At 66.1% G+C, this 454,034-nt stretch carries 395 protein-coding genes, 8 tRNA genes and 2 pseudogenes (1 of these 405 only partly in view); 225 read left to right on the top strand and 180 right to left on the bottom strand.

What is annotated here, in order from left to right:
- The 9 genes from U6958_RS07840 to U6958_RS07880 form a co-directional block, all read right to left on the bottom strand.
- Nucleotides 1-2,658, bottom strand: the 5' portion of a protein-coding gene (locus U6958_RS07840; protein WP_016445644.1) for a DEAD/DEAH box helicase. The gene continues 18 nt to the left of window position 1, outside the view; only the first 2,658 of its 2,676 coding nucleotides appear in the window; it begins with the start codon at nt 2,656-2,658; its stop codon lies off the left edge, out of view.
- Between the two features lie 5 nt (nt 2,659-2,663).
- Nucleotides 2,664-4,208, bottom strand: a complete 1,545-nt coding sequence (locus tag U6958_RS07845) for a site-specific DNA-methyltransferase (RefSeq protein WP_016445645.1) — start codon at nt 4,206-4,208, stop codon at nt 2,664-2,666.
- Between the two features lie 108 nt (nt 4,209-4,316).
- A complete protein-coding gene (locus tag U6958_RS07850) occupies nt 4,317-5,432 on the bottom strand; it encodes a Fic family protein (RefSeq protein ID WP_016445646.1) in 1,116 nt (371 codons plus the stop codon).
- Between the two features lie 109 nt (nt 5,433-5,541).
- The gene (locus U6958_RS07855) at nt 5,542-6,597 is read right to left on the bottom strand and encodes a hypothetical protein (RefSeq protein ID WP_016445647.1); all 1,056 of its coding nucleotides are present in this window, start codon (nt 6,595-6,597) and stop codon (nt 5,542-5,544) included.
- Nucleotides 6,594-7,493, bottom strand: coding sequence for a replication protein RepA (locus tag U6958_RS07860; RefSeq protein ID WP_016445648.1), 900 nt, complete (start codon nt 7,491-7,493; stop codon nt 6,594-6,596). The genes U6958_RS07855 and U6958_RS07860 overlap by 4 nt, the downstream gene beginning before the upstream one ends.
- Complete coding sequence (locus tag U6958_RS07865; protein WP_074921133.1) at nt 7,490-7,828, bottom strand: AlpA family transcriptional regulator; 339 nt, start codon at nt 7,826-7,828, stop codon at nt 7,490-7,492. The genes U6958_RS07860 and U6958_RS07865 overlap by 4 nt, the downstream gene beginning before the upstream one ends.
- A 72-nt stretch (nt 7,829-7,900) precedes the next feature.
- Nucleotides 7,901-8,248, bottom strand: coding sequence for a hypothetical protein (locus U6958_RS07870; protein WP_034399624.1), 348 nt, complete (start codon nt 8,246-8,248; stop codon nt 7,901-7,903).
- Between the two features lie 229 nt (nt 8,249-8,477).
- Nucleotides 8,478-8,554, bottom strand: a tRNA-Pro gene (locus U6958_RS07875).
- A 31-nt stretch (nt 8,555-8,585) separates the two neighbouring features.
- Nucleotides 8,586-9,515 carry a polyprenyl synthetase family protein gene (locus tag U6958_RS07880; protein WP_074921118.1) on the bottom strand — a complete coding sequence of 310 codons (930 nt, stop codon included), beginning with the start codon at nt 9,513-9,515 and terminating at the stop codon, nt 8,586-8,588.
- 230 nt (nt 9,516-9,745) lie between these two features.
- On the opposite strand from U6958_RS07880, the gene rplU reads away from it, so the two are divergent.
- From rplU to proB, 4 genes are all read left to right on the top strand, one after another.
- Nucleotides 9,746-10,057: a 50S ribosomal protein L21 gene (gene rplU / locus U6958_RS07885; RefSeq protein ID WP_012207284.1), complete on the top strand. Its 312-nt coding sequence runs from the start codon at nt 9,746-9,748 to the stop codon at nt 10,055-10,057.
- Nucleotides 10,058-10,072: 15 nt separating this feature from the next.
- Entirely contained in the window at nt 10,073-10,330 is a 258-nt protein-coding gene (gene rpmA / locus U6958_RS07890; RefSeq protein WP_012207283.1) for a 50S ribosomal protein L27, read from the top strand.
- Between the two features lie 149 nt (nt 10,331-10,479).
- On the top strand, nt 10,480-11,595 hold the full coding sequence (gene cgtA, locus U6958_RS07895; RefSeq protein ID WP_016451026.1) for an Obg family GTPase CgtA: 1,116 nt from the start codon (nt 10,480-10,482) through the stop codon (nt 11,593-11,595).
- A gap of 83 nt (nt 11,596-11,678) precedes the next feature.
- On the top strand, nt 11,679-12,827 hold the full coding sequence (proB, locus tag U6958_RS07900; protein WP_016445651.1) for a glutamate 5-kinase: 1,149 nt from the start codon (nt 11,679-11,681) through the stop codon (nt 12,825-12,827).
- A 71-nt stretch (nt 12,828-12,898) separates the two neighbouring features.
- Here proB and U6958_RS07905 read toward each other — a convergent pair whose 3' ends face one another.
- The gene (locus tag U6958_RS07905; RefSeq protein WP_016445652.1) at nt 12,899-13,585 is read right to left on the bottom strand and encodes an RNA pyrophosphohydrolase; all 687 of its coding nucleotides are present in this window, start codon (nt 13,583-13,585) and stop codon (nt 12,899-12,901) included.
- A 93-nt stretch (nt 13,586-13,678) separates the two neighbouring features.
- On the opposite strand from U6958_RS07905, the gene U6958_RS07910 reads away from it, so the two are divergent.
- Nucleotides 13,679-15,424 (top strand): proline--tRNA ligase, encoded by a 1,746-nt coding sequence (locus tag U6958_RS07910; RefSeq protein ID WP_074921117.1) that lies wholly within the window; start codon nt 13,679-13,681, stop codon nt 15,422-15,424.
- Nucleotides 15,421-16,074 (top strand): lytic transglycosylase domain-containing protein, encoded by a 654-nt coding sequence (locus U6958_RS07915; RefSeq protein WP_016445654.1) that lies wholly within the window; start codon nt 15,421-15,423, stop codon nt 16,072-16,074. The genes U6958_RS07910 and U6958_RS07915 overlap by 4 nt, the downstream gene beginning before the upstream one ends.
- A gap of 52 nt (nt 16,075-16,126) precedes the next feature.
- Here the strand turns inward: U6958_RS07915 and U6958_RS07920 are convergent, their stop codons facing one another.
- The 5 genes from U6958_RS07920 to hemA form a co-directional block, all read right to left on the bottom strand.
- The gene (locus U6958_RS07920; protein ID WP_016445655.1) at nt 16,127-17,500 is read right to left on the bottom strand and encodes a hemolysin family protein; all 1,374 of its coding nucleotides are present in this window, start codon (nt 17,498-17,500) and stop codon (nt 16,127-16,129) included.
- Nucleotides 17,501-17,712: 212 nt separating this feature from the next.
- Nucleotides 17,713-18,036 carry a Grx4 family monothiol glutaredoxin gene (grxD, locus tag U6958_RS07925; protein ID WP_012207276.1) on the bottom strand — a complete coding sequence of 108 codons (324 nt, stop codon included), beginning with the start codon at nt 18,034-18,036 and terminating at the stop codon, nt 17,713-17,715.
- A gap of 116 nt (nt 18,037-18,152) precedes the next feature.
- Complete coding sequence (gene prmC, locus U6958_RS07930) at nt 18,153-19,010, bottom strand: peptide chain release factor N(5)-glutamine methyltransferase (RefSeq protein ID WP_016445656.1); 858 nt, start codon at nt 19,008-19,010, stop codon at nt 18,153-18,155.
- 10 nt (nt 19,011-19,020) lie between these two features.
- Entirely contained in the window at nt 19,021-20,103 is a 1,083-nt protein-coding gene (gene prfA / locus U6958_RS07935; RefSeq protein ID WP_074921116.1) for a peptide chain release factor 1, read from the bottom strand.
- Nucleotides 20,104-20,228: 125 nt separating this feature from the next.
- Nucleotides 20,229-21,554 (bottom strand): glutamyl-tRNA reductase, encoded by a 1,326-nt coding sequence (hemA, locus tag U6958_RS07940; RefSeq protein ID WP_017405531.1) that lies wholly within the window; start codon nt 21,552-21,554, stop codon nt 20,229-20,231.
- A 72-nt stretch (nt 21,555-21,626) separates the two neighbouring features.
- Between hemA and U6958_RS07945 the strand changes: the two genes are divergently transcribed.
- Nucleotides 21,627-21,902, top strand: coding sequence for a hypothetical protein (locus tag U6958_RS07945; RefSeq protein ID WP_034364044.1), 276 nt, complete (start codon nt 21,627-21,629; stop codon nt 21,900-21,902).
- Nucleotides 21,903-21,957: 55 nt separating this feature from the next.
- Here the strand turns inward: U6958_RS07945 and U6958_RS07950 are convergent, their stop codons facing one another.
- Nucleotides 21,958-22,881, bottom strand: coding sequence for a LysR substrate-binding domain-containing protein (locus U6958_RS07950; RefSeq protein WP_074921115.1), 924 nt, complete (start codon nt 22,879-22,881; stop codon nt 21,958-21,960).
- A gap of 140 nt (nt 22,882-23,021) precedes the next feature.
- Between U6958_RS07950 and U6958_RS07955 the strand changes: the two genes are divergently transcribed.
- Nucleotides 23,022-24,014 carry a tripartite tricarboxylate transporter substrate binding protein BugE gene (locus tag U6958_RS07955; protein ID WP_016445661.1) on the top strand — a complete coding sequence of 331 codons (993 nt, stop codon included), beginning with the start codon at nt 23,022-23,024 and terminating at the stop codon, nt 24,012-24,014.
- Complete coding sequence (locus U6958_RS07960; RefSeq protein WP_074921114.1) at nt 24,014-24,919, top strand: N-formylglutamate amidohydrolase; 906 nt, start codon at nt 24,014-24,016, stop codon at nt 24,917-24,919. The genes U6958_RS07955 and U6958_RS07960 overlap by 1 nt, the downstream gene beginning before the upstream one ends.
- On the opposite strand, the gene U6958_RS07965 is transcribed toward U6958_RS07960, so the two are convergent.
- The 6 genes from U6958_RS07965 to ugpB all read right to left on the bottom strand — a co-directional run bounded on the left by U6958_RS07965 (nt 24,916) and on the right by ugpB (nt 32,596).
- A complete protein-coding gene (locus U6958_RS07965) occupies nt 24,916-27,333 on the bottom strand; it encodes a DUF3772 domain-containing protein (protein ID WP_074921113.1) in 2,418 nt (805 codons plus the stop codon). The genes U6958_RS07960 and U6958_RS07965 overlap by 4 nt on opposite strands.
- Nucleotides 27,334-27,483: 150 nt before the next feature.
- Complete coding sequence (gene ugpQ / locus U6958_RS07970) at nt 27,484-28,248, bottom strand: glycerophosphodiester phosphodiesterase (protein WP_074921112.1); 765 nt, start codon at nt 28,246-28,248, stop codon at nt 27,484-27,486.
- A gap of 90 nt (nt 28,249-28,338) precedes the next feature.
- Nucleotides 28,339-29,349 (bottom strand): sn-glycerol-3-phosphate ABC transporter ATP-binding protein UgpC, encoded by a 1,011-nt coding sequence (gene ugpC, locus U6958_RS07975; RefSeq protein WP_016445665.1) that lies wholly within the window; start codon nt 29,347-29,349, stop codon nt 28,339-28,341.
- A gap of 86 nt (nt 29,350-29,435) precedes the next feature.
- Nucleotides 29,436-30,284 carry a sn-glycerol-3-phosphate ABC transporter permease UgpE gene (ugpE, locus tag U6958_RS07980; RefSeq protein ID WP_016445666.1) on the bottom strand — a complete coding sequence of 283 codons (849 nt, stop codon included), beginning with the start codon at nt 30,282-30,284 and terminating at the stop codon, nt 29,436-29,438.
- Nucleotides 30,285-30,286: 2 nt separating this feature from the next.
- A complete protein-coding gene (gene ugpA, locus U6958_RS07985; protein WP_074921111.1) occupies nt 30,287-31,168 on the bottom strand; it encodes a sn-glycerol-3-phosphate ABC transporter permease UgpA in 882 nt (293 codons plus the stop codon).
- Between the two features lie 123 nt (nt 31,169-31,291).
- Nucleotides 31,292-32,596, bottom strand: a complete 1,305-nt coding sequence (gene ugpB / locus U6958_RS07990) for a sn-glycerol-3-phosphate ABC transporter substrate-binding protein UgpB (RefSeq protein WP_012207263.1) — start codon at nt 32,594-32,596, stop codon at nt 31,292-31,294.
- Between the two features lie 421 nt (nt 32,597-33,017).
- Here ugpB and U6958_RS07995 point away from each other — a divergent pair, with 421 nt between their 5' ends.
- From U6958_RS07995 to U6958_RS08095, 21 genes are all read left to right on the top strand, one after another.
- On the top strand, nt 33,018-36,932 hold the full coding sequence (locus U6958_RS07995; RefSeq protein ID WP_016445668.1) for a DUF3683 domain-containing protein: 3,915 nt from the start codon (nt 33,018-33,020) through the stop codon (nt 36,930-36,932).
- Nucleotides 36,932-37,387, top strand: coding sequence for an HIT family protein (locus U6958_RS08000; RefSeq protein WP_017407144.1), 456 nt, complete (start codon nt 36,932-36,934; stop codon nt 37,385-37,387). Before U6958_RS07995 ends, U6958_RS08000 begins: the two co-directional genes overlap by 1 nt.
- 10 nt (nt 37,388-37,397) lie before the next feature.
- A complete protein-coding gene (locus U6958_RS08005; RefSeq protein ID WP_016445670.1) occupies nt 37,398-37,820 on the top strand; it encodes a gamma-butyrobetaine hydroxylase-like domain-containing protein in 423 nt (140 codons plus the stop codon).
- A 239-nt stretch (nt 37,821-38,059) separates the two neighbouring features.
- Nucleotides 38,060-38,791, top strand: a complete 732-nt coding sequence (gene ubiE, locus U6958_RS08010) for a bifunctional demethylmenaquinone methyltransferase/2-methoxy-6-polyprenyl-1,4-benzoquinol methylase UbiE (RefSeq protein ID WP_046987495.1) — start codon at nt 38,060-38,062, stop codon at nt 38,789-38,791.
- Nucleotides 38,792-38,844: 53 nt separating this feature from the next.
- Nucleotides 38,845-39,867 carry a Tim44 domain-containing protein gene (locus U6958_RS08015; protein ID WP_016445672.1) on the top strand — a complete coding sequence of 341 codons (1,023 nt, stop codon included), beginning with the start codon at nt 38,845-38,847 and terminating at the stop codon, nt 39,865-39,867.
- Between the two features lie 30 nt (nt 39,868-39,897).
- Nucleotides 39,898-40,536, top strand: coding sequence for an SCP2 domain-containing protein (locus U6958_RS08020; protein WP_026062830.1), 639 nt, complete (start codon nt 39,898-39,900; stop codon nt 40,534-40,536).
- Nucleotides 40,533-42,098, top strand: a complete 1,566-nt coding sequence (gene ubiB / locus U6958_RS08025; RefSeq protein ID WP_016445674.1) for a ubiquinone biosynthesis regulatory protein kinase UbiB — start codon at nt 40,533-40,535, stop codon at nt 42,096-42,098. Before U6958_RS08020 ends, ubiB begins: the two co-directional genes overlap by 4 nt.
- A 58-nt stretch (nt 42,099-42,156) precedes the next feature.
- On the top strand, nt 42,157-43,605 hold the full coding sequence (locus tag U6958_RS08030; protein ID WP_016445675.1) for a sodium:solute symporter family protein: 1,449 nt from the start codon (nt 42,157-42,159) through the stop codon (nt 43,603-43,605).
- Nucleotides 43,606-43,781: 176 nt separating this feature from the next.
- The gene (locus U6958_RS08035) at nt 43,782-45,800 is read left to right on the top strand and encodes a hypothetical protein (protein WP_074921110.1); all 2,019 of its coding nucleotides are present in this window, start codon (nt 43,782-43,784) and stop codon (nt 45,798-45,800) included.
- 219 nt (nt 45,801-46,019) lie between these two features.
- Nucleotides 46,020-46,337, top strand: a complete 318-nt coding sequence (locus tag U6958_RS08040) for an FmdB family zinc ribbon protein (RefSeq protein ID WP_016445677.1) — start codon at nt 46,020-46,022, stop codon at nt 46,335-46,337.
- A 16-nt stretch (nt 46,338-46,353) separates the two neighbouring features.
- Complete coding sequence (locus U6958_RS08045; protein ID WP_016445678.1) at nt 46,354-46,977, top strand: DUF502 domain-containing protein; 624 nt, start codon at nt 46,354-46,356, stop codon at nt 46,975-46,977.
- Nucleotides 46,978-47,018: 41 nt separating this feature from the next.
- Nucleotides 47,019-48,821, top strand: a complete 1,803-nt coding sequence (gene aspS, locus U6958_RS08050) for an aspartate--tRNA ligase (protein WP_016445679.1) — start codon at nt 47,019-47,021, stop codon at nt 48,819-48,821.
- A gap of 78 nt (nt 48,822-48,899) precedes the next feature.
- Nucleotides 48,900-49,721: a CsgG/HfaB family protein gene (locus U6958_RS08055; protein ID WP_074921109.1), complete on the top strand. Its 822-nt coding sequence runs from the start codon at nt 48,900-48,902 to the stop codon at nt 49,719-49,721.
- 8 nt (nt 49,722-49,729) lie between these two features.
- The gene (gene nudB, locus U6958_RS08060) at nt 49,730-50,206 is read left to right on the top strand and encodes a dihydroneopterin triphosphate diphosphatase (protein WP_047468134.1); all 477 of its coding nucleotides are present in this window, start codon (nt 49,730-49,732) and stop codon (nt 50,204-50,206) included.
- Nucleotides 50,207-50,233: 27 nt separating this feature from the next.
- Complete coding sequence (locus U6958_RS08065; RefSeq protein WP_016445682.1) at nt 50,234-51,004, top strand: endonuclease/exonuclease/phosphatase family protein; 771 nt, start codon at nt 50,234-50,236, stop codon at nt 51,002-51,004.
- A 129-nt stretch (nt 51,005-51,133) separates the two neighbouring features.
- Complete coding sequence (gene folE, locus U6958_RS08070) at nt 51,134-51,856, top strand: GTP cyclohydrolase I (RefSeq protein WP_016445683.1); 723 nt, start codon at nt 51,134-51,136, stop codon at nt 51,854-51,856.
- A gap of 105 nt (nt 51,857-51,961) precedes the next feature.
- Nucleotides 51,962-52,843 (top strand): EamA family transporter, encoded by an 882-nt coding sequence (locus tag U6958_RS08075; RefSeq protein ID WP_017406293.1) that lies wholly within the window; start codon nt 51,962-51,964, stop codon nt 52,841-52,843.
- 14 nt (nt 52,844-52,857) lie between these two features.
- Nucleotides 52,858-53,712 (top strand): DUF429 domain-containing protein, encoded by an 855-nt coding sequence (locus tag U6958_RS08080; protein WP_034347629.1) that lies wholly within the window; start codon nt 52,858-52,860, stop codon nt 53,710-53,712.
- 42 nt (nt 53,713-53,754) lie between these two features.
- Complete coding sequence (locus U6958_RS08085) at nt 53,755-54,399, top strand: LysE family translocator (protein WP_016445686.1); 645 nt, start codon at nt 53,755-53,757, stop codon at nt 54,397-54,399.
- Nucleotides 54,400-54,496: 97 nt separating this feature from the next.
- The gene (locus U6958_RS08090; RefSeq protein WP_244160457.1) at nt 54,497-55,522 is read left to right on the top strand and encodes an AraC family transcriptional regulator; all 1,026 of its coding nucleotides are present in this window, start codon (nt 54,497-54,499) and stop codon (nt 55,520-55,522) included.
- A 142-nt stretch (nt 55,523-55,664) separates the two neighbouring features.
- Complete coding sequence (locus U6958_RS08095) at nt 55,665-56,678, top strand: tripartite tricarboxylate transporter substrate binding protein (RefSeq protein WP_074921107.1); 1,014 nt, start codon at nt 55,665-55,667, stop codon at nt 56,676-56,678.
- On the opposite strand, the gene U6958_RS08100 is transcribed toward U6958_RS08095, so the two are convergent.
- The 6 genes from U6958_RS08100 to U6958_RS08125 form a co-directional block, all read right to left on the bottom strand.
- Nucleotides 56,665-58,116, bottom strand: a complete 1,452-nt coding sequence (locus U6958_RS08100; protein WP_074921106.1) for an amidase — start codon at nt 58,114-58,116, stop codon at nt 56,665-56,667. The two genes, U6958_RS08095 and U6958_RS08100, sit on opposite strands and share 14 nt — an antisense overlap.
- A gap of 100 nt (nt 58,117-58,216) precedes the next feature.
- Nucleotides 58,217-59,710, bottom strand: a complete 1,494-nt coding sequence (locus U6958_RS08105) for an ABC transporter substrate-binding protein (RefSeq protein ID WP_034364072.1) — start codon at nt 59,708-59,710, stop codon at nt 58,217-58,219.
- A gap of 136 nt (nt 59,711-59,846) precedes the next feature.
- Nucleotides 59,847-60,692 carry an ATP-binding cassette domain-containing protein gene (locus U6958_RS08110; protein ID WP_074921105.1) on the bottom strand — a complete coding sequence of 282 codons (846 nt, stop codon included), beginning with the start codon at nt 60,690-60,692 and terminating at the stop codon, nt 59,847-59,849.
- Nucleotides 60,689-61,744, bottom strand: coding sequence for an ABC transporter ATP-binding protein (locus U6958_RS08115; RefSeq protein ID WP_074921104.1), 1,056 nt, complete (start codon nt 61,742-61,744; stop codon nt 60,689-60,691). Before U6958_RS08115 ends, U6958_RS08110 begins: the two co-directional genes overlap by 4 nt.
- Nucleotides 61,745-61,758: 14 nt before the next feature.
- Nucleotides 61,759-62,676: an ABC transporter permease gene (locus U6958_RS08120; protein ID WP_016445693.1), complete on the bottom strand. Its 918-nt coding sequence runs from the start codon at nt 62,674-62,676 to the stop codon at nt 61,759-61,761.
- On the bottom strand, nt 62,673-63,635 hold the full coding sequence (locus U6958_RS08125; protein ID WP_016445694.1) for an ABC transporter permease: 963 nt from the start codon (nt 63,633-63,635) through the stop codon (nt 62,673-62,675). Before U6958_RS08125 ends, U6958_RS08120 begins: the two co-directional genes overlap by 4 nt.
- Before the next feature lie 290 nt (nt 63,636-63,925).
- Between U6958_RS08125 and U6958_RS08130 the strand changes: the two genes are divergently transcribed.
- Nucleotides 63,926-64,189 carry a YfhL family 4Fe-4S dicluster ferredoxin gene (locus tag U6958_RS08130; protein ID WP_016445695.1) on the top strand — a complete coding sequence of 88 codons (264 nt, stop codon included), beginning with the start codon at nt 63,926-63,928 and terminating at the stop codon, nt 64,187-64,189.
- 4 nt (nt 64,190-64,193) lie between these two features.
- Here the strand turns inward: U6958_RS08130 and pth are convergent, their stop codons facing one another.
- From pth to U6958_RS08165, 7 genes are all read right to left on the bottom strand, one after another.
- Nucleotides 64,194-64,817, bottom strand: a complete 624-nt coding sequence (gene pth, locus U6958_RS08135; protein ID WP_016445696.1) for an aminoacyl-tRNA hydrolase — start codon at nt 64,815-64,817, stop codon at nt 64,194-64,196.
- Between the two features lie 124 nt (nt 64,818-64,941).
- Complete coding sequence (locus U6958_RS08140) at nt 64,942-65,571, bottom strand: 50S ribosomal protein L25/general stress protein Ctc (RefSeq protein WP_016445697.1); 630 nt, start codon at nt 65,569-65,571, stop codon at nt 64,942-64,944.
- A 172-nt stretch (nt 65,572-65,743) separates the two neighbouring features.
- Nucleotides 65,744-66,703 carry a ribose-phosphate pyrophosphokinase gene (locus tag U6958_RS08145; protein WP_026063011.1) on the bottom strand — a complete coding sequence of 320 codons (960 nt, stop codon included), beginning with the start codon at nt 66,701-66,703 and terminating at the stop codon, nt 65,744-65,746.
- Between the two features lie 44 nt (nt 66,704-66,747).
- Nucleotides 66,748-66,824: transfer RNA gene (locus U6958_RS08150), tRNA-Gln, on the bottom strand.
- A gap of 29 nt (nt 66,825-66,853) precedes the next feature.
- Nucleotides 66,854-67,717, bottom strand: coding sequence for a 4-(cytidine 5'-diphospho)-2-C-methyl-D-erythritol kinase (gene ispE / locus U6958_RS08155; protein WP_074921103.1), 864 nt, complete (start codon nt 67,715-67,717; stop codon nt 66,854-66,856).
- A gap of 72 nt (nt 67,718-67,789) precedes the next feature.
- Nucleotides 67,790-68,302, bottom strand: coding sequence for an outer membrane lipoprotein LolB (locus U6958_RS08160; protein WP_046240494.1), 513 nt, complete (start codon nt 68,300-68,302; stop codon nt 67,790-67,792).
- Between the two features lie 44 nt (nt 68,303-68,346).
- Nucleotides 68,347-70,134 carry a tetratricopeptide repeat protein gene (locus U6958_RS08165; protein ID WP_026062311.1) on the bottom strand — a complete coding sequence of 596 codons (1,788 nt, stop codon included), beginning with the start codon at nt 70,132-70,134 and terminating at the stop codon, nt 68,347-68,349.
- Nucleotides 70,135-70,196: 62 nt separating this feature from the next.
- Here U6958_RS08165 and mutM point away from each other — a divergent pair, with 62 nt between their 5' ends.
- The 3 genes from mutM to mutY all read left to right on the top strand — a co-directional run bounded on the left by mutM (nt 70,197) and on the right by mutY (nt 74,435).
- On the top strand, nt 70,197-71,024 hold the full coding sequence (mutM, locus tag U6958_RS08170; protein ID WP_016445702.1) for a bifunctional DNA-formamidopyrimidine glycosylase/DNA-(apurinic or apyrimidinic site) lyase: 828 nt from the start codon (nt 70,197-70,199) through the stop codon (nt 71,022-71,024).
- Nucleotides 71,025-71,362: 338 nt separating this feature from the next.
- Nucleotides 71,363-73,360, top strand: a complete 1,998-nt coding sequence (locus tag U6958_RS08175; protein ID WP_017405122.1) for a dynamin family protein — start codon at nt 71,363-71,365, stop codon at nt 73,358-73,360.
- A 4-nt stretch (nt 73,361-73,364) separates the two neighbouring features.
- A complete protein-coding gene (mutY, locus tag U6958_RS08180; protein ID WP_074921102.1) occupies nt 73,365-74,435 on the top strand; it encodes an A/G-specific adenine glycosylase in 1,071 nt (356 codons plus the stop codon).
- 22 nt (nt 74,436-74,457) lie between these two features.
- On the opposite strand, the gene U6958_RS08185 is transcribed toward mutY, so the two are convergent.
- From U6958_RS08185 to U6958_RS08215, 7 genes are all read right to left on the bottom strand, one after another.
- On the bottom strand, nt 74,458-74,718 hold the full coding sequence (locus tag U6958_RS08185; RefSeq protein WP_016445705.1) for a hypothetical protein: 261 nt from the start codon (nt 74,716-74,718) through the stop codon (nt 74,458-74,460).
- The gene (creD, locus tag U6958_RS08190) at nt 74,715-76,148 is read right to left on the bottom strand and encodes a cell envelope integrity protein CreD (protein WP_047326563.1); all 1,434 of its coding nucleotides are present in this window, start codon (nt 76,146-76,148) and stop codon (nt 74,715-74,717) included. The genes U6958_RS08185 and creD overlap by 4 nt, the downstream gene beginning before the upstream one ends.
- A 124-nt stretch (nt 76,149-76,272) precedes the next feature.
- Entirely contained in the window at nt 76,273-77,733 is a 1,461-nt protein-coding gene (creC, locus tag U6958_RS08195) for a two-component system sensor histidine kinase CreC (protein WP_074921101.1), read from the bottom strand.
- Between the two features lie 16 nt (nt 77,734-77,749).
- Entirely contained in the window at nt 77,750-78,472 is a 723-nt protein-coding gene (gene creB / locus U6958_RS08200) for a two-component system response regulator CreB (protein ID WP_016445708.1), read from the bottom strand.
- Nucleotides 78,473-78,502: 30 nt separating this feature from the next.
- On the bottom strand, nt 78,503-79,405 hold the full coding sequence (gene rapZ / locus U6958_RS08205) for an RNase adapter RapZ (protein ID WP_016445709.1): 903 nt from the start codon (nt 79,403-79,405) through the stop codon (nt 78,503-78,505).
- A gap of 4 nt (nt 79,406-79,409) precedes the next feature.
- On the bottom strand, nt 79,410-81,185 hold the full coding sequence (recN, locus tag U6958_RS08210; RefSeq protein ID WP_074921100.1) for a DNA repair protein RecN: 1,776 nt from the start codon (nt 81,183-81,185) through the stop codon (nt 79,410-79,412).
- Between the two features lie 2 nt (nt 81,186-81,187).
- The gene (locus tag U6958_RS08215; RefSeq protein ID WP_016451050.1) at nt 81,188-82,084 is read right to left on the bottom strand and encodes an NAD kinase; all 897 of its coding nucleotides are present in this window, start codon (nt 82,082-82,084) and stop codon (nt 81,188-81,190) included.
- 30 nt (nt 82,085-82,114) lie between these two features.
- Here U6958_RS08215 and hrcA point away from each other — a divergent pair, with 30 nt between their 5' ends.
- The 3 genes from hrcA (at nt 82,115) to U6958_RS08230 (ending at nt 83,520) form a co-directional block, all read left to right on the top strand.
- Nucleotides 82,115-83,119, top strand: a complete 1,005-nt coding sequence (hrcA, locus tag U6958_RS08220; protein ID WP_016445711.1) for a heat-inducible transcriptional repressor HrcA — start codon at nt 82,115-82,117, stop codon at nt 83,117-83,119.
- 67 nt (nt 83,120-83,186) lie between these two features.
- Nucleotides 83,187-83,265: transfer RNA gene (locus U6958_RS08225), tRNA-Ile, on the top strand.
- Between the two features lie 178 nt (nt 83,266-83,443).
- A tRNA-Arg gene (locus U6958_RS08230) sits at nt 83,444-83,520 on the top strand.
- An 89-nt stretch (nt 83,521-83,609) separates the two neighbouring features.
- Here U6958_RS08230 and U6958_RS08235 read toward each other — a convergent pair.
- The 5 genes from U6958_RS08235 to U6958_RS08255 form a co-directional block, all read right to left on the bottom strand.
- Nucleotides 83,610-85,988 (bottom strand): CHASE2 domain-containing protein, encoded by a 2,379-nt coding sequence (locus U6958_RS08235; protein ID WP_016451076.1) that lies wholly within the window; start codon nt 85,986-85,988, stop codon nt 83,610-83,612.
- 27 nt (nt 85,989-86,015) lie between these two features.
- Entirely contained in the window at nt 86,016-87,806 is a 1,791-nt protein-coding gene (locus U6958_RS08240) for a FecR domain-containing protein (RefSeq protein ID WP_074921099.1), read from the bottom strand.
- Nucleotides 87,803-88,516, bottom strand: a complete 714-nt coding sequence (locus tag U6958_RS08245; RefSeq protein ID WP_016445714.1) for a response regulator transcription factor — start codon at nt 88,514-88,516, stop codon at nt 87,803-87,805. Before U6958_RS08245 ends, U6958_RS08240 begins: the two co-directional genes overlap by 4 nt.
- A 95-nt stretch (nt 88,517-88,611) precedes the next feature.
- Nucleotides 88,612-89,904: a tryptophan--tRNA ligase gene (locus U6958_RS08250; protein WP_074921098.1), complete on the bottom strand. Its 1,293-nt coding sequence runs from the start codon at nt 89,902-89,904 to the stop codon at nt 88,612-88,614.
- Between the two features lie 75 nt (nt 89,905-89,979).
- Entirely contained in the window at nt 89,980-90,657 is a 678-nt protein-coding gene (locus U6958_RS08255) for a site-2 protease family protein (RefSeq protein ID WP_016445716.1), read from the bottom strand.
- 176 nt (nt 90,658-90,833) lie between these two features.
- Here U6958_RS08255 and U6958_RS08260 point away from each other — a divergent pair, with 176 nt between their 5' ends.
- Nucleotides 90,834-92,159 carry a methyl-accepting chemotaxis protein gene (locus U6958_RS08260; protein WP_047217067.1) on the top strand — a complete coding sequence of 442 codons (1,326 nt, stop codon included), beginning with the start codon at nt 90,834-90,836 and terminating at the stop codon, nt 92,157-92,159.
- Between the two features lie 71 nt (nt 92,160-92,230).
- Here U6958_RS08260 and U6958_RS08265 read toward each other — a convergent pair whose 3' ends face one another.
- Together U6958_RS08265 and U6958_RS08270 are read right to left on the bottom strand one after the other, a co-directional pair.
- Nucleotides 92,231-92,875: an L-threonylcarbamoyladenylate synthase gene (locus tag U6958_RS08265; protein ID WP_074921097.1), complete on the bottom strand. Its 645-nt coding sequence runs from the start codon at nt 92,873-92,875 to the stop codon at nt 92,231-92,233.
- A 25-nt stretch (nt 92,876-92,900) separates the two neighbouring features.
- Nucleotides 92,901-93,764 (bottom strand): 3',5'-nucleoside bisphosphate phosphatase, encoded by an 864-nt coding sequence (locus tag U6958_RS08270; protein ID WP_016445719.1) that lies wholly within the window; start codon nt 93,762-93,764, stop codon nt 92,901-92,903.
- Between the two features lie 211 nt (nt 93,765-93,975).
- Here U6958_RS08270 and U6958_RS08275 point away from each other — a divergent pair, with 211 nt between their 5' ends.
- A complete protein-coding gene (locus tag U6958_RS08275; protein ID WP_046984442.1) occupies nt 93,976-95,748 on the top strand; it encodes a methyl-accepting chemotaxis protein in 1,773 nt (590 codons plus the stop codon).
- A gap of 57 nt (nt 95,749-95,805) precedes the next feature.
- On the opposite strand, the gene U6958_RS08280 is transcribed toward U6958_RS08275, so the two are convergent.
- From U6958_RS08280 to U6958_RS08310, 7 genes are all read right to left on the bottom strand, one after another.
- Nucleotides 95,806-96,468, bottom strand: coding sequence for a DUF799 domain-containing protein (locus U6958_RS08280; RefSeq protein WP_017407772.1), 663 nt, complete (start codon nt 96,466-96,468; stop codon nt 95,806-95,808).
- A 1-nt stretch (nt 96,469) separates the two neighbouring features.
- Nucleotides 96,470-96,844: a DUF4810 domain-containing protein gene (locus U6958_RS08285; protein WP_034364091.1), complete on the bottom strand. Its 375-nt coding sequence runs from the start codon at nt 96,842-96,844 to the stop codon at nt 96,470-96,472.
- Nucleotides 96,841-97,521, bottom strand: a complete 681-nt coding sequence (locus tag U6958_RS08290) for a CsgG/HfaB family protein (RefSeq protein ID WP_016445723.1) — start codon at nt 97,519-97,521, stop codon at nt 96,841-96,843. The genes U6958_RS08285 and U6958_RS08290 overlap by 4 nt, the downstream gene beginning before the upstream one ends.
- Before the next feature lie 98 nt (nt 97,522-97,619).
- Entirely contained in the window at nt 97,620-99,338 is a 1,719-nt protein-coding gene (gene recJ / locus U6958_RS08295) for a single-stranded-DNA-specific exonuclease RecJ (RefSeq protein WP_074921096.1), read from the bottom strand.
- 10 nt (nt 99,339-99,348) lie between these two features.
- Nucleotides 99,349-100,347, bottom strand: a complete 999-nt coding sequence (locus U6958_RS08300) for a phosphoglycerate mutase (protein ID WP_074921095.1) — start codon at nt 100,345-100,347, stop codon at nt 99,349-99,351.
- Nucleotides 100,348-100,414: 67 nt separating this feature from the next.
- A complete protein-coding gene (locus tag U6958_RS08305) occupies nt 100,415-101,740 on the bottom strand; it encodes a sulfatase (protein ID WP_074921132.1) in 1,326 nt (441 codons plus the stop codon).
- Nucleotides 101,741-101,784: 44 nt separating this feature from the next.
- The gene (locus U6958_RS08310) at nt 101,785-102,807 is read right to left on the bottom strand and encodes a tripartite tricarboxylate transporter substrate binding protein (protein WP_074921094.1); all 1,023 of its coding nucleotides are present in this window, start codon (nt 102,805-102,807) and stop codon (nt 101,785-101,787) included.
- A gap of 179 nt (nt 102,808-102,986) precedes the next feature.
- Here U6958_RS08310 and U6958_RS08315 point away from each other — a divergent pair, with 179 nt between their 5' ends.
- From U6958_RS08315 to lolD, 3 genes are all read left to right on the top strand, one after another.
- A complete protein-coding gene (locus U6958_RS08315) occupies nt 102,987-103,457 on the top strand; it encodes a MarR family winged helix-turn-helix transcriptional regulator (protein WP_016445728.1) in 471 nt (156 codons plus the stop codon).
- A 61-nt stretch (nt 103,458-103,518) separates the two neighbouring features.
- Nucleotides 103,519-104,772 (top strand): lipoprotein-releasing ABC transporter permease subunit, encoded by a 1,254-nt coding sequence (locus U6958_RS08320; RefSeq protein WP_034347641.1) that lies wholly within the window; start codon nt 103,519-103,521, stop codon nt 104,770-104,772.
- Nucleotides 104,765-105,481, top strand: coding sequence for a lipoprotein-releasing ABC transporter ATP-binding protein LolD (gene lolD, locus U6958_RS08325; RefSeq protein WP_074921093.1), 717 nt, complete (start codon nt 104,765-104,767; stop codon nt 105,479-105,481). Before U6958_RS08320 ends, lolD begins: the two co-directional genes overlap by 8 nt.
- 43 nt (nt 105,482-105,524) lie before the next feature.
- Here the strand turns inward: lolD and U6958_RS08330 are convergent, their stop codons facing one another.
- Nucleotides 105,525-106,991 (bottom strand): methyl-accepting chemotaxis protein, encoded by a 1,467-nt coding sequence (locus U6958_RS08330; protein WP_074921092.1) that lies wholly within the window; start codon nt 106,989-106,991, stop codon nt 105,525-105,527.
- Nucleotides 106,992-107,205: 214 nt separating this feature from the next.
- Between U6958_RS08330 and U6958_RS08335 the strand changes: the two genes are divergently transcribed.
- The 9 genes from U6958_RS08335 (at nt 107,206) to U6958_RS08375 (ending at nt 118,890) form a co-directional block, all read left to right on the top strand.
- Nucleotides 107,206-108,027 carry a TatD family hydrolase gene (locus U6958_RS08335; protein ID WP_074921091.1) on the top strand — a complete coding sequence of 274 codons (822 nt, stop codon included), beginning with the start codon at nt 107,206-107,208 and terminating at the stop codon, nt 108,025-108,027.
- 70 nt (nt 108,028-108,097) lie between these two features.
- Nucleotides 108,098-108,643, top strand: a complete 546-nt coding sequence (locus U6958_RS08340) for a DNA-deoxyinosine glycosylase (protein WP_034364120.1) — start codon at nt 108,098-108,100, stop codon at nt 108,641-108,643.
- Nucleotides 108,644-108,663: 20 nt separating this feature from the next.
- A complete protein-coding gene (locus U6958_RS08345; RefSeq protein ID WP_016445733.1) occupies nt 108,664-109,464 on the top strand; it encodes a hypothetical protein in 801 nt (266 codons plus the stop codon).
- A gap of 69 nt (nt 109,465-109,533) precedes the next feature.
- The gene (locus tag U6958_RS08350) at nt 109,534-111,336 is read left to right on the top strand and encodes a GspE/PulE family protein (protein WP_016445734.1); all 1,803 of its coding nucleotides are present in this window, start codon (nt 109,534-109,536) and stop codon (nt 111,334-111,336) included.
- Between the two features lie 196 nt (nt 111,337-111,532).
- Entirely contained in the window at nt 111,533-112,021 is a 489-nt protein-coding gene (locus tag U6958_RS08355; protein ID WP_016445735.1) for a tripartite tricarboxylate transporter TctB family protein, read from the top strand.
- A gap of 15 nt (nt 112,022-112,036) precedes the next feature.
- Nucleotides 112,037-113,548, top strand: coding sequence for a tripartite tricarboxylate transporter permease (locus tag U6958_RS08360; protein WP_016445736.1), 1,512 nt, complete (start codon nt 112,037-112,039; stop codon nt 113,546-113,548).
- Nucleotides 113,549-113,701: 153 nt separating this feature from the next.
- Nucleotides 113,702-115,018, top strand: coding sequence for a DUF3422 family protein (locus U6958_RS08365; protein ID WP_016445737.1), 1,317 nt, complete (start codon nt 113,702-113,704; stop codon nt 115,016-115,018).
- 140 nt (nt 115,019-115,158) lie between these two features.
- Nucleotides 115,159-115,956 (top strand): SDR family oxidoreductase, encoded by a 798-nt coding sequence (locus U6958_RS08370; protein ID WP_016445738.1) that lies wholly within the window; start codon nt 115,159-115,161, stop codon nt 115,954-115,956.
- Between the two features lie 183 nt (nt 115,957-116,139).
- A complete protein-coding gene (locus U6958_RS08375; protein ID WP_074921090.1) occupies nt 116,140-118,890 on the top strand; it encodes an EAL domain-containing protein in 2,751 nt (916 codons plus the stop codon).
- Here the strand turns inward: U6958_RS08375 and U6958_RS08380 are convergent.
- Nucleotides 118,865-119,776, bottom strand: coding sequence for a DMT family transporter (locus U6958_RS08380; protein ID WP_016445740.1), 912 nt, complete (start codon nt 119,774-119,776; stop codon nt 118,865-118,867). The two genes, U6958_RS08375 and U6958_RS08380, sit on opposite strands and share 26 nt — an antisense overlap.
- A gap of 141 nt (nt 119,777-119,917) precedes the next feature.
- Between U6958_RS08380 and U6958_RS08385 the strand changes: the two genes are divergently transcribed.
- Nucleotides 119,918-120,898 carry a quinone oxidoreductase gene (locus tag U6958_RS08385; RefSeq protein WP_074921089.1) on the top strand — a complete coding sequence of 327 codons (981 nt, stop codon included), beginning with the start codon at nt 119,918-119,920 and terminating at the stop codon, nt 120,896-120,898.
- Nucleotides 120,895-121,719 carry an NUDIX domain-containing protein gene (locus U6958_RS08390; protein ID WP_074921088.1) on the top strand — a complete coding sequence of 275 codons (825 nt, stop codon included), beginning with the start codon at nt 120,895-120,897 and terminating at the stop codon, nt 121,717-121,719. The genes U6958_RS08385 and U6958_RS08390 overlap by 4 nt, the downstream gene beginning before the upstream one ends.
- 21 nt (nt 121,720-121,740) lie before the next feature.
- On the opposite strand, the gene U6958_RS08395 is transcribed toward U6958_RS08390, so the two are convergent.
- The 4 genes from U6958_RS08395 to U6958_RS08410 all read right to left on the bottom strand — a co-directional run bounded on the left by U6958_RS08395 (nt 121,741) and on the right by U6958_RS08410 (nt 128,206).
- Complete coding sequence (locus tag U6958_RS08395) at nt 121,741-123,405, bottom strand: Na/Pi cotransporter family protein (RefSeq protein ID WP_016445743.1); 1,665 nt, start codon at nt 123,403-123,405, stop codon at nt 121,741-121,743.
- 256 nt (nt 123,406-123,661) lie between these two features.
- On the bottom strand, nt 123,662-124,177 hold the full coding sequence (lspA, locus tag U6958_RS08400; protein WP_016445744.1) for a signal peptidase II: 516 nt from the start codon (nt 124,175-124,177) through the stop codon (nt 123,662-123,664).
- 18 nt (nt 124,178-124,195) lie between these two features.
- Nucleotides 124,196-127,051 carry an isoleucine--tRNA ligase gene (gene ileS, locus U6958_RS08405; RefSeq protein ID WP_074921087.1) on the bottom strand — a complete coding sequence of 952 codons (2,856 nt, stop codon included), beginning with the start codon at nt 127,049-127,051 and terminating at the stop codon, nt 124,196-124,198.
- 105 nt (nt 127,052-127,156) lie between these two features.
- Nucleotides 127,157-128,206 (bottom strand): bifunctional riboflavin kinase/FAD synthetase, encoded by a 1,050-nt coding sequence (locus U6958_RS08410; protein ID WP_074921086.1) that lies wholly within the window; start codon nt 128,204-128,206, stop codon nt 127,157-127,159.
- Nucleotides 128,207-128,363: 157 nt separating this feature from the next.
- Here U6958_RS08410 and U6958_RS08415 point away from each other — a divergent pair, with 157 nt between their 5' ends.
- Entirely contained in the window at nt 128,364-128,972 is a 609-nt protein-coding gene (locus U6958_RS08415; protein WP_016445747.1) for an HNH endonuclease, read from the top strand.
- A gap of 9 nt (nt 128,973-128,981) precedes the next feature.
- On the opposite strand, the gene U6958_RS08420 is transcribed toward U6958_RS08415, so the two are convergent.
- The 3 genes from U6958_RS08420 to U6958_RS08430 all read right to left on the bottom strand — a co-directional run bounded on the left by U6958_RS08420 (nt 128,982) and on the right by U6958_RS08430 (nt 134,452).
- Nucleotides 128,982-130,301, bottom strand: a complete 1,320-nt coding sequence (locus U6958_RS08420; RefSeq protein WP_074921131.1) for a tetratricopeptide repeat protein — start codon at nt 130,299-130,301, stop codon at nt 128,982-128,984.
- Between the two features lie 114 nt (nt 130,302-130,415).
- Nucleotides 130,416-132,485 carry an ATP-binding protein gene (locus U6958_RS08425; RefSeq protein ID WP_074921085.1) on the bottom strand — a complete coding sequence of 690 codons (2,070 nt, stop codon included), beginning with the start codon at nt 132,483-132,485 and terminating at the stop codon, nt 130,416-130,418.
- Nucleotides 132,473-134,452 (bottom strand): ATP-binding protein, encoded by a 1,980-nt coding sequence (locus U6958_RS08430; RefSeq protein WP_074921084.1) that lies wholly within the window; start codon nt 134,450-134,452, stop codon nt 132,473-132,475. Before U6958_RS08430 ends, U6958_RS08425 begins: the two co-directional genes overlap by 13 nt.
- Before the next feature lie 168 nt (nt 134,453-134,620).
- Here U6958_RS08430 and U6958_RS08435 point away from each other — a divergent pair, with 168 nt between their 5' ends.
- From U6958_RS08435 to U6958_RS08445, 3 genes are all read left to right on the top strand, one after another.
- Nucleotides 134,621-135,322 (top strand): response regulator transcription factor, encoded by a 702-nt coding sequence (locus U6958_RS08435; protein WP_016445751.1) that lies wholly within the window; start codon nt 134,621-134,623, stop codon nt 135,320-135,322.
- A 239-nt stretch (nt 135,323-135,561) separates the two neighbouring features.
- Nucleotides 135,562-137,985 carry an IPTL-CTERM sorting domain-containing protein gene (locus tag U6958_RS08440; RefSeq protein WP_244160455.1) on the top strand — a complete coding sequence of 808 codons (2,424 nt, stop codon included), beginning with the start codon at nt 135,562-135,564 and terminating at the stop codon, nt 137,983-137,985.
- A gap of 124 nt (nt 137,986-138,109) precedes the next feature.
- Nucleotides 138,110-139,057 (top strand): bestrophin family protein, encoded by a 948-nt coding sequence (locus U6958_RS08445; protein WP_016445753.1) that lies wholly within the window; start codon nt 138,110-138,112, stop codon nt 139,055-139,057.
- Nucleotides 139,058-139,159: 102 nt separating this feature from the next.
- Here the strand turns inward: U6958_RS08445 and U6958_RS08450 are convergent, their stop codons facing one another.
- The 3 genes from U6958_RS08450 to U6958_RS08460 all read right to left on the bottom strand — a co-directional run bounded on the left by U6958_RS08450 (nt 139,160) and on the right by U6958_RS08460 (nt 142,316).
- On the bottom strand, nt 139,160-140,275 hold the full coding sequence (locus U6958_RS08450; protein ID WP_016451097.1) for an acyl-CoA dehydrogenase family protein: 1,116 nt from the start codon (nt 140,273-140,275) through the stop codon (nt 139,160-139,162).
- Between the two features lie 69 nt (nt 140,276-140,344).
- The gene (locus U6958_RS08455; protein WP_016445755.1) at nt 140,345-141,526 is read right to left on the bottom strand and encodes an acyl-CoA dehydrogenase family protein; all 1,182 of its coding nucleotides are present in this window, start codon (nt 141,524-141,526) and stop codon (nt 140,345-140,347) included.
- Nucleotides 141,527-141,635: 109 nt separating this feature from the next.
- Nucleotides 141,636-142,316, bottom strand: coding sequence for a YceH family protein (locus tag U6958_RS08460; protein ID WP_016445756.1), 681 nt, complete (start codon nt 142,314-142,316; stop codon nt 141,636-141,638).
- A 96-nt stretch (nt 142,317-142,412) separates the two neighbouring features.
- Here U6958_RS08460 and purN point away from each other — a divergent pair, with 96 nt between their 5' ends.
- Nucleotides 142,413-142,991 carry a phosphoribosylglycinamide formyltransferase gene (gene purN / locus U6958_RS08465; protein ID WP_016445757.1) on the top strand — a complete coding sequence of 193 codons (579 nt, stop codon included), beginning with the start codon at nt 142,413-142,415 and terminating at the stop codon, nt 142,989-142,991.
- A gap of 7 nt (nt 142,992-142,998) precedes the next feature.
- Here the strand turns inward: purN and U6958_RS08470 are convergent, their stop codons facing one another.
- Complete coding sequence (locus tag U6958_RS08470) at nt 142,999-143,271, bottom strand: DUF1653 domain-containing protein (protein ID WP_016445758.1); 273 nt, start codon at nt 143,269-143,271, stop codon at nt 142,999-143,001.
- A gap of 92 nt (nt 143,272-143,363) precedes the next feature.
- On the opposite strand from U6958_RS08470, the gene U6958_RS08475 reads away from it, so the two are divergent.
- Complete coding sequence (locus tag U6958_RS08475) at nt 143,364-144,692, top strand: RsmB/NOP family class I SAM-dependent RNA methyltransferase (RefSeq protein WP_017405190.1); 1,329 nt, start codon at nt 143,364-143,366, stop codon at nt 144,690-144,692.
- Between the two features lie 116 nt (nt 144,693-144,808).
- The gene (locus U6958_RS08480; RefSeq protein WP_074921082.1) at nt 144,809-146,032 is read left to right on the top strand and encodes a fatty acid desaturase; all 1,224 of its coding nucleotides are present in this window, start codon (nt 144,809-144,811) and stop codon (nt 146,030-146,032) included.
- On the opposite strand, the gene U6958_RS08485 is transcribed toward U6958_RS08480, so the two are convergent.
- The gene (locus tag U6958_RS08485; RefSeq protein ID WP_016445761.1) at nt 146,007-146,375 is read right to left on the bottom strand and encodes a hypothetical protein; all 369 of its coding nucleotides are present in this window, start codon (nt 146,373-146,375) and stop codon (nt 146,007-146,009) included. The two genes, U6958_RS08480 and U6958_RS08485, sit on opposite strands and share 26 nt — an antisense overlap.
- A 211-nt stretch (nt 146,376-146,586) precedes the next feature.
- Here U6958_RS08485 and U6958_RS08490 point away from each other — a divergent pair, with 211 nt between their 5' ends.
- The gene (locus tag U6958_RS08490; RefSeq protein ID WP_016445762.1) at nt 146,587-148,071 is read left to right on the top strand and encodes a PLP-dependent aminotransferase family protein; all 1,485 of its coding nucleotides are present in this window, start codon (nt 146,587-146,589) and stop codon (nt 148,069-148,071) included.
- Between the two features lie 66 nt (nt 148,072-148,137).
- Here U6958_RS08490 and rpmG read toward each other — a convergent pair whose 3' ends face one another.
- From rpmG to trxB, 3 genes are all read right to left on the bottom strand, one after another.
- Complete coding sequence (gene rpmG, locus U6958_RS08495) at nt 148,138-148,308, bottom strand: 50S ribosomal protein L33 (protein WP_012207164.1); 171 nt, start codon at nt 148,306-148,308, stop codon at nt 148,138-148,140.
- A 20-nt stretch (nt 148,309-148,328) separates the two neighbouring features.
- Nucleotides 148,329-148,562 (bottom strand): 50S ribosomal protein L28, encoded by a 234-nt coding sequence (gene rpmB, locus U6958_RS08500; protein WP_012207163.1) that lies wholly within the window; start codon nt 148,560-148,562, stop codon nt 148,329-148,331.
- A gap of 268 nt (nt 148,563-148,830) precedes the next feature.
- On the bottom strand, nt 148,831-149,784 hold the full coding sequence (gene trxB, locus U6958_RS08505; protein WP_074921081.1) for a thioredoxin-disulfide reductase: 954 nt from the start codon (nt 149,782-149,784) through the stop codon (nt 148,831-148,833).
- Between the two features lie 260 nt (nt 149,785-150,044).
- On the opposite strand from trxB, the gene U6958_RS08510 reads away from it, so the two are divergent.
- From U6958_RS08510 to U6958_RS08520, 3 genes are all read left to right on the top strand, one after another.
- Nucleotides 150,045-152,408 (top strand): DNA translocase FtsK, encoded by a 2,364-nt coding sequence (locus tag U6958_RS08510; RefSeq protein ID WP_016451102.1) that lies wholly within the window; start codon nt 150,045-150,047, stop codon nt 152,406-152,408.
- A gap of 28 nt (nt 152,409-152,436) precedes the next feature.
- Nucleotides 152,437-153,072 (top strand): outer membrane lipoprotein chaperone LolA, encoded by a 636-nt coding sequence (lolA, locus tag U6958_RS08515; protein ID WP_047217411.1) that lies wholly within the window; start codon nt 152,437-152,439, stop codon nt 153,070-153,072.
- Nucleotides 153,073-153,239: 167 nt separating this feature from the next.
- A complete protein-coding gene (locus U6958_RS08520; protein ID WP_074921080.1) occupies nt 153,240-154,766 on the top strand; it encodes a methyl-accepting chemotaxis protein in 1,527 nt (508 codons plus the stop codon).
- Here U6958_RS08520 and brnQ read toward each other — a convergent pair.
- Nucleotides 154,753-156,066 (bottom strand): branched-chain amino acid transport system II carrier protein, encoded by a 1,314-nt coding sequence (gene brnQ, locus U6958_RS08525; RefSeq protein ID WP_074921130.1) that lies wholly within the window; start codon nt 156,064-156,066, stop codon nt 154,753-154,755. The two genes, U6958_RS08520 and brnQ, sit on opposite strands and share 14 nt — an antisense overlap.
- Before the next feature lie 442 nt (nt 156,067-156,508).
- Between brnQ and U6958_RS08530 the strand changes: the two genes are divergently transcribed.
- Nucleotides 156,509-157,819: a replication-associated recombination protein A gene (locus U6958_RS08530; protein ID WP_016445768.1), complete on the top strand. Its 1,311-nt coding sequence runs from the start codon at nt 156,509-156,511 to the stop codon at nt 157,817-157,819.
- Between the two features lie 38 nt (nt 157,820-157,857).
- Here the strand turns inward: U6958_RS08530 and U6958_RS08535 are convergent, their stop codons facing one another.
- Nucleotides 157,858-158,307 carry a helix-turn-helix domain-containing protein gene (locus tag U6958_RS08535; protein WP_016445769.1) on the bottom strand — a complete coding sequence of 150 codons (450 nt, stop codon included), beginning with the start codon at nt 158,305-158,307 and terminating at the stop codon, nt 157,858-157,860.
- Between the two features lie 91 nt (nt 158,308-158,398).
- Between U6958_RS08535 and U6958_RS08540 the strand changes: the two genes are divergently transcribed.
- Together U6958_RS08540 and U6958_RS08545 are read left to right on the top strand one after the other, a co-directional pair.
- The gene (locus U6958_RS08540; protein ID WP_016445770.1) at nt 158,399-159,127 is read left to right on the top strand and encodes an SDR family oxidoreductase; all 729 of its coding nucleotides are present in this window, start codon (nt 158,399-158,401) and stop codon (nt 159,125-159,127) included.
- Between the two features lie 52 nt (nt 159,128-159,179).
- Nucleotides 159,180-159,784, top strand: a pseudogene (locus tag U6958_RS08545) (2-hydroxychromene-2-carboxylate isomerase).
- A gap of 8 nt (nt 159,785-159,792) precedes the next feature.
- Here U6958_RS08545 and U6958_RS08550 read toward each other — a convergent pair.
- A complete protein-coding gene (locus U6958_RS08550; RefSeq protein ID WP_016445772.1) occupies nt 159,793-160,140 on the bottom strand; it encodes a GFA family protein in 348 nt (115 codons plus the stop codon).
- Nucleotides 160,141-160,445: 305 nt separating this feature from the next.
- On the opposite strand from U6958_RS08550, the gene U6958_RS08555 reads away from it, so the two are divergent.
- From U6958_RS08555 to U6958_RS08585, 7 genes are all read left to right on the top strand, one after another.
- Nucleotides 160,446-161,375: a branched-chain amino acid ABC transporter permease gene (locus U6958_RS08555; protein WP_016445773.1), complete on the top strand. Its 930-nt coding sequence runs from the start codon at nt 160,446-160,448 to the stop codon at nt 161,373-161,375.
- A gap of 10 nt (nt 161,376-161,385) precedes the next feature.
- Nucleotides 161,386-162,465, top strand: a complete 1,080-nt coding sequence (locus U6958_RS08560; protein ID WP_016445774.1) for an ABC transporter permease subunit — start codon at nt 161,386-161,388, stop codon at nt 162,463-162,465.
- Between the two features lie 17 nt (nt 162,466-162,482).
- Complete coding sequence (locus tag U6958_RS08565) at nt 162,483-163,277, top strand: ABC transporter ATP-binding protein (protein ID WP_016445775.1); 795 nt, start codon at nt 162,483-162,485, stop codon at nt 163,275-163,277.
- 3 nt (nt 163,278-163,280) lie between these two features.
- On the top strand, nt 163,281-164,027 hold the full coding sequence (locus tag U6958_RS08570; RefSeq protein WP_047326590.1) for an ABC transporter ATP-binding protein: 747 nt from the start codon (nt 163,281-163,283) through the stop codon (nt 164,025-164,027).
- Nucleotides 164,028-164,279: 252 nt separating this feature from the next.
- Nucleotides 164,280-164,642: a DMT family protein gene (locus tag U6958_RS08575; RefSeq protein ID WP_016445777.1), complete on the top strand. Its 363-nt coding sequence runs from the start codon at nt 164,280-164,282 to the stop codon at nt 164,640-164,642.
- 143 nt (nt 164,643-164,785) lie between these two features.
- On the top strand, nt 164,786-165,433 hold the full coding sequence (locus U6958_RS08580) for a DUF47 domain-containing protein (protein WP_016445778.1): 648 nt from the start codon (nt 164,786-164,788) through the stop codon (nt 165,431-165,433).
- A 22-nt stretch (nt 165,434-165,455) separates the two neighbouring features.
- Nucleotides 165,456-166,466, top strand: a complete 1,011-nt coding sequence (locus U6958_RS08585; RefSeq protein WP_016445779.1) for an inorganic phosphate transporter — start codon at nt 165,456-165,458, stop codon at nt 166,464-166,466.
- Nucleotides 166,467-166,542: 76 nt separating this feature from the next.
- On the opposite strand, the gene U6958_RS08590 is transcribed toward U6958_RS08585, so the two are convergent.
- A complete protein-coding gene (locus U6958_RS08590; protein WP_016445780.1) occupies nt 166,543-167,046 on the bottom strand; it encodes an NINE protein in 504 nt (167 codons plus the stop codon).
- Between the two features lie 7 nt (nt 167,047-167,053).
- Nucleotides 167,054-167,578, bottom strand: coding sequence for a GNAT family N-acetyltransferase (locus U6958_RS08595; protein ID WP_016445781.1), 525 nt, complete (start codon nt 167,576-167,578; stop codon nt 167,054-167,056).
- Nucleotides 167,579-167,723: 145 nt separating this feature from the next.
- On the opposite strand from U6958_RS08595, the gene rpsP reads away from it, so the two are divergent.
- From rpsP to U6958_RS08625, 6 genes are all read left to right on the top strand, one after another.
- The gene (gene rpsP / locus U6958_RS08600) at nt 167,724-167,978 is read left to right on the top strand and encodes a 30S ribosomal protein S16 (RefSeq protein WP_012207143.1); all 255 of its coding nucleotides are present in this window, start codon (nt 167,724-167,726) and stop codon (nt 167,976-167,978) included.
- A 123-nt stretch (nt 167,979-168,101) separates the two neighbouring features.
- Nucleotides 168,102-168,671, top strand: coding sequence for a ribosome maturation factor RimM (gene rimM, locus U6958_RS08605; RefSeq protein WP_016445782.1), 570 nt, complete (start codon nt 168,102-168,104; stop codon nt 168,669-168,671).
- Nucleotides 168,672-168,683: 12 nt separating this feature from the next.
- Nucleotides 168,684-169,454: a tRNA (guanosine(37)-N1)-methyltransferase TrmD gene (gene trmD / locus U6958_RS08610; RefSeq protein ID WP_017405202.1), complete on the top strand. Its 771-nt coding sequence runs from the start codon at nt 168,684-168,686 to the stop codon at nt 169,452-169,454.
- 110 nt (nt 169,455-169,564) lie between these two features.
- Entirely contained in the window at nt 169,565-169,945 is a 381-nt protein-coding gene (gene rplS / locus U6958_RS08615) for a 50S ribosomal protein L19 (RefSeq protein ID WP_016445784.1), read from the top strand.
- Between the two features lie 87 nt (nt 169,946-170,032).
- Complete coding sequence (locus tag U6958_RS08620; protein ID WP_016445785.1) at nt 170,033-170,761, top strand: CoA pyrophosphatase; 729 nt, start codon at nt 170,033-170,035, stop codon at nt 170,759-170,761.
- 68 nt (nt 170,762-170,829) lie between these two features.
- Nucleotides 170,830-171,819 (top strand): CobD/CbiB family protein, encoded by a 990-nt coding sequence (locus U6958_RS08625; RefSeq protein ID WP_026062341.1) that lies wholly within the window; start codon nt 170,830-170,832, stop codon nt 171,817-171,819.
- 91 nt (nt 171,820-171,910) lie between these two features.
- On the opposite strand, the gene rsgA is transcribed toward U6958_RS08625, so the two are convergent.
- The 3 genes from rsgA to U6958_RS08640 are packed head-to-tail and all read right to left on the bottom strand — an operon-like array spanning nt 171,911 to nt 174,548.
- Nucleotides 171,911-172,879, bottom strand: a complete 969-nt coding sequence (rsgA, locus tag U6958_RS08630) for a ribosome small subunit-dependent GTPase A (protein WP_016445787.1) — start codon at nt 172,877-172,879, stop codon at nt 171,911-171,913.
- Between the two features lie 18 nt (nt 172,880-172,897).
- A complete protein-coding gene (locus U6958_RS08635; protein ID WP_016445788.1) occupies nt 172,898-173,230 on the bottom strand; it encodes a 4a-hydroxytetrahydrobiopterin dehydratase in 333 nt (110 codons plus the stop codon).
- Nucleotides 173,231-173,246: 16 nt separating this feature from the next.
- The gene (locus tag U6958_RS08640; protein WP_016445789.1) at nt 173,247-174,548 is read right to left on the bottom strand and encodes a M48 family metallopeptidase; all 1,302 of its coding nucleotides are present in this window, start codon (nt 174,546-174,548) and stop codon (nt 173,247-173,249) included.
- Between the two features lie 30 nt (nt 174,549-174,578).
- Between U6958_RS08640 and orn the strand changes: the two genes are divergently transcribed.
- The 3 genes from orn to U6958_RS08655 all read left to right on the top strand — a co-directional run bounded on the left by orn (nt 174,579) and on the right by U6958_RS08655 (nt 179,160).
- Nucleotides 174,579-175,184, top strand: coding sequence for an oligoribonuclease (orn, locus tag U6958_RS08645; protein WP_016445790.1), 606 nt, complete (start codon nt 174,579-174,581; stop codon nt 175,182-175,184).
- Between the two features lie 331 nt (nt 175,185-175,515).
- Entirely contained in the window at nt 175,516-177,540 is a 2,025-nt protein-coding gene (locus U6958_RS08650; protein WP_074921078.1) for a DEAD/DEAH box helicase, read from the top strand.
- A 150-nt stretch (nt 177,541-177,690) separates the two neighbouring features.
- Nucleotides 177,691-179,160: a diguanylate cyclase domain-containing protein gene (locus U6958_RS08655; RefSeq protein ID WP_016451114.1), complete on the top strand. Its 1,470-nt coding sequence runs from the start codon at nt 177,691-177,693 to the stop codon at nt 179,158-179,160.
- Between the two features lie 28 nt (nt 179,161-179,188).
- Here U6958_RS08655 and U6958_RS08660 read toward each other — a convergent pair whose 3' ends face one another.
- Nucleotides 179,189-180,421, bottom strand: coding sequence for a multidrug effflux MFS transporter (locus U6958_RS08660; protein WP_016445793.1), 1,233 nt, complete (start codon nt 180,419-180,421; stop codon nt 179,189-179,191).
- Nucleotides 180,422-180,688: 267 nt separating this feature from the next.
- Here U6958_RS08660 and U6958_RS08665 point away from each other — a divergent pair, with 267 nt between their 5' ends.
- Entirely contained in the window at nt 180,689-181,687 is a 999-nt protein-coding gene (locus U6958_RS08665) for a TRAP transporter substrate-binding protein (protein WP_016451115.1), read from the top strand.
- A gap of 36 nt (nt 181,688-181,723) precedes the next feature.
- Here the strand turns inward: U6958_RS08665 and U6958_RS08670 are convergent.
- The 4 genes from U6958_RS08670 to U6958_RS08685 all read right to left on the bottom strand — a co-directional run bounded on the left by U6958_RS08670 (nt 181,724) and on the right by U6958_RS08685 (nt 183,209).
- Nucleotides 181,724-181,799: transfer RNA gene (locus tag U6958_RS08670), tRNA-Lys, on the bottom strand.
- Nucleotides 181,800-181,846: 47 nt separating this feature from the next.
- A tRNA-Lys gene (locus U6958_RS08675) sits at nt 181,847-181,922 on the bottom strand.
- Nucleotides 181,923-181,977: 55 nt separating this feature from the next.
- Nucleotides 181,978-182,053, bottom strand: a tRNA-Lys gene (locus tag U6958_RS08680).
- A gap of 178 nt (nt 182,054-182,231) precedes the next feature.
- Nucleotides 182,232-183,209, bottom strand: a complete 978-nt coding sequence (locus tag U6958_RS08685) for a GMP reductase (RefSeq protein ID WP_016445795.1) — start codon at nt 183,207-183,209, stop codon at nt 182,232-182,234.
- Nucleotides 183,210-183,527: 318 nt separating this feature from the next.
- Here U6958_RS08685 and U6958_RS08690 point away from each other — a divergent pair, with 318 nt between their 5' ends.
- The gene (locus tag U6958_RS08690; protein WP_034366354.1) at nt 183,528-185,996 is read left to right on the top strand and encodes a UvrD-helicase domain-containing protein; all 2,469 of its coding nucleotides are present in this window, start codon (nt 183,528-183,530) and stop codon (nt 185,994-185,996) included.
- Nucleotides 185,997-186,020: 24 nt separating this feature from the next.
- Here U6958_RS08690 and U6958_RS08695 read toward each other — a convergent pair whose 3' ends face one another.
- From U6958_RS08695 to U6958_RS08715, 5 genes are all read right to left on the bottom strand, one after another.
- Entirely contained in the window at nt 186,021-186,656 is a 636-nt protein-coding gene (locus tag U6958_RS08695) for a hypothetical protein (RefSeq protein ID WP_016445797.1), read from the bottom strand.
- Nucleotides 186,657-186,931: 275 nt separating this feature from the next.
- Nucleotides 186,932-188,884: a PhoX family phosphatase gene (locus U6958_RS08700; RefSeq protein ID WP_047326594.1), complete on the bottom strand. Its 1,953-nt coding sequence runs from the start codon at nt 188,882-188,884 to the stop codon at nt 186,932-186,934.
- A 246-nt stretch (nt 188,885-189,130) separates the two neighbouring features.
- Nucleotides 189,131-189,964, bottom strand: a complete 834-nt coding sequence (locus U6958_RS08705; protein WP_016445799.1) for a BPSS1780 family membrane protein — start codon at nt 189,962-189,964, stop codon at nt 189,131-189,133.
- 146 nt (nt 189,965-190,110) lie between these two features.
- Nucleotides 190,111-191,067 (bottom strand): homoserine kinase, encoded by a 957-nt coding sequence (locus tag U6958_RS08710; protein WP_016445800.1) that lies wholly within the window; start codon nt 191,065-191,067, stop codon nt 190,111-190,113.
- Between the two features lie 126 nt (nt 191,068-191,193).
- Nucleotides 191,194-191,568 (bottom strand): hypothetical protein, encoded by a 375-nt coding sequence (locus tag U6958_RS08715; RefSeq protein WP_016451118.1) that lies wholly within the window; start codon nt 191,566-191,568, stop codon nt 191,194-191,196.
- A gap of 72 nt (nt 191,569-191,640) precedes the next feature.
- On the opposite strand from U6958_RS08715, the gene polA reads away from it, so the two are divergent.
- The 3 genes from polA to U6958_RS08730 all read left to right on the top strand — a co-directional run bounded on the left by polA (nt 191,641) and on the right by U6958_RS08730 (nt 196,576).
- Entirely contained in the window at nt 191,641-194,484 is a 2,844-nt protein-coding gene (polA, locus tag U6958_RS08720) for a DNA polymerase I (RefSeq protein WP_074921077.1), read from the top strand.
- A gap of 57 nt (nt 194,485-194,541) precedes the next feature.
- Nucleotides 194,542-195,438 (top strand): dienelactone hydrolase family protein, encoded by an 897-nt coding sequence (locus U6958_RS08725; protein WP_016451120.1) that lies wholly within the window; start codon nt 194,542-194,544, stop codon nt 195,436-195,438.
- Nucleotides 195,439-195,742: 304 nt separating this feature from the next.
- Complete coding sequence (locus U6958_RS08730; protein ID WP_016445804.1) at nt 195,743-196,576, top strand: ZIP family metal transporter; 834 nt, start codon at nt 195,743-195,745, stop codon at nt 196,574-196,576.
- A gap of 17 nt (nt 196,577-196,593) precedes the next feature.
- On the opposite strand, the gene U6958_RS08735 is transcribed toward U6958_RS08730, so the two are convergent.
- Nucleotides 196,594-197,256: a response regulator transcription factor gene (locus tag U6958_RS08735; RefSeq protein WP_016451121.1), complete on the bottom strand. Its 663-nt coding sequence runs from the start codon at nt 197,254-197,256 to the stop codon at nt 196,594-196,596.
- Nucleotides 197,253-198,665, bottom strand: a complete 1,413-nt coding sequence (locus tag U6958_RS08740) for a cache domain-containing protein (RefSeq protein ID WP_074921076.1) — start codon at nt 198,663-198,665, stop codon at nt 197,253-197,255. The genes U6958_RS08735 and U6958_RS08740 overlap by 4 nt, the downstream gene beginning before the upstream one ends.
- A 638-nt stretch (nt 198,666-199,303) precedes the next feature.
- On the opposite strand from U6958_RS08740, the gene U6958_RS08745 reads away from it, so the two are divergent.
- Entirely contained in the window at nt 199,304-199,774 is a 471-nt protein-coding gene (locus U6958_RS08745) for a Rid family detoxifying hydrolase (RefSeq protein WP_016445807.1), read from the top strand.
- A 27-nt stretch (nt 199,775-199,801) separates the two neighbouring features.
- Nucleotides 199,802-201,286 carry an aminotransferase class V-fold PLP-dependent enzyme gene (locus tag U6958_RS08750; RefSeq protein WP_016445808.1) on the top strand — a complete coding sequence of 495 codons (1,485 nt, stop codon included), beginning with the start codon at nt 199,802-199,804 and terminating at the stop codon, nt 201,284-201,286.
- 158 nt (nt 201,287-201,444) lie between these two features.
- On the opposite strand, the gene U6958_RS08755 is transcribed toward U6958_RS08750, so the two are convergent.
- Nucleotides 201,445-202,206: a LytTR family DNA-binding domain-containing protein gene (locus tag U6958_RS08755; RefSeq protein WP_047326600.1), complete on the bottom strand. Its 762-nt coding sequence runs from the start codon at nt 202,204-202,206 to the stop codon at nt 201,445-201,447.
- Nucleotides 202,187-203,341 carry a sensor histidine kinase gene (locus tag U6958_RS08760; RefSeq protein WP_026062438.1) on the bottom strand — a complete coding sequence of 385 codons (1,155 nt, stop codon included), beginning with the start codon at nt 203,339-203,341 and terminating at the stop codon, nt 202,187-202,189. Before U6958_RS08760 ends, U6958_RS08755 begins: the two co-directional genes overlap by 20 nt.
- Nucleotides 203,342-203,552: 211 nt before the next feature.
- Here U6958_RS08760 and argH point away from each other — a divergent pair, with 211 nt between their 5' ends.
- The 15 genes from argH to pbpC all read left to right on the top strand — a co-directional run bounded on the left by argH (nt 203,553) and on the right by pbpC (nt 226,664).
- A complete protein-coding gene (argH, locus tag U6958_RS08765; protein ID WP_016445811.1) occupies nt 203,553-205,034 on the top strand; it encodes an argininosuccinate lyase in 1,482 nt (493 codons plus the stop codon).
- Between the two features lie 25 nt (nt 205,035-205,059).
- On the top strand, nt 205,060-206,058 hold the full coding sequence (locus U6958_RS08770) for a Bug family tripartite tricarboxylate transporter substrate binding protein (RefSeq protein WP_016451125.1): 999 nt from the start codon (nt 205,060-205,062) through the stop codon (nt 206,056-206,058).
- A gap of 450 nt (nt 206,059-206,508) precedes the next feature.
- Nucleotides 206,509-212,571 carry an alpha-2-macroglobulin gene (locus U6958_RS08775; RefSeq protein WP_074921075.1) on the top strand — a complete coding sequence of 2,021 codons (6,063 nt, stop codon included), beginning with the start codon at nt 206,509-206,511 and terminating at the stop codon, nt 212,569-212,571.
- A gap of 89 nt (nt 212,572-212,660) precedes the next feature.
- A complete protein-coding gene (locus tag U6958_RS08780) occupies nt 212,661-213,188 on the top strand; it encodes a DUF2867 domain-containing protein (RefSeq protein WP_016451129.1) in 528 nt (175 codons plus the stop codon).
- 206 nt (nt 213,189-213,394) lie between these two features.
- On the top strand, nt 213,395-215,482 hold the full coding sequence (locus U6958_RS08785) for a BCCT family transporter (protein WP_074921074.1): 2,088 nt from the start codon (nt 213,395-213,397) through the stop codon (nt 215,480-215,482).
- A gap of 95 nt (nt 215,483-215,577) precedes the next feature.
- Nucleotides 215,578-216,522 carry a helix-turn-helix domain-containing protein gene (locus U6958_RS08790; protein WP_074921073.1) on the top strand — a complete coding sequence of 315 codons (945 nt, stop codon included), beginning with the start codon at nt 215,578-215,580 and terminating at the stop codon, nt 216,520-216,522.
- 131 nt (nt 216,523-216,653) lie between these two features.
- Nucleotides 216,654-218,054 (top strand): amidase, encoded by a 1,401-nt coding sequence (locus tag U6958_RS08795; protein WP_074921072.1) that lies wholly within the window; start codon nt 216,654-216,656, stop codon nt 218,052-218,054.
- Between the two features lie 75 nt (nt 218,055-218,129).
- On the top strand, nt 218,130-219,197 hold the full coding sequence (locus U6958_RS08800; protein WP_047217398.1) for an ABC transporter ATP-binding protein: 1,068 nt from the start codon (nt 218,130-218,132) through the stop codon (nt 219,195-219,197).
- A 91-nt stretch (nt 219,198-219,288) separates the two neighbouring features.
- Entirely contained in the window at nt 219,289-220,584 is a 1,296-nt protein-coding gene (locus U6958_RS08805; RefSeq protein WP_046239644.1) for an ABC transporter substrate-binding protein, read from the top strand.
- Nucleotides 220,585-220,605: 21 nt separating this feature from the next.
- Nucleotides 220,606-221,502 (top strand): carbohydrate ABC transporter permease, encoded by an 897-nt coding sequence (locus U6958_RS08810; protein WP_016447844.1) that lies wholly within the window; start codon nt 220,606-220,608, stop codon nt 221,500-221,502.
- Nucleotides 221,499-222,347, top strand: coding sequence for a carbohydrate ABC transporter permease (locus tag U6958_RS08815; RefSeq protein ID WP_074921071.1), 849 nt, complete (start codon nt 221,499-221,501; stop codon nt 222,345-222,347). Before U6958_RS08810 ends, U6958_RS08815 begins: the two co-directional genes overlap by 4 nt.
- Nucleotides 222,348-222,395: 48 nt before the next feature.
- Nucleotides 222,396-222,785 carry a glyoxalase/bleomycin resistance/dioxygenase family protein gene (locus tag U6958_RS08820; RefSeq protein WP_016447842.1) on the top strand — a complete coding sequence of 130 codons (390 nt, stop codon included), beginning with the start codon at nt 222,396-222,398 and terminating at the stop codon, nt 222,783-222,785.
- Nucleotides 222,782-223,651, top strand: coding sequence for an endonuclease/exonuclease/phosphatase family protein (locus U6958_RS08825; protein ID WP_043791415.1), 870 nt, complete (start codon nt 222,782-222,784; stop codon nt 223,649-223,651). Before U6958_RS08820 ends, U6958_RS08825 begins: the two co-directional genes overlap by 4 nt.
- A gap of 94 nt (nt 223,652-223,745) precedes the next feature.
- Complete coding sequence (locus tag U6958_RS08830; RefSeq protein WP_012207099.1) at nt 223,746-224,306, top strand: HdeD family acid-resistance protein; 561 nt, start codon at nt 223,746-223,748, stop codon at nt 224,304-224,306.
- 33 nt (nt 224,307-224,339) lie between these two features.
- Nucleotides 224,340-226,664, top strand: a complete 2,325-nt coding sequence (pbpC, locus tag U6958_RS08835; protein ID WP_074921070.1) for a penicillin-binding protein 1C — start codon at nt 224,340-224,342, stop codon at nt 226,662-226,664.
- Nucleotides 226,665-226,724: 60 nt separating this feature from the next.
- On the opposite strand, the gene U6958_RS08840 is transcribed toward pbpC, so the two are convergent.
- Nucleotides 226,725-227,696 carry a helix-turn-helix domain-containing GNAT family N-acetyltransferase gene (locus tag U6958_RS08840; protein ID WP_047326608.1) on the bottom strand — a complete coding sequence of 324 codons (972 nt, stop codon included), beginning with the start codon at nt 227,694-227,696 and terminating at the stop codon, nt 226,725-226,727.
- Nucleotides 227,697-227,851: 155 nt separating this feature from the next.
- Nucleotides 227,852-229,510, bottom strand: coding sequence for an L-lactate permease (locus U6958_RS08845; protein ID WP_074921069.1), 1,659 nt, complete (start codon nt 229,508-229,510; stop codon nt 227,852-227,854).
- 219 nt (nt 229,511-229,729) lie between these two features.
- On the opposite strand from U6958_RS08845, the gene U6958_RS08850 reads away from it, so the two are divergent.
- The gene (locus U6958_RS08850) at nt 229,730-230,905 is read left to right on the top strand and encodes an alpha-hydroxy acid oxidase (protein WP_016447837.1); all 1,176 of its coding nucleotides are present in this window, start codon (nt 229,730-229,732) and stop codon (nt 230,903-230,905) included.
- Between the two features lie 64 nt (nt 230,906-230,969).
- On the opposite strand, the gene U6958_RS08855 is transcribed toward U6958_RS08850, so the two are convergent.
- Nucleotides 230,970-232,670: a 2-isopropylmalate synthase gene (locus U6958_RS08855; RefSeq protein ID WP_074921068.1), complete on the bottom strand. Its 1,701-nt coding sequence runs from the start codon at nt 232,668-232,670 to the stop codon at nt 230,970-230,972.
- A 296-nt stretch (nt 232,671-232,966) separates the two neighbouring features.
- Between U6958_RS08855 and U6958_RS08860 the strand changes: the two genes are divergently transcribed.
- On the top strand, nt 232,967-233,824 hold the full coding sequence (locus U6958_RS08860) for a helix-turn-helix transcriptional regulator (RefSeq protein WP_016451140.1): 858 nt from the start codon (nt 232,967-232,969) through the stop codon (nt 233,822-233,824).
- A 19-nt stretch (nt 233,825-233,843) separates the two neighbouring features.
- On the opposite strand, the gene U6958_RS08865 is transcribed toward U6958_RS08860, so the two are convergent.
- Complete coding sequence (locus U6958_RS08865; protein ID WP_016447834.1) at nt 233,844-234,392, bottom strand: DUF3455 domain-containing protein; 549 nt, start codon at nt 234,390-234,392, stop codon at nt 233,844-233,846.
- Between the two features lie 304 nt (nt 234,393-234,696).
- Between U6958_RS08865 and U6958_RS08870 the strand changes: the two genes are divergently transcribed.
- From U6958_RS08870 to U6958_RS08890, 5 genes are all read left to right on the top strand, one after another.
- The gene (locus tag U6958_RS08870) at nt 234,697-235,281 is read left to right on the top strand and encodes an RNA polymerase sigma factor (protein WP_016447833.1); all 585 of its coding nucleotides are present in this window, start codon (nt 234,697-234,699) and stop codon (nt 235,279-235,281) included.
- A 37-nt stretch (nt 235,282-235,318) separates the two neighbouring features.
- Complete coding sequence (locus U6958_RS08875; protein WP_016451141.1) at nt 235,319-236,146, top strand: anti-sigma factor domain-containing protein; 828 nt, start codon at nt 235,319-235,321, stop codon at nt 236,144-236,146.
- Nucleotides 236,147-236,378: 232 nt separating this feature from the next.
- Nucleotides 236,379-237,317: a DMT family transporter gene (locus U6958_RS08880; protein ID WP_074921067.1), complete on the top strand. Its 939-nt coding sequence runs from the start codon at nt 236,379-236,381 to the stop codon at nt 237,315-237,317.
- Nucleotides 237,318-237,359: 42 nt separating this feature from the next.
- Complete coding sequence (locus tag U6958_RS08885) at nt 237,360-238,673, top strand: DNA polymerase IV (protein WP_074921066.1); 1,314 nt, start codon at nt 237,360-237,362, stop codon at nt 238,671-238,673.
- A 191-nt stretch (nt 238,674-238,864) separates the two neighbouring features.
- Nucleotides 238,865-240,424 (top strand): PAS domain-containing methyl-accepting chemotaxis protein, encoded by a 1,560-nt coding sequence (locus tag U6958_RS08890; protein ID WP_074921065.1) that lies wholly within the window; start codon nt 238,865-238,867, stop codon nt 240,422-240,424.
- A gap of 211 nt (nt 240,425-240,635) precedes the next feature.
- On the opposite strand, the gene U6958_RS08895 is transcribed toward U6958_RS08890, so the two are convergent.
- The 9 genes and pseudogenes from U6958_RS08895 to U6958_RS08935 form a co-directional block, all read right to left on the bottom strand.
- Complete coding sequence (locus U6958_RS08895) at nt 240,636-240,809, bottom strand: hypothetical protein (RefSeq protein WP_244160453.1); 174 nt, start codon at nt 240,807-240,809, stop codon at nt 240,636-240,638.
- A gap of 190 nt (nt 240,810-240,999) precedes the next feature.
- Nucleotides 241,000-241,044: pseudogene (locus tag U6958_RS08900) on the bottom strand (hypothetical protein); the annotation flags it as partial.
- Between the two features lie 140 nt (nt 241,045-241,184).
- Nucleotides 241,185-241,361, bottom strand: a complete 177-nt coding sequence (locus U6958_RS08905) for a hypothetical protein (protein ID WP_244160452.1) — start codon at nt 241,359-241,361, stop codon at nt 241,185-241,187.
- A 46-nt stretch (nt 241,362-241,407) separates the two neighbouring features.
- Nucleotides 241,408-246,666: an RCC1 domain-containing protein gene (locus U6958_RS08910; protein WP_167368396.1), complete on the bottom strand. Its 5,259-nt coding sequence runs from the start codon at nt 246,664-246,666 to the stop codon at nt 241,408-241,410.
- A 212-nt stretch (nt 246,667-246,878) separates the two neighbouring features.
- Entirely contained in the window at nt 246,879-247,112 is a 234-nt protein-coding gene (locus U6958_RS08915; RefSeq protein ID WP_143044501.1) for a hypothetical protein, read from the bottom strand.
- A 723-nt stretch (nt 247,113-247,835) separates the two neighbouring features.
- Nucleotides 247,836-248,684 carry an NADPH-dependent 7-cyano-7-deazaguanine reductase QueF gene (gene queF / locus U6958_RS08920; RefSeq protein ID WP_016447808.1) on the bottom strand — a complete coding sequence of 283 codons (849 nt, stop codon included), beginning with the start codon at nt 248,682-248,684 and terminating at the stop codon, nt 247,836-247,838.
- Between the two features lie 155 nt (nt 248,685-248,839).
- Nucleotides 248,840-249,724: a 2OG-Fe(II) oxygenase gene (locus U6958_RS08925; RefSeq protein WP_074921060.1), complete on the bottom strand. Its 885-nt coding sequence runs from the start codon at nt 249,722-249,724 to the stop codon at nt 248,840-248,842.
- A 78-nt stretch (nt 249,725-249,802) separates the two neighbouring features.
- Nucleotides 249,803-250,588, bottom strand: a complete 786-nt coding sequence (gene yaaA, locus U6958_RS08930) for a peroxide stress protein YaaA (RefSeq protein WP_016447806.1) — start codon at nt 250,586-250,588, stop codon at nt 249,803-249,805.
- Nucleotides 250,589-250,695: 107 nt separating this feature from the next.
- On the bottom strand, nt 250,696-253,809 hold the full coding sequence (locus U6958_RS08935; RefSeq protein WP_047326614.1) for an Rne/Rng family ribonuclease: 3,114 nt from the start codon (nt 253,807-253,809) through the stop codon (nt 250,696-250,698).
- 535 nt (nt 253,810-254,344) lie between these two features.
- Here U6958_RS08935 and U6958_RS08940 point away from each other — a divergent pair.
- From U6958_RS08940 to U6958_RS08955, 4 genes are read left to right on the top strand one after another with little or no spacing between them, the layout of a single operon-like run.
- Nucleotides 254,345-255,406: an RluA family pseudouridine synthase gene (locus tag U6958_RS08940; protein WP_016447804.1), complete on the top strand. Its 1,062-nt coding sequence runs from the start codon at nt 254,345-254,347 to the stop codon at nt 255,404-255,406.
- Between the two features lie 24 nt (nt 255,407-255,430).
- Entirely contained in the window at nt 255,431-256,117 is a 687-nt protein-coding gene (locus tag U6958_RS08945) for an HAD family hydrolase (RefSeq protein WP_074921059.1), read from the top strand.
- A gap of 49 nt (nt 256,118-256,166) precedes the next feature.
- On the top strand, nt 256,167-256,535 hold the full coding sequence (locus U6958_RS08950) for a Rieske 2Fe-2S domain-containing protein (RefSeq protein WP_016451170.1): 369 nt from the start codon (nt 256,167-256,169) through the stop codon (nt 256,533-256,535).
- A gap of 1 nt (nt 256,536) precedes the next feature.
- Entirely contained in the window at nt 256,537-257,583 is a 1,047-nt protein-coding gene (locus U6958_RS08955) for a S49 family peptidase (RefSeq protein ID WP_016451171.1), read from the top strand.
- An 81-nt stretch (nt 257,584-257,664) separates the two neighbouring features.
- Here U6958_RS08955 and U6958_RS08960 read toward each other — a convergent pair whose 3' ends face one another.
- Together U6958_RS08960 and U6958_RS08965 are read right to left on the bottom strand one after the other, a co-directional pair.
- Nucleotides 257,665-258,456: an SAM-dependent methyltransferase gene (locus U6958_RS08960; RefSeq protein WP_074921058.1), complete on the bottom strand. Its 792-nt coding sequence runs from the start codon at nt 258,454-258,456 to the stop codon at nt 257,665-257,667.
- A complete protein-coding gene (locus U6958_RS08965; RefSeq protein WP_016447799.1) occupies nt 258,453-259,073 on the bottom strand; it encodes a Maf family nucleotide pyrophosphatase in 621 nt (206 codons plus the stop codon). The genes U6958_RS08960 and U6958_RS08965 overlap by 4 nt, the downstream gene beginning before the upstream one ends.
- Nucleotides 259,074-259,098: 25 nt before the next feature.
- Between U6958_RS08965 and U6958_RS08970 the strand changes: the two genes are divergently transcribed.
- The 24 genes from U6958_RS08970 (at nt 259,099) to purT (ending at nt 281,738) form a co-directional block, all read left to right on the top strand.
- On the top strand, nt 259,099-259,656 hold the full coding sequence (locus U6958_RS08970) for a DUF177 domain-containing protein (protein ID WP_074921057.1): 558 nt from the start codon (nt 259,099-259,101) through the stop codon (nt 259,654-259,656).
- Nucleotides 259,657-259,793: 137 nt separating this feature from the next.
- Nucleotides 259,794-259,976, top strand: a complete 183-nt coding sequence (gene rpmF / locus U6958_RS08975; RefSeq protein WP_012207072.1) for a 50S ribosomal protein L32 — start codon at nt 259,794-259,796, stop codon at nt 259,974-259,976.
- A gap of 113 nt (nt 259,977-260,089) precedes the next feature.
- A complete protein-coding gene (plsX, locus tag U6958_RS08980; RefSeq protein WP_016451174.1) occupies nt 260,090-261,130 on the top strand; it encodes a phosphate acyltransferase PlsX in 1,041 nt (346 codons plus the stop codon).
- Nucleotides 261,131-261,135: 5 nt separating this feature from the next.
- A complete protein-coding gene (locus tag U6958_RS08985) occupies nt 261,136-262,113 on the top strand; it encodes a beta-ketoacyl-ACP synthase III (protein ID WP_016447796.1) in 978 nt (325 codons plus the stop codon).
- A 57-nt stretch (nt 262,114-262,170) separates the two neighbouring features.
- On the top strand, nt 262,171-263,115 hold the full coding sequence (gene fabD / locus U6958_RS08990) for an ACP S-malonyltransferase (protein ID WP_034347649.1): 945 nt from the start codon (nt 262,171-262,173) through the stop codon (nt 263,113-263,115).
- Complete coding sequence (fabG, locus tag U6958_RS08995; RefSeq protein WP_016451176.1) at nt 263,112-263,858, top strand: 3-oxoacyl-ACP reductase FabG; 747 nt, start codon at nt 263,112-263,114, stop codon at nt 263,856-263,858. Before fabD ends, fabG begins: the two co-directional genes overlap by 4 nt.
- A gap of 149 nt (nt 263,859-264,007) precedes the next feature.
- Nucleotides 264,008-264,247 carry an acyl carrier protein gene (acpP, locus tag U6958_RS09000; RefSeq protein ID WP_003058049.1) on the top strand — a complete coding sequence of 80 codons (240 nt, stop codon included), beginning with the start codon at nt 264,008-264,010 and terminating at the stop codon, nt 264,245-264,247.
- 39 nt (nt 264,248-264,286) lie between these two features.
- Nucleotides 264,287-265,531, top strand: a complete 1,245-nt coding sequence (fabF, locus tag U6958_RS09005; protein ID WP_016447793.1) for a beta-ketoacyl-ACP synthase II — start codon at nt 264,287-264,289, stop codon at nt 265,529-265,531.
- A 644-nt stretch (nt 265,532-266,175) separates the two neighbouring features.
- A complete protein-coding gene (gene rpoE, locus U6958_RS09010) occupies nt 266,176-266,805 on the top strand; it encodes an RNA polymerase sigma factor RpoE (protein WP_016447792.1) in 630 nt (209 codons plus the stop codon).
- Between the two features lie 73 nt (nt 266,806-266,878).
- Nucleotides 266,879-267,592 carry a sigma-E factor negative regulatory protein gene (locus tag U6958_RS09015; protein ID WP_074921128.1) on the top strand — a complete coding sequence of 238 codons (714 nt, stop codon included), beginning with the start codon at nt 266,879-266,881 and terminating at the stop codon, nt 267,590-267,592.
- A gap of 305 nt (nt 267,593-267,897) precedes the next feature.
- On the top strand, nt 267,898-269,367 hold the full coding sequence (locus tag U6958_RS09020) for a DegQ family serine endoprotease (protein ID WP_026062374.1): 1,470 nt from the start codon (nt 267,898-267,900) through the stop codon (nt 269,365-269,367).
- Nucleotides 269,368-269,796: 429 nt separating this feature from the next.
- On the top strand, nt 269,797-271,605 hold the full coding sequence (lepA, locus tag U6958_RS09025; protein ID WP_016447789.1) for a translation elongation factor 4: 1,809 nt from the start codon (nt 269,797-269,799) through the stop codon (nt 271,603-271,605).
- Nucleotides 271,605-272,582 carry a signal peptidase I gene (lepB, locus tag U6958_RS09030; RefSeq protein ID WP_016451178.1) on the top strand — a complete coding sequence of 326 codons (978 nt, stop codon included), beginning with the start codon at nt 271,605-271,607 and terminating at the stop codon, nt 272,580-272,582. Before lepA ends, lepB begins: the two co-directional genes overlap by 1 nt.
- 70 nt (nt 272,583-272,652) lie before the next feature.
- Nucleotides 272,653-273,015: a DUF4845 domain-containing protein gene (locus tag U6958_RS09035; RefSeq protein WP_016451179.1), complete on the top strand. Its 363-nt coding sequence runs from the start codon at nt 272,653-272,655 to the stop codon at nt 273,013-273,015.
- Nucleotides 273,016-273,699, top strand: coding sequence for a ribonuclease III (gene rnc, locus U6958_RS09040; RefSeq protein ID WP_012207060.1), 684 nt, complete (start codon nt 273,016-273,018; stop codon nt 273,697-273,699).
- A complete protein-coding gene (era, locus tag U6958_RS09045) occupies nt 273,696-274,730 on the top strand; it encodes a GTPase Era (RefSeq protein WP_047326616.1) in 1,035 nt (344 codons plus the stop codon). The genes rnc and era overlap by 4 nt, the downstream gene beginning before the upstream one ends.
- A gap of 27 nt (nt 274,731-274,757) precedes the next feature.
- Nucleotides 274,758-275,528 (top strand): DNA repair protein RecO, encoded by a 771-nt coding sequence (gene recO / locus U6958_RS09050; RefSeq protein WP_016451180.1) that lies wholly within the window; start codon nt 274,758-274,760, stop codon nt 275,526-275,528.
- Entirely contained in the window at nt 275,525-276,298 is a 774-nt protein-coding gene (locus U6958_RS09055) for a pyridoxine 5'-phosphate synthase (protein ID WP_016447784.1), read from the top strand. The genes recO and U6958_RS09055 overlap by 4 nt, the downstream gene beginning before the upstream one ends.
- 20 nt (nt 276,299-276,318) lie before the next feature.
- Nucleotides 276,319-276,714 carry a holo-ACP synthase gene (gene acpS, locus U6958_RS09060; protein WP_016447783.1) on the top strand — a complete coding sequence of 132 codons (396 nt, stop codon included), beginning with the start codon at nt 276,319-276,321 and terminating at the stop codon, nt 276,712-276,714.
- A 49-nt stretch (nt 276,715-276,763) separates the two neighbouring features.
- Nucleotides 276,764-277,855, top strand: coding sequence for a beta-N-acetylhexosaminidase (gene nagZ, locus U6958_RS09065; protein WP_016451181.1), 1,092 nt, complete (start codon nt 276,764-276,766; stop codon nt 277,853-277,855).
- Nucleotides 277,856-277,964: 109 nt separating this feature from the next.
- Nucleotides 277,965-279,062, top strand: a complete 1,098-nt coding sequence (locus U6958_RS09070; RefSeq protein WP_016447781.1) for a 6-phosphofructokinase — start codon at nt 277,965-277,967, stop codon at nt 279,060-279,062.
- Nucleotides 279,063-279,069: 7 nt separating this feature from the next.
- On the top strand, nt 279,070-279,729 hold the full coding sequence (locus U6958_RS09075) for a cold shock and DUF1294 domain-containing protein (protein WP_016451183.1): 660 nt from the start codon (nt 279,070-279,072) through the stop codon (nt 279,727-279,729).
- 18 nt (nt 279,730-279,747) lie between these two features.
- The gene (locus U6958_RS09080; RefSeq protein WP_074921055.1) at nt 279,748-280,410 is read left to right on the top strand and encodes an N-methyl-D-aspartate receptor NMDAR2C subunit; all 663 of its coding nucleotides are present in this window, start codon (nt 279,748-279,750) and stop codon (nt 280,408-280,410) included.
- Nucleotides 280,411-280,520: 110 nt separating this feature from the next.
- Nucleotides 280,521-281,738 (top strand): formate-dependent phosphoribosylglycinamide formyltransferase, encoded by a 1,218-nt coding sequence (gene purT / locus U6958_RS09085; RefSeq protein ID WP_046239857.1) that lies wholly within the window; start codon nt 280,521-280,523, stop codon nt 281,736-281,738.
- Nucleotides 281,739-281,805: 67 nt separating this feature from the next.
- On the opposite strand, the gene U6958_RS09090 is transcribed toward purT, so the two are convergent.
- From U6958_RS09090 to U6958_RS09110, 5 genes are all read right to left on the bottom strand, one after another.
- Nucleotides 281,806-282,474: a mechanosensitive ion channel family protein gene (locus U6958_RS09090; RefSeq protein WP_174538860.1), complete on the bottom strand. Its 669-nt coding sequence runs from the start codon at nt 282,472-282,474 to the stop codon at nt 281,806-281,808.
- 108 nt (nt 282,475-282,582) lie between these two features.
- A complete protein-coding gene (locus U6958_RS09095; protein WP_016447776.1) occupies nt 282,583-283,656 on the bottom strand; it encodes a diguanylate cyclase domain-containing protein in 1,074 nt (357 codons plus the stop codon).
- Nucleotides 283,657-283,775: 119 nt separating this feature from the next.
- The gene (locus tag U6958_RS09100) at nt 283,776-284,792 is read right to left on the bottom strand and encodes a hypothetical protein (RefSeq protein ID WP_074921054.1); all 1,017 of its coding nucleotides are present in this window, start codon (nt 284,790-284,792) and stop codon (nt 283,776-283,778) included.
- A gap of 91 nt (nt 284,793-284,883) precedes the next feature.
- Nucleotides 284,884-286,443: a lysine--tRNA ligase gene (gene lysS / locus U6958_RS09105; RefSeq protein WP_016447774.1), complete on the bottom strand. Its 1,560-nt coding sequence runs from the start codon at nt 286,441-286,443 to the stop codon at nt 284,884-284,886.
- A 246-nt stretch (nt 286,444-286,689) separates the two neighbouring features.
- Entirely contained in the window at nt 286,690-287,364 is a 675-nt protein-coding gene (locus U6958_RS09110; RefSeq protein ID WP_074921053.1) for an LON peptidase substrate-binding domain-containing protein, read from the bottom strand.
- A 90-nt stretch (nt 287,365-287,454) separates the two neighbouring features.
- Between U6958_RS09110 and U6958_RS09115 the strand changes: the two genes are divergently transcribed.
- On the top strand, nt 287,455-288,012 hold the full coding sequence (locus U6958_RS09115) for a YggT family protein (protein ID WP_016447772.1): 558 nt from the start codon (nt 287,455-287,457) through the stop codon (nt 288,010-288,012).
- 77 nt (nt 288,013-288,089) lie between these two features.
- Here U6958_RS09115 and accD read toward each other — a convergent pair whose 3' ends face one another.
- The 12 genes from accD to U6958_RS09175 form a co-directional block, all read right to left on the bottom strand.
- Entirely contained in the window at nt 288,090-288,965 is an 876-nt protein-coding gene (accD, locus tag U6958_RS09120) for an acetyl-CoA carboxylase, carboxyltransferase subunit beta (RefSeq protein ID WP_016447771.1), read from the bottom strand.
- Nucleotides 288,966-289,030: 65 nt separating this feature from the next.
- Nucleotides 289,031-289,840, bottom strand: a complete 810-nt coding sequence (trpA, locus tag U6958_RS09125; RefSeq protein ID WP_016447770.1) for a tryptophan synthase subunit alpha — start codon at nt 289,838-289,840, stop codon at nt 289,031-289,033.
- Entirely contained in the window at nt 289,837-291,093 is a 1,257-nt protein-coding gene (trpB, locus tag U6958_RS09130; protein ID WP_074921052.1) for a tryptophan synthase subunit beta, read from the bottom strand. Before trpB ends, trpA begins: the two co-directional genes overlap by 4 nt.
- A complete protein-coding gene (locus U6958_RS09135; protein ID WP_016447768.1) occupies nt 291,071-291,793 on the bottom strand; it encodes a phosphoribosylanthranilate isomerase in 723 nt (240 codons plus the stop codon). The genes trpB and U6958_RS09135 overlap by 23 nt, the downstream gene beginning before the upstream one ends.
- Nucleotides 291,794-291,825: 32 nt before the next feature.
- Complete coding sequence (truA, locus tag U6958_RS09140) at nt 291,826-292,674, bottom strand: tRNA pseudouridine(38-40) synthase TruA (protein ID WP_016447767.1); 849 nt, start codon at nt 292,672-292,674, stop codon at nt 291,826-291,828.
- Between the two features lie 115 nt (nt 292,675-292,789).
- A complete protein-coding gene (locus U6958_RS09145) occupies nt 292,790-295,681 on the bottom strand; it encodes a FimV/HubP family polar landmark protein (protein ID WP_208607036.1) in 2,892 nt (963 codons plus the stop codon).
- A 367-nt stretch (nt 295,682-296,048) separates the two neighbouring features.
- Nucleotides 296,049-297,161 (bottom strand): aspartate-semialdehyde dehydrogenase, encoded by a 1,113-nt coding sequence (asd, locus tag U6958_RS09150; protein WP_074921050.1) that lies wholly within the window; start codon nt 297,159-297,161, stop codon nt 296,049-296,051.
- A gap of 375 nt (nt 297,162-297,536) precedes the next feature.
- Entirely contained in the window at nt 297,537-298,607 is a 1,071-nt protein-coding gene (gene leuB, locus U6958_RS09155; RefSeq protein ID WP_016447764.1) for a 3-isopropylmalate dehydrogenase, read from the bottom strand.
- A 96-nt stretch (nt 298,608-298,703) separates the two neighbouring features.
- The gene (gene leuD, locus U6958_RS09160) at nt 298,704-299,357 is read right to left on the bottom strand and encodes a 3-isopropylmalate dehydratase small subunit (RefSeq protein ID WP_016447763.1); all 654 of its coding nucleotides are present in this window, start codon (nt 299,355-299,357) and stop codon (nt 298,704-298,706) included.
- A 20-nt stretch (nt 299,358-299,377) separates the two neighbouring features.
- On the bottom strand, nt 299,378-299,503 hold the full coding sequence (locus tag U6958_RS09165) for an entericidin A/B family lipoprotein (RefSeq protein WP_012207035.1): 126 nt from the start codon (nt 299,501-299,503) through the stop codon (nt 299,378-299,380).
- Between the two features lie 26 nt (nt 299,504-299,529).
- The gene (leuC, locus tag U6958_RS09170) at nt 299,530-300,951 is read right to left on the bottom strand and encodes a 3-isopropylmalate dehydratase large subunit (RefSeq protein WP_074921049.1); all 1,422 of its coding nucleotides are present in this window, start codon (nt 300,949-300,951) and stop codon (nt 299,530-299,532) included.
- Nucleotides 300,952-301,016: 65 nt separating this feature from the next.
- Entirely contained in the window at nt 301,017-301,961 is a 945-nt protein-coding gene (locus U6958_RS09175) for a LysR substrate-binding domain-containing protein (RefSeq protein WP_016447761.1), read from the bottom strand.
- A 241-nt stretch (nt 301,962-302,202) separates the two neighbouring features.
- Between U6958_RS09175 and U6958_RS09180 the strand changes: the two genes are divergently transcribed.
- Nucleotides 302,203-303,459 carry a tetratricopeptide repeat protein gene (locus tag U6958_RS09180; RefSeq protein WP_223275145.1) on the top strand — a complete coding sequence of 419 codons (1,257 nt, stop codon included), beginning with the start codon at nt 302,203-302,205 and terminating at the stop codon, nt 303,457-303,459.
- 69 nt (nt 303,460-303,528) lie between these two features.
- Here U6958_RS09180 and dnaJ read toward each other — a convergent pair whose 3' ends face one another.
- The 3 genes from dnaJ to grpE form a co-directional block, all read right to left on the bottom strand.
- The gene (dnaJ, locus tag U6958_RS09185) at nt 303,529-304,668 is read right to left on the bottom strand and encodes a molecular chaperone DnaJ (RefSeq protein ID WP_074921048.1); all 1,140 of its coding nucleotides are present in this window, start codon (nt 304,666-304,668) and stop codon (nt 303,529-303,531) included.
- 100 nt (nt 304,669-304,768) lie between these two features.
- Nucleotides 304,769-306,718: a molecular chaperone DnaK gene (gene dnaK, locus U6958_RS09190; RefSeq protein ID WP_016447758.1), complete on the bottom strand. Its 1,950-nt coding sequence runs from the start codon at nt 306,716-306,718 to the stop codon at nt 304,769-304,771.
- 114 nt (nt 306,719-306,832) lie between these two features.
- Nucleotides 306,833-307,378 carry a nucleotide exchange factor GrpE gene (gene grpE, locus U6958_RS09195; protein ID WP_016447757.1) on the bottom strand — a complete coding sequence of 182 codons (546 nt, stop codon included), beginning with the start codon at nt 307,376-307,378 and terminating at the stop codon, nt 306,833-306,835.
- A 302-nt stretch (nt 307,379-307,680) separates the two neighbouring features.
- On the opposite strand from grpE, the gene rpsF reads away from it, so the two are divergent.
- The 5 genes from rpsF to dnaB all read left to right on the top strand — a co-directional run bounded on the left by rpsF (nt 307,681) and on the right by dnaB (nt 310,694).
- Entirely contained in the window at nt 307,681-308,043 is a 363-nt protein-coding gene (gene rpsF, locus U6958_RS09200; protein WP_012207028.1) for a 30S ribosomal protein S6, read from the top strand.
- A gap of 26 nt (nt 308,044-308,069) precedes the next feature.
- Complete coding sequence (priB, locus tag U6958_RS09205) at nt 308,070-308,360, top strand: primosomal replication protein N (protein ID WP_016451191.1); 291 nt, start codon at nt 308,070-308,072, stop codon at nt 308,358-308,360.
- Between the two features lie 18 nt (nt 308,361-308,378).
- Complete coding sequence (gene rpsR, locus U6958_RS09210; protein WP_012207026.1) at nt 308,379-308,660, top strand: 30S ribosomal protein S18; 282 nt, start codon at nt 308,379-308,381, stop codon at nt 308,658-308,660.
- 12 nt (nt 308,661-308,672) lie between these two features.
- Complete coding sequence (gene rplI, locus U6958_RS09215) at nt 308,673-309,125, top strand: 50S ribosomal protein L9 (RefSeq protein ID WP_016447755.1); 453 nt, start codon at nt 308,673-308,675, stop codon at nt 309,123-309,125.
- Between the two features lie 132 nt (nt 309,126-309,257).
- Nucleotides 309,258-310,694 (top strand): replicative DNA helicase, encoded by a 1,437-nt coding sequence (gene dnaB, locus U6958_RS09220; RefSeq protein ID WP_016447754.1) that lies wholly within the window; start codon nt 309,258-309,260, stop codon nt 310,692-310,694.
- Between the two features lie 75 nt (nt 310,695-310,769).
- Here dnaB and U6958_RS09225 read toward each other — a convergent pair whose 3' ends face one another.
- The 4 genes from U6958_RS09225 to U6958_RS09240 all read right to left on the bottom strand — a co-directional run bounded on the left by U6958_RS09225 (nt 310,770) and on the right by U6958_RS09240 (nt 314,152).
- Nucleotides 310,770-311,168, bottom strand: a complete 399-nt coding sequence (locus tag U6958_RS09225) for a hypothetical protein (RefSeq protein ID WP_043789835.1) — start codon at nt 311,166-311,168, stop codon at nt 310,770-310,772.
- Nucleotides 311,169-311,171: 3 nt separating this feature from the next.
- Nucleotides 311,172-312,983 carry a PhoH family protein gene (locus tag U6958_RS09230; RefSeq protein ID WP_074921047.1) on the bottom strand — a complete coding sequence of 604 codons (1,812 nt, stop codon included), beginning with the start codon at nt 312,981-312,983 and terminating at the stop codon, nt 311,172-311,174.
- A gap of 176 nt (nt 312,984-313,159) precedes the next feature.
- The gene (locus U6958_RS09235) at nt 313,160-313,645 is read right to left on the bottom strand and encodes a peroxiredoxin (protein ID WP_012207021.1); all 486 of its coding nucleotides are present in this window, start codon (nt 313,643-313,645) and stop codon (nt 313,160-313,162) included.
- 138 nt (nt 313,646-313,783) lie between these two features.
- A complete protein-coding gene (locus U6958_RS09240; RefSeq protein ID WP_017407848.1) occupies nt 313,784-314,152 on the bottom strand; it encodes an Mth938-like domain-containing protein in 369 nt (122 codons plus the stop codon).
- A gap of 171 nt (nt 314,153-314,323) precedes the next feature.
- Between U6958_RS09240 and U6958_RS09245 the strand changes: the two genes are divergently transcribed.
- The 7 genes from U6958_RS09245 to U6958_RS09275 all read left to right on the top strand — a co-directional run bounded on the left by U6958_RS09245 (nt 314,324) and on the right by U6958_RS09275 (nt 321,071).
- A complete protein-coding gene (locus U6958_RS09245) occupies nt 314,324-315,559 on the top strand; it encodes a pyridoxal phosphate-dependent aminotransferase (RefSeq protein WP_016447750.1) in 1,236 nt (411 codons plus the stop codon).
- 110 nt (nt 315,560-315,669) lie between these two features.
- Nucleotides 315,670-317,019 (top strand): homoserine dehydrogenase, encoded by a 1,350-nt coding sequence (locus U6958_RS09250; protein WP_016447749.1) that lies wholly within the window; start codon nt 315,670-315,672, stop codon nt 317,017-317,019.
- 140 nt (nt 317,020-317,159) lie between these two features.
- A complete protein-coding gene (thrC, locus tag U6958_RS09255; protein ID WP_016447748.1) occupies nt 317,160-318,587 on the top strand; it encodes a threonine synthase in 1,428 nt (475 codons plus the stop codon).
- 46 nt (nt 318,588-318,633) lie between these two features.
- Nucleotides 318,634-319,194, top strand: coding sequence for a molybdopterin-guanine dinucleotide biosynthesis protein B (mobB, locus tag U6958_RS09260; protein WP_046239140.1), 561 nt, complete (start codon nt 318,634-318,636; stop codon nt 319,192-319,194).
- A gap of 10 nt (nt 319,195-319,204) precedes the next feature.
- Nucleotides 319,205-320,440 (top strand): gephyrin-like molybdotransferase Glp, encoded by a 1,236-nt coding sequence (glp, locus tag U6958_RS09265; RefSeq protein ID WP_074921046.1) that lies wholly within the window; start codon nt 319,205-319,207, stop codon nt 320,438-320,440.
- Complete coding sequence (moaD, locus tag U6958_RS09270) at nt 320,437-320,712, top strand: molybdopterin converting factor subunit 1 (RefSeq protein ID WP_074921045.1); 276 nt, start codon at nt 320,437-320,439, stop codon at nt 320,710-320,712. Before glp ends, moaD begins: the two co-directional genes overlap by 4 nt.
- A 5-nt stretch (nt 320,713-320,717) precedes the next feature.
- Nucleotides 320,718-321,071, top strand: coding sequence for a recombinase family protein (locus U6958_RS09275; protein WP_074921044.1), 354 nt, complete (start codon nt 320,718-320,720; stop codon nt 321,069-321,071).
- Here U6958_RS09275 and dapA read toward each other — a convergent pair.
- From dapA to U6958_RS09290, 3 genes are all read right to left on the bottom strand, one after another.
- Complete coding sequence (gene dapA, locus U6958_RS09280; RefSeq protein ID WP_074921043.1) at nt 321,017-321,952, bottom strand: 4-hydroxy-tetrahydrodipicolinate synthase; 936 nt, start codon at nt 321,950-321,952, stop codon at nt 321,017-321,019. The genes U6958_RS09275 and dapA overlap by 55 nt on opposite strands.
- A gap of 284 nt (nt 321,953-322,236) precedes the next feature.
- The gene (locus U6958_RS09285; RefSeq protein WP_043789837.1) at nt 322,237-322,581 is read right to left on the bottom strand and encodes a hypothetical protein; all 345 of its coding nucleotides are present in this window, start codon (nt 322,579-322,581) and stop codon (nt 322,237-322,239) included.
- A gap of 8 nt (nt 322,582-322,589) precedes the next feature.
- Nucleotides 322,590-322,844: a hypothetical protein gene (locus U6958_RS09290; protein ID WP_016447741.1), complete on the bottom strand. Its 255-nt coding sequence runs from the start codon at nt 322,842-322,844 to the stop codon at nt 322,590-322,592.
- Nucleotides 322,845-322,943: 99 nt separating this feature from the next.
- On the opposite strand from U6958_RS09290, the gene moaE reads away from it, so the two are divergent.
- On the top strand, nt 322,944-323,405 hold the full coding sequence (gene moaE, locus U6958_RS09295; RefSeq protein ID WP_017404080.1) for a molybdopterin synthase catalytic subunit MoaE: 462 nt from the start codon (nt 322,944-322,946) through the stop codon (nt 323,403-323,405).
- A gap of 9 nt (nt 323,406-323,414) precedes the next feature.
- Here the strand turns inward: moaE and U6958_RS09300 are convergent, their stop codons facing one another.
- Nucleotides 323,415-324,308: a DMT family transporter gene (locus tag U6958_RS09300; protein WP_244160451.1), complete on the bottom strand. Its 894-nt coding sequence runs from the start codon at nt 324,306-324,308 to the stop codon at nt 323,415-323,417.
- Nucleotides 324,309-324,412: 104 nt separating this feature from the next.
- On the opposite strand from U6958_RS09300, the gene U6958_RS09305 reads away from it, so the two are divergent.
- The 6 genes from U6958_RS09305 (at nt 324,413) to U6958_RS09330 (ending at nt 332,144) form a co-directional block, all read left to right on the top strand.
- The gene (locus U6958_RS09305; RefSeq protein ID WP_017404082.1) at nt 324,413-325,321 is read left to right on the top strand and encodes an AraC family transcriptional regulator; all 909 of its coding nucleotides are present in this window, start codon (nt 324,413-324,415) and stop codon (nt 325,319-325,321) included.
- A gap of 133 nt (nt 325,322-325,454) precedes the next feature.
- Complete coding sequence (clpB, locus tag U6958_RS09310) at nt 325,455-328,067, top strand: ATP-dependent chaperone ClpB (RefSeq protein ID WP_074921042.1); 2,613 nt, start codon at nt 325,455-325,457, stop codon at nt 328,065-328,067.
- A 30-nt stretch (nt 328,068-328,097) separates the two neighbouring features.
- Nucleotides 328,098-328,457 (top strand): hypothetical protein, encoded by a 360-nt coding sequence (locus tag U6958_RS09315; protein WP_016447736.1) that lies wholly within the window; start codon nt 328,098-328,100, stop codon nt 328,455-328,457.
- A gap of 210 nt (nt 328,458-328,667) precedes the next feature.
- Nucleotides 328,668-330,104: an aldehyde dehydrogenase family protein gene (locus U6958_RS09320; RefSeq protein WP_016447735.1), complete on the top strand. Its 1,437-nt coding sequence runs from the start codon at nt 328,668-328,670 to the stop codon at nt 330,102-330,104.
- Nucleotides 330,105-330,360: 256 nt separating this feature from the next.
- Nucleotides 330,361-330,882: a GNAT family N-acetyltransferase gene (locus U6958_RS09325; RefSeq protein WP_026062042.1), complete on the top strand. Its 522-nt coding sequence runs from the start codon at nt 330,361-330,363 to the stop codon at nt 330,880-330,882.
- A 50-nt stretch (nt 330,883-330,932) separates the two neighbouring features.
- A complete protein-coding gene (locus U6958_RS09330) occupies nt 330,933-332,144 on the top strand; it encodes a class I SAM-dependent methyltransferase (RefSeq protein ID WP_074921041.1) in 1,212 nt (403 codons plus the stop codon).
- Between the two features lie 27 nt (nt 332,145-332,171).
- On the opposite strand, the gene U6958_RS09335 is transcribed toward U6958_RS09330, so the two are convergent.
- Nucleotides 332,172-332,717: a hypothetical protein gene (locus U6958_RS09335; protein WP_017404085.1), complete on the bottom strand. Its 546-nt coding sequence runs from the start codon at nt 332,715-332,717 to the stop codon at nt 332,172-332,174.
- A 228-nt stretch (nt 332,718-332,945) separates the two neighbouring features.
- Between U6958_RS09335 and U6958_RS09340 the strand changes: the two genes are divergently transcribed.
- Nucleotides 332,946-333,923 (top strand): tRNA-dihydrouridine synthase, encoded by a 978-nt coding sequence (locus U6958_RS09340; protein WP_074921040.1) that lies wholly within the window; start codon nt 332,946-332,948, stop codon nt 333,921-333,923.
- Nucleotides 333,924-333,936: 13 nt separating this feature from the next.
- On the opposite strand, the gene U6958_RS09345 is transcribed toward U6958_RS09340, so the two are convergent.
- Nucleotides 333,937-335,682 (bottom strand): phospholipase D family protein, encoded by a 1,746-nt coding sequence (locus tag U6958_RS09345; protein ID WP_074921126.1) that lies wholly within the window; start codon nt 335,680-335,682, stop codon nt 333,937-333,939.
- A 119-nt stretch (nt 335,683-335,801) separates the two neighbouring features.
- On the opposite strand from U6958_RS09345, the gene U6958_RS09350 reads away from it, so the two are divergent.
- From U6958_RS09350 to ribD, 7 genes are read left to right on the top strand one after another with little or no spacing between them, the layout of a single operon-like run.
- Nucleotides 335,802-336,506: a GspH/FimT family pseudopilin gene (locus U6958_RS09350; protein WP_244160450.1), complete on the top strand. Its 705-nt coding sequence runs from the start codon at nt 335,802-335,804 to the stop codon at nt 336,504-336,506.
- Between the two features lie 9 nt (nt 336,507-336,515).
- Nucleotides 336,516-337,139, top strand: coding sequence for a type IV pilus modification protein PilV (gene pilV, locus U6958_RS09355; RefSeq protein ID WP_074921038.1), 624 nt, complete (start codon nt 336,516-336,518; stop codon nt 337,137-337,139).
- A 3-nt stretch (nt 337,140-337,142) separates the two neighbouring features.
- On the top strand, nt 337,143-338,213 hold the full coding sequence (locus tag U6958_RS09360) for a PilW family protein (protein ID WP_074921037.1): 1,071 nt from the start codon (nt 337,143-337,145) through the stop codon (nt 338,211-338,213).
- Nucleotides 338,214-338,224: 11 nt separating this feature from the next.
- Nucleotides 338,225-338,935 carry a PilX N-terminal domain-containing pilus assembly protein gene (locus U6958_RS09365; RefSeq protein ID WP_083393570.1) on the top strand — a complete coding sequence of 237 codons (711 nt, stop codon included), beginning with the start codon at nt 338,225-338,227 and terminating at the stop codon, nt 338,933-338,935.
- A 12-nt stretch (nt 338,936-338,947) separates the two neighbouring features.
- Complete coding sequence (locus U6958_RS09370; protein WP_074921035.1) at nt 338,948-343,840, top strand: pilus assembly protein; 4,893 nt, start codon at nt 338,948-338,950, stop codon at nt 343,838-343,840.
- Nucleotides 343,837-344,328, top strand: a complete 492-nt coding sequence (locus U6958_RS09375; RefSeq protein ID WP_074921034.1) for a type IV pilin protein — start codon at nt 343,837-343,839, stop codon at nt 344,326-344,328. Before U6958_RS09370 ends, U6958_RS09375 begins: the two co-directional genes overlap by 4 nt.
- 36 nt (nt 344,329-344,364) lie before the next feature.
- Nucleotides 344,365-345,501: a bifunctional diaminohydroxyphosphoribosylaminopyrimidine deaminase/5-amino-6-(5-phosphoribosylamino)uracil reductase RibD gene (gene ribD / locus U6958_RS09380; RefSeq protein WP_074921033.1), complete on the top strand. Its 1,137-nt coding sequence runs from the start codon at nt 344,365-344,367 to the stop codon at nt 345,499-345,501.
- A gap of 26 nt (nt 345,502-345,527) precedes the next feature.
- Here ribD and U6958_RS09385 read toward each other — a convergent pair whose 3' ends face one another.
- The 7 genes from U6958_RS09385 to U6958_RS33330 form a co-directional block, all read right to left on the bottom strand.
- Nucleotides 345,528-345,953, bottom strand: coding sequence for a type IV pilin protein (locus U6958_RS09385; protein ID WP_074921032.1), 426 nt, complete (start codon nt 345,951-345,953; stop codon nt 345,528-345,530).
- Between the two features lie 8 nt (nt 345,954-345,961).
- Entirely contained in the window at nt 345,962-348,448 is a 2,487-nt protein-coding gene (locus U6958_RS09390; protein WP_074921031.1) for a pilus assembly protein, read from the bottom strand.
- A gap of 15 nt (nt 348,449-348,463) precedes the next feature.
- Nucleotides 348,464-349,228, bottom strand: coding sequence for a PilX N-terminal domain-containing pilus assembly protein (locus U6958_RS09395; protein WP_016447720.1), 765 nt, complete (start codon nt 349,226-349,228; stop codon nt 348,464-348,466).
- Complete coding sequence (locus U6958_RS09400) at nt 349,225-350,100, bottom strand: type IV pilus assembly protein (RefSeq protein WP_047326636.1); 876 nt, start codon at nt 350,098-350,100, stop codon at nt 349,225-349,227. The genes U6958_RS09395 and U6958_RS09400 overlap by 4 nt, the downstream gene beginning before the upstream one ends.
- Entirely contained in the window at nt 350,097-350,735 is a 639-nt protein-coding gene (pilV, locus tag U6958_RS09405; RefSeq protein WP_074921030.1) for a type IV pilus modification protein PilV, read from the bottom strand. The genes U6958_RS09400 and pilV (U6958_RS09405) overlap by 4 nt, the downstream gene beginning before the upstream one ends.
- Nucleotides 350,726-351,289, bottom strand: a complete 564-nt coding sequence (locus tag U6958_RS09410; RefSeq protein ID WP_016447717.1) for a GspH/FimT family pseudopilin — start codon at nt 351,287-351,289, stop codon at nt 350,726-350,728. Before U6958_RS09410 ends, pilV (U6958_RS09405) begins: the two co-directional genes overlap by 10 nt.
- Before the next feature lie 253 nt (nt 351,290-351,542).
- Nucleotides 351,543-351,857 (bottom strand): hypothetical protein, encoded by a 315-nt coding sequence (locus tag U6958_RS33330; RefSeq protein WP_074921029.1) that lies wholly within the window; start codon nt 351,855-351,857, stop codon nt 351,543-351,545.
- Nucleotides 351,858-352,137: 280 nt separating this feature from the next.
- On the opposite strand from U6958_RS33330, the gene rpsO reads away from it, so the two are divergent.
- From rpsO to U6958_RS09545, 27 genes are all read left to right on the top strand, one after another.
- Nucleotides 352,138-352,404, top strand: a complete 267-nt coding sequence (rpsO, locus tag U6958_RS09415; RefSeq protein WP_012206984.1) for a 30S ribosomal protein S15 — start codon at nt 352,138-352,140, stop codon at nt 352,402-352,404.
- 206 nt (nt 352,405-352,610) lie between these two features.
- Nucleotides 352,611-354,866 carry a polyribonucleotide nucleotidyltransferase gene (pnp, locus tag U6958_RS09420; RefSeq protein WP_074921028.1) on the top strand — a complete coding sequence of 752 codons (2,256 nt, stop codon included), beginning with the start codon at nt 352,611-352,613 and terminating at the stop codon, nt 354,864-354,866.
- A 118-nt stretch (nt 354,867-354,984) separates the two neighbouring features.
- Complete coding sequence (locus tag U6958_RS09425) at nt 354,985-355,986, top strand: NAD(P)H-quinone oxidoreductase (protein ID WP_083393569.1); 1,002 nt, start codon at nt 354,985-354,987, stop codon at nt 355,984-355,986.
- 2 nt (nt 355,987-355,988) lie between these two features.
- Nucleotides 355,989-356,735 (top strand): triose-phosphate isomerase, encoded by a 747-nt coding sequence (tpiA, locus tag U6958_RS09430; RefSeq protein ID WP_074921027.1) that lies wholly within the window; start codon nt 355,989-355,991, stop codon nt 356,733-356,735.
- A 58-nt stretch (nt 356,736-356,793) separates the two neighbouring features.
- Nucleotides 356,794-357,186, top strand: a complete 393-nt coding sequence (secG, locus tag U6958_RS09435) for a preprotein translocase subunit SecG (RefSeq protein WP_016447712.1) — start codon at nt 356,794-356,796, stop codon at nt 357,184-357,186.
- 118 nt (nt 357,187-357,304) lie between these two features.
- Nucleotides 357,305-357,389, top strand: a tRNA-Leu gene (locus U6958_RS09440).
- A gap of 73 nt (nt 357,390-357,462) precedes the next feature.
- Nucleotides 357,463-357,822, top strand: a complete 360-nt coding sequence (locus U6958_RS09445; RefSeq protein ID WP_012206979.1) for an NADH-quinone oxidoreductase subunit A — start codon at nt 357,463-357,465, stop codon at nt 357,820-357,822.
- A 23-nt stretch (nt 357,823-357,845) separates the two neighbouring features.
- Nucleotides 357,846-358,325: an NADH-quinone oxidoreductase subunit B family protein gene (locus U6958_RS09450; RefSeq protein ID WP_012206978.1), complete on the top strand. Its 480-nt coding sequence runs from the start codon at nt 357,846-357,848 to the stop codon at nt 358,323-358,325.
- A 10-nt stretch (nt 358,326-358,335) separates the two neighbouring features.
- A complete protein-coding gene (locus U6958_RS09455) occupies nt 358,336-358,944 on the top strand; it encodes an NADH-quinone oxidoreductase subunit C (protein WP_026062051.1) in 609 nt (202 codons plus the stop codon).
- Between the two features lie 32 nt (nt 358,945-358,976).
- Nucleotides 358,977-360,230 carry an NADH-quinone oxidoreductase subunit D gene (locus U6958_RS09460; RefSeq protein WP_016447710.1) on the top strand — a complete coding sequence of 418 codons (1,254 nt, stop codon included), beginning with the start codon at nt 358,977-358,979 and terminating at the stop codon, nt 360,228-360,230.
- Nucleotides 360,227-360,718, top strand: coding sequence for an NADH-quinone oxidoreductase subunit NuoE (nuoE, locus tag U6958_RS09465; protein ID WP_016447709.1), 492 nt, complete (start codon nt 360,227-360,229; stop codon nt 360,716-360,718). Before U6958_RS09460 ends, nuoE begins: the two co-directional genes overlap by 4 nt.
- The gene (gene nuoF / locus U6958_RS09470) at nt 360,715-362,073 is read left to right on the top strand and encodes an NADH-quinone oxidoreductase subunit NuoF (protein WP_016447708.1); all 1,359 of its coding nucleotides are present in this window, start codon (nt 360,715-360,717) and stop codon (nt 362,071-362,073) included. The genes nuoE and nuoF overlap by 4 nt, the downstream gene beginning before the upstream one ends.
- A gap of 15 nt (nt 362,074-362,088) precedes the next feature.
- Nucleotides 362,089-364,212 (top strand): NADH-quinone oxidoreductase subunit NuoG, encoded by a 2,124-nt coding sequence (gene nuoG / locus U6958_RS09475; protein ID WP_074921026.1) that lies wholly within the window; start codon nt 362,089-362,091, stop codon nt 364,210-364,212.
- Complete coding sequence (gene nuoH, locus U6958_RS09480) at nt 364,209-365,285, top strand: NADH-quinone oxidoreductase subunit NuoH (RefSeq protein WP_016447706.1); 1,077 nt, start codon at nt 364,209-364,211, stop codon at nt 365,283-365,285. Before nuoG ends, nuoH begins: the two co-directional genes overlap by 4 nt.
- A gap of 11 nt (nt 365,286-365,296) precedes the next feature.
- Nucleotides 365,297-365,806: an NADH-quinone oxidoreductase subunit NuoI gene (gene nuoI, locus U6958_RS09485; protein WP_016447705.1), complete on the top strand. Its 510-nt coding sequence runs from the start codon at nt 365,297-365,299 to the stop codon at nt 365,804-365,806.
- Nucleotides 365,807-365,840: 34 nt separating this feature from the next.
- Nucleotides 365,841-366,509 (top strand): NADH-quinone oxidoreductase subunit J, encoded by a 669-nt coding sequence (locus U6958_RS09490; protein ID WP_012206970.1) that lies wholly within the window; start codon nt 365,841-365,843, stop codon nt 366,507-366,509.
- On the top strand, nt 366,506-366,814 hold the full coding sequence (gene nuoK / locus U6958_RS09495; protein WP_016447704.1) for an NADH-quinone oxidoreductase subunit NuoK: 309 nt from the start codon (nt 366,506-366,508) through the stop codon (nt 366,812-366,814). The genes U6958_RS09490 and nuoK overlap by 4 nt, the downstream gene beginning before the upstream one ends.
- Nucleotides 366,815-366,843: 29 nt before the next feature.
- Nucleotides 366,844-368,892, top strand: a complete 2,049-nt coding sequence (nuoL, locus tag U6958_RS09500) for an NADH-quinone oxidoreductase subunit L (protein WP_208607035.1) — start codon at nt 366,844-366,846, stop codon at nt 368,890-368,892.
- Nucleotides 368,893-368,908: 16 nt separating this feature from the next.
- Nucleotides 368,909-370,384 (top strand): NADH-quinone oxidoreductase subunit M, encoded by a 1,476-nt coding sequence (locus U6958_RS09505; RefSeq protein WP_046239124.1) that lies wholly within the window; start codon nt 368,909-368,911, stop codon nt 370,382-370,384.
- Between the two features lie 24 nt (nt 370,385-370,408).
- Complete coding sequence (gene nuoN, locus U6958_RS09510; RefSeq protein ID WP_016447701.1) at nt 370,409-371,902, top strand: NADH-quinone oxidoreductase subunit NuoN; 1,494 nt, start codon at nt 370,409-370,411, stop codon at nt 371,900-371,902.
- A gap of 55 nt (nt 371,903-371,957) precedes the next feature.
- Entirely contained in the window at nt 371,958-372,263 is a 306-nt protein-coding gene (locus U6958_RS09515; RefSeq protein ID WP_016447700.1) for a DUF2818 family protein, read from the top strand.
- 38 nt (nt 372,264-372,301) lie between these two features.
- Nucleotides 372,302-372,811: a DUF1178 family protein gene (locus tag U6958_RS09520; RefSeq protein ID WP_034363788.1), complete on the top strand. Its 510-nt coding sequence runs from the start codon at nt 372,302-372,304 to the stop codon at nt 372,809-372,811.
- A 613-nt stretch (nt 372,812-373,424) separates the two neighbouring features.
- Complete coding sequence (locus U6958_RS09525) at nt 373,425-374,195, top strand: ABC transporter ATP-binding protein (RefSeq protein WP_016447698.1); 771 nt, start codon at nt 373,425-373,427, stop codon at nt 374,193-374,195.
- 1 nt (nt 374,196) lies between these two features.
- The gene (locus U6958_RS09530; protein WP_016447697.1) at nt 374,197-374,907 is read left to right on the top strand and encodes an ABC transporter ATP-binding protein; all 711 of its coding nucleotides are present in this window, start codon (nt 374,197-374,199) and stop codon (nt 374,905-374,907) included.
- A gap of 100 nt (nt 374,908-375,007) precedes the next feature.
- Nucleotides 375,008-376,204: an ABC transporter substrate-binding protein gene (locus tag U6958_RS09535; RefSeq protein WP_016447696.1), complete on the top strand. Its 1,197-nt coding sequence runs from the start codon at nt 375,008-375,010 to the stop codon at nt 376,202-376,204.
- A gap of 57 nt (nt 376,205-376,261) precedes the next feature.
- Nucleotides 376,262-377,146 carry a branched-chain amino acid ABC transporter permease gene (locus tag U6958_RS09540; RefSeq protein WP_012206960.1) on the top strand — a complete coding sequence of 295 codons (885 nt, stop codon included), beginning with the start codon at nt 376,262-376,264 and terminating at the stop codon, nt 377,144-377,146.
- A gap of 27 nt (nt 377,147-377,173) precedes the next feature.
- On the top strand, nt 377,174-378,172 hold the full coding sequence (locus tag U6958_RS09545; protein WP_016447695.1) for a branched-chain amino acid ABC transporter permease: 999 nt from the start codon (nt 377,174-377,176) through the stop codon (nt 378,170-378,172).
- Nucleotides 378,173-378,234: 62 nt separating this feature from the next.
- Here U6958_RS09545 and U6958_RS09550 read toward each other — a convergent pair whose 3' ends face one another.
- The 9 genes from U6958_RS09550 to U6958_RS09590 all read right to left on the bottom strand — a co-directional run bounded on the left by U6958_RS09550 (nt 378,235) and on the right by U6958_RS09590 (nt 389,177).
- Nucleotides 378,235-379,347, bottom strand: a complete 1,113-nt coding sequence (locus U6958_RS09550; RefSeq protein ID WP_074921024.1) for a lipocalin-like domain-containing protein — start codon at nt 379,345-379,347, stop codon at nt 378,235-378,237.
- 3 nt (nt 379,348-379,350) lie between these two features.
- Nucleotides 379,351-380,418, bottom strand: a complete 1,068-nt coding sequence (locus tag U6958_RS09555; RefSeq protein ID WP_016447693.1) for a PLP-dependent cysteine synthase family protein — start codon at nt 380,416-380,418, stop codon at nt 379,351-379,353.
- A gap of 26 nt (nt 380,419-380,444) precedes the next feature.
- A complete protein-coding gene (locus tag U6958_RS09560) occupies nt 380,445-381,533 on the bottom strand; it encodes a glycosyltransferase (protein ID WP_074921023.1) in 1,089 nt (362 codons plus the stop codon).
- Between the two features lie 7 nt (nt 381,534-381,540).
- On the bottom strand, nt 381,541-381,864 hold the full coding sequence (locus U6958_RS09565) for a hypothetical protein (RefSeq protein ID WP_082254695.1): 324 nt from the start codon (nt 381,862-381,864) through the stop codon (nt 381,541-381,543).
- Between the two features lie 880 nt (nt 381,865-382,744).
- Nucleotides 382,745-383,443: an IPTL-CTERM sorting domain-containing protein gene (locus U6958_RS09570; protein WP_016447689.1), complete on the bottom strand. Its 699-nt coding sequence runs from the start codon at nt 383,441-383,443 to the stop codon at nt 382,745-382,747.
- 198 nt (nt 383,444-383,641) lie between these two features.
- Nucleotides 383,642-386,209 (bottom strand): FtsX-like permease family protein, encoded by a 2,568-nt coding sequence (locus U6958_RS09575; RefSeq protein WP_074921021.1) that lies wholly within the window; start codon nt 386,207-386,209, stop codon nt 383,642-383,644.
- Between the two features lie 19 nt (nt 386,210-386,228).
- Nucleotides 386,229-386,945: an ABC transporter ATP-binding protein gene (locus U6958_RS09580; RefSeq protein WP_074921020.1), complete on the bottom strand. Its 717-nt coding sequence runs from the start codon at nt 386,943-386,945 to the stop codon at nt 386,229-386,231.
- A 16-nt stretch (nt 386,946-386,961) separates the two neighbouring features.
- Entirely contained in the window at nt 386,962-387,951 is a 990-nt protein-coding gene (miaA, locus tag U6958_RS09585) for a tRNA (adenosine(37)-N6)-dimethylallyltransferase MiaA (protein WP_074921019.1), read from the bottom strand.
- A 29-nt stretch (nt 387,952-387,980) separates the two neighbouring features.
- Nucleotides 387,981-389,177: a multidrug effflux MFS transporter gene (locus U6958_RS09590; RefSeq protein ID WP_074921018.1), complete on the bottom strand. Its 1,197-nt coding sequence runs from the start codon at nt 389,175-389,177 to the stop codon at nt 387,981-387,983.
- Between the two features lie 214 nt (nt 389,178-389,391).
- On the opposite strand from U6958_RS09590, the gene U6958_RS09595 reads away from it, so the two are divergent.
- The 5 genes from U6958_RS09595 (at nt 389,392) to U6958_RS09615 (ending at nt 395,141) form a co-directional block, all read left to right on the top strand.
- A complete protein-coding gene (locus U6958_RS09595) occupies nt 389,392-390,357 on the top strand; it encodes a sulfurtransferase (RefSeq protein ID WP_017407485.1) in 966 nt (321 codons plus the stop codon).
- A gap of 173 nt (nt 390,358-390,530) precedes the next feature.
- Nucleotides 390,531-391,796: a YeeE/YedE family protein gene (locus tag U6958_RS09600; RefSeq protein ID WP_046988803.1), complete on the top strand. Its 1,266-nt coding sequence runs from the start codon at nt 390,531-390,533 to the stop codon at nt 391,794-391,796.
- Between the two features lie 333 nt (nt 391,797-392,129).
- Nucleotides 392,130-392,885 (top strand): hypothetical protein, encoded by a 756-nt coding sequence (locus tag U6958_RS09605; protein WP_074921017.1) that lies wholly within the window; start codon nt 392,130-392,132, stop codon nt 392,883-392,885.
- Nucleotides 392,886-392,923: 38 nt separating this feature from the next.
- Nucleotides 392,924-394,012: a type VI immunity family protein gene (locus tag U6958_RS09610; protein ID WP_061287423.1), complete on the top strand. Its 1,089-nt coding sequence runs from the start codon at nt 392,924-392,926 to the stop codon at nt 394,010-394,012.
- Nucleotides 394,013-394,031: 19 nt separating this feature from the next.
- Nucleotides 394,032-395,141 carry a type VI immunity family protein gene (locus U6958_RS09615; RefSeq protein WP_244160449.1) on the top strand — a complete coding sequence of 370 codons (1,110 nt, stop codon included), beginning with the start codon at nt 394,032-394,034 and terminating at the stop codon, nt 395,139-395,141.
- Nucleotides 395,142-395,209: 68 nt separating this feature from the next.
- Here the strand turns inward: U6958_RS09615 and U6958_RS09620 are convergent, their stop codons facing one another.
- Together U6958_RS09620 and U6958_RS09625 are read right to left on the bottom strand one after the other, a co-directional pair.
- Entirely contained in the window at nt 395,210-396,871 is a 1,662-nt protein-coding gene (locus tag U6958_RS09620) for an ankyrin repeat domain-containing protein (protein ID WP_074921016.1), read from the bottom strand.
- A gap of 144 nt (nt 396,872-397,015) precedes the next feature.
- Complete coding sequence (locus U6958_RS09625) at nt 397,016-397,930, bottom strand: alpha/beta hydrolase (protein ID WP_074921015.1); 915 nt, start codon at nt 397,928-397,930, stop codon at nt 397,016-397,018.
- Between the two features lie 149 nt (nt 397,931-398,079).
- On the opposite strand from U6958_RS09625, the gene U6958_RS09630 reads away from it, so the two are divergent.
- Together U6958_RS09630 and U6958_RS09635 are read left to right on the top strand one after the other, a co-directional pair.
- Nucleotides 398,080-398,952, top strand: coding sequence for a methylglyoxal synthase (locus tag U6958_RS09630; RefSeq protein ID WP_016447679.1), 873 nt, complete (start codon nt 398,080-398,082; stop codon nt 398,950-398,952).
- Between the two features lie 123 nt (nt 398,953-399,075).
- Complete coding sequence (locus U6958_RS09635; protein ID WP_074921014.1) at nt 399,076-400,401, top strand: serine hydrolase; 1,326 nt, start codon at nt 399,076-399,078, stop codon at nt 400,399-400,401.
- Nucleotides 400,402-400,597: 196 nt separating this feature from the next.
- Here the strand turns inward: U6958_RS09635 and U6958_RS09640 are convergent, their stop codons facing one another.
- Nucleotides 400,598-401,317 (bottom strand): phospholipase D family protein, encoded by a 720-nt coding sequence (locus U6958_RS09640; protein WP_012206943.1) that lies wholly within the window; start codon nt 401,315-401,317, stop codon nt 400,598-400,600.
- A 335-nt stretch (nt 401,318-401,652) separates the two neighbouring features.
- Here U6958_RS09640 and U6958_RS09645 point away from each other — a divergent pair, with 335 nt between their 5' ends.
- Genes U6958_RS09645 through U6958_RS09655 form a run of 3 tightly spaced genes read left to right on the top strand, consistent with a single transcriptional unit; the run spans nt 401,653 to nt 407,639 of the window.
- Nucleotides 401,653-404,097 carry a TerB N-terminal domain-containing protein gene (locus tag U6958_RS09645; RefSeq protein ID WP_244160448.1) on the top strand — a complete coding sequence of 815 codons (2,445 nt, stop codon included), beginning with the start codon at nt 401,653-401,655 and terminating at the stop codon, nt 404,095-404,097.
- Nucleotides 404,094-405,398, top strand: a complete 1,305-nt coding sequence (locus tag U6958_RS09650) for an ATP-binding protein (protein WP_074921012.1) — start codon at nt 404,094-404,096, stop codon at nt 405,396-405,398. The genes U6958_RS09645 and U6958_RS09650 overlap by 4 nt, the downstream gene beginning before the upstream one ends.
- Before the next feature lie 18 nt (nt 405,399-405,416).
- Complete coding sequence (locus U6958_RS09655; RefSeq protein WP_074921011.1) at nt 405,417-407,639, top strand: DEAD/DEAH box helicase; 2,223 nt, start codon at nt 405,417-405,419, stop codon at nt 407,637-407,639.
- A 76-nt stretch (nt 407,640-407,715) separates the two neighbouring features.
- On the opposite strand, the gene gdhA is transcribed toward U6958_RS09655, so the two are convergent.
- Complete coding sequence (gdhA, locus tag U6958_RS09660; RefSeq protein ID WP_016447677.1) at nt 407,716-409,059, bottom strand: NADP-specific glutamate dehydrogenase; 1,344 nt, start codon at nt 409,057-409,059, stop codon at nt 407,716-407,718.
- A gap of 351 nt (nt 409,060-409,410) precedes the next feature.
- Nucleotides 409,411-410,325, bottom strand: coding sequence for a LysR family transcriptional regulator (locus tag U6958_RS09665; RefSeq protein WP_074921010.1), 915 nt, complete (start codon nt 410,323-410,325; stop codon nt 409,411-409,413).
- 175 nt (nt 410,326-410,500) lie between these two features.
- On the opposite strand from U6958_RS09665, the gene U6958_RS09670 reads away from it, so the two are divergent.
- The 4 genes from U6958_RS09670 to U6958_RS09685 all read left to right on the top strand — a co-directional run bounded on the left by U6958_RS09670 (nt 410,501) and on the right by U6958_RS09685 (nt 417,605).
- Nucleotides 410,501-411,361: an alpha/beta hydrolase gene (locus tag U6958_RS09670; RefSeq protein WP_016451230.1), complete on the top strand. Its 861-nt coding sequence runs from the start codon at nt 410,501-410,503 to the stop codon at nt 411,359-411,361.
- A 121-nt stretch (nt 411,362-411,482) separates the two neighbouring features.
- Nucleotides 411,483-412,757 carry an efflux RND transporter periplasmic adaptor subunit gene (locus tag U6958_RS09675; protein ID WP_083393568.1) on the top strand — a complete coding sequence of 425 codons (1,275 nt, stop codon included), beginning with the start codon at nt 411,483-411,485 and terminating at the stop codon, nt 412,755-412,757.
- An 86-nt stretch (nt 412,758-412,843) separates the two neighbouring features.
- Entirely contained in the window at nt 412,844-416,095 is a 3,252-nt protein-coding gene (locus U6958_RS09680) for an efflux RND transporter permease subunit (RefSeq protein ID WP_074921008.1), read from the top strand.
- Nucleotides 416,096-416,123: 28 nt separating this feature from the next.
- Nucleotides 416,124-417,605: an efflux transporter outer membrane subunit gene (locus U6958_RS09685; protein WP_074921007.1), complete on the top strand. Its 1,482-nt coding sequence runs from the start codon at nt 416,124-416,126 to the stop codon at nt 417,603-417,605.
- A 7-nt stretch (nt 417,606-417,612) separates the two neighbouring features.
- On the opposite strand, the gene U6958_RS09690 is transcribed toward U6958_RS09685, so the two are convergent.
- Entirely contained in the window at nt 417,613-418,632 is a 1,020-nt protein-coding gene (locus U6958_RS09690) for a LysR family transcriptional regulator (RefSeq protein ID WP_074921123.1), read from the bottom strand.
- A gap of 116 nt (nt 418,633-418,748) precedes the next feature.
- On the opposite strand from U6958_RS09690, the gene U6958_RS09695 reads away from it, so the two are divergent.
- Together U6958_RS09695 and U6958_RS09700 are read left to right on the top strand one after the other, a co-directional pair.
- Nucleotides 418,749-419,972, top strand: a complete 1,224-nt coding sequence (locus U6958_RS09695) for a M20 aminoacylase family protein (RefSeq protein WP_074921006.1) — start codon at nt 418,749-418,751, stop codon at nt 419,970-419,972.
- Between the two features lie 52 nt (nt 419,973-420,024).
- Nucleotides 420,025-421,029 (top strand): tripartite tricarboxylate transporter substrate binding protein, encoded by a 1,005-nt coding sequence (locus U6958_RS09700; RefSeq protein ID WP_074921005.1) that lies wholly within the window; start codon nt 420,025-420,027, stop codon nt 421,027-421,029.
- Between the two features lie 16 nt (nt 421,030-421,045).
- Here U6958_RS09700 and mutL read toward each other — a convergent pair whose 3' ends face one another.
- Together mutL and U6958_RS09710 are read right to left on the bottom strand one after the other, a co-directional pair.
- Nucleotides 421,046-423,091: a DNA mismatch repair endonuclease MutL gene (gene mutL, locus U6958_RS09705; RefSeq protein WP_074921004.1), complete on the bottom strand. Its 2,046-nt coding sequence runs from the start codon at nt 423,089-423,091 to the stop codon at nt 421,046-421,048.
- A 172-nt stretch (nt 423,092-423,263) separates the two neighbouring features.
- Entirely contained in the window at nt 423,264-423,554 is a 291-nt protein-coding gene (locus tag U6958_RS09710; RefSeq protein ID WP_016451238.1) for a glycine zipper 2TM domain-containing protein, read from the bottom strand.
- 273 nt (nt 423,555-423,827) lie between these two features.
- On the opposite strand from U6958_RS09710, the gene U6958_RS09715 reads away from it, so the two are divergent.
- Nucleotides 423,828-424,478 carry a DedA family protein gene (locus tag U6958_RS09715; RefSeq protein WP_016447666.1) on the top strand — a complete coding sequence of 217 codons (651 nt, stop codon included), beginning with the start codon at nt 423,828-423,830 and terminating at the stop codon, nt 424,476-424,478.
- Between the two features lie 85 nt (nt 424,479-424,563).
- Here the strand turns inward: U6958_RS09715 and U6958_RS09720 are convergent, their stop codons facing one another.
- From U6958_RS09720 to tsaE, 3 genes are all read right to left on the bottom strand, one after another.
- Entirely contained in the window at nt 424,564-424,788 is a 225-nt protein-coding gene (locus U6958_RS09720; RefSeq protein ID WP_016447665.1) for a glycine zipper domain-containing protein, read from the bottom strand.
- A gap of 209 nt (nt 424,789-424,997) precedes the next feature.
- On the bottom strand, nt 424,998-426,494 hold the full coding sequence (locus U6958_RS09725) for an N-acetylmuramoyl-L-alanine amidase (protein ID WP_016447664.1): 1,497 nt from the start codon (nt 426,492-426,494) through the stop codon (nt 424,998-425,000).
- On the bottom strand, nt 426,491-427,018 hold the full coding sequence (gene tsaE, locus U6958_RS09730) for a tRNA (adenosine(37)-N6)-threonylcarbamoyltransferase complex ATPase subunit type 1 TsaE (protein WP_016447663.1): 528 nt from the start codon (nt 427,016-427,018) through the stop codon (nt 426,491-426,493). The genes U6958_RS09725 and tsaE overlap by 4 nt, the downstream gene beginning before the upstream one ends.
- 12 nt (nt 427,019-427,030) lie before the next feature.
- Between tsaE and queG the strand changes: the two genes are divergently transcribed.
- The 4 genes from queG (at nt 427,031) to U6958_RS09750 (ending at nt 432,486) form a co-directional block, all read left to right on the top strand.
- Entirely contained in the window at nt 427,031-428,086 is a 1,056-nt protein-coding gene (gene queG / locus U6958_RS09735) for a tRNA epoxyqueuosine(34) reductase QueG (protein WP_034399415.1), read from the top strand.
- 126 nt (nt 428,087-428,212) lie between these two features.
- Nucleotides 428,213-429,964: a PAS domain-containing protein gene (locus U6958_RS09740; protein WP_244160446.1), complete on the top strand. Its 1,752-nt coding sequence runs from the start codon at nt 428,213-428,215 to the stop codon at nt 429,962-429,964.
- Between the two features lie 3 nt (nt 429,965-429,967).
- Nucleotides 429,968-431,236, top strand: a complete 1,269-nt coding sequence (locus U6958_RS09745) for a sensor domain-containing diguanylate cyclase (protein ID WP_244160445.1) — start codon at nt 429,968-429,970, stop codon at nt 431,234-431,236.
- A 224-nt stretch (nt 431,237-431,460) separates the two neighbouring features.
- Nucleotides 431,461-432,486 (top strand): helix-turn-helix transcriptional regulator, encoded by a 1,026-nt coding sequence (locus tag U6958_RS09750; RefSeq protein ID WP_197065202.1) that lies wholly within the window; start codon nt 431,461-431,463, stop codon nt 432,484-432,486.
- Here U6958_RS09750 and speB read toward each other — a convergent pair.
- Nucleotides 432,483-433,553 carry an agmatinase gene (gene speB / locus U6958_RS09755; protein ID WP_016451242.1) on the bottom strand — a complete coding sequence of 357 codons (1,071 nt, stop codon included), beginning with the start codon at nt 433,551-433,553 and terminating at the stop codon, nt 432,483-432,485. The two genes, U6958_RS09750 and speB, sit on opposite strands and share 4 nt — an antisense overlap.
- Nucleotides 433,554-433,567: 14 nt before the next feature.
- Entirely contained in the window at nt 433,568-434,956 is a 1,389-nt protein-coding gene (locus U6958_RS09760; RefSeq protein ID WP_016447657.1) for a sodium:solute symporter, read from the bottom strand.
- A 231-nt stretch (nt 434,957-435,187) separates the two neighbouring features.
- Here U6958_RS09760 and U6958_RS09765 point away from each other — a divergent pair, with 231 nt between their 5' ends.
- On the top strand, nt 435,188-436,081 hold the full coding sequence (locus U6958_RS09765) for a LysR family transcriptional regulator (protein ID WP_016447656.1): 894 nt from the start codon (nt 435,188-435,190) through the stop codon (nt 436,079-436,081).
- A 21-nt stretch (nt 436,082-436,102) separates the two neighbouring features.
- Here U6958_RS09765 and U6958_RS09770 read toward each other — a convergent pair whose 3' ends face one another.
- The gene (locus tag U6958_RS09770) at nt 436,103-437,011 is read right to left on the bottom strand and encodes an AEC family transporter (RefSeq protein ID WP_047219406.1); all 909 of its coding nucleotides are present in this window, start codon (nt 437,009-437,011) and stop codon (nt 436,103-436,105) included.
- 327 nt (nt 437,012-437,338) lie between these two features.
- On the opposite strand from U6958_RS09770, the gene U6958_RS09775 reads away from it, so the two are divergent.
- The 3 genes from U6958_RS09775 to U6958_RS09785 all read left to right on the top strand — a co-directional run bounded on the left by U6958_RS09775 (nt 437,339) and on the right by U6958_RS09785 (nt 440,492).
- Nucleotides 437,339-438,301, top strand: coding sequence for a tripartite tricarboxylate transporter substrate binding protein BugE (locus tag U6958_RS09775; RefSeq protein ID WP_016447654.1), 963 nt, complete (start codon nt 437,339-437,341; stop codon nt 438,299-438,301).
- Between the two features lie 104 nt (nt 438,302-438,405).
- Nucleotides 438,406-439,362 carry a site-specific tyrosine recombinase XerD gene (gene xerD / locus U6958_RS09780; protein WP_074921122.1) on the top strand — a complete coding sequence of 319 codons (957 nt, stop codon included), beginning with the start codon at nt 438,406-438,408 and terminating at the stop codon, nt 439,360-439,362.
- A gap of 131 nt (nt 439,363-439,493) precedes the next feature.
- Complete coding sequence (locus U6958_RS09785) at nt 439,494-440,492, top strand: tripartite tricarboxylate transporter substrate binding protein (RefSeq protein ID WP_016447652.1); 999 nt, start codon at nt 439,494-439,496, stop codon at nt 440,490-440,492.
- A gap of 97 nt (nt 440,493-440,589) precedes the next feature.
- On the opposite strand, the gene U6958_RS09790 is transcribed toward U6958_RS09785, so the two are convergent.
- The 3 genes from U6958_RS09790 to U6958_RS09800 form a co-directional block, all read right to left on the bottom strand.
- Entirely contained in the window at nt 440,590-441,879 is a 1,290-nt protein-coding gene (locus tag U6958_RS09790) for an EAL and HDOD domain-containing protein (protein ID WP_016447651.1), read from the bottom strand.
- A gap of 58 nt (nt 441,880-441,937) precedes the next feature.
- Nucleotides 441,938-443,215: an EAL and HDOD domain-containing protein gene (locus U6958_RS09795; RefSeq protein WP_016451246.1), complete on the bottom strand. Its 1,278-nt coding sequence runs from the start codon at nt 443,213-443,215 to the stop codon at nt 441,938-441,940.
- 188 nt (nt 443,216-443,403) lie between these two features.
- Nucleotides 443,404-444,210 carry a ferritin-like domain-containing protein gene (locus U6958_RS09800; RefSeq protein ID WP_016451247.1) on the bottom strand — a complete coding sequence of 269 codons (807 nt, stop codon included), beginning with the start codon at nt 444,208-444,210 and terminating at the stop codon, nt 443,404-443,406.
- A gap of 54 nt (nt 444,211-444,264) precedes the next feature.
- Between U6958_RS09800 and U6958_RS09805 the strand changes: the two genes are divergently transcribed.
- Both U6958_RS09805 and U6958_RS09810 read left to right on the top strand, forming a co-directional pair.
- Nucleotides 444,265-444,789 (top strand): gamma carbonic anhydrase family protein, encoded by a 525-nt coding sequence (locus U6958_RS09805; protein ID WP_016451248.1) that lies wholly within the window; start codon nt 444,265-444,267, stop codon nt 444,787-444,789.
- Nucleotides 444,790-444,824: 35 nt separating this feature from the next.
- On the top strand, nt 444,825-445,817 hold the full coding sequence (locus U6958_RS09810) for an Hsp33 family molecular chaperone HslO (protein WP_017404370.1): 993 nt from the start codon (nt 444,825-444,827) through the stop codon (nt 445,815-445,817).
- A 12-nt stretch (nt 445,818-445,829) separates the two neighbouring features.
- On the opposite strand, the gene U6958_RS09815 is transcribed toward U6958_RS09810, so the two are convergent.
- The 7 genes from U6958_RS09815 to U6958_RS09845 form a co-directional block, all read right to left on the bottom strand.
- Nucleotides 445,830-446,258 carry a hypothetical protein gene (locus U6958_RS09815; RefSeq protein ID WP_074921002.1) on the bottom strand — a complete coding sequence of 143 codons (429 nt, stop codon included), beginning with the start codon at nt 446,256-446,258 and terminating at the stop codon, nt 445,830-445,832.
- Nucleotides 446,259-446,433: 175 nt separating this feature from the next.
- Nucleotides 446,434-446,712, bottom strand: a complete 279-nt coding sequence (ftsB, locus tag U6958_RS09820; RefSeq protein WP_012206908.1) for a cell division protein FtsB — start codon at nt 446,710-446,712, stop codon at nt 446,434-446,436.
- A gap of 64 nt (nt 446,713-446,776) precedes the next feature.
- The gene (gene eno / locus U6958_RS09825) at nt 446,777-448,063 is read right to left on the bottom strand and encodes a phosphopyruvate hydratase (protein WP_012206907.1); all 1,287 of its coding nucleotides are present in this window, start codon (nt 448,061-448,063) and stop codon (nt 446,777-446,779) included.
- 31 nt (nt 448,064-448,094) lie between these two features.
- The gene (locus tag U6958_RS09830; protein WP_143044500.1) at nt 448,095-448,787 is read right to left on the bottom strand and encodes a hypothetical protein; all 693 of its coding nucleotides are present in this window, start codon (nt 448,785-448,787) and stop codon (nt 448,095-448,097) included.
- A 475-nt stretch (nt 448,788-449,262) separates the two neighbouring features.
- A complete protein-coding gene (locus U6958_RS09835; protein ID WP_074921001.1) occupies nt 449,263-449,553 on the bottom strand; it encodes a DUF1330 domain-containing protein in 291 nt (96 codons plus the stop codon).
- Between the two features lie 3 nt (nt 449,554-449,556).
- A complete protein-coding gene (kdsA, locus tag U6958_RS09840; RefSeq protein WP_012206905.1) occupies nt 449,557-450,414 on the bottom strand; it encodes a 3-deoxy-8-phosphooctulonate synthase in 858 nt (285 codons plus the stop codon).
- 41 nt (nt 450,415-450,455) lie between these two features.
- Entirely contained in the window at nt 450,456-452,114 is a 1,659-nt protein-coding gene (locus U6958_RS09845; RefSeq protein WP_016447642.1) for a CTP synthase, read from the bottom strand.
- Nucleotides 452,115-452,216: 102 nt separating this feature from the next.
- On the opposite strand from U6958_RS09845, the gene coaBC reads away from it, so the two are divergent.
- Both coaBC and U6958_RS09855 read left to right on the top strand, forming a co-directional pair.
- The gene (gene coaBC, locus U6958_RS09850) at nt 452,217-453,440 is read left to right on the top strand and encodes a bifunctional phosphopantothenoylcysteine decarboxylase/phosphopantothenate--cysteine ligase CoaBC (RefSeq protein WP_026062130.1); all 1,224 of its coding nucleotides are present in this window, start codon (nt 452,217-452,219) and stop codon (nt 453,438-453,440) included.
- Between the two features lie 17 nt (nt 453,441-453,457).
- Nucleotides 453,458-454,003 carry a hypothetical protein gene (locus U6958_RS09855; RefSeq protein WP_074921000.1) on the top strand — a complete coding sequence of 182 codons (546 nt, stop codon included), beginning with the start codon at nt 453,458-453,460 and terminating at the stop codon, nt 454,001-454,003.
- Nucleotides 454,004-454,034 lie beyond the last annotated feature (31 nt).

Raw genomic sequence — 454,034 nt, forward strand, 5'->3', positions numbered from 1 at the left:
GATCTGCTGAGCCACGTTGCGGCCCACGTCGTCCGTTTCGACGGCAAAAAGGAACAGGCATCGCCCTCCGCTGGCCTTCTCCCACTGCTCGCCCACTTGCCGCTTCTCGCGTGAATCGTCGTTGGTCTTGTAGGGCTCGCCCTTGTACTCAACGACCAGCACGCGGCCATCGGTCAGCTCGGCCACGAAGTCAGGATAGAAGTAGTCGGTGGCCGTGGGCAGCCAGAAAGAGAACTTCGGCTGCTGCTCGATGTTGCGAACCCAGTGCTTCACCTTCGGGTGAGCGTCCAGCACCTGTGCACAGCGGAACTCCTCTGTGGTCTTGCCAGCCGGCGTCTTCTCTCGAAGGTCGTGAATCTGCGGGTAGAAGTGCTTTTGGAACTCGTAGCTGCCTTGATAGCACTGCCGTGCGGGGTAGCGGCCCGGCTCGAATCGAAAGCCGTAGTGGGCCAGGTCTGCACCCGTGGGCACGGTCATCTCGAACAAACGGGCTTGGAAGCCCTGACCGATGGCAAGCTGCCGCAAGCGTTCGATTTCCTTGTCCAAGGCCTGTGCCAGTTGGTACTTCGCACGCACCAATGCAGTCAGGCCGATGCTGCGGTCATGGATCAGATGGGCCACCATCTTGACCAGATAGGCCTGCAAGTCGAGCTGTGAGAGGTAAGGCCGCCGCAGTTCCATGTCCAGCCAGCGGACCAATCCCTGCTCGGTGGTTTGACTTCCAACGTCGTTCAGCCCCAGTTGCTCGGCAGCCAGCATGCGGTACTTCACCCGCTCGCCGTTCACGTCGATCTCGAACGAGTTCACCGTCTCTTGGATCGCGAAACCCTGCAACTGCACCGGCTTGTCCAGCAAGCTCCACCCGCCCAGGTCGGCCAGCGTTTCACGCTCCACAACTTCAAGGTGGCCGTCCAGATTCAGGCAAAGCTGCGGAATGGACGCGAAGCTCACGCCCAGTTGTGCAGGGGCTCGAATGGCCTGCCGAACGGCCCTGTGGGCGTCAAACTGCTGCTTGACCGACTCGCGGGCCTTGGCAGGCACCGTGTTGGCGATAAAGGCCTCGACCTGGCTCAGTTCCTCGGCGGGTAGATCGCCCTTGATGACCAAGGTGGCACCCTGCGAGGTCTCCTTGATCTGCACGGCCTGCTTGACCTCAGGAGTCCAGTTCTGCGTATCGGGCACCTGAGGCAGCTCGATCACGCAATCGGGCATCGGTACAGACTTCGGAGCCGTGCCGCTGCCACCCAAAAGATTCAGCGGCACCTGAGGCACGACGAGGCTGGCTGTGTCCAGCCTCTCGAAGCCCATGTTCTGCACCATCTTGTCCTTCAAGGTAGATGCAGCCTGAGCGAAGTTCTCGGCCACGATGTGGGCATAGGCCTTGTTCAAGGCCTCCTGCTTGCGGGCCTTGGCATAGGGCATGCGAAGCACACGGCCCAGCAACTGCTCCACGTCTTTGGCTGAGTTGACCGATTGCAGCGACGCCAGCACGTAGGCAAAGGAACAGTCCCAACCTTCCTTCAAGGCCTCCACGGTGATGACGTAGTTGACCTTGCAGCCTCGGTCGAACAGGTCAATGCCATCCAGTTCTTTCTGCGAGCCCGTGGCGATCTTGATTTCTTCCTCGGGCACGTTCTCCTGTTCCATCAGGTGCTGCTTGACCACATCGACGGTGGCCTCCTCACCCTTGGGCATGGCCTGGATCAGCACGATGGGACGGATGTACTCCTGCTCCTTCTGGGCCTCAATCAGCAGGCCCTTGCGGGTCAAGATGGCATCACGCAAACATGCCTGCCAGCCATCGGGGTGCTCTGCCAGCACGATGGGCAGCTTGATCATGTCCTCGGACTTCAACTCCTGAGCCGACACATGGTGCAGCACGTTGTTGCCCACCACGGGCGTGGCAGTCAGCTCGATGATGCAGCTCGGGTTGAAGCGACCCAATGTCTCGAAGAACCGCTGCGTGCGGTTGTTGTGGGCCTCGTCCACGATGACCACGGGTGAGCGAAGGTGCAGCCAGTTCGCCAGCGAATACTTGACCCTGCCCACATCGGCTGCCGTCAGGTAGGGCTGGTTCGCCAAGTCCTCGGGCTTGACCTTCTCCAAGCCCTCGGTGGCATTGGGTGGCAGTCCGTCGAAATGCGGTGCCAGTTCCTCGAAAAACGAGTAGACGTTTCGCTTCGCCGTGTCTGAGACGTTGAAGGCCTGGATGGTCGCCACCACGACGATGCAGCTCTTGCCCACGTCGTGTGGGCTGATCGTCTGCAAGCTATCGAGGTCGCAGACCCGCACCCGATCACCGAAATGCTGCATCAACGCCAGCCGATACGGATGGCGTGCATTTGCGAGGGCTTCCAGCGTCTGGGTGCGGATCGCATCCGAGGGGGTCAGCCACAAGGCAACGGGGGAGTCGGTGTCCAGCACCGCCTTGCCTGCCAAAGCCACGCTATGGGCCGCCAACAGGGTCTTGCCGCCCCCCGTGGGCACCCGCAGGCAAACCGATGGCACATCGCCAAACAAGGCGTGGTACGCGTCGGTGCGACCCTGGGCCGCAATGGTGGCCGCAAACGCTTCGGGGACGCTCTTGGTGCGTGTCGCCAGCAGGAAGTTGTTCAGGGCCGTCAGGGCCCCTTGTTGGTAGTTTTTGAGTTCGAGCATGGCGGTCAACGCATCTTCACGTCATAGGGGATTTGCTTGAAAGTGATCTGCTCGGCTGCGAGCTTGGAACTGCCCAGCCTACACGTCTCTCCGTAGACCACTTTCGGGCCGTCATGCGGGAAGATTTCCGTGATGGCCTGCAACACCGCATGGGTCAGCACATTGCCGCCTGCGGGCCTGCGGTCGCCCAAGATGCCGTTGTAGAGCAGGTAATAGGCCGTGCCGTTGTGGATGCCCAGCAGTGGCTTGTCGAACACCTGACTGCCTGGCTCGCCTGTCTCGAAGTGCCATGCAAAGGCAGCCAGCGTTGCGAAGCGAACGGCAGGATTGATTCGACCATCGGAGTCGAAGGCGGCTTCGCCGAGGGTGCAGAAGCGGAAACCTCCCCCACCATCCCAACCAACAACTTCGCTAACGCCGCCCGACTCTCCGTCCAGAACCTTAGTTAGTCTTGGCAAGCAATGGGAACGAGCATGGTCGCCAGCCTCGATGCCTACGTACCGCCGCCCCATCTTGTGAGCAACGGCAGCGGTAGTCCCTGAACCAAGAAATGAATCCAGCACAAGGTCGCCCGGCTCGGTCGAAATGTCTAGGACCCGTGCAATCAACTGCTCTGGCTTGACCGTATCGAATGCAGGCACACCGGGAAGTAGGTCGCTTTGATGAGCTTTCGCCTGTCGGGAGGTCTTTACGTCCAACAAGATAGTCGGGTGCGGCCGAGATGGTGCATCTGGGGCGTACTCGCGTATGTATGGCACCCAGACAAGATCGCCGCCTTTCTGGCGTTGCTTCCAAATGAGACGCCCTTCCGCTTCGGCCTTATCAACACCTTCCGGTGAATGGGACCATCGAGCCTCGCGGCCATCATCATGGACGGGATAAACGTCGCTGCCGTCCGGAGCGGTCAAGCGGAAGTACATCGTCGGGCGATCTTCACGAAGGCTCGCTTTGCCGTTCTTTTTGAGCAGCCGATCACGGCACCTCCGCCCCTCCGAGTCGATCTGCCCGTACGCCTCAGCAACGGACGGATCAGCCTTCTTCTTGAAGCCAGCCGCGTCTTTGACTCGTTCGTAGCAAAGTACGAATTCATGGTCAGGCGTGATCGGCACCTTGTTGTCGTTCGGGCTGTCCACCTTCTGCCAGATGAACGATGTGGCGAAGTTTGATCGACCAAAGACCTCATCCATCAAGACTTTCAGGTAGTGGCCTTCTCGGTCGTCTATCGACACCCAGATGCTGCCGTTGTCGGCAAGCAAGTCCCTCAGCAGAACCAGCCTCGGGTACATCATGGACAGCCACTGGCTGTGTTCGAGCCGGTCGTCGTAGTGCTCGAAAGCCGATTTCGTGTTGTAGGGCGGGTCGATGTAGATGCACTTCACCCGGCCCGCGTAGAACGGCAGCAAGGCCTTCAAGGCCAACAGGTTGTCGCCCTGAATCAGCAGGTTTTCGGAGGGCTCCCCGTAGGTCGCCTCCTGCTTCAACAGGTGGTAGGGAACCTCCCGCGTGGCCTCTTTGGCTTGGCTCTTGTTCACCCAGTCTAGAAACGGCATTCGTCAGTCTTTCTTGTTGTTAGGCTACGGGGCGTTTTGCCCGTGTTCACGGCGTGTCGATGTGGGTCTACCCCAGGCTGTCCAGCAGGTTTTGCTTTCCAGTGTTTTTCATGTCTTCGCTGAGGGGCTCGCTGGCCCGATTGCGTTGCTGGTATCGTTAGGTGCGGGTGTGCTCTGCAACCCGGTTTGCTTCCATTTCGCCGCGCGGCCCTTGCCCGTGGGGGCGATCACCCCCTCGGCCTTCATGGCGCGCAAGATCACGCGCACCATGTCGCGGCTGATGCCGGGGCAGGCCTCCTCGATCTCCGAGATGGAGAACGGGCTTTGGCGTTTGAGAATTTCAGCGCGAACGCGGTCGCCCTTGGCACCACGGCCTCGCTCAATGGTGCCCACGCGCTCTTCAAATTCCTTGTAGGCACGCAGCAGGGCGCCCCAGAAGTAGTCGAGCCACGGGGCGATGTCGTGTGCGGCCTCGTGCCAGCCCTGGGAGCTGGCCTCCAGCGTTTCGTAGTAGCTCTCCTTCGATTCTTCGAAGATGCGCTCCAGGCTTATGAAGCGGCCCACCGCATAGTCGAAGTGATAGAGCAGCTGCAGGGTGAGCAGACGTGCCATGCGGCCGTTGCCATCCGGGAAGGGGTGGATGCACAGGAAGTCGAGGACGGCCAGCGGCACCAGCACCAAAGGGTCGGCCAAGTGCTGATCCAAGGCCAAGCGGTAGCGCGCGATCAGGTCCGCCATCGCGATGGGCGTGAGGTGCGCGGCAACCGGACGAAAGCGGATGCGTGAGCTGCCATCGGGGTGGCGCTCGACGATGTCGTTGTTGGTGGCCTTCCAGTGCCCGCCTGGTTGCGGCATGTAGCGGTACAGCATGCCGTGCAGCTGCAGGACCGTGCCTTCGGAAAACGGCATCTGATCGCCGCTCTCATGGATCAGACCGAGGGCATCGCGGTAGCCTGCCACCTCTTGCTCGGAACGGCTTTGCGGCGTGGCATTCTTGAGCACCAGTGACTTGAGCCGGTGCGCGGCGACGACCACGCCTTCCAGGCGGTTCGACGACTCGGTGGACTCGACCACTGCCACTTGTCGCAGGTCGCTCAAGACCTCCGGCGACTGCGCCACGAAGAGCTGCTGCTTGCCCCTGTACTCACCCAGGGCGCGCAGGGTCGCCAGCTGCTGCGCGTCGAAGCGCAGCTTGGCGAGGTAGTCTGGCGAGAGTGATTGCATGCAACAGCATCCGGACGAGGAAGAATAGGGTAATGCTACTGGAAATTGGGGTATGAGCCACGCCAATTACCCCAATAAACCAATGATTACCCCATTCCGTTTTCACCGATCAGCTTGCGGACTCCGGTTCGTCGGGATCGGGCGGAACAACATCTGCGGCCGAACCCTTGATGGATCGATCCGCCTCAATGGTTGATGGTTTCAAGGCGTGCGGCGGCCTGCCCTGCGATGCTGTGCCGTAAACCCGCTGTGTCTTGGAAGACAGGTGGCCGAGCCCCCGGCTGACTGCCTCTGCGTCGCCATTCCGTTTGGCATCCGCAGCCCACTGATGCCTGAAACAGTACGCGGTCACGGTGTGCCGGTGCGAGGGCCACAGACAGGCTGCCAAGCGTTGCACCTCGGCCGAAAAGTTCATGGCGCTCTCGATGTGAATGACAACCGGGGCGTCGGCCTTGTCGGGTAGCAGTTCCTTGAGCATCGACACCAACGGATGCGGATCGTCCATGGCGAAGGTCAGACGGCGGCGGGGCTGCCCTTGCTCGCGTTTGACCTTCGCGCCAGCGATCTCCAGGTAGATGTGCGTCTGCCCGGTTGTTGCGTCCCGCGTCAGCCAGACCTTGATGCCTTTCTCCAGCTCGCTGGGGCGGCACCCGGTCAAAGCCGCGACCAACAGTGCAGCGCGATACCGGCCCGCACGCCCGCGCTTGCAGAGTTGAACGCGCCAGTCAGCGGGAAGTCCACTGAGGGCGCGTCGCTTGCTGTTGCGAAGCGCTCGCGGCCCTCTCACGCCTCTACGCCGAAGCTCGATCAGCGCTTGAACGTGCCCGATTTGTTCTTCGAATGCTGCGATAAGCCTTTGCGCCTGCTCATCCGAAACGGGCTCAATGATGCTGCCCAACAGCTCCAACTGCCGTTGTTGGAGTGTGAACCGCAAGGCGGAGATGCGCTTCTGGAACGTGGTGGGGCGCCGGGTGTCTGACACCACACCGACCAGCCCTCCTTGCGCTGCCTTGGCTCTTGTGAGCAGCGATTGCCCAAGTCTGAGGTAATCGTGTTCAGTGTCGGGTGAGCGGCCGGCTCTGCGCGAGCAGTCGGACGCAATCTGCCGCAGAAGCTCGGTGCTTTGAAGCATCTTGGCTTTCAAGTCTTGGATGAGGGCGCTCATGCAGCCCTCCCTTCGCGTCGCGGACAGCGGGGCGCACTCACCTCGAAGCTTCTTGGCGCCACGGGCGGTGGCGAGGCGTGCAGCGCCAATCCGCCCGGATATCGGGTGACCTTCGCTTGTGGGTAGGCCATCAGCACCTTGTGCAGCGCATGCAGGAATCCTTTGCGGAAGGTTTCAGCGGCATGCGCGCCGCGTGGTTCATGGGCAAACTGCCGCATCAGCGCCGCCCACGAGACTTCGACTGGCTGACCTTGAATTTGATGTAGGCGGTAGGCCAACCAGGTGTAGATGTCCAGCGCAAGTGCGGACCCCTTGAGTCTTGCCAACGCCCGGCCATCCAGCGGCACGCTGTGCTCGATGAGATCGTCGTAAAACTCCGCGCTCAAAACGAGCACACCAGGCCATCGAGAGGCGCTGCTAACGCGGCGCGGTTGCCAAGCATCAAACTGGTGAATGGGAAGGCTGTTGACCGTTCGCCCCTGAAAACCAATCTGTAGACGACAAGCCGCCAAGGCATGCATTTGCCGCCGCAGCATCCGATAGCGGTGACCTTGGAGGTCGTAACCCAGCATGGACAAGAAGGTCGCTGCGTAGCGGCCGACATCCACCTCGCGACTTCGATATCGCCGCGCAAGCGTTGTCGTGCAGATGAGCGCCAGTCGGGCAGTGGCGCCGTAAGGCACGGGCTGCGGAACAGGCCCCGCCCCCTCATCCAACAATCCAGCCTGAATGCTCAGCCAAGCTGCGCCGAAACTGTGATGAAACTCGCGCCCCTGGATCTGGGTACGTGGCAGGCCGATCTGACTCATGATCGAGTGGCAGAACATCCGCTCATCGCCCGACGGAGCGTCCATGCTGATGGCGACACTGGCGTTGATCAGCTTTTCGGCGCTCATTGGTCGCCTCCGTTCTCGGACGTGCGAGCTGCGGAGGTTTGAGCCCACCGTTCACGCGCCAGTTGCTCGACCTTGGTTGGGCGTCCGCGAGGGCGTTTACGTGGAGGCGGCTCGGCCGGCCGGGTGGATTCAATCCAACGAAGAACGTCGGCCTCGTGCCAGCAAAGACGCCTGCTGTGCGGAAGCTTAAAGGGTGCGGGAATCAGGTGCTGGTACTTGGCATTGGTCGCGCAAGTGCGAATCGTCGTGACCCGCTTGCCAATCAAGGCCGCCAGCTGTTCAATGAAAATGATTCGAGGAGTGCCGCTGTCCTGCGCGGCAAATGGTTTGGGCATGTCGTTCACCATCACTGTGGCGTTAAGCGACCAAGTCGCTACAGCGGCACGAACACGTGCCGCGACGCAAATTCAGCGATGGCGATGCCGGGGAGGCGGAGACGAACGGCCTTGAGGCGCAGAGATGAACGCCTCGGCGTAACCTGAGCACTTCAAGCGCCGCCCCCGCGTCACGCGAAGAGAGGCCAGTATCTGGTCGTGGACGGGCATCCAAACCAGAAACATCACCCCAATGGTTGTGGTGACGGCCAGCAGGCTTGTCCAAGCCAGAACGGTGGAGAACTGGTGCAGCCAGTCTGCCGCCTCGAACTGCATACCGATCAGTTCAGCAACGCACGCCAGAAACCCCACGCCACAGGCGAACACCGCAACGCACAGGGCGATGTGACGTACTCGCTTGAGGTCCTGAATGGTGATCACGACTGCTGACTTGAATCGTTGTTCATGAGTGCATTGACACCATAGAGCCAAAGGCGTGGCGTGTCAAAGCGCTAAGCCTGGCAACACGCACGCCTGCATTCATGCCCATTCAAGTCTTGGGACAAATTTGGGACACTGAGCCCGGAAATTTGCTTTGAAACGACATTCATGACGATTCAAAGCAAAAAGCCCAAGTGCTTGATTCACTTGGGCTTTTTGGTGTGTGTCCTGGTCGGGGTGAGAGGATTCGAACCTCCGGCCTCTACGTCCCGAACGTAGCGCTCTACCAGGCTAAGCTACACCCCGTTGCTTTTGTAGAAAAAGCAAGCAGCCTGAATCAGGTGCGTCGCTCCAAAAGCTGAGACGCCAATTGTAGCAAACTTGCCGTATGCAAATTGCTTGGGAGCACATTTATTGCGTCGATGGCGCGGCGTGCCTCGGCATGTGCGGCCTCGCGTGCCACGTCCAGCGCACCTGTGCTGCGCACGATATCCACTACGGCGGTCAGTTGCTCGGTGGAGCCCTGTTCGATGGCGGCGCGCACGATGGCGGCCTGCTCAGGTGTGCCGCGTTGCATGGCGGCAATCAGGGGGAGGGTGCATTTGCCTTCGCGCAGGTCATCGCCCAGGTTCTTGCCCATTTCCTGGGCATCGCCTGCATAGTCGAGTACGTCGTCAATGATCTGGAAGGCCGTGCCCAGCGCCTGGCCATAGCTGGCGCAGGCCTGCTCGATTTCGCGGGGCGCGTCGGCCAGCACGGCGCCCAGCTGGGCGCTGGCCTCGAAGAGTTGGGCGGTCTTGGAGCGGATGACGTGCAGATAGCCTGCTTCGTCCAGCGAGGCATCGTGCGTGTTGATCAGCTGCTGGACCTCGCCCTCGGCGATCACGTTGGTGGCATCCGAGAGAATCTTGAGCACGCGCATGCTGCCGACTTCCACCATCATCTGGAAGGAGCGCGAGTGCAGGAAGTCGCCGACCAGCACGCTGGCCGGATTGCCGAAGGTCTCGTTGGCCGTCGGGCGGCCGCGACGCAGCGTGGATTCATCCACGACGTCGTCGTGCAGCAGGGTGGCTGTATGAATCAGTTCGACCACGGCAGCCAGGACATGCCTGTCCTTGCCTTCGTATCCCAATGCATTGCAGACCATGAGCAGCAGGGCGGGCCGCAGGCGCTTGCCGCCTGCAGCGATGATGTACAGGGAGATCTGGGCAATCAGCGGGACGGTGGTCGTCAGGCGCTGGGCAATCACATGATCCACCTCGCGCATGTCGTCAGTGATCAGGGCAAGCGGATTGGGGGTGGGGAGAGCTGTGGTCAAGGTACTGCGGGCGCCAAGTGGATCGTCAATTATAGGAAGAGCGACCCTGCCTGCGACCCGCTCTGGCGGTTGTTTGGGCGAAGGAGGGGAGCGCTTCATGCAAGGAGTGTGAGTGCGTGCTAGAATCTCCGGCTTCCGTGGAAATTCGTTCGCGGAACTCTCAAATTCAAGAGGTTTAAATGTACGCAGTCATAAAAACCGGCGGCAAGCAGTATCGCGTTGCAGCTGGCGAAAAGATCAAGGTAGAACAGATTGCTGCGGACGTAGGCCAAGAAGTTGTGATCGATCAGGTTCTGGCAGTCGGTAACGGCGCTGAAATCAAGGTCGGCACACCTCTGGTGTCCGGTGCGTCTGTCAAGGCAACCGTGGTTGCTCACGGCAAGCACGACAAAGTGCACATCTTCAAGATGCGCCGTCGTAAGCATTATCAGAAGCGCCAAGGCCATCGCCAGCAGTTCACCGAGCTGCAGATCGTGGCGATCGCTGCTTAATCCAGGAGCTGAGTCATGGCACAGAAAAAAGGCGGCGGCTCTACGCGAAACGGGCGCGATTCCAAGCCCAAAATGCTCGGCGTGAAGGCTTTTGGTGGTGAGTTGATCACCGCCGGCTCGATCATCGTGCGCCAACGTGGCACCAAGTTCCACCCCGGCGACAACGTCGGCGTGGGCAAGGACCACACCCTGTACGCTCTGGTGGACGGCCACGTGTCGTTTGCTGTCAAGGGTGCACTGTCCAAGCACACGGTCAACGTGACGGCTGCCTAAGCTCTGTCACTTCGACGCTCGAAGCCCCGACCTGTCGGGGCTTTGTCGTTTCAGGAGGGCGGTGCATCGTGCGCTCGTCCCCTTTTCCGTCTCTGAGGTGTGGCCTGGGGCTGTCTGGTGCACACTGCTTTTTGTAAACTGGATGCCTCATGAAGTTCGTCGACGAAGCTTATATCGACATTGCTGCCGGTGATGGCGGCAATGGCTGCGTGTCATTCCGGCACGAAAAATACAAGGAATTCGGTGGTCCCGATGGAGGAGATGGCGGCCGTGGAGGCCATGTCTACGCGGTGGCCGACGTCAATCTCAACACCCTGGTGGACTACCGCTTCTCGCGTCGCCACGATGCCACGCGCGGCGAGCACGGCAAGGGCTCGGACATGTTCGGTGCCGCAGGCAACGACATCACGCTGCGCATGCCGGTTGGCACCATCATCAGCGATGCCGAAACCGGGGAGGTGCTCTACGAACTGTTGACGCCCGGCGAGGTGGTGACCATTGCCAAGGGTGGGGATGGCGGCTACGGCAACCTGCGCTTCAAGAGCGCCATCAACCGCGCGCCACGGCAAAAGACGCCTGGCTGGCCCGGTGAGCGCAAGAACCTCAAGCTGGAGCTCAAGGTTCTGGCCGACGTGGGTCTGCTGGGCATGCCCAATGCGGGCAAATCCACCTTCATCGCCGCAGTCTCCAATGCGCGTCCCAAGATTGCCGACTATCCGTTCACCACGCTGCATCCCAATCTGGGCGTGGTTCGTGTTGCCGCCGAGCAAAGCTTTGTGGTGGCCGATATCCCCGGGCTGATCGAAGGCGCGTCGGAAGGTGCCGGCCTGGGCCACCAGTTCCTGCGTCACCTGCAGCGCACCCGATTGCTGCTGCATGTGGTGGACCTGGCGCCGTTCGATGACAGCGTGGATCCTGTGGCCCAGGCCAAGGCCATCGTGGGCGAGTTGCAGAAGTACGATGCCGAGCTGTACAACAAGCCGCGCTGGCTGGTGCTCAACAAGCTGGACATGGTGCCGGCCGAGGAGCGCGCCGCACGCGTCAAGGACTTCGTCAAGCGCTTCAAGTGGAAGGGTCCGGTGTTCGAGATTTCCGCCCTGACGCGCGAAGGCTGCGAAGTGCTGATCCGCACCATCTACAAGCATGTGCATGAACAGCAGCAGATCGAGGCCGGTCCCAAGGAAATCGACCCACGCTTCGTCGAAGTCGAGGGTGATGGCGTGGATCTCACCGACCCGCGTTTTGCTCCCCGCGATTCCGAGTAAGAGCGGCCTGTCCCACCCATTGCCTTGATCACAACAGCGGCGGGGTCTGCCTCGGCCTGCGCTGCAAGAATCACTATCCATCCATGTCTTCCAACTTGTTGCGTGATGCCCATCGCATCGTGGTCAAGGTCGGCTCCAGCCTGGTGACCAATGAAGGTCGCGGTCTTGATGAGGCCGCGATCCAGGAATGGAGCCGCCAGCTGGCGGCCCTGGTGCGCGGGGATGAAAGCCATGGAGGCCGGCGGCGCGAGGTGATCATGGTCTCCAGCGGCGCGGTGGCCGAAGGCATGAAGCGTCTGGGCTGGATTGCACGGCCCAAGGAGATTCATGAACTGCAGGCCGCTGCGGCCGTGGGGCAGATGGGCCTGATACAGATGTACGAGTCCAAGTTGCGCGAACAGGGCATGGGCAGTGCGCAGGTGCTGCTCACGCATGCCGACCTCGCGGACCGCGAGCGCTATCTCAACGCGCGCAACACCTTGCTGACGCTGCTGGAGCTGGGCATCGTGCCGGTGATCAACGAGAACGACACCGTGGTCAACGACGAGATCAAGTTCGGTGACAACGATACCTTGGGCGCTTTGGTTGCCAATCTGATCGAGGCCGATGCCCTGGTCATCCTGACCGATCAGCGAGGCCTTTACAGCGCCGACCCGCGCAGCAATCCCGATGCGCGTTTCATCGATGTGGCCAATGCCGGCGACCCGGCGCTGGAGGAGATGGCCGGAGGCGCGGGCTCGTCCATTGGCAAGGGCGGGATGATCACCAAGATCCTCGCGGCCAAGCGCGCGGCGGGCTCGGGTGCTTCAACCGTCATCGCCTGGGGGCGTGAGCAGGACGTGCTGGTGCGTCTGGCGGCAGGCGAGTCCATCGGCACGCTGCTCCTGGCGCAGACGCACAAGAACCAGGCGCGCAAACAGTGGATTGCAGACCATCTGCAACTGCGCGGCTCCGTGTCCGTGGATGCCGGCGCCGTGGCCAAGCTGCGCGACGAAGGCAAGAGCCTGCTGCCCATCGGCATGGTGAATGTGGATGGCGAGTTCGCCCGTGGCGATGTGATCGCGGTGCGCGATGCCCTGGGTATCGAGGTGGCGCGTGGGCTGGCCAACTATGCAAGTGCCGAGGCGCGGCTGCTGTGTCGCAAAAGCTCGGTGGAGATCGAGCGCCTGCTGGGCTATTCCGCAGGCCCGGAGATGGTGCACCGCGACAACATGGTGATTGCGGGGCACTGAGGCGCCAGACCCTCAAGGCCAAGAAAAAGCGCACCCTCGGGTGCGCTTTTGCGTATGGCTCTGGCCCGGTTTCAGGCCTTGCCTGGATCGGGTTGCAGGGCTTGCTGCCCCGACTGTGGATCAGGATCGAAACAGGCGCCAGGCGGCAACTCCATGCCGGGATTGACGCGAAAGCTGCCTGAGCGTGCTGGATGCAAACCCGGCGCAGTGTATGTCTCAGGACCCTGTTCATGGGCTTCCCTGGGGCGCATGCCGCTGCGCAGATAACGGTTGCGTTGCTGTTCGCCGCGCGGCAGGAACCGGGCCAGCTCGGTCAGGGCCATCTCATAGACGCCGCGCTTGAACTCCACCACCACGTCCAATGGCACCCAGTAGTCATTCCAGCGCCAGGCGTCGAATTCGGGGTGGTCGGTGGCACGCAGGTTCAAATCCCAGTCGTGACCCATGAGCTGCAGCAAATACCAGATCTGCTTCTGGCCTTTGTAGTGTCCGCGCGCATCGCGGCGGATGTACCGGTCTGGCACCTCGTAGCGCAACCAGTCCCGGGTGCGGGCGACCACGCGAACGTGGTTGGGCATCAACCCCACTTCCTCATGCAGTTCCCGGAACATGGCCTGTTCGGGTGTCTCCCCCCGGTCAATGCCGCCCTGTGGAAACTGCCAGCTGTGGGTGCGGATGCGTTTGCCCCAGAACACCTGGTTCTTTTGGTTGAGCAGGATGATGCCGACGTTCGGGCGAAATCCGTCCCGGTCAAGCATAATCGAACCCCAATTTTCTGAATTGTGTCCATTATGCACGGTGCCTTGCCAGCGGCAAGCACGCTGCCCCGATTCCCGCGAAGCCCCTGATCCATGAAAGCCTCCCAATTTTTCATCTCCACCCTCAAGGAAGCTCCGGCCGACGCCGAAGTGGTCAGCCACAAGCTCATGACGCGGGCCGGCCTGATCAAGAAGCTGGGTGCAGGCATCTACAACTACATGCCCATGGGGCTGCGCGTGATCCGCAAGGTCGAGGCCATCGTGCGCGAGGAAATGAACCGTGCCGGTGCCGTGGAAGTGACCATGCCCGTGGTCCAGCCTGCCGAGATGTGGGAGGAGACCGGCCGCTTCGAGAAGATGGGCCCCGAGCTGCTGCGCATCAAGGACCGCCATGGCCGCGACTTCGTGATCCAGCCCACCAGCGAAGAGGTGGTGACGGACATTGCGCGCCAGGAGCTCAAGAGCTACAAGCAGCTGCCCAAGAATTTCTACCAGATCCAGACCAAGTTCCGCGATGAGCGCCGCCCGCGCTTTGGCCTGATGCGTGGCCGCGAGTTCATCATGAAGGACGCCTATTCCTTCGACAAGGACCGTGATGCGGCCCAGGTCAGCTACCAGACCATGCGCGCGGCCTACAAGCGCATCTTCGACCGCTTCGGCCTGCAGTACCGTGCCGTGCGTGCAGACAGCGGTGCCATCGGCGGCGATCTGAGCGAGGAATTCCAGGTCATCGCTTCCACGGGCGAGGACGCCATCGTCTACTGCCCAAGCAGCGACTATGCCGCCAATATCGAAAAGGCCGAGGCCCTGGCGCCTGCGGGCCCCCGTCCCGTTGCGGCCCAGGCGATGACCAAGGTGGCGACGCCCGGCAACAGCACCTGCGAATCTGTCGCAGCCCAGCTGGGCCTGCCGCTGTCGCAGACGGTGAAGTCCCTGGTGCTGGCCACCGACAAGCTCGACGACAAGGGCGAGGTGGCAGGCAGCCAGATCTGGCTGCTGCTGCTGCGCGGTGATCATGAAATGAACGAGATCAAGGTGGCCAAGGTGCCGGGCCTGGACGTGGGCTTCCGCTTTGCCACTGTGGCCGAGATCGAGGAGCACTTCGGTTGCCAGCCCGGCTACCTGGGCCCGATCGGCCTGAAGCAGCCCGTGAAGCTGGTCGTGGACCGCGAGGTCGCCGTGATGGCCGACTGGGTCTGCGGCGCGAACGAGGCCGACTTCCACATCACCGGCGTGAACTTCGGCCGCGACCTGCCCGAGCCTGATGTGGTGGCCGACCTGCGCAACGTGGTGGCTGGCGACAAGTCTCCTGATGGCGCAGGCGAGCTGGCCATTGAGCGCGGAATTGAAGTCGGCCATGTGTTCTACCTGGGTACCAAGTACTCCCAGGCCATGAACGCCACCTTCCTGGCCGAGAACGGCAAGCCCTCGCTGTTTGAAATGGGCTGCTACGGCATTGGCGTGACGCGCCTGCCCGCTGCAGCCATCGAACAGAACCATGACGAGCGCGGCATCATCTGGCCCGACGCGATTGCGCCCTTCACCGTGGTGGTCTGCCCCATTGGCATGGACCGCAGCGAACCCGTGAAGGAAGCTGCCGAGAAGCTGCATGCCGAGCTGCTGGCACTGGGTGTGGACGTGATCCTGGACGATCGTGGCGAACGTCCGGGCGCCATGTTTGCCGACTGGGAGCTGATTGGCGTGCCGCACCGCGTGGTGCTGTCCGACAGGGGCCTCAAGGAAGGACAGGTCGAGTACCAGCATCGCCGCGACACGGAAGCGACCAAGCTGGCCGCCGCCGATGTGCTGGGCCATCTCAAGCAAAGGCTGGGCCTGTGAGCCAGGCGCCCGTGGTGACGCGACGCGATTGCCTGCGCCTGGCGGCTTCGCTGGGCTCGGCACCGCTGCTCGGCGGGCTGGCCGCGCCCGCCTGGGCCGGTGGCCAGCTGGAGGAGCCGCTGGCCGATTCGGTGCGCACTGCGCTGAGTTCCGCCGTCACGGGATCGGCGCCGCCCGAGCTGCGCTTTGCCTCCACCGAGGCCCGGCTGGACTACCTGCGCTGGCTCACGGCCAGCAGCGAGCGCCTGCGTTCGCGCAAGCCGGAGCTGGCGACGCGGCTGGAGTTCCTGCAAACCGTCTGGTACGAGTCCAAGCGTGCCGGCCTGGAAGTCTCTCTGGTGATGGGGCTGGTGCAGGTGGAGAGCGCGTTCCGCAAGTTCGCCATCTCCAGCGTGGGTGCACGCGGCTACATGCAGATCATGCCGTTCTGGATGCGGCTGATCGGCGATGGAGACATCGGCAAGCTGTTTCACATGCAGACCAATCTGCGCTTTGGCTGCGTGATCCTGCGCCACTATCTGGACCGCGAAAAAGGCGATGCCTACATGGCGCTGGGCCGCTACAACGGCAGCCGGGGACAGCCCCAGTACCCGAATGCGGTGTTCGCTGCGCAGCGGCGCTGGGAGATAGAGCCCTCGCGCTCGGCTTGAGGGCCGCGCAGCGCCGCCGAGCGGCTGCGCGGCTGCTGTTCTGCGTTGCCCGTCAGGACGACGTCTCCGACGACATGCTGGACACCTTGGCCACGGCCGCTGCCGTGTCGCCGGCGTTGGGCGGCGCGGCCGGGCTGCTGGCGGACATGCGCGTGACCAGCACCTGGTCGATGCGGTAGCTGTCCACGTCCATGACCTCGAAACGGTAGCCGCCCCATTGCACGGTGTCTGTGCGCCTGGGAATGCGGCGCAGCATCACCATGAGGAAGCCGCCCAGGGTCTCGTAGTCCTCGGCGTGGGGCAGCTCGTCGAGTTCCAGGGCCTGCATCACATCCTCGACCGGCGTGACGCCGTCGATCAGCCAAGAGTTCTCGTCGCGGCGCAGGATCTGCTCCTCGTCGCCCGGGCTGACCAGGCCGCCCATCACCGTGCTCATCACGTCATTGAGCGTGACCACGCCGACCACCAGGCTGTATTCGTTGACGATGACGGCAAAGTCCTCATGCACCTGGCGAAACTGCTCCAGCACCTCGGCCAGCGTCAGGCGGTCCGGCACGACCAGCACCTTGTGCACCAGGGAGTCGTCCATGAGCGACAGGGGCTGGTTGTTCAGCGCGCGCTGGAACAGGTCCTTGGCATCGACATAGCCGACGATGTGGTCGATGTCGCCATCGCAGACGGGGTAGGTGGAAAAAGGTTCTTCGGCAATGCGGACCCGGATCAGTTCGTCGGGGTCGTCACGGTGGAAGTAGGCGATGCGGTCGCGCTGCGTCATGGCCGAGCCGATGGTGCGCGAGTCCAGCTCGAACAGGTTGGCGATCACCTGCTGCTCCTTCGCGGCCAGCACGCCGGCGCGCGCGCCAGCTTCGGTCATGGCCAGGATGTCTTCGTGCGTGATGCGGTCGTCGCGCACCGTGGGCAGGCCTAAGAGCTTGGCAACGGCGTCCGCCAGGTGGTTGAAGCACCAGACCAGGGGCTTGAGCACGGCCATGCACCAGAGCATGGGGCGCAGCACGCGGATGGCCAGGGCTTCGGGCTCGGCCATGCTCAGGCGCTTGGGCAGCAGGTCGGCAAAGAGGATGAACAGCGAGGTGACGGTGGCGAACGAGAGCAGAAAGCCCACGGTCTGTGCCCGGCTCTCGGGCAGCCAGAGCATGAGCAATTCGGCCAGATAGGGCGTCAATGCCCCTTCGCCCACCACGCCGCCCAGGATGGCGACGGCATTCAGCCCAATCTGCGTGACCGTGAAGTACTCGCCCGGCTGGGCCTGCATCTTCATGACCTGTTCGGCGCGTGGCTCCCCGTCCTCCGCCATCTGCCGAAGCCGCAGGCGCCGCGAGGCGGCCAGCGAGATCTCGGCCACGGAGAAGAAGGCACTGGTCAGTATCAGTGCGACGATCAACAGCAGACTTTGGGACAGACTCATAGGCAAGGCGGAGAAGCGGGCGCAGGCGCGGTTTTCCGGATGTGAAAGATGTGTCCATTCGACCACACATCACATGCCCCTGGCCTTGTGGCAAGCCCGGGCAGGGCGCTGGCAGTCCGGCACGGGCGAAAAAAAGCCACCCGAAGGTGGCTTGATTCTGCGCAGCAGCGGGCGCAGGCGGGTTGCCGCGCGCGAGTCGCAAGCCTGCGAACTCAGGCCTTGGGTGCCAGCAGCTGCTGCAACTCGCCGGATTCGTACATCTCCATCATGATGTCCGAGCCGCCGATGAACTCGCCCTGCACGTAGAGCTGGGGGATCGTGGGCCAGTTGCTGTAGTCCTTGATGCCCTGGCGGATTTCCTGGTCCTCCAGCACGTTGACGGTGGAGATGTCCTTGGTCTCCACGCCGCAGGCCTTGAGAATCTGGATGGCGCGGCCCGAGAAACCGCACATGGGAAAGCTGGCGCTGCCCTTCATGAACAGCAGGATGTTGTTGCTTTTGACCAGTTGGTCGATGCGTTGCTGGGTGTCGCTCATCTGTGTGGTGCTCCGGGGTCGTGGTGGGCGCCGCAGGCGCGGCGGCATGGATGGGATTATTTCACTCTCGGCGCGGACTTTGAAAGCATGCGGGAATGCTGCGCCCGGACCCGAGCTCAGGCTTGCGCTGTCCATTGCCCGCCCGTGCAGCGGGCGATGCCGCCCAGGTCGTGGCGGTGTTGCACGCTCTCAAAGCCGGCGCTGCGCAGCAGGGTGGCCACGGCATCGGCCTGGTCCCAGCCATGCTCGAGCAGCAGCCAGCCGCCGCTGGCCAGCAGCGCAGGCGCCTGCGCGACGATGGCGCGGATGTCGGACAGGCCATCGGCGCCGCTGGCCAGAGCCGACAGCGGCTCATGCTCCAACGCCAGCAAGTGCGGATCGTCGTCGCGGATATAGGGCGGATTGCTGACGATGAGGTTGAACGGCGCCTGGCCTGCCAGCGGCTCCAGCCAGCTGCCATGCGCAAACCGCACGCCCAGCTGCAGGCGCGTGGCATTGGCGCTGGCCACGGCCAGCGCGTCGGCACTGGCATCCACGGCCCACACGGTGGCGCCGGGACGCTGACTCTGCAGGGCCAGGGCAATCGCTCCGCTGCCGGTGCCCAGATCCGCCACACGGCATGCGGGGCCGCTCGGGGCCTGGGCGGGTATCAGCTCCAACGCCCAGTCCACCAGGGTTTCGGTATCGGGGCGAGGGTCGAGCACGCGTGCGTCCACGGCCAGATCCAGCCCGTAGAACTCCTTGTGGCCCACCAGGTAGGCGACGGGCTCCCCGCTCAGTCGGCGTGTGCACAGCGCGGCATAGACGCCGGCCTGGGGCGCGGTCAGCGCGTCCCCGTCGTGGGTGAGCAGCCAGGCGCGGCCGCCGGCCTGGCGTCCGAGCACATGCAGCAGCAGCATTTGCGCGTCGATGCGCGCAAGCCCCTGGGCCTGGGAGTGCTGCAGAGCCTCTTTGATAGTGGGTAGGTTGGCCATGGCCCGCGCCTCAGCTGTTGACCTGCAGCTCGGCCAGCAGTTCGGCCTCGCGTGCGGCCTGCAGCGCGTCGAGCACGTCGCCCAGGTCGCCTTCCATCACGGCCAGCAGCTTGTAGATGGTGAGGTTGATGCGGTGGTCGGTGAGCCGGCCCTGGGGGAAGTTGTAGGTGCGGATGCGGTCGCTGCGGTCGCCGCTGCCGATCAGGCCCTTGCGCAGCGCGGCCTCCTTGGCCTCGCGCTCGCTGCGCTCCTTTTCCTGCAGGCGCGCCTGCAGCACCTGCAGGGCCTTGGCCTTGTTGCTGTGCTGGCTGCGGCCGTCCTGGCACTCGGCGACGATGCCCGTGGGCAGGTGGACCACGCGCACGGCCGAGTCGGTCTTGTTGATGTGCTGGCCTCCGGCGCCGCTGGCACGGAAGGTGTCGATGCGCAGGTCGGCCGGGTTGAGCGTGATGGCCTGGGTTTCGTCGGGCTCGGGCATGACGGCCACGGTGCAGGCACTGGTGTGGATGCGGCCCTGGGTCTCGGTGGCAGGCACGCGCTGCACGCGGTGGCCACCGGATTCGAAGCGCAGGCGGCCATAGACGTCGGTGCCTTCCACGCGCAGCACCACTTCCTTGTAGCCGCCCAGCTCGCTTTCGTTGGCGCTCATGATCTCGACCTTCCAGCCCACGGCGTCGCAGTGGCGCGTGTACATGCGTGCCAGATCGCCTGCGAACAGGGCAGATTCATCGCCACCCGTGCCCGCGCGGATTTCCAGGTAGGCGTTGCGCGCGTCGTCGGGGTCCTTGGGCAGGAGCAGGCGCTGCAGTTCATCTTCCAGCTGCACCAGCTCGATCTCTGCGCCGGAGATTTCCTCGCGCGCCATTTCCTCCATGTCGGGATCATCCAGCATGTCCCTGGCAGAGGCCAGATCGGCCTCGCGCTGACGGTGGCGTGCATAGCGGCCGGCAATGGCCGTCACATCGGCATGCTCGCGCGAGATGGCACGGTACTGCTTCATGTCGCCCATGATGTCTTCGCGCGAGAGCAGGAAGTCGAGTTCTTCAAGGCGCTGGGCGTAGCGCTCCAGTTGTTGGCGCAGAAAGTCTTGCATGGTGTGAGGCGATGGTGCGAAGGGCTGCGCGGGGCAGCGCTGCGGCGGGGGAACGAGGTGGCCGGAAGTGGGCCGAGGCGCCAGAGACCCGCGGGCGCGCGGCTCTCTGAAGGGGGCGAGCGCCGCTAGAGCGCCTTGTCGGGAGTCGTGCCGCGCGGACCGCCTGGCGCGGAGCGCAGGAACAGGCGCGAGACCGTGTCCATGGTCTGGGTGCGCTGGTCGGCGTCACCCTTGTGCAGCTCGGCCAGGGTGCCGTGCAGCATTTTCTGCGTGAGGCCGCGCGACAGGGCCTCCAGCACGGTGTCTATGTCCTCGCCCTTGGCCAGCAGCTTCTTGGCCCGTGCAATCTCCAGCGCACGCCATTCGTCGGTCTGGGTGTTGAGCTGGCGGATCAGCGGGACGACGCCGGCCTGCGGGCGGCGCTGGTCCAGCCAGTGCATGAAACTTTGCACGCCGTGGTCGATGATGACTTCGGCCTGCTCGACCGCCGCCTGGCGCTGGGCCTGGCCCGTGCGCACCACGGTGGCCAGATCGTCCACGGTGTAGAGGTAGACGTCGCGCAGGTCCTTGACCTCGGATTCGATATCGCGCGGCACGGCCAGATCGACCATGAACATGGGGCGGTGCTTGCGCTTCTTGAGCGCACTTTCCACGGCGCCCAGGCCGATGATAGGCAGGCTGGAGGCCGTGCAACTGATCACGGCATCGTATTCATGCAGATGCTCGGGCAGGTCGGCCAGCCGCATGGTGCCGGCGCCGAACTGGGCGGCCAGCTTTTCGCCGCGCTCCAGCGTGCGGTTGGCGATCATGATCTGCTTGGGGTGGCGGGCCGCGAAGTGGGTGGAGACCAGCTCGATCATCTCGCCCGCGCCCACGAACAGCACGCGGATCTGGGAGAGGTCTTCGAACAGCTGGCCTGCCAGCCGCACGGCGGCAGCGGCCATGCTGATGCTGTGGGCACCGATTTCGGTGGAGCTGCGCACTTCCTTGGCCACCGCAAAGCTGCGCTGGAACAGCTGGTTCAGCGTGCTGCCCAGGGCGCCTGCGTTCTCTGCGGCGCGCACGGCATTCTTCATCTGCCCCAGGATCTGGGCCTCGCCCAGCACCATGGAATCGAGCCCGCTGGCCACGCGGAAGGCATGGCGCGCCACATGGCCGTCTTCCAGCAGATAGGAGTGCGAGCGCAGCAGTTCGGACGAGATGCCGCCGCTGTTGGCCAGCCAGTGCAGCGTATGGTCCATGGCCGGCATTTCGGCCGCACAGTAGATCTCGGTACGGTTGCAGGTGGAGAGAATGGCGGTCTCGACGGCGCTGTGCTGGCGGCCCGGGCCGGTCAGCGATTCGCGCAGACCCTGCAGCGTGGGCACGATCTGGTCGAGCGCGAACGCGAAACGTCCCCGCATATCAAGCGGAGCCGTGTGGTGGTTGATGCCGAGTGCCCAGACTGCCATAACCCGGGATTATAAAATTTCGCGCAGTTTCAGGCATCCCTGAACACAACACCCTGGAATCGGAGCCCGCACATGGGATGGATTGCGAGTACGAATCATTGGCTGAACTTCCTGGCGCCTGCACTTTTCCTGTCGCCGGCCCTGATGTTGTGCGCGCTTTTGATCTATGGGAAATCGCAGCAATCCATGGCCTGGTGGTCACAGGTTGCTATCAATTTAATTGTTGGTGCACTGGTGCTGCTGGCGGGGCTGTGGTGGTTCGGGCGCGATGCAAAGATGGCCACCTATGCTGCGCTGGTCGTGGTGATGGCGCTTTGCCAGTGGGTGTTTTCACGCGGCTGGCGCTGATGGCTGACAGCAAAGATTGATGCAGATCAACGGAAGAGGGCGTTTCTCCTGGCGATCAGGGGCCTGAGACTGCGGCTGGAGGCACGGCGCCCGGCGCGGCCTGCTCCAGCAGCCATTCGCGGAACTGCGCAAAGGCTTCGGAAGGTGCCCGCGTGGCGGGACGGCACAGAAAGTAGCCGCGTTCGATGTGGACGGGCGCAGGCAAGGCAAGGGCCACGCGGCCGGCGGCCAGGTCTTCCTCGACCAGGCAGCGCTGCACCAGGGCCACGCCCATGCCGGCGGCCACGGCCTGTACCAGCAGGGCCACCAGCTCGAAATCGGCTGCCGGTGCGGGGCAGGGTCCGGGCAGGTTCAGATGGGACATCCAGCGGGCCCAGTTGCCCGGATAGTTGGTGTGGAACAGCAGCGGGCGTGCTAGCACGTCCCGGGGGCTGCGGATGGGCCGCGGGCCCTGCAGTTCTCTCGGATGGCAGATGGGCACCAGATCGCGGCCCACCACATAGTCGGCCACCACATGGGCCGGCCAGGGCTCGCTGCCCACGCGCAGCCAGCCGTCTATCTCGGCGGCCGACAGCGGGTCATCGCGCCGGTAGGGCGCGAACGACAGGGCGATGCCCGGATGCAGGGCATTGAATCGCGGCAGGCGTGGAATCAGCCAATGGCTGAACAGCGTGGGCACCACCGACAGGCGCAGTTGCGGGCCGAAGTGGCGCCTGCGTGCGGCCGCGGATGCCGATTCGATGGCGTGTACGGCGGGCTCCACGGCCTGCAGGTATTCGCGGCCGGCTTCGGTCAGCACGCTGCGCCGGCCCTGGCGCTCGAAGAGGGCAAAGCCCAGGTGCTCTTCCAGCCGGGCGATGGCGCGGCTGATGCCGCCCTGGGTGACATACAGCTCCTTGGCTGCCAGCGAGTAGCTGCCCAGGCGCGCCGCCGCCGCAAAGGCGTGCAGCTCGGAAAGCGAGGGGGAGTGCATGCGCATGACGGGCGCAATTATGACGGTTGGTCATGGTTGCTTGCCGTCTTGTCGCTTTTCGCGGATGCGGCGGCTGTCCAGAATCAGCGCCTGTCCCGCAGAGCCCGTGCTTTGCCGCCACCCCCAACCAAGATAGGAAACATCCCATGGCAATGCGCCGCACCCTGTTGTCCAGCCTGGCCGCCTGCGCCGCCACCGCTCTTCTGGCTCCCGCCGCCTGGGCCCAGGGCCCGGCGGCCGACTATCCCAGCCGTCCGATCCGCCTGGTCGTGCCGTTCGGAGCCGGTGGCTCCACCGACATGGTGGCGCGCCTGCTGGCCGAGAAGATGAGCGTGATCCTCGGCAAGTCCGTGGTGGTGGACAACCGCGGCGGGGCCGGCGGCTCCATCGGCGCTTCCGAAATCGCGCGTGCCGCGCCGGACGGCTACACCATCGGCATGGCCACCGTGAGCACGCACGGCTCCAACCCGGCGATCTTCCGCAAGCTGCCCTATGACCCGATCAAGGACTTCGCGCCCATCACCAATGTGATGTCGGTGCCCAGCGTATTCGTGGTCAACGCCAGCGTGCCCGCCAAGACCATGAAGGAGTTCATCGCCCTGGCCAAGGCCAACCCGGGCAAGTACAGCTTTGCATCGCCGGGCACGGGTTCGCTGGGCCACGCCAATATCGAGAACTTCATGAACCTGGCGGGCATCGACCTGCTGCACATCCCCTACAAGGGCGCGGGCCAGGCCATCACCGATGCGCTGGGCGGCCAGGTCAATGCCATGACGGACAACCTGCCCTCCACGCTGCCTCACATCAAGGACGGCAAGCTGCGACCTCTGGCGGTGCTGGCCTTCAAGCGCGCCGATGTGCTGCCCGACGTGCCCACGTACACCGAGCTGGGCTTTGCGCAGATGGGCGATGGCGGCTGGTTCGGCCTGGTTGCGCCGGCCGGCACGCCGCGCCCCATCATCGACAAGCTCAATGCCGCCGCGCACAAGGCCATGGCCATGCCTGACTACCTGGAAAAGCAAAAATCCATCTCGGGCGAATCCATGGGCAACACGCCCGAGGAATTCGCCAAGCAGATCAAGGCCGCCATCGAGCGCTACACGGCCGTGGCCAAGCGCGCCAACATCAAGCTCGACTGATGGACCGCATGGCACAGTCGGATTTCCTGCGCCCCCGGCCGGACACCCCGGTCGTGGTGCATCCCGCCACCGGCGAGGTGCTGCCCATCGTCTGCGACTCGCCGCACAGCGGCACCTCCTATCCCGAGGATTTCGGCCATGCCGTGCCCATGTCCCTGCTGCGCCGTGGCGAGGACACGCATGTGGCCGCGCTCTGGGACCGGTGGCCCGCGCATGGCGCGACGCTGATCGAGGCCACCTTTCCGCGCACCTACATCGACCCCAACCGCAGCGAGGCCGACCTGGACCCGGCCCAGATCGACGGCCAGTGGCCCGTGCCCCTGGCGCCCAGCGTCAAGACGCGCCAGGGCCTGGGCCTGATCTGGCAGCGCATCAGCCGCGACGGCGTGGCAACGCCGCTGTATGACCGTCCGCGCACGGTGGCCGAGGTGGAGCACCGCATCGCGCGCTACTGGCGCCCCTACCATGCGGCGCTGGCGCAGGCCATCGATGGCAGCGTGCAGCGCTTTGGCGGCGTCTGGCACCTGAACCTGCACTCCATGCCCAACGATGTCTACAAGCGCCTGGGCCGTACCGACGCGCCGCCGCTGGCCGACTTCGTGCTGGGCGACCGCGACGGCACGACCTGCGCGCCCGAGTTCATCCAGCTGGTGGGCGAGACGCTGGCGGGCTTTGGCTACAGCGTGGCCTACAACGAGCCCTACAAGGGCGTGGAGCTGATCGGGCGCATAGGCCAGCCGCACCTGGGCCGGCACAGCCTGCAGATCGAGATCCGCCGCCCGGTCTACATGGACGAGGACACGCGCGAGCCCAATGCGGGATTCGAGCCGCTGCGCGGCCATCTGCGTGAGCTGATGGCCGTGGTCGCGGCGCATGTGCGATCGGAAATGGCAAGGCGCGGCTAGCCCGGGCTGGCCGGATCACCGGGCACGGTCGGCGTGCCCGGCGTACCTGTCACCACGGGTGCCGCCACCGAGGTGGTGGCCGGTGGCGACAGGTACAGGCCTGCGCCCTTGAGCGAGGCCAGGATGCTGAACAGCACATCGCTGCGCACGCCACCCGCATTGCGCGGATTGCCGACGTAGCCGATGGCCAGGAAGGTCAGCGTGCCGTTGGCGATGCCTTCGAGCTGCACCAAAGGCTCGGGCGTGTCCAGGATGCCTTCATGCGCGCGAAAGGCTTCCAGGATCAGGGTGCGCATGCGCTCGGCATCGGTGTCCAGCGGTGCGGGAAGGCGCAGCAGCACCCGCCCGGGCGCGCCGGCCAGCGTCATGTTGCGCACGGTCTTGGTGATGAATTCCGAGTTGGGCACGATGACGGTGGAGCGGTCGCCCAGCTGGATCTCGGTCGCGCGCACGTTGACGCGGCGCACGTCGCCCTCGGTATCGCCCAGCACCACCCAGTCGCCCACTTTCACGGGCCGCTCGGCCAGCAGGATCAGGCCCGAGATGAAGTTCTGCACGATGGCCTGCAGGCCAAAGCCAATGCCCACCGACAGCGCGCTGGCCACCCAGGCAATGCGCTCCACGCTGATGCCCAGCCCCGCCAGCGCCACGGCCACCACGAAGATGCCGCCCACATAGCCCAGCAGCGTGGTGATGGAGCTGCGCATGCCAGGCTCCAGCGAGGTGTTGGGGAAGTAGCGGTCCGTCAGCCAGCGCTTGATCACGCGGATCACGATCAGGCCCGTGACGATCACCGCAAACGCGGTGAACAGGGCCTGGGGCGCCATGGTGAAGTCGCCCACCTTGAGGCTGTGATTGACCGTGCTGCCACGGCGGAACACCTCGTCGGGCCCCGTGCCCAGCGGGGCCAGCAGGGCGATCACCATGTAGAACAGCAGGGCCACGCGCAGCAGGCCCGAGACCAGGACCGAGGCCTGGTCCAGCAGCCGGCCCTCAATGCCCAGGCCCTGGTTCAGCCGGGTGCCGAAGCTGCCCTTGGACGACAGAAGGGCCTCGCACAGATCGTCGCCGAGCTGGAACAGCAGGTAGGTGGTGGCAAAGACCACGCCGGTCCACACCATCTGGCGTGCCAGCGTGCCGGCCAGCGCCACATAGCCGGTCACGGCCAGTGCAATGGTGGCAATGCTGGCCACCGCCGCGCAGGCCACGAGCAGTCCCACCCACAAGGGCCGGGGCGGCGCGGGCTCCGCCTGGGCGCCGTCTTCCTGCGCCACTGGCGCCGGCGCGCGCAGATGCCGCAGGGCCAGCATGACCACGGCCGAAATCAGCAGGGCCGACAGGGCGTGCACCGTGACCTCGGCGGCCAGGCTGGCGCCGATGATGGCGTTGACCTCGGTCACCAGGCCGTTGATCGCGGCACCTGCCGCAATCCACCAGGGGTAGGGGCTGAGTCGCTCGGCCAGCTCGTCCGACACGCCGGGCAGGCGCCATGAGCTGCGCTTGCGCGACAGCAGGGTCTGGCCCAGCGACACCACGAAGGCGCCGAACAGCGTGACCTGCACGCTGGCCTTGGCCAGCGCGTCCAGCGATTCGCCGAAGCCATCGCTGGCCTTGAGCACGCTCCAGGCCAACTGCGCCGCCAGGCCGATCAGCAGCGTGTTGATCACCACCGTGGCTGCCGCGCGCAGCGAGCGGCGCAGGCGGCCGCTGGGCAGGCGTGCGGGCGCGGCGCGCACCAGCAGGCGCTCGGCCAGCCAGGGGCCGAGCAGGGCGATCAGCAAGGCAGCGGCCAGGCTGGCGATAAAGCCGCCCCGGCGATCGGAGGCCAAGGTGGAGCTCACCGATTGGCGCAGCTCGCGCCCCAGCCCCTGCAGGCGCGCCGCGTCCAGGGGCGCGGCGGTGCTCAGATTGCGCCAGAAGGGGCGGCCCAGCGGTGAATCGGTGCGGGCCGTCAGCGCGGCCTGGAATTGCTCGCGGCGCTGGCGTATCAGCTCGTTGCCGCGCTGGTCGGCATCGACCGACACCAGCCGCGCGAGTTTGAGTTCGGAATCCACGGCACTGCGTTGCTTGGCCAGGCTGGCGCGCTGCTCGGCCACATCGGGCGCATCGGCGGGGGCGCCTTTTTCGGGTGCCGGTCCCAGGCCGGCCAGGCGCGAATCGATATCGGCCAGTTCCTCGGTGCGGCGGGCCGCCACCTGGTCGGCTGCCGTGCCAATGGCTGCAGCCTCGTCCAGCAGCTTGCGGCCGTCATCGTCCTCGGCCAGCTTGCGGGGAATGGCGTCCAGCTGCTTGCGCAGATCGTCTACGCTGGGCAGGGCGGGCCGGCCGTCTTCTGCGGTCGCGCCCGCGGCTGTGGCGCCGTCCTGGGCCAGGGCCGGGCCGGGTGCAGACAGGAGCAGCATCGCCAGAGCCATCAGCCAGATGGCCAGGCATGGGCGAAGGGCCTGTGCCCACGTGGGGCGCTGCGGAAGAGGGCTGCAGGGCGGTGTCATGGACGCACATTGTGCGGCGGGCCGCTGCAGCGGTTGTTTCCAAAGGTCCTGCCCCGCCAGCCGGCAGCCGTCTCAGCGCGATGCGGGACTGAACATATCGACACGGTCGGTGATGACGCCGTCCGTGCCCAGGTCGATCAGGCGCTGTGCGGCCCATTCGTCGTTGACCGTGTAGCTGCTGCAGCGCAGGCCCGCGCCATGCAACTTGGCGACCAGGGCTGCATCCCACAGCGCGTGGTTGAGCACCATGGCTGCGCAGCCCAATTCCAGCGCGGTGCGCAGGTCGGCGTCGCCCGTGGCGTCTGCCAGCCTGTCCACCAGCAGGCCGCGCGGAATGTGGGGCGCCGTGTCGCGTGCGCCCTTGAGGGCATCGGTCTTGAACGAGGTGAACAGCGGCGGGACCCGGTCCTGGGGCCAGATGCGGTTCATCAGCTCGCCCGTGGCGCGGCCCGTGGCCTCTTCCTGGCCCGGCGTGGGCTTGATCTCCACGTTCAGGAAAAAGTGGTTGGCCAGGCACCAGCGCGCCAGGGCTTCCAGCGTGGGCAGGGCCTCGCCCGCATATGCGCGCGAGTGCCAGCTGCCGGCGTCGAGCTGGGCGATCTCGCCCATGGACAGGTCGCCACCCGTGCCGTGGCCGTTGGTGGTGCGCTCCAGCGTGGCGTCGTGCATCAGGAACAGCACGCCGTCGGCAGACAGCTTGGCATCGCACTCGAACATGCGATAGCCGTGCGCGGCGCCCAGGCGGAAAGCGGCCATGGTGTTTTCGGGCGCCAGCTTGCCGGCGCCACGGTGGGCCACCCACAGGGGGTAGGGCCAGGATTTCAGGTTCTCGGTCATGGCGAGTCCGTCAAAAGAAGGGAGCTTGGATGGAAAAAGAGAGCCTCTGGGGCTCTCTTGGAAAAGGTCGGAGAGCCGGCCTTCAGGGGATCAGATCCGCTTGCCGCTTTCTGCGTCGAACCAGTGCAGGCGACGCTCTTCGGAAGGACGCACGCGCATGGTCTCGCCGGACTTGGGGAAGGGCGCGCCTTCGTCGATGCGTACCGTCATCGTCTCGCCATTGAGCGAACCATAGACCAGGCGCTCGGCGCCCAGCATTTCCACGGTGTCCACCTTGATTTCCCAGCCGCCTTCGTTGACGACGACCAGGTGCTCGGGGCGGATGCCCAGGATGCGGCCGGCCGTGCCGCCGGGCGCGTTCTTGAGCAGGTTCATCGGGGGCGAGCCGATGAAGCTGGCCACGAAGGTGGAGGCGGGCGTGTGGTAGACCTCTTCGGGCGTGCCGAACTGCTCCATCACGCCGCCGTTCATGACGATCATGCGCTGGGCCAGGGTCATGGCCTCGACCTGGTCGTGGGTCACGAACAGGCTGGTGATGCCCAGCTCGGCGTGCAGCTTCTGGATCTCGATGCGGGTCTGGCCGCGCAGCTTGGCGTCCAGGTTGGACAGCGGCTCGTCGAACAGGAAGACCTTGGGCTGGCGCACGATGGCACGGCCCATGGCCACGCGCTGGCGCTGGCCGCCCGACAGCTGGCGCGGCTTGCGGTCCAGCAGGTGCGACAGCTCCAGGATCTTGGCGGCCTTGTCCACGCGGCGCTTGATCTCCTCGGGCGGCACCTTGGCGATCTTCAGGCCGTAGGCCATGTTCTCGTAGTTCGACATATGCGGGTACAGCGCATAGTTCTGGAACACCATGGCGATGTCGCGCTTGGCCGGTTCCACGTCGTTGACGACCTTGTCGCCGATCAGCAGCTGGCCGTCGGAGATCTCTTCCAGGCCCGCTACCATGCGCAGCAGGGTGGACTTGCCGCAGCCCGAAGGGCCGACGATGACGACGAACTCGCCGTCCTGGATTTCGGCGTTGACGCCGTGCAGTACCTGGTTGGCCGACGGGCCGTGGCCGTAGCGCTTGATCAGGTTGCGAAAGGAAATGGATGCCATACGAAGATTCTGGTTGAGTCGCAGAGCGAAGGGCGCTGGCGCTTGCTCTGCGGGGTTCTATACGGTGGGTGGGGGCGGTGGACGGCTTACTTTTCGGTGTCCACCAGGCCCTTGACGAACCAGCGCTGCATCAGGATCACCACGGCAGCGGGCGGCAGCATGGCCAGCAGGGCCGTCGCCATCACCACGTTCCAGTCGTTGCCGGTATCGCCGCTGGCCACCATGCGCTTGATGCCGATGACCACGGGGTACATGTCTTCCGAGGTGGTCACGAGCAGCGGCCACAGGTACTGGTTCCAGCCGTAGATGAACTGGATCACGAACAGCGCCGCGATCGAGGTCTTGGACAGCGGCACCAGCACATCCTTGAAGAAGCGCATGGGGCCGGCGCCATCGATGCGGGCGGCCTCCACCAGCTCGTCCGGCACCGTCAGGAAGAACTGGCGGAACAGGAAGGTGGCCGTGGCCGAGGCGATCAGCGGAATCGTCAGGCCGGCGTAGCTGTTGAGCATGCCCAGCGTGGAGACGACTTCGTAGGTGGGGCCGATGCGCACTTCCACGGGCAGCATCAGGGTCACGAAGATCAGCCAGAAGCAGATCTTCTTGAACGGGAAGCGGAAGTACACCAGTGCGAAGGCCGACAGCAGCGAGATCGCGATCTTGCCCACGGTGATCACCATGGCCGAGACGAAGCTGATCCACATCATGCGTGCCACGGGCGCGCTGGAGCCAGGGCCCGAGCCGCCGAACAGCGCGGCCTTGTAGGTTTCCCAGAAGTTGCTGCCGGGCACTAGGGGCATGGGCACCTGGATGATGTCCTGCGGCGTGTGCGTGGAGGCCACGAAGGCCAGGTACAGCGGAAAGCCGACGATCAACACGCCCAGCACCATGATCAGGTGCGAGAAAAAGGTCAGAAGAGGACTGCGTTCAACCATGATCAGTACTGCACTTTCTTCTCAACATAGCGGAACTGGATCACGGTGAGTGCAACCACGATCACCATCAGCACGACGGATTGGGCAGCCGAGCCGCTCATGTCCATGGCCTTGAAGCCATCGTGATAGACCTTGTAGACCAGGATGGAGGTGTCCTGGCCCGGACCGCCCTGGGTCGTGGCGTCCACGATGCCGAAGGTGTCGAAGAAGGCATAGACCACGTTCATCACCAGCAGGAAGAACGTGGTGGGCGACAGCAGCGGGAACTGGATGTCCCAGAAGCGGCGCATGGGGCCCGCGCCGTCGATGGCGGCGGCCTCGATCAGCGACTTGGGGATGGACTGCAGGCCCGCAAGGAAGAACAGGAAGTTGTAGGAGATCTGCTTCCAGATCGCGGCGATGACGATCAGCGTCATGGCGTTGCCGGAGTTCAGCAGGTGGTTCCAGTCATAGCCGATCATGCGCAGCGCATAGGCCACGACGCCGATGGACGGCGAGAACATGAACACCCACAGCACGCCTGCCACGGCGGGCGCCACCGCATAGGGCAGCAGCAAGGCGGTCTTGTAGGCGAGCGCACCCTTGATCACGCGGTCCGCAAAAATGGCCAGCATCAGCGACAGCGCGATGCCGAACACCGCCACCAGCAGGGAAAAGATGGCCGTGGTCTTGAACGAGGCCAGGTAGGCAGGGTCATCCAGCAGATGCTGGAAGTTGGCGAAGCCCACCCATTCGGAGGAAAAGCCAAACGTATCCTGCGCCTGGAAAGACTGCACGATGGCCTGGCCTGCGGGCCAGAAAAAGAAGACCAGCACGATGACCATCTGTGGTGCTATCAGCAGCCACGGCAGCCAGGCGGATCGAAAAAGAACGCGTTTTTCCATGACGGAACTCGGTAGAACAAAACAGCCCGCAAACCGGATGGCCGTGGGGCCGCCGGTTGCGGGCCTGTGATGCACGGTGCGGGCTGCCTGCGCAGCGGCCACGCCGCAGATCACATGGGAGGATTACTTGTTGGCCCGGGCGAAGCGGCCCAGTTGCTCGTTGCCACGGGTGACAGCGGTGTCCAGTGCCTGCTGGGGAGTCTTCTTGCCGGTCCAGATCTGTTCGGTTTCCTCATCGATGATGGTGCGGATCTGAACGAAGTTGCCCAGGCGGATGCCGCGCGACTTGTCGGTGGTCTTGCGGATCATCTGCGTCACGGCGGTGTCGGTGCCGGGATGCTTTTCGTAGAAGCCCGAAGCCTCGGTCAGCTTGTACGCAGCGGTGGTCACGGGCAGGTAGCCGGTGCGCTGGTGGCTGGCGGCCTGGATCTTGGTGTTGTTCAGGAAGTTGAAGAAGTCAGCCACGCCCTTGTAGCGTTCGGCGCTCTTGCCAGCCATCACCCACAGGGAAGCACCGCCGATGGCCGTGTTCTGGGGGGCGCCCTTCACATCGGCGTAGTAGGGCAGCTGCGACTGGCCGAAGGCGAACTTGCCTTCCTTGACCACGCGGGCGTACAGGCCGGAGGAGCCCGTGATCATCGCGCACTCGCCGGAAGCGAAGGCGGCGTCGGGCACGTTGCCGCGGCCCTTGTAGACGAAGCTGCCGTCCTTGGCGGCCTTGGCCAGGTTCTCGAAGTGCTTGACGTGCAGCGGCGAGTTGAACACCAGCTTGGCATCGGTGCCGTCAAAGCCGTTGTTCTTGGTCGCGTACAGGGTGTTGTGCCACAGCGAGAAGCTCTCCAGCTGGGTCCAGCTCATCCAGCTCGTGGTCAGTGCGCAGCGGTGGCCCGAGGCCTTGAGCTTTTCAGCGGCGGCGAACACTTCGGGCCAGGTCTTGGGCGGCTTGTTCTCGTCCAGGCCAGCCTTCTTGAAGGCGTCCTTGTTGTAGTAGAAGATGGTGGTCGAGCTGTTGAGCGGGTAGCTCATCATCTGGCCGTTGGGGGCGGTGTAGTAGCCGGCCACGGCGGAGATGTACTCGCCCTGGTCGAACTTGAAGCCGCCGTCGTTCATGACCTTGGTGACCGGAACCACGGCACCCTTGGAGGCCATCATGGTGGCCGTGCCCACTTCGAAGACCTGCAGGATGTCAGGTGCATTGCCGGCGCGGAACGCGGCGATGGCAGCTGTCATGGACTCGTCATACTGGCCCTTGTAGGTCGGCACGATCTTGTACTGGGTCTGGCTGGCGTTGTACTCCTTGGCCAGGTCGTTCACCCAGTCGCCCAGGGCCGCGCTCATCGAGTGCCACCACTGGATTTCGGTTTGGGCTTGTGCCGAGATGGTGGTGGCCGCGATCGCGGCCGCCATGGCCAGTTGCTTCAGTTGCATGAGGACTCCTCTAGTTCGGTGACGGTTTCAGACCGCTGCCACGGTAAGGCAGGGGCATGACATGTCTGTGTCATTGTTTTCGGATGCTTCTTACCGCACTACAGGCCAAACCCGGTGAGCCGCTGGTCCCGTATGTCAGTCGTGTGACAAAAAATGACACGCGAAGCGGCGCTATTTTAGGTCAATACCATTTCGTTTCAAAAGCACGGGTTGTTCGTATTGGCTCGTTTGTGCTCTTTCTGTATAAGGCCTGTTCGCCGGGGCGTGTCTGCCCCGTGGTGTTGGCGAGGGCTGGCGTCTCAGGGCAAGACGGCGAGCAGCCCAGAGCCCCGTAGGAAGCGGGCCTTCGAGGGGCTCGCTTAAAATTGCGCTCCCACTTGGCTTAGCGGCGCCCCTAGAGCGCCAGACACGGTCTACCCCCATGAATGTACCGATTGCGTTGGCGGCCCTGCAGGCACAGGCAGCCGAACCTGCACGTCTGCGAGAGATTCCCTACAACTACACCTCGTTTTCCGATCGCGAGATCGTGATCCGCCTGCTGGGTACTTCCATGTGGGATGTGCTCAACCAGCTGCGCCAGGAGCGGCGCACGGGCCGCTCCGCCCGCATGCTCTACGAGGTGCTGGGGGACATCTGGGTCGTCCAGCGCAATCCCTACCTGCAGGACGACCTGCTGCACAGCCCCGATCGCCGCAAGGCGCTGGTGGAAGCACTGGAGCACCGCCTGGGCGAGATCGACAAGCGCCGTGCTCCGCAGCAGGACCCCGTGCGCGATGCGCTGGTGGGCCAGCTGGTGGATGCGGCGCGCCGCGCCGTGCATGAGTTCAACGCCACCTTCGTCGAGGCCGAGCAACTGCGCCGCCGGGTGCAAAAGAGCCTGGGCCGCCACACGGCCAAGGACAACATCAAGTTCGACGGCCTGTCGCGCGTGGCCCATGTGACGGATGCCACCGACTGGCGCGTCGAGTACCCCTTCGTCGTGCTCACCCCCGATACCGAAGCCGAGATGGCCGCCCTGGTGCGTGCCTGCATCGAGCTGCGCCTGACCATCATTCCGCGCGGCGGCGGCACGGGCTACACGGGCGGCGCGATCCCGCTGACCTGGCGCAGCGTGGTGATCAACACCGAAAAGCTCGAGGCCATGACGGAGGTGGAGATGCGCCGCATCCCCGGCGTGGACCACGAGGTGCCCACCATCTTCACCGAGGCCGGAGTGGTCACGCAGCGCGTGGCCGATGCGGCCGAGCGCGCGGGCTTCGTCTTCGCCGTGGACCCCACATCGGCCGAGGCCTCGTGCATCGGCGGCAACGTCGCCATGAATGCGGGCGGCAAGAAGGCCGTGCTCTGGGGCACGGCGCTGGACAACCTGGTGTCCTGGCGCATGGTCACGCCCGATGCGCAGTGGCTGGAAGTCACGCGCGTGGGCCACAACCTCGGCAAGATCCATGACGCCGAGATGGCCAGCTTCGAGCTGCAGTACTTCGAGGCCGACGGCAAGACCCCCATCCGCAGCGAGCGGCTGGACATTCCCGGCCAGAAATTCCGCAAGGAAGGCCTGGGCAAGGACGTGACCGACAAGTTCCTGTCGGGCCTGCCCGGCATCCAGAAGGAAGGCTGCGACGGCCTGATCACCAGCGCGCGCTGGGTGGTGCACCGCATGCCCGAGCACACGCGCACGGTCTGCATGGAGTTCTTCGGCAACGCCAAGGACGCCGTGCCCAGCATCGTCGAGATCAAGGACTTCATGTTCGCCGAGCAAAAGCGCTCGGGCGTTCTGCTGGCCGGCCTGGAGCATCTGGACGACCGCTACCTGAAGGCCGTGGGCTACGCCACCAAGAGCAAGAAGGGCAACGGCCATCTGCCCAAGATGGTGCTGCTGGGCGACATTGCCGGCGACAACGCCGACGATGTGGCCCGCGTGGCCGCCGAGGTGGTGCGCATCGCCAACTCGCGCAACGGTGAAGGCTTCACCGCCGTCAGCGCCGAGGCGCGCAAGAAATTCTGGCTGGACCGCAAGCGCACGGCCGCCATCTCGCGCCACACCAACGCCTTCAAGATCAACGAAGACGTGGTGATCCCGCTGCCCCGCATGTGGGAGTACACGGACGGCATCGAGCGCATCAACATCGAACTGTCGCTGCGCAACAAGCTCAAGCTGTGCGACGCGTTGACGGACTTCTTCCAGCACGGCGACCTGCCCCTGGGCAAGCAGGACGATGCGGGCGACATCCCTTCGGCCGAACTGCTGGAGGACCGCGTGCAGCAGGCCCTGGCCCTGGTGGCCGATGTGCGCACGCTGTGGCAGGGCTGGCTGGACAACGTGGAAAACCTCTTCCAGCAACTGCAGGATCACACGCTGCGCGCGAGCTGGAAGACCCAGCTGAAGGCGCCCATGGCCCAGATCTTCGCGGGCGCGGCCTTCCAGCCGCTGCTGGCCGAAGTCAATGCCATTCACCAGCGCGTGCTCAAGGGCCGTGTCTGGGTGGCGCTGCACATGCACGCCGGCGACGGCAACGTGCACACCAACATTCCGGTCAACAGCGACGACTACGAGATGCTGCAGACCGCCCACGAGGCCGTGGCGCGCATCATGGTGCTGGCCCGCCATCTGGACGGGGTGATCTCGGGCGAGCACGGCATCGGCATCACCAAGCTGGAATTCCTCAGCGACGACGAACTGGCGCCCTTTGCCGCCTACAAGCAGCGCGTGGACCCCGAAGGCCGCTTCAACAAGGGCAAGCTGATCCGCAACGAGAAGCTGCAGGCCGTGGTGGGCCAGAGCCATGACGGCCGCTCGCCGCGCGAATCGCTGATGTTCGCCGACCTGACCAACGCCTACACGCCCAGCTTCGGCCTGATGGGGCACGAGTCGCTGATCATGCAGCAAAGCGACATCGGTGCCATTGCCGACTCGGTCAAGGACTGCCTGCGCTGCGGCAAGTGCAAGCCCGTGTGCGCCACCCACGTGCCGCGCGCCAACCTGCTGTACAGCCCGCGCAACAAGATCCTGGCGACCTCGCTGCTGGTCGAGGCCTTCCTCTACGAGGAGCAGACGCGCCGCGGCGTGTCGCTGCGCCACTGGCAGGAGTTCGAGGACGTGTCGGACCACTGCACGGTCTGCCACAAGTGCTTCAACCCCTGCCCGGTGAAGATCGACTTCGGCGACGTGACCATGAACATGCGCAATCTGCTGCGCAAGATGGACAAGAAGAGCTTCCGGCCCGGCAACAAGCTGGCCATGGCCATGCTCAACGCCACCAACCCGGACACCATCAAGTTCATGCGCTCGGCCATGGTCGGCGTGGGCTTCAAGGCCCAGCGCCTGGCCTCCGACGTGCTCCACAGCCTGGCCAGGAAGCAGACCCAGCATCCGCCTGCCTCGGTGGGGCGCGCGCCGCTCAAGGAGCAGGTGATCCACTTCGTCAACAAGAAGCTGCCGGGCGGCCTGCCCAACAAGACGGCGCGTGCCCTGCTGGACATCGAGGACAAGGACTACGTGCCCATCATCCGCAGCCCGCAGACCACGAACGCGGACACCGAGGCGGTGTTCTACTTCCCCGGCTGCGGCTCCGAGCGCCTGTTCAGCCAGGTGGGCCTGGCCACGCAGGCCATGCTCTGGCATGCCGGCGTGCAGACCGTGCTGCCACCGGGCTACCTGTGCTGCGGATATCCCCAGCGCGGCAGCGGCCAGTTCGACAAGGCCGAGAAGATGATCACGGACAACCGCGTGCTCTTCCACCGCGTCGCCACCACGCTCAACTACCTGGACATCAAGACCGTGGTGGTCAGCTGCGGCACCTGCTACGACCAATTGCAGGGCTACGAGTTCGGCAAGATTTTCCCGGGCAGCCGCATCATCGACATCCACGAGTACCTGCTGGAAAAGGGCGTGACGCTGCAGGGCAAGGAGGGCTACCTCTACCACGACCCCTGCCACTCGCCCATGAAGCTGCAGGACCCCATGAAGACCGTCAAGGCCCTGGTCGGCGACGGCGTGATCAAGAGCGAGCGCTGCTGCGGCGAATCGGGCACGCTGGGCGTCACGCGCCCCGACATCTCCACGCAGATCCGCTTCCGCAAGGAAGAGGAACTCAAGAAGGGCGAGGCCGCGCTGCGCGCCAGCGGCGCCCTGGCCGAGAAGGACAACGTGAAGATCCTCACCAGCTGCCCCAGCTGCCTGCAGGGCCTGTCGCGCTACGGCGGCGACATGAACAACGGCCTGCTGGAGGCCGACTACATCGTGGTCGAGATGGCGCGCCAGATCCTGGGCGAGAACTGGATGGCCGAATATGTTCAGCGCGCCAACGCCGGCGGCATCGAACGGGTTCTGGTCTGATGGCTGCTTCCGCTTCCTGCCCCCTGTGCGCCACAGAAGGCGGCCTGCCCGTCTGGCGCGGCCGGCGCCTGCGAGTGATCCGCGCCCAGGAAGAGGGCTTCCCGGCCTTCTACCGCGTGGTCTGGAATGCGCATGTGGCCGAGTTCTCCGACCTGGATGCCGCCGACCGCCAGCACTGCATGGATGCCGTGGTCGTGGTCGAGCGCGTCTTGCGTGAGCGCCTTGCGCCGGCCAAGATCAACCTGGCGGCGCTGGGCAACATGGTGCCGCACCTGCACTGGCATGTGGTTGCGCGCTTCGAATGGGACAGCCATTTCCCGGGCTCGGTCTGGGCTGCTGCCCAGCGCCCGCGCAATGGCGAGCGCGAGGCCGAGGTGGCTGCGCGCTTGCCAGCCATTGACACGGCGCTGTCGCAGGCACTCGATGCCTGGCAGCAGCACCCCGCCACTGAATGAGGAGCACCGCATGGCCGGCCTGACCCCTGACACCCCAACTCCCGAAGCCCTGACCGTGCACGGCGCATCGCGCGTGTTGGAAGTGGCCTATTCCGATGGCGCAAGCTTTCGCATTCCCTTCGAGCTGCTGCGCGTGTACTCCCCCTCGGCCGAGGTGCAAGGCCATGGCCCGGGCCAGGAAGTGCTGCAGACCGGCAAGCGCGACGTGGCCATCACGGCCATCGAGCCCGTGGGCAACTACGCCATCAAGCCCTTCTTCAGCGACGGGCATGAAAGCGGCCTGTACACCTGGGAATACCTCTACGAACTGGGCCGCCGCCAGGACGAGTTCTGGACCCAGTACCTGGACCGCCTGCAGGAATCCGGCATGGACCGCGACACCCCCATGCCCGGCAAGGCCGGCGGCGGCGGGCACGGCTGCGGCAGCCACTGACGCAGTACGCACGCAGGGGCCGGGGCGCGGCGTCTGCCGCGCCGTTCCCGCAGCGCCACATTCAGGACCTTTGCACAGCACAGGGTTATTGGGGGTGGTGCTATATTAAAAATAGCTTGAAAGTCTTTGTTTGAAGGCGTTTCAGGCTGTTTGTTCTTGATAACCCTTGCCCGGCAAAGCCCGTGGCCACACGGGGTTGTCGCTGTACGCATTACTACTGCTTGCTTAGCATCGTTGTTATGAGCACCACACATTTCGGATTCCAGTCGGTGGACGAGCGCGAGAAGGCCAGCCGCGTGCGCGGCGTGTTCGACTCGGTCGCTTCGCGCTACGACGTCATGAACGACCTGATGTCGGGTGGTCTGCACCGTGCCTGGAAGGCCTATACGGTGATGGTGGCCAACCTCAAGGAAGGCGACAAGGCGCTGGACATCGCGGGCGGCACGGGCGACCTGGCCCTGGCCTTCGCCAAGAAGGTCGGCTCCACCGGCCAGGTGGTGCATACCGACATCAACGAAGCCATGCTGCGTGTGGGCCGGGACCGGCTGATCAACAAGGGCGTGATCCTGCCCACCATGGTCTGCGATGCCGAGGCCCTGCCGTTTCCGGACAACCATTTCGATCTGGTCAGCGTGGCCTTCGGCCTGCGCAACATGACGCACAAGGATGTGGCGCTCAAGGAAATGAACCGCGTCCTGCGCCCCGGCGGCAAGCTGCTGGTGCTGGAATTCTCCAAGGTGGCCAAGCCCCTGGAGAAAGCCTACGACTGGTACTCCTTCAAGATTCTTCCGGCCATGGGCAAGCTCGTGGCGGGCGATGACGCCAGCTACCGCTATCTGGCCGAGTCCATCCGCATGCACCCCGGCCAGGAGGATCTCAAGCGCCTGATGCAGGAATGCGGCTTCGGCCATGTGGACTATCACAACATGACGGGCGGCATTGCCGCGCTGCATGTGGGAATCAAGTGCTGAGCGCGTGAGGTGCTCGGTGAGGTGACGGCAACACGATTATTCGAGGAGATGACATGAAAAAGCTATGGTCTATGGTCTTGGTCGCGATGCTGGTGGTGGTCCACGGCACGGCCGACGCCAAGCGCATGGGCGGTGGCGGGTCGGTGGGCAAGCAGTCGAGCAACGTGACGCAGCGTGAAGCCGCGCGCGCGCCGACACAGAACACGCCGCCGCAGAACGCCGCCACACAGAACGCTGCAGGCAAGCCGGCCACTGCACCGGCAGCCGCTCCCGCCAAGAAGCCCTGGGGCGCCATGCTTGGCGGCCTGGCCGCTGGCCTGGGCCTGGCCTGGCTGGCGAGCTCGCTGGGCCTGGGCGCCGCTTTCGGCCAGTTCCTGCTGATCGGCCTGCTGGCCCTGGTCATCATGGTGGTGGTGGGCATGGTCATGCGTTCGCGCCGTGCAGCGGCTGGCGCGCAGCAGGCATCGTCCAGCCCCTTTGCCTTCCAGAACGCAGCGCCTGCCGGTGCCGGCAATATCGGTGGCAACGTGGACAGTGCACCGCTGGCACGCCAGTACAACCCCGAGAAGGTCGGCAACGACGCATCGGCCCGCCCCTGGGAGCAGAACCATCAGCCGGCCGCCCTGGCTGCAGGCTCGGGCTCCGGCGTGCAGATCGGCTCGGCCCTGGCAGGCTCGCAGAACTGGGGTGTGCCTGAAGGCTTCGATACCGAGGGCTTCCTCACCGCTGCCAAGCGCAACTTCGTCACGCTGCAATCGGCCTGGGACCGCTCCGACATCGCGTCGCTGCGCGCCATGATGACCGACGAGATGCTGACCGAGATCCGTGGCCAGCTCAGCGAACGCGAGGCCCAGCGTCCCGGCCAGCCCAACCAGACCGACGTGGTCATGATCGACGCCCAACTGCTGGGCATCGAGGACCTGGGCAATGACTACATGGCCAGCGTGGAATTCTCGGGCATGATCCGCGAGGACGCCTCGGCAGGTCCCACGCCCTTCCGCGAAGTCTGGAACATGACCAAGCCCAAGAGCGGCAGCAGCGGATGGCTGGTCGCCGGAGTCCAGGCATTGCAGTAATTCCTCTCACTTCGGGAATAATCGGGGACTATGGCAACACAGTCCCCTTTTTCTTTCCTGAACGGCCTCATGGAACGCGTGATGGCCGGCCCGCAACCGCCGCAATGGCTGGTCAGCGAGGTGCATCAGCGCATCGTGCTGTTCCTCAACCATGTGCTGATGCAGGAAAAGGAGGCCACCGAGCGCCTGGTGCGGCAAAAGGGCCGCGTGGCGCGCGTGCAGTGGCGCGGCTACTCCATGGCCCTGCAGATCACGCCGGCCGGCCTGTTCAACGTGGCGCCTGAAGACGCGCAGCCCGATCTGCTGCTCGAAGTGACCGAGACCTCCGCACTGGCCCTGGCCCAGGTGGCCCTGCGCGGCGACAAGCCCTCCATCCGCATCGAAGGCGACGTGCAACTGGCCGCCGACATCAACTGGCTGGTGGACCACGTCGAATGGGATGTGGAGGAAGACCTCGCCCGCATCATCGGCGATGCGCCCGCGCACACCGTGGCCAAGGTGGCCCGCAGCGCTGCCCAGGCACTGCGCCAGTTCGTGGGCGCCCGCATGGCCGGCAAGCCCGATGCCGATGCCCCCGCCCCTGAAGCCGCACGTTCGGCAGCGCCCGCCAGCGCGCCCGTTGGTTCCCCCGTGGTGTCCCTGCCCGGTTTCGAGAACGACAAGCCATGAGCCGGTTTCTTCGCGGGCTGACCATCCTCTGGGTGGTGTTCCGCTACGGACTCGACGAGCTGGTGCTGTCGAGCTTCGAGCATCCCTGGATGCGCCGCGCACGCGCGGTGCTCACCCTGGGCCGCCGGCTGGACAAGCCGCGCGGCCAGCGCCTGCGCGAGGCGCTGGAGGAGCTGGGCCCCATCTTCGTGAAGTTCGGTCAGGTGCTGTCCACGCGCAGCGACCTGATGCCGCCCGACGTGGCCGAGGAGCTGGCCCGGTTGCAGGACCGCGTGCCGCCCTTCGATTCGCAGATTGCGGTGGACACCATAGAGCGTGCCTTCCGCAAGAAGCTGGACCAGATCTTCGTGAGCTTCGAGCGCGAGCCGGTGGCCAGTGCCTCCATCGCGCAGGTGCACTTTGCCGTGATCAGCGACCGCAACGGCGTGCAGCGCGATGTGGCCGTCAAGGTGCTGCGCCCGGGCATGAAGGCCGTGATCGACAAGGACCTGGCGCTCATGCACATGATGGCGCGCTGGGTCGAGCGCCTGTCGGCCGACGGCAAGCGCCTCAAGCCCCGCCAGGTCGTGGCCGAATTCGACAACTACCTGCACGACGAGCTGGACCTGATCCGCGAAGCCTCCAACGCCGCGCAGCTGCGCCGCAACATGGAAGGGCTGGACCTGGTGCTGATCCCCGAGGTGTACTGGGATTTCTGCCGCAACGACGTGATGGTCATGCAGCGCATGAAGGGCGTGCCCATCAGCCAGGTCGAGCGCCTGCGCGAGGCCGGGGTCGACATCCCCAAGCTCGCACGCGACGGCGTGACCATCTTCTTCACCCAGGTGTTCCGCGACGGTTTCTTTCACGCCGACATGCACCCGGGCAACATCATGGTCAGCCTGGAGCCCGAGACCTTCGGGCGCTATATCTCGCTGGACTTCGGCATCGTCGGCACGCTGACCGAGTACGACAAGGAATACCTGGCGCAGAACTTCACGGCGTTCTTCCGCCGCGACTACAAGCGCGTTGCCGAGCTGCACATCGAAAGCGGCTGGGTGCCGCCGAGCACGCGCGTGGACGAGCTGGAAGCCGCCATCCGCGCGGTGTGCGAGCCGTATTTCGACCGTCCGTTGGCAGAGATCTCGCTGGGCATGGTGCTGATGCGCCTGTTCCAGACCTCGCGCCGCTTCCATGTCGAGATCCAGCCGCAGCTGGTGCTGCTGCAAAAGACGCTGCTCAACATCGAAGGCCTGGGCCGCCAGCTGGACCCCAATCTGGACCTGTGGAGCACCGCCAAGCCCTTCCTCGAAAAATGGATGCTGGACCAGATGGGCCCGCAGCGGCTGTGGCGCGAGCTGCAGGCCGAGGCGCCGCGCTACGCCAAGCTCATTCCCGAGCTGCCGCGCCTGATCCATCGCCGGCTCACGCGCAACTCCGGCGAGCACGACGAACTGCTCAAGGAACTGCTGCAGCAGCAAAAGCTCACCAACCGCCTGCTTCAGGCCATCGTCAGCGCGGGCATAGGCTTTGTGATCGCGCTGATCCTGCTGCAACTGGTGGTGCGCCTGCGCTGGTACTGAGAACACCGACGGGTTTCAAGCCCTCTGACTTTTCCCACTTTGAATCAGGAGTGCCAGCGTGCTGCTCTCAATGGTGATCGCCTACCTGTTCGTGACCATAGCCATTGGCCTGTGGGCGGCCAGGCGGGTCAAGAACACGGCCGACTTTGCAATTGCCGGGCGCCATCTGCCCATGTACATGATCATCACCACCACGTTTGCCACGTGGTTCGGCTCGGAGATCGTGCTGGGCGTGCCCGCCAAGTTCATCGAGGGCGGCCTGCGCGGCGTGGTCGAGGACCCGTTCGGCGCGGGCATGTGCCTGATCCTGGTGGGCCTGTTCTTCGCGGGCAAGCTGTACCGCATGACGCTGCTGACCATCAGCGACTACTACCGCCACCGCTATGGGCGCTCCATCGAGATCGTCTGCTCGCTGATCATCATGCTCAGCTACCTGGGCTGGGTCTCGGCCCAGGTCACGGCGCTGGGCCTGGTTTTCAACCTGCTGTCGGGCGGTACGGTCAGCATTCCCGTGGGCATGGCCATCGGCGTGGTGTCCATCCTGGCCTACACGCTGTTCGGCGGCATGTGGTCGGTGGCCGTGACCGATTTCCTGCAGATGATCATCCTCGTGGTCGGACTCGTGGTACTGGCCTGGTTTGCGGGCGACATGGCCGGTGGTGCCGACAAGGTCATCGACCTGGCCGTGAGCCGCGACCTGTTCCAGTTCTGGCCCGAACCCAGCTGGCATGACATCCTCTTCTTCTTTGGCGCGGCCATCACCATGATGCTGGGCTCCATCCCTCAGCAGGACGTGTTCCAGCGCGTGATGTCAGCCAACAGCGAAAAGGCCGCCACGCGCGGTACCGTCATCGGCGGCACGGCCTATATCTTCTTTGCCTTCGTGCCCATGTTCCTGGTGACCAGCGCGCTGATCATCATGCCGCAGGAGGCGGCGGAACTGCTCGGGCAGGACCCGCAGAAGGTGTTGCCCACCCTGGTCATGGACAAGATGCCCTTCGTCATGCAGGTGCTGTTCTTTGGCGCGCTGCTGTCGGCCATCAAGTCCTGTGCCTCGGCCACGTTGCTGGCACCCAGCGTGACTTTCACCGAGAACATCTGGCGCCAGTTCCGCACCCAGGCCAGCGACCGGGAAATGCTGCTGGCCATGCGCATCAGCGTGCTCGTCTTCAGCATCTGCGTGCTGGCCTACTCGATCAAGATGGAAGGAACGCCCATCTATGAGTTGGTCTCCAGCGCCTACCAGGTGCCGCTGGTCGGTGCCTTCGTACCGCTGGTCTTCGGGTTGTACTGGAAGCGCGCCACCACGCAGGGCGCCATTTGCGCCGTGGCACTGGGCATTGGCGTGTGGGTGGTCTTCATGGCCACGCCGGCTTTGCACGAGGCATTTCCGCAGCAATTGGCGGGACTGCTGGCGGCTGTGACGGGGATGTTGGCCGGGTCACTGGCACCCCAGTGGCTGGCCAATCGCAGCGCAGACATTCTTGAGTTCAGGCCCGAAAGGTAAACGCATGCCTGAATGTGACCTGGAAAACAATTGATCACAATTATCGATAGTTATTTTCTATAAAGTTGGCGCTTGGGATCATGGAGGTCCCAAGATGCTGACATGTGCGGTATGAAGCACAGATCCTGACAGTACGGCGGACCTCCGAAATCAAACGCTTGGGAGGAAGCACTGTCATGAGAACACTGGAACTGATTGCGAAGACTTGCCGGCTGAGGCTGCGGACTGCTGCCGGCGTCCGATTGCGATGGGGAGGGCTTGGAGGCGCCTTGCTTGTGCCAGCCCTGTGCGGCCAGGTGGCAATGGCTGCACCGAGGATCCCGGTCGCGCCGGTCATCGTCTGGAGCGAGGATTTCGAAAACCCGCAGACACCCCCCATCGCCACGGAGGGGCGGGATCTGCTGGCCTACAAGGGCGCGGACCCTGCGGGGCAGACGTACACCGCCGACCCCCTGTACCGGATGAGCGCCAACCAGTGCAATGGCATAGTCACGTCCTTCAGCCAGGATCCGAATTCGGCGGCCATGATTGCGGCGTGCGCTGTCCAGGGCAATTGGAACAGCCTGCAGCAGATGGCCGAGGTCGTCGGGCGCTATCAGGGCCAGAGTGCGGCGGCTGCACGCAACAATCACGTCATGGCAATGCTTACAGCGAATGGGACATTTCCTGCTGGCGCAATTGCCTTTCGCACCGCCACCAATATTGCACAAAGTGCCAGCAGCAGATTTCTCACGGCCCGTACCGATGTGGTGGCGACCTTCTGCTCGTCGGGATTTACAGCCCCGCTGCTGCGTTTTTCTCTGATCAATGACGCTGGTACGGAACTGCCCATCTCCACGACCGCGATCAATCCATGCGTGGGTGGACAGTCATTCAATACAACACCTATCGGTGTTTCCGGCCCCCAGACCGCTGTGGCCCAGACAGTGACCTCTCCCGGAGCCCTGCTCTTCAGCGGGGCTTCTGTCGGGTTTGTTCTGCACAACGACCAGACCAGTTTCATGGGCAACGATTCGTCGATCGACAACGCGCAGATCATCGACGTGACGCCGCAGCTGGACAAGGCCTTCTCGCCTGCCAGCATCCAACTCGGGCAGGTCTCCCGGTTGACCATGACCATCACCAATACGACCGATCTGCTGCGCAAGCAAGGCTGGTCGTTTACCGACAACCTGCCTGCAGGACTGGTTGTCGAGGGCAATGCCAGCACCACCTGCCCCGGCACGAACGTGCAGGCAGCAGCAGGTGGCAGTACCGTGACTGTGTCCAACGGAGACCTGGCCCAGGGCGCCACCTTTTGCGAGGTGAGCCTCGACGTGCGTCCGACCGCGACAGGCAGCTTCACCAACGGTCCTTCCAACCTCTCCCTGATCGGCCTGAACCAGCCGGCCACACTGGTTGTGCTGGCGGTTGAGCCAACGGCCGACATGCAGGCCACCTCCATCACGCTTCCCCTGACCATGACGGTGGGCGCGCCGGTGTCCGGCAGCTTCAGCTGCACCAATGCCGGCCCCAGTGAGGCCACGGCGGCCTCGTGCGTGATCTCCGGCCTGCCCGCCGGGGCGACCACGTCCTGCATACCCAGCGTTCCCACGGCCTCGCCATTGGCATCGGGCGGCAGCATTGCCTGTACGGTGCAGTTCACGCCCACCACAACGGGCACCATCGCGGCCTTGGTGACGGCGAGCAGTAGCACGGTGGATCCGGTGCCGGCCAACAACACCAAGGCCCACCCCTTCAACCCCGTGGAGCGGGCCGACATGCAGGCCACCAGCGTCACGCTGCCGGCCACCGCCAACGTGGGTGTTCCCGTGAAGGGCTCTTTCGTCTGCACGAATGCCGGCCCCAATGCGGCGGCCTTTGCCAATTGTTCCATCGCAGGGCTGCCGGCAGATGCCAGCACCTCATGCACGCCTGCGGTGCCGACAGGCACGCCGCTGGCCTCTGGCGCAAGCATTGCCTGCACGGTGAGCTTCACGCCCACCACGCAGGGCAGCCTCACAGCCACCGTGACGGCGGTCAGTGGAACCACGGACCCGGAGCCGGCCAACAATTCGCGTGACCAGGAGTTGGTGGTTGCTGCCGCGTTGGCGCCGGAGCCGGTCCCCGCCACCGGGGTGCCTGCCCTGGTGCTGATGGGCCTGGCCGTCATGCTGGCGGGCCTGGGAACGCAGCGAGGCCGGGTACGGCGCTGAGCACGGATGCGGCAAGCCCCCGGCAGCGGGGGCGGTCGGGCCTGATGGAATGCCAGTCTCCGCGACTGGCATTTCTCATTGGAGGCCACCAGTTGCCGGCCCTGTACGCGCGCCTTGTGGCCTGCCCCGCCTGGGCCATTGGGCTTGAGACAGCCGCAGTATCGGACGGATGCCTATAATCGAAAGTTTTGCATCTTCCCTCGTATTAGCATTAGCGCCATGCCTATTTATGCATACAAGTGTGGCTCCTGCGGTCATGCCAAGGACGTGCTGCGGAAAATCTCGGATGCCCCGCTGACGACCTGTCCGGCCTGCGGGGCCGAGACCTTCTCCAAGCAGCTGACAGCTGCCGGCTTCCAGCTCAAGGGCTCGGGCTGGTATGCGACCGACTTCAAGAACAGCGGTGGCAAGAGCGCCGCCGCACCGGCTCCCGCAGCCGATGCTCCTGCCTCGGATACTTCTGCCGCACCAGCGGCAACTGCGTCCGCGCCCGCTGCGGCCCCTGCATCTGCCTCCGCGCCTGCAACGGCCCATTGATCAAGGCTTGCATTTCATGTCCGCTCTGCGCAAATGGCTGTTCGCCGGCCTGCTGGTGATCGTTCCGCTGGTGATCACGCTGGGCGTGCTCAACTGGATCATCGGCACGCTCGACCAGACGCTGACCATCCTGCCCGAGGCCTGGCATCCGGATCGGTTGCTGGGCTTCCATATCCCCGGCTTCGGTGTCGTGCTGACGCTGCTGATCCTGCTCGTGGTCGGTGCGGCGGCCAGCAACTTCATCGGCCGCAAGCTCGTGTCCTGGGGCGATGCGGTGGTCAGCCGCATTCCTGTGGTGCGCTCCATCTATTCCAGCGTCAAGCAGGTATCCGATACCGTGTTCTCGGACAGCGGCAATGCGTTTCGCACCGCCGTGCTGGTGCAGTGGCCTCGTGAAGGCGTCTGGACCGTGGCCTTCGTCACCGGCTCGCCCAGCGGGGAGGTTGCCGCCTACCTGCGCGACGAATACCTGAGCGTCTTCGTGCCGACCACGCCCAACCCGACGGGCGGCTATTTCGTCATCGTTCGCAAGAGCGATTGCATCGAACTGGAAATGAGCGTGGATGCCGCGCTCAAGTACATTGTTTCCATGGGCGTGGTGACTCCACCGGATCTCGCAGTGCCCGCGGAACCCAAATAACAAACTGTCGCGCCCTTGCCGGGCGCAGGAAGCTTTTCATCATGGCCATGCGCTCCCACTACTGCGGTCTCGTGACCGAAGCCCTGATGGGCGAAACCGTTACCCTGTGCGGCTGGGTGAACCGTCGCCGCGACCATGGCGGTGTGATCTTCATCGACCTGCGCGACCGCGAAGGCTATGTGCAGGTGGTCTGCGATCCCGATCGCGCCGAGATGTTCAAGACCGCCGAAGGCCTGCGCAACGAGTTCTGCGTGCAGGTCAAGGGCCTGGTGCGCGCACGTCCCGAAGGCACGACCAACGACAAGCTCAAGAGCGGCCAGATCGAAGTGCTGTGCCATGAGCTGAACGTGCTCAACGCCTCGGTCACCCCGCCGTTCCAGCTGGACGACGAGAACCTGTCCGAGACCGTGCGCCTGACCAACCGCGTACTGGACCTGCGCCGCCCCTACATGCAGCGCAACATGATGCTGCGCTACCGCACGGCCATCCAGGTGCGCAACTTCCTGGACAAGGAAGGCTTCATCGATATCGAAACGCCCATGCTGGGCAAGAGCACGCCCGAAGGCGCGCGCGACTACCTGGTGCCCAGCCGCGTGCACGACGGCGAGTTCTTCGCCCTTCCGCAGTCGCCCCAGCTGTACAAGCAGATGCTGATGGTGGCCGGCTACGACCGCTACTACCAGATCACCAAGTGCTTCCGCGACGAAGACCTGCGCGCCGACCGCCAGCCCGAGTTCACGCAGATCGACTGCGAGACCTCGTTCCTGGGCGAAGAGGAAATCCGCGCCATCTTCCAGCGCATGATCACCGAGGTCTTCAAGACCCAGCTGAACGTGGATCTGGGCGAGTTCCCGATGATGACGTACCAGGAAGCGGCCTTCCGCTTCGGCTCGGACAAGCCCGACCTGCGCGTCAAGCTCGAGTTCACCGAACTGACCGAGGTCATGAAGGACGTGGACTTCAAGGTGTTCTCCACGCCCGCCACGACCAAGGGCGGCCGCGTGGTGGCACTGCGCGTGCCCGGCGGCTCGCAGATCTCGCGCGGCGAGATCGACCAGTACACCGAATTCGTCAAGATCTACGGCGCCAAGGGCCTGGCCTGGATCAAGGTCAACGAAGTGGCCAAGGGCCGCGATGGCCTGCAGTCGCCCATCGTCAAGAACCTGCATGACGCGGCCCTTGCCGAAATCCTCAAGCGCACGGGCGCACAGGACGGCGACCTCATCTTCTTCGGCGCCGACAAGGAAAAGATCGTCAACGACTCCATCGGCGCGCTGCGCCTGAAGGTGGGCCACAGCGATTTCGGCAAGGCCAACGGCCTGTTCGAGGACCGCTGGGCGCCGCTGTGGGTGGTGGACTTCCCCATGTTCGAGCACGACGAGGAAAACGACCGCTGGGCGGCCGTGCACCACCCGTTCACCTCGCCCAAGGATGGCCACGAGGAACTCATGGTCACCGATCCGGGCAACTGCCTGGCCAAGGCCTACGACATGGTCCTGAACGGCTGGGAGCTGGGCGGCGGCTCGGTGCGTATCCACCGCGCCGACGTGCAGAGCAAGGTGTTTGACGCGCTCAAGATCTCGCCCGAAGACGCTCGCGCCAAGTTCGGCTACCTGCTGGACGCGCTGCAGTACGGCGCCCCCCCGCACGGCGGCCTGGCCTTCGGCCTGGACCGCCTGATCACGCTGATGACGGGCGCCGACTCCATCCGCGACGTGATCGCCTTCCCCAAGACCCAGCGCGCCCAGGACCTGCTGACGCAGGCACCTTCGCCCGTGGACGAAAAGCAGCTGCGCGAGCTGCACATCCGCCTGCGCAATCCGCTGGCGGCCACGCAGGGCTGAGGAGCAGGCTTCACGGCTTGACAGGAACGGCAGGAGCTGGCGCAGCTTCTGCCGTTTTTCTTTTTGCGGAGAGCTTTCATGCGTTTTCAAGGCATTGCATCGGTGGCGCTGGCGTTGGCGGTGTCGGCAGGGCTGGGCCTGTCCGGTTGCGGCGAGAAGAAGACCGAGCTGGGGCAGGGCGGTTCGGAGATCACGGGCTCTGCCGGGCCGCTGGGGGCGAACAACGGGTCGCGCGAACTCGTGCGCTGCGATGCGCCCGTGGCCACGCTGGCCCTGGCCGAGAATCCCAACGGCTACGTCATGGGCTCGGGCTATCAGCTGCCGGCCTCGCCCGTTCCGCTGGTCAAGCTGCTGGCCCAGCAAAGCGGCTGCTTTCGCGTGGTGGACCGGGGAGCGGGCCTGCGCGGCACGGTGCAGGAGCAGGACCTGAAGAATGCCGGCGTGCTGCGCGAGAACTCCACGGTGCGCAAGGGCCGGGGCTACGAGGCCCAGTACACGCTGACGCCCAGCCTGACCTTCAGCGAGCAGGACGCGGGCCGCGGGCTGGCCGGCCTGGTCGCCATGATCCCGGTGCTGCGAGACATTGCAGGGCTGGCCGGCCTGGTCGAGCAGGTCAAGTTCAAGGAGGCGCAGACCGCGCTGCTGCTGTCGGACAACGAAACCACCGAGCAGGTGGCCGCTGCCACGGGCGCAGCCCGCACCACCGATCTGGGCGTGGGCGGCATGGTGCTGGGCCGCCTGGGCGCGGCGGGCGCGGGCTGGAGCAATACCAACGAGGGCAAGGTCATCGCCGCTGCCTTTCTGGATGCGCACAACCAGCTGGTCTTCCAGGTGCGCGCGCTGCAGGCCAAGGAGCTGCCACCGCCGGTGGCCACCAAGGCCGGGCAGGGCAGGAGCTGAGGCCAGCCATGGCCGGCCACAAGATCCCCGAGTCGGTGCTGGTCGTCATCCACCGTGATGACGGGCAGGTGCTGCTGATGCGTCGCACGGCACCGGCGCCTGAGGGCGGGGAGTTCTGGCAGTCGGTGACGGGCAGCAAGGACCATGAGGGCGAGTCCTGGCGCGAGACCGCGGTGCGCGAGGTGCGGGAAGAAACCGGCATCGATGCCGAGGCGCCCGGCTGCCTGCTGCAGGACTGGGCGCTGGAGAACATCTACACCATCTACCCTGCCTGGCAGCACCGCTATGCGCCCGGTGTATGGCACAACCGCGAGAGGGTTTTCGGGCTGCGGATTCCGTCCTACACCCCTGTGTTCTTGAATCCGAGGGAACATACCGCATCTGCTTGGCATCATTGGCGTGAGGCTGCCCAGCGCTGCTATTCACCGTCCAATGCGGAGGCCATCTTGCTGCTTCCACGTTTTTCCCCAACGAAGCCGGACTGAACCCCTCACCTGCGTTCCCGAACCGCCATGACTGAAAACGCGAATTCCCATCAGGTGGACCCCGGCCCGTCGATACTGCGCGTCGCGACCTACAACATCCACAAGGGCGTGCAGGGCATGGGTCCCGCGCGCCGCCTTGAAATCCACAACCTGGGCCACGCCGTGGAGCAGCTCGATGCCGACATCGTCTGCCTGCAGGAAGTGCGCAAGATGAACCACAAGGAGGCCGCGTACTTCGAGCGCTGGCCCCAGGTCTCGCAGGCGGAGTATCTGGCTCCCCTGGGCTATGAGGCCGTCTACCGCACCAACGCCTACACCCGCCACGGCGAGCACGGCAACGCGCTGCTGACCCGCTGGCCCGTGGTGGGCCACCAGCACGAGGACATCTCCGACCACCGCTTCGAGCAGCGTGGCCTGCTGCATGTGGAGGTGGAAGTGCAGAACCGGCGCGTGCACACCATCGTGGTGCACCTGGGGCTGATCCCCGGCAGCCGCGTGCGCCAGGTCTCCCAGCTCAAGCGCTTCATCGAGCGAGAGGTGCCGCCCGGCGCGCCCGTGGTGGTGGCTGGCGACTTCAACGACTGGGGTGGCCAGATCAAGCGCATGCTGGGCGGTTTCGGCCTGTACGAATACGACGAATTGCCCAGCGTGCCCACCTATCCCTCGCGCCTGCCGCTGGCCCAGCTGGACCATGTCTATGTGCGCGGCCTCACGCCGCTGGGCCTGCATGTGCCCAAGGGGCGTATCTGGTGGCGCATGTCGGACCATCTGCCGCTGATTGCGGAATTCCGCCTCTAGCCCTGGCCGCTCTGACACACGCCACTCTTTTGCTATTGAATTGATAGCTTTCGGGGCGGGCAGAACCTGCGTTTGGGTGGAAAATCCCTTGCGTGCCATGCTGCGGGTTTCGCTGTTACCATGCCAGCCATGTTCAGAGAACTCGTCGACATGAAACAAGACAGCCAGGCCGAGGGCACCCCCGTCTCGGTCAAGATCCGCGAACGACTGAAGCAGGCGCAAAAGCGCTTTCATGCGAACGACAACATCTCCGAATTCATCGAGCCCGGTGAACTCGAGCAGCTGCTCGACGAAGTCCAGGAAAAGATGCAGGGCGTGCTCGACAGCATGGTCATCGACACCACGCACGACCACAACACGCGCGCCACGGCGCGCCGCGTGGCCAAGATGTATGTCAACGAGGTGTTCCGGGGCCGCTATGTGGCGCAGCCCGCCATCACCGAATTCCCCAACGCTGAGCACCTCAACGAGCTGATGATCGTCGGCCCGATCACGGTGCGCAGCGCCTGCAGCCACCATCTGTGCCCGGTGATCGGCAAGATCTGGATCGGCGTGCTGCCCAACAAGAACACCAATGTCATCGGCCTGTCGAAGTACGCGCGGCTGGTGGACTGGATCATGGGCCGTCCCCAGATCCAGGAAGAGGCCATCATCCAGCTGGCCGACCTGATCCTCGACAAGACCCGCCCCGACGGCCTGGCCGTGGTCATGGAGGCTTCGCACTTTTGCATGTCCTGGCGCGGTGTGCGCGAGATGGACAGCAAGATGCTGAACTCCGTCATGCGCGGCGCCTTCCTCACCAACCCGGAACTGCGCCGCGAGTTCCTCTCGCTGGTGTCCAGCCGCAAGTAAATCCCCGGGGTGGCGTCCCCGGACGCCTCACACAACACCCCAGGCTGCGCAGTGCGCGGCCTTTTTTCTTTCCCGCGCCCCGCCCCGCTTTCCCCGGACCTGCCCATGTCGCTGCAAGCCTTTGCCCTGATCATCATTGCCGGCCTCATCCATGCCGGCTGGAACATCGTGGCCAAGAAGGCGGGCGGTGATTCGCGCTTTGCCTTCTTCACCTCGGTCATCATGATGGTGATCTGGGCGCCGCTGGGCTGGTGGGTGGGGCGCGATGTGGTGCCGACATGGGGGCGCAGCGAATGGCTGGTGGTGCTGGCCAGCGGCCTGCTGCACGTGGCCTACTACGTGACCTTGCTGCGCGGCTACCGCAGCGCGGACCTCACCGTGGTCTATCCGCTGGCGCGCGGCTCGGGGCCGCTGCTGTCGTCCATGGTGGCCATCCTCTTTCTGGGTGAGCGGATTTCCTCGTTGGGCGTGCTGGGCATTGCCGGCGTGGTGGTCGGCGTCTTCCTGATCGCGGGAGGCCCCGGCCTGCTGCGCGCGCGCCATGATCCCGAAGCCCGCGAACGGCTCAGGATGGGCCTGTGGTACGGCCTGCTGACGGGCGCCTTCATCGCCAGCTACACCGTGGTGGACGGCTATGGCGTGAAGCTGCTGCTGATGTCGCCCATCCTCATCGACTACATGGGCAACTTCGTGCGCGTGTTCCTGCTGGCGCCCGTGGTGCTGCGCGACCTGCCCACGGCCCGGCATCTGTGGCGCGCGCAGTGGCGCTTCGCGGCCCTGGTGGCGCTGATCAGCCCCATCGCCTACGTGCTCGTGCTCTACGCCATGCAGGATGCGCCCATGTCGCACGTGGCGCCTGCGCGCGAAGTCTCCATGCTGTTCGCGGCGCTGATCGGCGGGCACATGCTGCGCGAAGGCGATCGCCTGGCACGCATTGCGGGCGCCGTGTGCATTGCCGTCGGTGTGACGGCGCTGGGCCTGGGCTGAGCACCATGGCGGCAATGCGGGTACTGGGCTGCGATTTCAGCAGCCGACCTACGGCGCGCAAGCCCATCACCATGGCCCTGGGCCGCCTGCTGGCTGGGGACACGGTGGTCCTGCAGGATTTGCTGGAGTTCGCCTCGCTGGACGCCTGGGCCGCCTGGCTGGCCCGGCCTGCCGATTCGGCGCAGTCAGCCTGGGTGGGCGGTTTCGACCTGCCTTTTGCCCTGCCGCGCGAACTGGTGGAGCAGCTGTGCTGGCCCACGGAATGGGCGGCCTGCATGGACCACTACGCCGGCCTCACGCGCCAGGCCATACGCGAGCAGTTCAAGGCCTTTTGCGCGGCGCGGCCCGCAGGCGGAAAGTTCGCGCACCGGGCCACGGACGGGCCTGCCGGTGCCAGCCCTTCCATGAAATGGGTGAACCCGCCCGTGGCCTACATGCTGCATGCCGGGCTGCCCTTGCTGCGCGCGGCCGGCGTGCACCTGCCGGGCCTGCAGCCTCCCGGCAAAGGCGATGCGCGCCGCGTGGCGCTGGAAGCCTACCCGGGCATGCTGGCGCGCGCCGTGATCGGCCGCCTCAGCTACAAAAGCGACGAACCCGCACGGCAAACGCCCGAACGCCATCAGGCGCGCGTGCAATTGCTGGCGGCGCTGGAGCGCGGCGACAACCCGCTGGCGTTGCGCCTGCGTATCGACGCCGAAGAAACCCGCAACCAGTTGCTGGCGGATGGCAGCGGAGACCGGCTGGACGCCGCAATCTGCATGCTGCAGGCCGCCTGGGCTGCGGCCCGCCATGCGCAGGGCGATGCGCTCTACGGGTTGCCGCACGACCTGGACCCGCTGGAAGGCTGGATCGTCACGGCCCAGGCCTGATCTGCGCCGCACTGAAATACTCGAATCGGGAAGAGACAAGCGATGCCCACCTTTGAAACCTTGCTGGCCTTTTTCGGCGTGGCCGTGCTGCTGGGCCTGAGCCCGGGGCCTGACAACCTGTTCGTGCTCATGCAATCGGCCCAGCGCGGCTGGCGCGTGGGCCTGTGCGTGGTACTGGGTCTGTGCCTGGGGCTGGTGGTGCATACGGCGGCGGTTGCGCTGGGTTTGGCGGCACTGGTGGCTGCGTCGCCCCTGCTGTTCACCGCCATCAAGCTGTGCGGCGCCGCCTACCTGGCCTGGCTGGCCTGGGGTGCGCTGCGCGCCGTGGCCCGGCCGGGCGAGATGCCGCAGGCCGGCGCAGCCGACCCGCTGACCCCCGCACGGGCGCTGCGCTGGGTGGGGCGTGGCGTGGTGATGAACCTCACCAACCCCAAGGTGCTGATCTTCTTCCTGGCCTTTCTGCCGCAGTTCGCGGACCCCGCGCGCGGCGGCGTGGCCACGCAGGTGATGGTGCTGGGCTGCGTGTTCATGCTGGCGGCGCTGCTGGTGTTCGGTGCCATCGCATGCTGCTCGGGCTGGTTCGGCGTGCTGCTGCAGCGATCCGTGCGTGCGCAGAACTGGCTCAACCGCGTGGCCGGGCTGGTGTTCCTGGGCATGGCGGTGCGGCTGGCGCTGGTGCAGCGCTAGGGCCTGTTCACACTAATGCGGGGCCGTGGCACAGTCCCTCCATGCTTTTTCGCTCACGCCCCTTGGTGCCATGAGCAGCGGCGTCCTCATCCAACCCATGCCACAGACCACGGCCCACACCATTGCCATTGCCCAGGTCCTGCAGATCGTGCAGGGCGTGCAGCGCAATGGCATGGATGTGCCAGCCATCCTGCGCCGCGCCGGCATTGCGCCTGCTCTGCTGGATGCGCCGCTGTCGCGCGTGACCCAGGCGCAGTACGCGGCGCTGATCCGCGTGCTGCGCCGCGTCTGCCGCGACGAGCTGTGGGGCCTGTGCCGCCATCCGCTGCCCGTGGGCAGTTTTGCCCAGGCCTGCCGCACCATGCTGCCCTGCCGCACGCTGGGCGAGGCATTGCAGGCCGGGCTGCGTTTCTACCGCCTGGTGCTGCGCGACTTCGCGCCCCGGCTGCAGGTCGTGGACGGCGTGGCCCGCATCGCCATGGTGTCGCTGCGCGAGCGCGATGCGCCGCTGGCCTATGCCGAGCGGTCCTTCTGCTTTCTGGGCTATGGCGTCATGTCGTGGCTGGTGTCGCGCAGGATAGAGCTGACGGGCGTGTGCGCGCCGGCCGGCGCCAGCATGCCGTATGGCACGGAGGCGCAGAGCCTGTTCCTGGCGCCGCTGCAGCGCGACCGCGACTTCACGGGGCTGGAGTTCGATGCGCGCTGGCTGGAGCTGCCCGTGGTGCAGACCCCTGAGAGCCTGGCCGAATTCCTGGACCAGGCGGCCATGGGCCTGGTCATCCGCTACCGCGACCGCACGCGCCTGGGCGAGCGCATCCGCCGCCTGCTGCGCCGCGATCTGGCGGGCGAGCTGCCTTCGCTGGAGCAGGTCGGCGCCGCGCTGTCCATGACGCCGCAGACGCTGCGCCGCCGCTTGCGCGACGAAGGCCTGGGTTTCCAATCTCTCAAGGACGACCTGCGCCGCGACGCGGCCATCGAGCTGCTGAACCGGCCGGAGCTGACGCTGGCCGATATCGCCGCGCGCGTGGGGTTTGCCGAGGCCAGCACCTTCCACCGCGCCTTCAAGGGCTGGACCGGCCTGCCGCCGGGCGCCTACCGGCAGGCCCAGCATCGCGGCCGCTGATCTTTTTTGCCAATCATTTTGAGACGATCGGCGATTGGTGGCTGAAGGCCTGGTGGCCACACTGTCCATGGACCCTGCCACTGCGGCAGGGCACACCGCCCCGCCAACGAGGGCGGAGCACCGAAGGACAAGGAGACAAGCCATGGAATCGAGCCGACGCGGCTGCCTGCGGGCGTCGCTGGCATGCGCTGCCAGCGCCTCACTGGGTGCCGCCCTGGGAACGGCATCGCCGATCGCCTTTGCACAGCCGGCAGGCGGTGCCTACCCGTCCAAGCCGCTGCGCATGGTGATTCCCTACCCGGCAGGCGGTGGCACCGACATCATCGGGCGCATCATTGCCCAGCAACTGAGCCAGGCCTGGGGCCAGCCCGTGGTGGTGGAGAACCGGCCGGGCTCCAGCGGCATCATCGGCGGCGACGTGGTGGCCAAGTCGCCGCCAGACGGCTACACGCTGCTGCTGGGGATCACGGCCATGATCCAGTCGCCTGCGCTGTACGCCAGGATGCCCTATGACGTGCTCAAGGACTTTGCCCCCGTATCGCAGGTGGCCCTGTCCTCGGACCTGTTCGTGGTGCCGCGCGACGTGCCGGCCACGACGCTGCAGGAGTTCATCGCCCTGGTCAAGGCCCATCCGGGCAAGTACAGCAACGGCAACTACGGCAACGGCACCTCCTCGCACATGCATGGCGAGCTGCTGCGCGCCAGGGCCGGGCTGGACCTGGCGCTGATTCCCTACAAGGGCGCGGCGCCGCTGGTCAACGACGTGCTGGGCGGGCAGCTGTCGTCGGGCTTCATCGATGTGTCCTCGGCCAATGCGCACCTGAAGTCGGACAAGATCCGCATCCTGGCCATCACCGGCATGCAGCGCCACCCGGCGCTGCCCGAGGTGCCCACGTTTGCCGAGCTGGGCCTGGCCGGCTTCGAGGCCAATGGCTGGTTCGCCACCTTCGTGGCGGCGGGAACGCCCCGGCCCATCGTGGACCGGCTCTCGGCGGAGGTGCGGCGCATCGTGGCCACGCCCGAACTCAGCGGCCGCCTGGCCTCCATGGGCCTGCGCCCGGTGGGCGGCACGCCCGAGGAATTGGCCTCCGTCATGGCGCGCGACATGCCGCGCTGGGCGCGCATCGTGAAGGAGGCGGGAATCAGGCTGGAGTAGCCGATGCAGTCTGCGCCCGGTCCTGGCCCGACTGAACGGGCTGTGGCCAGGCGGGCAGGGGTGGGCGCAACTGCTCCAGCACCCGGCTGAGCCGGAGCACGCCCAGGTCGTCGAACCGGCGGCCTGCGATCTGCACGCCTATGGGCAGCTGCCCGTCATGCCCGCAGGGCACGGATGCGGCGGGCTGTTCGGACATGTTGTAGGGCACGGTAAAGGCAATGTGCTCCAGCGGCCGCAGCGGGTCGTTGGTGGGGCTGGGCAGGTGGGCCGGGAAGGCCGTGATCGGCGCCACGGGGGACAGCACGTAGTCGTAGGCCGCCGTGGCCCGCACCGTGGCCGTGCGCAGAAGGTGCGACTGCTGGCTGGCCACGAACAGCTGCGTGGCTGTCAGTGGCGCGGCACTGTCGGCCCATTCGCGGATGAAGGGCAGGATCACGCGGCGCTGCGCGTCCGTCAGCGACTGGATTTCCACATGCGATCGCATGCGCCAGAAATGGTCGAGGCCGTCGAGCATGTCGCGGGTGAGCCAGGGCTCGATGCGCTCGATGTGCGCGCCGGCCGATTCCAGCCAAGCCGCAGCCTGCTCCACCACGGCGCGCACGCGGGGCTGCAGGGGCAGGCCGCAGCCGGCATCCAGCAGCAGGCCTATGCGCAGGCCGCGCACCTGGGCAGGGTCCATGTCGAAGCTGTCCCATGCAATCTCCTGGTGCGGCAGGCCCATGCTGTCGCGTGCATCGGGCAGGGACAGCACCTGCATCATCAGCGCGGCGTCGGCCACGCTGCGGGTCATGGGACCTGCGCAGCGGCCGGTGTAGGGCGGGTCTATGGGCACGCGGCCCAGGCTGGGCTTGAGGCCGAAGATGCCGCACCAGCCCGCCGGCAGGCGGATGGAGCCGCCGATGTCCGTGCCCACGTGCAGCGGCCCGTAGCCGGCCGCCGCAGCGGCGCCCGCACCGGCGCTGGAGCCGCCCGGCGTCTTGTCCGGATCCCAGGGGTTGAAGGTGTTGCCGTGCAGCGAGGACAGGCCGGACGACAGCATGCCGTAGTCGGGCATGGTGGTCTTGGCGAAAAGGATGGCGCCCGCCTCGCGCAGGCGCGCTGCGGGTGGGGCATCCAGCGGGGCCGCGACCTGCGGCATGGCGGCCGTGCCCACGGGCGTGGGATCGCCGCGCGTGGCGATGTTGTCCTTGACCGTGGCGGGAACGCCGTCGAGCAGGCCGGCCGGCTCGCCGCGCAGCCAGCGGGCCTCGCTCTCGCGGGCCCGGGCCAGGGCGGCCTCGGGGCGCAGCAGGTAGGTGGCGTGCAGGGCCGGCTCCCAGCGCTGCACATGGGCCAGCAGGTCGTGCATGACCTCGACGGGCGAGAGGCTGCGGTCCCGGTAGGCGCGCAGCAGCGCATGGGCGGGCAGGTCGTGCAGGGCCTGTGTCGTTCCAGTCATCGCGGCTTCCTCGAAGATGGCGGTTCTTGCGGCAGATCTGGCGCAGTGTGGCCCGGTGCCACCGGCGCGCCTGTCGCCTGTGGCTCAGCCTGTGCGCGGTTCAGGTGGCCCAGGACAGTGCGGAGAGATCGTTGACGAAGACGGGCATGTCCTTCCACAGTCCGCGCAGATTCTTGTTGGCCACGGTGACCCATTGCGGCGTGTAGAGGAAGGCGTGCACGCAATCCTGGGCCAGCAGGCGCTGCGCATCGCCCAGCAGGCGCGAGCGGTCGGCGGGGCGCGAGGCGTTCTTGATCTTGTCGTACAGCTCGTTGAACTGGGACGACTGGTAGCCCCAGTAGTAGTCGGGCTTGGCGAAGTTGCCCAGGTCGAAGGGCTCGACATGGGAGATCAGCGTCAGGTCGTAGTTCTTGAGGGTGTAGGTGCCCGACAGCCACTGTGCCCATTCGACGTTCTGCAGCTTGGCGCGGATGCCGATCTTGGCCAGCTGCGCGGCAATCACCTCGCCGCCCTGGCGCGCGTAGGGCGTGGGCGGCAGGGTCATGGTCAGCTCCAGCGGCGTCTTGACGCCGGCCTCGGCCAGCAGCGCCTTGGCCTTTTCCACGTCGAAGGGGTTGATGCCCGTGGTGTCCACGTAGCCGAAGGCCGTGGGCACGTAGTAGCTGCCAATGGGCAGGCCGTAGCCGTCGCCCGCGCCGTCGATGACGGCCTTGCGGTCGATGGCGGCGGCGATGGCGCGGCGCACCCGCGCATCGTTCAAGGGCTTGCGCGCGTTGTTCATGGCCAGGATGGTCTTGGCCCGCGAGCCGCTGACCACGACCTGGAAGCGCCCGTTGGCCTTGAACTGGGCCACGCTGCGCGGCGTGACGCGCGGGAAGGCGTCGACATCGCCGGCCAGCAGTGCGGCCACCTGGGCTGCAGGGTCGGAGATGAAGCGGAAGGTGGCACGGCGAATGCGCAGGCCGGGGGCCGTGCGGTACCGGGGCCAGGCCGTGAGCGTGACCGAGGCGCCCTTGTTCCAGTTGCCCAGCTGGTAGGGGCCCGTGCCCACGGGGCGCGTGGCGTTGGTGGCAGCGCTCTTGGGCTCCACGATGATGGAGGTCGCCTGCCCCAGCACGAAGAGGAAGTCGGGGTCGATGTCCTTGTTGGTGACGACCACCGTGTGGTCATCCACCACGCGCGTGGACAGGGCGGCGAAGGTGCGCTTGTCCTTGTTGGTGCTCTTGTCGTCGCCCGCGCGGTCGAAGGAGTACTTCACGCTGTGGGCGTTGCAGGGCTCGCCGTTCTGGAAACTCACACCCTTGCGCAGGCGGAAGGTGTAGGTCTTGAGGTCGGGCGAGACCTCCCAGCTTTCGGCCAGCAGCGGGGAGACGCTGCCGTCCGGATTGATCTTGGTCAGCGTCTCGAACAGGTTGTAGAGCACGATCTCGCCAATGGACGATGCGGCGCCGGCCGTGGGGTCCAGCCCCGGCGGCTCCAGCGTCATCGCCAGCGTGACACTGTCCTTGCGGCCCTGGGCCAGCGCAGGCCAGGGCATCAGCAGGGGCAGGCCGGCAGCAGCGGAGCTGGCCAGCAGGGAACGGCGATTGAACATGAACAGGTCTCCGGAAATTCTTGCAGATGGGTCATGGGCCGCTGGCTGCGGCCTGCAGCAGTGTTTTTACACCAGGGCGCACGTGCGCGTGGCCATGAGGGCCCAGTCCGCGCCGGTGGTTGTCAGCTTTCGGCTTTCAGGCGCGGTGCTGCAGGGCGATGCGTGGCACGGCCCGTACCAGGGCCTGGGTGTAGGGATGCTGCGGGGCGTGGAACAGTTGCTGCGGAGCCCCGCGCTCGACGATGCGGCCTTCGCTCAGCACGATGGCGTCGTCGCACAGGTGCTGGACCACGGCCAGGTCGTGGCTGATGAACAGGTAGGACAGGCCCAGCTGCTGCTGCTGCAGATCGCGCAGCAGGTTCAGTACCTGGGCCTGCACCGAGACGTCGAGGGCGCTCACGGGCTCATCGGCCACGATGAGGCGGGGCCGCGTGACCAGGGCGCGTGCAATGGCGATGCGCTGGCGCTGGCCGCCCGAGAATTCATGCGGGTACTTGTCCAGGTCCTGCACGCGCAGCCCGACCTGCTCCAGCGTGGCGCGGGCCAGGTCGCGCCGGGCTGCGCGCTCGGGCGGTGCAGGCTGGGCGGTCAGGGGCTCGCAGACGATGTGTTCCACCGTCATGCGCGGGTCCAGCGAACCGTAAGGATCCTGGAACACCATCTGGAAATCGCGGCGCGCCATGCGCAGTGCCTGGTTGCCGAGCCGGTGCAGATCCTGGCCCAGCAGCTGCACGCTGCCGGCGCTGGGCGTGTCCAGAGCCATGACCAGGCGTGCCAGCGTGGACTTGCCGGAACCCGACTCGCCCACCACGCCCAGGCTGCGCCCCGCCGTCAGCGTGAAATCCACGCCGCGCAGCGCATGCACCTGCTCCGGCGCGCGCCACAACGAGCGGCGTGGCAGCCGGTAGCTGCGGGCCAGGTCCGTCACCTGCAGCAGGGGCGGATCGGCAGCGGCCGGTGCCTGGCGGTCGTGCTCCGTCATGTGCTGCGGCCCTGCGTATGCATGCCCGGCGCAATGGCCTCGGAGCGCAGGCAGCGCACCACATGCGGCTGTGCCCAGGCCTGCAGGGCAGTGGGCGTGGGCCGCTGCGGGCGCTCCAGGACCAGGGCGCGCGGGCGCTCGCTGTGGCAGGTGGGCTCGGTATAGCTGCAGCGGCCCGCGAAGGCGCATCCGGCTGGCAGGTCCACCAGCTCGGGCACGGTGCCGGCAATGGTGGGCAACCGCGCCGGCGGCTGGTGGCCTGGTCCCGAAGGCTCCAGCTGCGGCCTGGCGGCGAACAGGCCGCGCGTGTAGGGATGGGCGCGGCGCGCGAAGATGGCCTCGGTCATGCCGCTTTCGACCACGGTGCCGCCGTACATCACCTGCAGCTGCTCCACGTTTTGCGCGATCACTCCCAGATCGTGCGAGATCAGCAGCAAGGCCATGGAGTGCTCTGCCACCAGTTCCTGCAGCAGATCGAGAATTTGCTGCTGCACGGTCACGTCCAGCGCCGTGGTAGGTTCGTCGGCGATCAGCAGGTCGGGCCCGCAGGCCAGGGCCATGGCGATGGTGATGCGCTGGCGCTGGCCGCCCGAGAACTGGTGCGGATAGTCATCAAAGCGCTGGGCTGCGCGGGCAATGCCCACGCGCTCCAACAGGGCCACTGCGCGCTCGCGCGCGGCCTGGCGGCCCAGGCGCTGGTGGTGGCGCAGCGGCTCGGCCACCTGGCGGCCGATGCCGTGCACGGGGTTGAGGGCCGTCATGGGCTCCTGAAACACCATGGCCATGCGGTTGCCGCGCAGGCGGCACAGCGCGCGCTCGTCCATGTCCAGCAGCTCCTGGCCGTTGAGCCGGATGCTGCCGTCCACCTGCGCATGCTCCGGCAGCAGGCCCATCAGCGCCAGGGCGGTCAGCGACTTGCCGCAGCCCGACTCGCCGATCAGGCCCAGCGTGGCGCCGCGCTCCAGGATGAATTCCAGGTTCTGCACGGCACGCGCGCGGCCGCGCGGGGTCTGCAAGGTGATGGTGAGGCCGGAGACTTCGAGCAGGGGCATGGCGCGTGTCTTCCTCAGCGCTGGCGCGACAGGCGCGGGTCGAGCAGGTCACGCAGCCCGTCGCCCAGCAGGTTGAGCCCGAGCACGGACAGTGCAATGGCCAGGCCCGGCCACACGGCCAGCAGCGGGGCCTGGAACATGAGGGTCTGGGCCTCGCTGAGCATGCGGCCCCAGGAGGCCTGCGGCGGCTGCGTGCCCAGGCCCAGATAGGACAGGGCGGCCTCCGCCAGAATGGCCAGCGCGAACTGTATGGTGGCCTGCACCACCAGCACGGGCAGGATGTTGGGCAGCACATGGCGCCAGGTGATGCTGGCGCGGCCATGGCCGCAGGCGCGTGCAGCCAGCACGTATTCACGTGCCCAGACCGCCTTGGCCGATGCCCGCGTGATGCGCGCAAAGGTGGGAATGTTGAAGATGCCGATGGCAATGATGGCGTTGACGATGCCCGCGCCGAACACGGCCGTGAGCATGATGGCCGACAGCAGCGCAGGAAAGGCGAAACTGAAATCGGCCAGCCGCATGATGGCCTCTTCCACCCAGCCCCGGCAGGCCGCGGCGACCAGTCCCAGCACCACGCCCATCGACAGCCCGATGCCCACGGCGATCACGCCGACCAGGATGGAACTGCGCGCGCCCAGGAACAGCAGCGAGGCCACATCGCGCCCATAGGCATCGGTGCCCAGCCAGTGCAGGCTGCCGGGTGCGGCCAGCTTGGCATCCAGGTCCATGTCGTAGGCCGAGCCCGGCGTCCACCACAAGGACAGCAGCGCGGTGAGCAGCAGCAGCGCGGTCAGCATGGCACCCAGCATGAAGCTGCGGTGGCCCAGCATGCGCCGGCCCAGGCTGGCCGGCCTGCTGAGGGTGACCGCCCGCGTGGGCCGATGGCCCGGTGGCGCAGCGGTCGGCGAAACAGGGTTGCCTGGCTGGCTCATATGTCGCTGGCCTCGATGCGTGGATCAATGGCTGCGTACAGCACATCCACGATGAAGTTGATGACCACCACCATGGCCGCCAGCAGCAGCACGCAGTTGCGCACGACGATGAGGTCGCGGTTGGCGATGGACTGGAAGATCAGCCGGCCCAGGCCCGGCAGGTAGAACACGTTCTCCACCACGATGGTGCCGGCCAGCAACTGGGCAAACTGCAGCCCCATGACCGTGAGCACGGGAATCATGGCATTGCGCAGCACGTGGCCCCAGAGCACGGCGCGGCGCGGCAGGCCCTTGGCGCGGGCCGTGCGCACGAAGTCCTCGCGCAGCACTTCCAGCACGGCCGAGCGCGTGATGCGCGCCAGGATGGCCGCCTGCACCACGGCCAGCGAGATCGCCGGCAGCAGCAGGGCCTGCAGTGCGGGCAGGACGCCGCCGCCATCGGCCTCGCTCCAGCCTGGAAAGCCGCCTGCGGAAAACCATTGCAGCTTCACCGAGAACACCAGGATCAGCAGGATGGCGAACCAGAAATTGGGGATGGCAATGCCGATCTGCGCCAGGCCCATGACGCCCAGGTCGCCCCATCGGTTGTGGCGCGAGGCGGCATAGATGCCCGCTGCCAGGGCCAGCACGGTGGTGATGAGCATGGCCATCACGGCCAGCGGGGCGGTCACTGCCAGGCGCTCCAGCACCAGATCGCTGACCGGTGTGCTGTAGGCGTAGCTCAGTCCCATGTCGCCATGCAGCAGCCCCTGCAGCCACTGCAGGTAGCGCTGCCAGGCTGGCTGGTCCAGTCCCAGCTGCTCGGCCAGCGCCTGCACGGCCTCGGGGGCGGCATCGGGCCCCATCAGCGTCTGGGCCGCATTGCCGGGCAGCACTTCCAGCACGCCGAACACCACGGCCGAGGCGCCCAGCAGCGTGGCTGCCAGCATCAGCAGGCGCTTGAGCAGGAAGACGCTCATGGGCAGTCGGCCTTGGCACGGTGTTGGGCTGTCACGTCGGCGGAATGTGTGTGGGTGGTTCTTGGCGGGCCCGAATGGTACTGCGCACGGCCCATGCGCGCAGCATAGCGGCCTTTGAAGGTGCATCGCTCCGTGCCGATCCGGCGCGTATGCTTGCCCGTGCAGCCTTCATGCGTATGAAGGGGGCAGGATAATGGCGCAATGACTGATGCCACCTTGCTGCAAGGCCCGTTCGGGGTGCAAGGGCCTGCCCGGCCCGGAGCGTGGCGTGCGCTTGCGAGGGACCTGCCATGGCTTTGATGATCACCGACGAATGCATCAACTGCGATGTCTGCGAACCCGAGTGCCCCAACGATGCAATCTCCATGGGCGAGGAGTACTACGAGATCGAGCACAGCAAGTGCACGGAGTGCGTGGGGCATTTCGATGAACCCCAGTGCGTGCAGATCTGCCCCGTGGCCTGCATTCCCGTGAATCCCGCCCACGTGGAAGACCGCGAGACGCTGATGCAGAAATACCTGCGTCTGCAATCCCAGGCTCCCGCCGCTTCCTGATCGCTCAGCCCTTGTCGCTCTCGGCTGTGGCCGGGCGCACGGGCTTGGGGCGTGGAGGCTTGGTGGTGTGGATCAGCAAGGTCGCCTTGTCCATGTCGCCCGCCTGCAACTCGGGCCAGGCCTTGAGCGAATGGGCAATGCTGTCCTCGATCAGCTGGCGCTGGTCGGGCGCGGGCTTCTTGAGCACCCAGTTGGCGACTTCGGCCTTGTGCCCCGGGTGGCCTATGCCGATGCGCAGCCGCCAGTAGTCGGCCGAGCCCAGCTGGGCATGGATATCGCGCAGGCCGTTGTGGCCGCCGTGGCTGCCGCCGCGCTTGAGCTTGACCTGGCCTGGGGCGAAGTCCAGTTCGTCATGGACCACGAGGACCTCCTCGGGCTGGATCTTGAAAAAGCGCGCCAGCGCGCCCACCGATTTGCCGGACAGGTTCATGAAGGTCTGCGGCTCGAGCAGCCAGACACTCTCGCCACGCACGCTGGCGCGGGCCATGAGGCCGAAGTAGCTGCGCTCGGGCACCAGGTGGACCTTGAGTTCGCGCGCCAGCGCATCTATCCACCAAAAACCCGCGTTGTGGCGGGTGTCCTCATACTCCGGCCCGGGATTGCCCAGGCCGACAAACAATTTGATCATCGGGCGATTATCTCCATGGCGGCCGCAGCAGGCAGGCGATGGTGTTCACCATGCAAAAGGCCCACGCGAGGTGGGCCTTTTGCAGGTTGCGGCAGCCGCAGCCGCCGCAAGGGAAAGCCAAGAATTACTTCTTGCCCTTCTTTGCCGGAGCGGCCGGAGCCGCTGCGGGAGCTGCGGATGCATCAGGAGCCACTTCGGGCAGCTTGATGGAGATCAGGGCCGGGTTCTTGTTGGAGCCGCGCACCACAGCCTTCACGCCGTTGGGCAGCTTGACGTTCTGCAGGCCCAGGGTCGACTTGGAGGTCAGGCCGCTCAGGTCCACCTTGATGAACTCGGGCAGTTGAGCGGGCATGCACACCACGTCCAGTTCATGGATCAGGGGAGTGATGGTGCAGTTCTCGACCTTGACGGCCTGGGACTGTTCCATGCCTTCGAAGTGCAGCGGCACCTTCAGGTGAACCTTGGTCTTGTCGTCAACGCGCTGGAAGTCCACGTGCAGGATCAGCTGCTTGTAGGGGTGGAATTGCACGTCGCGCAGCACGACCTTGGAGGTCTGGCCGTTGACTTCCATGTCCAGAACGCTGGAATGGAACACTTCCTTCTTCAGGGCGTGCCACAGGGCGTTGTGATCGATCTCGATCAGTTGGGCTTCGGCAGCACCGCCGTAGACGATGCCAGGGGCCTTGCCCGAATTGCGCAGACGGCGGCTCGCACCCGTACCTTGCTTGGCGCGCTCAAAAGCGACGAATTGCATAACTAACTCCTAGATGGATGGACCGCGACCAGCCTCATCCGTTGATAAAAGAACGCCTGCCCCGTGCGGAACAGGCTGCTCTTGCGGTGTCCCGGGATGGTCCTGAAACCATCCCGGAACGCGCAAACCTCCCGAAGGAGGTTTGCTGGTTCAGACCACAGGGGCCGATATTTTATTCGGAGAACAGGCTCAGCACCGAATCGCCGGTGGAAATCCGCTGGATTGTCTGGGCAATCAGGGGGGCCACGGACAGTTGGCGGATCTTGCCGCAAGCCTGGGCTTCGGCGCTCAGAGGAATGGTGTTGGTCACCACGACCTCGTCCAGTGCACTGCCGTTGCCGATGCGCTCGATGGCCGGACCCGAGAAGATCGGGTGCGTGCAATAGGCGTAGACGCTCTTGGCACCACGCTGCTTGAGCACCTCGGCTGCCTTCACCAGGGTGCCGGCGGTGTCGATCATGTCATCCATGATCACGCAGTTGCGGCCGTCGATGTCGCCGATCACGTGCATGACTTCGGAGACGTTGGCCTTGGGGCGGCGCTTGTCGATGATGGCCAGGTCGCAGCCCAGCTGCTTGGCCAGCGCACGGGCACGGACCACGCCACCCACGTCGGGCGAGACAACGATCAGGTCTTCGTAGTTCTTCTGGCGCAGATCGCCCAGCAGCACCGGCGTGGCATAGATGTTGTCCACGGGGATGTCGAAGAAGCCCTGGATCTGGTCTGCGTGCAAGTCCATGGTCAGCACGCGCTCGACACCCACGGCCTGCAGCATGTTGGCCACGACCTTGGCCGTGATCGGCACGCGGGTGGAGCGCGGGCGGCGGTCCTGGCGGGCATAGCCGAAGTAGGGAATCACCGCGCAGATGCGCTCGGCCGATGCACGCTTGAGGGCGTCCACCATGACCAGCAGTTCCATCAGGTTGTCGTTGGTCGGTGCGCAGGTCGATTGCACGACGAAGACGTCGCGCGTACGCACGTTCTGCTTGATCTCGACGGCGACTTCTCCATCGGAGAAGCGACCCACGTCGGCTGCACCCAGCGTGGTGCCGAGGTGCTGAACGATTTCAGCGGCCATGCCAGGATTGGCATTGCCGGTGAAGACCATGATGTCAGGATGATGTGAATGCATTGAGCGCCCCAGTACGATGGGTTTGCCTTGACGCGAAAGACGTTTGGCAGGGGAGGAAGGACTCGAACCCTCGCATGCCGGAATCAAAATCCGGTGCCTTTACCAACTTGGCGACTCCCCTACACAGGCCCTCTGCCGCAGGCAGACAGCCTATAAACTCTCATCTTTGAGCCAATCCTTGAGGGGATGGGCCTGCAGATTCCTGCAAACTCTGACATTCCAGATGCCTGGGGCATTCTCGAAGTCGATTGTTTGCGTCGTTGGTGCAAATACTGCACTTCCCGAGCCCGTCATTCTAGCACGCAGTTTGAAGGACTTGAGCCAATCAATGGCTTTTTTCACTTCAGGCTGCAGCCTTTCGGCGACGGGCTGCAAGTCGTTCTGGCCAAAGCCATAGTGATCTGCAGCAAAGTCGGCGATTGTAGCATGGGCATGATCGCGCTTGAGGTCGGGGGCGCGGAAGATGGACAGGGTTTCCAGTCCCGCCTCGGGCTTGACCACCACGAACCGCTGGGGCGGCAGGGCATGGCTGTGCTCCAGCGGCGTGATGTGCTCGCCTATGCCCTCCACCCAGGCGGAGCTGCCGCACAGAAAGAAGGGCACATCTGCGCCCAGGCCCAGTCCAATGCGCTGCAGTTCGCGCCGGGTCAGGTTCAGTTGCCACAGGCGGTTCAGCGCCATGAGGGTGGATGCCGCATCCGACGATCCTCCGCCCATCCCGGCCTGTGCCGGCAGGCGTTTTTCCACGCCTATGTGCACGCCCTGGCTGCAGCCGGTGGCCTGTTGCAGCGCGCGTGCGGCCCGCATGATGAGGTCGTCGGCAGGAAGGGCCATGCCCGAGAGGTCCTCGCGGCTGACGTTGCCGTCGCCGCGCTTGTCGAAGTGCAGCGTGTCGTGCCAGTCCAGCAGCATGAAGACCGATTGCAGCAGGTGGTAGCCATCGTCTCGGCGGCCGGTGATATGGAGGAACAGGTTGAGCTTGGCCGGAGCCGGCACGTCGTGGAGCGAGCGCATGGGCTGGAGAGGATGAGAGGGATGGAGGCGGGTGCGGCGGGATGGGGGTGCAGAGGGCGCGCCCGGCGCAAATCAGGGTGTGTCGAGCACGATGCGCAGCGCTGCCGGCGGCTGCGGGTCATGGCGCCGGGCGGACAGGCGGCCCTGCTCCATGCGGGAGAGGTCGACCTGCCAGCCTGCGGCTGCGGTGGCCCGGCCCCGCAGCCAGTCGAACAGGGCAGCGATGGGCAGGTCGCTGCCCGTCAGCTCTTGCACCAGCGTGGGCAGCGAGTCCGAGGTCTTGCGGTCCTCGCCTTGCTGCAGGCTGGCCTGTCCTGGCGCCCAGAGCAGGCGCGCCAGCGTCGATCCCAGGGGGGTGAACAGCAGCAACTCGCCGCGCTGGGGGGTGCCCAGCAGCTCGAAGCCTGCGCTGAAGGATTGGTTCTGCGCATCTTCCACCTGCAGCGCCAGTCGGCCCGACCAGTGCCCGGCGGCGGCCGGTGCTGCTGCATCGGCCTGGAGCTGGCGGGGTGGCAGGGCGCAGCCGGCCAGAGTCAGCAGCGCCGTGGCAGCAGCCGTGGCGCACAGCTGCCGGCGGATGAGCATGGGGTGCAAACGATGGGGCACGGGGTGGGGCACGGCGCGGCGGCTCAAAGCGAGACGCCCAGGCGGCGCAGGGTGTCGCGCAGCGTGGTGTTGTCGGGGCTGGAGGCCAGGCCCTGGCGCCAGATCTTCTGCGCGCGTTCGCGATCGCCCTTGACCCAGAGCACCTCGCCCAGGTGCGCCGCGATCTCCACGTCGGGGCGGGAGGCGTAGGCGCTTTCAAGCAGCTTGAGCGCTTCGTCCAGGTTGCCTTGGCGGAATTTCACCCAGGCCAGGCTGTCGGTGATGAAGGGGTCGCCGGGCGACATCTCCAGCGCCTTGCCCACGAGCTTTTCTGCTTCGTCCAGATGGATGCCGCGCTCGGCGAAGGAGTAGCCCAGTGCGTTGTAGGCATGCTGGAAGTCGGGCCGGCGCGCGATGATGCCGCGCAGCAGCCGCTCCATTTCGTCATGCTTGCCGATGCGCTCCGCGAGCAGGGCCGTGTCGTAGGCCAGTTCGGCGTCTTCGGGGTCCTGTTTTTGCAGCTCGGCCTGCAGCGCATAGGCCTGGGCATTCTGATTGGCGTCGCGCAACAACTGCACTTCGGCCAGGCGCTTGAGCCGTTGCTGGCTGGGGCCGCTGGCAGGCACGGCTTCGATCAGGGCGCGCGCTTCCTTGAGCTTGCCCTGGCGTGCAAGCAGGCTCGCTCGGCGCGCCTGCACGCTCAGCAGGTTGGGGGCGTCGTCGATGCGGCGCAGCAGGGCGTCGGCCTCGTCGAACCTGCCTTGCTTTTCAGCGATCTGTGATTGCAGCAGGTAGTACTGGGACTGGCCGGCGCTGCGCGCCACGCCGGCAGGAATCTGCGGCACGAGCTTGCCGAAGCGCTCGGTGGACGCCTGAGCCGCACCCACATCGTTCGTTTGCAGCTGCAGGGCGGCCAGCGTGGCCCAGGCTTCGGCGTAGTCGGGCGAATCCATGGTGATGGAGACCAGTTGCTGCCGGGCCTCGTCCAGGCGCTGCTGACCCAGCAGCACGCGGGCATAGGCCATGCGCATCTGGGCTGACGGGTTCTTGGCCAGGTAGCGCTTGACGATGGGTTCCGCCTCCGGCATGCCGGCTTCCAGCAGCTCCATGGACAGCAGGGCCACGGGGCCTGTGTCGGGCGTCAGCGCCTGGGCCTTTTGCACGGCCTGCATGGCTGCGGCCTTTTGCCCGGCGCCCAGGCGCATGTGGCCGATGGTGGCCCAGGCCAGCGGGCCGCTGGCCGGATTGTCGGTTTCGCCGGCCATAGCCTGCTCGACCACATCGGCAGCAAGGGCCTTGTCGCTGGCGTTGTTGTAGAGCTGGGTGATGCCCAGATAGGTGGCAGGCTTGGACGGAGCGGGCGTGGCCTCGATCTCGCGCTTGAGATAGCTGCCGGTATCGGCGATGCGGTTCAGCGCCACCAGGATCTGGAGCACGAAGCGGTTGGCATCGCGTGACTGGGGAAAGGCGTCCAGCCAGGCGCGGGCATTGGCCAGTGCGCGCTCACCGGAGCGCGACTGCAGCGCCAGTTCCGTGCCACGGCGGTACAACTGCTCGCTGCCGCTGGTGCGCGCAGCCTCCATCATCATGGCCTGGGCATCGCCCAGCGCGCCTTCGCTGGCAGCGATTTCGCCGACCAGGATCTCGTAGAACAGTTCGGCGTTGAGCGCTGCGCGCTCCTCTTCGGCAGACGCGGCGGCGGACGATGGAGGTTCCGGGGATTCCGTCTCGATGGTGGCTGCGGTCTTGCCAGGCAGAGCCCAGGCAGTGGCGGAACCCATGGCCAGGGCTGCTGCCACGGCGAGTCCCTGAAGGCGAAGGCGATGATCCATCGAATCATAATAATCGAAGCCTCGGCCCGCATTTCGCACAACCTCAGTACAACCCGGATCGCATGCCCGAATTGCCAGAAGTAGAAGTCACGCGGCGTGCGTTCGCCTCGCAGATCGCCGGAGCGCGCATTGAATCCGTGGCGCTGGGCAAGCCATTGCGCTGGCCTCTGGGCATTGCCCCCGAGCTTCTGACCGGGCGCGAGGTGCACAGCGTGCGCCGGCGCGGCAAGTACCTGCTGATGCAACTGAGCGAAGGCCTGCTCATGCTGCATCTGGGCATGTCGGGCAGCCTGCGTTTCGTGGCGCCGCACGAGCTGCCGCTGGGTCCGGCGGGCGCGCATGACCATTTCGATCTGCACACCAGCAAGGGCCAGCTGCGCCTGCACGATCCGCGCCGGTTCGGTGCGGTGATGTATGTGCCGGCCGAGAACGATCCCTGGGCGCGCAGGCTGCTGGACCATCTGGGAATGGAGCCGCTGGATGACAGCTTCCTGTTCGAGACCTTCAAGGCCGGTCTGAAGGCCAGCCGTACGCCCATCAAGCAATTGCTGTTGAGCGGCAGCGTGGTGGTGGGCGTGGGCAATATCTATGCGTCCGAAGTGCTGTTCATGGCACGCATTGCGCCCACGCAGCCGGCCTGCGAGGTGGGGCCGCGCAAGGTGCGTCGGCTGTTCGAGGAGATTCGCCGCGTGCTGGAACTGGCGGTGGAGCAAGGAGGCACGACGCTGCGTGATTTCTCGGCGCCCGACGGCATGGCAGGCCACTTCCAGCTGCAGGCCAAGGTGTATGGCCGCGAGGGCCAGCCCTGCACGCATTGCGGCTCGCCCATACAGCTGCTGCGCCAGGGCCAGCGCAGCACCTACTTTTGCGCGCGGTGTCAGAAAGCGTGAGATTGCCTCAAAAAGAGGAGCGAATTCTCAACGTCTCGTAACGCTTGTGGAGGCCAGTCTGCGCGAGATTCATATCGGGTCTGTGCGGGAGGCTCACATTTCTGAAAAATCGCCCCTCAGCCGCGCTGGATTGATGGTGAAATATTGTTTCATTTGTAAATAAACGATGTTTTGCCCTGAATCCCCCCGTTCCAGGGGCCGGCCTTGGGGCGCAGCTGCGGGCAAAACGGGGCGACGGTGCTATATTTTGATGAGAAAAGGCATCACGCTTGCGGCGCAATGTCGAGGCGATCACTAAGCATCGGCAGGCATTGGCGATGCAATGGCGGGGGAAACACGTGGGACCATCATTCAACGAGCAATTCGACCAGCACGGCGCATGGCGCCGTGGCTTTGCGCAGCAATTGCATGCGCTGCGCGAATGGTTGCAGTCCCAGGAGCTGCTGGATGTCGCTGTGCAGGAGCGGCTGCAGCGGCTGGAAGCCCAGGTGCGTGGCGACAAGGTCATGGTGGCCTTCGTGGCCGAGTTCTCCCGCGGCAAGTCCGAGCTGATCAACGCAGTCTTCTTCGCCCACTACGGCCGCCGCCTCATGCCGGCCAGCGCAGGTCGCACCACCATGTGCCCGGCCGAGCTGGGCTGGGAAGCCGAACTGCAGCCCAGCCTGCGCCTGCTGCCCATCGATACGCGCGAATCGCTGGAAAGCCTGGGCCAGTGGCGCGCCCGGCCCGAGGCCTGGCTGCAGCTGCCGCTGGATGTGAACAATGCCCAGCAGATTGCCGACACGCTGGCCAAGGTGGCCGAGGTGCGCAAGGTGTCGGTGGATCTGGCGCGAACCTGGGGCTTCTGGCATGACGATGACCAGGGCGGCAATCCCTTCGTGGATGAGCAGGGCCTGGTGGAGGTGCCCATGTGGCGCCACGCGCTGATCAACATGCCCCATCCCCTGCTCAAGCAGGGGCTGGTCATTCTGGATACGCCCGGCCTGAATGCCGTGGGTGCCGAGCCCGAGCTGACCGTCAACCTCATCCCCCAGGCCCATGCCGTGGTCTTCGTGCTGGCGGCCGATACCGGCGTGACCAAGTCCGACCTGGCCATCTGGCGCGACCATGTGCTGCCGCCCGATGCGGCGTCGGGCCAGCAGGCACTGGCCGATTCGCGTCTGGTGGTGCTCAACAAGATAGATACGCTGTGGGATAGCCTCAGCTCCGCGACGCAGGTGCAGGCCCAGCTGCAGCGCCAGCGCCAGGAATCGGCCCAGATGCTGGGCCTGCCTGTGGAGCGGGTGTTGCCCGTGTCGGCACAAAAGGGCCTGGTGGCCAAGGTCTCCGGCAACGAGGCGCTGCTGCAGGCCAGCGGGCTGCCCATGTTCGAGAACATGCTGGCCGAGGGCATCATGGGCCAGCGCCAGAAGGTGCTGCAGACGGCTGTCAGGGCCAATGTGCAGCAGTTGCAGGTCGAGGTGGAGCGCGTGCTCAATATCCGCCGCCGCGACCTGGACGACCAGATGGCCGAGCTGCGCAGCCTGCGCGGCAAGAACGCCAGCGTGATTGCCTCCATGCGCAACCGCATCGAGAGCGAGCAGCGCGATTTCGATGCCAGCGCCGCCAGGATCCAGGCCGTGCGCCTGGTGCACATGCGCATGCTGCGCGACATCTTCCGCCAGCTCGGTTCCAGCGCGCTCAAGCAGGAACTGGTCGATCTCAAGGAGGCGCTGGAGCAGCGCGGCCTGAAGCTGGGCGCGCGCAAGGTCTACGCGGAAACCTTCGAACGCCTGCGCACCGTGGCGACCCGGGCCCAGGCGCAGGCCGGCGAGATCCAGTCCATGCTGGGCGCGACCTTCAAGGAACTCAATGCCGAGTTCGGCTTCTCGCTGCAGGCTCCTGCGCAGCTGGAGCTGACCGAGTTCGGCGGCGACCTGCAGCGCATCGAGGCCAGCTACACCCAGTACCTGGGCCTGGGCCACGCGCTCAGACGCAGCAATCCCGCGTTTGCCCAGCGGCTGATCAAGGCCCTTGCCATGCGTCTGCGCACGGTCTTCGAGTCTGCGGCCAACGACGTGGACATGTGGAGCAAGTCCGCCACGGCCCAGCTGGATGCCCAATTGAAAGAGCGCAAGCGCAGCTTTGCCCGCCGCATCGAAGCGGTGGACCGCATCCAGAATGCGGCTTCGGGCCTGGTCGAGCGCATTGCCGAAATCGAGGCCGCCGACGAACAGCTCACGGCCTTGCAGCTGCAGCTGGGACAGGCCACCATGGAACTGCTGCAACCCCTGTCGCCCACGCCCGCCTTCCCCGGCCTGGCAAAGGCTGCACAGGAAACTTCACTGACTGCTTGATATCTTGACCTTTCCCTCGATTGCCACGCCCGTCGTGCAGTGGCAGGCGTCGCATGGACGCAATCACCTGCCCTGGCAGCAGACGCGCGATCCCTACCGCGTCTGGCTCTCTGAAATCATGCTGCAGCAGACCCAGGTGAGCACCGTGCTGGGCTACTACCAGCGCTTCCTTGATGCCTTTCCCGATGTCGCCAGCCTCGCGGCCGCGCCGCAGGATGCCGTGCTGGCGCTGTGGAGCGGCCTGGGCTACTACAGCCGCGCGCGCAACCTGCACCGCTGCGCCCAGGCCGTGGTCCAGGAGTGGGGTGGTGCCTTTCCACGCAGGGCCGAGGATCTGGCCACGCTGCCCGGCATAGGCCGGTCCACGGCCGGCGCCATCGCGTCCTTTTGCTTTTCCGAGCGTGTGCCCATCCTCGATGCCAATGTGCGGCGCGTGCTCACGCGCGTGCTGGCCTTCGATGCCGATCTGGCCGTGGCCAGGAACGAGCGCGAACTGTGGGACCTGGCCCAGCAGCTGTGCCCCACCGAGGACCTGCAGCAGGCCATGCCCCGCTATACCCAGGGCCTGATGGATCTGGGTGCCACCATCTGCACGCCGCGCAAGCCCAGCTGCCTGGTCTGTCCGCTGCAGCCGCAGTGCCGGGCGGCCCGCTTCGGCAATCCCGAAAACTACCCCGTGCGCACGCGCAAGCTCAAGCGCAGTTCCGAGGCCTGGTGGCTGCTGATCGCCGTGGACGGGCAAGGCCGCGTCTGGCTGGAGCGCCGCCCGCAGCAGGGCATCTGGGCGGGCCTTTATGCGCCTCCCGTGTTCAATGAACGCGAGGCGCTGGAGCAGGCCGCCGCACGGCACTGGCCCGCCGCACGATCCGCCGACTGGACCGAGCTGCCGGCTTTCCTGCATGTGCTCACCCACCGTGATTTGCATCTGCATCCGGTGCGCGTGTCTGTCCATGGCAGCGGCCCGGATGCTGCCATGGCAGACGGCCGGGGCTGCTGGGCCGATGCCAGGGCCTGGGCCGACATGGGCCTGCCGGCCCCGGTGCGCAAGCTGCTGGATGCGCAGTTTGCGGGCTGAAGCCCAAGGCCGCCGCGTCTTCCTAGAACGTGCGGCGCGGCAGGAGCAGGGCGCAGCGCAGCAGCATCCACGCCAGCCATTGTTCACGTGCGCCCGGCTTGCGCCGTGCGCGTGCGGCGGCCTCGGCAATGTGCAGACGCAGGCTGAACAGGGCCTGGCGGTCGCCCCTTTGCACCGCCTGGTGCCAGGCCTGCTCGCAGCGCTGGCGTTCCAGCGCCTGATCGAGCGGGCTGCGCACGCCGGGCACATCGGCCGTGCCAGGGGTGTCGGTGAGGACGTTCATGGCTGCAGCGCTCCCACGGTTGGGCGGGTGCCTGCGTCTGCATCGCCGCGGTCGCCATCCTGCCGGCCAAAGGCATACCAGTCCACATGCCGTGTGCAGACCATGATCAGGGCCAGCACGGCGAACAGCGCGATGGAGCCCACGATGAGCGCGCTTTGCTCCAGCTGCAGCAGCACATACAGCAGGCCGTAGAGCGAGGCGATTCCCGCAGCAAACGGCAGGCCGCGCTGCAGGCTGCCCAGGATGTGGCTGGCGTAGTAGGCCAGCAGCAGCACGCAGGCCGAGGCAGCAATGCCGTAGGCGCTGGCAAATCCCATGTGCTCCGACAGGCTGATCAGCAGCAGGAAGAAGCTGCACAGCGCCGATCCCACCAGCAGGTACTGGATGGGGTGCACGCGCAATTGCTTGAGCACCTCGAACAGGCCGACGGCCACAAAGGTCAGCACCACGAAGAGCAGGCCGTACTTGGTGGCCCGGTCGCTCAGCGAGTAGGCGTTGATGGGGTCCACGAAGTCGGTGTCCAGCGACTCCAGGCAGGGGCCGCTGCTGGGCGCGTGCGCCGTGGCGGCGTATTCCTCCATGTCGCGGCGGCCTGGCTGGCACAGCGGCTGCTGGTCGGTGAAGGCCTGGCGCGCGGAAGAGGCCAGTGCCGAGAGATTCCAGCTGGCGTTGAATCCCTTGTCGCTGACTTCACGCCGGTTGGGCAGGAAGCTGCCGCCGAACGAGGGGTGGGGCCAATCGGCCGACAGCTGGACCTGGCTGTGGCTGCCCAGCGGCACGAAGGCCAGCTTTTCGGTGCCCACCAGTTCCAGGGCAATCTTCAGCTCAAGGGGCTCGTCCTTCTTGAGCAGGGCAGGCGCCAGCTCCGCCTGCAGGCCTTGCGAGTAGCGTTCCAGCGAGGTGCCGGGTCCCACGTCCAGGCTCTTGCCGCCGGCCTCGATGGTGGCCGAGCGTATGCCGCGCGGATCGGTCAGCGACAGCGCCACGCGCAGTGCGCCGCAGCGCACGGCCTGGTTGGCTGCCGCTTCGATGGACGGCTTTTCCAGGTACTGCGCGGCATGGGTGAAGCTGGCGCTGATGCTGTCCTGCATGGCGTAGGTGCTGACCTGGTGCAGGCCGCGCGAGCGCTCTTCCATGCGTGCCGTTGCCTCATGGCGCAGTTGGTCGGGCAGCAGCATGCGCTGGAACTGGCGCGTGGTCCATTCCGTCTTGCTGCCCTTTTCTATGCCGGTGGTCTCGGTGCAGTTTTGCACCAGCACCGGTCCCATCAGCGTCTGGCGTCCGGCCAGGCTGGCGACCACGCCCTGCACGGCGTTGTCGCGGTTGCGTATGCGGTCGCGCACCACGTCATGTACCAGGCCCAGGCCCAGCATCAAAAGGCCCAGCATGACCAGCAGGGCCACGCCTTTGGCAAGCAGTCGGTTCTTCATTCCACATCCCGTTCGTTGATCGTGGACGCAGTCTGGGCGGGGGCTGTGTGGCCGGAATGAAGTCTGTGAAGTGAAGGTGAAGTCGGGTTCGCGCCTCCAAATCCGAGTGAACAGGCCCTGGCGGTCAGGGTGCCCGCAGTGGCCAGTTCAGCGTGACACGCAGCCCGGGCTGGGCGTTGGTGGCCTGCATGCTGCCGCCGTGCAGCAGCATGATGCGCAGCACGATGGACAGGCCCAGTCCTGTGCCGCTGCGCTCCCCGTTGGGGCGGGGGGTGGTGAAAAAGCGTTCGCCCAGCCGGCCGAGTAGCGCCTCGGGAACACCGGGGCCGTGGTCGCGCACGCTGACGCGGCCGGGCTCCAGGTCCACGTGGATGCTGCTGCCCTCTGGGGCGAAGTCGATGGCGTTGCTCAGCAGGTTGCTGAGGGCCAGCACCACCAGGTCCTGCTCCCAGGGGCCGCTGCTGTCCTGGCCGTGCAGCACCAGCTGGATGCGGCGCTGGTGCGCAGCGCTGTGGACTTGCGCCATGGCCTGTTCGGCACAGGCCTGCAGGCTGCAGGCCGTGTGCGGGTGCAGGGCGCGGCGCTGCTCCAGCTGGCTCAGGCGCAGCAACTGGTCCACGAGGTTCTGCAGGCGCTGGCACTGGTCCACCACCTGGCGCGCGAACAGCTCGCGGTCGGCGGCGGGCAGGTCTTCCTGCAGCAGCTCGCCTGCGCCACGGATGGCGGCCACGGGGCTCTTGAGTTCGTGCGTGAGGGCGCGCACATAGCCCTCGATGTAGTCGCGCCCCTCCAGGCGGCTGCGCATGTTCTCCATGGCACGGGCCAGTTCGCCCAGCTCGCCGGGCATGCGTGGCGCCTCGGGCATGGGCGGGGCGGTGGTGGGGGAGGCGGCCTCGTTGAGCGTGGGCGCCTGTACCTGCTGGGCATAGCTGCGCAGGCGCCGCACATGGATGACCAGCCACCAGGTCACGGCAAAGCCCACGCCGGCCGACAGCAGGAGGAACAGCAGGCCGCCGCGCAGCATCTTGCTTTCCGCGCTGTCAACGATCTTCTGCACCGAGTGCGCGGGCTTGGAGGCCGTGAGCACGCCCGCAATGCGGCCTTCCACCATGATGGGTGCCGACACATACATGACGCTGCTGGCCTCGTCGTTCTGTACCTCGCGCGTGGTGCGTGCGCCGTATTCGCCGCGCAGCGTGCGGTGCACGTCGCGCCAGCGCGAGTAGTCGGCGCCCTGGTCCAGGCCGGCCGAGTCGAACAGCACCAGGCCTTGCTGGTCGGTGATGGTGACGCGCATGTCCAGGCTGGTCTTGCGCGTGTCCCAGATCCAGACCTTGACGGTCTGGTTGGCATAGGCCTGCATGTGGTGCGCGAAGCGGCTGTCCGCGGGGCTTTGCTGCAGCACGCCGCTGGCCATGTCGTCGCTGGCCAGCGCGGCCAGGGCGTAGGCGGTTTCGACCAGCGTGTCCTCGGTCACCTTGCGCACGCTGGGCTTGACCTCGACCATGAAGACGCGCAGCACGAAGAATGCGGCCAGGCCGTTGATGACGAAAAAGGCGAAGAACAGCCGCAGTCCGAGGCGCATGGCGTGCGGCGGCGCGTCAGCCCGGCAGCGTCAGGCTGTAGCCCATGCCGCGGTGGGTGGTGATGAAGTCCTGCTGCGGCACCTGGGCACGCAGCTTGGCGCGCAGGGTCTTGACGTGGGTGTCCACGGTGCGGTCCGTGCTGTCGCTGTCCTGGCCCCAGATGCTGTCGAGCAGGAACTCGCGGCTCAGGATGCGTCCGGGGCGCTCCAACAGGCAGCGCAGCAGCTGGTACTCGCGCCGCGTCAGCTCCAGGGGCACGCCCTGCATGCGCACGCGCTGGCCTTGCGTATCGATGCTGAACAGGGCATCTGCCGGCGGCGCTGTGCTGGCTGTGGGCGCGGGCTGCAGGCGCTGCGCACGGCGCAGCAGGGCGCGGGTGCGGGCCACCAGCTCGCGCGGGCTGAAGGGCTTGGTCAGGTAGTCGTCGGCGCCCAGCTCCAGGCCCAGCACGCGGTCCATTTCCTCGCCGCGTGCGCTGAGCACCAGCAGCGGCACGGCGGCGCCGGCCTGGCGCAGCTCGCGGCACCAGTCCAGGCCGTTGCCATCGGGCAGGCCCACGTCCAGCAGCAGGGCATCGGGCGGCTGCGCCTGCCATTGCGCGCGTGCATCGGCCAGCTGCAGGCAGTGGCGCACGGCGATGCCGTCACGCTCCAGCGCATAGCAGACGGTGCGCGCGATGGCGGGGTCGTCCTCCACCAGCAACACGCGCGGGGCGTTCGTCATCGGCATGCCTTGCATCGCAGTACTCCGGGAGCGGACCCTGGCGCTTCAGATGTCGTGCGCAAGCAGGTCGGCAGGCTTGGGGGTGGGCCGGCTGTCCAGCGAGCGGTGCCGGCACAGCGTGGGCCAGCGCGGGGCGAAGTGCCGCGCCAGTTCCTCGACCAGGAAGACCGAGCGGTGCTGGCCCCCCGTGCAGCCGATGGCCACGGTGACATAGCTGCGGTGGTTGCTGGCCATCATGTCCAGCCAGGACTCCAGGAACTGCTGGATGTCTCGGCGCATCTGGTCCACGCCGGGCTGCTGGCGCAGGAACTCGGCCACGGGCGCGTCCATGCCGGTCAGCGGGCGCAGCTGGGGTTCGTAGTGCGGGTTGGGCAGCATGCGCACATCGAACACATAGTCGGAATCCGAGGGCAGGCCGTGCTTGAAGCCGAAGGACTGGAAGACCAGGGTCATCTGGCCCACCGGGGCCGCAATCAGCTCCTTGATATAGCTTTGCAGCTGGGACGAGCGCAGGTGGCTGGTGTCGATGACATGCGATTTCTCGCGCAATTCGCCCAGCAGTTCGCGCTCGGTTTCTATGTCCTGCACCAGGGCGCGGCGGCCCTCGGCGACAGGCCCTTGCGACAGAGGATGGCGGCGCCGCGTTTCGGAGAAGCGCCGCACCAGGGTGCCCGTGGTGGCGTCCAGAAAGACCAGGTGGGGCACGACACCCTGGCGCTGCAGCCGCTCCAGCTGCCCGGGCAGGTGGGGCAATCCCCCGGCGCTGCGCGCATCCATGGCGATGGCCACCTTGTTGCTGTGGCGGCCGTGCTCCAGTTCGACGAAGGCGGACAGCAGCTCGGGAGGCAGGTTGTCCACGCAGTAGTAGCCGGCATCCTCCAGCGCATGCAGGGCGACGGATTTGCCCGATCCGGACATCCCGGTGATCAGCACGATCTCAAGCGACATGGCATCAGCCTCCATTGGTGTTGCGCGCGCCGTTGGCCGCACGGCCCGGCTTGGGCCGGGTACGCTGCGCGTCGGCCTGCGGCCGCTGCCGGCCGGGCCTGCGCGGCGCCGGGCGGGGCGGGGGTGCCTGGCGCGCCATGGCCAGCATTTCGCGGGCATGGGCCATCGTGGTTTCGGACTGGCGCTCGCCGCCCAGCATGCGGGCCAGCTCTGCCTCGCGCGCGGTGCTGTCCAGCGGCTGCACGGTGCTGAGCGTGCCTTGCCGTGCGCGCTGCTTGGCCACCAGATAGTGGTGGTCGGCACAGGCCGCGACCTGCGGCAGATGGGTGACGGACAGCACCTGGCGCGATCGGCCCAGCGCATGCATGAGGCGGCCCACGGTCTCGGCGACGGCGCCGCCCACGCCCGAGTCCACCTCGTCGAAGATCAGCGTGCCGGCCTCGCCCAGCTCGCTGGTGGTCACGGCAATGGCCAGCGAAATGCGCGACAGCTCGCCGCCCGACGCCACCTTGGCAATCGGCTTGGGGCTGGCTCCAGGATGGCCGGCGACCAGGAAGGCCACGCTGTCCACGCCAAAGGCACCAGGGGAGTCGGCCGTGGACAGGGCGGCCTCGAACAGGCCGCCTTCCATGCCCAGGCCCTGCATGGCCTGGGTGATGGCGCGCGACAGGCGCGGCGCAGCCAGGGCGCGTTGCTGCGACAGCACCCGGGCGCTGGCCTGGTAGTGCTGCTGCGCGGATTGCTCTGCAGCGTGCAGGGCCTCGATGTCCACGGCGGCGTCCAGCTGCTGCAGCTCCTGGCGCCAGCCGGCCAGCAGTGCCGGCAGCTCATCGGGCGTGCGGCGGTAGCGGCGCGCCAGCTGCATCCACAGCGACAGGCGCGCATCCAGCTCGGCCAGGCGTTCGGGGTCCAGGTCGGCGCGGCGCAGATAGGCCTGCAGCGAATGGCGCGCATCCTGCACCTGGGCCGTGCACGAGGCCAGCACGTCTGCGATGTTCTGGAACTCGGGCTCCAGGTGTTCCTGGTTCTGTATCAGATGGCTGGCACGGCCCAGCGGAGTGATCACGCCGGCCTCGTCGTCCTCCAGCATCTGCAGCGTGGTCTGGGCGGTGTCTATCAGGGTCTGGGCATGCGACAGGCGCGTGTGCTGGGCATTGAGCTCGTCCCACTCGTCGGCCTGCGGGGCCAGCTTGTCGAGTTCGGTGATCTGCCACTGCAGCCGTTCGCGTTCGCGCTGCAGGCTGTCCTGGGCGGATTGCGCATGCTGCAGGGCTTGTCGTGCCTGGCTCCAGCGGCTCCAGCAGGCCTGGACCTCGCGGCTGTCTATGCCCGCATAGGCGTCCAGCAGCGCGCGTGCTGCGTCGGGTCGCGTGAGGCTTTGCCAGGCATGCTGGCCGTGGATGTCGATCAGCTGCTCGCCCAGGGCGCGCAGCTGCGTGGCCGTGGCCGGCGTGCCGTTGATCCAGGCGCGGCTGCGGCCCTGGGTGTCCACCGTGCGCCGCAGCAGCAGGCTGTTGTCCTCGCAGGCCAGGCCTGCCGCCTCCAGCCAGGGGCGCAGCCGCGCGCAGCCGTCGAACTCCACGCAGATATCGGCTTGGGGGCAGCCTTCGCGCACCACGTCGGCGTCGGCGCGGGAGCCCAGGGCCAGCTGCAATGCATCGATCAGGATGGATTTGCCGGCGCCGGTCTCGCCGGTCAGCACGGTGAAGCCCGCATGCCAGTCCAGATCCAGGGCCTGCACGATCACGAAGTCGCGCAGCACGATGCGCTTGAGCGCCATGGTCAGGCGCCTCCCTCGTTCCAGCCCAGTTTCTTGCGCAGCGTGGCGAAGTAGTTCCAGCCCTTGGGGTGCAGAAAGCGCACGCTGTGGTGGGCGCGGCTCACGAGGATGCGGTCGCCGTGCTGCAGCGAGGCCAGCGACTGCATGTCGAAATTGGCGCTGACATCGCGCCCGGCCACGACTTCGATCGTGACCTCGTTGGCATCGGACAGCACGATGGGGCGATTGGACAGGTTGTGCGGCGCAATGGGTGCCATCACCCAGGCGGGGATGGACGGATGCATCATCGGCCCGCCGGCGGACAGCGCATAGGCCGTGGAGCCCGTGGGCGTGGCCACGATCAGGCCGTCGGCGCGCTGGTTGGAGACAAAGCGGCCGCCGACCTCGATGCGCAACTCCACCATGCCGGAGGTGCCGCCGCGGTTGACCACCACGTCGTTCATGGCCAGGGCCTCGAACACGCATTCGCCCTCGCGGATCACGCGGGCGCACATCAGGGGACGCAGGTCCTCTTCGTACTCGCCCTGCAGCATGGGCGTGAGCGTGGCCTCGAAGTCCTCCAGCGCGATGTCGGTGACAAAGCCCAGGCGGCCCTGGTTCACCCCGATCAGGGGCGTTCCGTATTGCGCCAGGTGCCGGCTCACGCCGAGCATGGTGCCGTCGCCGCCGACGACCAGGCCCAGGTCGCAATGCCTGCCCAGGCCATCGACATCGAGGGTGGGGTAGTCTGTGAGCCCTGCGTGCAGGGCCGATTGGGTATCAAGCACGACTTCGCAGCCCTGGCGCCTGAGGAAGTCCGCAATGCGCTCGAGCGCGTTGCTGGCATTCTCGGACGGGGCGCTTGCGCTGGGAGCGTGGTACTTCCCGATCAAGGCAACGTGGCGAAACGTGGACGTCATTTCTGGAAATTACATCATTAAAATCATCACATGCTCGACGAACGTGCCAAGTTGTTGCTCAAAGCGCTGATCGAGCGTTACATCGCTGACGGCCAGCCTGTGGGCTCGCGGACCCTGTCGCGTGCGTCGGGGCTTGAATTGTCGCCTGCCACGATACGCAATGTGATGGCTGACCTCGAAGACCTGGGGTTGATCATCAGTCCGCACACCTCGGCCGGCCGCATTCCGACCGCCCGGGGCTACCGGCTGTTCGTGGACACCATGCTCACGGCGGACCGTGCAGATATCGTGACGCCCGAGCTCGTGCCCGAGCAGCCGCAGAAAGTCATCGCCAACGCCGCCAATCTGCTGTCCAGCCTTTCCCAGTTCGTGGGCGTGGTGCTGGTGCCTCGCCGTACCTCGGTGTTCAAGCACATCGAATTCGTGCGACTGTCGGAGCGGCGCTTTCTGGTCATCATCGTCTCGCCCGACGGTGACGTGCAAAACCGCGTCATCTTCACCGACGTGGATTACTCGGCCTCTCAGCTGATCGAGGCATCGAACTTTCTCAACAGCCACTACGCAGGCCTGGCCATGGAAGAGGTGCGCGAGCGCCTCAAGGGCGAGGTCGAGCTTTTGCGCGGCGAGGTGGCCACCCTCATGCAGGCAGCCGTCAACGTGGGCACGGAGGCCATGACCAGTGCCCAGGAGGACGTGGTCATCGCGGGCGAGCGCAACCTGCTGTCGGTCAGCGATTTCTCCAGCGACATGGGCAATCTGCGCCGCGCCTTCGACCTGTTCGAGCAAAAGACCCAGATCCTCAGGCTGCTGGATTTCTCCAGCCAGGCCGAAGGTGTGCGCATCTACATCGGGGGCGAAAGCCAGGTCGTGCCCTTCGAGGAGCTGTCCGTGGTCAGCGCGCCCTACGAGCTCGATGGCAAGGTGGTGGGCACGCTGGGCGTGATCGGCCCCACCCGCATGCACTACGACCGCATGATCCAGATCGTGGACATCACCTCCAAGCTGGTCAGCAACGCGCTGAGCCACAAGCGCTGAGCCGCGCAGGTTAGGATCTACAATAGCCGTTTGCCATGGCGTGCATCCGCGCTGCCTTGGTGAATCAGGGGCCTTAGCTCATGCTTGGTTAGAGCAGCGGACTCATAATCCGTTGGTGCCCAGTTCGACTCTGGGAGGCCCTACCATCCATTGGTATGAAAAAGCCTGCCGCCTTTCCGGGCGGCAGGCTTTTTTGCTGGGAGCGACGCTGCCGGCTGGCATGGCTGCGCCTGGCTGCCATTGAATGCGACTTCCAGGTTTTTTGCAGAAATATGGCGCTTTTGCCTGGAAGCTCCAAAACCCGCTGCTACAATGCGAAGCGTTGCGGCTGTAGCTCAGCTGGATAGAGTACTTGGCTACGAACCAAGGGGTCGTGGGTTCGATTCCTGCCAGCCGCACCAAAAAACGCAAAGCCCTGAAGTTGAAAGACTTCAGGGCTTTTTCGTTTTCACGGGCCATCCGCTGGGATCCGCTGGGATGACACCCCCGGTCAGGCTTGCTGCGCCTTCGGCAGCACGATGCTGAAGGTGCTTCCCTGGCCTGGCGCGCTTTCTATCTGCAGCTGCCCGCCATGGCGGGCAGCCACGGTGCGGACAAAGGCCAGCCCAAGGCCTGCGCCGTCCAGGTGCTGATGGTGGTCCAGGCGCTCGAAGGGCTGGCTCAGGCGGGCGACGGCCTGCGCATCCATGCCGGGTCCGTGGTCCCGGATGGCGATGCGGCAATGGCCGGCGTCCTGCAGCAGCAGGCATTGCACCGTGGCGCCGCTTGCCGGTTGCCCGTGCGCTCCGTACTTGATGGCGTTGCCGATCAGGTTGACGGCTGCGCGGTGGAGCATGCCCGGGTCGCCCAGCACGGGGCATTCCTGCTCGGGCAGGCTGAATTCCAGCTGCACATGGGCGGCGCTGGCCTGGGCCCAGCAGCTTTCCACGGCCTGGTCCAGCACCAGGCCCAGGTCCAGCTGCTGCTGGCGCAGCGCCTGCTGCTGGGCACGAGCCAGGTGCACGAAATCGTCGGCCAGCTGCAGGGAGGCCTGGGCATAGCCTTCGATGCGCGGGAGCAGCATGCCCAGGTCGGGCGCTTGTACGGAACCACGCTGCATCTCCAGCAAGGTGATGATGGATGCCACGGGCGCCCGGATGTCGTGCGAGATGAACTGCATGGCCTGGTCGCGCTGGGCCTGGGCGCTGCGCAGATCGCTGATATCGACCAGGGTGATCAGCCAGCCTGCGGTGGGCGGAGCCTCGAAGGCCTGGACCAGCAGCATCAGGCTGCGGCCGCGACCGTCGCGCCCCTCGCTGCTGAGCGGCAGGCCGCCGGCGGCAAGCGCCCTGGCCGTGAGCAGCGGGCTGCCGGCTTGCGGGCCGGGCGCCGTGTCCAACGCCTGCAGGCCATCGAGCAGCCTGGGAAGGGAGTCGCCAGCGCGCAGGTCGTGATCCAGGCTGCGCGCATAGGCATGGGCCGCGGCATTGGCCAGCAGCACATGGCCCTGGCGGTCGCAGACAAAGGTGGGCGAGGGCAGCTGGCGCAGGCTTTCGCTGACGAAATGGTGCAGGGCGCGCAGTTGCCGCGAAGCCTGCTCGACGGCGGCAATGCGCTGGTCCAGCAGGTCGCCGCCCAGGCGCAGCGCGGTGGGCAGGCCCTGGCCCTGCAGGTCTCGCAGTTCCAGCGCCAGAAAGCGGGCGGCGGCGCGCAGGCGCAGCCAGCTCCACAGCGGATAGGCCAGGGCCAGGCCCAGCAGGGCTGCGGCAGGGGCCGTCTGCACCTGCCAGATGCGTGGTGCCAGCCCGGCCAGCGACAGGCAGGCCAGGGCCAGCAGCGCGCAGGCCAGCATGCCGCCCGAAGGGCCCAGCCAGGCCAGGGCCAGCAGGGCCAGCAGCACGGCTGCGGTGTTGAGCGCACGGTCCAGCCCCGCCGAAGCGCGGTGTACGTGCGAGCCCTGCAGGCTGCCGTTGAGCACATGGGCCAGCATTTCCACGCTGGAGATGGGGCGCGCGCTGGCACCCAGCGGTGCGGTGAACTGCGCTCCCAGTCCGGCAGCCGTCGTTCCTATGAGCACGTATTTGCCGCGAAATGCCGCAGCAGGAATGCGGCCGCGCAGCACGTCGATGTACGAATAGGTGGTGAAGGGCGAGCGGTCACGCGCGCCCTGCTCGGGCCTGGCCTGTGCGAAGGCAATGATCTCCCGCTGGCGGCGCTGCCATGCGGGTGTGCCGGGGTCCAGCGGCGGCACGGGTTCGGGGCGGGCGCATGGGCGGCCGTGCTGGCCCACGCAGTGCAGGGCCAGCGCCATGTGCCACCAGGGCTGCTGCGCGCTGCCTTCAATGGCATGGAAGCTGCGCACGGCGCCGTCGGAATCCACGGGCAGCTGGGTGTGGCCCAGCGCTGCCGCAGCCTGTGCAAAGGCCGGCAGCGGATCCGTACCCGGCGCCACGGGCAAGGCGGTGCGGCCGCTGCGCTGCAGGACGCGCGCCAGCAGCAGATCATCGCCTGGATAGTCCAGATCTTCTTCGCTGAGCATCACGTCCAGGCCGATGGCGCGCGGCGGGGCCTGGCTGATGCGCTCCAGCAGGCCCGCGTGCAAGGCACGCCTCCAGGGCCAGCGGCCTATGGCGTCGATGCTGGCATCGTCGATGGCCACGATGACGATGTCCTGAGATGCCTTGGGGCGGTGCAGCCAGCTGGCCGTGTCCTGCACCAGTCCGTTGATGCGCTCCAGCTGCCCGTCACCGCTGAGCCAGAACACCAGGGACAGCAGTCCCGCCGCCAGCAGCAGCCAGTCCCGCCGCAGCCCCCGGCCACGCGCGGGCGCCGGCTGCACCTGCTGCGCCGGCGTGGCGGGACTGTCAGGCGAAGGCGGCAGGGTGGACAAGCGTGGTCAAGGATTGAACGGGTGCGGTTACTGGCGCTGCAGGCGCTCTCCGCTGCCCGATTGCATCATCTCGCCGCTGGCATCGACGATCCAGCTGCCGGTGCGGAACTGGCGTGCGGCCGAGAAATCGCTGCGCAGGCCGTTGGCGTCCTCGATCTGCAGCCGCAGGTAGTAGCTGCCTGCGGGCAGGTCCTCGGTGCTCCATTGCGGCTGGTCGGTCCAGAGGTCAACCAGCGGCGCGGTGAACTCCTGGTCGCGCGCCACCATCACGTGGTAGCGCTGGCCGGGCTCGCCACTCCAGCGGATCTGGCGGCTGCCCTCGGCGGGGCCGTCGCCCATCTGCAGCGCGCTGGCCGAGGGCTGGGGCGGCACGGCCGCCAGCTGCATGGCCTGGGCTGCGGCGAACGGGCCCTGGTCGGGCTTGCCGTCGGCCAGCGTGCGGATGCTGGCGGCGCGCCAAAGATAGCGGCCGGCCGGCAGCCTGGCCAGCGCGGCTGCGGGCAATGTGCAGTCGTTCAGGTCGCGCGCGTCGATGGCAGGTTCGGCAAAGCCGGCCTGGGCATCGGCAGAAACGACCTGGATGCGGTAGCGCACGGCGCCCACCACCTTGGTGCACTGCATGCCGGCGCGGCCCAGGCCCACGGTGGCGTCGGCCTGCGGTGATTCGTACAGCGGCGGCACGGGATGGGCCTTGACGCGCAGGGCGCGCCGGCTGGCTGCACCCGGAATGCCCTGGGCGTCGATGCCGCGCAGGGACAGTACATAGTCGCCATCGTCCACGCCTGCCAGGCGCAGCGGTGAGGCCGTGGCCTGGAAGCTGGCGCTGCGCAGCACCTGGGTCATGTCCGCGTCGCGCGACAGCTGCAGCTGGTAACGCACGGCGCCGGGCAAGGCCGGCAGGGGCAGGCTGATCCAGTTGGCGTCTTCCGCCAAGGCGGGCCAGGCGGTGATGTCGGGCGCACCCAGCATGGGGCGGGGTTGGCCGACGCGGCCGTCTGCCGCCACGGCCACGCCCTGGCCGGGGTGCAGCAGCGCATCGCCGGAAGGTGCGCCAGAGGCGTCCGAGCCCACGGCGACCGTGCCTTCATCGACGGCGGCCGCTGTCCTGCCTGCCGCATCGGTCTGCACCAGGAAACGCGTGCCCCGCACGCTGGTCGATGCCGCAGGCGTGCGCACTTCGAAGCGGCGCTGGGCATTGCCCTGCTCGGGGGGGACCGAGGCCTCCACGCTGCCTTCTCGCAGGTCGATCACGGACTGCAGGCTGCCGGCCCGGCCCTTGCGGCGCATCTGGCGCAGCAGGACATCGGACTGCGACTGCACGCGCACCAAAGAGCCATCGGCCAGGCGCACGGCCACAAAGGCGTCCGGCGCAAGCTGCAGTCGATCGCCTTCCTGCAGCGTCTGTCCCTTGCGCAGGACCTGGCCTGCGTCTTCGGCCGAGCCGCTTTGCGTGTCGGCCAGATGGTCGAGCGCGCGTGTGCTGCGCGCATCGCCCTGCACGAATTCCACGGAGGCCACGGCGGCGCGCAGCAGGCGCACGGGAATCTCCAGCACGGAGCCGGGCCGCAGGCGATACGGGTTGGCCACGCCGTTGTGCTGCTGCAGCTGGGTCCACTGGCGTGCATCGCCCAGGTAGCGGCTGGCCAGCTGTTCCAGGGTGTCGCCTGTGGCCACGCGGTGGGCGAGCATGTCGCCGCCGCTGGCGGCGGGTTTGATCTGGGCCTGTGTGGCGGCAGCGCCCAGCAGGGCCAGGCTTGCCAGCAGGCAGGCCCGAGCGACGGGCCCGCGCAGGCTGGCGGCGAGCAAGAGTCTGTTCATGGTGTTTGAGGTGCCGCCTGCAATGCCTCGTCAGGCACGTCCAGGCGGTAGCCGTAGCCGTACACGGCGCTGATGGCGTAGGGCTGACCGGCGCGCAGGTTCAGCAGCGCGCGCAGGCGCGAGATATGTGTGTCCAGCGAGCGTGACTGCACTTCGGCGTTGTGGCCCCACACGGCTTCGCGCAGGTGTTCGCGCGACAGCAGGCGGCCCTGGTTCTGGAACAGCGTCAGGGCCAGTGTGTATTCGCGGTGCGTCACCTCGATGGGCTGGCCATTCATTTCCAGGCTGTTGGTGGTGGTGAGGAACCGGAAGGGGCCGAACTCCAGCACGCTTTGCGTGTTCACCGGATAGGCGCGGCGCAGCAGGGCGGCCATGCGCGCGCGCAACTCGCCGTGGCGCACGGGCTTGACCATGAAATCGTCTGCGCCGCAGGACAGGCCTTCGACGATGTCGGCCTCTTCGCTGCGGTGGGTGATGATGAGGATGGGCAGCTCACGGCTCACATGGCCGCGCGTCCACCGCACCAGGTCCGTTCCTTCCATGTCCGGAAGGTGCCAGTCCACGATCAGAAGGTCGAAGCTCTCGCGGCGCAGTTCCAACTGCAGGGCCGAGCCCGTCTGGTAGGTGTGGCAGCTGTGGCCCGTCTCCAGCGCAACCTGACGCAGCATCTCCAGTTGCAGCGGATCATCGTCCAGAGCAGCGATACGCATCCCAATGTCCTTTCACGCAAGCGCCAGAATCCCGGGCGCAGGGCTTGCGGGCAAGACTGCCCGCAAATATGCGGTTTCTCAAGCGAAGCTTACCCTTACTCCGAAGCATCGCGCAGTTGCTGCAGGGCGGCCAGCACCAACGGCGCGTCGGCGGGCTGCAGCCGGGACTGCAGTGCGGACAGGGCCGCCTCGCCTTCCCTTTGCAGTTGGCCGATGGCCTGGCCGGCTTCCTTGGGGGCGTCGAAGCCCAGGCTTTGCAGCAGCAGCTGGCCGTCGGCAGCCACGAGCTTGAAGTAGAACTTGCCGTCGGCTTCGCGGTATTGCTTGAACTGGGGCAGGGCCTGCTTCGCGGCCTTGGCCTTGGCGGCCACGGGGGCCTGGGCCAGGCTGCGCAGGCCGACGGCCGAGCGCAGTTCGCGGATCAGGGGCAGGGTCTCGCGGCGGGCCTTGGTGGCGCCGGCCTGCAGGATGTCCTCCAGTTCGCCCGGATGGGCCACCAGGTGCTCGTAGCGCTCGCGCATGGGGGCCAGCTCGCGGTCGATGCGCTCGAACAGCTGCTGCTTGGCGTCGCCCCAGGCAATGCCTTCGGCGTACTGGCGGCGCAGCGCCTCGGTTTCTTCCTCGCTGGCAAAGCCCTGGTAGATCTGGAACAGGGCCGAGCCCTCGACTTCCTTGGGCTCGCCGGGCGTGCGCGAATCGGTGGTGATGCTGCCGATGAGCTTGCGCAGCTGCTCGCGCGTGGAGAACAGCGGGATGGTGTTGTTGTAGCTCTTGCTCATCTTGCGGCCGTCCAGGCCGGGCAGCGTGGCCACGTTGTCCTCGACCTGTGCCTCGGGCAGCGTGAAGAACTCGCCGCCATAGATGTGGTTGAAGCTGGAGGCCATGTCGCGCGCCATCTCGATGTGCTGGACCTGGTCGCGGCCCACGGGCACCTTGTGGGCGTTGAAGGCCAGGATGTCGGCAGCCATCAGCACGGGGTACATGAACAGGCCGGCAGTCACGCCGTCATCGGTCTCGGCGCCGTCCGCGTGGTTCTTGTCCACGGCCGCCTTGTAGGCGTGGGCGCGGTTGAGCAGGCCCTTGCCGGTCACGCAGGTCAGCAGCCAGCACAGCTCGGGGATCTCGGGGATGTCGGACTGGCGGTAGAAGGTCACATGCTCGGGGTCCAGCCCCGCCGCCAGCCAGCTGGCCGCGATCTCGATGGTGGAGCGCTGCACGCGCGCCGGGTCCTGGCACTTGATCAGTGCGTGGTAGTCGGCCAGGAAGTAGAAGTTCTCCACCTCGCGCGAGCGGCTGGCCGCGATGGCCGGGCGCAGCATGCCGGCATAGTTGCCGAGGTGCGGGGTTCCGCTGGGAGTGATGCCGGTGAGGAAACGGATGGTGCTCATGACGGGAGACTGCGACAGGCAATAGAGAGAAAAGAAGGGAATCTGACGGGCAGGCTGGGCGGGTCTGCCGCGCGTTCAGCGCAGCAGCGCGATCAGCGGCGTCAACGCGAGATCGATCACGGCATAGCCGAGATCCATCAGCGGCCGCAGCCACAGGCTGCCGACCACGCCGGCGATGACCAGTCCCATGACGATGAAGAATCCCCAGGGTTCGATCCGCGCCACCCATTGCGCCTGGCGCCAGGGCAGCAGGCCGACGAGGATGCGCCCGCCGTCCAGCGGCGGCAGCGGGAAGAGGTTGAAGGCCCACATCACCAGATTGACCAGGATGCCGGCGCGGCACATTTCAATGAAGAAGCGCTCGCCCACTCCCGATCCGACCAGAACCACGAGCAGCACGCCCCACATCAGCGCCTGCACGAAATTGGAGGCCGGGCCCGCCAGGGCCACCCAGATCATGTCGCGCTTGGGGTTGCGCAACTGGTCGAAGCGCACGGGCACGGGCTTGGCGTAGCCGAACAGGAAGGCGCCCGAGGTGGCGAAATACAGCAGCAGCGGCATCAGGATGGTGCCGATGGGGTCGATGTGCTTGATGGGGTTGAGCGTGATGCGTCCCATCATGGCGGCCGTGTTGTCGCCGAAGTGGCGTGCGGCATAGCCGTGGGCAGCCTCGTGCACCGTGATCGCGAAGAGCACGGGCAGGGCATAGATGAGTACGGTCTGGATGAGGTTGGAGATGTCCACGGCGGGCATTGTCTCAGACGGCGGCCACCCTTGCCGCTGGGCACCGCCAGAGCCCGTGCGCAGCGCTGCGGCCGACCGGATATGGTGGTTTCCCGCGGATTGGCAACAGCCGCCTCTGTGTTGCAAAATGAAACAGCAATGCGATGGGCGAATCAACAGGTTTTTCACCAAGGCCCTCGGGCCATATGGACAAGAGGTGGCACGTGGGCGTACTGGGCTTGGGCAGGCTGCCGATAGGCTGGCGGCTGGTGATTGCGTTCGGCGGTATCAATCTGCTGGTGTTCACGATGATGGCGGTCACGGTGCTCTCGCTGGGGCAGGCCGAGCAGGCGCTGGCGGCCGGCGGGGCGACCACGGTGGCCGAACAGGCGCTGGTGCACACGCGCTGGTGGGTGCTGGGCCTGGGGGCGGCCGTCTGCACACTGGCCCTGGTGGCCTGGTTCAGCCTGCGGCGCGGCATCGTGCAGCCGCTGGGCCAGGCCATCCTGATTGCCGAAACGGTGGCCGCCGGCGACCTGAGCCAGGAGTTTTCGACCGAGCTGCAGGGCGACTTCGGCCGCCTGCTGGGCGCGCTGGGCACCATGGAAGACACGCTGACCGAGCTGGTCGGCCGCATCAAGCAGTCCACGGATTCCATCGGCCTGTCGGCCGGTGAGATCGACGCCGGCAACACCGACCTGTCGCGCCGCACCGAGGCCCAGGTCTCGGCGCTGGCCCAGACGGCGGCCAGCATGGAGCAGCTCACGGCCACCGTGCGCCAGAACGCGGAGCGCGCGCATTCGGCCAGCGGCCTGGCCGTCGATGCATCGTCCACGGCCAGGCGCGGGGGGGCCGTGGTGGGCGAGGTGGTGCAGACCATGGAGGCCATCAGCGGCAGCTCGCGCAAGATCGTGGACATCATCCAGGTCATCGAAGGCATTGCCTTCCAGACCAATATCCTTGCGCTGAACGCGGCCGTGGAGGCGGCACGCGCGGGCGAACAGGGTCGGGGCTTCGCCGTGGTGGCCAGCGAGGTGCGCAGCCTGGCCGGCCGTTCGGCCGAGGCTGCCAAGCAGATCAAGGAACTGATCACCACCAGCGTGCGCCAGGTGGAAAGCGGCGCGGGCCTGGTCAACCAGGCGGGCGCCACCATGCAGGAGATTGTCGGCGCCGTGGGCCAGGTCTCGGGCCTGCTCGGCGAAATGTCGCAGGCCCTGCGCGAGCAAAGCGAAGGCATTGCCCAGGTCAACGCCGCCGTGGGCCACATGGACAGCGCCACCCAGGAGAACGCTGCCCTGGTGCATCAGGCCTCGCGTGCGGCCTCGGCGCTGAGCGAGCGCGCCCAGGAGCTGGAGCAGGCCGTGGGCGCCTTCAAGCTCGATGACGAGCCGCAGGACGCTGGCGCTGGCGTGCGGGTGCAGCCGCAGAAGCCGTCGATGGCTCCCGCCGCAGTCTTGTCCGCCGCTGTGACGAGGCCGTTGCAGCGCGCGCCGGCTGCTGCACCCCGGCCTCTGGAGTGGGCGCAGCACTGAACGCCTTTCAGGATCAAGCTGCAAAAACAGACGCCGGGCATGCCCGGCGTTGATGTTTGTGCGGGGGGGCTTCAGGTCATTTCCAGGCCCAGGGCCTCCAGGCTGCCCCGGCCTTGCCGCACCACGGTGGGCGGATTGCCCAGGGCCATGGGCACCAGGTCGATCACCGTGGTCGGCTCCGAGGGGCAGGCACCTGCATCGACGATGGCATCGAGCTCGTGGGGAAAGCGCTCCAGGATGGCATCCGCGTCATGCAGGGCCTCGGTCTCTCCGGGCGGGATCAGCGTGGTGGCGATCAGCGGCTCGCCCAGCTGCTCCAGCAGCAGCTGCGTGCCCTTGCGGTCCGGCACGCGCAGGCCGATGGTCTTGCGCGAGGGGTGGCTCAGGCGCTTGGGCACTTCCTTGGAGGCTTCCAGGATGAAGGTGTACGGCCCCGGTGTGGCCAGCTTCAACAGCCGGTACTGGCGGTTGTCCACGCGCGCATGGCTGGACAGCTCCGACAGGTCGCGGCACAGCAGCGTGAGGTGGTGCTTGTCGTTGATCTGGCGGATGCGGCGCAGCCGCTCCACCGCAGGGCGGTCGTCCAGATGGCAGACCAGTGCATAGCTGGAGTCCGTGGGAATGGCCAGGATGGCGCCCTGGCGCAGCATGTCGACGGCCTGCTTGATGAGACGGGGCTGGGGATTGTCGGGGTGGGCTTCGAAGCGTAGGACCATGGTGTGCGTTGTTTGCGGGAAGGGCTCAGGCCGGCTGAATGCGCTCGCCCAGCAGTTCCCATACCGGCGTCAGCTGGCCCGGCAGGTAGGGCAGGTCGCCCAGGTCGGTATGTGACTCCTCGGGGCTGTGGAAGTCGCTGCCGCGCGAGGCGGCCAGGCCGAACTCGCGGGCCATGTCGGCATAGACGGCGTACTCGCTGGGGCGGTGGCTGCCGGTGACGACCTCCACGCCCTGGCCCCCATGGGCCTTGAATTCGGAAAACAGCGCGTACTCCTCGTTGGCCGTCAGCGCATAGCGGGCCGGGTGGGCGATCACCGCCACGCCGCCGGCCTGCGTGATCCAGCGCACGGCGTCGGCCAGGCGCGCCCAGGTATGGGGCACGTAGCCGGGATGGCCTTCGGTCAGGTAGTGGCGGAACACCTCGCCGGTGTCGCGGCAGCGGCCGGATTCCACGAGAAAGCGCGCGAAATGCGTGCGCGAGATCAGCGCGGGATTGCCGGCAAAGCGCAGCGCGCCTTCGTAGCTGCCTTCAATGCCGGCCAGCTCCAGCTGGCGGGCCATCTCGCGGGCGCGGGGGCCGCGTCCGTCGCGCGTGGCATGCAGGCCTTCGACCAGGGCCGGGTCGTCTGCGTCAAAGCCCAGGCCCACGATGTGCACCGTGGTGCCTGCAAAGCTCACCGAGATCTCTGCGCCCGTCAGGTAGTCCAGGCCGCAGGCGCGCGCTGCGGCGGCTGCGCGGTGCTGGCCGCCGACCTCGTCGTGGTCGGTCAGCGCCCACAGCTGTACGCCGCGGGCCGCGGCACGTTCGGCCAGTTGTTCAGGCGTCAGCGTTCCATCCGAGACCACGGAGTGGCTGTGCAGATCGGCATTCAGATAGGACTTGGGCACCGGCCCATTGTAGGTGTCGGTCCTTTTCCGAGCCTGGCGCTGCGGCTGGGGACTTCCCTGAGTGCGGGTTTACCGCCCTCAATAGTGACAGCGGCATGACGATGATCAGCCAGGCGCCGTCAAGGGTGGACAAGAATGATTGCCCGGAGCGAAGGTCGGCGGGGCGCCATGGCCAGGCTCCGGCGTTGTTAGAAAAAAGATCGGTTTTTCCATGAATCTGAATCAAATCACCGTCGCCCAGAAACTCTGGGCCCTGGTGCTGGGACTGCTGGTGAGCATGCTGGCGGTCAACGGCGGCATCCTGTTCTATCTGCACGGAGTCAACGAGAAGATCAACACCGACGTGATGACCGCGCAGCGCGGCGCCACGCTGGCGCGCGAGTGGCGGCATCTGACCCAGATGAGCGTGGAGCGCTCCATCGTCGCGGCCATGTCACCCGACGAGACGCTGGCCGCGCAGCAGCGCGCGCTGATGAGCAAGGGCATAGAACGCATCAACGTGCTGCAAAAGCAGGTGGGCGAGCTGCAGCTCGATGCCAAGGGCAAGCAGGCGCTGGAGGCCGTGGCGGCCGAGCGCCGGGAAACGCTCAAGGCCAACTCGGCGGCCCAGGATGCGCGCAAGGCCAGCGACTTCGCCTCCACCTTCGACATCGTGGAAAAGCAGCTGCGCCCGGCGGCCGAGCGCTACAACACGGCGCAGGAAGCCTTTGTGCAGCAGCAGGAGCGCCAAAGCGAGCTGGCGCGCGAGGAGGGCGTCGCCCACCGCACCCGGGCCTACTGGATCGGCGCCCTGGCCAGCGCGCTCATCGTGGCCCTGGGCCTGTTCATGGGCATGGCCATCATGCGTTCCATCACACGGCCGCTGGACCAGGCCGTGGCGCTGGCCGACGGCATTGCCGCAGGCGATCTCACGGGGTCGGTGCAAAGCAACCGGGGCGATGAGCTGGGCCATCTGCTGCAGGCGCTCAACGGCATGGCCCAGCGGCTGCGCGGCGTGGTGGGCGAGGTGCGTTCGGGCGTGGAGTCCGTGTCCACGGCCTCCAACCAGATCGCCAGCGGCAACCAGGACCTGTCCTCGCGTACCGAGCAGACGGCGGCGAATCTGGAGGAGACGGCGGCCAGCATGGAGGAGCTGACGGCCACCGTCACCCAGTCGGCCGATACGGCGCGCCAGGCCAACCAGCTGGCCGCCACGGCCGCGCAGGCGGCCGAGCAGGGCGGTGCCGTGGTGGCCCAGGTGGTCACCAGCATGCAGCAGATCACGGACAGCAGCCGCAAGATCGCCGACATCATCGGCGTGATCGACGGCATTGCCTTCCAGACCAACATCCTCGCGCTCAACGCCGCCGTGGAAGCGGCCCGCGCCGGCGAGCAGGGCCGGGGCTTTGCCGTGGTGGCCGGCGAGGTGCGTTCGCTGGCGCAGCGCAGTGCCGAGGCCGCCAAGGAGATCAAGCTGCTGATCACCACCAGCGTGGACAACGTGCAGTCGGGCTCGCAGCAGGTGGAGCAGGCGGGGCGCTCCATGGAGGAAATCGTCTCCAGCGTGCGCCGCGTCAGCGACCTCATCGGCGAGATCACAGCCTCGTCCACCGAGCAGCGCGACGGCATTGGCCAGGTCAACCAGGCCGTGAGCCAGCTCGACCAGATGACGCAGCAGAATGCGGCCCTGGTCGAGGAATCCAGCGCGGCTGCGCTGGCCATGCAGGACCAGGCGCGGCGCCTGTCCGAGGTGGTGGCGGTGTTCAAGCTGGGGCAGGAAGGCAGTGCGCTGGCACCGGCCCGGGCGCAGGCGCCCGCCAGTTCAGCCGCCGTGGCGCGCCGACCGGCAGCAGCCCCTGCAGCGGCGGCGCGTCCCGCGCCCGCGGCACGCCCGGCTGCCGCCGTGCGCAATGCACCGGCGCCCCAGATCCAGCCTCCTGTGGCCAAGGCGCCCGCCCGGGCACCTGCCAAGGCCGGCGCGGACGACGACTGGGAGACCTTCTAGCGGGAGGAGCGGGGATGCAGGCCGGCGCGTCCATGTGCGCCGGCCTGCAGGCCTTCGTCAGTTGCGCGGTTTGCCGTAGTCGGGCGAGCGCGGGCCCGGCAGCAGTCCGCGCTGCGCCATGGGCGACAGCAGGCGCTGGTTGGCGATGGAGGCGATCTGCACGCTGCGGTCGTTCATGGTGTCCAGGATCTGGTTGAGCAGTGCCGTCACCAGAATGCCGACCAGTCCGCCGCCCGAGCTTTGGCCTTCGGCACTGGAGGCCGTGGCGCTGCCGTCCCACAGCTGTGTGCCGGTACGCAGGTCCACCAGTTTGGCGTCCAGCGTGACCACCGAGGCGCTGCTGATCACCGCATAGCTGGTGCCGTAGTTGCGGATGTTCAGGTACAGGGCCGCATCGGCGCCAAAGATTTCACGGAGCTTGGCCACGGGCAGTTCCTGCGCATCGTCGGCGCTGACGATGCCGTTCTGGCGGAACATTTCCTCGGTGACCGCCACGGGCAGGACGTAGTAGCCAGCCTCTGCCAGCGGCAGCGTGATCTGCGACAGCACGCCGGCCGGCGCATTCACTTCCGGCGACTGGTTCAGCGCGGGCATGACCAGGATGGATGCAGGCTTGGATGCCCGCAGTGCCGAATAGTCATAGGGCGCAGTGGTGGCGCACCCGGTCAGTGCGACGGTCATGGCCAGGGCCAGGGTCTTGATGTGTGTGCTCAGGCGCATCTCAATCCTTGCGGGCCGTGAAGGTTTGCAGCAGCGTGTCCATGAACTTGGCGGATTCGGGGAAATGCTGCTTTTCCTCTGCCAATTGCTGCACCGTCTTTTCGTTGTTGCCGGTCCGGGAATACAGCATGGCCATATGGGCGCGATAGCCGGGGGGCAAAGCCTTTCCCTCGGCCTGCACCTTCAGGCGGGTTTCTTCCAGCTTGAGCAATTGGTCCTCGGCGCCTGTGCTTCCGTCATCCTTGAGGTATTGATAGACCTGGGGCTGGTAATCGTTCCAGGCATACAGCGGCTGGCGCGGTGCAGCGCAGCCGGCCAACGAGGCGCAAACGGCCAGTGCAGCCAGGGTTGCGGCCGAATGGGGAATCTGCTTCATTGCGCGGGCTTCCATGCTCCGCTGTCCATGCCGGCCGCCAGCTTGTCCACGGCTTCGCGGATGGCAAGATCCAGCACCTTGCCATTGAGCGTGGAGTCATAGCCGGCCGTGCTGCCGAATCCCACGATTTCGCGGTTCGACAGGCTGTATTCGCCTGCGCCCTGCACCGAATAGACGACTTCGGAGGTCTGCACCCGGACGATGTTCAGGCTGACCTTGGCATAGGCCACCTGCTCCTTGCCACGGCCGAGCACGCCGAAGAACTGGCGGTCCCCGACCACCTTGCGGCCGAACTCGCTCACGTCGCCGGTCACGACGTAGGTGGCGCCCTTGATCGCCTGCTCCTGCCGGTTGAAGCCCGCTTCCTGGCGGGTCTCGGACATGTTGTCGCGGTCCAGCACGCTGAATCGGCCGCTTTGCTGCAGGTGGGTTACCAAGATGGTTCTGGCCTGGCCACCGAGGCGGTCGACTCCGTCCGAGAAAATGCCGCGCTGGAAGCTGGAGCGGTTGTCGAACTTGCCCACGGAAATGGGGCTGCGCGGGCCTTGATAGGCGCTGTATGCAGAAGCGGGTTTGGCCGTTTCAAGCGTGCGCGATTGCTCGGTGGTGGCGCAGCCGGAAAGGCCGGCGGCCAGGGTGATGGCAATGGCCGTGCAAGGCCACAGGCGAGAAGTCATGAGTTTTTCCCCGGTTTTCTTGGAATGAATTTGCAATAAATTGTTGCAAAAAACCGGGGATATTAACCGAGCGGCGCCGTGAAGGGCCGGTGGAATCTCTAGGAAACGTCCGAATGAACGCCCTCGATCAGGAATTGCACCTTGCGCTCTCCGCGCCATTCATTGATGTCCATGCGAAATGCAATGCAGGCCGATGACGGCAGCGGGTCGGTATGGCCGAACCAGATGCCGTCCACGGTTTCGCCCTGATGGCGCAATTGCAGTTTCAGGTGCTTTTCCCCGACCAGGCGCTGTGACAGCACTTCCAGCTGTTCACTGAAGGTGGGAGGCGCAAAGCCCTGGCCCCAGACCGCGAGATTGAGCTGCTCGACCATTTCCGGCTTGCGGAAATCCGGGTCCAGAGGCCCGTCGGTTTCTATGCGCCGCGTCAGCGTGGCCGCGTCCAGCCATTCCTGGGCCACCTGGGCCAGGGCCTTCTCGAACACGGCGAATCCGGCTTCGGCAATGGTGCAGCCGGCCGCCATGGCGTGGCCGCCGAAGCGCAGCAGCAGGCCAGGGTGGCGCTTGGATACCAGGTCCAGCGCGTCGCGCAGGTGAAAGCCGGGAATGGAGCGGCCCGAGCCCTTGAGTTCATGCTCGTGCCCCGGCGCGCCGCTGGCTGCGAAGACGAAGCTGGGCCGGTGCATGCGGTCCTTGATGCGCGAGGCCACGATGCCGACCACGCCTTCGTGGAAATCGGGGTCGAACACGCTGATGGCGGCCGGCGGCGTCATGCCGTCCGTGCACAGGCCCTCGGCCATGAGCAGGGCCTGCTCGCGCATGCCGCCTTCCAGCTCGCGGCGCTCGCGGTTGATGGCGTCCAGCATCTGGGCCAGGTTGGCGGCGCGGCCCGCATCGTCTGTGGTCAGGCACTCGATGCCGATGGTCATGTCGGACAGCCGGCCGGCCGCATTGATGCGCGGACCCAGCGCGAAGCCGAAGTCGAAGGTGGTGGCCGCAAAGGCCTTGCGGCCGGCCGCGTCGAACAAGGCCTGCAGGCCCGGCTGCATCTGGCCCCGGCGTATCTGCTTCAGGCCCAGGGCGACCAGGCGGCGGTTGTTGGCGTCCAGCTTCACCACGTCCGCCACGGTGCCCAGGGCGACCAGGGGCAGCAAGGCCTCCAGACGGGGCTGGCTGGTCTTGTCGAAGCGGCCGCGCGCGCGCAGTTCGGCTCGCAGGGCCAGCAGCACGTAGAACATCACGCCGACACCGGCCATGGACTTGCTCTCGAAGCTGCAGCCGGGCTGGTTGGGGTTGACGATGGCATCGGCCAGCGGCAGGTGGTTGCCGGGCAGGTGGTGGTCGGTGACGACCACCTGCAGGCCCAGGGACTTGGCCTCGGCCACGCCTTCGACGCTGGCAATGCCGTTGTCCACGGTGACCATCACGTCGGCGCCGGTTTCCTTGACACGGCGCGCGATGGGGGGTGTCAGGCCGTAGCCGTCCACCACGCGGTCGGGCACCAGGTAGCCGACCTCGGTCGCGCCCAGCATGCGCAGGCCGCGCCAGCCCACGGCGCAGGCGGTGGCGCCGTCGCAGTCGTAGTCGGCCACGATGCACAGGCGCAGGCCGCGCTCTATGGCATCGGCCAGCAGCCGCACGGCGGCCTCCATGCCCAGCAGGCCCGAGGGGGCCAGCAGGCGTGCGGGTGTGTCGTCCAGTTCGTCGGCGGAACACACGCCGCGTGCGGCGTAGAGCTGGGCCAGCAGCGGGTGGACGCCGGCCTGGCGCAGTGCCCAGGCCTGCTGCGCAGGGATCTCGCGGGGAATGATTTTCATGGGCAGTGTGTCAGAGCATGCGGCCCAGATCGGGCAGGGCGCGGGGGCCGAAAAGGCCCGCCAGCCTGTCCAGCCAGCGCGGCGGGCGGCTGCTCCATGCGATGGCATGGCGTTCGCCGCACAGCGTCAGCGTGAGCGGGTGGCCTGCGCGCACGCGCTCCAGCAGGCGGGCGATGAGCCCGGCGTCCAGCGCCTTCCAGGCCTCGCGCCACGCAGAGGGGTTGCCCTGCAGGGCTGCGGCGTGAAGGTCGTCCAGGCATTGCACGGCGGCCTTGGCGCCGGTGGCCGTGCCGGGCTGCAGGCGCCCGGCGCCGTGGACCCAGAAGGCGTTGATGGGCACCTGGCCGCGGGCGGCGCGGGCGTCGTTGAAGACATGGGTGTAGAGCAGCATCTGCACCTCGCTTTGCAGGCGGTGCAGGGCGCGTGCCTGCTGCGCGTCGGGCAGCCAGGGCCGCACGTCGCGGCCGATGACGCGGTCCATGGAGGCCGTGGCCAGGTCATCGAACAGCGCACCGCGCGCCAGCCAGCGCTGCGGCTGCTGGTACTCCAGCACGATGCCGTCGTCGGCGAACCAGGGCGCCAGCAGGGCCAGCAGCTGGCGGGATTCCTCATCGCTGAGGGGTGTGGTGGCGGGATCGCTCTGGTGCACCTGGTCTGCGCCTATGTGCCAGTGGCAGGGTGTGACATAGGCGCAGGCCTGTGCCGTCTCACCGGCCTGCCAGGCGGCCCAGGCAATCAGGCCCGGCGCATCGGGCAGGCCCAGCGAGCGCGCCAGGGCGCGTTCGTGGGGGGGAGAAAAATCCATCTCCGTGCCGGTCTGTGCGGGCGCGGGCTGCATCAGCGCCAGCAGGGATTGGAGATGGGGTAGCTCCAGTCCGCCCCAGACGGCCGCGACGGCAGCGTCATCCGCCGCATCCGAGGACGGACCGCCGGCATAGGGAATGATCCATTCGGTCGTTTCCTCCAGCGGGGCTTGGGTGGAGGACACCAGGGGAGCGGTCAAAAGCATGGCCGCTATTGTCGGGCATGGGGTGCCGCAGTGCCTGCGCCTTCGTTTTTTCCTCTTGGAGCGCGGTTCAGCGCTGGGGCATGTCGCGGGCCGAAGAGACCAGGCTGACCGTGGCGTCCTCGGGGATGGGCGGCATGCCCTGGTTCCAGTCTTCCCAGGCGCTGCGCATGGCGGCCAGTCTCTCGGGCGCGCGCACTGCCTGGTTGGCGCGCTCGCGCTCGTCGCTGGCCAGGTCGAACAGGTAGTCAATGCCGTCCACGCGCAGGTACTTCCAGTCGCCGTCGCGCAGCGCGCGCTGGCCGCGGTGCTTCATGCGCCAGTGCAGGGTGCGTGGGAATTCGGCATCTTCGGCGCGCAGCACGGGCAGCAGCGAGATGCCGTCCAGCGCATGGCCCTCTAGCGCCTGCACGCCGGCGGCATCCAGCACCGTGGCCGACCAGTCCATGCTCATGCAGTGCTGGGGGCTGCTGCGGCCCGGCGCGATGACGGCCGGCCAGTGCGCAATCCAGGGCACGCGTATGCCGCCTTCGGTCAGGTCCATCTTGCCGCCGACCAGGGGCCAGTTGTCGGAGAAGCGTTCGCCGCCGTTGTCGCTGGTGAAGACGATGAGGGTGTTGTCCAGCTGCCCCTTGGCGCGCAGCGCCTCGACGATCCAGCCTATGCCTTCGTCCATGTGGTGGATCATGCGGCGGTACTGGTGGATGTTGCCGCCGTCCAGGTGGGCAATGCCTGCGCCCAGGGCCTCGGCCGTGCTGCGGTCATCGCGCGTTTCCCAGGGCCAGTGCGGCGCCGTGTAGTGCAGGCTCAGGAAGAAGGGCGCATCGCCCTGGGCCATGCGGTGGACGAAGTCCACGCTGCGCTGCGACAGCAGGTCGGTCAGGTAGCCCTCGTCATGGTGCTCCTCCTCGCCCACCCACAGGTCGTGCTGGCCCGAGCTGCTCAGATGGGTGAAGTAGTCCACGCCGCCCGACATGGGGCCGAAGTATTCCTCGTAGCCCGAGCGCAGCGGGCCGAAGTGCGGCGGGTAGCCCAGGTGCCATTTGCCGATCAGCGCCGTGCGGTAGCCGGCATCCCTGAGCATCGATGCGACCGTGGGCATGTTGGGCGGCAGGCCCAGCTTCTCGCCCAGCGGCGTGCCGCGTGTCTTGCTGTTGATGGGTTCCTCGGCCGCACCGCGCAGGCGGTACTGGTAGCGCGCCGTGGCCAGGGCAAAGCGCGTGGGAGAGCACACGGGCGAGTTGGCATAGCCCTGGGTGAGCCTGAGGCCGCCGGCGGCCAGGCGGTCGAGCACCGGGGACACCGGGCCGAAGTCGGCCGCGCGGCCGCCGTAGCAGCCGAGGTCGGCATAGCCGAGGTCATCGGCCACGATGAAGAGGATATTGGGACGGGACATGGACATGCGTTCTGTGCAGGGTCGTGGGCGGGAAGCGGCGGCGCTCATTCCATCTTCATTCCGGTGGACTGGATCACGGTCCGGTAGCGGTCGGCCAGCGCCTGTATGCGTTCGGCGGCGGCCTGACCGGTCAGGCCTTCATAGAACAGGTCGTTGGCGCGCATGCGCTCGCGCAGCGCCGCATCCTTCATGGCCTTTTCCAGCGCGGACTGGATCCTGGCGACCAGGGGCTCGGGCGTGGCGGCCGGCACCCACAGGGCGAACAGCACTTCCTGCTCCAGGTCCTTGTGGCCCAGCTCGCCCACGGTGGGCACGCCGGGCACCAGCGGGTTGCGCTGGCGCGTGGTCACGGCCAGCGGCACGACCTTGCCGGCCGCCACCTGGCCCAGCATGGCCGAGGAGCTGATGATGCCGCCGTCCACCTCGCCGGCCAGCACGGCCGTGCTGGCCGGGGCGTTGCCCTTGTAGGGCACGTGGCTGACCTTGGCGCCCGTGGCATGGGTGAGGATGGCCGAGGCCAGGTGGCCCGGCGTGCCGTAGCCGGCCGAGCCCAGCGTCAGCCCGCTTCTCTTGCCCTGGGCGATGAACTGGTCCAGCGTCCTGAGGCCGGTGCGGGGATTCACGGCCACCATCATTCCCTGCGAGGCGATCATCATCACGGGACGCAGGTCCGTGCCCTTGAACGGCATGCTCTTGTAGATGAAGGGATTGACGGTGAAGGTCGTGTCGATGCCGACCAGCAGCGTGTAGCCGTCGCCGGGTGCCTTGGCCGCGTTGTCGGTGCCGATGTTGCCGCCCGCGCCGGGCCGGTTGTCCACGACGAAGGGCTGTTTGAGTTCACGCTGCAGTACCTCGCCCAGGCTGCGCGCAAGAATGTCGGCGGCGCCGGCGGGCGCGAAGGCGACGACGATGCGCACGGGTTTGGCGGGCCAGGCGGCAGCATCGGCGGCCGCATCGGCCCGGGCGCCAGCGCCGGAGCCCAGACCCAGCAGAAGGGCCAGGCTGGCCCGCAGCAGCGGCCTGCGCAAGGCATGGGTGGCATGGGTGGCTTGGAACAGGGAAAACATGGTGGCGAACTTTCTGCGCTGCGGGTGCGCCGGGCTTTGCGAGAATCCCCAAGCCGGCTCCGGACGGTGGCTCCCGTTGTCTCCTTTCCGGACGGGGCCACTGTAGAAGTCCCCGCAGCAATTGATCTAATCAACTGTTCCCCGTGAATACCCGTCCAGCCCCCACGTCCATCCAGCAGATGCTGCTGTTTCGCATCAACCGCTACTTTGGTGCGGCCGGCGGCGTGGCCATGCGCATGTGCGAGGCGCATTTCGGCATCACGCGCCGCGAGTGGGGCGTGATGGCCACGGTGGCTGCCAACGAGGGCCTGCTGTCGTCGGAGCTGGCCGAACGCGCGCAGCTGGACCGCGCACGCACCTCGCGCGCCCTCAGCGGGTTGGAGGAAAAGGGCTGGGTGCAGCGCAGCCCCCTGCCCGGCGACCGCCGCCGCGTGGCCGTGTCGCTGACCGCCGAGGGGCGGCGCATGTACGGCCTGATCCTGCCGCGCATGGCCCAGATCCACCTGGACCTGGTGTCCGTGCTCAGCGACGAGGAACTTGAACAATTCGACACCTTGCTGGCCAGGCTGCAGCGCCATGCGCTGACGCTGGAGGCAGAGGGCCGCTACGACGCCCTGCCGCGCGTGGACCGCGGACGGCACCGGCGCTGACACGCCGACGGCAAAGCCTGCCGCCATGCAGGGCCTGCGGGCGATGACACAATGCATGCCCATGCAATTTCCCTACGAACTGGCCGTCGGCTGGCGCTACACCCGGGCCGGGCGCGCCACGCGCCGCAACGGCTTCATCTCGTTCATCTCCGGCGTCTCCATGCTGGGCATCGCCCTCGGTGTGGCGGCGCTGATCATCGTGCTCAGCGTGATGAACGGCTTCCAGAAGGAAGTGCGCGACCGCATGCTCAGCGTGGTCTCGCACATCGAGATCTTCGCGCCCCAGGGCGCGGCGCTGCCCGATCTGGAGCGCACCATGCGCGAGGCGCGCGCCAACCCCGACGTGCTGGGCGCCGCACCCTTCGTCGCGGCCCAGGCGCTGCTGGCGCGTGGCGAGGACATGAAGGGCACCCTGGTGCGCGGCATCGATCCGGCGCGCGAGGGGGAGGTCACCGACGTGGCCGCCACCAATGCCGAGGTGCTCCAGCGCCTGGTGCCTGGCGAGTTCAACGTGGTGCTGGGCGTGGAGCTGGCGCGCTCGCTGGGCGTGCGCCAGGGCGACATGGTCACGCTGATCGCCCCGGGCGGCCAGGTCACGCCGGCCGGCGTGGTGCCCCGCCTCAAGCAGATGCATGTGGCCGGCACCTTCGACTCCGGCCACTACGAATACGACTCGGCCCTGGTGATGATGCATTACGAGGACGCGCAGCGCCTGTTCCGCCTGGAAGGGCCGACTGGCATCCGCCTGAAGCTCAAGGACCTGCATGAGGCACCGCGCGTGGCCATGGAACTGGCCCACACCATCACCGACCGCCTGCTGATCCGCGACTGGACCCAGCAGAACCGCACCTGGTTCGCGGCCGTGCAGCTGGAAAAACGCATGATGTTCATCATCCTCACGCTCATCGTGGCCGTGGCTGCGTTCAACCTCGTGTCCACGCTGGTGATGACGGTGACCGACAAGCGCGCCGACATCGCCATCCTGCGCACGCTGGGCGCCTCGCCGTCCAGCATCATGGGAATCTTCATGGTGCAGGGCGCCATGGTGGGCGTCATCGGCACCTTCGCGGGCCTGCTGCTGGGCCTGGGCATTGCCTTCAACATCGATGTCATCGTGCCGGCCATCGAGCGCCTGCTGCATGCCAACTTCCTGCCCAAGGACATCTACCTGATCAGCAAGATGCCCAGCGATCCGCAGTACAGCGACATCATGCCCATCGCCGTGATCTCCCTGGTCCTGGCCTTTGTCGCCACCATCTACCCGAGCTGGCGCGCCAGCCGCGTGAACCCCGCCGAGGCGCTGCGCTATGAATGAAGTGAATGTGATGCCCGGTTTCGAAGTGTCCCAGCAGGGCGCCGTGGTCCTCGATGCGCGCGGCCTGACCAAGCGCTTTGCCGAAGGACGGCTCAACGTGCAGGTGCTGGCAGGTGTCGATCTGCAGGTGCGTGCGGGCGAGACGCTGGCCATTGTCGGCGCCTCGGGCTCGGGCAAGAGCACGCTGCTGCACCTGCTGGGCGGGCTGGATGCTCCCACCAGCGGCAGCGTCACCCTCAAGGGCGAGCCCCTGCATGAACTCAGCGCCCAGAAGCAGGGCGCGCTGCGCAACCGGCACCTGGGCTTCATCTACCAGTTCCACCATCTGCTGCCCGAATTCAGCGCCCAGGACAACGTGGCCATGCCGCTGCGCATACGCCGCGACGAAAGGGCCGAGTGCATGGAGCGCGCCGCACGCATGCTGGCGGCCGTGGGCCTGGGCGAACGCATGCTGCACCGTCCGGCCGAACTGTCGGGGGGCGAGCGCCAGCGCGTGGCCATTGCCCGTGCCCTGGTCACCCAGCCGGCCTGCGTGCTGGCCGACGAGCCCACCGGCAACCTGGACCGCAGCACGGCCGACACCGTGTTCCGTCTGATGCTGGAGCTGGCGCGCAGCCATGGCACGGCCTTTGTGATGGTCACGCACGACGAGCAGCTCGCGGCGCGCTGCGACCGCATGGTGCGCCTGGTGCAGGGACAGCTGGCCTGACCCTGTACTGGGTCCTGCATGCGCCGTCCTGCGCGCTCCGGCGTCAGGCCATGCGCAGCAGCTTGCCGCCCATGTGCGGCGTGCGCACAGGCACCACGGTGGGCGCTGGCGCCGCCTTGATCTGCGGGGCCTCGGGAACCATGGCCGCCGGCAGCGACTTGCGCACGGGTTGCGCGCGGGGCGTGTCGCCGATGTTTACGCTCTGGGCCGTCAGGTCGGCCGTGACCTCGCGCAGCCGCGCAGACTGCGCCATGGAGGCCTGCACCACGTCGCCCATGATGGCCGTGACCTGGTGGGAGGAATCCACGATTTCCTGCATGGTCCCGCCGGCCTGTCGCACCTGCTCGGCGCCCAGAGCCACCTGCTCCACCGAGGTGTGGATGAGCTGCTTGATCTCCTTGGCGGCGGCGGCGCTGTTCTGCGCCAGTGCCCGCACCTCGCCGGCCACCACGGCAAAGCCCCGGCCCTGCTCGCCGGCGCGGGCCGCTTCCACGGCGGCGTTGAGCGCCAGGATATTGGTCTGGAAGGCGATGCCGTCCATCACGCCGATGATGTCGTTGATCTTGCGCGAGCTGGCGCTGATGGACTCCATGGTGCCCATGACCTCGTGCACCGTGCGCCCGCCCTGCTCGGCCACCCGGCAGGCCTGGCGGGCCAGTTCATTGGCCTGGCCTGCGTGCTCGGCGCTTTCGCTCAGGCCCTGCATGGCCTCGCCCAGGGTCTGCGCGGCCGTGAAGCGGCGCGTGATATCGCGGGCGTACTTGACTACCTTGAAGGGCCGGCCGTCGGCATCGAGGATGGGGTTGTAGCTGGCCTCGATCCAGACCTGGCGGCCGTGCTTGCCGATGCGCAGGTACTGGCCTGCATCGTGCTGGCCGCTGGCCAGCTTGCGCCAGAACTGCGCGTATTCGGGGCTGTGGCGTTCATGGGGCTGGACGAACATGCTGTGGTGCCGCCCGACGACCTCGTCCAGCGTGTAGCCCATGGCCTGCAGGAACAGGCGGTTGGCATGGAGGATGTTGCCGTCCAGGTCGAACTCGATGATGGCCTGCACCTTGGAGATGGCCGCCAGCTGGCCTTCGGCATCGGCGTTGCGGCGCTGCTGCTCGGTGATGTCGGTGGCGTACTTCACCACCTTGAAGGGCCGGCCATGCCGGTCGAAGATGGGGTTGTAGCTGGCCTGCAGCCAGACATCGCGCCCATCCCTGGCGATGCGCCGGTAGCGCCCCGCATCGTGGATGCCGCTGCCCAGGCGCTGCCAGAACCGGGCGTATTCGGGGGATTCGCTGACCTGGCTGTCCACGAACATGCGGTGGTGCTGGCCGATGACCTCGTGCTCCTCGTAGCCCATGGTGTCCAGGAAGTTCTGGTTGGCAGCCAGCACATGGCCTTGCAGGTCGAACTCGATCACCGCCTGGGACTTGTGTATGGCGGCCAATTGCCCGTCAAGCTCCGCCTTGCGGCGTGCGCCACCGAGGTCCAGGATTCGACTCCATGCTGAGCGCTTCATGGGAATTCCTCTCTCCAAAGCATGCCGGCCGGTGATGCGGGAGCCCGATGCGGGGTGTAAGTGTTACTTTATGTATTTTTATGGAGGCGCAAGCCATTCGTGTATTGATTTTGTCAAACGGAGCTGACTCGCAATAAGCCAAGGGTTTGCCCTTGCTCCGGGCCTCGTCTGCCCCTTGGACGGGCGCCGCCCGGGCCGGTGGCATGATGCGGCCATGCCCGCCTGGATAGACACCCACTGCCACCTCGATGCCCCTGAATTCGATGCCGACCGCGATGCCGTGCGCGCGCAGGCGGCCGAGACAGGCGTTGCGCATCTGGTGATTCCGGCCGTGGCGCGCGAGCACTGGGACACGGTGGTGGCGCTGGCGCGGCGCCATGGCGACAGCTATGCGCTGGGCATCCATCCGCTGTACACGCCCAATGCCCGCGAGCAGGACATTGCCGCATTGCGCGAGACGCTGGACCGGCTGCGTGGCGATCCCCAACTGGTGGCCGTGGGCGAGATCGGGCTGGACTTCTTCGTGCCAGGGCTGGACGCACAGCGGCAGGTCTGGTTCTACGAGCAGCAGATCGCGCTGGCGCGCGAGTTCGATCTCCCGGTCATCCTGCATGTGCGCAAGTCCAGCGACCGGCTGCTCAAGACCCTGCGCGCGCGGCCCGTGGCGGGTGGCATTGCCCATGCCTTCAACGGCAGCGTGCAGCAGGCCCAGGCCTTCATCGACCTGGGTTTCAAGCTGGGCTTCGGTGGCGCCGTGACCTATGACCGCGCGCTCAGGCTGCGCGAGCTGGCAGCCAGCTTGCCGCTGGACGCGCTGGTGCTGGAAACCGACGCTCCCGACATTCCGCCGCACTGGCTCTACACCACGGCCGGGCAGCGTGCCCAGGGCCAGGCCCAGGGCCGCAACACGCCGGCCGAGCTGGCACGCATTGCGGATGTGATTGCGCAACTGCGCGGCATCACGCCCCAGGCCCTGGCCGATGCCACGCGCCGCAACGCGCGGGCCGCGCTGCGCGGCCTGCCCGCCATGGCCTGAGCCTGGGCCGCTCATGCCCATGAGCGGTCTTGCCGCCCGCAGCAAGCAGCCCGGCGAGTGCTGGGCGACAATGCCGGCCATGTCCTTGACCGTTTCCGATCTGCCGCCCGCGGATGCCCCGCGCTGGCAGGGCCTGGCGCCGGTGGCCGATGCGCGGACCCGGGCCTTGGTGCTGGGCAGCTTTCCCGGCCTGCGCTCGCTGCAGCAGCAGCAGTACTACGCCCATCCGCAAAACCAGTTCTGGCCCCTGCTCCAGGCCTTGTGGCCCGAGTATCCGCAGCCCGGCCGAGATGACTATGCGGGCCGCTGCGAATGGCTGCTGGCCCGGGGCCTGGGGCTGTGGGATGTGTACGCCAGCTGCGAGCGCGAAGGCAGCCTGGACAGCGCCATCCGCGCTGCCCAGGTGAACGACTTCGCTGGGCTGCGCACGCACTGCCCGCAGTTGACGCTGGCCTTGCACAACGGTGGCGAGAGCTACAAGCACGCCGGCCGGACGCAGGCCCTGGGCCTGGCTGCCGTGAAGCTGCCATCGACCAGCCCGGCCAACGCGAGCTGGCGTTTCGAACGCAAGGTCCAGGCCTGGCGCGAGGCGCTGGCTCTCCATCAACTGCTCTGAATCTTTCCATTTTTCCCGACGTGATACGCAAGACCCGTGGCGCCGCCAAGGCCGCCCCTTCCTCTCCCGCCAACGCCGCAGATGCCGAGCTGCCCGAAGTCAGCGTCTCCGACGATGGCGATGTGCGCCACCTGCATCTGGGCACGCCCTGGATCCAGGGCTCCATGCGCATACGCGAGCCCTTCGAGATCGAGCTGGAGTACGTGCAGCGCATGATGGGCTGGCTGCTGTTCATGGAACCCGCCAGCGTGGCCGGGCGCCATGCCATGCAGCTGGGCTTGGGCGCCGCGGCCATCACCAAGTTCTGCCACAAGAAGCTGCGCATGCGCACCACGGCCATCGAGCTGAACCCGCAGGTGCTGGCCGTGTGCCGCAGCTGGTTCAAGCTGCCGCCCGACAGCGACACGCTGCGCGTGGTGCTGGCCGATGCGGCCCAGGAAATCCGCAAGAGCCAGTGGCTGGGCACGGTCGATGCGCTGGCCGTTGATCTCTATGACCACGATGCGGCCGCACCCGTGCTGGACAGCGCCGAGTTCTATGCCGATTGCCGCAATCTGCTGACCGAGGACGGCATCATGACCGTCAACCTGTTCGGCCGCACCTCCAGCTACGAGCGCAGCCTGGCACGCATGGCCGAAGCCTTTGGCGAAGAGGCCATGTGGGCCTTCCGCCCCACGCGCGAAGGCAACACCGTGGTACTGGCCCAGCGCACGCCGCGCGCGCTCGACCCCGCAGCGCTGCAGGCCGCCAGCGCCCAGGTGCAGGCCCGCTGGGACCTGCCCACCACGCGCTGGCCCAAGATCTTCGTGCGGCCCTGGTAGAGCGGGCTGGCCGGGCAGGGAGGCCGGCAGGCTTACCATAGGGCGCAGTTCAGCTTCCGGCCCAACGCCATGTCCGACCCGACCTCCACCGCACAGCCCACAACCGCCGTCGCTCCGCGCAATCCTTCGGGGCCCCTGGACTGGCGCAGGCTGGTGCAGTGGCTGCAGGCCGACGGCGTGATCACGGCCGAAGAGGCCCAGCGCACCGTGGCGCGCTGCTCGCAGGCCGAGAGCACCCAGCACCCGCTGGTCCGGCTGGCCAACGTGGGCGTGGCCCGGGCCGGTGACGGGCGCGCGCTGGACATCGAGGAGCTGACCCAGTACCTGGCGAGCCGCAGCGGCCTGGCCTACCTGCGCATCGACCCGCTGCGCGTGGATGCGGGCCGCGTGGGCGAAATCATGAGCGCCAGCTATGCCGAGCGCCACAAGGTGCTGCCCGTGCAGGTGTCGCCGCAGGAAGTGGTGGTGGCCACGGCCGAGCCGTTCATCGACGACTGGGTGGCCGAGGTCGAGCGCCAGGCGCGCCGCAAGGTGCGCCGCGTGCTGGCCAGTCCGGTGGACCTCAAGCGCTACACGGGCGAGTTCTTCGCCTTGGCCAAGTCGGTGCGCGCTGCCGAGAAGGCCGGCGGTGCGGCCAGCGCGGCCAGCTTCGAGCAGCTGGTGGAGCTGGGCAACAGCAGCAAGCAGCTCGATGCCAACGACCAGGGCGTGGTGCGCGTGGTGGACTGGCTGTGGCAATACGCCTTCGACCAGCGCGCCAGCGACATCCACATGGAGCCCCGACGCGACCAGGGCGTGATCCGCTTTCGCATCGACGGCGTGCTGCATCCGGTCTACCAGGTGCCCATGGGCGTTCTCAATGCCATGGTCTCGCGCGTGAAGCTGCTCGGGCGCATGGACGTGGTGGAAAAGCGCCGTCCCCAGGATGGGCGCATCAAGACCCGCAACCCGCGCGGCGACGAGGTGGAAATGCGCCTGTCCACGCTGCCCACGGCCTTTGGCGAAAAGCTGGTGATGCGGATCTTCGACCCCGACAACACGGTCAAGGACCTGGACGCCCTGGGCTTCACCAGCCATGACGCCCAGCGCTGGAACGAGCTGGTGCGCCGCCCGCACGGCATCATCCTCGTGACCGGTCCCACGGGCTCGGGCAAGACCACCACGCTGTACTCCACGCTCAAGCGCGTGGCCACGGAGGAGGTCAACGTCAGCACCGTGGAGGACCCGATCGAAATGATCGAGCCCAGCTTCAACCAGACCCAGGTGCAGACGCAGCTGGACTTCGGCTTCACCGAGGGACTGCGTTCGCTGATGCGCCAGGACCCGGACATCATCATGGTGGGCGAAATCCGTGACCTGGCCACGGCCGAGATGGCCGTGCAGGCCGCGCTGACCGGCCACCTGGTGTTCTCCACGCTGCACACCAACGATGCGCCCAGCGCCGTGAGCCGGCTGATGGAGCTGGGCGTGCCGCCCTACCTGATCAACGCCACGCTGCTGGGCGTGCTGGCCCAGCGCCTGGTGCGCACGCTGTGCCCGCAATGCAAGCAGCGCGACGAGGAGACTTCGGCCGCCACGCTGGCCGAGGCCGTGCGGCCCTGGAAACTGTCAGGCAGCTACCAGCCCTACAAGCCCGTGGGCTGCGTGGATTGCCGCATGACGGGCTTTCGCGGGCGCATGGGCCTGTACGAGCTGCTGACCGTGAGCGAGGCGCTCAAGCAGCAGATCCACACCTCGCCGTCCATGGATGCGCTGCGCCGCCAGGCCGTGCAGGACGGCATGCGTCCGCTGCGCCTGGCCGGAGCCCTGCGCGTGGCCGAAGGCGTGACCACGCTGCAAGAGGTCATGGCCAGCACGCCCCTGCTGGGCTGACTGGCGGATAAAAACGTAAGTGCCTGCTCTTGCGCAGGCCGTTGCCAATGATGGATGGGGTGCCTGGCATGGGCACCCTTTTTTCCTCATGCGGGTAGGACATGAGGGTATGCCCTTTGTAGGTGGAATCCACATTCGGACACAGTTTTTCTGAACGCAAAATCGCCGGGTCGTGATTCCGTAAGGAGACATTCTCGTGAAAATCAAGAGTCAGAAAGACTTTTTTTCCGGCGTGATGTTTTTGGTTGTCGGCCTCGCTTTTGCGATCGGCGCAACCAACTACACCGTCGGCACCGGTGCCCGCATGGGCCCGGGCTACTTCCCGCTGATCCTGGGTGTGCTGATGTCCATTCTGGGCACGGCCATCTGCTTCTCCGGCCTGACCAAGGGACCCTCCGGCGGTGACAAGATCGGCAAGTGGGCGTGGAAGCAGGTGTTCTTCATCCTGGCCGCGAACTTTGCCTTCGGCATCCTGTTGGTCGGCGTTCCCAATCTGGGCATTCCCCAGTTCGGTCTGATCGTCGCCATCTACGCGCTGGTGTTCATCGCCAGCCTGGGCGGCCATAGCTTCAACTTCAAGGAAGTGGCAATTCTGGCCACCGTTCTTGCCGTAGGCAGCTATGTGGCCTTCGTGTGGGCACTGAATCTGCAGTTCCCCGTCTGGCCCAGCTTCATCACCGGCTAAGCAGGAGCATCGTCCGTGGAACTTTTTCAGAACCTGGCGACCGGCTTCGGCGTCGCCTTCACTTTCCAGAACCTGATCTACTGCTTCGTCGGCTGTCTGCTCGGTACGCTCATCGGCGTGCTTCCAGGCATCGGCCCCGTGGCAACGATCGCCATGCTGCTGCCAGCGACCTACGCCCTGCCTCCGGTGGCGGCGCTGATCATGCTGGCCGGTATCTACTACGGTGCGCAGTACGGTGGCTCGACCACCGCCATTTTGGTGAACCTGCCGGGTGAATCCTCGTCCGTGGTGACCGTGATCGACGGCTACCAGATGGCCAGAAAGGGGCGAGCGGGACCCGCTCTCGCTGCCGCAGGACTCGGCTCGTTCTTCGCAGGCTGCGTGGGCACCGTGATCCTGGCCGCCTTCGCGCCTCCGCTGACGGAAGTGGCCTTCAAGTTCGGCCCTGCCGAGTACTTCTCGCTGATGACCCTGGGCCTGATCGGCGCCGTGGTGCTGGCTTCGGGCTCGCTGCTCAAGGCCATTGCGATGATCGTGCTGGGCCTGCTGCTGGGCATGGTCGGTACCGACGTGAACTCCGGTGTGGCCCGCTACAGCTTCGACATTCCCGAACTGACCGACGGTATCGACTTCGTCGTGATCGCCATGGGCGTGTTCGGCTACGGCGAAATCATTGCCAACCTGTCCAAGCCCGAGGACGAGCGCGAAGTGTTCGCAGCCAAGGTGACGGGCCTGATGCCCACCGCCGAGGACTTCAAGCGCATGCTGCCTGCCATGCTGCGCGGCACGGCCCTGGGTTCTGCCCTGGGTATCCTGCCCGGTGGCGGTGCCATGCTGTCGGCCTTTGCTGCCTACACCATCGAGAAGAAGACCAAGCTCAAGCCGGGCGAAGTCCCCTTCGGCCAAGGCAACATCCGTGGCGTGTGCGCGCCCGAGTCGGCCAACAACGCAGGTTCGCAGACCTCCTTCATCCCGCTGCTGACGCTGGGCATTCCGCCCAACGCCGTGATGGCGCTGATGGTGGGCGCGATGACCATCCACAACATCCAGCCGGGCCCGCAGGTGATGACCAGCAACCCCGAGCTGTTCTGGGGCCTGATCGCCTCGATGTGGATCGGCAACCTGATGCTGATCGTCCTGAACCTGCCGCTGATCGGCGTCTGGATCAAGCTGCTGACCGTGCCCTACCGCTGGCTGTTCCCGTCCATCGTGCTGTTCTGCGCGATCGGCGTGTACGGTACCAACAACAACACCTGGGACGTGTGGATGGTGGGTATCTTCGGCTTCGTGGGCTATGTGTTCCACAAGCTGGGCACCGAACCGGCTCCCTTGCTGCTGGGCTTCATCCTGGGCCCGATGATGGAAGAAAACCTGCGCCGTGCGCTGCTGCTGTCGCGTGGCGACTGGAGCGTGTTCGTGACCCGTCCGATCTCGGCCGGCCTGCTGCTCGCCGCCGTGGTGCTGCTGGTGGTGGTGCTGATGCCCGCAGTGAAGAACAAGCGCGAAGAAGCATTCGTCGAGGATTGATCGCCTCAGCGCTGCAACCATGTTGCTTGACGGCCCTTCGGGGCCGTTTTTTTTTGCGTCGACGAGAAATGCACGTGAAAGCTGTTGATCCCGGATGGCGGGAGGACGCAGCGCCCGTGCCTGCACAATAGCGCGCAGTCTTTCGAGGTCACGATGTCCCCACTTCTGTCATCCCAGCACCCGCTGCGCGTGCTGCTGCACAACGAGATCCATGCGCGTCCCGCCGAGGAAATGCAGGCGCCGCTGGCCATCACCCATGTGGTGATGCTCACCGATGCGGCCCAGCGCGAGGCCAGCCGCGCCCATGTGGCCACCCTGCTGCGCAACCACCACCTGCCCCCGCCCGATGCGGCGACCACGCATGTGCTCATCGATCTGGGCGCCTTTCACCTGCGCTGGGAGCTGCACACGGAATTCGTCTGCTGGACCTTCAGCAAGCCCATGTCGCAGGCCGGCATGGACGATGTGCGCGAGCCCGAGGCCGCCATCGACTACGTGCCGCGCGACTGGCTGGCTGCATTGCCTGGCCAGTGCCTGAGCGGCCTGCACCTGTGGGCCTTGCAGGAACAGGCGATCAACGAGCCGCACCTGGTGCGCCACCTGCTGCAGGAAGACACGCTGGTGGGCGCACGCGTGGCCGGCGATGCGGGCAAGGTCTACACGGACTTCGCCATCCATGCCGATGGCTTCTCGCGCATGCTGCTGCTGGCCGGCGAATCGCTGTCGCCGCGCCGCCTGGGGCGGCTGGTGCAGCGCCTGCTGGAGATCGAGACCTACCGCATGGCGGCCTTGCTGGGCCTGCCTGCCGCCCGCCAGGCCGCTGCCGTTCTGGCCACGGCCGAGCGGGACCTGGCGGCCCTGGCCCATTCCATCCGCCTGGCGGACCGCGATGCCGAGCCGGCGCTGCTGGACCGGCTCACGCGCCTGGCCGGGCAGGTGGAGAGCGAGTACGCCACCACGCACTCGCGCTTTTCCGCCAGTGCGGCCTATTTCGAGCTGGTGGACAAGCGCATTCAGGACATCCAGGAATCACGCATCGACGGCATACAGACCATCCGCGAGTTCATGGACCGGCGCCTGACGCCGGCGCGCAGCACCTGCGAATGGGCGGCGCGGCGGCAGAACGCGCTGTCCGAGCGCGTCTCGCGCGTCAGCAGCCTGCTGCGCACGCGCGTGGAGATCGAGCAGCAGCAAAGCAGCCAGCAACTGCTGGGCGCCATGAACCAGCGCCAGGACATGCAGCTCAAGCTGCAGTCCACGGTGGAAGGCCTGTCCGTGGCCGCCATCACCTACTACTTCACGGGCCTGATCAGCTATCTGGCCAAGGGCGCCAAGGCCCTGGGCTGGCCCTGGTCGCCGGAGAGCACGGCCGCCGTCGCCATTCCCGTGGTGGCGCTGGGTGTGTGGTGGTCCTTGCGCAGGCTGCACCACAGGCTGTTCCGTGGCCAGCACGGCGGCGGCGCGCATTGAAGGCAGCGCCAGGGGCTCGCCGGTGCGCCGGCGAGTTCACGTTTTCTCACGTTTGGCGTGAAAGCGTCGAAGCCTCGCGCACAATGTGCGCTGCCGTTCTGCAAGGATCGAGCAAGGTTGTGTTTGTTCAGGAGTGAGACATGGATCTGGGAATCGCGGGCAAGTGGGCCCTGGTATGTGGCGCCAGCAAGGGCCTGGGCTTTGGCTGTGCCAAGGCGCTGGCGCAAGAGGGTGTGAACCTGGTGATCAATGCGCGCAATCCCGAGGCCCTGCAGGAGGCCGCGGCCAGCCTTGCGGCCCTCGCGCCGCAGGTGAAGGTGCTGGCCGTTGCCGCCGACATCACCACCGAGGAAGGCCGTGCCGCCGTGCTGTCGGCCGCCGGCGGCCCGGGCGTGGATTTCGATATCGTCATCACCAATGCGGGCGGCCCGCCTCCCGGCGATTTCCGTGACTGGGACCGCGCGGCCTGGCTCAAGGCCGTGGACGCCAACATGCTCACGCCCATCGAGCTGATCAAGGCCACGGTGGACGGCATGGCGGCACGCGGCTTCGGCCGCATCGTCAACATCACGTCCAGCGCCGTGAAGGCGCCCATCGACATCCTGGGCCTGTCCAACGGCGCGCGCAGCGGCCTCACGGGCTTTGTGGCGGGCCTGGCGCGCAGCGGCATCGCGGCCAAGGGCGTGACCATCAACAACCTGCTGCCCGGCAAGTTCGACACCGACCGCCTGCGCACCACCTTCACGGCCGCCGCCAACAAGAGCGGCAAGAGCCTGGACGATGTGCGCCTGGTGCAGCAATCCCAGGTGCCGGCGCGCCGCTTCGGCACGCCCGATGAATTCGGCGCCATCTGCGCCTTCCTGTGCAGCGCCCACGCAGGCTACATGACGGGCCAGAACATCCTGCCCGACGGCGGCCTGTACGCAGGAACCTTCTGATGCGCCAGGGCACTGCGACCATGACCGCCTCCGGAGCCCGCAAGCCCCGGGCAGTGCCAGGCATGGCCGCGCAGTTGCAAACGGGCGGCGGACAGGGGCGGTCTTGAAAACCCCGGCCCTGCATCGCGGCCAGCGGCCTCGCCGCAGCCTGCCCATGTCGCATGCCATGCAGGGAGCCGGGAGATGAGCGAACTGTCCCACCAGACGGACTGGTCGCAGGCGATTGCAGGCCCCTCCGCGCGCCCGGCGGCTGCGCTCAGTCCCCCAGGCGTGCGCCATACCCTGGGCCTGATGCTCGTGCTGCTGACGGTGGCCCTGGCGGCCGCCGTCGTCTGGCTGCTCAGCGGCATGCGCACCACCGCGCAGGAAGAGGCATCGCTGCGCCTGGTGCGCTTTGTGCTCGGTACCGAGGCGGCCATCAGCCGCAGCCTTGAATCCCTGGACGCACTGGCCATGGGGGTGGATGAATGGCTGGGTCCGCGCGATCCCGCATCGGCCTCGCAGCCGCAACTGCAGGAAATGCTGCACGCCATGGAGCGGCAGAACACGCTGGCGCGCCGCGCCTCCGTGCACGACTCCAAGGGCCGCGAGCTGGCGGCTTCGGGCGATGGCCCGGCCATTGATCTGCCGGCCCAGGCCTGGGAGCGCCTTGCGGCCCAAAGCCGCTCAGAATTGCTGGCCAGCCCGCCCTCCGTGGCGCCGCAGCCGCCGGGCGGCGAGCGCATGCTCTATCTGGTGCGCCCGCTGAGCCGTGCGCAGCAGGGTGGCTATGTGCTGATGCAGGTGCCGGTGGCGGCGCTGGGCGCGGTGCTGGCCCAGGGCGGCGTGCTGGACGGACTGGAAGTCACGCTGGAGCAGGGCAGCGGCGAGCTGCTGCTGTCCATGCCCCCCTACGGCGAGGCCTCGGCTGCGCGGTTGCTGCCGGCGACATCGCAGTTGGCGTCCAGCGGCGTCATGCCCATGGCCGCACGCCTGAGCCGCGTGCCCGCCCTGGTGGCCGCGCATCCGCTGCCCAAGGGCAATCTGTGGGTCACGGCCAGCCTGCCCATGTCCTCCGTGCTGGCGGGCTGGCGTGTGGCGGCTTGGCTGATGGTGCTGGCCGTGATGATCTTCGGCGTGCTGCTGGCCATACTGGGCTGGACGGTCCACCGCTACATGGATCGCCTGCATGCCGCGCGCCGTCAGGCACAGCGCTCCGAGCAATGGCTGGACCAGGCGCTGGACAGCATGGTCAGCGGCTTTTTGCTGCTGGATTCACAGCAGCGCGTGCTGCGCTGGAATCGCTGCTACGAGGAGATGTTTCCATGGCATGCGGATCAGCTGGAGCCCGGCCGGCCCCTGCAATCCCTGCTGGATGCCAGCCCCAGCGCCGTGGGTCTGGTGGCGGCGCCGGAGCAGATCGATGAGGCGAAGGACCTGCACCGGCAACTGGTGCTGCGTCCTGGCGTCCCCATGGAGCAGCAACTGGCCAGCGGCCGTTTCGTGCAGATGACGGCGCGCCCGGCTGCCGAGGGCGGCGTGGTCATCACCTACAACGATGTCACCGATATCCGGCTGGCCACGGCCGAGATCGAAAGCCTGGCCTTCTACGATCCGCTGACCAGCCTGCCCAATCGCCGCCTGCTGCTGGACCGCCTGGCCCAGGCCACGGTGCTGGCTGCGCGCGAAGGCTGGACCGGGGCGCTGCTGTTCCTGGACCTGGACCAGTTCAAGATGCTCAACGACACGCTGGGCCATGAAGTGGGCGACCAGCTGCTGCAGCAGGTGGCGCACCGGCTGCGCAGCGCCGTGCGCTCTTCGGACACGGTGGCGCGCCTGGGGGGCGATGAATTCGTGGTCATGCTCTGCGAGCTGTCGCACGAGCCTGCCGAGGCGGCCACGCTGGCCCAGCGCATTGGCGAGAAGATCCTGGCGCGGCTCAACCAGTCCTATGTGCTGGGTGCCCACCTGCACCGCAGCGCCTGCAGCATTGGCGCCACGCTGTTCGGCCGCCAGCCGCAGTCGGCGGCCGAGCTGCTCAAGCAGGCGGACATCGCCATGTACCAGATCAAGGCGCGCAACGGCAGCGGCCTGTGCTTCTTCGATCCGCAGATGCAGGTGGAGATCCACCAGCGCGTGCGCATGGAGGGCGACCTGCGCCAGGCCCTGGCGCAGTCCCAGTTCGAGCTGCACTACCAGCCCCAGTTCACGCTGGCAGGCGAGGTCATCGGTGCCGAAGCCCTGCTGCGCTGGCGCCACCCCGAGCGCGGCCTGGTGCCGCCCGGCATGTTCATCGCCGTGGCTGAGGAAAGCGAGATCATCGTGCCGCTGGGCATGTGGGTGGTGCGCACGGCCTGCGAGCAGCTGGCTGCCTGGCAAAAGGATGCGCGGCTGCGCCATCTGCAGGTGGCCGTGAATGTCAGTGCCCGCCAGTTCCGCCACCAGGACTTTGCCTCCCAGGTCATCGAGCAGGTGCGCAGCGCAGGCATCGCCCCCCATCTGCTCAAGCTGGAGCTGACCGAGTCGCTGGTGATCGAGAACGTGCAGGAGTCCATCGCCAAGATGAAGCAGCTGCGCAGCCATGGCGTGTGCTTTTCCATGGACGACTTCGGCACCGGCCATTCCTCGCTGACCTACCTCACCCAGCTGCCGCTGAACCAGCTCAAGATCGACCAGTCCTTCGTGCGCCACCTGGGCATGCGCCATACCGACGATGTGATCGTGCAGACCATCATCGGCATGGCTCGCAACCTCAACCTGGATGTGATCGCCGAAGGCGTGGAAACGCTGGAGCAGCGCGCCCTGCTGGCGCACTACGGCTGCGAGTACTTCCAGGGCTATCTGTTCAGCCCGCCCGTTCCCATCCGCGCGTTCGAACAGCTGCTGGCCAAGGTGCCCGTGCGCACCGCGGCACACGGCCTGCCCAAGGCTATCCCCGGCGCGAAGACACCATGATGCCGCCCACGATGAGTACGAACGCCAGGCCGTGGTACAGGCGCGGCGCTTCGCCCAGCAGCGCGATCGACAGCAGGGCGGTGAACAGCGGGATCAGATTGCCGAAAAAGCCCGCCACGGCCGGGCTGCTGCGCTGCACGCCCAGCCCCCAGAAACGGTAGGCCAGGATGGCCGGGCCCAGGGCGATGAACAGCAGTGCCCCGCCCAGAGGCCAGCCCCACTGAATGTGGAACTGGCCCATGGCCATCTCGCCGCCCGTGAACAGGCCGGACCAGACCAGGCCGAAGACCATCTGGGCCAGCAAAAAGCCTGCCCAGTCCGAGCGCAGCCGCTGCGGGACCTGCGCCTTGGACAGCAGCCAGGTGTAGAGGGCCCAGACCATGGTGGCCAGCACCATGAACAGATCGCCGGGCACGAGCTGCAGATGCAGCAGCAGCTCGGGATCTCCGCGCGACAACACCACGGCCACGCCCAGCATCGACAGCAGTGCGCCCAGCAGTTGGCGCCGGCTGACGGGAATGCCCCAGACGATGCGGCCCAGGGCCAGCATCCACACCGGCATGCTGGAGCTGACCAGGGTGACGTTCAGCGGCGTCGAGGTCTTGAGCGCCAGATACAGCAGCGCGTTGTAGCAGCCGATGCCAAGCAGGCCCAGCACGGCGAACTGCCGCCAGTGGCTCCAGGTGCCGCTGCTGCGGCCCAGTGCCCATCCTGCCAGCGGCACAAGCAGGACAAAGGCAATGGCCCAGCGCAGGAAGTTCAGCGCAAACGGCGAGATCAGGTCATGGACCAGGCGACCCACGATGGCGTTGCCGGCCCACAGCAGGGGCGGCAGCGTCAGGATGGCGGCGGTGGACAGCTTCAGCGGCGGGCTCGTGTGGCTCATAGGCCCGCCACTATAGGTGCTGCGAACGCTCTTTGCCGGCCTTGCGCCAGTCCTGTGCGGGCCCGGTGCAGCGTCTTGCGCGTGGCCTCCCGAAACATGGCACGATGCCGCTCTTGTTGGTTTTTTGCAGGAGTGCATCCCATGGGTATTGCAGTGCAGATCCGCCACAACGGCGGCCCCGAAGTCCTGGAGCTGGTGCAGGTCGCCGTGGGCGAGCCCGGGCCGGGCCAGGTGCGCATACGCCACCATGCGGTGGGCCTGAACTTCATCGATGTCTACCAGCGTTCGGGCCTGTACTCGCTGCCCATGCCCTTGAGCCTGGGCATGGAGGGCGCAGGCGTGGTCGAGGCCGTGGGAGAGGGCGTGCAGCACCTGGGCGTGGGCGACCGCGTGGCCTATGCCAGCAATCCGCCGGGCAGCTACACCGAAGTGCGTGTCATGCCCGCCATGTGCGTGTGCCGCCTGCCCGACGCCATCGCGTTCGAGACGGCTGCCGCCATGATGCTCAAGGGCCTGACGGCCCAGTACCTGCTCAAGAAATGCATTCCGGTGGAGGGCCTGGCACCGGGTGATGCCGTGCTGTTCCATGCGGCGGCCGGTGGCGTGGGCCTGATTGCCTGCCAATGGGCCAGGGCCATGGGCCTGCAGCTCATCGCCACGGCAGGCTCGGACGAGAAGTGCGCGCTGGCCCTGGCCAACGGCGCGGCCCATGCCATCAACTACCGCAGCGAGAACTTCGCCGAACGCGTGCAGGAAATCACGGGCGGCCAGGGCGTGAAGGTGGTCTACGACAGCGTGGGCAAGGACACCTGGGAAGGCTCGCTGGCCTGCCTGCGGCGCTTTGGGCTGATGGTCAGCTTCGGCAACGCATCCGGTCCCGTGGCGCCTTTCGCACCCGCCGTGCTGGCCGCCAAGTCGCTGTATGTGACGCGCCAGACCCTGTTCTCCCACATCACCAGCCGCGAGGCCACCCAGGCCATGGCCGACGATTTGTTCGCCGTGGTGGAAAGCGGTGCCGTGAAGATCCACATCGACCAGCGCTATCCGCTGGCCGAGGTGCGCCAGGCCCATCTGGACCTGGAGGCACGCAGGACCACGGGCTCCACCATCTTGCTGCCATGAACGGGGAAAAGAGCCCAGCCGACCCAGGCGTGCAGGCATGGCTGAACCGGGTGCGCGCCGCAACCCGCCAGCCTGCGCTGCAGCCGCGCCGGCCGCTTCAGGTGGCGGCAGAGGAAATCGGTTCGCTGGAAGATGGGCTGGCTGCGCAGTTGCCGGACGGGGTGATGCAGGCCCATGGCGTGGCGCTGCGGCAGCAGGCCGGCCACTGGCACCTGCAGGGCGAAGGTGATGCCACGGCCCTGCTCAACGCCCTGGCACGCGTGCTGCGAGCCTGCGGCCACAGCGGCCCCTGGCGCAATGAGCAACTGGCCGTGTGCAACGGCCAGGGCCAGCGCATTGGCACCGTGGAGCGTGGCGCCGTGCGTCCGCTGGGCATTGCCACCCTGGCCGTGCACCTGGTGGGCGAGACGGCCGACGGCCGCATCTGGGTGCAGCAGCGCGCCGACAGCAAGCCCACCAACCCCGGCATGTGGGACACGCTGATGGGCGGCATGGTGGCCGCGCACGATACCCTGGAACAAGCCGTGCAGCGTGAAACCTGGGAAGAGGCCGGCCTGCGCGTGGGCGAGCTGCAGGGCCTGTGCCATGGCGGCCACGTACTGTTCGAGCGCCCCAGCGACGAGGCCGAGGGCCGTGGCTTAATGCGCGAACGCATCGACTGGTTCAGCGCCACCGTGCCGGCTGCGCTGGAGCCCAGCAACCAGGATGGCGAGGTGCAGGCCTTTGCACTGATAGAGCGCGACCAGCTCGTGCAATGGCTGCTGCAGGACCGCTTCACGCCCGAGGCCGCCCAGGTGCTGGCGGCCTGGCTGGGCTGGTGACCGGGCAAGGCTTGCGGCGCCTCAGCGCGCCGCCTTGTCCAGCGCCGATTCCTTGAGCCGGCTGGGCGCCAGGGCGCCGGCCGATTCCAGGATGGGATAGGCCACAGAGCACAGCAGCGAGTTGATGCGCTTGAGGTCGCTGATGAGGTCGATGTGCAGCGAGCTGGTCTCTATGCTGGAGACGGTGTTGTCGGACAGGCGGGCCAGGTGGGTGGCCGAGTAGGCCAGTTCCAGATCGCGAAAGCGCGCCTTTTCCTCCAGCAGCTTCTGGGCCTCGCGCACATTGCCGTTGAGAAAGACGCTCATGGCCAGGCGCAGATTGTCCAGCAGGTGGTGCAGCAGCTCGCGGATCTCCTGCGTGCCGGCCTCGGAGAACTGGCGGCCCTTCTTGATCTTCTTGTCCTCGATGTCCAGCAGCACGCGCTCGATGATGTCCCCGATCTGCTCCATGTTGATGGTGAAGCTGATGATTTCCGTCCAGCGCTGGCCCTCGCGCTCATCCAGTTCGGCGCGCGAGATCTTGGTCATGTAGTACTTGATGGCCGAGTACAGGTCGTCCACCGTGCCTTCAAGCTCGCGCAGCTCCTGGGACAGCTTGAGGTCGTCTGTCTCCAGCACGCGCTGCATGCCGATCAGCATGGACTCGACCATGTCGGCCTGGTGCAGGGCCTCGCGCGCGGCGCAGGAAATGGCCAGCGACGGCGTGCTCAGCGCCGAGGGGTCCAGGTGGCGGGGCCGCAGCAGGCTGGTGGAACTGGCCTCGGGCTTGGGCAGCAGGGCCGTCACCCAGCGCGCCACGGTCTGCGTCAGGCCGATGAAGCACAGGCTGTTGAAGATGTTGAAGGCCAGGTGGAACAGCACGATGTTCTGGCCCTTGCCGTCGATCAGCGGCATCACATAGGTGGCCCACAGCCCCAGGAAGGGCGCCACGATGGCCACGCCCATGATCTTGAACAGCATGTTGCCGATGGTGACCTGGCGCACTTCCACGCTGGACTTGGCCGTGGTCAGCACGGCCACCAGGCCGCTGCCGATGTTGGCGCCCAGCGTCAGGCCCAGCGCCACTTCCATGGGAATCGCGCCCGAGCTGGCCATGGCCGCGATCAGCAGCACGATGGCCAGGCTGGAATAGGCCATCACGGCCAGCAGCGCACCCAGCAGCAGCTCCATGAAGATGTCGCTGGTGACAGAGGCCAGCAGGGTGCGCACGGCGGGGGCTTCCAGCAGCGGCTCGGTGGCATCGACCACCAGGCGCAGGGCCAGCAGCATCACGCCCAGCCCGATGAGCACGCGGCCTATGCGCCCGGCCGTGGTGTCCTGGCGCGTGATGAACAGCACCACGCCGACAAAGATGAACAGCGGCGACAGCCAGGACAGGTCGGTGGAGAACAGCACGGCCATCAGCGCCGTGCCCACGTCGGCGCCGCGCATCACGGCCAGCGCGGCCGGCAGCGAGATCAGGCCCTGGCCCACGAAGGCCGAGGTCATCAGCGAGGTCGCCGTGCTCGACTGCACCAGCGCAGTCACGCCCAGACCGGACAGCGCGGCCGAGAAGCGGTTGCTCATGCTGTGGGCGAGCAGGTTGCGCAGGTTGGCGCCGAACACCCGCAGCACGCCGGTGCGGACCATGTGCGTGCCCCAGACCAGCAGGGCGATGGCGGCCAGTAGATTGAGTAAGTGCTTCATGTGCTGTGAGCGGAGAAGCGGACCAATATAACCCCGGTCCCGGCTTGCGCGCAGGAGAGTCGGCCGCATGAGCGCACAGTTTGGTGCGAAATAAGGAAAATTGTAGAAATAAAACGAATCGAAAAGAATTTCGGTTGACCCAAAACGCACTCAGGAAAACCCGAGGAAAACCCGCCGGCATGCAGCCGGTGGCCCCCTCAATGAAAAAGCCCCTCGCAAGAGGGGCTGGCGGCGGCGGCTCCGGTTGCGGCAGGGATCAGGCGCCCTTGGCCCGCCGTGCGCGCAGCACCTCGTCCAGGATCAGCAGGGCCGCGCCTACGCTGATGGCGATGTCAGCCGCATTGAAGGCCGGAAAGTGCGAACGGCCCCAGTAGAAGTCCAGGAAGTCCACCACGTAGCCGTGCTGCAGGCGGTCCACCACGTTGCCGATGGCACCGCCCAGGATGCTGGCCAGCGAGAAGCAAAACAGCTTCTGCCCCGGATGCTTGCGCAACTGCCAGACGATGAGCAGCGTGGCCGCCGCGCCGATGCCCACGAACAGCCAGCGCTGCCAGCCACCGGCTCCAGCCAGGAACGAGAAGGCCGCCCCCGTGTTGTGGGCCCGCACGATGTTGAAAAAGCCCGTGATCGGCGTCCAGTCGCCCAGCTGGTAGGCATCAAGGATCCACTGCTTGGTGAGCTGGTCGATGGCGATGATCGCCAGCGACCAGGCCAGCCAGGGCCAGATGCGGCGGCTGCGGGATTCGGGGACTGCGGCAAAGCTAGGGGTCATGGCAGCGCCTCGGTGGGATTACGCCTTGCGGCGCTCTTCGCCGGCACCGTGCAGGTTGCTGTCGCAACGGCCGCACAGGCTGGGGTGCTCGGGGTTGATGCCCACGTCGGCACGGTAGTGCCAGCAGCGGTCGCACTTGGCATGGCTGCTGGGTGCGACGGCGGCCTGCAGCGTCTCGCCCGCCAGGGCCTCGGCGGCCGAGGTGATGAAGACGAACTTCAGGTCGTCGCCCAGGCTTTGCAGCAGGGCCAGGTCTTCGGGCTGGGCCGAGACACGGACTTCGGCCTGCAGCGAGGAGCCGACCCGGCCTTCGGTGCGCACGGCCTCGATGTCCTTGTTCACCACGTCGCGGATCTCGCGCAGGCGGGCCCACTTGGCCAGCAGGGCCTCGTCGCCGGCCGGCAGGTCGGTGTAGGTCTCCAGGAAGATGGACTCGCTGTCGCCGAAGACCTTCCAGGCCTCTTCGGCCGTGAAGGACAGGAAGGGCGCCATCCAGCGCAGCATGGCGTGCGTGATCTGGTGCAGGGCGGTCTGGGCGCTGCGGCGGGCCAGGCTCTTGGGCGCGCTGGTGTACAGGCGGTCCTTGAGCACGTCCAGGTAGAAGCCGCCCAGGTCTTCCGAGCAGAACAGCTGCAGCTTGGCCACCACGGGGTGGAATTCGTAGACCTTGTAGTGGGCCAGCAGCTCGGCCTGGAACTGGGCCGCGCGGGCCAGGGCCCAGCGGTCGATCTCCAGCAGTTCTTCGGTGGCAACCGAGTCTTTCGCCGCGTCGAAGTCGCTGACGTTGGCCAGCAGGAAGCGCAGCGTGTTGCGGATGCGGCGGTAGGCGTCCACCACGCGGGCCAGGATCTTGTCGTCGATGCCCAGGTCGCCCGAGTAGTCGGTCGAGGCCACCCACAGGCGGATGATCTCGGCGCCCATCTTGTTGCTCACGTCCTGCGGGGCGACGGTGTTGCCCAGCGACTTGGACATCTTCTTGCCCTGGCCGTCCACGGTGAAGCCGTGGGTCAGCAGGCCGCGGTAGGGCGCGCGCCCGAAGATGGCCGAGGCCAGCAGCAGCGACGAATGGAACCAGCCGCGGTGCTGGTCATGGCCTTCCAGGTAAAGGTCGGCCTCGGGGCCCTGGTCGTGGTGCATGTCGGCGTGCGTGCCGCGCATCACATGCCAGAAGGTGGAGCCGGAGTCGAACCAGACTTCGAGGATGTCGGTGCTCTTGGTGTAGTGCACGGCTTCCTCGGCGCCCAGGATGTCCTCGGCCGTCACGCGGCTCCAGGCCTCGATGCCGCCTTGCTCGACCATGGCGGCGGCCTGGTCGATGATCTCCATGGTACGCGGATGCAGTTCGCCGCTGTCCTTGTGCAGGAAGAAGGGCAGGGGCACGCCCCAGCTGCGCTGGCGCGAGATGCACCAGTCGGGCCGGCCGGCGATCATGTCGCGCAGGCGGGTCTTGCCGTTCTCCGGGTAGAACTGGGTGTGCTCGATGGCTTCCAGCGCGATCTGGCGCAGCGTCTGCGCGGGCTTGTCACCGGGCTTGGTGAACACGCCCTCGCCCTCATCCATGCGGATGAACCACTGGGCGGCGGCGCGGTAGATCACCGGCGTCTTGTGGCGCCAGCAGTGCGGGTAGCTGTGGGTGATGGTCGTGGTATCCAGCAGGCGGTCGCCCAGCTTGAGCGCATCGATGATGACGGGGACGGCCTTCCAGATGTGCTGGCCGCCGAACAGCGGCAGCTCGGGTGCGTAGACGCCGTTGCCCTGCACGGGGCTCAGGATGTCATCGCGCGTCATGCCGTTGTTCATGCAGCTGTTGAAGTCGTCCACGCCGTAGGCGGGGGCCGAGTGCACGATGCCGGTGCCGTCATCGGCCGTGGCGTAGTCGGCCAGGAACACGGGCGAGACGCGGTCAAAGCCCTTGTCCACGTGGGCCAGCGGGTGCTTGAACTGCAGGTGGTCCAGCTTCCTGCCCACGGCGGTGGCAAGGACCTGGCCTTCGAGCTTCCAGCGTGCCAGGCATTTGTCGACCAGGGCGGAGGCCACGATCAGCAGGCCGCGCTCGGTATCCACCAGGCTGTATTCCAGCTCGGGGTTGACGTTGAGCGCCTGGTTGGCGGGGATGGTCCAGGCCGTCGTCGTCCAGATGACGATGAAGGCGGGCTTGGCCAGCGAGGTCAGCCCGAAGGCGGCCGCCAGCCTGTCGGGCTCGGCCGTGGGGAACATCACGTCCAGCGTCTGGCTTTGCTTGTCGGCGTACTCGATCTCGAACTCGGCCAGCGAGGAGCCGCAGTCAAAGCACCAGTACACCGGCTTGAGGCCGCGGTAGACGAAGCCGCGCTCCATGACACGCTTCAAGGCGCGCAGCTCGGCGGCCTCGTTGGCGTAGTTCATGGTCTTGTAGGGATGGTCCCAGTCGCCGAGCACGCCCAGGCGCTTGAAGTCCACCATCTGCTGGGCGATCTGCTCGGTGGCGAATGCACGGCTCTTGGCCTGCATCTCGTCGCGCGGCAGATTGCGGCCATGCAGCTTCTCGATGGCGTTCTCGATGGGCAGGCCGTGGCAGTCCCAGCCCGGCACGTACATGGCGTCGAAGCCCTCGAGCTGGCGGCTCTTGACGATCATGTCCTTGAGCGCCTTGTTCACCGCATGGCCGATGTGGATCTTGCCGTTGGCGTAGGGCGGGCCGTCGTGCAGGATGAACTTGGGCGCACCGTGGCGCGCATCGCGCAGCTTCTTGTAGATGCCCTTGTCCTCCCATTCCTGGACCCAGCCCGGCTCGCGCTTGGGCAGATCGCCGCGCATGGGGAAGGGCGTGTCGGGCATGTTCAGCGTGGCGCGATAGCCCGCATTGGCGTTGGGAGAGACTTTCGAATCAGACATGGAGAACCTTGAAAGCAGGCCAGAGCCCGGACCGTCTGGTCCAGGCACGGGAAAAAGGGGAGGAAGCCTGGTGCGCACCCGCGCCCGGGCAGGTGACGGAGATCGTCAAATTCGGTCGCGCGTGGTCTGGCGACGGGTCTCGGTGTAGATGGGTGTGTGGATGGTGGCGAAGAACGCGCGCGCGTCATCGCAGTCCTTGGCGATGCCGGCGGTGAGGGCGTCGAGACTGTCGTACTTCAGCTCGTCGTGCAGTTTGTGCAGAAGTTCCACGCGGATGATTTTACCGTAGGCCTCTTCGCCTCCCGGCGCGCCGGGCCAATCGAGGCAGTGGGTTTCCAGCAGGACGCGCCCGCCGTTGACATCCTTCGGGTCCAGGGAAGGGCGCACACCGAGGTTGGCCACGCCGCGCAGAGGACGCTCATGCAGTCCGTGGACCAGCACCGCGAAGATGCCGCTGGCCGCGGGCTTCCAATGGTTGAAGCGCAGGTTCAGCGTTCGAAAGCCGTCGCCCGCGCCCTGGCGGCTTTCAGCCAGGCTGCGGCCCAGCTTGCGCCCGTGGACCACATGGCCGGAGATGGTGTAGGGATGACCCAGCAGCCGCGCCGCATCCTGCATGCGCCCCTCGGCCAGGGCGCAGCGCACATGGGTGCTGGACACGCGCAGGCCATGCACTTCGTAGCTGTTCATGCGGGCCACGTCAAAGCCCTGGCGCTGGCCTGCCGCGTCCAGCATGGCGTAGTCGCCCGCGCGCTGGGCGCCGAAGCGGAAATCGTCGCCGACCAGCACGTATTTCGCGCCCAGGCCGGCCACCAGCACCTCATCGATGAAGGCCTGGGGCGCCTGGCTGGCCAGCGCCCGGTTGAAGGGCAGCACCACGGTCTGGTCCACGCCGCAGCGCTGCAGCTCCGACAGCTTGTCGCGCAGCGTGCCTATGCGCGCCGGCGCGATCTCGGGCCGGCCCAGGGCCTGGGCGAAGTAGTCGCGCGGATGGGGCTCGAAGGTCAGCACGCAGGTGGGCACGCCACGCTGGGCAGCTTCAGCCGACAGCAGGGCCAGCATGGCCTGGTGACCCCGGTGAACACCATCGAAATTGCCGATGGTGACGGCGCAGGCCGGTTCTCGCCCTGGATGGTTGAAGCCTCGAAAAATCTTCATGGGACGCTTTGTTTTCAATAGCGGCTGGCACGCGCGCAGCCAGCGCAGGCTGTCAATCCGACACGGAAACAGAGTATATTGCCTCGATAAGGCCTGCCTTGCAGGCCCTGTGCACTGGCTGCATTCCCGTTCACCTTGGTGTCAGAGGAGGCGTGTCGTGAAGGTCTTGAAGCTGTCGGCCCAAGGGCTGCCCCAATCCTGGATTACGCTGGAGCAGGCGGCGCTGCATTACGCGGCGGACGATGTGCGCTGGGAGTCCGGCGGGGAAGTCGCCTGTTTCCGCGGTGGCCACAATGCCGTCACGGGCTGCCAGTCGGTCATCCACATCAACAGCATCATCGGCACGCGCGGTGCGCCCTCCATCAATCCGCACAGCCTGCAGCCGGGCCTGACCAACGGCAAGCTGTTCGCACGCGACCGCTGCATCTGTGCCTACTGCGGCCGGGTCTTCCACGAAAACGACCTCACGCGCGAACACATCGTGCCCATCTCCGCAGGCGGCGGCCATCACTGGATGAATCTGGTGACTGCCTGCCGTTCCTGCAACCACCGCAAGGGCGCCCGCACGCCTGAACAGGCGCGCATGCCCCTGCTCTACACGCCCTATGTACCCAGCCTCTGGGAAGACTTCATCCTGCGCAACCGGCGGATTCTGGCGGACCAGATGGAGTTTCTGCTGCTGCACGTGCCCAGAAGCTCGCGCTGGGCGCGCGATAGCCTCGTCGGGGACGGTGGTGCGCCCACGCACGAGGTGGCGTGGGCTTGATGAGAACTGTCAGGCTGCGGTCTTGGTTGCGGTCACGACGAAGCCCTGAACTGGCTGGCCGCTTTCCTGCCGCAGCACCAGTTCTTCCGTCGACACACTGAAACCGGCTTGCTTGCACAGTGCTTCGACGTGGCTGCGCTTGTGGGTGTACCGCTGGGTCTTAACTGGTAGGGCCAAGTCTGGGCCGTCTTCGGAGGCTGTCTCGCAGCTAAATATAAACTCACCGCCGGCCTTCAGAATGCGAGCGGCATTTGGCATGATTGACTGTAGATCGCCGATGTAGATCAATACATCCAGACAGGTGATGACGTCGTACTCTCCATCTGGAGTGTTCTGTAGCGCATCCATTAGGTTGACGTTGTGAAAACGGTCATAGATACCATGCTTGGCGGCCTGCTCGATCATCTTGAGAGAACTGTCCACACCAATCAAGTAGCCCTCCATCGGGCCTAGATATAAGCCTAGCAGTCCGGTGCCACAGCCCAGATCAAGTAGGTTGAAGTCCTTATCTGGGTGACGAGATATCAGTTGGCTGGCGACGAGCTTGGGCACTTGATACCCTAGTTTTCCAACCAGATGCAGGTCAAATTTCTCGGACATTGCGTCAAAAATGCCGCGATGTACTTCCACCGGCTGATGCTGGGGTGTCTCCCCACGGGCCAAGGTTGCGTAGTGTGTCAGCAACGCGTCTTGTGGAAATTTCTCTTGCAAAGCAAGTATGTCTGGTAAAGCAGCGGAAATCTCACCACGTGCCAAGTTCAATTTGACCAAACCAAATACGTAGGCCGGATTTTCTGGGTTTTCGTTTATCAGAGATTTCCAGATATCAGATGCTTCTGCATAGTCGCCTATGTCTATTAGGTCAGTAGCCAAGTGCTGGCGCAGCATGGCATCGCCTGGATAAAGTTCAAGGCCGCGGCGCAGGTGCTTGATTGCCATCGTCAGGTTGCCAGCTCGATGGGCGATATCGATCACATTTGCCAATACCTGCGGGTTCTTGGGCTCCAGACGCGCAACCTTTTCGGCTATTTCGATAGCAGGGGTAAATTGGTCTATCCGTGCGCGGTAGAGTGCGTACTCCAGAAGGCCGGGGGGCCACATCGGAGCAAGTTCAATGCAGCGCTCAAATGCTTCCTCGGCCTTCGCATGGTTGCCGGCTCGATCCGCCATAATCCCTGCCAACATGAATACCCGTGCATCGTTGGGCACTTGGCGATGAGCCTTGTTCAGAGTCTGGGCGGCTTTTTGCAGGTCGCCTTTCGCGATCTGCTGGCGAGCCATTTCCAGGTGCTTGCGGTTGATGTCGGCGGGGATGGAAGTAGCGCTCATGGACAGGTGTGTGTTTATGGCCAAGGAGAGGCGGGCGTTGACGGCGACATGTGCCATGCAGGCCACGCCAGTGGCGAACTTTTCATTATCGTGGATTCTTCGACGCATCATGTTTCAAGTCGCTGTCTGCAAGGTTTTGGACTGCGCAGCGGGAGCGGGATGCGGCGGCAGCGTGAGCGTGAAGCTCGTGCCGCCCTCCGGTGAAGGTGCCGCCTGTATGTCGCCGCCATGCAGTCGTGCAATGCGTCGGGCGACCCACAGGCCCAGGCCGAAGCCGCGGGCCTGGTCGGAGCGGTGGCCGCGCTCGAAGCGATCGAAGATGCGCAGCGCCAGCTCGGGCGCCAGGCCTGGGCCCTGGTCGCTGACGGTGAGTTCCAGCTGACCACGGTCGTCGGTGCGCGCGCGCACGGTGATTTCTCCGGCCTTGGCGTACTTCACGGCGTTGTCCACGAGGTTGGACAGTGCGATGCGGATGAGCGTGGAGTCGCACTCCCAGATGGCGGGCGCCTGCGCGCTGTCCAGGCGCAGACGGTGGCGGCGAGACCAGTGCACGAGCTGCGCGGCATCATCGACCAGCTCCATGACGGGAGCGCGGTGCAACTGCAGCCTGAAGGCGGGAGCGTCCAGGCGGTCGCTGATCAGGCAGTTGTCCACCAGGGCCGTGAGGCGTCTGCAGGCGCGCCGGATCTGGGCGGCGCGTTCGAGCTGGGAGTCGATGTCGGGGGAGGGAAAGGAAAGTTGCTCGGTGGCGGCACTGTCCACCACGGCCAGCGGCGTGCGGAACTCATGGTTGACCATGTTGAAGAACTGCCGCTGCTCCAGTCGCAGCGTGCGTTCGCTGTGCAACGCCGCCTGCAGCGCGTTCTGCGCCCGCAGCAGCTCGGCCGTGCGCAGCCGCACGCGCTCTTCCAGCGCATGCTCGGATTTGGCCAGGGATTCGAGCAGTTGTGCCTGGCGTGCCATGGAGTCCCGAAATTTCTGGATCAGGCTGGCGCCGACGGCCACGGTGATCACGATGTTGACCAGCAAGGTGTTGAGCTGCCAGAAAACGCTGGTCTCTATGGTGGGCAGGCTGGCAAGGCCCACATAGGCTGCCGTCACATACAGCCCCATGAGCCCGTACATGGTGCTGGGAACGACCATCAGCACATGGACCAGGCTGGCACGATCGCGCAGCAGATTGCTCCATGCGACCACCGCAAACAGCGCGCTGATGGCCCAGGGCGCGCCGACCCCTATCCAGGCCCAGTCCTGGTAGCGGCCGAGCGGGATGCTTGGCAGGCACAGCAACGGGATGATTCCCAGGGCGAGCAGGGCCCGGTCCATGCGCCGCCAGCGTGTGTCGCGGGTCAGCAGCTCGCGCATCTGCCAGGCCAGGGCGGCGGGAAGCATCAGGGTGCCAAGGCTGACGCACAGATGACCCCAGTGCGCCAGATGGTCGGGCAGCCAGATCTGCAGGTAGCCCCGGTCGCTGGCGCCATGGATCAGTACGGCGATGGCTGCCACGGCCATGGCGGCCAGTTTGCGCAACCGCAAGGCCAGGGCTGCCCCGATGATCAGCAGGGCCAGCATGAGGTTGATGCCCTGGTGGATGCCCGATGCCCATTCCACGGCCGAGAACTGCGTCATCAGACCGCTGCTGCGCCAGATCGTGGCGTCCAGCTGCATGGGGCTTGAGGTCTGCACGCGCAGGATGAAGGGCTGGTCCGTGTACAGCGGAAACACGAGCTGGCGCACATGGACCCGTGGTTCGCCGGTTGCCGTATCGCCGCTGCTGCGCATGCGCCAGGCGCCGTCCATGTACTGGTACAGCGCGACCTGGTCCAGGTAGCTGGGCAGGATCTCCAGCCACAGAGGGTCCTGCTCGGGGTCGATCTTCCCGGCCGCGATATAGGGAGCCTGCACCTTGAGCCAATACACATCGCGCGTGTAGCCCTTGTTCAGCGGTGTGTCGAGCGCGGTGAAGTCCGTATCGGGCAGGGCTGCCACCTGGTCGATGGTGAGGCTGCCCTGCGCATCGACAAGCGCCAGCATGGGCAGGTCCGTGCCCAGCTGCAGGCGCTTGGCTGGAAGGGACTGCCAGGCCGGACTGAGGATGAAGCAGACCACCAGCACCAGCGAAAACACCAGCCAGCCCGGCAGCGCCAGACGGTTCAGGACACGCAGCAGGTTCAGGATGCGCATGGCGAGGCGGGCTGTGTTGCAGCTGTGGCAAGGCCGCTGTCTTCGGGAATGCTGCAGGGCAGCGTCAGCGTGAAGCAGGTGCCGCCGCCCGCAGCTGGCGTGACCTGCACATCGCCGCCGTGCATCTGGGCCACGCGCCGGGCCACCCACAGGCCCAGGCCGAAGCCTCGGGTCTGGTCCGAGCGCTCTCCGCGCTCGTGCAGCTCGAAGATGCGCTGCGCCAGCTCGGGCGCCAGGCCAGGGCCCTCGTCGCTGACGGTGAGCTCCAGCCGGCCCTGCCCGTCCAGGCGGGCACACACGGCGATTTCGCCGGCCTGGGCGTATTTCACGGCGTTGTCCACGAGGTTGGACAGGGCGATGCGCACCAGCGTGGGATCGCACTGCCAGGAGGCGGGGATGCCGGCAGTCTCCAGCCTCAGATGATGGCGGCGCGACCAGTGCACGAGCTGTACGGCATCGTCGATCAGGTCCGTCACCGGAACCCGGTCGAGCTGCAGCCGGAACGCAGGCGCGTCCAGGCGGTCGCTGACCAGGCAGTTGTCCACCAGGGCCGTGAGGCGCCTGCAGGCACGCCGGATCTGGGCGGCCCGCTCCAGTTGGGAGTCGATGTCGGTGGACGGAAAGGTCAACTGCTCCGTGGCCGCGCTGTCCACCACGGCCAGCGGCGTGCGGAATTCATGGTTGACCATGTTGAAGAACTGGCGCTGCTCCAGCCGCAGGGTGCGTTCGCCGTGCAGCGCGGCCTGCAGCGCGTTCTGTGCATGCAGCAGCTCGGCCGTGCGTGTGCGTACCCGGCCTTCGAGCGCGTGCTCGGAGCGGGCCAATGACTCCACCAGTTGCGCCTGCCTGTCCATGGAGTTCTGGAATTTCTCGACCAGGCTGGCGCCCACGGCAATGATGATGAGGATGTACAGCAGCAGCGATTCCAGTTGCCAGTACATGCCGGCTTCGATGTCGGAGGACACCAGCCCCGTGAACGCTGCAGCCACGTGGATGCCCATGACCGCATGCAGCGTGTAGGGAATCAGCACCAGCAGGTTGACGATGCTGGGGCCCTGGCGGAGCAGGTTCTTCCAGGCCACCAGAGCGCTCAGCATGCTGGCCATCCAGGGGACGCTGACTCCGAGCCAGGCCCATTGCGTGTAATGCCCCATGGGAATGCTGAGCAAGGCCAGCAGCGGCGCCAAGGTCAGCAGCACCAGCATGCGGTCGATGCGGCGCCAGATCGTTCCGCGCGTCAAGGTCTCGCGTGCCTGCCAGGCAAAGGCGGCAGGCAGCAGGAAGACGCCCACGCTCACCCAGATATCCGCATGCGGCGCCCAGGGCTCGGGCAGCCACAGCTGGGCATAGCCGCGCACATTGGCGTTGTGGGTCAGAACCACGAACGCCAGCAGCGTCATGGCCATCAGGCTGCGCATGCGAAGGGCCAGGGCTGCGCCGGCGATCAGCAAGGTCAGCACCAGGTTCACGCCCTGGTGCACCCCCGAGGCCCACTCCACGCTGGACAGCCAGGCCATCAGCCCCGTGCTGCGCCAGACCGTGGCGTACAGCTGCATGGCGCTGCTGGTCTCGATGCGCAGCACAAAGGGCTGGCCGGCGCGCAGTGGAAACACCAGCTGGCGCACATGGATGCGCTGGGCCATGGGCACCGTGTCGCCGCTTTCGCGTGCCTGCCACAGGCCATTCGCCTGCTGGTAGAGCGTGACCCTGTCCAGATAGGTGGGCGTGATCTCCAGCCACAGCGGATCATTGCCGGCCAGCGCACTGGCGGGTGCGCTGGCCGGCATGGCAACCCTCACCCAGTAAGCCTGGCGGGTATAGCCCTCGTTCAGAGGCGTGCGCCGGGTTTCGAAGGCATCATCGGGCAGGGCCGCGACCTGTTCAATGGTCATGCTGCGGCCCGCATCGGCAAGCACCTGCATCGGCAGGTCCTTGCCCAGACGCAGTCCCTTGTCAGGGGGAGACATGGTTGCCGGGCTCAGCACGAAAAATGCGAGCAGCCCGAGCGATACCGTGATCCATGCAATAAAAGTAAATTTTTGTGTGTTTCTCTGAACTGTGAGCATTCGAGAGTGTTCGTGCATGGCGGCGGACGTTCACCCCAATGAAAATCCGCGCACCAATAGGCAAACATCATGCAGCAGACACTAGAGCCATCGATCGAGTTCACCGTCGCCGTCGTAGAGGACGACGAGGATATTCGTATCAATGTGTGTCGATTTTTAACAAAGTCTGGCCTGCATGCCTGGGGCACGGATTCTGCAGAAGACTTCTACATAAAGCTACTGCGCGAAAAGGCAGATCTGGTCGTCGTCGACCTGGGTCTGCCCGGCGAGGACGGGTTGAGCCTGGTCAAGCGCCTGGCCGAGCAGGAGATCCCCGTGGTGGTGCTCACGGCACGCGGCGATCTGGACAGCCGCATTGCCGGCCTCAATGCCGGCGCCCTGCAGTACTTCGTCAAGCCCACCGACATGAACGAGCTGGTGGCCGGCATCCGCTCCCAGCTGCGCCGCAACACCGGTCAGCCGGGCAGGGCGTCCGCCCCATTCCTGACCTGGCGCCTTGACCCCCTGTCGGCCTGCATGGTCGCACCCAACCACCAGATCATTGCCCTGACCAGCCGCGAGCTGGAATTGCTCGGCTGCCTGATGGCAACCCCTGGGACCATGGTGTCCAAGCAGACCCTGATCGAGGCCATGGGCTATGCCGATGTGGATGACGGTTTTCATCGCATCGAATCGCAGTTGACGCGGCTTCGCCGCAAGACCCTGGATATCTCCGGGCTGGCCCTGCCGGTGAGGGCCGTGTTCGGCCGAGGGCTGGTGTTCGTGCCTTAGGCGCCTTTTTCTTCTCCATTTCAGCTTTTTGAACCGCTGCCGTCCGGGCATGCGGAAGGGATTCGTTCGCCCATTTTTTTGCTGCAAAAGCGCGTGCGCGTGATTGGGCGGCTTGGTGCTGGCGGTGTGCGCAAGCCGGCGGCGTGGGCCGTCGGGGTTTTCATCCGTGATCAAACACACATGAAGAGAGGAATGGTATGGCGAGACAGAGTTTGCATATCCGGCCCACAGGGCCGCGCATGAACGCTTGGAGGCAGGCGAGACGCCTGATCGCGGCTGGCACCCTGGCGGTGATCGGTGCGGGGGCACAGGCTGCGTTTCTGAATGGTGATTTCGAGACGGGAGACTTGACTGGCTGGACGGCTCAGGCCTGGACCAACAATGGGACCCAGACCAATCCGAAGAGCCTGAGCGAGTTGCTTTTGCAGCCGCCCGGCAGCAAGGTTCATCTGGTCGAAATCGACAGCGGCTCGGAAGGCGCTGCAGACGAAGTCCTGTTCCGGGGTGACGCCGGCCAGTCCGCCCTCAAACTGACTTTGGCAGGCTCCCACTCTGCCCGCATCAACCTCAAGGCGAACAGCACCACCCCAGCCAGCAACGTGATACCGCGGTCCAATAATGTCACGGGGGGACTCGCCGGCTGGACCCAGCAGGTCAATACGGCAAGTTCCATCACCCAGGAAGTGACGCTGACTGCGGATGACATCGACCAGGACGGCAAGATCCACATCCGATTTGTCGCGGCGCCCGTGCTTGAGTACGCCAGCAATCACGGAGGCGAGGATCGCCCCTACTTTGCCATCTCGCTGGTCAAGACCTATGACGCCCAGACCGCCACGGATCTGACGGGCTCACCCCAGGAGTTGTTCTTCAAGTACCACTACGGCGGCGAGCCGGGAGCACCCTGGAAGACCTTTACCGACAAGGGCGGTGCCATCCAGAACTACACCGACCCCCAGGCCTACGATGTCGCTCCTGGCAATGCCTACCTGCGGGTAGGCGACAAGGTCAGGCTGCAGGCCGTGGCCTCGGCCTGCAGTGCCGGTGGCCACGCAGGCCATCTGTACGTTGACAACTTCGGCACGACCCTGCCCAAGACCTTGTGGATCAGCGCGTCCGGGCCTGTCAGCGCGCCCAAGGCGGACGGCACGGAGATCACCTACACCTATACCTATACGAACAACGGCAGCACCCCGGTGAACAACGTGAAGGTCACGCCCGCGATGCCCGTGGGCACGGATGCGGGCGTCAGTCCGACCACGTTCGTGTCGCTGGCCGGCGACGGCGGCGCTTGCACGGCCCCGGCCGTGGGCAGTTCAGACCCTGCCCAGTGCAACTTTGGGACCCTGGCACCCGGGCAGTCGGGCACGTTCACGATGACCGTGAAGGTTCCTGCGGGCACGCCGTCAGACCAGATCAACAACGGCAACTACACCATCGGAGGCGACCTGACCTCGACCCTGCTCGGTGCCATGGTGCAGACCCAATTGCTGGCTCCCGCGGCGAGCAGCGACATGGTGCCTGATGTCTCCGCACTCCCGCCCACCGCCGTGGTCGGCGTCCCCTACACCGGCAGCTTCTCCTGCAAGAACGATGGTGCAGCCAGCGCAGGCCAGGCTATCTGCGATGCCTCCGGTCTGCCCCCTGGCGTGACGGCAGGCCAATGCACGATAGACGGCGCGGCCTGGATGCAGCCCGCCGTGGTGCCTGCGGGCAAGACGGTGGTCTGCCTGGTCTCCGGCACACCGACGGGTCCAGGCGGCAGCTCGACGGTCACGGTGACCACGGGCGGCGACAACGACCTGACCCCGGGCAACAACACGGCCACATCGAACATCACGGTCACCACAGCGCCGGACATGCAGGTCAATCTGAGCGGACTGCCCTCCACCTCGCCGCTGAACATTCCCTATAGCGGCAGCTTCACCTGCAGCAACCAGGGCCTGGCCAACGCCGTGAGCGGCACCTCCTGCGCCGTCACCGGCCTGCCGGCTGGCGTGACGCAAGGCGCATGCTCCATCAGCCCCGGCAATGCCGCGTGGGTGGCGGGCAATGCGGTGCCGGTGGGAGCCACGGTCACCTGCCAGGTGAGCGGTACGCCCACGGCCGCAGGTTCGTCCACGGTCACGGGCACCACGGGCGCAACGGATGATTCGAATGCGGCAAACAACACCGCGACCATGAATGTGTCCACCGTTGCAGTGCCCGACATGGGCGTCGATCTGAGCGGCCTGCCGACCGCGTTCACTGCCGGCACGCCCTACAGCGGCCGTTTTGTCTGCAAGAACCAGGGCTCGGCCGATGCATCGGCAGGGACCTCGTGCGCAGTCACGGGACTGCCGCCTGGCGTCAGCCAGGGCGCTTGCCGCATCAGCCCCTCCAATGCAGCCTGGTCCGCAGGGGATGCCGTGCCTGCGGGCGCCAGCGTGACCTGCACGGTCAGCGGAACGCCCAGCTCCGTGGGGGCGGTGGCACTGACGGGCAGCACCGGTGCGACCGGAGATGCCAACCCGGCCAACAACACGGCTTCCCGCGCGGTGGCCGTGGCCGTATCGCCCGCCTCCATCCCCACCCTCTCCGAATGGGGCCTGATCCTGATGTCCGGCTTGATGGGCATCATGGGTTGGGGCATGGTGCGCCGCCGCCGCTTCAACGCGCTGTGACCGGCAACCGGTCGTGACGCAGGGCGCCCTTCGGGGCGCCTTTTTTTTGGTTCGGAGCATGGCCGCAGCCCATTGACATGCTCAATATGTGATCGAATAAGGGTTTATACCTAGCATTCGCCCCATGATCGTCCGTGATCGCCCCGCCGGCCTCAGGCTGTTTCTGATTTTGCGGGGCTCGGTGCTCCAGCGCATCCAGGTCACGCTGCTCGTGAACATCGTGTTTGCCGCCATCATCACCCTGGTGCATGGCAATCTCTTCGACGTGAAGATCACGGTGACGCCCATCCCCTTCACGCTGATCGGCCTGCCGCTGGCCATCTTCCTGGGGTTTCGCAACAACACCGCCTACGACCGCTACTGGGAAGGGCGCAAGCTCTGGGGAGAGATGGTGATCTGCGCGCGCACGCTGGCGCGCCAGTGCCAGAGCCTGATTGCGCTGGACACGGTGCCCGATCCCCGGCGCCGCGACAGCGACGTGCGCGTGCGCATGGTGCACCGGGCTGTTGCCTTCGCGCATTCGCTGCGGTCCCAGCTGCGGGGCCTGCACGACGATGCCGAAGCCGGCCGCTGGCTCGTGGACAGGGAATGGCGCCAAATCCAGGCCCTGCCGCTGGAGCAGCGCTGCGACGCACTGATGATGTCCATGGGGCATGACCTGGCGCAGTGTGTGCGCCGTGGCGAGATGGAGCCCTGCCTGGCCGCGTCCATGGACAAGACCTTCACACGCATGACGGCCGCTGCCGCCTCGTGCGAGCGCATACGCAACACGCCCATGCCGTTCTCGTATGCGCTGCTGCTGCACCGCACGGCCTATATGTACTGCTTTCTGCTGCCGTTCGGCCTGGTGGACACGACCGGGTTCATGACGCCCTTTGTCGTGGCCATCGTGGCCTACACCTTCTATGGGCTCGACGCCCTTGGCGATGAACTCGAAGAGCCCTTTGGACTGGAGAGCAACGACCTGCCGCTGGACACCATCTGCCGCTCCATCGAGATCAGCCTGGGCCGCACGCTGGGCGAGACGGATCTGCCCGCGCCGCTCAGGCCCGAGGGCTACAGGCTGACCTGAGGCGGCGGGCAAGCATGGGAAAAAGCAAAGGCCCATGAAAAGCCCATGAAAAAGCCCCGCAGTTTCCTGCGGGGTCTGGTGGTCTGAAGCGGGACCCGAGGCTCAGGCAAACACGCCGGCCGTGTCCTGCATCTTCCCGGACACGATGCCCAGATGGTGCAGCGTGTCCCCACCCGTCATCTCCATCTGCGTCAGGCGCTTGAAGTAGTGGCTGCCTGCGTACTCGTCGGTCACGCCGATGCCGCCGTGCAGCTGCACCGACTGCTGGCCCACATAGCGCAGCGACTGGCCCAGCTGGACCTTGGCGCGCGCGATGGCCACGTGGCGCTCCGCCTCGGGCGTGTTCATCTTGAGGCTGGCGTAGTAGCTCATGGAGCGGGCCAGCTCCAGCTGCATCTTCATGTCCGCCACGCGGTGGCGCAGGGCCTGGAAGCTGGCGATCACCGTGTTGAACTGCTTGCGCTGGTTCATGTACTCGGTGGTGAGCTTCAGTGTCTGCTCCATGGCGCCCACGCCTTCGGCGCACAGGGCGGCGTTGGCCACGTCCTGGGCCAGCGTCAGGGCGGCCAGGCCATCGGTCGTCACCAGCGTGGCGGGAGCCGCCTGGCAGCGCAGCTCGGCGGCGCGGCTGCCATCCTGGGTCCGGTAGCCCTGGGTGCTGACGCCGCTGGCGCCGCGCTCCACCAGGAAGAGGGCGATCTTGCCGTCCAGCTGGGCCGGCACCAGGAAGGCATCGGCCGCGTCGCCTGCGGGCACCACGCTCTTGGTGGCATCCACCGTGTAGCCGCTGCCGCTCTTGCCGGCCGTGGCCGCGCAGACGTCGAGCCGGTAACGGGCCTGGCGCTCCTGGTGTGCCAGCACGACCAGGGCCTCGCCGCTGGCCACGCGCGGCAGCCACTGGCCGGCCACGGAGGCGTCGGCATGCTGGCCGAGCACGCTGGATGCCACGAAGGCCTGTGCCAGCGGCTCCATCACCAGACCGCGGCCCAGCTCTTCCATCACCACCATCACGTCGGTGGCGCCCTGGCCCAGGCCGCCGTGCTCCTCGGGCACGGTCAGTGCCGTCAGGCCCAGTTCGGCCAGCTCGCCCCAGGCCTCGCGCGAGAAGCCGCCCGCCTCGACGATGGAGCGGCGGCGCTCGAAGGTGTAGCCCTTGTCCACCCAGCGGCGCACCGCGTCGCGCAGTTGCTGCTGGTCATCCGAAAAATCAAAGTCCATTTTCTGTCTCCCGAAGCTGATCGAAGCGCGTCCGGCGCACTTCTGGGGTCAGCGAAACTCCAGCCAAAATCAGCCCAGCACCGTCTGAGCGACGATGTTTCTCTGGACCTCGTTGGAGCCGCCGTAGATCGTCGTCTTGCGCATGTTGAAATAGGTCGATGCCAGCGGCGCGTTGTCCGCCACGCCGCCGGGGAAGTCGCCCTGCCAGCCGGCTTCCATGGCTTCTTCGATGAAGGGCAGGCTGAAGGGGCCTGCGGCCAGCATCATCAGCTCGGAGTAGCGCTGCTGGATTTCACTGCCCTTGATCTTGAGCAGGCCGGCGATGTCCAGCGGGTTCTTGCCCGATTTCTCGGCCGACAGCACGCGCAGCACCAGCATCTCCAGCGCCACCACGTCGACTTCGAGCTTGGCGATCTCGTCGCGGAAACGCTGGTCCTCATAGACGCCTTCGGCCTTGGCGATGCGCTTGAGGCGTTCCAGCTCGCGCTTGGCGCGGTTCACGTCGGCGATGTTGGTACGCTCGTGGCTGAGCAGGTGCTTGGCGTAGGTCCAGCCCTTGTTCTCCTCGCCGATCAGGTTCTCGGCCGGCACTTCCACATTGTCGAAGAAGACCTCGTTGACCTCGCACTCGCCGTCCAGCAGCTTGATCGGGCGCACGGTCACGCCAGGGCTCTTCATGTCCACCAGCAGGAAGCTGATGCCGGTCTGGGGCTTGCCCTCGTTGCTGGTGCGCACCAGGCAGAAGATCCATTCGCCGTACTGGCCCAGCGTGGTCCAGGTCTTCTGGCCGTTGACGATGTATTTGTCGCCCACGCGCTCGGCGCGGGTCTTGACGCTGGCCAGGTCCGAGCCCGAGCCCGGCTCCGAGTAGCCCTGGCTCCACCACACTTCGCCGCTGGCAATGCCGGGCAGAAAGCGCTGCTGCTGCTCGGGCGTGCCGTAGGCCATGATCACGGGCGCCACCATCACGGGGCCGAAGGGAATGATGCGCGGCGCGCAGGCCAGGGCACATTCCTCCTCGAACAGGTGCTTTTGCACGGCGTTCCAGCCGGGTCCGCCGAACTGCTTGGGCCAGCCGTAGCCCAGCCAGCCTTTCTTGCCAAGAATCTTGGCCCAGTTCTGCAGGTCGTCGCGCGTCAGGCGCAGCGAATGGCGCACCTTGTGCGCGATGTCCTGGGGCAGGTTGGCCCGCACCCAGGCGCGGACTTCCTCGCGAAAGGACTGTTCTTCAGTGGTAAATGCCAGGTCCATGGACTGTGTCTCCTTCAATCCCGGCTTTTGTAGCACGCGCGTTCTTTTTTGAACTGTCCAGGGCGTGACAACCTATGGCAATCCCTGATGGCTTCACGGCCGCCGGATATCAGGCAGGCTGATCGGGTTCTTCCAGACCCAGCTGGGCGTAGACATGTGCCAGACGTGCCTGCAGCTGGCGTACCTGGGCTTCCAGATCGACCACGCGCTGGGCCAGGGCATCGCCGCGTGCGCCTGCTGCCGCAGGGGCCGAGGCGATCGCGTTCACGTCCACGGGGCCGCACAGCAGGTGGGCCCAGCGTTGTTCGCGCGCGCCGGGCGCGCGGGGCAGCAGGACGACCAGCGGGCCGCCTTTTTCCTCGCTGCGCTCGCGCAGCTCTTCCAGGAAGGCTTCGACCGAGGAGATGTCGGCAAAGCGGTGCCAGCGCTCGGAGTTGATGCGCAGCTCGCCAGCCGTCTGCGGGCCGCGCAGCATCAGCAGGGACAGCAGCACGGCGCTCTGGTCGGGCACACCCACGCCGCGCGGGAAGTTGTGTTCCCAGCGCGTGGCGCGTGCGCTGCTGATCTGCACGGACATGGTGCGCAGGCGCAGGCTGTCCAGCGCTTCCTGGGCTTCGCCCTCGCTGACTTCCATCACCGGATCGCGGCTGCTTTTCTGGTTGCAGCCCGTCACCAGTGCGTTGAGCGTGAGCGGGTAGCTGTCGGGCACGGTACGCGCCTTCTCCATCAGGGTGGCCAGCACGCGGGCTTCGACGGCGGTCAAGGGGGTGGAGCGGGGATCGAATGGCATGGGTCTGAGGGCAAGAGGTGACAAGGCCCGGCAGGGCCATGGGCCTTGCCGGGGCTGGCGCAGGCCGCGCGGCCCGCGGTGCGACAATCGCCGCCCATGAAAAATATCGTGATCCTGATCTCGGGCGGCGGCTCGAACATGGCTGCCATTGTGCGTGCTTCGCAGCAACAGGACTGGGCGCGGCGTTATGGCGCCCGCGTGGCCGCCGTGGTCAGCAACAAGGCCGAGGCTTCGGGCCTGGTTTTCGCGCGCGAGCAGGGCATTGCCACCGAGGTGCTGGACCACCGCCCGTTCCCCAGCCGCGAGGCCTTCGACGCCGAGCTGGCCCAGGTGATCGACCGGCACGCGCCCGCGCTGGTCGTGCTTGCCGGCTTCATGCGCATCCTCACGCCGGGCTTCGTTGCGCATTACGAAGGTCGCATGATCAACATCCACCCCTCGCTGCTGCCCGCCTTCACGGGCCTGCACACGCACCAGCGGGCCATCGATGCAGGCTGCCGCTTCGCCGGCTGCACCGTGCACCGCGTGACGGCCGAGCTGGATGTGGGCCCCATCCTGGAGCAGGCCGTGGTGCCCGTGCTGCCCGGCGACACGGCCCAGGCACTGGCCGCGCGCGTGCTGGTGCAGGAGCACATCATCTACCCGCGCGCCGTGGCGCAGTTGATGCGGGGCTAGGGTCTGCTCACAGGCCTTCGCTCTGAAAGGCCTGCTGCTCCACTTCGGGGCAGCGTGCAAAGCGGGGCTGCTCCACGCCGTTGATGACCACGGTTTCGTTGAACATGGCGGCCGGCCGCACCCACAGGCCGCGCTCGCCGTAGAGCGCGCGGTACAGGGTCATGGACTCGCGCGTTTCGCTGTGGCGCACGGTGGCAAGCACCTCGTAGGGAGCGCCCTTGTAGTGGCGGTACAGGCCCGGGGGCGTGGCAATCAGAGGGGGCAGGTCGTCATCGGTCATGGGGCGCCATGGTAGCCGTGCCAGCCGGGCGTTGCTCCGGGTTCCGACCTGCGCCCCTCTCGGATTTGCAAGGCAGTGGGACAATCGCGGCCATGCATCCCAAACAGCTTCTCGACGCCTGCGCCGAACTGGTCAAGCGCACCCTGACTTTCGAACACCCGGCCGACGCCGTGGTGTCACGCTTTTTCCGTGAAAACCGCAACCTGGGCCCGCGCGAGCGCGCTGCGCTGGCCGAGACCGCCTACACCGTGCTGCGCAAGAAGCTGCTTTTTGAGAGCCTGGCGCGTTCTGGCAGCGGCTCGCGTGAGCGCAGGCTGGCCATTTTGGGCTTTGCCCACAGCCAGGAGGCACTGGCCCGCGTGGCTGGCAAGACCGAGCAAGGTGTCAAGGACGCACGCAGCTTCGTGCGCGCCGCGCTGTCGCCGCAGGAGCTGCAATGGCTGGACGCCTGCGAGGCCGTGCGTCCCGACGAACTGATGGAGCCGCACCGCCACAACCTTCCCGAATGGCTGGTCGCGCCGCTACAGCAGCAACTGGGCGATGACTTCTGGGCCTTTGCCCAGAGCATGGAGCAGGCCGCGCCGCTGGATCTGCGCGTCAATGCGCTGAACGCCAAGCGTGCCGATGTGCAAAAGGAACTGGCCGATGCCGGCATCGCCGCCGAAGCCACGCCTTACTCGCCCTGGGGCCTGCGTGTGCAGGGCAAGCCGGCGCTGGCCCGGATGGACGCTTTCACGCGCGGTGCCATCGAGGTGCAGGACGAAGGCTCGCAACTGCTGGCGCTGATGCTCGATGCCAAGCGCGGCGAAATGGTGGTCGATTTCTGTGCAGGCGCAGGCGGCAAGACCCTTGCCATTGGTGCTTCGATGCGCAGCACGGGGCGTCTGTACGCCTTCGATGTCTCGGGCCACCGGCTCGAGGCCCTGAAGCCGCGCCTGGCGCGCTCGGGCCTGTCGAACGTGCACCCCGCGGCCATCGCCCATGAGCGCGACGACCGCGTCAAGCGCCTGGCCGGAAAGATCGACCGCGTGCTGGTTGATGCCCCCTGCTCGGGCCTGGGCACGCTGCGCCGCAATCCCGACCTCAAGTGGCGCCAGTCGGCCAAGGCCATCGAGGAGCTCACGCAAAAGCAGGCGGCCATCCTGGCCAGTGCTGCGCGGCTGGTCAAGCCGGGCGGGCGCCTGGTCTATGCCACCTGTTCGGTCCTGCCCCAGGAAAACGAAGCCATCGCCGACGCCTTTGCAGCGGAGCACTCTGACTTCGTGGCCATGGATGCCGGAGAACTTCTGGCCCAGCTCAAGGTGGAGCGGGGCGATGTGCTGTGCAGCGGCGGCGAGACCGGCACGCAGTACCTGCGCCTGTGGCCCCAGCGCCATGAGACGGACGGGTTTTTCGCCGCCGTTTGGACCCGGAAGCCGTAACTTGCAGACGCAATAAGCTGTAAATCGCGGGAGATTGCCGAACGTCTTCACGGGGGGCTCGCCTAAAATTGAGGCATCGGTGCCACTGGGCGCCGGCTTTGGCAAAGGCTTGGGTCATGTCTGTGGATTTCGCGTCGGTTTGGAACATTGCCCTGGACTGGATGGCCCATGGCCTGTGGCAGCTGTCGTGGTGGCAGCTGCTGCTGTATGCCCTGGTCACCACCCACGTCACGATTGCGGGCGTCACCATCTTCCTGCACCGCTGCCAGGCCCATCGTTCGCTGGACCTGGGGCCGGTGCCCTCGCATTTCTTCCGGTTCTGGTTGTGGTTGGGCACGGGCATGGTCACCAAGGAGTGGGTGGCCATCCACCGCAAGCACCACGCCAAGTGCGAAACCGAGGACGATCCCCACAGCCCGCAAACGCGCGGGCTGGATACCGTGATGCGCCAGGGCGCGGAGCTGTACCGCGAAGAGGCCAGGAACGCCGAGACGCTCAGGAAGTTCGGCCACGGCACGCCCGACGACTGGATCGAGCGCCATCTCTACAGCCGGCATTCGATCTGGGGTCCTTCTCTGATGCTGGTCATCAACGTGCTGCTGTTCGGCGCCATCGGACTGACCATCTGGGCCGTGCAGATGGCCTGGATTCCGTTCTGGGCTGCCGGCGTGGTCAACGGCCTGGGCCATTTCTGGGGCTACCGCAACTTCGAGGCCCAGGACGCCAGCACCAACCTCGTGCCCTGGGGCCTGGTCATCGGCGGTGAGGAACTGCACAACAACCACCACACCTATCCGACCTCGGCCAAGTTCTCGGTCAAGCGCTATGAGTTCGATGTGGGCTGGGCCTACATCCGGGCGATGCAGGCGGTCGGCTGGGCCAAGGTCAAGAAAACGCCACCCAGGCTGGTCATGGGTGCCATCAAGCCTGTGGCCGACGAAAAGACGCTGGAGGCCGTGATCGCCAACCGCTACGAGGTCATGGCCCGCTATGCGCGCGGCGTGCGTGCCGCCGTGCAGTTCGAACTCGATGCGCTCAAGCAGCGCAAGGCGCAGCAGGCCGACTTGTCCTTGCTCAGGACGGCGCGCCGCTGGCTGCACCGCGATGCCGACAAGGTGCCCGCCCAGGCGCAGGACCAGCTGGCCCAGGCGCGCGCCGCCCATCCCGTGCTGGACCAGATGCTGGTCATGCGCGAGGAGCTGCGCCAGCTGTGGCTCAACACCTCGCTGTCGCGCGAGCAGCTGACGGCCCATCTGCAGGCCTGGTGCCATCGCGCCGAGGCCAGCGGCATTGCCGCGCTCAAGGAGTTCTCGGTCAAGCTGCGCGCTGCCCACGCCTGAAGCTGCGAAGCCAGCCGGCAAGCGTCCATTCCCGGGGCCGCATCTTCTCTTCGGAGGCGATGCGGCTTTTTGCTGCGGGGTTCGGCTGCAGTTCCAGACCTGCCGTGGCCTGGGACACGGAGCGGACTCTTATCCGCAGGTCCGCGCCTGCGCGCCAGCCCTGGCCCGGCTGCAGCCTGAGGGTCAGCCCCGGCGCTGCATCGGCCCAGGCCTGCTGCGGGACGCTGATTTCCAGGCTGCCCTGGCGGCAGAACAGCTCGCAGCCCTCCTGCATGGACAGATACAGGTCGTTTCCGGGGGCGAGATGGCGCAGTTCGAAAGAGCGGGTGTGGGCGTTGTGCATGGGGCGGTGTCCTGTAGTTCCAGGCCCCAAGCGTAGGCATTCGGCCCTCTTTGGCACAGGCACAGGCTGTGGTTTGTTGCGCCGCAGCAGTGCAGGCAGTCCATGTTCTGTTCTGCTGCATGACATGATGATCTGTATCTGTTGCGTAACAGCGCCTTGAGGCAAGATCTCGGTCAAGCACTTCCATCCCCAGCCGTTTTCCATCCTGCCCATGACCGCCGCAAGCGCCGCTCCCACCCTGTACCGCCGCCTGGCGGCCGACTACAGCCTGGCCATGGAGATGGGCACGCTCAAGGCGGGCGAGCGCATGCCTTCCGTGCGCGAGCTGATGCGCCGCCACGAGGTCAGCCTGTCCACGGCGCTGCAGACGCTGCGGCATCTGGAGGATCTGGGCCAGCTCGAGGCCCGCCCGCGCGTGGGCTACTTCGTGCGCGATGCCCGGCCTGCAGGGCTGGCGCCTGCCAGCGAACCGGATCTGAGCCAGCCCGTGCAGCCGTTGCCACAACAGCACTTTGCGGGCATCAATGAGCACATCTCGCTCATGCTGGAGCGCGGCCGCCAGGCCGACGTGCAGGTGGACCTGGGCGGTGCCACGCCGCCGCCGGAACTGTTCGATCGCGGCTACCTGAACCAGGCGGCTGCCCGGCTGCTGCGCGAGCAGCCCGATCTGCTGGTGCTGGGGCGTTCCATGATGGGCAGCCACCCTGATTTCCAGCGGGCCATGGCGCGGCGCGCGCTGGCGGCGGGCATCCATGTCGCACCGGCCGATGTGCTGGCGACCACGGGCAATTCCGAGGCCGTGAGCCTGGCGCTGGCCGCCGTGGCCTCGCCCGGCGATGTGGTGGCCGTGGAGTCGCCGACCTACTACGGCCTGCTGCAGGTGGTGGAGTCGCTGCAGATGCAGGCGCTGGAGATTCCCTGCAGCCCGCGCACCGGCCTGTCCATCGAGGCGCTGGAGCTGGCCCTGCAGACCCAGCCCCGGCTGAAGGCCGTGGTGGTCGTGCCCGAGCTGCAGATGCCGCTGGGCACGCGCATTCCCGATGAACACAAGGCCAGACTGGTCGAGCTGTGCGCCGCCCACGGCGTGGCGCTGATCGAGGACGACTCCTACGGCCTGTTCGTGGAAAGCAGCCAGCCCGTGCGCCCCATCAAGGCCTGGGACCGCCTGCCGGGACATGTGATCTATTGCGAGGCCTTCAACAAGAGCATGGCGCCAGGCCTGCGCCAGGGCTGGATGAACGCCGGCCAGTGGCATGGCCGTGTGCAGATGCTCAAGTTCGCGCGCAGCCGGGGGACCCAGACCCTGGCCCAGTTGCTGGCGGCCGCCTGCGTGGGCTCGCCCGCGCATCTGCGCAATCTGCAGCGCCTGAAGCAGCAGCTGCGGCGCCAGCGCGAGGGCATGGCGCAGCTGGTGGCGCGCTTTTTCCCGTTGGGAACGCGGCTGAGCCTGCCGCCCGGCGGGCTCAGCCTGTGGCTGGAGCTTCCGGCTGGCGTGTCCACGTCCGCGCTGTTCACGCAGGCGCTGGCGCGCGGCATACGCACGGCGCCGGGCAGCATGTTCTCCAACTCGGGCCGCTACGAGCACTGCATGCGCCTGGGCTGCACCCTGCCCGTGGATGGCGTGGTCGAGCAGGCCTGTCGCGATCTCGGCGCCATGGCCTGCGCGCAGCTGGGCCAGCCCGCGCGCCACGGGTGAGGGACGCAAAAAAACCGCCGGGCTTGCGCCGGGCGGTTTCTTTGTCGGTACCAGGGACAGGCTGAATTACTTCAGCTTGATTTCCTTGTACGTGACGTGCTTGCGAGCCTTGGGATCAAACTTCATGATCGCCATCTTCTCGGGCATTGTCTTCTTGTTCTTGGTCGTGGTGTAGAAGTGGCCGGTTCCTGCAGTGGATTCCAGCTTGATCTTTTCGCGTCCGCCTTTAGCAGCCATGGTGTTTCTCCTTGAGGGATTTAGGCTTGGCCACGGGCACGCAGGTCTGCGAGCACGGAGTCGATACCGTTCTTGTCGATCAGGCGCAGAGCAGCGCTGGAAACGCGCAGGCGCACCCAACGGTTTTCGCTCTCAACCCAGAAACGGCGGTATTGCAGGTTGGGCAGGAAACGACGCTTGGTCTTGTTGTTGGCGTGGGAAACGTTGTTTCCCACCATGGGCTTCTTGCCCGTTACTTCACATACGCGTGCCATGAGGACACTCCGATAGTTGTACAGCCGCCGACGCTGATGCCCTGCATTTGCTGCAGGGCCTGCCGGCAACCTCACCTCGCCATAAAGGGTGGCGGTAACCCCATCGCTGAAAGTGTCCTGGCCATGCAAGCAAGGCGCGCTTCAAATTCAGCAAAGCCACGGATTATAGCGTCTTCATGAGAAAAGCCCCTGGGCCAGCCAATCACGGCGGCAGCCAGGGGCTTTTGCCGCCCTGCACGAGGGCAGGGCGGGCGGGATGGCATCCCGCTTATTCCTGCTCGAGGAAGCGCTGGGCGTCCAGCGCGGCCATGCAGCCCGTGCCGGCGCTGGTGATGGCCTGGCGGTAGACATGGTCCTGCACGTCGCCGGCCGCGAACACGCCGGGCACGCTGGTCTGGGTGGCGAAGCCCTTGAGGCCGCCCTGGGTGATGATGTAGCCGGTCTCGTCCATCTCCAGGTGGCCCTTGAAGATCTCGGTGTTGGGCGCGTGGCCGATGGCGATGAAGCAGCCCTGCAGCTGGATGTCCTCGGCATGGCCATCCTGGGTGCTCTTGATGCGGATGCCGGTCACGCCGGAATGGTCGCCCAGCACCTCGTCGAGCACGAAGTGGGTCTTGAGTTCGATCTTGCCGGCACGGACCTTGTCCATGAGCTTGTCCACGAGGATGGGCTCGGCCTTGAACTTGTCGCGGCGGTGCACCAGGGTGACCTTGCTGGCGATGTTGGACAGGTACAGGGCTTCCTCGACGGCGGTGTTGCCGCCGCCGACCACGCACACGGGCTGCTCGCGGTAGAAGAAACCGTCGCAGGTGGCGCAGCCCGAGACGCCGCGGCCCATGAAGGCCTCTTCGGAGGGCAGGCCCAGGTACTTGGCCGAGGCGCCCGTGGCGATGATCAGGCTGTCGCAGGTATAGGTGCCGGAGTCGCCGGTCAGCGTGAAGGGGCGCTTGGAGAAATCGACGCTGTGGATGTGGTCGAACACCACCTGGGTCTTGAAGCGCTCTGCGTGCTCCAGGAAGCGCTGCATCAGTTCGGGGCCCTGTACGCCGTTCACGTCCGCAGGCCAGTTGTCCACTTCCGTCGTCGTCATCAGCTGGCCACCCTGGGCCATGCCGGTCACCAGCAGCGGGTTGAGGTTGGCGCGCGCGGCGTAGATGGCGGCCGTGTAGCCGGCAGGGCCGGAGCCGAGGATCAGGACTTTGGCGTGTTGCGTAGAAGACATGGATGCAGTTCTTGAAAAAGGCGCACGCCGGCAGTCGGCGTGCAGAAAAAAGATACATCGGGCACAGCCATGGAGTATCGCTCCGCAGCCGGGTTCCCGTTGCCATGCGGATCAATGGCCCGGATTGTCAAAAATGATCGGCATGGCGCCGTCATGCAGCGGCGTCATGTTCTGTTGCAAGTGCTTGCATTACGCTAGCAGGCCGTCCTGGCTGTTTTTGCGGCCAGCCCGAGGGGGCTGGGGTAAGCTCCCGCCTGCGTATGACCTACTCATTGAACGCTCTGAACGCTTCCACATCCGCCAAGGGCAAATCCAAGTCTGCGGCGCGCCCCGGCATGGTGGCGCGCTTCGGCCATGAAATGCTGCTGTTGGCGGGGCTGCTGGCCCTGGTGTTCTGGCTTGCCTCCATGTTCAGCTACTCGCCCCAGGATCCAGCGTGGTCCACCTCCGGGGCGGGACACGCGCGCCTGGTCGCCAACTGGATGGGCCGCGTCGGAGCCTGGCTGGCCGACGCCTGCTATTTCGGCTTCGGCATGTCGGTCTGGTGGCTGGTGCTGGCCTCGGTGCAGACCTGGATGTCTTCCTTCGCCCGCTGGTTGCGGGGCGGCGTGCCCCGCGATGGCGTGCAACTGCCGCCGCTGTGGCGCCGGCGCCTGCGTTTCTGGGGTGGCCTGCTGCTGCTGCTGGGCGCAAGCTGCGCGCTGGAATGGACGCGGCTGTACCGCTTCGAGAGCGTGCTGCCAGGCCCTGCCGGCGGCGTCTTTGGCTACATGCTGGGCTACCACAGCCTGCAATGGCTGGGCTTCATGGGTTCGGGCCTGATCGGCATCTGCGTGGCCGTGATCGGCCTGGCCATGGTGTTCCGCTTTTCCTGGGGGCATCTGGCCGAATCCATGGGCGCACGCCTGGATGGATGGGTGCATTTCCTCTTCGCGCGCCGCGAGAAGGCCCGGGACGAGGCCGCAGGCCGCCGTGCCGCGCGCGAGCGCGAAGAGGTGTTGCAGGAAGAGCGCACGGAAAGCGCCGTGCAGCACCCGCAGCCCGTGCAGATCATCGAGCCCGTGCTGCAGGAGGCGGCGGCCCCCAGCGTGCGCGTGGTCAAGGAGCGCCAGAAGCCGCTGTTCTCCGAATTGCCCGACAGCAAGCTGCCCCAGGTGGACTTGCTCGATGCGGCGCAGCAGCGCCAGGAGAGCGTCTCGCCCGAGACGCTGGAGATGACCAGCCGGCTGATCGAAAAGCGCCTCAAGGACTTTGGCGTGGAGGTGCACGTGGTGGCCGCCATGCCCGGCCCCGTGATCACGCGCTACGAGATCGAACCGGCCACGGGTGTCAAGGGCTCGCAGATCGTGAACCTGGCCAAGGATCTGGCGCGCTCGCTGTCCCTGGTGTCCATCCGCGTGATCGAGACGATCCCCGGCAAGAACTTCATGGCGCTGGAGCTGCCCAATGCCAAGCGCCAGTCCATCCGCCTGTCCGAGGTGCTGGGCTCGCAGGTGTACCACGACGCCAAGAGCATGCTGACCATGGGCCTGGGCAAGGACATCGTGGGCAACCCGGTGGTGGCCGATCTGGCCAAGATGCCGCACGTGCTGGTGGCCGGCACCACGGGTTCGGGCAAGTCGGTGGGGATCAACGCCATGATCCTGTCGCTGCTGTACAAGGCCGAGGCGCGCGATGTGCGCCTGCTGATGATCGACCCCAAGATGCTGGAAATGTCGGTCTACGAAGGCATTCCTCACCTGCTGTGCCCCGTGGTCACCGACATGAAGCAGGCCGCCAACGGCCTGAACTGGTGCGTGGCCGAGATGGAGCGCCGCTACAAGCTCATGAGCAAGCTGGGCGTGCGCAATCTGGCGGGCTACAACACCAAGATCGACGAGGCCAAGGCGCGCGAGGAATCGATTCCCAACCCCTTCAGCCTCACGCCCGAGGAGCCCGAGCCGCTGCAGCGCCTGCCGCACATCGTCATCGTCATCGACGAGCTGGCCGACCTGATGATGGTGGTCGGCAAGAAGATCGAGGAGCTGATCGCGCGCCTGGCCCAGAAGGCCCGCGCGGCCGGCATCCACCTGATCCTGGCCACCCAGCGCCCCAGCGTGGACGTGATCACCGGCCTGATCAAGGCCAACATTCCCACGCGCATCGCCTTCCAGGTCAGCAGCAAGATCGACAGCCGCACCGTGCTCGACCAGATGGGTGCCGAGTCCCTGCTGGGCATGGGCGACATGCTCTACATGGCCAGCGGCACGGGCCTGCCCGTGCGCGTGCACGGCGCCTTTGTGTCCGACGAGGAAGTGCACCGCGTCGTGGGCTACCTCAAGGAGCAGGGCGAGGCCGACTATATCGAGGGTGTGCTCGAAGGCGGCACGGCCGAGGGCGACAGCGAGTTCGGTGCGGAGTCCGGCGACGGTGGCAACGGCGAGAAGGATCCCATGTACGACCAGGCCGTGGAAGTGGTGCTCAAGGACCGCAAGGCCAGCATCTCGTATGTGCAGCGCAAGCTCAGGATTGGTTACAACCGCTCGGCCCGCCTGCTGGAAGATATGGAAAAGGCGGGCCTGGTCAGCGGTCTCACGGCCAGCGGGCAGCGCGAAGTGCTGGTGCCGGCGCGCGCCGGGGAATGAGCCCGCATTTCGCAATCATGGAGAAAGAATGAAACGTCTGTTGACTGCAGTTGTGATCGCGGCAAGCGCGACGGCCTCGTGGGCCGATGGCCTCAAGAGCCTGGAAGCCTTCATGAAGAATTCCCAGGCCGGCCGCGCCGAATTCACCCAGGCCGTCACGGCCCCGTCCAAGGATGGCCAGCCGCCGCGCACCAAGAACTCCAGCGGCCAATTCGAATTCCAGCGTCCCGGCAAGTTCAGGTTCGTCTACACCAAGCCGTTCGAGCAGACCATCGTGGCCGACGGCAAGACGCTGTGGCTCTATGACGCCGACCTCAACCAGGTCACGCAGCGCGCGCAGGCCCAGGCCCTGGGCAGCACGCCTGCCGCCATCCTGGCGTCGGCCAGCGATCTCAAGGCGTTGAGCGCCGACTTCGATCTGCAGTCCGCGCCCGAGCAGGATGGCCTGCAATGGGTCCAGGCCAGCCCCAAGGACAGGAACGGCCAGCTCAAGAGCGTGCGCGTAGGCTTTGCAGCCGATGGGCAGCTTTCGGCGCTGGACATCCTCGACAGCTTTGGCCAGCGTTCGCTGATCCGCTTCAGCAAGCTGCAGACCCAGGCATCCCTGCCGGCCTCGACCTTCGAGTTCAAGGTGCCTGCGGGCGCCGACGTGCTCAAGCAGTAATCCACCGCTGCACAGGGCGGACCTTCAAGAACCTCACACGCTGCGGTGCGCAGTTTGTGAGGTTTTGTAATGGTTTTGCCTAATATCGCCGGGACAATAGCGGCCTGCGGCCAGCGACTGTTTCGACGTCCCTTCGAGGACATGCTGGCCGGCTCTCGCATGTCTTTATGAACCTCAGTCGCAAGTTGCCGCTCGCCATTGCCATGGCGCTGCTATTCACCCTGGCCGCCGGATTCTTCGGCCTCTGGTCGGCCCATCAATCCCTTGGCGTCTTTCACGGCGACGTACAGCGCCACATGGCCGCAGAGCGCCTTGCCGCAGAAGTGGAAGGCCACTTCAAGACCCAGGTCCAGGAATGGAAGAACGTGCTGCTGCGCGGCTCGGACAACGCGCTGCGCGAGCGGCACTGGAAGGGCTTTCTGTCCGATGAGCGCGCCGTGCAGGACAAGACCACCGCCTTGCTGGCCCTGGTGGAAGACACCGCCCTGCGCGAGATGGCCCAGCGCTTTGTGGCACAGCACCGCAAGATGGCCGAGGGCTATCGCGTGGGCCTGGACAAGTTCGAGGCCACGGGCTTCGACCCCTCCGTGGGCGACATGGCCGTGCGCGGCGTGGACCGCGAGCCGGCCGAGCTGCTGTCCCAACTCAAGGCAGGCATCGCTGCCCAGAGCAAGTCCGTGGCCGACGATGCGTACAGCAGCGGCAGGCGCGCCACGGAATTGAGCCTGGCGCTGATGCTGGTGGCGGCCGTGGCCGGCGTGGCCATTGGCTGGCTCATCACCCGCGCCGTGGTGGCACCGCTGCGCAGCGCGGTCCGGCTGGCCGAGAACGTGGCCCGTGGCCATCTGACCAATGCCATAGCGAGCGGCGGCCGCGACGAGCTGGGCCAGCTGCTGCGGGCGCTGGGCGACATGCAGGAACAGCTGCGCAGCATCGTCGTGGAAGTGCGCGGCAATGCGGAGCAGGTGGCATCCGCCAGCTCGCAGATCGCAGCGGGCAACAGCGACCTGGCCCAGCGCACCGAGCAGCAGGCGTCGGCCCTGCAGATGACGGCATCCTCCATGGACCAGCTCGACTCCACCGTGCGTGGCAATGCCGATCACGCAGAGAAGGCCAACCTGCTGGCTTCGTCCGCCAGCGACATTGCCACGCGCGGCGGCGATGCCATCTCGGCCGTCGTGGGCACCATGCGCAGCATCCAGGATGCGTCCGAACGCGTGGTCAGCATCATCGAGGTGATCGACGGCATTGCCTTCCAGACCAACATTCTTGCGCTCAACGCGGCCGTGGAGGCCGCACGGGCCGGCGAGCAGGGCCGGGGCTTTGCGGTGGTGGCCGCCGAGGTGCGCACGCTGGCCCAGCGCAGCTCGGGTGCGGCGCGGGAGATCCGCGACCTGATCCAGGCCAACGCCCAGCGCGTGGCCCTGGGCGCCCAGGAGGTGGACAGTGCGGGTGCGACCATGGCCTCGGTGCAGGAGGCGATTGCCAAGGTCTCGCGCATGATCGGCGCCATCAGCCATTCCAGCGGCGAACAGAGCGCGGGCGTGAGCCATGTCAACAGCGCCATCGTCCGCATCGAGGAAGGCACCCAGCAGAACGCCGCGCTGGTGGAGCAGACCAGTTCGGCCGCCGAGAGCCTGCGCAAGCAGGCCCATCAGCTGGTCGAACTCATGTCAAGGTTCAGGACGGCTTGAACGCGGCGGCGGGCGCAGGGCGCAGCCGGTCGTGGAGGGCGGCCAGCACCAGGGTCGCGGCCACGGGCAGGGCCCAGCCCATGCCGTTGCCCGGCAGGCTGTTCAGGAACGCGGGCAGCCAGTCCTGCCAGCCGGCAGCCCTGGCTGCATCGATGAGACCAAACAACAGGGCCACGGCCAGCACCGGTGCGAACACCCGCTGCGCATTGCGCCACAGGCCCGACAGCAGGCTCAGCACCACCAGGGCGATGGCCAGCGGGTAGATGCCCACGAGCACGGGTCCGGATACGGCGATCAACTGGGCCAGGCCCTGGTTGGACACCAGAATGCAGGCCAGGCCGATGGCCACCACCACTGCACGGTAGGGCAGGCGCAGCATTTGGCTGAAGTAGGCGCCGCAGGCACTGACCAGGCCCACGGCCGTGGTCAGGCAGGCCAGGGAGATCACCACGGCCAGCAGCAGGCTGCCGATGGGGCCGAAGGTGTGATCCACATAGCGCGTGAGGATGAGCACGCCGGTCTGTGCCTGCGGGGCGATGGACTGGCTGGTGGCGCCCAGATGGATCAGCGACAGATACACCATGCCCAGTCCGACGGCGGCGATCACGCCCGCGACGATGGCGTAGCGCGTCTGCAGGCCGGTATCGGAGATGCCGCGGTCACGGATGGCGTTGACGATGACGATGCCGAAGGCCAGCGCCCCCAGCGCGTCCATGGTCTGGTAGCCCTCCAGGAAACCTTCGGTCAGCGGCGACACCAGGTATTCGCCACTGGCCCTGGTGGCCTCCCCGGCCGGCAGCAGCACGGCGGCGGCGCCCAGCACCACCAGCGCCAGGATCAACACGGGCGTGATCAGCTTGCCGATGTTGTCGATCAGCTTGCCCGGGAACAGGGACAGGCCCATGACCAGGGCGAAGTACACGGCAGAGTAGATGAACAGGGCTGTGCTGCTGTGGCCCATGAAGGGCGCAAAGCCCATCTCGAACGACACCGTCGCCGTGCGCGGCGTGGCGAACAGCGGCCCCAGGATGAGATAGATCAGCAGGCCCAGCACCATTCCGGCCTTGCGGCCCACGGGCGAGGTCAGTGCGTCCATGCCGCCGCCCACGCGCGCCAGTGCGACCACCGTGAGCAGGGGCAGGCCCACGCCCGTCAGCAGGAAGCCCGTGGCCGCAGCGGCCGCGTGCTCGCCGGCGCCCTGGCCGACCATGGGCGGAAAGATGATGTTGCCCGCGCCGAGGAACAGCGCAAAGGTCATGAAGCCTAGGGCGATCAGGTCCCTGGTCTTGAGTGTTTGCATGGATGCAGAAATGAAAAGGCCCCGCATTGCCGCATGGCAGGCGGTTCCGTAAACGGAGGGAGGCGCGGGGTTGGAAGGCTGCGATGACGCAGGCCCGAAGGTCGCGCGCGGATCGCGCGGCCGGCTCCGCAAAGGGCAGCATTTTAGGGCTGCGGCCCGAAGCAGGTGTGAAATGTCAGTGATTGCTCTTGATGGGGTGCATGCAAACAATCCATGTCGTTTCAGTGACATGCCTGGAGGCGATGGCCATATTCCCGTCTGAAGATCAGGAGTTTCAGTCCACGGCCGACATCAGGCATCAAGGCCTGGCGCACCTGCGCCAGCCATGGCGTGGACAATGGCGCCATGGTTCTGCAACTGCATCTGTTCCCTTTGGCGAAGAATCCGCAACACGGGCTGCCGCACCTCGCGTGCGGGGAGCGGCTTTCGAGAGAGCTGCCCCATGGCTGATCTGTTCACCCAGGAGCCCTCCGCACCACTGGCCGAAGCCCTGCGGCCCAAGACCCTGGACGAGGTCGTGGGCCAGTCCCACCTGCTGGGCGAAGGCAAGCCGCTGCGCCTGGCCTTCCAGTCGGGCAAGCCGCATTCCATGATCTTCTGGGGGCCACCCGGCGTGGGCAAGACCACGCTGGCCCGGCTCACGGCCACGGCCTTCAAGTGTGAGTTCATTGCGCTGTCGGCGGTGTTCTCCGGGGTCAAGGACATCCGCGCGGCCATGGAGCAGGCCCAGCAGAACCTGGCCATGGGCAGGCACACCATCCTCTTCGTGGACGAGATCCACCGCTTCAACAAATCCCAGCAGGATGCGCTGCTGCCCTATGCGGAAAGCGGCCTGGTGACCTTCATCGGCGCCACCACGGAGAACCCGTCCTTCGAGGTGAACTCGGCCCTGCTGTCGCGCGCACAGGTCTATGTGCTGCAGTCACTGACCGATGAAGAGCTCAGGCAGCTGCTGCAGCGCGCGCAGGAAAAGGCCCTGGGCGGCCTGCAGTTCGACGACCTGGCGCGGGACACCATCATCGGCTATGCCGATGGCGACGCCCGGCGGTTCCTGAACCTGCTGGAGCAATGCCAGACGGCGGCGGGCGCTGCAGGCGTCACCCGGATCGATGCCGAATTCGTGCAGAACGCGCTGACCTTGAATGCCAGGCGCTTCGACAAGGGGGGCGACAACTTCTACGACCAGATCTCGGCCCTGCACAAGTCCGTGCGCGGCTCCCATCCCGATGCGGCGCTCTACTGGCTCACCCGCATGCTCGACGGCGGCGCCGATGCGCGCTACCTGTCGCGGCGCATCGTGCGCATGGCCTGGGAAGACATAGGCCTGGCCGATCCGCGCGCCATGCAGATCGCCAACGATGCGGCCCTGACCTACGAGCGCCTGGGCAGCCCCGAAGGCGAGCTGGCCCTGGGCCAGGCCGTCATCTATCTGGCCATGGCTCCCAAGAGCAACGCCGGCTACAACGCCTACAACAAGGCCCGGGCCTTCGTGAAGCAGGACAGGAGCCGCGAGGTGCCCGTGCACCTGCGCAACGCGCCCACCAAGCTCATGAAGGAGCTGGGCTACGGCCATGAATACCGCTACGCGCACGACGAGCCCAACGCCTACGCGGCCGGCGAGACCTATCTGCCCGAGGGCATTGCGGAGCCGGGCTGGTACCAGCCCGTGCCACGGGGCCTGGAGATCAAGATCGGCGAGAAGCTGGCCGTGCTGCGCAAGTGGGATGAAGAGGCTGGCGGCGGCGGCGCATAGCCGAATCCCGTGAGAGCAGGCCGGGGCTGGAGCCAGGGCTAGGCGCCCGGGCCGGGCTCCACCGTCACATCCCGCGCGTGCAAGGGAGCGTGGCAGTGCGAGCAGACGATCAGGGGATCGAACGTGTGGCCGCACACCGAATGCCGGTGCAGCAGGGGCCGGCCTTCCTCGCCGGACATGTGCACATCGCCCCAGTGCACGATGGCCATGACCACGGGATGCAGGTCCAGTCCCTTGGACGTGAGGCGGTACTCGTGCCGCACCGGCGCCTCCTGGTAGGCCACCTTCTTGAGCACGCCGGCCTCGACCAGCCTGGCCAGCCTGTCCGACAGCATGGGGCGTGAAATGCCCAGGCGTCCCAGGAATTCATCGAAGCGGCGCACTCCCAGAAAGCAGTCGCGCAGCACCAGCAGCGTCCAGCGGTCACCGATGACCGAGACCGTGCGTGCGATGGAGCAGCGCTCCTCTTCCAGTTCGTTCCATTTCATTGGGCAGTTCCCCGCTTGACGGGTTCAGATTTTAAACCTACCGTGCATAAAGTTCAAAAAATGAACTTACTTCTTCATCCACGGAGATTCCATGACCGACAAGAAAGCCATCCTCGTCATCGGTGCCGGTGACGCCACGGGCGGGGCGATTGCCCGGCGCTTTGCGCGCGAAGGCTATATCGCCTGCGTCACCCGCCGCGATGCCGACAAACTCCAGCCGCTGGTCGAGCAGATCCGCGCCGCAGGGGGTGAAGCCCATGGCTTTGGCAGCGACGCGCGCAAGGAAGAGGAAATGGTGGCCCTGGTGCAGAAGATCGAGGCCGAGATCGCACCCATCGAGGTCGCCGTCTTCAACATCGGCGCCAATGTGCGCTTCGGCATCACCGAAACCACGGCGCGCGTCTACTTCAAGGTCTGGGAGATGGCCTGCTTCGCCGGCTTTCTGATGGGGCGGGAGGCGGCCAGGGTGATGCTGCCGCGCGGCCGGGGCACCATCATCTTCACGGGCGCCACGGCCAGCTTGCGCGGGCGCGAGGGCTTTGCCGCGTTTGCCGGTGCCAAGCACGGCCTGCGCGCCCTGGCGCAGAGCATGGCGCGCGAACTCTGGCCCAAGGGCATCCATGTGGCCCATCCCGTGATCGACGGCGCCATAGACACCGAATTCATCCGCAGCAATTTCCCCGAGCGCTATGCCCTCAAGGAGCAGGGCGGCATCCTCAATCCCGAGCACATTGCCGACCTCTACTGGCAACTGCACCAGCAGCCGCGCGACGCCTGGACGCACGAGACCGAGATCCGTCCCTGGATGGAGCCGTGGTGAGCCGCCTTGCCTTATCGCATCGTCACTTCCTCCCACTCCCGCAGGCCACGCCATGAACACCAAGGTGCAATTTCTCTTCGACTTCGGCAGCCCCAACGCCTATCTCTGCCACCAGGTCATTCCCCGGATCGAGGCGCGCAGGGGCATCCGCTTCGAATATGTGCCTGTCCTGCTGGGAGGCCTGTTCAAGCTGGCCAACAACCGCTCCCCGGCCGAGGCCAATGCCGACATTCCCAACAAGCGCGCCTATGAGGCGCTGGAGCTGCAGCGCTTCGTGCACAGGCACAGCCTCACGCGTTTCCGGATGAATCCTCACTTTCCCGTGAACACCCTGCAGATCATGCGTGGGGCCGTGGCCGCCCAGGACATGGGCTGCTTCGAGCGCTATGTCGATGCGGTGTTCTCCAGCATGTGGGAGAAGGGCTGCAAGATGGACGATGCGCAGGTGATCGGCACCGAGCTGTCCGGGGCGGGTCTGGACGCCCCAGCCCTGATCGCTGCAAGCCAGACGCCCGAAGTCAAGGCCCGGCTGCTGGCAAATACCGAGCAGGCCTTCCACCGTGGCGCTTTCGGATCGCCCACCTTTTTGTTGGCGACGAGATCTACTTCGGCAAGGACCGCCTGCGCGATGTGGAGGAAGAAGCGCTGCGGGCCTGAAGCCAGCCTCAGGCCGACCGTCCGTCGTAGCGCGTGATGCGCAAGGCTTCGGCATCCACGCCTTCCAGGCAGCGCACGTTGACGGCCGCCATGTGCCGGCCCTTGGGATCGGTGGCTTCGCCGAAAGGGTGGATGCCGCAGGTCGGGCAGAAGCGGTGCTGGATCAGATGCCGGTGGAAGGTGTAGGAGCGCATCTGCTCCTCGGGCGTGCTCAGCTGCAGCTGTTCGCGGGGCACGAACCACATGAGGGCGCCCTTGCGCGCGCAGATGGAACAGTTGCAGGCCATGACCTGGGTGAGTTCGCCTTCCACATCGAAAGCGATGCCGCCGCAGTGGCAGCTGCCGTGGTATTTCATCGGGGTTCTCCGTGGCCACCGCTTGCTGGCGGCACTGCCGTTGATGGTAGGAGTTCATGCTGGCTGCGGCAAATTGCTGCAGTGCTACATAAGAGCGCGTGGCTTGTAAAGCCTCGGGAAACCCCGCTGCAACAAGGCGTTGCAGGCCACCGGGGGGTGCCTAGAATCGCCCATCCCCTGCGGCTTCCTGATCACAAGCCGGGATGCGGCAGGAGAGCTTCCACCACCATGGCATTGCTGGCTCCGTTCGTTTGGATGCGAGGCACGCTGAATGTCTCCATCCTGAGCAAAAGGGGAGAGCGCATATGGACATACTGCTTCAGCAGGTCATCAACGGATTGGTCCTGGGCAGCATGTATGCCCTGATCGCCCTGGGCTACACCATGGTGTACGGCATCATCCAGCTCATCAACTTCGCCCATGGCGAGGTGCTCATGGTCGGGGCGCTGACCAGCTGGAGCTGCATAGGCCTGATGCAGGAGGCCATGCCGGGCGCACCGGGCTGGCTGATCCTGCTGCTGGCGACGGTGATCGCCTGCGTGGTGGCCGCCGCACTGAATTTCGTGATCGAGAAAGTGGCCTACCGGCGCCTGCGCAGCAGCCCGCGCCTGGCGCCCCTGATCACGGCCATCGGCGTCTCGCTGCTGCTGCAGACGCTGGCCATGATCATCTGGAAGCCCAACTACAAGGCCTATCCCACGCTGCTGCCGAGCACGCCCTTCGAGATCGGCACGGCGGTGATCACGCCCACCCAGATCCTGGTGCTGGTGGTCACGGCGATTGCGCTGGCTGCGCTGACCTACCTGGTCAACTACACCAAGCTCGGGCGCGCCATGCGGGCCACGGCCGAGAATCCGCGCGTGGCGGCCTTGATGGGCGTCAAGCCTGACATGGTGATCTCTGCCACCTTCATCATCGGCGCCGTGCTGGCGGCCATCGCGGGCATCATGTACGCCTCCAACTACGGCACGGCCCACCACACCATGGGCTTTCTGCCGGGACTCAAGGCCTTCACGGCGGCCGTGTTCGGCGGCATCGGCAACCTGGCGGGCGCCGTGGTCGGCGCCATGCTGCTGGGGCTGATCGAGTCCATTGGCTCGGGCTACATCGGTGATCTCACGGGCGGCGTGCTGGGCAGCCACTACACCGACATCTTCGCCTTCATCGTGCTCATCATCATCCTGACGCTGCGCCCCTCGGGCCTGCTGGGTGAGCGAGTGGCCGACCGCGCCTGAGGAGAGACGCATGAACAGCAAGAAGACCGTGCAATGGATCCTGGGTGGCCTGGCGCTGCTGGTGCTGCCGCTGGTGCTGCAGTATTTCGGCAATGCCTGGGTGCGCATCGCCGACCTGGCGCTGCTCTATGTGCTGCTGGCACTGGGCCTGAACGTGGTGGTGGGCTACGCGGGCCTGCTGGACCTGGGCTATGTGGCGTTCTACGCCGTGGGCGCCTACATGTTCGCGCTGATGGCCTCGCCGCATCTGGCGGAGACCTTCGAGGGCTTTGCCGCCATGTTCCCGGACGGGCTGCATACCTCCATCTGGCTGGTGATACCGCTGGCGGCGCTGCTGGCGGCCATCACGGGGATTTTGCTGGGCATTCCGGTGCTCAAGCTGCGCGGGGACTACCTGGCCATCGTCACGCTGGGCTTCGGCGAGATCATCCGCATCTTCATGAACAACCTGGACCAGCCGGTCAACATCACCAATGGCCCCAAAGGCATAGGCCAGATCGACTCGGTCAAGATCCTGGGGCTGGACCTGGCCAAGCGCCAGGAGATCTTCGGCTACGACATCAGCTCGGTCACGCTGTACTACTACCTGTTCCTCTTCCTGGTGCTGGTCAGCATCGTGATCTGCTGGCGCCTGCAGGACTCGCGCATAGGCCGCGCCTGGATGGCCATCCGCGAGGATGAGATCGCCGCCAAGGCCATGGGCATCAACACGCGCAACATGAAGCTGCTGGCCTTCGGCATGGGCGCCTCTTTTGGCGGTGTCTCGGGCGCCATGTTCGCGGCCTTCCAGGGCTTCGTCTCGCCCGAGTCGTTCAGCCTCATGGAGTCCATCATGATCGTGGCCATGGTGGTGCTCGGCGGCCTGGGCCATCTGCCCGGCGTGATCCTGGGCGCGGTGCTGCTGTCGGCGTTGCCCGAGGTGCTGCGCTATGTGGCCGGTCCCCTGCAGCAGATGACCGATGGGCGGCTCGATGCCTCCATCCTGCGCCAGCTGCTGATCGCGCTGGCCATGATCGTCATCATGCTGATGCGTCCGCGCGGCCTGTGGCCGTCGCCCGAGCATGGCAAGAACCTGCCGCACCAGTCCTGAGCATGGAGAAACCGCAGATGGCGAATACGGCAGACAACAGCTCCAGCGCTCCGGTGCTCAGGGTTTCGGGCATTTCCAAACGCTTCGGCGGGCTGCAGGCGCTGTCCGATGTGGGCATGACCATTGGCCGGGGCCAGGTCTACGGACTGATCGGACCCAATGGCGCGGGCAAGACCACCTTCTTCAACGTGATCACGGGCCTGTACACGCCCGACAGCGGCAGTTTCGAGCTGGCCGGCAAGGCCTACGAGCCCACGGCCGTGCACAAGGTGGCCAAGGCCGGCATTGCGCGCACCTTCCAGAACATCCGGCTGTTTGCCGAGATGACGGCGCTGGAGAACGTGATGGTCGGGCGCCATGTGCGCACGCACTCGGGCCTGATCGGCGCGGTGCTGCGCACGCGCGGCTTCAAGGCCGAGGAGGCCGCCATCCGCGCGCGCGCCCGTGAATTGCTGGACTACGTGGGCATCTCCAAGTACGCGGACTTCAAGGCCCGCACGCTGAGCTACGGCGACCAGCGGCGCCTGGAAATCGCCCGCGCCCTGGCCACCGACCCGCAGCTGATCGCGCTGGACGAGCCTGCCGCCGGCATGAATGCCACCGAGAAAGTGCAGCTGCGCGAGCTGATCGACCGCATCCGCCGCGACCAGCGCACCATCTTGCTGATCGAGCACGACGTGAAGCTGGTCATGGGCCTGTGCGACCGCGTCACCGTGCTCGACTATGGCAAGCCCATTGCCGAAGGCACGCCGGCCGAGGTGCAGAAGAACGACAAGGTGATCGAAGCCTATCTGGGCACGGGAGGGCACTGAACCATGGGCGAGCAAGAGCAAGACAAGGGCGCGTCCCCTCCGGTGCTGCTGAAGGTCGAGGGCCTGAAGGTGGCCTATGGCGGCATTCAGGCCGTCAAGGGCGTGGACTTCGAGGTGCGCCAGGGCGAGCTGGTCTCGCTGATCGGCTCCAACGGTGCCGGCAAGACCACCACCATGAAGGCCGTCACGCGCAGCCTGCAGATGGCGGACGGCGACGTGCACTACCTGGGCCGCAGCATCCGGGGCGTGGGCGCCTGGGATCTGGTGGCCCAGGGCCTGGTCATGGTGCCCGAAGGGCGCGGCGTGTTTGCGCGCATGACCATCACCGAGAACCTGCTCATGGGCGCCTACACGCGCAACGACAAGGCCGGCATTGCCGCCGACATCGAGCGCATGTTCGGCATCTTCCCGCGGCTGAAGGAGCGCCGCGACCAGCTGGCCGGCACCATGTCGGGTGGCGAGCAGCAGATGCTGGCCATGGCGCGCGCGCTGATGAGCCAGCCCAAGGTGCTGCTGCTGGACGAGCCCTCCATGGGCCTGTCGCCCATCATGGTGGACAAGATCTTCGAGGTGGTGAGCGACGTGCACGGCCTGGGCGTGACCCTTGTGCTGGTCGAGCAAAATGCCAGCCGTGCGCTGGCGCTGGCCGATCGCGGCTATGTGATGGAGTCCGGCCTGATCACCATGACGGGGCCCGGCCAGACCCTGCTCAGCGACCCGCGCGTGCGGGCTGCCTATCTGGGCGAGTGAGCGCCACGGCTGCCGTGAGCGCGGGGATGGATGGAATGCCCCGTGCCACTGACGGGATATGGCAAAAATATGACGATTTGATGAAGATTCATCAAGCGTCGATCGATGCGAGACTTTGCGTATTTGTGCGATGGGATGGGTTATTCGAGGAAATTCGCGCAAAAAGGCAATTTTTGGAAAGAAATCGAAAATCCGCCCTGCCCAGTGCCGGACGCGATAATTTGGGTTTCCCCGCGTCGGGCTGCACATCACATGAACTGGCTCCAACACATCCCCGTCGGGCTGCAGACCGTGGTCCTGCTGGCCATGAGCAATGTCTTCATGACCTTCGCCTGGTATGGCCACCTGAAGAACCACGCCTCGTCGCCCTGGTACGTGGCAGCCCTTGTCAGCTGGGGCATCGCGCTGTTCGAGTACCTGCTGCAGGTGCCCGCCAACCGCATAGGCCACACGCAGTTCAGCGTGGCGCAGCTCAAGATCATCCAGGAGGTGATCACGCTGGCGGTGTTCGCGCCCTTTGCCGTGCTCTACCTGAACCAGCCGCTCAAATGGGACTTCCTCTGGGCCGGGCTGTGCATGGTGGGCGCGGTGTACTTTATTTTTCGCAGCGGCTGACAGGGCGGCGCGCCGGCGCGCAAAAACGCGCCTGGGACTCAAGAGTACACTTCGCCCCGTTCAAGCCGGGAAGCCATGCCAAGCATCCGCAATGTGACGCAGTGAGTCGCCTGGTTCCCCCTGTTTCCCGGTAAGGAGCATTCATGCTTTTTGGCAAGTTATTGCCGCGCGAAGGCAATTTTTTCGAGATGTTCAACCAGCATGCCGATCGCATCGTCGAAGCCGCGCATGCCTTCTCGCAGCTTGTCGCCAACTACAACGATCCTCATCTTCGCGAGAAGTACAACGAGGACGTGAACAACGCCGAGCGTGCCGCAGACCGCGTGACGCACGACGTCACCAAGGCGCTGCACAAGACCTTCATCACGCCGCTGGACCGCGAGCACATCCACTCGCTGATCAACACCATGGACGACGTGGCCGACCTGATCCAGGACTCGGCCGAGACCATGGCGCTGTACGACGTGCGCCACATGACGGAAGAGATCACGCGCCTGACGGACCTGTGCGTGCGCTGCTGCGAGCGGCTGCGCGATGCGGTCAAGCTGCTGTCGCGCATCTCCGATCCCTCGGTGGTGGACGCGGCGATGAAGACCTGCGAGGAAATCGACCGCCTCGAATCGGACGCCGACCGCGTGATGCGCTCGGCCATGAGCAAGCTGTTCCGCGAAGAGCCCGATGTGCGCGAAGTCATCAAGCTCAAGGCCATCTACGAGCTGCTGGAGACGGTGACCGACCGCTGCGAGGACGTGGCCAACCTGATCGAGGGCATCGTCCTCGAAAATTCCTGAGCCCTCGCGGAGTCGTTTCTCTATGGAATCCGTACAAGCGGCCCTGTGGGTCGTGATCCTGCTGGTGGTGCTGGCCCTGCTGTTCGACTTCATGAACGGCTTCCACGATGCTGCCAACTCGATCGCCACCGTGGTCTCCACGGGCGTGCTCAAGCCCACGCAGGCCGTGGCCTTCGCGGCCTTCTTCAACGTGGTGGCGGTCTTTGTCTTTCACCTGAGCGTGGCAGCCACCGTGGGCAAGGGGATCGTGCAGCCCGGCATCGTCGACACGCATGTGGTCTTCGGTGCCCTGGTCGGTGCCATTGCCTGGAACGTGATCACCTGGCACTACGGCATCCCCAGCAGTTCCTCGCATGCGCTGATCGGCGGCATCGTGGGCGCGGTGATGGCCAAGGCCGGCGCAGGCGCGCTGATTGCCAGCGGCATCGGGAAGACCGTGGCCTTCATCTTCGTCTCGCCGCTGCTGGGCTACCTGCTGGGCTCGCTGATGATGGTGCTGGTGGCCTGGGTCTGCCGGCGCGCCGCGCCCAACAGGGTGGACCGCTGGTTCCGCAGGCTGCAGTTGGTCTCCGCCGGTGCCTATAGCCTGGGCCACGGCGGCAATGACGCGCAAAAGACCATCGGCATCATCTGGCTGCTGCTGATCGCCACCGGCTATGCCAATGCCGGCGACGCCGAGCCGCCGCTGTGGACCATCGTCAGCTGCTACCTGGCCATCGGCCTGGGAACCATGTTCGGCGGCTGGCGCATCGTCAAGACCATGGGCCAGAAGATCACCAAGCTCAAGCCCGTGGGCGGCTTCTGCGCCGAAAGCGGTGGTGCACTGACGCTGTTCTTTGCAACCTTCCTGGGCGTGCCGGTCTCGACCACGCACACCATCACCGGCGCCATCGTCGGCGTGGGCTCCACCCAGCGCGCCAGCGCCGTGCGCTGGGGCGTGGCAGGCAACATCGTCTGGGCCTGGGTGCTGACGATCCCTGCCAGCGCCTTCGTGGCATCGATTGCCTACTGGATCAGCCTGCAGCTGTATTGAGCCGGGGCTGCTGCCGCCAAAAAGAAAGACCGCCCATGGCGGTCTTTCTTTTTTCGGGGGAGGCGTTGGCTGCGCCTCACTGCGAAATCTTGCGCGCCTCCTCCACCTGGTGCTCGAAGTAGTGCTGGAAGCTGTAGGCAATGCTGGCCATGAGCACGGCGGCGCCCAGCATCAGCGACAGCGCAATGGCAAAGATGGTTGACCAGCCCGTGCGTCCGGCCTGCGCCTGCACGTCAATGCCGGGGTTGTGGCGCCGGTTCCAGGCTTCGGTATCGGTCAGCCCGTAGAGGATGGCGCGCAGCGCACAGCCGGCGATGGTGAAGCCCAGCAGCGGAATCAGCAGCCAGCTGAGCTGGTCGTCCTGTCCCAGTTGCTGCACGCGTTCGATGCCGTACACGCCCAGCGCCGTGGGCACGGGCAGCAGCCAGCCCAGCCAGTCGCCGAGCCCATGCAGGTAAAAGCGATGCAGCCCCAGCGGCCCGCCCACAAAGGCCAGCCAGGCGGCCAGTGTCTTGTTCCTGGGGCGGGGAGCCCGGTCGGCGCCGGTGGTCTGGGGCAGGGGCGTGCTGGGTCGGTTCATGCGCCCATTATTCGGGCGAACTGCGGTCGCCGTCTCCCAGGGTCTTCTCCATGAGCACGATGTCCAGCCAGCGGCCGAACTTCCATCCCATGGAGCGCAGCGTGCCCGCAGGGGTGAAGCCTGCAGCGCGGTGCACCCCGATGGAGCCGGCATTGGCCGAGTCGCCGATCACCGCCAGCAGTTTGCGCACGCCGGCCGCCTCGCAGTCGTGCGACAGCGCATCGATCAACAGGCGGCCCACGCCCTGGCCGCGTGCCGCGTCATGCACATAGATGGAATCCTCGGCAGAAAAACGATAGGCCGGGCGCGGCTTGAACCAGTTGGCGTAGGCAAAGCCCAGCACCTGGCCCTGTGCGTCCACGGCGACCAGATAGGGCAGGCCCTTGGCCAGCACATCCGCGCGGCGCGTGGCCATGTCGGCTTCGGAAGGGGGATCGGTCTCGAACGTTCCTGTGCCATGCAGCACGTGGTGGCGGTAGATGGCGGTGATGGCAGCGAGATCGCTGTCCTGGCTTGGGCGGATGGTAGGCATGAGAAAAGAAGTTCGATATAATCGCTGGTTTTACGGCGTGTCGCTGGCCGGGTGGCCATGTCGCGTGTCTCAAACGCCGCAAAACTCTGTGCAGCCATTTATTGTGTGTTAATTACGTGGTGGCTGCGCCACCCGAAGGAAAATCATGGTCGTCATTCGACTCTCTCGCGGCGGTTCCAAGGCCCGTCCGTTCTACAACATCGTTGCTGCTGACAAGCGCGTTCGCCGCGATGGTTCGTTCATCGAACGTCTGGGCTTCTACAACCCCAACGCCCGTGGTGGCGAAGAGGGTCTGCGCGTTGCTCTGGACCGCGTGAACTACTGGAAGGGCGTTGGCGCGCAGGCTTCCGAGACCGCAGAGCGCCTGATCAAGCAGGCCACCCAGAAGACTGCTGCCTAAATCAGCACCCCTTCTGAAATCGGGTTCCGTTGGCTTGTCTGACGGGGCCCGTTTTTGTTTTCCCCCTCCGGATCGCCTTGCACCGATCTGCATTGACCGTCCACCTACTGCCTACCGACTGCCATGAGCCACATGCCTGAACTCGAAGCCAGCGTCCTGCCTGCCGATGCCGTGGAGGTCGGGCGCATCGCCGATGCCTGGGGCATCAAGGGCTGGTTCAAGGTGGCGGCCTTCAGTTCCGACCCCGAGGCCCTGTTCACGGCCAAGCAGTGGTATCTGCAGCCCGCCGAAAAAGGCGCCCGGCAGTTCACCGGAACCGTGCTGCTGCCGGTCAAGCAGGCGCGCGTGCACTCCGACTCCGTCGTCGCCACCTCGCCCGCCGTGAACGACCGCAACGCTGCCGAGGCCCTGCGCGGTGCGCGCATCTTCGTGGCGCGCAGCGATTTTCCGCAGCCCGAGGATGGCGAGTATTACTGGGTCGACCTGCTGGGCCTGTCCGTGGTCAACCGCGAAGGCGTGGCCCTGGGCATCGTCCGAGACCTGCTGTCCACCGGCCCGCAGACCGTGCTGGTGCTGGCCTATGAAGAGGATGGCAAGGAGCGCGAGCGCATGATTCCCTTTGTCGACGCCTATGTGGACAAGGTGGATCTGCCGGGCAAGACCATCGTTGCCGACTGGCAGCCCGACTACTGATCGCCGACATCCATGCGCTTCGACATCCTCACGCTGTTTCCCGAGCTGTTCACGCCGTTTCTCGAAAGCGGCGTGACGCGCCGGGCCTATGCCTCGGGCCAGGTCGGCGTGCACCTGTGGAATCCGCGCGACCATGCCCAGGGCAACTACCGGCGCGTGGACGACCGGCCCTTCGGCGGCGGGCCGGGCATGGTGATGATGGCCGAGCCGCTGCAGCGCTGCCTGGAGGCGGCGCAGCAGGCGCGCCGCGACGCGGGCGAGACCGAGCCGGCGCCGGTGGTGCTGTTTTCGCCGATAGGCACGACGCTGCGCCACTGCGTGGTCGCCGACTGGGCGCAGGGGCAGGGTGCCATCTTGCTGTGCGGCCGCTACGAGGGGTTGGACCAGCGCTTCATCGATGCCCATGTCACGCACCAGCTGAGCCTGGGCGACTTCGTGCTCTCCGGCGGCGAGATTGCTGCCATGGCCTTGCTCGATGCCGTGGCCCGGTTGCAGCCCGGCGTGCTCAACGACGAGGGCAGCTTCCAGCAGGACAGCTTCAATCCCGCGCTCGACGGCCTGCTCGATTGCCCGCACTACACGCGCCCCGAAGTCTGGGAAGGGCGCGAAGTGCCGGCGCCGCTGTTGTCTGGGCACCACGCGCAGATCGAGCGCTGGCGCCGCGACCAGCGCCTGTCCATCACGGCCAGGCACCGGCCCGAGCTGATAGAGCAGGCGCGCGCCCAGGGCCTGCTCAATGCCAAGGACGAGGGGTTTTTGGCAAAAAACGCCGCCGGGCTATAATCCGCGATTCTTCGATCCTCTATCCGGCCGCTGCTACGAACAAAGCAGCCATGGCGCCAATCCCGGCGCTTGCCAATCCTGGCGCGGACAAGATCGATTGGATGTTGACCATGAATCTGATCCAGACCCTCGAGCAAGAGGAAATCGCCCGTCTGAACAAGACCATCCCCCAGTTCGCCCCCGGTGACACCGTCATCGTGAGCGTGAACGTGGTCGAAGGCAGCCGCAAGCGCGTGCAGGCCTACGAAGGCGTCGTGATCGCCAAGCGCAACCGTGGCCTGAACAGCGGCTTCACCGTGCGCAAGATCTCCAGTGGTGAAGGCGTGGAGCGTACGTTCCAGACCTACTCGCCCCTGATCGCCGGCATCGAAGTCAAGCGTCGCGGTGATGTGCGTCGTGCCAAGCTGTACTACCTGCGCGAGCGCAGCGGCAAGTCGGCCCGCATCAAGGAAAAGCTGCCGTCGCGTGTCAAGGTTTCTGCCGAAGCCTGAGCACCTGCGTCACAGCTGGAAAGCCGCTACAGTCGCCTGTAGCGGCTTTTTTGTTGCCCGGTCGTTTCTCACCACATTCCTTCATTCGTGTCCTCTCTGCCCGATACCGCCATACCCGTGCCGACCGGCGGCCCGACGCCAGCGGCCGTCGCCTCGGTCGCCGACCCGCGCATGGCGCAACTGGTGGGCAGGGACAGCCACCTGCCCGCCGTGCCTCTGGAGGCCCGCGCACCGGATGCCCTGCGCCAGCGCTTTGCGCGGCCGCCCCGCTGGGCTCCCGAGGTGGTGCGCGAGAAACGCTTCAGTGATCGCCAGCCCACCGATGCCGCCGTGCTCGTGCCCATCGTGCTGCGCTCCGAGCCCACGGTGCTGCTGACCGAACGCACGGCCCATCTGTCCACGCATTCGGGCCAGGTGGCCTTTCCGGGTGGCAAGCGCGATCCTGAGGATGTGTCTGCCCAGGCCACGGCCCTGCGCGAGGCGCAGGAGGAAGTCGGGCTTGCTGCCGGCGATGTGGAAGTGTTGGGCACCCTGCCCATCTACACCACGGGCACGGCCTTTCTGATCACGCCGGTGGTGGCCCTGGTCGATCCTCGGGCGCGCCTGCATCCCAATCCCTACGAGGTGGCGGACGTGTTCGAGGTGCCGCTGTCCTTTTTGCTCGATCCTGCCAACCATGAGCGCCACGCCATGGTCTGGAACGGCGTGCCGCGCGAATGGTTTGCCATGCCCTACCAGGATGGAGACCGCCAGCGCTACATCTGGGGCGCCACGGCCGGCATGCTGCGCAATCTTTACCGATTCCTGTCGGCCTGATGCCCGGATGGGGTGCCGTGCCACCCCGGGGTCACGGGCCTGCCCGCATGCGCCAGTATGATGGCCGGATGAGTTTCTTTGCCATTCTGATCGCCTTGCTGATCGAGCAGGCGCGCCCCCTGACGCCGGCCAACCTGGTGCACACAGGCTACAGGGCCTGGACGGTTTCGGTGCGCCGCAACTTCGATGCCGGCCAGGCGCACCACGGCTGGCTGGCCTGGACCGTGGCGGTGGCGCTGCCCTGCGTGCTGGTGACAGGCATCTATCTGCTGCTGCTGTGGGGCGTGGGCTGGCCGCTGGCTATGGTCTGGAATGTGGCCGTGCTCTACGTCACGCTGGGCTTTCGCCAGTTCAGCCACCACTTCACGCGCATCCGCGATGCGCTGGATGCAGGTGACGAGTACGCGGCGCGCGAAGCCCTCGCCCACTGGCAGCAGGTGGACGCCAGCGAAGTGCCCCGCAGCGAGGTGGTGCGCCATGTGATCGAGTATTCGGTGCTGGCAGCGCATCGCCATGTGTTTGGCGTGCTGTTCTGGTTCTCTGCACTGGCGGCGCTGGGCCTGGGCCCGCTGGGCGCCGTGTTCTACCGCATGACCGAGCACCTGTCGCGCTCCTGGTCGCGCAAGGGCCTGCTGGGTGGCAGCCAGGTCAGTGTCCAGTTGCAGCACGCCTCACGGTTGGCCTGGACCGTGATCGACTGGCTGCCCGCACGGCTGACGGCTCTTTCCTTTGCCGTGGTCGGCAGTTTCGAGGAGGCCATCGAGGGCTGGCGCTTCCATGCCCAGCGCTTTCCCAACGACAACGACGGCGTGATCCTGGCCGCCACCTCGGGCGCCATCAACGTGCGCCTGGGCGGCGAGGCACTCAAGCGCCGCGAGGGCATCTCGGTGACCCGTGACGACGGCGAGGAGATCGACCTCGACGTGGACAGCGAAGCCACGCCGGGCCGTGAGCCCGAGATCGGCCACCTGCGCAGCGTGGTCGGCCTGGTCTGGCGCTCGGTCGTGGTCTGGCTGCTGCTGCTGGCCCTGCTGTCGCTGGCGCGCCTGTTGGGTTGAGTGCGGAGCCTGCGGGCGAGTCATGGATGACGCCCCTTTGGAGGCGTCGTTTCCTCCCTCCCGGAGCGGCCCCGTGGCGTTTGGGGGAGGCTCAATACTTCGTGGCCTGACTCAACTCATCAAACAGCTCGGCATAGATGCAGTACCGGTTGGCACTGATGTCATGGTCGGCGTCCATGCCGTGTTCCTCATCCTCCACGCGCGGCATGACCGCGCATCCGGGCTCGTGCAGGTGGGTGCAGTTGTAGAACTTGCATTCCTGCGCATGGGCGCCGATGTCGGGCATGCAGCGGGGCAGGTCGGTGGGTTCGATGTGGCGCAGGCCGAACTCCTGGAAGCCCGGCGAGTCGATCAGGGCTGTCGTGCGCTCCTCGTCCATCCAGTACCAGCTGGTCGTGGTGGTCGTGTGCTTGCCGGAGTTCAGTGCCTGCGAGATCTCGTTGGTGGCCGCGCGTGCGCCGGGCACCAGCAGGTTGATCAGGGTGCTCTTTCCCGAGCCGGAAGGGCCCAGCACCAGCGTGGCCTTGCCCTTGAGGTGCTTCATCAGCAGCTGCCGATCGGCCTCGCCCTCATTGGCCAGCGACAGCGACAGCACCTCGTAGTGCGGCTTTTCCTGGCCCAGGTACATCTCGCGATAAGGCTCCAGGCGCTCCCAGGCGTCGGCAAAGGGCTCGGCCAGGTCACGCTTGTTGAGGGCAATCAGGGGCTTGATGTGGGTGGCTTCGGCAGTGATCAGGGCGCGGGCCAGCTGGCTTTCGGAGAAGACCGGCTCGGCGGCGATCAGGATCAGCACCTGGTCGATGTTGGCTGCAAAGGACTTGGTGCGTATCTCGTCCTGCCGGTAGAACAGGTTGCGCCGCTCCAGCACCTTTTCTATGGTGCCTTCCTCCCCCTGGCCTGGGGGCGGAAGCTGCCAGCGCACGCGGTCGCCCACCACGGTCTGGCTCTTCTTGCCGCGCGGGTGGCAGATGTGGCGCGAGCCGTCTTCGGTCTCGACCACGCAATGGCGGCCATGGCTGGAGACGACCAGGCCTTCGTGCAGTGCGGAGCGCTCAGCCATGGGTCAGCGGGGTGCGATTCATGGGCGCGCCAGCAACGCATCGATACGCCTTGCGCACTCGATGTCGGTGGACGAGATGCCGTTCACGTCATGCGTGTTCAGGCGTACACCGCAGCGGCCGTAGCTGACGGTCAGGTCGGGATGGTGGTCCTGCTGGTGGGCGATCAGGGCCAGCGCATTCACGAAGGCCATGGTCTCGTAGTAGTTGGCGAAGGCGTAGCTCTTGGCGATGGCATCGCCATCGAGCTGCCAGCCCGGCAGGGCGGCCAGTGCGGTGTGCAGTTCGTCGGAAGTCAGCGCGCGGCGCTGCTGGTTGGACCAGTCCTGTTGTTGCAAGCGTTGTGTGCTCATGGTGAGTGCGTATGGTTCAGGTCGGAGAGGGCATGCGCGCCAGCCGGGCGAGGGCCGGCGGATGCGAGTAGTAGAAGCTCACGTACCAGGGATCGGGCGTGAGCGTTGAAGCATTGTCCTCGTACAGCTTGAGCAGTGCCGAGGCCAGGTGGGCGCCGCTGGCCTGTTGCATGGCGTAGGCATCGGCTTCGAACTCGTCGCGGCGCGACAGGGCCGAGAACAGCGGGGTGACAAAGAAGCTGAACACCGGCACGGCCAGCAGGAACAGCAGCAGCGCCACGGCCTCGTTGCCGGCGCCGATGCCGCTGTGTCCCAGCGCAAGGTCCAGACCCGGACGCACGCCCAGGCCCAGGTAGAACCACAGCTGCTGCGACAGCCAGCCCAGCAGCGCAAAGCCCGCCAGGCTGGCGGCAAACATCAGCAGCATGCGCTTGAGGATGTGGCGGTGCTTGAAATGGCCCAGCTCATGCGCGAGCACGGCCTCCACCTCGTCGGCGTCCAGCTGCTTGAGCAAGGTGTCGAAGAACACCACGCGCTTGGAGTGGCCGAAGCCCGTGAAATAGGCATTGGCATGTGCCGAGCGGCGACTGCCGTCCATCACGAACAGGCCCTTGGCCGTGAAGCCGCAGCGCTGCATCAGTGCGCTCACGCGCTCCTTGAGCGGGCCGTCCTCCAGCGGATCGAACTTGTTGAACAGCGGTGCGATGAAGGTCGGGAAGATCCACATCAGCAGCAGGTTGAAGCCCGTCCAGACGGCCCATGCCCAGAGCCACCACAGGTCGCCGGCCGAACCCATGAGCCACAGGATCAGTGCCGCAATCGGAAGGCCGATGGCTGCGCCCATGGCCGTGGACTTGGCGGCATCGGCCAGCCACAGCCGCAGCGTCATCTGGTTGAAGCCGAAGCGCTGCTCCAGCACAAAGGTCTGGTAGAGCGACAGCGGCAGCTCCACCAGGCCGGAGATCAGTGCAAAGCTGGCCAGAAGCGCCAATTGCTGCCACAGGCCGGCGCCCATCCATTCCAGCAACTGCTGGTTGAGTGCATCCAGCCCGCCCAGCAGCGTCCATGCGAGCAGCACCACGGCGCCCAGCGTCATGTCGATCAGGGCAACGCGTGCCTTCGCCAGTGTGTAGTCGGCGGCCTTCTGGTGGGCGGCCAGGCTGATGCGCTGCGCAAAGGCCTCGGGCACCTGCGCTCTGTGGCCTGCCACATGGCGAACCTGGCGCGAGGCCAGCCAGGCGCGCAGCAGCCACTGGGCCAGCACGGCTGCGGCAAACAGCAGGGAAAGCGTCGAGGAAAAATCGGGGTTGAAGACCATGTGGCCGCAGTGTAGGCGACAATTTGGGCCATGTCCGAAGCCTCCAGCGCCTGCATTCCCGTCCCCGCCGAATCCGGCACGCCCGTCACCCTGAGCAAATCCGACCTCAATCTCGTCTGGCTCGACTGCGAGATGACCGGGCTGCAGCCCGACACCGATCGCATCATCGAGATCGCCGTGGTCGTCACCAGCCCGGACCTTGCCACGCGCATCGAGGGTCCTGTGTTCGCCATCCATCAAAGCGATGCCCTGCTCGACGGCATGGACGCCTGGAACAAGGGCACGCACGGCAGGAGCGGCCTGATCGAGCGCGTCAAGGCATCGACCACCACCGAGGCCGATGCGGAAGCCGCGCTGATCAAGTTCCTGGCGCAGTACGTTCCCAAGGGCAAGGCGCCGCTGTGCGGCAACAGCATTGGCCAGGACCGGCGCTTCATGGAGCGCTACATGCCCAAGCTCAACGACTTCTTTCACTACCGCAACGTTGATGTCAGCACCCTCAAGGAACTGGCCAGGCGCTGGAAGCCCGATGCTTACGCATCCTTCAAGAAGGCCCAGCGCCACACGGCGCTGGCCGATGTGCATGAGTCCATCGATGAGCTGGCGCACTATCGCGCACGCCTGCTGAGCGTCTAGCGCCCGGAGCCGGGCCCTCCGGCCATTTTTGTGCAGGGGGGCTTGCGGGAAAACCCCAGGAGTGCGACAATCTACAGCTTGCCTCCATCAACAAGGGGCAATTTGCACATCTCCATCACACAAGGGCTCCTGCGCTGTGTGTCTGAGGTCGATGTCCACAGACCTCCATGAAGGCTTTCATGGATGGCGGGACCATCGGTTTCGGACCAGCCGAAAACGCCCATCCGCCCTTTTGCGAAGGGCCGGTCAAGTCTGACGGTGGATGTTGACCCAACCGTCGAGAAAAGCGTGGCAGATCGCTGACTGCGCGTGCTTTTCGTTAGAGCCATTCATGAACGACATCTCTCAAGAGCAGGGCATCATTGCCGCTGCCGATTCCTCTTTTGCTTGCGCTGCCCAAGCCTCTTCCGTGCTGGACGCCGCCGTTGCCGGTGCCGAGCAGGCCGCCGAGTCGCAGGCCGCTGCTGAAACCGTCGAGGGCGCCGAAGCCGCCCAGGCAGCTCCCGAACTCCCCAACGCCTTCGTCGAGCTGGGCCTGGCTGAAGAGCTGGTCCGCGCCGTTGCCGATCTGGGCTACACCCAGCCCACGGCCGTGCAGGCGCAAGCCATTCCCCTGGCCATGGGCAGTGGTGATCAGGCCTTCATCGACCTGATGGTTTCCAGCCAGACCGGCTCGGGCAAGACCGCCGCCTTCCTGCTGCCCGTGCTGCACACGCTGATCCAGCAAAAGGCTGACGAGGAAGCCGCCATCCGCGCCGAATATGACCGCCAGTGCGCCGAGGCCACTGCCAGCGGCCAGCCCACGCCCAAGCGCAACAAGCGCAAGGACCCCACCAATCCCCGCAACTTCAAGGCGGCCGTTCCCGGCGCCCTGATCCTGTGCCCCACGCGCGAGCTGGCTCAGCAGGTGGCGCATGACGCCATCGAACTGGTCAAGCACTGCCGTGGCATCCGCATTGCCAATGTGGTGGGCGGCATGCCCTACCAGCTGCAGATTGCCAAGCTGCAGAACGCCAACCTCGTGGTGGCCACGCCTGGCCGTCTGCTGGACCTGCAGCGCTCGATGCAGATCAAGCTCGACCAGGTGCAGTTCCTGGTGGTCGACGAGGCCGACCGCATGCTGGACCTGGGCTTCTCGGACGATCTGGCCGAAGTCAACGACCTGACGGCCCAGCGCAAGCAGACCATGATGTTCAGCGCTACCTTCGCGCCCCGCATCCAGCAACTGGCCATGCGCGTGATGCATGACGGCGGATCGGGCGTGAAGAAGGTCACCATCGACACGCCCCAGGAAAAGCATGCCAACATCAAGCAAGTGCTGTTCTGGGCCGACAACTCCCAGCACAAGCGCAAGCTGCTGGACCACTGGCTGCGCGACACCACCATCAACCAGGCCATCGTCTTCGCATCGACCCAGGTCGAGTGCGACGGCCTGGCCAACGACCTGCAGCAGGACGGCTTCTCGGCCGTGGCGCTGCACGGCGCCCTGAGCCAGGGCCTGCGCAACCGCCGCCTGATGGCGCTGCGCAGCGGCCAGGTGCAGGTGCTGGTGGCGACCGATGTGGCGGCACGCGGCATTGACGTGCCCTCCATCACCCACGTCTTCAACTACGGCCTGCCCATGAAGGCCGAGGACTACACCCACCGCATCGGCCGCACGGGTCGTGCCGGTCGCGAAGGCGTGGCCGTGACGTTCGCGGAATTCCGTGACCGCCGCCGCATTTTCGATATCGAAGGCTACAGCCGTCAGCAATTCAAGGCCGAGGTGATTCCTGGTCTCGAGCCTGCACAGCGCGCACCCAGCGGCAACGAAGGCCGTGGCGGCCGTCGTGGCGGCGGCTTTGAAGGCCGTGGTGGTGATCGCCGAGGCTCCGCCGGCGGTGGTCGTGGTGGTTTCGGCGGCGACCGCGGCTTCGGCGGTGGTGACCGCGAGCGCAGCTTTGGTGATCGCGGTGGCGACCGTGGCTTCGGCCCCCGCCGTGATTCGGAAGGCTATGGCCGCAAGGCCGGCTTCGGCAGCTTCGGTGGCGGCCAGCGTGAAGGCGGCTTCGGCCAGGGCCAGCGTGAAGGTGGCTACAGCCAGGCTCCGCGTGAAGGCGGCTTTGGCCGTGGCGGCGAAGGCCGTGGCTTCGGCGGCGACCGTGGCGCTGCGCGCGGCGGCGACCGTCGTGAGGGTGCTCCCCGCGATGGCGGCCACCGCGATGGCGGCTTCCGTGGTGCATCCGGTGAGTCGCGTGGCTTCGGCGGTGAATCCCGCGGCGGTTTCGGCGGTGGTGAGCGCCGTCCGGCCTTTGGCAAGAGCGCTCCCAAGCCTTACTCGCCCCAGGGCGGCGATCGCAAGCGCGCCGTGCGCTGATCGATTCCGGCTTTGCATGCAGACCGGCCCTTCGGGGCCGGTTTTTTTTTGGCAATCCGCCTGCCTGCCTGGCGCTGCCTGTGTTCGTGGCGCAGAACCTGCTGTCTGGCGGGCTCTGCGACTGCCATAATCGCGGCGCGGAGGTGCCCTGTGGAGTCTTTGATCGCGTCCAGTGTGGATTTTGAGCACATGTTCGAACTGGCCCCCGTCTCGCTATGGCTGGAGGACTACAGCGCGCTCAAGCGCCTGCTCGACCAGTGGCGAGCACAAGGCGTGACCGATCTGCAGGCGCATTTTTCTGCCCATCCGCAGGCACTGCAGCAGTGCAGTGCCGCGCTCAGGGTGGTTCGCGTCAACCAGCGCACGCTGGACCTGTTCGGCGCCGCGGACCAGCAGACCTTTCTCGACAGCCTGGGCCAGGTGTTCCGTGACGACATGCATGCCGGCCTGGCCTGCGAGCTGCAGGAGCTTTGGAAGGGCTCGCCGACTTTTGCCAACCGCACCGCCAACTACACGCTGGACGGGCGCCGGCTGGACGTGCAGATCCGTGGCCGCATCCTGCCCGGCCATGAGGAGCTTTGGGACTGCGTGCTGGTGTCGCTGGAGGACGTGACGGCCGAGATGCGCAGCACGCGGCAGCTGCACCGCAGCGAGCAGTACTCGCGCGACCTGTTCGAGTACTCGCCCGTGTCGCTGTGGGTCGAGGACTTCAGCTCCATCAAGCGCCTGCTCGACGATGTGCGCGCCCAGGGCATCAGCGATTTCGCCACCTTCCTCAAGGTGCATCCGGAATTCATCTCGCGCTGCATGCAGGAGATTCGCGTCATCGACGTGAACCGCCAGACGCTGCGCATGTTCGGTGCCACCGACAAGCTGCAGCTGCTGAGCCGGCTGGGCCGCATCTTCCGCGATGAAATGATCGACTCCTTTGCCGATCAACTCCAGGACCTGTGGAACGGCAAGCTCGTGCAGCACCGCGAAGTGGTGAACTACGCGCTGTCGGGCGACACGCTGCACATCCACATGCAGCTGGCCGTGCTGGACGGCCATGCGGACGACTGGGGGCTGGTGCTGCTGTCCCTGGTGGATATCACGGCACGCAAGAAGGCCGAGGCCTATCTGGAATACCTGGGCAAGCACGACGTGCTCACCCAACTGCGCAACCGCGCCTTCTATATCGAGGAATTGAACCGCCTGGCGCGCAAGGGGCCGTGGCCGCTGGCCGTGATCGCCATCGACATGAATGGTCTCAAGGAGGCCAATGACGAGCATGGCCATGCCGCAGGCGACGACATGCTTCGCCGCGTGGGCGAAGTGCTGACCAAGGCCGTGGATGCGCCCGCTTGTGCGGCACGCGTGGGCGGCGACGAATTCATGGTGCTGCTGCCAGCCTCGGACGAGCGCGGCGCCGAAGCCGTCAAGGAGCGCATCCTGTCCCTGCTGGAGCTCAACAACCAGTTCTATCCGGGTCAGCTGGTCAGCCTGTCCATGGGCGTGGCCTGTTGCAACGAGGGCAGCCAGCTGGAGGCCACCGTGTCACGCGCGGACCAGGCCATGTATGCCGAAAAGGCGCGCTACTACAAGGAAAAAATGCTGGACCGCCGCGCGGGCCGGGCATAGACGCCCGGGATCCCGGGAGCAGTGGCCTTCAGGCCTCCGAGGCATGCCGCCCGATTTCGGGCCAGCGGTGATGCAGGTAGATCCACGACGCCAGCCCGATCAGCATCATGCTGATCGAGCCCAGGGCCAGCAGCACCGTCGAATGCATCACCAGAGGCGCCAGCACGCCGGCCACGATGCCATTGGCCGTGGAGCCCACCACGGCCTGCAGCGATGAGGCCAGGCCGCGCCGCTCGGGATGGATGTCCAGCACCAGCAAGGTCACGACGGGCACCATCATGGCCCAGCCGAAGGCGAACACACCCACGGGAATCAACGCCCAGCTCACATGGGCAGGCCAGATCAGGTTGGCAACCAGGTTGACGATGGACACCACGAACATGATCACGAAGCCGTGGCGGATCTGGTGCTTGGGTGGAATGCGCCCGGCCAGCCGGCCGCTCACCCAGGCGCCGCCCATGATGCCCGAGATCGAAATCACGAAGAACCAGAAGAACTGCTGCGGCTGCAGGTGCAGCAGGTCGCCCAGGAAGGCGGGGGCCGACAGCACGTACAAAAACATGCCGTTGAAGGGCACGCCGCTGGCAAAGGCCAGCAGCACAAAGCGCGGATCGCTGCACAGCGCCTTGTAGCCCTGCATCAGTGGCTTGAACCGGAAGGGCTGGCGCTGCGCCTGCGGCAGAGACTCGGGCAGAAAGCGCCAGTTGATGCTCCACAGCAGCACGCCCACCAGCGTCAGGAACCAGAATACGGCCGCCCAGCCCAGGTGCACGAACAGCCAGCCGCCCAGCACCGGCGCCAGCGCCGGGGCAATGCCGAAGAAGATGGTGATCTGGGCCATCACGCGCTGGGCCTGGGCAGGCGGAAACAGGTCGCGCACCACGGCGCGCGACACCACGATGCCGGCGCCCGTGGACAGTCCCTGCAGCGCCCGGAACAGCACCAGCTGCGTGATGTTCTGCGACAGCGCGCAGCCTGCCGAGGCCAGCGTGAACACGGCCAGTCCCCATAGCACCACGGGGCGGCGGCCAAAGCTGTCGGCCATGGCGCCATGGAAAAGGTTCATGAAGGCAAAGCCGAACAGATAGGCCGACAGCGTCTGCTGCATCTGCAGCGGCGTGGCGTTCAAGGCCTGGGCGATGCCCGAGAAGGCCGGGATGTAGGTATCGATCGAGAACGGCCCCAGCATGCCCAGGATGGCAAGCAGGACGGCCAGGGCCCAGCGCGGGCCCTGCCAGAGCGGGGAAACATTTTGTGGCATGCAGGCGAGGCGGTTGTGCGCTGCAGGCGGGCCACAGGCGCAGAAGAGGGCCGCACACTCATGCGTCTGCGGCAGGGTGACACTGTAGCGGCTTGGCTGGAATCCGGTGTGACGGATGGCTTGGCGAATGACCTGGGCGATGGAATGGATCGATAGTTTGTATCTAAATGATATAAATATCGATAGAATTTATCTTTTCCGCCCGCATGCACAGGTCCGCCGTCGGGTGGATGGCATGGTTCTGGGCGCTTTCGCCAAGGATCTTTCATGACTGTTTCTCGCCGCACGTTGATATCAGGCCTGGCTCCGGCCGCGTTGCAACTGACCGCCGGCGCTGCCTGGTCCAAGGGCCACCGGCTGCAGCTGTCGGCGGCCTATGGCGATGGCATCTTCCACACGCAGAACCTGCGCAATTTCGCGGCACGCGTGGGTGCCGACACCCGGCAGTCGCTGGAGATCGAGGTGGTGTCCGGCTCGGCGCTCAAGCCCATGGCGCAGGTGCTGCCTGCGCTCAAGCGCAATGACCTCCAGTTCGGCGAAGTGCTCATGTCGTCCTGTGCGGATATCCACCCGCTGCTGGCCATGGACTCGCTGCCTTTCATGGTGCGTGGCTTTGACGAGGCCGCGCGCCTGTGGCAGTTGACCCGCCCCGTGCTGCAGGAGTTCTTGCTGGCCCAGCAGGGCGCGCGCCTGCTGTTTGCCGTGCCCTGGCCGGCGCAGGGTCTCCTGAGTCGGCGCCCGGTCCACAGCATCGCGGATCTCAAGGGCCTCAGGCTGCGTGTGCAAAGCGATGCGACCAAGCGGTTGGCCGAGCTCTGGGGGGCGCAGCCGGTGGTGATTGCCGCAGGCGATCTGGGTGCCGTCGTGGAGCAAGGTGGTATCGATGCCATGATTACCTCCAGCGCCACGGGCGCCGACATCCAGGCCTGGAAGGCCATGAAGGTGTTTCTGGATATCAAGGCCTGGATTCCCAAGAACATGCTTTGCGTCAGCGAACTTGCCTGGAGGGGCTTCACCGAGCCCGAGCGCCAGGCCATCGGCCGCGCTGCCGAGTCGGCTGAAAAAGAGGGCTGGGCGCTGGCCCAGCAGGCCGATGAGCTGGGCAAGAAGATCCTTGCCGACAACAAGGTGTCCGTGGCGGCGCCTTCGGCGGATCTGCGCCACATGCTGGATTTGGTGGGCGAGCGCTTTGGTCGCGAGTGGGTGGCCAAGGCCGGCAGCAGCAATATGTCGGTGCTGATGGAGTACAACAAGAAAAGGCACTGAGCGCCGGTGCGCTGAGTGCCTTTTTCGGGGTGTTGGTGGTGGGCCCTGAGTGATTCGAACACTCGACCAACGGATTAAGAGTCCGCTGCTCTACCAGCTGAGCTAAGAGCCCCACGTATTTCTGCGTGGCTGCCTGAAGAGATCAGGCAAATGAATTTTTGGTGGGCCCTGAGTGATTCGAACACTCGACCAACGGATTAAGAGTCCGCTGCTCTACCAGCTGAGCTAAGAGCCCCCTCGGGTATTCCGAAGGAATCAGCCTGGATGAATCCAGGCTGAAAAGGAATTTTTGGTGGGCCCTGAGTGATTCGAACACTCGACCAACGGATTAAGAGTCCGCTGCTCTACCAGCTGAGCTAAGAGCCCCAAAAACAAGTCTGCGCTGCAAACGAGACCGCAATTATGCGGCATTTTTGGCGTGCTTGCAGGAAGACACGCCAATTTTTTGGTTCATGGCGCGATCTCGGCATGCGCGGCCTGCGTGACGTCGGGAACGCAGGCACAAAAAAAGGCGGCCGAAGCCGCCTTGCCTTGGTGTCTGCGCTTACATCAGCAGATGTTCGCCTGCGTTGTCACCGCCCAGGATCACGTAGTTGACCTTGCGGATGTCCATCAGCTTCTTGCCGCCCGAGTAGCTGATGGAGCTTTGCACATCCTGCTCCATCTCGATCAGGGTGTCGGCCAGAAGTCCCTTGACGGGTTCGAGGATGCGCTTGCCTTCGACGTGCTTGTACTCGCCCTTGTTGAAGTCCGAGGCCGAGCCGTAGTACTCCTTGAAGCGCTGGCCGTTTTCCTCGACCGTCTGGCCCGGCGATTCCTCATGGCCCGCGAACAGCGAGCCGATCATCACCATGGTGGCGCCAAAGCGCACGCTCTTGGCGATGTCGCCGTGGCTGCGGATGCCGCCGTCGGCAATGATGGGCTTGGTGGCCACGCGCGCGCACCACTTGAGCGCCGACAGCTGCCAGCCGCCCGTGCCAAAGCCCGTCTTGAGCTTGGTGATGCAGACCTTGCCGGGGCCGATGCCGACCTTGGTCGCGTCGGCGCCCCAGTTCTCCAGGTCGATCACGGCTTCGGGCGTGCCCACGTTGCCGGCGATCACGAAGGACTTGGGCAGCTTTTCCTTGAGGTAGCCGATCATGTTCTTCACGCTGTCGGCATGGCCGTGGGCGATGTCGATGGTGATGTATTCGGGGCACAGGCCTTCGGCGACGAAGCGGTCCACGGTGTCGTAGTCGGGCTTCTTGACGCCCAGCGAGATGGAGGCGAAGCAGCCCTTGCCCTGCATCTCGCGCACGAACTGCACGTTGTCCAGGTCAAAGCGGTGCATCACGTAGAAGTAGCCGTTGCGGGCCAGCCAGGTGCAGATGCTTTCATCCACCACCGTCTTCATGTTGGCCGGCACGGCCGGGATGCGGAAGGACCGACCGCCCAGCTCCACGCTGGCATCACACTCCGAGCGGCTTTCCACGCGGCACTTGCGCGGCAGCAGCAGGATGTTGTCGTAGTCGAAGATTTCCATTTGATTCCAAGCTCCATGAAAGGTCGCGGCAGGAACATCCCTCCGCGATGGGGCGCTTGGCTTGGAGGCCGGTCTTGCGGGCGGCGCGGGCGGGCCGCGTCGCCAGGGCGGCTGTGGCCCGGGCACAAAAAACCGGACCGCAAGAAACTTGGGCCCGGTGATTGATTCTATACGTTGCCGGCGGCGGGCCCGGGCGCCCTGTCGATATAGCGGTTATAGCAATGGCGTTATGGACCGGGAAGATGCGCTGCATGTGTCGAATGCGGGAAATGCAGCATGGCTTTCCCCGCAGGCCGGGGCGCTTCCTACAATGCCGGGATGTTCCCGATCGATCTGCTCGACGGCGCCTCCGGTGCCGCACCCGCCTCCAACTCCCCTTTGCTGGCCAACCTCAACGAGGAGCAGCTCGCTGCCGTCACGCTGCCGGCCGGCCATGCGCTGATCCTGGCTGGCGCCGGCTCGGGCAAGACGCGGGTGCTGACCACGCGCATCGCCTGGCTGCTGCAGACGGGCCAGGCCACGCCGGGCTCCATCCTGGCCGTGACCTTCACCAACAAGGCGGCCAAGGAAATGCTGGCGCGCCTGTCGACCATGCTGCCCTACAACGTGCGCGGCATGTGGATAGGCACCTTCCACGGCCTGTGCAACCGGCTGCTGCGTGCCCACCACCAGGCGGCAGGGCTGTCGTCCACCTTCCAGATCCTGGACACGCAGGACCAGCTGTCGGCCGTCAAGCGCCTGTGCAAGCAGTTCAACGTGGACGACGAGCGCTTCCCGCCCAAGCAGCTGCAGTACTTCATTGCCGGCTGCAAGGAAGAGGGCATGCGCCCCGGCGACGTGGTGGCCAATGACCCGGACACGCGCAAGAAGGTCGAGATCTACCAGCTCTACGAGGAGCAGTGCCAGCGCGAAGGCGTGGTCGATTTTGGCGAGCTGATGCTGCGCTCCTTCGAGCTGCTGCGCGACGATGCCGCGCTGCGCGCCCACTACCAGCGGCGCTTTCGCCACATCATGGTCGACGAGTTCCAGGACACGAACAAGCTGCAGTACCAGTGGCTCAAGCAATTGGCGGGCGACGTGGTGGATGGCCGCCTGCAGGCCCTGGGCAGCGTGATCGCCGTGGGCGACGACGACCAGAGCATCTACGCCTTTCGCGGTGCGCGCGTGGGCAACATGCAGGACTTCGTGCGCGAGTTCGACGTGCGCCAGCAGATCAAGCTGGAGCAGAACTACCGCTCCTACAGCAACATCCTGGACTGCGCCAACGCGCTCATCAGCCACAACAGCCAGCGCCTGGGCAAGAACCTGCGCACCACCCAGGGCCCGGGCGAGCCCGTGCGCATCTACGAGGCGCCCACCGACATGGCCGAGGCGCAGTGGATGGTCGAGGAAATCCAGCAGCTCGTGAAAAAGGACGGCTGGCAGCGCCAGGAAATCGCCGTGCTCTACCGCAGCAATGCGCAAAGCCGGGTGATCGAATCGCAGCTGTTCAATGCCGCCATTCCCTACCGCGTGTACGGCGGGCTGCGCTTTTTCGAGCGCGCCGAAATCAAGCATGCGCTGGCCTACCTGCGCCTGCTGGAGAACCCGCACGACGACACCAGCTTTTTGCGCGTGGTGAACTTCCCACCGCGCGGCATCGGCGCGCGCAGCGTGGAGACGCTGCAGGACGCGGCGCGCAGCGCGGGCTGCTCGCTGCACGATGCCGTCTCGGCGGTGCCGGGCGCGCCGGGCGCCAAGCTCGCAGGCTTTGTCGCCAAGATCGACGTGCTGCGCGAGCAGACCCAGGGCCGCACGCTGCGCGAGATCATCGAGGCCATCGAGGAAGAAAGCGGCCTGCTCGAGCACTACCGCAACGAAAAGGAAGGCGCCGACCGCATCGAGAACCTGCAGGAACTCGTGAACGCGGCCGAGAGCTTTGTCACCCAGGAAGGCTTTGGCCGCGATGCCGTGGCCCTGCCGCTGGACGAGCACGACGGCGCCAGGGCGCTGACGCAAAGCCCCGCCAGCCAGGGCCTGGACCCTGCGCTGCCGCTGCTGGACACGCCGCTCACGCCGCCGGCCGGCACCGTGGCCGGCATGGTCGATGCCGATACCGGCGAGACCCTGTCGCCGCTGGCCGCCTTCCTGACGCACGCGGCGCTGGAGGCTGGCGACAACCAGGCCCAGGCAGGCCAGGACGCCGTGCAGCTGATGACCGTGCATGCCTCCAAGGGCCTGGAGTTCGACGCCGTCTTCATCGGCGGCGTGGAAGAGGGCCTGTTCCCGCACGAGAACGCCATGATGGACCGGGGCGGCCTGGAGGAAGAACGCCGCCTGGCCTATGTGGCCATCACCCGCGCGCGCAAGCGCCTGTACCTGAGCCATTCGCAGACGCGCATGCTGCACGGGCAGACGCGCTACAACGTCAAGAGCCGCTTCTTCGACGAGCTGCCTGAAGAGGCGCTCAAGTGGATCACGCCGAAGCAGGGCGGCTTTGGCAGCTACGCGCCCCGCCCCGGTGGCGGCGGTGGTAGCGGCTATGGCTCACGCGATCGCGGTGGCTTCGGCAGCAAGGCCGAAGGCTGGCGCAGCGAGGTCTTCGCCAGCCCGCCCGTGCCGCCGCAAAAGGCCGACCCGGGCCACGGCCTGCGCGTGGGCCTGAACGTGTTCCACAACAAGTTCGGCGAAGGCAAGGTGCTGGCCCTGGAAGGCACGGGCGACGACGCGCGTGCCCAGGTCAGCTTTGGGCGCCACGGCACGAAGTGGCTGGCGCTGTCCATTGCCAAGCTCACGGTCGTGGAGTGAGGGCCGGGCCGTCGTGTCCGGCGGTCAGGGCTTGACTTCGAAGCTCAGCGTGGTGGTGTGGCGCACGTCGGTGTACTTCTTTCCGTCCAGCGTGACCGAGCCGTTGTCCACGCGCGCCGTCACCTCCAGCACGTACAGGCCTGGGAAGTAGGGCTTGAAGCTCACCGTGCCGTCCTGCGATGGCGTGAGCGTGCGGTACCAGCCCTCGCTGGTCTGCACATTGACCTGGCTGGCCGCGACCTTGCGGCCCTTGAACACCAGCTGGAACGTATCGCCGCCCGCCGTGGTGGGCACCAGCTCCAGGTCGTTCACGGCCTTGGTGTCGTTGCGGCCGAAACGGGCCTGGTAGTAGGTCAGCACGCCATTGGCGCCGGGGCGCGTGGCGGCGATGCGCACATCGCCCTGGCCTGCGTCCGCGGTGAAATGATTGGCCTCGGCCTTCAGGGGAAGGCTCTTGCCGTCGGGCAGGACCTGCTTGGCGTCCTCCAGGGCCGGCAGCTGTTGCAGCGGCTTGCGCAGTTCTCCGGCATAGGCCCGGGCCTGTCCTGCGTCCTGCTGCAGCCAGAGATAGTCGGCATGTGCAGCCGGCACCGCCAGGGTGGCAGCGGCCGCCAGCCATGCGGAGGCCGTGCTGCGAAGGATGCGGGAAGCTGGGGTCATGGAGTCTCTCCTGTGGTGTGGCTCTGCGTGCGCCTGCCGGGCCTTGAGGGGCGTGATCCGGCGGGGCTGAAGATGGTGCGATGGCGGGCTAGCGACGCCGCAATGCATCAGAAATTATAGCGAGCAGGTGAGAATGACTCTTGTTTTGCACGCCAGGAGTCGGGTTCATTACATCCATGCAGTTGCGGCGCAGGCATGCAAAAAGGCCATGGAAATCCATGGCCTTATTGTTGTGGCGCCACGCGCCGCAGGGTGGCGGGGCGTTGTGGCGGCGGTCAGGCCGACAGCTTGGGCTGGGAAGCGGTGCCGGTCAGGTAGCCGACGGCGGCGCCGAACTTGCCGCGATAGTTGGTGCTGATCAGCGGGTCCAGCGTGGACTTGACCACGTTGTGGATGCTGCCCCAGTCACCGGCGTGCTGGAAGTTGCTCATGATGTAGGTCCAGCCGTTGATCTCGTCCACGGCGTGCAGGCCCGTGGATTCGCCGCCTGCGGGAATCGACATCAGGCGCGACAGCTGCTTGGTGTCGATGTTGTAGGCCCACAGGAAGTTGTTGACGTGCTGGCCGCTGTCCTCGCCGATGAACAGGGTGCGCATCTTCTCCGAGAACTTGAGGTTGTCGGGGTTGCAGATCTTGTTCGGGTTGCCGGTGTTGCCCAGCGCGTCGGCGCTGATGTCCTCGCCGGCCAGCAGGGCCTTGGTGTCCACGGGCATCCACTCGCTGTTGATGGCGGCGCCGGCCGTGTCCTTCTGGCCACCGCGCAGGTTCAGTGCCATCACGGCGCCGGCCTTGAGCTGCTTGGGGATGGACACGCCATTGCCTGCCACGTTCAGCGCATCACCGGCCACCATGGACTTTTCGCAGTTCTGCAGGGCCGAGTAGGCCACCTTGTCCTTGGCGTTGACGGTCGTGCCTTCCATCTTGGTGAAGCCCATGCTCGCGCCCTTGAAGGCGGCGTAGCGGTGGGTTTCCAGGAAGGCGGCGGCCTTTTCCATGCCGGGGTTGATCTTGATCCACTCCACCTTGCCGTTGGCGGTGATCTTGGTGTAGCTGGCGTCGCCCGGATCGGTCTTGGCCACGGTCATGATGTCCGTGGGCTTGAGCGTGTTGGCCAGCTGCTCGATCTCGGCGCTGGTGGCCGAGCCCAGCTTGATCCAGGTCAGCGCGGCGGCGCTGCCCGATGCGGGGTCGATGGAGAAGCCTGCACCCACCTTGGCCACGTACAGCGAACCCGAGGACAGGTCCTTTTCCTTGTCGGCCACGAAGACGAAGTAGCCGCTGTTGGTGGCGTCGTCGCCCATCAGCGCCGTGCGCTGGTCGGGCATGACCTGGACCAGCTCGTGCGAGATGCGGCCCATGCAGAAATGCTTCTTGATGCTGGCCGTGCCGTCCACGTTGACCGTCACTTCGGGCATGTGGCCGTAGTGGTAGGGGTTGGCCTTGGTCTGGTCGCCATACAGGTTCTGGCTGAAGGCCTGCAACTGCGCATTGCCGGTGGCGAATGCGTCGGGCTCGTACTCTTCGCTGGACAGATGGGTGCCCCAGGGCGACAGGCTGGCGCCGCAGGTGATCCACAGGCCGTGCACCTTGGAGGTGTCCACGTTGTGGTACTTGACCAGGCTGAGCTTGCCCGTGGTCTGGTCCTGGTCCAGCGTCAGCACGGCGATGGGCGAGGGCAGCTTGCCGTACATGTCGGTCTTGCCATCCTGCGCCCAGGTCGTGTATTCGAACTGCACCACGGCGAACACGGGCTTGCCCTTGACGCCATCCACCTTGGCATTGGGCACGGTCAGCAGCGAGGTGCCGTCGGGCGCATCGGAGAAGAAGTGGCGCTCGCTGCCGGCCACGGTGCGGTCGATGATCTTGTTGTTGTTGATGTCGTAGTAGCCGCCGGCCAGGATCTTGCCGCCCTTGCCGTCCGGCACTTCGTCGCCGGTCACGAAGAAGGGCTGGTAGCCCAGGTCGAAGCTCTGCTCGCTGTTGTCGCTGTACTGCACCTTGAGCTGCGAGGCCACGGTCATCCGGGCCATGGCCTGGGGGTTGGCCAGCGTGGGCGCGGCCATGGAGGTGAAGCTGGCCGCCACATAGTTCTTCGCGGGACCGTCATCGCCACCGCCGCAGGCGGTCAGCAGGCCGGCGGCGGACACGGCGGAGCCGAGCGGCAGCAGGGGGGCGCCGGTCAGGAATTGCAGCGCCTTGCGGCGGGAGAGCATCGTGGATTGGGACATGGGGCTTCCGTTGTGGGGTTGTCTGCATCAGCCCATCGGGGGCGGGATGGGCCGGGATGCCGCTGCGCACTCGCTGGCTATGCATCCGCACGGCATGCTAGGCAGGCACTGTGACAAAGCGATGGCATCCGTATGACACAACAGTGACTGCGTCATGTGGACGCCCGGGTGGCCGCTGGCACGACAGAGAAACGGCAAAGAAAAAGCCCCTCGAAAGGGGCCTGGTGATCTGGTGCCGTGCAGGCGTCAGCCGGACAGTCCGGGCGGCTGCGGCGGTTCGGTGCCGATGGCGTCGCTGCCATCGCTTTCATCGGGCGCCGCAAAGCAGTCACGGAAGGTGAAGACGATGGAGGTGAAGAACATGGCGGCCAGCAGCATGGCCGTGGCAATCATCAGGCCGTTGGCAATGCCGCCCAGCACCTGGGCCAGCACGGCCGAGATCAGTGCCATCACGATGCCGGCCACGATGAACACGCCCATCCAGCTCAGGCCGAAGACCACCAGTGCGCCGATGTTGCGCACGCACGCCACCAGGCTGAAGAACACGGCCTTGACCGGCGGCACGTTGTGCCAGTGCACCAGGCCCGGCGCATGCCAGAACAGCAGCGAAAGCGGCAGGTACAGGCCCATGCTCAGCCACATGGCGGCCTGGAAGTCGGGCGATTCGGCGATCTCGCGCGTCAGCGGTTCGCCGCCCAGGTAGACGTTGGCGAACTGGCCATCGTCCACCAGCATGGACAGGCCCATGATCAGCAAGAAGCCTGCCGCATACATGGCGCCCAGCGTGAGCATGGAATTCAGGCGCTGGCGCCCGGTGCGAAAGGCCACCAGCAGCAGGGCCGGCGTGGGCGCGCGCCCGTGCGAGGCTTCGGCCGCCGCCACCATCATGGCCAGCGATGTGGCCGGCAGCAGGCCCAGCGCGATCACGGGGCCTATCAGCGGCAGCACCGTGACCAGCGACATGGCCGCCATCGACAGAAAGAACAGTGCCGCCAGCGCCAGCGGCTGCTGGCGGAAGGTGCGGATGCCCTGCTGCACCCATTGCAGGCCGGTACGGGCGGGAACGATGAGAAGTTTCATGGGGTGAGGAAGTCGGGGCGCCTGGATGGGGCATGGCCTCTGGCATGGGCCGCGCCGCTGGCGCCCGAACGGGGACTGTACCCGAGGAAGCGCGGCCCGTGGACCGCAAAGCCCTCCGGCAGCCGCGTCGTGGCCGGCCTGGGACGTCAGTCCAGCGCCACGGGGCGGGCCAGGCGCTGGCGCAGCACGCGCTCGAAATGCGTGGGATCGTGGGGAACGAGCATGGAGGCCTCGCGCGGCAGGTGGAAATCCCACAGGCGGGAGATCCAAAAGCGCAGCGCGCCCGCGCGCAGCATGGGGTTGAACAGTTCTCGCTCGGCGGCGGTCAGGGGGCGCACGGACTGGTAGGCATCGATCATGGCCTTGGCCTTGGCCGCGTCATGGGCGCCCGTGGCGTGTTCGATGCACCAGTCGTTGAGGCACACCGCCAGGTCGAACAGCCAGCTGTCCACGCCTGCGAAGTAGAAATCGAAGAAGCCGGTCAGGCGCTCGCCATCGAACATCACGTTGTCGCGGAACAGGTCGGCATGCACGGGGCCGCGCGGCAGCGCCGCATAGGCGGGCGAGGCGGCCACATGGTTCTGGAAGGCCAGTTCGGAGCGCAGCAGGTCGGCGGTGGGTGCGTCGATGTGCGGGATCACCGTGGGCACGGTCTCGTTCCACCAGGGCAGGCCGCGCAGATTGGGCTGCTGGCGATCGTAGTCTCGGCCGGCCAGGTGCATGCGCGCCAGCATCTCGCCCACGGCGGCGCAGTGTGCGGGCTGGGGGGTCAGCTCGCTCCTGCCGGGAAGGCGGTTGACGATGGAGGCGGGCTTGCCGCACACGCGCAGCAGGATGTCGCCGCTGCGCGTCTCGGCCTGAGGGTCGGGCACGGGAATGCCGGCCTGCGCCAGATGCTTCATCAGGTACAGGTAGAAGGGCAGTTGCTCGGCCGTCAGGCGCTCGAACAGCGTCAGCACCCACTCGCCCTGCTCGGTGGTGAGAAAGTAGTTGGTGTTCTCTATGCCGCCCTGGATGCCGCGCAGCTCCTTGAAGGAACCCAGGGACATGCGGCGCAGCAGCTCGCGCGCATCTTTGTCGGAGACTTCGGTGAAAACGGCCATGTTTGCATTGCCGGCCAGCGCGGCTCGGCGGAAATCGTTGTCGTCAGATATGGAAAGAGGGCAGCGCCGTCAGGTGCTGCCCCCTGGGATGCCGCCGGGCCCGGGGCCCGGACAGTCCGGTGAGGATCAGAACTTCTTGAGGTTCCAGACGCGCGTGCCGTTGGTGCCGTCGCCATCGCCGCGGTTGCGCGAGGAGCGGGCGCCGTCGTTGGACTGCACCTCATAGGAGGGCATGTCGCCGACCTTGGGCTGCACGGTGATGCTTCGGGTCTGGCCGCCCACGCGCAGTTCGTCAACGCGGCTGCCTTCGTCTTCCACATGGATGCGTTCCACGCGCTGGTTGCTTCGGTCGCGGGCCTCGGGCCTGGCCGTGTCCGGCGCGGTCTGCCCGGCGGTCGCCGCCGCGGGGGCGGTGGAGGCAGCCGGGGCAGGCGTGGGGTTCTGGGCCAGCACGGGGCTGGCGGCCAGGCTCAGGAGGATGAGAAGTGGAGCGGCGCGCATGGGCTCCATTGTAGGTCTTGCGGCGGGCCCTGTCCCGCCCTGTCCCCCTGCCGGCGCGTGCACAATCGGCGCATGAGCAATTCCAAGACCCTGGTGCTGATCGACGGCTCCAGCTACCTCTACCGCGCCTACCACGCCATGCCGGATCTGCGCGCCGAGCCCGGCAACCCGGAAAGCCCCGCCACGGGCGCCATCCGCGGCATGATCAACATGCTCCAGGCGATCCGCAAGGAAGTGGCGGCGGACTACGCGGTCTGCGTGTTCGACGCCAGCGGCCCCACCTTCCGCGATGCGCTCTATCCCGAATACAAGGCGCACCGCTCGCCCATGCCCGACGATCTGCGCTCGCAGATCGAGCCCATCCACGAAGTGGTCCGCCTGATGGGCTGGCCCGTGCTGGCCATCCAGGGCGTGGAGGCCGACGACGTGATCGGCACCCTGGCCAAGACGGCCGCCGCCCAGGGCGTGAACGTGGTCATCTCCAGTGGAGACAAGGACCTGTCCCAGCTGGTGGATCCCCACATCATGGTGATGGACACCATGAGCGGCAAGCGCCGCGACGTGGCCGGCGTGACGGCCGAGTTCGGCGTGCCGCCTGCGCAGATGATCGACTACCAGGCGCTGGTCGGCGATGCCGTGGACAACGTGCCCGGCGTTGCCAAGGTCGGCCCCAAGACGGCCGTCAAGTGGCTGGCCGAGCACGGCTCGCTCGACGGCCTGATCGCTGCAGCCGACGGCATCAAGGGCGTGGCCGGCCAGAACCTGCGCGATGCCATCGCCTCGGGCCAGCTGGCGCTGAGCCGCCAGCTGGTCACCATGAAGACCGACTGCGACCTGAGCGCCGAAGTGCCCACCCTGCCCGTGCTCGACGCGCTGGCTCCGCGCGAGCCCGATACCGCGCCGCTGCGCGAGTTCTATGAGCGCTACGGCTTCAAGGGGCTGGCACGCATGCTCGGCGGTGCCGCGCCCGAGCCCGATGCGCTGCAAGCCGTCAAGGCCGGCCGCAAGCCCGCGGCCAAGCCGCGTGCCGACCAGTCCACGGGCGACATGTTTGCCCAGGAGCAGGCCGAATCCGACGACGCCACCGCCGAGGCCGAGACCGCCCAGCAGCGTGCGCTGGACTACGACGTGGTGCTGACCTGGGAAGCGTTCGACCAGTGGCTGGCCAAGATCAACGCCGCCGAACTCACGGCCCTGGATACCGAAACCACCTCGCTGGACGAGATGCGTGCCGAGATCGTCGGCATCTCGCTGAGCGTGGAGCCCGGCGCCGCTGCCTACATCCCGCTGCGCCATGCCGGCCCCGACGCGCCCGAGCAACTGCCGGCCGACGAAGTGCTGCAGCGCCTCAAGCCCTGGCTGGAGGATGCGGCCCGGCCCAAGCTGGGCCAGCACGTCAAGTACGACCGCCATGTCTTCGCCAATGCCGGCATCGAGGTGCAGGGCTATGTGCACGACACCATGCTGCAAAGCTATGTGCTGGAAGTGCACCGCCCGCACGGCCTGGCCAGCCTGGCGCTGCGCCACACCAACCGCACGGGCATCAGCTACGAAGACCTGTGCGGCAAGGGCGCCCACCAGATCCCCTTTGCCCAGGTGCCCGTGGACAAGGCTGCCGCCTACGCCTGCGAGGATGCGGACCAGACCCTGGACGTGCACCGCGTGCTGTGGCCGCAGCTGCAGGCGCACGACGGCCTGCGCGGCATCTACGAGCTGGAGATCGCCACCAGCGAGGCCCTGTTCCGCATAGAGCGCAACGGCGTGCTCATCGATGCCGCCACGCTGGCCAGGCAGAGCAACGATCTGGGCCAGCGCATCGTGCAGCTGGAGCAGGAGGCCTACGACATCGCGGGCCAGCCCTTCAACCTGGCCAGCCCCAAGCAGCTGGGCGAAATCTTTTTCGACAAGCTGGGCATGCCCGTGGTCAAGAAGACGGCCACCGGCGCACGCAGCACCGACGAAGAGGTGCTGGAGAAGCTGGCCGAGGACTATCCGCTGCCCGCCAAGCTGCTGGAACACCGCAGCCTGTCCAAGCTCAAGGGCACCTATACCGACAAGCTGGCCCAGCTGGCGCTGCCGCGCACGGGCCGGGTGCACACGCACTACGCCCAGGCCGTGGCCGTGACGGGGCGCCTGTCCAGCAACGACCCCAACCTGCAGAACATCCCTATCCGCACGCCCGAAGGCCGGCGCGTGCGCGAGGCCTTCATTGCCGCGCCCGGCCATGTGATCGCCAGCGCCGACTACTCGCAGATCGAGCTGCGCATCATGGCCCACCTGTCGGGCGACGAGTCGCTGCTGCGCGCCTTCCACGAAGGCCGCGACGTGCACCGGGCCACGGCATCGGAAGTCTTCAACGTGGAGCTGGAGCAGGTCAGCAGCGAGCAGCGCCGCTATGCCAAGGTCATCAACTTCGGGCTGATCTACGGCATGAGCAGCTTTGGCCTGGCCAAGAACCTGGGCATAGAGACCAAGGCTGCCGCCGCCTACATCGACCGCTATTTCCAGCGCTATCCAGGCGTCAAGCGCTACATGGACGAGACGGTGGAATTCGCGCGCGACCACGGCTACGTGGAAACCGTCTTCGGCCGCCGCCTGTACCTGGTGGACATCAACGGCGGCAGCGGCCCGCGCAAGAAGGCGGCCGAGCGCCAGGCCATCAACGCGCCCATGCAGGGCACGGCGGCCGACCTGATCAAGAAGGCCATGGTGGCGGTGCAGGCCGAGCTCGATGCCAGGCAGTCCGAGGTCCGCGTCATCATGCAGGTGCACGACGAACTGGTGTTCGAGCTGCCCGAAGGCGAGTCGGACTGGGTGCGCACCGAGATCCCGCGCCTGATGGCCGGCGTGGCGGAACTGAAGGTTCCCTTGCTCGCCGAAGTGGGCGTCGGCCCCAACTGGGACAAGGCACATTGAGCTTCACGCGCGCATCGTAGACTTGGCCGGTTCTCAACCACCACCAAGGAGAGATGCATGCGTGACGATCAGCAGCAAGACCTGAAGGCCCTGGTTCCGGGGCGCAGCAGCGAAGAGGGGCCCACGCGGCGCCTGGCATTGCAGACGGCCCTGGGCCTGGGCTATGCCGCCGCGGCCACGCCGCTCATGGCGCAGACCGCCATCTCCACGCCGGCCGACGGCCTGACGGCCGGCGAGGTGCATTTCACCGTGAACGGCTTCAAGGTGCCGGCCTACCGCGCCGCACCCGCCGGCAAGAAGAATGTGCCCGTGGTGCTGGTGATCTCCGAGATCTTCGGCGTGCACGAATACATTGCCGACACCTGCCGCCGCCTGGCGCGTGCCGGCTACCTGGCCATCGCCCCCGATCTGTATGCACGCCAGGGCGATCCCAAGACCTATACCGAGATCGCCAAGCTCATGAGCGAGCTGGTCTCCAAGGTGCCCGACGAACAGGTCATGGCCGACCTGGACGGCGCCGTGCAATGGGCGGGCACGCAGGGCGGCGATACGGCGCGCGTGGCCATCACGGGCTTTTGCTGGGGCGGGCGCATCACCTGGCTGTATGCGGCCCATGGCCCGGTCAAGGCCGGCGTGGCCTGGTACGGCCGGCTGGAAGGCGCCAAGACCGCGCTGCAGCCACGCCATCCGCTGGAGCTGGTCTCCAGCCTCAAGGCGCCGGTGCTGGGCCTGTATGGCGGGCAGGACACGGGCATTCCGCTGGAATCCGTGGAGCGCATGCGCGAGGCGCTCAAGCAGGGCTCGGCAGCGGCCAAGGCCTCGGAGTTTGTGATCTACCCGGAGGCGCCACACGCCTTCCATGCCGACTACCGGCCCAGCTACCGCGAGCAGGCTGCGCGCGACGGTTGGCAAAAAATGCTGGCCTGGTTCAATAAGCATGGGGTGACCCCCTGAGCGGCTGCGCCGCTTCCCCCTCTCTCGCTTCGCGGGAGGGGGACGACACCCTCGGTGCGGGGCGGCCCTTCCTCGGTGTCCCTGGTGTGAGGACGCGCCAGTTTTTAAGGTATTGCTGACTAGCTTTCAACTTTATTCGCGCAGGGGGGGGCTTGACAGCTTCTGTAGGCTGAAACCGAGGGCGCCCGACACCGTGGCCTGCTTCCTTCATGGGATCGCAGGCCACGGCTGCGATGGGGCCGGTCTTTCTGCGAGAATTCGCGGGTTTCGCCTGCAAGGGCATACGGTTGAAGCACAAATCGCTATGACATTGGTAGCAATCATTCTGGCCACCCTGGCCGCCGGTATTGGCAGCGTCTGGGTGGCCGCGTTGTTGATGGGGCTGGGAGGCAACCGCTCGCCGGGCATGATGCCGCAGCGGCTGTTGAGCCTGGCGGCGGGCGCGCTGCTGGCCACGGCCTTCATGCACCTCTTGCCCGAAGCCTTCGAGAGCGAGGCCGGCGCGCACGACCTGTTCGTCACGCTGCTGGTGGGCCTGGTGTTCTTTTTCCTGCTGTCCAAGGCCGAGCTGTGGCACCACGGGCATGAGCACGGCGCGCCGCCGGCCCATGAGCACGATCACCACGAGCATCACGATCACCAGGGCCACGCCCATGACCATTCCCATGGCCACCATCATGGCCACCGCCACGGCGGCTGGGCGGTGCTGACCGGCGACAGCGTGCACTGCTTCGGCGATGGCGTGCTGATCGCCTCCGCCTTCATGGCCGACATGCGCCTGGGGCTGATCGCGGCGGTGTCGGTGCTGGCCCATGAGGTGCCGCACCACATGGGTGACATCGTGGTGCTGCGCCAGTCCAGCTCCAACCGGCGCGTGGCCCTGATCAAGGTGTCCATGGCCGGGGCCGTGACCACGCTGGGCGGCATTGGCGGCTATTTCCTGGTCGGCCAGCTGCAGGAGCTGCTGCCGTACTTCCTGGCCGTGGCCTCCAGCAGCTTCATCTACGTGGCGCTGGCCGACCTGATTCCCCAGCTGCAAAAGCGCCTGAGCGCGCGCGAGACCGTGGCCCAGGTGGGCTGGCTGATGCTGGGCATCGTGCTGGTCACCGTGGTCAGCCGCGCGGCGCACGCGCACTGAGCGGGCGGCGTTTCAGGCTATCCCGCACCGGCCTGCACGGGCGTGCTGCCCAGCAGGTCGGCATAGTCCACGGCGTACTTGATGAAGGCCGCATGGCCGTCGATGCGCAGCTTGCGGCGCAGGTGCAGCCGGTGGGTTTCCACGGTGCGCACCGAGGTGCCCATCAGTGCCGCAATCTCCTTGTTGGAGCGGCCCTCCGAGATCCACTGCAGCACGCTGGCCTCGCGCGGCGTGAGGGCGCGCCGGGGGCCGGCACCGGCGCCGTCGTCCTCGACCACGGGCTGCAGGCCGGGGCTGAAATACAGGCCGCCCGCGTAGACCCGGTCTATGGCCTCGATGAGCTGCTGCGCCGGTGCATCCTTGAGCACATAGCCGCGTGCGCCCAGTGCCACGGCTCGCCGCACGTATTCGGGGTCCTCGTGCATGGACAGCACCAGCACGCGCACCAGGGGGAACTGATCGCGGAACAGCGCGGCCAGGTCGATGCCGCTGGCGCCCGGCATGCGGATGTCGGTCACCACCAGGTCGGGCGACAGCTCGCGCGCCAGCGGCACGGCCTGGTCCATGCTGGCGGCCTCGCCCACGACACGGATATGGTCGGTGGCCTGCAGGCGCATGGACACGCCGTCGCGCACAAGAGGGTGGTCGTCCACCAGGAGGATGCGGATCATGGGGTTCATGCAGCGGCCTGTGGGAGTTCGAATTCCGGTGAGGGAGACAGCGGCATGCCGCCGCTGCGGTAGAGCACGGCGACCAGCCGGGTGCCCCGGGCGCCCGAGCTGATGCTCAGATGGCCGCCCAGGCCCTCGATGCGCTCGCGCATGTTGCGCAGGCCGATGCCGCCCTGGCGGTCGCGCTGCACGCGGCGCATGTCGAAGCCCTGGCCGTCGTCACTGACCTGCAGCACCACGCGGCGGCGCTGAAAGTGCAGGCTGACGTCGATGCGCGTGGCCTGCGCATGGTTTTGCGCATTCGTCACGGCCTCCTGGGCCACGCGGAACAGGGCCGTGGCGTGGCTGGGCGGCAGAAAGCGGGTCTCGCCCCGGCAGCCGAACTGCATGCGCAGGCCGTCCTCGGCCTGCATCTGCTGGCTCATCAGTGCCAGGGCCGGGGCCAGGCCCAGGTCGTCCAGCAGGGCGGGGCGCAGGCCGTGGGAGACGCGCCGTATCTCCACCAGCGCGTGGTTGAGCTGCTCCAGTCCCTGGTCCACCATGCGCTGGGCCGTGGCCGGGTCCTGTGCGGCCAGGCGCCTGAGCTGGGCCTGGGCCGTCTCCAGCAGGAACTTGGACGAGACCAGCACCTGGACCACGCCGTCATGCAGGTCGCGCGCCACGCGCGTGCGTTCTTCCTCCTGCGAATGCACCACGCGCTGGGCCAGGCGCTGCAGCTTGGTGCTGGACACGCGGTGGTCGCTGAGATTGAACGCCAGCCCCGCCACGCCGATGAGCACGATGCACAGCGCCGCAATGCCGAAGATGCGCCAGCGCGTGGCCGCGATATTGGCCTGGGCGCTTTCGTCGATCTGGCGCAGCGCCTGCTCCACATCGTCCAGGTACAGGCCCGTGCCCAGCGACCAGCCCCATTCGGGGACCGTGGCCACGTAGGCGAGCTTGGCCTCGGTACGCAGCGAGGACGGCTTTTGCCACTGGTAGCGCACCAGGCCGCCGCCGCTGCGCGCGGCATCCAGGATGATCCTGGCGGGCCCTGCGCCGCCCGGGCTGTTGGGATCGCACAGGTCCACGCCCGACAGGCCCATCTGCCGTGCATCCAGCAGCACGTTGCCGTGTTCGTCGTAGACAAAGAAGTAGCCGTCCTCGCCGAACTGCATGCGCGCCAGCGTATCCAGCGCCTGGCGCCGCTGCACGGATGGCTCCTCGCCGCTGGACTGGATGCGCGTGAGCGCCGTGGTCGCCAGCTGGACGTAGTGGCGCAGCTCCGTCTCCTTGCTGTGCAGGTAGGCGGTCTCGACCAGTTCCCGTTCCTGGTGGGCCAGCTCCAGTGTCTGGTGTTGCACGGTCACCGCGACCAGGCCCAGGGCCAGCGCGATGGCGGCAATCGACAGAAGCGCAAGTTTCAGCGGAAGTTGCATGGGAGCCTGTGTGGGGTGCACCGACGATCTTTTCCGCCCAGTGCACGGACCTTGTCAACAGGGCTTGCGCGCATGGCGCCGGGGCCCGGCAGCGGACCTTGAATGGCGGGCGTCGTATCTGCCAATAGCCTGTGCGCGCTGCATATCCACGCGCGCAGGAAAAGGAATTTGAATATCCCAAGGAAAATGCCATGGATAATATATTTCGCGCACGAAAGAATATCCCATTGACATAGGGAATCCGATATGCATTTTCTTGGTGCGTTGTCCCCTTTTTGGGGTCTTGAATAATGGTTTTGCCGTATTGTGGTGCGCCGTCCCTCATCTGTCTGACATGCCTGGCTACGGTTGAGCAGGTTCCGTGCCAAACCGTTGTTTCAGAAGAGAGTTATCCTGCTGCGTAGCACTGCGCAAGCGGTCCTGCGTAGTGGTGCGTAGGGGAAAATTCATTATCGAATGCTCCAGATCCCTGCCTAGAATTTCTCCGTGAAATCACTGATTCGAATCATTTTGTGTCAATGATTCATGTCGCCTTCGATGACCTAATTAAATGGTGACGAAGTGTTTCCGGGGCGCCGTTGCAGTAATGCGCGGCACGGCAGTGGCAGTTTGTATTCTTGTTTCAGAAAGGCAATACCATGGATATTCGATCGAACCTGCGGCGCGTGGCGCTGGCATGCGGTGTGGCGGCGGCGGTAGCGACGCTGGCGGGCTGCGCCGCGCCCCACAAGCGCGAGGTGCTGTCCACCACGCAGATCTATCCGGCCATCGGCCCGTATTCGCAGATGGTGGCGCATGGCAACACGATCTACTTCTCGGGCGTGCTGCCGCTGAACGCGCAGGGCACGGCCATCCAGGGCACGACCATCGAGGAGCAGACGCGCGCCGTGCTGGACCACATCGGCGCCAAGCTCAAGTCCCAGGGACTGGGCTATGAGGATGTGCTGTCCACCTCGGTCTTCATGAAGGACCTCAACGAGTTCGCCGCCATGAACAAGGTCTATGGCGAGTACTTCAAGACCGGCGCCCCCGCTCGGGCCACGGTGGAGGTGGCGCGCCTGCCGCGCGATGTGAAGATCGAAATCTCGGCCATCGTCGGCCGCCGCTGACCGCTTGCGCAACGACAGGAGGACCGCATGAACGCACGACACCCCCAGATCGCGGCCGAGCAGGCCACATCCCTGACCGCCACTGCGGCCGCCGGCGAATCCGGCTATCCCGCGCGCTGGACTTCCAAGCGCCGCGACTTCCTGCGCATGCTGGGCTACGGCACCGGCGCAGCCACGCTGGGCCCGCTGCTGGCTGCCTGCGGCAGCGGCAATGCCCAGACCTCGGCCGCTGCGCTGCGCGAGCAGCTCATGCGTGACGAGGCCTTCTGGACCGACGTGCAGAGCATGTTCATCCTCAAGCCCGAGAAGACCTACATGAACATCGGCACGGCGGGCTCCATGCCCAAGCTGGTGCTCGATGTGTTCGATACCGAAAACCGCAAGAAGGCCGCCGACTCGGGCAACGGCTACAGCAACCTGCTGGACCTGCGCAAGCAGGTGGCGCCGGGCTTTGGCGTGGATGCCGACGAGCTGGCCTTCTCGGCCAACACCTCCTCGGGCATGTGCCACGCCATCCTGGGCATCGACTGGCAGCGTGGCGACGTGGTGGTGACCACCAACCACGAGCACGGCGGCGGCGACACGCCGCTGAAGATCGCCCAGGACCGCTACGGCATCGAGGTCTCGCGCATTGCGCTGCCCGTGGGCAACAACCAGACGGCCGCCACCTACGTGAACCTGTTCGACGAGCGCATCCGCGCGCTCAAGGCCCAGGGCAAGCGCGTGCGCGCCATGATGTGGTCCTCTCCCACCTACAAGACAGGCACCATGCTGCCCATTGCCGACCTGATGGGCGTGGTCAAGGCGCACGGCCTGATCAGCATCGTGGACGGCGCCCACCTGCCGGGCATGATGGCCTACAACTATGCGGAGCTGGGCATGGACTTCATGTCGGGCGCGGGCCACAAGTGGCAGTGCGGCCCGGGCTCCACGGGCATCCTCATCATCCGCAACAAGATCCGCGCCTCCAACCCGCTGCCCCTGCCCAAGTGGTACCCGGTGCACACCAGCGCCTATCCGGCGCTGGAGCGCACGACCACGGCCAAGGAGACCTACGACATCGCCGCCTCGGTCACTTCCTGCGGCAGCGTGCACACGCCCATGTTCATGGCGCTGGCCCAGGCCTGCGCGCAGTGGGACAGCATCGGCCGCAAGAAGATCGAGACCTATGACCTGACGCTGTCGTCCTACCTCAAGGAAAAGATCGTCGAGCGCTGGGGCGTGGACTCGCTGTACTCGCCCAAGGACGATCCCAAGCTGCTGTCGGCGCTGACCTGCTTCAACCCGTTCCAGAACAAGGACGACGTGATGAACGGGACCAAGTCCTCGACCTTCGTGGCGCGCATGCTCAGCGACTATCCGCAGGGCTTCGTGATCCGCAACTCCAACTTCCCCGTGATCGGCGCGGCGGCAGACCACTACGGCGTGCGCGTGTCCACGCACCTGTGGCATGACGCGCGGGACATCGATCTGCTGGTGGATGCGATGTGGGATCTGTCTAGAAAAATGTAGCCCCCTGAGGCGCTGCGCGCCTTCCCCCCGAGGGGGACGACATCCTCGCTGCGGGGCGGCCCTTGCTCGGTGTCCCTCGCGTTGGGCCATGCTTGTGTTGCGGGCGTGCTTTCTGACGCGGGGGGCTGTCTTGGGCCGGGCTCCTTGAGCCCTGCGCCTCAGCCGGGCTGTCCTTCGTCGCGGATGGCGGCGCGGACCTGGGGGAGCTGGCGGCGCGAGACCATGAGCAGTTCGGGGATGCCGTGCAGGCGCAGGGCCCAGCCTTCGCCTTCGGTGGGGTCGTCATGGCGCTCCAGGCTGCGCAGGGCGCTGCGTGCCACGAGGGCGTTGCGGTGCACGCGCAGCAGGTGGTCGGCGTGGCGGGCCTCCAGGTCGGCCAGGGCGCCGTCGAGGATGTAGCTGCGGCCCACGGTGCGCACGGTCACGTATTTCTGTTCGGCCTTGAGATAGAGCACCTCCGACAGGGGCAGGCGCACGGTGGCGCCCCGGTCCTGTATCAGCAGCACGGGGCCGCCGTCGCGTTCGGCCGTCTGGTGCGCGGCCGTGCGCGCGGCCTTGGCCAGGGCCTGCTGCAGGCGTTCGCGGCGCACGGGCTTGGTCAGGTAGTCGGCAGCATCCAGGTCGAAGGCCTCGACCGCGTGGCCGGCATGGGCGGTGACGAAGACCACGGCAGGCGGCAGCGGCAGGCGGCGCAGCATATGGGCCAGGGCCAGGCCGTCCTGGCCGGGCATGTGGATGTCCAGCAGTGCCAGCTCCACGGGGCGCGGGCCCGGTGCCTGCAGCACGGCCATGGCCTGGCGGGCGTCCGCCGCCTCGCTGACCTGGTGCGGGCCGCTGCCCGTGCATGCCTGCACGTCGGCCAGCAGGGTGCGCAGCCGCGCGCGGGCCAGGGCTTCGTCGTCAACGATCAGGATGTGCATGGTGCTTCTTCTTCGATAAAGCCTTCGTGGGTTGGCTGGCAGGCGGTGCCAGCGGCAGGCTGATGCGCACCACGAAATGCCCGTTGAGCGTGCGCGCCGTGAGGTGGGCCTGCAGGTCGTGCAGCAGCGACAGCCGGGCGCGCACATTGGCCAGCGCAATGCCGTTGCCGCGCGTGCCGGCTGCGCTGGCGGAATCGATCTCGGAGGGCAGGGTGTTGGTGATGCGCACCTCCACCAGATCGCCTCGGCGCTCGGTGCGCACCTGCAGCTTGCCGCCGCGTGCGCTGGGCTCCACGCCATGGCGTATGGCGTTTTCCACCAGCGGCTGCAGCAGCAGCGGCGGCAGCAGGGCGCCGTGGGCGGCAGGGTCCAGTTGCCAGCGCACCTGCAGCCGTTCGCCAAAGCGCACCTGCTCGATGGCCAGGTAGCGCTGGGCCAGCTCGATCTCCTCGGCCAGCGTGGTCGTGCTGTGCGGCTCGGCCAGCGCATAGCGGAACAGGTCGCTGAGGTCCTCCAGCAGGGCCTCGGCCTTGGCGGGCTCGGCGCGCACCAGGGCGATGGCGCTGTTGAGCGTGTTGAACAGGAAATGCGGGCGTATGCGCGACTGCAGCTCGGCCAGCCGCGCCTGCGTGTCGGCGGGTGCGTGGCCGCGTGCGCGCAGCACCAGGGCTGCGACCAGCAGGGCTGCCAGCAGTCCGCCGGACACGGCGCTGGCCAGCCAGGGGGCGCTGGTGCCGCCGGCCAGGTGCAGCATGGCGCAGGCATACAGCCCGGCCGCCATGCCCAGCAGCACACCGGCCGCGTACTGGCCGGAGGCGGGCAGCCGCTGCAGCGGGTGCTTGAGCAGGCAGGCGGCCACCAGCCAGACCAGCGTGCCGGGCAGGCAGGCGCCGGTCAGCAGGGCCATGCCCTGCAGCCACTGCAGGGGCGAGTCGGCGCCGAACATCGAGGCCGTTGCCACCACGGCCTGCACAAACAGCACGGCGCGCAGCACCACGCCTACGTTGCAGGCGTCAAAGACCAGCGCCGCGGGCAGGGGCGGGGGGGCAGTGGTGGGGGTCGGCTGGGTCGGCAAGGGGCGGCAGGTAGTGTTTCGGCGGGTGGGGTTCGCGCCGCATGCCCGGATTATGGTCATGCCGGGCGGGCCTGCACAGCGGTCACACCGCCCATGCACACCCATGCACGCCCATGCACGCCCATGCAGGCCCATGCAGGCCCGTGTAGGCCCCTGCACGGGCGTGGCGCCGCCCAGGTCGATAGAATCTTCGCTTCCTGCCTGCGCCGGGGGGCGATGCCGCCCGCCGCCTGCGCTGCCTGCACAGCCCCATCGAAGATCGCGTCCTCACATGTCTGCCAATCAACCAACGTCCGCCTCGCACAACCAGCTCGATACCAAGGCCCAGGCCTGGTCCGCTCTCTTCGAAGAGCCGATGAGCGATCTGGTCAAGCGCTATACCTCCAGCGTGTTCTTCGACAAGCGCCTGTGGCAGGCCGACATCACGGGCAGCCTGGCGCATGCCGAGATGCTGGCGGCCCAGGGCATCATCGCCGCCGCCGACCATGAAGCCATCCGCAAGGGCATGGCGCAGATCACGCAGGAAATCGAATCCGGCCAGTTCGAGTGGAAGCTCGACCTGGAAGACGTGCACCTGAACATCGAGGCCCGCCTGACCCAGCTGGTGGGCGACGCTGGCAAGCGCCTGCACACGGGCCGCAGCCGCAACGACCAGGTGGCCACCGACGTGCGCCTGTGGCTGCGCGGCGAGATCGACCTCATCGAAGGCCTGCTGGGCGAGCTGCAGCTGTCCCTGGTCGAAGTGGCCGAGAAGAACGTGGACGTGATCCTGCCCGGCTTCACCCACCTGCAGGTGGCCCAGCCCGTGAGCTTTGCCCACCACCTGCTGGCCTATGTGGAAATGTTCAAGCGCGACGCCGAGCGCATGCTGGACCTGCGCCGCCGCGTCAACGTGCTGCCGCTGGGCAGCGCCGCCCTGGCCGGCACCACCTACCCGCTGGACCGCGAGCGCGTGGCCCGCACCCTGGGCATGGAAGGCGTCTGCCAGAACTCGCTGGACGGCGTCAGCGACCGCGACTTCGCCATCGAATTCACCTCGGCCGCCAGCCTGTGCATGGTGCACGTGAGCCGCCTGTCCGAAGAGCTGATCATCTGGATGAGCCAGAACTTCGGCTTCATCCGCATCGCCGACCGCTTCACCACGGGCTCGTCGATCATGCCGCAGAAGAAGAACCCCGACGTGCCCGAACTGGCGCGCGGCAAGACCGGCCGCGTGGTCGGCCACCTGATGGGCCTGATCACCCTGATGAAGGGCCAGCCCCTGGCCTACAACAAGGACAACCAGGAAGACAAGGAGCCGCTGTTCGACACGGTGGACACCCTGAAGGACACGCTGCGCATCTTCGCCGAGATGATCGGCGGCCAGGCCGACCCGGCCACGGGCGGCAAGAAGGGCGGCATCACCGTCAACGCCGAAGCCATGCGCGCCGCCGCGCTCAAGGGCTACGCCACGGCCACCGACCTGGCCGACTACCTGGTCAAGAAGGGCCTGCCCTTCCGCGACGCGCACGAGACCGTGGCCCATGCCGTCAAGCTGGCCTCGCAAAAGGGCGTGGACCTGACCGAGCTGCCGCTGGCCGAACTGCAGGCCTTCAACCCCGGCATCGAGGCCGATGTCTTCGAGGCGCTCAGCCTGGAAGGCTCGCTCAATGCGCGCAACACCCTGGGCGGCACGGCGCCGGCCCAGGTGCGCAAGCAGCTGGCAGGCCACCAGGCGCGCTTGAATGCACGCCTGAACGCGCGCCTGGGCTGATCCCCCCGTTCGCCGGAGCCACGCCATGACATCCTCCCGCCGCCAACTGCTGACGGGGGCGCTGCGCGCCGCCGGCGCAGTGACCGCCGTTGCCGCCTCGTCCGCCCTGGCCCCGCTGGCCTGGGCCCAGCCGGGGCAGGCCATTCGCATCCTCGTGGGCTTTCCGCCGGGCGGCGGCACCGATGCCATCGCGCGCCTGCTGGCCGACCGGCTCAAGGACGTGCTGGGCACCACGGTGCTGGTGGACAACCGCCCCGGCGCGGGCGGCCAGATCGCGGCGCAGCAGCTCAAGGCGGCTGCGGCCGATGGCCACACGCTGTTCCTCACGCATGACCACACCATCTCCATCCTGCCCCAGGTGGTGAAGAAGCCGGGCTTCGACCCGGCCCATGACTTCGTTCCCGTGGCCGGCTTTGCCACCTTCGTGAACGCGCTGGCGGTCTCCGCCAGCACGCCGGCGCGCAACCTTGCCGAGTATGTGGAGTGGGTGCGCCAGGGCGCAAAGCGCGGCAGCATAGGCATACCCGCGCCCGCGTCCACGCCGGAATTCCTGGTCAGGCTGCTGGGCGAGCACTACAGGCTGGACCTGGTGGCCGCGCCCTACCGGGGCAGCGCGCCCATGCTGGCCGACATGCTGGGCAACCAGATCCCGGCCGGCATCGCCTCGGTGCAGGACTTCATGGAAAACCACAAGGCCGGCAAGCTGCGCGTGATCGGCGTGCTGGGCACGCGCCGCCAGGCCACCATGCCCGAAGTGCCCACGCTGGCCGAGCAGGGCGTCAAGGGCTTCGAGGACACGCCCTACTACGGCATCTACGCGCCGCGCGGCACGCCCCAGGCCTTCATCGACCGCTTCTCCGCCGCCGTGGCCACCGTGCTCAAGCAGCCCGATGTGCACGAGCAGCTCACCGCCCTGGGCCTGACCGTGGGCCACATGCCGCCCGCGCAACTGGCCGAGCGCGAGCAGGCCTATACCCAGGTCTGGAAACGCATCATCCAGACCAGCGGCTTCCAGCCGCAGTAAGACAGGCGGACTGCGGGGCGACAGCCTCCGCGACCGGCAGGCGCTGTGAACCGGCAAGCGCTGTGTTTTGGTACGGCCATCGCCGGAGCTGACGGTGCAGTGGGTGGCGCGAATCCTTGTGATCGGACATATATGACGCCCTTGTGCGCCGATGTCTTACAGATGGATACACCGCAGACCCGGTTCCGGGCACCTGCAGCAGGGCCTGCAGCGGATGCGGCCCGGTATCATCCCGCGCAGTGGTTTTCAGCCGCAGCGGATGCGGCCCTGCATTCGGCGCATGCGGGCGGCGGGCATCTGCCTCGTTGCAGCCCTTGCCGCCGAGCCCTGCCGCAGCGCAGGGCTTTTCATTTGCAGCCTGTGCACCGTGCACGGCGCGCGCCGCAGCGCTGAAAGCCTGCTCATTCCAAGAAAACACCGGGCCATCTGAGCCCGACAGAAGGGATTGCCATGGGGGTGCTTCGCACGACAGCGATCAAGGGGTTCCAGAGTCCGCCGGCGCACGGCCGGGCCTGGGGCCGGTGGGGTTTGGGCCTGCTGCTGGGATCGGCGGCGCTGGCGGCGCAGGCCGTGGGCGTGCGCCAGTTCAGCCCGCAGGGAGAGGTGGCCAAGGTCGAGCAGGTGGTGGTGCAGTTCGATGGCACGGCCGTGCGCTTTGGCGACCCCAAGGCCGCCGCGCCGGTCACGCTCAGCTGCAGCGATGCGGCGGCCACCCAGGGCACGGGCCGCTGGAACAGCGACCGCGAATGGGTGTTCGACTTCAAGCAGGCCCTGCCGCCCGGCGTGCGCTGCACGGCCCAGCTCGTGGCCGGCTACAAGTCGCCTGCGGGCACGGCCGTGACGGGCGCTGCCAGCTACCAGTTCCAGACCGGCGGCCCGGCCGTGCTGGACATGGCACCCGACACCTATGAACAGATCGACGAGGAGCAGTACTTCGCGCTGCGCCTGTCGGGCCCGGCCACCGTGCAAAGCCTGCAGCAGCACATGTGGTGCACGGCCGAAGGCGTGGGCGAGCGCATTCCCGTGCGCCTGATCGAAGGCAAGGAGCGCGACGAGCTGCTCAAGCACCGCGGCTGGGACAAGGCCGCTGCCAAGAACCCGCTGCAGTACGCCACGCTGGCCTGCAACCGCCGCCTGACGGCGGGCACGACCATGAAGCTGGTCTTCGGCGCCGGCATTGCCACGCCCAACGGCGTGGCCAGCCGCCAGGACAAGCGCTTCGAGTACCGCGTGCGCGAGCCCTTCGCCGCCGAGTTCAGCTGCGAGCGCGAGAACGCCCAGGCCGCCTGCCTGCCGATCCGTCCCATGCGCCTGCGCTTCAATGCCCCCGTGCCGCGCAAGCTGGCCGAGGGCATTCGCCTGAGCAGCGGCGCCTCCAAGGTGGCGCCCGTGATCGACAGCGAATACGGCGAAAAGCTCAGCGAGGATTCGCTGGTGCAGAACCTGAGCTTCCCGGCCACCATGCAGGCCCAGGCGCGCTACACGGTGGAGCTGCCTCCGCAGTTCAAGGACGCGGCAGGCCGCAGCCTGAGCAATGCCGACATGTTCCCGCTGCAGGTGGCCACGGGCGCGCTGCCGCCGCTGGCCAAGTTCGCGGCCTCGCCCTTCGGCATCGTCGAGCGCTACGCCGAAGGCCCGGACGGCCCGGCCCTGCTGCCCGTGACGCTGCGCAATGTGGAGTCCGAGCTGGCCACCAGGTCCCTGGATGCCAGCCGCGTGAGCACCAAGCAGCCCGGCAGCGATGCCGAGATCATCGCCTGGATGCGCCGCGTGGCCGACTACGAGTCCTCCGACATGGACCGCAAGCGCGCCTCGCGCGACATCAAGGGCCCGCTGCCGCCCGTGATCGACAACGAAAACCGCGACTATGTGCAGACGCGCATGCTGTCGCTGCTGGCCGGCCAGGGCGACGTCAAGACGCTGGAGCTGCCCAAGCCCGTCAAGGGCGATCCGCGCCCCTTCGAGGTGGTGGGCATTCCGCTCACGCCGGGCTTTCACGTGGTCGAGATCGCCTCGCCGCTGCTGGGCCAGTCGCTGCTCGATGAGCGCTACGGCTCGGCGCGCAGCATGTATGTGCGCACCTCGGCCCTGGTGACCAACCTGTCCGTGCACTTCAAGCTCGGCCGCGAGAACGCGGCCGCCTGGGTGACCACGCTGGACAAGGGCCAGGCCGTGGCCAATGCCAAGATCCAGGTCTCCGACTGCAATGGCAAGGTGCTGACCTCGGCCACCACCGACGCCAGTGGCGTGGCGCGCCTGGACGGCCTGTCGCCCGAGCCGCCCCAGTGCACGGGCGGTGTCGGCTACCGCTCGCCGGCCTACTTCGTCAGCGCACGCGCCCAGGGCAAGGACGGCCAGCAGGAGCTGGCCTTCACCTGGAGCGACTGGCAGCGCGGCATCGAGTCCTGGCGCTTCAACGTGCCCACCAGCCGCAGCGCCCAGCGCGACGAGGTGGCCCACACCATCTTCGACCGCACGCTGCTGCGCGCCGGCGAGACCGTGTCCATGAAGCACCTGATGCGCACCCAGACCGGCATCGGCCAGGGGCAGGGCGGCTTTGCGCTGCCCGAGCAGCGGCCCACGCAACTGGTCATCACCCATGAAGGCAGCGGCCAGCAGTACACGCAGCCGCTGCAGTGGCGTTCCACGGGCACGGGCGGCCTGAGTGCGGAAAACAGCTTCTCCGTGCCCAAGGGCGCCAAGCTCGGCTCGTATTCCGTGGAGCTGCGCGGCGATGGCAACGGCTCGCGCGGGCGCAACAACCGCTTCGGCACGGGCAGTTTCCGTGTCGAGGAATTCCGCCTGCCCGTGCTCGAAGGCCGTGTGGGCCCCGAAGGCAAGCAGGCCCTGGTCGGCGTCTCCAGCCTGCCGGTGCAGGTGCAGGTGAACTACGTCTCCGGCGGCCCGGCCGCCAACCTGCCGGTGCGCGTGTCCGCCCTGGTGCGTTCCACCTGGATGGACCGCAGCGACTGGCAGGGCTTCAGCTTCTCGGCACCGCGCAGCGCCCAGGACACGGGCCAGAGCGATGACGAGGAGGCCACGGCCTCCCAGGACAGCAAGGTGGTGGCCGACAAGCTGCCCGTGACGCTGGACCGTGAAGGACTGGGCAAGCTCAAGATCGAGAACCTGCCCAAGCTGCGCGAGCCGCGCGAGCTGCTGATCGAGGCCACCTATGCCGACCCCAATGGCGAGGTGCAGACCCTGCGCAGCACGCAGATGCTGTGGCCCGCGGCCATCGTGGCCGGCGTGCGCGCCGAAAGCTGGATCACCACGGGCCGCAAGCTGCAGTTCCAGGCGCTGGCGCTGGGCGTGGACGGCAAGCCCCAGGCCGGCGTGCCGGTCAAGGTGGAGGCCATCTCCCGCGTCACCACCAGCAGCCGCAAGCGCCTGGTGGGGGGCTTTTACAGCTACGACAACCAGACCGCGCTCCAATCCATGGGCACGGTGTGCACGGGCAACAGCGATGCCCAGGGCATGGTGCAGTGCGAGGCCCAGCTGTCGCAGCCCGGCGAGGTCGAGCTGATCGTCACCGCCTCCGACAAGGACGGCCGGCCCGCCCAGGCCGCCTCCAGCGTCTGGGTCACGCGCCAGGGCGAGCTGTGGTTCGGCGGCGAGGACCATGACCGCATGGACGTGCTGCCCGAAAAGCGCAGCTACGAGCCCGGCGAGACCGCGCGCTTCCAGGTGCGCATGCCCTTCCGCTATGCGACGGCCCTGGTCGCCGTGGAGCGCGAAGGCATCGTCAGCACCCAGGTCATGCAGCTCAATGGCCAGAACCCCACCGTGGAGCTGAAGGTCCAGCCCGACTGGGGGCCCAACGTCTACGTGAGCGTGCTGGCCCTGCGCGGGCGGCTGCGCGAGGTGCCCTGGTACAGCTTCTTCACCTGGGGCTTCAAGGCGCCGCGCGAGTGGTGGAATGCCTTCTGGCACGAGGGCAAGGAATACATCGCGCCCACGGCCCTGGTCGATCTGTCCAAGCCCGCCTACCGCCTGGGCATGGCCGAGATCCGCGTGGGCACCAAGGCCCACCGCATCGACGTCAAGGTCACGGCCGACCAGGCCAGCTACCAGGTGCGCGGCACCGCCAAGGTCACCATCAGCGCCACGCTGCCCGACGGCAAGCCCGCCGCTGGCGCCGAGGTGGCGCTGGCGGTCGTGGACCAGGCCCTGCTGGAGCTCATGCCCAACACCAGCTGGCAGCTGGCCGACGCCATGCTGCGCCGCCGCGAGTGGGGCGTGCAGACCTCGACCGCGCAGATGGAGGTGATCGGCAGGCGCCACTACGGCCGCAAGGCCGTGGCCGCTGGCGGCGGCGGTGGCCGCAGCCAGACGCGCGAGCTGTTCGAGACGCTGCTGCTGTGGAATCCGAGCGTGGTGCTCGATGCCCAGGGCAAGGCCCAGGTCAGCGTGCCACTGAACGACTCGCTGACCACCTTCCAGGTGGTGGCGGTGGCCGACCATGGCGTGTCGATGTTCGGCACGGGCCAGGCGCCCATCCGCACGGCCCAGGACCTGCAGATCATCAGCGGCCTGCCGCCGCTGGTGCGCGAGGAGGACCAGTTCCGTGCCATGGTCACGCTGCGCAACACCTCGGCCAAGGCCATGAAGGTGCAGGTCACGCCGCGTGCCACGCTGCTGGAGCTGGCAGCGCAGACCGTGGAGATTCCCGCGGGCGAGGCGCGCGAGGTGGCCTGGAACGTCACGGCGCCGGCCCAGCTGGGCCAGACGCGCGCCGAGGCGCTGATCTGGGAGATCGAGGCCCGCGACACCGCAGGCGGTGACAAGCCGGCCAGCGACAGGCTGAAGGTCAGCCAGCGCATCATCCCGGCCGTGCCGCTCACGGTGCAGCAGGGCACGCTGATGCAGGTCGATGGCAGCATCAACCTGCCCGTGCAGCTGCCGGCCGATGCACTGTCCGGCCGCGGCGGCCTGCGCATGTCGCTGGCGCCCAAGCTGGCCGAAGGCCTGCCGGGCGTGCGCGACTGGTGGGCGCGCTATCCCTACAGCTGCCTGGAGCAGGTCACCAGCAAGGCCGTGGGCATGAGCGACGCCACGCTGTGGCAGTCCACGATGGGCCAACTGCCCAGCTACCTGGACGGCGACGGCCTGGCCAGCTACTTCCCGCTGGCGGGCGACGGTTCAGGCCGTGCGGCCCGCGGCAGCGATACGCTGACGGCCCACCTGCTCAACCTCTCGGCACTGGCACAGGGCGTGGACAAGCGCTTCGTGCTGCCGGCGGCCGAGCGCGAGCGCATGGAAAACGGCCTGATCGCCTTCGTCGAAGGCCGCATCCAGCGCAGCTTCTGGAGCCCGCGCAAGGACCTGGACATGCGCAAGCTGGCCGCCATCCAGGCGCTGGCGCTGACGGGCCGCGCCAATCCGCGCATGCTCGACAGCATCACCATCGCGCCCAACGACTGGCCCACGCATGCCGTCATCGACTGGGTGGCCCTGCTCAAGCACATGCGCGAGCTGCCCCAGCGCGAACAGCAGCTGGCCCAGGCCCAGCAGATCCTGCGCGCCCGCCTGAGCTACCAGGGCACGCGCGTGGCCTTCAGCAACGAGCAGGACGACCAGTGGTGGTGGCTGATGCAGGGCCCCGAGGTCAACCTGGCCCGCCTGATGCTGGTCAACATGGACGACCCGACGTGGAAGGAAGAGCTGCCGCGCCTGGCCAACGGCTTCATCTCGCGCCAGAGCAACGGTGCCTGGGGCACGACCACGGCCAACCTGTGGGGAGCGCTGGCACTGCAGCGCTTCTCGCAGCAGTTCGAGGCCACGCCCGTGACGGGCGCCACCCAGGCGGCTTTGGGCGCGTCCCAGGCCCGCGTGGAGTGGAGCCAGGTCACGCGCATGCGCGCCAGCGACAGCGAGGGCGCGGCGCACCAGGCGTCCAGCTTCGGCGCGACCACGGTGGTCGGCGGCCTGCGCAACAACACCATGTTCCTGCCCTGGAGCGCGGTGGGCGAGGCCCGCAAGGGCCAGCTGACGGTGACCCAGCAGGGCACCGGCAAGCCCTGGCTCACGCTGCAGTCTGTGGCGGCCGTGCAGTTGAAGGCGCCGTTCAGCGCCGGCTACACCGTCACGCGCACGGTCAAGCCCGTGGAGCAGGCCGACAAGAGCCTGCCCGCAGGCCAGTACTCGCGCGGCGACGTGCTGCGCGTCACGCTGGAGGTGCAGGCCCGCACCGACATGACCTGGGTGGCCATCACCGACCCCGTGCCCACGGGCGCCACCATCCTGGGCGGCGGTCTGGGGCGCGACTCGGAGATCGCCTCGGGCGGCGAGCGCGCAGAAGGCGCGGGCTGGCTGGCCTATGAGGAGCGCAGCTTCGAGGCCTACCGCGCCTACTACCAGTACCTGCCCAAGGGCAATACGCGCGTGGAGTACACCGTGCGGCTGAACAATGCCGGCGACTTCGCGCTGCCGCCCACGCGGGTGGAGGCGCTGTATGCGCCCGAGATGTTCGGCGAGGTTCCCAACGCCCGCATCAAGGTGGGCGACAAGCGCTGATGCAGCGTTGATGGCGCCCTGACAAGGGGGCGGCCCTGCGGCCTATGATGGCTGCAGGACCGCCCCCTTTTTTCATCACCCTCCGCTCCATGGCACAAGTCATCCTCTCCCCGGTTCCCGCGGGCAGCGCCCTGCAGGACCGCCTCAAGACCGCCTATTTCCACGACAGCTACCAGCTGCAATTGCCGGACGACGGCAGCAGCCCCATGGCGCTGTACCTGCGCTGCGTGGGCCGCACGCCGGGCTGGATCGACTTTCTGATGCGCCTGCGCAACCGTGTGGTGGCGCCCTTCGGCATCAAGGACCTGGGCACGCTCAGCGGCGTCGATGCGCAGCGCGCCGCATCCAGCTACCGCGTGGGCGACCGCGCCGGCATCTTCCGCATCCATGCGCTGAGCGATGGCGAGGTGGTGCTGGGCGACAGCGACCGGCACCTGGACGTGCAGGTCTCCCTCATGCGGCTGCCCGGCCCCGAGGGCGCGCCGTCCGCCACCTTCACCGCCGCCATGTCCACCGTGGTCCATGTGCACAATGCCCTGGGCCGTATCTACATGCTGGGCGTGGCGCCGGCCCACCGCGTCATCGCCCCGGCCGTGGTGGCCAAGCTGGCCGGCTGACCTGGCCTGAAGGCATCACGTCAGCAAAACGGAAGCCTTCAGGGCCTGCGTCCGACGCGGGCAGACGCGAAGAGTCACGATACTTGCGGCCTTTGCCCGGCGGACATACCCCGAGCAGGGAACGCGGCCCGCCCCACAAGGGCAAGGCCGCCACCATTGCGAATCGGTTCCCGGGCACAACATTGATCACAAGAGAGAGAGGGTCTATGCCAGACATGAACACCGATCCCCGCACGGCGCCACCGGCAGCTCCGCCACCGGATGCGCCGCAGGCGGCCACGCCATCGCCTGCAGAGCCTGCACCGCGCATCACGTTCTCGGGCCCCGTCGTCATTCCTTCCCTGCTGGTGCTGGGCCTGCTGCTGCTGTACTGCGGCTTCATGCCCGACAGTGCCGACCGGCTGTTCTCCAGCGCCCAGGCCTGGGTGGTGGGGCACATGGACTGGTTCTATGCCGTCTCGGTCACGCTGTTCCTGGTCTTTCTGATCTTCGTCGCGTCCAGCCGCTTCGGCGACATCCGCCTGGGTCCCGATGATGCGGAGCCCGAGTTCAGCTTCATCTCCTGGACCGCCATGCTGTTCGCCGCCGGCATGGGCATCGGCCTGATGTACTTCGGCGTGGGCGAGCCGCTGCAGCACTTCCTCAAGCCGCCCACGGCCGTGCCTTCCACGCCGGCCGCCGCACGCGAGGCGCTGCAGTCCACCTTCTTCCACTGGGGCTTCCATGCCTGGGCCGTCTACGGGACCATGGGCCTGGTGCTGGCCTACTTCGGCTTTCGCTACAACCTGCCGCTGACCATGCGCTCGGGCCTGTACCCGCTGCTGGGCAAGCGCATCAACGGCCCCATCGGCCACAGCGTGGATGCCTTCGCGCTGGTGGGCACCATCGCGGGTATCGCCACCACGCTGGGCTACGGCGCGCTGCAGCTGGCCGCCGGCCTGCACACCCTCACGGGCTGGGATACCTCTGCGGCGGCTTTCCGCATCGCGGTCATCGTCATCGTGGTCTGCCTGGCCGGGCTGTCTGCCGTCTCGGGCCTGGACAAAGGGGTGCGGCGCCTGAGCGAGTTCAACCTCATGCTGGCCTTCATCCTGCTGGCCTTCGTCATCGTCGCCGGGCCCACGGTCTTCCTGTTCGAGGCGCTGAGCGAGAACATCGGCAACTACGTGTCTGGCCTGGTGCAGCTGTCGTTCCGCACCTTTGCCTACGAGCCGCCCAGCCAGGAAGGCTGGTTCGGCGGCTGGACCATCCTCTACTGGGCCTGGTGGATCTCCTGGTCGCCCTTCGTGGGCATGTTCATCGCACGCATCTCGCGCGGGCGCACCATCCGCCAGTTCGTGACCGGCGTGCTGCTGGTGCCCACGGCCTTCAACCTGCTGTGGATGACGGCCTTCGGCAACAGCGCCATCTGGATAGACACCCACGTGGCCATGGGCGCGTTGGGGCAGACGGCCTCGAACGTGGATGCGCTGCTGTTCCGCTTCTTCGAGTACCTGCCCTGGTTCAAGCCCGTGGCCTGGCTCACCATCGTGCTCATCGCGGTGTTCTTCGTCACCTCGGCGGACTCCGGGGCCTTCGTGGTGGACAACATCGCCTCGCGCGGCCATGCGCGTTCGCCGGTCTGGCAGCGGCTGTTCTGGGCTGCCGTGCTGGGCGCGACAGCCATGGTGCTGATGCTGGCCGGCGGCCTCAAGGCGCTGCAGGCCATGACCCTGGTGGCGGCCCTGCCGGTGGCCGTCATCATGCTGGCGCTGTGCTACGGGCTGTGGCGCGGCCTGCTGGCCGACCGCGCGCACTTCTCGCCCGACCTGGCTCCGGCCACCAGCTTCTGGAGCGGCCAGCACTGGCGCAAGCGCCTGGAGCAGATCGTGCACCAGCCCTCGCGCGCCGATGTGCGCAGGTTCCTGGCCGGCGTGGTGCTGCCCGCCATGAACGAGGTGGCAGCCGAAATGCACAAGCGCGGCGTCGAGGCGGTGGTCACCGAGGACCTGGACGGCGAGGGCGCCGTGCGCCTGACCGTGCCCGATCCCTCGCTGCGCGACTTCGTCTACGGCGTGCGCGCCACGCGCCGCACGGTGCCCACCTTCCTGGTGAGCGAGGCGGCCAACGAGCAGGAGCGCCGCCATGTCTACGAGCCCATCACGTTCTTCGAGAACGGCCGCCTGGGCCACGACATCCAGTACCTGCGCAGCGAGGAAGTCATCGCCGACATCCTGCGCCACTACGAGCGCTACCTGTCGCTGAGCGCCGACCAGCGCACGCATCTGCTGAACCGGGCGCCGGGCCACAGCTGAGCCGTGCCTGGCAGCGCCGCCGTCGCGGCACCCCGGGCCTTTGGGTAAACACCGGGGTGCCAGCCGGCGGCCGCCTGCGGATACTGGGCGCTGCCATGCAGCTCGAATACTCTACCCATTCGCAGGAGCCACGCCATCGTTTCGACTACTGGCACGAGGTGGTCTGCCGCCACTGCATCCCTGCCGACAGCCACCGCGCGCAGGGGGACGCCGCAGGTCCCGGCGGCTTCGGGGCCACGCTGTCCGTGCGGTCCCTGGGACTGCTGGAGATCAGTGCCATGTCGGCGCCCAGCCACCGCTGGGTGCGCAACGCAGCCCACCTGCGCCTGCATGCCCGCGATGAGCTGTGGCTGGGCTATCTGCTCCAGGGCCAGGCCGAGGTGCGCCAGGGCGGGCAAGTGGCCCGGCTGAGTGCGGGCAATCTGGTGCTTTATGACGCTGCGCAGCCTTTCGAATTCTCGGTGGCGCCCCGCGATATCCTGCTGATGCGCATTCCGCGCAGCGAATTGTTGAATCGCTTTGCCCGTGCACCCTTGCACGCGGGCCGGGCGCTGCATGGCCATGCCCCGGCCGTGGCGCCGCTGCGGGCCATGCTCGGCGAGGCCATGGCCATGCCGCCTGCGCCGCACGGTGATGCCTTGGCGCAGCGCTTCGGCATGGCGCTGCTCGACGTGCTGGCCCTGGCGCTGGAGATGCAGGAAATGGCCGTGCAGCCCCGCGCGGAAAGGGACCTGCATGGCCGCATCCAGGCGTTCATCCAGGACAACCTGGGCTCGCCCGAGCTGTCGCTGCAATGGCTGGCGCAGCAGCACAACGTCTCGCCGCGTACCGTGACGCGGGCCTTTGCGCGGCACAACCAGACGCCCATGGGCCTGGTATGGCAGCTGCGGTTGCAGGCCAGCCGCCAGGCCCTGATGCAGGGGCGCTGCTCCAGCGTGACCGAGGCGGCCTTCGCGCATGGGTTCTCCGATGCGGCGCACTTCAGCCGAGCCTTTCGCAAGGCGTTCGGCTGCACGCCCCGCAGCCTGCTGGCCGCCTGAGCAAGGTCGCTGACCCTCCCGAACAAGCGTGGGTGCCGCCGGCTCCCTAGCATGGGGCTGCCGCGCGTCCCGTGCGGCTTTTCCAGTGCAACAACGGTGGCGCCCCGGAGCCGGGCGCCGGGAGACATGCCATGAACGACAGCGAACTGCACCATCTCGAACTGCTGGAGGTGGGGCGCGAGATCCAGTCCCGCCGCATTTCGTCGGAAGAGGTGACCCGCCACATGCTGGCGCGCATCGAGGCCGTGGACGCGCGGCTGCACAGCTACGTGACGGTGATGGCGCAGCAGGCGCTGGAGGACGCCCGCCGCGCCGACGCCGAGATCGCGCAGGGCCGCCGCCGCGGTGCGCTGCACGGCGTGCCGCTGGCGCTCAAGGACCTGCTGTGGACCCGGGGCGTCCCCACCACGCATGGAATGACGCTGCACCGCGACCATCGCCCCACGGAAGATGCCACCGTGGTGCGCAGGCTGCGCGAGGCCGGCGCCGTCATCCTGGGCAAGCTGCAGCAGACCGAAGGCGCCTTCGCCGACCACCATCCCGAGATCACTGCCCCCGTCAACCCCTGGGGCGCCCAGCTATGGCCCGGGGCCTCGTCCAGCGGCTCGGGCGTGGCCACGGCGGCGGGGCTGTGCTTCGGATCGCTGGGCACGGACACCGGGGGCTCCATCCGCTTTCCATCGGCCGCCAACGGCATCACGGGGCTCAAGCCCACCTGGGGCAGGGTGAGCCGCCACGGCGCCTTCGAATTGGCGGCGTCCCTGGACCACATAGGCCCGATGGCGCGCAGTGCCGCCGATGCCGCAGCCATGCTCGCGGCCATCGCCGGGGCGGACCCGCTGGACCCTACGGCCAGCCAGTGCAGCGTGCCCGACTATCTGGCCATGATGACGCGCGGATTCTCCGGCCTGCGCCTGGGCATGGACCGGCAATGGGCACTGGACGGCGTGGATGCCCCCTCCCGCCAGGCGGTGGAGCAGGCCCTGGTGGTGGCGCAGCGCCTGGGTGCCAGCGTGCAGGAGGTCCGCTTTCCTGATGCCACCCAGGCGGTGGAGGACTGGCCGGCGCTGTGCGCGGTGGAGACCGCCGTGGCGCACGGCGCCACGTTCCCTGCACGGCGCGAGGCCTATGGCCCCGGGCTCGCCGGGCTGATCGACCTGGGGCTGGGCCTGTCCGCCACCGACTACCAGCGGCTGCTGCTGCGCCGCGCGGACTTCACGGGCCGGGTACGCGCACTCTTCGCGCAGGTGGACCTGCTGCTGGTCCCCGCCACGGCCTTTGCGGCCCCCACGCTGCAGCGCATGGCGCATTTCGGCTCCGATGCCGAGCTGTTCTCGGGCATGCTGCGCTACACCTGCCCGTTCGACCTGACGGGCAGCCCCACGATCACGCTGCCCGGCGGACGCACTCCCGAGGGCGCGCCCGTGGCCTTCCAGTTCGTGGCCCCCGACTTCCGCGAAGACCTGCTGGTGCGCGCGGGCTGGGCGTTCCAGCAGGCCACGGACTGGCACAGACGGCACCCTGCTGCCTGAGCCGCCTGAGCCGCCTGAGCCGCCAGTCCGGTGGCGCGACACGGGCCTGTCACACAGCCTTCCTAGACTGGCGTGATGTCCTTGATCGAGATGGAAGGTGTCGCCAAGTCCTGGGGCGGCACCACGGCACTGCAGGCGCTGGATCTGCGCATTGAACCCGGATCCTTTTGCGTGCTGCTCGGTCCCTCGGGCTGCGGCAAGTCCACTACGCTGCGCATCATCGCGGGCCTGGAAAGCGCCACCTCGGGCCGCGTGCGCATCGATGGGCAGGATGTCACCCAACTGCCGCCCGCACGGCGCGGCATTGCCATGGTGTTCCAGAACTACGCGCTGTTCCCGCACCTGACGGTGGCGCAGAACATCGGCTTCGGCCTGTCCGTGCGCAAGGTCCCGGCGGCCGAGGCGCGCCGGCGCATCGACGAGGCCGCCGCGCTGCTGGGCCTGGACGCGCTGCTGGCGCGCCGGCCCGGCCAGCTGTCGGGCGGCCAGCAGCAGCGCGTGGCGCTGGGCCGCGCCCTGGTGGCCCGCGCCCGGGTCTGCCTGATGGATGAGCCGCTGTCCAACCTCGACGCCCAGCTGCGCCAGGAAATGCGCACCGAGCTGCGCGAGCTGCAGCGGCGCCTGGGGCTGACCGTGGTCTATGTCACGCACGACCAGGCCGAGGCCATGGGCATGGCCGACCAGGTGGTGCTGCTCAGCCAGGGGCGCGTGGAGCAGTGCGCCGCGCCCCAGGAGATCTACCGCCGGCCCGCCACCACCTTTGCCGCGCGCTTCATCGGCACGCCGGCCATGAACATCGCGCGCCTCGACGGCCTGCACATCGCGGGCAGCCATGCCAGCGCCGCGCCCGCCGGCCTGCAGCAGCCGGGCCAGGCGCGCTGGCTGGGCGTCAGGCCCGAGGACATGCGCCTGTCGCTCCATGGCGATGTCGGCAGCGGCCCCGTGGTCGCTGCCGACATCGAAAGCCTCGAATACCTGGGCGCCGACCTGGTGCTGCGCTGCCGCGTGGGCAGCGAACAACTGATGGTGCGCACCGCTGGCAGCCAGCTCGGCGGCCTGCAGCCGGGCCAGCTCGTGGGCCTGCGCTGGGCGCGCGAGGCCACGCATTTCTTTGACGAACAGGGGCGGCGCTGCACGGCCTGAGGCCGTGGCACCGCTCCTATCTTCCTCTGCAGTTCCACCGTTTCAGCCGTTCCGGCTTTCGCACCCGAAGCACCTTCCAGGAGAGTCCGCCATGCAACGCCATGCCTTCCTCAAAACCCTTGCAGCCGCTGCCGCCCTGGCCGCCACGGGCCTGCTGCACACCGCCAGCGCGCAGACGCCGCTGGAGGTGCCGTTCTACTTTCCCGTGGCCGTGGGCGGCCCCATCACCAAGGTGATCGACGGCTATGCGGCCGAGTTCAACAAGGCCCATCCGCAGTACCGGATCACGCCCGTCTATGCGGGCACCTACCAGGAGACCATCGTCAAGGCGCTGACGGCCCACAAGTCGGGCAAGCCGCCGGCCACCTCGGTGCTGCTGTCCACCGACATGTTCACGCTGATCGACGAGGACGCCATCGCCCCCATCGACGACTTCGTGAAGACCGATGCCGACCGGGCCTGGCTCAAGGGCTTCTACCCGGCCTTCATGGCCAACAGCCAGGCGGGCGGCAAGACCTGGGGCGTGCCCTTCCAGCGTTCCACCGTGGTCATGTACTACAACAAGGAAGCCTTCAAGGAAGCCGGCCTGGACCCGAACAAGGCGCCGCAGAACTGGAAGGAACTCAAGGAAGCCGCCCACAGGCTGACGAAGAAGGACGCCAGCGGCAAGGTCGTGCAGTACGGCATCCAGATCCCGTCCACCGGCTTTGCCTACTGGATGCTGCAGACGCTGACCACGCCCAATGACGTGCTGCTGGCCAACGAGGCCGGCACCCAGGTCACGCTGGACAGCCCCAAGGTAGTGGAGGCGCTGGACTACTGGGTGGGCCTGGTCAAGGAAGGCGTGCACCCGGCCGGCGTGGTGGAGTGGGGCACGACGCCCAAGGACTTCATGGAAAAGAAGGCCGCCATCATCGTCACCACCACGGGCAACCTGACCAATATCCGTGCCAATGCTAAATTCGACTTCGGCGTGGGCCAGATCGCAGGCAATGTGCGCAAGGGCTCGCCCACGGGCGGCGGCAACTTCTACCTGTTCAAGAAGGCCCCCCGGGAGCAGCAGGAGGCGGCCTTCCAGTTCATGAAGTGGGTCACCCAGCCCCCGCTGGCCGCGCAGTGGAGCATGGACAGCGGCTACGTTGCCGTCTCGCCCGCCGCCTATGACACGCCCGCGCTCAAGAAGTACGGCCAGGACTTCCCGCAGGCCCTGGTGGCGCGCGACCAGCTGCCGGTATCGGTGGCCGAGTTCTCCACGCATGAGAACCAGCGCGTGACCAAGGTGCTCAACGACGCCGTGCAGGCCGCCCTCAACGGCAGCAAGACCTCGGCCCAGGCCCTGCAGGATGCGCAAAAGGAAGCAGACCGCATCCTGCGCCGCTACAAGTGATGGCTTCGCGCCGTTGACCGCATGAGCCACGCTTCCTCCTCTTTTGCGAGCGGCCGCCAGGCCGTCCATGCCTGGCTGATGCTGCTGCCGGCGCTGGTGCTGCTGGTGGCTTTCACGCACTGGCCGGCCGTGGCCACGCTGATCGACAGCCTGCATGCCACGCCGCGCGGCGGCCAGCCGGGGCCATGGGTGGGGCTGGAGAACTACGCCGTCATGGTGGACGACCCGGTGTTCTGGCAGGCCGTGCGCAACAACCTGTGGTTTGCGGCGGCCACGATTCCGCTGTCCATGGCGCTGGCGCTGGCCATGGCGCTGTGGGTCAACGAGAGGCTGGCCGGCCGCGCCTTCGTGCGCATGGCGTATTTCACGCCCACGGTGCTGCCCATGATTGCCGTGGCCAACATCTGGCTGTTCTTCTACACGCCGCAGTACGGGCTGCTGGAGCAGCTGCGCGGCGCACTGGGCCTTCCCGCGCACAACTGGCTGGGCGACCCGTCCACGGCGCTGGCCTGCGTGACCGTGGTGGCGGTGTGGAAGGAGGCGGGCTTTTTCATGATCTTCTACCTGGCCGCGCTGCAGACGCTCAATCCCAGCCTCAGGGAAGCTGCGGCCATCGAAGGCGCCTCGCGCTGGTACTTCCTGCGCCGCGTGCAGTGGCCGCTGCTGATGCCGACCACGCTGTTCGTGCTGGTCAATGCGGTGATCAATGCCTTCCGCCTGGTGGACCATCTCTTCATCCTCACGCGCGGCGGGCCGGACAACGCCTCCACGCTGCTGCTCTATCACCTGTACGAAGTGGGCTTCAAGTTCTGGGACACGGGCTATGCGGCGGCCCTGACCGTGGTGCTGGTCGCCGTGCTGGCGGCCGTGGCGCTGCTGCAGTTCTTCGTGCTCGACAAGAAGGTGCACTACCAATGAGCGCCGCACCCATTGCCCCGCGCCATGCGCCGCCCGCGCTGTACGGCGCCACCTGGCTGGACACGCTGGCCGCCTGGCTGCTGGCCCTGCTGTGGATACTGCCGCTGGCCTATGCGTTCTGGACGGCCTTCCATCCGCCCGAATACTCGGCACGCTTCGACCTGGCCGCGCCCTGGACGCTGGAGAACTTTCGCCGTGCCTGGCAGGCCGCGCCCTTTGCGCGCTATTTCCTGAACACGGCCGTGCTGGTGGTCATGATTTTGGCGGCCCAGCTGGTGCTGGGCACGCTGGCGGCCTATGCCTTTGCGCGCTACCGCTTTCGCGGCCAGGGCCTGGCCTTTGCGCTGGTGCTGGTGCAGCTGATGATCATGCCGGACATCCTGCTGGTGGCGAACTACCAGACCGTGTCGCGACTGGGCGCCGTCGATACGCTGCTGGGCATAGGCCTGCCGTACTTCGCATCGGCCTTCGCGATCTTTTTGCTGCGCCAGACCTTCCTGGGCATTCCCCGGGAACTGGACGAGGCCGCGCGGGTGGAGGGTGCCAGCACCCTGCAGATCCTGTGGCGCGTCTACGTGCCGCTCGCGCGGCCCGTGTACCTGGCGTTTGCGCTGGTGTCGGTGAGCTTTCACTGGAACAACTTCCTGTGGCCGCTGATCATCACCAACAGCGTGCAGGCGCGCCCGCTCACTGTGGGCCTGCAGGTGTTCTCCAGCGTGGAGTCTGGCGTGGAGTGGGCCACCATCACGGCCGCCACGCTGCTGAGCTCGGGCCCGCTGCTGGTGGCCTTCGTGCTGTTCCAGCGCCAGTTCGTGCAGAGCTTCATGCGTGCGGGGATCAAGTGAGGGCGGTGCTAAAGTTCCTTGTCCCAGCCTTTCACCCTGAGGTCCACCATGTCCGGTCCCGCATCCGCAGGTCTGTTCATCTACGCCAAGCAGCCCGACAGGCTGGCGCTGTTCTACATGGAGGTGCTGGCCATGCGCATGCTGCACCACACGAGCGAGCTCATGGTGCTGCAGTCGCCGGACCTGCAACTGGTGCTGCACGCCATTCCCGAGGCAATTGCGCGGCACATCACCATCACCGAGCCACCCCAGCCGCGCGAGAACGTGGCCATCAAGTTCTTTGCCACCGTGAAAAGCTTTGCGGCCGTGCGCCCCCTGGTCATCGCGCATGGCGGCCAGCTGTGGGAGCAGTCCTGGCTGGGCCCGGGCTTTCGCGTGTGCAACGCCATGGACCCGGAAGGCAACCTGTTCCAGCTGCGCGAGCCGCTGTCCGCATGATGCAGATCCTCACCTGGAACACCCAATGGTGCCTGGGCCTGGACGGCCGCATGGACCCGGAGCGCATCGTGGCGCATGCACTGTCCATGGCCGATATCGACGTGCTGTGCCTGCAGGAAATCGCCGTCCACTATCCGGGCCTGCAGGGCGCGCCCGGCGACCAGGTGGAGCAGATCCGCCAGGCCCTTCCCGAAGGCTGGAAGGTCTTCTTCGGCGCCGCCGTGGACGAATTCACGGCCGTGGGCCGGCAGCGCTTCGGCAACCTGGTGGCCACGCGCCTGCCTGCTCTGCAGGTGGCCCATCACCGCCTGCCGTATCCGCACGATGGCGGCGTGCGCAGCATGCCGCGCTGCTGCACGGCAGTGACCGTGATGGATGCCGCACTGGGCCCCGTGCGCGTGATGAGCACCCACCTCGAATATTTCTCGCGCCGCCAGCGCATGGCCCAGGCGCTGGCGCTGCGTTCCCTGCAGATCGAGGCCCTGGGCCAGGCCGAGGCGCCGCCCCAGCCCGCCAGCGACGGCTCGCCCCAGCAGACCAAGCCGCACACGCCGCATGCCGTGCTCTGCGGCGACTTCAACTTCGAGCCGCACGAGGACGAATACGCCGGCCTGTCCGCCCCCTGGGCGGCCGGCGAGCAGGGCGCCCTGAGCGCAGGCCAATGGCACAACAGCTGGAGCGTGCTGCACCCGGACCAGCCCCAGCCGCCCACCTTCCGGTTGTTCGACCGCCAGTGGGGCCCCGAGCCCGGCGCCTGCGATTTCGCCTGGGTCAGCGACAGCCTGCGCGGCCATGTGCGCGGCTGGGCCGTGGACAGCGACACAAGGCTCTCCGACCACCAGCCCGTGCTGCTGCAGCTGGATTGATCCAGGTCAGGGACCGCCGCCAAGCCGGCCTTGGCCTACAGACAGTGCCGCAGGCCTGCTCCAAGGTCATGGGGACTGTTTTGAAGGAGCATCCATGAGCCCCAATCCGCTGTCCACGATTCTTCACCGCACCTGGTGGGTGCTGCTGCTGCGCGGCCTGGTCGCCATCGCCTTCGGCGTGCTGACCTGGGCGCAGCCGGCGGTATCGCTGGCGGCGCTGGTGCTGACCTTCGGCGCCTTCACCTTTGTCGATGGCCTGCTGGGCGTGTATTCGGCCATCCAGGGGCGCGACCAGATGCGCCATTGGTGGGTGCTGCTGCTGTGGGGCCTGGCCGGCGTGGTGGTGGGCGTGCTCACCGTGGTCGCGCCCGGCGTCACGGCCCTGGTGATGACGCTGTACATCGGCGCCTGGGCCCTGGTCACGGGCCTGCTGCAGATCGTGGCGGCCGTGCGGCTGCGCAAGGAGATCACGGGCGAGTGGCTGCTGATCCTGGGCGGCGTGCTGTCTGTGCTGTTCGGCGCCTTCGTGCTGGCCCAGCCGGGCGCGGGCATGATGGCCATGCTCTGGGTGCTGGCCACGTATGCGGTGGTCTTCGGCGTGCTCATGGTGCTGCTGTCCTTCAAGCTCAAGAAGGGCATACGCCATTCTTCCTGAGCCGCTGGCTCAAAGGCGGACAATGCCGGCTCCATGATCGAATCCCGGCGACCTTCCCCCTTCATGCGTCTTCCCCGCGCGGCCCTGGCGGCCGCGCTGCTGTTCGCGGCGGCCGGTGCCGCCCAGGCGCTGCCCAGCTTTTCCGAAGTCCGCGAAGGCCACCGCTCCTCCGAGACCGAACTGCTCTCGCGCGAGGGCGAGGTGCTGCAGCGCCAGCGCACCGACGCCAGCGTGCGCCGTGGCGACTGGGTGGCCCTGGCCGACATCTCTCCCGCGCTGCGCACGGCCCTGGTGCTCAGCGAGGACAAGCGCTTCTACGAGCACAGCGGCGTGGACTGGGCGGCCGTGTCCGCCGCCGCCTGGGGCAACCTCTGGAACCAGCGCACGCGCGGCGCCAGCACCATCACCATGCAGTTGGCGGGCCTGCTGGACGGCGACTGGCGCCAGGGCCCGGGCGGGCGCAGCGTGGTGCAGAAACTGGGCCAGACCGTCTCTGCCCAGGTGCTGGACCGGCGCTGGCGCAAGGACCAGATCCTGGAGGCCTACCTGAACCTGGTGCCCTTCCGGGGCGAGATCGTGGGCATCGATGCGCTGTCGCGCACCCTGTTCGGCAAGGCCGCGCACGGGCTGGACGCGCGAGAGGCCGCCATTGCCGCCGCCCTGGTGCGTGCCCCCAACGCCTCGCCCGAGCGCGTGGGCCGGCGCGCCTGCGGCGTGCTGCAGTCGCTGGCGCCCGAGGATGCGGCGGCGCGCGACTGCACGGCCATGGAACTGCTCACCGCCAGCGTGCTGCTGCGCCGGCAATGGGCGGCCAGCGAAGGCCAGGCCCCCCACTTGGCGCGCCGCCTGCTGGCCGAGCCGCAGTCCAAAGGCCAGGCCCGCGTGCGCTCCACGCTGAGCGCGCCCGTGCAGCGCTTTGCCGTGCAAAGCCTGCAGCAGCAACTGCGCGAGCTGCAGGGCCGCAACGTGGAGGACGGTGCCATCGTCGTGCTGGACAACGCCACGGGCGAGGTGCTGGCCTGGGTGGGATCGTCGGGCGAATTGAGCCAGGCGGCCGAGGTGGATGGCGTCACGGCCATGCGCCAGCCCGGCTCCACCCTCAAGCCCTTTCTCTATGCCCAGGCGATTGCCGAGCGGCGGCTGACGGCGGCCTCGCTGATCGAGGATTCATCGGCCCACATTCCCACGCAGAACGGGCTCTACATCCCTCAGAACTACGACCGGCGCTTCAAGGGCTGGGTCTCGGCGCGCACGGCGCTGGCGTCGTCGCTCAACGTGCCGGCCGTGCGCACCCTGGTCATGGTCACGCCCGATGCCTTCTTCTCGCAACTGCAGCGCCTGGGCCTGCCGCTGCGCGAAAGCGGCGGCTACCACGGCTTCAGCCTGGCGCTGGGCAGTGCCGAGGTGCCGCTGCTGCAGCTCACCAACGCCTACCGCGCCCTGGCCAACGGCGGGCAGCTGACGCCCGTGCGCTGGGCGGCGCAGCCCACGGGTGCCGGGACCGCAGCGCAAAAGCCGGCTGCGCCCGTGCAGGCCATCGACGCACGCGCGGCCTTCATCGTGGGCGACATCCTGTCCGATCCCATGGCGCGCGCGCCCACCTTCGGCACGGACAGCGTGTTGGCCACGCGCTTCTGGTCGGCCGTCAAGACCGGCACCAGCAAGGACATGCGCGACAACTGGGCCGTGGGCTGGTCGCAGCGCTACACCGTGGGCGTGTGGGTGGGCAATGCGCGCGGCGAGGCCATGCACTCGGTCAGCGGCACCAGCGGCGCGGCACCTGTCTGGGCCGCCGTGATGGGCTTCCTGCATGCCCGCACGCCCAGCCGCGCGCCCAAGGCGCCGGCGGGCGTGCTGCAGCAGGCCGTGCGCTTCGGCCCCGATGCGTCGGGCCTGCCGCTGGAGAGCGCGCGCAGCGAGTGGTTCGTGGCGGGCACGCAGCAGAGCCTGTTCGCCATGGCGGGCAGCGGCCTGCCTGCCGCATCCGCATCGACACGCGGGACTTTGGCCGCCTCGCCCGTGCGCATTGCGCGCCCGGCCAACGGCACCATCCTCGCGCTGGACCCCGACATTCCGCCAGACCGCCAGCGCGTGCAGCTGTCGGCCCGCCCCGCAGGCACGGCCGCCACGCAGGAATGGCAGGACGCCAGCCTGCGCTGGCGCATGGTCAGCGTCGCCCCGCCCGGCGCGGCCGAGCCGCCGCCCAAGGAGATCGGCCGGGGTGCTGCCGCCGCCTGGATGCCCTGGCCCGGCCGCCACCGGCTGGAACTGGTCGATGCCAAGGGGCAGGTGCTGGACAGCGTGCAGGTGGAGGTGCGCGGCGCCGGCGTGGTGGCTTCGCGCGCGGGCGGGCGCTGAAGGCCGCAGTGCGGCATCAGTGAGGCATCAGTGCGGCCCCAGGGCAGCATCAGGGCAGCATCAGGGCCGAGCCCGCACGAAGCGCTGCTCGGTCACGGTCTCGCCCCATTGCTGGCCCGGCCATTCCTCGGCCAGGGTGAAGCCTGACGATTCGTAGAGCCGGCGTGCCGCATCCAGGCCGCTGAACGTCCACAGCTGGGTGGCCTCGAAGGCCTGCTGGTCGCAGAACGCCAGGGCCTGCTGCAGCAGCTGGCGCCCCGTGCCGGCGCCGCGCAGGCCGTCGTCCAGGATGAACCAGCGCAGGTGCGCCTGGCGGTCCTCGGGGTGCTTGGCCAGGTCCTCGCCATCGATGGCCACGGAGCCCACGACGCGGTCGCCGTCCAGCGCCGTCCACAGCTGGTTGCAGGGTTTGTCCAGCCGGCTAGCGAACTCGGCCAGGCCGCTGGCCACGCGGCTTTCGAAGAAGACGCCGAAACCTGCGTGGCGTGCATAGAAGCGCGCATGCATTTCCACGATGCGGCCGATGCAGCCGGGCCGGTATCCGGGCAGGACCTGTATCTGCGCGGGTGCGGGCGCGGGCAGGGGCTCCTCCTGCCGATGCGCCTGCAGTGCCTGGGCGTAGAGGGCCAGCCCGCGCGAGACCGCCTGTTGCTGCGGCGGCTGCATGCGGTCCAGCGCGGCCGTCACCTGCTGGCGCCCGAAGGCCTCGATGGCGGCCAGCGTGCGCCGGCCCTTGGCGGTGAGGGCCAGCCGCTTGACGCGGCCGTCCTCGCCATCGGCGGCTTCCTTCAGCTCGCCGGCCTCCACCAGCTTGCGCACCATGCGGCTGACGCTGGATTTCTCCAGCCCCAGCGCCTGGGCCAGCTGCGAGGCCGCCATGGACCCCTGCGCGCCGATCTCCAGGATGGCGTGCACGGCCGAGGGCGGATAGTCCGTGGCCGCCAGCGTGGCCTGCATGAAGCCCAGCTCGCGCACCATCTGGCGCGAGGCGGCGCGGATGTCGTCCACCAGGGAAAGATCGTGCTGCGGCATGGGTGCTCCTTGGGGCCGTGCAGGGTTTGAATATGGTTGCATGGTACAACCATAAATGCCGCTGCGCATCTGTTGATGCAGCGATGCGTACCCCAGGCGCAAAAAAGCCGCCCGGCGCATGCGGGCGGCTGGGGCCTGACGCAGATGCGCAAGGCTCAATTGACCATCAGGCGGAACGGCCAGACATAGGCCTGCAGCGTCACGAAGATGCCCATCAGGCAGGCCAGGGCGACGGAGTGGAAGAACACGTAGCGCAGGATGTCGCCCTCGTGGTTGAACCAGCGCGTGGCCGTGGAGGCGACGACGATGGACTGCGCATCGATCATCTTGCCCATCACGCCGCCCGAGCTGTTGGCCGCGCCCATGAGGTTGGGCGACAGGCCGAGCTGCTCGGCCGCCACCTTCTGCATGCCGCCGAACAGCACGTTCGATGCCGTGTCCGAACCCGTGAGCGCCACGCCCAGCCAGCCCATCAGCGTGCCGAAGAAGGGGTAGAACACGCCGGTGTTGGCGAAGGCCAGGCCCAGCGTGGTGTCGGTGCCCGAGTAGCGCGTCAGCGTGCCCAGCGCCAGCATCAGCACGATGGTGATGAGCGAATAACGCACCAGCCAGAGGGTGCGCACGAACTGGCTGACCAGTTGCACGGGGTTGTACTTCATGACCAGGCCGCCCACGATGGCCGACAGCAGGATGCCCGTGCCCGTGGCCGACAGCAGGTTCAGCGTGTAGATGGCGCCTTCCTTGGTGGGCTGGCGCACCACGGGCGGCACCTTCTCGACCATGTTGTGCAGGCCTTCCATGGGAAAGGCCGGTGCGAACAGGCCATTGAGCGCCGCCTTGACCGAGGGCAGGCCCCAGATGAAGACGAAGACCGTGAGGATGGCCCAGGGCGTCCAGGCGCGGATCACGTCGGCGCGCGGGTGCTGGGTCACGGCGCGGGGCGCCTGGGCTTCGCCGCCGCTGTTCTCATGGCCCTTGAGCGAGGTCGAGCGCCAGATGGTCCTGGGCTGCCATATGCGCAGGAAGCCGACCGTGCAGACCATGGAGACGATGGCCGCGATGATGTCCACCAGCTCGGGTCCGATGAAGTTGGACACCAGGTACTGCGGAATGGCGAAGGACACGCCGGTCACCAGGATGATGGGCCAGATCTCCATCATGGCCTTGCGCCCTGCAAAGGCCCAGATCAGCCAGAACGGCACCAGCACCGAGAAGAACGGCAGCTGGCGGCCGACCATGGCCGTGACCTCCATCAGGTCGTAGCCATGGACCTTGGCCAGCGTGATCACCGGCGTGCCCAGCGCGCCGAAGGCCACGGGCGCGGTATTGGCGATCAGCGACAGGCCCGAGGCGGCCAGCGGCGAAAAGCCCAGGCCGATGAGGATGGCCGCCGTCACGGCCACGGGCGTGCCGAAGCCGGCCGCGCCCTCGAAGAAGGCGCCGAAGGCGAAGGCGATCAGCAGCAGCTGGATGCGCCTGTCCTCGGTGATGCCGGCAATGGAGTCCTGCAGGATCTTGAAGCTGCCGTTCTTCTCGGTCAGCTGGTGCAGGAAGATGATGTTCAGGACGATCCAGCCGATGGGCAGCAGCCCCGTGAAGCCGCCGAACAGCGCCGCGCGCCCGGCCATGCCGGCCGGCATGTTGTAGACGAAGACCGCGATCACCAGCGCGGCAACCAGCCCGGCGCCGGCCGCCAGATGGGCCTTCATGTGCAAAAAGCCCAGTCCCACCAGCATGACCACGACCGGAATGGCCGCAAGCAGTGTGGACAGCCACATGTTGGAAAGAGGGTCGTAGACCTGTTGCCAAACCATAGGAGCTTCTCCTGAAGAGTTTTTAGGATGTTGTGCGGGGCGGATCGTTACTCCCATGGCGGTTTGGCGCACTAGCGTTAGCCCTGGGTTGGGCTGCGAGAGAGAAAATTTCAATCGGCGCACAAATCACTTCAAACCCGAACGGGTGGCCGGAGCCCGCGCACGGCACTACCATGCTCGGCAGTCCCGCGGCATGCGGGTTCCAGAAAGCCAGAAAACGTGTCCACCGACCTTTCCAAAATCACCTGCATCGAAGACCTGCGCGTCGTGGCCCAGCGCCGCGTGCCGCGCATGTTCTATGACTACGCCGATTCGGGTTCCTACACCCAGGGCACCTACCGCGCCAACGAGGACGACTTCCACCGGATCAAGCTGCGCCAGCGCGTGGCCGTGAACATGGAGGGGCGCAGCACGCGCACCACCATGATCGGCGAGCAGGTCGCCATGCCCGTGGCCATCGCGCCCACGGGCCTGACCGGCATGCAGCATGCCGACGGCGAGATCCTGGGCGCGCGCGCGGCCAAGGCCTTCGGCATTCCGTTCACTCTGTCCACCATGAGCATCTGCTCCATCGAGGACATTGCCGAGCACACGGGCCGCCATCCGTTCTGGTTCCAGCTCTATGTGATGCGCGACCGCCGGTTCATGGAGCGCCTGATCGAGCGTGCCCGTGCCGCCAACTGCTCGGCCCTGGTGCTGACGCTGGACCTGCAGATCCTGGGCCAGCGCCACAAGGACATCAAGAACGGCCTGTCCACGCCACCGAAGCCCACGCTGCGCAACCTGGCCAACCTGGCGACCAAGCCGCACTGGTGCCTGGGCATGCTGGGCACCAAGCGCCGCACCTTCGGCAACATCGTCGGACATGTGGATGGCGTGGCCGACATGAGTTCGCTGTCGTCGTGGACCGCCAGCCAGTTCGATCCCAGCCTGAACTGGGGCGACGTGGAGCGCATCAAGAAGCTCTGGGGCGGCAAGCTCATCCTCAAGGGCATCATGGACGCCGAGGACGCGCGCCTGGCGGCCGACAGCGGCGCTGACGCGCTCGTCGTCAGCAACCACGGCGGGCGCCAGCTCGACGGCGCACCCTCGTCCATCGAGGCGCTGCCGGGCATTGCCGAGGCTGCGGGCAAGGACATCGAGGTCTGGATGGACGGCGGCATCCGCAGCGGGCAGGACGTGCTCAAGGCGCGTGCCCTGGGCGCCCAGGGCACCATGATCGGCCGCAGCTTCCTCTACGGCCTGGGTGCCTACGGCGAGCATGGCGTGACGCGCGCCCTGCAGATCATCCAGAAGGAGCTGGAGACCACCATGGCCTTCTGCGGCCACACGCAGATCGATACCGTGGACCGCAGCATCCTGCTGCCCGGAACCTATCCGGGCGCCGTGCGCTGAACCGGCAAAAGCTGCACGAGAAAAGGACCGCCTCGGCGGTCCTTTTCTCCTTTCAGGCTGCGCCTCAGGCTTGGGCAGGTACGCGCCGGTTTTCCGGCTGCGCCGCCACCAGCCGGCCCGCCGCATGCAGCACGGCCAGGATGGACGCGGTCACGATGTTGGCATGGCGCCCCGCACCGAAGCGCGTGCCCGCCACGCCGGGCAGGGCGGCCTCGACGATGGCCAGCGCCGTGGCGCCGGCGCCCTGGCCCAGGCTGCGCTCCTCGTAGTGGTCTATGCGCAGCGCCACGCCCAGGTGCTGGCCGATGGCAGCGGCCACGGCGTCGATGGGACCGCTGCCCTCGCCATGCAGCTGCATTCGAAGCCCGTCCGTCCGCACCACTTCCAACGCAATGCCCTGGCCCTTGGCGCTGTCGAACAGATGGTGGCTGTGGTAGCGCCAGGGAAGCTGCCGGGGTGCGAGGTAGGTGGACTCGAACAGCTCCCACAGGTCTTCACTGGCCAGCTCGGCCTCGCTGGCGTCGGCCTGGCGCTGCACCACGGCGCTGAATTCCACCTGCATGCGCCGGGGCATGGTCACGCCATGGTCGCGCTGCAGCAGGAAGGCGATGCCGCCCTTGCCTGACTGGCTGTTGACGCGCACGATGCTGTCGTAGGTGCGGCCCAGGTCCTGCGGGTCGATGGGCAGGTAGGGGACGCGCCAGGGCGCATCGGGCCGTTGCGCCGCAAAGCCCTTGGCGATGGCGTCCTGGTGCGAGCCCGAAAACGCCGTGAACACCAGGTCGCCCACATAGGGGTGGCGCGGGTGGATGGGCAGGGCCGTGCATTCCTCCGCAATGCGCGCCACGGCGGCGATGTCCGAGAAGTCCAGTCCCGGCGCGATGCCCTGCGTGTACAGGTTGAGCGCCAGCGTCACCACATCGAGGTTGCCGCTGCGCTCGCCATTGCCGAACAGGCAGCCTTCCACGCGCTGGGCGCCGGCCAGCAGCGCCTGCTCGGCGCAGGCCACGCCCGTGCCCCGGTCGTTGTGCGGGTGCACGGACAGCACGATGTGCTCGCGCCGCTCCAGGCGGCGGTGCATCCACTCGATCTGGTCGGCGAAGACATTGGCCGTGCTCACCTCCACCGTGGTCGGCAGGTTGATGATCATGGGCCGCGCGGGGCCTGCATCCCAGGCGCGGATGGCCGCGTTGCACACGGCCAGCGATACCTCCAGCTCGGCCATGCAGAACGTCTCGGGCGAGTACTGCAGAACCCATTCGGTCTCGGGGTGGGCATCGGTGAGTTCGCGCAGCAGGGCGATGTGCCGCTCCACCATGGCGATGATCTCGGGCACCTGCATGCCGAAGACGATCTCGCGCCAGGCCGGTGCCACGGCGTTGTAGAAGTGCACGATGGCGCGCCGCGCGCCGGCCACGCTGTCCACCGTGGCGCGGATCAGGTCCTCGCGCAGCTGGGTGATGACCATGGGCGTCACGTCGGCGGGGATCAGCCCTTCGTCGATCAGGTGGCGCACGATGGCGTAGTCGGTCTGCGAGGCAGAGGGAAAGCCCACCTCGATCTCCTTGAAGCCTATGCGCACCAGCTCGTGGAACAGGCGCAGCTTGCGCTCGCGGTTCATGGGCTCGAACAGGGCCTGGTTGCCGTCGCGCAGGTCGGTGGACAGCCACACGGGCGCCTGGCTCAGCTGGCGCGAAGGCCATTGGCGGTCGGGCAGGTCGACGGCGGGGAAGGGAAGGTATCTGGACGCGGGATTCTTCAGCATGCGGGCCTCGCAGGAAACGCTGGGTATGCAGCCACCGGATCGGCCGGCAGCCCCGCTCTCCTGGCTTCCCGGTGTGGGGAAGCTGCGCCAGGCCGGGATCAGGGAGAGTCGGTGCGAAATGCGGCGCTTGCGCAGGCGCCCGGACCCCGGCCATGGGCCAGGGATGGTAGGGAGGGCGAGGGCAGGCGGTGCATGGTGCGATGGCGGTGAATCACAGGGAACGGTTGCCAGTTTGCGGGCAGGGCGTTTGTCTGTCTTTATAGAATTTCTCATTTTCTCCATGGATCTGGACAAACATGCGCACTGCCGCCGACCTTCCCGCCGTGCCCTGTGGCCATGCCGGCCTGCCTGAGCTGCAGGCTGCCGCGCCCTTGCCCGTCACGGGCGTGGCCGGCGACTACCCGGCCGGGATGGAAGTGCAGGAGCACTCCCACGAATGCTGCCAACTGCTCTATGCCGTTCAGGGCGTGCTGGAGGTGCGTGCGCGCAGCGGGCGCTGGGTGGTGCCACCCACGCGCGGCGTCTGGCTGTGCTCGGGCGTGCCGCACAGCCTGCGCATGCGTGGTGCCGTGCAGGTGCGCAGCCTGTTCGTGGATGCCCAGGCGGCGCAGGGGCTGCCGGTGGCGGACTGCGTGATCGAGGTCTCGCCGCTGTTGCGCGAGCTGATCAGCGAGGTCGCGCGCTGGCCGGCGGCGCCGCAGCGCGGACAGGATGAAACGAGAAACCGGCTGGTCGTCGAACTGCTGCTGCAGGAATTGCGCCAGCCGCCTGTCGTGCCATTTCACCTGCCCTGGCCGCAGGATGCGCGCATGGCGGCTGTCTGCCGCGCGCTGGCCGAAGAAGGCCAGGCCGTGGGCCAGGGCGGTGAACGGGCTGAAAACCTGGCCGCCACGGCCGCCGACTGGGCCGCACGGCTGGCCATGGGCGAGAAGACCTTCCACCGCCATTTCCTGCAGGCCACCGGCCTGAGTTTCGGCCGCTGGCGGCAGCGCGCGCGGCTGCTGTCGTCCATGCAGGCCCTGCTGGCCGGCCGGCCCATCGTGCAGGTGGCGCTGGAGGCCGGCTATGAAAGCCACAGCGCCTATTCGCTGGCCTTCAGGCGCCAGTTCGGCATGCCGCCCTCGGCCTTCGGGGCAGGGGGCGGGCAGCCGTAGCGGCACCGGTGGCGGCGGATCAGGAAGCCTTCCAGATGATGTAGTCGGCCTGGTACTGCACCACCTGCTTTTGGCCCAGCGTGGAGCTGTTGCAGGCCATGGCCGGCGCCACGCCGCCGCGCGTGGCCACGCGCTGGATATAGGTCACGCCCTGCATGGCGCCCATGCCGGTGGCAGGTTCGGCCTTGACCAGTTGCAGGGGGATGTTGCCTGCGCTGGACGGAGCCACCGCGACCTGGGTGGCCGTGACCTTGGAGCCGTCCTGGTGCGCCCAGGTGGCGGGCGGGCCGAAGTAGCGGCCGATGACGCGGCCCTGGCGGTCCGTCAGGCGGGCATCGGGGCCGACGAAGGCCCACTCCTGCTCCATCGCCTGGTCCTTCTTGGCGCGGCACTCGTAGGTGATCTGGCCGATGCCGACGGTTTCCATGGCGACCTTGTGGCCTGCGGGCACCTGCACGGCGGCCGGCAGGCCGGACTGGGAATAGCTCTTGCTCATGTCCATGGAGGAGCAGGCGCCAAGCGTCAGTGCAGCCATGGTGGCCAGGCCGAGGGGGAGGATGTAGCTCATGAGGTTCTCCAGGTCGAGGGGTTGAGGGATGTCGCCTTGGACCGCTGTCCGGGGCGCGACACACGGAATACGCAGCATGGGTGAGGTTGGATTCACCTGGGTGCAAAAAAAATTTATCCGCATCCGGTTCGCAATGTGCTGCGTATTGCCCAGTGAGAGCCGGCGCAGGCCGGCAGACCGGTACCAGACCCCCTGCAGGCCACCGATATGACCCCTGCAGCCGATTGAAGGACACGACAAGCCCCCCGGGGCGGCGACGCAACAGTGCGGGCCACGGGGCCGCCCGCTCGCCCACAATGCGTGCATGGGCACCACACCAACCGACCAAGAGCTGATGGACCTTCTGGACCGCATCGCAGCGCAGGACGAGCCCGCGCTCCGCAGCCTGTACGAGGCCACCTCGTCCCGGCTGTACGGGCTTGCGCTGCGCATCCTGCGGCACAAGGACTGGGCCGAAGACGTGCTGCAGGACAGCTACCTGCACATCTGGCGCAGCGCCTCGGGCTACCGGGGCTCGCTGAGCCCGCCGCTGGCCTGGATGGGCCTGGTGGTGCGCAGCAGGGCGCTGGACTTCCTGCGCCGGCGCCGCGCCGAACGCCTGCACCTGAACGAGGAGTTCGATGAGGCGCAACTGGCGGCCCATGGCGGCGGTAGCGATGAAAGCCAGGGCCCGCTGCAACTGGCCGAGGCCAGCGAGCAGGCGGTGGCGCTGTACCAGTGCCTGGAGCGGCTGGAAGGCCGCCAGCGCGAGGTGGTCAGCCTGGCCTACCTGCGTGACCTCAGCCACGGCGAACTGGCCGGCCAGCTGCAGTTGCCGCTGGGCACGGTCAAAACCTGGATCCGGCGCGGCCTGGAGCAGTTGCGCCGCTGCCTCTCGCGCCATGCGTGATGCAGATGACATGCTCTGAGCGGCCCAAGGATTTGCCATGAATATTTCCCGACACCCCGAACTGCTGGACCGGCTGGCCGCCGCATACGCCCTGGGCACGCTGCGCGGTGCGGCACGCCGCCGCTTCGAGCAACTGGCCCGTGACCAGGCCCCGGTGCGCGCCGCCGCCCTGCTGTGGCAGGGCCGCTGGTCGGCCCTGTCCGAAATGCAGGCTCCCGTGCGCCCCGACGATGCGGTCTGGGTCCGCATCGACAACCTGCTGCAGGCCGAAAAAGCCCGCGCCGCCCAGCCGCACCGGCGGCGCGCCGTTGATGGGCAAGGCCTGGACGAACGCGCGAAATCCGGCGTGGGCCGTGCCCTGGCCTGGTGGCGCGGTGCGGCCCTGCTGGGCGCCTGCGCCACCGTGGCGGCCGTGGCCGTGGGGCTGTGGTCGCACCAGGACCTGCGCCAAAGCGGTGAGCGCCAGCTGGCCGTGCTGCGCAACCAGCTGCAGGCCGCCCAGGTCGCGCTGCAGGCAACGCCCCAGATCCAGTACGTGGCCGTGCTGGCCGACGACAAGGCCGATGCCTCCATGCTCGTGACCTTCGACCCCGGCAAGAACAGCCTGGTGCTGCAGCGCGTGGGCGACTTCCACGAGGCCGCAGACAAATCGCTGCAGCTGTGGGCCCTGCCGCCCCAGGGCGGCCCGCAATCGCTGGGCGTGCTGGGACGCGACAAGCTCGTGAAGCTGACGGCAGCGGCCGCCGAAGTCCAGGGCGTGCCTGCCCTGGCCATCAGCCTGGAGCCCAAGGGCGGCGTGCCCAGCCAGACCGGACCCACGGGACCGGTGCTGTTCAAGGGCGCGCTGATCCGGCGCGACCTGTAGCGCGCCGCGCAGGCCCGCTCGCCATTGGCGACGGCCGTGCTGCTGCACAACGCAGCCTGCTTGCCCTGGCCAGAGCAGGGCGCGCGTGCAGCGTTGGCTGGCCGGCCTCTGTTTCGCTGCCGGGCGCGGCAGCCTTCTCCAAGTGCGTGCGCCTGGTGCCCGACCGGCGGCTATGCTGGCCGGCACTCAGTCGCCCGCGCCATGCCGGCGGTGCCTTCCCTTTTTTGCCGACATGCTTTCTTCCCTCCAAGACCTGACCTGGCTGTGGGCGCCCGTGGTGCTGTTCGCCGCAGCCGCCCAGACTGTGCGCAATACGGCCCAGCGCTCGCTGACCTCCGAACTCGGCACCCTGCCGGCCACCCTGGTGCGCTTTCTCTACGGCCTGCCGTTTGCCGGCATCTACCTGCTGGCGCTGTACCTGGGAGGGGACGGGGCCTGGGCGCTGCCCCGGTTCTCCTGGGCCTACCTGGGCTGGATCGCGCTGGGCGCCTTCTTCCAGGTAGCGGCCACGGCGGCCTTGCTGCTGGCCATGAAGGAGCGCAACTTCGCCGTGGCCGTCACCCTGTCCAAGACCGAGGTGCTGCAGGTCGCCCTGTTCGCAGGCCTCTTCCTGCACGAGCTGCCCACGGCCGTGGCCCTGCTGGCCATGGCGCTGGCCACCTTGGGCGTGCTCATCCTGTCGCTGCCGCCGCGCGGCCAGATGCTGTCGCTGTCGGCCTGGGCCAGCCGCTCGGCGCTCTACGGCCTGGCCTGCGGTGCCTGCTTTGCCATCGCCACCGTGGGCTACCGGGGCGGCGCCGTGGAACTGGCGCGCCTGGGCGAGATATCTCCCTGGCTGTCGGGCGCCTGGGGCGTGCTGATTGCCCAGCTCATGCAGACCCTGGGCCTGGGCGCCTGGATTGCGCGCACCCACGCGCAGGGCCTGCGCCCCATCTTCCGCGCCTGGCGCGTGTCGCTGCTGGCCGGCGGCATGGGCGCGGCCGCCTCGCTGGCCTGGTTCACCGCCTACGCCCTGCAAGGCGCCGCGCCCGTGCGCACGCTGGGCATGGTCGAGGTGGTGTTCAGCTACATCGTCTCGCGCCGCGTGCTCAGCGAAAGCCTGAGCCGCCAGGAGAAGATCGGCATGGCTCTGATGGTGCTGGGACTGGTCCTCATCTGCCTGCAGGGATGAATGGTCCAGGGCCTGTGGGAACAAGCCCTGCAGGCTGTATGAATGCACAGTTGCCGCAATAATGGCGGCGTGCCTGAAACGACACCCACGACACCCGCAAGCCCTGCCGATGCTGCGCCTGCGCGCCGCATCGCCCACCTGGACATGGACGCCTTCTATGCCTCGGTGGAGCTGCTGCGCTATCCGCAGCTCAAGGGGCTGCCCGTGGTCATCGGCGGCGGGCGCCGCGCGCATGACGAGGCGCTGGATGCGCGCTACGCCGGGCGGCTGCACGAGATTCCGGTGGACGAGTTCTCGCGCCTCAAGGACTACGTCGGCCGGGGCGTGATCACCACGGCCACCTACCCGGCGCGCCAGTTCGGCGTGGGGTCGGCCATGGGCATGATGAAGGCCGCGCGCCTGTGCCCCCAGGCCATCATGCTGCCCGTGGACTTTGCCGAGGTGCGGCGCTTCTCGCGCATGTTCAAGGAGATCATTGTCTCCATCGCCCCGCTGATGGAGGACCGCGGCGTGGACGAGGTCTACATCGACTTCACCGACGTGCCTGGCGGCCAGCGCGAAGGCGGGCGCGTGCTGGCTCGGCTGATCCAGAAAACCATCACCGACGCCACGGGCCTGACCTGCTCCATCGGCGTGGCCCCCAACAAGCTGCTGGCCAAGATGGCCAGCGAACTCAACAAGCCCAACGGCATCTCCATCGTCCAGCCCGAGGACCTGCAGACCGTCATCTGGCCGCTGGCCTGCCGCAAGATCAATGGCATAGGCCCCAAGGCCGACGCCAAGCTGCAGGCGCTGGGCATACGGACCATCGGCGAGCTGGCCGCGCAAAGCCTGCCCCAGCTCGTGCAATGGTTTGGCCGCGCCTACGGCAACTGGCTGCATGGTGCCTCCTGGGGCCGTGACGACCGGCCCGTGGTCACGCACAGCGAGCCCGTCTCCATGAGCCGCGAGACCACCTTCGAGCGCGACCTGCACGCCGTGCGCGACCGGGCCGAACTGAGCGCCATCTTCACCGACCTGTGCGAACGCCTGGCCCAGGACCTGCAGCGCAAGGGCTACATGGGCCGCACCGTGGGCATCAAGCTGCGCTACGACGACTTCAAGACCGCCACGCGCGACCACACGCTGGAGCTGCCCATGGCCGATGCCGCCACCCTGCGCCGCGCCGCAGGCCAATGCCTCAAGCGCGTGCCCCTGGCCAAGCGGCTGCGCCTGCTGGGCGTGCGCGTGGGCAACCTCGTTCGCACGGCCGACTGGAACGCCACCGCCCACGACCCGCTGGCGCGCGAGCAACTGCTCAGGGGACCGGCCCAGCCCGCGCCGGACAGCGATCCCTTTACACCTCAACTGTTCTGAATCATCACCACAAATCTGGCGCACACGCTGTAAAACCATGCACCAGTTCCGAGCATGGGACTGAGGTTGCCGTGCTGTGAGATGATTTGGAAATGTGAATTTGTGTTTCCGTTTGATGGATTCCGGTGGCTTCAGTGCGCTTCGCCTTGCCATTTCACAAGAACAAGAGACATCCCAAAGGAGTGGTACCCATGCGCGTGAATTTGCCCGTCAGCCAGCTCAACTACGACTTTCCGGGCGATGAGCTGCTGGTATCCGTCACCAACACCAAGGGCGAGATCACCCATTGCAACCCTGCCTTCGTGCGGGTCAGCGGCTATACCTACGAGGAGTTGATCGACCAGCCGCACAACCTCATCCGTCATCCGGACATGCCGGCCGCCGCCTTCAAGGACATGTGGCGCACCATCGCCCACGGCTACCCGTGGACTGCCCTGGTCAAGAACCGGCGCAAGAACGGCGACCACTACTGGGTGCGCGCCAACGTCACGCCCATCATGGAAGGCGGCCGGCCGCGCGGCTACCTGTCGGTGCGAACCAAGCCCCGGCCGGACGAGATCGAGGCCGCCGAAGCCCTCTATGCCCGCATGCGCGCCGAAGCCGATGCCGGCCAGGAAACCCTGCGACTGCGCGGAGGCGAACTGCGCCGCCTGGGCCTGGCCGGGCTGTGGGACCGCCGCAGCGACCTGGGCCTGACAGCCCGCATGGCGCTGATGCTGGGCGGCGTGGGCCTGGCGGCCATGCTGCCCGACCTGCTGGGCTGGCAGGGAGCCGCAGCCTGGGGCACGCGCCTGGCCGCCTTGCTGGCGGGCGGCAGCTTTGTGCTGTGGCGCTTCCAGCAGCGCTGCGTGGCGGGCCTGGAGCAGGCCAGCGGCTTTGCCGCCGACATTGCCAGCTGCCAGCTGGGCACCAACATGCAGCACGACTACAGCGGCCCCATGGGTGCCCTGATGCAGCGGCTGCAGCAGATCCAGATCAACCTGCGCGCCGTGGTCGGCGACGTGCGCACCGAAATGCGCGGCTTTGCCACGACGGCCCACGAGATCGCCCAGGGCAGCTTCGACCTCGCGCAGCGCACAGAATCCCAGGCCACCAGCCTGCAGCAGACGGCGGCCTCGATGGAAGAGATATCGGGCACCGTCGCACAGACCGCCGACACGGCCCAGCTCATGGCCCATGAAAGCGACCAGAGCCGCCAGGTCGCCGGCAAGAGCGGCGCCGCCATCCAGGAAGTGGGCGCTGCCATGGAGCACATCCGCGGCTCCTCGCGCCGCATGGGCGAGATCATCGGCGTGATCGAAAGCATTGCCTTCCAGACCAACCTGCTGGCCCTGAATGCCGCCGTCGAAGCGGCACGCGCAGGCGAGCAGGGCCGCGGCTTTGCCGTCGTGGCCGGCGAAGTGCGGGCCCTCGCCCAGCGCAGCGCCTCGGCCGCCAAGGAAATCAGCGGCCTCATCAACCGCACCGTGGACGGCATCAACGATGGCAACGCCCGCATGGACGCCGCAGGCCGCACCATCGACGGCATGGTCGACGCCGTGGGCCGCGTCAGCGACCTGGTCCACCAGATCAGCATCGCCACGCGCGAACAATCCGTAGGCATCGCCCAGGTCAACGACGCCGTGGCCCAGCTCGACTCCGTCACCCAGCAAAACGCCGCCCTGGTCGAACAATCGGCCGGCGCGGCGGGCTCGCTGCGCGCCAGCGCCCAGTCGCTGGAGCGGTCGCTGGAGGTGTTTACGTTGCGGTGAGGGGGCTGGTGTGGAGTGCCGGCTTGGGGCAGGCCACCGTCGGGGCTCGGCTGTGGCTGAGAGGAGAGGCCTCGGTAGCCGGCCAGTGTGGCCGGCAGCGGGCCATAGATGTCCAGCATCACGCTGCGGCTGTTGATCTCGGGGTAGCGGGTGCTGTGCTCGATGGGCGTGGCCTGCGTGACATCGCTGGCAATAGCCGGTGCTGGTTCCATCACTGGCTCCGCAAGGTGTTTCCGCTCTCCGGCGTAGAACTGGCCGCATCCTTGCGCACCGGCACTGCGATCTGCTCGAACACATTGCCTTCGATCACCACGTCCCTGGACTCCAGCAGATTGATGCCGGCCTGGGGCTCCTCCTTTTTCCTGAACGACCCGCTGTGCTTCACGATGAGCGGTATCGGAGGGCGGGCACTGCGGCAGGAACTGCAGCAGGTGCGTGGGCAGAGGCCTTTGAGTTGGCCGCATGCGGTGCAGCGTACGGCCGGTCGCCGTGCGCCAGGATGCGCACTGGAAAGGGCCTATGCCTATGATGTCGCCGTTTTGCAGCGGGCCGTACTGTGCTTGGATGCGCTGGCCGTTGACCTGCACGCCGCCGAAGCTGCCTGCGTCGTCGATCAGCACGCCCGAGGGGCTGGTGAAAAGGCGTGCATGCTCCTAGTTGTCCAGGCGGACTTCGCACTGGGAGCCTTTGCCGATGGAGCACATGTCGGGCACGCTCAGCGGCTAGCGCCGGCCGTCGGGGTGGATGATTTCAAGGTCGATCATTGGGGGCTGCCGGTTGCGGAGGTCAGGGGCGAAAGCCACTGGGTCTCGGCCCAGCCCAGCCGGTCATCAATGCGCACGGCCGAGAACTGGGCCTGCGGGGCCTGGGGCAGCACTTGCACAAGGCTGCCCACGGGCAGGTTCTGGAGGACGGGGGCGTTGATGTCGGGTGCCACGCGCCTGAGGGGGCAAAGGCGATTGCCCTGAGGCCAGGGCGGGCTGCTACGGCTTCAGCGGCGCAAGATCGACCTGCTCGGGCCGATTTCGACCTACGGTCGTGCCATCGCCCAACTGACCGGAGTTGTTCCTACCCCAGGCCCATAGACGGCCTTGCTCGTCGAGCGCCAAAGTGTGGTCGGTGCCTGCTGCAAGCGCCACGACCTTGTTGCCGTCCAGCGGTGTAAGGTCCACCTGCACGGGCTGGTTTCGATTGGTGTTCGTGCCATCGCCCAACTGACCGGAGTTGTTCCTACCCCAGGCCCATAGACGGCCTTGCTCGTCGAGCGCCAGAGTGAAGTCGTCGCCTGCAGTAACTGCCACGACCTTGCTGCCGTCCAGCGCTGCAAGGTCCACCTGCACGGGCCGGTTTCGAGCTATGGCCGTGCCATCGCCCAACTGACCGGAGTTGTTCCTACCCCAGGCCCATAGACGGCCTTGCTCATCAAGCGCCAGAGTGAAGTCGTCGCCTGCAGTAATTGCCACGACCTTGCTGCCGTCCAGCGCTGCAAGGTCCACCTGCACGGGCCGGTTTCGAGTTATGGCCGTGCCATCGCCCAACTCACCGGAGATGTTCAGACCCCAGGCCCATAGACGGCCTTGCTCATCGAGCGCCAAAGTGTGGAAGGTGCCTGAAGCAACCGCCACGACCTTGCTGCCATCCAGCGGCGCAAGGTCCACCTGCGTGGGCCGGTTTCGACTGGCGTTTGTGCCGTCGCCCAACTGACCACCGTAGTTCAGGCCCCAGGCCCATAGACGGCCTTGCTCATCGAGCGCCAAAGTGTGGAAAGTACCTGCAACACCTGCTACAACCTCGCTGCCGTCCAGCGGTGCAAGGTCCACCTGCACCGGTCGGTTTCGATCGGTTCCCGTGCCATCGCCCAACTGACCGTAAAAGTTATCACCCCAGGCCCATAGACGGCTTTGGTCATCGAGCGCCAGAGTGTGGTTGGTGCGTGTAGCAAGCGCCACGACCTTGCTGCCGTCCAGCGGTGCAAGGGCCGCCTGCACGGGCCGGTTTCGCTCGGTGCTCGTGCCATCGCCCAACTGACCGAGGTTGTTCTTGCCCCATGCCCATAGCTCGCCTTCGCCATTCAGAATCAAAGAATGCGCTCTCCCCGCTACCAGCTGGCCTGCGGCGATACCACAGAAAAGCGATTTTTCGCCCAGCAAGCGAGATGCAAACCCAAACAGTGGATCCACTGCCCACAGTTGTACGGCACCATTGCGCGCCCAGGCATCGCCCAATTTCACCCAGGCAGGGTCGGGCGTTTCGCACTGCACATCCACCGAAACCTCCAGACCGTCTGTTGCCGCCAAGCTTTGCTTCAAGGCGCCGGCACCCCCTGCGCTAAAGAAAGCCGAAGCGCCGCGTGGCGGTCGAATCGTCAACATGAACTGGCCCTTGCCCTTTTGGTGCGTCACCTGGTAGGCCTGCCGAAAGCCTTTGTCGGGGTAATCCGGCAGGCTGGCTCTTGCGCCCATGGACGACAGCACATACATCGGTAGATCCACACCGGGGGTCACCAGCTTGTCGGCCATGGCGTTCAGATCTGCGGTATTGGCGTAGTAATCCTTGACCAGTTCGATGGAGCCGGACAGGCCCACATCGTGGATGCAGGCTTCGCGGTAGTAGCCCGTCAAGCCAGCGCAGGCAATTTCGCCCAGCTTGCGTTGTTTATCGCTCAACACCACGGCCTTCTCTGGGAAGCTTGGCTGGGCCATGCAGCCGCTGCCAAACAAGCACTCCTGCGGCTTGACCAGCCAGTCGCCGCCAAACAGCGCATACAGTGCCGTCCAGCTCAAGGTGCTGCCATGCGCCAGCACTTCGCCATTGCGGCGGATAAGGTCGTTGCCGGGGCTGCCGTCGTTGTTGCCCAGCATGCCCCGGGCCGCGCCCTGCATCGCCGCTGGCCGGATGATCTGGAGTTCCATCAGCGAAAAGCTGTCTGCCTTGGCTGTGCCTTGTTCAAAATACGGCGTCGATAGCTTGACCGCATATTCCGCAAACGGGCCATTCTGCGGCCACAGCACTGTGACAGCGCGGGGCGCCCAATAGGCACCGCCGCCACGTCCGGCAAAATCATCAAAATAGACCAGTCCGCCAGACGGCAGGTTTTGCACCCGTGTGCGGCGCAATCCGTTCCAAAAGCCGTCGTCGCTCAGGCTTGCCAACAGCTGCCCATTGACATGCAGCTCCAGCGTGTTGACATATCCGACCCACTCCATTCCCGCTGGAGCGAACGGAACTGCTCGCACTTCCACCACATCATTGCCCACCTGCATGGCTGCCGCCTGCGGCCATGAAACGTCGTAGCCAGGCAAAAAACGGGACTGCACTTCAAACCCATGCACCGGCTCTTCATCGGCATCGTGCACGCGCGCCAGGATGTAGTCGCCGCTGGCCACATAGTCGTAGGCAAGGCCGTCGGCCGTCACCAAATGGGGCGAGGCCCAGGTGCGGTCGCAGTCCTTGCTGCCCGGCTCGCAGTTGCATACCAAGGTATTCGGCTGCTCATCCGCCACCTTGCCGCCTACCGATAGCTGTATCTTGCCTTGGGTTACGCCGCGCGCGGTGCATGCCGCGCTGGCGCTAAAGCTTTGGCGGCCGCCACCGGGCAGCGTGAGCACGGCTGGCGCCGGCCGCAGCGGCGAGCCGGCCAGGCTTGCATTGACGCTTGCCGATCCCTGGGTGCCAGCTGTGCCTGTAGTGCTGGCCGTATCGCCCACATAGGCCGATGCCATCACCGGCGACACCCAGGTGGCCTTGCAGAAATCAGCATTCCTGTCGGCCTTCCCGCAAAACAGGCCACCTTTGCAGGCTACCAGCGGCGTGCTGATGGTGCCGCCCCGGGTGTCGCATTCGTCCAGTTCGTAGGTGATGTTGCCGGTGGGGTCGTTGTATACCGAGCTGTTCTGCAGGCTGGCATAGCCCGCAGTGCTGCCAGCAAAAATGGATTTCAGCACTGACGGCAGCGTCAGCTCTTTGAACGACACCGAGCCTGTGCCGTCGCCGGCATCCTTTACCTCCTGGATGGCATAGTTGGCCTCTACTTTGCTATCGATGAGCTTGAGGGAAACGCCTGCGCCCACCTCGGCCTTCAGCCCCAGGAAGCTCAAAAAAACCACAAAACCCGACGATGCCAGCACGCTGACCTCGGGCTTGAGGCTGAACGATGCATTCGACGCATCGCTCCACTGCTTGACCGCCGCCGCATTGCGATTGTCCACCGCCGTGCCCATGCCCAGTTCGGCCTTGGCCTCCAGGCTCACCACCTGAAAGGTGCCGCCAAAGAGGGAGAAAGGCTCAAGTTTGAGCGCCACGCCCACGCCCACACCGCTGCCCAGACCTACGTCCAGCCCCCAGGGCGCGCCGTCCAGTCCCTTGCCGCTGGCGGCGTCACCGCTGCTCATCTGCACTTGGGGCGATGCCATGCCGTCGCGATAGCTCACTTGGCCCGTTTGGCTGAAAAACACCGCCACTCCGGTGTCGGACTTGGGCGTCAGCCCGATCTTGGCCTCGCCATAGGGGCCGGCTTCGAGCTTGATCCCCACCAGCGACGCCAGACGCGCCAGTGGCAGCCCCGTGGATAGCGAGGAGACAATATCTGTTGCGCCATCGATCTTGGCCGAGCATTCCACCTTGGTACCGTTGGCCGCGACGGTGTATTCGATGCCCACGTCAACCTGCGGCGAAATCTGCAATATGGGGGTGAACGTCAGGCTCATGCTGCCGCTGGCATTGCAGCTGGGGGCCACGCTGATCTTGGCTTGCGCCAGTACTTTGCCGTCCTGCCAGGCCTCTCGGGCCTTGATGCCGCTGCGCTCCTCGGGGCCAAAGTATTCCAGTTCGGGTTCGCTCATGTCCCCCGGGGCCTGCTGCGACGGCCCCTGGCGGTAGGTGACAAACTCGGGCATGACCCCTTCCCTCACCAACGGGTCCCCCGGCAGCAGTTCATAGGTGGCGGCCAGGTCAAAGTCCAGAATGGCCAGTTGCTGTCCGCCACTGCCCTCCACCACGCGCAGCACCCTGCCGCCGTAGGGGTAGCTGCCTCCTTCGGGGTGCGGAATGCGTGCATCCACCAGCTGGCCTTCGGCCAGGCCGGCGCCCGCCACTACCAGCGGCTTGAGCAGGACTGCGCCCGGCAGCGTGGCATAGGCTTGGCGCAGGTGCTCGGCAATCTCGGGCATGCTGAAGACGCTGCTTGGACTGGGCTGTATGCCTTCGCTGAAACGGGCCGGGTAGAGGATGCGGCCCACCTCGATCGGCCGTACGCCCGCACGCCTGGGCCATACCTCAACCACCAGCGGCACGCTCCAGCGCTCGGCAATGGCGTTTTGCCCCTTGTCGCCCAGGTCGGGACGAATGCCGATGAGCAGGCGCCCCTTTTGCATGCCGGCTGGCACGCCGATACGCAAGCGGCCAGGGTTGGCGTCGTCCCAGCGCAGGTAGTCTTTGTGGGTATGCGCGGGCACGTAGTCAACCGTGCCGCTGCCTTGTTGCACGCGCAGCTCAAAGCGCAGCCGCGCCTGATCGGCCTTGCGCAACGGGCCCAGGCTTTGGCCTGCCGGGTCGATTCTGGCAAGCTCGACCGCATAGCTGCCGCCCGGCTCGGCCACGATAAAACTGGTGCTGATCTGCGTTTTGTGCCAGCGGGGTTCGGGATCGACGGCCGCCAGTACCATGCTGTGATTTCGCCGCAGGCGCTGGCTGCGCGCGGCGCTGCCGGGGGGTTTGTCGGTCTTGAAGGATTGTTCGAGTTGCTCGGGCGTGCTGGGGGGCAGGCGCGAGTCTCCGTCGGCCAGCGCTTGTGCGCGGTCGGCAAAATCGTCAGGACCTTGCGGGTTATCGATAAAGCCACCGCTGCCACCACCGCCGCCCCCTCCTCCGGTGCCACCGCCGCCACCACCACTAGTGGTGTGTATCACCTCCACGGCGCAACTCGCCTCGTTCTGCAGCCGCAGGCCTGGCTTGCAGATGGTCGTGGTGATACTGTATTCGTTGGCACTGTCATTGCTCAGGCCAATGCTTCTCAGCACCACGGGCTGGCCTGTTTTGTTGCGTACCAGCACGCTGTTATTCTGACCTGGCTGTATCTGCAGCATTGCGGGGCTGCGGCGCAGATCGAGCGTTTGCTGCGGAAGCTGCGCGCGCACCGTATCCATGCCCAACAACCCGGCAGCCACCGCCAAGGCGGCCATGCACGGCAAGGCGCCTGAACCGCGCAGCTTGCCCATGCGGGCCAGAACCAGTGCCAGCAGCATTACGCCCAAGGCTATAAACAGGTGCGACGGCCCCAGAGGCACGGCCACCGGGGCCGGGCCAAAGGTGACGATGACCTGGGGTGGCAAGACCTGCGCCAGGGCCGAGCCGGGCGCGCTGACCGCCAGCGCAGCCACTGTCCCGGACAAGGCGGGGCTCCAGACCGGGCGGGGTGTGGCGTGGGCAGCATTCATGGAAGTACCTTTCTTGAACGTTATGACCATTCGCGGTCAGCCACCACCGTCATCTGCCGGGATTGGCCCAGGCACTGGCGTGCCTGCAAGATCGCGTTTTGCAAGTACATAGGCGCATGCAGCAAGTTCTGGGTCTGCTGCATGGCCTGTTTGTTGATCTCTACGGTTGAGACGGTGGCCTGCACCAGTGGCGGCACCATTTCGGCCATATGCTGGATGTACTGGCCCGCAGGCTGCTCCGTGGCGTTGCACATGAGCGCATACACGGGGGCCATAGTGGGAAGCCGCGCTAATCGCAGAAAACGGGAAAAAGGGAAAACGCAATTCAGGAATAAGCGGGCACGAGGGCGGTGGCTGGCGGTTCTTCCGAATTGCGGATGCGCAGGGAATCAGCCGTGCCCAGGCGCGGGGCCTTGGCCTTGGCGTCAGCGCACTGCGTCAAGGCGCTGAATGAAAGCGATGCATGGATGGTCTCTCCCTCAAGGTTGGCGGTGGACTGCCGCTTTGGCGCTGTGCGCCAGGACAGTTCTGCGTGGGGCATTGGCATGAAAAAGGCACCTGCCTATGCCTGACTTTCAGGCGGCGATTCATTGCTGCCTGAAGTCATTTCTTGTGCCGCCAAGCCTATGAACTTTTTTCTCGCTTGTCTCTAAGACAACTCCTGACGATGTTTCTGAATGCATCGACGGAGATTTTTGCTGCCATTTCAATAGCAAGCTATTTAGTGAATTCCGTGTTTTCGACGATCCATCCGTGGCAGATAAATCGAGGCGAAATAGGCTCAAATAGAGTGATCTGAAAAGTCAATCTGAATCGATGCAGGACGATTCCTATTTTTCAGAATTCAGGTGCGGGCCGCCGACAGGAGCCTGGGCGCGGGGCTCGATGGGCAGGAGTGCGGGCATGCCGCTGCGGCGTCGGCATGCCGGTGAAAAGCTTGAAATGACGGCCGGCTTGAGGATGGCCGGCCGCCTCTTTTACTGCCGTGCAGAGCGCACGTTGGCCGGCAGCGCGCCAGGATGGCTGGTGCGGAACGGGTTGATGTCCAGGCCGCCACGGCGCGTGTAGCGTGCGTACACCGAGAGCTTGATGGGGCGGCAGCGGGTCCAGATGTCCATGAAGATGCGTTCCACGCATTGCTCATGGAATTCGTTGTGGTTGCGGAAGCTCACCAGGTATTGCAGCAGGCCTTCCTGGTCGATCTGCGCGCCGCTGTAGCGGATCTGCACGCTGCCCCAGTCGGGCTGGCCTGTGACCAGGCAGTTGCTCTTGAGCAGGTGGCTGACGAGGGTCTCGGTGACGGGCGCTTCCTCGTGGTTGGCGTGCAGCAGCTCTGGGGCGGGCTGGTACTGCGTGCATTCCACGTCCAGGCGGTCCAGCAGCAGGCCGTCCAGTTCCTGCACCATTTCCTGGTCGAAGCGGTCCAGGCCGATGATCTTCACGCCGATGCTGCCCTTTTGCTCGCTGCCTCGCCATAGTGCTTCGGCCAGGTCGGTGCGAAGGCGTGCCTGGACTTCGGCAGCGTCGGCCAGGCGGGTGTTGTTGAAGCTGTTGAGGTAGAGCTTGAACGACTTGCTTTCGATGAGATTGGGGGTCTCGCAGGGAATCGTGAAATGCACGAGCGCCACCTGCGGCTTGCCGCGCAGGTTGAGCCAGGACAGTTCGAACGCCGTCCACAGGTCGGCGCCGAAGAAGGGCATCTGGCTTCCCTGAATGCCGATTTCCTCGCGCTTGGGCGCGCGGGGCAGGGGGAACAGCAGCGAGGGGGCGTACTGGTCGATGTAGGCAGAGCTTTTGCCCAGCTGGGATTGTTCGGGAGTGTTCATGGAAAAAGGGCCGGCCGTGCCGGCGCTGGTCAGGCCTGGACGGTCCGCGCGGAGCGCGTGGACCCAGGCTTTGAAGCTAACTGAATTTCCATGCCCGCAGGCATGGGCGGCCATATAAGGTCAATAAGGGTGGGTACGCCCGGGTCCGATGGTGCTCAGTGGAATTCGCGCTCGCGCAGCCATTTGGTGGCGATCCATTTTTCGCCGGCCAGCACGGGCGCGCCGCCGTGCAGGGTGCGCGTGGAGGGGTCGGGGCGCTCATAGCTGAAGAAGACGGCGTTGCCCCGGCGCGGAACCACTTGCAGTGGCACTTCGGGAAAGATGGTGGCGCCGCCGCGCTCGGGCTCGTTCAGGTAGATGACCAGCGTGCCCACGCGCTGGCCGCCGCGCTTGAGGATGGTGGGCGTGCCGGGTTCGCCGGGCGCGAAGTAGTCGTGGTGGGGCTTGTACTCGGCGCCCGGGCCGTAGTGCAGTACCTGCAGGCCTTCGCCGTGGTCCAGCGGCCAGCGCAGCAGGCGGGCGATGCGTTCTTCCAGCTGGCGGACGATGCCGGTTTCCCCGCGCTGGAAGAACATGCCGTTGCTGGTGCGGTCGTCATTGATCTCTTCACCGCCGCTTTGCGTGGCCACGGTGAGCGAGCGCGCCATGCGCGGACGCGCGGCGGCGATGATGGCGTCGCACTCCTCATGCGAGAGCAGGTTGCCGAAGACCACGATGCGCGGGTTGCGCATGCTGACCAGTACCTGGACCTTGCGGTCGCCGACATCGATGCTGGTGGGGTCCTGGGAGAGGTCCGGCTCGGGCAGCGAGGAGGCCGAGACGACGACGGCCGGTGGCGCCGCTTCGCCTTGGTGGGGCAGGCCCAACGCCCGCCGGGCCAGTTCTTCGCTCCAGCCCACGTCGCGCATGGAGCGCAGCAGGGCCGCAGGCCCTATGCCCGATGCGCGCTGGTCGCGTACCCATTGCATGAGTTCAGGCGTGAGACCCGCCGGCAGGTCCTGCGCGGTGCTCGGGGAATCTGGTGAGGATTTGAGGCTCATGGCGTGCAGTGCGGCCCTTGCCGCAGTGAATGGACTCCAAAGGCATCGAGGCCGGGGCCGGCCGGTGGCCGGCGAGGCTCAGTCAGCGGTCTTGCGGCGGAACACCAGGCGCGCAGGCGTCGAGGAAGCTGGCGCCAGTGCGTAGCCTTCCAGATCGAAGGCTTCGAGTTCAGCCGCGCTGCGAGCGCGTTGCTGTATGGCAAATCGTGCCATCAGCCCGCGCGCGCGTTTGGCATGGAAGCTGATGATCTTGTAGGCGCCGTTCTTGTAATCCTCGAACGCGCATTCCACCACCGGGGGCTTGAGGTGCTTCAAGTCTACCGATTTGAAGTATTCCTGCGAAGCCAGGTTGACGACGACGCGCTCGCCCGCCGGCTGCCGGGCCGCGCGCTGGTTCAGGTACTCGGCAATGCGGCTGCCCCAGAACTGGTAGAGGTTGCTGCCATGCGCGGTCTCCAGCCGGGTGCCCATTTCCAGGCGGTAGGGCTGCATGCGGTCCAGCGGACGCAGCACGCCGTACAGGCCGCTGAGGATGGCGATGTGCTGCTGCGCCCAGTCCAGGTCTTCGGCGTCCAGGCTGCGCGCCTGCAGGCCTTCATAGACATCACCGTTGAAGGCCAGCAGCGCCTGGCGGGCATTGGTGGCCGTGAAGCGAGGGCTGAAGGCCTCGTAGCGCGCCACGTTGAGCGCAGCCAGCTTGTCGCTGATGCCCATGAGTTCCGACAGTTGCTGCGGCGATTGGCGGCGCAGCACTTCGATCAGCTCCAGCGGCTGTTCGGAGAAGACGGGAAGCGTGTGTGGCAGCTTCGGCGGCAGCGGTGTGTCGTAGTCCAGCGATTTGGCGGGGGAGAGCAGCAACAGCATGGCGGGACGCAAGCTCCAGGATAGAGAGGGAGGAAAGACAGATGGACGGGGGTGGCGGCAGAAACAAACAGGGGCCGCGAGGGCCCCTGTGTCGTCACTGTCTGTGGTCAGACATGGGCCACGCCCTGCGGTTGCTGCTCGAATGGCAGCTGCAGGTCGCTCAGGTCCTTGCGTGTTTCCACGAGGATCAGAGGACCGTCATCCAGCACGACCATGGGCGGGCGCTCGCGCACGACGCGCTCGGGCTGCGGTTCGGCCGCGATGGCTGCCTGCGCAGCGGCCACCTTGTCGGCATCGGAGCCCACCCATTGCAGGCCCGAGGCGGCGGCCAGCGCCTGCAGCTCGGACACGGGCAACTGGTAGGCCTGGACCTTGGGCAGGCCGCGTTCTGCGGTTGCCTCAGCGGCCTTGGCTGCAGCGGGCTCGGCTGCGGCAGAAGCAGCAGAAGCGGCAGGTGCAGCAGGTGCTGGCACGTCTGCCGTCACGGCAGGGGCCGCCACGGGGGCCGGTGCGACCGGCGCGAAGGCCGCGCTCTGCTGCTCGGGCACCGCGACGGGTTGCTGCACTTCCACAACTGCCGCAGGCTGTGCGGCCACTGGGGCTTCGGCCACGGCTTCGGGGGCCTGGACTTCGGCAGCAGAGTTGGCGGCGTTGAAGTAGCTGCGACGGGCTGGCTGCTGGTCCTGCTCGGGCACGGAGGCCTCGAAGGACTGCACGGCTTCGCCTTCGGCTTCACGCGGCGCGCGCTCTGCACGGTCACCGCGATCGCCACGCTCGCGGCGGTCACGGCCGTAGCGGTCGCGCGAACGACGCTGGCGCGGCTGCTCTTCGCCGGAGGCGGGAGCAGCGTTGTCCAGGGACTGGTCCTGCTGCTGGGCCTGGTTGTCCAGCTTTTCTTCGGACTCGGGCGCGACTTCGAACTGACGGGGCTGGCGCTCGCTGCGTTCACCGCGTTCGGCGCGATCTCCACGCTCGCCTCGTTCACCGCGCTCGCGGCGGCCTTCGCCGCGTTCCTGGCGGTCGCCACGCGGCGCGCGCTCGGGACGCTGCTCGAGGGTGCTGCCATCTGCCGCCAGGGCTGCGGAGGCGTTCACGGCCTCCAGCGGCTGGCGGTTTTCGCCGTCGCGGCTGCGCTCGCCACGGCCGCGGCGTTCGCCGCGGTCGGTGCGTTCACCGCGCTCGCCACGATCCGGGCGCTCACCACGTTCACCGCGTTCCGTGCGCTCGCCACGCTCGGCATTGCGGCGGTTGCGATCGCCACCGCCAGCCTGGCGCTCGGCGTTGGGGGCGCCGGCGCGCTCACCGCTGCGCTCGGTGCGCTCACCACCACGCTCGCCATTGCGTTCGTTGCGGCGGCCACGGCTGTCGTTGCGGCCGTCACGGCGACCTTCGCGTGCGGGGGCTTCGGCAGCCGGCACGGGCGCTGCGACCGGCGCAGGTGCCGCGCCAAAGCCGAACAGGCTCTTGAGCCAGGCAAAGAAGCCTTGTTCGCGGACCACGACGGGGGCGGCGGCCGGTGCGGGCGCTGCCGCCGTGGCTGCTGGCTTGGCGTCGCGCTGCTGGCCGTTGGCCGGGCGGTTGCGGCTGCCTTCGGGACGAGGCTCGGCAATGGGAGCCGGCATGTCCGGCAGCACACCCTTGATCATGGGTGTCTGCTTGTTGGTGGGCTCCTGCGAGCGGCGTGTCACCGTGGTTTCGGTGTCCAGCTCTTCGGCCAGCTTGTAGCTGGCTTCCATGCTTTCCAGGCGCGCATCGTCGTGCTTGAGGCGCTCGAGCTTGTAGTGCGGCGTGTCCATGGACTTGTTGGGGACCATGATCACGTTGACGCGCTGCTTGAGTTCGATCTTGGTGATCTCGCCGCGCTTTTCGTTGAGCAGGAAGCTGGCCACTTCCACGGGCACCTGGCAGTGCACGGCGGCCGTGTTGTCCTTCATGGACTCTTCCTGGATGATGCGCAGGATCTGCAGCGCAGAGCTTTCCGTATCGCGGATATGACCGGAGCCGCCGCAGCGCGGGCAGTTGATGTGCGCGCCTTCGGACAGGGCGGGCTTGAGGCGCTGGCGGCTCATTTCCATGAGGCCGAACTTGCTGATGGTGCCGAACTGCACGCGCGCACGGTCCTGGCGCAGCGCGTCGCGCAGGCGATTCTCGACTTCGCGGCGGTTCTTGCTCTCCTCCATGTCGATGAAGTCGATGACGATCAGGCCGCCCAGGTCGCGCAGGCGCATCTGGCGCGCGACTTCGTCGGCGGCTTCCAGATTGGTGCGGGTGGCGGTTTCCTCGATGTCGCCGCCCTTGATGGCGCGGGCCGAGTTCACGTCGATGGAGACCAGGGCCTCGGTGTGATCGATGACGATGGCGCCGCCCGAGGGCAGGGTCACGGTGCGCGCGTAGGCCGATTCGATCTGGTGCTCGATCTGGAAACGGCTGAACAGGGGGGCATCGTCGCGGTAGCGTTTGACGCGGGCGGCATGCTCGGGCATGACGTGCTGCATGAACTGCTGCGCCTGCTCGTAGATGTCGTCGGTGTCGATGAGGATGTCGCCGATGTCGCCGTTGAAGTAGTCGCGGATGGCGCGGATCACCAGGCTCGATTCCTGGTAGATCAGGAAGGCGCCCTTGGCCGACTTGGCTGCGCCGTCGATGGCGTTCCACAGCTTGAGCAGGTAGTTCAGGTCCCACTGCAGCTCGGGCGCGGTGCGGCCGATGCCGGCGGTGCGCGCAATGATGGACATGCCCTTGGGGTACTCGAGCTGGTCCATCGCCTCCTTGAGTTCGGCACGGTCCTCGCCCTCGATGCGGCGCGAGACGCCACCGCCGCGCGGGTTGTTGGGCATCAGCACCACATAGCGGCCGGCCAGCGAGATGAAGGTGGTCAGGGCCGCGCCCTTGTTGCCGCGCTCTTCCTTCTCGACCTGGACGATCAGTTCCTGGCCTTCACGGATGACTTCGTTGATGCGGGCCTGGCTGGGCGAGACGCCTTCGGCGAAATACTGCTTGGAGATTTCCTTGAAGGGCAGGAAGCCGTGGCGGTCCTCGCCGTAGTCGACGAAGCAGGCCTCAAGGCTGGGCTCCACGCGCGTGACCACGGCCTTGTAGATGTTGCCCTTGCGCTGCTCGCGTCCTTCGATCTCGATCTCGTAGTCGAGGAGCTTTTGTCCATCGACGATGGCAAGGCGCCGCTCTTCCGACTGCGTGGCGTTGATGAGCATCCGTTTCATGATGCGTTTCCTTTATTCGTTTTCTCTGGGGCGCGCCGGGGTGCAGCCTCTGCTGCCAGACCGTCACGCCTTTGACTTGTAATCAAAGACAGGCTCGCGAGGGAGCCGAGATGCCGGACTGACGCATTGAAACGAAAGGAATCGCCGAATGCCTTGCTTCTTGAGACCTGGCTCAAGTCAGCAATGGGGGCAAGGGCAGGGGGACGAGAGCGATGAGAGAGGCACGCCGTCCAGCTTCAAGCGAAGCTGCTGCACGTGCAGGGCAGGCGGGAGGCTTGGGGGCGGCAATGATCCTGGGCGCAGGCGTTTTCCTGCTCCACAGCGTGACCATCCATGCCCAAAAGATCCACATGCTCGCTTTTGATCCGCTGGCAGCGGCGGACGCCGGGTCCGACCCCTTCTGCCAGCTTGAGATTCCGTATCAGTGTTTCAATTCGTCAGCCACAACCGATGCAACGACGAACTTCGCAGGCCATCTTTTCCTGCTGTTTCGCGTGCATGACACCGGATGGCATCGACCTGCCTGTGCGGGGAAATGGTTGTTTGGACTAAACTCCATGAGAATCAACCACTTATAAATAGTTCGGCACAGGTGAAACACATTATAGAGGGCAAACCGGCAGACGACCGTTCCCTGAACGCAGCCACTGCCGCAGTGCGGCTGATCGAAGTCGATGACGATTCGGCCGGACAGCGGTTGGACAACTTTCTCATACGCCATCTCAAGGGCGTTCCCAAAACCCATGTCTATCGCATCATCCGCAGTGGAGAAGTGCGCATCAACAAGGGGCGCGTCAGTGCGGAAACCCGCGTCTCGACCGGCGATGTCGTTCGCGTGCCGCCCGTGCGCATTTCCGAAAAAGTCGCCGAAAAGGCCGAGCGGCCTGCACCCGCCAGGGATTTCCCCAGTCTGCTGGAAGACGAGCATCTGATTGCCATCGACAAGCCTGCCGGTGTGGCCGTGCACGGAGGCTCGGGCGTGAGTTTTGGCGTCATCGAGCAATTGCGCCAGGCGCGGCCGCAAAGCCGCTTTCTGGAGTTGGTGCATCGGCTCGACCGCGAGACATCCGGCATCTTGCTGGTGGCCAAGAAGCGCTCGGCGCTGACGCATCTGCAGGACCAGTTCCGCGAGCGCGAAACCGGCAAGACCTATCTGGCGCTGGTCCAGGGCACCTGGCCTGCCAATCGCAAGGTGATTGATCTGCCGCTGCACAAATACCTGCAGGCCGACGGCGAGCGCCGCGTGCGGGTGACCACGGCCGATGATCCTGACGGCATGCGCTCCGTCACGCTGGTGCGCGTTCGCAGCACGCTGGCGCCCCAGCCCCTGCTGGGTCTGCCGGCCATGAGCCTGCTGGAGGTGACCATCAAGACCGGGCGCACGCACCAGATCCGCGTGCACCTGTCCAGCCAGGGGCACCCGATTGCGGGGGATGACAAGTACGGGGACTTCGACCTGAACCGCCGGTTGCAGAAACAGGGGCTCAAACGCATGTTCCTGCACGCATGGCGGCTACAGTTCACACACCCGTCCAGTGGTGAGCGGGTGGAATTGCGCGCCGAGCTTCCCGAGGAGCTGGCCCGTTTCGCCGGCTGACGCCGGATTTGACTCCTTGCAGACATGACAACTCCTGGTTCTTCCGAGATATACCGTGCGCGCCGCTTCGACCTCATCGCCTTCGACTGGGATGGGACGCTGTCGGATTCCACCGCGGTGATCGTCAAGTGCATTCAGGCGGCCGTGGCCGATGTGGGAGGCACGCCCCCCAGCAATGAGGCGGCCTCCTATGTGATCGGCATGGCGCTGATGCCGGCATTGGCGCGTGCGGCGCCCGATGTGTCGCCCGAGAAATACCCGGAGCTGGGCAACCGCTATCGCCACCATTTCATCAAGCATCAGGACGACATCAGCCTGTTCGCCGGCGTGCTGCCCATGCTGGCGGCGCTGCGCGAGCGCGGCCACCTGCTGGCCGTGGCCACGGGCAAGAGCCGGCGCGGTCTGAACGAAGCGCTGCAGGACCCGCAACTGCGCGGCATGTTCGACAGCTCGCGCACGGCGGACGAAACCGCCGGCAAGCCCAACCCGCTGATGCTGCAGGAGCTGATGGCCGAATTCGGCGTGGAGCCTGGCCGCGTGCTGATGATCGGCGACACCACGCACGATCTGGAACTGGCCCGCAATGCTGGCTGTGCCAGCGTGGGCGTGGGCTATGGCGCGCATCCCACCGACGGCTTTGGCGTGCTGCAGCCGTTGCATGTGGCGCAGAGTGTTGCGGATTTGCATCAGTGGCTGCTGGCCCATGGTTGAGTCGTCATGCCCGCGTCAGCGCGGGAATCCATGCTTGTGAGGTGCGCTGGTGACGGTTGATCGCATCGTTTTGTGTGCCAGCGAGGCCTTGCAGGAAGGTGCGAATGCCGTGCCTTTCGACGTGGTCTACGCGGGGCATGCCTGTCGCGCATTCGCCATCCGCTTCGAGGGACAGGCGCATGCCTATCTGAACCGCTGCACGCACGTGGCCATGGAGATGGACTACCAGCCAGACCGCTTTTTCGATGATTCCGGGCGTTGGTTGCTGTGCGCAACCCATGGTGCGGTCTATGCGCCGGACAGCGGCGCCTGCGCTGGCGGCCCCTGCCGTGGCGGCCTGGTGAAAATCTCCCTGAGCGAAAGCGCGGGGGTGGTGCACTGGCATACTGCCGATAACCTGAAACCCGTCGAGTTCTGACATGACTTCCCCCATACCCCCGGAAAATCCTGGCTCCGCATCGCACCCTTCCCCGGGGGCGGACCTGTGGGCCCGGGCCACGCCCGCCGCGGCGGCTGCCGATGCGCGAACGGCGGCATCGAGCGGCTGGGAGCGGGACGTGCTGGAAAAGCTGGTCTTCGCCACCATCAACGAGCAGCGCGCCTCGCGCCGCTGGCGCCTCTTCGGCCGCCTGCTGTGGACGGCACTCATCCTGGTGGTCCTGTGGGTGCTGTTTGCCAAGGACACGGCGACCACGACCAGCTCCTCTCCGCATACCGCAGTGGTCGAGGTCAAGGGCGAGATCGCTGCAGGCGCCGACGCCAGCGCGGAATTCGTGGTGGCCGCCATGCGCAGCGCCTTCGAGGACTCGGGCTCGCGTGCCGTCGTGCTGCTGATCAACTCGCCAGGCGGCAGCCCGGTGCAGGCCGGCATCATCAATGACGAAATCGTGCGGCTCAAGGGCAAGTACGACAAGCCCCTGTATGCCGTGGTGGAGGAAACCTGCGCTTCGGCTGCTTATTACATTGCTGCGGCGGCCGACGAGATCTTTGTCGACAAGGCCAGCATCGTGGGCAGCATCGGCGTGCTCATGGATGGCTTCGGCTTCACGGGCGCCATGGAAAAGCTGGGCGTGGAGCGCCGCCTGCTGACGGCTGGCGAGAACAAGGGCTTCCTGGACCCGTTCAGTCCCATGTCCGAAGCACAGCGCGCCCATGCCCATCAGATGCTGGGCCAGATCCACTCGCAGTTCATCAATGTGGTCAAGGCCGGCCGTGGCGATCGCCTGCACGAGACGCCCGAGACGTTCAGCGGCCTGTTCTGGACGGGTCAGCAGGCCGTGGAGATGGGCCTGGCCGACAAGCTGGGCAGTCTTGACTACGTGGCCCGTGAAGTGGTCAAGGCGGAAGAGGTGGTGGATTACACGCGCCGCGACAACGTGGCCGAGCGCCTGGCCAAGCGTTTTGGCGCGGCCTTCGGTGGAGGTGCCGTTCAGGCGCTGCGCTCCAGCCTTCCGTCTCTGCGCTGATTTCCCTGGCGTCTGCCAAGATGCAAAAAGCCCGCCTTCTTGTGGAAGGCGGGCTTTTTTTGCTCATCGAGTAAGACAGTCTCAGCGACCGATGGAAAACACCACCGGCGTGCGGTTGTCCGGCACTTCCTTGTGCTGGCGCCATTCGCGCACCAGACGGCTTTCGATGCGGGAGCTCTCCAGTGTCAGGCCGCAGGCCAGCGCCAGGCGCGTATGGGGTTGCAGCGTCTGCAGCAAGGCCTGCCACAGCGCGGCGTTGCGGTAGGGCGTCTCTATGAACTGCTGGGTCTGGCCTTGGCGCAATGCCAGGGTTTCAAGCTCCTTGATGCGCTGAACCCGCCCGCCAGCGTCCTGCGGCAGGTACCCCACAAAGGCATAGTTCTGTCCGTTGAGTCCGCTGGCGGCCAGGGCCAGCAGCAACGACACCGGACCGATCAGGGGCACGACCCGTATGCCCAGATCATGCGCGGCGCGCACGATGGAGCTGCCGGGGTCGGCCACGGCGGGCATTCCGGCCTCGCTGACCAGTCCCATGTCGTGGCCCAGCAGCAAGGGGGCGAGCAGTGGCTTGGCATCGAAGACCGCCGCGCCCTTGTCGCCGTGGTCGCCCTTCTTGTGGGCCTCGCGCGGCAGTTCTGTGATCTGCTGGGCTTGCAAGGGCTGGGCCAGGGCGTGCAGTGCGTCAATGCGCTTCAGGTAGGCGCGCGTGCTTTTGGCGTTTTCGCAGATCCAGTGGGTCAGGCGTGCAGCGGTGCGCAGTGTTCCATCGGGCAGGACCTGCGTCAGCGGCATTTGCTCGTCGCAGCCGAAGTCCAGCGGCGCGGGCACCAGATAGAGCGTTCCTTTGGTGGGTTGGGTTGCAGCATCGTTCATGGCAGCACGGCTCCTGCGGCGCGCAGCAGCTGGCAGGTGCGGATCAGCGGCAGGCCGATCAGCGCCGTGGGGTCGTCGCTGACGATGGCATCCAGCAGCGCGATGCCCAGTCCTTCGCTCTTGGCGCTGCCTGCGCAGTCATAGGGCTGTTCGGCGCGCAGGTAGCGTTCGATCTCCGCGTCGTTGAGATCACGAAACCGGACCTGGACGGTGACCACATCGGTCTCGGCAAAGCCGCTTTCCCGGCAGACCACGCTCACGGCGGTGTGGAAATTCATCTGGCGCCCGCTCATCTGGCGCAGTTGTTCGGTGGCGCGCTCGTGGGTGCCGGGCTTGGACAGCGGCATGCCATCCAGCTCGGGTACCTGATCGGAGCCGATGACGACGGCGCCCGGGTGCAGCGCCGCCACGGCCTGTGCCTTGGCCAGGGCCAGTCGCAACGAAAGTGCATGCGGTGTTTCGCCGGTCAGCGGTGTCTCATCGACTTCCGGGGACACGGTCTGGAATGGTAGTTGCAGCCGTTCCAGAAGTTCGCGGCGGTAGCGTGAGGTGGAACCAAGGATCAGGGGGCGTGCCAGGCCGGGAGCCTGGGCTAAGGCGAGGTGGGAAGCTTGCATGCCCGGATTCTCTTACACTGCCCGCATGAGCAAGGAATTTTCTGCGGTCCGTCTCGATGTTCGCGCTTTTGCGCAATCGGCGGGCCATCTCCAGGGTCAGTCGGCGCTTTCGACCTTTCCTCGTCTGGCCGAGGATGCGCAGCCGGATGCCGCTGATGGGCACGGCGAGGTGCACTGGCAGGCTGACGGCGAACTGGTCGAGCAAACCGGCGGTTCGGGCCAGGTCTGGCTGCATCTGCAGGCCGATGCTGTCGTTCCGATGGTGTGCCAACGCTGCCTCACTGTGGCGCCCATCTCCCTCCAGGTCGATAGGTCTTTCCGCTTTGTTGCGGACGAGACCACGGCCGAGTCCGAGGATGACGAGAGCGACGAGGACCTGTTGGTGCTCAGCCGCGAATTCAACCTGCTTGAACTCATAGAGGATGAGCTGCTCATGGAGTTGCCTGTGGTGCCACGCCACGACAGCTGCCCCGAGCCGGTGAGCATGCAGTCCAGCGACGCAGACTTCGAGCAGGCCATCGAGGACAAGCCCAATCCATTTGCCGTGCTGCGCGGGCTGGATGTGGGCAAGTCAGCCGACTGATTGCGATGTCCGGAAAAAAGGCCGAGGCCGGGAAAAGCGATTGCGCTATAATCAAGGGCTTCGCGCGAAACCCCCTCGTGTCTTTAATGGGCTGATCGCGTTTTTTACCAACCCTTTTCAGATACACAGGAGCCATCATGGCTGTTCAGCAGAACAAGAAGTCCCCCTCCAAGCGCGGTATGCACCGTTCGCACAACGCACTGAATGTGCCTGGCATTGCCGTGGAACCCACCACCGGTGAAACCCATCTGCGTCACCACATCAGCCCCAACGGCGTGTACCGCGGCCGTCAAGTGCTGAAGAACAAGTCCGAAGCCTGATCTTCGACCGTTCCCGCAGGGCCCGCGGCTACAGTTTTCGTAGCGCGGGCTTTTGTTTTTTCTGATGGTTGCTCCTATCTTTCCAGGCCTTGCAACAGGCTTGCCAGTCGCACATGATCACTTTGGCCGTTGACTGCATGGGGGGTGATCACGGCCCCCGCGTCACGCTTGCGGCGTGCCGCCAGTTCCTCGATTCCCACCCCGATGCCCGGCTGCTGCTGGTCGGCCAGCCCGATGCGCTGGCTGGCTTTGCGCATGAGCGCGCCAGTGTGGTGCCGGCCTCGGAAGTGGTCGGCATGGATGATCCGATCGAGATGGCGCTGCGCAGGAAGAAGGATTCCTCCATGCGCATCGCCATCCAGCAAGTCAAGGATGGCGCGGCTGCCGCTGCTGTGTCGGCTGGAAACACGGGTGCGCTGATGGCCATCTCGCGCTACCTGCTCAAGACACTCGATGGCATTGATCGCCCTGCCATCGCGCCCCAGTTGCCCAATGCCAAGGGCGAGGCCACCACGGTGCTGGACCTGGGTGCCAATGTGGACTGCTCGGCCGAGCATCTGCTGCAGTTCGCCGTCATGGGCTCGGCCCTGGTGTCTGCCCTGAACAACGAAGAGGCGCCCTCGGTGGGTCTGCTCAACATTGGCGAGGAGCAGATCAAGGGCAGCGAGGTCATCAAGCGCGCTGGCGAACTGCTGCGCGCGGCCGGCAAGGCCGGTCATCTGAATTTCTACGGCAACGTCGAAGGCAACGACATCTTCAAGGGCACGACCCAGGTCGTGGTCTGTGATGGCTTTGTGGGCAACGTGGCTCTCAAGTCTTCCGAGGGGGTGGCGTCCATGATCTCCAATGCCCTCAAGCAGGAGTTCAAGCGCAACATCTTCACCAAAATGGCGGCCATCGTTGCCTATCCGGTGCTAACTGCTTTGATGAGGCGCGTGGATCATCGCCGCTACAACGGCGCGGCGCTGCTGGGCCTTCGCGGGCTGGTCTTCAAAAGCCATGGATCGGCCGATGCCTTGGCTTTCGAGCACGCGCTGAAGCGCGCGTATGATGCGGCCCGCAACAACCTGCTCGACCGTGTCCGTACCCGTATCTCCGCAGCCCTGCCTCTGTTGCTGGCTGCGCAGTCGGAATCGGGACCGTCGGCGCCCTAATACAGATGAGACGCTACGCACGCATCACCGGCACGGGCAGTTACCTGCCACCCCGCCGACTCACCAATCACGATCTGGCAGCCGAACTGGCCCAGCGCGGCATCGAGACCTCGGACGAGTGGATCGTCGAGCGCACCGGCATCCATGCCCGACACTTTGCCGCGCCAGAAGTGGCCAGCAGCGATCTGGCCTTGGAGGCATCGAAGAAGGCGCTGGAAGCCGCCGGCTGCCAGCCGCAGGATATCGACCTGATCATCGTCGCCACATCGACGCCGGACATGGTCTTCCCGTCCACGGCATGCATCCTGCAAAACAAGCTCGGCGCCAATGGCTGTGCGGCCTTTGATGTGCAAGCCGTATGCAGCGGCTTTGTCTACGCCCTCACCGTGGCCGACGCCATGATCCAGTCCGGCGCTGCGAGCCGCGCGCTGGTGGTGGGCTCCGAAGTATTCAGCCGCATCCTGGACTTCAACGACCGGACGACCTGCGTGCTGTTCGGTGACGGTGCCGGAGCCGTGGTGCTGGAGGCGTCCGAGCAGCCAGGCATCCTGGCTTCCGACCTGCATGCCGACGGCAAGCATGTCGGCATCCTGTGCGTGCCAGGCAATGTCTCCGGTGGCCAGATCCTCGGTGATCCGCTGCTGAAGATGGATGGGCAGGCCGTGTTCAAGCTGGCGGTCGGCGTGCTGGAGAAGGCCGCTCGCGCCACGCTGGACAAGGCAGGGCTCACCGATGCCGACATCGACTGGCTGATCCCCCATCAGGCCAATATCCGCATCATGCAAAGCACGGCGCGCAAGCTCAAGCTGTCCATGGACAAGGTGGTGGTGACGGTGGACCAGCATGGCAACACGTCGGCTGCCTCGATCCCCCTGGCGCTGGACCACGGCGTGCGCAGTGGCCAGGTCAAGCCCGGTCAGACCGTGCTGCTGGAAGGTGTTGGCGGCGGCTTCACCTGGGGCGCGGTACTTCTCAAGATGTGATGCGGGATGCCTGCCTGAGGGCAGGTGCCCATGGCGCGGCCTTTATTTTTGAAAATCATGAAGAAGTTTGCATTCGTCTTTCCTGGTCAGGGTTCGCAATCGGTAGGCATGCTCGACGGATGGGGTGACCATCCCGTCGTGGCCCAGACCTTGGTCGAAGCCTCCGATGCCCTCGGCGAAAACATCGGCCAGCTGATCCAGCAGGGGCCGAAGGAAGCTCTGGCGCTCACCACCAATACCCAGCCCGTGATGCTGGTGGCCGGTGTGGCTGCCTGGCGCGTCTGGCAGGCCGAAGGCGGCGCGCTGCCCGACGTTGTGGCGGGCCACTCGCTGGGTGAGTACACGGCCCTGGTCGCGTCAGGTGTGCTGACCCTGGCCCAGGCTGCGCCGCTGGTGCGGCTGCGCGCGGCTGCCATGCAGGAGGCCGTTCCCGTGGGAACCGGTGCCATGGCTGCCATCCTGGGGCTGGATGCCGACAAGGTGCGCGCAGGCTGCGCAGAAGTCACGGCGGCATTGGGTGGTGCGGAAGTCGTCGAGGCCGTGAATTTCAACGACCCCTCGCAGACCGTGATTGCCGGCAGCAAGGCGGCTGTCGAGAAGGCCTGCGAGGCCCTCAAGGCCGCAGGCGCCAAACGTGCGCTGCCGCTGCCGGTGTCGGCGCCTTTCCATTCCAGCCTGATGAAGCCTGCGGCCGAAAAGCTCAAGGCGGCGCTGGCTGCCACCGTGCTGGCTGCGCCGCGCATCCCAGTGCTCAACAACATCGACGTGACTGTGCAGCAGGATGCCGACGCCATTCGCGATGCGCTGTATCGCCAGGCCTTCGGCCCGGTGCGCTGGGTGGAATGCGTTCAGGCCATGAAGGCCCGCGGCGTCGTCCACCTCGTCGAGTGCGGTCCCGGCAAGGTGCTGATGGGCCTGACCAAGCGGATTGACGCGGACCTGACGGCCGCTGCCCTCTATGACCCGGCCACGCTGGCCGACGTGAAAGAATCCCTCGCATGACTGACAACCAGAACAAGCCCCAGGTTGCCCTGGTGACGGGTGCCTCGCGCGGCATCGGTGCCGCCATTGCCCAGGAGCTGGCAGCACGCGGCTACCGCGTGATCGGCACGGCCACCACCGATGGTGGTGCCGAGAAGATCAACCAGGCCCTGTCGGCCCATGAAGGCTGCCGTGGCGTGAACCTCAATGTCACGGACGTGACCGCCGTCGATGCCCTGATCGACAGCATCGTCAAGAATGACGGTGGCCTGCATGTGCTGGTCAACAATGCCGGCATCACGCGCGACACCCTGGCCATGCGCATGAAGGACGATGACTGGGATGCGGTGATCGACACCAATCTCAAGGCGGTTTTCCGAGTCAGCCGTACGGCCATTCGGCCCATGATGAAGCAGCGCTTCGGACGCATCATCAACATCACCAGCGTCGTTGGTGCCTCCGGAAACCCCGGTCAAGCCAACTATGCAGCTGCCAAGGCCGGCGTTGCCGGCATGACGCGTGCGCTGGCCCGTGAACTGGGCAGCCGCGGCATCACGGTCAATTGCGTGGCTCCGGGCTTCATCGCCACCGACATGACGGCGGAGCTGCCTGAAGAGCAGAAAAATGCCCTGAAATCGCAGATCGCCATGGGTGATCTGGGCCAGCCCAGCGACATCGCCCATGCCGTGGCCTATCTCGCATCGGCGGGCGCAGGCTACGTCACCGGCCAGGAATTGCACGTCAACGGCGGCATGTACATGTAAGCGCTGCGGCGGCTGCGGGCAGATCCCTGCCAGAAGCCGCCGTTGCTTGCAACCGAAGAGGCCGTTTCCTCGCGACGGCCGGCTGAAGAGGGCGTAAGGTCCGAAACGGCTAGAATCGCGGGTTCATTCACAACCCCCAGAGGGAAACCATGAGCGATATCGAAGCACGTGTCAAAAAAATCATTGCCGAACAACTCGGCGTTGAAGAGTCTCAAGTCACCAACGAAAAGGCCTTCGTGGCTGATCTGGGTGCTGACTCCCTGGACACGGTGGAGCTGGTGATGGCCCTGGAAGATGAATTCGGCATCGAGATCCCCGACGAAGACGCGGAAAAGATCACGACGGTGCAAAACGCCATCGACTACGCCAACACCCACCAGAAGGCCTGACAGGGCCCTGACCCGAGCGATCAGCAGAAGGTTTTACGCATGAGCCGTCGTCGCGTTGTCGTGACCGGCCTGGGTTGCATCTCCCCCGTGGGTAACACGGTGGGCGACGCCTGGGCCAATCTTTTGGCCGGCCAGTCCGGCATTGACCTCATCACCAAGTTCGATGCCTCGAACTTTGCCTGCAAGATTGCGGGCGAGGTCAAGGGATTCGATGTGGAGTCGTACATGAGCGCCAAGGATGCGCGCTCCATGGACACCTTCATCCATTACGGCATCGCTGCTGCGGCGCAAGCCGTGCAGGACTCAGGTCTGCCCACGGGCGAGGCCTTGTCGGATGATCTGGCTACGCGCATCGGCTGTGTGATCGGTTCGGGCATCGGCGGCTTGCCGCTGATCGAGAACACCCACGCAGAACTGGCTGCGCGCGGACCGCGCCGCATCACGCCGTTCTTCGTGCCTGCCTCCATCATCAACATGGTGGCTGGCCATGTGTCCATGCGGTTTGGCTTCAAGGGGCCGAATCTCGCCGTGGTGACTGCCTGCACGACCGGGCTGCACTGCATAGGCGAAGCAGGACGCATGATCGAATACGGCGATGCCGATGTGGTGGTGGCTGGTGGCACGGAAGCCACGGTCTCCCCGCTGGGCGTCGGCGGCTTTGCCGCCATGCGCGCACTGTCCACGCGCAATGATGATCCCAAGGCCGCCTCGCGTCCCTGGGACAAGGACCGCGACGGCTTTGTGCTGGGTGAAGGTGCAGGCGTGCTGGTGCTGGAAGAGTACGAGCATGCCAAGGCCCGCGGTGCCAAGATCTATGCTGAACTGTGCGGCTACGGCATGAGTGCCGATGCCGGCCACATGACGGCGCCCAACATGGACGGCCCGCGCCGCGCCATGCTGTCAGCTCTGCGCAACGCCGGCATCAACGCCGACCAGATCGATTATCTGAATGCGCACGGCACATCCACGCCGCTGGGCGACCTCAACGAGACCAATGCCATCAAGGCGGCTCTGGGCGATCACGCCAAGAAAATCGTTGTCAGCTCGACCAAGTCCATGACCGGTCACCTGCTGGGTGGCGCTGGCGGCATCGAGAGCGTCTTCACCGTGCTGGCACTGCACGAGCAGAAGATTCCCCCGACCATCAATCTGGACAACCAGGATCCCGAGTGCGATCTCGACTACTGCGCCAACACGGCACGGGATGCGAAGATCGAAGTGGCAGTGAAAAACAACTTCGGGTTCGGCGGCACCAACGGAACGCTGGTGTTCAAGCGAATCTGAGGCCTGCACACCTCACCATGAAAAGCCCGCCCCGCAAGGGAGCGGGCTTTTTTATTTCTCCCATGGGTCAGGGCGCGTCCGGCAGGGGTGGAACGCATGTCAGACATGCTGCGGTTTTGCGACACTGCAGGCATGACGTCACGCCATGCCCCGCCCGCAGTCCGCCATCCGCTGAATCCACCACGGGGGTCGGTCGCATGCCTGTGCGCGCTTTGGCTGCTGGCGGCCATGCTTTTGCTGGCGTGGGCGCTTGATCTACAGTCCGGATGGGGACCTGCCGTCGTGGCTGTCACGGGTTCTCTGGTTGCAGCTACAGGCATGTGGCATGGATGGCGCGCCCTGGGCAGAGGCTTTGTTGCATGGGATGGCGCGCAGTGGTGGCTTGGTGAGGCAGCCGCTGCCCACGATGCGCAGCCGGTGCTGCTGCAGGTGCGCGCTGACGGTGGTCAATGGCTATGGGCGCAGGCCAGACCCGTTTCGACGGGGTCTTTGCGCTGGCGAAGCTCCCGCTGGCTGCTGCTGTCTTACAGGCAGAGTCCTGAAACCTGGGGTGATTTGCGGCGTGCTGTATATTTCCCGCCCAGACCTACAGAACGCGCGCAGTGACTGCGCCAGGGCCGCCACGGCCCGTCTTCACCGATTTCATGACGCCTCCCGAATTCCCGCCTTCTTCTGCCGACAGCGACCTGGCTCTGGTCGAGCGCACCAACGCAGGAGACATGCGGGCCTTCGAGCTGCTGGTCATCAAGTACCAGCGCCGCATCGAGCGCCTCATTGGCCGCATGGTGCGCGACGTGGACCTGGTGCCTGACATTGCGCAGGAAACCTTCATCCGGGCCTATCGGGCGCTGCACCAGTTCCGGGGTGATGCCCAGTTCTACACCTGGCTGTATCGCATCGCCGTGAATACCGCCAAGAAGGCGCTGCTGGACATGAAGCGCTCGCCGCTGATCACCGAAAGCGCGTTACACAACGGGGATGACGATGATGAAACTTCCCGGCTCAGCCAGGAACTAACCACCGAAGAAACACCCGAAACGATCCTGGCGGCCCAGGAGATTGCCCAGGCAGTCAATGCCGCCATGGAGGCCTTGCCCGAAGATCTCCGTCAAGCCGTCACGTTGCGGGAAATCGAAGGCCTGAGCTACGAGGAAATCTCGAACGCCATGGGTTGTCCCATAGGCACCGTGCGTTCACGCATCTTCCGTGCACGCGAAGCGATTTCAGCGAGAGTCAAGCCTTTGCTGGAGCGCCAGTCTGGCAAGCGGTGGTAGCAACGGGTGATGGCCATCGGGTGGCGCATTTTTTGGGTACAGGGTCTCAGAGCAGACAGGCAGGTGATTGATCATGAATGACGATCTGACGAAGCGCGAACAATTGTCGGCATTGGCTGATGGCGAACTCTCTGCCGCGGAGCTGCAGGCCGCGCTGGCCTATGCGCAAAGCGATGCAGGCCAGCAGGAATGGCGCATGTACCACCTGGTGGGCGATGTGCTGCGCTCTCCTGAGCTGGCGCACCACAGCCGGCACGATCTGCTTTCCGGAATCCGCTCCCAGTTGGCCAATGAGCCGCGCCGCCCCCTGGTTCCCGTCGCCGCAGACGAGCTGGAGCAGGTCGCGCGCCCGGCGCACGGCAGGGCCGTCGTCAATGGCGCGCCGCTGCACGATGCAGCCAATGCGTCGGTATTCCGCTGGAAGATGGCTGCGGGTTTTGCGTCCGTGGCGGCCGTGGCTGCCATTGGCTGGAGCGTGATGGTCGGCGCGCCTGCAGGCCCCGGCGCGGCGCCGGGCCGGGCATTGGCCGCCCTTGAAACGGGGGCGCCTGCAGCGGCTGCTGTCGCTGGAAATGCCCAGGACTTCCCTCTCGGAGATACGGCCCAATCCTCTTCGGTGGTGGCTGTGGCAGGCCCTTACGGCCAAAGCGTCATGCTGCGTGATCCGCGCCTGGATGCGCTGCTGGCCTCCCATCCGCAATACAGTGGTCCGGCCACGTTGCAGATGCCGGCCAGCTTCCTGCGCAATGCCAACTTCGCCTCGGCACCGCGCGCGAACCAGCGCTGAATCCCGCAGGAGAGCATGACTCTCCTGCCTTCTTTTGCACCCGCGTCCAGCCGTTCGGCATTGAAATGGACGCGGGTGCAGTCATTTGTGGCCCATGCACGGCGGTTCGCGCCGCATGCATGCTGCCGATTCGGGAACTAACAGCGTCTTTCAGGCTTCTGAGCCATCGTCTGGCCGGTGCATGCCGGGACTGCGCCAGAATGTGGCGTTCGTCCGAGATGCAAGTCGGCACCGCGTATCTGAACAGGCCGCCCGGGCGCAATGGGCACGGGGGCAACACAATGATTGAGAAGGAAAGGATCACCATGACCACAGTTCGATGGAAGACGCTGCAGTCCTGCACACTGGCAGGCGTTCTGGCGCTGGCTGCTGGCAGCGCCTCAATGCTGGTGCCGGTGAGTGCCGCTCATGCGCAAAGCGGTGCCGTGGTGCGGGGTCTGCCGGACTTCACCGACCTGGTCGAGCAGGTAGGGCCTTCCGTGGTCAACATCCGTACGTTGGAGAAGGCGTCGGCCAACTCTGCCGAGGCGCTGGGCATGGATGAGGACATGCTCGAGTTCTTCCGCCGCTTCGGCCTGCCCGTGCCCAATGTGCCGCGCCAACGCCCCCAGCCGCGTTCACAGCCTGACGAGGAGCAGCCGCGTGGCGTGGGGTCGGGCTTCATCCTGACGGCGGACGGCTTTGTGATGACCAATGCCCACGTGGTCGAAGGCGCTGACGAGGTCATCGTCACGCTGACCGACAAGCGTGAGTTCAAGGCCAAGATCGTGGGCAGCGACAAGCGCACCGACGTGGCTGTGGTCAAGATCGATGCCACCGGACTGCCCGCCGTGAAGATCGGCGACGTGAACCGTCTCAAGGTCGGTGAGTGGGTGATGGCCATCGGATCGCCCTTCGGCCTCGACAACTCGGTCACCGCAGGCATCGTCAGCGCCAAGCAGCGCGACACGGGAGACTATCTGCCCTTCATCCAGACCGATGTGGCCATCAATCCCGGCAACTCGGGCGGCCCGTTGCTGAACATGCGCGGCGAGGTCGTGGGCATCAATAGCCAGATCTATTCGCGTTCCGGCGGTTTCATGGGGATCAGCTTCGCGATTCCGATCGACGAGGCCGTACGCGTCAGCGACCAACTGCGCGCCACCGGCAAGGTCACGCGAGGGCGCATCGGCGTGCAAATCGGGCAGGTCACCAAGGACATTGCCGAATCCATCGGCCTGGGCAAGGCTCAGGGTGCGCTGGTCTCTGCCGTGGAACCCGATTCCCCAGCCGCCAAGGCCGGCGTCGAGGCGGGTGACGTGATCATCAAGTTCGATGGGAAGGCCATTGAGAAGGTCGCCGACCTGCCGCGTCTGGTGGGCAATACCAAGCCCGGAACGCGCAGCACCATCACGGTATTCCGCCGCGGAGCCGCCAAGGATCTGACCATGGTGATCGCCGAAGTCGAGCCCGATGGCGCTCCCCAGGCAAAGGCTGCAGGCAAGGGCAGCACCCTGGTCTCCCAGTCGCTGGGCCTGACGCTGGCCGAACTCACGGATGCCCAGAAAAGGGAATTGGGCATCAAGGGCGGTGTCCGCGTGACGGCCGCTGTCGAGGCGGCAGCACGCGCAGGCCTGCGCGAAGGTGATGTGATCCTGCAACTGGCCAATGTCGAGATCACGGGGCTCAAGAGCTTCGAGGCCACGCTGGCCAAGGTGGACAAGAGCAAGCCGGTGAACCTTCTGGTGCGCCGCGGCGAATGGGCTCAGTACGTGCTCATCCGTCCTGCCCGCTGAGGGGCTGGAGCAGGCCGGTTTTTCGGGGTCCTGGGGAATACCCTCGGAATCCGGACCAAGGCCTGCCCATGCCCCTTGGGGCATTGGGTAAAATGCCCCACCAAAGCGTGACGGCTCAAGGCGTCAGAAACCTGTTTTCAAAGAGGATTGTTGCGGTGCAAAAGCACCGCACTATCCGGTGATCGACGGGCTAGAAATGGCTTGTCGGGTCTGTTGATAAACTGTTGATAAATAATTGTGACAGATCAAGCCCGGAGCTTTGCAGGCCTTGTCAGGGCTTGGTTTCCAGCCCTTTTTGCCTACAATAAAGTCCCAACTATCGCAGTTGCCAGAGATTGTTGGTTCGGGGCGCGTCGTTCATGGACGCGCCCTTTTTTCTTGCGCGCCGACCCTGTCGTTTTCCACTTTCACTAGCAGTCCTTCTCGTTGATGAACCACATCAGAAATTTTTCCATCATTGCGCACATCGACCATGGCAAGTCGACGCTGGCCGACCGCCTGATCCAGCGTTGCGGAGGCCTGGCTGACCGTGACATGGAAGCCCAGGTGCTGGACTCGATGGATATCGAGAAAGAGCGCGGCATCACCATCAAGGCGCAGACGGCTGCCCTGCAGTACAAGGCCAAGGATGGTCAGGTCTACAACCTCAACCTCATCGACACGCCCGGCCACGTGGACTTCTCGTACGAAGTCTCGCGCTCCCTGTCGGCCTGCGAGGGAGCGCTGCTGGTGGTGGACGCCTCTCAGGGCGTAGAGGCACAGACCGTGGCCAACTGCTATACCGCGCTGGATCTCGGCGTGGAAGTGACGGCCGTTCTCAACAAGATGGATCTGCCGCAGGCCGACCCCGACAACGCCAAGGCCGAGATCGAGGACGTCATCGGCATCGATGCCAGCGATGCCATTCCCTGCTCGGCCAAGACCGGCATGGGCATCGACGAGATCCTGGAGGCCGTGGTTGCCAAGGTGCCGCCGCCCAAGGGCAATCCCAATGGCCAACTGCGCGCCATGATCATCGACAGCTGGTTCGACACTTACGTGGGCGTCGTGATGCTGGTGCGCGTGGTCGATGGTGAACTCAAGCGTGGCGAGCGCTTCAAGATGATGGCTTCGGGCGCTGCCTACGAAGCCAACAACCTGGGCGTGTTCACTCCGGCCGACGTGCCGCGCGACGCGCTGCGCGCCGGCGAGGTGGGCTACATCATCGCCGGCATCAAGGAGCTCAAGGCAGCCAAGGTGGGCGACACCATCACGCTGGAAAAGAAGCTTCCCAACAATCTGGGCCCTGCCACCGAAGCCCTGCCCGGCTTCAAGGAAATCAAGCCCCAGGTGTTCGCGGGTCTGTACCCCACCGAAGCCAGCGAATATGACCAGCTGCGCGATGCGCTGGAAAAGCTGCAGCTCAACGATTCGTCCCTGCAGTTCGAGCCTGAAGTCTCTCAGGCGCTGGGCTTCGGCTTTCGCTGCGGCTTCCTGGGCCTGCTGCACATGGAAATCGTGCAGGAGCGCCTGGAGCGCGAATTCGACCAGGACCTGATCACCACCGCGCCCAGCGTGGTCTACGAAGTGGTCAAGGGCGATGGCGAGGTCATCCAGGTCGAGAACCCGTCCAAGATGCCCGATGCCGGCCGTATCGAGGAGGTGCGCGAGCCCATCGTCACCGTCCACCTGTACATGCCCCAGGACTATGTGGGCCCGGTGATGACGCTGGCCAACCAGAAGCGTGGCGTGCAGATCAACATGCAGTACCACGGTCGCCAGGTGATGCTGACCTATGAGATGCCGCTGGGCGAGATCGTGCTGGACTTCTTCGACAAGCTCAAGTCGGTCTCGCGCGGCTATGCCTCCATGGACTACGAGTTCAAGGAGTACCGCGCCTCCGACGTGGTCAAGGTGGACATCCTGCTCAACGGCGAGAAGGTCGATGCGCTGTCCATCATCGTGCACCGCTCCCAGGCCACGTACCGCGGCCGGGCCGTGGTGGCGAAGATGCGCGAGATCATCAGCCGCCAGATGTTCGACGTGGCCATCCAGGCCGCCATCGGGGCCAACATCATTGCTCGGGAAACCGTCAAGGCCATGCGCAAGAACGTGCTGGCCAAGTGCTATGGCGGCGACATCACCCGCAAGCGCAAGCTGCTGGAGAAGCAAAAGGCCGGCAAGAAGCGCATGAAGCAGATCGGTTCGGTGGAAGTGCCTCAGGAGGCCTTCCTGGCCATCTTGCAAGTGGAGGATTGATGCAAGCCATGCAATGGATTACGGCCGTCGTGCTGGCGGCTTTCGTGGGCTATATCGGCGCCTGGTACACGGGCTTCATCGAGGGCAACTTCGCGTTGCTGCTGTTCCTGGCCACCGTGGTCACGGGCCTGTACTGGGTGGCCGAACGGCTGTATTTCCTGCCCCGCCGCCGCCGCGCCGCCGTGGCCATCGAGGAGGCTGCCGTGGCGCGCCGCGCAGAACTCGACCGCATGGGCATCGCCAAGACCGACATCGAGGTGTCGGAAGAGGCCAAGGGCCGCATCCTCATGCAGCCCTGGTGGCTGGACTGGACCGCGGGCCTGTTCCCCGTGATCGCCATCGTCTTTGTCCTGCGCTCGTTCCTGTTCGAGCCGTTCAAGATTCCCTCGGGCTCCATGATCCCCACGCTGCTCGTGGGCGACCTGATCCTGGTGAACAAGTTCACCTACGGCGTGCGCCTGCCGGTGATCAACACCAAGATCACCCAGGGCCAGCCGCTGCAGCGCGGCGATGTGGTGGTGTTCCGCTATCCTCCGCAACCCAGCCTGGACTACATCAAGCGCGTGGTGGGCCTGCCGGGTGACGAGATCTCCTATCTGAACAAGCGGCTGACGGTCAATGGCAAGGAAGTCCCGGTCAGCGAACTGCCTGACTTCTTCGACAAGGACGCGATGCGCTACTTCAAGCAGTACGAGGAGTCGCTGGGCGACAAGCCGCACCGCATGATCGTGAACCAGGACGTGCCCGCATTCATCCAGGGTGCCAGCGGCTTCGAGTTCCGCGAGAACTGCCGCTACAGCGTCGAAGGCATCACCTGCAAGGTGCCCGAGGGCCAGTACTTCATGATGGGCGACAACCGCGACAATTCGCTGGATTCCCGATACTGGGGCTTTGTGCCCGACAAGAACATCGTTGGCCGGGCCTTCTTCGTCTGGATGAACTTCGGGGATTTCAAGCGCATCGGCGGCTTCCATTGATCACATGCATGCCTGAGGGCCAGATGCCCCCAGGCATGCGCGAGGGATTCACATCGGAGGAGGAAAAAGCATGTTGACATCGAACAACCGGCGTTCGCGCCAGCGCGGTCTGTCCTTTCTGGGACTGGTGTTTGTGATTGCCCTGGGCGTGGGTGTGGTGGCCGTGGGCGCACAATCAGTGCCGGTCTTCCTGGAGTATCAGGCCATCGTCAAGGCCGCCAACAAGGCGGCCCGCGAAGGCAATTCCGTGGCCGAGGTCAAGGCCAGCTTCGAGCGTTCCGCCGCCATTGATGACTTCACATCCGTGAAGGGCGCAGACCTCGAGGTGACCAAAATCAATGACCGTGTGGTGGTGGGGTTCGAATATTCGCGCGAGATCCATCTCGTGGGCCCCGCCTACCTGACTTACCGTTTTAAGAAGCAGACCCAATAGGTGCCTCCCTTACTGAATGCGCTGCAGCTGAGGCTGCAGCATCAATTTGCCGAGCCTGCATTGCTGCAGCGTGCCGTCACGCACCGCAGTTTCTCGGCAGACAACAACGAGCGCCTGGAATTCCTCGGCGACTCGGTGCTGAATCTTGCCATTTCCAGCCTGCTCTACCAGCGGCTCAGTTCCATGCCCGAGGGCGATCTGTCCCGCGTGCGCGCCAACCTGGTCAAGGAAGGCACGCTGCACCAGATCGCGCTGAGGCTGCAGTTGCCCGATCTGCTGCGCCTGGGCGAAGGCGAATCCAAGTCGGGCGGCAAGCAACGCCCCTCCATCCTGGCCGATGCGGTCGAGGCCCTGATCGGCGCAGTGTATCTGGACGCCGGCTACGCTGCGGGCGAGAAGGTGGTACACCATCTCTTCGAGGGCGTGGACATCAACCCCCACATGCGCGCAGCCGAAAAGGATGCGAAGACGGCCCTGCAGGAATGGCTGCAGGGGCGGCGCATGAAGCTGCCGCAGTACGAAGTGGTTGCCACCACGGGCGCCGCCCATCGCCAGACCTTCGAGGTGGCCTGCGCGATTGCCGAGTTGCAACTGCAGGCCCGGGGAACGGGTGCCTCGCGCAGGGCCGCCGAGCAGACGGCTGCCACAGCCATGCTGGAACTATTGAAAGCAAGACACGCATGAACCAAGACAAACCCCCGGCGCCGACACAGACCGCCGCCGAACTCGACGCCCTGCTGGCTGCGGCCAAGCCCGGCGCTGGCGCAGCTCGCACGGCATCCGCTGCTGATGACACCCCGGCACCCGAGGTGCCGACCGGCCCGCAGCGCTGCGGCCTGATCGCCATCGTCGGCAAGCCCAATGTGGGCAAGTCCACGCTGATGAATGCGCTGGTGGGCCAGAAGATCAGCATCACCTCGCGCAAGGCGCAGACCACGCGCCACCGCATCACGGGCATTCGCACGCGCGCCGCGACGCAGTTCATCTTTGTCGATACGCCGGGTTTCCAGACCAAGCACAGCACGGCACTGAACAAGTCGCTCAACAAGACCGTGATGGGCGCCATCGGCGACGTGGACCTGATCCTGTTCGTCGTGGAAGCCGGCCAGTTCACGCTGGCCGATGCCAAGGTGCTGTCGCTGTTCAAGCCTGGCATCCCCACGCTGCTGATTGCCAACAAGCTGGACACCGTGGGCCGCCGTGCCGAGATCGCACCCTGGCTCAAGGGCATGCAGGAGCGCCATCCGTTCGCCGAATTCGTGCCCATGTCGGCCAAGAACAAGGGAGACATCGAACGCCTGTTCGGCATCTGCGAGAAGTACCTGCCCGAGCAGGACTGGATGTACGCCGCCGACGAGCTGACCGACCGCAGCGAGAAGTTCCTCGCCTCGGAGACCGTGCGCGAGAAGCTGTTCCGATTCACGGGCGACGAGCTGCCCTACACCTCCACGGTGGTCATCGACAAGTTCGAGGAAGAGGCCAGCAAGCAGCACAAGCGTTTCATCCGCGTGGCGGCCACCATCGTGGTCGAACGCGACGGCCACAAGGCCATGATCATCGGAGAGAAGGGCGAGCGCCTCAAGCGCATCAGCACCGAGGCGCGCCAGGAGCTGGAAAAGCTCATGGATGCCAAGGTCTTCCTCGAAGTCTGGGTCAAGGTCCGCTCCGGCTGGGCCGACGACGAAGCCCGCGTGCGTTCGTTCGGCTACGAGTGAGCACCCTTACCGCAAGGCCCTGGGTCCATGGCTAGCGCCAAGCGTGTCTCGGACGAGCCGGCCTTCGTCCTGCACAGCTACGACTGGAGCGAGTCCAGCTTGATCCTTGAGGTCTTCACGCGTCACCGGGGCCGCGTGGCGCTGGCGGCCAAGGGCGTCAAGCGGCCGACCTCGAACTTTCGCCCCGTGCTGCTGCCGCTGCAGCCGCTGAGCCTGAGCTACAGCCTGGGCGGCGAGGGCAATGGCGAGATCCATACCCTCAAGGGCGCAGAGTGGGTGGGCGGGCATGTCATGCCCCAGGGTGACGCCCTGCTGTCGGGCCTGTACCTCAACGAGCTGCTGATGCGCCTGCTGGCGCGCGACGATCCCTACGCGGCGCTGTTCGACATCTATGCCGGTGTGGTGCGCGTGCTGGCAGGCCAGCATGGCGATGCCATCGAGCCCGTGCTGCGCACCTTCGAGCTGCTGCTGCTGCGCGAATTGGGCCATCTGCCTGCCTTGAATGAGGAAAGCGCCACGCTGGCGCCGCTGGCCGAGGGGCGTCGCTATGCGCTGGTGGCCGAAGGCGGCCTGCGCCCGGCGCTGCAGGGCGAGCGCGCCGTGCTGGGCGCTGCGCAGTGGCAGGCCATTGAAAGCGCGCTGCAGGCTCGGCAGGCCTTCAACGCCACACTGCATGTGGTGGCCCAGCCCGAGGCGGCGCTGGCCCTCAAGCCCCAACTGAGGGCCTTGCTGCAATACCATTGCGGCAGTCCCATGCTGCGCACCCGCCAGCTGATGATGGATCTGCAATCGCTATGAATCTTTCCCACGCTTCGCAGCGCACGGCGCTGTCGGTCAATGTCAACAAGGTTGCGCTGCTGCGCAACACGCGCCATCTGGGCATTCCCAGCGTGACGCGCGCCGCGCGCATCTGCCTGGAGGCCGGTGCCCAGGGCATCACCATCCATCCGCGTCCCGACCAGCGCCATATCCGCAGCGAAGATGTCTATGAACTGCATGCGCTGATGAAGCATTGGCCGCAGGCGGAGTTCAACATCGAGGGCAACCCGACGCAGAACCTGATGGACTTCATCCGGGCCACGCGCCCGCATCAGGCCACCTTCGTGCCCGACAGCGAGGACCAGTTCACCAGCGACCATGGCTGGAACTTCCCGCAGGATGCCGAGCGCCTGAAGCCGCTGATCGCCGAATGCCGCCAACTCGGCGTGCGCGTCAGCCTGTTCATGGACCCGGTTCCCGCACAGATGGCCGCTGCGCGCGCCGCGGGCGCCGACCGGGTCGAGCTGTACACCGAGCCCTATGCGGCCGCCTGGGGCACGGCAGACCAGGAAGTTCAACTGCAGGCCTACGCGGCGGCGGCCCAGGCTGCGCTGGACGCCGGGCTGGGCATCAATGCCGGCCATGACCTCAGCCGCGACAACCTGGCCGCCTTCGTGGCGCGCGTGCCGGGCCTGCTCGAAGTCTCCATCGGCCATGCGCTGATCGCCGACGCGCTGGAGCTGGGCTACGCCCAAACCGTGCGCGCCTACCAGCAGTGCATAGACCAGGGCATGGCGGCGCGCGCCTGAAGCTTTCGCGGAGCGAATCCATGATCTACGGCATCGGTACCGACATCTGCGACGTGCGCCGCATCCGCGCCAGCCTGGAGCGCCATGGCGACCGTTTCGCCGAGAAGGTGCTGGCCGAAGGCGAACTGTCCACCTGGCGAGCCCGCCGCGCGCGCTGGCCCGAGCGCGGCATCCGCTTCGTCGCCACGCGCTTTTCCGCCAAGGAGGCCTTTTCCAAGGCCATAGGCATGGGCATGGTCATGCCCATGACCTGGCGCAGCTGCGAGGTCGTCAAGCTGCCCAGTGGCCAGCCAGCCATCGTGCTGCACGGCGCGCTCAAGGAATGGTTCGAGGCACGGAACCTGCAGGTTCACCTGTCCGTGACCGACGAGAGCGACTACGCGGCCAGCTTCTGCGTGGTCGAGCGCCGCGCCTGACACCCGGCCGGCGCAGCGCTGGCTTTTTTGACTCCACAGGATTCATAGCATGACCGAGCACGCACCCCTGATCATCGACATCGCCGGCAAGGCGCTCACCGACGCGGACCGCCGGCGCCTGGCGCATCCGCTGGTCGGCGGCATCATCCTCTTCGCCCGCAACTGGGAAAGCCGCGAGCAACTGGTGCAGCTGTGCGCCGATATCAAGGGCGTCAAAGCCGACCTGCTGATCTGCGTGGACCACGAGGGCGGGCGCGTGCAGCGTTTTCGTGCCGACGGATTCACGCATCTGCCGCCCATGCGCGCCTTCGGCCAGATGTGGATGGACGACGGCAAGGGCAGCAGGCAGCGCGAAGGCAGCGGCGCCCTGGCTGCCATGAACGCCGCCACGGCGGCCGGCTACGTGCTGGGCACCGAACTGCGCGCCTGCGGCGTGGATTTCAGCTTCACCCCGGTGCTGGACCTTGACTATGGTGCCAGCAGCGTCATCGGCGACCGCAGCTTCCACCGCGACCCGCGCGTGGTGGCGGCGCTGGCCCGCAGCCTCATGCACGGCCTGCTGCAGGCCGGCATGGGCAACTGCGGCAAGCACTTTCCCGGCCACGGCTTCGTCAAGGCCGATTCGCATGTGGACATTCCGGTCGATGGCCGCAGCCTCACCGCCATCCTGGGCGAGGATGCCGCGCCCTATCCCTGGCTGTCCAGCGTGCTCACGGCCGTGATGCCGGCCCATGTGATCTACCCCAAGGTCGACAGGCGCCCGGCCGGTTTTTCCGCCAAGTGGCTCAAGGACATCCTGCGCAGCCGCCTGCGCTACGACGGCGCCATCTTCAGCGATGACCTGAGCATGGAGGGCGCGCGCCGCATCGACGGGCAACTCATCGGCTACACCGACGCAGCCCTGGCCGCGCTGGAGGCCGGCTGCGACATGGTGCTGCTGTGCAACCAGAGCCTGGGCCTGGGCGAGCATGTGGACGAGCTGCTGGCCGGCATGGAGGCCGCGCAGCGCAGTGGCCGCTGGCAGCCCGATGCCGACAGCGAATCGCGCCGCCTGGCCCTGCTGCCGGAGACCGTGCCCCAGCCCTGGGACGATCTCATGCGCCAGCCGGCCTACCTCCAGGCGCTGGACCTGCTGCCTTGATGGATTGACGAGCGCAGCGGCTGGCCGGCTGAGGGCTGGCGGGCCTTGCAAAGGCTGTGCGGGCCATGGAGGACGCGCACGCCAAGTGTTTTCACAGGAGAGTTTTCCCATGCGCGTTGGCGTGCTGACCGGAGGTGGCGATTGCCCCGGCCTGAATGCGGTGATCCGTGCGGTCACCAAGTCCCTGATCAACCACGGCCAGTGCGAGGTGCTGGGCATTGCCGACGGCTTCGAGGGCCTGATGCTCGACCCGCCCGGCGTCAAGCCCCTGGGCTGGGACGAGGTCTCGGGCATCCTGCATGTGGGCGGCACCATCCTGGGCACCAGCAACAGCGCCAATCCCCTGCGCGATGAGGCCACGCTGGAGCATGTGGGTCGCAACGTCCGGGCGCTGGGACTGGACGTGGTGGTGGCCATCGGCGGCGACGGCACCATGAGCCTGGCGCATGGCCTGGCCGAACAGGTGGGCCTGACCTGCGTGGGCGTGCCCAAGACCATAGACAACGACATTGCCAATTGCGAGCGCAGCTTTGGCTTCGACACCGCCGTGGCCACGGCCACCGAGGCGCTGCGCCGCATCGAGAGCACAGCCAACAGCCACCACCGCGTGATGATCGTCGAGACCATGGGACGCCATGCCGGATGGCTGGCGCTGGAGGCCGGCATTGCCGGTGCGGCCGACGTCATCCTGCTGCCCGAGATCGACTACGACCTGCAGGCCATCGTGGATTTCTGCCGCATGCGCGAGCAGCGCCAGCGCTACACCATCATCTGCATCGGCGAGGGCGCCAAGGAAAGCGGTGCCAGCCTCACGGTGCGTGAGCGCATAGAGCAAAGCCCGGACCCCGTACGCCTGGGCGGCGTCGGCCATGTGCTGCGCGAGCGCCTGCAGCCCCATCTCAGGAGCGAGGTGCGCACCACGGTGCTGGGCCATGTGCAACGCGGCGGCGACCCCACTCCCTTTGACCGCGTGCTGGCCACCCAGTACGGCCACCATGCGGCGCAGCTGGTGCTGTCCGGCGGCTTTGGGCGCATGGTCACGCTGCAGGGCGGGCAGATCGGCAGCGTGGAAATCTCACGCGTGGCCAACACCCAGCGCACCGTGCCGCTGGACCACGGCCTGCTCACCATGGCGCGCGACATAGGCATTTGCCTGGGCGAGCCCCGCAAGCCTGCTGCGTCGCCGGCCGCCGCTGGCCGCCACTGAGCCCGCCATGCGGCAACAGGGGCGCATCACCGGCTGGAAGGACGAGCAGGGCTTCGGCTTCATCGAGCCCGATGGCGGCGGGGCGCCGGTCTTTGTCCACATCAAGTCCTTCACCGATCGCCGCCGCAGGCCCGAGGGCGGCGAGCGCGTCAGCTACGTGCCCGGCCGCAACGCCCAGGGGAAATGGCGCGCCCAGGATGTCGCCTTCATTGGCGAGTCCAGGAGCGGCCATCCGCAGCCTGCGCGGCGACGCCGTGCCGGCATGTCCTCGCGGCCTCAGTCAACTGTGCGAGGCCAGGTGGCAGTGGGGCTGGCCGCTGCCTTCTTCTGCGTGCTGATGGCCGTTGCCTGGATTGGCCGCATGCCCTGGGCACTGGTCGGCCTGTATGCGGCGGCAAGCCTGGTGACCTTCATGGTCTACGGATTCGACAAGTCCGCCGCCGTGCACGACCGCTGGCGTACCAGCGAAGGCCGCCTGCACCTGCTGGCGCTGCTGGGCGGCTGGCCTGGCGCGTTGCTCGCGCAAGGGCTGCTGCGGCACAAGTCCAGCAAGGCCTCGTTCCAGTTGGTGTTCTGGATCACCGTGGGGATCAACTGCGGCCTGCTGGCCTGGCTGCTGTCACCGGCGGGTGCGCCGTTGCGGGCTCTGGCACCCGGCATCTTCTGAAGACCCAAGGAGCAGGCGATGACCCAGGCTGGACCAGGGGCCGAAATGCCCAGCGCAAACGATGCATCGCTGCAGACCTGGCAGGCATCTTGGCAGCATGCCTGGTCCGCACTGGGCGCCAGCGCGCCGCAGCCTGTGCTGGCCGAGCTGCTGCAAAGCTACAGCGAGCCACAGCGCCACTACCACACGCTGCAGCATCTGGGCGAGGCCATGGGCCTGCTGCAGCCGGCGCTGGGCCTGGCCGCGCACCCCGGCGAGGTGGCGCTGGCGCTGTGGTTCCATGATGCCGTCTACGAAACCCAGGCCAAGGACAACGAGGCGCGCAGCGCCGACTGGGCCGTGGCCGTGGTGCGCGGGCAGGGCCTGCCGGCGGAGGTGGCCGGGCGCGTGCACGGCCTGATCATGGCGACCTGTCACGCTGCACAGCCGTCCGGGATCGACGCCCAACTGCTGGTGGATGCCGACCTGGGCATTCTCGCGGCCGACCCTCTGCGGTTTGCCGAGTACGAGGTACAGGTGCGGGCCGAGTACGAATGGGTGCCCTTGCCGCTGTACCGCGCCAGGCGCCGCGAGGTGTTGCTGGGCTTCATGCAGCGCGAGGCCATCTACTGCACCGACTGGTTCCGGCAACGGCTGGAGGCGCGGGCGCGGTGCAACCTCGCGCAGGCGCTGGGTTTGTAGGCGGCGCCTGTGTCGGCATCCTATGATCGGGGGCTGCTGCGGGCCGTGCAGGCCTGCCTCCCTCTCTTTCTTATCTTGCCCAGGCTCTGCCTGGCTCACCGGACGCGCAGATGACCACCCTTGGAACCCCTTACTCCCCCCATGCCACCAAAGTCATGCTGCTGGGCAGCGGCGAACTCGGCAAGGAAGTGCTGATCGCGCTGCAGCGCCTGGGCGTGGAAACCATTGCCGTGGACCGTTACGAGAACGCGCCCGGCCAGCAGGTGGCCCACCACGCACGCACCATCACCATGAGCGATCCGGCCCAGCTCAAGGCCTTGATCGAGGCCGAGAAACCCGGCCTGGTCGTGCCCGAGATCGAGGCCATTGCCACGCCCATGCTCGAAGAGCTGGAAGCGGCAGGCGTGGTCACCGTGATCCCCACGGCCCGCGCCGCGCGCCTGACCATGGACCGCGAAGGCATTCGCCGCCTGGCCGCCGAGACGCTGGGCCTGGCCACCAGCCCTTACCGCTTCTGTGATTCGCAGCAGGAACTGCAGGCTGCCATCGACGGCACGGATGGCCAGCCCGCCATCGGCTTTCCCTGCGTGGTCAAGCCCGTGATGAGCAGCTCGGGCAAGGGCCAGAGCAAGCTGGACGGCCCGGACGACGTGGCCAAGGCCTGGGACTACGCCATGGCCGGCGGCCGCGTGAGCCATGGCCGTGTGATCGTCGAAGGCTTCATCGACTTCGACTACGAAATCACCCAGCTCACGGTGCGCGCCAAGGGTGCGGACGGCCAGGTGCAGACGCATTTCTGCGATCCCATCGGCCACATCCAGCAGTCCGGCGACTATGTGGAAAGCTGGCAGCCCCATCCCATGCACCCGGCGGCGCTGCAGAAGTCGCGCGACATCGCCAAGGCGGTGACCGATGACCTGGGCGGCCTGGGCCTGTTTGGCGTGGAGCTGTTCGTCAAGGGCGAGCAGGTCTGGTTCAGCGAAGTCTCGCCACGCCCGCACGACACGGGGCTGGTCACGCTGGCCACGCAGTGGCAAAGCGAATTCGAGCTGCATGCCCGCGCCATTCTGGGCCTGCCCGTGGATGCCTCGCTGCGCAACCCCGGCGCCAGCGCCGTGATCTATGGCGGGCAGGATGCCGAAGGCCTGGTGTTCGACGGCGTGGACGAGGCCCTGGCCGTGCCGGGCACGGACCTGCGCCTGTTCGGCAAGCCAGAGAGCTTCGTCAAGCGCCGCATGGGCGTGGCCCTGGCGCGCGCCCAGGATGTGGAGCAGGCGCGAACCAACGCCAAGCTGGCCGCCAGCAAGGTCCGGCCGCGCAAGCCCTGAGGCGCTGCCCAATGACAAAGCCGCCGTCCCTTTGCCGGGCGGCGGCTTTTTTCATGGGGTGCCGGCCTTAGTTGGTCGTGTGCATGGGAGGCTGCGAGGGCTGGGCATCATGCGGCGTGGTCAGCCGGATGGCGCGCTCCTCCTCGCCATGGCTGGCATGCTCGCCATCCGCGCCCAGGCCCCCCTTCCAGCGCCGGACCACGCGCTGGAAGATCAGCGAGTTGGGAATCTGCAGCAGGTTGGGCGAGCCATCGGGCGCATGGGCATCCTGCAAGGTGGTGTAGAGCATGTTGATGTCGATCACGCGGCCCTTGGCACCGGGCTTTTCGGCCGTGTCCAGCACCTCGATGTAGTCGCCCAGGCGAAAGGGCCCGACGATGACGATGAGCAGGGCGCAGAACAGGTTGGACAGCACGCTCCAGGCCGCAAAGAAGGCCACGGCGCCCACGGTGGCAAAGCCGGTGAAGGCCGTCCACAGCACGGTGGCCGAGACGCCCAGGCGCTCCAGTACCAGCGGCACGGTGGCGGCGATGAGAATCCAGCGGAACACGCCGCGCAGCGGCACCAGCAGCTCCGGCGGCAGGCCGTAGTGCCTGCCCGCGCGTGCGATCAGCCGGCGAACCAGGCGATTGAGCAGCCAGGCCGCACCGATGATCAGCAGGATCTGGGCACCGGGGATGATGAACTCCAGCCAATCCTGCATCCAGGCGGGCAGGTGCGCTTGAAAACGACGCATAACTTCAAACATTCAGGAAACAGCAATCCGCATTCAGGACCCGGATGCGCGGCTTGCGCGCGCCCGGCATTGAGCTGCGATCGTAAGCGCAGGCGCAAGGCCCGGCAGTCAGGTGCGGCGCTGCTCCACCGTGTCCATCTGCATCTCGAAGCTGAAGAAGCGGTCGCGCCCCTGGGCCTTGGCCGCGTACAGGGCCTGGTCGGCGCGCATGAGCATGGCTTCGGCGCTGGTGTATTCGTCGGGGACGCAGGTGGTGATGCCGCCCGACAGCGTGAGGCCCGATTCATGGGGTGAGTCGGGGTGGCGTATGCGCAGCACGCGCAGCATCTGGCCCACGGCACGCGCGAACGTCATGGCCCCCGAGCGTGGCGTGCGCGGCAGGATGAGCGCGAATTCCTCGCCGCCATAGCGCGCCGCCACGTCACGCGGGCGCACGCAGACCTCGCGCAGCAGGCGGCCTATCTGTTTCAGGCATTCATCGCCATGCACATGGCCATAGGTGTCGTTGTAGCGCTTGAAATGGTCCAGGTCGCAGAGCATCAGCGTCAGCGGCTGGCCCTCGCGGCGGGCCGAGGCGATCTCGGCATGCAGGATGCGGTCGAAGCCTCGGCGGTTGACCAGGCCCGTGAGCTGGTCGAGCTCGACCATTTCGTTGAGCTTCTGGTTGGCCTCATGCAGCTCGGCCGACAGCGATACCAGGCGCCGGCGCATGTCCAGCAGGCGGCGCATGGCGCGCAGCTTGGCCACGAGCACGATGGGCTTGACGGGCTTGACCAGGTAGTCGTCGCCTCCGGCCTCGATGCCGCGCCACACGTCCAGGTCATTGTCCAGTCCGGACAGGAAGATGACGGGCGTCCACTCGCCGGGCTCGGCCTCGCGCAGCTGGCGGGCCACCCAGTAGCCGTCCTCGCCCGGCAGACGGATGTCGAGCAGCACGAGGTCGGGGCGCTGCTCGCGGAACAGTGCCAGGGCGCTGGGGCCATCGGCAGCCTCCAGCACGCGGGTCACGCCCGCATGCAGCAGCTCGCTGACCAGACTGGTGCGTACCGAGGCCTGGTCTTCCACGACCAGCACGCAAAACGGCGATGCCTCGTCCGTCGGCTTGGCGAAGCGCGCTCCGGTGGGCTCGATGGCGGGAGAGTCGGTGCTGTCGGTGGGCGAAGGTGGTGGGGCAGCGGGCATGGCCTTCAGGGTTGTGAGACCAGAAATGGGTCAGGGGGCTGCGCAGTACGCGGCATGGGGGTGGCGCCAGTGTAAGTCGGTCGTTGTATTCGTGTGCGATTGTGGATGCCCGGCTTTCTTCAGGCCAGGGGCAGGTCCGTGCGGGCCCGGCTGGCTTCGTCGTGCCATTGCACGAAGGCGTCGGCGGCCGCACACAGGCGTGGGTTGCCCAGTTGCTGCAGCAGCCTGCAAGCTGCAAAGCCCTGGGCTTTTTCGTCATAGGCAAGCGCCCACTGGCGGCGCTCTTGCCGCGTCTGCTCGGGCTGGGGCCAGCGGCGCAGCGAGGTGGACAGTCCGGTCAGGCCCATGCGCCAGGGCTTGCCCGATACGCGGGCGCGAAAGCACTGCTGGCGCTCGCACAGCAGGGCATAGAGCGGGTCCACCTGCAAGGCGTCGAACAACTGCGCGACGGCAGGGGCGTCGGGTGCGAAATCGGTATGCGTGACGATGACACGCAGGCCCTTGGGCGTTTCATAGACGCGCAGCCCCCAGTCGGCATGGCTTTGGTGGAAGGCCTGTACGCGCTCCATGGCGCGTGCGGACGGCGAGTCCGTGGCCGCGCGCCGGCGCGCCTGCCGCGCCTCCCACCAGCGCTGCACGCGCCGCATGGCCAGGAACAGCAGCAGCACGACCAGCGCTGTGGCCACCATCCTCGAATTGTTCTTGTGCGGTGCCAGCCGGGCCAGCCAGGTGGCGGCCGAAGCCAGCAAAAGCAGGGTCACGACGGGAAAGCGCACAGCGCTGGGCGGCTCGGGCAGGTCGATATCGGCGATGGCCACGCGCTCGGTGTTCAGGCAGTGGGCGCCGTAGCTGTTGCGTGTCATCACCGTGCCGTCGCGCCGCTGCAGGACCTCTTCGCGTATGGGGGTGCTGAAGCCGTCGAGCGCGTACTCGTTCTTCCATTCCATGCGCGGCTCGCCCGGGGGCAGCGCCGCATTGCGGGCGTCTTGCAGGGCCTTGGCGGCACGCTCCTGGGCGTGGGCCTGGGCAGCCTCCTGGCTGGTGTCGGACCATCCCCAGCGCTGGACGGTGATGCCGTGGGTGGGGCGGCTTTCATGCCGCAGGCGCGCCTGCGCCCAGTAGGTGGGGATGTGCATGGCGAGCCAGTATAGGGAAAAGCCGCCTGGCTCCCAAGGGAACGCAGGCGGCTTCAGTTGGCCATGCGCGCAGGCGCTGGATGCCGGGGGGTTACTGTTCGCGGCGCAGGGCGGGGAACAGGATCACGTCGCGGATGCTGGCGCTGTCGGTCAGCAGCATCATCAGGCGGTCGATGCCGATGCCGCAGCCGCCCGTGGGGGGCATGCCGTACTCGAGGGCACGCACGAAGTCGTGGTCGAAGTACATGGCTTCGTCGTCGCCGCCGTCCTTGGCCTGGACCTGGGCGTTGAAGCGCGCGGCCTGGTCCTCGGCGTCGTTGAGTTCGGAGAAGCCGTTGCCGAATTCACGGCCCGTGATGTACAGCTCGAAGCGCTCGGTGACTTCGGGGCGCTCGTCATTGGCGCGTGCCAGCGGCGAGATCTCGGTGGGGTGCTCCATGATGAAGGTGGGCTGCCAGAGCTTTTCCTCGACCACTTCCTCGAAGTACAGCACCTGCAGGCTGGCCAGGGTACGGGTGGACAGGCGGTCCTTTTCTTCCGTCATGCCCAGCTTGCGCAGGGCATTGGTCAGCCATTCGCGGTCGGCCACCTTGTCACCGGCTTCGGTGAACTTGACGATGGCCTCGGGAATGGTCAGGCGCTGGAAGGGCTGGGACAGGTCCACGGGCTTGCCTCCGTAGGTCAGCTGCAGCGTGCCCACGGCCTTTTGCGCGGCGTCGCGCACCAGTGCTTCGGTGTAGTCCATCAGGTCGCGGTAGTTCCAGTAGGCCGCGTAGAACTCCATCATGGTGAACTCGGGGTTGTGGCGCACCGAGATGCCTTCGTTGCGGAAGTTGCGGTTGATTTCGAACACGCGCTCGAAGCCGCCGACCACCAGGCGCTTGAGGTACAGCTCGGGCGCGATGCGCAGGTACATCTCCTGGTCCAGCGCGTTGTGGTGGGTGACGAAGGGCTTGGCGTTGGCGCCGCCGGGAATGGGATGCAGCATGGGCGTCTCCACTTCCAGGAAGCCATGCTCCACCATGAATTCGCGGATGCCCGAGACGGCCTTGCTGCGCGCGATGAAGCGGCGGCGGGCCTGCTCGTCCATCATCAGGTCCACGTAGCGCTGGCGCACCTTCTGCTCCAGATCGGCCATGCCGTGGAACTTGTCGGGCATGGGGCGCAGGCTCTTGGTGAGCAGGCGCAGCGTCTGCACCTTGACCGACAGCTCGCCGGTCTTGGTCTTCATCAGCGTGCCTTCGGCGCCCAGGATGTCGCCCAGGTCCCAGCGCTTGAAGGCCGCATAGACCTCCTCGCCCACGGTGTCGCGCGTGATGTACAGCTGGATGCGGCCGTGCGTGGGGCCCAGCGATCCGTCCTGGATGGTGGCGAAGCTGGCCTTGCCCATGACGCGCTTGAGCATCATGCGGCCGCCCAGGCTGACCTGCACGGATTCGGCGTCGAGCTGCTCGGCGCTCTTGTCGGCATGGGCCTGCTGCAGGGCCTCGGCGCGGTCGGCCGGCTTGAAGTCGTTGGGGAAGGCCACGCCGCCCTGTTCACGCACCTGTTCGCGCAGGGCCTTGAGTTTTTCGCGGCGCTCGGCGATGAGTTGGTTTTCGTCCTGGGGAGCGGTCTGGTCCGCTGCAGATGGTGTGTTGTGTTCGGTCATGACAATGAGCGCCAGCGCAAAACGCCGAGGGGCCGGAAAAAAGCCGGAGGGGGAAATCGGGGAAAGCCGAAAAAAAGCCAGGCGGGAAGGGCTGGAAAATGCAGCGGCAGCAGCAAATGCCACCGGCAGACCCCGCAGCTGGCGGGCTGAATCCGCGATTTTAAGTTTTTTGTCGCGCTTTCGGTGCGTGGTGCCGTCAATGTGCCGGACCTTGCTGCGGTATGACGCCGCAGGACCGCCAATTCGTCAGTGCGCGGCGGGCGGGGAGCCGGGCGCCGTCCCCTGCGAATTGCCTATGCCGCTGCGTTCCAGCACATCCGCCACCAGCTCCAGCCGCACCAGCGGGCTGTCCAAGGCCATCAGTTGCTGCTTGATGGACACGGGCAGGGGCAGCAGCTCGGTCCAGCGGTTGGCCACCCAGCCGCAGTCGCCCATCTGTTCGGCGCTGGGCAGCCGGGCATGGTCGGCGTCGGTGGATCGTGCGTGCAGCTGCATCAGCACCTGGGCCAGGGCCTGGGCCGTGGCGAGCAGGTGATCGGGGATGGGGACGGCGGCGTCGGCAGGCAGCATCTGCACATCGGCCACCCACAGGCCGTGGGGCAGCTGCCGGTGATCCTGCATGCGAAAGCGCTGCGTGCCCTCGCACTGCAGCTGCAGCAGGCCGGGCTGGGGCTGCTGCAGCTGGACGATGCGTGCCAGCGTGCCCACGGCATGCAGCTGCTCGGCGGCCGCACCGGCCTTGCGCACTTCGCTGCCGGCCTGCAATGCCACCACGCCGAAGGGGGCTCCCGTGCGCTCGCACTTGCGGATCATGTCGAGGTAGCGGACCTCGAAGACGCGAAGGCTCAGCAGGCCTTGGGGAAAAAGGACGCTGCCCAGGGGGAAAAGCGGCAGGGAGTGCAGTGCGGTATGGGCGGTCATGTGATGGGCGGGATGCGGCAGCTATCATCCCATGCTGTGCCAAGGCCGGCTGGCCGTGGTCCGATCTTCCTCTCGCAGTCCTACAACGCCATGCTTTTTCAGATCGTTTCCTTTTTGCTCGACGTGGTCGTTGGCCTGCTGACCGGCGTCTGCCTGTTGCGCATGTACATGCAGGCCCAGCGCATTCCCTTCGGCAACCCGGTCGGCCAACTGGTGTTTGCGCTGTCCGACTGGATCGTGATGCCGCTGCGCCGCGTCATCAAGCCGGCCGGGCGCTGGGACATGTCCAGCCTGATCGCGGCCTTCCTGCTGCAGATGCTGCAGTTCGTGCTGCTGTGGCTGCTGATGGGCGGGCAGTCCAATGTGCTCGCCCTGCCGTGGCTGGCCCTGTGCGGCCTGGCGCGCGTGGCGCTGTCGGGCATGGTGGGCGTGCTGCTGATCTATGTCATCTTGTCGTGGGTGCAGCCGCAGTCGCCGATGTACGGCGTGCTGCAGCGCCTGTCCGAGCCCATGCTGCGGCCCATTCGCCGCATCGTGCCCCTGATCGGCGGTATCGATCTGTCGGCACTGGTGGCTCTGGTACTGCTGCAGATCGCGCTGATGGTGTTGGGCTATATCCAGGGCTCGGGCCTGATGCTGCTGGCCTGATTTCCCCAGTTTCCCGGACGTGAAAAAGCCGCCGCAGGCACCCACCTGCGGCGGCTTTTTTGTGTCTGCGCGAGGCTTTACTGAACAGCGTCGGCCGGCAGGCGCTGCAGCATGGCAAGCGATGCTGCGATGCGGTCGCGCAGCTCGCGGCGGTCCACGATCATGTCCACGGCGCCCTTGTCCTGCAGGAACTCGGCGCGCTGGAAGCCTTCGGGCAGCTTCACGCGCACCGTGGTTTCGATCACGCGCGGACCGGCGAAGCCGACCAGGGTCTTGGGCTCGGCAATGACGATGTCTCCCACGAAGGCGAAGCTGGCGGAGACGCCGCCGAAGGTGGGATCGGTCAGCACCGAGACGTAGGGCAGGCCCTTCTTGGCCAGGCGCGTGAGCGCTGCATTGGCCTTGGCCATCTGCATCAGGCTCAGCAGGCCTTCCTGCATGCGCGCGCCGCCGGTGGCGGTGAAGCAGATGAAGGGGACCTTCTGCTCGATGGCGGTCTCGACGCCACGCACGAAGCGCTCGCCGACCACGGAGCCCATGGAGCCGCCCATGAATTCGAACTCGAAGCAGGCTGCGACCACGTTGACGCTCTTGATGGCGCCGCCCATGACGACCAGGGCATCGGTCTCGCCGGTGTTCTCCAGCGCTTCCTTGAGGCGCTCGGGGTACTTGCGGCTGTCCTTGAACTTCAGGGCGTCGACAGGAATGACTTCCTGGCCGATCTCATAGCGGCCTTCGGCATCCAGGAAATGGTTCAGGCGGGCGCGCGCGCCGATGCGGTGATGGTGGCTGCAGCTGGGGCAGACGTTCTGGTTTTTCTCCAGATCGGCCTTGTAGAGCACGGTCTCGCAGCTCGGGCACTTGATCCACAGACCTTCGGGGATCTGCTGGAGGCGATCCGTAGGGTTGGTTTGCTGGATTTTGGCAGGCAGGAGTTTTTCAAGCCAGGACATGGTGTTTCCTTTTCAGGCGCAGGGCATGCGGCACCGGGCCGCATGCAAGGGCTGCATTATGCGACCTACGCGTCGAGTGCCTTGCGCACGCCGCGCAGGAAGTCGATGGTCAGGGGGACGATCTTTTCGTGGGGCTGGCCGTCCAGCATCTCGATGATGCGGCTGCCGATCACCACCGCATCGGCCACGCGGCCGATGGCCTGTGCCGTGGCCGCGTCGCGGATGCCGAAGCCCACGCCCACGGGAATGCTCACATGCTCGCGGATGCGCGGCAGCATGGCTTCCACGGCTGCCGTGTCGAGCGCGCCCGAGCCGGTCACGCCCTTGAGCGAGACGTAGTAGACATAGCCGCTGGCCACGCGCGCCACCTGCTGCATGCGCTCGGTGGTGGACGTGGGTGCCAGCAGGAAGATGAGGTCCATGTCGCGCGCACGCAGTTGCGCGGCGAATGCCTCGCACTCCTCGGGCGGGTAGTCCACGATGAGCAGGCCGTCGACGCCGGCTTCGGCCGCATCGTCCACGAAGCGGTCCTTGCCGTGGATCTGGTCGTAGCGCTCCACCGGGTTGGCATAGCCCATCAGCACCACGGGCGTGGTCTGGTTTTTCTGGCGGAACTCGCGCACATAGGCCAGCACCTGCACCAGGCCCACGCCGTTGGCGATGGCACGGTCGCCAGCCTTCTGGATGGTGGGGCCGTCGGCCATGGGGTCGGAGAAGGGCACGCCCAGCTCGATCACATCGGCGCCAGCCTCCACCATGCCGTGCATCAGCGACGGCGTGATGGCCGCGAACGGGAAGCCCGCGGTGATGTAGGGGATCAGGGCCTTGCGGCCATCTTCCTGAAGTTTGGTGAAAGTCGTGGTGATGCGGCTCATTGAGCTGCTCCTCCCTTGACCGTGAGCCCGCGCATGGAGGGACGGTCGTAATAGTCGGCGCCCGAGAGATCGGCCACGGTGCCGATGTCCTTGTCGCCGCGACCGGACAGGTTCACGAGGATGGACTGGTCGGCGCGCATGGTCTTGGCCAGTTGCATGGCATAGGCCACGGCATGGCTGGACTCCAGGGCGGGAATGATGCCTTCGGTGCGGCACAGGTAGTGGAAGGCGTCCAAGGCCTCCTGGTCCGTGATGCCCACGTATTGGGCGCGGCCCAGTTCCTGCAGCCAGGCGTGCTCGGGGCCGACGCCGGGATAGTCAAGGCCGGCGCTGATGCTGTGCGTCTCGGTGATCTGGCCGTTCTCGTCCTGCAGGATGAAGGTGCGGTTGCCGTGCAGCACGCCGCTGCTGCCGCGCTGCAGCGAGGCCGAGTGCTTGCCGCTGTCCAGGCCCTCGCCCGCAGCCTCCACGCCGATCAGGCGCGTGTTCTCGAACGGGATGTAGGGGTGGAAGATGCCCATGGCATTGCTGCCGCCGCCCACGCAGGCGACCACGGCGTCGGGCTGGCGGTCGGCGCCCAGGAACTCGGGCATCTGCGTGAGGCATTCCTCGCCGATGACCTTCTGGAAGTCGCGCACCATAGCGGGATAGGGGTGGGGGCCGGCCACGGTGCCGATGATGTAGAAGGTGTTGTCCACGTTGGCCACCCAGTCGCGCATGGCCTCGTTGAGCGCATCCTTGAGCGTGCGGCTGCCCGATTCCACTGGCACCACGGTGGCGCCCAGCAGGCGCATGCGGTAGACGTTGGGGCTTTGGCGCTTCACGTCCTCGGAGCCCATGTAGACGATGCACTCGAGGCCGTAGCGCGCGCAGATGGTGGCCGTGGCCACGCCGTGCTGGCCGGCGCCCGTCTCGGCAATGATGCGGGGCTTGCCCATGCGCCGGGCGAGCATGGCCTGGCCGATCACGTTGTTGATCTTGTGCGCGCCCGTGTGGTTGAGGTCTTCGCGCTTGAGGTAGATCTGCGCGCCGCCCATCTCGTGCGACATGCGCGCCGCGTGGTAGACGGGCGAGGGGCGGCCGACGAAATGGGCCAGCTCGGACTGGAATTCGGCAACGAATTCCGGGTCGTTCTGGTACTTGGCGTAGGCGTCGCGCAGCTCGGTCAGAGCGTGTGTCAGGGTTTCGCTGGCAAAGCTGCCGCCGAAGCGGCCAAAGTGGCCAGATGCGTCAGGGTACTGGTATTCGAACATGGCTTGTCTGCAAAAGTTGGTCATCGGCCGCGCGCACGGCGGCGATGAATCGGTGTATCTTGCCGGCGTCCTTGATGCCCCTGAGGGGCTTGCCGTCGGGACCATCGGCCTCGACGCCGGAACTGACATCAACGGCCAGCGAGAGTCCTCGCGGGCGCACTTGCAAGATGCCATCGGTCACGTTTGCAGGCGTGAGTCCACCAGACAAAACGAGGTGAGAGGCGACGTTTGGTGGAAGGAGTGACCAATTGAATGCTTTTCCGCCACCACCATAGCCGTCGACATGGGCGTCGAGCAGTATGGCCTGGGCTTTCGAGTAACGCTGGGCATATTCTACGAGGTCGAAGCGCGCGGCGTCGGGACCAAGGGGAATGCGCGCGGCGCGCAGGAAGGCGCGGGTGCCGCCCGATGTGGCGGCAAGGCAGTCCTCGGGCGACTCGTCGCCGTGGAACTGCACGCAGGCGCCCGGGATGGCGGCGCAGGCGGCCATCACGTTGGCGGCGCTTTCATTGACGAACAGCAGCACCGGTGTCACGAAGGGCGGCAGGCGCCGCGCCAGCTCGGCGGCACGCTGCACCGTCACGGCGCGCGGGCTGGGGGCGTAGAGGACAAAGCCCACGGCGTCGGCGCCGGCGGCCACGGCTGCGTCCACATCCTGTTCGCGGGTGAGTCCGCAGATCTTGATTCGGGTGCGCTGCATGGGGGCTGAAGAATGGGGGAAGGCCTGCTCGTTCACGGGAGCCAATCATAGGCCGGGCTGCGCGAAGGAAGGCCCCATGAAGGATCGTATACGGGACCCAGGAAGTACAGGCCGTCCGGCGAGAAGGTGGGCGCGGCGGCATCGCGGGAGCGCGCCTCCAGCACCTGTTGCATCCACTGCGGCGCGTGTGTGCCCTGGCCTACGGCGAGCAGGCAGCCCATGATGTTGCGCACCATGTGGTGGAGGAAGGCGCTGCCCTCGAACTCGAATCGCCAGTAGCAGCATTCCATGGCTGCATCCCCGGGACGCATGGAGCTGGCCGCGGCCATCTGGGCGCCGTCGCCTGCCATGCGGCGGGTGATGGACAGGCGGTGCAGTGTCTTGACGGGGGATTTGGCCTGGCAACCCGATGCGCGGAAAGAGCTGAAATCGTGCTCTCCCAGCAGGTGCTGGGCGGCGGCCTGCATGGCGTCACCGTTGAGTGCATGGAACACCCAGCCCACACGCCCGGCCTCCACGCTGGGCCGCACGGGAGATTGCAGCAGCACATAGGCATAGCGCCTGGCTGTGGCGCAGGCACGTGAATGGAAGGAGTCGGGCACGGGCTGGGCCCATTGCACGGCGATGTCCGGCGGCAGGAAGGTGTTGGTGCCACGGACCCAGGAGAACGGGGCCCTGTCCAGCGGCGTGTCGAAGTGGACGACCTGCATGAGGCCGTGCACTCCGGCATCGGTGCGGCCCGCACAGAGGGTGTGGACCTCCTGAGCGGCAAAGCGGCCCAGGGCCGCTTCGAGATGGTCTTGAATGGTGTTGCCAGACAGCTGGCTTTGCCAGCCGCTGTAGCGCTGGCCGTTGTAGGCGACGCCGAGGGCTACGCGCATGGCGAGGCCTCCGGCATGGGTTGGGTGTGCATCAAGTTGTCAGTTTTCCATGGTGGCATGTACCACCCTGTCACGCGAAACCGGCACGCGGCGCCTGGGCAGGCGCCGTCGGGCTTCAGTCTATCTCGGCAAGGAGGCGCTGGGCTTTGGCCTTGAGATCGCCGTGGGCCTCGGAGATCACTTCCTCGATGAGTGTACGGGCTCCGTCGCTGTCGCCGATGGCATTGAATTCCTGGGCCAGGGCGAGCTTGGTGGCCAGCGGGTCCTCGGGCGCCGAAGGCGGCGTTGCGGCCGTGGGGGCGTCATTGCCCAGGTCCAGGGACAGGCTGCCCAGGTCGAATTCCAGCGATTCGGCCGGTTCTGGCTTGGCCTTGGCCGCCGTTTCCAGCACGCCGCCCGAATGCGCTGCTGCCGGCGCTTGGGCTGGCGCCTCGGTGCCCAGGTCTTCCAGGTTGAACTCCATGGCGTCCAGCGACAGCAGATCGGTACTGGCGTGGCTGTCGTCCGTGGTGGAGCCGGTCAGGGGCGAGGGTTCGGTGGCCGGGAAGCTGTCCGTGACCTGCCGTGTGACGGGCATGTCCAGCGGCAGCATCTCGGTCGGCTGCATGTCGCTCATGGCGCTGCTGTGGTTCAGGGCATCCGTCAGCGAGGCATGGGCCGTGGGCTGGAAGCCGGGCATGTCCAGCGATGCAGCAGGCGGCTCCACGCGGGGATCCATGCGAGGCGCCTCGCTTGCTGCGGGCTGCATGGGCTCCAGTGGTGCGCGCAGCGTGGGCTCCAGCGCAGCGAAGTCCTGTTCGCTGGGCATGGGGGCCGGAGCGGGCAGCGGGCTGGCGTGCTGCACGGGCAGGCTGGCGTCGGCCAGGCCGCCGGGCAGGTCCATGTTGAGGTCCATGTCCAGGTCCATGGGCAGGGTGGCAGGGCCTTCGCGGTGCGCCTCCATGTCCAGCGAGGCGGCCGCCAGTCCGGTAGCTGCCGCTGCGGCGCCGCCGGCAACGGCGGCAGCAGACAGGGGCGCGGCGCCGGCAGGCTGGTAGAGGGCGTTTTCCGGGTCCAGGATGCGGCCCTGGTCGGCCAGGCGCTGCCAGTCCACGCCCTTGCCCTGGGTCAGGCCGTGCAGGGTCTGCGCGACGGCCTCGAAGGCCTTGCGGTCATGGCGCTTGGCGTAGATGTCGGCCAGCTTCTGGTGCAGTGCGGTGCGGCTGGGATCGGTGCGCAGGGCTTCCTTGAGGATTTCCTCTGCCTGCAGGTCGCGGCCATAGGCCAGGTAGACATCGGCCTCGGCCACGGGGTCCACATCGCCGGCATCGAGCTGACTGGGCGAGTAGTGCATGGAGGTGCCCGACAGCTGGCTCGATGTGCCGGTATCCACGCGTTGGCCGCCACTGGCTCCAAAGAAGGAATCGGCCGCGAGCTGGCTGTCGCCAAAGGCGCTTTCGCTGGAGGCTGCGGCAGCGCGGCGGCGCTGCATGACGCGGTAGCCACCATAGCCCAGCAGCAGGGCCAGCAAGGCGGCGCCGGCCAGCGGGATGGTGGGATCTTCCATCAGCGTATCGATGAAGCTGGGCTCGGCGATCGGTGCGACGGGGGCGGGTGCCGGCTTGGGCTTCGGCGGCTCGGCAGGAGCGGGCGTGGCGGGCACGGCTTCTGCCGCGGGCGCTGCCGGGCCGGCAGCATTGGCTGCGGCGTCTGGAGCAGCAGCGGTGGCGGCAGCGGCCGCAGCGGCTGCATCGGCAGGCGCCGCCGGGGCCGGGGGCGTTGTCTGGGGCGCTGCAGCTTCAGGCGCTGCAGGCACGGTCGGCGCGCCCGGCACAGCCACGCCGTTTGCCGTGCCGCCGGCTGCCGAGGCAGGTGCTGCAGCAGCACCTTCGGCGGGCTTGGTGGCGGCGGCGATCTGGCTCAGCTCGGACATGTTGCGCTGCAGTTCGGCCGTGCGCGATGCCTGGTCGTCGGACTGCTTTTGCTTGGCCAGGCGCTCGTCTGCCTCCACGCCCTTGACAGCACCTTTGGACAGGGTGAGCTTGTCGGGTGCGGCGGTGGAGGGCTTGCGGTCTTCGACCTGGGCCTGGACGCTGCCCGATGCTTCACGATTGGCCGATGCCACGGGCGCGGCCGGTGCGGCGCTGGCCAGCTGGCGGCGGAACTGGTTGAAATCCCGGGACTGGGCTGCAACGATCTGGCGCGCCTCGCGCGGCGAGGTGGCCTGTGCCGTGGCCTCGTCAGGCACGGTGAGCACGGCGCCGGAGCGCATGCGGTTCACATTGCCGTTGATGAAGGCCTTGGGATTGGAGCGCAGCATGGCCACCAGCATCTGGTCCAGCGAAACGCCTGCGGGCAGGTGGGCGGCGGCAATGCGGCCGGCCGTGTCTCCGGTCTTGATGCGGACCTCGGATGCTTCGGACGGTGCCGGCGCTGCAGCAGCGCGCTCGCGGGCTGATGCGGTGCTCCGGCGCGGGGCTGCCGGAGCAGGGGCTGGACGGCTTTCCTCGGTGTTGCCTGCGGCAGCTGGCGAGGGGGCCGGCGCGGCGCGGCGCGGTGCGGCGCCCGGTTCGGGGGCGGAGGCCTGGGCTGCAGCCGTCACGGCAGGCGGCAGCTTTTGCAGGGTGGGCGGATCCAGCAGCAGGGTGTAGTTGCGCTGCAGGTTGCCCGAGGCCCAGCTGGCGTCGATCACCAGATCGACAAAGGGCTCGTTGACGGGCTGGGTGCTTGTGAGTCGCAGCACGGCCGATCCGTCCGCGCGACGCTGCACGCTGACGCGCACCTGGCTGGCCGTGGCGTTGTACTCCATGCCCTGGGTGCGGAAGACGCCGGGAGAGGCCACGCCCACGCGCAGGCCTTCGGCTTCAGCCGCCGTGATCTGGGGGATTTCGACTTCGGCACGCAAGGGCTCGCCCAGGGCCGATTGCACGTTCACCCGGCCCAGAGCCAGTGCCCAGGCCTCGGAGGCGGGCAGTGCGACCGAGACGACGGCCGCAGCGGCCAGCACAGAGAGTTTCCAACGATGCATAAAGCGTCAAACCTGTGTGGATGCAATTGGGCGGGCACTATTGTTATTGTGAGGATGCCCGCGTTTGCACATGTAATTGAAATTTACCCGGGGATAGATGGCACGCCATATACCAAGGTGCTTGGGTCGCATTGTCGGCCACGCTATAGGATCGCAAGCGTCTGGTTGCCGGTGAACGCTGCCAGTTGTTGTCGAACGGCAACGAGAAGAAACACAATGTATCTTCGGTGATTGTAGGCAACCGCCTACAGTCAGGGGACAAGAGACTTGGGCATTGTGCCCAATCGCACAGGGTTTAAAGCCGAAAAAAGCGCCATGTCCCGGGCCAGGACATGGCGCTTTTTGTGTTGGCTCAAGCCGGCGGTGCTCAGGCGGCCAGCAGGATGCGCAGCATGCGGCGCAGCGGCTCGGCGGCGCCCCACAGCAGTTGGTCGCCGATCACGAAGGCCGACAGGTATTCGGGGCCCATGTTCAGCTTGCGCACGCGGCCCACGCCGACTTCCAGGCCGCCGGTGATGGCGGCTGGCGTCAGTTCCTTGACGGTGATGGCGCGTTCATTGGGCACCCACTTCACCCAGGGGTTGCCGGACTTGATGATGGCTTCCAGCTCCTGCAGGGGCAGGTCCTTCTTGAGCTTGAGGGTCAGCGCCAGGCTGTGGCAGCGCATGGCGCCGATGCGCACGCACAGGCCGTCGACGGGAATGGTCTGCTCCGTGCCCAGGATCTTGTTGACCTCGGCCTGGCCCTTCCACTCTTCCTTGGACTGGCCGTTGTCCAGCTGTGCGTCGATCCAGGGGATCAGGCCGCCAGCCAGAGGCGCGCCGAAGAATTCGGTGGGCACATCGGTGCGGATGGTCTGGGCCACCTTGCGGTCGATATCCAGGATGGCGGAGGCGGGCGTGGCCAGCTCGTCGGACACGGCCGCATGCACCACGCCCATGCCCTTGAGCAGTTCGCGCATGTGGTTGGCGCCGCCACCGGAGGCTGCCTGGTAGGTCATGGAGCTGACCCATTCCACGAGACCGGCCTTGAACAGGCCGCCCAGCCCCATCAGCAGGATGGAGTTGGTGCAGTTGCCGCCAATCCAGTTCTTGCCGCCCGCGGCGAGCTTGGACTGGATCAGGCCTTCATTGACGGGGTCGAGCACGATGACGGCATCGCCTTCCATGCGCAGCGACGATGCGGCATCGATCCAGTGGCCCTTCCAGCCCGAGGCGCGCAGCTGGGGGAAGACTTCCTTGGTGTAGTCACCGCCCTGGCAGGTGATGATGATGTCGCACTTGGACAGCTCGGCAATGTCGTTGGCATTGCGCAGCTCGGTGTGGGTCTTCGCCATGGCCGGGGCCTTGCCGCCGGCGTTGGAGGTGGAGAAGAAAACGGGCTCGATCAGGTCGAAATCGCCCTCTGCCTGCATGCGGTCCATCAGCACGGAGCCGACCATGCCGCGCCAGCCCACCAGGCCTACCAATTGCTTGCTCATTTTTGAAACGCCCTTTCAGTGTGAAAACAGTGCTGGATCAAGACTGTTGTCGCCCGGCTCGTCTGGGCCAGGTGAGGGCGCACGACGAACCGGGCTGGGTCAGCCTTTGATTGTCGTAATGGTTGTGGATGTGATTGCGCGCACGGCCACACCAGCCTGGGCGGCGGGTGCAATGTTCAGCAGGAGGAACGGGCGGGCGGCAAACATAAGAGCAGTCATTCTAGCGAATACGCCAGGAAAGAGAATGTCTGTTTGATGAATATCTTCGTCGAAATGGCGAAAAGCAGACGTCTGTTTTGACGCTTTGCCAAGTTCTGGAAAATCCTGGTCAGGCAGGGCAGCCGCAAGCCCGGAGGCTCGCGGCTGTCGTGGACGTCAGGCCAGCGCGGCCACCACGGCATCGCCCATCTCGCGGGTGGAGACCTTGGTCGTGCCTTCGCTGTGGATGTCGGCCGTGCGCAGGCCCTGGGCCAGGACCTTTTGCACGGCGGCTTCGATACGCTGTGCAGCAGCCTCCTGGTTCAGCGAGAAGCGCAGCATCATCGCAGCCGACAGGATGGTGGCCAGCGGATTGGCAATGCCCTTGCCCGCAATGTCGGGGGCCGAGCCATGGCTGGGCTCGTACAGACCCTGGCCCTTGGCGTTGAGCGAGGCGGAGGGCAGCATGCCGATGGAGCCGGTGAGCATGGAGGCTTCATCGGACAGGATGTCGCCAAACATATTGCCCGTGACCACCACGTCGAAGCGCTTGGGCTCCTTGACCAGTTGCATGGCGGCGTTGTCCACGTACATGTGGTCCAGTTGCACGTCGGGGTACTGCTGGCCTACCTCGGTGACCACGTCCTTCCAGAACTGGAAGGTTTCCAGCACGTTGGCCTTGTCCACGCTGGTCACGCGCTTGCTGCGCTTTTGCGCGGCCTGGAAGGCCACGTGGGCGATGCGCTCGATTTCGGGCTTGGAGTAGCGCATGGTGTCGAAGGCTTCCTCGGCGCCGGGGAAGTGGCCGTCAGTGGCCACGCGGCGGCCGCGCGGCTGGCCGAAGTAGATGTCGCCGGTCAGCTCGCGGATGATGAGGATGTCCAGGCCTGCGACCAGTTCGGGCTTGAGGCTGGAGGCATGGGTCAGCTCCGCATAGCAGATGGCCGGGCGGAAGTTGGCAAACAGGCCCATGTGCTTGCGCAGGCCCAGGATGGCCTGCTCGGGGCGCAGCGGGCGGTCCAGCGTGTCGTACTTCCAGTCGCCCACGGCGCCGAACAGCACGGCGTCGGACTCCATGGCCAGCTTCAGCGTGGATTCGGGCAGCGGGTGGCCGGCAGCTTCGTAGGCAGCGCCGCCCACGGGGGCGGTCTGCATGTCGAAGTCCAGGCCCAGGGCGCCCAGCACCTTCACGGCTTCCGCAACGATTTCGGGGCCGATGCCATCACCGGGCAAGACTGCGATTTTCATGGTGTTCCTTTTGAGAGACTGTTCGGATGGTGGAAGGCCGCCGGCGGCTGGTTCAGCAACGCCTGCGGCCCATTGATGCGCGCAAGTGGAGATCGATCAGCGCTGCACCAGCGTGTGGGCCAGCCAGGGCTTGGTGGCCAGGCGCTCGGCCTCGTAGGCGCGGATCTTGTCGGCATGGCGCAGGGTCAGGCCGATGTCGTCAAAACCGTTGAGCAGGCAGTACTTGCGGAAGGCAATGACGTCGAAGGGGATCTCCTCGCCCTGCGGGCGCACGATCACCTGGCGGTCCAGGTCGATGGTCAGCTCGTAGCCGGGGAAGGCGGCGATCTCGTTGAACAGCATGTCGATCGTGGCTTCGGGCAGCACGATGGGCAGCAGGCCGTTCTTGAAGCAGTTGTTGAAGAAGATGTCGGCGAAGCTGGGTGCCAGGATGGCGCGAAAGCCGTACTGGTCCAGGGCCCAGGGCGCGTGCTCGCGGCTGGAGCCGCAGCCGAAGTTCTTGCGTGCGACCAGGATGGAGGCGCCCGCATAGCGCGGCTGATTGAGCACGAAGTCGGGGTTGGGCTTGCGCGAGGCCGGGTCCTGGCCGGGTTCGCCATGGTCCAGGTAGCGCCACTCGTCGAACAGGTTCACACCGAAGCCGGTCTTCTTGATCGACTTGAGGAACTGCTTGGGAATGATGGCGTCGGTGTCGACGTTCTCGCGGTCCATGGGGGCGACAAGGCCCTTGTGCACGGTGAATTGTTGCATGGCAGTATCGAATTCAGGGTTCAGCGGGCGGCGCGTTCGATGGCGCTGCCCGCGCTTTGCACGTCCTGGCCAATGCCCTTGACGGTATTGCAGGCGGCCAGGGTGAAGGCCAGGCCGATCAGGAGGATCGAGAAGGAAGGCTTCATGGTGTGCTGGCGGGGCAGTTGCGGGTTCAGGAGAATCTGCGGATGTCCACGAAGTGGCCGTGGATGGCCGCGGCAGCGGCCATGGCGGGGCTCACCAGGTGGGTGCGTCCGCCCGCGCCCTGGCGGCCTTCGAAGTTGCGGTTGCTGGTGGAGGCGCAGCGCTCGCCGGGCTCCAGGCGGTCGGCGTTCATGGCCAGGCACATGGAGCAGCCGGGTTCGCGCCATTCAAAGCCTGCCGCCTTGAAGATCTGGTCCAGGCCTTCGCGCTCGGCCTGCTCCTTGACCAGGCCCGATCCGGGCACCACCATGGCCAGCTTGATGTTGCGTGCCACCTTCTGGCCCAGCTTCTTGACCACGGCGGCGGCTTCGCGCATGTCTTCGATGCGGCTGTTGGTGCACGAGCCGATGAAGACCTTGTCCACGAAGATGTCGTCGATGGCCTTGCCGGGTTCCAGCGCCATGTAGGTCAGCGCGCGCTCGATGGCGCCGCGCTTGCTGGCATCCTTTTCCTTGTCGGGATCGGGCACGCGGGCATCCACGCCCAGCACCATTTCGGGCGAGGTGCCCCAGGTGACCTGCGGCACGATCTCGCTGGCCTGCAGCTCGACCACGCGGTCGAACTTCGCATCGGCATCGGAGTGCAGCGTCTTCCAGTAGGCGACGGCGGCGTCCCATTCGGCGCCCGTGGGCGCCAGCGGGCGGCCCTTGACGTAGGCGATGGTCTTGTCGTCCACGGCCACCAGGCCGGCGCGCGCGCCGCCTTCGATGGCCATGTTGCAGACCGTCATGCGGCCTTCCATGCTCAGGTCGCGGATGGCCTCGCCTGCGAACTCGATGGTGTAGCCCGTGCCGCCGGCCGTGCCGATCTTGCCGATGATGGCCAGCACGATGTCCTTGGCCGTGATGCCGGGCGCCGCCTTGCCGCTGACGTTGATCAGCATGTTCTTGGCCTTCTTGGCCAGCAGGGTCTGGGTGGCCATCACGTGCTCGACTTCGGAGGTGCCGATGCCGTGGGCCAGTGCGCCGAAGGCCCCATGCGTGGACGTGTGGCTGTCGCCGCAGACCACGGTCATGCCGGGCAGGGTGGCGCCTTGCTCGGGACCCATGACGTGGACGATGCCCTGGCCCTTGTCCATGAAGGGAAAGAAGGCCGCAGAGCCGAACTCGCCGATGTTGGTGTTCAGCGTGGTGATCTGTTCCTTGCTGATGGGGTCGGCAATGCCGTCATAGCCGCGCTCCCAGCCGTCGGTGGGTGTGTTGTGGTCGGCCGTGGCCACCACCGAGCTGATGCGCCACAGCTTGCGGCCGGCCATGCGCAGGCCTTCGAAGGCCTGGGGGCTGGTGACTTCGTGCACCAGGTGGCGGTCGATGTAGAGGACGGCGGTGCCGTCATCCTCGGTGTGGATGACATGCTCGTCGAAGATCTTGTCGTAGAGGGTGCGTCCCATGGCGTTCTCGAATGGTTGGTGTCGTGGGGAAATTCTTGGATGTGCATCCGGCTGGCAAGGGGCCTTCAGGATGCGCTGGCCGGCGGGCTCAGGTGCTCCACCAGCAGGCGGGCCGTAACGGGTAGCGCGTCGAAGTCGCGCGCCACGATGCTCAGCTCGCGCCGTGCCCAGTCGTCGCTGAGCTCCAGGGCGCGCAGATGGCCCACGCCGTGCATGAGCTCGAAGGCGCGGTCGGGGATCAGTCCCACGCCCAGGCCGTTGTCGATCATGCGGCACATGGCATCCAGGCTGGTGACCTGGATGCGCTGGTGCAGCGCATGCCCGGCCTGGGCCGCAGCCGCACGCATGGCCAGGCTGATGGAGGAGCCGGCCTGCAGGCTGACGATGTCCCATTCGAGCACATCGGCAAAGGCCACGCTGTCGCTGTGCGCCAGCGCGTGCTGCTCGGGCACCACGACGACCAGCCGGTCCTCGCGGTAGGGGCGGTGCTGCAGCGCGGGAGTGGCCTGGCCATTGCCCAGCGGCATGTATGCCATGGAGCAGATGCCGATGTCGGCCGTGCCTTCCTGCACCGCCGCCAGCACGGCGGGGCTGAGCTGCTCCTGCAGGTCGATCTTGACCTGGCCATGCTTGCGCGCGAAGACGCCCAGGTCTTCCGGCAGGAACTGCACGATGGCCGACATATTGGCGTGGATGCGTACATGGCCGCGCACGCCATCGGCGTACTCGGACAGCTCGCCCTGCATGCGCTCCAGGCCATACAGCACGTTGCGCGCGTGGTGGAGCAGGCTTTCGCCGGCAGGAGTGAGTGTCACGCCACGGCTGTGGCGATACAGCAGGGCCGTGTCCACGGTGGCCTCGAGGTCGGACAGGCGCTTGCTCACCGCCGAAGCGGCGATGAACTCGCGCTCTGCCGCTCGTCCGATGCTGCCAAGTTCGCAGACAGCCACGAACAGCTGCAAGGAGGTAAGGTCTATGCGCCGTGCAAAACTGCGCTCTGAATTCTTCATGTGGTGGGGTTCAGGCTTCTCATTAGGAGAAGTTGGATGGATTTTCTCGCACAAGTCATCGAGCTGTCATCTTCAAGCGCGATGTCTTTGGTGATATCGTGCGATTTCATGGAGATGGGGGTCATGCCTCGTGGCGATGGCTGCGGGCAGCCATGCCCACCGGAACGCCGGTTGCATACTGAAAGAATTTGTCAATCTTTGCGCCAGTCGCCTGCATGGATTGCTGCAAAAATAAGAGCATATGAACGATCGATACCCGACGGGCCTGCGAGCCCTGCCTGCAGGCCTGTCATTGCTGCTGGCCGCAGCCCTGTCCTGCATGGCCGTCCCGGCGTCTGCCAAGCCGCAGCCACCGGCGAAGAACACGGCCAAGAGCGGCGCGAAGGCTCCCGCCAAGCCTGCGGCCAAGGCAGCTGCGAGGCCGACAGGCAAGACCGCCGTCAAATCCAAGGGCAAGCCGGCACCTGCCACCACCCGCAGCGCACCTGCCAAGGCGGCCGCCGCTGCAGGCGTGGTGGGCGGCGCTGCCGCAGCGGGGGCTGCAGCTGCAGCCGCAGGTGGCGGCGCGTCCAAGGGTGAGTCCGGCCTGAGCGCTGCCGAGCTTGCAGCGCTGCAGCAGCATGCCGAGCAGGGCGAGGCCAGCGCCCAGTACGCGCTGGGCTCGCTGTACAAGCGCGGCCAGGGCGTTGCCCTGGATGCGGAGACTGCCGCCCGGTGGTATGAGAAATCGGCCCAGCAAGGCTATGCGCCGGCTCAGTCCGACCTGGGTTTGATGTACGCCAATGGCCGTGGCGTGGTGCGCGACGATGCGCAGGCTGTGCAGTGGTATCGCAAGGCTGCCGAGCAGGGTGACGCCGTGGCACAGAACAACCTGGGCCTGATGCTGGCCGAGGGGCGCGGAGCCGCCAAGGATCCCGTCCAGGCCGTGCAATGGTTCCAGCGCTCTGCCGAACAGGGGGAGGCGGCCGGCCAGTACAGCCTGGGCGTGATGTATGCCACGGGCCGGGGCGTGGCCGAGGATGTGGCGCAGGCGCTGCGCTGGTTTGTGGCGGCGGCAGGCCAGGGCCATGTCGATGCGCAATTCAACGCCGGCATGCTCTATGCCGAGGGTGGCGTGGTCGATCGCGACATGGCGCAGGCCGCACACTGGCTGGAGAAGGCGGCCGAGCAGGGCAGTGCCGCAGCCCAGTCCAACCTGGGCGTTCTGTATGCCAATGGCCAGGGCGTGCCTGCCAGCGACAAGCAGGCCGCGCGCTGGCTGGAGCGTGCCGCCCAGCAGGGCGACGCGCTGGCGCAGTCCAATCTGGCCAGCCTCTATTCCTCGGGCAAGGGCGTGGAGCGCAGCCCGTCGCAGGCCTATTTCTGGATGCTGCTGGCAGCGGGCAAGGACAGCTCTCTGGCGGCCAAGCGCGACAGCATGGCCCAGCCGCTGAGCGCGGCAGAGCGCGCACGTGCCGAGCGGCAGGCGGCGGCCTGGAAGGCCAAACCCGCTCCCTGAGTCCTGTTGAGGATGCACCAATGAAAAACGCCTCGGAAGAGGCGTTTTTGTTGGGGGCTCAGTGCTGCATCAGCTGAAGAAGCTCTTGAGCCTGTCGGTCCAGCTCTCGCCGCTGGGCGAATGCTTGGCGCCGCCCTTCTTGAGCGATTCCTCCAGCTCGCGCAGCAGCTTGCGCTGGTACTCGGTCAGCTTGACGGGCGTCTCGACCACGATGTGGCAGTACAGGTCACCGGGGTAGCTGGAGCGCACGCCCTTGATGCCCTTGCCGCGCAGGCGGAACTGCTTGCCGGCCTGGGTGCCTTCGGGGATGTCGATGGCCGCCTTGCCCGAGAGGGTGGGTACCTCGATCTCGCCACCCAGCGCTGCCGTGATGAAGCTCACGGGCACGTTGCAGTGCAGATCGTCGCCATCGCGCTCGAAGATGTCGTGGTCCTTGATGCGGATCTCGATGTAGAGATCGCCTGCAGGCCCGCCATTGGTGCCGGGTTCGCCATTGCCCGAGGAGCGGATGCGCATGCCGTCGTCGATGCCTGCGGGAATCTTCACTTCCAGCGTCTTCTGGCGCTTGACCTTGCCCTGGCCGCCGCAGTTGGTGCAGGGTTCGGGAATGATCTTGCCGGTGCCTCGGCAGTGCGGGCAGGTCTGCTGCACGCTGAAGAAGCCCTGGCGCATCTGCACGCTGCCCATGCCGTTGCAGGTGGTGCAGGTCTTGGCGCTGGTGCCGGGCTTGGCGCCGCTGCCGTGGCAGATGTCGCAGCTGTCCCAGCTGGGGATGCGTATCTGCGCATCCTTGCCGTGGGCAGCCTCTTCCAGCGTGATCTCCATGGCATAGCTGAGGTCGTTGCCACGGTAGACCTGGCGGCCGCCACCTGCGCCGCCGCGCCGCCCGCCCTGGTTGAACATGTCGCCGAAGATGTCGCCAAAGGCCTCGGCAAAGCCGCCAAAGCCTTCTGCGCCGCCGCCCATGCCGCGGTTGGGGTCCACGCCTGCGTGGCCGTACTGATCGTAGGCCGCGCGTTTGTTGCTGTCGGAGAGCATCTCGTAGGCCTCCTTGGCCTCCTTGAATTTCTCTTCCGCCTCGCGTGCGGCATCCCCCTGGTTGCGGTCAGGGTGGTACTTCATCGCCAGCTTGCGATAAGCCTTCTTGATGTCGTCGTCCGAGGCGTTCTTGGCAACGCCGAGGACCTCGTAAAAATCGCGTTTGGACATGGTGTTTGCTAGCCAGTCAGTGAGAACAGGAACGCCGCGTCAGCCCCTTGGCAGGGCCGAGCGCGGCGGCAAGCGGTCGTCAAGGGACCACGCGCTGGGTTCAGTCCTTCTTGACTTCCTTGACTTCGGCGTCGACGACGTTGTCGTCAGCGGCTGCAGCACCGGCCGAGGCGCCTGCAGCACCGGCGGCTGCTGCGGCGGCGGCTGCCTCGGGGGCGCCCGCTGCCTGTGCATCGGCGTACATCTTCTCGCCGAGCTTCTGGCTGACCGTCATCAGCGCCGTGGTCTTGGCGTCGATGGCGTCCTTGTCCTCGCCCTTGAGCGCTTCTTCCAGGTCCTTGACGGCGCTCTCGATGGCGGTCTTCTCGCCAGCGTCGAGCTTGTCGCCATGCTCGCCCAGGCTCTTCTTGACGCTGTGCACGGCAGCTTCGCCCTGGTTGCGGGCCTGGACCAGTTCCAGCTTCTTCTTGTCGTCGGCGGCGTTCAGCTCGGCGTCCTTGACCATCTTCTGGATCTCTTCCTCGGACAGGCCGGAGTTCGCCTTGATGGTGATCTTGTTTTCCTTGCCCGATGCCTTGTCCTTGGCGGACACGTTCAGGATGCCGTTGGCGTCGATGTCAAAGGCCACTTCGATCTGGGGCACGCCACGCGCGGCCGGCGGGATGCCCTCGAGGTTGAACTCGCCCAGCATCTTGTTGCCCGAAGCCATTTCGCGCTCGCCCTGGAACACCTTGATCGTCACGGCAGGCTGGTTGTCGTCGGCCGTCGAGAAGGTCTGTGCGAACTTCGTCGGGATGGTGGTGTTCTTGGTGATCATCTTGGTCATCACGCCACCCAGCGTCTCGATGCCCAGCGACAGCGGTGTCACGTCCAGCAGCAGCACGTCCTTGCGGTCACCCGACAGAACCTGGCCCTGCACGGCGGCGCCCACGGCCACGGCTTCGTCGGGGTTCACGTCCTTGCGGGGATCCTTGCCGAAGAATTCCTTGACCTTTTCCTGCACCTTGGGCATGCGGGTCATGCCGCCGACCAGGATGACGTCATCGATGTCGGACACGGACACGCCTGCGTCCTTGATGGCCGTGCGGCAGGGCGCAATGGTGCGCTCGATCAGGTCCTCGACCAGGCTTTCCAGCTTGGCGCGGGTCAGCTTGATGTTCAGGTGCTTGGGACCCGAGGCATCGGCCGTGATGTAGGGCAGGTTGATGTCGGTCTGGGCCGAGTTCGACAGCTCGATCTTGGCCTTCTCGGCGGCTTCCTTCAGGCGCTGCAGCGCCAGCACGTCCTTGGACAGATCGACGCCCTGTTCCTTCTTGAACTCGGTGATGATGTAGTCGATGATGCGCTGGTCGAAGTCTTCGCCGCCCAGGAAGGTGTCGCCGTTGGTCGACAGCACTTCGAACTGCTTTTCGCCGTCCACATCGGCGATTTCGATGATGGACACGTCGAAGGTGCCGCCGCCCAGGTCATACACGGCGATCTTGCGGTCGCCCTTGTCGGTCTTGTCCAGGCCGAAGGCCAGGGCCGCCGCCGTGGGTTCGTTGATGATGCGCTTGACTTCCAGGCCGGCGATGCGGCCGGCGTCCTTGGTGGCCTGGCGCTGGGCGTCGTTGAAGTAAGCGGGCACGGTGATCACGGCCTCGGTCACGGGCTCGCCCAGGTAGTCCTCGGCGGTCTTCTTCATCTTGCGCAGCACTTCGGCGGAAATCTGCGGCGGGGCCAGCTTCTGGCCGCGCACTTCCACCCAGGCGTCGCCGTTGTCGGCGCGCGAGATGGTGTAGGGCATCAGGTCGATGTCCTTTTGCACTTCCTTCTCGTCGAACTTGCGGCCGATCAGGCGCTTGGCGGCATAGATGGTGTTGCGGGGGTTGGTGACCGCCTGGCGCTTGGCCGAGGCGCCGACGAGGATCTCGCCGTCTTCCTGGTACGCAATGATCGACGGCGTGGTGCGCGCACCTTCGCTGTTCTCGATCACGCGCGTGGTGTTGCCGTCCATGATGGCCACGCAGCTATTGGTGGTGCCCAGGTCAATACCGATGATTTTTCCCATTTTGAGTTCTCTCCGCGTTCTGTGAAATGTTTGAATGACTGCTAACTTGTGGCCGGCTCGCGCAGCTTCAAGGGGCTTGTCCCCTTTTTTGTCAGTGCTGCCGTGAGTGCCCGCTTACTGGGGCTGGGCCACGGTCACGAGGGCCGGGCGCAGGATGCGGTCGGCGATCAGGTAGCCCTTTTGCAGCACCGACACCACGGTGTTGGCTTCCTGCTGTGCAGGCACCATGCTGATCGCCTGGTGCAGGTTGGGGTCAAATTTCTCGCCGGCAGCCGGATTGATGGTCACGACCTTGTTGCGCTCAAGGGCCGAGGTCAGCTGGCGCAGCGTGGCGTCGGCGCCTTCGCGCAGCTGTTCCGGCGTGGCCTGTTGAATGGCCAGGGCGGCATCCAGGCTGTCGCAGACAGGCAGAAGGCTTTCGGCAAAGCTCTCGATGCCGAATTTGCGCGCCTTGGAGACTTCGTCTTCCGCACGGCGGCGCACATTCTCGGCCTCGGCCTTGGCGCGCAGGAACTGGTCTGCCAGCTCGGCGCTCTTGGCCTTGAGTTCGGCCAGCTCGGCCTGCAGGCGCTGCAGCTCGTCGGCTGCATTGGCCGCCATGGCGGCTTCGATTTCTTCCGGGGCTGCGTCTTGCAAGGGGTTGGAGTTTTGTTCAGACATGGATAGAGACTTCAGCTACAAAACAAAGCGGTCGCCAGACTGGAGGCCAGGCGATTGCACGATCTTGAATCGAGATGCGAGCGGATCGGTGTATTTTCAAGGGCTTTGTGCATGTGCATCCGCGCGGCAGAGGTACACGGTGAGGGCAAAAGCCGGGCGACGGGGCAAAAGCCCCACACAGATCCGGGGTCTCGGGCAGTGCGAAGTGTACAGATGGAAGAGGGCTGCGCTAGAATCCAATGCTTTGCCTTGCCGCACCGCTACAAGACGCAGTGGGCGGCGTTTTCCCAAAAGGAGTCGATATGCGTCATTACGAAATCGTTTTGTTGATCCACCCGGATCAGAGCGAGCAGGTTCCCGCCATGCTGGAACGCTACAAGGGCATGATCACCGCTGGCGGTGGCAAGGTCCATCGCGAAGAAGACTGGGGCCGTCGCCAACTGGCTTACATGATCAACAAGCTCGCCAAGGCCCACTACCTGTGCCTGAACATCGAAGCCGACCAGGCTGTGATGGCTGAGCTGGAGCATGCCTTCAAGTTCAACGATGCCGTGCTGCGTCACCTGACGGTTCAGAAGAAGAAGGCCGACACTGCGCCTTCCTCGATGATGAAGACCGTCGAGCGTGAAGAGGCCCGCAAGGCCAGCCAGACCGAACAGGCCTGAGCCCAGCCCTGTCAGAACCTGAAGGAGTGGAGAACCACGTTGTACTGACGGCCGCCATCGCAGAGCTTCAAGCACTGCGCTACACGCCGGCAGGGCTGCCAGCCCTTGAACTGCGACTCGAGCATGCGTCGCGGCAAAAAGAGGCGGGAAGCGAGCGCAGCGTGACGGCATCTGTCAAGGCGGTGGCCTTTGGCGCGCTGGCTGAAAAGCTGGCCCGCCAGGCGCTCGGCAGCCAGTGGAAGTTCCAAGGCTTCCTGGCAACGCCCCGCAACGGCAAATTGCTGGTTCTTCACATCCAGGACATTCAACAAAACTAATTTTCAAGAGGTCCAGAAATGGCCACGTTCAAGAAATTCAACAAGGACAAGCGCCCCAAGCGCAACACGCAGTCGCTGCTGTTCAAGCGCAAGCGCTTCTGCCGCTTCACCGTCGCCGGCGTCGAAGAAATCGACTACAAGGATGTGGACACCCTGCGTGACTTCATCGGTGAAAACGGCAAGATCGTCCCCGCTCGCCTGACCGGCACGCGCGCCATCTACCAGCGTCAGTTGAACACTGCCATCAAGCGCGCCCGCTTCCTGGCTCTGGTTCCTTACTCTGACCAGCACAAGATCTAAGGAATACAACCCATGCAAGTCATTCTGCTCGACAAGGTTGTGAACCTCGGTGGCCTCGGCGATATCGTCAAGGTCAAGGACGGCTACGCCCGCAACTTCCTGATCCCCACGGGCGCTGCCCGTCGCGCCACGGCTTCCGCCAAGGCCGAGTTCGAAGCCAAGCGCGCCGAACTGGAAAAGCAAGCGGCTGAAAAGCTGGCTGCTGCCCAGCAACTGGGCGAAAAGCTCAACGGCGTGAACGTCAAGCTGACCCAGAAGGCTGGCGTTGACGGCCGCCTGTTCGGTTCGGTGACCAATGCCGACATCGCCGAAGAACTGACCAAGGCCGGCTTCGCCGTTGCCAAGTCGCAAGTTCGCCTGGTCAACGGTCCCATCAAGACCGTGGGCGACGCCACCGTGGTCGTGGCACTGCACACCGACGTCAGCGTCGAAGTGTCGGTGTCGGTCTACGGCGACCACTCCTGATCCGGGGCTTGTCCCGTATCACCAAAAAGCCGCCTTCGGGCGGCTTTTTGCTTTGCCGCGCCCGGGTGATGACGCCGGGTGGCGCGGCCTTTTGCCAGCCGCTACGATGGCGGGCTCATCTCCAGGAATTCCATGTCGTCCGTAATGCCCCCGCTCGATCTCGATGATGCGTTCGCACCGCTGCTGCCCGCTGGCGACCAGCAGGTCGCGCAGTTGCGCGTGCCGCCGCATTCGATGGAGTCCGAGTCCAGCGTGCTGGGTGGCCTGCTTCTGGACAACAGTGCCTGGGACCGCGTGGGCGATCTGCTGGTGGATGGTGATTTCTACCGCCATGAGCACAAGCTGATTTACGAGGCCATCGGCAAGCTGATCAATGCCAGCAAGCCGGCCGACGTGATCACGGTGTACGAGCATTTGCAGGGCATGGGCAAGGCCGAGGAAATTGGCGGCCTGCTGTACCTGAACCAGCTGGCGCAGTACGTGCCCAGTGCCACCAACATCCGGCGCTACGCGGAGATCGTGCGCGAGCGCTCCATCCTGCGCAAGCTGGTGACGGCCAGTGATGACATCGCCACCAATGCCTTCAATCCGCAGGGCAAGACGGTGGACCGCATCCTTGACGAGGCCGAGCAGAAGATCCTGGCCATCGGCGAGGAGGGGGCGCGCAACAAGCAGGGCTTCCAGTCGCTCGACACGCTGGTGGTGGACCTGCTGGACCGTGTCCAGGAGATGGCCGACAACCCCATGGACGTGACCGGCGTGCCAACGGGCTTCGTCGATCTGGACCGCATGACCAGTGGCCTGCAGGCTGGCGACCTGGTGGTGCTGGCCGCACGCCCCTCGATGGGCAAGACCTCGTTTGCGGTGAATATCGCCGAGCACGTGGCGCTCAACGAAGGCCTGCCGGTCGCCATTTTCTCCATGGAAATGGGCGCGGCCCAGCTGGCGGTGCGTATCGTCGGCTCCATCGGCCGCGTCAACCAGGGCAATCTGCGCACGGGCAAGCTCAACGATGACGAGTGGCCGCGCCTGACGGAGGCCATCGAGCGGCTGCGCACGGTGTCCCTGCACATCGACGAGACGCCCGGCCTGTCGCCTACGGAGCTGCGCGCCAATGCGCGGCGCCTGGCGCGTACCTGCGGCAAGCTGGGCCTGATCGTGGTCGACTATCTGCAGCTGATGAGCGGCTCGGGTTCGGCCGCCAGTTCCGACAACCGTGCGACCGAGCTGGGCGAGATTTCGCGGGGCTTGAAGATGCTGGCCAAGGAGTTGCAGTGCCCGGTGATTGCCCTGTCCCAGCTCAACCGTTCGGTGGAGCAGCGCACCGACAAGCGCCCCATGATGTCCGACCTGCGCGAATCGGGCGCCATCGAGCAGGATGCCGACATCATCATGTTCATCTACCGCGATGACTACTACAACAAGGACAGCAAGGAGCCCAACATCGCCGAAGTCATCATCGGCAAGCAGCGTAACGGCCCGACCGGCACGGTCAAGCTGTTCTTCCAGAAAAACCAGACGCGCTTCGAGAACCTGGCCGTGGGCTACGGTGGTGGCGACGAGTACTGATTGCAGCGCTTGGCTTTCAGGCTTTCCATGAAAAACGGCCCCGAGGGGCCGTTTGGTTTTTTTGCAGTGGGCGGTCTATGTACGCCAGGCATGGATCAGCAGGCCTGCCACGCAGGCTCCGAGGATGGCGCAGGCCCAGGCCAGCCGCTGGGCGCCCGTGCGCAGCGCACCCACGGTGGCCACGATCTGGGCATTCTGCTCGGCCAGCTTCTCGATCAGTTCCAGCGACTGGCGCTGTGACTGCTCCAGCTGCGTGATGCGTGCTTCCTGGGCCTGGATCAGCAGCAGAGCCTGTTCGCCAGCCGAGCGCGGAGCTGCCAGCGGCTCGCCGGCTGCAGCCGGCGGCTCGCCGACCGCCTGCTCCGCATCCTTTTTGCGCAGCAGGCTCTTGGCTGCCTTGACGACCTGGGGGGTGGCCTCGATGACATCGCCCCAGGGCACCAGCTTCAGCGCCGTGATCCAGCTGATCGCCATGGCTTACAGCACCTCGCTGGCGAAGTCGGCCAGGCGCGAGCGCTCGCCGCGCGCCAGCGTGATGTGGCCGCTGTGGGGCCAGCCCTTGAAGCGGTCCACGGCGTAGGTCAGTCCCGACGATCCCTCGGTCAGGTAGGGCGTGTCGATCTGCGCCAGATTGCCCATGCAGATGATCTTGGTGCCGGGGCCGGCGCGCGTGATCAGGGTCTTCATCTGCTTGGGCGTCAGGTTCTGGGCCTCGTCGATGATGACGTACTTGTTCAGGAATGTGCGGCCGCGCATGAAGTTCATGCTCTTGATCTTGATGCGGCTGCGGATCAGCTCGTTGGTGGCGGCGCGGCCCCATTCGCCGGCATTGCCGCCATCGCCCTTGGCCAGGAATTCGAGGTTGTCGTCGAGGGCGCCCATCCAGGGGCCCATCTTCTCTTCCTCGGTGCCGGGCAGGAAGCCGATGTCCTCACCCACGCTGACCGTGGCGCGCGTCATGATGATCTCGGTGTAGCGGCGGTCGTCCAGCACCTGGGACAGGCCGGCGGCCAGGGCCAGCAGGGTCTTGCCCGTGCCGGCCGTGCCGGTCAGCGTGACCAGGTCGATGTCCGGGTTCATCAACAGGTTCATCGCGAAGTTCTGTTCGCGGTTGCGCGCCGTGACGCCCCAGACGGCGTACTTGGGATTGCCGAAGTCCTTGAGCGTCTTGAGCACGGCCGTCTTGTCGCGGATCTCGGTCACGCGCATGAACAGGCTGGGCTCGCCCGGTGCCTCGTGGTAGACGAACTGGTTGATCATCAGCTGGTCGACGATGGCGCCGCTGATGCGGTAGTAGGTGATGGCGCCTTCCTGCCAGCTTTCGACGTTCTTGCCGGCCTTGGCCCAGAAGTCCTGGGGCAGGGCCAGGGCGCCTGCGTACAGCAGGTCGCCGTCGTCCAGTACCTTGTCGTTCTGGTAGTCCTCGGCCGCAAGGCCCAGGGCGCGTGCCTTGACGCGCATGTTGATGTCCTTGGACACCAGCACGACTTCACGCTCGCTGAACTTCTTGCGCAGCGCGGCGACCACGCCCAGGATCTGGTTGTCCGCCTTGCCCTGGGGCAGGCTGTCGGGCAACGAGGTCTCCAGCGGTTCCGTCTGGAAATACAGCATGCCGGTGGCGCTGCGCTGGCCCGTGGCATTCAGCGGCAGGCCCTTGTCCAGCGTCTCGGAGGGCTGGGAGGCGACCAGTGAATCCAGCGTGCGGCTGACCTGGCGGCCGTTGCGCGCCACTTCGGTCATTCCCTTCTTGTGGCCGTCGAGCTCTTCCAGCACCACCATGGGCAGGAAGATGTCGTGCTCCTCGAAGCGGAACAGGCTGGTCGGGTCGTGCAGCAGCACGTTGGTGTCGAGCACGAACAGCGTCTTCGGGCCTGTGCGCGTGCGGCGTGGGCGAACCGGCGCTGCCAGCAGTGCTGCCGGCTTGGCTTCCGTGGCCGACCTGTTGGTCGACCGGGCGCTGGACGGCGCTGCCGTTGCGTTGGATTTGTCGGTTGCGCGGCGCTGCCGATTGGCAGGGGCTGCAGTCGCGGGCGCAGGAGCCGGTGATGCGGCCTTGGTGTTGCGGCCGCGCGCCGGTGCGGGCTTTGCAGCTGTGGTGGTGGTGGTGGTGGTTGTGGCGGAGGCCGGGGCCGGCTTGCGCTTGCGTGGCGCGGCGGCAGCTACGGCCTCGACTGCATCGGGAAGATCGTCAGCGGGCAGGGGGTCTGCGTGCTGGGCACCGCGCACGGGAAGAAAGGCTTCGGGGGAGAGCTTGGCGGCACGGCGGCCGGGTGCGGGGGGCAGGGGCATGGTGGACGAACCGTTCCTCAACAAGGATCAAAAAGCACAAAGCCGCCTGGAAACCGAGGCGGCTTTGGAGGGGTGACAGGGAAAAGCGTCTTTGCTAAGAAGCATTGCCCCATTATGCATAGGCGGACGGCCTGAATATGTCGGCCGGCACTCTGTCACCTGTCGGATTGTTGCTATCAGGCAGCCTGCTTCAATGCCTTCAGGGTCTTGACAGCCTTGAGGACCTCGTCAACGTGGCCGGGAACCTTCAGGCCGCGCCATTCCTGCACCAGCAGGCCATCGGCTCCGACCAGGAAGGTGGAGCGCTCGATGCCCTTCACCTTCTTGCCGTACATGATCTTGTTCTTGACCACGCCGAACATGTGGCACATCTTCTCTTCCGTATCGGCGATCAGCTCGAACGGCAGTTCCAGCTTTTCCTTGAAGTCGTCGTGCGACTTCATGTTGTCGCGCGAGACGCCAAACACGGTGGCGCCAGCTTTCACGAAGTCCTTGTACTTGTCGCGGAACTGCATGGCTTCGGTGGTGCAGCCAGGCGTATTGTCCTTGGGGTAGAAATACAGGATCAGAATCTGGCCCGTGTGGGAGGTGTTGGTCACCTTGATCCCGCCGGTAGCGTTGGCTTCAAATTCGGGAAGGGGTTTGTTGACAACGATCGCCATGCGCTTATATCTCTCGGGTGTAGTCGTTGAAATGCCGAGGGCCGTGTTTGTGTTTTTGCTTTTATCGGAAATGCCCCCAACCGCAACCTGCAATTTTACCCTGAAAACGGAATTTCTCCCAATCAGGGGGGCAGGAGTCTACTCCAAGAGTAGGGCCGCGACGACGTTACGGCCTTCGCTGGCAAGGATGTTGTAGGTGCGACACGCGGCCTGCGTATCCATGCTTTCCAGGCCGATGCGTCGGGCCATGAGCGGGCGCAGCCAGGCCGCTGGCGGGAAGCGGTTGCGCTGGCCGCTGCCCAGGATGATGACCTCTGCATCCAGCTGGGACAGGGCCTCGAAATGCTCAGGCGTCAGGTCTTCGAAGCGGGCGCAGTCCCAGGCCTGGCGCAGGCCTTTGGCGCCGACAAGCAGGCTGTGTTCGAACTTTTCCCGGTCCACGGCGACCCAGCCGGGGCCATAGCCCGTGATGCTCTGTGCTTCGGATTTGTCGGCGTGGAATTTCATGGATGAGGGTGGCGCGGTCTGCGCGATGGGGGTGGCCGCCACATGGGTCGGGGCCAGGGCGATGCTGCATTGCGGAACTGTGGTCAAATTATAGGTTTCACCAGGGTGCATGGGGCACTTTGGCGTGCATGAAGGCCGCAAGCCCGCGCCGGCCACTTTCATATTCTCAGCATGAAAACCGTTCTCAAATCCGCAAAACTAGCCAACGTCTGTTATGACATCCGCGGGCCCATCATGGACGCGGCCAAGAAGATGGAAGAGGACGGCCAGAAGATCATCAAGCTCAATATCGGCAATCTGGCCGTGTTCGGCTTCGACGCTCCTGAGGAAGTGCAGCAGGACATGATCCGCAACCTGCCCAATTCGGCAGGCTACTCGGACAGCAAGGGCATCTTCGCGGCGCGCAAGGCCGTGATGCACGAAACCCAGCGCCAGGGCATCCTGGGCGTGACGCTGGACGATATCTACCTGGGCAATGGCGCATCCGAGCTGATCAGCCTGGCCACGAACGCGCTGCTGGACGACGGCGACGAGATGCTGCTGCCGGCGCCCGACTATCCGCTGTGGACCGCCGTGACCAGCCTGTCCGGCGGCACGCCCGTGCACTATATGTGCGACGAGTCCAACGGCTGGATGCCCGACCTGGACGACATCCGCGCCAAGATCACGCCGCGCACCAAGGGCATCGTCGTCATCAACCCCAACAATCCGACAGGTGCCCTGTACAGCAAGCAGCTGCTGCAAAGCATCGTGGCGCTGGCCCGCGAGCATGGCCTGGTGATCTTCGCCGACGAGGTCTATGACAAGGTGCTCTACGACGACGTCGTGCATACGCCGCTGGCCAGCCTGTCCACCGATGTGCTGACGCTGACCTTCAACTCGCTGTCCAAGGCCTATCGCAGCTGCGGCTACCGCGCCGGCTGGATGGTGGTCTCGGGCGACAAGAAGGCGGCCAAGGACTATATCGAGGGCCTGAACATGCTCTCCAACATGCGCCTGTGCGCCAATGTGCCCGGCCAATGGGCCGTGCAGACGGCGCTGGGCGGGCATCAGAGCATCGACGAGCTGGTGCAGGAAGGCGGCCGGCTGCGCGTGCAGCGCGACCTGGCCTACCAACTGATCACCGAAATCCCCGGCGTGAGCTGCGTCAAGCCGCAGGCCGCGCTGTATATGTTCCCGCGCCTGGACCCCGAGATCTACCCGATCAAGGATGACCAGGCGTTCTTCCTGGAAGTGCTGCAGGAGACCAAGGTCATGCTGGTGCAGGGAACAGGCTTCAACTGGCCGCACCCCGACCATTTCCGCATCGTCTTCCTGCCGCACGACACCGACCTGCGCGAGGCCATCCGCCGCCTGGCCGTGTTCCTCGAGAAATACCGCAAGCGCCACGGCACGGACCGCGGCTGAGCTGTGCGGGGGCCGGCGGGGGAGAGGGCCTTGCGCCGACCATCGCTTTTTACCGGCTGCCGGCGCGCACCCTCTGGGCGCCGCAGCATTTTTTGACTGGCAAGTAGTTTATGAAACCGATCCAAGTAGGCCTTCTGGGCATTGGCACCGTGGGCAGCGGCACCTTCAACGTGCTGCAGCGCAACCAGGAAGAGATCCGCCGCCGCGCGGGCCGCGGTATTGAGATTGCCATGGTGGCCGACCTGGATACGGAACGCGCACGCTCCGTCGTGGGCGACACGGCCAAGGTGGTCGGCGATGCGCGCGAGATCATCGCCAACCCCGAGATCGACGTGGTGATCGAGCTGATCGGCGGCTACGGCATTGCCAAGGCCCTGGTGCTGGAGGCCATTGCCGCCGGCAAGCATGTGGTCACGGCCAACAAGGCCCTGCTGGCCGTGCATGGCAGCGAAATCTTCAAGGCCGCCGCCGAGAAGGGCGTGATGGTGGCCTACGAAGCGGCGGTGGCCGGTGGCATCCCCATCATCAAGGCGCTGCGCGAAGGCCTGACGGCCAACCAGATCCAGTGGGTGGCCGGCATCATCAACGGCACGACCAACTTCATCCTGTCCGAGATGCGCGACAAGGGCCTGGACTTCGACGTGGTGCTCAAGGAGGCCCAGCGCCTGGGCTATGCCGAAGCCGATCCGACCTTCGACATCGAAGGCGTGGACGCCGCCCACAAGGTCACGCTGATGAGCGCCATCGCCTTCGGCATTCCCGTGCAGTTCGACAAGGCGCATGTGGAAGGCATCACCAAGCTGTCTGCGGCCGACATCAAGTACGCCGAGCAACTGGGCTACCGCATCAAGCTGCTGGGCATCACCAAGCGCACGGACAAGGGCATCGAGCTGCGCGTGCACCCCAGCCTGGTGCCGACCAAGCGCCTGATCGCGAACGTGGAAGGCGCCATGAACGCCGTCGTCGTCCATGGCGATGCCGTGGGCACCACGCTGTACTACGGCAAGGGCGCGGGCTCCGAGCCCACGGCCAGCGCCGTGATTGCCGACCTGGTGGACATTGCCCGCCTGCACACGGCCGACCCCGAGCACCGCGTGCCCCCGCTGGCCTTCCAGTCGAACACGCTGGTCGCCGCAGGTGGCGAGCTGCCCGTGCTGCCCATGAGCGAGGTGGTCACCAGCTACTACCTGCGCATCCGCGTGGCCGACGAAGCCGGCGTGCTGGCCAAGATCACCAGCATCCTCGCCGGTGCCGGCATCAGCATCGATGCCCTGCTGCAGCGCGAGGCTGGCGAGGTGAGCGGCGACAGCGAAGGCAGCCAGGGCGTGCCGCAGACCGACCTGATCATCCTGACCCACGCCACGCGCGAAGGCGACATGGATGCTGCCCTGGCGCAGATCCAGCAGTTGCCCACGGTGCTGGCCCCTATCAACCGCATCCGCAAGGAAGAGTTGAACTAAGACACCCCCTGAGCGGCTGCGCCGCTTCCCCCTCTCTCGCACGCGGGAGGGGGACGACGCCCTCGCTGCGGGGCGGCCCTTGCTCGGCATCCCTGGCATCGGCCGCGCCCCGTCTCACAGAATACTGACGAGGAAGCGACATGCTTTATCTTTCCACGCGCGGCCACGCGGACCGCAAGCGCTTTTGCGACATCCTGCTCGAGGGCCTGGCGCCCGATGGCGGGCTGTACCTGCCCGAGCGCTATCCGCAGATCGATGCCGCCCGCCTGGGCGAGCTGCGCAGCATCTACAAGGAGCAGGGCTACGCGGCCCTGGCCTTCGAGATCCTGAGCCTGTACATCGACGACATTCCGGCCGAGGATCTGCGCGCCCTGTGCGCCAAGACCTATACGCAGCAGGTGTTCGGCACGGCCGAGATCACGCCGCTGCGCCCGCTGGAAGACGGCCTGTGGCTCGAAGCCCTGTCCAACGGCCCCACGCTGGCCTTCAAGGACATGGCCATGCAGCTGCTGGGCAACCTGTTCGAGTACGAACTGGGCCGCCGTGGCGAGGAGCTGAACATCCTGGGCGCCACCAGCGGCGACACCGGCAGCGCCGCCGAGTACGCCATGCGCGGCAAAAAAGGCGTGCGCGTGTTCATGACCAGCCCGCGCGGCCGCATGAGTCCCTTCCAGCAGGCCCAGATGTTCAGCCTGCAGGACGCCAACATCCACAACATCGCCATCGAAGGCGTGTTCGACGACTGCCAGGACATCGTCAAGGCCGTCTCCAACGACCACGCCTTCAAGGCGAAGTACAAGATCGGCACGGTCAACTCGATCAACTGGGCCCGCCTGCTGGCCCAGGTCGTCTACTACTTCGCCGGCTACCTGCAGGCCACGCAGAGCAATGACCAGAAGGTCAGCTTCACGGTGCCCAGCGGCAACTTCGGCAACATCTGCGCCGGCCATGTGGCGCGCCAGATGGGCCTGCCGATCGAACGCCTGGTGGTGGCGACCAACGAGAACGACGTGCTCGACGAGTTCTTCCGCACGGGCGCCTACGTGGTGCGCGGCAGCGAGCACACCTACGAGACATCGAGCCCCTCGATGGACATCTCCAAGGCCAGCAACTTCGAGCGCTTCGTGTTCGACCTGCTGGGTCGCGATGGACAGGCCACGCGCGAATTGTTCGCCGAGGGCGTGGCACGCCAGGGCCGCTTCGACCTGGGCGGCAACCCGCTGTTCCAGGAAGCTGCTGCCCGCTACGGCTTCGTCAGCGGCAAGAGCACGCATGCCGACCGCCTGGCCACCATCCGGGATACCTTCGAGCGCTTCGGCACCATGATCGACACGCACACGGCCGACGGCGTCAAGGTGGCGCGCGAGCAGCTGCAGGCCGGCGTGCCCATGATCGTGCTGGAGACGGCACTGCCCATCAAGTTCGCCGCCACCATCGAGGAGGCCCTGGGCCGCCTGCCCGATCGCCCGGCCAAGTTCGAAGGCATCGAGGACCTGCCCAAGCGCGTGACCGACTTGCCGGCCGACGCCGAGCAGGTCAAGGCCTACATCGCCCGGCATTGCGACTGATGCCACGGCCGGGCTGTCCGCAGGTCCGCAGCTGGAGTGCATGGCGATGAAGGTCATCGGCTTCGCCGGCTACTCCGGCTCGGGCAAGACCAGCCTGGTGGAGCTCCTGATCACGCTGATGCGTGCGCAGGGGCTCAGCGTTTCGGTGGTCAAGCATGCCCACCACCATTTCGATGTCGATCACGAGGGCAAGGACAGCTGGCGCCACCGCAAGGCGGGTGCCTATGAGGTGGTGCTGGCTTCCGATCGCCGTCTGGCGCTGATGCGCGAATTCCCCCGGCCCACGGAGCTGTCGGTGCACGACATGCTGGCCGAGCTGGACCCCCTCGTGGACTGGGTGCTGGTAGAGGGTTTCAAGCACGCCGATCTGCCCAAGATAGAAATCTGGCGCGAGCAGCCCGAGCGCACCAGCGCCGGCAAGACCCAGGCGCCTTTGTTCCCGCACGATCCCCATGTGCTGGCCGTGGCAACCGATGCGCCGGCCCGCCTGCCCGAGCCGCCGCGCCAGCCCGTGCTGGACCTCAACGCGCCAGCGCAGATACTGCAATGGCTGCTGGATCAGGGGGAGCGCCTGCGCTACCGTGCACCTGACAGCGGCCAAGACTAGGAGAAAAACCATGCGAGCCCCGCTCAAGCCCCTCGATGAAGCGCTGGCCGAACTGCTGGCCCAGGCACTGCCGCTGGCTGGCGATGACACCGTGGACTGCTTTGACGCCGATGGCCGCGTGCTGCGGGCCGACGCCGTCTCGCCGCTGCAGGTGCCGCCCCAGGACAACAGCGCCATGGACGGCTACGCCGTGCGCAGCGCCGAATGCACGCAGCGCAATGCCGAGCTGCCCGTCTCGCAGCGCATCCCCGCAGGCGCCATGGGCCAGCCGCTGGCCGTGGGTACGGTGGCGCGCATCTTCACGGGAGCTCCGGTGCCCGAAGGTGCCGATGCCATCGTCATGCAGGAAGACTGCGAAGTCCTGGAAGACGGCCGCGTGCGCATCAAGGCGCGGCCCGAGGCCGGGCAATGGATACGCCGCTCGGGCGAGGACATCCGGCGCGGCGCCACCGTCATCGCGGCCGGCACGCGCCTGTCGCCGGCCGAGCTGGGCCTGGCCGCCAGCATCGGCCTGGCCTCTTTGCGCGTGGCACGCAAGCCGCGCGTGGCCCTGTTCTCCACAGGTGACGAACTGGTCATGCCGGGCACCGTGGCGCCCGAGCAGATGCCGCCCGGCAGCATCTACAACAGCAACCGATTCTTCCTTCGCGCCCTGCTGCAGCGCATGGGCTGCGAGGTCACCGACTTCGGCATCGTCCCCGACCGGCGCGAGGCCACTGTGGATGCTTTGCGCGAGGCGGCCCGCGCGCATGACCTGATCCTGACCAGCGGCGGGGTGTCTGTCGGCGAAGAGGACCATGTCAAGCCCGCCGTGCAGGCGCTGGGCCAGCTCGACCTCTGGCAGATCGCCGTCAAGCCCGGCAAGCCCTTCGCCTATGGCCGCGTGAACCGCGAGGGCGAAGGCTTTGCCCACTTCATCGGCCTGCCCGGCAATCCGGTCTCCAGCTTCGTCACCTTCCTTTTGCTGGTGCGCCCCTTCGTGCTGCGCCTGCAGGGCGTGCAGCAGGCGCTGCCGCGCTCGGTCGAGGTGCGCGCCGACTTCCATTGGCCGCGCGGGGACAAGCGCCGCGAATTCCTGCGCGTGCGCTACAACGAGGGCGGTGGCCTGGAGCTGTTCCGCAACCAGAGTTCGGGCGTGCTGACCTCGGCAGCCTGGGGAGATGGCGTGGTGGACAACCCGCCAGGCCAGGCCATAGCGCCGGGCGACCGGGTGCGCTTCATCGCCTTTTCGGAGCTGCTGTCATGAGCCAGGCCGTCCCCATCGCCATCACCATCACCGTGCGCTATTTCGCCTCCATCCGCGAAGCCCTGGGCACGGGCAGCGAAACCCTGTCCACCGAGGCCGCCACCGTGGGCGCGCTGCGTGAGGAACTGATTGCGCGTGGCGGTGCCGCCGCCGAAGCGCTGGCCCCTGGCAAGGCCGTGCGCATGGCGCTGAACCAGGTCCTGTGCGATGCCGGTGCCGCCGTTCGACAGGGGGACGAGGTGGCTTTCTTCCCCCCCGTGACCGGAGGTTGACCCAAATGACCACCGACAAGCCCGTGGACCAGGCCATCAGCGCACGCACGCGCAAGGCCCTGTCCGAAGCCAAGGCGCGCGGCGTGCAGCTGGGCCGCGCAGGCGCAGACAACCTGCGCGCCACCGTGGAAAAGCGCAAATCCACGGCCGATGCCTTCGCCCAGCAGCATGAGGCGCTGTTCGCCGAACTGCAGGCGCGCGGCCTGACGCACCGCGCCATGGCCGCCGAACTCAATGCGCGCGGCGTTGCCGCGGCCCGGGGCGGCGAGTGGACGCACGGTCAGGTGCAGCGCATCCTGAACCGCTACGCCGACCTGCGTTCGGCAACACTGTCTGCGGACGGCAGCAGCGGCAGCTGAATCCTGGCCAGCCGCTGCGCCAGCGCGGCCGATGCCGGCTGCATGGGCGCCCGCAGCGTTGCCCGCATTCGGCCCTGCTGCGCCAGCAAGGCCTTGATGGGGGCGGGGTTGGGCTCGGCAAAGCAGGCGGCGATGTGCGGCTGCAGCGGCTGCCACAGCGCACGGGCAGCGGGCAGGTCGCCGCGCTCCAGGCATTGCATCAGCTCGACGAAGTGCCCTGTATGCGCGTGCGCGCTGGCAGCAATCGCTCCCGCGCCGCCCAGGGCCAGCGTGGAAAAGATCTGCGCGTCTTCGCCGGCCAGCACCTGCAGTTGCCCATCGGCGATCAGTGCCTGGGTCTTGGCGGCATCGCCCCCGCAATCCTTGATGGCCACGATGCGCTCATGTGCGGCCAGCGCACGCAGCGTGGCCAGCTCCAGCACCACGCCGGTGCGGTAGGGAATGTCGTAGACGATGACCGGATGGGCGCTGCGCTCGGCAATCGCCGTGAACCACTGCAGCAGGCCTGCCTGCGACGGGCGTATGTAATGCGGCGCGGGCACCAGAATGCCGGCCAGCGGCAGGGCGTTCAGTGCCTGAACGCGGGCCAGCGCATGCCCCAGGTGGCAGTCCGAAACTCCCATGACCACGGGCATGCCATGGGCCGCTGAGAGGATGGTGGACAGGGCGGCATCGTGCTCCGCTTCGCTCAGCGCGGCGGCCTCGGCGGTCGAGCCGCAGGCCACGTAGCCGGCGATGCCGGTGGCGTTGTAGTGCTGCACCAGGGCGCGCAGCGCCCCGTGGTCCACCGCCGCCTCATCTCCAGGAAGAAAGGGCGTGACCAGCGGAAGCCACAGCCCCTGGAATCGGGCCTGCGGCGAGGTGGTGGAAGGCAAAGACATGGAAGATCCCTTCGGGTGATTCAAACAATGAACGACCGGACGCAGCCACCGGCCAGACCGAGGGCGGAAAGGCAGGCGCCTGAAGGGATGCGGGAAGGGGGGATGGAGGCTGCCGGGCCGGTTCCGTCGCTCATCTGGACGGAACCTCAGCTCCGGTCAGACGAGCTGGGGTTTGCAGGCTTTGCCCAGGCACAGGCACACGGCATCGCCGTGGCATGTGGGGAAGGCAAAGATTGCAGGCATGGCGCGCAGTGTAGCGCGCCTGAGCGCCTGGGTGGTGGCCTTCAGGCTGCGCCTTCGGCGCCGGTAGGGGGTGATGCATCGGGCAGCAGCGGTGCCTGCCACTCCAGCAGCTCGGCCAGGCGCTGCACGATCCAGCGTGCCTCGCCGGGGCTGACGATGGAGCCTTCGGCAGCCAGGCCGGCGTGCATGCCCAGCAGCACGCCTTGCTCCGAAGAATTGCCCGAGTGGTAAAGCGTCTGTGCCTGCTCGACCAGGTGGCTGGCCAGGTCCTCGCACAGTTCATAGCGCCCGACCACGTCTGCAATGGATGCCTTGAGCCGGCCGTGCCGGTCGGCATACAGGGCGGCAAAGCTCGGCGGCGGCTGTATCTGGCTGGTCTCGTCCATGGCGCGCCTCAATCGGGTTCGAACAGGCGTTCGAAGCGTGCGATGTCTTCGGCCAGCTCGCAGCTCACCAACTGGCCCATCTTGCCGTCGCCCAGCCGGTGGGCTGCAAACAGCGTGGCCTTGCCGCGAAAGCCGTAGTCGGGCAGGTGGATGATGGTGTAGGGATGGGGCACGAACAGCTGGTGCTCGTAGACCACGCGCTGCTCGTTGCGCGGCGAGGGATAGAGCGTGTATTCGGGGGTGGTGATCGTGAGTGTGGCCATGCGTGGCCCGCCGCAGCAAAAAAGCGCTGGGGGCGGGGGAGGGCAATGCTACCGCGTTCATCGCCTTCTGGCGCGCCGCCGCCCTGCGACAATGCGGGCATGCAAGCAGCCCGTGTATCCATCCAGACCGAGGATTTCGACGTATCGGCCGAACTCGCCGCCCTGCGCTCCGGCGACGCCCGCGTGGGGGCGGTCTGCAGCTTCATAGGCACCGTGCGCGACCGCAACGAGGGCGCCACCGTGGCCAGCATGGAGCTGGAGCACTACCCGGGCATGACCGAGAAATCCATCGAGGCCATCATCGACGAGGCGGTCCAGCGCTTCGGCATCCATGGCGCGCGCGTCATCCATCGCATCGGCCCGCTGCAGCCCATGGACCAGATCGTGCTCGTGGCCGTCACCGCATCGCACCGGGGCATGGCCTTCCAGGCCTGCGAATACATCATGGACTACCTCAAGTCGCTGGCGCCTTTCTGGAAAAAGGAACAGACGCCCGAGGGCGCGCGCTGGGTGGATGCGCGCGTCAGCGACGAAGAGGCGCTGGCGCGCTGGCGCCAGTGAGCTGACGCTTCAGGCCCTGCGCAGTGCGGCACCCCGCAACCATTGCGGCGGCCGGAACACCAGCAGGTTGCCGAACATCACCAGCAGCAGGCCACCCACGGCCAGCGGCGTCCACACATAGCCTTCGAAAAGGGCCGAGATACTGAGCGCAACGATGGGGAACAGCACCGTCGCATACGCCGCCTTCTCGGGGCCCAGGCGCCCGACTAGGGTCAGGTAGGCCGTGAACGCGATCACCGAGCCCGGAATGGCCAGGTACAGCCAGGAGCCCACATAGGTCCAGCTGGCATCGAAGCGCCAGGGCAGGCCTGCCACCAGCGCATAGCCTGTCAGCAGCAGCGTGCCGGCCAGCATGCCCCAGGCATTGGTCTGGGCCGGCCGCCAGCCCATGGACTGCAGCGAGGCCGACAGCATGTTCCCGCAGGAAAAGCACAGCGTGCCCAGCACGGCCCAGCCCAGGCCGGGCAGGCTGGCATGCCGGCCTTCTCGCAGCTCGGGCCAGAACAGCGCCACCAGGCCTGCAAGGCCGAAGAGGCTGCCGGCCAGCACATGGGGCGCCAGCCTGCGGCCGTGGATGATGCGCGCCAGCAGCGCGTTCCAGAGATTGGCGCTGGAGAACACCACGGCGGCCAGGCCGCTGGCCAGCGTCTCGCTGGCATGCATGAAGCACACGAAGTTGAAGCTGAACAGGCACAGGCCCTGGGCCAGCACGCGCGGCAGCGCCGGGCCGCGTGGCACGCGCAGCTGGCGCGACCAGGCCAGCCAGGCGAACATCAGCACGGCGGCCAGCGCAAAGCGGTAGGCAATGGACAGCTCCACGGGCACGGCGCCCAGCTGCAGCTTCAGGGCGATCCAGGTCGAACCCCAGATCAACACGACCAGGGCATAGAGGGTGGCAGTCATGGCCGGTGATGATGGCGCCGCAGGCTGGGCGGGCATGGCAGATTCCTGCGGTTTGATGGCCTGGCGCCATGCGTCGGTATGGCTGCGGGACCACAATCGCTGCCATGACGCCCACGCCGCTGCCCGAGCTGCCCTCCAGCCACCTGTGCCAGGTGCTGTCACGCTCCAAGGCCCGGCTGCAGCGGCGCGTGCGCCTGAGCGAGGGGGTGGAGCTGGCCGTCTGGGCCAATGTGGACGACGAGGTGCGCTACTGCCAGCCCGGTCACCACACGCTGTCGGTCTACCTGGCCGGCGGCGAGGGCTCGCAACTCAAGGCGCGGCCCGAGGCCATGGGGGCGCCGGGGCGCATCTGCATCTTCACGCCAGAGGATGAATCGCACTGGCTGGTGCGATCGCCCGTGCAGTTCCTGCACCTGTATGTGTCCGACCTGGCCTGGGCGGGGCGCGTGGTCCGCATGCTGGATGCCGAGCCCCGCTCGCGCACCTTGCGTGCGCAGATCTACGGGGACGATCAGGCCTTCCACGCCGGTGCCCGTGCGCTGATGCAACTGGACTGGCAGGACCCGCAGCAGCAACTGGCGGCCGATGCCATTGGCCAGCAGCTGGTGGACCGGCTGGTGCTGCAGTCCGCCACGCCGCGCCAGGTGCAGGCGCTGCAGCGGCCGCTGGGCGGGCTCTCTGCGGCCGTGCGGCGCAGGGTGCTTGCCCATATCGAGGCGCATCTGCATGACTCCAAGGCCGTGTCGCTGCCGGCACTGGCGAGACAGGCCTGCCTTTCGGAATTCCATTTCGCACGCATGTTCCGCCAGAGCATGGGCTGCACGGTGCACGAATGGGTGCTGCAGCAGCGCCTGGCCCGGGCACGGCGTGCCCTGTCTGCGCGCAACGTGCCGCCGCTGGCCGAGCTGGCGCTGGATTGCGGCTTTTCCAGCGCCAGCCACCTGGTGCGCAGCTTCCGGGCGCATTTGGGCGTTACGCCTACGCAGTTCTCGATCTTTCAGCGCAATGCTTGAGAAGGATGGCCGGCCTCGCCGGCCTTGATCTGGCGCAAGCGTCTGTCCTTGCGGGCCGGGCATGGCTTGAAATTTGCCCTGCCGGTATCAGATAAATCGCAATGACCCTGTTTCAGGAGCGAAAAGAAACACCATGCGAATCGACAAACTGACAACCAAGTTCCAGGAAGCCCTGGCCGACGCGCAAACGCTGGCCCTGGGCGGTGACCAATCCAATATCGAACCCCTGCACCTGCTCGTGGCGCTGCTGCGCCAGGACGACGGTCCGCGCTCGCTCTTGCAGCGCGCCGGCGCCAACGTGGGCCAGCTGCAGGCCGCGGCCGAGAAGGCTCTGGCCGATCTGCCGCGCGTGCAGCACCAGGACCAGGTGCAGGTCGGCTCCGAGCTGGGCCGGCTGCTGCAGGTGACCGAGAAGGAAGCCCTCAAGCGCGGCGACCAGTTCATTGCCAGCGAGCTGTTCCTGCTGGCGCTGACCGATAGCAGCGGCCCCTCCACGCGTGCGGGCCAACTGCTCAAGGAAAGCGGCGTGACGCGCTCCAGCCTGGAGTCGGCCATCAACGCCGTGCGCGGCGGCCAGACCATGGACAGCGCCGAAGGCGAAGGCCAGCGCGAGGCCCTCAAGAAATACACCATGGACCTGACCGAGCGCGCGCGCATCGGCAAGCTCGATCCGGTGATCGGTCGCGACGACGAAATCCGCCGCTCCATCCAGGTGCTGCAGCGCCGCAGCAAGAACAACCCCGTGCTCATCGGCGAGCCCGGCGTGGGCAAGACCGCCATCGTCGAGGGCCTGGCCCAGCGCATCGTGGCCGGCGAGGTGCCCGAAAGCCTCAAGAACAAGCGCGTGCTGTCGCTGGACATGGCGGGCCTGCTGGCCGGCGCCAAGTACCGCGGCGACTTCGAGGAACGCCTGAAGTCCGTGCTCAAGGAAGTGGCCCAGGAAGAGGGGCGCATCATCCTGTTCATCGACGAGATCCACACCATGGTCGGCGCCGGCAAGGCCGACGGCGCCATGGATGCGGGCAACATGCTCAAGCCTGCGCTGGCGCGCGGCGAGCTGCACTGCATCGGCGCGACCACGCTCGATGAATACCGCAAGTACATCGAAAAGGATGCGGCGCTGGAGCGGCGCTTCCAGAAGGTGCTGGTCGAGGAGCCCTCGGTCGAGGACACCATCGCCATCCTGCGCGGCCTGCAGGTGCGCTACGAGGCCCACCACGGCGTGGACATCACCGACCCGGCCATCGTGGCCGCGGCCGAGCTGAGCCACCGCTACATCACCGACCGCTTCCTGCCCGACAAGGCCATCGACCTGATCGACGAGGCTGCGGCCAAGATCAAGATCGAGATCGACTCCAAGCCCGAGGTCATGGACAAGCTCGAGCGCCGCATGATCCAGCTCAAGATCGAGCGCGAGGCCATGAAGAAGGAAAAGGACGAGGCCTCGCAAAAGCGCCTGCAGCTGATCGAGGAGGAACTCGGCAGCCTGGAGCGCGAGTACGCCGACCTCGAAGACGTGTGGAAGAGCGAGAAGGCCAGCGCCCAGGGCTCCGAGCAGATCCGCAAGGAGATCGACCAGATCCGCATCCAGATCGAGGAGCTCAAGCGCAAGGGCGACTTCAACAAGGTGGCCGAGCTGCAGTACGGCAAGCTGCCCTCGCTGGAAAAGCAGCTCAACGAAGCCCAGGCCAGCGAGCAGGGGCAGGGCGGTGCGCCCGCCCACAGATTGCTGCGCACCCATGTGGGCGCCGAGGAGATTGCCGAGGTGGTCAGCCGTGCCACGGGCATTCCCGTGGCCAAGATGATGCAGGGCGAGAAGGACAAGCTGCTGCGCATGGAAGACCGGCTGCATGACCGCGTCGTCGGCCAGGACGAGGCCATCTCGGCTGTGGCCAACGCCATCCGCCGTTCGCGCTCGGGCCTGTCCGATCCCAACCGGCCCACCGGTTCCTTCCTGTTCCTGGGCCCCACGGGCGTGGGCAAGACCGAGTTGTGCAAGGCGCTGGCCGGCTTCCTGTTCGACAGCGAAGACCATCTGGTGCGCATCGACATGAGCGAGTTCATGGAAAAGCATTCCGTGGCCCGCCTGATCGGCGCGCCGCCCGGCTACGTGGGCTACGAGGAAGGCGGCTACCTGACCGAGGCCGTTCGCCGCAAGCCCTACAGCGTGCTGCTGCTCGACGAGGTGGAGAAGGCCCATCCCGACGTCTTCAACGTGCTGCTGCAGGTACTGGACGACGGCCGGCTGACCGACGGCCAGGGCCGCACCGTGGACTTCAAGAATACGGTCATCGTGATGACGAGCAACATAGGCTCTTTGCTGATCCAGGCCATGGTCGGCGAGGATTACGATGATGTGAAAGACGCGGTCTGGGGGGAACTCAAGAACCATTTCCGACCCGAATTCCTCAACCGCATCGACGAGACCGTGGTGTTCCACGCGCTCGACGCGAAGAATATCGAGTCGATCGCAAGGATTCAGCTCAAGCTGCTGGAGCGGCGTTTGGAGAAAATGGACCTTGCGCTGCAGGTGTCCGACCAGGCACTGGCCGAACTGGCCAAGGTGGGCTTCGATCCCGTTTTCGGGGCCCGGCCGCTCAAGCGCGCGATACAGCAGCGGATCGAAAATCCGTTGTCGAAACTGCTGCTCGAAGGGCGCTTCCCGCCCAAGAGCACGATTGCGGTGCATGTGGACCCGGTACAGGAACCGGGCGTATTCCGGTTCGATGCGGCAGACTCCGCCTGACGCACCGGGCCAGCCAAGAAAGGCTTTGCTTTGAACGATTTCGTCGCCACCCTGACCCGCTGGGCCGTTCGCATCCTGCTGATGCTTGTGGGCCTGGTCTTCTTTGTCAGCCTGCTCACCGCAGCGGCGCTGCTGGCCCTGGTCTGGGCCGTGCGGGCGCTGTGGGCCAGGCTCACCGGCCAGCCGGTCATGCCCTGGGCCATGCGCATGAGCCCGCGGGCTGGCTGGCAGACCGTCTACCGCTCCGGCTCCGAGTGGATGGCCCAGCGCCCGCAGCGCGCCTACGGCGCGGCTGAAGGCGGTGGCCGTCGCGCAGGTGCAGGCGCAGGCGTGCTGCCGGGAGCGGGCGAGGTGACCGACGTTCAGCCCCGTGAAGTGCGCGAGCCCTGAAGCGTCTTGCTGCAGCCTTTACGCGGCCTGCGCATCTTCGCGCCCAGGCCGCGCATATCGGCCCGTATAGTCTGTAACCCTCGGGAGCCCGTGCAAGGCTCCCTTTTTTTTCTCCGAGCCGTTCTGGCTGCTTGCCGCCGTATCCAGCCAACCCGCAGGCGGCCTGTGCAGCATGAGAGCGTCTGCCGCGTCTTCTTACCATTGAGCCCTATGACCCAGATGGATCTTCATCGCGTCTTCGAACTTCAGTACCAGGCCAGCCGGGCGCAGGTGGACGTGCCGCTGCTGGTGCGCCGCGAGAGGCTGCTGCGCATGCAAAAGCTGCTGGACGAGCACGGCCCCGTGCTGGCTGCCGCAGTGCAGGCCGACTTCGGCATGCGCTCGCCACGGTTGACCGAGATGGTGGAGCTGTTCGTGCTGCGCAATCTGCTCAAGCACACGCTGCGCCATCTGGCGCGCTGGTCGGGGCGCCAGCGGGTGCGCACGCCGCTGATGCTCATGCCGGGCCGTGGGTGGATAGAGCGCCAGCCGCTGGGCGTGGTGGGGGTGATCTCTCCGTGGAACTATCCGGTGCAGCTGGCGCTGGGGCCTGCCATCACGGCCCTGGCAGCGGGCAACCGCGTCATGCTCAAGCCCAGCGAACTCACGCCGCACACGTCGGCGCAACTGGCCGCGCTGGTGGGGCAGTTCTTTGCGCCCGAGGAGTTCGCCGTGATCGAAGGCGATGTGAGCGTGGCCACGCAGTTTTCGGGCCTGCACTTCGACCATCTGCTGTTCACCGGATCGACGGCCGTGGGCCGGCGCGTGGCCCAGGCGGCCGCAGCGCACCTGACGCCGACCACGCTGGAGCTGGGCGGCAAGTCGCCCTGCATCGTCTCCACCGACTGCGACCTGAAGGAGGCGGCGCTCAAGATCGCACATGGCAAGCTCGTCAACGCAGGCCAGACCTGCATTGCCCCCGACTACGTGCTGCTGCCGCGTGGACAGGAGGCCGAATTCGCCGAGGCCTTTCGCGCCGCCGCGCAGCGGCTGTTCCCGCGCTTTGCCGGCAACCCGGACTATGCCGCCATCCTCACCAAGCGCCACCTGGCCCGCCTGCGGCAGATGCTGCGCCAGGCCCAGGGCATGGGCGCCCATGTCGAATGGATGGAGGACGGCGGCGCCAGCCAGGAGGGGGCGGACATGGCCTGGGGTGATGCCGTGGAGCGCCAGATGGCACCGGCCCTGGTCTTCAATGCCACCAGCCAGATGCAGCTCATGCAGGAGGAGATCTTCGGCCCCATCCTGCCCGTGATCAGCTACGACAGGCTGGACGATGTGGTCTCGGCCATCAATGCCGGGCCCAGGCCGCTGGCGCTGTACTGGTTCGGCCGCGACGAGAAGGTGCGTGATGCGGTGCTGTCACGCACCATCAGCGGAGGGGTGACGGTCAATGACACCCTGCTGCACTTCGCGCACGAGAACCTGCCCTTCGGTGGCGTGGGCGACAGCGGTTGGGGTGCCTATCATTCGGAGCAGGGCTTTGCGCGGCTGAGCCATCAGAAGGCGGTGTTCGTGCAGTCGCGCTGGTCAGGGGCCGCCATGCTGTATCCGCCCTATGGTGCGAAGTTCGATCGCATCATGGAACTGATGCGCCGCTGGCTGTGAGCAAGGGCTCGATCGGGCGTGCTGCCGGGCATGCCTGCATCGTGAGGAATTGTCAACTGATTCCTTGGCGAGCCTTGTGTTGCATGCACTAGCTGCTCTTTTTTGAAGAGCACATAGCACATCCGATAGCCGAGGGCAAGAAAACGAGCACAGCCGTACTTGCGTGCATGGCTAAGGGGCTCGATGCACGCAAAAAGCGCGATTCCGGTGAAAATCACGCCCTTCTATTTTCACCTGTTTTCGTTTCGGTTTTTCCATGTCTAGTATCCAGGTTCGTCCAGCCACTCTCCGCGATGCAAAAGCGATTGCCCAGATCCATACTGCTTCCGCCATGGAGGCTTACCGAGGTCTGGTTCCCGATGACCAGCTCAAGAGCATGTCGTCGGTAGAAAAACGCCAGGCCTATTGGCGCGAAGCCATTGAATTTTGCGAGCCCCAGGTTCAGGTCGCCATCGATGGCGACAAGATCGTCGGCTTCGTCGGCTTCGACCGCTCGCGCGATGAGAAGTCGCGCCAGACCACCGGTGAAATCTGGGCCATCTATGCTGCACCTACCCACTGGAATCAGGGTGTGGGCGTGGCCCTGTGGGACGCCGCACGCGACGGCCTGCTTGAAGAAGGCTGCACCAATGTCACGTCGTGGGTGCCGCTGCGCAATGAACGCGCGCTGCGCTTTCACGAGCTCGCCGGCTTCAAGCGCGAAATGTCCACCGCCAAGACGGCCCAGGTGGGTGGTCTCAAGATCGAGGAAGTGCGGCTCAAGCGCGCACTGAACTGATCGGGTCTTCGACCCTCTTTCCCCCTAAATCACTCACGGAGCAGCAGGCCTTGTCCTCTTCCCAGAACTGGTCCCTGCTGCAATGGCAGGAGAACGAGGCCACGCAGGCAGCGCTGTGGCGCGCGGACAGCACCATGACCGCACCGCGCCGCATCGTCATCGCCGACGACAGCCTGTCTGCCGACAGCGCCTACCGCCTGGCCTGCGAAGGCCAGGCGATGCTGTGGCGCGGCGATTTCCAGAATGCCAGGCAATTGCTGTCGGCGCTGGGCCGCCGCCTGGACAAGCCTGCACGTGAGACGTCCGCCAAGGCTCGCCATCGGCGGGCCGGCAAGGAAGACGCCAAGCCTGTCTTTCCCCATGCCTTCCACCTGCACCGCCAGGCGCTGGCGCAGCGGGCACGCATTCTGTCCAGCGTGATGATCGAGCTCGATGCCAGCTGGCATTGCGCCCTGCGCCGCGCACCGGACTGGAGCGAGGCCTGCCGCGAGGCCTGGGGCGACATTCCCGCCGATCAGGGTGCGCGCAGCGTCATCGTTCCCTTGCGTGAACTGCTGGGCGCGCTGGGCGCGCATGAGTGGCGCAAGAAGGGCGTGGCCCTGGCTGTGCCGGGCATGCCGGAGTTCAGCATTCATCCGCACTACGGCGTGTTCTCCCCAGTGCGCGGCGAGTACCTGGATCTGGTGGCGCAGGCGCCCCTGCCGGCCGCAGCCCAGCATGCCGATGCCGCAGTCTGGGATATCGGCACGGGCACGGGTGTGCTTTCCGCTCTCTTGCTGCACCGTGGCGTGCGGCAGGTGGTGGCCACCGATCTGAGCGACCGGGCCCTGGCCTGTGCGCAGGACAACCTGCAGCGACTGGGATTGGCGCAGCGCGTGAGCCTGCGCAAGGCAGACCTGTTCCCCGAAGGCCGGGCCGCCCTGGTGGTCTGCAATCCACCGTGGTTGCCGGGCAAGGCCAGCTCCCTGCTGGAGCAGGCCGTCTACGACGAAGGCAGCCGCATGCTGCGCGGCTTTGTGCAAGGCCTTGCAGCGCATCTGCTGCCGGGCGGCGAAGGCTGGCTGATCCTGTCGGATCTGGCCGAGCATCTGCAACTGCGCTCGCGCGAGCAATTGCTGGAGTGGATCGAGGCCGCTGGCCTGCAGGTCCTGGGCCGAGAGGACATCCGCCCACGCCATGGGAAGGCTGCGGACGCTGCCGATCCGCTGCACGCCGCACGCGCTGCCGAAGTCACCTCGCTGTGGCGCCTGGCGCCTCGCTGATCGCCGGCACCCACGCTTTCATCCCGGTCAGGCGCCTTGTGCTGCCATTGACTCGTTTGCCTCCTGGGGCAGCAGATGCTGCAGCCGCTCGCGCAGCGCATCCGCGCGCTCGTTGCCGGCATGCTCCTGCACGGTCTGCAGCAGCTGCAAGGCGGCGGCCTGCAGAGCCGCCAGGTCGCGCGCTTCGCGCAGCAGATGGCGCAGCACCTGGGCCTTGTCCTCATGGCGGTTGGCGAACATGCGCTCGCACAGGTCGAACAGATACATGCGTGTGCCGGCCAGATTCAGCGTGGCGGCAGGGCCTGGTGAAGCGGGTTGCCTGGCAGCGGCAGGCGCCATCGCGGGGGGCTGCGGCTGGGGCGATGTTTCGATGGCATTGCCGGCCAGGCGCTGAAGATGGCCGCTGTCTATCAGCTGCTGTACCAGCTCCCTGGCCTGGGCACCCAGCACCTGCTGCAGCTGCTCCTCGGTGCGGCCATCGGCCATCAGCAGCACCGAGCGCTCGCGCAGCGGCAGGCTGCGCCGGCCGGGCTGCAGCTCTTCAAGGGCCTTGGCGGTTTTTTGCAGCAGCATGGTTGGGGCAGGGGAGTCCGACAAGCCCCGATTGCACGTTACATGAATGACCGTGGCGTGAAAAAGCCATGACAACTGGTCCGGTGCAACTTGCTGCGGCAAGGGCACAATCGCCTGCCGCCGCCTTGATGAGGGGCGATTCGAAGGGGCAGGCGGCCAATACGGGCCGCAGGAATATTGTTTGATCTGTAACAGGAAGACGGGGCTGCAGGCCCCGGAACACAGCTGATGAGACTGTTGCTGGCGCCCATGGAGGGCTTGCTTGATTTCGTGCTGCGCGATGTGCTCACGCGCGTGGGCGGTGCGGACCGCTGCGTCTCTGAGTTCATCCGCGTCACGGGGACGCTGCTGCCCGACAAGGTATTCCTGCGCACCATGCCGGAATTGAACAATGGCAGCCGGACGCTGGCGGGGGTGCCCGTGCGGGCCCAGTTGCTGGGATCGGACCCGGACAGCATGGCGGCCAACGCGGCCAATCTGGCGCGCCTGGGGCCGGAGGGCATCGACCTGAACTTCGGCTGCCCGGCCAAGGTGGTCAACCGCCACGGCGGCGGCGCTGCGCTGCTGCAGGACCCGGAACAAATTGCGCGCGTGGTGGGCGCCGTGCGTGCCGCCGTGCCAGCGGCCATGCCCGTGTCGGCCAAGATGCGGCTGGGTTTCAATGACACCGACCTGATGACCGAATGCGCCCAGGCCATGCAGGCCGGCGGTGCCTGCGAAATCGTCGTTCATGCCCGCACCAAGCTCGATGGCTACCGCCCGCCCGCCTACTGGGAGATGATCCCGCGCATCCGCGAATCCGTGACCGTGCCCGTGGTGGCCAACGGCGAGATATGGACGGTGCAGGAGGCGCTGCGCTGCCGCGAGCAATCGGGTTGCAGCGACCTGATGCTGGGGCGGGGAATCGTTGCCGACCCGGGCCTGGCGCTGGCCATTCGCGCCGCCGTTGAAGGTGAGCAGACCCCGGCCGCCGAGGTGTACTGGAGCGACCTCGTGCCCCAGGTTCAGCGCTTCTGGGACATGGTCTGCGAGGACCTGGAGCCGCGCCAGCGCGCAGGCCGTCTCAAGCAATGGCTGAACCTGCTGCGCCGCCGCTTTCCCGAGGCCGAGCAGGCCTATCAGGAGGTGCGCACCCAGACCGATCAGCGCGAGATCACCCTCTGGGTCCAGGCGCTGGCTCGGCGCCAGGAGTGGGCGGGGTTGTAGCGCTGTCGTCCGCCTACAGCAGGTGGTCCGGCGCCAGCGGGCCCAGGAGCTTGAGCATCAGGCGCAGGCCCCAGCTGGCATCGGGCTCGCTGTGCTCGTCGGCGCGGTCGCTGTCTTCCGAGGCGCGCCAGACCAGTCCTCCATCCTTGTCGATCTCCACGCGCCAGCTGCCGTCCTGCAGGCCCTCGTCAATACTTTGCGTGGCCAGCCGGCCGAACTCGCGGCTGGCGATGAGCAGGGCGATCTCGGTGTTCTGCAGTTGCGAGCGCAGGTCCAGATTCATCGAGCCGACTGCCACCAGGTGACCATCCACCACCAGCAGCTTGGAATGCAGCATGGCGCGCGAGGCACCCGTGGCGCCTGAAGGACCGCCGCCGCCACTGCTGCCCGAGCCAAACGCAGAGCGGACACTGGCCGCCGTGCTGCGCATCTCATAGAGTTCAACGCCCATCTCCAGCAGCGCCTTGCGGTGGCGCGCATAGCCGGCATGGGCCAGGGGCGCGTCATTGGAGGCCAGTGAATTGGTCAGGATGCGCACGCGCACCCCGCGTTGCCGCGCGCCGCGAAACGCCTCCATCATGTCCGGACCGGGCACGAAATAGGGCGAGACCACCAGCAGATCGCGCCGCGTCTTGCGGACCAGGGCCAGCAGGCCGTCCACTACCGAATCGGCCTCCAGCACTGGGCGCGCCGCCTGGCGCAAGGCCGGAGTTGGCTGGCCCATGGGCAGCGTGCCAGCAGGCTTGGCCTGCGGGCTGTTCGGGGCGGGTGTGGCTGGCGCAGACGCGTCCGCACTGGTGCTCGGGCTGTCATCCCTGTCCAGCGGGATCTTGGCCGGCTGGTCCACCAGCACGGCGGCCGAGGCCCAGGTCCATGGCGCCTTGCGCAAATCCATGGGCTGCTGGTCCCAGATGATGCGGCTGTGTTCGGCGGCCTGCTCAGCCGTCTTTGCCTCTTTGGCGGCAACGGCAGGCGTAGGGTCCTCGTCCTGCGCCTGATCGCCATCATCGGCAAAGCGCTCGCGCAGCTGCTTGAGCTCCTTGAGACTGATGAGCGACTGAACCGGATAGGCGCGCGGGTTGTTCCAATAGCTGTCGAAGCTGCGTGACAGATCGCCGACCACCGGCCCCGCAGCCAGCACGTCGAGGTCCACGAAATTGCTGGCGCTGTCCGCGTCGAAATACGCATCGCCCAGATTGCGCCCCCCGATCACGCCCATGGCGTTGTCGGCAATGAAGAGCTTGTTGTGCATGCGCTGCTGAGCCCGCTGGAAATCCGTCAACAGCGTATAGGCCCGCCCCAGCACGGAACTGCGTGCGCCCGCCAGCGGGTTGAACATGCGCATCTCTATGCCCGGCACAAAGGCCAGCCGCATGACCTGCGCATTCGCACCCGTGCTGTGGAAGTCGTCCAGCAACACCCGCACCCGCACGCCACGCCGCGCCGCCTCCACCACGCCGCGCAGCAGGCGCTGCGTGCTCTCGTCGGCATGGATGGCGTAGTACTGCAGGTCCAGCGTCTGCTGCGCACCCTCGACCAGGGCCAGCCGTGCGCCGTAGGCGGCCTGGGCGCCGGACAGGAGGGTGAAGGCAGAGGTGGACTGTTTTGCGCCCGTTTCGGCACGTTGCAGCTCCAGCAAGCGGCCTAAAGGCGTTGACTGAGGGGGCGCGACCAGCGCATGGGTCACGGGTCTTTCCACGTCGTTCGGCAGCCCCGCGCATCCTGTGGATGCCAGAAGTGCAAGCAATGCCATGCCCATGAGCGACTTGCGCAACCGGTTCAAGGGTAAGGACGAGTCGCTCATGGTGATGAAGGCTAGGGAATAGTCTGTAAGGGGACGGCGCCTGTGGATTTTTGCATGTTCCATCTGTAGCAGATGTGGCCGAAAACGCGTCAAGCCTGCCAGACCAGTCTGGCGCCAAGACAGGCGGTGGCCTGTGCCCGCTGAACGGTCCGCTGCGCTGCGAAGTGGAAAGTAATAATCAAAATATGTCTTTTTGCAAGCTTCTGTTACCGCCGCCAACGCAGGCAAAAGGCTTCACCTTGATCGAGTTGATGGTGACGCTAAGCATTGCCGCTGTGCTGGCGATGCTGGCAGCACCGTCCATTGGCGACTACATCGTCAAAAGCAAGATGAACGGCGTGGGTGGAGAGTTCTCGGGGAGCATCCTTCGGGCCAGGAATGAATCTGTAAGCCGCAACACCTGCGTCACCATGTGCATGAGCAGCAAGGCGGGCGATGCGGCACCTGTCTGCACGACTACGGGCAGTAACTGGCAGGTCGGCTGGATTGCCTTTTTGAATACCAGTTGCGATGCCTCTGCTACCAAGCCTGCTGTGGATGGTGATTTGATCTTCGCGCGGGTGGCCAACGGCAGCGACGTACTTCTTTCTGCCGCAGGCACTAAGCCGCTCAGAACCATCATGTTCAACTCATCCGGCTCTCCGTCCTTGCCGAGCTCTTCCCAGTTTGGCTTGTTCTATCAGGACAAAGACAGTGCCTACAGCAAGAGATACGGCTCCAATATCTGCATAGATGCCCAGGGGCGTTCCAGGAGCATCCCGGGCAACAAGTCCTGCTGAGGGCAAAGAATGAAATTTGCTCATTCAATGACGCGCCGCACTGATGAAGGCGTGACTCTGATCGAGATGATGGTCGCGCTGATCATTCTGTCTATTGGCCTGCTGGGCTTGGCGGGGCTGCAGGCTGCCACGACGAAGTACCGAATCACCACCATGTCCCGCACAGCAGGGACCGGTCTTGTGTTCGATCTGTCCGAACGCATTCGCATCAACGCCGATGCCGCAGGCCCGAGCTTCATGCAGGAGGGCAGTAGCACGACCTCTCTGTACACGATTACCGCGGACTGGGCCACGCAGCAAAAGAACAGCAACTTTACCGTGACCAAGAATTGCAATTCCGCGGCCTGCAGTTCCAGTGAACGTGCCACCTTTGATCTACTGAGTTGGCGTCAGAAAGTTCGCGAAAGCATGCCGCAGGGATCCGCCATGCTTTCGGGCAACAAGCGTGACGGTATTGCCGTGACCCTCATGTGGTTCGACAAGGAGTTCACCGACGGCAGCTCGGATGCCACATTGCAGAAGGCACCCACCTGCAATGCCGACCAGAGCGGCATGGCTCGGCAGACCTGTTGTCCGGCAGAGGCCAAGGCGGTCGAAGGGGTGCGCTGCTCCCGTTTTTCTTTCGTGCCCTGAGCTATGAAAACGCACATCCAGCCACAGCGTGGCATGACTCTTGTGGAGCTGATGGTGGCACTGGCCATCAGCATGGTCATCATTCTTGCCGCCGTTTTTGTGTACATGGCATCAGTGGATTCCCAGCGCGCCCAGGACCGCAGTACTGTCAGCACCGAGACGGGGGCATTTGCCATGCAGATGATGGGGCGCGCAATTATGAATGCCGGCTTTTATCCGGCGCCAGCGTTGCCCATCCCGGTGGATGTAAGCCAGACCGGTATGTATGACACCTATCCGCCCATCCCTGCTGCTTCGCGGGTGTCTACCGATTGGGCGGATCCGGCCAGCGGCTGGCCTCCCACCGCCTTTCAGACCGGGATCTATGGCTGCGATGGTGCAAAGCTTGACGTTGCCACCAGCCTCTGCGGGACGGAGACCGCCAATGACCCTGATACCCTCGTGATCAACTACTTCACCAGCGATTCGATGGGAGGTGCAACGGGTTCGCGTTTCGATTGCACGGGTCGGGACGTGGCTTCCGACCCCAGCAACAGCGAGCGCAACAAGGACGCCGAGGGCGTGACCATCGCTGATGGAAAGCCTCCACGCCTGCCCCTGTTCGGCTCCAACCGCTATGCGCTCAGCGCAGGCACTGTATACGTGGGACAGACCGAAGTGAACACCAAGAGCCTGGTTTGCAGCGGCAATGGCAAAAGTCCGCATGGCACCGCTGACAGCACCGCCTATCAGCCGCTGCTGGCGGGCATCGAGGACCTGCAATTCACCTATGGCGTGTATTCGTCGGAGCAGACGCTTTCCCCGGACCGCTTCTATACGGCTGCACAGGTCAATGGCCTGTCGAATGCCAGCATCAATGGTGTCACCATGACGGGCTGGCAGCGTGTTGTCTCCATCCGGGTCTGCATTCTTACCAAGACGCTCAATGGAAAAACCCGAATCGCGGACAAGTCTGGCAGTGAACGGAAGTATGTGGATTGCCAGGAAGTGGAAAAAAACCAGCCGACAGGAGAGACCTATACCCGGCTTGTCCAGGTTTTCGGCGCCCGCAATGGCCTGAAGCAAAGTTACTAGGTCGCGTGATCATGTCGTCGCAACAAAAAATCAATCATCAACGTGGCGTGGCGCTGGTTGTCGTGATGCTGCTGCTGGTTGCCATCACGGGCATCACGCTGTGGATGGTCAAGCAATCGACCCTGTCCGAGGGGTTGGCACGCAATCAGCAGGATCAGGAGGCTGCACGCCAGGCGGCCGAATCGGCATTGCGGGACGCGGAGCGGGACATCCTGAATGTCGAGACCGCGTTGCGCACCAATGCCTCCTGCTCTCGTGGAGTTCAGGAGCTCAATCCCAACGACTTTTCTTCCACCTGCAAGGGCGGGCTTTGCTACATGGCTGATGCCAGCTATACGACCACGGACTGGGCTGCCGCCGCCAAGGACAACGCCACAGTTGCCGAGCCCTGGTGGCCTACCGGAAAAGGGGGGCTGTGGAATGACGATTTTGACTCCAAGCCCAGTCGAACACCGGTCAAGGCAACCAACTGCAATTTTACGGGAGGCGTGCCGCTTGGAACATATACAGGCGTTGCAGCCATTACGGGTGTGGCCGTGCAGCCCGAGTACCTGATAGAGATTTTCCGCAGAAAGCATGTACGGATGAATCTTGATGAAACCCTGGTCACATCGCGGGGCGAGAACGCAAATCAGTGGTCGTATATGTACAGGATTACAGCCCGTGGCTTTGGCTACTCGCAACGCACGCAGGTGGTGCTCCAGACCATCTACTTTCCTTGAGGTGAGGGAAAAATGAATACAAGAAAATCATTGTTGGCCTTTGTGGGTGGCTTGGTGGCTGCGTTCGCCTGCACTGCCGTTGGCGCGAGTCCGCTGGAAGTGTCCAGGCCACGTCAAGGCGTTCCGCCGAACATCGTCACATCGGCCAACAAGCCGATGATCATGCTGACGGCTTCGAAGGACCACACCTTGTTCGGGCCGGTTTACACGGACTTTGAAGACCTCGATGGCGATGGAGTGATCGACACCACATTCAAGCCCGACTTCAAGTACTACGGCTATTTCGATGCCACGAAGTGCTATGCCTATGAAAGCGGCATCTTCGTGCCCAAGGTGCTTGCAACCAAAACAGAGGTCACCACCGGGTCCGTCAAATCCACCAAGTTCAGTTGCCCGGCAACGCAGTCGTACTGGAGCGGCAATTTCCTCAACTGGGCGACGATGACGCGCCTGGATACCGTGCGCAAGATGCTTTATGGAGGTTTTCGCAGCGAGGACAAGAACGAATCCACGGTGCTGATGGGCTCCAGGCTGGTGCAGGATGCGCACTCCTTCGTCAAATACTACCGTGGCACGGATATCCGTGACTACACGCCATTCTCGACCACTGATCTGATAAAAACGACGGGCGCCAATGCCAATGTTTATGCAGGCCTGAGCATGTGTGTCACGGGCAGCAGTGAAAATCCTGCCTTGTCGGAACCCAATATCCGGCTGGTCAAGGGCAATGTCAGATTCTGGTCCACCGTGGAGGTCAAGCTCTGCCGCTGGAGAGATGACACGGACAACTACAACCTGGGCACCTTTGGCCCCAAGCTGGCGCGCTTTTATTCCGATACAGACAAGGGCAACGGTGGGGTCAAGCATGAAGAGAAGATTCCTTCGAAGACTGCGGACGGAGCCACCTATTCCGGCGTAGGCCCTGACCTGACGGTGAAGGTGAAGGCCTGTGTTCCCAGCCTGCTGGGCGATGAGCGTTGCCAGGCCTATCCGGCGGACTCCACATCCAACTACAAGCCTTATGGCCTGTTGCAGGAGTTCGGCTATCCGAGCACCAGCAACGCTGCGGCGCGCGTGGAATTCGGCCTGATCACGGGCAGCTACGACAACAACCATACGGCGGGTGCATTGCGCAAGAACATCCGCGATCTGGACGACGAGATCAACCGCACCACCGGTGTCTTCTGCCACAGCGAATCCTCGAAATGTGCAAAGAAGCTGGACGACCTTCGAGAAACGGGCAAGGGTGCCATAAAGACCTTCGACTCCATCATCCTGTTCGGACGCAATGGCACCTCGTATGGAAACGGCAAGACGCCCAGCAATTCTCCCGACGGGGATTTGCCGGCCTGGGGCAACCCCATAGGCGAGATGGTGGTGCAGGCCCTGCAGTACTACGCCTACAACGGCAGCAGTCCTACGCCCAACAATCCGTCATCCAGCAACAACGACACGACGGCGGGCATGCCCGTGGCGACATGGGCCGACCCGCTGGCCACGACGGATGCGCGTGCAAAATATGGCAATGCCATCTGCAGGCCCCTCAATATCCTTGCGTTCTCGTCCAATGCGCTGAGTTTTGACGGCCAGGCAGGAACGGCCTTTGGCACCTTGTCGAATACCACTGGAAATCTGGATTCCTACGTCAACAAGATCGGGGATGCCGAAGGGCTGACAGGCACATCGCGCTCCGTAGGCTCGGTGGGCGGCAAGGGGCTGACAGCGGCGGACGACAAGAATGCCTGCTCAGCCAAGACCGTGGGCACGCTGTCGGACGTCAATGGCATCTGTCCCGAAGCGCCCGCTATGGGCGGAACCTACCAGGTGGCAGGCGCCGCGCTCTATGGCAACACCGCCAAGATTCGCACTATCTCCAATCCGCCCTCGGATCTGGGCACGGTGGAGAACGCACTCAAGGTCCGGACCATGGCCGCCTCGCTGACCGGTGGCTCTCCGCGAATCGACGTACTGATCCCTGGCAGCAATCCCAAGAAGTATGTCTATATCACGCCTGAGAGCGTGCAGGACGGCGGAAATGTCAGTGCGCCGTTGACCTTTGCCTCCATCAGTTCCGGCGAGTTCTATGGTTCCTTCATCGTCACCTGGAATGACATTCTGATGGGCGGCGACTACGACATGGATATCACCGGCTTCCTGCGCTACGACTTGATTGCAAATGCCAGTTCGCCTTCTGGCTGGGATATCAAAATCACCACCGACATCCCGGGTGTCTGCGGGGGCAGTCCGGGAACCCATGGCTTCAGTATCATTGGGGTGCAAACGGGCGGCAAATCCGCCAATGGGCGATACCTGACCCACCAGCACTACAGCAGTGGCAAGCTCAAGGGCATGCCCGATACCTCCCAGTATCTCTGCGGTGATGACAGCTACCGCAAGCGGCTGATTGGCACCAAGACGTATGACGGCACGGTCTGCAATGTCACCGGCAATGGCACGGTCTCGTTCAGCGACGGCAGCAGCAGCAAATTCTCCGCCTACTGCACGGTCAAGAACGAGGACTATCTGGTGCCCATGACCTTCAACATGGTTGGCGAGACGGATGCACTGATCAAGGACCCGCTGTGGTACGCAGCGAAATACGGCTACTTCCGCTCCAGCGAAAAGCTGTCAAACGGCACCTACAGCACACTGACCATGCCGCCCAACCAGGCCAGCTGGGACAGCCTGAGCAGCGATGGAAACTCTGGCTCGGATGGTGTTCCGGACGGCTACTTTCTCGCACGCCGTCCTGAAATTCTCGAGGCCCAGTTGCGCCGGGTGCTGGATGCCGTGGCGAAGGACTCGAATGCGGCTCCAGCCATCTCGTCCTCTCAGTTCGTGTCAGGCAGCTACAAGTACGTGGCCAAATTCGACAACGCGACCTATTCGGGCGCGCTGGAGGCCTACAAGATCGATGCGGACGGCAATGTCGGCGCCAATTACTCGTGGGAAGCCGGGCTGATGCTCAAGACCGCTGCGGCGGGTGGCACGCGCGCCATCATCACCAACAGCGGCAATGGCAGCAATGCGGGTATCGCCTTGCGCTGGGACTCCCTGACCGACGCATATAAAGAGCAGATGACCACGGCTTCAGCCAACAAGCTCAGCGTGGACAACGCCAAGCTGGCCTTGAACTATGTGCGCGGCGACCAATCTCTGGAGGGCGCCTCCGCTCTGCGCCAGCGTGGCAATAGTCTGCTGGGCTCCATCGTGAACGGCACACCCTGGATACAGGATCGCCCTCAGGCGCTGATTCAGGGCAATGCCGACTACACCAAGTTCTATGGCGACAACCGTAGCCGCAAGAAGCTGCTGTGGGTGGCAGCCAATGACGGCATGCTGCACGCCTTCGATGCGGAAAATGGCAATGAGCTGCTGGCCTATGTGCCGGGGGTGCTGGCCAATCGCCTGCCCGAGCTGCCGCTGCAGCGCGACACTTCCAGTCGCACCAAACTCAACAACGCCAATTTCACACTGGATTCCACCGAGACCTTGCCGCAGGGCACGATCTGGCCCTATGTGGACGGCAATCCTTTTACGGCGGACGTCTTGGTGACATCGGGCTCCAAGTCGGTGTGGCGGTCTTATGTCTTCGCATCGCTGGGTCGCGGTGGACGCGCCGTGTTTGCTCTCGATGCGACCGACCCTTCGAGCTTCTCGGAGTCCAATGCGTCCAGCATCTTCAAATGGCAATTCACGTCGGACGATGATGCGGATCTCGGCTATATCACCGGCGATGTGGGTATCCATACCACCAGCAATCAGGCCACACCCGTGGCGAAGATGAACAACGGCCAGTATGCGCTGCTGCTGGGCAACGGCAACAGGTCTCCCGGTGGCAAGGCGGTGCTCTATATCCTCTACATGGATGGCCCTTCGAGCGGCAGTTGGAGCGGGCGCTATACCAAGATCGTCGCCGATGCTGGCACCGGCAATGGCATGGCCATGCCACGCTGGGAGGACTACAACGGCGACGGTACGGCCGATGTGATCTACGCAGGGGATCTCAAGGGCAATCTGTGGAAGTTCGATGTGTCCAGCACGACGGCAGACAACTGGGGCGTAGCCTACAAATCCACGTCGTCCGCCAACCTTCCCTTGTTCCGAGCCCAGTACACCACGGGCACCGGAGCCTCGGCTGTCACGACGCAACTGCCCATCACAACAGCGCCGCAGACCTTGTTCATGGGGCGTGGCGGCATGCTGGTCACCTTCGGTACTGGCAATGCATTTGAAACCGGGGACTTCCCTGCGACGGGCACCACGCAACGCGTCTATGGCATCTGGGATCGCCCTGGTATGCCCACGTCAAGGGCGTTACCGGCCTGGTCGGGCAGCACGCTGGTGTCCCGTGCATATACGCGCGATAGTGCGGGCAATGTCTACCTATCTTCCGATGGAACGGCGCTGGACTGGTCACAGCACGATGGCTGGTACATCGCCCTGCCTGGCTCGGCCGAGGCCGTGCTCGCCGATCCGTCGCTGGATGCGGGCGTGCTTTCTCTGGTGGGGGTCCGGCCCAAATCGGATTCCAACCAGTGCTCGGATACGCCCAACACGACCCTTTACACTATCGATCCTATTTCCGGACGTGCTGAGCGCAATGTGCAAGGCACGATGGTGGTGAACTCCAAGACGGTCATCATCGCCGGCAAGGACATTGGCGGTGACCAGCGCGTGCGCGTGGTGAATGACCGCTCCAAGAAGCCCTTCACCAAAAACTGCAAGGCGGGCGAACCTGGATGTACTTGCACGGGCAGTACCTGCGAGAAGGCCTCACCCACCTGCGGCCCTGGCATGGGTGCCAAGCGTGTGGTGGGCCGCAATGCGGACGCCATCATGTGCTTCAGTTCTTCTCCCCGCATGCAGTGGCGTGATGTCCCCGGCCTGAGGACCAATCAATGAAAAGAGATTCTCGATTGATGGCGGGTTTCACGCTGATCGAACTGATGATTACCGTGGCCATCGTCGCCATCTTGGCCTCTGTGGCCTACCCCTCCTACAAGGAATATGTGGCCAAGAGCCGCAGGTCCGAGGCCAGAACCGTTCTTTCGTCTGCTCAGCAGTGGATGGAACGGTTCTATTCGGAGAATTTCCGCTATGACAAGAACAGCGCTGGAACCGCCGTGACCAATTCTGCGCTGTTCCCTGCATATTTCTCGGTATCTCCCCCCAAGGGGCAGGGCACAGCGGTCTATGACATTTCGGTTGTGGTGACTGAGGATGTGCGGGATGCCTACTCCATCAAGGCCGTGCGAAAGGCATCTGCCGGCATGGCCTCGGATCGCTGCGGCGATTACTACCTGGACCAATATGGCCGCAAGGACTTGAAAGAGTACAGTGACAAGTATTTCGCCAACAAGCAGGCGGCCATGGACTACTGCTGGCGATAGTTGGCAGAGGGCCTAGGCTACCGCTGACCTCCTGAAATGGTCTCCAAATTGTCCTCGCAATGGATGGCTCAGGCCATCGAGCTTGCCACGCAAGCGCTGTTCAGAACCTCCCCCAATCCTCGGGTCGGCTGCGTCATCGTCGACTCCCGGGGGGTGTTGCTGGGTCAAGGCGCCACCCAGCGCGCGGGAGGTCCGCATGCCGAAGTCATGGCCTTGCGCGATGCCCAGTCCCGAGGGCACTCCGTGCGAGGCGCCACTGCCTATGTGACCCTGGAGCCCTGCGCTCACCATGGCCGCACAGGGCCGTGCTGCGATGCGCTGGTGGAGGCCGGCATCGGCAAGGTCGTGGCGTCGTTGACGGATCCCAATCCCCGCGTGGGTGGCCAGGGCTTTGAGAGGCTGCGCGCCGCAGGGGTCGAGGTTGAGATTGGTGATGGCGCAGATCAGGCGTGGGAGCTGAATCTGGGTTTTTTCAGCCGCATGCTTCGTGCCAGGCCCTGGGTGCGCGCCAAAGTGGCGGCTTCTCTGGATGGCATCACTGCATTGAGCAATGGGCAGAGTCAGTGGATCACCTCTGCCGAAGCCCGGCATGATGGCCATGCCTGGCGCGCCCGTTCCTGTGCGATCCTGACGGGCATAGGCACGGTGCTTGCCGACAATCCTCGCCTGGATGTCAGAGAGGTAGAAACGTCCCGGCAGCCCATGCTCATCGTGGTGGATAGCCAGCTCCAGACACCTCCGGATGCACTCTTGTTTGCTGCGCAACGCAAGGTCGTCATCTACACGGCAGTCAGTGATTTGGCATCAAACCGCGCGCTTGCGCTGCTGGAGCGTGGAGCGCAGTTGCAGTATGTGCCTGATGGTCTGGGGCGTGTGGATGTGCCCGCCATGATCCATGATCTGGCCAGGCTGGAAGTGAATGAGCTGCACGTCGAGGCCGGCCATCGGCTCAATGCTGCGCTTGCCGAAGCAGGGCTGGTAGACGAATGGTTGGCCTATCTGGCGCCCAAGCTTCTATGGAACGGAGCCGGTTGGGCCGATATGCCCTCTTTGAGCAGACTGGCCGATGCTCAGGCCATGTCATTCCATTCAGTCTCAAGTGTGGGAGGCGACCTGCGGGTGCTTCTCCGCAAGGTAGGGGCGGATCGGCTTGGGTTGAGCTGCGCAACCTGAGGCGTCATGCGCAGCCGCAGCTACTGCTACCGCCCCCAGCACTCCACCGCAGTGGTATTCACACCCAGGCCGAGCGCATCACGCTCGCCCGTATGGGTCAGCGTGAAATCGCCACATCGGTCACCGAACTGGGAGCCGCGGCGTGTGGCGATCAGGGTGTAGGTGTCGTCGTCGTGGCCGCTGGTTGACAGGAAGTCGATGGTGTAGCGCTTGCTGGAGTCGTGGGCCCAGGTCAGATCTGCTGGCAACTCGGTGGGGTAGGTGCCGTTGGCGGTGGCGGCGCGCTCCAGCCATTGCTGGGCCTGGAGCAGGCCGGCGCGGGCGTCGGCGCGGTGGACTGCGCGGATGTACTCGTTGTAGCTGGGCACGGCGACCGTGCCGAGGATGACGATGACGGCCACGACGATCATGAGTTCGATGAGCGTGAATCCTGGGGATTGAGGGCGGCGCATGTGGTGCCTCATTTCATTTGGCGCCAGCTGGGGCGCAGGGATTGCTCCGGCATGCGGGCGAGTACATTGCGGCGGCCTTCGGCGTCGTAGCCGATGGCGTGATGGCCCTTGTGGAGCAAGGCCTGGGATCCCCTGGCGACGCTTGCGCGCGAGACCTCCTCATCTGCCGTGCCGTAGACCCCATCGCCGTTGCTGTCCATCAACGGAACGCCGGGTCGCTTGCCATCCATGATGTTCATGAATGTCAGGAATTGGCGCTCCTCGCTCGCATTGCAGGCGTCGGGCGGGCTTGCGCTTTCGCCGGGGCGTTTGGGGGATCCGGCAGGTATCTGGCTGTAGATCGCGAGGATGTTGCTGCCGTCGTAGAAGCCCATTGGCTTGAGCAGGCGCTCGCCCGGCAGGGGCAGGTCCATGTACCAGCCTTTGTGCCGCGTCCAGTCGAGGTCGGTCGTGGAGTCAACGCGCCAGAAGCCTTGGCCGGCCGCCGCTACCGGCTGATGGTTCACCGAGCGCCTGGCCAGTTCTCCGATGCCTGAAACGGGTGCCGCTCGCTGTCCGTCAGGCTGCCTGCAGTCCGAATCCTTGCCATCGAGGCAAGCTTGCACTCTGCCGTCCGCGAGCAGCCTGTAGCGGGTGCTGTCGAGGATGGAATAGATGCTCTGGACCGCTGTGTTGCCAGAATCCTGCCGCGTGATGTGGCGTCCGGTACCGAATGCCACCAGCATGCCGCCTGCCGTCAAGCGCTCGCGCCCTTCTTTGGCATTTTTGCTGGCCCTGCGCCGGTCATTGGCGCGTACGGAAGGAGGGGCGGTGATGGCTTGACGCAGGTTGCGAGTGGCCGATGGAGAACTGCCACCCCAGGCTGTGTACAGCGGCCGGCCGTCGAAGGCCACGCCCCAGCGGGAGGAGGCACCGCTGGCGATGAGAAATTTCCACAGATTGCCCTGGATGTCACCTGCGTAGACCACATCGGGCCGGCCGTCTCCATTGATGTCCACAAGGCGCGGGGCGGAGAGTCCGTTGCGGGTAGTCTCGGGGGTGGTGCCGGTTGGGGTATTGCCCGTGGCAACGAGGCGCAACAGCTCCTGGTTGCCATCGAGGTACTGGATCAGCAACACGGGCCGCTGGTTGGTGCTGTGGTAGCCGTTGCCCGTCACCAGTGCCCAGCGGTTGTTGTTCAACTGCGTGATCTGAGTGCTGCGTTGCGGGTTGGCATCGTCCAGCACGGGCGCCGCCAAAATATGGCCCAGGTCCTTGTTTTCCTGGCAAGTGGCGCGCTGGCGCACGTCATCCAGGCTGGTGCAGTCGCCGGGATCGCTGTTGCGTGTCTGGGTTCGGTCAAGCAGGACCAGCGAGCTGGCACCGGACTCGCTGAAAGCCTCCGGATGGGTGATGTCCAGCACGAAGTAGCCCTTGGCTCCGGCGCCCGCCATGCCAGCCAGCACAGTGCGCCACTGCGAGGACGCAACGCTGCCCGAGGGGATGTCGCCGCTCATGACTGAGCCGTCCACAAAGTAGCGATGCCGGGCGTCATAGTCGGGGTCGGAAAGTCTTGCCAGTCCGGAGATCACGCCTCGTGGGATGTAGGCGATCTTTTCCCTGCCGTCGGTGGCCGAAAAGCCATGCAGCATGCCGTCATTGCCGCCTGCATAGATCATGGGCTGGCGTTTCTGCTGGGCGAGGGTATAGGCGGCATAGCCCGGCAGGGGCCAGTTGTCCACGGGATGACCGGTATGCCAGATCTGGGAGTTGACGATGTCGCCCTGGCGCGAGCTGCGCTGGCGAAAAGGACGGGTGGGGCCAACGCGCGGCGGTTGTCCCGGCGCTTCCATGCGGCGGTCGCCGCGTATGAAGTTGAGCCTGTGCTTGCCCAGGTTGTCTGCTCTTCCTTCGACATCGATGCCCAGGGAGGCTTTCTGCAGGTGGTCGAGTTCATTCCACTTGAAGGACACGCCTCTTTGCAGTCTGTCGCTCCAGGTCAGGATCAGACGGTCATTGATTGCCTGTTCGTCGCTGAGTGCATCCAGGTGGCCGGCCGTGGTTTTGCCTTGCCAGCCGGCTGTTGCGGTGAGGCTGCCATCGGCCTGGACGGTTTCTGCGCTGATCCAGCCGCTCCAGGCCGCTTTTGCCCTGTAGCGGGCGCTGAATATGTCCACGCCGGCCCGCGTAATCACGCTGCCGCTGGAGGCCATGGAGCTGCTGCGGCCCTTGGCATCTGCCTGTTGTCCGGCCGGGCAGTCTTCAATGGGCGCGGCGAATTCGGTGCCATCTGCCTGAACCCTGGCAATTGGAGTGTCTGCCTCCAAGACCTGCTGGACCTGGATGGGTGCCGGCAGGCCAGGCTTTATCGTGACCTTGACTCGGGGCCCAAGCGACGACTGGATCATATCCATTGCCTGGCTGTTTTGCGCGGCCAGGACTGCAGCGGCCATGGCTGCGGCTGTCGGCGCTGGCAGCAGGATGCGCCGGAGCCAGGGATGGCAGAGGTGGGGCATGTCAGGTGTCCTGAGTCAGTCGCGGCGTTTCTGCCGGGCGTAGGTCTGCTGCATCACCACCTGGGTGTTGCTCTTGCGGCCATGGGCAATGGCCGTGATGCGATAAATCACCTGGGGCTGCATGTAAAGGGCCAGTCGGGGTGAGCCGTTGGCGATGACGCCCGAGTTCCCTGCGTTGACGTCATAGGGCAGGATCTCTATCCAGTACCAGCCTCCCTTTCCTGCCTCACGATTTGCCAGGATGGAGTCGCTCTTTCCGCCAGCGATGGCGCCCGTGAACTGGCCGTAGCGTGCGCCGACGTCAGCGGCAGTCATCTGGCCCAGCGTGATCCCTTGGCCTTCGTCCGCGTTGTTCCAGAAGTCCTGAGGTCCCGTGCGCTTGGTGCACAGGCCATCGCGGCATCCAGTGGGTGTGGCCTCAGCGAGGCTGGCCAGCAGCAGGCCGACTTCCCCGGTTTCCCGGGGGAACTGTGCGATGCCTGCACCGCTGCGGCAGACGGATGGCTGGCTGCTGCTGGCGGCGCAGGCGGCGCCGCTGGCCTGTTCGCCCCGAATATCCAGTTCGGCATCCTGCAGCAAGGCCTGTGCAGCCTCCAGGGCACGCTGGTAGTCGGCATCGTTGCCCACGAACATTTCGTTGAACAGTGCGCTGCGCGACGCCCACAGGGCGAGCAGCATGGACAGCATGACCAGGACCACCACGATGAACAGGGCGATGCCTTTTTGGCGCTGCGCTGCGCAGGTGTGGGCATGTCGCATGCCTGCAGCCTTGTGCGTCATCCGGCCAACCCCTGGCTGCGCAACTGGTACACGCTGCGAAAGACCATGTGCAGGCGCCGCGTCCTGGGCGCAGGCAGCGTGGCCATGTGGATGGATTCGGCCGTACCGTCGCTGTCGGCGCAGTCGGTATAGCTGCTGTTGGCGGGCATGTCGATGGCCTCGTTGCCGAAGAGCACCAGGCAGACCTCGGCGCCGACGACGCGAGGCCAGTCCTGGCCTACGGCGGCTGCGTTGACATACTGGATGCGGGCGGCGCCCCCCGGCGCCTGGATCAGGTAGCGCACCTGGAAGTTGGCGACGTTCCTGGCGAGGGGCTGGGCACCCGCGGAGGGCGCTCCGGCGCAGCGCAGGGTGTTTTTACTGGCGTCCAGGACAAAGCGGCTCAGGATGAGGCTGTCGCTGTTGGTCTGCCCCAGGCAATTGCGCTGCAGTGAGGTCTCGATGGCCGATGTGTGCAGCGGCTGCGTGTAGTTGCTGTAGCCCACGGCGAGCTTGTATTGGGAGCGCCCGGGTGCATCGAGGCCCTGGATGGTGTCGTGCACGGGGTTGAAGTCCAGTGCGCCCGCCTCGAATGCAACGGGGTCTGCCACGTCAATGGCTTCTGTTGCCTTCTTGTGTGATGCAAGAAGCAGCCGCAGGGACCCCGCCTGCCGGATCTGCCGGCCCATGACACGGAAGAGATGGGAAGCCTGCTGTTGCAACTGACCGGCATCGCTGACGGTGGCGGACACGGCGCGTGACGCCATGAGTGCGCCCATGGCCACGCCGATGATCAGCAGTCCCAGGAAAAGTCCGACCAGCAGTTCGACGAGGCTCAGGCCGCGTTGACGCGGTCTGGCCGCAATGGCGGTGGCGATGCGATGGGGATTCATGGGCCTGCGCAGAAGAGCTGGACTGCGTTGTTTGCAAGGTAGGGAGCGCAGCGAGCGCTGAGTGCGATGTATTGCAGGTGGCAGGTTCTGCCTGCAGGACAGGCCATGGCCTGATCGCCGTGCATGCGATCGCCATCGCCATCAAGCCCGATGGGGTCCTTGTAGTCGGCCTTGCCGGACTTTTCGTTCTCGCGCCAACTGATCATGATCCCCAGCTGGCGCCCATTGCCGGCGCTGGCGGCTGCCTCGTCTCCTGCGAGGAAGACCTTGGCGGCCCCGCCTGGCAGCAGTTGGCGAACGGATGCCTTCCATCGTGCGAGGTGGTAGCTGGCCATTGCGTCCGGGCCGCATGCGGCGGCACTGCAGTCGGCGACGGATTCGGGGGTGTGATTCCAGTCGGAAACGTAGCGGCCGATCTGTCCGAGGGAGTTGGGGTTGGCGTGCGTGCGCTCGCTGAGGTCCTCGATCAGCCGGATGGCCTGGGCGCGGCGCACGCCGCTTTGGTTGTCGGCCAGGGTGCGCATCTGCAGTCCCAGGATTCCCAGAACACCCAGGGCCGTGATGACGGTGGCGACCAGGGTTTCGATCAGGGTAAAGCCATTGGGATGCCGATTGCGGGTACGAGTCAGGCGCATGGAATACCCTCCTGGCCGACCACCCGGATGCGTCCGCCGGACGAAACGCAAATGCCTTGGGTTGCGGCGGAAGTGATTCCGGCCGGAGATGGCGCAATGGCGAAACCCATGGCGGTGAGTCCGCCCAACTGACCCCAGCGGTCCACACTGATGATGGAGGCAGACCGGGAGCGGGTGACGAGGGTGCGGGCGGGCGTGTCGAAGCGCTGCAGCTCCTCCTTGGGATCCCAGTGCCTGTTGCCATTGCGGTCGGCGAACACCACCCAGCCGCAGCCCCAGTCGGCGTGCTGCGCCGCCAGGGTGCAGCCCTTGGTGCCTTGGGGCAGTTTCTGGATGAAAACGCCCCCACCCCGACGCACGGCTTCGGAGCGCGCGTACTGCAGCGTCGATTGCAGGGCCTCGACGGTCTGGCGAACACGCCAGCGCTCGATGATGAGGTTGAAGCTGGGAGCTGCCAGCGTGGTGAGCACGGCGAGGATGGCGACGACCACCATCAACTCGATGGCAGTGAAGCCTTCGGCGCCCGGGCGAGCCTGAGGCCTGGTCGATGACATGTCTTGAATCCCTCCCCGTCGATTGGCTTGCGCAACGCTGGTTGTTGCTGCTTGTTTCGTGCGCCGCTCAATCTATTGGGGTTGTTCGTGCATGTCTTTCAGACCAATCTGTTTCTTTGGTCAAAAAATAGGAGTTGTGCAGTGAATGGGGCTGAATTCAGGCGTGCAGAGGTGCGAAAAAATCCAATGATGGCAAGGCTTTGCCGGATTTTTGGGTATTCGAGGCCGGCCTAGGACTGTTTCTGGGAGCGTGTCAGCGCTGGCGTCTGCCCGGCGGCTGCCCGGTGTATCCGGCGCATGCTCCGGCGTTGTGCCTGCCCTGGCATTCGCGGTAAAGCCGCTTGTCGCGTTGCTCGGGCGACTCGTCTGAGCTGCTGCGCTGCGTCGGCACCCGGACCCGCTGCCCGCCCTTTTTGCGCTTGGCGCCTTGCGCAGCCGATGCGTCGGCGCGATGGGACGCAGCCTGGGCAGGCAGGGCCAGGCCCAGGGCCGCGACCAGGCAGAGCAGGGTGCATTGCCGCAGCTGCGCTTGTCGGGTCGATGGAATGAATGAAAAACGCACTGCCATGGCGTGGCCCTCCCTTGGTGTATGGAATGCCTGCGCACCACATATCCGTGCTTCGTGACGGCATGCCTTTGGCGCGGGCTTTGCGGGATTCTGGGCGGCCAGCAGGCCGAAGTGGCAAAGGGCGCAAATCAGGTGTGGATGCCGGTCCGGGCGTGCTTGTTATAATCCCAGGGTTTTGCATGGTGCAAGACGCACGTCGGGGCCTTTCCAGTCCCGGCGCAAGTAACCAAGGCTGCCTCCTTGCTTTTGTCTTTGAGGCGCCAATTTCCAAGGAAAAAAAATGATCGCATCTTCCGTGAAGGCTGAAGTCGTCAAGTCCAACGCACGCTCTGCCAACGACACTGGTAGCCCAGAAGTGCAAGTGGCCCTGCTGACCGCACGCATCAACGAGCTGACCCCTCACTTCAAGCAACACGCCAAGGACCACCACGGTCGCCGTGGCCTGCTGCGCATGGTGAGCCGCCGTCGCAAGCTGCTGGACTACCTCAAGTCCAAGGACGCTGATCGCTACACCGCACTGATCGCCAAGCTGGGCCTGCGCAAGTAAGCACGGTGGGAGATCGAAACGCCTGAGTTAGCCTGTCTAGCTCAGGCGTTTTTTACTTCGGAGAAAGCAAGACAGAGCGAAGCTGTGTCATTCCATTGCTGCGGATTTGATAGCAAGAAATCCAGCAATGGAATGGCATCGTGTTCTGAATTGCTCTCCATCATGGCCGGATGAGTGCATCTGGCCAACATTCCCTAGGAGCAACAATGTCCATCTTCAACAAAGTCACCAAGACCTTCCAGTGGGGCCAGCACACGGTCACCATGGAAACCGGCGAGATCGCCCGCCAGGCTTCCGGCGCCGTGCTGGTCAACATCGATGACACCGTGGTGCTGGCCACCGTGGTGGCGTCCAAGCAGGCCAAGTCCGGCCAGGACTTCTTCCCGCTGACCGTCGATTACATCGAGAAGACCTACGCCGCAGGCAAGATCCCCGGCAGCTTCTTCAAGCGTGAAGCCAAGCCCAGCGAACTCGAAACCCTGACCAGCCGCCTGATCGACCGTCCGATCCGCCCGCTGTTCCCCGAAGGCTTCTACAACGACGTGCATGTGGTCATCCACACCGTGTCGCTGAACCCCGAAGTCGATGCCGACATCGCCGCCCTGATCGCCACGTCGGCCGCCCTGTCCGTGTCGGGCATTCCGTTCAACGGTCCCATCGGTGCCGCCCGCGTGGGCTACATCAATGGCGAGTACGTGCTCAACCCCGGCCAGACCCAGCGCAAGGATTCGCAGATGGATCTGGTCGTGGCCGGTACTGAAGCTGCCGTGCTGATGGTGGAGTCCGAGGCGCAGCAACTGCCTGAAGACGTGATGCTGGGCGCCGTGGTCTTCGGCCACGAGCAAGGCCGCATCGCCATTGACGCCATCCATGAACTGGTGCGCGAAGCCGGCAAGCCCGTCTGGGACTGGGTCGCTCCCGCCAAGGATGAAGAGCTGATCGCCAAGGTGGCAGCACTGGGTGACGAAGCCCTGCGCGCGGCCTACCAGATCCGCAACAAGCAAAGCCGCACGCAGGCCTGCCGCGAAGCCTACGCCGCCGTGAAGGCCGGCCTGACGGCCCAGGGCGTGGAGTTCGACGGCGTCAAGGTCGAAGGCATGCTGTTCGACATCGAGGCACGCATCGTTCGCAGCCAGATCCTGGCCGGCGAGCCGCGCATCGACGGCCGCGACACGCGCACCGTGCGTCCCATCGAAATCCGCAACTCCGTGCTGCCCCGCACGCACGGCTCGGCCCTGTTCACGCGCGGCGAGACGCAGGCCCTGGTCGTGTCCACGCTGGGCACCGAGCGCGATGCACAACGCATCGACGCGCTGGCCGGCGAGTTCGAGGACCGCTTCCTGTTCCACTACAACATGCCTCCCTTTGCCACCGGCGAAGTGGGCCGCATGGGCTCGACCAAGCGCCGCGAAATCGGCCACGGCCGTCTGGCCAAGCGCGCCCTGGCGGCCTGCCTGCCCAGCAAGGAAGAATTCCCCTACACCATCCGCGTGGTGTCGGAAATCACCGAGTCCAACGGCTCCTCGTCCATGGCCTCGGTCTGCGGCGGCTGCCTGTCGATGATGGATGCAGGCGTTCCGATGAAGGCCCACGTGGCCGGTATCGCCATGGGCCTGATCAAGGAAGACAACCGCTTCGCCGTGCTGACCGACATCCTGGGTGATGAAGATCATCTGGGCGACATGGACTTCAAGGTGGCTGGCACCACCAGCGGCATCACTGCGCTGCAGATGGACATCAAGATCCAGGGCATCACCAAGGAAATCATGCAGGTCGCCCTGGCCCAGGCCAAGGAAGCGCGCATGCACATCCTGGGCAAGATGCAGGAAGCCATGGGTGAAGCCAAGGCCGAGATCTCGTCCTTCGCTCCCAAGCTGTACACGATGAAGATCAACCCCGAGAAGATCCGTGACGTGATCGGCAAGGGCGGCTCCACCATCCGTGCACTGACCGAAGAGACCGGCACGCAGATCGACATCGGCGAAGACGGCACCATCACCATCGCTTCCAGCGATGCCGCCAAGGCCGACGAAGCCAAGCGCCGCATCGAAGAGATCACGGCCGAAGTCGAAATCGGCAAGATCTACGAAGGCCCGGTCACCAAGATCCTGGACTTCGGTGCTCTCGTGAACCTGCTGCCCGGCAAGGACGGTCTGCTGCACATCAGCCAGATTGCCCACGAGCGCGTGGAGCGCGTCGCCGACTACCTGCAGGAAGGCCAGATCATCAAGGTCAAGGTCATGGAGACCGACGAAAAGGGTCGTGTCAAGCTGTCGCTGAAGGCGTTGACCGAGCGTCCTGCCGGCATGGAGCGCAGCGAGCGCCCCGCGCCTGCCGAGCGTGAGTTCCGCCAGCCGCGTGAGCCCCGCCAGCAACGCGAGTACCGCGAGCCGCGTGAACCTCGCGAGCCCCGTGAAGGCGGTCGTCCGGCTGCCGAGGGCGAGCAGCAACAGCAGCAGTAATGCCCGGCAAGGCCGTTCCCCAAAAAGGGGGGGCCTTGCAGGTGCATGCGGTGACTGGAAAAAGCGCTGACCTGTTCAGCGCTTGTGGCATTTTTGACAGGGATTGCGAGGTCGAAAAATGGAAAAGCAAATCATGCGTGCCGTGGAACTCACGGACTTTGGTGGTCCCGAGGTCTTGCGCCTGGGCGAGCGTCCGCTGCCCGTGGCCGGCGCGCAGGAGTTGCTGATCCAGGTCTCGGCCAGCGGTGTCAATCGCCCTGATGTGTTGCAGCGCAAGGGGCACTACGCCCCGCCGCCCGGTGCCTCGGATCTGCCCGGGCTGGAAGTGGCCGGGGTGATCGTGTCGGGTGACGACGAGGCCATGCGGCTGGCAGGCCTGCGCGTGGGCGACCGCGTGTGCGCGCTGCTGGCCGGTGGTGGCTATGCGGAGTACTGCGTTGCGCCAGTGGCCCAGTGCCTGCCCATCCCGGCGGGGCTCAGCGAGGTGGAGGCTTCGGCATTGCCTGAAACCTTCTTCACCGTCTGGAGCAATGTGTTCGATCGCGGCGCCTTGCAGGCGGGCGAAACCCTGCTGGTGCAGGGCGGCAGCAGCGGCATTGGCGTGACGGCCATCCAGTTGGCCAAGGCGCGTGGCGCCACGGTCATCGTGACGGCTGGCTCCGATGCCAAATGCGCCGACTGCCTGAAGCTGGGCGCCGACCATGCCATCAACTACCGTACCCAGGACTTTGCCGCGGAGGTGCAGCGCATCACCGACGGCAAGGGCGTGGACGTGATCCTGGACATGGTGGCGGGCAGCTATGTGGCGCGCGAAGTGCAGAGCCTGGCCGAGGATGGCCGTCTGGTCATCATTGCGGTGCAGGGCGGCATCAAGGCGGAGTTCGATGCGGGCCTGGTCCTGCGCCGTCGCCTGCTGGTGACGGGCTCCACGCTGCGTCCGCGTCCTGTCGCCTTCAAGGCGGCCATCGCCCAGGCGCTGCGGCGCGAGGTCTGGCCGCTCATCGAGGCAGGCGGTATCCGCCCTGTGATTCACAGCACCTTTGCTGCCGCTGATGCCGACAAGGCGCACGCGCTGATGGAGTCGAGTCAGCACACCGGCAAAATCGTTTTGACGTGGTAACCATGAAGAAGAAACTCATCGTCGGCAACTGGAAGATGAATGGCAGCCTGGCTGCCAATGCCGTGTTGCTCAAGGCCCTCAAGCAGGGGCTGCCCGAAGGTGGAAATGCGGGTGTGGCGGTGGCTGTGCCGGCCGCCTATCTGGCCCAGGCCCAGGCCGAGCTTGCAGGGTCGTCCATTGGCGTGGCTGCGCAGGATGTGTCGCAGCATGACTCGGGCGCCTACACGGGCGAGCTTTCGGCTGCCATGCTCCAGGATTTTGACGTGCGCTACACCTTGGTGGGGCACTCGGAGCGTCGCCAATACCATGGTGAAACCGATGCCGTGGTGGCCTTGAAGGCGCAGGCTGCGCTGGCCAAGGGCGTCACGCCCATCGTCTGTGTGGGCGAAACGCTGGCAGAGCGCGAGGCGGGGCAGACCGAGGAAGTCGTCAGGCGCCAGCTGGCAGCCGTGATCCATCAGGTGGGGCAGTGCATCAGTGAGCTGGTCGTGGCCTACGAGCCTGTCTGGGCCATCGGCACCGGCAGGACCGCAACACCCGAGCAGGCGCAGCAGGTGCATGCCGTGCTGCGCGCCCAGCTGGCGGCTGCCAGCCGGCAGGCTGACCGCATCCCCTTGCTCTACGGCGGCAGCATGAATGCCTCCAATGCAGCCCAGCTTCTGGCCCAGGCCGACATTGACGGTGGTCTTGTGGGTGGGGCGTCGCTCAAGGCGCCGGATTTCCTGACCATCATCGCTGCGGCCCAGTGAGCCGGAGCAGTTTCTCCATTCGCTTTTTTAGCTCTCGCGTTACTAGCAGGTACAACCAATGAATGCATTCGCAAGCGTGATCCTCGCCGTCCAGATGCTGTCGGCACTCGGCATGATCGGCCTGATCCTGATCCAGCACGGAAAGGGCGCCGACATGGGCGCCTCGTTCGGCAGCGGCAGCTCCGGCAGCCTGTTCGGTGCCTCGGGCAGCGCGAACTTTCTGTCGCGCTCCACGGCAGGCCTGGCCACGGTGTTCTTCGTGACCACGCTGGCGCTGGCCTATCTGAGCAATGCGCGCCCCGTCAGCTCGGGCAGCGTGCTGGAAGGCGCGGCCCCCATCACGGCACCGGCTCCCGCCGTCCCTGGCGCTGCTGGCGAAGTGCCTGCTCCTGCGGCAGGTCAGGCGCCTGCTGCCGGTGCTGAAGGTGCGGCCCAGATCCCCACGAAATAATTTCGAACAAAGCCCTCGGTCCTCCTGGTCTGAGGGTTTTTCAGAGTAGAATCTAGAGATTGTTCGGTAGGCGGAATCTTTGCAACGAAGATAAAGAGCCAGCCGAAATCGAGACGTAGCCGTCGTGGTGAAATTGGTAGACACGCTATCTTGAGGGGGTAGTGGCGAAAGCTGTGCGAGTTCGAGTCTCGCCGACGGCACCAAGATATAACTAAGAGCCTGCCCTGCTGATCAGGCTGATCGGTGCGGGCATGCCTTTCAAGGTAGCCGCACACGATGAACATCGACCAGTATCTTCCCGTTCTCTTGTTCATTCTCGTCGGCATGGGTGTCGGCGTAGTCCCCCTGGTACTGGGGTATGTGCTGGGTCCGAACCGGCCCGATGCCGCCAAGAACTCTCCCTACGAATGTGGCTTCGAGGCCTTCGAAGACGCGCGCATGAAATTCGATGTGCGCTACTACCTCGTCGCCATCCTGTTCATCCTATTTGATTTGGAAATCGCCTTTCTGCTGCCCTGGGCCGTTGCGCTTCGGGACGTGGGTGGGGCTGGTTTCGCCGCTGTCCTGATTTTCCTGACCGTTCTCGTCGTGGGCTTTGTCTACGAATGGAAGAAGGGTGCGTTGGACTGGGACTGATGCGGGTTCACTAAGGAAACACGATGATCGAAGGCGTGATGAAGGAAGGCTTCATCACCACGAGTTACGACTCGGTGGTGAATTGGGCCAAGACGGGCTCGCTGTGGCCCATGACATTTGGTCTGGCCTGCTGCGCGGTCGAGATGATGCACGCTGCGGCGGCGCGTTACGACATTGGCCGCTTTGGCTCGGAAGTCTTCCGTGCCAGCCCCCGCCAGTCGGACCTGATGATTGTGGCCGGCACCCTGTGCAACAAGATGGCGCCCGCCATGCGCAAGGTCTATGACCAGATGTCCGAGCCGCGCTGGGTCATCTCCATGGGCTCGTGCGCCAATGGCGGCGGCTACTACCACTACAGCTATTCCGTGGTGCGTGGCTGCGACCGCATCGTGCCGGTCGATGTCTATGTGCCTGGCTGCCCCCCCACGGCGGAAGCCCTGATCTACGGCATCATCCAGCTGCAGCAGAAGATCCGCCGCACCCATACCATCGCTCGCGTCTAAGGGCTAGATGATGACTGCTATTGCGATTCACCCCGAAGTGCTTCGGGATGTGGTGGCTGCTGCCTTGGGCGACAAGGCGCGCAGCGTGACCGTGGCCCTGGGCGAGGTGACGGTCGAAGTGTCCGCTGCCAACTATCTGGAGGCCATGCAGGTTCTGCACAGCGCCCCGGATTGCCGGTTCGAGGTTCTGGTGGACCTGTGTGGCGTGGACTATTCCACCTATGCGGAAGTCGGCCGCGAAGGGCCGCGCTTTGCCGTGGTGTCCCACCTGCTGTCGATCAGCCTGAACCAGCGCCTGCGCGTTCGCGTCTTCTGTACCGACGACGATTTTCCGGTGGTGGCTTCGGTCACTCCCATCTGGGCCGGCGCCAACTGGTTCGAGCGCGAGGCGTTCGACCTGTTCGGCATCGTCTTCGATGGCCATGACGACCTGCGCCGCATCCTGACCGACTACGGCTTCATCGGCCATCCCTTCCGCAAGGACTTCCCGCTGTCGGGCCATGTGGAGATGCGCTATGACCCCGAGCAGCAGCGCGTGGTGTACCAGCCGGTCACCATCGAGCCCCGCGAGATCACGCCGCGGATCATCCGCGAAGACAACTACGGGGGCCTGCACTGAAGGCGCTGCAGGCGCCTTTTTGATGGACGACCATGGCTGAAATCAAGAACTATTCCCTGAACTTTGGTCCGCAGCACCCGGCAGCGCACGGCGTGCTGCGCCTGGTGCTGGAGCTCGACGGTGAAGTGGTGCAGCGTGCAGACCCGCACATCGGTCTGCTGCACCGCGCGACGGAAAAACTGGCAGAGAGCAAGACCTACATCCAGTCGCTGCCCTATATGGACCGGCTGGACTACGTGTCCATGATGTGCAACGAGCACGCCTACTGCCTGGCCATCGAGAAGCTGCTGGGCATCGAAGTGCCCATTCGCGCCCAGTACATCCGCGTGATGTATTCGGAGATCACCCGCATCATGAATCACCTGATGTGGCTGGGCTCCAGCGGCAACGATGCAGGCAGCTCCACGACGCTGATCTATACCTTCCGTGAGCGCGAAGACCTCATGGACATGTACGAGGCGGTCTCCGGCGCGCGCATGCACGCGGCCTATTTCCGTCCGGGCGGCGTCTACCGCGACCTGCCCGACACCATGCCGCAGTACAAGGCCAGCAAGGTGCGCAATGCGCGCTCGGTCGAGGTCATGAACCGCAACCGCCAGGGCTCGCTGCTGGACTTCATCGACGACTTCACGCAGCGCTTCCCCAAGTGCGCCGACGAGTACGAGACCCTGCTGACCGACAACCGCATCTGGAAGCAGCGCAACGTGGACATCGGCGTGGTGACGGCCGAGCGTGCCATGAACCTGGGCCTGACCGGCCCCATGCTGCGTGCCTCCGGCGTGGCCTGGGACATGCGCAAGTCGCAGCCCTACGAGGTCTATGACCGCATGGACTTCGACGTGCCCGTGGGCAAGACCGGCGACTGCTACGACCGCTACTTGGTGCGCGTGGCCGAAATGCGCCAGTCCAACCGCATCATCAAGCAGTGCGTGGACTGGCTGCGTGCCAACCCGGGCCCGGTGATCGTAGACAACCACAAGATCGCCCCGCCGCCGCGCGAAGGCATGAAGTCCAACATGGAAGAGCTGATCCACCACTTCAAGCTCTTCACCGAAGGTTTCCGCGTGCCCGAAGGCGAGGCTTACGCGGCCATCGAACACCCCAAGGGGGAGTTCGGCATCTACATCGTGAGCGACGGGGCCAACAAGCCCTACCGCCTGAAGATCCGTCCGCCGGGATTCGCCAATCTGTCCGCCATGGACGAACTGTGCCGAGGCCACATGCTGGCCGACGCCGTGATGGTGCTGAGTACCCTGGACATCGTGTTTGGAGACGTTGACCGATGATTACCGAAGCGACCAAGGAGCGCTTTGCGCGCGAGGTGGCCAAGTACCCGGCCGACCAGAAGCAGTCGGCCGTGATGGCCTGCCTGTCCATCGTGCAGCAGGAACAGGGCTGGGTCAGTCCCGAGAGCGAGGCCGTGATCGCCGAGTTCCTGGGCATGGCCGAGATCGCGGTGCACGAAGTCACCACGTTCTACAACATGTACAACCAGCGGCCGGTGGGCAAGTTCAAGCTGAACGTCTGCACCAACCTGCCCTGCCAGCTGCGCGACGGCTACAAGGCGCTGCACCATCTGGAATCCCGCCTGGGCATCAAGATGGGCGAGACCACGCCCGACGGCATGTTCACGCTGCAGCAGTCCGAGTGCCTGGGTGCCTGCGCGGATTCGCCGGTGATGCTGGTGAACGACCGCTGCATGTGCAGCTTCATGAGCAACGAAAAGCTCGACGAACTGATTGACGGCCTGCGCGCCGCGGAGGGCAAGGCATGAACGCCGCCGCACAATCGGTCCTGGCCAGGTTTGCCGCTTCGGGCAGCGAGACCTGCTTCCACGACCGCCACATCAATCCCCAGATCTATGCCGATCTGACCGGCGCCAACTGGTCCATCAAGGACTACGAGGCACGCGGCGGCTACCAGGCGCTGCGCAAGATCCTGGGCAAGGACGGCAGCGAAGGCCTGACGCAGGATCAGGTGATCGCCACCGTCAAGGAGTCGGGGCTGCGCGGCCGCGGCGGCGCAGGTTTCCCCACGGGCCTGAAGTGGAGCTTCATGCCCCGCCAGTTCCCGGGCCAGAAGCACCTGGTGTGCAACTCGGACGAAGGCGAGCCGGGCACCTGCAAGGACCGGGACATCCTGGTGCACAACCCCCACATCGTGATCGAGGGCATGATCATCGCGGCCTACGCGATGGGCATCTCCCTGGGCTACAACTACATCCACGGCGAAATCTTCGAGGCCTATGAGCGCTTCGAGGCCGCGCTGGAGGAAGCCCGCGCTGCCGGCTACCTGGGCGACAACATCATGGGCAGCAGCTTCAGCTTCCAGCTGCACGCGCACCATGGCTTCGGCGCCTACATCTGCGGCGAAGAGACTGCGCTGCTGGAGTCGCTGGAAGGCAAGAAGGGCCAGCCGCGCTTCAAGCCGCCGTTCCCCGCCAGCTTCGGCCTGTACGGCAAGCCCACCACCATCAACAACACCGAAACCTTTGCGGCCGTTCCCTGGATCATCCGCAACGGCGGTGCTGCGTACCTGGAGTGCGGCAAGCCCAACAATGGCGGTACCAAGATCTTCTCGGTCAGCGGCGACGTCAACCTGCCCGGCAACTACGAAGTGCCGCTGGGCACGCCCTTCAGCAAGCTGCTGGAGCTGGCCGGTGGCGTGCGCACGGGCCGCAAGCTCAAGGCCGTGATCCCCGGCGGATCGTCCTCGCCCGTGCTGCCGGCCGACATCATCATGGAATGCACGATGGACTACGACTCCATCGCCAAGGCCGGCTCCATGCTGGGCTCGGGCGCCGTGATCGTGATGGACGACTCGCGCGACATGGTCGAGAGCCTGCTGCGCCTGTCCTACTTCTACCAGCACGAGTCCTGCGGCCAGTGCACTCCCTGCCGCGAAGGCACGGGCTGGCTGTGGCGCGTGGTCAACCGAATCGAGCACGGCGAAGGCCGTCCTGAAGACATCGAGCTGTTGGACTCGGTGTCCGTGAACATCATGGGGCGCACGATCTGTGCGCTGGGCGATGCGGCAGCGATGCCGGTGCGCGCCATGATCAAGCACTTCCGCCACGAGTTTGAAGCGAAGATCCAGAACGCTTCCAAGCAGACGGTCCACGCCGCCTGATCGCGAGAAAAGCATATGGTTGAAATTGAACTGGACGGAAAGAAGGTGGAGGTCGCCGAGGGCTGCATGGTCATGCATGCAGCCGAGAAGGCAGGCACCTACATCCCGCATTTCTGCTACCACAAGAAACTTTCCATCGCCGCCAACTGCCGCATGTGCCTGGTGGACGTGGAAAAGGCCCCCAAGCCCATGCCCGCCTGCGCCACGCCCGTGACGCAGGGCATGATCGTGCGCACCAAGAGCGAGAAGGCGATCAAGGCACAGCAATCGGTGATGGAGTTCCTGCTCATCAATCACCCGCTGGACTGCCCGATCTGCGACCAGGGCGGCGAATGCCAGCTGCAGGATCTGGCCGTGGGCTACGGCAGCTCCGCCTCGCGCTACGAGGAAGAAAAGCGCGTGGTCTTCCACAAGGACGTGGGCCCGCTGATCTCCATGCAGGAGATGAGCCGCTGCATCCACTGCACCCGCTGCGTGCGCTTCGGACAGGAAGTGTCCGGCGTGATGGAGCTGGGCATGATCAACCGCGGCGAGCACTCCGAGATCACCACGGTGGTGGGCGATACGGTGGACTCCGAACTGTCGGGCAACATGATCGACATCTGCCCCGTGGGCGCGCTGACCAGCAAGCCCTTCCGCTACAGCGCCCGCACCTGGGAGCTGTCGCGCCGCAAGTCGGTCTCGCCCCATGATTCCACGGGTGCCAACCTCATCGTCCAGGTCAAGAACCACAAGGTCCTGCGCGTCGTGCCCTTCGAGAACGAAGAGGTCAACGAGTGCTGGATCGCCGACCGCGACCGCTTCTCCTATGAAGCCCTGAACAGTGACGAACGCCTGACCCGCCCCATGCTCAAGCAGGGCGGTGAGTGGAAGGAAGTCGACTGGCAGACGGCCCTCGAATACGTGGCCAACGGCCTGCGCCAGATCAAGAACGACCATGGCGCCTCCGCCATCGGCGCGCTGGTCAGCCCGCACAGCACGCTGGAAGAGCTGTTCCTGGCAGGCAAGCTGGTGCGCGGCCTGGGCAGCGAGAACATCGACCATCGCCTGCGCAACGCCGAGTTCACCGCCGCCCAGGGCGTGCAGTGGCTGGGCACGCCCATCGCCTCGCTTTCCAAGCTGCAAGGCGTCCTGGTGCTCGGCTCCAACCTGCGCAAGGACCATCCGCTGTTCGCGCAGCGCATCCGCCAGGCGGCAAAGCAGGGCTGCACCGTGCTCGCCATCAATGAGCGTGTCTACGACTGGGCCATGCCGGTGACGGCGTCCATCGTGGCAGCCCCGGACTGGGCCCAGGCGCTGGCCGATGTGGCCGCCGCCGTGGCGCAGGAAAAGGGTGTTGCCGCTCCCGTGGCCGCCGCCAACGTGCATGCCGAGGCCCAGGCCATTGCCACCGCGCTGCTGCGCGGCGAGCGCAAGGCCATCTTGCTGGGCAATGCCGCTGCGCACCACGCACAGGCATCGACCCTGCTGTCGCTGGCCAACTGGATTGCCGAGCAGACCGGCGCCTCGGTCGGCTACCTGACCGAAGCCGCCAACACGGTGGGCGCGCAGTGGGTGGGCGCACAGCCTGCCGCTTCGGGCCTGAACGCAGGCCAGATGCTGGCTGGCGGCCTCAAGGCCGTGCTGCTGCTGAACAACGAACCCGTGTTCGACTCCGCTGCCGGCGCCCGCGCCTCAGAGGCACTGGGCAAGGCCGAGATGGTCGTGACCCTGAGCCCGTTCAAGGCCAACATGGAATTCAGCGACGTGCTGCTGCCCATCGCCCCGTTCACGGAAACCTCGGGCAGCTTCGTCAACGCCGAAGGCCGCTTGCAAAGCTTCCATGCCGTGGTCAAGCCGCTGGCCGAAGCCCGTCCGGGCTGGAAGGTGCTGCGCGTTCTGGCCAACCTGCTGGGCGTGCAGGGCGTGGACTACGAGACGTCGCAGGATGTGCTCGCAGCCGCCACCGCCGGCGCCACCAGCGTGCCGGCCAACCTGCTGGGCAATGGTGCGCCTGCCGTGAATTCCATCGCCAACGGCGCTGGCCATGCCGCGCCCGTGGTGGCCAGCATTTATCAGCTCGACAGCATCGTGCGCCGCGCGACGTCGCTGCAACTGACGGCAGATGCACGTCAGGCTCGTGAGGGAGGCGCCGCATGATTGACGCACTCAAGACGGCCGGTGCCGGCCTGATCGCCGCCCCCTGGTGGACCGACGTGGCCTGGCCCGTGCTCTGGATCCTGCTGGGCATCGTCGCCATCGTCGCCCCGCTGATGGGCGCCGTGGCCTACCTGACGCTGTGGGAGCGCAAGCTGCTGGGCTTCATGCAGGTTCGCATGGGTCCCAACCGCGTGGGTCCCTTCGGCCTGCTGCAGCCCCTGGCCGATGGCCTGAAGCTGCTGACCAAGGAACTGATCCAGCCCACGGCTGCCGCCAAGGGCCTGTTCTACGTGGGTCCCGTGATGGCCATCATGCCCGCCCTGGCGGCATGGGTGGCGATCCCCTTCGGCCCCGAAGTGGCGCTGGCCAACGTCAACGCCGGCCTGCTGCTGATCATGGCCATCACGTCCATCGAAGTCTATGGCGTGATCATTGCCGGCTGGGCCTCCAACTCCAAGTACGCCTTCCTGGGCGCGCTGCGCGCCTCGGCGCAGATGGTCAGCTACGAGATCGCGCTGGGCTTCTGCTTCCTGGTGGTGATCATGGTCACGGGCAGCATGAATCTGACGCAGATCGTGCTGAGCCAGGGCCAGGGCCAGTTCGCCAGCATGGGTGCCAGCGTCCTGTCGTGGAACTGGCTGCCGCTGCTGCCGATCTTCGTGGTGTACCTGATCTCGGCCGTGGCCGAGACCAACCGCCACCCCTTCGACGTGGTCGAAGGCGAAGCCGAAATCGTGGCCGGCCACATGGTCGAGTACTCGGGCATGGGCTTTGCCATCTTCTTCCTGGCCGAGTACGCCAGCATGTGGCTGGTGTCCATCCTGGCCGTGATCATGTTCCTGGGCGGCTGGCTGCCTCCGTTCGACTTCCTGTCGTTCATCCCCGGATGGATCTGGCTGGCGGCGAAGACTTTCCTGGTCGTGTCCATGTTCATCTGGATCCGTGCCACCTTCCCGCGCTTTCGCTATGACCAGATCATGCGTCTGGGCTGGAAGATCTTCATTCCCGTCACCCTGGTGTGGCTGGTCATCGTGGGTGGCTGGATGCACTCGCCTTGGAACATCTGGAACTGAGCGGAGCAAGAATGTCTGCGGTTGCTGCTACCCCATTTTCGATCAAAGATTTCTTCAAGAGCTTCATGCTCTGGGAACTGGCCAAGGGCATGGCCCTGACTGGCCGCTACACCTTCCGCCGCAAGGTCACGGTGCAGTTCCCCGAAGAAAAGACACCTCTGTCGCCGCGTTTTCGCGGACTGCACGCCCTGCGCCGTTATGACAACGGCGAAGAGCGCTGCATCGCCTGCAAGCTGTGCGAAGCGGTCTGCCCGGCCATGGCCATCACCATCGAGTCCGATGTGCGTGACGACGGCTCGCGCCGCACCACGCGCTACGACATCGACCTGACCAAGTGCATCTTCTGCGGCTTCTGCGAGGAAAGCTGCCCGGTGGATTCCATCGTCGAGACGCATATCTTCGAATACCACGGAGAAAAGCGCGGCGACCTGTACTTCACCAAGGACATGCTGCTGGCCGTTGGCGATCGCTACGAACCCGAGATTGCCGCCGCCAAGGCTGCGGACGCCAAGTACCGCTGAAGCGGCTCCTTGATCACTTGAAAAGATTCGATCCATGGACGCCAAAACTGGTTTCTTCTATCTGTTCTCGGTCGTGCTGCTGTTTGCAGCCTTCCGGGTCGTCACGGCGCGCAACCCCGTGCACGCCGTGCTCAACCTGATCCTGGCCTTCTCGCAGGCTGCCGGCATCTGGCTTTTGCTCAAGGCCGAGTTCCTGGGCGTGACCTTGGTGCTGGTCTACCTGGGCGCTGTGATGGTGCTGTTCCTGTTCGTGGTGATGATGCTGGACATCCGCATCGACGCCGTGCGCCAGGGCTTCTGGAAGCATTTCCCCTTCGCTGCCCTGATCGGCGCACTGATCGCCTTTGAAATGGGCATGGTGCTGATGGGCGGCTTCAGCGGTGTCGAGGAGCCCAAGGCCATTGCGGCCACGGTCAACGCTGCCGGCCAGACCGTGCAGTACTCCAATACCCAGGCCCTGGGCAAGCTGCTGTACACCGAATACCTGTACCCCGTCGAGATCGCTGCCGTGATCCTGCTGGTGGCCATGATCGCCGCCATCGCCCTGACCCTGCGCAAGCGCAAGGACAGCAAGGCAGTGAACCCGGCCCAGCAGATCCGCGTGCGCGCAAAGGATCGCCTCGAGCTGGTCAAGGTGCCGGTCACCCAGGCGCCGCAGGCACCGGCCGCCGAGGCAACCCCCGCCGTGGAGACAAAAGCATGACGCTGACTTTGGGCCATTACTTGACGCTGGGCGCCATGCTGTTCGCGCTCTCCGTCGTTGGCATTTTTCTGAACCGCAAGAACCTGATCGTGCTGCTGATGGCCATCGAGCTGATGCTCCTGGCCGTCAACATGAACTTCGTGGCCTTCTCCAGCTATCTGGGTGACATGCACGGACAGGTGTTCGTGTTCTTCATCCTGACAGTGGCAGCGGCCGAGTCGGCCATCGGTCTGGCGATCCTGGTGCTTCTGTTCCGCAACAAGACCAGCATCAATGCGGAAGATCTCAACTCCCTTAAGGGTTGAGTCCGCCGTAACTTGCAAGGTTCTTAAGAATGAGTCAAACACTCTCTGCATCCATGCTCCTGGCGGTGCCGCTGGCACCGCTGGCGGGTTCCGCGCTCGCGGGTATCTGGGGCACGGCCTTCGGCGGCAACAAGATCGGTCGCGGCGGCAGCCATTCCCTCACGATTTTGGGCGTGCTGATCGCCTTCATCCTGTCGGCCCTCACCTTCAACAGCGTGATCTTCGACGGGGCGCGCTTCGACCAGTCCATCTACACCTGGATGGAAATCGGCGGGCTGAAGATGGAAGTCGGTTTCCTGATCGACAGCATCACGGCCATGATGATGTGCGTGGTGACCTTCGTGTCGCTGATGGTGCACATCTACACCATCGGCTACATGCAGGAAGATGACGGCTACAACCGTTTCTTCTCCTACATCTCGCTGTTCACCTTCTCCATGTTGATGCTCGTCATGAGCAACAACCTGCTGCAGCTGTTCTTCGGCTGGGAAGCCGTGGGCCTGGTGTCGTATCTGCTGATCGGCTTCTACTACAACAAGCCCTCGGCCATCTTCGCCAACATGAAGGCCTTCCTGGTCAACCGCGTGGGCGACTTCGGCTTCATCCTGGGCATCGGCCTGATCGCTGCCTACACGGGCACCATGAACTATGGCGAGATCTTCGCCAAGCTGCCCGAGATCCAGAACACCCTGCTGCCGGGCACCGGCTGGCTGCTGGTGACGGTGACGGCCATCTGCCTGTTCATCGGCGCCATGGGCAAGTCGGCCCAGTTCCCGCTGCATGCCTGGCTGCCCGATTCGATGGAAGGCCCGACCCCCATCTCGGCACTGATCCACGCCGCCACCATGGTGACGGCCGGCATCTTCATGGTCTCGCGCATGTCGCCGCTGTACGAGCTGTCGGACACGGCGCTGAGCTTCATCCTGGTGATCGGCTCCATCACGGCGCTGTTCATGGGCGTGCTGGGCATCATCCAGAACGACATCAAGCGCGTGATCGCGTACTCCACGCTTTCGCAGCTGGGCTACATGACCGTGGCCCTGGGCGCCTCGGCCTACTCGGTGGCCGTGTTCCACCTGATGACCCACGCCTTCTTCAAGGCCCTGCTGTTCCTTGGCGCCGGCTCGGTGATCATGGGCATGCACCACAACCAGGACATCCGCTGGATGGGCGGCGTGCGCAAGTACATGCCCATCACCTGGATCACGTTCCTGCTGGGCAACCTGGCGCTGATCGGCACGCCGTTCTTCTCGGGCTTCTACTCGAAGGACGCCATCATCGAGGCCGTGCATGCCACCAACCTGCCGGGTGCTGGCTTCGCCAATTTCGCGGTGCTGGCCGGCGTGTTCATCACGGCCTTCTACTCCTTCCGCCTGTACTTCATCGTCTTCCACGGCAAGGAGCGCTACGACCAGAATCCCGATGCGCACCACCATGGCCACGATGACCACCACGCCCATGACGACCACCACGGCCATGGCCACGATGCCAAGCCGCATGAGTCGCCACTGGTCGTGACCGGCCCGCTGATGCTGCTGGCCATCCCCTCGGTGGTGATCGGTGCCCTGGCACTGATGCCCATGCTGTTCGGTGATTTCTTCAAGGGCGTGATCCACGTCGATGGCAGCAAGCACGGCGCCATGGCCGAGCTGGCTGAGAAGATCCACGGCTGGGTGCCCATGGCGCTGCACGGCTTCACGGCCGCGCCGTTCTGGCTGGCACTGGCAGGCGTCGTCGTCTCCTACCTGTTCTACATGGTCAAGCCCGAAGTGCCTGCCGCCATCAAGTCGTCCATGCAGAAGATCGGTGTCTACCAGGCACTGGAAGGCAAGTACGGCGTGGACTGGGTCTACGAGAACATCTTCGCCCGCGGCGCACGCGCCTTCGGCAGCTTCTTCTGGAAGGTCGGCGACCAGGCCATCATCGATGGCGGCATCGTCAACGGCTCGTGGAAGCTCATCGGCCGCATCGGCCAGTGGGTGCGCAAGCTGCAGTCGGGCTATCTCTATCACTACGCGTTGGTCATGCTGCTGGGCGTGTTCGCTCTCATGACGTATTTCGTGTGGCTCAACAAGTAGTAGGGGAAGAACAAAAATGCATTGGTTGAGTCTTTCAATCTGGGTGCCGATCGCCTTCGGCGCCCTCCTGCTGGCCCTGGGCCGCGAGGATCAGGTCAAGGCAGTGCGCTGGCTGGCCCTGGTCGGCGCGCTGGCAGGCCTGGCCGTCACGCTGCCGCTGATACAGCAGTTCGACAACAGCACGGCTGCCATGCAGTTCGTGGAGAAGGCGCTGTGGATCGAGCGTTTCAACATCCACTACCACCTGGGCGTGGATGGCATCTCGTTCTGGTTCGTGCCGCTGACCGCCTTCATCACCGTGATCGTCGTGATCGCGTCGTGGGAGAACATCACCGAGCGCGTGAACCAGTACATGGGCGCCTTCCTGATCCTGTCCGGCCTGATGGTCGGCGTGTTCAGCGCGCTGGACGGCCTGCTGTTCTACGTGTTCTTCGAGGCCACGCTGATCCCGATGTACCTGATCATCGGCATCTGGGGCGGTCCCAACCGCATCTATGCGGCCTTCAAGTTCTTCCTGTACACGCTGATGGGTTCGCTGCTGACCCTGGTCGCCGTGATCTACCTGTACACCCAGTCGGGTGGCAGCTTCGAGATCCTCGACTGGCACAAGCTGCCGCTGTCCATGACGGCCCAGACGCTGATCTTCTTCGCCTTCTTCGCGGCCTTTGCCGTGAAGGTGCCGATGTGGCCGGTCCACACCTGGCTGCCCGACGTGCACGTGGAAGCGCCCACCGGCGGCTCCGCCGTGCTGGCCGCCATCATGCTGAAGCTGGGCGCCTACGGTTTCCTGCGCTTTTCCATGCCCATCGCACCCGATGCCTCGCACAAGTGGGCCTGGCTGGTCATCGCCCTGTCGCTGATCGCCGTGATCTACGTGGGCGTGGTCGCCCTGGTGCAAAAGGACATGAAGAAGCTGGTGGCCTACTCGTCCGTGGCCCACATGGGCTTCGTGACCCTGGGCTTCTTCATCTTCAATCCGCTGGGCATTGCTGGCGGCATCGTGCAGATGATTGCCCACGGCTTCGTGTCGGGCGCCATGTTCCTGTGCATCGGCGTGCTCTACGACCGCGTGCACTCGCGTGAAATCGCTTCCTACGGCGGCGTGGTCAACACCATGCCCAAGTTCGCGGCCTTCGCGCTGCTGTTCGCCATGGCCAACTGCGGCCTGCCCGCGACGGCCGGCTTCGTCGGCGAGTGGATGGTGATCCTGGGCGCCGTGCAATACAACTTCTGGATCGGCCTGGGCGCTGCCACGGCGCTGATCTTCGGCGCGGCCTACACGCTGTGGATGTACAAGCGCGTCTACCTGGGTCCTGTCACCAATGACAATGTGCGCGGCCTGACCGACATCGGCAACCGCGAGTTCCTGGTGCTGGGTCTGCTGGCCATCGCCGTGCTGTACATGGGCCTGTATCCCAAGCCCTTCACTGACGTGATGGATGTGTCCGTGGCCGAGCTGCTCAAGCATGTGGCCATGAGCAAGCTGCAGTGACCAGACTGAAACGAGAGAATCGAGATGATTGACAACATCAGCTGGCTGGCCATCTATCCGGAGATCCTTCTCCTGGTCATGGCCTGCGTGATCGCCCTGGTGGACCTGGGCGTCAAAAGCCCGCGCCGCACGGGCACCTATGTTCTGACACTGCTGACCCTGGGCGTGGTGGCCGTGCTGCAAGGCATGTATGCCTCCAGTGGCAACACGTTCTATGGCTGGGGCAACATGGTCGTCTCCGACGCCATGGGCAACTGGCTCAAGTGTTTCGCCACCGTGGCCATGATGGTCACCCTGGTCTACGGCCGACCCTATGCCGCTGACCGCGACATGCTGCGCGGCGGCGAGCTCTTCACGTTGGCCATGCTCGCGCTGCTGGGCATGTTCATCATGATCTCGGGCAACAACTTCCTGGTCATCTACCTGGGCCTGGAGCTGCTGACGCTGTCCAGCTACGCCCTGGTGGCGCTGCGCCGCGACCACACGGCTTCGGTCGAGGCCGCGATGAAGTACTTCGTGCTTGGCGCCATGGCCAGCGGCTTCCTGCTGTACGGCATGTCCATGCTCTACGGCGCGACCGGTTCGCTGGACATCGGCCAGGTGTTCAAGGCCATCAACTCGGGCGAAATCAAGCACCAGGTGCTGGTGTTCGGCCTGGTCTTCGTGGTCTCCGGCCTGGCCTTCAAGCTGGGCGTGGTTCCCTTCCACATGTGGGTCCCCGACGTGTACCAGGGCGCTCCCACGGCCATCACCACCATGATCGGTGGCGCGCCCAAGCTGGCGGCCTTCGCCATCGTCATCCGCCTGCTGGTGGACGGCCTGCTGCCGCTGGCCATCGACTGGCAGCAGATGCTGGCCGTGCTTGCCATTGCCTCTCTGCTGGTCGGCAACCTGGCCGGCCTGCAGCAGACCAACCTCAAGCGCATGCTGGCCTACTCGACCATCTCGCAGATGGGCTTCGTGCTGCTGGGCCTGATGTCGGGTGTGGTCGACGGCAAGGTCGATCCGGCCACCGTCGAGAACGCCTACAGCTCGGCCATGTTCTACGTGGTGACCTATGTGCTGACCACGCTGGCCGCCTTCGGCGTGATCCAGCTGCTGGCCCGCGAAGGCTTCGAGAGCGAAGAGGTCGCCGACTTTGCCGGCCTGAACCAGCGCAGCCCGCTGTATGCCGGCGTGATGGCGATCTGCCTGTTCTCCATGGCCGGCATTCCGCCCCTGGTCGGCTTCTACGCCAAGCTGTCGGTGCTGCAGGCGCTGGTGGCTTCGGGCCACAGCCTGTACATCGCCCTGGCCGTGTTCGCCGTGGTCATGTCGCTGATCGGTGCCTTCTACTACCTGCGCGTCGTCAAGGTCATGTACTTCGATGAGCCCATCACCGCCACCAGCGTTTCCGCTTCGCTGGACGTGCGCGTGGTGCTGACCCTCAATGGCGCCCTGGTGCTGGGTCTGGGCATCCTGCCCGGCGGCCTGATGGCCCTGTGCGCCGACGCCGTCGTGCGCGCCCTGGCTTCCTGATCCACTTTCCCTGTGCAGGGCCTTGCGCGCAAGGCCCTGCGGTGAGGACATCGGCTTGTCGCAAACCGCTTCGATCTGGCTCGTGATATTGGCTGCCCTTGTGGCAGCCAATTTGCCTTTCTTCAACCCCCGCTGGCTGCAGCTGGGGCCGCTGCGCACCCAGCGCAAGCCGCTGGCCCTGTGCCTGCTGGAGATGGTGCTGCTGTACTTCATCGTCGGCGGCGTGGCGCTGCTGCTGGAGCGCCGCGTGGGGCAGATTGCACCCCAGGGCTGGGAGTTCTATGCCATCACGGGGGCGTTGTTCCTGACACTGGCATTCCCGGGTTTCGTCTATCGTTTCCTGATTCACCGCCGCGGCTGAGGCCGCGGTGCCGGTTGCTTCATGGATGAGGGTGCGCGATGAAAGTGCTCGACCTCCATTGCCCGCAGGGCCACCTCTTCGAGGGCTGGTTCGCCTCGGAAGAGGATTTCCAGAGCCAGCTGCAGCGCCAGCTGGTGCTGTGCCCCGTCTGCGGCCACAGCGACATCACCAAGCGCCTGAGCGCCCCCCGCATCAATCTTGGCGCCAAGCCTGCAAGCTTGCCCCCGGCGGCGGCGGCAGAGCCTGCTGCAGCCGCCTCGGCCGCCAGCGCGGCAGCCGCTGCTTCAACGGCCATGCCGCCCCAGGCGCGTGAGCAATTGCAGGCCATGCAGGCCGCCTGGCTGCAGTGGTCGCGCAAGGTCGCGCAGCAGACCGAGGACGTGGGCGAACGCTTTGCCGATGAAGCCCGCCGCATGCACTATGGCGAGACCGAAGAGCGCGCCATCCGCGGCAAGGCCAGTCCCGAGCAGGCCATGCAATTGCTGGACGAAGGCATTGCCGTGGTTCCATTGGCCTTGCCGCAAGGCAGCAAGGAAACGCTGCAGTAACTTGCTCCGGGCACATGCTGTCTTGGCGGCGACAATTGCGCTCATGGTGATCGATCACCAATTCCCATGCCAGGCAACCACCTGGTGCTATTAATTGAATAGCGCTTTGAGTCGCTTTGTCGCCATTCAATTGATGGGGCGACAAACCCAAGCATATCCGCGGCTTTTCGCATAGTGACTGAGCAGGCCACAGGGAGATTGCCCACCTGGGTGTTTCCCGTAAGGCAGCAGACATTGGTCGCTGTCTGCCAAGCCGCAAAAAGGGTAGTTTGCTATCTCTTTGGAAGCGCTCTGGCCTTCCGCTTGGGCGTTGCCGGGCCGAGGTGATGGAGAACCCTAGGGCCCGCCTGCAGCCGCGGCGCCTTGCAGCCCCGTGACTGCTTGATTATTTCAAGTGTGAGTGGTTGCTTCTTGTTTTTGCGGCGACTCGTCTTGATGCGCCATGCTGCAGTGCGGGGCAGGGCCTGTGCTTAGGAGCACCTACGTAGGCGTTTTCCCGCTGCGGTGCACAACGTCGGCAAGCCTACGATGCGTCCGACCCTGCACAACGCCCACCAGAGCCTCTGGCGACGCGTTGGCGGCTGGCAGCATCAACGGAGCAGGCGAAGCGCACATGAGCGACGTTATTCTCGAAACCCGGAACCTGACCAAAGAGTTCAAGGGATTTACGGCGGTGAGCAAGGTGGACCTTTCGGTGCGCCGCGGCTCCATCCATGCCTTGATCGGCCCCAATGGCGCAGGCAAGACCACCTGCTTCAATCTGCTGACCAAGTTCCTGGAGCCCACCTCCGGCACCATCCGTTTCAATGGCGAGGACATCACGCAGGAGGCGCCGGCGCAGATCGCGCGCCGTGGCGTGATCCGGTCCTTCCAGATCTCGGCCGTCTTCCCGCATTGCACGCTGCTGGAGAACGTGCGCATCGGCCTGCAGCGCAAGCTGGGCACCGAGTTCCATTTCTGGCGCAGCGAAAAAAGCCTGTCCATGCTCAATGACCGCGCCATGCAGCTGCTGTCCGAAGTCGGCCTGCAGGACCTGGCCGACGAGGTCACCGTCAACCTGCCCTATGGCCGCAAGCGCGCGCTGGAGATCGCCACCACTCTGGCCATGGAGCCCGAGCTGATGCTGCTGGACGAGCCCACCCAGGGCATGGGCCACGAAGACGTGGACCGCGTGACCCAGCTGATCAAGAAGGTCTCGGCAGGCCGCACGATTCTCATGGTGGAGCACAACATGAAGGTGATCTCCACCATCGCCGACCGCATCACGGTGCTGCAGCGCGGCGCCGTGCTGGCCGAGGGGCCATACGAGGAAGTTTCGCGCAACCCGCAAGTGATGGAAGCGTATATGGGCACCACCGACGGCCAGTTGCAGGGAGCGCATTGAGATGACTGCACCGGCATTGGAAATCAAGGGCCTGCAGGCCTGGTATGGCGAATCCCATGTGCTGCACGGCATGGACCTGGTGGTCCAGCCCGGCGAGGTAGTCACGCTGCTGGGGCGCAACGGCGCGGGCCGCACGTCCACGCTGCGCGCCATCATGGGGCTGACGGGCGCGCGCAAGGGCTCGATCAGGATCAATGGCGTGGAGGCCATCCACCTGCCCACGCACCGCATTGCCCACCTGGGCGTGGGCTACTGCCCGGAAGAGCGCGGCATCTTCTCCAGCCTCTCGTGCGAGGAGAACCTGATGCTGCCGCCGCCGCTCAAGACCGGCCAGCAGGGCATGAGCGTGGACGAGATCTACGCCATGTTCCCCAACCTGGCCGAGCGCCGCCACAGCCAGGGCACGCGCCTGTCGGGCGGCGAGCAGCAGATGCTGGCGGTGGCGCGCATTTTGCGTACCGGCGCGCGGCTGCTGCTGCTCGACGAGATCTCCGAAGGCCTGGCCCCCGTCATCGTGCAGGCGCTGGCCCGCATGATCACCATGCTGCGCACCAAGGGCTACACCGTGGTGATGGTGGAGCAGAACTTCCACTTCGCGGCGCCGCTGGCCGACCGCTTCTACGTGGTCGAGCACGGCCATGTGGTCGAGCGTTTCGGCGCGGCCGAGCTGCAGGCCAAGATGCCCGTGCTCAACGAACTGCTCGGAGTCTGACCCGGATATCCATCGTGGCTGGCGCCTGGGGCTCGCCGGCTGCATTCCTGCCATGGCCCTGTGACAAAAAACCCAAGACATCAACGCGAAGGAGACACCAATGAAAGCAAAACTGACCGCACTGTCGTGCATGCTGGCCGCCGCCGGCCTGGCCAGCCCGCTTGCCATGGCACAGGAGAAGGTGAAGATCGGCTTCGTGACCGACATGTCCAGCCTGTATGCGGACGTGGAAGGCAAGAACGCCGTCACCGCCATGCAGATGGCCATCGATGACTTCGGCGGCAAGGTGCTGGGCCAGCCCATCGAGCTGCTGAGCGCCGACCACCAGAACAAGGCCGACATCGCCGCCTCCAAGGTGCGCGAGTGGGTGGACACGCAAGGTATCTCGCTGGTGTTCAGCGGCACCAACTCCGGCACGGCCCTGGCGGTCTCGCAGGTGGCCAATGAGAAAAAGCGCGTGCACTTCAACAGCGGCGCAGGCTCGTCGGCGCTGACCAACGAGCAGTGCAATCCCTACACCGTGCACTACGCCTATGACACCGTGGCCCTGGCCAAGGGCACGGGCACGGCCGTGGTGGAGCGCGGCGGCAAGGACTGGTTCTTCCTGACGGCAGACTACGCCTTCGGCCACGCGCTGGAGAACGACACCACGGCGGTGATCAAGGCCAAGGGCGGCAAGGTGGTGGGCGGCGTCAAGCATCCGCTCAACGCCTCGGACTTCTCGTCCTTCCTGCTGCAGGCGCAGGCCTCCAAGGCCCAGATCCTGGGCCTGGCCAATGCCGGTGGCGACACCATCAACGCCATCAAGGCGGCCAAGGAATTCGGCATCAACAAGAGCATGAAGACCGTGGGCCTGCTGGTGTTCCTGACCGACATCCACAGCCTGGGCCTGAAGAACACCGAAGGCATGCAGTTCACCACCAGCTGGTACTGGGACCAGAACGACGCGGCGCGCAAGTTCGCCGAGCGCTTCTTTGCCAAGACCAAGCGCATGCCCACCTCCATCCAGGCCGCCGACTACTCGGCCGTGACCAGCTACCTCAAGGCCGTGCAGGCCGTGAAGTCCACGGATGCCGACAAGGTCATGGCCCATCTCAAGAGCACGCCCATCGACGACTTCTACGGCAAGGGCTCGATCCGTCCCGACGGCACCTTTGCCCACGACATGTACCTGGTCGAGGTCAAGAAGCCCGCCGAGTCCAAGAAGCCCTGGGACTACCTGAAGGTCGTGGCCACGCTGCCCGCCGACCAGGTCTGGACCACCAAGGCCGAGACCAAGTGCGCGCTGTGGAAGTAACGCCGCCCCGCCACTGACCCCCAACCGCCACCCGGCCAACCACGACAGCTGCATCCCATGGAAATCTTTGGTGTTTCCCTGCCAGGCCTGATGAGCCAGCTCCTTCTGGGGCTGGTCAACGGCTCGTTCTACGCCATCCTCAGCCTGGGGCTGGCGGTGATCTTCGGCCTGCTCAACGTGATCAACTTCGCCCACGGCGCGTTGTTCATGCTGGGCGCCATGGTCACCTGGATGGCCATGAGCTACTTCAACATCAACTACTGGGTGATGCTGGTGCTGTCGCCGCTGCTGGTGGGCCTGCTGGGGGTGCTGATCGAGCGCTTCCTGTTGCGCTGGATCTACAAGCTCGACCATCTCTACGGCCTGTTGCTGACGCTGGGCCTGTCGCTGCTGATCGAGGGCCTGTTCCGCTCGGTCTACGGCGTCTCGGGGCTGGGCTATGACACGCCCGAGCTGCTGGAGGGCGCGACCAACCTGGGCTTCATGATCCTGCCCAACTACCGCGCATGGGTAGTGCTCGCCTCCATCGTGGTCTGCGTGGCCACCTGGTTCATGATCGAGAAGACGCGCATTGGCGCCTACCTGCGGGCCGGCACCGAGAACCCGCGCCTGGTCGAGGCCTTCGGCGTCAACGTGCCCGTGATGATCACGCTGACCTATGCCTTCGGCGCGGCGCTGGCGGCGTTTGCCGGCGTGCTGGCGGCGCCCGTCTACCAGGTCACGCCGCTGATGGGGCAGAACCTCATCATCGTGGTCTTCGCCGTGGTGGTGATCGGAGGCATGGGCTCCATCATGGGCTCCATCCTCACCGGCCTGGGCCTGGGGGTGATCGAGGGCCTGACCAAGGTCTTCTGGCCCGAGGCATCGTCCACCGTGGTGTTCTTCATCATGGTCATCGTTTTGCTCATCCGCCCCGCCGGCCTGTTCGGCAAAGAGAAATAACAAGAACGAGGACAAGGGGCCGACCACATGAAATCCAAGACTCTCGTTCAACGCATTGCCCCCTGGGGCTATGGCCTGCTGCTGCTGGGCCTGCTGGCGGCGCCCCTGCTGGGCGCGTATCCGGTGTTCGTGATGAAGCTCATGTGCTTCGCACTGTTCGCCTCGGCCTTCAACCTGCTGCTGGGCTACACGGGCCTGCTGTCCTTCGGCCACGCGGCCTTCCTGGGCGGCGCGGCCTATGTGACGGGCTACGCCATCAAGGGCTGGGGCTTCACGCCCGAGCTGGCCATGCTGGCCGGCACGGCCGGCGGCGCGCTGCTGGGGCTGATCTTCGGCTGGCTGGCCATCCGCCGCCAGGGCATCTACTTTTCCATGATCACGCTGGCGCTGGCCCAGATGCTGTTCTTCGTGTGCCTGCAGGCGCCCTTCACGGGCGGCGAGGACGGGCTGCAGGGCGTGCCGCGCGGCAAGCTGTTCGGCCTCATCGACCTGGCCAGCGACATGACCATGTACTACGTCACGCTGGTCATCGTGGTCCTGGCCTTCCTGCTGATCGTGCGCACCATCCACTCGCCCTTCGGCCAGGTGCTCAAGGCCATCAAGGAGAACGAGCCGCGCGCGACCTCGCTGGGCTACGACGTGGCGCGCTTCAAGCTGCTGGCCTTCGTGATCTCGGCCGCGCTCACGGGCCTGGCCGGTTCGCTCAAGACCGTGGTGCTGGGCTTTGCCACGCTGTCGGATGTGCACTGGACCACCTCCGGCCACGTGATCCTGATGACGCTGATGGGCGGCCTGGGCACGCTGTCCGGCCCCATCCTGGGATCGGCCGTGGTGGTCATGCTGGAAAACAAGATCGGCGAGTTCGGCCTCTTCCTGCAGCGCCTCACGGGCGTGGAGTGGTTCTCCACGCTGGGCGAGTCGGTGACCATCGTCACGGGCCTGATCTTCGTGGTCTGCGTGCTGCTGTTCCGCAAGGGCATCATGGGCGAGCTGATCGTCCGGCTGCAGAAAAAGCGTACCCCTTGAGAGCCGGGTTGGGACGGTTTCAAGGGGGGGGGGCTACGTGCCCATGCTGTTGACTGCCATAGCTACAACTGCAGCGGCCGGGCGTAGCCCGTCATCTCCAGGTATCCCTGACCGGCTCGCGCCTCCTGGCCCGGGCCGGTGGGCTTTTGCAGGCGGCACAGGCCCTCCCAGTAGATGGCGCCGGTGGAGGCGCTGCTGTCCAGCTCCTGGTCATCGACCAGGGCGTTCACGGTGAAGCGGCCTGCGGGCGTGTCCACCTGCCATTGCACGGGGTAGCGAGCTCCGCTGGCAGGGCTGCTCCAGTGGCGCAGCGGCGTGAACTGCACTGCATCGTGGGCGAAGACCTGCAGCGTGCCATCCACACCGCGCAGCGAGCCGCCGGCCCACAACGCGCTGCCATCCGCCCGTCGCACGCGAAAGGCCGTGAGCGCGCCGCCGTCGAACAGGTTCATGCCTATCCAGTCCCAGCCCACGGCCTCGGGGTGCAGCAGGGCCTGGCTCCATTCATGGTCCAGCCAGGCGCGGTTGTCGCCGGGCTCGCGTGCGGCTTCTATCGCCATGCGCTGGCCTGCCAGCTCCAGCGTACCGCTCACCTGCAGCTGCGGGCGGCTGTAGTAGTAGCTGGCCTGATCGGGTTCGGGACCCTTGCGCGACAGGCCGGCGCGGCCCTGCAGCAAGGGGGGCAGGTGGGTGTCAAAGCGCAGGTCCAGGGCGAATGTGCTGCTGCGCAGGCGCGTGGTATAGCGCTCGGCAGCGCCTTCATCGGTGCGGGCCAGCGACCAGTCCTGCAGCCGCACGTCGGCATCGGTCTCGCTGGCCTGGGCAATGCCCAAGCCTGCGCGCGCAATGCGCTGGTCGTGGTGCAGGCGGGCGCCCTGCACATCGCACAGCGCCGCATGGGCAAACAGCAGCTGGCGCGCCGCAAAGGCGGAGCGCAGCTCCTGCGTGGCCTGTACGCGCGACCGGAAGAAGGTGATCTGGAAACCCCATGCCCGGCCCGCTGCGCGTGCCTGGCCGGTGATGTACCACCACTCGGTGCGCAGCCCGGGGTGGCTGCCGTGGTCGCGCGGGAAGACCAGCGTGCGTGGCGGCAGTGCCTGGGCGGGCAGTCCTGCCGCCCCCAGGCCCAGGCCGGCAGCCAGGCCCAGAAGATGGCGGCGGGGCAGGGGCATCATGGATCAGCCTTGCAGCTGCGCGATGCGCGCCTGGGCCGGCCCGCAGTCGCCGATGCGCTGCATCACCCAGTCCGCATCATGGTAGGTGGGCAGGTAGCGCTCGCCCGCATCGCACAGCAGCGAAAGAATGGAGCCCTGCTCGCCGCGCTGGCGCATCTCGCTGGCCAGCCTGAGCATGGCCACGTAGTTGGTGCCGGTGGACGGCCCCACGCGCCGGCCCAGCAGTGCGGACAGGCTGCGCATGGCGGCCAGGGAATCGCAGTCCGCCACTTCCTCCATGCGGTCCACCAGCGTGCGCACGAAGCTGGGCTCCACGCGCGGGCGGCCTATGCCCTCGATGCGCGAGCCCGGCGCGGTGAGGGTGGCATCGCCCGTGCGGTGGTAGGCGGCGAACACCGAGCCCTCGGGGTCGGCCACGCAGATGCCCGTGGCATGGCGCTGGAAACGCACGTAGCGGCCGATGGTGGCACTGGTGCCGCCCGTGCCCGCGCCCACCACGATCCAGCGCGGCACGGCATGGCGCTCGCGCCGCATCTGGGTGAACATGCTCTCCGCAATATTGTTGTTGCCACGCCAGTCGGTGGCGCGCTCGGCATAGGTGAACTGGTCCATGTAGTGGCCGCCGGCCTGCGCGGCCACGGCGCGTGCCTCGTCATAGACCTGGGCGGCGCTGTCCACCAGATGGCAGCGGCCGCCGTAGAACTCGATCAGTGCAATCTTCTCCACCGAGGTGCTGCGCGGCATCACGGCCACGAAGGGCAGGCCCAGCAGGCGCGCGAAGTAGGCCTCGCTCACGGCCGTGGAGCCGCTCGATGCCTCGACGATGGTCGATCCCTCGTGCACCCAGCCATTGCACAGCGCATAGAGAAACAGCGAGCGCGCCAGCCGGTGCTTGAGGCTGCCCGTGGGATGGGTGGATTCGTCCTTGAGGTAGAGATCGATCCCCAGGCCGGCAAAGCCGGGCAGGGGCAGCGGTATCAGGTGCGTGTCGGCACTGCGCTGGTAGTCGGCCTCGATGCGGTTGATGGCTTCATGCAGCCAGGGGGAGGTGGTGTGCGGCATGGCGGCCATTGTCGCAGGCTGCCCGGCCCAGGCGGCTACAGGCCATAGAAGGGGCGATTGGCCTCGATGCGTGCCTGCTCGCTGGCAGGGTAGCGGCGTTCGGCCAGCAACTGCTGCAGCGCGGCGCGGCCCAGGTCGCGCAGCGGGGTGTAGAAGGCGCTGACGGCCAGCTCGTCCAGTGCGCGCCAGGCATAAACCTGGGCGTCGATGAACAGGATGTCCTCGGCCGGGCGCGGCAGCGCGGCGGCCTGGCGCGCATAGAGGCAGGCCAGGGCGAACTCGGACCGCTCGCGGTGGTAGCGCGCCAGCTCGCACAGGGGCTCGGCCCGCTGCGGTCGCGCGGCATAGGCGGTGAGATAGGCCTCGCGCACGGCGGCCGGCTCGGCGCCCGAGCGCTCCAGCAGCACGCCGATCTGGAACAGCGCAAACCACTGCTCCTCGGCCCAGCCGCCCATGGCGGCGCGCTGCCGGTACCAATGCAGGCTGGACTCGATCTGGCCCGCGTCGCGGTGGCTTTGCGCCAGATAAAACACGTTGCGCGTGTTGCCGGGCTGCTCGCGCACGGCCTTCTCGAGCACGGCGATGTCGCGCAGGTAGGTCTGCGGGTCCCGCGCCCGCGCGCCGTCGTGCGAGACATCGATGTACGGCCCCGCCAGCATCTGCCAGGCCTGGTGCGCCGGGGCGGTCAGGTACTCGTGCAGCACGCCTTCCCAGCGCCAGTCCACGCGCGTGGCGATCAGCGCATTGCGCTGGTATTCGGTGCCCGCCATGTGGCAGGACAGCATGCAGCCGTCCGCCTCCAGCGCCGGCCATGCAAAGCCTTCGGGCACGCGCAGCTGCTCGTCGGCATCGATGAACAGCAGGTAGTCACCGTGCGGCCGCGCCAGCTCCAGCGCCTCGTTGCGGTTGTGGGCGAAGTCCACCCAGGGCCGCTCGTGCAGGCTGCCGGGTATGCCCTCCATGCACTGGCGCACCAGGTCCTGCGTGCCATCGCTGGAGCCCGTGTCCACGATCACCCAATGGTCCACCCACGGCTTGACCGAGGCCAGGCAACGCGCGATCACCGGGGCCTCGTTCTTGACGATCATGTTCAGGCAGATATGGACGCGGCGCGCAGGTCGCATAGCGAGCTCACTGGCAGGAGGCCACCACGATCAAACCGGTAACCGCCGTATTGAAGGCCTGGGTGCCAACCAACTGCACAGTCATGGTGTCGCCTGGTGCGTAAGTGGCGGGGCCGGACACATCACATGTGGGGTTGGCATTGGAAAGCGTACAGATTGGCACGCCCGACACATTGGAGAAGTTCTCGTTCACGCCTCGACGCAGCTGCAGCGTCAGGCTCAACGCCCTGTTCTCTGTCAGCATGGCGCGCAATGACGCATTGGTGCATGAGGTGTGTACCATGCGCTGCGCATCGGTCTCGAATGTGTTACCGCCGCCGTTGGCAAACAAATAAATTGTGCCGTTGCCAGCGCTGTTGCCGCGGGCAGGAGTTGTATACGTCTGGAAAAACCCACCCGAGCCTGCAGGCCCCTGGACTCCTGCAGGGCCTGTGGGGCCTTGAAGTCCAGCTCCTGTGGCACCCGTCACGCCCTGGATGCCCTGGATTCCCTGAATGCCTTGCGCGCCCTGGGGCCCTGTGGGACCTGTGTCACCCTGGGCCCCTGTCACGCCCGTAGCCCCTGTCATGCCGGTCGGGCCCGTCGGGCCGGTTGCACCCGTGGCCCCTGTAGGTCCGGTGGGTCCAGTCGCGCCAGTGGCCCCCGTCGAACCCGTGGTGCCTGGGGTGCCCGCACCGGTGGCCCCAGTCGGACCAGTGACTCCCGTTGCGCCTGTCGGTCCAGCCACCCCCGTGGCGCCGGTCACGCCTGCTGGGCCTGTTGCCCCTGTGGCGCCGGTCGCACCTGTGGCTCCCGTAGCGCCAGTTGCCCCGCCGCCCACACCCGGCGCGCAATGCACCAATTGCCCCGTGGCGCCGTCAACGCACAGCAGCTGGTTGCCAGTGGCTGCATCGGCAGGCAGGGCTGGTACCAGCACCTCCCCTGTGTTCTGTACCCGCAAGCGTTCGGCCCCCGCAGAATTCTTGATCACGAAATTGCCACCGGCCGGCATAGTGATGCTCACGTCGGCGGCATGGGCTGCCGGGCTGAAGATTCCCGCGCTGATGCACAGCGACCAGAGAAGGCGGGGAGGGATGGGGAAGTTGCGACGGTCCATGGTTCAGATGCTGCTTGGATGAATACGCGCGGAAAGCCGGCACCCGCGTGGCGGGCGCCAGGATGGAAGAAGAATGGGCCGGCCCAGGGGCCGGATGCCGGGGCGCCCGGCCTGCTCAGAGGCGTGTTGCGCGGCGCTGGCGGTGCAGGGCCATGCCGCCGAGCAGCAGGCTCATCAGCATCAGCCCGTAGGTGCTGAGCGTGGGGATGCTGGCTGGAGCCACCACCACCGGTGCGCCAATCTGCACGTTGCCAGGGATCCCGCTTCCGCTGGGGTTGGACACTGTGGCCAAGGGGCCCAGCGTGACCACGGCAGTGCCGGGACCGGACGAGGTCAGCACCACCGGCTTGCCGGGAGAGCCCAGCGTGAGCGTGCCCAGCACGGTGAGGTTGGTACCTGCGGGAAGAACGATGGTCGGGGGTGTCGGGCCGGTGCTGATCAGTGTCAGATCCTTCACGACGATATTGCCGCTGAGTGTCAGGGTCGTTCCGGGTGCACAGGTGTCTGAAAGCACAACGCTGCTGGTGCCGAGATTCAGTGCCGCCGCGCTCGTCAGGTCGCCGCCGATGTTGAGCTGGCCGCCCGTGCCGGTCACCGTGGAGCCCGCGTCAAAGGCAAAGGACCCCGAATCGAAGGTGCCCGTGCCCAGGGCCAGTTCCCCGCCCATCGAAACGGGGACGCAAAACGAATTGAACGAACCGCCAGCCAGATCGATGCTGGAGCCTGGAGGAAAGACAATCTGCCCCCAGGCCGAGCCGCACATTGCCGCGCCCAGGGCCAGCGACGCAGCCCAACGTTTTCCGAAACCTGCCATGAGTCCGATCTCCCGCGTACAGACGGCAATGCGCCTGTCTGATTTTTGTAGAGGCAGGCACCCCCCGTGGATAGGGCGCAGCACTGCCGAAGTCGGGCGAATGATCAGATAGAAAATGATTCTCTTGTAAGAAAAATTAACAATTGATTATGCGTTTTCATTTTTTGCAGGCTATCGGTTTGCGCGGAGGGATGGGGTTTACCAATCCTCCTTGACCGCCAGCACCGCCTCGCGCCCTGCAGCCGCACGCCCGGCCAGCCAGGCCGTCAGCGTGCCTGCTGCGATCACGCTGGCAGCCAGCGCCAAAAGGCGGGACCACGGCAGGGACAGCTCCATGGTCCAGTGAAAGCTTTGCGGATTCACCACATGCACCAGGATCACGGCAACGCCCAGGCCCAGCAGGCTGCCGGCGATGGCGCCGGCCGTGGTCCAGGCCATGCCTTCGCCGGCCACCACGGCCAGGATGTCGCGCCGCGTCAGGCCCAGGTGGGCGAGCAGGCCGAATTCCTTGCGCCGCGCCAGCACCTGGGCGCTGAAGCTGGCCGCGATGCCGAACAGGCCGATGCCGATGGCCACGGCCTGCAGCCAGTAGGTCACGGCAAAGCTGCGGTCGAAGATGCGCATGGAGCGCTCGCGCAGCGCGCCGCTGCTGGCGAACTCCAGTGCCTGCGCGGCGCCCGGCCCGGCCATCAGCGACTGGATGTGTGCCTGCAACTGCTGCTCCGTGGCCGTGTCGTCGCCGTCCGGCCAGATGGCGATTTCGGTGGGGCCTGTGGTGGGGGCGCTGCCGTCGGCAAGCCGTTGGTAGTCGTCCCAGTCCATGGCGATAGCGCCGAACTGGCGCACATAGTCGCGCCAGATGCCGGCCACAAACACGCGGGAATCTTCCGACGGCAGGGCCTGGGCCAGCAGCGGCCACTCCTGGCCGGGCCGCACGCCATAGAGTTGGGCCACGGCTTCACTGACATAGACGGGCGTGCTGCCAGCGGGCGCTTGCACGGGGCCTTGTATCCACGGCAACTGCTGGCCCTGGGGGCCATGCAGCGGACGCAGCAGCAGGCTGACGGCGGGGCGATCCGGGCTGAGCCACAGGCTGGTGCTGCGCATGGGCTGGGCGCGCTGCACGCCAGGCAGGGCGGCAATGCGCGCGGCCAGATCGGCGGGCAGGGGCGCGGCATCGGCACGGCCTGCGCTGCCGGCCGTGCGCAGGTACAGCGGGGCGGGCAGCACGGCGTCCAGCCAGGCGATCATGCTGTCCCTGAAGCTGGCCACCATCACGGTCAGCGCCACGGCCAGGCTCAGGCTGGCCACTACGCCGCCCACCGCCACGGTGGTGCTGCGGCGCATGCGCCGTGCGCGCTCCACGGGCAGCAGGGCCAGCGGCTGGCGCAGCAGCGATTGCGGCACCAGGCGCAACAGTTGGCCCAGCAGCCAGGGCAGGGCGGCCATGCCGCCCAGCAGCAGCAGGGCCACGGCGGCATAGGCGGCCAGGGGAATGCCGGCCACGGGCGGCACAAAGGCCAGGGCCACGCTGGCCGTCATCAGCAGCAGGGCCGGCAGGCCGCGCGCCGCGCGTTCGGAGCCCGCGCCCTGGCCCTTGAGCGTGGCGGCGGGCGGCAACTCCATGGCCTGGCGCGCCGGCCACCAGCCGCCAGCCACGGTGGCGGCCACGCCCAGCAGGCCAAAGGTCAGCGCGGCGCCGGCGCTCCACTGCAGTGCAGGCTGCACGCCGGCAAAGTAGCCGCCGCCCAGGTCACCGCCCAGCAGGTGCAGGGCCAGCCAGGCCAGTCCCGCACCCAGCGCAATGCCGGCCGCGCTGCCCACCATGCCCAGCAGCAGCGACTCCAGCAGCACCAGGCCCAGGCGCTGGCGCGGTGTCAGTCCCAGCACGGCCAGCAGGGCGAACTGCGGCGCGCGCTGGGCCACGCTGAGCGCCAGCACCGAGAACACCAGGAACGCCCCCGTGAACAGCGCCACCAGGGCCAGCACCGTGAGGTTGACGCGGTAGGCGCGCGACATCTCGGCAATGCGCTGCTGGTCGTCGCCGGGGCGGCCGGCCAGGGCCTGGGCGGGCCAGTCGGGCAGGCGGCGCAGTTCGGCCAGCAGGGACTCGCGCGTGGCGCCTTCGGCCAGCAGCACATCGATGCGGTCCACCTGACCCCAGCGCTGCAGGCTGTCCTGCAGCGCACCGATGTCCATCACGGCCAGCGGCGGGCCGGATGCGGCGACCGTGCCCGCGATGCGCAGGGTCTGCGCGCGCTCGCCCAGTTGCCATGGCAGGGGTGTGTGCCGCGCCTGCTCCGGCGTCAGGCCCAGGGCTTCGAGTGCCGTTGCATTGAGGAAGACCGCATCGGGCGCGAACAGGTCCAGCCGCCCGCCGCCATCGAACAGCCGGGGCATGAGCGCAGGCGCCACGGGCCCCAGCCGCAGCGCATCGCCGCCCAGCACGCGCAACTGCACCGGCGTGGCGGTGCCGGCCAGGGCCGTGGCTTCGATCCAGGGTGCGGCCAGGCTGACCTGGGGCTGCTGCGCAACACGGCCATACAGGGATTCGGGCAAGCCACCCTGCATGGCACGCAGCTCCAGGTCCGGCTGGCCGCTGACCGTGCGCACGGCGCGCGAGAACTCATCGAGCGCGGACTGGTTGATCACATGCACGGCAAAGCCCAGGGCCACGCCCAGCATGATGGCCACCAGGGCGGTGGCCGTGCGCCAGGGATGCTGGCGCAGCTCCTGCCAGGAAAAGGTGCGAAGCAGGGCGAGCATGGGCGGATGGTCTCTGGCGTTAGGCGGGCTGCATGCCCTGCGCGGTCAGGCGCAGCACGCGGTCGGCACGGCGCGCGGCCTCGATGGAGTGCGTGACCAGCACCAGGGCGGCCTGGTGTTCCCGGGTCTGCTGCAGCAGCAGTTCCATGACCTGTGCGGCCGTGCCGGGGTCCAGGTTGCCGGTGGGCTCGTCGGCCAGCAGCAGGGCCGGGCCGTGGACCAGTGCGCGTGCAATGGCCACGCGCTGCAGCTGGCCGCCGCTGAGCTGCCAGGGCAGGCGCTGCTCCAGCCCCTGCAGCCCGACGGCCTGCAGCAGTTGCTGCACGCGCTGGCGGCCCGCTGCATCCAGCCGCTGCAGCAGCATCAGCGGCAGGGCCACGTTGTGCCAGACATCCAGGTGCGGCAGCACATGGAAGGCCTGGAACACGAAGCCCACATGGCTGCGCCGCCACAGCGCACGGCCGGTTTCATCCAGGGCCGACAGGTCCTGGCCTGCGTGCAGCACGCGGCCCTGCTGCCACTCATCGAGCCCGGCCAGGCAGTTGAGAAAGGTGGACTTGCCCACGCCCGAGTCACCCACGATGGCCACGAACTCGCCGCGCGCCACGCTGCAGTCCACGTTCTCGAAGACGGCGGTTTTCGTGCCGCCGTCGTTGCGGTAGCGCCGCGCCAGGCTCTGGACCTGAAGCAGCGGCGGCTGAGTCAGCGGCGTGTTGTCCCGGGGCGCGGCAGTCATGAAGGCGGTTTCCTGTTCAGCCGTTGCGGGCCTGGTTTGCTGCAGCCACCACGGCCATCGCTGCCTGCAGCAGTTGCTGCTGGGCATCGGGCGTATCGCAGGCAATGGCATGGCGGGCGGGCATGCTGCGCAGCCAGGTGATCTGGCGCTTGGCCAGCTGGCGCGTGGCGGCAATGCCGCGCTCGCGCAGCGAGTCCATGGGGTACAGGCCGTCCAGCGATTCCCAGGCCTGGCGGTAGCCCACGCAGCGGATGGAGGGCAGGTCCAGGTGCAGGTCGCCGCGCGCGCGCAGTTGCTGCACTTCGTCGATGAAACCGGCGTCCAGCATGGCGTCGAAGCGCTGGGCGATGCGCGCATGCAGCCAGGCGCGGTCCTGCGGCTCCAGCGAGAAGAAGCCGCCGGGGCTGATCAGGCCCTGTGCCGCATCCTTGCCCGCCCGCGTATGAAAGCTGGACAGCGGCTTGCCCGACACATGCCAAACCTCCAGCGCGCGCTGTATGCGCTGGCTGTCGGCCGGCGCCAGGCGTGCGGCCGTGGCGGGATCGACCTGGGCCAGCAGCGCATGCATGGCGGGCCAGCCGATCTGTGCGGCCTGGGCGTCCAGCCGCTCGCGCACGGCGGGGTCGGCGGCCGGCATGTCGTCAATGCCATCCTGCAGGGCCTTGAAATACAGCATGGTGCCGCCCACCAGCAGCGGCAGGGCGCCGCGCGCTCGGATCTCGGCCACCAGGCGCTGCGTGTCCTGCACGAATTCTGCCGCGCTGTAGGCCTGCAGCGGGTCGCGGATATCGATCAGGTGATGGGGGCACGCAGCCAGTTCTTCGGGCGTGGGCTTGGCCGTGCCGATGTCCATGCCGCGATAGACCAGGGCCGAGTCCACGCTGATGATTTCTGCGGCCTGGCCGCGTTCGGCCAGCAGCCTGGCCAGGGCCAGGGCGGCAGCGGTCTTGCCGGAAGCGGTGGGGCCGGCGATGGCCAGGCAGGGGAGCGGGGAAGCGGTGGACATTCGAGAAACGGGAACGCAGGAAAGTGGAATCAGCGGTGGCCATCGACCCCGCCATGGCGGCGCACCAGCCCCCAGGCGACCAGGGCCGTGCACACGCCCCAGAACCAGATGCCGAAGGCCATGGGCCGGGTGGACTGGCCGTCCAGGTGCAGGCCCAGCCAGTGTCCCATGGCAAAGGCGATGAGCATCATGGTGAAGCCGTTCAGCGCCGAGGCCGTGCCCGCCGACTGCGGGAAGGGCGCGATGGCATTGCTCTGGCCGCAGGGCATGTGCACGCCATGGGCGATCTGGAAGATATAGAAGGGCAGGGCATAGGCCCAGAGGCTGCGCGCATCGGCCAGCGCCGCAATGCCGATGGCCGTGGCCGAAAGCAGGCTTGCCAGCCCGGCAATCTGCACGGCGCGCCGCACATCCATGCGCTGCAGCAGCCAGCGGCACAGGAAGGTGCCCGCGATGTAGCACAGCGCATTGCTGCCCATCAGCAGGCCGTAGCCCGTGCGGCTCACGCCCAGCACATGGATATAGGTGAAGGAAGATGCGGCCAGGTTGGTGAACAGGGCCGCATAGGTGCAGCAGGTCAGCAACTGGTAGGACTGGAATCCCGGGTGGCGCAAGATGGTGATCCAGTTGCGCGCCAGGGCCAGCGGCCGCAGCGCCGTGGGATTGGTGCGGGCCAGTGTCTCCGTGAAGCGCAGGGCCACCAGCAGCAGGGCCAGCGCACCCATCACCGCCTGGGCCAGCATGGTGGCGCGCCAGCCCAGCGAATCCACCAGCAGGCTGCCGCTGACGGGGCTCAGGAAGGCGATCACGCCCAGCCCGGTCAGCGCCTTGGACATGACCTGGGCGCCCAGGTGCGGCGCGAACAGGTCGCGCACCATGGCGCGAGCGCACATCACGCCGGCGCCCAGCGATGCCCCCTGCAGCGCGCGCCAGGCAATCAGCGATTCCATGGTCTCGGCGCTGGCGCTGCCCAGGGCCGCCAGCACATAGATGGACATGCCTGCCAGCAGGATGGGCCGGCGCCCTAAGCGGTCGGACAGCGGCCCCCAGGCCAGCTGCGAGCAGCCGAAGGCCAGCAGGAAGGCCGTCAGCGTGAGCTGCACCTGGGACACCTGGGTGGAGAAGGCCGCCTGTATCGAGGGCAGGGCGGGCAGGTACAGATCTGTGGCCAGCGGCTGAAGCCCCAGCAGCAGGCCGAGCAGGATGACGACCAGGACGGGGGACATGGCCGGCTGCGCTTGCGCGACGGCGGGAGACAGGGGCGCTGACATAGGCGCCCGAGGGTAGCAGAGAACCCGGGGTGCCGCTGTCCATGCCTTGGCGGCGCATATCCATCTGCGGATTGCGCAGTTGGGAACCGGCCCGCCCCTGCCTACATTGCATTGCAGAGCAACCCGACGCCAACCGAGCAATCAACGCAACTGCGAACAAAGGACCGTGATGGCAACGCCGACCGCTTTCTCCACCATCCCCGCCACCCTGCGCCAGGGTGCCTGCACCGTGCTGTACGTCGCGGCCCTGATCGGCGGCACGGCCCATGCCAATGCGCCCGTTCCCGAAGGTCCGCTGGTCAGCACCGAATGGCTGGCGGCCAACCTCAACCGCGCCGACGTGCGCATCGTCGAAGTCAGCGTCAACCCCGGCCTGTACGAGCGCTCCCATGTGCCGGGCGCGGTCAATTTCTCGTGGCACAACGATCTCAACGACAAGGTGCGCCGCGACATCGTGGGCAAGGAGCAGTTCGAGAAACTGCTGTCGCAGGCCGGCGTGAAGGACGGCACCACGGTCGTGCTGTACGGCGATACCAACAACTGGTTCGCGGCCTGGGGGGCCTGGGTCTTCGACATCTATGGCGTGCAGAACGTCAAGCTGCTGGACGGCGGCCGCAAGAAGTGGGAGGCCGAGAACCGCCCCCTCAACAACCGCGCCCCGGAATATGCGGCCACCACCTACCGCGTGGGCAAGGTCAACACCGCGCTGCGCGCGCGCCTGACCGATGCGCTGGCCTCGGCCGAAGGTCGCAGCGACGCCAGGCTCGTCGACATCCGCTCGGCCGACGAATACCAGGGCAAGGTCTTCGCCCCGGCCGGCGTGCCGGAGCTGGCCATCCGCGCCGGCCACATCCCCGGTGCCGTCAACGTGCCCTGGGGCCAGGCAGTGCGCGAGGACGGCAGCTTCAAGTCCGCCGAAGAACTCAAGAAGCTCTATGCGGGCGTGGGCATCGACGGCAGCAAGCCCGTCATCACTTACTGCCGCATCGGCGAGCGCTCCAGCCACACCTGGTTTGCGCTGTCCAAGATCCTCGGCTACCAGGTGCGCAACTACGACGGTTCGTGGACCGAATACGGCAACTCCGTGGGCGTGCCCATCAACAACCCGGCCGGTACGGTCTGGGCCGCGAAATGATCCCGCCGTCGATCAACCTGTCTTGAAGGCGGGGGCCGGGCGAGGGGTGTCAGTGCTCTTGGTTCGACGGATCAGGTGCGTGACGTGTGGCTTTGGCAAAAGCTCGGCTCCTTTGGGGCCCGCAGGCTGCGGGCCCCTTTTTTTATGCGTGGATGGCAACAAAGGGGGCAGGAATGACAAGCGTGACCGGTGAGCACACGCAGAACGTGAATGGCAGGCACAGGGCAAGGGACTGGACCAGATGGCTGCCCCTGGCCGCCGTGCTGGCCGCAGCCTGGCCTGTGGCGGCGCAGCTGCAGCTGCAAGGCGGCGGGCGCACCCTGGTCTTTGCGCTGGCGCTGGGCCTGCTGCTGGGGCTGGTGCTGCAGCGCTCGCGCTTTTGCTTTTACTGCCATGCGCGCGACTGGTTCGAGTTCGGCGACCCGCGCGGCGTGCTCTCCATCCTGCTGGCGCTGGCCGTGGGCTCGGCGGGCATGACCGTGGTGCTGGGCAGCTGGGTGGCCGTGCCCCAGCCCGGGCAGTTGCCGCCCGACATGCACATAGGTCCCGTGAGCTGGGTGCTGGTCCTTGCGGGCCTGGCCTTTGGAGCGGGCATGTCGGTCTCGGGCTCGTGCATCAGCGCCCACTGGTACCGGCTGGGCGAGGGCTCGCCCGTGGCGCCGTTTGCCCTGGTCGGCACGGGCCTGGGCTTCGTGCTGGGGTTTCGCAGTTGGAACCCGCTGTACAGCCTGGCCATTGCCGATGCACCCGTCATCTGGCTGCCGGCCCATCTGGGCTATGGCGGCGCGCTGGCGCTGCAACTGGCCGTGCTGGGCCTGCTGGCGGCCTGGGTCTGGCGCATTCATGGACGCTCGGGCCGCGCACGGCCCCGGCCTGCGGCAGAACCGGCGCAGCCACCGGGCCTGCGCCAGCTGTGGCTGTCACTGTGGCAAGGCCGCTGGAACGCCGCGCTGGGCGGCCTGGCCGTGGGCCTGATCGCGGCCGCCGCCATCGTGCGCATGCGGCCGCTGGGAGTGACCACCACGCTGGGCAGCACCGTGCGCGGCTGGGCCCAGGCGGGCGGCTGGGTGCCCGAGCGCCTGCACGGCCTGGATACCCTGGGCGGATGCGCCACCGCCGTGCTCAACAGCCTGCTCACGCCCCATGCCGTGCTGCTGCTGGGCCTGGTGGCCGGCGCCTGGGGCGCCGCCGTGGCCAGCCGCCAGTGGACGCCGCGCCGCCCCACCTGGCGCGATGCGGCTCGCGGCCTGGCCGGTGGCGCCTTGCTGGGCTGGGGCGCCATGACGGGGCTGGGCTGCACCATCGGCACGCTGCTGTCGGGCAGCATGGCGGGTGCGCTGTCGGGCTGGGTCTTTGGCGCGGCCGTGTTCACGGCGCTGTGGCTGGGATTTGTGTTGCGGCGCTGGCTGCACGAGCGTGCGGGAGCGCAGGGGCTTTGACCTGCAGCAGGAGGTGATTGCCGAGTGACAGGCGAGAGCGGCGCCTGAAACAGGCTTTCTGGCCATTGCTTGTCCTAGGCTTTTTTCTGCCAGTTTTCAGAGGAGACCGCTGCCAATTGCGGGCAGCTCAGTCCTGGAAATCTCTGGAAAATAGGATTTACGTGCCCAATTCATTGCTCCTATTATTTTCCTTTCAGAAGGAAGGGAGCGCCTTTCACAGGCGAAGGAGCCAATGACATTCAGGATAGACATCCATGCGCCATTGAGCCGCGCAGGGCGTTTCCACGAGTTGAATGGGGCAGTGGAGCGGCCACCGGCCATCCGCTCGGATACATGAGCTGCGGGCAACTGGTTCCCGCCTTCATTGCCCTCAATCGCCTGAAGCGGTCCAGGGACCTGTGCAAGGCTGTCGTGCTTGTTGGCTTCAACAAGGTATGCGGCACCCGGGACTTCGACAACGAACTGGACCGCAGGGCGCTGTGCGAGCTGTTTTGCTGCTGCATGACCGGCGGCCTGGGCCAGCGCTGCGTGGCCGGCGTGGTCATGCAGGCCGATGGGTTTGAAGGCTACCGGGGCTACTACAAGCAGGAAGTGCCGTACCTGAACAGAGCACCTGTCATGTCGCGCAACGAGCCCGTGCGCCCCACGCGCAGCCGGCCTGCGGGCTCGCGCATTCCGGATGTGGTCGTGGTGAAGAACCCGCGCCTTCCGCCTGTGCTGGACAACGTGCAGCGGGTCTATGAGATGAAGTTTCCGGGGGATGGCTTTTCTTCAGAATTTGGGCCCGATGGCATGAATCAGTTCCAGGCATATCAAGAAATTTTTGGAGAGAAATTTCTTAAGAAGGCTTTAGACGCCGGAAGCTGTGCTTGCGACAGCGATGGAAGAAACGTGAACGAAAGTGTGTTGAACCAAGCAACGCTATGGCAGGCCAACAGGGAAAAGGCCATCTCTTTGGCGGAGCGGGTGAATGCGGATACGGCATCAGCGGTCGGGGCTGCGGCCGGTGCATCCGCACTGGGGAGGGCACTGCGAGGTGTTGGTGCGGTAGGGAGCGCACTGGCGAGAGTTCTCGGGTTGTCCTTTTGAGGCGACGGCTTCGGTACGGTGAAATATGGAGGATAGATATGGCAAAAGACTTCAACAAACCTTTGAGCACCAGAGAACTGCAAAAAGCCACCGTGGCGACGATGGATATTCTCAAGGCACTGGTATTGCGTAATCAATTTGGCAATATTTGCGCAAGAGCTGGCTGGACCATCGAGATGGTATTCCATGAAGGGGATTCATTGGCTGTGCGCGAGCGCGCTTGGAAGGTGATAGATCTATTCATTGAAGCCGTTGGTGCTGAGAAGCTTGCAATATGGTGGGGGATGGCTCCTGTGGCTATGGCCAGCGAGAAAGGGAAAGCGAGAATGGAAAAGCACAAGCCCAATACGCTCAATAATCCGAATGGCTTTGCAATGATGTTTGATCTGGCCTCGGGAAGTCCAAAACCTCCAGATGATTGGGTGGAAAATGCACAAGAATTTCGACTTTATTGCCGAATAAAAAACAATGAAGGCATCTGGCTGCATGATCGCCATACAACACCTGGCATAGGCCCTTCCATGTCTTTCATTCGCATGGCATTTCCAGCATGGTGGATTCTGGACCAACCGCCAGGGCGCAATGTGGGCAGCCTCACCACCCAGATGGTGGAGTTGATGCAGCCCTTCTGGGCCATTGCAGGCTGGGGTGTCGTGCCGGCAGTGGAAGAACGCAATATCGATCCCGATGGCAAAGGCCAGCAGGTGCTGTACCCCTATCTGCAGCGGTTCCCGGGATTGAATGCGCTGGGCAGTATTGCCTTGATGAGCCATGACTTCAACAAAGCCATGTACAGCATCAACTGGCTGAGTTTTGTCAGCGATGCATTGCTGGAGAAACTGGGTGGGCGGGAGGCCGTGCGAAAGCAGGTGCAGGCCAGTCAATACCTTTCCGCCGGGGATGTGGGCAACTGCCTGGGGATTCGGGCCGGAGACTTTCCGGGGCTGGGGGATATGGACCAGGGACTGACACTGCCCGCCTTTGGCGAGGCGGCGCGGCTGCTCAAGCCGATTCGTGCCAAATCCCGGCTCAACAACTTCATCGGACCGCCGCCTTCTGGCTCCAATGATGAGCATGCATGGCTGCTGGCATGCGATGCCTATATGAGCCGGTTTGATTTGTTCTGATTTCTGGTGTGTTGAAGTAATGGAGAAGATGGCGATGGCTGCGGAACATGATTTCAACTGGCCTTGCGGCAATGAGAAAGCGAATGTTGCCACCGCGGCGACGATGGATATTCTCAAGGCGCTGGTATTACAGAATCAATTTGGACGTATTTGTGCAAGAGCAGGCTGGACGATCGAGATGGTGTTCCATGACGGGGATTCATTGGCCGTGCGTGAGCGTGCATGGGAAGTGGTCGATCTTTTTTGTGAGGCTGTAGGGAAGGAGAAACTGGTTTATTGGTACGACGGAATGCCTGCCATGCTGACCAGCGCGATAGCACAAAGAAAGTTGGCTGCAAAGAAGCAGAAAAGCTTTGATAACCCAAAAGGTTATGCCCTGATATTTCATATGGCTTCGGGTAAGCCAAATCCTCCTGAGGTGTGGGAGAATAATGCGCAAGACTTTCGCCTTTATTGCCGTATTGAGAATGATGAAGGTATTTGGTATCGTGAGAGATATGGGTCGATAAAAAAGGGCCCGGCCATGTCTTTCATTCGCATGGCATTTCCCGCGTGGTGGATTATGGATCAACCGCCAGAGCGCAATGTGGGCCGCCTCACCACCCAGATTGTGGAGTTGATGCAGCCCTATTGGGCCATTGCAGGTTGGGGCGTCATGCCCGCAGTGGAAGAACGCAATATCGGACCCGACGGCAAAGGGCAGCAAATACTGTATCCCTACCTGCAGCGTTTCCCGGGTTTGAATGCCCTGGGCAGTCTTGCGCTGATGAGCCATGACTTCAACAACGCCATGTACAGCATCAACTGGCTGAGTTTTGTGAGTGATGCCTTGCTGGAAAAGCTGGATGGTCGGGATGCGGTGCGCAAGCAGGTTCAGGCCAGCCAGTATCTTTCGGCTGGGGATGTAGGCAACTGTCTGGGGATACGGGCAGGAGATTTCCCAGGACTGGGGGATATGGACCAGGGGCTGACGCTGCCCGCCTTTGGCGAGGCGGCACGCCTGCTCAAGCCTTTGCGCGCCAGATCCCGGCTCAACAACTTCATCGGCCCGCCGCCTTCGGGGTCCAATGATGAACATGCGTGGCTGCTGGCATGCGATGCCTACATGAGCCGGTTTGATCTGTTCTGACCCATGCAGGCACTGCAGCTGAATCCTGCCGGGCCAGCCGGCAGGACGGGTTTTCGGGTCGGGCGGACCTAGTCCGCGTCAACCCCTAGCAGCAAATCCGTGATCTCGTCCGGATACCGCTGCCGGTTGCCGTCGATGAGCACGCAGCCGGGTACTTCGGGGTCGGGCCGGGCCATGGGCATACCGTGGTCCAGCAGGGCCTGGGCGCAGCCCAGCCAGTCGCCGCCGCCGGGTTCCGTGGATTCGGGCCGGTTCAGCGATGCCCAGCACAGGGTTCCTGCGCAGTTGTCGCCATAGGCGTGGCGTTCGGTCCACTGTGCGCCGTGCTCCAGCAGGAAGCGCGCCATGGCGGCATCGCCACGGAAAACGGCCTGGTTCAGTGCGGATGCATCCCAGTCGCCGCCGCGCGCAGCGATGGGCCAGCCCAGCTCCACCATGCAGCGCACGGCCTCCATGCGGCCCAGGGCTGCCAGTTCGGGCAGCATGCGCAGCTGCTCGTGAGACAGTCCTTGCAGCAGACCCGGGTGGGACGCGAGAAGCCCTCCGGCCCGGGCCCGGTCGCCCATGGCGCAGGCGGCAACGAACTGTTCTTCGGGCGTGGCGGTTTCAGCGCCCGTGGACTGTTCCAGCAGGACGGCCACGTCTGCCAGGCCAAAGCGCCGTGCCAGGCGGGCGGCGCCCAGGCCTTGCGGTGTGCGGGTGGCCGGGTCGGCTCCTGCATCCAGCAAGGCCTGCACGTGGGCGGGCGAGCGCAGTCGGCGTATGGCCCACAGCAGCGGGCGGCCCCATTCGCCCTGGCCGTTGTCCTCGTTCGGATCGGCGCCGTGGTCCAGCAGCAGGCGCAGGGCCTGCTCATCGTCCAGGTCCAGCACGCGGAACAGGGCATTGCTGCCCTCCACACGCGCGCCCGCCTGCAGCAGCAGCCGCGTGCATTCGCGGCTGGCCGGCGTGCCTTCCAGAGAGTGGTAGAGCGATTCGCCGTCGTTGGGGTCGGCCCCGGCCTGCAGCAGCATCTGCGTCAGTTGCGCATCATGGTTCTGGCCTGCTGCGCCATAGAGTGCTGACAGCCGCTCGGTCTCGGAGGGCGCCTGCAGCGAGGCCGGCGGCCAGCGATTGCCCACGGTCTGCAGCGGGTCGGCGCCCGCGTCCAGCAGCCAGCGCGCGCAGGCGCGCAGCGGCTCGGCGAACTCGGGCAGGCGCAGCAGGCACGAGTGCGTGACGGCCACCAGCGGCGGCAGTCCCAGCGGCCCGCCTGCGCGCTGCAGCCAGCCGGGATCTCTGTGCGTGGCTTCGCGCAGCGCGGCCAGGTTGCCGATGGCGCAGGCCATCCAGGGATCATTGCCCGGCAGCTCCGGCCGCTCGTCCAGCAGGCGCCGGGCCAGCGCGGGCTGCGCGCGGTGCGTGCCGCCCGCCACATCGCCGGCATAGACCAGGGCCAGCCAGTGCAGCCGGGATGTCTCGGGGTCCGCTGCCAGGCGCTGGCATGCCTCGACGTAGCCTGACAGCTCGCTCCATGAGGCGAAACCGTGCTCGCGCGCCACGGCGGACTGGGCGTCGTGCAGCCGCAGGTCCATGGCGGCCAGCGCCTCATCTGTGCGGCCCCGGGCAGCGGGCAGATGGGCGCGCAATTGCTCCATGGCCTGGGCCGAGCCTGCGCGATAGGCGGCCAGCAGTTGCTTGGCCTGTTTCTTGAGATGGCCCATGTCGGGCCGGGCGGGGATGCGTTTCACAGGGATACCTCCGTGCACGAAGGCCAATGACCTGCAGCTTGGCGCACAAAGGCATGTGGCAAGAGAAAAACGCCGAGAGGCGCATACAGGTGGGTTCAACCCTTCCCGCAGGTCCGGGTGCGGCCTGCACCGCAAGCGCGGATGTTAGCGCAATACCTGAGGTGCAACAGCTGGCGCGGTGGGCGCCTGTGCGAGCAGGCGCAGCCCGAACAGCTCGTCCAGCGCCTGCCGGTATTGCTCCATGGCGCGCGACTGGGTGTTGTGGTGGTTGCCGCCTTCGATGAGCACGAAGCGCTTGGGCTCGCTGGCCGCCTCGAACAGCTGGCGGCCCAGCGTGGCGGGGATCAGCGGATCGGCGCTGCCGTGCACGACCAGCAGCGGCGAGCCTATGCCGGCCACCTTGTCGATGGAGGCAAAGCGCTGCGTGATCAGCGGCCCCACGGGCAGCCAGCCCCAGCGGAAGCTGCGGACCACGTCGGGAATGCTGGTGAAGGTGGCCTCGACCATGACGCCGGCCTCATCCTGAACGCTGCGCGCCAGGTCGATGGCGATGGCGCCGCCCAGCGAATGGCCGAAGATGAAGCGCGGCCGGTCCGGAGCGTGCCGGCCCAGCCAGTCCCAGCCGACGCGGGCATCCTCGGCGGCCGATTCCTCGGACGGCAGGCCGGCGCTGCTCTTGCCGAAGCCCCGGTAGTCGATGGCCAGCACCGAAAAGCCCAGCTCGTGCAGCCGCCGGATGCGCGGCGAGGAGCCGGCAACGTTCCAGCGCGCGCCATGCAGGTACAGCAGCACGGGGGCGTTGCTGGCCGTGGCCGGCTGGGGCAGCCACAGCGCATGCAGGCGGGCGCCGTCCTGCGTTGGCATGTCGATCCAGACATCTTCCATGCCGGCCGTGTTGGCGCCGGGCCAGCTGCGGTCGCTGGGCTGGAAGATCCATTCGCGCTGCTTGGTGTCCAGCACGGAGCAGCCGCTGGCCGCCAGCAGCGCGGCCACGCCCAGCGTTGCCGTGAGCCGGTGCAGGCGCCGTCGGGGCCACAGGTGGGAAAGCAGTGAGGGCATGACGCAACAATGGATGCACGGGCCGGCCAAAAGTTCAGCGCCGCCGCCGTGCCGGCCGGCGCTGTCATGGATTGGCGCTATTCTTGCCGCTGGTCCGCAGGCTGTCCTGGCTGCACGGGCCTCTCCCCACTGTTGATGAGTGAACCTGTATGCCGATACGCCTGGGCCTGGCCGCCAACCGAATCCACCACCAAACCGAGGATGCCGCACTGTTCGGCTGGCTGCGCGCCTGCGAGTCCGGCATCCGCGAGCTGCAACTGGGCCTGCATGCCGTGGGCCGCACCTTCGATGCCATCCAGGCGGCCGGCATGCTGGCGTCCTACCGGGGCCTGCGCCGCTATCCCTATGGCCGCGAAGGCGGGCTGATGAAACTGGTGGCCGAGGTGGTGGGCGTGGAAGGTGACGAGCGCACCATCGACGGGGCCATCTATTTCACCGACCCGGTGGATCCGTCCTCCATCTTCCCCGAGGCCGTGGCGCTCAAGCGCCAGTGCGTGATCCATGGCAAGCCCTTCCTGTCCACCGTGGCCTCGGCGCGGGACTGGGTCGAGATGGAGCGCATCCAGGCAGGTCTGCCCAAGGATGCCGGTGCGCAGCGCTTTCACGACTACGCACAGCAGACGCTGGCGCTGATCGCCCACGATGCGCTCAAGCCCACCATGCTGGATTTCGCGGCGCGCAACTTCGAGCTGCTGTCGCGCTTTGGCCGGCGCGTGGGCACGGGCACCACGGGCCAGCGCCTCAACGAAATGGCCTGGAGCCGTGGCTGGCCCGAGGACCGGCCCTGGGTGGACCGCTACAACAGCGGCCCGCTGGGCGGCGATGCGCAGATCGCCGACCTGGTGCTGGACCGCCGCTGCCAGCGCGTGATCTTCTTCGAGGACCCGCATGTGGCGCGCCAGCACGAGGCCGACATCCAGCTGCTGGAGCGCGCCGTGACCACGGTGACGCACGACACGGTCTGCACCACTTCTCCGGCCGTGGCGCAGCGCTGGTGCGATGCGGCCTTGATGCGCCGCTGAATGCCCCACTAAAACCTTCGTCGCGCAGACGACAGCCTTGCGGCCTGCGGGCGGGCGAACACCCGTGACCGGCCGGGGGCTTTCTGCAAGACTGGCCGTTTCCAAAAAACCAAGGAGACAACGATGGTCAGTCCGCTCTTTCGGCGCTCCCGGCATGCCATGGCCCTGCTGGTGCTACTGCTCGGCTGGGTGGCGGCCCAGGCACAGGCCTCCGCAGCGCCCGCGCTGCCGCCGCCCGACAGCGTGCGCCTGGAGCAGCTGGGGCTGATGCAAGGCTTTCCGCCGGCCGCCGACAAGCGCGTGGACGTGTCCAACGGCTACCGCTATCCACAACTGCGCTGGGTGGTGCAGCACCTGCGCGAAATCCAGCCCACGCAGAACATCCGGCGCGGCGCGGCGGCGCCCTCGGCACTGCCCGAAGCGCCCATGGCCCTGGGCGGCCTGCGCTTTGACGACGACAAGGGCCAGCCCATCACCGTGGACCAGTGGCTGGACCGCACCTATACCGACGCCATCGTGGTGCTGCACAAGGGGCGGGTGGTCTTCGAGCGCTACCAGAACCAGATGCAGGCCAGCTCGCCGCACCTGCTGTTCTCGGTCACCAAATCGTTCACCGGCCTGATGGCCGCGCAACTGGCCCACGAGGGGCGCATCGACCCCCAGGCCCTGGTCACGAAATACGTGCCCGAGCTGGAAGGCTCTGCCTGGGGCGACATGACGGTGCGCCAGGTCATGGACATGACCGGGGCCGTGCGCTTTCGCGAGGACTACACCGACCCCAGGACCGAGATCTTCGGCTACTCCTGGGCCTCGGGCATGCTGCCGCGTCCGCCCGGCTACGCGGGGCCGACCAATGTGTACGACTTCCTCAAGACGCTGCCCAAGGAAGGCACGCATGGCGAGGGCTTTGTCTACCGCACCGTGCATTCCGAGGTGCTGGGCTGGATCGTCTCGCGCGTCACGGGCCGGCGCTGGAGCGATCTCATGAGCGAGAACATCTGGCAGAAGCTGGGCATGCAGGAAGACGCCTATGTGATGGTGGACAGCACCGGCACGCCGCTGCAGGGCGCGGGCCTGAACGCCACGGCGCGTGACCTGGCGCGCGTGGGCGAGATGCTGCGCCTGGGCGGCAGCTTCAACGGCCACAAGATCTTCGACAAGGCGGTGCTGGACGACATTGCGCGCGGCGGCGACCGCGAGCAGTTCAAGTTCCGCGGCATCCAGGCCGCGCGGCCCGGCTACAGCTACCGCAACCAATGGTGGGTACTGCACAACGCCGATGGCGCCTACGAGGCCGCCGGCATTCACGGCCAGTTCATCCACGTGAACCCGGCCGCGCAGATGGTGGTGGTCAAGCTGTCATCGCACCCGGTGGCGGGCGCGGCCTTCACGCATGCGCTGACGCTCAAGGCCTGGGCGGCGCTGGCCGATGCGGTGCGCGATAAATAAGGTCTTGCAATGAAAAGTGACCCTCACGCTACCCTTGCTGCGCAAGGTTCGCTGCCGCCTGAGGGGTCTTGTTTCATCTCACCGCCGCCAGACCGCCGACGATGCATTGCCTGCAATCGGCCAGTCGCAGGAGTTCAGAGAGCCAGGGTTGTCCGCTCAGACCGGCAGGTGCGACAACCCGGCACCAGCCGGGGATTCAGCTGAGATTGATGTCCTCAGGCCAGAGAAAGTAGGGGCCAAATCGGGACTTGGGAACAAACTCAAGGCCGGCCTGCGTTCCCGCTGCCGTCAGGACGTGGCGGTCGCCGTCAAGCGCAAGGTAGCCCATAGTTGTCGCGCGTTCGAGCAACTGGGCCGTCTTCCAACCACGCTTGTGTGCGATCTTCGAGGAAGTGAGCTTTCCACCCGTTGCGGGCTCCCCATCCGCCGCATCCGTCGAACCCTCGACCGAAGTCTGGTTCGGGTTTGATACGCGCTCCATCGAAATACGAACCTCATCGCTGATGCGGATGATGCGCTGGGCCTCGTCGTAAGCGTCTCTGTAGAGCTGCGCATCCTCGGCACGTTCAATCAGGATGCCCATCTCGTTATTGTTCACCTGGCTGAACTCGTACAGGTTCAGGCTCGTGATGATGCACATGGTCTCGCTAAGGTAGCACTTGGCATGCAGGTTCTTGCAAAAGCTGGTTCGGACAAAGGTCAGGCCGCGAAGCCATTCGATTTCCTGTGGCTGCAATTCGCTCTTGCCATAGACGATCCTTACATCGATCTTTAAGCGGTTCTTGTCCGCCAGCAGTTCCTTCATGCGGTCGTTCAGTTTCAGGAACGGGCTGATCAGGATCAGGCGGTCGGTGGCTCCCTTGATCAGTTCTTCAAGAAAGTAGTTTGTCGCACTGGTGTTCAGGAATTTTGTCATCGGCGGTCAGAATCCTTCAGGTCATTGGGCTACATTCTGCAACACTGAATGCCGGCGGTTGAGCATGCGATCCAATGGCCGGCGCCGTGTCCTCTGCTTGGCATGGCATAGCTGCATGCCCTGCAGCGGCTTGCGGGCTGCACTACGTAGGGCTGTATTGAGAGTTTCTGTGACCGGCCGTGCAATTGGGGCGACTACGGCGCCGACTGGATAACACGTCATTCAAAGCCCCTCGTGTTCTCGCATTGAGGGCAACGGGTCTTTCGCTTTCTCTCCGGCAATGCCTCGCCATATGTGGCGTGCGGATACTCAAGGCTGAACCGATTTCGGTTGCCATGCACAATGCTGTAACAATTGTTTGCCGGGGAAGGAGTGAACAAGCTATGGCCAGGCGAAAGAAATCAGGAGCGGGAGGGGGCATCGGTGCAGTCGTCGTGGGGCTGCTGGTGGTGTTGGCCGCCATTCCGCGCGAGGTCTGGATCGGGGTTGGGGTGTTCGCCGCCATCGGCGTCGGTATCTATCTCTATCTCAAATCCAAAGGCGGTGCGCATGAGGTACCTCAGGAAGCTGCGCGTCCTGCTCGCACTGACCCGCTTCCCGAGAGGCGCGCACAGGTTGCGCCTAGCCCGGCGGTCAGTTCGCGCGCGGCAAGCCGACTCCTTGAGGATGAACAACCTGTACCGGTTGCGGTCAGTCCAGTGCCTGCCACGCCGTCGTTTCGCCTCCCGGCAGCGCCCAACCGCTTCGGTCCTGGTGCCTGGATTGCTGCAGGAGAGGCGGTTGAGGTCGGGGGCGTCTCAATTACCGGTGGCCTCGTTTACATCGGCACGTCGCTGCCTATTCCCACGGGTGGCAATGATCCGAGCCTCATCGATCCGTCGAAATCCGTCGCGTCCACGGGCGACTACACAGAGCGGCAGATGGGCTACTGGCCGAGTTACTCGGAAATTTCGCCTTCCGCCCGGCGCGCCTATCTGAATTGGCTGGCAGGCGGAAGGCAGGATCCCGAGGCCGATGTGGGATATGTCTTCATCTTCTTCTACGGGTTGGAGCGCCGCGCCATTCTGGATGCCTCGAAGGACGAGGGGGCCAAGGCCGATTGGCCCGTGATTGCGTCGGAGCTGCGCCGGCTATTGGACATCTATGGCGACAAGTCGGGTTCATTCCGAAGCTACGCGGGTTCGCTGCTCGATTGGGTCTCTTTGGCAGAGCACCCCGAGAAGGCCTATCTCAAGCCCATCCCGAGTTTTCCCAAGACCTACGAACTGCCGCTCTACATCCGTGTCGCCCTCGGCCAGGCGGCGGTCGATGGCATGCCTGTGCCTGCGCAACTGGCACTGGCCTGGGCCAAGCTGGATCCGACCAACTACCTGCGAACACCGGCAACGCGTTGCGCGGAGGAGTTCGACAAGCTCTTCGTATCCAGATACCGCGAGACGTTTGGAGAGGGCTTGGTTCTTCCCAGGAACAAGACCAAGATCAAGCTGGTTCACCGACCGGCCTCCGCCGGATTTCGCGGGTACAAGGATTTGAGCCTGTCTTTTGGGGACACGCCCGACGTCACCGTGCTTACTGCACCCATCAACAAGCTGCGCCAGGTTGTCGAGGAGGCCACGAAAGCGCTGGAGCCGTTCAGCCGCTATGTGGGGCGGAATCCGGATGGCAGGCATGCGCTGGAGGGGCTGCTGCAATTGCCTGCCACGCTGTGGCCCGAAAGTACCCAGAAGGCATTGCATGGCCTGAAGGCGCGTATGGGTGAGGGAATGATTGCCATGTCGTTCCAGGAACTGCTTGGCAGTCTGGATGCCAAGACGACCCTGACGCGGGACCGGACGCTGGCGCTGGCGCGAGCGCTCGAATCCTTGAACATCGGCATCGAGCCCGATGTCCTGGCTGGAGCCAAGCTGCCCAAGCCCCACGAGAAGGTCGTGCTGTTCTCCGTGCCACCAGGAGAGGTCGCCAGCCGCTCCACACCGGTTTACCAAGTCGCCATACTGACTTTGGACTTGGCATCGGCCGTTGCTGCCGCCGATGGCGAGTTCAGTGCCCAGGAAATGGGGCATCTCCGGGCACAGGTGCAGTCCTGGGCTCACCTCACTCCGAACCATATCCGTAGGCTTCTGGCACACCTGCGCCTGCTGATGGCGACGCCAGCATCGCTGACCGCTCTGCGCAAGAAGTTGGAACCGCTGGATATTGGCGCCAAGGAGACTATTGCTGCCTTCATGGCCACGGTCGCACAGTCCGATGGAGAAGTCTCGCCGACGGAAGTGAAGATGCTGGAGAAGGTCTACAAGGCCCTTGGCGTCGAATCCAAGAAGGTGTTTTCCGACGTGCATGCCGCAGCTGCAGGTGCGAAACCAACGGCGACGGTTGCCGTGGAGTCGGAGGAAGCCGGATTCAAGCTTGATCCCGCGCGCATTGCTGCTCTGCAGAAGGATACCGAAGCCGTATCGGCTCTGCTGTCGGGAATCTTCAAGGAAGAAAATCCACCCGAGACGGTATTCGTCGAACCCGAACCTGAAGGCGATGCTGGGGCGACATCACCGGGACTGCTCGGCCTGGATGAAGCGCACAGCGCGCTCGCACGCCTGCTGCTGTCGCGGCCGGTGTGGACAAAGGATGAACTCGACGATGCCGCTGCAGATCTGGACCTGATGCTCGACGGTGCCATCGAAGCCCTCAACGAGGCGGCCTTCGATCTGCACGACATACCGTTTACAGAGGGCGAGGAGGTCGTGACCGTGAACCCTGAACTGTTGGAGAAGTTGGAAGCATGAATGCACCGATCCGCCCTAGAGACCGCGACGCGGTCCTCCAATCGTTGCGCGCAGGTGTCGTGCCCCGCAGCGGACAGCACCTGATCCAGGTCGGCCGTGTCCGGGAAATCGAGACGCTGGTGGCCGACGTCGCCCGCATCGCCGATGGGGGCTCGGCATTCCGTGTCGTCATTGGCGAGTACGGCGCGGGCAAGACCTTCTTCCTGAACCTGGTGCGTGCCGTGGCGCTGGAGAAGAAGCTCGTGGTGGCCACGGCTGATCTGAACCCGGACCGGCGTCTTCACGCCAGCGGTGGCCAGGCCCGCTCGCTCTATGCCGAACTCATGCGCAACCTGTCGACCCGAACGAAGCCGGATGGGGGTGCGCTTGCGGGCATCGTCGAGAAATTCATCGCCACGGCCAAGACGCAGGCCAAGGCGTCCGGCCAATCGACCGAGGCGGTCTTGCGCCAGCAGCTCGACCAACTAACCGAACTGGTGAACGGCTACGACTTCGCGGACGTCATTGCGGCTTACTGTCGTGGCCATGAGGAGGGTAACGAGAAGCTCAAGTCCGATGCCATCCGATGGCTGCGGGGGGAGTTCGCCACCAAGACCGATGCGAGGCAGGCGCTCGGCGTACGAAGCATCGTCGACGATTCCGAGGTCTATGACCAACTGAAGCTTATGGCGCGCTTCGTGCGGCTGGCCGGTTTCGCGGGCCTGCTGGTTGGTTTGGATGAACTGGTCAATCTCTACAAACTGGCCAACACGCAGGCCCGCAATGCGAACTACGAACAGATCCTGCGCATCCTCAACGACTCGCTACAGGGCACGGCCGTGGGCCTTGGATTTGTTCTGGGCGGAACGCCGGAGTTTCTGCTGGATACCCGGCGCGGACTCTATAGCTATCCCGCCTTGCAGAGTCGGCTTGCGCAGAACACCTTTGCCTCAGATGGCCTGGTCGACTTCAGCGGACCGGTGGTGCGCCTGTCGAGTCTCACGCCTGAGGATTTCTACGTCCTGTTGCAGAAGATTCGCTCCGTCTACGCCCTCGGCGACGCTGACAAGTTTCTCGTCCCGGACCAAGGCATCTTCAGCTTCATGGAGCACTGCTCCAAACGCATCGGCGACACGTATTTCCGAACGCCGCGTACGACCATCACGGCCTTCATCAACATGCTGGCTGTGCTGGATCAGAACCCGGGGGCTGCATGGCAGAGCCTGCTGGGCGGCATAGATGTCGCCCCGGACACTGGCGGTTTGACTGATGAGCAGGTCGAGGTGGACGATGGCGATGAATTCGCCTCGTTCAAGATGTGACGGTCTCGGCCTGAGCACATGTCTGGCGACAGCGCTTCCTTCTTCCTGCTCGATGAGCGCATCCAGCGCTTCCTATGGGCCGAAGGCTGGGAGTCGCTGAGAGATGCCCAGGAGGCGGCCATTCCGCTCATCGTCAAGGCGGACCGGGACGTCATCGTGGCAGCCGCCACGGCCGCCGGCAAGACGGAGGCGGCATTTCTGCCGGCGCTGACGAAGCTGCTTCAGACGGAGTCACAGGGGCTCATCGTCTATGTCAGTCCGCTCAAGGCGCTCATCAATGACCAGTTCGGTCGCCTCGACCGGCTGTGCGAGCAACTGGAAATTCCGGTGTGGCCCTGGCATGGCGACATCTCTTCCTCGGCCAAGGCACGATTCCTGACGAAGCGGCAAGGGGTCTTGCTCATCACGCCGGAATCTCTTGAGGCAACGTTATGCCATCGAGGCACGTCGATCGGTGCGGTGTTCGATCAGCTGACGTTCTTCATCGTCGACGAGCTTCACGCCTTCATCGGATCAGAGCGCGGAAAACAGCTTCAATCCCTGATGCATCGCATTGAGCGGGTCATCGGTCGCCAAGTGCCGCGTGTCGGCCTTTCCGCGACCTTGGGTGACATGCGCCTGGCCGCCGATTTTCTGCGTCCTGGACAAGGGACGTCGGTTGCCCTGGTGGAGTCGAAGTCCTCGCACAGTGAGCTGAGAGTTCTGGTCAAAGGTTACGAGGAGCCCTTGGTCTTGCGCAATGAAGATGGTGGCGAAGAGCCGGAACCCGTCACACCGGCGAAGATTGCCCTGCATCTGTTCCGGGGCTTGCGCGGCACGAACAATCTGGTCTTCCCGAACTCGCGGCGTGAAGTCGAACGCTACACGTACCTTCTCAACCGACTTTGCGAGCAGGAGAAGGTGCCCAATGAGTTCTGGCCGCACCACGGCAGTCTGTCGAAGGAGATCCGCTCGGACACCGAGGCTGCCCTGAAACAGAAGGAATTTCCCGCGACCGCCCTCTGTACCAACACGCTGGAGTTGGGCATCGACATTGGCTCCGTCAAGAGCGTGGCCCAGATCGGCCCGCCACCGTCGGTGGCCAGCTTGCGACAGCGCCTGGGGCGGTCTGGTCGCCGAAAGGGCGAGCCGGCCATCTTGCGAGGCTACAGCGTGGAGAACGCCCTTGGAGGGAAACCCTCGCTCGCCGACGAACTCCGTCTGGAGACGGTGAAGGTGACGGCGATGATCTCACTGCTGCTGGAAGGTTGGTTCGAGCCGCCCATGGCGCATGGAGTTCACCTATCGACACTGGTTCAGCAGATGCTGTCCTATGTGGCGCAGAGCGGAGGGGCATCCATCGGGCAACTCCATACGATGTTCTGTACTTCCGGCGCCCCTTTCACTGGGTTGAACAAAGGCGAGTTTGCCGAACTCGTTCGCCATCTCGGCCAAAAGGAATTGCTGATGCAGGAGTCCAGCGGTCTTTTGCTGCATGGTCGCATCGGTGAGAAGTTCGTCAACCACTACACCTTCTATGCTGCGTTTGCAGCAGACGAGGAGTTTCGTATCGTCTGCAGCGGTAAAACGCTCGGCACTTTGCCGGTATCGCTGATGCTCAGCGTTGGCCAGCGCATCCTGTTCGCCGGCAGGACCTGGCTGGTAGAAGACATCGACGAGGAGCAGAAGACCATATTTGTCGTCCGCTCCGGTGGCGGAGCGCCGCCGTTGTTCTCAGGTGGGGCAGGGCGTACCCACACACGTGTTCACCAACGAATGCACCAATTGTTCGAGTCCTCCGATATACCGCCGTTCCTGGATGAAGTGGCCAGGCGGTTTTTGGTGGAAGGCAGGGCGAACTACTCTGAACGAAATCTGGCGAATGACTTCATGGTGGACCAGGGCCGCGAAGTGGTGCTGCTGACCTGGCTCGGGGATGCCGCCAACGAAGCGCTGGCCTGCCTGCTTCGCCGCAGAGGCTACTCGGCCAATGCGGCCGGCCCAGGCATCGAAGTCATCAAAGGAGATTTGGGTATCGAGGGGATCATCGATGCCCTCATCGATGCGGCAGTGGATGAGCCTCCACCGCTCGACATGCTTCTGGCCGATGTCCGCAACCTGCAGCGCGAGAAATGGGACTGGGCTTTGCCTGATGGACTTTTGCGCAAGGCGTATGCAAGTCTGTACCTGAACCTTGAAGAGGCATTGTCCTGGGCGCAATCGCTTGCCAGCGATCACTCAGCCCATGGCAGAAAGGCGTAGAAAGCGGAAGGCACCAACAAAAAAGCCCATGCAGCAGGCTGCATGGGCTTTCGTCAGGGATGGGGAGCGCTGATGCTCAGATCACGCCCTGGGCCAGCATGGCATCGGCTACCTTGACGAAGCCGGCGATGTTGGCGCCGTCGATGTAGCTGACCGTGCCGTCCTCGCGCTTGCCGTACTTCAGGCAGGCGGCGTGGATGCCTTGCATGATCTGCAGCAGGCGGGCATCGACTTCCTCGGCGGGCCAGGACAGGCGGGCCGCGTTCTGGCTCATCTCCAGGCCCGAGGTGGCCACGCCACCGGCATTGCTGGCCTTGCCCGGTGCGTACAGCACGCCGGCCTTCTCGAAGGCCTTGGCGGCTTCGATGGTCGAGGGCATGTTGGCGCCTTCGGCCACGCAGACCACGCCGTTGGCGATCAGCACCTTGGCATCTTCCTCGGTCAGTTCGTTCTGCGTGGCGCAAGGCAGGGCCACGTCCACCTTCAGGTGCCACGGCGTCTTGCCGCGCAGGAACTCGGCGCCCACCAGCTTGGCGTACTCGTCCACGCGGCCGTAGCGGTGGTTCTTCACGTCCATCAGGATGGCCAGCTTCTCGGTGGTGAAGCCGTCCTGGTCATACACGGTGCCCGAGGAGTCGGAGACCGACACCACCTTGGCGCCCAGCTGCATGGCCTTTTCCACGGCGTACTGGGCCACATTGCCCGAGCCGGAGATGGAGACGGTCTTGCCTGCGAAGGACTGGCCGCGCGTGGCCAGCATTTCCTGGGCGAAGTAGACGGTGCCGTAGCCGGTGGCTTCGGGGCGGATCAGCGAGCCGCCGAAGGACAGGCCCTTGCCCGTGAACACGCTGGCGGCGCTGTTGGACAGCTTCTTGTACATGCCGGCCATGAAGCCCACTTCGCGGCCGCCCACGCCGATGTCGCCTGCCGGCACGTCGGTGTCCGGGCCCACGTGGCGGAACAGCTCGGTGACGAAGGCCTGGCAAAAGCGCATGACTTCAGCGGGGCTCTTGCCCTTGGGATCGAAGTCCGAGCCGCCCTTGCCGCCGCCCATGGGCAGCGTGGTCAGCGCGTTCTTGAAGGTCTGCTCGAACGCCAGGAACTTGAGCACCGACAGCGTGACCGAGGGGTGGAAACGCAGGCCGCCCTTGTAGGGACCGATGGCCATGCTGTGCTGGATGCGGAAGCCGCGGTTGACCTGCACCTGGCCCTTGTCGTCGGTCCAGCTCACGCGGAACATGACCACGCGCTCGGGCTCGACCAGGCGCTCCAGCAGTCCGTGCTCGGCGTACTTGGGGTTCTTCTCGATGAAGGGCCACAGGCTTTCCATCACTTCGGTGACGGCTTGCAGGAATTCGGGCTGGCCGGGATTGCGTTGCGCGACTTCATCAAGGAACTGGCCGACGGACTCGTACTTCATGGAAAAAACCTCTGACTAAAAACGGCTGCGGGAAGGGGTGAGTGCAAACCAAGATTATGCCTAAAAGTTATGCCGTCATGCATCGTTTTGGTGAATGGCGCCCGAGCTTGGTGCCTTCGTGCCGTGTTTCGGTGCATCTTCAGAGGAGGTTGACGGTATTTGGTGCATGGCAGAAAGCTGCGTGCAGCAGTGGGCGGGCAGGCAGGCTCCTGGATCGGCCGTATCCGGTGGCGTGCATGGTCATGGCGAATGGGAATGGCTGGCGCCATGCCCGCTGACATGAAGAGTGGCTGGGAAGGCCTTGCAGCCGGACGGGGCTTGGGCCCGCCCGGCCATCCCATCGCCGGCCTTTCAGCTGCGCTGCAGCTGGGGATGGCGCGCGAACAGGTCGGCGGCCCAGTCCACGAAGGCCCGCACCTTGGCGCTGAGGTGGCGGTTGGGCGGGTAGACCACGTGTATGGGCAGCGGCGGCTGGGTCCAATCGGGCAGGACCTCGACCAGTTCGCCGCTGTCGATCAGCGGCTGGGCAAAGGCCGTGACCAGCTGCGCGATGCCAAAGCCCGCCAGCACGGCGGCCGTGTAGGCATTGCTGTCGTTGGCCGCGATGCGGTAGTTGCCCGACACCTCGATGGATTCATCGCCCCGCTGGAATTCCAGCGGGTACATGCGCCGCGTATGGCCCGAGAAGAAGGCGACGATCTGGTGCTTCGTATCCAGTTCGGACGGATGCTGGGGCACGCCATGGCGTGCCAGGTAGGCGGGCGAGGCCACGGTGACCCAGTTCATCGAGCCGATGCGGCGCGCCACCAGGGACTGGTCGCTGAGCTCGCCCCCGCGGATCACGCAGTCCACGTTGTCGCTGATCAGGTCCACCAGGCGGTCGCCCACGCCCAGGTCGATCTGTATGTCGGGATAGCGTTCGCAGAATTCGGTCAGCGCCGGAATGATGATCAGCCGGGCCATGGAGCTGCCCACGTCCAGCCGCAGCCGCCCGCTGGGCGCGGTCTGGGTGTTGACCATGCTGGCTTCGAGATCGTCGAAGTCGTTGAGCAGGCGTGCCGCGCGTTCGTAGTAGGCGGCGCCATCGGGCGTGACGGTGACGCGCCGCGTCGTGCGGTTGAGCAGCTTGACGCGCACGCGCGCCTCCAGCGCCTGGATCTGTTTGGTGACCGTGCCCTTGGGCAGGTCCAGCGAATCGGCGGCGCGGGTGAAGTTGCCGGCTTCCACCACGCGAACGAAGACACGCATGGCCTGGATCTGGTCCATGGAAAGATGCTCCTGCAGCGCCCGGCAAGGGAATGCCGGCTCGGCGGAATTCTCACACGCGCCATGTCGGGCGATTGTTCGTGAAACGGAAACAGAGCGATGGCTGCGTTGCTATTTCAGACATGGCCGGCGCCGCCTATATTCCAACCATCGACCATTGCCGCAGGTTCGCGCCATGTCCACTTCCTCGTCGCCTCCGAACGGCCCCGCCGTCGGGGCGCAGATTGCCGAAACAGAATTCTCCATCGAGCTGCCCGAGCACGGCACCGTGGCTGCGCGCGCCTATGGCCAGCGCAGGCCCGGCACGATTTCGCCTCTGGTGCTGCATTTCCATGGCGGCACCTTTGTCTGCGGCACGCTGGACAACGGGCGCTACATCGGCCGGCTGCTGGCCGAGGCGGGCGCCGTCGTGGTGTCGCTGGCCTACCCGCTGGCGCCCGAGCATCCGTTTCCCCAGCCCATCGAGGTGGGCTACGCCGTGCTGCAGTGGCTGTACAAGCACCGCGTGAAGATGGCGGGCAAGGGCGCGCCGCTGTTCCTCGCGGGTGAAGAAGCCGGCGGCAACCTGGCCGCCGCCGTGGCCGTGATCTCGCGCGACCGTGGCCACCCTCCGCTGGCAGGCCAGATCCTGGTGTCGCCCATGCTCGATCCCTGCACCGGCACCGCCTCGCAGCGCGAGGCCACGCCCGAGGCCGGCGAATGCCGCTGGGCCACGGGCTGGCGCGAGTACCTGAGCTGCCCCAAGGACGCCATGCATCCCTATGCCGTGCCCGGCAGCTCGCTGCGCCTGGCCCAGCTGCCGCCGGCTCTGGTGCTGGTGGGCGGTGACGACCCGCTGCGCGACGAGGCCCAGGCCTATGCGGCCCGCCTGCGCGCGGCCGGCGTGACGGCCAGCAGCCATGTGCTGCCCAGCGCGTCGAACTGGCCGCAGGCCCTGTCCGAGGCCGAGGCCTGTACGGCCTGCAGCGCCGCCGTGTTCCAGCATGTGCATGACTTCTTCGAGGCCACCATGAACAAGCCCGCAGCACCGGGCTAGGCCCCGCGCCGCCGCAGCCGGCGAACCTTGCTGCCCCCGTTTTTCCATTTCGATTCCGCCTTCCCGGCGCGTTCAGGCGCCGGGCGGGCATCGTGTTCCCTGAATTTCGCAAAAAAACACCATGTCCACCGAATCCACCTCATCCTCTTCCTCCGTCTCGGCCCAGCGCAAGGGCTGGAGATTGCCTGCCGCCGCTGCGGCCATCCTCGCCGTCAGCGCCGGCCTGTTCGGCCTGCACGGCATCGAGGCCAAGGCCGATGACGCGCCCGCCAGCGCCCAGCCCGCCGCCACGCCCGTGTCGGTGGCCACGGTCGCCGAAAGCGAAGTCACCGCCTGGGACGAGTTCTCGGGCCGCCTTGAAGCCGTGGAGCGCGTGGACATCCGCTCCCGCGTCGCCGGCGCCGTGCAGGCCGTGCACTTTCGCGAGGGCGCGCTGGTCAAGCAGGGCGATCTGCTGATCACCATCGACCCCGCACCGTATGCGGCCGAGGTCGAGCGTGCCGAAGCCCAGGTGGCCTCGGCCCAGGCACGCCAGTCCTATGCGCGCAGCGAGCAGGAGCGCGCACGCCGCCTGTGGGACGAGCGGGCGATTGCCCAGCGCGAGCTGGACGAGCGCATCAACGCAGGCAGCGAGGCCGAGGCCAATCTGCGCGCGGCCCAGGCGTCCCTGCAATCGGCGCGGCTGAACCTGGGCTACACCCAGGTGCGCGCCCCCGTGTCGGGCCGCATCGGCAAGCGCGAGATCACCGTGGGCAACCTGGTGGCCGCAGGCCCGGGCGCGCCGGTGCTGACCACGCTGGTCTCGGTCAGCCCCATCTATGCGAGCTTCGATGCCGATGAGCAGGTCATCACGCGCGCGCTCAAGGAGCTCGGCGGCGGCGCGGGCAACCGCGCCAAGATCGACAGCATTCCCGTGCAGATGGGCACGGCCACGGCCGGCAGCACGCCCTTCGAGGGCCGGCTGCAGCTGATCGACAACCAGGTCGATGCCCGAAGCGGCACGGTGCGCGTGCGCGCCGCCTTCGACAACAAGGACGGCGCCCTCATGCCCGGCCAGTTCGCCCGCATCCGCATGGGCCAGGCGCGCGACAGCAGCATGCTGCTGGTCAGCGAGCGCGCCATCGGCACGGACCAGAGCAAGAAGTACGTGATGGTGGTGGGCGGCGACAACAAGGCCGTGTACCGCGAGGTGGCCCTGGGCGCCTCGGTCAACGGCCTGCGCAACGTGACCCAGGGCCTGCAGCCCGGCGAGCGCGTGGTCGTCAACGGCCTGCAGCACATCCGCCCCGGCGCCCTGGTCGCGCCCAAGGAGGTGTCCATGGATGCGCGGGCCGATGCCCGCCAGCCGGGCACCCGGCAGGCAGCCGAACAAGTGGCTGACGCAACCAAGTCCTGATCTAGCCGCACACCTTTCCTGCCTCTGAAATGCCGCCTGACCGCAGGCGGCATGGGCCGCGCTTTGCCGTGGCGGAGCCAAACACCATGAACCTATCCAAATTCTTCATTGACCGGCCGATCTTCGCAGGCGTGCTTTCGCTGCTGATGCTGATCGCCGGCCTGATCGCCATGGGCGGGCTGCCGATCTCGGAATACCCCGAGGTCGCGCCGCCGTCCGTGGTGGTGCGCGCCCAGTACCCGGGCGCCAATCCCAAGGTGATCGCCGAGACCGTGGCCACGCCGCTGGAAGAGCAGATCAACGGCGTCGAAGGCATGCTCTACATGGGCAGCCAGGCCACCAGCGACGGCGTGATGACGCTGACCGTCACCTTCCGCCTGGGCACCGACCCCGACAAGGCGCAGCAGATGGTGCAAAACCGCGTCTCGCAGGCCGAGCCGCGCCTGCCGGAAGAGGTGCGCCGCCTGGGCATCACCACGGTCAAGAGCGCACCCGACCTGACCATGGTGGTGCACCTGGTCTCGCCCAACCAGCGCTACGACATCAACTACCTGCGCAACTACGCGGTGCTGAACGTGAAGGACCCGCTGGCGCGCATCGAGGGCGTGGGCCAGATCCAGATCTTCGGCGGCGGCGACTACGCCATGCGCGTGTGGCTGGACCCGCAGAAGGTGGCGCAGCGCGGCCTGTCGGCCAGCGATGTGGTGACTGCCATCCGCGGCCAGAATGTGCAGGCTGCGGCCGGCGTGGTCGGCGCATCGCCGGGGCTGCCGGGCGTGGACATGCAACTGTCCATCAACGCCCAGGGCCGCCTGCAAAGCGAGGAAGACTTCGGCGACATCATCGTCAAGAGCGGCTCCGACGGCGCCGTGACCCGCCTGCGCGACATCGGCCGCCTGGAGATGGGCGCGGCCGACTATTCGCTGCGCTCGCTGCTGAACAACGACCCGGCCGTGGGCATGGGCGTGTTCCAGGCGCCGGGCTCCAATGCGCTGGAGATCTCGGCCAACGTGCGCAAGACCATGGAGGCCCTGAACAAGAACATGCCCGAGGGCCTGGAGTACCGCATCGCCTACGACCCCACGCAGTTCGTGCGCGCCTCCATCGAATCGGTGGTGCACACGCTGCTGGAGGCCATCGTGCTCGTGGTGCTGGTGGTGATCCTATTCCTGCAGACCTGGCGCGCCTCCATCATCCCGCTGCTGGCCGTGCCGGTGTCGGTCATCGGCACCTTCGCCGTGCTGCATCTGCTGGGCTTTTCCATCAACGCGCTGAGCCTGTTTGGCCTGGTGCTGGCCATCGGCATCGTGGTGGATGACGCCATCGTCGTGGTCGAGAACGTGGAGCGCAACATCGAGGCCGGTCTCACGCCGCGCAACGCCACCTACCGCGCCATGCGCGAAGTGTCCGGGCCCATCATCGCCATCGCCCTGGTGCTGGTGGCGGTGTTCGTGCCGCTGGCCTTCATCAGCGGCCTCACGGGCCAGTTCTACAAGCAGTTCGCGGTGACCATCGCCATCTCCACGGTGATCTCGGCCATCAACTCGCTGACGCTGTCGCCCGCGCTGGCGGCCCTGCTGCTGCGCGGCCACGATGCGCCCAAGGACGCGCTGACGCGCGGCATGGACCGGGCCTTCGGCTGGCTGTTCCGCGGCTTCAACCGCATGTTCCACCGGGGCTCCGAGGCCTACAGCGGCGGCGTGGGCCGCGTGATCTCGCGCAAGGCGCTGATGCTGGCCATCTACCTGGCGCTGATCGCCGTGACCTTCGGCCTGTTCAAGGCCGTGCCTTCGGGCTTCGTGCCCGCGCAGGACAAGCAGTACCTGATCGGCTTTGCCCAGTTGCCCGACGGCGCCACGCTGGACCGCACGGACGAGGTGATCCGCCGCATGGGCGAGATCATGAAGGACAACCCCAACGTGGAGGACACCATCGCCTTCCCGGGCCTGTCCATCAACGGCTTCACCAACAGCTCCAACTCGGGCATCGTCTTCGCCACGCTCAAGCCCTTTGACGAGCGCAAGCGCGCCGACCAGAGCGGCGGTGCCGTGGCCGGCCAACTGAACCAGGCCTTCGCAGGCATCCAGGACGCCTTCATCGTCATGTTCCCGCCGCCACCCGTGGCGGGCCTGGGCACGACGGGCGGCTTCAAGCTGCAGCTGGAAGACCGCGCCTCCCTGGGCTATGACCAGATGGACGCGGCCGTGAAGGCCTTCATGGCCAAGGCTTACCAGACGCCCGAGCTGACCGGCATGTTCACCAGCTGGCAGGTCAACGTGCCCCAGCTGTATGCCGACATCGACCGCACCAAGGCGCGCCAGCTTGGCGTGCCGGTGACGGACATCTTCGACACCATGCAGATCTACCTGGGCAGCCTGTATGCGAACGACTTCAACAAGTTCGGCCGCACCTACAGCGTCCGCGTGCAGGCCGACGCGCCCTACCGCGCGCGTGCCGAGGACGTGGGCATGCTCAAGGTGCGCTCCAGCTCGGGCGAGATGATTCCGCTGTCGGCGCTGATGAAGGTGGATTCCAGCTTCGGTCCCGAGCGCGCCATGCGCTACAACGGCTACCTCACGGCCGACATCAACGGCGGTGCCGCACCCGGCTTCTCTTCGGGCCAGGCACAGGACGCCATCAAGCGCATCGCGGCCGAGACCCTGCCCAAGGGCATCGATTTCGAATGGACCGACCTGACCTACCAGGAGATCCTGGCCGGCAATTCGGCGGTGCTGGTGTTCCCGCTGGCCATCCTGCTGGTGTTCCTGGTGCTGGCCGCGCAGTACGAGAGCCTGACCCTGCCGATTGCCATCATCCTGATCGTTCCCATGGGCCTGCTGGCGGCCATGACCGGCGTCTGGCTGTCGGGCGGCGACAGCAATGTCTTCACGCAGATCGGGCTCATCGTGCTGGTGGGGCTGAGTGCGAAGAACGCCATCCTGATCGTGGAGTTCGCACGGGAGCTGGAGTTCGAGGGGCGCACGCCCATACAGGCCGCCATCGAGGCCAGCCGGCTGCGCCTGCGCCCCATCCTGATGACCTCGCTGGCCTTCGTTATGGGCGTGCTGCCCCTGGTGCTGTCCACGGGCGCTGGCTCGGAAATGCGCCGTGCCATGGGCGTGGCCGTGTTCTCGGGAATGATCGGGGTGACGGCCTTCGGCCTGTTCCTGACGCCCGTGTTCTACGTGCTGATGCGCCGCCTGGCAGGCAACCGGCCGCTCAAGCAGCATGGGCCCGAGATGGAGGAAGAGGCCCCTGCACAGGCACCCGCCCACGGCCATGCCTCGGGTGGCGGCGCGCTGCCCATGCCCTCTGCCGCGCGTGGCGAGCATGAATGAGCCCACACCACAAGAACAGGAACCGATCATGAAGATCCCATCGCTTTCGAAACTGTCCAGGCGTCTGCTGCCCCTGGTGGCGGCGCTGGCCCTGGCCGGCTGCGCCAGCGTGTCCCAGAGCCTGCCCGAGCTGCCGGCCGCCCCCGCCTTCAAGGAGCAGGGCGCCGCGCCGCAGGCGGGCTGGACCCAGGCCCTGCCCGCCGAAGCCCAGGCACGCGGCCAATGGTGGCTGGCCTTTGCCGACCCGGCGCTGGACGCGCTGTTGGACAAGGCCACGCTGGACAACCAGAGCATCCAGGCCGCGGCCGCACGCCTGGCCGAGGCCCGCGCCCTGGCGCGCAGCGCCAATGCCGAGCGCCTGCCCCAACTGGGCCTGGGCGCAGGGGCCACGCGCGGCGCGGGGCTGGACAAGGCCTCGGGCACGCGGCCTGCCACCCTGGTCAATGCGGGGCTGAACCTGTCGTACGAGGTCGATCTGTTCGGCCGCATTTCCCAGGCGGCCGACGCATCGCGGCTGGACGCCGAGGGCCGCGAGGCCCTGCTGCAAAGCACGCGGCTGGCCGTGCAGGCCGAGGTCGCACAGACCTATCTGCAGCTGCGCGCACTGGACGCCGAGCGCGCCCTGATGCGCGAGACCGTGGAGGCCTACCGCGACACGCTGCGCCTGTCGGAGCGAAGGCTGCAGGCCGGCGACATTGCCGAGCTGGACGTGGCCCGCATCCAGGCCGAGCTGTCGGCCACCGAATCGGATGCGCTGGCACTGGACCGCCAGCGCGCCCAGGTCGAGCATGCGCTGGCCGTGCTGGTGGGCGACTCGGCCTCGCGCTTCGGCCTGGGCGAAGGCGCCTGGACCACGGCACTGCCTTCTATTCCCGCCGGAGTGCCGGCCACGGTGCTCATGCGCCGGCCCGACATCTCGGCTGCGCAGCGCGCCGTGTTCGCCGCGCAGTCGCGCGTGGGCGTGGCGAAGACGGCATGGTTCCCCAGCATCTCGCTGACCGGCGCGGCCGGCCACGCCTCGCCCGAGGTCGGTGACCTGTTCAAGTGGTCCATGCGCTCCTGGGGCGTGGGCGCCTTGCTGTCGCTGCCGCTGTTCGACGGCGGCCGGCGCGAGGCCGGCGTGCAGGCCGCAGGCGCGCAGCTCGATGCCGCGCTGGCCGCCTACCGCCAGCAGGCGCTGGTGGCCTTCCAGGAGGTGGAGGACCAGCTGTCGTCCATCCGCATCCTGCAGGAGCAGTCCACCGTGCAGGGCCAGGCCGTGGTGGCCGCCCAGCGTGCCACCAGCCTTTCGGACACGCGCTACCGCAATGGCTACGTCAGCCAGCTGGACCTGCTGGATGCCCGCCGCAGCGAACTGCGCAACCGCCGCCAGGCGCTGCAGGTGAAGTCCGCGCAGTACCAGGCAGCCGTGGGCCTGATCCGCGCGCTGGGCGGGGGCTGGGATGTGCCGGCTGACGTGCCGGCCGGTGAATCGGCGAACGTGCCGGTGGCCCAGGCCACGTTGCGCTGAGGCACCCTCAGGCCAGCACGTCGATGGAGCGGAACACGCGCTGCAGCACCGGGTCCGGGCTGTGGCGGCAGGCGTGGACCTGCTCCATGAGGTGGTGCACGAAGCGCTCGGCCACCCAGGGCAGGGGGCCGTGGCCGCGCTGGACCACGCCCACCGTGTGGGGCTCGAACTGCTCGCGCAGGGACAGCGGCACCAGGGTGCCCTGGGGCACGCCCGATTCGATCAGCGGCCAGGGGCAGAACGAGAGCATGTCGCTGTGCGCGATCAGGTGCAGCAGCAGCGATGCCGAATGCACCAGGTGGATGTGGCCCACTGGCACGGGCAGGCCGTGGCGCAGGAACAGGCGCCGCACCAGGTCGTCTTCTTCAGGCGGCGTGTAGTTGAGCAGCCAGTCGCAGTCCATCAGCTCTGCCAGCGAGCGGGCGCCTGCCAGCGGATGGCCCGTGCGGGCCACGACGGTGGCGTCGTAGCGGAACAGCGGCGTGCCGTGCAGGTCGCCGCCCGAGGGGCCCGAGGGCACGCGGCCGATCAGCAGGTCCAGCGTGCCTTCGCGCAGGCGCGGATGGGCCACGGCCGACAGGCCCTCGAACAGCTCCAGCCGCACCTGGGGCAGTTCGGCGCGGAAGGCGCGCAGCACATGGGGCAGCAGGCTCTGGCCCACCCAGGGCGTCACGCCCACGGACAGGCGCGCCACGGCGCAGGTGTCGCGCAGGCGGGCCATTTCATCCTCGGCCTGGGCCATCTGCCCGGTGATCAGCTGGGCATGGCGCAGCAGCGTGCGCCCGGCCGGCGTGAGGACGATGCCGCTACTCTGGCGCTCGAACAGCGCAAGGCGGTGGCCTTCCTCCAGCTCGCGCAGGGCCTGGGTGATGGCCGACTGGGTGATGCCCAGCGCGCGTGACGCGGCGCGCACGCTGCCGCAGCCGGCCACGGCGACGAGGTAGCGCATCTGGTGCAGCTTCATGGCGGGACCGGCATCGAGGTGGGGCTGGGAATGCATGGGCCGATCTTGCAGGTTTCGTGCCATGGCCGCCATCCCTGCCATTGCTGTGATCGGCGCATGCCGGGGGATGACAGGCAATGCCTGGCAGGGCAGGCGCTGGCGGTCTTCCGCCCGCTGCCCACGCTTCCTAGACTGCGGGCATGAACATTGACCCGCCCGTTTCCACCACGGCCGAAGCCGCCGATCCGGTGCTTGCCGGCATTCGTGCCACGCAGGCCGAGATGGTGGCCCTGCGCCATCACCTGCATGCCCATCCCGAACTGGCCTTCGAGGAGTTCGCCACCAGCGACTTGGTGGCCGAGCGCCTGGCCTCCTGGGGCTATGAAGTGCATCGAGGGCTGGGAGGCACGGGCGTGGTCGGCACGCTGCGCTGCGGTACGGGCACGCGCCGGCTGGGCCTGCGCGCCGACATGGATGCGCTGCCCATCCACGAGCAGACCGGCCTGCCCTACGCCAGCCGCCATGCGGGCCGCATGCATGCCTGCGGGCACGACGGCCATACCGCCATCCTGCTGGCCGCCGCGCGGGAGCTGGCCCAGGCACGCGGCTTCGACGGCACGCTGCACTTGATCTTCCAGCCGGCCGAGGAGGGCCTGGGCGGCGGCCGCAAGATGGTGGAGGACGGCCTGTTCGAGCGCTTCCCCTGCGATGCCATCTTTGCGCTGCACAACATGCCGGGCTTTGCCGAGGGGCAGTTCGGCTTTCGCGAGGGCTCGTTCATGGCCTCGTCGGACACGGTGATCATCACCGTGCGCGGCAAGGGCGGCCATGGCTCGGCGCCCCACCTGTCGGCCGACCCGGTGGTGGCGGCGGCCCACCTGGTGCTGGCGCTGCAGACCGTGGTCTCGCGCAATGTCGATCCGCGCGACATGGCCGTGGTCAGCGTGGGCGCCATCCATGGCGGCGATGCACCGAATGTCATCCCCGGCGAGGTGGAGCTGCGCCTGTCCGTGCGCGCCTACCGGCCCGAGGTGCGTACCCTGCTGCGCGAACGCATCACCGCGCTGGCCCATGCCCAGGCCGCCACGCTGGGGGCCGAGGCCGTGGTGGACTACCGCTGGCGCTATCCGGCCCTGGTCAACGATGCGGCCGGCACGGCCTTCGCCCGCGAGGTGGCGCGCGACTGGCTGGGCGAGCAGGCGCTGATCCCCGACCTGCAGCCGCTGACGGGCAGCGAGGACTTCTCCTTCATGCTCGAACAATGCCCGGGCAGCTACCTGATCGTGGGCAACGGCGTGGGCGACACCCATGGCACGGGCGGCTGCATGGTCCACAACCCCGGCTACGACTTCAACGACCGCATCCTGCCGCTGGCCGCCACCTACTGGGTGAAGCTGGCCCGGCGCTTTCTGTCCGCCGCCTGAGACGCCGCGCCCGCACCGGATTCCTTTCACGACTTCAACTGCGATTGCCACCATGCGCACTGCATTTCCTCTCTTCTCCGAGGCCCGCCAGGTCCTGAGCCGCCGCAGCCTCCTGGGCGCGGCCGCGCTGGGGCTGGTCCTGCCGGCCGCTGCTCAGGGCAGCTTTCCTGCCAAGCCCTTGAAGCTGGTCGTCGGATACCCGGCCGGTGGATCGGTGGACCTGGCGGCGCGCGTGGTGGGGGATGGGCTGGCCGCGCGGCTGCGCGGCACGGTGGTGGTGGACAACGTGGGCGGGGCGGCCGGCGCCATTGCGGCCCAGCGCGTGGCCTCGGCACCGGCCGATGGCTACACGCTGCTGGTGGGGGCCAGCAACGAGCTGGTGGCCACGCGCATCGTCAACCCCGCGCAGCGCTACGACGGCCGCCGCGATTTCACGCCGCTGGGCCTGGTGGCCACCAGCCCGCTGATCCTGGCCGCACGCCCCGGCCTGGGCGTGAAGACCCTGGCCGAGCTGCTGGAGCTGGCGAAGCGCCAGCCCGGCAAGCTCAGCTACGGCAGCTCGGGCGTCGGATCGACCCTGCATTTCGCGGGAGAGCTGCTCAACCAGCGCGCGGGCATCTCCATCGCCCATGTGCCCTACCGCGGCGTGGCGCCGCTGACCAGCGACCTGGCGGGCGGCAGCCTGGACCTGGCCGTGCTCTCGCCCACGGCGGCGCAACCGTTCCTGCAGAGTGGGCGCATCGTGCCGCTGGCGGTCACCAGCGCGCAGCGCCTGTCCGCCTTGCCCCAGGTTCCGGCCATGGCCGAGCTGGCGCCGCTGCGCGGCTATGAATTGGTGGGCTGGTTTGCGCTGATGGCGCCGCGCGCCCTGCCTGCGGACACGGCCCAGCGCATCACCGCTGCGCTGCAGGAGGCGCTGGCCGAGCCCGCCGTGCGCAAGCGCCTGGAAGATGCCGGCATGGTGCCGGCCACGGGCCGCGAGGACCTGGCGCGCCTGATCGCCGAGGAAGACCGCAAGTACGAGCAGCTCGCGGCCTTCGCAAAAATGCGCGACTGAGTGTCGCCGGGGCGGTTTACCGGCCGCGCAGGAACAGCGCGTCCAGCTCCTTCATGCTCATCTGCCGCCAGGTGGGGCGGCCGTGGTTGCATTGGTCGGAGCGTTCGGTGACTTCCATCTGGCGCAGCAGGGCGTTCATCTCGTCCAGCGTCAGGCGGCGGTTGGCGCGCACGGCGCCGTGGCAGGCCATGGTGGCCAGGATCTCATTGCGCGCGCGCTGCACCACGGTGCTGGCGTCGTGCTGGGCCAGCTCGGCCAGCACGCTGCGCGCCAGCTCAACGGCATCGCCCTGGGCCAGGGTGGCGGGCACGGCACGCACGGCCAGCGTCTTGGGAGAGAAGGGCGAGACTTCCATGCCCAGCGCCTGCAGCGTGTCGCCATGGGCCTCGGCCGTGGCCACTTCCTCGGGCGTGGCGGCGAAGGTGGCGGGAATCAGCAGCGGCTGGCTGGGGATCTGTTCTGCCGCATTGACGGCATTCTTGAGCTGCTCGTAGACGATGCGCTCGTGCGCCGCATGCATGTCCACCACGACCATGCCCTGGGCATTCTCGGCCAGGATGTAGACGCCGTGGATCTGGGCGACGGCGCGGCCCAGGGGCCAGACGGGCTCGTCGGACGCTGCCGTGGCCGCTGCGGATGATGTGCGGGGCGCAGAGAAATCCGCAGGAGCAGGCTCGGCAACGGCAACAGTCGGGGACTGGACGGCCGGCGCGTAAGCCGGGGGCGCGTAGCTGACGGGGGCCAGGGCAGCAGTGGGCACAGCGGGTACAGCGAGCACGGCTGGCTGCTCGGCGGCCAAGGCCTGGGCCGGACTTTCAACCGTTGCGGCTGCGGCCTCGCGCATGGGGGCCCACAGCCCCGCCATATTGCTGACCTTGTGGCCGCCTTGCTCATCGCCAAAGCTCATGCGGGCCTGGGGCCAGGCGGGCATGGATGCCTTGGGCGCCGTGGCCGGCGCTGCCGCAGCGGCGGGCGCAAGCTCGGGCGTGCGCGCGGCCTCTTCGGCAGCCGCAGCGGCTGCTGCGGCGGCACGCGGTGCGGCCAGCGCGTTCTCTATGGCGTGGCGCACGGCCTGGTGCACCTCGCGGCTGTCGCGAAAGCGCACTTCGATCTTGGTGGGGTGCACGTTCACGTCCACGCGCGCGGGGTCGATCTCCACATACAGCGCATACACGGGCTGCTTGTGGCCGTGCAGCACATCCTCGTAGGCGCTGCGCGAGGCGTGGGTCAGCACCTTGTCGCGCACGAAGCGGCCATTGACGTAGCAGAACTGGTGGTCGGGCCGGGAGCGCGCCGCATCGGGAATGCCCGCGCGGCCCGTGACATGGACGGCGCCCGACCAGTGCTCCACGGTCACGGAGTTCTGCACGAAGGCGTCGCCCAGCACATCGCCCAGGCGGCGCGCAAGGGCTTCGTCCGACATGCTGCCGGCGGCACGCCACTGCTCGACCAGCTTGCCTTCGTGCCAGATGGCAAAGCCCACGTCGGGCCGGGCCAGGGCATGGCGGCGCACGGACTCGATGCAGTGGGCCAGCTCCGTGGCATCGCTCTTGAGGAATTTGCGGCGGGCCGGCGTGGAGAAGAACAGCTCCTTGACCTCGACCGTCGTGCCCTGGTTGCGGGCGGCGGGGCGCAGCTCGCCGCTGCGCGCGTCGAGCAGATAGGCCGAGTCCTGGCCCGCAGGGCGCGAGAGAATGGACGCCTCCGACACCGAGCAGATGGCCGCCAGCGCCTCGCCGCGAAAGCCCATGGTGGCCACGGTCTCCAGGTCGTGCAGATCGGTGATCTTGCTGGTGGCATGGCGGCGCAATGCCACGGGCAGCTCATCGCGCGGGATGCCGCCGCCGTCGTCCTCCACCGAGATCAGCCGCACGCCGCCGGCCAGCAGCCGCACGTTGATCTGGCGGGCACCGGCATCCAGGGCGTTGTCCACGAGTTCGCGCACCACCGATGCAGGACGCTCGACGACTTCGCCGGCCGCGATCTGGCTGATCAGCTCGTCGGGCAGGTCGCGGATGGGGCGGCGGGGAAGGGTGTCGGGGGAGGGGGTGGATGCGTTCACAGGGCAATTCTAGGGGCTCGCATCCACCGCTTGGTGCCTGTGGGAATGGGGTCGGAGTGCCTTGGGCACGCGCAAAAAAAGGAGCCGCACAGGCGGCTCCAAGAGGCGTCCCCGGCCACAAAGGCCAGAGCCGGGGGCACTCTTTGATGAGAGCGGACGGGGCCGCGCGGCCTCAGCGGCGGCGGCCGGCGCGGTCGCTGTTGCTGCCCATCTGGTTGCCGACCAGCGCACCGGCGGCCGCGCCGCCCACGGTTCCCAGCGTGGTGCCGAACAGGGCACTGCCCAGCACGCCACCGGCCACGGCACCCACGCCCGTGCCCAGCTGCGCGTTGTTGGGACGGTGGGCGCAGCCGCCCAGGGCCAGTGCGCCGGCCACAAGGGCGGCGACGGCCAGGCTGCGGCCCATGGTGGTGCCCGACTTGCGTTCAGTCATGCGCTCGAAGGTGCGAAGGGTCTTGTTCATGGCTTGCTTCCTTTTGTCCTGATGATGGTGGTGAGGCCGGGCCGGCGGTGCCGACGGCATGCAAGGACTTTGCCTGCAAAAAGCTGACGCACTCGTGAGTTTTTCGTAGAGTTTTATCAAGTTGTGTAACAAAACAGGCGCGATTCCAAGCATTTGTAGTTCCATGCAAGCGCCGGTGTGCGCGGCGGTGCGATTGGCTCTGGCTCGGCTGTGGGGGCATGCCGGCGAAGTACAGTACGGGCCGGTGCGGCGCCCGCCGCGGAGGACCTTCTTTTGGAAATCATTCAGTTCCTGATCGACTTCATCCTGCACATAGACAAGCACCTGGAGGCCTTCGTCGTGGCCTATGGACCCTGGGTGTACGCGCTGCTGTTTCTCATCGTCTTCGTGGAGACGGGCGTGGTGGTCATGCCCTTTCTGCCCGGCGACTCGCTGCTGTTCATCGTCGGCGCGCTGTGCGGCGTGGGGCTGATGGACTATTCGATCGCCTGCACCGTGCTGCTGGTGGCGGCCGTGCTGGGCGACCAGTGCAACTACACCATAGGCCGCTACATAGGGCCCAAGGTGTTCCAGTGGGAGGATTCGCGCTGGTTCAACCGGCGTGCCTTCGACCAGGCCCATGCGTTCTACGAGCGCTACGGCGGCATCACCATCGTGCTGGCGCGCTTCATGCCGTTCATCCGCACCTTTGCCCCCTTCGTGGCCGGTGTGGCTGCCATGGACCGGGGCAAGTTCACGGCCTTCAACGTGGGCGGAGCCATTGTCTGGGTGTTCGGCATCAGCGCCGCCGGCTATTTCTTCGGCAACCTGCCCTGGGTGCGCGAGAACCTGGAGAAGATCATCTGGGGCCTGATCCTGGTGCCGGGCCTGATCGCCATCTTCGGCGCATGGCGCGCGGGCCGCGCGCCCAAGACGGCTTCCTGAGCCTTCAGCGCACAGCAAAAAGCCCCTTGCGCCGTGATGGCGCAAGGGGCTTTTTCGTTCAGTGGCCGAACGGCGGCGGCAGGGGTCAGCGGCGGTCGTTGCGCTTGCCCACCTCGTTGCCGATGAGTGCGCCGGCGGCTGCGCCGCCCACGGTGCCCAGCGTGCTGCCGAACAGTGCGTCACCCACCACACCACCGGCCACGGCGCCGACGCCGGTACCGATCTGGGCGTTGCTGGGGTTGGTGGAACAGCCGGCAGAGAACAAGGCAATGGCGGCAGCGGCGGCAATGGAATAAAGGCGTGTCTTCATGTTCATCTCCTGTCGTGGCCTGCGTTGCTTCGGCGGATGGATGGTGGCGCAAGCATTGTGTGGAACATGTTGGCATGCTCTCATTCACGGCCTGCGGCCGTGGTAGGAGAGTTGCCCGAGCTGGGGCCGGGCGGTTTGGAAGCGTCCGGTCCTGCCTGTCCGACAGCGGCGGCGGACGGCATGCCGCCGTGCCTGGCAACCCTCGCGGCTCAGACGGAGCGGCTGCGGGCCAGCGGCGGGTTGTGCGCGAAGTAGTTGCGGATGCCGCGCATCAGCGCGTCGGCCAGCTGCACCTGGTAGGCGCTGCTGCGCAGCCGGGCTTCTTCCTCGGGGTTGCTGATGAAGGCGGTCTCCACCAGCACGCTGGGGATGTCGGGCGCCTTGAGCACGGCAAAGCCGGCCTGCTCCACGCGCGGCTTGTGCAGCTTGGCCATGTTGCCGATCTCGCCCAGCAGGGCGCCGCCGAGCTTGAGGCTGTCCTTGATCTGGGCCGTGGTGCTCATGTCCAGCAGCATGCGCTGCACGTGCTGGTCCTGCGAGCCCATGTTCAGCCCGCCCACGAGGTCGGACTGGTTTTCCTTGTTGGCCAGCCAGCGCGCGGCCGTGCTGGAGGCGCCCTTGTCGCTGAGCGCAAAGACGCTGGCGCCACGCGCAGCTGGCGTGGTGAAGGCATCGGCATGGATGCTGATGAAAAGGTCGGCCTGAACGCGCCGGGCTTTCTCGACGCGGGTGGCCAGCGGCACGAAGAAGTCGGCGTCGCGCGTCATGAAGGCGCGCATGGGGCTGCCGCCGATGCGGGTGTTGTTGATGCGGTCGCGCAGCAGGTGAGCGATCTTGAGCACCACATCCTTCTCGCGCGTGCCGCTGGGGCCGGTGGCGCCGGGGTCCTCGCCGCCGTGGCCCGGGTCCAGCGCCACGATGATGATGCGGTCGGTCTGGCGCGAGGTGGCGATGTTGGGCGCGGCAATGGGGGCAGGGGCCGGAACGGGCGCAGGCGCTGGGGCAGGAGGACGCGGCGCAGCCGCGGGAGCCGGCGCCTGCGCGATCACGGCAGGCGGCGGCGCAGGCGTCTTGCCGCCCGGGCCGCCGCTGTGCTGGGCGATCAGGTCGCCCAGGGGGTCGGGGGCCGGCGCCGCGGCGCCTGGGGGGCGGGGCATTGCGGGTGCAGGAGGTGGTGGAGGTGCCGCCGCCACGGCGGTGTCGTCGCCGGAGGCATCACGCAGACGCTCGCTGATCAGCGCCTCCAGCGGGTCCACGGCCTTGGCCGGGTACAGGTCGAACACCAGCCGGTGCTTGTAGGCCGCCACCGGCTGCAGGGTGAAGACCTGGGGCTTGGCGGGCTGCTTGAGATCGATCACCAGGCGCACCACGCTGGGCGAGTTCTGGCCCACGCGGATGGATGCGATGTTGGGGTCGTCGGAGCGCACCTTGGCGACCAGCTCGCGCAGCGCGGGATTGAGGTCGATGCCTTCAATGTCCACGGCCAGCCGAGGCGGCTGGTCCACGAAGAACTGCTTGGCAGCCAGCGGCCGGTCGGACTCGATGGTCACGCGCGTGTACTCTGGCGCAGGCCAGACGCGCACGGCCACGATGGTGGCGCCGTGCGCAATGTGCTGGCGGCCCAGCAGCAGCACGATGGAGCCCGCCTGCAGCAGGTTGCGGCGCGACAGGCCGGACGGATAGGAGAAGGATTGGGCGTCGCTCATGCCTTGAGTGCTTCGATCACGGCGCGTCCGACGGGCGTGCCGGCGATCAGGCTCACCTGGCGCTGCGTCTCGTCGATTGCTTCGATATGAATAGCTATATCTGCCGCAGGCGTAAGCGCTGCGGCCTTTTCGGGCCATTCTGCCAGCTTGAGACCGGGGCTGGCGAAAATATCGCGAAATCCTGCATCCTCCCACTCGCGCGGATCGTCGAAGCGGTAGAAGTCGAAATGCCAGATGGACAGGCCCGGCGCCTCGTGCGGCTCCACCACGGCATAGGTGGGGCTTTTGATGCGGCCCTGCACGCCCAGTGCGCGCAGCCAGTGCCGCACCAGCGTGGTCTTGCCGGCGCCCAGGTCGCCGTGCAGCGTGACGTAGGCATTGCGCAGCGCCGGATGGTCCGCGAGCTGCTGCGCAAACCGCTGCGTGTCTTCCTCGCTGCCCCATATCCAGCGATGGCCCGCAGTTTCCGCATCCTGCGGCCGGGCGCTTTCTACAATCGAGGGAGTATGTTGTGCAGCAGTCAATTGGTTCCTTTGATGCAAGGCTGGGCCCGCGAACTGGGATTTTCCCAAATTGGCGTGGCTGGCGTGGATTTGTCGTCTGCGGAGCCGGGTTTGATGCAGTGGCTGGCCCAGGGGTTCCATGGCGAGATGGACTATATGCAGGCCCACGGACTGCGCCGCGCGCGGCCTGCCGAGCTGGTGCCAGGCACCGTGAGCGTGATCACGGCCCGCATGGACTACCTGCCGCGCGACACGCCCGCCGACGCGCCCGGCGCCTGGCAGGCCATGGAGTGGGAGAGGCTGCAGCGGCCTGCCGAGGGCATCGTCTCCGTCTATGCCCGGGGCCGCGACTACCACAAGGTGCTGCGCAACCGGCTGCAGAAGCTGGCAGAGCGCATCGCCCAGGAGGTCGGCCCCTTCGGCCACCGCGCCTTCACCGATTCCGCTCCCGTGCTGGAGGCCGAGCTGGCCCGGCGCAGCGGCCAGGGCTGGCGTGGCAAGCACACGCTGGTGCTCAACCGCGAGGCAGGCTCCATGTTCTTCCTGGGCGAGATCTATGTGGATCTGGCGCTGGAGCCCACGGCGCCGGTGACCGCGCACTGCGGCAGCTGCGCAGCCTGCATCACGGCCTGCCCCACGGGCGCCATCGTGGCGCCGCACCGGGTGGATGCGCGGCGCTGCATCTCCTACCTGACCATCGAGCATGCGGGCGCCATTCCCGAGGAGTTGCGGCCGCTGATGGCCAATCGCATCTATGGCTGCGACGACTGCCAGCTGGCCTGCCCCTGGAACAAGTTTGCCCAGCCCAGCCGCCTGCCTGATTTCGATGCGCGCGAGATCCTGGCTGGCGGGCAGCTGGTGCACTTCTTCGCCTGGGACGAGGCGACCTTCCTGCGCCTGACCGAAGGCAGTCCCATCCGGCGCATAGGCCATGCGCGCTGGCTGCGCAACGTGGCCGTGGCGCTGGGAAACGCCTGGCGTGAAACCGGCGATACGGCACTGCGCCAGGCGCTGGCCAGCCGCGCCGAACATCCCGACGCCATGGTGCGCGAGCATGTGGCCTGGGCACTGTCGCAAAGATCGGATTGAGCTGATAAGCCGGGGCGCTGGTGTGTGAAACAATTGTTGCGCTCAGTCTGAGGGCTCCCCGGCGGCCTGTTGCGGGCCACCGCCCCTGAGGGCGCGGGGTCTGTGTGACTCAACATGGTGTTCGATATGCGCGCAAAGCCTTTCCGTCTGCTGAACGCCGAACCTCTCACCCAGACCGCCGTGGCCGTCTGGGTAGGCCTGTGCTGCGTGCTGCTGGCCACGGTGGCGTACTGGACGGTGCTGGTGGACAGCCATCGCACGCAGCGAAACTTCACCGAAGCCCAGTCCTGGCTGCGCGTGGGGCAGATGTCGCATGCGGTTTCGGTGCAGGTGCAGACCCTGCTGTCCGGCCTGGACTACACCATGCGCGGCCTGGAGTCCGACTTTGCCGATGGCGAGGCCGACGTCTTTCAGCATGCCGTGCAGACCACCTTCGATGCCTATCCGGCCGGCACCTTCCTGCAGATCGCCGTGGCCGACGAGAGCGGGGACATCGTCTACTCCAATCTGCAGCAGGATGCGCAGACCCGGGCCGCCAAGGTCTCGATCCGCGACCGGGAGCATTTCCAGGTCCATGCCAACCGCGAGACCATGGGGATGTTCATCGGCCGGCCCGTGCAGGGGCGCGTCTCCCATAAATGGACCATACAGCTGAGCCGCGCGCTGTACCGCCAGGGGCGCTTCTCGGGCGTGCTGGTGCTGTCGCTGTCGCCCGACTACATCTCGGGGTATTTCCAGTCCATCTTCGATGGCGCCAAGGACGTGATCTTGCTGCTGCGCACCGACGGTGTCTATCTGGCGCGCTCTCAGGGACAGGACGAGGTGATGGGGCGTTCGGTCTCCGATGTGCGCGTGTCACAGTTCGCGCCGGCCATGGAGCGCGGCACCTACGAGGCCGAGTCCTCGGTCGATGGCGTGCTGCGCATGTATGCCTGGAGCAGGGTGGAGGGCTATCCGCTGATCGTCAGCGCAGGGCTGGACAAGAAGGCCATCTTCGAATCGCTGGAGGAATCGCTGGAGCGCGGCCTGCTGCGCAATGGCATAGGCACGGCGGTGCTGCTGCTGGCCGTACTGCTGACGTTGTGGCTGGCGCGCCAGCGCCAGCTCAGCGAGCGCATGCGGCTGCAGGGCGAGCGGCGCTTCGCGCGGCTGGCGCAGGAGGTGCCCGGGGGGCTGTTCCAGTTCCGCATCGGCGCGGATGGCCAGTTCCAGTTTCCCTTCACCAGCCCGGGGTTCTTCGAGCTGCATGGCGCAAGGGCCGACGCCGTCCGGTTCGCCGACCATGAACTGCTCAAGCGCGTGCACCCCGAGGATCTGCCCGCCCTGGCGACCTCGGTGCAGGACAGCGTGGGGCGCAAGGATGTCTGGGAGCACAAATACCGCGTCTACGGGCCTGGAGGCGAGCTGCGCTGGCTGCACGGCCACGCCCGGCCGCAGCAGGAGGAAGACGGCTCGCTGCTGTGGCATGGCTATGTGCACGACGTCACGCAGGACCAGGCCATACAGGAATCCATACGCCACAGCGAGGAGCGCCTGCGCCTGACGGTGGGCGCCGTGCGTGACGGCCTGTGGGAGTGGGACTGCCGCAGCGGCCATGTGGAGTGGGATGCGCGCTGCTACCAGATGCTGGGCTTCGAGCCAGGCCAGTTCCCCATGAACTACGACGCCTTCTGCGCGATGGTCCATCCCTCGGACAGGGCGCGCGTGCTGGCGCGGCTGCAGCGCCATGCCGAGGCCGGTGCCGACTTCCGTGTGGAGATGCGGCTGCGCGGCTCGGCCGACAGCTGGCTGTGGGTGGAGTCGCGCGGCGAGATCACCCAGCGCGATGCCGACGGCAAGCCCGTGCGCATGCTGGGCACGCACACCGACATACAGTAGCGCGTGGAGCAGTCCCGCCTGATCAAGGCCTTGCTGGACCGGGGCAGCGCCCTCATCGTGATGGCCGGTCCCCAGCGCGAAATCCTCTATGCCAACGAGCGCGCGGCGCAGACCTTCCAGATCGAGACGGAGCGGCTGCCCGGTGGCGTGAACCTGCGCTCGCTGCATGTCAGCGACGAGAGTTTCGAACGCTTCGGCCAGCTGTACGGGCAGCTCAACGCACGCGGCACGGTGCGCACGGAATGGATCCTGCGCATGCCGTCGGGCTCGGACCACTGGTTCGACATGCAGGGCTCGCTGCTGGACCCCGACGAGGACGATGGCCGCGTCATCTGGACCATGATCGACACCGATGCGCGCCGGCGCGCCGAGACCGCGCTGGCCGAGACCCAGCACCGGCTGGAGGCCATCATCGACCGCTTTCCCGCAGGCATCCTGGTCACCGACGCGCAGGGCCGCCAGGTGCTGGCGGCCAACCGCATGCTGGCCGCTGCCCTGCAACTGGACATGGCGCCTGCCGCCCTTGTGGGGCTGGGCATGCCGGCGCTGATCCAGCTGCTGCCGGCGTCGGTGGCGGACGTGCTCAGCGCAGGGCCCGTGGCCGGCCGCTCCCTGCATGCGCTGCCCGATGGCCACTATGTGGAGATCGAGGGCATGCAGCTGCGCGACGGCGACCGCTCCATCGGCCATTGCTGGGTCTTCCACGATGCGACGGAGAGGCAGCAGCGCGAATCCCAGCTGGAAACGCTGGCGCTGACCGATGCGCTGACGGGCATTCCCAACCGCCGCGCCTTCCTGGAGCGGCTGGCGATGGAGCTGGACCATCTGCGCAGCGGCCTGGTCGCGCATTCCACGCTGATCATGCTGGACATAGACCACTTCAAGCAGGTGAACGACGGCTACGGCCACGCGGTGGGCGACATCGTGCTCAAGGAACTGCTGGCCTCGGTGGCGCAGGAGATGCGCAGGGAAGACATGGTGGGACGGCTGGGCGGCGAGGAGTTCGCCGTGCTGCTGTCCGACACCAATGCGGAGGTGGGCCTGCGGCGCGCCGAAAGCCTGCGCGAAGCCATTGCCGGGCAGGCCATCGATGCGGGCAAGGCCGGAGACCTGCACATCACCATCAGCCTGGGCGTGTACGAGCTGCAGCGTAGCGATGCATCGGCCCAGGGCTGCCTGGAGCGGGCCGATGCGGCGCTGTACTACTCCAAGCGCAATGGCCGCAACCAGTCCACGCTGTGGAGCGAGCGGCTGCCAGCCATCGCGCGGTGATCCGGGTCGCGTCGGCGCAACGGCCTAGGAATTCATCCCGGTCAACTGCCGATTTTCAGAATGGTCCAATGGCCTGATGGCGCCGGAATCCCGAAAATCCAGGGTTCATGCTGCCGCGTGGCCCTGTCGTCGGTCCGTCTGCCCGAGTCCCCGGGGCGCGATCGACTTCCCCGCACAGCCCCTCACAAAAACAGGCCGCGCGCTGCGCGCCGGGCGAGGAATGTATGACATACAACCGGTGGTCCACGATGCATGTCGCTCCCCTGGGGCGAGCGCAATTCTGGAGCGATGCCAGCCGTGAGGCGCAGATGCCGCACACGCCCCTGGTGGCGCGGCCCGAGCGCTTCGAGGCCGTGCTCACATCGCGTGGCGTGGGCGCGGTGGTGTTCAACCGCATCCAGATGGCGGCGGGACACGGCATGCAGCGCCTGCAGGCGGGTTGCCAGCGCGCGAGCCCGGCCAGCCTGCTGTGCCTGCTCTACCTCAAGGGCCGCGCCCGGGTGTCTGCGCTCGATGGGCCGGGCGCGGCGGTTGCGGGCGGCGAGTCGCATGCGCAGCCCGGCCAACTGTTCCTGTTGGACGAGCGGTGCGGCTACCGCATCTGGCAGGACGAAGCCGTGGACCTGCTCGTGCTGGCCGTGCCGCTGGCGCTGATCGATTCGTGCGCAGGCATGGCTTCGCAACTGCTGGCACGCAGCCTGCCTGACTGCGCGTCGTTGCAGCTGCTCGTCCAGCAGATGCAACTGATCCATGCATGGCAGGCGCCCCTGCCCGAGGGCGAGTCCGCGCAGCTGTCCGATCTGGTCATCAACACCTTGAAGACCGTGCTGCAGGCCGGGGCCGAAAGGGCTGCAGCCCGGCCTGACGCGCCCATGCACGTGCTGTTGTGCCGGGTGCGCCAATTGATCGCCCGCCAATATCCGGACCCGGCGCTGGGGCCGGAGCGCGTGGCATCGAGGCTGGGACTTTCCGTGCGCTCGCTGCAATCGCGGCTGTCGCGCGAAGGCACCAGCCTCAGCGCCGAACTCATGGACTATCGACTGGAGCGCGCCCATGCGCTGCTGCGCGCAGCGAAGCCGGGAACGCTGGGCGTCACGGAAATCTCGCAGCGCTGCGGCTTCAACTCGCTCGCGCATTTTTCCCGGCGCTTCAGGGCACGCTACGGCAGCACGCCGCTGGAGCTGCTGCGTGAGCCGGGGGCGGAGGGCATGGGGCCGTCCACCTGGCACGGGGACGGGGCGGGCACCTAGACAGGGCTTGCGGCGCCTCGGTCGGCGTGGCGTGCGCAGATCAGGCTGAGGATTTCGAACAGCATCTGCGCTCCCGCATGGGCGGTGTTGGTGGTGGCGTCGTAGGCGGGCGAGACCTCGACCACGTCACCGCCCACGATGTGGATGCCGGCCAGGCCGCGCACCATGGCCTGGGCTTCGCGCACCGTCAGGCCTCCCACCTCGGGCGTGCCCGTGCCGGGCGCAAAGGCCGGGTCCAGGCAGTCGACGTCGAAGGAGACGTAGACGGGCGCATCGCCCACCACCTCGCGTGCGCGGGCAATGACGCCGTCCACGCCCAGCGCGGGAAGGTCCTCTGCGTGGATCACCGTCATGCCCGACTCATAGGAGAACTCCCAGAGATATTCGGCCGCACCGCGTATGCCGATCTGTATGGTCCGCGTGGGGTCGAGCACGCCATCCAGCACGGCCTGGCGAAAGGGGCCGCCGTGGTGGAAGCGGCTGCCGTCGAAGGGGCCGCCAGTATCGCAGTGGGCATCGAAGTGGACCAGGGCCAGTGGCCGGTCGCGGCCCAGCGCGCGCAGTATGGGCAGGGTGATGGAGTGGTCTCCGCCCGCAGACAGCGGAATCACGCCGGCCGCATGGATCTTCGCGAAGGCCGACTCTATGTCGCGGTGCGACTGCTCCAGGCTGTAGCGGCTGGACAGCGGCACGTCGCCGATGTCCGCCACGCGCAGCTCGCGCGTGGGCGCGGATCTGAGTACATGGTTGTAGGGGCCCACGCGCTCTATCGCACGCAGCGCCCTGGGCCCGAAGCGGCAGCCGCTGCGGTTGCTGATGCCCAGGTCCATGGGCACGCCGATCAGCGCGGCCTGCAGTTCGCCGAAGTCCGGGCGGCTCCAGTCCATGGGGTGCATGGGGGCATCCAGCAGCGTGGGAATGCCTGCGTAGGGTGCGCTGCGCGTGCCGCTGGCGTCGATGATGTGGGCGGCCACGGTGCGGAAATGCGGATCGTGGATGACGGACTCGTTGTCTCCGCCGAAGCGCGCACGCAGCGCCGCCAGCCTGTCTGCAGTAAAGAGGGTCATGGGTGTCCCTTGGTTCAGGATTGGATGCCCGACAGGGAGCGCTGCTGCGAGCGCTGCGCCAGGCTGATGAGGATGAAACTGGCCGTGCTCATGGCCAGGCTGGCGTAGATCGGCGTGTTGGCGGCCAATCCGTCGCGGACCATGAAGACCACTGCCGTGGCGCAGCCCAGCAGCATGCTGGCGATGGCGCCCGCCGTGGTGGCCCGGCGCCAGTAGATGGCGCCGATCAGCGGCACCAGCATGCCGCCCACGAGCAGGTTGTAGGCGGTGGTCAGGGCGTTTAGCACGTCGTCCACCACCAGGGCGATGCCGAGCACGGCCAGCCCCACCAGCAGCGTCAGCAGCCGGTGCCAGCGCACATCGGCCAGAGGCTTGCCTTGCCGCAGCAGGGGCACGAGGTCTTCGGCCAGCACGGTGGAGCCCGCCAGCATGGCCGCGCTGGCGGTGGACATCATGGCGGCCAGCGCGGCAGCGATCACCAGGCCGCGGACGCCGTCCGGCAGGCTGGCCTGCACGATGGCGGCAAAGGCGTTGTTGGGATTGTCCAGTTCCGGCAGCAGCACCCGCGCCGCCATGCCCACCAGGGCGCCGACCAGCCCGTAGACCACGCAGTACAGGCCGGCGAGGCTGCCCGCCACGGCGGCCACGCGTTCGCTGCGGGCCGTGAACACGCGCTGCCACACGTCCTGGCCGATCATGATTCCGAAGAAATAGATCACGAAGTAGGTGGCGATGGTGTCCCAGCCGATGTATGTGACATCGAAGCTGGACGCAGGCAGCCGTGCAACCAGCTGGTCCCAGCCGCCCACGCGGTACAGGCAGATGGGCAGCAGGATCAGCATCAGGCCCGCGGTCTTGATCACGAACTGCACGATGTCCGTCAGCGTCAGCGACCACATGCCGCCCACGGCCGAGTAGATGACCACGACGCCACCGCCCACCAGGATGGAGATCCACAGAGGCAGGTCGAACAGCACCTGCATCACGGTGCCGATGGCGATCACCGACGTGGCCGCCAGCATCAGCGCATAGGCCAGCATCACCAGTGCGCTGGCCTGTTGGGTGCGGGCGCTGTAGCGCCGCTCCAGCACCTGGGTCACGGTGCAGATGCGCAGCCTGAGCAGGGGCTTGGCCAGGAACAGGTTCAGCACCAGCAGGCCCGCACCCAGAGCCGCGCACAGCCACAAGCCCGAGATGCCGTACACGTAGCCCAGGCGTACCGTGCCCACCGTGCTGGCCCCGCCGATCACCGTGGCAGCCATGGTGCCCATGTACAGGCCCGGCCCGAGGTTGCGGCCCGCCACGAGAAAATCCTCCTGCGTCTTCGCGCGGCGCATGCCGTACCAGCCCAGCAGCAGCATGGCTGCCGCGTAGATCACTACCACCGAGATATCAAGCACCATGGTCTCTCTCCCCTTTTGTTCCGACCCCGTGTGCAGGGTCCTTCTGAAACAGCGGTATTCACGCAAGTGAATGTCACGGACCGCCCCTCTTGTTCTGCGCTGGCGGCGTGCTCCGGTGAACCGAAGCGCGCCGCAACAGCCGTGAATGCTAGACAGCAGCCGGGCTTGCATCCATTTCAAGTTCCATCTACAAACATCGATGAACATCGATCTTTGCTGAGTGAAAACCCCATGCTCCATACCGTTTCAGATCTCGACCTGCGGCTGCTGCGCGTTTTTCTGGCCATCGTCGACGCGGGCGGTGTATCGGCTGCGCAGGCCATTCTTGGCGTGGGGCAGTCCACGCTCAGCAGCCAGCTGTCCACGCTGGAGACACGCCTGGGGTTCAGCCTGTGCGAGCGCGGGCGCGGCGGCTTTCGCCTGACGGCCAAGGGCCGGCGCTTCGTCGACCTGGCCCGCGCTGCGCTGCAGGGCCTGGAAGGATTCAGCGCGCAGGCGCGCAACATGCACCGGCAGCTGGTCGGCAGCCTGGCCATCGGCCTGATCGGCAATGCACCCACGGAATACAACGCGTTGATGGGGCGGGCCATACAGCGCTTTCGCCAGCGCGACGAGGCCGTGCGCCTGTCGGTGCTGGTGCGCGGGCCGCGCGAGCTGGAGGAAATGCTGCTGCGCGATGAGCTGCAGGTCGCCGTGGGCTATTTCCTGCACCGCGCCCCGGCGCTGGAATACACGCGGCTGTTCAGCGAAAGGCAGGTGGCCTATTGCAGCGCCAGCCATCCCTTTGCCGCGCGCGCGGGCCGCATCGGCGCGCAGGAGGCTGGCGAAGCCGACTGGACCTGGCGCACCTATCCACTGCCGCAGGCGCCGCTGACGGGGCGCCCGCGCCATGTCACCTCGGAGGCGGACAACATGGAGGCGGCCGCCATCCTCATCCTGTCAGGCGCCCACCTGGGCTACCTGCCCGAGCACTACGCGGCGCCCTATGTGGCTGCCGGCCTGCTGCACGCGCTGGACGAATCCCTCTTCAGCTATGACGTGGACATCACCATGGTGGCCAGGAAGCGCGCACGCCAGGACGACATCACGGCCGCCTTCACGGACGACATGCGTGCCGTGCTGTAGGGGCGCCGCGGCACAGCGGCATCAGAACTGCAGCAGGCTCAGCGCAAACGGCAGGCTGAGCACGCCCAGCAGCGTGGACAGCGTGACCAGCCCCGCCACATACGAGCCGTTGTAGCCCATGCGCGCGGCCAGCACATAGCATGACGATGCGGTGGGCAGGGCCGAGAAGGCCATGAGGATCAGGGCCTGCGCACCGCTGAGGCCAAATGCCCGCACCATGGCATAGGCGATCAGCGGCTGCACCAGATGCCGCACGGCCAGCAGGCACACGGCCAGCAGCTTGCCGGCGGCCAGCGCGCCGAACTGCATGCCGGCGCCGGCCGACATCAGGCCCAGCGCGATGGAGGCTGCGCCTATGCGGGAGACTGACGGCTCGAGCAGCGCGGGCAGCTTCAGCCCCAGCGCGCTGAACACCAGGCCCGACAGCGTGCCCACGATCAGCGGATTGCGCACCAGTTGCCCCAGGAAATGCTGGTTGCTGCCGCGCGCCATGGGCCAGACGGCCGCGATATTGCACAGCGGCACGCTCACGCCGATCAGCACCGAGATGAACAGCAGGCCCTCAGGCCCCGCCAGCCGGCTGGCCAGCGCCAGGCCGATGAAGGAGTTGAAGCGAAACGCCACCTGCACGGCGCCGGCATGCTCGCGCACATCGATGCGGCCGCGCAGGCCCGGCCACCAGGGCAGGCTGTAGGCCAGGCCGATGCCGACCAGGGCCGCACACACGCCAGCGGCCAGCAAGTGGGAGGTGGCACCCCAGTCCACCGGGCTCTTGACGATGGAGTGGAACAGCAGCACCGGAAACAGCAGGTAGTACACCAGCGCCTCCACCGCCTGCCAGACCGTGCGATTGAGCTGTGTGAAGCGGCACAGCACGTAGCCAAGCACGATGAGCGAAAAATCGGGGAAGAGCAGCACGGCGTAGTTCACGGGGGCTGAGCATAAGCGCAACCCCGCAGTCGCCGCGTCTCCCGAGAAACCATGGCGCGAGGCTAGGGGTAAACACCGGGAAATCAGTGCTGCGACAAACTGTGACAACCGGGCCCCGGGCCTTAGCATCGCTGGGGTCCACACAGCCGATCCGAAAGCGCAGGTCCTGACGACCGTCAAGCGCGCAGCGGGCTCCAGGCCCCAACATGGCTGTTCCGTGGCAGCGTTTGCGAGCCTTCATTTCGCAGACCATCCATCCGCAGGCACGGCCTTGCGGATGTCCATGAAAACCTCTTCGTCAACACGACCCCCAAAAGGAGATCCTGTATGAATCGTCGCAGCTGGATGGGACTGACCCTGGTCCTCGCAAGCACCGGAGCCCTGGCCCAGGCCTACCCCACCAAGCCGATCAAGCTGGTGGTGCCCTTCGCCCCCGGTGGCACGACCGACATCATCGCCCGCGTGATCGCCGAACCCCTGACCAAGGAACTGGGCCAGCCCGTGGTGGTGGACAACCGCGGCGGCGGCGGCGGCGTCATCGGCGCCATGGAAACCGCGCGCTCGCAGCCCGATGGCTACAGCCTGGGCATCGCCACGGTCTCGACCACGGCGACCAACCCCGCGATCAACCCCAAGATCTCCTACAACACGCTGACGGACTTCACGCCCATCATCAACGTGGCGGCCACGCCCAACGTGATTGCGGTGAACCCCAAGTTCCCTGCCAAGGACTACAAGAGCTTCGAGGCCGAACTCAAGAAGTCCCAGGGCAAGTACTCCTATGCGTCCTCGGGCACGGGCGGCATCCAGCACATGCTGATGGAGCTGTACAAGAGCCTGACCAACACCTTCGTCACCCACATCCCCTACCGCGGCGCGGGCCCTGCGCTCAACGACGTGGTGGCGGGCCAGGTGCCCATGGTGCTGGACAACCTGCCCTCGGCCCTGCCGTTCATCAAGGACAACCGCCTGGTGCCCATCGTGGTGGCCGCGCCCCAGCGCCTGGCCGTGCTGCCCAATGTGCCCACCTTCAAGGAAGTGGGCCTGGAGCCGGTGAACCGCATGGCCTACTACGGCATCCTGGGCCCCAAGAACATGCCCAAGGATGTGGTGGACAAGATCAACGCTGCCGTGCGCAAGGTGCTGCAGGACCCGGCCGTGCGCAAGCGCATCGAGGACACGGGCTCCCTGGTCATCGGCAACTCGCCTGAAGAGTTCGCCAAGCAGATCAAGGAAGAGTACGAGACCTACAAGAAGGTGGTTGCCCAGCAAAAACTCACGCTGGAGTAAGCACCGCCCAGAGCGGTTGGATCAGAACCCGAGGCTTCTTGCGGACCTCGGGTTTTTTTCGTTGTAGGCTTGATGGGATGTCCCAAGTGCCTGCCGCTTCCATCATGTCCCCCTCGGTTGCCGAAGCCGAACCTGCTGCCGATCCTGCATCCTGGCCCGCGCCGCTGCCGGCCAGCCTGGATGCGCTGGACCTGTTCATGGATGCGCTGCTGCTGGAGGACGGGCTGTCGCGCAATACGCTGGCGGCCTATCGCCGCGATCTGATGGCCTGGGGCCGGTGGCTGGCGCACCAGCGGCCGCCGCTGGCGCTGGATGCGGCGGGCGAGCTGGAACTGCAGGGCTATTTCGCGGTGCGGGTGGAGCAGACCAAGGCCAGTTCTTCCAACCGGCGGTTGACGGTGCTGCGCCGCTACTACCACTGGGCGCTGCGCGAGCAGCGCATTGCGGCCGATCCCACGGTGCGCATGCTGGCGGCACGGCAGCCGCCGCGCGTGCCGCATACGCTGACGCAGGCTCAGGTGGAGGCGCTGCTCAAGGCGCCCGATGTCGATACGCCGCTGGGCCTGCGTGACCGCGCCATGCTGGAGCTGATGTACGCCAGCGGCCTGCGCGTGAGCGAGCTGGTGGATCTGCCGATGCATGGCATCGATCTGCGCTCGGGCGTGCTGCGCGTGACCGGCAAGGGGCAAAAGGAAAGACTGGTGCCCTTCGGTCAGGAGGCGCACTGGTGGCTGGAGCGCTACCTGGCCACGGCGCGCGGTGCCATCCTGGGCGGGCAGCGCAGCGATGCGGTCTTCGTGACCCAGCGCGGGGCTGCGATGAGCCGCGTGATGTTCTGGGTCATCGTCAAGCGCTGCGCGCAGGTTGCGGGTGTCACGGCACCGCTGTCGCCGCACACGCTGCGCCATGCCTTCGCCACCCACCTGCTCAACCATGGCGCTGACCTGCGCGTGGTGCAGATGCTGCTGGGCCATGCCGATATTTCTACCACCACCATCTACACCCATGTGGCGCGCGAGCGGCTCAAGGCCCTGCACGCTTTGCACCATCCGCGTGGTTGATTGGATGTGGTCGGTTCGCCGGATTGCCTATTTCTGGCGTTGAAACCGTCGAAGTGGCAAAGCCCGCCTCGGGGATATGTGCTTTGCACAACAATCACCGCCGTGTTCGATGTGTTTCTGCGGAGTTCTCGATGACTGATTTCCTGCGCCGGCATGTGCTGGTGACTTCCATGCTGGCGGCGACGGTGGCTGCCGCGGCCCTGCCGATGTCTGCGTCGGCTGCCGATGCGGCCTGGCCCAGCCGGCCCATCCGCGTGGTGGTTTCCTACCCGGCCGGCGGCGTCAGCGATGTGGTGGCCCGCGCCCTGGGCGAGAAGCTGGCCGCCCGCCTGGGCCAGCCCGTGGTGGTGGACAACAAGGCCGGCGCCGGCGGCGCCATCGGCCTGGACCTGGTGGCCAAGGCCGCACCCGATGGCTACACGCTGGGCTTTTCCTCCATCAGCCCGCTGACGCTGAGCCCGCACCTGGGCAAGCCCCTGTTCGATCCGCAGCGCGACCTGGTGCCCGTGACCAGCGTGATGTACTCGCCCGTGCTGCTGCTGGGCACGGCCCGCTCCACGGCGGCCGACTTCAATGCGCTGGTGGCCCAGGCCAAGGCGCAGCCCGGCGAAGTGCGCTGGGCCACGGCCGGCCTGGCCTCGCTGGGCCACATCATGCTCGAGCAGATCATGCATGCCTCGCAGGTCCGGATCACGCACATTCCCTACAAGGGCGGCGGGCAGCAGCTCAATGACGGCCTGAGCGCGCAGTTCGAAGTGCTGTCCACCAATGCCGGCCCGGCCGTTTTGCAGCACATCAAGGCGGGCAAGTTCAAGGCCCTGGCCGTGGGCGCACCCCAGCGCCTGGAGTCGCTGCCCGGCGTTCCCACGCTGGCCGAACTGGGCTACAAGAGCGCCAACATGACCTCGGTGTTCGGCATCTTCGCGCCCGCTGGAACGCCTGCGCCCGTGCTGCAAAAGCTCAATGCCGAGATCAACCAGGTGCTGGCCCAGCCGGACATGCGCGCCAAGCTGGAGGCCACCGACAACGTGGCCATGGGCGGCAAGGCCGAGGACTTTGCACGCCAGATCGAGGCCGAGTCCCAGTCCAACGCGCGCATCATTCGCGCAGCCGGCATCAAGCTCAATTGATGGAGCGCAGGGGCGCCACCGGCGCCCATGCAAAAAGGGCTTGCAGCCGTCATGGCCGCAAGCCCTTTGTCTTTGGCGCCGGATGTGCGGGGCCCGCCTATGCCATGGGCTCGTCCGCCGTGAGATTGTCGGCCCAGGCCAGGGCCTGCAGATGCGCCCAGTTGACCTGGTGGTTGGACAGCTGCAGTGCATTGGCTGCGCGCGCGAAGCCTTCGTCATCGCCGCTTTCGCAGGCACGCGTCAACTCCAGGAAGGGCGCGAACACGCCCTTGTTGTGCACCAGCGCATCGATCACGGGCTGGGGCAGGGCGATGGACTCCAGCGCCTTTTCCATGGGCTGGCCCAGCATCACGTCCAGCAGCGAGAACACGCCGACCACGAAGGCGTTGTCGCACTCCTCGGGCGAGAGCAGCTCGGCCGTCAGCAACTCCATCAGGCGCCCGCGCACCACGGCGGTCTGGCCCACGGCCGGCGGCGTGCCGCCCGCGCGCGAAGTGGTCAAAAGCAGGGCCGCCCAGCGGAACAGCTTCTTGAGGCCCAGGATCATCACCGCGTGGCGGAACGAGGTGATCTCGCACGACAGGCCGAAACCCGAGGAGTTGATGAAGCGCAGCAGGTTGAAGGACAGCGTGGGATCCTTCTTGAGCAGGGCTTCGATCTCGTCCGTGCTGGCCTGCTGGCGCACTAGATTGATCAGCTGGATGATGGTGGCCTGCGTGGGGCGGATGGTGCGCGCCTGCACGAGTTGCGGCTGGGCGAACCAAAAGCCCTGGAACAGCCGCACGCCCAGGTCGCGCATGCGCTCGAACTGCTCGGAGGTCTCGACCTTTTCGGCCACGATCTGGGCATTGGTATGGGCGCGCGCGAACTTCACCAGGGTCTCGGCATCGGCCAGTGCGAAGGTCTGCATGTCCAGCTTGATGAAGGCGGCCGCAGGCAGCCAGCTGGCATAGGCGCGGCGCAGCAGGTGCTGGTTGAAGGCCAGGCGGAAGCCGCGCTGGCGCAGGGCCTGGAAGGTGGGCAGGCGTTCCTCGATATCGGCAGCCGTGGCGTTCTCGCCCAGCGTGGGCACCTCCAGCACCACCTTGTCGGGGTGGATCAGTTCCAGGTGGCCGCCGGCCAGGCTGTCATGCGTGCAGTTGATGAAGACCGTCTTCTTGCCCACCAGCGCTTCGGCGCCCGCATACGACAGCGCGTTGAAGAGCAGGGCGGCATCGGAGGCAGCCGTGTGCGCATGCTGGGCCGTGGAGCGGTCGAAAAGCTCATAGCCGAAGACATCGCGCGCCTCGTTGACGATGGCCTGGCGCGCAATGACGGCCACCTGCCCGTCCTCCACCCCGGCTGGCAGGGGGGGCGGCGGAGCGGAGGAGTTGTCGTTGGTAGTCATTTGGAAGCTGAGAAAGATGGATGAGCGATGGCTTTCGATGGCGTTCTATAGCTTATAGCTATAGCGAGCTGTCTGCCAGTTGGTCGGTCCAGGCCAGGGCCTGCAGATGGGCCCAGTTGATCTGCTGGCTGCTCAGGCGCAGCGCGCCTGCGCTGCGGTGGAAGGCTGCATCGTCGCTGGCTTCGCAGGCCTGGGCCAGGATCAGCAGCTCGCCCAGCACGCCTTCGTGGCGCAGCACGGCGGCGGAGACGGCGTCGGGCACGGGGATCAGGCTCATGGCCACGTCCTGCGGCAGGTCCAGCATGCTGCCCAGCAGCGAGAAGATGCCGACGACAAAGGCCTGGTCGGAGTCTTCCTCGCTCAGCGATTCCTGGGCCAGCAGCTCCATCAGCCGCCCGCGGATCACGGCGGTCTGGCCGATGGCCGGCGGCGGGCCGCCGTTGCGCGATGCGGTCAGCAGCATGGCCGCCCAGCGGAACAGCTTCTTGAGGCCCATGAGCATCACGGCCTGGCGGAACGAGGTGATCTCGCGCTGCACGCCGAAGCCCACGGAATTGATCAGGCGCATCAGGTTGAAGGCCAGGCCCGCATCCTTCTTGAGCACATCCTCGATGGCATCGGTGCTGGCCTGCTGGCGCACCAGATTCAGCAGCTGGACAATGCTTTGCTGCGAGGGCGACAGCAGCTTGGTGCGCACCACCGTGGGCCGCGCGAACCAGAAGCCCTGGAACAGCTGTATGCCCAGGCGGCCCACCTGCTCATGCTGCTGGGCGCTTTCCACCTTCTCGGCGATCAGCTCGGCGCGCGTGTGGCGGCCGGCAAAATTGACCAGCACGGCCAACTGGTCAGGGGCCAGCACGGACAGGTCGAACTTGATGTAGTCGGCCAGGGGCAGCCAGGCTGCATAGGCGGACTCCAGCACCGTGTGATTGAAGGCCAGGTTGAAACCGCGTGCGCGCAGATTGCTGAGGATGGGCAGGCGGGCCTGTACCTCCTGCTGGGCGGCCAGGCCCAGCGGCGGTATCTCCAGCACCACCTTGTCGGGGTTGAGCAGCTCCAGATGCCCGCCGGCCAGGCTTTCATGCGTGCAGTTGACGAACATCAGCTTGGTGCCAACCAGATCTTCTTCGCCCGCATGCGACAGGGCCGTGAACACCAGGGACACATCCGAGGCCGCCGTATGGTCCGGGTAGGCGCGCGAACGGTTGAAAAGCTCATAGCCGATGATCTGCTGCACCCCGTTGACGATGGCCTGGCGCGCAATCATTCCCCGATCCGTGGACGCGGGGCTGGCCACAGGGGCATCGTTGAAGAGATGGACAGGCAATTCGGTCATGGAGTGTTCGGTCGAAGGGACACGGGAAGCAGCAGATCTGATTGTAGGAATGTTCTGAATAAATATGCCGACAGGCAGTGTCTGCTGGGACAAGTCCGATTGCGGAGTCGGACCCATCCTAGTTTGTAAACCATTGTGTGGCTTCACGAGCGGCCTGGGCCTGTCCGCACGGCGCAGGCAGGCTTTCTTCAGACCTGCTGCAACCAGGCCAGTTCAGTATCGGTGAAGCCTGCGGCGCGGCGTGCGCGTTCGTTGAAGGGCGGGCGCAGGCGCGGCGCCTCGTAGCGCAGGGTCAGCGCCTGGTAGTGGGCCTCGGGCTCCAGGCCTTCGCGCTCGCACAGCCAGCGGTACCAATGATTGCCTATGGCCACGTGGCCCACTTCCTCGCGCAGGATGATGTCGAGGATGTCCACCGCCGCCAGCGCATCGGGCGCGCGCGTGTTGCGCAGCTTGTTCTGGATCTGGGGCGTGGCGTCCAGGCCGCGCGCCTCCAGCGTGCGCGGCACCAGGGCCATGCGGGCCACCACGTCATGGGCGGTCTTCTCGCACATGGTCCACAGGCCCTGGTGGGCCGGGAAATCGCCGTAGTCGTGGCCCAGGTGCGCGCGCAGATGCTCGCGCAGCAGGCGAAAGTGCCTGGCCTCCTCGGCGGCCACCTGCAGCCAGTCCAGGTAGTACTGCTGCGGCATGCCGTCAAAGCGCCAGACGGCGTCCAGCGCCAGATTGATGGCGTTGAACTCGATGTGGGCTATGGCGTGGATCAGCACGGCCCGGCCTTCCGGCGTCGCCGGCGAACGCCTTGCAACGGCGGTGTGGTGGCGCAGCTCGGGCCGCAGCGGGCGGCCCGGCAGGTCCGGCGCGGGATCCGGCAGGGCCGGTGCCTGCGGTGCTATTGAATAAAGCGCCTGCCGCGCATACATGTCCAACGCGGCGGCGGCCTTTTCTTCGGGGTCCGTGAGGCACAAGACCTCAAGGGCGCGGTGACGTAACTCCATCCCTACAATTCTAGGTTTCCTGCCATCACCAATAATTGACGGAGACAAAGACCCATGGCGATCTATGAACTGGATGGAGTGGCCCCTGAAGTGGCGGCGTCGGCCTGGGTGGCCGACAGCGCCGAAGTGATGGGCAATGTGCAGCTGGCCGAAGACGCCAGCATCTGGTTCGGCGCCGTGCTGCGCGGCGACTGCGAGAGCATCACCATCGGTGAGGGCAGCAACATCCAGGACGCGAGCGTGCTACATGCCGACCTGGGCAAGCCGCTGGTCGTGGGGCGCCACGTGACCGTGGGCCACCAGGTCATGCTGCATGGCTGCACCATTGGCGACGAGTCGCTGATAGGCATCGGTGCCGTGGTGCTCAACGGCGCGAAGATCGGCCGCAACTGCCTGGTCGGCGCCGGAGCACTCATCACCGAAGGCAAGGAATTTCCCGATGGCTCGATGATCATCGGCAGCCCGGCCAAGGCCGTGCGCCAATTGACGCCCGAGCAGATCGAGGGCTTGCGCCGCAGCGCCCAACACTATGTCGACAATGCGCGCCGGTTCAAGACCGGGCTGCGCAAGCTGGGCTGAGCGAGGCCCGGCACTTTTTTACGGAATCCATCAGCGTGTCTGAACTGCATAAATTCATCTTCGAAGGCCTGCCCGTGCGCGGCTCCATCGTTCGCCTCACCGATGCCTGGCAGGAAATCCTGCAGCGCCGCGCGGGCAACGGCGAGACCGGTGCCTACCCCGCTGCCGTGAGCGAACTGCTGGGAGAAATGGCGGCTGCGGGCGTGCTCATGCAGTCCAATATCAAGTTCAACGGTGCCCTGGTCTTCCAGGTCATGGGCGATGGCCCGGTCAAGCTGGCTGTGGCCGAGGTGCAGTCCGATTTCGGCCTGCGCGCCACCGCCACCCTGATCGGCGACCCTCCCGAAGGCGCCACGCTGGAACAACTGCTCAATGTGCACGGCGGCGGCCGCTGCGCCATCACGCTGGACCCCAAGGGGCGCCAGCCGGGCCAGCAGCCCTACCAGGGCGTGGTGCCGCTGCAGGATGCGCAGGGCCGGCGCTTCACCAAGGTGTCCGACGCGCTGCAGCACTACATGCTGCAGTCGGAACAGCTGGACACCGTGCTGGTGCTGGCGGCCGACGACCAGGTGGCCGCCGGCCTGCTGATCCAGCGCATGCCGGTCAAGGGTGAGGCCAACCTGGCCGCTGCCACCGAAAGCGAGCAGTCGGGCCAGGATGCCATCGGGCTGAACGAGGACTACAACCGTATCGCCACGCTGGCCTCCAGCCTCACGCGCGACGAGCTGCTCACGCTGGATGTGGAGACCATACTGCGCCGCCTGTTCTGGGAAGAGAAGCTGATGCGCTTCGTGCCCCAACAGGACGAGGAGCATCCGCGCTTTGCGTGCACCTGCAGCCGTGACCGTGTGGCGTCCATGCTGGTGTCGCTGGGCTCCGAAGAGGTGGAGAGCATCCTGGAGGAGCGCGGCAGCATCGAGGTGGGCTGTGACTTCTGCGGCAAGCAGTACGAATTCGATCCCATCGACGCAGCTCAGCTGTTCACCGAGGCCGGCAAGCAGCCGCCGACCTCGACGAACGTCCAGTAAATACGCCCGGCTTCAGTCTCCCCCGCTGCGCAGCGCGTCGAACAATCGCCGCTCGCAGTCCGGGTCGCTGCATTGCTCGCAGCCGTAGGGGCGAAGGCGGGCGCCGCGTTGCGCGGGGCTTGCGGGCAGCCAGGACCAGTCCATTTGCGGAGCCTTGAGCCTGAGCGACTCGGCCAGCTGTTGCCATTGCCGGGCGGTATTGCCGTAGAGCACCACGTAGTCGCGTGACTGGCTTTGCAATTTGTCGCGCCAATGCTGGAGCTGTGCGGCAGGGCCATCGCTCACCCCTTCGTGCTCGGTGACGGAGGCTCTCCAATCCAGTCCCAGCAGGTAGACGGCTCCATGTTCCGGCAGCGACTGCCCCGGCTCGGCCGCCAGGCATTGCCAGTCGGCAGGAGATGCTCCGTGGTGCCGCCAGGCCTGGCGCAGTGCATGGGCCATGGAAAGCGCTAGCGCGGGTGGCGATCCCAGAAGAATCACCGGGGGCGGGGGCAAGCGGTCTGTGTCCAAGTACCTGTCTCGGCTTGCGCGCAGGCCCGGGCAAGGGGCGCAGGCGCCTTGTTGCAAAAGCACAAGGCCGGCATGAAGCCGGCCTTGGTGCAGGAAATCCCAATCCTCAGCGCCGCACGATCTGCACGAAGATCTCGTTGGGCTTGACCATGCCCAGTTCGCTGCGGGCCTTTTCCTCGACCATGGCCAGGCCGTCCTTGAGGTCGTTGACCTCGGAGGCCAGGCGGTCGTTCTCGGCTTTTTCCAGGGCATTGGCCACGTTCTGGTCGTGGATCTGCTGCTGCAGTTCCTTCACATAGGCCACGCTGCCGTGGCCCAGCCACAGCTGCGCGTGCACGGCGGCGAGCAGGGCGAGCAGGACAAGGGGGACGACGCGGTTGACCATGGCAGCAGATGTTGCGGAAAGGAAAAAGGCTTGCAGGCCGGATGGCTTGCAAGCCTAACGCTTTTCAGCGCAGGTTGTAGAAAGCCTCGCGGCCGGGGTAGTGGGCGATGTCACCCAGGTCTTCCTCGATGCGCAGCAGCTGGTTGTACTTGGCGATGCGGTCCGAACGGCTCAGCGAGCCGGTCTTGATCTGGCCTGCGTTGGTGCCCACCGAGATGTCGGCAATCGTCGAATCCTCGGTTTCACCGGAGCGGTGCGAGATCACGGCCGTGTAGCCTGCGCGCTTGGCCATTTCGATGGCGGCGAAGGTTTCGGTCAGCGTGCCGATCTGGTTGATCTTGATCAGGATGGAGTTGGCGATCTTCTTGTCGATGCCTTCCTTCAGGATCTTGGTGTTGGTGACGAACAGGTCGTCGCCCACCAGCTGGACCTTGGCGGCCAGGCGGTCGGTCAGGATCTTCCAGCCATCCCAGTCGCCTTCGGCCATGCCGTCCTCGATGGAGATGATGGGGTACTTGTCGCACCAGCCGGCCAGCATGTCGGTCCACTGGGTGGCGGTCAGCGTCAGGTTGCCTTCACCGGCCAGCACGTACATGCCGTCCTTGTAGAACTCGCTGGCGGCGCAGTCCAGGCCCAGGGCGATCTGTTCGCCGGCCTTGTAGCCTGCGTTTTCGATGGCCTGCAGGATCAGCTGGATGGCGGCTTCGTGGTTTTCCACGGAAGGCGCAAAACCGCCTTCGTCGCCCACGGCCGTGCTCATGCCCTTGTCGTGGATGATCTTCTTGAGCGCGTGGAAGACTTCGGCGCCCCAGCGCACGGCTTCGCGGAACGAAGGCGCGCCCACGGGGATGATCATGAATTCCTGCAGGTCCAGGCTGTTGTTGGCGTGCGCGCCGCCGTTGATGACGTTCATCATCGGCACGGGCAACTGCATGCCGCCCATGCCGCCCAGGTAGCGGTACAGCGGCAGGCCGGCCTCTTCGGCAGCGGCGCGGGCCACGGCCATGGAGACGGCCAGCATGGCGTTGGCGCCCAGGCGGCCCTTGTTGTCCGTGCCGTCCAGGTCGATCAGGGTCTTGTCCAGGAAGGCCTGCTCGGAGGCGTCCAGGCCCAGCACGGCTTCGGAGATCTCGGTGTTGATGTGCTCGACGGCCTTGAGCACGCCCTTGCCCAGGTAGCGGCTCTTGTCGCCGTCACGCAGCTCGATGGCTTCGCGCGAGCCGGTGGACGCGCCCGAAGGCACGGCCGCGCGGCCCATCACGCCCGATTCCAGCAGCACGTCGCACTCGACGGTGGGGTTGCCGCGGCTATCCAGCACTTCGCGGCCTACGATGTCAACGATTGCACTCAATTTGTTTCCTTTCAGTCAGTGATTTGAAAATTCAGTAAATCTGCCCATCACGTGTAAGCCCGGTCGTGCGGCGGGTGATGGCTCCATCAAGTCTGGCGGATTGCACAGGTATTCCTCTGTAAAACCATTCAAGGGAATACCCGTTGCTGAATCTGCATGCTTCAACGGTTCTTTTGCCGATGGGGATCTGATCTTTGCCTTCAAAGGTGATGGTTCCATTTAATTGATAAACATCAATCAATGGGTCCGGGCTCAAATATCTTGTAATGGTATGGGTGACTGTTGTGTTGTAGGTGGTGGATTCCCCTTGTTTGAGGGTGAATTTTTTATCTTCTACGGGTGGGTCGTAGACCGTATGTGCATTCGCGCGACGAGGCCCGGTACCTGATTCATGGAATATATCCGTGGTGATGGTTCTGTTGTCCCGGATATATCCTTCTTGTGAGGAGCGAGTGGGGAGTAAATAGGAATCATCTACTCTTAATACTGAAAAATGGGTCTGATTGTTTTTTAGAATTGCATTGATGCTGATGCCCTGGGATTTCCAGATGTTGTCTCCAGATGGCTCCTCGGTTCCATGCAGAATAGGGGGGCCTGGGGTGTAGGTCGCGATATCAAAGCAACTGGCGGAAGAAAGAGGTTCCGACGAGCTGTCCCCGCCGCCGCAGGCAGATAAGACGCTTATCATGCCGATGGAAAGGATGAGTTTGTTGAATTTTTGCATGCTCCAGATTTGCTCTTTGAAAGTGGTTATATATCCGGTTTGGATTTGCTAATCTGCAAACTAACTCAGTAGGGCCGAGATGCGGCTTGGATTTCGCGTGGGACAGTCGTTCTACTGTGGCTTGCGAGCCTGATGATGCCATGGCTGGCCAGGGTTGCTGCAATAGAAGGAGCGCCGGGCGTGGTTGTACCAAAGCGGGATCTCGATACGCGCAGTGCTTCTTCTCATCCTCCAAGTGCAAGGTGCCATTCATCGATCGAGCTTCCCTATGCCTTGTATTCTTGTGGGATGCGGGTGCTAGGGGAATAGGTGGCAAAGTCAAAACAGCTTTCCTCGAGCGCAATGTGGCAGACCGTTTCTGCCTTCCGGGACCGTCAGGTTCTGGCGTCTTCGGCAACAGATCAGATGTCGGATGCCGCATCGATGGTCGGTTCGGGTCGCTGTCGAGTGCGGGAGAGAGGAGGCTGAGGTGGAATCAGGTACCTTCCACGCAGACCATGCGCATGATGGCCGCGCCTTCGCGGGCTTCGCGGGCACGCAGGTACTCGGGCGTGTCGTAGAAAGCCTTGGCGGCTTCGAAGCTGGGGAACTTGAGGATCACGGTGCGGCCGGGATTCCAGTCGCCTTCGAGCACTTCGACCTTGCCGCCGCGCACGCAGACTTCGGCGCCATGCGCGCGCATGGCCTCGGTGCTCCACTTGCGGTACTCCTCGTACTGCTCGGGCTTGGTGACGGTGACGGACGCAATGATGTAGCCGCTGGCCATGGGTCAGACTCCAAAATCGTTTTCGAGGAAGCCGTTCTTCTTGGTCACGTCGTCGAGCGCGACCAGGGTTTCGAGCAGGGCCTTCATGTGCTTGAGTGGCACGGCGTTGGGGCCGTCGCTGAGGGCGCAGGGAGGATTGGGATGGGTTTCCATGAACAGTCCGGCCACGCCCACGGCCACGGCCGCACGCGAGAGCACGGGCACCATCTCGCGCATGCCGCCGCTGCTGGTGCCGTTGCCGCCGGGCAGCTGCACGCTGTGCGTGGCATCGAAGACAACGGGCGCACCGGTCTCGCGCATGATGGACAGGCTGCGCATGTCCGAGACCAGATTGTTGTAGCCGAAGCTGGCGCCGCGCTCGCAGGCCATGAAGCTGTCCTCGGGCAGGCCGGCCTCCTTGGCGGCGGCGCGGGCCTTGTCGATGACATTCTTCATGTCATGCGGGGCCAGGAACTGGCCCTTCTTGATGTTCACCGGCCGGCCCGACTGGGCCACGGCACGGATGAAGTCGGTCTGGCGGCACAGGAAGGCCGGCGTCTGCAGCACGTCCACGACCTGGGACACGGCCGGGATTTCGGACTCGGTGTGCACGTCGGTCAGGATGGGGACCTGCAGGTCCTTCTTCACCTTGGCGAGGATCTCCAAGCCCTTGTCCATGCCCGGGCCGCGAAAGCTGGCGCCCGAGCTGCGGTTGGCCTTGTCGTAGCTGCTCTTGAAGATGAAGTGGATGCCCAGGGCCGCCGTGATTTCCTTGAGATGCCCCGCCACGTCCATCTGCAGCTGTTCGGACTCGACGACGCAGGGGCCTGCAATGAGAAAGAAGCGCCGGTCGAGGCCGACGTCGAAGCCGCAGAGTTTCATGGTGGGAATTCCTTGGGAAATGGTGGGCGGCGTTGCGGGGCTCAGGACTTGCGCGGTGCCTTCTGGCGCTCGATCGCAGCCTTCACGAAGGCATTGAACAGCGGGTGGCCGCTCCACGGCGTGGACTTGAACTCGGGGTGGAACTGCACGCCGATGTACCAGGGGTGAACTTCCTTGGGAAGTTCGACGATCTCGGTCAGCTGCTCACGCTGGGTCAGCGCCGAGATCACCAGGCCCGCTTCGCGCAGCTGGTCCAGATACTGGACGTTGGCTTCGTAGCGATGGCGGTGGCGCTCGGTGACCACGTCACCGTAGATGCTGTGGGCCAGCGTGCCGGCCTGCACGTCGGAGGACTGCGCGCCCAGGCGCATGGTGCCGCCCAGGTCGGAGTTCTCGTCGCGGGTCTTGACCGTGCCGTCGGCATCCTTCCACTCGGTGATCAGGGCGATCACGGGGTTGGCGGACTTGGGGTCGAACTCGGTGGAGTTGGCGCCTTCGAGGCCGGCCACATGGCGGGCGTATTCGATGGTGGCCACCTGCATGCCCAGGCAGATGCCCAGGTAGGGCACCTTGTTTTCGCGGGCGTAGCGGGCCGTGGAGATCTTGCCTTCCACGCCGCGCGAGCCGAAGCCGCCGGGCACGAGGATGGCGTCGTACTGCGAGAGCTTGTCGCGCGCATTGGCGTCGCTGATGGTCTCGGAGTCCACATGGGTGATCTTCACGGCTACATGGCTTTGCATGCCGGCGTGCTTGAGTGCCTCGTTGACGGACTTGTAGGCGTCCGACAGCTCGACGTACTTGCCGACCATGGCGATCTTGACCTCGCCCTGCGGGTGCTCGGTCTCGTGGACCAGGTCATCCCAGCGCTTGAGGTTGGTGGGCGGCGTGTTCAGGCGCAGCTTGTCGCAGATCAGGCCGTCCAGGCCCTGCTCGTGCAGCATGCGGGGCACCTTGTAGATGGTGTCCACGTCCCACATGGAGATCACGCCCCATTCGGGAACGTTGGTGAACAGCGAGATCTTTTCCTTTTCCTCGTCCGGCACGCGGTGCTGGGCGCGGCACAGCAGGGCGTCGGGCTGGATGCCGATCTCGCGCAGCTTCTGTACGGTGTGCTGCGTGGGCTTGGTCTTGAGCTCGCCAGCCGTGGCGATCCAGGGCAGGTAGGTCAGGTGCACGAAGGCCGTGTTGTTGGGGCCCTGCTTGAGGGCCAGCTGGCGCACGGCTTCGAGGAAGGGCAGGGACTCGATGTCGCCCACCGTGCCGCCGACTTCGCAGATGGCCACATCCACGGCATCCGGCGTGCCGATGCCGGCGCCGCGCTTGATGTACTCCTGGATTTCATTGGTCACGTGAGGGATCACCTGCACGGTCTTGCCCAGGTAGTCGCCGCGGCGCTCCTTCTCCAGAACGCTCTGGTAGATGCGGCCGGTGGTGAAGTTGTTGGACTGCTTCATGCGCGTTTCGATGAAACGCTCGTAGTGGCCCAGGTCCAGATCGGTCTCTGCGCCATCGTCGGTCACGAACACTTCACCGTGCTGGAAGGGCGACATGGTGCCCGGGTCCACGTTGATGTACGGGTCCAGCTTGATGAGAGTGACTTTGAGGCCGCGCGATTCGAGGATCGCAGCAAGGGAGGCTGAGGCGATTCCCTTGCCCAGGGAAGACACCACACCGCCTGTGACGAAGACAAATTTGGTCATGTCTTTTATTGGTGGTGGTAAAGCAGGATTATAGATGCGCCGCCGAATTCGCCGCGCCGCGCGGGGCTGCTCGGACGTTGCGGCTCTGCTAAATTGCGCGCCATGACTGAAGTGTTCGCTGGTAAACATCTGGTGCTCGGCCTCTCCGGAGGCGTGGCTTGTTACAAATCTGCCCAGCTGGTGCGCCTGCTGGTACAGGCCGGGGCCACCGTGCAGGTGGTGATGACCGAGGCGGCCGAGCAGTTCATCACGCCGGTGACCATGCAGGCGCTGTCGGGCCGCCCTGTCTACGGATCGCAGTGGGACGCGCGCGAGCCCAACAACATGCCCCACATCAACCTCAGCCGCGAGGCCGACGCGATGCTGATCGCGCCCTGCAGCGCCGACTTCATCGCGCGCCTGGTGCAGGGCCGCTCCGACGAGTTGCTGAGCCTGATGTGCCTGGCGCGCCCCATGGACCGCGTGCCCCTGCTGTTGGCTCCGGCCATGAACCGCGAGATGTGGGCACACCCGGCCACGCAGCGCAACCTGGCGCAGGTGGCCGCCGACGGCGCACTGGTGCTGGGCGTGGGAACGGGCGACCAGGCCTGTGGCGAGGTGGGCGACGGCCGCATGCTCGAGCCCGAGGAAATCATGGAGGAGCTGGCCGCCTTCTTCACGCCCAAGCTGCTGCAGGGCCGCCAGGTGCTGGTCACGGCGGGCCCGACCTTCGAGGCCATCGACCCCGTGCGCGGCATTACCAACCATTCCAGCGGAAAGATGGGCTTTGCCATTGCGCGCGCCGCACGCGAGGCGGGCGCCCAGGTGACCCTGGTGGCCGGGCCCGTGCACCTGCGCACGCCGCGTGGCGTGCAGCGCATCGACGTGCAGTCGGCGCAGCAGATGTTCGATGCCGTGCAGCAGCAACTGCCCCAGGCTGGCGTGTTCATCGCCACGGCGGCCGTGGCCGACTGGCGCCCGGCCACGGCGTCAGACCAGAAGATCAAGAAGGACGGCTCGGGCCAGACCCCCACGCTGACCTTCGTCGAGAACCCCGACATCCTGGCGGCCGCCGCGCAGTCCGAGCCCGCACGCAGCGGCCGGCTGTACTGCGTGGGCTTCGCCGCCGAAAGCCATGACCTGCTGCAGCACGCCAGCGCCAAGCGCCTGCGCAAGCAGGTGCCGCTGCTGGTGGGCAATATCGGTCCCGCAACCTTTGGGCGGGATGACAATGCCCTGCTGCTGATCGACGAGTCCGGCACCCAGGAGCTGCCGCACGCCTCCAAGTCCCTGCTGGCGCGCCAGCTGGTGGCCGAGATCGCCCGGCGCCTGCCGCCCGCCCCTTGACACCACCGAAGGCCCGCATGTCACAGAACACCTACGAAGGTCCCCGCCACGGCGACTATGTGCGCTATGTGGATGAGCTGCTGCGCGCCAGCCCCCTGTACCGCTCTGCGGCTCACGGCTGGATGGCGCGGGGACGCAGCGATTTCACCGACGCGGTGGCCACTCCGGGCGCGCAGTCCCAGTCCGTGGTCGAGCGCGTGCGCGAGCAGGTGCAGGCTGCGGCCGAGAAGGCGCGCATCGCCGCGCAGCAGGCTTCGGTGCCCGCCTTGCCGGGACGCCAGCCGTCTGCAGGCGACAGGCATGGCGACAGGAACGGCGATAGAAATGGTGGCAGGGCCGATCGCGGCCGGCAGGCGGCCCGGGCACAGCAAGCCCAGGCCTCCTCCGCCGCCAAGGCCGTCAAGAAGACGGTCTTCAAGATAGGTCCGGGCCAGTTGCTGGGTATCGTGATCGGCCTGATCCTGGCCGTGGTGATTCCGGGCGTCGGCCCCTTCATCTTGCTGCTCACCATCATCAATGCCATCGTCAAAGGCTTTCGCAGCGGGCTCAAGTCGTCCGGGTGACGGCGCGGGGCACAATGCGCGCTTTGCTTTT

Source organism: Delftia lacustris, from assembly GCF_040267515.1.
In the GTDB taxonomy this organism is placed as follows: Bacteria; Pseudomonadota; Gammaproteobacteria; order Burkholderiales; family Burkholderiaceae_C; genus Comamonas; species Comamonas tsuruhatensis.

Excerpts from the sequence above, each read along its gene's own strand:
- U6958_RS09610 (WP_061287423.1), top strand. The coding sequence starts at position 392,924 with ATGGCAAAAGACTTCAACAAACCTTTGAGCACCAGAGAACTGCAAAAA.
- U6958_RS09710 (WP_016451238.1), bottom strand. The coding sequence starts at position 423,554 with ATGAACAAGACCCTTCGCACCTTCGAGCGCATGACTGAACGCAAGTCG.
- U6958_RS08340 (WP_034364120.1), top strand. The coding sequence starts at position 108,098 with ATGCCGGCCATGTCCTTGACCGTTTCCGATCTGCCGCCCGCGGATGCC.
- moaE (WP_017404080.1), top strand. The coding sequence starts at position 322,944 with ATGCAAGCAGCCCGTGTATCCATCCAGACCGAGGATTTCGACGTATCG.
- U6958_RS09035 (WP_016451179.1), top strand. The coding sequence starts at position 272,653 with ATGTTGACATCGAACAACCGGCGTTCGCGCCAGCGCGGTCTGTCCTTT.
- grxD (WP_012207276.1), bottom strand. The coding sequence starts at position 18,036 with ATGAGCGACACCCAGCAACGCATCGACCAACTGGTCAAAAGCAACAAC.
- U6958_RS08040 (WP_016445677.1), top strand. The coding sequence starts at position 46,020 with ATGCCTATTTATGCATACAAGTGTGGCTCCTGCGGTCATGCCAAGGAC.
- U6958_RS08715 (WP_016451118.1), bottom strand. The coding sequence starts at position 191,568 with ATGCGCGCCGCTCCACTTCTCATCCTCCTGAGCCTGGCCGCCAGCCCC.
- U6958_RS08805 (WP_046239644.1), top strand. The coding sequence starts at position 219,289 with ATGCAACGCCATGCCTTCCTCAAAACCCTTGCAGCCGCTGCCGCCCTG.
- U6958_RS08625 (WP_026062341.1), top strand. The coding sequence starts at position 170,830 with ATGAGTTTCTTTGCCATTCTGATCGCCTTGCTGATCGAGCAGGCGCGC.
- U6958_RS09835 (WP_074921001.1), bottom strand. The coding sequence starts at position 449,553 with ATGGCCAGCGGCTACATCATTGCGTCCGTCACCGTCACCAAGCCCGAG.
- rpsP (WP_012207143.1), top strand. The coding sequence starts at position 167,724 with ATGGTCGTCATTCGACTCTCTCGCGGCGGTTCCAAGGCCCGTCCGTTC.
- U6958_RS09135 (WP_016447768.1), bottom strand. The coding sequence starts at position 291,793 with ATGCAGCGCACCCGAATCAAGATCTGCGGACTCACCCGCGAACAGGAT.
- acpP (WP_003058049.1), top strand. The coding sequence starts at position 264,008 with ATGAGCGATATCGAAGCACGTGTCAAAAAAATCATTGCCGAACAACTC.
- creC (WP_074921101.1), bottom strand. The coding sequence starts at position 77,733 with ATGCGCCTCGGACTGCGGCTGTTCTTCGCCTTTTTCGTCATCAACGGC.
- dapA (WP_074921043.1), bottom strand. The coding sequence starts at position 321,952 with ATGTCTTTGCCTTCCACCACCTCGCCGCAGGCCCGATTCCAGGGGCTG.
- speB (WP_016451242.1), bottom strand. The coding sequence starts at position 433,553 with ATGACCCTCTTTACTGCAGACAGGCTGGCGGCGCTGCGTGCGCGCTTC.
- brnQ (WP_074921130.1), bottom strand. The coding sequence starts at position 156,066 with ATGCAAACACTCAAGACCAGGGACCTGATCGCCCTAGGCTTCATGACC.
- pbpC (WP_074921070.1), top strand. The coding sequence starts at position 224,340 with ATGATCGAATCCCGGCGACCTTCCCCCTTCATGCGTCTTCCCCGCGCG.
- U6958_RS08510 (WP_016451102.1), top strand. The coding sequence starts at position 150,045 with ATGACCTACTCATTGAACGCTCTGAACGCTTCCACATCCGCCAAGGGC.
- U6958_RS09695 (WP_074921006.1), top strand. The coding sequence starts at position 418,749 with ATGAACATTGACCCGCCCGTTTCCACCACGGCCGAAGCCGCCGATCCG.
- U6958_RS09015 (WP_074921128.1), top strand. The coding sequence starts at position 266,879 with ATGAATGACGATCTGACGAAGCGCGAACAATTGTCGGCATTGGCTGAT.
- U6958_RS08475 (WP_017405190.1), top strand. The coding sequence starts at position 143,364 with ATGCATCCCAAACAGCTTCTCGACGCCTGCGCCGAACTGGTCAAGCGC.
- orn (WP_016445790.1), top strand. The coding sequence starts at position 174,579 with ATGTCCGAAGCCTCCAGCGCCTGCATTCCCGTCCCCGCCGAATCCGGC.
- U6958_RS08310 (WP_074921094.1), bottom strand. The coding sequence starts at position 102,807 with ATGTTTTCCCTGTTCCAAGCCACCCATGCCACCCATGCCTTGCGCAGG.
- U6958_RS08520 (WP_074921080.1), top strand. The coding sequence starts at position 153,240 with ATGAACCTCAGTCGCAAGTTGCCGCTCGCCATTGCCATGGCGCTGCTA.
- U6958_RS08745 (WP_016445807.1), top strand. The coding sequence starts at position 199,304 with ATGGATATTCGATCGAACCTGCGGCGCGTGGCGCTGGCATGCGGTGTG.
- U6958_RS08830 (WP_012207099.1), top strand. The coding sequence starts at position 223,746 with ATGAGCCCCAATCCGCTGTCCACGATTCTTCACCGCACCTGGTGGGTG.
- U6958_RS08000 (WP_017407144.1), top strand. The coding sequence starts at position 36,932 with ATGGCTGCTTCCGCTTCCTGCCCCCTGTGCGCCACAGAAGGCGGCCTG.
- xerD (WP_074921122.1), top strand. The coding sequence starts at position 438,406 with ATGTCCCCCTCGGTTGCCGAAGCCGAACCTGCTGCCGATCCTGCATCC.
- ribD (WP_074921033.1), top strand. The coding sequence starts at position 344,365 with ATGGTCTCCAAATTGTCCTCGCAATGGATGGCTCAGGCCATCGAGCTT.
- U6958_RS08590 (WP_016445780.1), bottom strand. The coding sequence starts at position 167,046 with ATGAACCGACCCAGCACGCCCCTGCCCCAGACCACCGGCGCCGACCGG.
- U6958_RS08085 (WP_016445686.1), top strand. The coding sequence starts at position 53,755 with ATGCCCACCTTTGAAACCTTGCTGGCCTTTTTCGGCGTGGCCGTGCTG.
- U6958_RS09090 (WP_174538860.1), bottom strand. The coding sequence starts at position 282,474 with ATGCGTCGTTTTCAAGCGCACCTGCCCGCCTGGATGCAGGATTGGCTG.
- polA (WP_074921077.1), top strand. The coding sequence starts at position 191,641 with ATGAGCAATTCCAAGACCCTGGTGCTGATCGACGGCTCCAGCTACCTC.
- leuC (WP_074921049.1), bottom strand. The coding sequence starts at position 300,951 with ATGGGACGCACCCTCTACGACAAGATCTTCGACGAGCATGTCATCCAC.
- lolA (WP_047217411.1), top strand. The coding sequence starts at position 152,437 with ATGAAACGTCTGTTGACTGCAGTTGTGATCGCGGCAAGCGCGACGGCC.
- U6958_RS08685 (WP_016445795.1), bottom strand. The coding sequence starts at position 183,209 with ATGGAAATCTTCGACTACGACAACATCCTGCTGCTGCCGCGCAAGTGC.
- rpmG (WP_012207164.1), bottom strand. The coding sequence starts at position 148,308 with ATGGCTGCTAAAGGCGGACGCGAAAAGATCAAGCTGGAATCCACTGCA.
- U6958_RS08825 (WP_043791415.1), top strand. The coding sequence starts at position 222,782 with ATGATGCAGATCCTCACCTGGAACACCCAATGGTGCCTGGGCCTGGAC.
- U6958_RS08420 (WP_074921131.1), bottom strand. The coding sequence starts at position 130,301 with ATGAGCGCTACTTCCATCCCCGCCGACATCAACCGCAAGCACCTGGAA.
- trmD (WP_017405202.1), top strand. The coding sequence starts at position 168,684 with ATGCGCTTCGACATCCTCACGCTGTTTCCCGAGCTGTTCACGCCGTTT.
- U6958_RS08575 (WP_016445777.1), top strand. The coding sequence starts at position 164,280 with ATGAACTGGCTCCAACACATCCCCGTCGGGCTGCAGACCGTGGTCCTG.
- U6958_RS07905 (WP_016445652.1), bottom strand. The coding sequence starts at position 13,585 with ATGCTTGACCGGGACGGATTTCGCCCGAACGTCGGCATCATCCTGCTC.
- U6958_RS08095 (WP_074921107.1), top strand. The coding sequence starts at position 55,665 with ATGGAATCGAGCCGACGCGGCTGCCTGCGGGCGTCGCTGGCATGCGCT.
- trxB (WP_074921081.1), bottom strand. The coding sequence starts at position 149,784 with ATGTCTTCTACGCAACACGCCAAAGTCCTGATCCTCGGCTCCGGCCCT.
- U6958_RS08700 (WP_047326594.1), bottom strand. The coding sequence starts at position 188,884 with ATGTCCCAATCCACGATGCTCTCCCGCCGCAAGGCGCTGCAATTCCTG.
- U6958_RS08145 (WP_026063011.1), bottom strand. The coding sequence starts at position 66,703 with ATGCATTCACATCATCCTGACATCATGGTCTTCACCGGCAATGCCAAT.
- U6958_RS09700 (WP_074921005.1), top strand. The coding sequence starts at position 420,025 with ATGCGCACTGCATTTCCTCTCTTCTCCGAGGCCCGCCAGGTCCTGAGC.
- rplU (WP_012207284.1), top strand. The coding sequence starts at position 9,746 with ATGTACGCAGTCATAAAAACCGGCGGCAAGCAGTATCGCGTTGCAGCT.
- U6958_RS09640 (WP_012206943.1), bottom strand. The coding sequence starts at position 401,317 with ATGACAAAATTCCTGAACACCAGTGCGACAAACTACTTTCTTGAAGAA.
- U6958_RS08315 (WP_016445728.1), top strand. The coding sequence starts at position 102,987 with ATGCTGCTGTTTCGCATCAACCGCTACTTTGGTGCGGCCGGCGGCGTG.
- U6958_RS08595 (WP_016445781.1), bottom strand. The coding sequence starts at position 167,578 with ATGCCTACCATCCGCCCAAGCCAGGACAGCGATCTCGCTGCCATCACC.
- U6958_RS08770 (WP_016451125.1), top strand. The coding sequence starts at position 205,060 with ATGACATCCTCCCGCCGCCAACTGCTGACGGGGGCGCTGCGCGCCGCC.
- U6958_RS09245 (WP_016447750.1), top strand. The coding sequence starts at position 314,324 with ATGAAAACCGTTCTCAAATCCGCAAAACTAGCCAACGTCTGTTATGAC.
- nuoF (WP_016447708.1), top strand. The coding sequence starts at position 360,715 with ATGAACGCCGCCGCACAATCGGTCCTGGCCAGGTTTGCCGCTTCGGGC.
- U6958_RS08450 (WP_016451097.1), bottom strand. The coding sequence starts at position 140,275 with ATGGACTTTGATTTTTCGGATGACCAGCAGCAACTGCGCGACGCGGTG.
- prfA (WP_074921116.1), bottom strand. The coding sequence starts at position 20,103 with ATGCAAGACTTTCTGCGCCAACAACTGGAGCGCTACGCCCAGCGCCTT.
- nuoL (WP_208607035.1), top strand. The coding sequence starts at position 366,844 with ATGAGTCAAACACTCTCTGCATCCATGCTCCTGGCGGTGCCGCTGGCA.
- U6958_RS08860 (WP_016451140.1), top strand. The coding sequence starts at position 232,967 with ATGCGCACTGCCGCCGACCTTCCCGCCGTGCCCTGTGGCCATGCCGGC.
- U6958_RS09390 (WP_074921031.1), bottom strand. The coding sequence starts at position 348,448 with ATGCCCCACCTCTGCCATCCCTGGCTCCGGCGCATCCTGCTGCCAGCG.
- U6958_RS08105 (WP_034364072.1), bottom strand. The coding sequence starts at position 59,710 with ATGTTCAATCGCCGTTCCCTGCTGGCCAGCTCCGCTGCTGCCGGCCTG.
- U6958_RS08255 (WP_016445716.1), bottom strand. The coding sequence starts at position 90,657 with ATGCCCGCCGTGGACATCTCCAACCTCATCCAGACCGTACTCATCTAT.
- recO (WP_016451180.1), top strand. The coding sequence starts at position 274,758 with ATGGCTAGCGCCAAGCGTGTCTCGGACGAGCCGGCCTTCGTCCTGCAC.
- clpB (WP_074921042.1), top strand. The coding sequence starts at position 325,455 with ATGCGAATCGACAAACTGACAACCAAGTTCCAGGAAGCCCTGGCCGAC.
- U6958_RS09670 (WP_016451230.1), top strand. The coding sequence starts at position 410,501 with ATGTCCACTTCCTCGTCGCCTCCGAACGGCCCCGCCGTCGGGGCGCAG.
- U6958_RS08020 (WP_026062830.1), top strand. The coding sequence starts at position 39,898 with ATGGCAACACAGTCCCCTTTTTCTTTCCTGAACGGCCTCATGGAACGC.
- U6958_RS09490 (WP_012206970.1), top strand. The coding sequence starts at position 365,841 with ATGGACGCCAAAACTGGTTTCTTCTATCTGTTCTCGGTCGTGCTGCTG.
- U6958_RS09805 (WP_016451248.1), top strand. The coding sequence starts at position 444,265 with ATGGCGATCTATGAACTGGATGGAGTGGCCCCTGAAGTGGCGGCGTCG.
- U6958_RS08965 (WP_016447799.1), bottom strand. The coding sequence starts at position 259,073 with ATGCAAGCTTCCCACCTCGCCTTAGCCCAGGCTCCCGGCCTGGCACGC.
- U6958_RS08640 (WP_016445789.1), bottom strand. The coding sequence starts at position 174,548 with ATGGTCTTCAACCCCGATTTTTCCTCGACGCTTTCCCTGCTGTTTGCC.
- U6958_RS08885 (WP_074921066.1), top strand. The coding sequence starts at position 237,360 with ATGCACAGTTGCCGCAATAATGGCGGCGTGCCTGAAACGACACCCACG.
- U6958_RS07845 (WP_016445645.1), bottom strand. The coding sequence starts at position 4,208 with ATGCCGTTTCTAGACTGGGTGAACAAGAGCCAAGCCAAAGAGGCCACG.
- U6958_RS08165 (WP_026062311.1), bottom strand. The coding sequence starts at position 70,134 with ATGGATCATCGCCTTCGCCTTCAGGGACTCGCCGTGGCAGCAGCCCTG.
- U6958_RS09625 (WP_074921015.1), bottom strand. The coding sequence starts at position 397,930 with ATGCCCTCACTGCTTTCCCACCTGTGGCCCCGACGGCGCCTGCACCGG.
- hemA (WP_017405531.1), bottom strand. The coding sequence starts at position 21,554 with ATGGCAGTCTGGGCACTCGGCATCAACCACCACACGGCTCCGCTTGAT.
- U6958_RS09685 (WP_074921007.1), top strand. The coding sequence starts at position 416,124 with ATGAAGATCCCATCGCTTTCGAAACTGTCCAGGCGTCTGCTGCCCCTG.
- argH (WP_016445811.1), top strand. The coding sequence starts at position 203,553 with ATGTCTGCCAATCAACCAACGTCCGCCTCGCACAACCAGCTCGATACC.
- U6958_RS08710 (WP_016445800.1), bottom strand. The coding sequence starts at position 191,067 with ATGGCCGTTTTCACCGAAGTCTCCGACAAAGATGCGCGCGAGCTGCTG.
- U6958_RS09655 (WP_074921011.1), top strand. The coding sequence starts at position 405,417 with ATGTCTGGCGACAGCGCTTCCTTCTTCCTGCTCGATGAGCGCATCCAG.
- U6958_RS08300 (WP_074921095.1), bottom strand. The coding sequence starts at position 100,347 with ATGCTTTTGACCGCTCCCCTGGTGTCCTCCACCCAAGCCCCGCTGGAG.
- U6958_RS08955 (WP_016451171.1), top strand. The coding sequence starts at position 256,537 with ATGACTTCCCCCATACCCCCGGAAAATCCTGGCTCCGCATCGCACCCT.
- U6958_RS08335 (WP_074921091.1), top strand. The coding sequence starts at position 107,206 with ATGCCCGCCTGGATAGACACCCACTGCCACCTCGATGCCCCTGAATTC.
- moaD (WP_074921045.1), top strand. The coding sequence starts at position 320,437 with ATGAGCCAGGCCGTCCCCATCGCCATCACCATCACCGTGCGCTATTTC.
- U6958_RS09815 (WP_074921002.1), bottom strand. The coding sequence starts at position 446,258 with ATGGCCCATGCACTGCGCCAGGCCTGGCGGCACCACGGAGCATCTCCT.
- U6958_RS08560 (WP_016445774.1), top strand. The coding sequence starts at position 161,386 with ATGAACAGCAAGAAGACCGTGCAATGGATCCTGGGTGGCCTGGCGCTG.
- U6958_RS09320 (WP_016447735.1), top strand. The coding sequence starts at position 328,668 with ATGACCCAGATGGATCTTCATCGCGTCTTCGAACTTCAGTACCAGGCC.
- U6958_RS08065 (WP_016445682.1), top strand. The coding sequence starts at position 50,234 with ATGACTGAAAACGCGAATTCCCATCAGGTGGACCCCGGCCCGTCGATA.
- U6958_RS09180 (WP_223275145.1), top strand. The coding sequence starts at position 302,203 with ATGAACGATCGATACCCGACGGGCCTGCGAGCCCTGCCTGCAGGCCTG.
- U6958_RS09425 (WP_083393569.1), top strand. The coding sequence starts at position 354,985 with ATGGAAAAGCAAATCATGCGTGCCGTGGAACTCACGGACTTTGGTGGT.
- U6958_RS08245 (WP_016445714.1), bottom strand. The coding sequence starts at position 88,516 with ATGCGTATCGCTGCTCTGGACGATGATCCGCTGCAACTGGAGATGCTG.
- mobB (WP_046239140.1), top strand. The coding sequence starts at position 318,634 with ATGAAGGTCATCGGCTTCGCCGGCTACTCCGGCTCGGGCAAGACCAGC.
- lspA (WP_016445744.1), bottom strand. The coding sequence starts at position 124,177 with ATGACCCCTAGCTTTGCCGCAGTCCCCGAATCCCGCAGCCGCCGCATC.
- U6958_RS09575 (WP_074921021.1), bottom strand. The coding sequence starts at position 386,209 with ATGCTCGCCCTGCTTCGCACCTTTTCCTGGCAGGAGCTGCGCCAGCAT.
- acpS (WP_016447783.1), top strand. The coding sequence starts at position 276,319 with ATGATCTACGGCATCGGTACCGACATCTGCGACGTGCGCCGCATCCGC.
- U6958_RS08090 (WP_244160457.1), top strand. The coding sequence starts at position 54,497 with ATGCCACAGACCACGGCCCACACCATTGCCATTGCCCAGGTCCTGCAG.
- rpmA (WP_012207283.1), top strand. The coding sequence starts at position 10,073 with ATGGCACAGAAAAAAGGCGGCGGCTCTACGCGAAACGGGCGCGATTCC.
- fabG (WP_016451176.1), top strand. The coding sequence starts at position 263,112 with ATGACTGACAACCAGAACAAGCCCCAGGTTGCCCTGGTGACGGGTGCC.
- ubiE (WP_046987495.1), top strand. The coding sequence starts at position 38,060 with ATGAGCACCACACATTTCGGATTCCAGTCGGTGGACGAGCGCGAGAAG.
- U6958_RS08035 (WP_074921110.1), top strand. The coding sequence starts at position 43,782 with ATGAGAACACTGGAACTGATTGCGAAGACTTGCCGGCTGAGGCTGCGG.
- U6958_RS09775 (WP_016447654.1), top strand. The coding sequence starts at position 437,339 with ATGAATCGTCGCAGCTGGATGGGACTGACCCTGGTCCTCGCAAGCACC.
- U6958_RS08280 (WP_017407772.1), bottom strand. The coding sequence starts at position 96,468 with ATGCGCCTGAGCACACACATCAAGACCCTGGCCCTGGCCATGACCGTC.
- U6958_RS08080 (WP_034347629.1), top strand. The coding sequence starts at position 52,858 with ATGCGGGTACTGGGCTGCGATTTCAGCAGCCGACCTACGGCGCGCAAG.
- U6958_RS09240 (WP_017407848.1), bottom strand. The coding sequence starts at position 314,152 with ATGAAATTCCACGCCGACAAATCCGAAGCACAGAGCATCACGGGCTAT.
- rapZ (WP_016445709.1), bottom strand. The coding sequence starts at position 79,405 with ATGTCGCTTGAGATCGTGCTGATCACCGGGATGTCCGGATCGGGCAAA.
- U6958_RS08380 (WP_016445740.1), bottom strand. The coding sequence starts at position 119,776 with ATGAGCCACACGAGCCCGCCGCTGAAGCTGTCCACCGCCGCCATCCTG.
- U6958_RS08960 (WP_074921058.1), bottom strand. The coding sequence starts at position 258,456 with ATGAACGATGCTGCAACCCAACCCACCAAAGGAACGCTCTATCTGGTG.
- U6958_RS08760 (WP_026062438.1), bottom strand. The coding sequence starts at position 203,341 with ATGACCATAATCCGGGCATGCGGCGCGAACCCCACCCGCCGAAACACT.
- U6958_RS09070 (WP_016447781.1), top strand. The coding sequence starts at position 277,965 with ATGCGCGTTGGCGTGCTGACCGGAGGTGGCGATTGCCCCGGCCTGAAT.
- kdsA (WP_012206905.1), bottom strand. The coding sequence starts at position 450,414 with ATGAAACTCTGCGGCTTCGACGTCGGCCTCGACCGGCGCTTCTTTCTC.
- U6958_RS09460 (WP_016447710.1), top strand. The coding sequence starts at position 358,977 with ATGGCTGAAATCAAGAACTATTCCCTGAACTTTGGTCCGCAGCACCCG.
- rplS (WP_016445784.1), top strand. The coding sequence starts at position 169,565 with ATGAATCTGATCCAGACCCTCGAGCAAGAGGAAATCGCCCGTCTGAAC.
- U6958_RS08660 (WP_016445793.1), bottom strand. The coding sequence starts at position 180,421 with ATGCCACAAAATGTTTCCCCGCTCTGGCAGGGCCCGCGCTGGGCCCTG.
- U6958_RS08290 (WP_016445723.1), bottom strand. The coding sequence starts at position 97,521 with ATGACTTCTCGCCTGTGGCCTTGCACGGCCATTGCCATCACCCTGGCC.
- U6958_RS08375 (WP_074921090.1), top strand. The coding sequence starts at position 116,140 with ATGAGCGAACTGTCCCACCAGACGGACTGGTCGCAGGCGATTGCAGGC.
- U6958_RS08585 (WP_016445779.1), top strand. The coding sequence starts at position 165,456 with ATGGAATCCGTACAAGCGGCCCTGTGGGTCGTGATCCTGCTGGTGGTG.
- U6958_RS09455 (WP_026062051.1), top strand. The coding sequence starts at position 358,336 with ATGACTGCTATTGCGATTCACCCCGAAGTGCTTCGGGATGTGGTGGCT.
- U6958_RS08890 (WP_074921065.1), top strand. The coding sequence starts at position 238,865 with ATGCGCGTGAATTTGCCCGTCAGCCAGCTCAACTACGACTTTCCGGGC.
- U6958_RS09400 (WP_047326636.1), bottom strand. The coding sequence starts at position 350,100 with ATGAATCCCCATCGCATCGCCACCGCCATTGCGGCCAGACCGCGTCAA.
- U6958_RS08795 (WP_074921072.1), top strand. The coding sequence starts at position 216,654 with ATGAACGACAGCGAACTGCACCATCTCGAACTGCTGGAGGTGGGGCGC.
- lysS (WP_016447774.1), bottom strand. The coding sequence starts at position 286,443 with ATGACCGAACACAACACACCATCTGCAGCGGACCAGACCGCTCCCCAG.
- U6958_RS09360 (WP_074921037.1), top strand. The coding sequence starts at position 337,143 with ATGAAAACGCACATCCAGCCACAGCGTGGCATGACTCTTGTGGAGCTG.
- prmC (WP_016445656.1), bottom strand. The coding sequence starts at position 19,010 with ATGGCCAACCTACCCACTATCAAAGAGGCTCTGCAGCACTCCCAGGCC.
- U6958_RS09795 (WP_016451246.1), bottom strand. The coding sequence starts at position 443,215 with ATGACCGAATTGCCTGTCCATCTCTTCAACGATGCCCCTGTGGCCAGC.
- U6958_RS09225 (WP_043789835.1), bottom strand. The coding sequence starts at position 311,168 with ATGGCGATCAGCTGGATCACGGCGCTGAAGCTGGTGCCCTGGGGCGAT.
- accD (WP_016447771.1), bottom strand. The coding sequence starts at position 288,965 with ATGTCCTGGCTTGAAAAACTCCTGCCTGCCAAAATCCAGCAAACCAAC.
- hrcA (WP_016445711.1), top strand. The coding sequence starts at position 82,115 with ATGCTCGACGAACGTGCCAAGTTGTTGCTCAAAGCGCTGATCGAGCGT.
- U6958_RS08555 (WP_016445773.1), top strand. The coding sequence starts at position 160,446 with ATGGACATACTGCTTCAGCAGGTCATCAACGGATTGGTCCTGGGCAGC.
- U6958_RS08265 (WP_074921097.1), bottom strand. The coding sequence starts at position 92,875 with ATGGTCCTACGCTTCGAAGCCCACCCCGACAATCCCCAGCCCCGTCTC.
- U6958_RS09615 (WP_244160449.1), top strand. The coding sequence starts at position 394,032 with ATGGAGAAGATGGCGATGGCTGCGGAACATGATTTCAACTGGCCTTGC.
- U6958_RS08880 (WP_074921067.1), top strand. The coding sequence starts at position 236,379 with ATGCTTTCTTCCCTCCAAGACCTGACCTGGCTGTGGGCGCCCGTGGTG.
- U6958_RS08875 (WP_016451141.1), top strand. The coding sequence starts at position 235,319 with ATGAATATTTCCCGACACCCCGAACTGCTGGACCGGCTGGCCGCCGCA.
- U6958_RS08075 (WP_017406293.1), top strand. The coding sequence starts at position 51,962 with ATGTCGCTGCAAGCCTTTGCCCTGATCATCATTGCCGGCCTCATCCAT.
- U6958_RS07855 (WP_016445647.1), bottom strand. The coding sequence starts at position 6,597 with ATGAGCGCCCTCATCCAAGACTTGAAAGCCAAGATGCTTCAAAGCACC.
- nuoE (WP_016447709.1), top strand. The coding sequence starts at position 360,227 with ATGATTACCGAAGCGACCAAGGAGCGCTTTGCGCGCGAGGTGGCCAAG.
- U6958_RS08350 (WP_016445734.1), top strand. The coding sequence starts at position 109,534 with ATGTCCGACCCGACCTCCACCGCACAGCCCACAACCGCCGTCGCTCCG.
- U6958_RS08435 (WP_016445751.1), top strand. The coding sequence starts at position 134,621 with ATGCAGCAGACACTAGAGCCATCGATCGAGTTCACCGTCGCCGTCGTA.
- U6958_RS08005 (WP_016445670.1), top strand. The coding sequence starts at position 37,398 with ATGGCCGGCCTGACCCCTGACACCCCAACTCCCGAAGCCCTGACCGTG.
- U6958_RS09080 (WP_074921055.1), top strand. The coding sequence starts at position 279,748 with ATGACCCAGGCTGGACCAGGGGCCGAAATGCCCAGCGCAAACGATGCA.
- U6958_RS07995 (WP_016445668.1), top strand. The coding sequence starts at position 33,018 with ATGAATGTACCGATTGCGTTGGCGGCCCTGCAGGCACAGGCAGCCGAA.
- U6958_RS08755 (WP_047326600.1), bottom strand. The coding sequence starts at position 202,206 with ATGCACATCCTGATCGTTGACGACGAAGCCCTGGCCCGCGCGCGGCTG.
- ubiB (WP_016445674.1), top strand. The coding sequence starts at position 40,533 with ATGAGCCGGTTTCTTCGCGGGCTGACCATCCTCTGGGTGGTGTTCCGC.
- U6958_RS09855 (WP_074921000.1), top strand. The coding sequence starts at position 453,458 with ATGTCACAGAACACCTACGAAGGTCCCCGCCACGGCGACTATGTGCGC.
- plsX (WP_016451174.1), top strand. The coding sequence starts at position 260,090 with ATGATCACTTTGGCCGTTGACTGCATGGGGGGTGATCACGGCCCCCGC.
- rpoE (WP_016447792.1), top strand. The coding sequence starts at position 266,176 with ATGACGCCTCCCGAATTCCCGCCTTCTTCTGCCGACAGCGACCTGGCT.
- U6958_RS09115 (WP_016447772.1), top strand. The coding sequence starts at position 287,455 with ATGCTTTTTCAGATCGTTTCCTTTTTGCTCGACGTGGTCGTTGGCCTG.
- U6958_RS09580 (WP_074921020.1), bottom strand. The coding sequence starts at position 386,945 with ATGACTGCCGCGCCCCGGGACAACACGCCGCTGACTCAGCCGCCGCTG.
- rpmF (WP_012207072.1), top strand. The coding sequence starts at position 259,794 with ATGGCTGTTCAGCAGAACAAGAAGTCCCCCTCCAAGCGCGGTATGCAC.
- U6958_RS09550 (WP_074921024.1), bottom strand. The coding sequence starts at position 379,347 with ATGATGCCCCTGCCCCGCCGCCATCTTCTGGGCCTGGCTGCCGGCCTG.
- U6958_RS07965 (WP_074921113.1), bottom strand. The coding sequence starts at position 27,333 with ATGGCTCTGGCGATGCTGCTCCTGTCTGCACCCGGCCCGGCCCTGGCC.
- nuoK (WP_016447704.1), top strand. The coding sequence starts at position 366,506 with ATGACGCTGACTTTGGGCCATTACTTGACGCTGGGCGCCATGCTGTTC.
- U6958_RS08935 (WP_047326614.1), bottom strand. The coding sequence starts at position 253,809 with ATGAAACGGATGCTCATCAACGCCACGCAGTCGGAAGAGCGGCGCCTT.
- U6958_RS08565 (WP_016445775.1), top strand. The coding sequence starts at position 162,483 with ATGGCGAATACGGCAGACAACAGCTCCAGCGCTCCGGTGCTCAGGGTT.
- dnaJ (WP_074921048.1), bottom strand. The coding sequence starts at position 304,668 with ATGTCCAAACGCGATTTTTACGAGGTCCTCGGCGTTGCCAAGAACGCC.
- U6958_RS08480 (WP_074921082.1), top strand. The coding sequence starts at position 144,809 with ATGTCTGTGGATTTCGCGTCGGTTTGGAACATTGCCCTGGACTGGATG.
- U6958_RS08735 (WP_016451121.1), bottom strand. The coding sequence starts at position 197,256 with ATGAACCCCATGATCCGCATCCTCCTGGTGGACGACCACCCTCTTGTG.
- U6958_RS09560 (WP_074921023.1), bottom strand. The coding sequence starts at position 381,533 with ATGCGACCTGCGCGCCGCGTCCATATCTGCCTGAACATGATCGTCAAG.
- nudB (WP_047468134.1), top strand. The coding sequence starts at position 49,730 with ATGGCCGGCCACAAGATCCCCGAGTCGGTGCTGGTCGTCATCCACCGT.
- pilV (WP_074921038.1), top strand. The coding sequence starts at position 336,516 with ATGAAATTTGCTCATTCAATGACGCGCCGCACTGATGAAGGCGTGACT.
- U6958_RS09385 (WP_074921032.1), bottom strand. The coding sequence starts at position 345,953 with ATGCGCCGCCCTCAATCCCCAGGATTCACGCTCATCGAACTCATGATC.
- U6958_RS09595 (WP_017407485.1), top strand. The coding sequence starts at position 389,392 with ATGGCAACGCCGACCGCTTTCTCCACCATCCCCGCCACCCTGCGCCAG.
- U6958_RS08260 (WP_047217067.1), top strand. The coding sequence starts at position 90,834 with ATGGACAAGAGGTGGCACGTGGGCGTACTGGGCTTGGGCAGGCTGCCG.
- U6958_RS09525 (WP_016447698.1), top strand. The coding sequence starts at position 373,425 with ATGAGCGACGTTATTCTCGAAACCCGGAACCTGACCAAAGAGTTCAAG.
- recJ (WP_074921096.1), bottom strand. The coding sequence starts at position 99,338 with ATGAAAATCATTCCCCGCGAGATCCCTGCGCAGCAGGCCTGGGCACTG.
- U6958_RS08650 (WP_074921078.1), top strand. The coding sequence starts at position 175,516 with ATGAACGACATCTCTCAAGAGCAGGGCATCATTGCCGCTGCCGATTCC.
- ispE (WP_074921103.1), bottom strand. The coding sequence starts at position 67,717 with ATGCGCTCGCTCCACGACGTGCCGGCTCCGGCCAAGCTCAACCTGTTC.
- U6958_RS08320 (WP_034347641.1), top strand. The coding sequence starts at position 103,519 with ATGCAATTTCCCTACGAACTGGCCGTCGGCTGGCGCTACACCCGGGCC.
- gdhA (WP_016447677.1), bottom strand. The coding sequence starts at position 409,059 with ATGAAGTACGAGTCCGTCGGCCAGTTCCTTGATGAAGTCGCGCAACGC.
- U6958_RS08845 (WP_074921069.1), bottom strand. The coding sequence starts at position 229,510 with ATGGTTTGGCAACAGGTCTACGACCCTCTTTCCAACATGTGGCTGTCC.
- U6958_RS07945 (WP_034364044.1), top strand. The coding sequence starts at position 21,627 with ATGGGATGGATTGCGAGTACGAATCATTGGCTGAACTTCCTGGCGCCT.
- U6958_RS09100 (WP_074921054.1), bottom strand. The coding sequence starts at position 284,792 with ATGCACATCCCCACCTACTGGGCGCAGGCGCGCCTGCGGCATGAAAGC.
- U6958_RS08440 (WP_244160455.1), top strand. The coding sequence starts at position 135,562 with ATGAACGCTTGGAGGCAGGCGAGACGCCTGATCGCGGCTGGCACCCTG.
- miaA (WP_074921019.1), bottom strand. The coding sequence starts at position 387,951 with ATGTCCACCGCTTCCCCGCTCCCCTGCCTGGCCATCGCCGGCCCCACC.
- U6958_RS08125 (WP_016445694.1), bottom strand. The coding sequence starts at position 63,635 with ATGAGCGTCTTCCTGCTCAAGCGCCTGCTGATGCTGGCAGCCACGCTG.
- U6958_RS09630 (WP_016447679.1), top strand. The coding sequence starts at position 398,080 with ATGCCGATACGCCTGGGCCTGGCCGCCAACCGAATCCACCACCAAACC.
- U6958_RS08430 (WP_074921084.1), bottom strand. The coding sequence starts at position 134,452 with ATGTCTCCCCCTGACAAGGGACTGCGTCTGGGCAAGGACCTGCCGATG.
- U6958_RS08820 (WP_016447842.1), top strand. The coding sequence starts at position 222,396 with ATGTCCGGTCCCGCATCCGCAGGTCTGTTCATCTACGCCAAGCAGCCC.
- U6958_RS09650 (WP_074921012.1), top strand. The coding sequence starts at position 404,094 with ATGAATGCACCGATCCGCCCTAGAGACCGCGACGCGGTCCTCCAATCG.
- U6958_RS09830 (WP_143044500.1), bottom strand. The coding sequence starts at position 448,787 with ATGCAAAAATTCAACAAACTCATCCTTTCCATCGGCATGATAAGCGTC.
- U6958_RS08910 (WP_167368396.1), bottom strand. The coding sequence starts at position 246,666 with ATGCTGCTGGCACTGGTTCTGGCCCGCATGGGCAAGCTGCGCGGTTCA.
- U6958_RS08160 (WP_046240494.1), bottom strand. The coding sequence starts at position 68,302 with ATGCTCATCCGCCGGCAGCTGTGCGCCACGGCTGCTGCCACGGCGCTG.
- trpB (WP_074921052.1), bottom strand. The coding sequence starts at position 291,093 with ATGTTCGAATACCAGTACCCTGACGCATCTGGCCACTTTGGCCGCTTC.
- tpiA (WP_074921027.1), top strand. The coding sequence starts at position 355,989 with ATGAAGAAGAAACTCATCGTCGGCAACTGGAAGATGAATGGCAGCCTG.
- aspS (WP_016445679.1), top strand. The coding sequence starts at position 47,019 with ATGGCCATGCGCTCCCACTACTGCGGTCTCGTGACCGAAGCCCTGATG.
- U6958_RS08130 (WP_016445695.1), top strand. The coding sequence starts at position 63,926 with ATGGCTTTGATGATCACCGACGAATGCATCAACTGCGATGTCTGCGAA.
- ugpQ (WP_074921112.1), bottom strand. The coding sequence starts at position 28,248 with ATGACCGAGAACCTGAAATCCTGGCCCTACCCCCTGTGGGTGGCCCAC.
- U6958_RS09450 (WP_012206978.1), top strand. The coding sequence starts at position 357,846 with ATGATCGAAGGCGTGATGAAGGAAGGCTTCATCACCACGAGTTACGAC.
- U6958_RS08120 (WP_016445693.1), bottom strand. The coding sequence starts at position 62,676 with ATGAGCCAGCCAGGCAACCCTGTTTCGCCGACCGCTGCGCCACCGGGC.
- U6958_RS09600 (WP_046988803.1), top strand. The coding sequence starts at position 390,531 with ATGACAAGCGTGACCGGTGAGCACACGCAGAACGTGAATGGCAGGCAC.
- U6958_RS09445 (WP_012206979.1), top strand. The coding sequence starts at position 357,463 with ATGAACATCGACCAGTATCTTCCCGTTCTCTTGTTCATTCTCGTCGGC.
- U6958_RS08815 (WP_074921071.1), top strand. The coding sequence starts at position 221,499 with ATGAGCGCCGCACCCATTGCCCCGCGCCATGCGCCGCCCGCGCTGTAC.
- U6958_RS07865 (WP_074921133.1), bottom strand. The coding sequence starts at position 7,828 with ATGCCCAAACCATTTGCCGCGCAGGACAGCGGCACTCCTCGAATCATT.
- U6958_RS08970 (WP_074921057.1), top strand. The coding sequence starts at position 259,099 with ATGAGCAAGGAATTTTCTGCGGTCCGTCTCGATGTTCGCGCTTTTGCG.
- yaaA (WP_016447806.1), bottom strand. The coding sequence starts at position 250,588 with ATGCTGTTGCTGCTCTCCCCCGCCAAATCGCTGGACTACGACACACCG.
- U6958_RS08460 (WP_016445756.1), bottom strand. The coding sequence starts at position 142,316 with ATGCCATTCGATCCCCGCTCCACCCCCTTGACCGCCGTCGAAGCCCGC.
- rpsO (WP_012206984.1), top strand. The coding sequence starts at position 352,138 with ATGATCGCATCTTCCGTGAAGGCTGAAGTCGTCAAGTCCAACGCACGC.
- U6958_RS08285 (WP_034364091.1), bottom strand. The coding sequence starts at position 96,844 with ATGAAGCAGATTCCCCATTCGGCCGCAACCCTGGCTGCACTGGCCGTT.
- ftsB (WP_012206908.1), bottom strand. The coding sequence starts at position 446,712 with ATGGTCAACCGCGTCGTCCCCCTTGTCCTGCTCGCCCTGCTCGCCGCC.
- U6958_RS08855 (WP_074921068.1), bottom strand. The coding sequence starts at position 232,670 with ATGCTGAAGAATCCCGCGTCCAGATACCTTCCCTTCCCCGCCGTCGAC.
- U6958_RS09675 (WP_083393568.1), top strand. The coding sequence starts at position 411,483 with ATGTCCACCGAATCCACCTCATCCTCTTCCTCCGTCTCGGCCCAGCGC.
- U6958_RS09520 (WP_034363788.1), top strand. The coding sequence starts at position 372,302 with ATGAAAGTGCTCGACCTCCATTGCCCGCAGGGCCACCTCTTCGAGGGC.
- ugpB (WP_012207263.1), bottom strand. The coding sequence starts at position 32,596 with ATGCAACTGAAGCAACTGGCCATGGCGGCCGCGATCGCGGCCACCACC.
- U6958_RS08250 (WP_074921098.1), bottom strand. The coding sequence starts at position 89,904 with ATGAGCACCATCCGTTTCCTCACCGGCATCACTCCCAGCGGAACCCCG.
- rimM (WP_016445782.1), top strand. The coding sequence starts at position 168,102 with ATGAGCCACATGCCTGAACTCGAAGCCAGCGTCCTGCCTGCCGATGCC.
- ugpA (WP_074921111.1), bottom strand. The coding sequence starts at position 31,168 with ATGGAAAAACGCGTTCTTTTTCGATCCGCCTGGCTGCCGTGGCTGCTG.
- creD (WP_047326563.1), bottom strand. The coding sequence starts at position 76,148 with ATGAAGAACCGACTGCTTGCCAAAGGCGTGGCCCTGCTGGTCATGCTG.
- U6958_RS09645 (WP_244160448.1), top strand. The coding sequence starts at position 401,653 with ATGCACAATGCTGTAACAATTGTTTGCCGGGGAAGGAGTGAACAAGCT.
- pilV (WP_074921030.1), bottom strand. The coding sequence starts at position 350,735 with ATGCGCCTGACTCGTACCCGCAATCGGCATCCCAATGGCTTTACCCTG.
- U6958_RS09375 (WP_074921034.1), top strand. The coding sequence starts at position 343,837 with ATGAAAAGAGATTCTCGATTGATGGCGGGTTTCACGCTGATCGAACTG.
- ileS (WP_074921087.1), bottom strand. The coding sequence starts at position 127,051 with ATGTCTGATTCGAAAGTCTCTCCCAACGCCAATGCGGGCTATCGCGCC.
- U6958_RS08535 (WP_016445769.1), bottom strand. The coding sequence starts at position 158,307 with ATGAAATGGAACGAACTGGAAGAGGAGCGCTGCTCCATCGCACGCACG.
- U6958_RS09395 (WP_016447720.1), bottom strand. The coding sequence starts at position 349,228 with ATGACGCACAAGGCTGCAGGCATGCGACATGCCCACACCTGCGCAGCG.
- U6958_RS08485 (WP_016445761.1), bottom strand. The coding sequence starts at position 146,375 with ATGCACAACGCCCACACCCGCTCTTTCGAACTGCGCCATCTCGCCCCC.
- U6958_RS08705 (WP_016445799.1), bottom strand. The coding sequence starts at position 189,964 with ATGAAACTTCTCATCGTTCCCGCCCGTACCGGCCTGCAATGGGTGCAG.
- U6958_RS09760 (WP_016447657.1), bottom strand. The coding sequence starts at position 434,956 with ATGGTGCTTGATATCTCGGTGGTAGTGATCTACGCGGCAGCCATGCTG.
- U6958_RS09590 (WP_074921018.1), bottom strand. The coding sequence starts at position 389,177 with ATGTCCCCCGTCCTGGTCGTCATCCTGCTCGGCCTGCTGCTGGGGCTT.
- U6958_RS08410 (WP_074921086.1), bottom strand. The coding sequence starts at position 128,206 with ATGAAGATTTTTCGAGGCTTCAACCATCCAGGGCGAGAACCGGCCTGC.
- U6958_RS08215 (WP_016451050.1), bottom strand. The coding sequence starts at position 82,084 with ATGACGTCCACGTTTCGCCACGTTGCCTTGATCGGGAAGTACCACGCT.
- U6958_RS09530 (WP_016447697.1), top strand. The coding sequence starts at position 374,197 with ATGACTGCACCGGCATTGGAAATCAAGGGCCTGCAGGCCTGGTATGGC.
- U6958_RS08695 (WP_016445797.1), bottom strand. The coding sequence starts at position 186,656 with ATGACCCCAGCTTCCCGCATCCTTCGCAGCACGGCCTCCGCATGGCTG.
- thrC (WP_016447748.1), top strand. The coding sequence starts at position 317,160 with ATGCTTTATCTTTCCACGCGCGGCCACGCGGACCGCAAGCGCTTTTGC.
- U6958_RS09290 (WP_016447741.1), bottom strand. The coding sequence starts at position 322,844 with ATGGCCACACTCACGATCACCACCCCCGAATACACGCTCTATCCCTCG.
- glp (WP_074921046.1), top strand. The coding sequence starts at position 319,205 with ATGCGAGCCCCGCTCAAGCCCCTCGATGAAGCGCTGGCCGAACTGCTG.
- purN (WP_016445757.1), top strand. The coding sequence starts at position 142,413 with ATGAAAAATATCGTGATCCTGATCTCGGGCGGCGGCTCGAACATGGCT.
- U6958_RS08425 (WP_074921085.1), bottom strand. The coding sequence starts at position 132,485 with ATGCGCATCCTGAACCTGCTGCGTGTCCTGAACCGTCTGGCGCTGCCG.
- creB (WP_016445708.1), bottom strand. The coding sequence starts at position 78,472 with ATGCAAGGCATGCCGATGACGAACGCCCCGCGCGTGTTGCTGGTGGAG.
- U6958_RS33330 (WP_074921029.1), bottom strand. The coding sequence starts at position 351,857 with ATGGCAGTGCGTTTTTCATTCATTCCATCGACCCGACAAGCGCAGCTG.
- nuoH (WP_016447706.1), top strand. The coding sequence starts at position 364,209 with ATGATTGACGCACTCAAGACGGCCGGTGCCGGCCTGATCGCCGCCCCC.
- U6958_RS08275 (WP_046984442.1), top strand. The coding sequence starts at position 93,976 with ATGAATCTGAATCAAATCACCGTCGCCCAGAAACTCTGGGCCCTGGTG.
- U6958_RS08785 (WP_074921074.1), top strand. The coding sequence starts at position 213,395 with ATGCCAGACATGAACACCGATCCCCGCACGGCGCCACCGGCAGCTCCG.
- U6958_RS08945 (WP_074921059.1), top strand. The coding sequence starts at position 255,431 with ATGACAACTCCTGGTTCTTCCGAGATATACCGTGCGCGCCGCTTCGAC.
- pnp (WP_074921028.1), top strand. The coding sequence starts at position 352,611 with ATGTCCATCTTCAACAAAGTCACCAAGACCTTCCAGTGGGGCCAGCAC.
- U6958_RS08840 (WP_047326608.1), bottom strand. The coding sequence starts at position 227,696 with ATGCCGCAGCACGATCTTTCCCTGGTGGACGACATCCGCGCCGCCTCG.
- rsgA (WP_016445787.1), bottom strand. The coding sequence starts at position 172,879 with ATGGCTGAGCGCTCCGCACTGCACGAAGGCCTGGTCGTCTCCAGCCAT.
- U6958_RS09690 (WP_074921123.1), bottom strand. The coding sequence starts at position 418,632 with ATGGCACGAAACCTGCAAGATCGGCCCATGCATTCCCAGCCCCACCTC.
- nuoG (WP_074921026.1), top strand. The coding sequence starts at position 362,089 with ATGGTTGAAATTGAACTGGACGGAAAGAAGGTGGAGGTCGCCGAGGGC.
- truA (WP_016447767.1), bottom strand. The coding sequence starts at position 292,674 with ATGCGCGTAGCCCTCGGCGTCGCCTACAACGGCCAGCGCTACAGCGGC.
- ugpE (WP_016445666.1), bottom strand. The coding sequence starts at position 30,284 with ATGGTTGAACGCAGTCCTCTTCTGACCTTTTTCTCGCACCTGATCATG.
- U6958_RS08140 (WP_016445697.1), bottom strand. The coding sequence starts at position 65,571 with ATGCAATTCGTCGCTTTTGAGCGCGCCAAGCAAGGTACGGGTGCGAGC.
- nuoI (WP_016447705.1), top strand. The coding sequence starts at position 365,297 with ATGTCTGCGGTTGCTGCTACCCCATTTTCGATCAAAGATTTCTTCAAG.
- U6958_RS09740 (WP_244160446.1), top strand. The coding sequence starts at position 428,213 with ATGCGCGCAAAGCCTTTCCGTCTGCTGAACGCCGAACCTCTCACCCAG.
- U6958_RS08330 (WP_074921092.1), bottom strand. The coding sequence starts at position 106,991 with ATGAAGCGCTCAGCATGGAGTCGAATCCTGGACCTCGGTGGCGCACGC.
- U6958_RS08395 (WP_016445743.1), bottom strand. The coding sequence starts at position 123,405 with ATGAAGCACTTACTCAATCTACTGGCCGCCATCGCCCTGCTGGTCTGG.
- U6958_RS08365 (WP_016445737.1), top strand. The coding sequence starts at position 113,702 with ATGTCCCCACTTCTGTCATCCCAGCACCCGCTGCGCGTGCTGCTGCAC.
- trpA (WP_016447770.1), bottom strand. The coding sequence starts at position 289,840 with ATGAGCCGCATCACCACGACTTTCACCAAACTTCAGGAAGATGGCCGC.
- purT (WP_046239857.1), top strand. The coding sequence starts at position 280,521 with ATGACCACCCTTGGAACCCCTTACTCCCCCCATGCCACCAAAGTCATG.
- U6958_RS09325 (WP_026062042.1), top strand. The coding sequence starts at position 330,361 with ATGTCTAGTATCCAGGTTCGTCCAGCCACTCTCCGCGATGCAAAAGCG.
- rpsR (WP_012207026.1), top strand. The coding sequence starts at position 308,379 with ATGGCCACGTTCAAGAAATTCAACAAGGACAAGCGCCCCAAGCGCAAC.
- U6958_RS09230 (WP_074921047.1), bottom strand. The coding sequence starts at position 312,983 with ATGCCCCTGCCCCCCGCACCCGGCCGCCGTGCCGCCAAGCTCTCCCCC.
- U6958_RS09790 (WP_016447651.1), bottom strand. The coding sequence starts at position 441,879 with ATGACTACCAACGACAACTCCTCCGCTCCGCCGCCCCCCCTGCCAGCC.
- U6958_RS09285 (WP_043789837.1), bottom strand. The coding sequence starts at position 322,581 with ATGGACGAGACCAGCCAGATACAGCCGCCGCCGAGCTTTGCCGCCCTG.
- U6958_RS08570 (WP_047326590.1), top strand. The coding sequence starts at position 163,281 with ATGGGCGAGCAAGAGCAAGACAAGGGCGCGTCCCCTCCGGTGCTGCTG.
- U6958_RS09635 (WP_074921014.1), top strand. The coding sequence starts at position 399,076 with ATGGTCAGTCCGCTCTTTCGGCGCTCCCGGCATGCCATGGCCCTGCTG.
- U6958_RS09145 (WP_208607036.1), bottom strand. The coding sequence starts at position 295,681 with ATGCATCGTTGGAAACTCTCTGTGCTGGCCGCTGCGGCCGTCGTCTCG.
- dnaK (WP_016447758.1), bottom strand. The coding sequence starts at position 306,718 with ATGGGAAAAATCATCGGTATTGACCTGGGCACCACCAATAGCTGCGTG.
- queF (WP_016447808.1), bottom strand. The coding sequence starts at position 248,684 with ATGAACACTCCCGAACAATCCCAGCTGGGCAAAAGCTCTGCCTACATC.
- U6958_RS09250 (WP_016447749.1), top strand. The coding sequence starts at position 315,670 with ATGAAACCGATCCAAGTAGGCCTTCTGGGCATTGGCACCGTGGGCAGC.
- grpE (WP_016447757.1), bottom strand. The coding sequence starts at position 307,378 with ATGTCTGAACAAAACTCCAACCCCTTGCAAGACGCAGCCCCGGAAGAA.
- U6958_RS08240 (WP_074921099.1), bottom strand. The coding sequence starts at position 87,806 with ATGAACAGACTCTTGCTCGCCGCCAGCCTGCGCGGGCCCGTCGCTCGG.
- rplI (WP_016447755.1), top strand. The coding sequence starts at position 308,673 with ATGCAAGTCATTCTGCTCGACAAGGTTGTGAACCTCGGTGGCCTCGGC.
- U6958_RS08045 (WP_016445678.1), top strand. The coding sequence starts at position 46,354 with ATGTCCGCTCTGCGCAAATGGCTGTTCGCCGGCCTGCTGGTGATCGTT.
- U6958_RS08865 (WP_016447834.1), bottom strand. The coding sequence starts at position 234,392 with ATGAGCTACATCCTCCCCCTCGGCCTGGCCACCATGGCTGCACTGACG.
- U6958_RS09370 (WP_074921035.1), top strand. The coding sequence starts at position 338,948 with ATGAATACAAGAAAATCATTGTTGGCCTTTGTGGGTGGCTTGGTGGCT.
- mutM (WP_016445702.1), top strand. The coding sequence starts at position 70,197 with ATGCCCGAATTGCCAGAAGTAGAAGTCACGCGGCGTGCGTTCGCCTCG.
- U6958_RS08800 (WP_047217398.1), top strand. The coding sequence starts at position 218,130 with ATGTCCTTGATCGAGATGGAAGGTGTCGCCAAGTCCTGGGGCGGCACC.
- U6958_RS09505 (WP_046239124.1), top strand. The coding sequence starts at position 368,909 with ATGCATTGGTTGAGTCTTTCAATCTGGGTGCCGATCGCCTTCGGCGCC.
- U6958_RS09720 (WP_016447665.1), bottom strand. The coding sequence starts at position 424,788 with ATGAAGACACGCCTTTATTCCATTGCCGCCGCTGCCGCCATTGCCTTG.
- U6958_RS08790 (WP_074921073.1), top strand. The coding sequence starts at position 215,578 with ATGCAGCTCGAATACTCTACCCATTCGCAGGAGCCACGCCATCGTTTC.
- nagZ (WP_016451181.1), top strand. The coding sequence starts at position 276,764 with ATGACCGAGCACGCACCCCTGATCATCGACATCGCCGGCAAGGCGCTC.
- U6958_RS08015 (WP_016445672.1), top strand. The coding sequence starts at position 38,845 with ATGAAAAAGCTATGGTCTATGGTCTTGGTCGCGATGCTGGTGGTGGTC.
- U6958_RS09535 (WP_016447696.1), top strand. The coding sequence starts at position 375,008 with ATGAAAGCAAAACTGACCGCACTGTCGTGCATGCTGGCCGCCGCCGGC.
- U6958_RS07955 (WP_016445661.1), top strand. The coding sequence starts at position 23,022 with ATGGCAATGCGCCGCACCCTGTTGTCCAGCCTGGCCGCCTGCGCCGCC.
- U6958_RS09545 (WP_016447695.1), top strand. The coding sequence starts at position 377,174 with ATGAAATCCAAGACTCTCGTTCAACGCATTGCCCCCTGGGGCTATGGC.
- U6958_RS07860 (WP_016445648.1), bottom strand. The coding sequence starts at position 7,493 with ATGAGCGCCGAAAAGCTGATCAACGCCAGTGTCGCCATCAGCATGGAC.
- U6958_RS08870 (WP_016447833.1), top strand. The coding sequence starts at position 234,697 with ATGGGCACCACACCAACCGACCAAGAGCTGATGGACCTTCTGGACCGC.
- U6958_RS09305 (WP_017404082.1), top strand. The coding sequence starts at position 324,413 with ATGACGCCCACGCCGCTGCCCGAGCTGCCCTCCAGCCACCTGTGCCAG.
- U6958_RS09055 (WP_016447784.1), top strand. The coding sequence starts at position 275,525 with ATGAATCTTTCCCACGCTTCGCAGCGCACGGCGCTGTCGGTCAATGTC.
- rpmB (WP_012207163.1), bottom strand. The coding sequence starts at position 148,562 with ATGGCACGCGTATGTGAAGTAACGGGCAAGAAGCCCATGGTGGGAAAC.
- U6958_RS09235 (WP_012207021.1), bottom strand. The coding sequence starts at position 313,645 with ATGGCGATCGTTGTCAACAAACCCCTTCCCGAATTTGAAGCCAACGCT.
- U6958_RS08470 (WP_016445758.1), bottom strand. The coding sequence starts at position 143,271 with ATGACCGATGACGACCTGCCCCCTCTGATTGCCACGCCCCCGGGCCTG.
- U6958_RS08915 (WP_143044501.1), bottom strand. The coding sequence starts at position 247,112 with ATGTGCAACGCCACGGAGCAGCCTGCGGGCCAGTACATCCAGCATATG.
- U6958_RS08530 (WP_016445768.1), top strand. The coding sequence starts at position 156,509 with ATGGCTGATCTGTTCACCCAGGAGCCCTCCGCACCACTGGCCGAAGCC.
- U6958_RS08055 (WP_074921109.1), top strand. The coding sequence starts at position 48,900 with ATGCGTTTTCAAGGCATTGCATCGGTGGCGCTGGCGTTGGCGGTGTCG.
- queG (WP_034399415.1), top strand. The coding sequence starts at position 427,031 with ATGCAAGGCTGGGCCCGCGAACTGGGATTTTCCCAAATTGGCGTGGCT.
- era (WP_047326616.1), top strand. The coding sequence starts at position 273,696 with ATGAACCAAGACAAACCCCCGGCGCCGACACAGACCGCCGCCGAACTC.
- U6958_RS09845 (WP_016447642.1), bottom strand. The coding sequence starts at position 452,114 with ATGACCAAATTTGTCTTCGTCACAGGCGGTGTGGTGTCTTCCCTGGGC.
- U6958_RS08115 (WP_074921104.1), bottom strand. The coding sequence starts at position 61,744 with ATGCCCCTGCTCGAAGTCTCCGGCCTCACCATCACCTTGCAGACCCCG.
- U6958_RS07850 (WP_016445646.1), bottom strand. The coding sequence starts at position 5,432 with ATGCAATCACTCTCGCCAGACTACCTCGCCAAGCTGCGCTTCGACGCG.
- U6958_RS09175 (WP_016447761.1), bottom strand. The coding sequence starts at position 301,961 with ATGAAGAATTCAGAGCGCAGTTTTGCACGGCGCATAGACCTTACCTCC.
- U6958_RS09555 (WP_016447693.1), bottom strand. The coding sequence starts at position 380,418 with ATGGCCGCCATGCCGCACACCACCTCCCCCTGGCTGCATGAAGCCATC.
- U6958_RS09075 (WP_016451183.1), top strand. The coding sequence starts at position 279,070 with ATGCGGCAACAGGGGCGCATCACCGGCTGGAAGGACGAGCAGGGCTTC.
- U6958_RS09365 (WP_083393570.1), top strand. The coding sequence starts at position 338,225 with ATGTCGTCGCAACAAAAAATCAATCATCAACGTGGCGTGGCGCTGGTT.
- lepA (WP_016447789.1), top strand. The coding sequence starts at position 269,797 with ATGAACCACATCAGAAATTTTTCCATCATTGCGCACATCGACCATGGC.
- U6958_RS09335 (WP_017404085.1), bottom strand. The coding sequence starts at position 332,717 with ATGCTGCTGCAAAAAACCGCCAAGGCCCTTGAAGAGCTGCAGCCCGGC.
- U6958_RS09750 (WP_197065202.1), top strand. The coding sequence starts at position 431,461 with ATGACATACAACCGGTGGTCCACGATGCATGTCGCTCCCCTGGGGCGA.
- U6958_RS09110 (WP_074921053.1), bottom strand. The coding sequence starts at position 287,364 with ATGACCGCCCATACCGCACTGCACTCCCTGCCGCTTTTCCCCCTGGGC.
- fabD (WP_034347649.1), top strand. The coding sequence starts at position 262,171 with ATGAAGAAGTTTGCATTCGTCTTTCCTGGTCAGGGTTCGCAATCGGTA.
- nuoN (WP_016447701.1), top strand. The coding sequence starts at position 370,409 with ATGATTGACAACATCAGCTGGCTGGCCATCTATCCGGAGATCCTTCTC.
- U6958_RS07960 (WP_074921114.1), top strand. The coding sequence starts at position 24,014 with ATGGACCGCATGGCACAGTCGGATTTCCTGCGCCCCCGGCCGGACACC.
- coaBC (WP_026062130.1), top strand. The coding sequence starts at position 452,217 with ATGACTGAAGTGTTCGCTGGTAAACATCTGGTGCTCGGCCTCTCCGGA.
- leuB (WP_016447764.1), bottom strand. The coding sequence starts at position 298,607 with ATGAAAATCGCAGTCTTGCCCGGTGATGGCATCGGCCCCGAAATCGTT.
- U6958_RS08665 (WP_016451115.1), top strand. The coding sequence starts at position 180,689 with ATGACTGTTTCTCGCCGCACGTTGATATCAGGCCTGGCTCCGGCCGCG.
- proB (WP_016445651.1), top strand. The coding sequence starts at position 11,679 with ATGTCTTCCAACTTGTTGCGTGATGCCCATCGCATCGTGGTCAAGGTC.
- U6958_RS09800 (WP_016451247.1), bottom strand. The coding sequence starts at position 444,210 with ATGGAGTTACGTCACCGCGCCCTTGAGGTCTTGTGCCTCACGGACCCC.
- U6958_RS08540 (WP_016445770.1), top strand. The coding sequence starts at position 158,399 with ATGACCGACAAGAAAGCCATCCTCGTCATCGGTGCCGGTGACGCCACG.
- U6958_RS08305 (WP_074921132.1), bottom strand. The coding sequence starts at position 101,740 with ATGTCCCGTCCCAATATCCTCTTCATCGTGGCCGATGACCTCGGCTAT.
- U6958_RS09020 (WP_026062374.1), top strand. The coding sequence starts at position 267,898 with ATGACCACAGTTCGATGGAAGACGCTGCAGTCCTGCACACTGGCAGGC.
- U6958_RS09095 (WP_016447776.1), bottom strand. The coding sequence starts at position 283,656 with ATGCCCGCTGCCCCACCACCTTCGCCCACCGACAGCACCGACTCTCCC.
- U6958_RS08940 (WP_016447804.1), top strand. The coding sequence starts at position 254,345 with ATGGTTGTTTGGACTAAACTCCATGAGAATCAACCACTTATAAATAGT.
- U6958_RS07910 (WP_074921117.1), top strand. The coding sequence starts at position 13,679 with ATGAAAGCCTCCCAATTTTTCATCTCCACCCTCAAGGAAGCTCCGGCC.
- cgtA (WP_016451026.1), top strand. The coding sequence starts at position 10,480 with ATGAAGTTCGTCGACGAAGCTTATATCGACATTGCTGCCGGTGATGGC.
- U6958_RS09680 (WP_074921008.1), top strand. The coding sequence starts at position 412,844 with ATGAACCTATCCAAATTCTTCATTGACCGGCCGATCTTCGCAGGCGTG.
- U6958_RS09410 (WP_016447717.1), bottom strand. The coding sequence starts at position 351,289 with ATGTCATCGACCAGGCCTCAGGCTCGCCCGGGCGCCGAAGGCTTCACT.
- U6958_RS08985 (WP_016447796.1), top strand. The coding sequence starts at position 261,136 with ATGAGACGCTACGCACGCATCACCGGCACGGGCAGTTACCTGCCACCC.
- U6958_RS08110 (WP_074921105.1), bottom strand. The coding sequence starts at position 60,692 with ATGACGGAGCACGACCGCCAGGCACCGGCCGCTGCCGATCCGCCCCTG.
- U6958_RS08385 (WP_074921089.1), top strand. The coding sequence starts at position 119,918 with ATGGGTATTGCAGTGCAGATCCGCCACAACGGCGGCCCCGAAGTCCTG.
- folE (WP_016445683.1), top strand. The coding sequence starts at position 51,134 with ATGTTCAGAGAACTCGTCGACATGAAACAAGACAGCCAGGCCGAGGGC.
- leuD (WP_016447763.1), bottom strand. The coding sequence starts at position 299,357 with ATGCAACAATTCACCGTGCACAAGGGCCTTGTCGCCCCCATGGACCGC.
- U6958_RS08690 (WP_034366354.1), top strand. The coding sequence starts at position 183,528 with ATGTTCCCGATCGATCTGCTCGACGGCGCCTCCGGTGCCGCACCCGCC.
- U6958_RS08725 (WP_016451120.1), top strand. The coding sequence starts at position 194,542 with ATGCGTGACGATCAGCAGCAAGACCTGAAGGCCCTGGTTCCGGGGCGC.
- U6958_RS08455 (WP_016445755.1), bottom strand. The coding sequence starts at position 141,526 with ATGGACCTGGCATTTACCACTGAAGAACAGTCCTTTCGCGAGGAAGTC.
- U6958_RS08490 (WP_016445762.1), top strand. The coding sequence starts at position 146,587 with ATGACCGCCGCAAGCGCCGCTCCCACCCTGTACCGCCGCCTGGCGGCC.
- secG (WP_016447712.1), top strand. The coding sequence starts at position 356,794 with ATGAATGCATTCGCAAGCGTGATCCTCGCCGTCCAGATGCTGTCGGCA.
- U6958_RS08810 (WP_016447844.1), top strand. The coding sequence starts at position 220,606 with ATGAGCCACGCTTCCTCCTCTTTTGCGAGCGGCCGCCAGGCCGTCCAT.
- U6958_RS09165 (WP_012207035.1), bottom strand. The coding sequence starts at position 299,503 with ATGAAGCCTTCCTTCTCGATCCTCCTGATCGGCCTGGCCTTCACCCTG.
- U6958_RS09785 (WP_016447652.1), top strand. The coding sequence starts at position 439,494 with ATGACTGATTTCCTGCGCCGGCATGTGCTGGTGACTTCCATGCTGGCG.
- U6958_RS08550 (WP_016445772.1), bottom strand. The coding sequence starts at position 160,140 with ATGAAATACCACGGCAGCTGCCACTGCGGCGGCATCGCTTTCGATGTG.
- U6958_RS09725 (WP_016447664.1), bottom strand. The coding sequence starts at position 426,494 with ATGAGCGACGCCCAATCCTTCTCCTATCCGTCCGGCCTGTCGCGCCGC.
- U6958_RS08740 (WP_074921076.1), bottom strand. The coding sequence starts at position 198,665 with ATGCAACTTCCGCTGAAACTTGCGCTTCTGTCGATTGCCGCCATCGCG.
- U6958_RS08635 (WP_016445788.1), bottom strand. The coding sequence starts at position 173,230 with ATGAGCACACAACGCTTGCAACAACAGGACTGGTCCAACCAGCAGCGC.
- U6958_RS08730 (WP_016445804.1), top strand. The coding sequence starts at position 195,743 with ATGACATTGGTAGCAATCATTCTGGCCACCCTGGCCGCCGGTATTGGC.
- U6958_RS08390 (WP_074921088.1), top strand. The coding sequence starts at position 120,895 with ATGAACGGGGAAAAGAGCCCAGCCGACCCAGGCGTGCAGGCATGGCTG.
- U6958_RS09540 (WP_012206960.1), top strand. The coding sequence starts at position 376,262 with ATGGAAATCTTTGGTGTTTCCCTGCCAGGCCTGATGAGCCAGCTCCTT.
- recN (WP_074921100.1), bottom strand. The coding sequence starts at position 81,185 with ATGGCGCTCAAGCGCATCGTGCTGCGCGACTTCGTGATCGTGCAGGCC.
- U6958_RS09345 (WP_074921126.1), bottom strand. The coding sequence starts at position 335,682 with ATGGGCATGGCATTGCTTGCACTTCTGGCATCCACAGGATGCGCGGGG.
- U6958_RS08580 (WP_016445778.1), top strand. The coding sequence starts at position 164,786 with ATGCTTTTTGGCAAGTTATTGCCGCGCGAAGGCAATTTTTTCGAGATG.
- U6958_RS08750 (WP_016445808.1), top strand. The coding sequence starts at position 199,802 with ATGAACGCACGACACCCCCAGATCGCGGCCGAGCAGGCCACATCCCTG.
- lepB (WP_016451178.1), top strand. The coding sequence starts at position 271,605 with ATGCAAGCCATGCAATGGATTACGGCCGTCGTGCTGGCGGCTTTCGTG.
- U6958_RS08370 (WP_016445738.1), top strand. The coding sequence starts at position 115,159 with ATGGATCTGGGAATCGCGGGCAAGTGGGCCCTGGTATGTGGCGCCAGC.
- rpsF (WP_012207028.1), top strand. The coding sequence starts at position 307,681 with ATGCGTCATTACGAAATCGTTTTGTTGATCCACCCGGATCAGAGCGAG.
- pth (WP_016445696.1), bottom strand. The coding sequence starts at position 64,817 with ATGATCAAATTGTTTGTCGGCCTGGGCAATCCCGGGCCGGAGTATGAG.
- U6958_RS08775 (WP_074921075.1), top strand. The coding sequence starts at position 206,509 with ATGGGGGTGCTTCGCACGACAGCGATCAAGGGGTTCCAGAGTCCGCCG.
- U6958_RS09570 (WP_016447689.1), bottom strand. The coding sequence starts at position 383,443 with ATGGCAGGTTTCGGAAAACGTTGGGCTGCGTCGCTGGCCCTGGGCGCG.
- U6958_RS08780 (WP_016451129.1), top strand. The coding sequence starts at position 212,661 with ATGGCACAAGTCATCCTCTCCCCGGTTCCCGCGGGCAGCGCCCTGCAG.
- U6958_RS08445 (WP_016445753.1), top strand. The coding sequence starts at position 138,110 with ATGATCGTCCGTGATCGCCCCGCCGGCCTCAGGCTGTTTCTGATTTTG.
- U6958_RS09275 (WP_074921044.1), top strand. The coding sequence starts at position 320,718 with ATGACCACCGACAAGCCCGTGGACCAGGCCATCAGCGCACGCACGCGC.
- U6958_RS07920 (WP_016445655.1), bottom strand. The coding sequence starts at position 17,500 with ATGAGTCTGTCCCAAAGTCTGCTGTTGATCGTCGCACTGATACTGACC.
- U6958_RS07950 (WP_074921115.1), bottom strand. The coding sequence starts at position 22,881 with ATGCGCATGCACTCCCCCTCGCTTTCCGAGCTGCACGCCTTTGCGGCG.
- U6958_RS09340 (WP_074921040.1), top strand. The coding sequence starts at position 332,946 with ATGAGACTGTTGCTGGCGCCCATGGAGGGCTTGCTTGATTTCGTGCTG.
- U6958_RS09665 (WP_074921010.1), bottom strand. The coding sequence starts at position 410,325 with ATGGACCAGATCCAGGCCATGCGTGTCTTCGTTCGCGTGGTGGAAGCC.
- U6958_RS08925 (WP_074921060.1), bottom strand. The coding sequence starts at position 249,724 with ATGAGCCTCAAATCCTCACCAGATTCCCCGAGCACCGCGCAGGACCTG.
- asd (WP_074921050.1), bottom strand. The coding sequence starts at position 297,161 with ATGAGCAAGCAATTGGTAGGCCTGGTGGGCTGGCGCGGCATGGTCGGC.
- U6958_RS09605 (WP_074921017.1), top strand. The coding sequence starts at position 392,130 with ATGAGCTGCGGGCAACTGGTTCCCGCCTTCATTGCCCTCAATCGCCTG.
- U6958_RS08100 (WP_074921106.1), bottom strand. The coding sequence starts at position 58,116 with ATGACTGGAACGACACAGGCCCTGCACGACCTGCCCGCCCATGCGCTG.
- lolD (WP_074921093.1), top strand. The coding sequence starts at position 104,765 with ATGAATGAAGTGAATGTGATGCCCGGTTTCGAAGTGTCCCAGCAGGGC.
- U6958_RS09765 (WP_016447656.1), top strand. The coding sequence starts at position 435,188 with ATGCTCCATACCGTTTCAGATCTCGACCTGCGGCTGCTGCGCGTTTTT.
- U6958_RS07880 (WP_074921118.1), bottom strand. The coding sequence starts at position 9,515 with ATGCGCGAGGTGGATCATGTGATTGCCCAGCGCCTGACGACCACCGTC.
- U6958_RS08185 (WP_016445705.1), bottom strand. The coding sequence starts at position 74,718 with ATGAACGTCCTCACCGACACCCCTGGCACGGCCGATGTGCCCGGCGTG.
- U6958_RS09300 (WP_244160451.1), bottom strand. The coding sequence starts at position 324,308 with ATGACTGCCACCCTCTATGCCCTGGTCGTGTTGATCTGGGGTTCGACC.
- dnaB (WP_016447754.1), top strand. The coding sequence starts at position 309,258 with ATGTCGTCCGTAATGCCCCCGCTCGATCTCGATGATGCGTTCGCACCG.
- ugpC (WP_016445665.1), bottom strand. The coding sequence starts at position 29,349 with ATGGCATCCATTTCCTTTCGCAACCTGATCAAGCGCTACGGCCACGGC.
- fabF (WP_016447793.1), top strand. The coding sequence starts at position 264,287 with ATGAGCCGTCGTCGCGTTGTCGTGACCGGCCTGGGTTGCATCTCCCCC.